The sequence below is a fragment of the Sphingobium lignivorans genome (assembly GCF_014203955.1).
GTDB classification, from domain to species: Bacteria; Pseudomonadota; Alphaproteobacteria; order Sphingomonadales; family Sphingomonadaceae; genus Sphingobium; species Sphingobium lignivorans.
On sequence record NZ_JACHKA010000001.1, the window covers coordinates 1299523 to 1760895 of the forward strand.

397 protein-coding genes, 5 tRNA genes, 2 other RNA genes and 9 pseudogenes (2 of these 413 cut by a window edge) are annotated in these 461373 nt (G+C 65.1%); 220 read left to right on the forward strand and 193 right to left on the reverse strand.

Annotated features, from left to right (window positions below):
- The 4 genes from ligM to HNP60_RS05930 all read left to right on the forward strand — a co-directional run.
- Positions 1 to 394: the final stretch of a vanillate/3-O-methylgallate O-demethylase gene (gene ligM, locus HNP60_RS05915; RefSeq protein ID WP_184049960.1), read on the forward strand. It extends 1022 nt beyond the left edge of the window; only the last 394 of its 1416 coding nucleotides appear in the window; its start codon lies beyond the left edge, outside the window; the stop codon is at positions 392 to 394.
- A gap of 257 nt (positions 395 to 651) precedes the next feature.
- The gene (locus tag HNP60_RS05920; protein WP_014075601.1) at positions 652 to 1518 is read left to right on the forward strand and encodes a methylenetetrahydrofolate reductase; all 867 of its coding nucleotides are present in this window, start codon (positions 652 to 654) and stop codon (positions 1516 to 1518) included.
- 85 nt (positions 1519 to 1603) lie between these two features.
- Positions 1604 to 3280 (forward strand): formate--tetrahydrofolate ligase, encoded by a 1677-nt coding sequence (locus HNP60_RS05925; RefSeq protein ID WP_184151392.1) that lies wholly within the window; start codon positions 1604 to 1606, stop codon positions 3278 to 3280.
- Positions 3281 to 3427: 147 nt separating this feature from the next.
- Entirely contained in the window at positions 3428 to 4195 is a 768-nt protein-coding gene (locus tag HNP60_RS05930; RefSeq protein ID WP_184151395.1) for a phosphotransferase, read from the forward strand.
- A 721-nt stretch (positions 4196 to 4916) separates the two neighbouring features.
- Here HNP60_RS05930 and HNP60_RS05935 read toward each other — a convergent pair.
- Complete coding sequence (locus HNP60_RS05935) at positions 4917 to 5435, reverse strand: nuclear transport factor 2 family protein (protein ID WP_184151398.1); 519 nt, start codon at positions 5433 to 5435, stop codon at positions 4917 to 4919.
- A 205-nt stretch (positions 5436 to 5640) separates the two neighbouring features.
- Here HNP60_RS05935 and HNP60_RS05940 point away from each other — a divergent pair, with 205 nt between their 5' ends.
- From HNP60_RS05940 to HNP60_RS05960, 5 genes are all read left to right on the forward strand, one after another.
- On the forward strand, positions 5641 to 7074 hold the full coding sequence (locus tag HNP60_RS05940; RefSeq protein ID WP_184151401.1) for an MFS transporter: 1434 nt from the start codon (positions 5641 to 5643) through the stop codon (positions 7072 to 7074).
- Between the two features lie 120 nt (positions 7075 to 7194).
- Positions 7195 to 8625, forward strand: coding sequence for an NAD-dependent succinate-semialdehyde dehydrogenase (locus tag HNP60_RS05945; RefSeq protein ID WP_184151404.1), 1431 nt, complete (start codon positions 7195 to 7197; stop codon positions 8623 to 8625).
- Positions 8626 to 8742: 117 nt separating this feature from the next.
- A complete protein-coding gene (locus HNP60_RS05950) occupies positions 8743 to 9795 on the forward strand; it encodes an amidohydrolase family protein (RefSeq protein WP_184151407.1) in 1053 nt (350 codons plus the stop codon).
- Positions 9792 to 11408 carry an MFS transporter gene (locus tag HNP60_RS05955; RefSeq protein WP_184151410.1) on the forward strand — a complete coding sequence of 539 codons (1617 nt, stop codon included), beginning with the start codon at positions 9792 to 9794 and terminating at the stop codon, positions 11406 to 11408. The genes HNP60_RS05950 and HNP60_RS05955 overlap by 4 nt, the downstream gene beginning before the upstream one ends.
- Positions 11409 to 11536: 128 nt before the next feature.
- Positions 11537 to 13195, forward strand: a complete 1659-nt coding sequence (locus tag HNP60_RS05960) for a GMC family oxidoreductase (protein WP_184151413.1) — start codon at positions 11537 to 11539, stop codon at positions 13193 to 13195.
- Positions 13196 to 13265: 70 nt separating this feature from the next.
- Here HNP60_RS05960 and HNP60_RS05965 read toward each other — a convergent pair whose 3' ends face one another.
- From HNP60_RS05965 to HNP60_RS05975, 3 genes are all read right to left on the reverse strand, one after another.
- Positions 13266 to 14279, reverse strand: a complete 1014-nt coding sequence (locus tag HNP60_RS05965) for an LLM class flavin-dependent oxidoreductase (protein WP_184151416.1) — start codon at positions 14277 to 14279, stop codon at positions 13266 to 13268.
- A gap of 109 nt (positions 14280 to 14388) precedes the next feature.
- Complete coding sequence (locus HNP60_RS05970) at positions 14389 to 14865, reverse strand: DUF3237 domain-containing protein (RefSeq protein ID WP_014075611.1); 477 nt, start codon at positions 14863 to 14865, stop codon at positions 14389 to 14391.
- Positions 14866 to 14947: 82 nt separating this feature from the next.
- Entirely contained in the window at positions 14948 to 16417 is a 1470-nt protein-coding gene (locus HNP60_RS05975; RefSeq protein WP_014075612.1) for a lignostilbene-alpha,beta-dioxygenase, read from the reverse strand.
- A gap of 22 nt (positions 16418 to 16439) precedes the next feature.
- On the opposite strand from HNP60_RS05975, the gene HNP60_RS05980 reads away from it, so the two are divergent.
- A complete protein-coding gene (locus tag HNP60_RS05980) occupies positions 16440 to 17036 on the forward strand; it encodes a Saro_0803 family transcriptional regulator (protein ID WP_260394735.1) in 597 nt (198 codons plus the stop codon).
- 59 nt (positions 17037 to 17095) lie between these two features.
- Positions 17096 to 18445: an MFS transporter gene (locus HNP60_RS05985; RefSeq protein ID WP_184151419.1), complete on the forward strand. Its 1350-nt coding sequence runs from the start codon at positions 17096 to 17098 to the stop codon at positions 18443 to 18445.
- A gap of 80 nt (positions 18446 to 18525) precedes the next feature.
- Here HNP60_RS05985 and fdhD read toward each other — a convergent pair whose 3' ends face one another.
- The 20 genes and pseudogenes from fdhD to HNP60_RS06085 form a co-directional block, all read right to left on the reverse strand.
- Entirely contained in the window at positions 18526 to 19323 is a 798-nt protein-coding gene (fdhD, locus tag HNP60_RS05990; protein WP_184151422.1) for a formate dehydrogenase accessory sulfurtransferase FdhD, read from the reverse strand.
- Positions 19289 to 19564: a formate dehydrogenase subunit delta gene (locus tag HNP60_RS05995; protein ID WP_184151425.1), complete on the reverse strand. Its 276-nt coding sequence runs from the start codon at positions 19562 to 19564 to the stop codon at positions 19289 to 19291. Before HNP60_RS05995 ends, fdhD begins: the two co-directional genes overlap by 35 nt.
- Positions 19565 to 19570: 6 nt before the next feature.
- Positions 19571 to 22426 (reverse strand): formate dehydrogenase subunit alpha, encoded by a 2856-nt coding sequence (fdhF, locus tag HNP60_RS06000; protein WP_184151428.1) that lies wholly within the window; start codon positions 22424 to 22426, stop codon positions 19571 to 19573.
- On the reverse strand, positions 22416 to 22982 hold the full coding sequence (mobA, locus tag HNP60_RS06005) for a molybdenum cofactor guanylyltransferase (RefSeq protein WP_184151430.1): 567 nt from the start codon (positions 22980 to 22982) through the stop codon (positions 22416 to 22418). The genes fdhF and mobA overlap by 11 nt, the downstream gene beginning before the upstream one ends.
- Entirely contained in the window at positions 22979 to 24520 is a 1542-nt protein-coding gene (locus HNP60_RS06010; RefSeq protein WP_184151433.1) for an NADH-ubiquinone oxidoreductase-F iron-sulfur binding region domain-containing protein, read from the reverse strand. The genes mobA and HNP60_RS06010 overlap by 4 nt, the downstream gene beginning before the upstream one ends.
- The gene (locus HNP60_RS06015) at positions 24520 to 24954 is read right to left on the reverse strand and encodes an NAD(P)H-dependent oxidoreductase subunit E (RefSeq protein ID WP_184151436.1); all 435 of its coding nucleotides are present in this window, start codon (positions 24952 to 24954) and stop codon (positions 24520 to 24522) included. Before HNP60_RS06015 ends, HNP60_RS06010 begins: the two co-directional genes overlap by 1 nt.
- A gap of 142 nt (positions 24955 to 25096) precedes the next feature.
- Complete coding sequence (locus HNP60_RS06020; protein ID WP_184151439.1) at positions 25097 to 25561, reverse strand: Hpt domain-containing protein; 465 nt, start codon at positions 25559 to 25561, stop codon at positions 25097 to 25099.
- An 81-nt stretch (positions 25562 to 25642) separates the two neighbouring features.
- The gene (locus tag HNP60_RS06025) at positions 25643 to 25900 is read right to left on the reverse strand and encodes a sulfurtransferase TusA family protein (RefSeq protein ID WP_260394739.1); all 258 of its coding nucleotides are present in this window, start codon (positions 25898 to 25900) and stop codon (positions 25643 to 25645) included.
- Positions 25881 to 27257, reverse strand: coding sequence for a ribosome biogenesis GTPase Der (gene der, locus HNP60_RS06030; RefSeq protein WP_184049924.1), 1377 nt, complete (start codon positions 27255 to 27257; stop codon positions 25881 to 25883). The genes HNP60_RS06025 and der overlap by 20 nt, the downstream gene beginning before the upstream one ends.
- Positions 27258 to 27466: 209 nt before the next feature.
- On the reverse strand, positions 27467 to 28783 hold the full coding sequence (locus HNP60_RS06035) for an outer membrane protein assembly factor BamB family protein (RefSeq protein WP_260394740.1): 1317 nt from the start codon (positions 28781 to 28783) through the stop codon (positions 27467 to 27469).
- Positions 28784 to 28812: 29 nt separating this feature from the next.
- On the reverse strand, positions 28813 to 29514 hold the full coding sequence (locus tag HNP60_RS06040; protein ID WP_184151441.1) for a tetratricopeptide repeat protein: 702 nt from the start codon (positions 29512 to 29514) through the stop codon (positions 28813 to 28815).
- Positions 29515 to 29591: 77 nt separating this feature from the next.
- Positions 29592 to 30464, reverse strand: coding sequence for a 3-methyl-2-oxobutanoate hydroxymethyltransferase (gene panB, locus HNP60_RS06045; protein WP_184151444.1), 873 nt, complete (start codon positions 30462 to 30464; stop codon positions 29592 to 29594).
- A gap of 86 nt (positions 30465 to 30550) precedes the next feature.
- Positions 30551 to 31279, reverse strand: coding sequence for a sigma-70 family RNA polymerase sigma factor (locus HNP60_RS06050; RefSeq protein WP_184049917.1), 729 nt, complete (start codon positions 31277 to 31279; stop codon positions 30551 to 30553).
- 161 nt (positions 31280 to 31440) lie between these two features.
- Positions 31441 to 33547: pseudogene (flhA, locus tag HNP60_RS06055) on the reverse strand (flagellar biosynthesis protein FlhA).
- Positions 33548 to 33556: 9 nt separating this feature from the next.
- Positions 33557 to 34420 carry a lytic transglycosylase domain-containing protein gene (locus HNP60_RS06060; protein WP_184151449.1) on the reverse strand — a complete coding sequence of 288 codons (864 nt, stop codon included), beginning with the start codon at positions 34418 to 34420 and terminating at the stop codon, positions 33557 to 33559.
- 166 nt (positions 34421 to 34586) lie between these two features.
- Positions 34587 to 34889: a hypothetical protein gene (locus tag HNP60_RS06065; protein ID WP_184049911.1), complete on the reverse strand. Its 303-nt coding sequence runs from the start codon at positions 34887 to 34889 to the stop codon at positions 34587 to 34589.
- 13 nt (positions 34890 to 34902) lie between these two features.
- The gene (gene flgM / locus HNP60_RS06070) at positions 34903 to 35187 is read right to left on the reverse strand and encodes a flagellar biosynthesis anti-sigma factor FlgM (RefSeq protein WP_014075631.1); all 285 of its coding nucleotides are present in this window, start codon (positions 35185 to 35187) and stop codon (positions 34903 to 34905) included.
- Positions 35188 to 35239: 52 nt separating this feature from the next.
- Positions 35240 to 35797: a flagella basal body P-ring formation protein FlgA gene (locus tag HNP60_RS06075; RefSeq protein ID WP_420825220.1), complete on the reverse strand. Its 558-nt coding sequence runs from the start codon at positions 35795 to 35797 to the stop codon at positions 35240 to 35242.
- A 57-nt stretch (positions 35798 to 35854) separates the two neighbouring features.
- Positions 35855 to 36346, reverse strand: coding sequence for an OmpA family protein (locus tag HNP60_RS06080; protein WP_184151452.1), 492 nt, complete (start codon positions 36344 to 36346; stop codon positions 35855 to 35857).
- Positions 36346 to 37089, reverse strand: a complete 744-nt coding sequence (locus tag HNP60_RS06085) for a MotA/TolQ/ExbB proton channel family protein (RefSeq protein ID WP_338056693.1) — start codon at positions 37087 to 37089, stop codon at positions 36346 to 36348. Before HNP60_RS06085 ends, HNP60_RS06080 begins: the two co-directional genes overlap by 1 nt.
- Positions 37090 to 37272: 183 nt before the next feature.
- Between HNP60_RS06085 and HNP60_RS06090 the strand changes: the two genes are divergently transcribed.
- From HNP60_RS06090 to HNP60_RS06150, 13 genes are all read left to right on the forward strand, one after another.
- Positions 37273 to 37629: a flagellar basal body rod protein FlgB gene (locus tag HNP60_RS06090; protein ID WP_014075635.1), complete on the forward strand. Its 357-nt coding sequence runs from the start codon at positions 37273 to 37275 to the stop codon at positions 37627 to 37629.
- Complete coding sequence (flgC, locus tag HNP60_RS06095) at positions 37626 to 38036, forward strand: flagellar basal body rod protein FlgC (RefSeq protein ID WP_420825221.1); 411 nt, start codon at positions 37626 to 37628, stop codon at positions 38034 to 38036. The genes HNP60_RS06090 and flgC overlap by 4 nt, the downstream gene beginning before the upstream one ends.
- On the forward strand, positions 38033 to 38716 hold the full coding sequence (locus HNP60_RS06100; RefSeq protein ID WP_184151458.1) for a flagellar hook assembly protein FlgD: 684 nt from the start codon (positions 38033 to 38035) through the stop codon (positions 38714 to 38716). The genes flgC and HNP60_RS06100 overlap by 4 nt, the downstream gene beginning before the upstream one ends.
- A 30-nt stretch (positions 38717 to 38746) precedes the next feature.
- A complete protein-coding gene (locus HNP60_RS06105) occupies positions 38747 to 39571 on the forward strand; it encodes a flagellar hook-basal body complex protein (RefSeq protein ID WP_184049903.1) in 825 nt (274 codons plus the stop codon).
- 28 nt (positions 39572 to 39599) lie between these two features.
- Positions 39600 to 40343 (forward strand): flagellar basal body rod protein FlgF, encoded by a 744-nt coding sequence (locus tag HNP60_RS06110; protein ID WP_184151461.1) that lies wholly within the window; start codon positions 39600 to 39602, stop codon positions 40341 to 40343.
- Between the two features lie 22 nt (positions 40344 to 40365).
- Complete coding sequence (gene flgG / locus HNP60_RS06115; RefSeq protein ID WP_014075640.1) at positions 40366 to 41154, forward strand: flagellar basal-body rod protein FlgG; 789 nt, start codon at positions 40366 to 40368, stop codon at positions 41152 to 41154.
- Between the two features lie 2 nt (positions 41155 to 41156).
- A complete protein-coding gene (locus HNP60_RS06120; RefSeq protein WP_184151464.1) occupies positions 41157 to 41849 on the forward strand; it encodes a flagellar basal body L-ring protein FlgH in 693 nt (230 codons plus the stop codon).
- Positions 41850 to 41865: 16 nt separating this feature from the next.
- The gene (locus HNP60_RS06125) at positions 41866 to 43002 is read left to right on the forward strand and encodes a flagellar basal body P-ring protein FlgI (protein WP_221414630.1); all 1137 of its coding nucleotides are present in this window, start codon (positions 41866 to 41868) and stop codon (positions 43000 to 43002) included.
- On the forward strand, positions 42999 to 43286 hold the full coding sequence (locus tag HNP60_RS06130; RefSeq protein WP_184151467.1) for a rod-binding protein: 288 nt from the start codon (positions 42999 to 43001) through the stop codon (positions 43284 to 43286). The genes HNP60_RS06125 and HNP60_RS06130 overlap by 4 nt, the downstream gene beginning before the upstream one ends.
- Entirely contained in the window at positions 43283 to 44635 is a 1353-nt protein-coding gene (flgK, locus tag HNP60_RS06135) for a flagellar hook-associated protein FlgK (RefSeq protein WP_184151470.1), read from the forward strand. The genes HNP60_RS06130 and flgK overlap by 4 nt, the downstream gene beginning before the upstream one ends.
- Positions 44636 to 44661: 26 nt before the next feature.
- Positions 44662 to 45498, forward strand: a complete 837-nt coding sequence (locus tag HNP60_RS06140) for a flagellin (protein WP_184151473.1) — start codon at positions 44662 to 44664, stop codon at positions 45496 to 45498.
- A 169-nt stretch (positions 45499 to 45667) separates the two neighbouring features.
- Complete coding sequence (gene motA, locus HNP60_RS06145; protein ID WP_014075646.1) at positions 45668 to 46531, forward strand: flagellar motor stator protein MotA; 864 nt, start codon at positions 45668 to 45670, stop codon at positions 46529 to 46531.
- Positions 46532 to 46549: 18 nt separating this feature from the next.
- Positions 46550 to 47683, forward strand: coding sequence for a flagellar motor protein MotB (locus tag HNP60_RS06150; protein WP_184151476.1), 1134 nt, complete (start codon positions 46550 to 46552; stop codon positions 47681 to 47683).
- A gap of 49 nt (positions 47684 to 47732) precedes the next feature.
- Here HNP60_RS06150 and HNP60_RS06155 read toward each other — a convergent pair whose 3' ends face one another.
- The 6 genes from HNP60_RS06155 to HNP60_RS06180 all read right to left on the reverse strand — a co-directional run bounded on the left by HNP60_RS06155 (position 47733) and on the right by HNP60_RS06180 (position 55868).
- A complete protein-coding gene (locus HNP60_RS06155) occupies positions 47733 to 49100 on the reverse strand; it encodes an ATP-binding protein (protein WP_184151479.1) in 1368 nt (455 codons plus the stop codon).
- Positions 49097 to 49822, reverse strand: a complete 726-nt coding sequence (locus tag HNP60_RS06160; protein WP_184151482.1) for a response regulator — start codon at positions 49820 to 49822, stop codon at positions 49097 to 49099. Before HNP60_RS06160 ends, HNP60_RS06155 begins: the two co-directional genes overlap by 4 nt.
- Before the next feature lie 174 nt (positions 49823 to 49996).
- On the reverse strand, positions 49997 to 50575 hold the full coding sequence (locus HNP60_RS06165; protein ID WP_184151485.1) for an EF-hand domain-containing protein: 579 nt from the start codon (positions 50573 to 50575) through the stop codon (positions 49997 to 49999).
- 1147 nt (positions 50576 to 51722) lie between these two features.
- A complete protein-coding gene (locus tag HNP60_RS06170) occupies positions 51723 to 52538 on the reverse strand; it encodes a hypothetical protein (protein WP_184151489.1) in 816 nt (271 codons plus the stop codon).
- A 430-nt stretch (positions 52539 to 52968) separates the two neighbouring features.
- Complete coding sequence (locus HNP60_RS06175; protein WP_184151492.1) at positions 52969 to 53997, reverse strand: phage portal protein; 1029 nt, start codon at positions 53995 to 53997, stop codon at positions 52969 to 52971.
- A complete protein-coding gene (locus HNP60_RS06180; RefSeq protein ID WP_260394741.1) occupies positions 53994 to 55868 on the reverse strand; it encodes a terminase large subunit domain-containing protein in 1875 nt (624 codons plus the stop codon). Before HNP60_RS06180 ends, HNP60_RS06175 begins: the two co-directional genes overlap by 4 nt.
- A 97-nt stretch (positions 55869 to 55965) precedes the next feature.
- On the opposite strand from HNP60_RS06180, the gene HNP60_RS06185 reads away from it, so the two are divergent.
- The 9 genes and pseudogenes from HNP60_RS06185 to HNP60_RS20290 all read left to right on the forward strand — a co-directional run.
- Entirely contained in the window at positions 55966 to 56805 is an 840-nt protein-coding gene (locus HNP60_RS06185; RefSeq protein WP_184151495.1) for a GPO family capsid scaffolding protein, read from the forward strand.
- Between the two features lie 51 nt (positions 56806 to 56856).
- Positions 56857 to 57876: a phage major capsid protein, P2 family gene (locus tag HNP60_RS06190; protein ID WP_184151498.1), complete on the forward strand. Its 1020-nt coding sequence runs from the start codon at positions 56857 to 56859 to the stop codon at positions 57874 to 57876.
- 73 nt (positions 57877 to 57949) lie between these two features.
- Complete coding sequence (gene gpM / locus HNP60_RS06195; RefSeq protein ID WP_184151502.1) at positions 57950 to 58714, forward strand: phage terminase small subunit; 765 nt, start codon at positions 57950 to 57952, stop codon at positions 58712 to 58714.
- A 100-nt stretch (positions 58715 to 58814) separates the two neighbouring features.
- The gene (locus HNP60_RS06200; protein WP_184151505.1) at positions 58815 to 59315 is read left to right on the forward strand and encodes a head completion/stabilization protein; all 501 of its coding nucleotides are present in this window, start codon (positions 58815 to 58817) and stop codon (positions 59313 to 59315) included.
- Positions 59315 to 59533: a tail protein X gene (locus HNP60_RS06205; RefSeq protein ID WP_260394742.1), complete on the forward strand. Its 219-nt coding sequence runs from the start codon at positions 59315 to 59317 to the stop codon at positions 59531 to 59533. Before HNP60_RS06200 ends, HNP60_RS06205 begins: the two co-directional genes overlap by 1 nt.
- A 2-nt stretch (positions 59534 to 59535) precedes the next feature.
- Positions 59536 to 60045 carry a phage tail protein gene (locus HNP60_RS06210; RefSeq protein ID WP_184151508.1) on the forward strand — a complete coding sequence of 170 codons (510 nt, stop codon included), beginning with the start codon at positions 59536 to 59538 and terminating at the stop codon, positions 60043 to 60045.
- Positions 60045 to 60734 (forward strand): phage virion morphogenesis protein, encoded by a 690-nt coding sequence (locus tag HNP60_RS06215; RefSeq protein WP_184151511.1) that lies wholly within the window; start codon positions 60045 to 60047, stop codon positions 60732 to 60734. The genes HNP60_RS06210 and HNP60_RS06215 overlap by 1 nt, the downstream gene beginning before the upstream one ends.
- Positions 60735 to 60767: 33 nt before the next feature.
- Positions 60768 to 61028 (forward strand): hypothetical protein, encoded by a 261-nt coding sequence (locus HNP60_RS06220; protein WP_184151514.1) that lies wholly within the window; start codon positions 60768 to 60770, stop codon positions 61026 to 61028.
- A 520-nt stretch (positions 61029 to 61548) separates the two neighbouring features.
- Positions 61549 to 61662 (forward strand): annotated as a pseudogene (locus tag HNP60_RS20290) (PEPxxWA-CTERM sorting domain-containing protein); the annotation flags it as partial.
- Here HNP60_RS20290 and HNP60_RS06230 read toward each other — a convergent pair.
- Genes HNP60_RS06230 through HNP60_RS06255 form a run of 6 tightly spaced genes read right to left on the reverse strand, consistent with a single transcriptional unit; the run spans position 61650 to position 67398 of the window.
- Positions 61650 to 61811 (reverse strand): hypothetical protein, encoded by a 162-nt coding sequence (locus HNP60_RS06230; protein WP_184151517.1) that lies wholly within the window; start codon positions 61809 to 61811, stop codon positions 61650 to 61652. The pseudogene HNP60_RS20290 and the gene HNP60_RS06230 overlap by 13 nt on opposite strands.
- Positions 61786 to 62220 (reverse strand): hypothetical protein, encoded by a 435-nt coding sequence (locus HNP60_RS06235; protein ID WP_014074997.1) that lies wholly within the window; start codon positions 62218 to 62220, stop codon positions 61786 to 61788. Before HNP60_RS06235 ends, HNP60_RS06230 begins: the two co-directional genes overlap by 26 nt.
- A 14-nt stretch (positions 62221 to 62234) precedes the next feature.
- Positions 62235 to 62717 (reverse strand): lysozyme, encoded by a 483-nt coding sequence (locus HNP60_RS06240; RefSeq protein WP_184151519.1) that lies wholly within the window; start codon positions 62715 to 62717, stop codon positions 62235 to 62237.
- Positions 62714 to 62992 (reverse strand): hypothetical protein, encoded by a 279-nt coding sequence (locus HNP60_RS06245; protein ID WP_184151522.1) that lies wholly within the window; start codon positions 62990 to 62992, stop codon positions 62714 to 62716. The genes HNP60_RS06240 and HNP60_RS06245 overlap by 4 nt, the downstream gene beginning before the upstream one ends.
- Entirely contained in the window at positions 62989 to 67065 is a 4077-nt protein-coding gene (locus HNP60_RS06250; protein ID WP_184151525.1) for a fibronectin type III domain-containing protein, read from the reverse strand. Before HNP60_RS06250 ends, HNP60_RS06245 begins: the two co-directional genes overlap by 4 nt.
- A 15-nt stretch (positions 67066 to 67080) precedes the next feature.
- A complete protein-coding gene (locus tag HNP60_RS06255; protein WP_184151528.1) occupies positions 67081 to 67398 on the reverse strand; it encodes a hypothetical protein in 318 nt (105 codons plus the stop codon).
- A gap of 136 nt (positions 67399 to 67534) precedes the next feature.
- Between HNP60_RS06255 and HNP60_RS06260 the strand changes: the two genes are divergently transcribed.
- The 15 genes from HNP60_RS06260 (at position 67535) to HNP60_RS06330 (ending at position 82907) form a co-directional block, all read left to right on the forward strand.
- On the forward strand, positions 67535 to 68434 hold the full coding sequence (locus tag HNP60_RS06260; RefSeq protein ID WP_184151531.1) for a baseplate assembly protein: 900 nt from the start codon (positions 67535 to 67537) through the stop codon (positions 68432 to 68434).
- Complete coding sequence (locus HNP60_RS06265; protein WP_184151534.1) at positions 68431 to 68958, forward strand: phage tail protein I; 528 nt, start codon at positions 68431 to 68433, stop codon at positions 68956 to 68958. The genes HNP60_RS06260 and HNP60_RS06265 overlap by 4 nt, the downstream gene beginning before the upstream one ends.
- 15 nt (positions 68959 to 68973) lie before the next feature.
- The gene (locus tag HNP60_RS06270; protein WP_184151537.1) at positions 68974 to 71022 is read left to right on the forward strand and encodes a hypothetical protein; all 2049 of its coding nucleotides are present in this window, start codon (positions 68974 to 68976) and stop codon (positions 71020 to 71022) included.
- A 13-nt stretch (positions 71023 to 71035) separates the two neighbouring features.
- Positions 71036 to 71251 (forward strand): hypothetical protein, encoded by a 216-nt coding sequence (locus tag HNP60_RS06275; RefSeq protein WP_184151540.1) that lies wholly within the window; start codon positions 71036 to 71038, stop codon positions 71249 to 71251.
- An 84-nt stretch (positions 71252 to 71335) separates the two neighbouring features.
- On the forward strand, positions 71336 to 71860 hold the full coding sequence (locus tag HNP60_RS06280) for a phage baseplate assembly protein V (RefSeq protein WP_184151543.1): 525 nt from the start codon (positions 71336 to 71338) through the stop codon (positions 71858 to 71860).
- A complete protein-coding gene (locus tag HNP60_RS06285) occupies positions 71857 to 72198 on the forward strand; it encodes a GPW/gp25 family protein (RefSeq protein ID WP_184151546.1) in 342 nt (113 codons plus the stop codon). The genes HNP60_RS06280 and HNP60_RS06285 overlap by 4 nt, the downstream gene beginning before the upstream one ends.
- A gap of 13 nt (positions 72199 to 72211) precedes the next feature.
- The gene (locus HNP60_RS06290; RefSeq protein WP_184151549.1) at positions 72212 to 73321 is read left to right on the forward strand and encodes a phage tail sheath subtilisin-like domain-containing protein; all 1110 of its coding nucleotides are present in this window, start codon (positions 72212 to 72214) and stop codon (positions 73319 to 73321) included.
- Positions 73322 to 73353: 32 nt separating this feature from the next.
- Positions 73354 to 73863 carry a phage major tail tube protein gene (locus HNP60_RS06295; protein ID WP_184151553.1) on the forward strand — a complete coding sequence of 170 codons (510 nt, stop codon included), beginning with the start codon at positions 73354 to 73356 and terminating at the stop codon, positions 73861 to 73863.
- An 83-nt stretch (positions 73864 to 73946) separates the two neighbouring features.
- The gene (locus HNP60_RS06300; protein WP_184151556.1) at positions 73947 to 74267 is read left to right on the forward strand and encodes a phage tail assembly protein; all 321 of its coding nucleotides are present in this window, start codon (positions 73947 to 73949) and stop codon (positions 74265 to 74267) included.
- On the forward strand, positions 74267 to 74407 hold the full coding sequence (locus tag HNP60_RS06305; RefSeq protein WP_184151559.1) for a GpE family phage tail protein: 141 nt from the start codon (positions 74267 to 74269) through the stop codon (positions 74405 to 74407). The genes HNP60_RS06300 and HNP60_RS06305 overlap by 1 nt, the downstream gene beginning before the upstream one ends.
- A gap of 4 nt (positions 74408 to 74411) precedes the next feature.
- On the forward strand, positions 74412 to 77009 hold the full coding sequence (locus HNP60_RS06310; RefSeq protein WP_184151562.1) for a phage tail tape measure protein: 2598 nt from the start codon (positions 74412 to 74414) through the stop codon (positions 77007 to 77009).
- A complete protein-coding gene (locus tag HNP60_RS06315; protein WP_184151565.1) occupies positions 77006 to 77380 on the forward strand; it encodes a phage tail protein in 375 nt (124 codons plus the stop codon). Before HNP60_RS06310 ends, HNP60_RS06315 begins: the two co-directional genes overlap by 4 nt.
- Positions 77377 to 78390: a contractile injection system protein, VgrG/Pvc8 family gene (locus HNP60_RS06320; protein ID WP_184151568.1), complete on the forward strand. Its 1014-nt coding sequence runs from the start codon at positions 77377 to 77379 to the stop codon at positions 78388 to 78390. Before HNP60_RS06315 ends, HNP60_RS06320 begins: the two co-directional genes overlap by 4 nt.
- Before the next feature lie 241 nt (positions 78391 to 78631).
- Entirely contained in the window at positions 78632 to 82372 is a 3741-nt protein-coding gene (locus HNP60_RS06325) for an SIR2 family NAD-dependent protein deacylase (protein WP_184151573.1), read from the forward strand.
- 175 nt (positions 82373 to 82547) lie between these two features.
- Positions 82548 to 82907 (forward strand): thermonuclease family protein, encoded by a 360-nt coding sequence (locus tag HNP60_RS06330; protein ID WP_184151576.1) that lies wholly within the window; start codon positions 82548 to 82550, stop codon positions 82905 to 82907.
- On the opposite strand, the gene HNP60_RS06335 is transcribed toward HNP60_RS06330, so the two are convergent.
- Together HNP60_RS06335 and HNP60_RS06340 are read right to left on the reverse strand one after the other, a co-directional pair.
- The gene (locus tag HNP60_RS06335) at positions 82904 to 83521 is read right to left on the reverse strand and encodes a hypothetical protein (protein ID WP_184151579.1); all 618 of its coding nucleotides are present in this window, start codon (positions 83519 to 83521) and stop codon (positions 82904 to 82906) included. The two genes, HNP60_RS06330 and HNP60_RS06335, sit on opposite strands and share 4 nt — an antisense overlap.
- A gap of 85 nt (positions 83522 to 83606) precedes the next feature.
- Complete coding sequence (locus tag HNP60_RS06340) at positions 83607 to 84269, reverse strand: XRE family transcriptional regulator (RefSeq protein ID WP_184151582.1); 663 nt, start codon at positions 84267 to 84269, stop codon at positions 83607 to 83609.
- Between the two features lie 84 nt (positions 84270 to 84353).
- Here HNP60_RS06340 and HNP60_RS06345 point away from each other — a divergent pair, with 84 nt between their 5' ends.
- The 15 genes and pseudogenes from HNP60_RS06345 to purC all read left to right on the forward strand — a co-directional run bounded on the left by HNP60_RS06345 (position 84354) and on the right by purC (position 95743).
- Positions 84354 to 84689 (forward strand): transcriptional regulator, encoded by a 336-nt coding sequence (locus tag HNP60_RS06345; RefSeq protein WP_184151585.1) that lies wholly within the window; start codon positions 84354 to 84356, stop codon positions 84687 to 84689.
- A 32-nt stretch (positions 84690 to 84721) separates the two neighbouring features.
- Positions 84722 to 85078 carry a hypothetical protein gene (locus tag HNP60_RS06350; protein WP_184151588.1) on the forward strand — a complete coding sequence of 119 codons (357 nt, stop codon included), beginning with the start codon at positions 84722 to 84724 and terminating at the stop codon, positions 85076 to 85078.
- A gap of 184 nt (positions 85079 to 85262) precedes the next feature.
- Positions 85263 to 85730, forward strand: a complete 468-nt coding sequence (locus tag HNP60_RS06355) for a hypothetical protein (protein WP_184151592.1) — start codon at positions 85263 to 85265, stop codon at positions 85728 to 85730.
- On the forward strand, positions 85727 to 86071 hold the full coding sequence (locus HNP60_RS06360) for an Ogr/Delta-like zinc finger protein (protein WP_184151595.1): 345 nt from the start codon (positions 85727 to 85729) through the stop codon (positions 86069 to 86071). Before HNP60_RS06355 ends, HNP60_RS06360 begins: the two co-directional genes overlap by 4 nt.
- An 87-nt stretch (positions 86072 to 86158) precedes the next feature.
- Entirely contained in the window at positions 86159 to 88825 is a 2667-nt protein-coding gene (locus HNP60_RS06365) for a toprim domain-containing protein (protein WP_184151598.1), read from the forward strand.
- Between the two features lie 2 nt (positions 88826 to 88827).
- Positions 88828 to 89280: a hypothetical protein gene (locus HNP60_RS06370; RefSeq protein WP_184151601.1), complete on the forward strand. Its 453-nt coding sequence runs from the start codon at positions 88828 to 88830 to the stop codon at positions 89278 to 89280.
- 173 nt (positions 89281 to 89453) lie between these two features.
- A pseudogene (locus HNP60_RS19900) lies at positions 89454 to 89660 on the forward strand (DUF2312 domain-containing protein); the annotation flags it as partial.
- A 45-nt stretch (positions 89661 to 89705) separates the two neighbouring features.
- Positions 89706 to 89933 (forward strand): annotated as a pseudogene (locus HNP60_RS19905) (DNA translocase FtsK); the annotation flags it as partial.
- The gene (locus HNP60_RS06380; protein ID WP_184151607.1) at positions 89933 to 90580 is read left to right on the forward strand and encodes a hypothetical protein; all 648 of its coding nucleotides are present in this window, start codon (positions 89933 to 89935) and stop codon (positions 90578 to 90580) included. The pseudogene HNP60_RS19905 and the gene HNP60_RS06380, both read left to right, overlap by 1 nt.
- Positions 90577 to 91263 carry a TRM11 family methyltransferase gene (locus HNP60_RS06385; protein WP_184151610.1) on the forward strand — a complete coding sequence of 229 codons (687 nt, stop codon included), beginning with the start codon at positions 90577 to 90579 and terminating at the stop codon, positions 91261 to 91263. Before HNP60_RS06380 ends, HNP60_RS06385 begins: the two co-directional genes overlap by 4 nt.
- Positions 91263 to 91460, forward strand: a complete 198-nt coding sequence (locus tag HNP60_RS06390; RefSeq protein ID WP_184151612.1) for a hypothetical protein — start codon at positions 91263 to 91265, stop codon at positions 91458 to 91460. Before HNP60_RS06385 ends, HNP60_RS06390 begins: the two co-directional genes overlap by 1 nt.
- On the forward strand, positions 91457 to 92596 hold the full coding sequence (locus HNP60_RS06395) for a tyrosine-type recombinase/integrase (protein WP_184151616.1): 1140 nt from the start codon (positions 91457 to 91459) through the stop codon (positions 92594 to 92596). The genes HNP60_RS06390 and HNP60_RS06395 overlap by 4 nt, the downstream gene beginning before the upstream one ends.
- Before the next feature lie 30 nt (positions 92597 to 92626).
- Positions 92627 to 92700, forward strand: a tRNA-Gly gene (locus HNP60_RS06400).
- Between the two features lie 73 nt (positions 92701 to 92773).
- Positions 92774 to 94804: an amidohydrolase family protein gene (locus HNP60_RS06405; RefSeq protein WP_184151620.1), complete on the forward strand. Its 2031-nt coding sequence runs from the start codon at positions 92774 to 92776 to the stop codon at positions 94802 to 94804.
- Between the two features lie 159 nt (positions 94805 to 94963).
- On the forward strand, positions 94964 to 95743 hold the full coding sequence (purC, locus tag HNP60_RS06410) for a phosphoribosylaminoimidazolesuccinocarboxamide synthase (RefSeq protein WP_014075652.1): 780 nt from the start codon (positions 94964 to 94966) through the stop codon (positions 95741 to 95743).
- Between the two features lie 68 nt (positions 95744 to 95811).
- On the opposite strand, the gene HNP60_RS06415 is transcribed toward purC, so the two are convergent.
- On the reverse strand, positions 95812 to 96570 hold the full coding sequence (locus HNP60_RS06415; RefSeq protein WP_184151623.1) for a MauE/DoxX family redox-associated membrane protein: 759 nt from the start codon (positions 96568 to 96570) through the stop codon (positions 95812 to 95814).
- 68 nt (positions 96571 to 96638) lie between these two features.
- Here HNP60_RS06415 and HNP60_RS06420 point away from each other — a divergent pair, with 68 nt between their 5' ends.
- Complete coding sequence (locus HNP60_RS06420; RefSeq protein ID WP_184151625.1) at positions 96639 to 97085, forward strand: MerR family transcriptional regulator; 447 nt, start codon at positions 96639 to 96641, stop codon at positions 97083 to 97085.
- Positions 97086 to 97262: 177 nt separating this feature from the next.
- Positions 97263 to 98090: a PEPxxWA-CTERM sorting domain-containing protein gene (locus tag HNP60_RS19910; protein WP_260394750.1), complete on the forward strand. Its 828-nt coding sequence runs from the start codon at positions 97263 to 97265 to the stop codon at positions 98088 to 98090.
- A 70-nt stretch (positions 98091 to 98160) separates the two neighbouring features.
- On the opposite strand, the gene HNP60_RS06430 is transcribed toward HNP60_RS19910, so the two are convergent.
- The 4 genes from HNP60_RS06430 to HNP60_RS06445 all read right to left on the reverse strand — a co-directional run bounded on the left by HNP60_RS06430 (position 98161) and on the right by HNP60_RS06445 (position 101388).
- A complete protein-coding gene (locus HNP60_RS06430) occupies positions 98161 to 99465 on the reverse strand; it encodes an ATP-binding protein (protein WP_184156904.1) in 1305 nt (434 codons plus the stop codon).
- 70 nt (positions 99466 to 99535) lie between these two features.
- Positions 99536 to 100201 carry a response regulator transcription factor gene (locus HNP60_RS06435; protein WP_014075657.1) on the reverse strand — a complete coding sequence of 222 codons (666 nt, stop codon included), beginning with the start codon at positions 100199 to 100201 and terminating at the stop codon, positions 99536 to 99538.
- A 58-nt stretch (positions 100202 to 100259) separates the two neighbouring features.
- Entirely contained in the window at positions 100260 to 100595 is a 336-nt protein-coding gene (locus HNP60_RS06440) for a hypothetical protein (protein WP_148276514.1), read from the reverse strand.
- A 58-nt stretch (positions 100596 to 100653) separates the two neighbouring features.
- Positions 100654 to 101388 (reverse strand): SIMPL domain-containing protein, encoded by a 735-nt coding sequence (locus HNP60_RS06445; RefSeq protein ID WP_184151628.1) that lies wholly within the window; start codon positions 101386 to 101388, stop codon positions 100654 to 100656.
- A 120-nt stretch (positions 101389 to 101508) separates the two neighbouring features.
- Here HNP60_RS06445 and HNP60_RS06450 point away from each other — a divergent pair, with 120 nt between their 5' ends.
- Positions 101509 to 103299 (forward strand): ABC-F family ATP-binding cassette domain-containing protein, encoded by a 1791-nt coding sequence (locus HNP60_RS06450; RefSeq protein WP_184151631.1) that lies wholly within the window; start codon positions 101509 to 101511, stop codon positions 103297 to 103299.
- A 17-nt stretch (positions 103300 to 103316) separates the two neighbouring features.
- Here HNP60_RS06450 and HNP60_RS06455 read toward each other — a convergent pair whose 3' ends face one another.
- Both HNP60_RS06455 and HNP60_RS06460 read right to left on the reverse strand, forming a co-directional pair.
- Positions 103317 to 103616, reverse strand: a complete 300-nt coding sequence (locus HNP60_RS06455) for an antibiotic biosynthesis monooxygenase (protein ID WP_184151634.1) — start codon at positions 103614 to 103616, stop codon at positions 103317 to 103319.
- The gene (locus HNP60_RS06460; protein WP_014075662.1) at positions 103613 to 104269 is read right to left on the reverse strand and encodes an alpha/beta hydrolase; all 657 of its coding nucleotides are present in this window, start codon (positions 104267 to 104269) and stop codon (positions 103613 to 103615) included. The genes HNP60_RS06455 and HNP60_RS06460 overlap by 4 nt, the downstream gene beginning before the upstream one ends.
- A 157-nt stretch (positions 104270 to 104426) precedes the next feature.
- Here HNP60_RS06460 and HNP60_RS06465 point away from each other — a divergent pair, with 157 nt between their 5' ends.
- The 4 genes from HNP60_RS06465 to ffs all read left to right on the forward strand — a co-directional run bounded on the left by HNP60_RS06465 (position 104427) and on the right by ffs (position 107110).
- Positions 104427 to 105479 carry a cysteine desulfurase family protein gene (locus HNP60_RS06465; protein ID WP_184151637.1) on the forward strand — a complete coding sequence of 351 codons (1053 nt, stop codon included), beginning with the start codon at positions 104427 to 104429 and terminating at the stop codon, positions 105477 to 105479.
- Complete coding sequence (locus tag HNP60_RS06470) at positions 105476 to 106582, forward strand: cysteine desulfurase family protein (RefSeq protein ID WP_184151640.1); 1107 nt, start codon at positions 105476 to 105478, stop codon at positions 106580 to 106582. Before HNP60_RS06465 ends, HNP60_RS06470 begins: the two co-directional genes overlap by 4 nt.
- The gene (locus HNP60_RS06475; protein ID WP_184151643.1) at positions 106579 to 106914 is read left to right on the forward strand and encodes a 2Fe-2S iron-sulfur cluster-binding protein; all 336 of its coding nucleotides are present in this window, start codon (positions 106579 to 106581) and stop codon (positions 106912 to 106914) included. Before HNP60_RS06470 ends, HNP60_RS06475 begins: the two co-directional genes overlap by 4 nt.
- 98 nt (positions 106915 to 107012) lie before the next feature.
- Positions 107013 to 107110, forward strand: an RNA gene (ffs, locus tag HNP60_RS06480) — signal recognition particle sRNA small type.
- 10 nt (positions 107111 to 107120) lie between these two features.
- On the opposite strand, the gene HNP60_RS06485 is transcribed toward ffs, so the two are convergent.
- Positions 107121 to 108530 (reverse strand): peptide MFS transporter, encoded by a 1410-nt coding sequence (locus tag HNP60_RS06485; RefSeq protein ID WP_184151646.1) that lies wholly within the window; start codon positions 108528 to 108530, stop codon positions 107121 to 107123.
- Between the two features lie 212 nt (positions 108531 to 108742).
- Here HNP60_RS06485 and HNP60_RS06490 point away from each other — a divergent pair, with 212 nt between their 5' ends.
- The 12 genes and pseudogenes from HNP60_RS06490 to HNP60_RS06545 all read left to right on the forward strand — a co-directional run bounded on the left by HNP60_RS06490 (position 108743) and on the right by HNP60_RS06545 (position 121339).
- Entirely contained in the window at positions 108743 to 109621 is an 879-nt protein-coding gene (locus tag HNP60_RS06490) for a DMT family transporter (protein ID WP_260394751.1), read from the forward strand.
- Positions 109622 to 109685: 64 nt separating this feature from the next.
- Positions 109686 to 111398: a DNA polymerase III subunit gamma/tau gene (locus HNP60_RS06495; RefSeq protein WP_221414628.1), complete on the forward strand. Its 1713-nt coding sequence runs from the start codon at positions 109686 to 109688 to the stop codon at positions 111396 to 111398.
- A gap of 13 nt (positions 111399 to 111411) precedes the next feature.
- Complete coding sequence (locus HNP60_RS06500; protein WP_014075669.1) at positions 111412 to 111735, forward strand: YbaB/EbfC family nucleoid-associated protein; 324 nt, start codon at positions 111412 to 111414, stop codon at positions 111733 to 111735.
- Between the two features lie 244 nt (positions 111736 to 111979).
- Positions 111980 to 114374 (forward strand): annotated as a pseudogene (gene lon, locus HNP60_RS06505) (endopeptidase La).
- A 224-nt stretch (positions 114375 to 114598) separates the two neighbouring features.
- Entirely contained in the window at positions 114599 to 114871 is a 273-nt protein-coding gene (locus HNP60_RS06510; RefSeq protein ID WP_014075671.1) for an HU family DNA-binding protein, read from the forward strand.
- Positions 114872 to 115087: 216 nt separating this feature from the next.
- Positions 115088 to 115164: transfer RNA gene (locus HNP60_RS06515), tRNA-His, on the forward strand.
- 61 nt (positions 115165 to 115225) lie between these two features.
- Positions 115226 to 116266, forward strand: coding sequence for a Glu/Leu/Phe/Val family dehydrogenase (locus tag HNP60_RS06520; protein ID WP_184151652.1), 1041 nt, complete (start codon positions 115226 to 115228; stop codon positions 116264 to 116266).
- 48 nt (positions 116267 to 116314) lie between these two features.
- The gene (gene hisI, locus HNP60_RS06525) at positions 116315 to 116686 is read left to right on the forward strand and encodes a phosphoribosyl-AMP cyclohydrolase (RefSeq protein WP_184151655.1); all 372 of its coding nucleotides are present in this window, start codon (positions 116315 to 116317) and stop codon (positions 116684 to 116686) included.
- Complete coding sequence (locus HNP60_RS06530) at positions 116686 to 117246, forward strand: hypothetical protein (protein WP_184151658.1); 561 nt, start codon at positions 116686 to 116688, stop codon at positions 117244 to 117246. The genes hisI and HNP60_RS06530 overlap by 1 nt, the downstream gene beginning before the upstream one ends.
- Positions 117247 to 117277: 31 nt before the next feature.
- On the forward strand, positions 117278 to 117709 hold the full coding sequence (locus tag HNP60_RS06535) for a MerR family transcriptional regulator (protein WP_184151661.1): 432 nt from the start codon (positions 117278 to 117280) through the stop codon (positions 117707 to 117709).
- A 127-nt stretch (positions 117710 to 117836) separates the two neighbouring features.
- On the forward strand, positions 117837 to 119642 hold the full coding sequence (locus HNP60_RS06540) for an acyl-CoA dehydrogenase C-terminal domain-containing protein (protein WP_184151664.1): 1806 nt from the start codon (positions 117837 to 117839) through the stop codon (positions 119640 to 119642).
- Between the two features lie 188 nt (positions 119643 to 119830).
- Positions 119831 to 121339, forward strand: coding sequence for an amidohydrolase family protein (locus HNP60_RS06545; protein ID WP_184151667.1), 1509 nt, complete (start codon positions 119831 to 119833; stop codon positions 121337 to 121339).
- A gap of 31 nt (positions 121340 to 121370) precedes the next feature.
- On the opposite strand, the gene HNP60_RS06550 is transcribed toward HNP60_RS06545, so the two are convergent.
- Positions 121371 to 122780 (reverse strand): cell wall hydrolase, encoded by a 1410-nt coding sequence (locus HNP60_RS06550; protein WP_184151670.1) that lies wholly within the window; start codon positions 122778 to 122780, stop codon positions 121371 to 121373.
- A gap of 274 nt (positions 122781 to 123054) precedes the next feature.
- On the opposite strand from HNP60_RS06550, the gene HNP60_RS06555 reads away from it, so the two are divergent.
- On the forward strand, positions 123055 to 123234 hold the full coding sequence (locus HNP60_RS06555) for a hypothetical protein (RefSeq protein ID WP_184151673.1): 180 nt from the start codon (positions 123055 to 123057) through the stop codon (positions 123232 to 123234).
- On the opposite strand, the gene cysK is transcribed toward HNP60_RS06555, so the two are convergent.
- The 5 genes from cysK to HNP60_RS06580 all read right to left on the reverse strand — a co-directional run bounded on the left by cysK (position 123231) and on the right by HNP60_RS06580 (position 131278).
- Complete coding sequence (cysK, locus tag HNP60_RS06560) at positions 123231 to 124151, reverse strand: cysteine synthase A (RefSeq protein ID WP_184151676.1); 921 nt, start codon at positions 124149 to 124151, stop codon at positions 123231 to 123233. The two genes, HNP60_RS06555 and cysK, sit on opposite strands and share 4 nt — an antisense overlap.
- 87 nt (positions 124152 to 124238) lie before the next feature.
- Positions 124239 to 125597 carry an MFS transporter gene (locus tag HNP60_RS06565; protein WP_184151679.1) on the reverse strand — a complete coding sequence of 453 codons (1359 nt, stop codon included), beginning with the start codon at positions 125595 to 125597 and terminating at the stop codon, positions 124239 to 124241.
- A 195-nt stretch (positions 125598 to 125792) separates the two neighbouring features.
- A complete protein-coding gene (locus HNP60_RS06570) occupies positions 125793 to 127544 on the reverse strand; it encodes a DUF885 domain-containing protein (RefSeq protein ID WP_184151682.1) in 1752 nt (583 codons plus the stop codon).
- Between the two features lie 342 nt (positions 127545 to 127886).
- Positions 127887 to 129008 carry an aspartyl/asparaginyl beta-hydroxylase domain-containing protein gene (locus HNP60_RS06575; protein ID WP_184151685.1) on the reverse strand — a complete coding sequence of 374 codons (1122 nt, stop codon included), beginning with the start codon at positions 129006 to 129008 and terminating at the stop codon, positions 127887 to 127889.
- Entirely contained in the window at positions 129008 to 131278 is a 2271-nt protein-coding gene (locus HNP60_RS06580) for an ATP-dependent helicase (RefSeq protein WP_184151688.1), read from the reverse strand. Before HNP60_RS06580 ends, HNP60_RS06575 begins: the two co-directional genes overlap by 1 nt.
- Before the next feature lie 194 nt (positions 131279 to 131472).
- Between HNP60_RS06580 and HNP60_RS06585 the strand changes: the two genes are divergently transcribed.
- A complete protein-coding gene (locus HNP60_RS06585; RefSeq protein WP_184151691.1) occupies positions 131473 to 131865 on the forward strand; it encodes a hypothetical protein in 393 nt (130 codons plus the stop codon).
- A gap of 282 nt (positions 131866 to 132147) precedes the next feature.
- Here HNP60_RS06585 and HNP60_RS06590 read toward each other — a convergent pair whose 3' ends face one another.
- From HNP60_RS06590 to HNP60_RS06600, 3 genes are all read right to left on the reverse strand, one after another.
- Complete coding sequence (locus tag HNP60_RS06590; RefSeq protein ID WP_184151694.1) at positions 132148 to 135801, reverse strand: tetratricopeptide repeat protein; 3654 nt, start codon at positions 135799 to 135801, stop codon at positions 132148 to 132150.
- A gap of 385 nt (positions 135802 to 136186) precedes the next feature.
- Entirely contained in the window at positions 136187 to 136726 is a 540-nt protein-coding gene (rsmD, locus tag HNP60_RS06595) for a 16S rRNA (guanine(966)-N(2))-methyltransferase RsmD (RefSeq protein WP_184151697.1), read from the reverse strand.
- 16 nt (positions 136727 to 136742) lie between these two features.
- Positions 136743 to 137885, reverse strand: coding sequence for a pseudouridine synthase (locus HNP60_RS06600; protein ID WP_184151700.1), 1143 nt, complete (start codon positions 137883 to 137885; stop codon positions 136743 to 136745).
- Between the two features lie 131 nt (positions 137886 to 138016).
- On the opposite strand from HNP60_RS06600, the gene HNP60_RS06605 reads away from it, so the two are divergent.
- Both HNP60_RS06605 and HNP60_RS06610 read left to right on the forward strand, forming a co-directional pair.
- Positions 138017 to 138454: a response regulator gene (locus HNP60_RS06605; protein WP_184049826.1), complete on the forward strand. Its 438-nt coding sequence runs from the start codon at positions 138017 to 138019 to the stop codon at positions 138452 to 138454.
- A gap of 118 nt (positions 138455 to 138572) precedes the next feature.
- Positions 138573 to 139928, forward strand: a complete 1356-nt coding sequence (locus tag HNP60_RS06610) for an AmpG family muropeptide MFS transporter (RefSeq protein ID WP_184151703.1) — start codon at positions 138573 to 138575, stop codon at positions 139926 to 139928.
- A 39-nt stretch (positions 139929 to 139967) separates the two neighbouring features.
- On the opposite strand, the gene HNP60_RS06615 is transcribed toward HNP60_RS06610, so the two are convergent.
- The gene (locus HNP60_RS06615) at positions 139968 to 140168 is read right to left on the reverse strand and encodes a hypothetical protein (RefSeq protein WP_083853454.1); all 201 of its coding nucleotides are present in this window, start codon (positions 140166 to 140168) and stop codon (positions 139968 to 139970) included.
- 183 nt (positions 140169 to 140351) lie between these two features.
- Here HNP60_RS06615 and HNP60_RS06620 point away from each other — a divergent pair, with 183 nt between their 5' ends.
- Positions 140352 to 140915, forward strand: coding sequence for a hypothetical protein (locus HNP60_RS06620; RefSeq protein WP_260394752.1), 564 nt, complete (start codon positions 140352 to 140354; stop codon positions 140913 to 140915).
- Positions 140916 to 140963: 48 nt separating this feature from the next.
- Here the strand turns inward: HNP60_RS06620 and HNP60_RS06625 are convergent, their stop codons facing one another.
- The 7 genes from HNP60_RS06625 to HNP60_RS06655 all read right to left on the reverse strand — a co-directional run bounded on the left by HNP60_RS06625 (position 140964) and on the right by HNP60_RS06655 (position 147829).
- Positions 140964 to 142307, reverse strand: a complete 1344-nt coding sequence (locus HNP60_RS06625; protein WP_184151709.1) for a bifunctional folylpolyglutamate synthase/dihydrofolate synthase — start codon at positions 142305 to 142307, stop codon at positions 140964 to 140966.
- Positions 142308 to 142577: 270 nt separating this feature from the next.
- Positions 142578 to 143432 carry an acetyl-CoA carboxylase, carboxyltransferase subunit beta gene (gene accD, locus HNP60_RS06630; RefSeq protein WP_184049817.1) on the reverse strand — a complete coding sequence of 285 codons (855 nt, stop codon included), beginning with the start codon at positions 143430 to 143432 and terminating at the stop codon, positions 142578 to 142580.
- A complete protein-coding gene (gene trpA, locus HNP60_RS06635) occupies positions 143429 to 144241 on the reverse strand; it encodes a tryptophan synthase subunit alpha (RefSeq protein WP_184151712.1) in 813 nt (270 codons plus the stop codon). The genes accD and trpA overlap by 4 nt, the downstream gene beginning before the upstream one ends.
- The gene (locus HNP60_RS06640; RefSeq protein ID WP_184151716.1) at positions 144238 to 144627 is read right to left on the reverse strand and encodes an endonuclease domain-containing protein; all 390 of its coding nucleotides are present in this window, start codon (positions 144625 to 144627) and stop codon (positions 144238 to 144240) included. Before HNP60_RS06640 ends, trpA begins: the two co-directional genes overlap by 4 nt.
- A 48-nt stretch (positions 144628 to 144675) precedes the next feature.
- Positions 144676 to 145932: a tryptophan synthase subunit beta gene (trpB, locus tag HNP60_RS06645; RefSeq protein ID WP_184151717.1), complete on the reverse strand. Its 1257-nt coding sequence runs from the start codon at positions 145930 to 145932 to the stop codon at positions 144676 to 144678.
- A 101-nt stretch (positions 145933 to 146033) separates the two neighbouring features.
- On the reverse strand, positions 146034 to 146678 hold the full coding sequence (locus tag HNP60_RS06650; RefSeq protein ID WP_184151720.1) for a phosphoribosylanthranilate isomerase: 645 nt from the start codon (positions 146676 to 146678) through the stop codon (positions 146034 to 146036).
- Between the two features lie 581 nt (positions 146679 to 147259).
- Positions 147260 to 147829 carry a TetR family transcriptional regulator gene (locus HNP60_RS06655; protein WP_184151723.1) on the reverse strand — a complete coding sequence of 190 codons (570 nt, stop codon included), beginning with the start codon at positions 147827 to 147829 and terminating at the stop codon, positions 147260 to 147262.
- Between the two features lie 74 nt (positions 147830 to 147903).
- Here HNP60_RS06655 and HNP60_RS06660 point away from each other — a divergent pair, with 74 nt between their 5' ends.
- Positions 147904 to 148956 (forward strand): aromatic ring-hydroxylating dioxygenase subunit alpha, encoded by a 1053-nt coding sequence (locus tag HNP60_RS06660; protein WP_184151726.1) that lies wholly within the window; start codon positions 147904 to 147906, stop codon positions 148954 to 148956.
- Between the two features lie 37 nt (positions 148957 to 148993).
- Here HNP60_RS06660 and HNP60_RS06665 read toward each other — a convergent pair whose 3' ends face one another.
- Genes HNP60_RS06665 through HNP60_RS06680 form a run of 4 tightly spaced genes read right to left on the reverse strand, consistent with a single transcriptional unit; the run spans position 148994 to position 151713 of the window.
- Positions 148994 to 149503: an NUDIX hydrolase gene (locus HNP60_RS06665; RefSeq protein ID WP_051003885.1), complete on the reverse strand. Its 510-nt coding sequence runs from the start codon at positions 149501 to 149503 to the stop codon at positions 148994 to 148996.
- Between the two features lie 44 nt (positions 149504 to 149547).
- A complete protein-coding gene (locus tag HNP60_RS06670; RefSeq protein WP_260394753.1) occupies positions 149548 to 150213 on the reverse strand; it encodes a TPM domain-containing protein in 666 nt (221 codons plus the stop codon).
- Between the two features lie 17 nt (positions 150214 to 150230).
- On the reverse strand, positions 150231 to 151058 hold the full coding sequence (locus tag HNP60_RS06675) for a TPM domain-containing protein (RefSeq protein WP_184156908.1): 828 nt from the start codon (positions 151056 to 151058) through the stop codon (positions 150231 to 150233).
- 37 nt (positions 151059 to 151095) lie between these two features.
- Positions 151096 to 151713: a LemA family protein gene (locus HNP60_RS06680; RefSeq protein WP_014077580.1), complete on the reverse strand. Its 618-nt coding sequence runs from the start codon at positions 151711 to 151713 to the stop codon at positions 151096 to 151098.
- A gap of 136 nt (positions 151714 to 151849) precedes the next feature.
- On the opposite strand from HNP60_RS06680, the gene mscL reads away from it, so the two are divergent.
- From mscL to HNP60_RS06720, 8 genes are all read left to right on the forward strand, one after another.
- Positions 151850 to 152284, forward strand: coding sequence for a large conductance mechanosensitive channel protein MscL (mscL, locus tag HNP60_RS06685; RefSeq protein WP_184151733.1), 435 nt, complete (start codon positions 151850 to 151852; stop codon positions 152282 to 152284).
- 126 nt (positions 152285 to 152410) lie between these two features.
- Positions 152411 to 152665: a hypothetical protein gene (locus HNP60_RS06690; protein WP_014077582.1), complete on the forward strand. Its 255-nt coding sequence runs from the start codon at positions 152411 to 152413 to the stop codon at positions 152663 to 152665.
- 57 nt (positions 152666 to 152722) lie between these two features.
- Positions 152723 to 153075, forward strand: a transfer-messenger RNA (tmRNA) gene (ssrA, locus tag HNP60_RS06695).
- Positions 153076 to 153452: 377 nt separating this feature from the next.
- Complete coding sequence (locus tag HNP60_RS06700) at positions 153453 to 153815, forward strand: tetratricopeptide repeat protein (protein WP_184151736.1); 363 nt, start codon at positions 153453 to 153455, stop codon at positions 153813 to 153815.
- A 538-nt stretch (positions 153816 to 154353) separates the two neighbouring features.
- The gene (locus HNP60_RS06705) at positions 154354 to 154923 is read left to right on the forward strand and encodes a hypothetical protein (RefSeq protein WP_184151739.1); all 570 of its coding nucleotides are present in this window, start codon (positions 154354 to 154356) and stop codon (positions 154921 to 154923) included.
- 326 nt (positions 154924 to 155249) lie between these two features.
- A complete protein-coding gene (locus HNP60_RS06710) occupies positions 155250 to 156851 on the forward strand; it encodes a hypothetical protein (protein WP_184049796.1) in 1602 nt (533 codons plus the stop codon).
- A gap of 82 nt (positions 156852 to 156933) precedes the next feature.
- Entirely contained in the window at positions 156934 to 159570 is a 2637-nt protein-coding gene (locus tag HNP60_RS06715) for a TonB-dependent receptor domain-containing protein (protein WP_184151742.1), read from the forward strand.
- A 377-nt stretch (positions 159571 to 159947) separates the two neighbouring features.
- Entirely contained in the window at positions 159948 to 160433 is a 486-nt protein-coding gene (locus tag HNP60_RS06720; protein WP_184151745.1) for a hypothetical protein, read from the forward strand.
- 416 nt (positions 160434 to 160849) lie between these two features.
- Here HNP60_RS06720 and HNP60_RS06725 read toward each other — a convergent pair whose 3' ends face one another.
- On the reverse strand, positions 160850 to 161476 hold the full coding sequence (locus tag HNP60_RS06725) for a prolyl hydroxylase family protein (protein ID WP_184151748.1): 627 nt from the start codon (positions 161474 to 161476) through the stop codon (positions 160850 to 160852).
- Between the two features lie 201 nt (positions 161477 to 161677).
- Here HNP60_RS06725 and HNP60_RS06730 point away from each other — a divergent pair, with 201 nt between their 5' ends.
- The 13 genes from HNP60_RS06730 (at position 161678) to HNP60_RS06790 (ending at position 173705) form a co-directional block, all read left to right on the forward strand.
- On the forward strand, positions 161678 to 162547 hold the full coding sequence (locus HNP60_RS06730; protein WP_184151752.1) for a type II secretion system protein N: 870 nt from the start codon (positions 161678 to 161680) through the stop codon (positions 162545 to 162547).
- The gene (gspD, locus tag HNP60_RS06735) at positions 162544 to 164727 is read left to right on the forward strand and encodes a type II secretion system secretin GspD (RefSeq protein ID WP_184151755.1); all 2184 of its coding nucleotides are present in this window, start codon (positions 162544 to 162546) and stop codon (positions 164725 to 164727) included. The genes HNP60_RS06730 and gspD overlap by 4 nt, the downstream gene beginning before the upstream one ends.
- A complete protein-coding gene (locus HNP60_RS06740; protein WP_014075702.1) occupies positions 164724 to 166277 on the forward strand; it encodes a GspE/PulE family protein in 1554 nt (517 codons plus the stop codon). The genes gspD and HNP60_RS06740 overlap by 4 nt, the downstream gene beginning before the upstream one ends.
- On the forward strand, positions 166270 to 167526 hold the full coding sequence (gene gspF / locus HNP60_RS06745; protein WP_184151758.1) for a type II secretion system inner membrane protein GspF: 1257 nt from the start codon (positions 166270 to 166272) through the stop codon (positions 167524 to 167526). The genes HNP60_RS06740 and gspF overlap by 8 nt, the downstream gene beginning before the upstream one ends.
- A 79-nt stretch (positions 167527 to 167605) precedes the next feature.
- Complete coding sequence (gene gspG, locus HNP60_RS06750; RefSeq protein WP_184156910.1) at positions 167606 to 168058, forward strand: type II secretion system major pseudopilin GspG; 453 nt, start codon at positions 167606 to 167608, stop codon at positions 168056 to 168058.
- A gap of 43 nt (positions 168059 to 168101) precedes the next feature.
- On the forward strand, positions 168102 to 168464 hold the full coding sequence (gspI, locus tag HNP60_RS06755) for a type II secretion system minor pseudopilin GspI (RefSeq protein ID WP_184151761.1): 363 nt from the start codon (positions 168102 to 168104) through the stop codon (positions 168462 to 168464).
- Positions 168461 to 168958 carry a GspH/FimT family pseudopilin gene (locus HNP60_RS06760; RefSeq protein WP_184151764.1) on the forward strand — a complete coding sequence of 166 codons (498 nt, stop codon included), beginning with the start codon at positions 168461 to 168463 and terminating at the stop codon, positions 168956 to 168958. Before gspI ends, HNP60_RS06760 begins: the two co-directional genes overlap by 4 nt.
- Positions 168948 to 169625: a type II secretion system minor pseudopilin GspJ gene (gene gspJ, locus HNP60_RS06765; protein ID WP_184151767.1), complete on the forward strand. Its 678-nt coding sequence runs from the start codon at positions 168948 to 168950 to the stop codon at positions 169623 to 169625. The genes HNP60_RS06760 and gspJ overlap by 11 nt, the downstream gene beginning before the upstream one ends.
- Positions 169615 to 170631 carry a type II secretion system minor pseudopilin GspK gene (gspK, locus tag HNP60_RS06770; RefSeq protein ID WP_184151770.1) on the forward strand — a complete coding sequence of 339 codons (1017 nt, stop codon included), beginning with the start codon at positions 169615 to 169617 and terminating at the stop codon, positions 170629 to 170631. Before gspJ ends, gspK begins: the two co-directional genes overlap by 11 nt.
- Positions 170628 to 171743, forward strand: coding sequence for a type II secretion system protein GspL (gene gspL / locus HNP60_RS06775; RefSeq protein WP_184151773.1), 1116 nt, complete (start codon positions 170628 to 170630; stop codon positions 171741 to 171743). The genes gspK and gspL overlap by 4 nt, the downstream gene beginning before the upstream one ends.
- Positions 171743 to 172225, forward strand: coding sequence for a type II secretion system protein GspM (gene gspM / locus HNP60_RS06780; RefSeq protein WP_014075710.1), 483 nt, complete (start codon positions 171743 to 171745; stop codon positions 172223 to 172225). The genes gspL and gspM overlap by 1 nt, the downstream gene beginning before the upstream one ends.
- Positions 172222 to 172944, forward strand: a complete 723-nt coding sequence (gene gspN / locus HNP60_RS06785) for a type II secretion system protein N (protein ID WP_184151777.1) — start codon at positions 172222 to 172224, stop codon at positions 172942 to 172944. Before gspM ends, gspN begins: the two co-directional genes overlap by 4 nt.
- An 8-nt stretch (positions 172945 to 172952) precedes the next feature.
- Positions 172953 to 173705 (forward strand): prepilin peptidase, encoded by a 753-nt coding sequence (locus tag HNP60_RS06790; protein ID WP_184156912.1) that lies wholly within the window; start codon positions 172953 to 172955, stop codon positions 173703 to 173705.
- A 21-nt stretch (positions 173706 to 173726) separates the two neighbouring features.
- Here HNP60_RS06790 and trxC read toward each other — a convergent pair whose 3' ends face one another.
- Positions 173727 to 174170 carry a thioredoxin TrxC gene (gene trxC, locus HNP60_RS06795; protein WP_184151780.1) on the reverse strand — a complete coding sequence of 148 codons (444 nt, stop codon included), beginning with the start codon at positions 174168 to 174170 and terminating at the stop codon, positions 173727 to 173729.
- Positions 174171 to 174995: 825 nt separating this feature from the next.
- Between trxC and HNP60_RS06800 the strand changes: the two genes are divergently transcribed.
- Both HNP60_RS06800 and HNP60_RS06805 read left to right on the forward strand, forming a co-directional pair.
- Positions 174996 to 175664: a peroxiredoxin gene (locus HNP60_RS06800; protein ID WP_184151783.1), complete on the forward strand. Its 669-nt coding sequence runs from the start codon at positions 174996 to 174998 to the stop codon at positions 175662 to 175664.
- Complete coding sequence (locus tag HNP60_RS06805; RefSeq protein WP_184151786.1) at positions 175661 to 176038, forward strand: metalloregulator ArsR/SmtB family transcription factor; 378 nt, start codon at positions 175661 to 175663, stop codon at positions 176036 to 176038. Before HNP60_RS06800 ends, HNP60_RS06805 begins: the two co-directional genes overlap by 4 nt.
- 54 nt (positions 176039 to 176092) lie before the next feature.
- Here HNP60_RS06805 and HNP60_RS06810 read toward each other — a convergent pair whose 3' ends face one another.
- The 17 genes from HNP60_RS06810 to HNP60_RS06890 all read right to left on the reverse strand — a co-directional run bounded on the left by HNP60_RS06810 (position 176093) and on the right by HNP60_RS06890 (position 195949).
- Positions 176093 to 178027, reverse strand: a complete 1935-nt coding sequence (locus HNP60_RS06810; RefSeq protein WP_184151789.1) for a hybrid sensor histidine kinase/response regulator — start codon at positions 178025 to 178027, stop codon at positions 176093 to 176095.
- A 4-nt stretch (positions 178028 to 178031) separates the two neighbouring features.
- Positions 178032 to 178667: a chemotaxis protein CheX gene (locus HNP60_RS06815; protein WP_184151792.1), complete on the reverse strand. Its 636-nt coding sequence runs from the start codon at positions 178665 to 178667 to the stop codon at positions 178032 to 178034.
- Positions 178664 to 179047, reverse strand: coding sequence for a response regulator (locus HNP60_RS06820; protein ID WP_184151796.1), 384 nt, complete (start codon positions 179045 to 179047; stop codon positions 178664 to 178666). Before HNP60_RS06820 ends, HNP60_RS06815 begins: the two co-directional genes overlap by 4 nt.
- 82 nt (positions 179048 to 179129) lie before the next feature.
- Positions 179130 to 179375, reverse strand: a complete 246-nt coding sequence (locus HNP60_RS06825) for a hypothetical protein (protein WP_184151798.1) — start codon at positions 179373 to 179375, stop codon at positions 179130 to 179132.
- On the reverse strand, positions 179372 to 181270 hold the full coding sequence (locus tag HNP60_RS06830; RefSeq protein WP_184151801.1) for a chemotaxis protein CheA: 1899 nt from the start codon (positions 181268 to 181270) through the stop codon (positions 179372 to 179374). Before HNP60_RS06830 ends, HNP60_RS06825 begins: the two co-directional genes overlap by 4 nt.
- Positions 181270 to 182106 (reverse strand): CheR family methyltransferase, encoded by an 837-nt coding sequence (locus HNP60_RS06835; RefSeq protein WP_184151804.1) that lies wholly within the window; start codon positions 182104 to 182106, stop codon positions 181270 to 181272. The genes HNP60_RS06830 and HNP60_RS06835 overlap by 1 nt, the downstream gene beginning before the upstream one ends.
- Positions 182103 to 183185, reverse strand: a complete 1083-nt coding sequence (cheB, locus tag HNP60_RS06840) for a chemotaxis-specific protein-glutamate methyltransferase CheB (RefSeq protein WP_184151808.1) — start codon at positions 183183 to 183185, stop codon at positions 182103 to 182105. The genes HNP60_RS06835 and cheB overlap by 4 nt, the downstream gene beginning before the upstream one ends.
- Positions 183182 to 184552, reverse strand: a complete 1371-nt coding sequence (locus HNP60_RS06845) for a chemotaxis protein CheW (protein WP_184151811.1) — start codon at positions 184550 to 184552, stop codon at positions 183182 to 183184. Before HNP60_RS06845 ends, cheB begins: the two co-directional genes overlap by 4 nt.
- A complete protein-coding gene (locus HNP60_RS06850) occupies positions 184552 to 186486 on the reverse strand; it encodes a methyl-accepting chemotaxis protein (RefSeq protein WP_338056694.1) in 1935 nt (644 codons plus the stop codon). The genes HNP60_RS06845 and HNP60_RS06850 overlap by 1 nt, the downstream gene beginning before the upstream one ends.
- 391 nt (positions 186487 to 186877) lie before the next feature.
- Positions 186878 to 189184: a S9 family peptidase gene (locus HNP60_RS06855; protein ID WP_260394761.1), complete on the reverse strand. Its 2307-nt coding sequence runs from the start codon at positions 189182 to 189184 to the stop codon at positions 186878 to 186880.
- A 218-nt stretch (positions 189185 to 189402) separates the two neighbouring features.
- A complete protein-coding gene (gene mnhG / locus HNP60_RS06860; RefSeq protein ID WP_184151817.1) occupies positions 189403 to 189750 on the reverse strand; it encodes a monovalent cation/H(+) antiporter subunit G in 348 nt (115 codons plus the stop codon).
- Positions 189747 to 190022: an MrpF/PhaF family protein gene (locus HNP60_RS06865; RefSeq protein WP_184151820.1), complete on the reverse strand. Its 276-nt coding sequence runs from the start codon at positions 190020 to 190022 to the stop codon at positions 189747 to 189749. Before HNP60_RS06865 ends, mnhG begins: the two co-directional genes overlap by 4 nt.
- Complete coding sequence (locus HNP60_RS06870) at positions 190019 to 190354, reverse strand: Na+/H+ antiporter subunit E (protein WP_184151823.1); 336 nt, start codon at positions 190352 to 190354, stop codon at positions 190019 to 190021. Before HNP60_RS06870 ends, HNP60_RS06865 begins: the two co-directional genes overlap by 4 nt.
- Positions 190351 to 191835, reverse strand: a complete 1485-nt coding sequence (locus HNP60_RS06875) for a proton-conducting transporter transmembrane domain-containing protein (RefSeq protein WP_184151826.1) — start codon at positions 191833 to 191835, stop codon at positions 190351 to 190353. The genes HNP60_RS06870 and HNP60_RS06875 overlap by 4 nt, the downstream gene beginning before the upstream one ends.
- Entirely contained in the window at positions 191828 to 192208 is a 381-nt protein-coding gene (locus HNP60_RS06880) for a sodium:proton antiporter (RefSeq protein WP_184151829.1), read from the reverse strand. The genes HNP60_RS06875 and HNP60_RS06880 overlap by 8 nt, the downstream gene beginning before the upstream one ends.
- Positions 192205 to 194934, reverse strand: a complete 2730-nt coding sequence (gene mbhE / locus HNP60_RS06885; RefSeq protein ID WP_184151832.1) for a hydrogen gas-evolving membrane-bound hydrogenase subunit E — start codon at positions 194932 to 194934, stop codon at positions 192205 to 192207. The genes HNP60_RS06880 and mbhE overlap by 4 nt, the downstream gene beginning before the upstream one ends.
- 325 nt (positions 194935 to 195259) lie before the next feature.
- Complete coding sequence (locus tag HNP60_RS06890) at positions 195260 to 195949, reverse strand: TetR/AcrR family transcriptional regulator (RefSeq protein ID WP_184151835.1); 690 nt, start codon at positions 195947 to 195949, stop codon at positions 195260 to 195262.
- 44 nt (positions 195950 to 195993) lie between these two features.
- Here HNP60_RS06890 and HNP60_RS06895 point away from each other — a divergent pair, with 44 nt between their 5' ends.
- The gene (locus HNP60_RS06895) at positions 195994 to 196749 is read left to right on the forward strand and encodes an SDR family oxidoreductase (RefSeq protein ID WP_184151838.1); all 756 of its coding nucleotides are present in this window, start codon (positions 195994 to 195996) and stop codon (positions 196747 to 196749) included.
- A gap of 55 nt (positions 196750 to 196804) precedes the next feature.
- Here the strand turns inward: HNP60_RS06895 and HNP60_RS06900 are convergent, their stop codons facing one another.
- The 7 genes from HNP60_RS06900 to HNP60_RS06930 form a co-directional block, all read right to left on the reverse strand.
- On the reverse strand, positions 196805 to 197806 hold the full coding sequence (locus HNP60_RS06900) for a sensor histidine kinase (RefSeq protein WP_221414626.1): 1002 nt from the start codon (positions 197804 to 197806) through the stop codon (positions 196805 to 196807).
- A gap of 190 nt (positions 197807 to 197996) precedes the next feature.
- Positions 197997 to 198737: a response regulator transcription factor gene (locus HNP60_RS06905; protein ID WP_184151845.1), complete on the reverse strand. Its 741-nt coding sequence runs from the start codon at positions 198735 to 198737 to the stop codon at positions 197997 to 197999.
- The gene (locus tag HNP60_RS06910; protein ID WP_184151848.1) at positions 198715 to 200976 is read right to left on the reverse strand and encodes an ATP-binding protein; all 2262 of its coding nucleotides are present in this window, start codon (positions 200974 to 200976) and stop codon (positions 198715 to 198717) included. The genes HNP60_RS06905 and HNP60_RS06910 overlap by 23 nt, the downstream gene beginning before the upstream one ends.
- Positions 200977 to 200979: 3 nt before the next feature.
- Positions 200980 to 201501, reverse strand: a complete 522-nt coding sequence (locus tag HNP60_RS06915; protein WP_184151851.1) for a YfiR family protein — start codon at positions 201499 to 201501, stop codon at positions 200980 to 200982.
- A 1-nt stretch (position 201502) separates the two neighbouring features.
- The gene (locus HNP60_RS06920) at positions 201503 to 203512 is read right to left on the reverse strand and encodes a TonB-dependent receptor plug domain-containing protein (RefSeq protein WP_184151854.1); all 2010 of its coding nucleotides are present in this window, start codon (positions 203510 to 203512) and stop codon (positions 201503 to 201505) included.
- Between the two features lie 2 nt (positions 203513 to 203514).
- On the reverse strand, positions 203515 to 205143 hold the full coding sequence (locus tag HNP60_RS06925) for a putative bifunctional diguanylate cyclase/phosphodiesterase (protein ID WP_184151857.1): 1629 nt from the start codon (positions 205141 to 205143) through the stop codon (positions 203515 to 203517).
- Positions 205144 to 205478: 335 nt separating this feature from the next.
- Positions 205479 to 205724 (reverse strand): hypothetical protein, encoded by a 246-nt coding sequence (locus tag HNP60_RS06930; protein WP_184151860.1) that lies wholly within the window; start codon positions 205722 to 205724, stop codon positions 205479 to 205481.
- 136 nt (positions 205725 to 205860) lie between these two features.
- Between HNP60_RS06930 and HNP60_RS06935 the strand changes: the two genes are divergently transcribed.
- From HNP60_RS06935 to HNP60_RS06970, 8 genes are all read left to right on the forward strand, one after another.
- Entirely contained in the window at positions 205861 to 206274 is a 414-nt protein-coding gene (locus tag HNP60_RS06935; RefSeq protein WP_184151863.1) for a response regulator, read from the forward strand.
- Positions 206275 to 206450: 176 nt separating this feature from the next.
- The gene (locus HNP60_RS06940; protein WP_184151866.1) at positions 206451 to 208091 is read left to right on the forward strand and encodes a PAS domain-containing sensor histidine kinase; all 1641 of its coding nucleotides are present in this window, start codon (positions 206451 to 206453) and stop codon (positions 208089 to 208091) included.
- Between the two features lie 453 nt (positions 208092 to 208544).
- The gene (locus HNP60_RS06945; protein ID WP_184151869.1) at positions 208545 to 228269 is read left to right on the forward strand and encodes a YDG domain-containing protein; all 19725 of its coding nucleotides are present in this window, start codon (positions 208545 to 208547) and stop codon (positions 228267 to 228269) included.
- A gap of 222 nt (positions 228270 to 228491) precedes the next feature.
- Positions 228492 to 230282, forward strand: coding sequence for a ShlB/FhaC/HecB family hemolysin secretion/activation protein (locus HNP60_RS06950; protein WP_184151872.1), 1791 nt, complete (start codon positions 228492 to 228494; stop codon positions 230280 to 230282).
- 58 nt (positions 230283 to 230340) lie between these two features.
- Positions 230341 to 231144, forward strand: coding sequence for a SapC family protein (locus tag HNP60_RS06955; protein WP_184151875.1), 804 nt, complete (start codon positions 230341 to 230343; stop codon positions 231142 to 231144).
- A 336-nt stretch (positions 231145 to 231480) separates the two neighbouring features.
- A complete protein-coding gene (locus HNP60_RS06960; protein ID WP_184151878.1) occupies positions 231481 to 232218 on the forward strand; it encodes a response regulator transcription factor in 738 nt (245 codons plus the stop codon).
- A 193-nt stretch (positions 232219 to 232411) separates the two neighbouring features.
- Complete coding sequence (locus HNP60_RS06965; protein WP_184151881.1) at positions 232412 to 233560, forward strand: cupin domain-containing protein; 1149 nt, start codon at positions 232412 to 232414, stop codon at positions 233558 to 233560.
- Between the two features lie 6 nt (positions 233561 to 233566).
- Complete coding sequence (locus tag HNP60_RS06970; protein ID WP_184151884.1) at positions 233567 to 234106, forward strand: rRNA large subunit pseudouridine synthase E; 540 nt, start codon at positions 233567 to 233569, stop codon at positions 234104 to 234106.
- A gap of 97 nt (positions 234107 to 234203) precedes the next feature.
- Here HNP60_RS06970 and HNP60_RS06975 read toward each other — a convergent pair whose 3' ends face one another.
- Entirely contained in the window at positions 234204 to 236069 is a 1866-nt protein-coding gene (locus tag HNP60_RS06975; RefSeq protein ID WP_184151887.1) for an ABC-F family ATP-binding cassette domain-containing protein, read from the reverse strand.
- Positions 236070 to 236547: 478 nt separating this feature from the next.
- On the opposite strand from HNP60_RS06975, the gene HNP60_RS06980 reads away from it, so the two are divergent.
- The 16 genes from HNP60_RS06980 (at position 236548) to HNP60_RS07050 (ending at position 256182) form a co-directional block, all read left to right on the forward strand.
- The gene (locus tag HNP60_RS06980) at positions 236548 to 237201 is read left to right on the forward strand and encodes an ABC transporter ATP-binding protein (RefSeq protein ID WP_184151890.1); all 654 of its coding nucleotides are present in this window, start codon (positions 236548 to 236550) and stop codon (positions 237199 to 237201) included.
- Positions 237198 to 238475 (forward strand): ABC transporter permease, encoded by a 1278-nt coding sequence (locus HNP60_RS06985; protein WP_184151893.1) that lies wholly within the window; start codon positions 237198 to 237200, stop codon positions 238473 to 238475. The genes HNP60_RS06980 and HNP60_RS06985 overlap by 4 nt, the downstream gene beginning before the upstream one ends.
- Positions 238476 to 238486: 11 nt before the next feature.
- On the forward strand, positions 238487 to 238993 hold the full coding sequence (locus tag HNP60_RS06990; RefSeq protein WP_260394764.1) for a DUF3299 domain-containing protein: 507 nt from the start codon (positions 238487 to 238489) through the stop codon (positions 238991 to 238993).
- A gap of 299 nt (positions 238994 to 239292) precedes the next feature.
- The gene (locus HNP60_RS06995; RefSeq protein ID WP_184151896.1) at positions 239293 to 240654 is read left to right on the forward strand and encodes a dicarboxylate/amino acid:cation symporter; all 1362 of its coding nucleotides are present in this window, start codon (positions 239293 to 239295) and stop codon (positions 240652 to 240654) included.
- A 167-nt stretch (positions 240655 to 240821) separates the two neighbouring features.
- Positions 240822 to 241706, forward strand: coding sequence for a LysR substrate-binding domain-containing protein (locus tag HNP60_RS07000; RefSeq protein ID WP_184156917.1), 885 nt, complete (start codon positions 240822 to 240824; stop codon positions 241704 to 241706).
- Positions 241707 to 241804: 98 nt separating this feature from the next.
- Complete coding sequence (gene dgcN / locus HNP60_RS07005) at positions 241805 to 242842, forward strand: N-acetyltransferase DgcN (RefSeq protein WP_184151899.1); 1038 nt, start codon at positions 241805 to 241807, stop codon at positions 242840 to 242842.
- Complete coding sequence (gene dgcA, locus HNP60_RS07010; RefSeq protein WP_184151902.1) at positions 242800 to 243789, forward strand: N-acetyl-D-Glu racemase DgcA; 990 nt, start codon at positions 242800 to 242802, stop codon at positions 243787 to 243789. Before dgcN ends, dgcA (HNP60_RS07010) begins: the two co-directional genes overlap by 43 nt.
- 164 nt (positions 243790 to 243953) lie before the next feature.
- On the forward strand, positions 243954 to 245498 hold the full coding sequence (locus HNP60_RS07015) for an N-acyl-D-amino-acid deacylase family protein (RefSeq protein WP_184151905.1): 1545 nt from the start codon (positions 243954 to 243956) through the stop codon (positions 245496 to 245498).
- Positions 245495 to 246727 (forward strand): cation:dicarboxylate symporter family transporter, encoded by a 1233-nt coding sequence (locus tag HNP60_RS07020; RefSeq protein WP_184151908.1) that lies wholly within the window; start codon positions 245495 to 245497, stop codon positions 246725 to 246727. The genes HNP60_RS07015 and HNP60_RS07020 overlap by 4 nt, the downstream gene beginning before the upstream one ends.
- Before the next feature lie 101 nt (positions 246728 to 246828).
- Complete coding sequence (locus tag HNP60_RS19915) at positions 246829 to 247776, forward strand: TonB-dependent receptor plug domain-containing protein (RefSeq protein ID WP_260394766.1); 948 nt, start codon at positions 246829 to 246831, stop codon at positions 247774 to 247776.
- Positions 247766 to 249604: a TonB-dependent receptor domain-containing protein gene (locus HNP60_RS07025; protein WP_260394767.1), complete on the forward strand. Its 1839-nt coding sequence runs from the start codon at positions 247766 to 247768 to the stop codon at positions 249602 to 249604. Before HNP60_RS19915 ends, HNP60_RS07025 begins: the two co-directional genes overlap by 11 nt.
- A 60-nt stretch (positions 249605 to 249664) precedes the next feature.
- Complete coding sequence (locus HNP60_RS07030) at positions 249665 to 251266, forward strand: N-acyl-D-amino-acid deacylase family protein (RefSeq protein ID WP_184151911.1); 1602 nt, start codon at positions 249665 to 249667, stop codon at positions 251264 to 251266.
- A gap of 180 nt (positions 251267 to 251446) precedes the next feature.
- Positions 251447 to 253099: an N-acyl-D-amino-acid deacylase family protein gene (locus tag HNP60_RS07035; RefSeq protein ID WP_184151914.1), complete on the forward strand. Its 1653-nt coding sequence runs from the start codon at positions 251447 to 251449 to the stop codon at positions 253097 to 253099.
- A 226-nt stretch (positions 253100 to 253325) separates the two neighbouring features.
- Positions 253326 to 254231 (forward strand): beta-keto acid cleavage family enzyme, encoded by a 906-nt coding sequence (locus tag HNP60_RS07040; RefSeq protein ID WP_184151917.1) that lies wholly within the window; start codon positions 253326 to 253328, stop codon positions 254229 to 254231.
- Between the two features lie 2 nt (positions 254232 to 254233).
- Positions 254234 to 255154 carry an NAD(P)-dependent oxidoreductase gene (locus tag HNP60_RS07045; protein ID WP_184151918.1) on the forward strand — a complete coding sequence of 307 codons (921 nt, stop codon included), beginning with the start codon at positions 254234 to 254236 and terminating at the stop codon, positions 255152 to 255154.
- Complete coding sequence (locus HNP60_RS07050; RefSeq protein ID WP_184151921.1) at positions 255151 to 256182, forward strand: fumarylacetoacetate hydrolase family protein; 1032 nt, start codon at positions 255151 to 255153, stop codon at positions 256180 to 256182. Before HNP60_RS07045 ends, HNP60_RS07050 begins: the two co-directional genes overlap by 4 nt.
- On the opposite strand, the gene HNP60_RS07055 is transcribed toward HNP60_RS07050, so the two are convergent.
- The 6 genes from HNP60_RS07055 to HNP60_RS07080 all read right to left on the reverse strand — a co-directional run bounded on the left by HNP60_RS07055 (position 256166) and on the right by HNP60_RS07080 (position 261712).
- Positions 256166 to 257383: an MFS transporter gene (locus HNP60_RS07055; protein WP_184151924.1), complete on the reverse strand. Its 1218-nt coding sequence runs from the start codon at positions 257381 to 257383 to the stop codon at positions 256166 to 256168. The genes HNP60_RS07050 and HNP60_RS07055 overlap by 17 nt on opposite strands.
- Positions 257384 to 257401: 18 nt before the next feature.
- Positions 257402 to 258190: a class II aldolase/adducin family protein gene (locus tag HNP60_RS07060; RefSeq protein WP_184151927.1), complete on the reverse strand. Its 789-nt coding sequence runs from the start codon at positions 258188 to 258190 to the stop codon at positions 257402 to 257404.
- Between the two features lie 15 nt (positions 258191 to 258205).
- The gene (locus HNP60_RS07065) at positions 258206 to 258580 is read right to left on the reverse strand and encodes a carboxymuconolactone decarboxylase family protein (RefSeq protein WP_014075756.1); all 375 of its coding nucleotides are present in this window, start codon (positions 258578 to 258580) and stop codon (positions 258206 to 258208) included.
- An 11-nt stretch (positions 258581 to 258591) separates the two neighbouring features.
- On the reverse strand, positions 258592 to 260349 hold the full coding sequence (locus HNP60_RS07070; RefSeq protein WP_184151931.1) for a TonB-dependent receptor domain-containing protein: 1758 nt from the start codon (positions 260347 to 260349) through the stop codon (positions 258592 to 258594).
- Positions 260327 to 260845, reverse strand: coding sequence for a TonB-dependent receptor plug domain-containing protein (locus tag HNP60_RS07075; RefSeq protein WP_184151934.1), 519 nt, complete (start codon positions 260843 to 260845; stop codon positions 260327 to 260329). Before HNP60_RS07075 ends, HNP60_RS07070 begins: the two co-directional genes overlap by 23 nt.
- 90 nt (positions 260846 to 260935) lie before the next feature.
- A complete protein-coding gene (locus tag HNP60_RS07080; RefSeq protein WP_184151937.1) occupies positions 260936 to 261712 on the reverse strand; it encodes a helix-turn-helix transcriptional regulator in 777 nt (258 codons plus the stop codon).
- A gap of 95 nt (positions 261713 to 261807) precedes the next feature.
- Here HNP60_RS07080 and HNP60_RS07085 point away from each other — a divergent pair, with 95 nt between their 5' ends.
- The gene (locus HNP60_RS07085; RefSeq protein WP_184151940.1) at positions 261808 to 262824 is read left to right on the forward strand and encodes an LLM class flavin-dependent oxidoreductase; all 1017 of its coding nucleotides are present in this window, start codon (positions 261808 to 261810) and stop codon (positions 262822 to 262824) included.
- A 9-nt stretch (positions 262825 to 262833) separates the two neighbouring features.
- On the opposite strand, the gene HNP60_RS07090 is transcribed toward HNP60_RS07085, so the two are convergent.
- The 3 genes from HNP60_RS07090 to HNP60_RS07100 all read right to left on the reverse strand — a co-directional run bounded on the left by HNP60_RS07090 (position 262834) and on the right by HNP60_RS07100 (position 266127).
- A complete protein-coding gene (locus HNP60_RS07090; RefSeq protein WP_184151943.1) occupies positions 262834 to 263613 on the reverse strand; it encodes a helix-turn-helix transcriptional regulator in 780 nt (259 codons plus the stop codon).
- A 17-nt stretch (positions 263614 to 263630) separates the two neighbouring features.
- Positions 263631 to 264950, reverse strand: a complete 1320-nt coding sequence (locus HNP60_RS07095) for an MFS transporter (RefSeq protein ID WP_184151946.1) — start codon at positions 264948 to 264950, stop codon at positions 263631 to 263633.
- A 655-nt stretch (positions 264951 to 265605) separates the two neighbouring features.
- Complete coding sequence (locus HNP60_RS07100) at positions 265606 to 266127, reverse strand: DUF6119 family protein (RefSeq protein ID WP_184151949.1); 522 nt, start codon at positions 266125 to 266127, stop codon at positions 265606 to 265608.
- Positions 266128 to 266143: 16 nt separating this feature from the next.
- Between HNP60_RS07100 and HNP60_RS07105 the strand changes: the two genes are divergently transcribed.
- A protein-coding gene (locus HNP60_RS07105; RefSeq protein ID WP_184150945.1) for an IS3 family transposase occupies positions 266144 to 267291 on the forward strand; the annotation gives its coding sequence in 2 pieces (ribosomal slippage) (positions 266144 to 266402 and positions 266402 to 267291; 1149 coding nt in all).
- Positions 267292 to 267476: 185 nt separating this feature from the next.
- Here HNP60_RS07105 and HNP60_RS07110 read toward each other — a convergent pair.
- From HNP60_RS07110 to recJ, 10 genes are all read right to left on the reverse strand, one after another.
- On the reverse strand, positions 267477 to 268190 hold the full coding sequence (locus HNP60_RS07110; protein ID WP_184151951.1) for an RES domain-containing protein: 714 nt from the start codon (positions 268188 to 268190) through the stop codon (positions 267477 to 267479).
- On the reverse strand, positions 268187 to 268600 hold the full coding sequence (locus HNP60_RS07115) for an MbcA/ParS/Xre antitoxin family protein (protein WP_184151954.1): 414 nt from the start codon (positions 268598 to 268600) through the stop codon (positions 268187 to 268189). Before HNP60_RS07115 ends, HNP60_RS07110 begins: the two co-directional genes overlap by 4 nt.
- 452 nt (positions 268601 to 269052) lie before the next feature.
- A complete protein-coding gene (locus HNP60_RS07120; RefSeq protein ID WP_184151957.1) occupies positions 269053 to 270858 on the reverse strand; it encodes a hypothetical protein in 1806 nt (601 codons plus the stop codon).
- Between the two features lie 5 nt (positions 270859 to 270863).
- Positions 270864 to 272666, reverse strand: a complete 1803-nt coding sequence (locus HNP60_RS07125; protein ID WP_184151960.1) for a hypothetical protein — start codon at positions 272664 to 272666, stop codon at positions 270864 to 270866.
- A 3-nt stretch (positions 272667 to 272669) separates the two neighbouring features.
- Positions 272670 to 272825 carry a hypothetical protein gene (locus HNP60_RS07130; protein WP_184151963.1) on the reverse strand — a complete coding sequence of 52 codons (156 nt, stop codon included), beginning with the start codon at positions 272823 to 272825 and terminating at the stop codon, positions 272670 to 272672.
- Between the two features lie 108 nt (positions 272826 to 272933).
- Positions 272934 to 274010 carry a hypothetical protein gene (locus HNP60_RS07135; RefSeq protein ID WP_184151966.1) on the reverse strand — a complete coding sequence of 359 codons (1077 nt, stop codon included), beginning with the start codon at positions 274008 to 274010 and terminating at the stop codon, positions 272934 to 272936.
- A gap of 106 nt (positions 274011 to 274116) precedes the next feature.
- On the reverse strand, positions 274117 to 277656 hold the full coding sequence (locus HNP60_RS07140) for a helix-turn-helix domain-containing protein (RefSeq protein ID WP_184151969.1): 3540 nt from the start codon (positions 277654 to 277656) through the stop codon (positions 274117 to 274119).
- Positions 277653 to 278813 (reverse strand): HipA domain-containing protein, encoded by a 1161-nt coding sequence (locus HNP60_RS07145; RefSeq protein ID WP_184151972.1) that lies wholly within the window; start codon positions 278811 to 278813, stop codon positions 277653 to 277655. The genes HNP60_RS07140 and HNP60_RS07145 overlap by 4 nt, the downstream gene beginning before the upstream one ends.
- Positions 278814 to 279356: 543 nt before the next feature.
- Positions 279357 to 279431 (reverse strand) — tRNA-Glu (locus HNP60_RS07150).
- Between the two features lie 155 nt (positions 279432 to 279586).
- Complete coding sequence (gene recJ, locus HNP60_RS07155) at positions 279587 to 281344, reverse strand: single-stranded-DNA-specific exonuclease RecJ (protein WP_184151975.1); 1758 nt, start codon at positions 281342 to 281344, stop codon at positions 279587 to 279589.
- A 194-nt stretch (positions 281345 to 281538) separates the two neighbouring features.
- On the opposite strand from recJ, the gene HNP60_RS07160 reads away from it, so the two are divergent.
- Both HNP60_RS07160 and HNP60_RS07165 read left to right on the forward strand, forming a co-directional pair.
- The gene (locus tag HNP60_RS07160) at positions 281539 to 282480 is read left to right on the forward strand and encodes an ABC transporter ATP-binding protein (RefSeq protein WP_184151978.1); all 942 of its coding nucleotides are present in this window, start codon (positions 281539 to 281541) and stop codon (positions 282478 to 282480) included.
- Positions 282477 to 283238 carry an ABC transporter permease gene (locus HNP60_RS07165; protein WP_184151981.1) on the forward strand — a complete coding sequence of 254 codons (762 nt, stop codon included), beginning with the start codon at positions 282477 to 282479 and terminating at the stop codon, positions 283236 to 283238. The genes HNP60_RS07160 and HNP60_RS07165 overlap by 4 nt, the downstream gene beginning before the upstream one ends.
- 99 nt (positions 283239 to 283337) lie before the next feature.
- Here HNP60_RS07165 and glpX read toward each other — a convergent pair whose 3' ends face one another.
- Positions 283338 to 284324, reverse strand: a complete 987-nt coding sequence (glpX, locus tag HNP60_RS07170) for a class II fructose-bisphosphatase (RefSeq protein ID WP_184151986.1) — start codon at positions 284322 to 284324, stop codon at positions 283338 to 283340.
- Positions 284325 to 284392: 68 nt separating this feature from the next.
- On the opposite strand from glpX, the gene HNP60_RS07175 reads away from it, so the two are divergent.
- A complete protein-coding gene (locus HNP60_RS07175) occupies positions 284393 to 284746 on the forward strand; it encodes a hypothetical protein (RefSeq protein ID WP_184151991.1) in 354 nt (117 codons plus the stop codon).
- 20 nt (positions 284747 to 284766) lie between these two features.
- Here the strand turns inward: HNP60_RS07175 and HNP60_RS07180 are convergent, their stop codons facing one another.
- Positions 284767 to 286077, reverse strand: a complete 1311-nt coding sequence (locus tag HNP60_RS07180; RefSeq protein WP_184049671.1) for a homoserine dehydrogenase — start codon at positions 286075 to 286077, stop codon at positions 284767 to 284769.
- 192 nt (positions 286078 to 286269) lie between these two features.
- Entirely contained in the window at positions 286270 to 287037 is a 768-nt protein-coding gene (locus HNP60_RS07185; RefSeq protein WP_184151994.1) for a hypothetical protein, read from the reverse strand.
- A gap of 345 nt (positions 287038 to 287382) precedes the next feature.
- On the opposite strand from HNP60_RS07185, the gene HNP60_RS07190 reads away from it, so the two are divergent.
- The 5 genes from HNP60_RS07190 (at position 287383) to HNP60_RS07210 (ending at position 290699) form a co-directional block, all read left to right on the forward strand.
- The gene (locus tag HNP60_RS07190) at positions 287383 to 288039 is read left to right on the forward strand and encodes an energy transducer TonB (RefSeq protein WP_184049666.1); all 657 of its coding nucleotides are present in this window, start codon (positions 287383 to 287385) and stop codon (positions 288037 to 288039) included.
- Between the two features lie 78 nt (positions 288040 to 288117).
- A complete protein-coding gene (locus HNP60_RS07195) occupies positions 288118 to 288876 on the forward strand; it encodes a MotA/TolQ/ExbB proton channel family protein (protein ID WP_014075770.1) in 759 nt (252 codons plus the stop codon).
- A gap of 91 nt (positions 288877 to 288967) precedes the next feature.
- On the forward strand, positions 288968 to 289453 hold the full coding sequence (locus tag HNP60_RS07200) for an ExbD/TolR family protein (RefSeq protein WP_014075771.1): 486 nt from the start codon (positions 288968 to 288970) through the stop codon (positions 289451 to 289453).
- Between the two features lie 25 nt (positions 289454 to 289478).
- Positions 289479 to 289904, forward strand: a complete 426-nt coding sequence (locus tag HNP60_RS07205; RefSeq protein ID WP_014075772.1) for an ExbD/TolR family protein — start codon at positions 289479 to 289481, stop codon at positions 289902 to 289904.
- 462 nt (positions 289905 to 290366) lie between these two features.
- Positions 290367 to 290699, forward strand: coding sequence for a PilZ domain-containing protein (locus HNP60_RS07210; protein ID WP_014075773.1), 333 nt, complete (start codon positions 290367 to 290369; stop codon positions 290697 to 290699).
- A gap of 108 nt (positions 290700 to 290807) precedes the next feature.
- On the opposite strand, the gene HNP60_RS07215 is transcribed toward HNP60_RS07210, so the two are convergent.
- Entirely contained in the window at positions 290808 to 292586 is a 1779-nt protein-coding gene (locus HNP60_RS07215; protein ID WP_184151997.1) for an ABC transporter transmembrane domain-containing protein, read from the reverse strand.
- A 475-nt stretch (positions 292587 to 293061) separates the two neighbouring features.
- Here HNP60_RS07215 and HNP60_RS07220 point away from each other — a divergent pair, with 475 nt between their 5' ends.
- The 5 genes from HNP60_RS07220 (at position 293062) to HNP60_RS07240 (ending at position 298163) form a co-directional block, all read left to right on the forward strand.
- A complete protein-coding gene (locus HNP60_RS07220; protein ID WP_260394770.1) occupies positions 293062 to 294369 on the forward strand; it encodes a mechanosensitive ion channel family protein in 1308 nt (435 codons plus the stop codon).
- A gap of 866 nt (positions 294370 to 295235) precedes the next feature.
- Positions 295236 to 295415 (forward strand): hypothetical protein, encoded by a 180-nt coding sequence (locus HNP60_RS07225; RefSeq protein WP_184152001.1) that lies wholly within the window; start codon positions 295236 to 295238, stop codon positions 295413 to 295415.
- Positions 295416 to 295422: 7 nt separating this feature from the next.
- Positions 295423 to 296658, forward strand: a complete 1236-nt coding sequence (locus tag HNP60_RS07230) for a polyhydroxyalkanoate depolymerase (RefSeq protein WP_184152004.1) — start codon at positions 295423 to 295425, stop codon at positions 296656 to 296658.
- Between the two features lie 24 nt (positions 296659 to 296682).
- Positions 296683 to 297678, forward strand: a complete 996-nt coding sequence (dgcA, locus tag HNP60_RS07235; RefSeq protein ID WP_184152007.1) for an N-acetyl-D-Glu racemase DgcA — start codon at positions 296683 to 296685, stop codon at positions 297676 to 297678.
- Between the two features lie 110 nt (positions 297679 to 297788).
- Positions 297789 to 298163: a hypothetical protein gene (locus HNP60_RS07240; protein ID WP_184152010.1), complete on the forward strand. Its 375-nt coding sequence runs from the start codon at positions 297789 to 297791 to the stop codon at positions 298161 to 298163.
- Here HNP60_RS07240 and HNP60_RS07245 read toward each other — a convergent pair.
- A complete protein-coding gene (locus tag HNP60_RS07245) occupies positions 298148 to 299311 on the reverse strand; it encodes a mechanosensitive ion channel family protein (RefSeq protein ID WP_260394771.1) in 1164 nt (387 codons plus the stop codon). The genes HNP60_RS07240 and HNP60_RS07245 overlap by 16 nt on opposite strands.
- 20 nt (positions 299312 to 299331) lie before the next feature.
- Positions 299332 to 300072, reverse strand: coding sequence for a bifunctional 2-polyprenyl-6-hydroxyphenol methylase/3-demethylubiquinol 3-O-methyltransferase UbiG (gene ubiG / locus HNP60_RS07250; protein ID WP_184152013.1), 741 nt, complete (start codon positions 300070 to 300072; stop codon positions 299332 to 299334).
- 103 nt (positions 300073 to 300175) lie between these two features.
- On the opposite strand from ubiG, the gene HNP60_RS07255 reads away from it, so the two are divergent.
- The 10 genes from HNP60_RS07255 to HNP60_RS07300 all read left to right on the forward strand — a co-directional run bounded on the left by HNP60_RS07255 (position 300176) and on the right by HNP60_RS07300 (position 314487).
- On the forward strand, positions 300176 to 301435 hold the full coding sequence (locus HNP60_RS07255; RefSeq protein WP_184152016.1) for an aspartate kinase: 1260 nt from the start codon (positions 300176 to 300178) through the stop codon (positions 301433 to 301435).
- Positions 301436 to 301629: 194 nt separating this feature from the next.
- Positions 301630 to 302616, forward strand: a complete 987-nt coding sequence (locus tag HNP60_RS07260; protein WP_420825242.1) for an NAD(P)H-dependent flavin oxidoreductase — start codon at positions 301630 to 301632, stop codon at positions 302614 to 302616.
- Between the two features lie 222 nt (positions 302617 to 302838).
- On the forward strand, positions 302839 to 305133 hold the full coding sequence (locus HNP60_RS07265) for a sensor histidine kinase (RefSeq protein ID WP_184156923.1): 2295 nt from the start codon (positions 302839 to 302841) through the stop codon (positions 305131 to 305133).
- 4 nt (positions 305134 to 305137) lie between these two features.
- On the forward strand, positions 305138 to 305596 hold the full coding sequence (tsaE, locus tag HNP60_RS07270; RefSeq protein WP_184156926.1) for a tRNA (adenosine(37)-N6)-threonylcarbamoyltransferase complex ATPase subunit type 1 TsaE: 459 nt from the start codon (positions 305138 to 305140) through the stop codon (positions 305594 to 305596).
- Positions 305593 to 306585 carry an aminoglycoside phosphotransferase family protein gene (locus HNP60_RS07275; RefSeq protein ID WP_184156928.1) on the forward strand — a complete coding sequence of 331 codons (993 nt, stop codon included), beginning with the start codon at positions 305593 to 305595 and terminating at the stop codon, positions 306583 to 306585. The genes tsaE and HNP60_RS07275 overlap by 4 nt, the downstream gene beginning before the upstream one ends.
- Positions 306582 to 307307 (forward strand): nucleotidyltransferase family protein, encoded by a 726-nt coding sequence (locus HNP60_RS07280; protein WP_184152022.1) that lies wholly within the window; start codon positions 306582 to 306584, stop codon positions 307305 to 307307. The genes HNP60_RS07275 and HNP60_RS07280 overlap by 4 nt, the downstream gene beginning before the upstream one ends.
- Positions 307300 to 310317: a double-strand break repair protein AddB gene (addB, locus tag HNP60_RS07285; protein ID WP_184152024.1), complete on the forward strand. Its 3018-nt coding sequence runs from the start codon at positions 307300 to 307302 to the stop codon at positions 310315 to 310317. Before HNP60_RS07280 ends, addB begins: the two co-directional genes overlap by 8 nt.
- Positions 310310 to 313801, forward strand: a complete 3492-nt coding sequence (gene addA / locus HNP60_RS07290) for a double-strand break repair helicase AddA (RefSeq protein ID WP_184156930.1) — start codon at positions 310310 to 310312, stop codon at positions 313799 to 313801. Before addB ends, addA begins: the two co-directional genes overlap by 8 nt.
- Before the next feature lie 33 nt (positions 313802 to 313834).
- Complete coding sequence (gene trxA, locus HNP60_RS07295; protein WP_014075792.1) at positions 313835 to 314155, forward strand: thioredoxin; 321 nt, start codon at positions 313835 to 313837, stop codon at positions 314153 to 314155.
- Positions 314156 to 314217: 62 nt separating this feature from the next.
- Positions 314218 to 314487 carry a hypothetical protein gene (locus tag HNP60_RS07300; protein WP_184152026.1) on the forward strand — a complete coding sequence of 90 codons (270 nt, stop codon included), beginning with the start codon at positions 314218 to 314220 and terminating at the stop codon, positions 314485 to 314487.
- A 255-nt stretch (positions 314488 to 314742) separates the two neighbouring features.
- On the opposite strand, the gene HNP60_RS07305 is transcribed toward HNP60_RS07300, so the two are convergent.
- Both HNP60_RS07305 and argJ read right to left on the reverse strand, forming a co-directional pair.
- Positions 314743 to 315540 (reverse strand): inositol monophosphatase family protein, encoded by a 798-nt coding sequence (locus tag HNP60_RS07305; protein ID WP_184049636.1) that lies wholly within the window; start codon positions 315538 to 315540, stop codon positions 314743 to 314745.
- 4 nt (positions 315541 to 315544) lie between these two features.
- Positions 315545 to 316768, reverse strand: coding sequence for a bifunctional glutamate N-acetyltransferase/amino-acid acetyltransferase ArgJ (argJ, locus tag HNP60_RS07310; protein ID WP_184152028.1), 1224 nt, complete (start codon positions 316766 to 316768; stop codon positions 315545 to 315547).
- 99 nt (positions 316769 to 316867) lie between these two features.
- Here argJ and HNP60_RS07315 point away from each other — a divergent pair, with 99 nt between their 5' ends.
- The 3 genes from HNP60_RS07315 (at position 316868) to secA (ending at position 320584) form a co-directional block, all read left to right on the forward strand.
- A complete protein-coding gene (locus HNP60_RS07315) occupies positions 316868 to 317377 on the forward strand; it encodes an energy transducer TonB (protein WP_184152030.1) in 510 nt (169 codons plus the stop codon).
- A gap of 103 nt (positions 317378 to 317480) precedes the next feature.
- Positions 317481 to 317729, forward strand: a complete 249-nt coding sequence (locus HNP60_RS07320; protein ID WP_041391798.1) for a hypothetical protein — start codon at positions 317481 to 317483, stop codon at positions 317727 to 317729.
- 113 nt (positions 317730 to 317842) lie between these two features.
- Positions 317843 to 320584 carry a preprotein translocase subunit SecA gene (secA, locus tag HNP60_RS07325; protein WP_184152032.1) on the forward strand — a complete coding sequence of 914 codons (2742 nt, stop codon included), beginning with the start codon at positions 317843 to 317845 and terminating at the stop codon, positions 320582 to 320584.
- Between the two features lie 45 nt (positions 320585 to 320629).
- Here the strand turns inward: secA and HNP60_RS07330 are convergent, their stop codons facing one another.
- The 8 genes from HNP60_RS07330 to HNP60_RS07365 all read right to left on the reverse strand — a co-directional run bounded on the left by HNP60_RS07330 (position 320630) and on the right by HNP60_RS07365 (position 327127).
- Positions 320630 to 321874: an MFS transporter gene (locus HNP60_RS07330; RefSeq protein ID WP_260395027.1), complete on the reverse strand. Its 1245-nt coding sequence runs from the start codon at positions 321872 to 321874 to the stop codon at positions 320630 to 320632.
- A gap of 61 nt (positions 321875 to 321935) precedes the next feature.
- On the reverse strand, positions 321936 to 322772 hold the full coding sequence (locus HNP60_RS07335) for a TrmH family RNA methyltransferase (RefSeq protein ID WP_184152038.1): 837 nt from the start codon (positions 322770 to 322772) through the stop codon (positions 321936 to 321938).
- 11 nt (positions 322773 to 322783) lie between these two features.
- On the reverse strand, positions 322784 to 323053 hold the full coding sequence (locus HNP60_RS07340) for an HPr family phosphocarrier protein (protein ID WP_420825243.1): 270 nt from the start codon (positions 323051 to 323053) through the stop codon (positions 322784 to 322786).
- Between the two features lie 5 nt (positions 323054 to 323058).
- The gene (locus tag HNP60_RS07345; protein ID WP_014075801.1) at positions 323059 to 323463 is read right to left on the reverse strand and encodes a PTS sugar transporter subunit IIA; all 405 of its coding nucleotides are present in this window, start codon (positions 323461 to 323463) and stop codon (positions 323059 to 323061) included.
- Complete coding sequence (rapZ, locus tag HNP60_RS07350; RefSeq protein WP_184152041.1) at positions 323460 to 324416, reverse strand: RNase adapter RapZ; 957 nt, start codon at positions 324414 to 324416, stop codon at positions 323460 to 323462. The genes HNP60_RS07345 and rapZ overlap by 4 nt, the downstream gene beginning before the upstream one ends.
- Positions 324413 to 324856, reverse strand: a complete 444-nt coding sequence (locus HNP60_RS07355) for an HPr kinase/phosphorylase (protein WP_338056695.1) — start codon at positions 324854 to 324856, stop codon at positions 324413 to 324415. Before HNP60_RS07355 ends, rapZ begins: the two co-directional genes overlap by 4 nt.
- Positions 324856 to 326451, reverse strand: coding sequence for an ATP-binding protein (locus HNP60_RS07360; RefSeq protein ID WP_184152047.1), 1596 nt, complete (start codon positions 326449 to 326451; stop codon positions 324856 to 324858). The genes HNP60_RS07355 and HNP60_RS07360 overlap by 1 nt, the downstream gene beginning before the upstream one ends.
- The gene (locus tag HNP60_RS07365; RefSeq protein ID WP_184152049.1) at positions 326420 to 327127 is read right to left on the reverse strand and encodes a response regulator transcription factor; all 708 of its coding nucleotides are present in this window, start codon (positions 327125 to 327127) and stop codon (positions 326420 to 326422) included. Before HNP60_RS07365 ends, HNP60_RS07360 begins: the two co-directional genes overlap by 32 nt.
- Before the next feature lie 277 nt (positions 327128 to 327404).
- Between HNP60_RS07365 and HNP60_RS07370 the strand changes: the two genes are divergently transcribed.
- Complete coding sequence (locus HNP60_RS07370) at positions 327405 to 329000, forward strand: phosphoenolpyruvate carboxykinase (RefSeq protein WP_184152052.1); 1596 nt, start codon at positions 327405 to 327407, stop codon at positions 328998 to 329000.
- Between the two features lie 178 nt (positions 329001 to 329178).
- On the opposite strand, the gene HNP60_RS07375 is transcribed toward HNP60_RS07370, so the two are convergent.
- Complete coding sequence (locus HNP60_RS07375; protein ID WP_184152055.1) at positions 329179 to 329670, reverse strand: NfeD family protein; 492 nt, start codon at positions 329668 to 329670, stop codon at positions 329179 to 329181.
- Positions 329667 to 330635: an SPFH domain-containing protein gene (locus HNP60_RS07380; RefSeq protein ID WP_184152058.1), complete on the reverse strand. Its 969-nt coding sequence runs from the start codon at positions 330633 to 330635 to the stop codon at positions 329667 to 329669. The genes HNP60_RS07375 and HNP60_RS07380 overlap by 4 nt, the downstream gene beginning before the upstream one ends.
- Positions 330636 to 330728: 93 nt before the next feature.
- Between HNP60_RS07380 and HNP60_RS07385 the strand changes: the two genes are divergently transcribed.
- Positions 330729 to 331574 (forward strand): HpcH/HpaI aldolase/citrate lyase family protein, encoded by an 846-nt coding sequence (locus HNP60_RS07385; protein WP_260394772.1) that lies wholly within the window; start codon positions 330729 to 330731, stop codon positions 331572 to 331574.
- Between the two features lie 63 nt (positions 331575 to 331637).
- Here the strand turns inward: HNP60_RS07385 and HNP60_RS07390 are convergent, their stop codons facing one another.
- The gene (locus HNP60_RS07390) at positions 331638 to 333296 is read right to left on the reverse strand and encodes a M28 family metallopeptidase (RefSeq protein WP_184152062.1); all 1659 of its coding nucleotides are present in this window, start codon (positions 333294 to 333296) and stop codon (positions 331638 to 331640) included.
- Between the two features lie 170 nt (positions 333297 to 333466).
- Between HNP60_RS07390 and guaB the strand changes: the two genes are divergently transcribed.
- The 3 genes from guaB to HNP60_RS07405 are packed head-to-tail and all read left to right on the forward strand — an operon-like array spanning position 333467 to position 336732.
- Positions 333467 to 334924: an IMP dehydrogenase gene (gene guaB, locus HNP60_RS07395; protein ID WP_184152065.1), complete on the forward strand. Its 1458-nt coding sequence runs from the start codon at positions 333467 to 333469 to the stop codon at positions 334922 to 334924.
- A 45-nt stretch (positions 334925 to 334969) separates the two neighbouring features.
- Positions 334970 to 336154 (forward strand): RsmB/NOP family class I SAM-dependent RNA methyltransferase, encoded by a 1185-nt coding sequence (locus HNP60_RS07400; RefSeq protein WP_184152067.1) that lies wholly within the window; start codon positions 334970 to 334972, stop codon positions 336152 to 336154.
- Positions 336155 to 336204: 50 nt separating this feature from the next.
- Entirely contained in the window at positions 336205 to 336732 is a 528-nt protein-coding gene (locus HNP60_RS07405) for a tetratricopeptide repeat protein (RefSeq protein WP_041391801.1), read from the forward strand.
- Between the two features lie 21 nt (positions 336733 to 336753).
- Here HNP60_RS07405 and rsmA read toward each other — a convergent pair whose 3' ends face one another.
- From rsmA to HNP60_RS07425, 4 genes are all read right to left on the reverse strand, one after another.
- Positions 336754 to 337584, reverse strand: coding sequence for a 16S rRNA (adenine(1518)-N(6)/adenine(1519)-N(6))-dimethyltransferase RsmA (rsmA, locus tag HNP60_RS07410; RefSeq protein ID WP_184152070.1), 831 nt, complete (start codon positions 337582 to 337584; stop codon positions 336754 to 336756).
- Positions 337581 to 338588, reverse strand: coding sequence for a 4-hydroxythreonine-4-phosphate dehydrogenase PdxA (gene pdxA / locus HNP60_RS07415; protein WP_184152073.1), 1008 nt, complete (start codon positions 338586 to 338588; stop codon positions 337581 to 337583). The genes rsmA and pdxA overlap by 4 nt, the downstream gene beginning before the upstream one ends.
- A 37-nt stretch (positions 338589 to 338625) precedes the next feature.
- Positions 338626 to 339969 carry a peptidylprolyl isomerase gene (locus HNP60_RS07420; protein ID WP_184152075.1) on the reverse strand — a complete coding sequence of 448 codons (1344 nt, stop codon included), beginning with the start codon at positions 339967 to 339969 and terminating at the stop codon, positions 338626 to 338628.
- A 152-nt stretch (positions 339970 to 340121) separates the two neighbouring features.
- The gene (locus HNP60_RS07425) at positions 340122 to 342368 is read right to left on the reverse strand and encodes an LPS-assembly protein LptD (RefSeq protein WP_420825244.1); all 2247 of its coding nucleotides are present in this window, start codon (positions 342366 to 342368) and stop codon (positions 340122 to 340124) included.
- Positions 342369 to 342632: 264 nt separating this feature from the next.
- Between HNP60_RS07425 and HNP60_RS07430 the strand changes: the two genes are divergently transcribed.
- Both HNP60_RS07430 and HNP60_RS07435 read left to right on the forward strand, forming a co-directional pair.
- Positions 342633 to 344087: a leucyl aminopeptidase gene (locus tag HNP60_RS07430; protein ID WP_184152081.1), complete on the forward strand. Its 1455-nt coding sequence runs from the start codon at positions 342633 to 342635 to the stop codon at positions 344085 to 344087.
- Between the two features lie 19 nt (positions 344088 to 344106).
- Positions 344107 to 344544 (forward strand): DNA polymerase III subunit chi, encoded by a 438-nt coding sequence (locus HNP60_RS07435; protein ID WP_184152084.1) that lies wholly within the window; start codon positions 344107 to 344109, stop codon positions 344542 to 344544.
- A 14-nt stretch (positions 344545 to 344558) separates the two neighbouring features.
- Here HNP60_RS07435 and HNP60_RS19740 read toward each other — a convergent pair whose 3' ends face one another.
- Positions 344559 to 345302, reverse strand: coding sequence for a GIY-YIG nuclease family protein (locus tag HNP60_RS19740; RefSeq protein ID WP_221414623.1), 744 nt, complete (start codon positions 345300 to 345302; stop codon positions 344559 to 344561).
- Positions 345303 to 345493: 191 nt separating this feature from the next.
- Here HNP60_RS19740 and ndk point away from each other — a divergent pair, with 191 nt between their 5' ends.
- A complete protein-coding gene (gene ndk, locus HNP60_RS07445; RefSeq protein ID WP_014075821.1) occupies positions 345494 to 345916 on the forward strand; it encodes a nucleoside-diphosphate kinase in 423 nt (140 codons plus the stop codon).
- A gap of 77 nt (positions 345917 to 345993) precedes the next feature.
- Here the strand turns inward: ndk and HNP60_RS07450 are convergent, their stop codons facing one another.
- A complete protein-coding gene (locus tag HNP60_RS07450; protein WP_184152087.1) occupies positions 345994 to 346440 on the reverse strand; it encodes a cupin domain-containing protein in 447 nt (148 codons plus the stop codon).
- A gap of 109 nt (positions 346441 to 346549) precedes the next feature.
- Positions 346550 to 346831, reverse strand: coding sequence for a chorismate mutase (locus tag HNP60_RS07455; protein ID WP_184152090.1), 282 nt, complete (start codon positions 346829 to 346831; stop codon positions 346550 to 346552).
- 106 nt (positions 346832 to 346937) lie between these two features.
- Between HNP60_RS07455 and HNP60_RS07460 the strand changes: the two genes are divergently transcribed.
- From HNP60_RS07460 to HNP60_RS07470, 3 genes are all read left to right on the forward strand, one after another.
- Positions 346938 to 347951 carry a polyprenyl synthetase family protein gene (locus HNP60_RS07460; protein ID WP_014075824.1) on the forward strand — a complete coding sequence of 338 codons (1014 nt, stop codon included), beginning with the start codon at positions 346938 to 346940 and terminating at the stop codon, positions 347949 to 347951.
- A gap of 66 nt (positions 347952 to 348017) precedes the next feature.
- Positions 348018 to 350486, forward strand: coding sequence for an ATP-dependent helicase HrpB (gene hrpB / locus HNP60_RS07465; RefSeq protein ID WP_184156934.1), 2469 nt, complete (start codon positions 348018 to 348020; stop codon positions 350484 to 350486).
- Positions 350487 to 350575: 89 nt separating this feature from the next.
- A complete protein-coding gene (locus HNP60_RS07470) occupies positions 350576 to 350854 on the forward strand; it encodes an NADH dehydrogenase ubiquinone Fe-S protein 4 (RefSeq protein ID WP_014075826.1) in 279 nt (92 codons plus the stop codon).
- A gap of 51 nt (positions 350855 to 350905) precedes the next feature.
- On the opposite strand, the gene purN is transcribed toward HNP60_RS07470, so the two are convergent.
- Positions 350906 to 351868, reverse strand: a complete 963-nt coding sequence (gene purN, locus HNP60_RS07475; protein WP_184152093.1) for a phosphoribosylglycinamide formyltransferase — start codon at positions 351866 to 351868, stop codon at positions 350906 to 350908.
- A 117-nt stretch (positions 351869 to 351985) separates the two neighbouring features.
- Positions 351986 to 353092, reverse strand: a complete 1107-nt coding sequence (gene purM, locus HNP60_RS07480) for a phosphoribosylformylglycinamidine cyclo-ligase (protein WP_184152096.1) — start codon at positions 353090 to 353092, stop codon at positions 351986 to 351988.
- 58 nt (positions 353093 to 353150) lie between these two features.
- On the opposite strand from purM, the gene HNP60_RS07485 reads away from it, so the two are divergent.
- From HNP60_RS07485 to HNP60_RS07500, 4 genes and pseudogenes are all read left to right on the forward strand, one after another.
- On the forward strand, positions 353151 to 354410 hold the full coding sequence (locus tag HNP60_RS07485; RefSeq protein WP_338056696.1) for a heavy-metal-associated domain-containing protein: 1260 nt from the start codon (positions 353151 to 353153) through the stop codon (positions 354408 to 354410).
- Entirely contained in the window at positions 354407 to 355039 is a 633-nt protein-coding gene (locus HNP60_RS07490; RefSeq protein WP_184152099.1) for a P-loop NTPase family protein, read from the forward strand. Before HNP60_RS07485 ends, HNP60_RS07490 begins: the two co-directional genes overlap by 4 nt.
- 6 nt (positions 355040 to 355045) lie before the next feature.
- A pseudogene (locus HNP60_RS07495) lies at positions 355046 to 357197 on the forward strand (RNA degradosome polyphosphate kinase).
- A gap of 16 nt (positions 357198 to 357213) precedes the next feature.
- Positions 357214 to 358725, forward strand: coding sequence for a Ppx/GppA phosphatase family protein (locus HNP60_RS07500; protein ID WP_184152102.1), 1512 nt, complete (start codon positions 357214 to 357216; stop codon positions 358723 to 358725).
- Between the two features lie 58 nt (positions 358726 to 358783).
- Here HNP60_RS07500 and HNP60_RS07505 read toward each other — a convergent pair whose 3' ends face one another.
- Together HNP60_RS07505 and rnd are read right to left on the reverse strand one after the other, a co-directional pair.
- On the reverse strand, positions 358784 to 359080 hold the full coding sequence (locus HNP60_RS07505) for an I78 family peptidase inhibitor (protein ID WP_184152105.1): 297 nt from the start codon (positions 359078 to 359080) through the stop codon (positions 358784 to 358786).
- 1 nt (position 359081) lies between these two features.
- Positions 359082 to 360251 carry a ribonuclease D gene (gene rnd, locus HNP60_RS07510; protein WP_184152108.1) on the reverse strand — a complete coding sequence of 390 codons (1170 nt, stop codon included), beginning with the start codon at positions 360249 to 360251 and terminating at the stop codon, positions 359082 to 359084.
- Between the two features lie 145 nt (positions 360252 to 360396).
- On the opposite strand from rnd, the gene aspS reads away from it, so the two are divergent.
- On the forward strand, positions 360397 to 362187 hold the full coding sequence (gene aspS / locus HNP60_RS07515) for an aspartate--tRNA ligase (RefSeq protein ID WP_184152111.1): 1791 nt from the start codon (positions 360397 to 360399) through the stop codon (positions 362185 to 362187).
- 148 nt (positions 362188 to 362335) lie between these two features.
- Positions 362336 to 363121, forward strand: a complete 786-nt coding sequence (locus tag HNP60_RS07520) for a polyphosphate kinase 2 family protein (protein ID WP_184152114.1) — start codon at positions 362336 to 362338, stop codon at positions 363119 to 363121.
- 42 nt (positions 363122 to 363163) lie between these two features.
- On the opposite strand, the gene HNP60_RS07525 is transcribed toward HNP60_RS07520, so the two are convergent.
- Genes HNP60_RS07525 through HNP60_RS07545 form a run of 5 tightly spaced genes read right to left on the reverse strand, consistent with a single transcriptional unit; the run spans position 363164 to position 367217 of the window.
- On the reverse strand, positions 363164 to 363739 hold the full coding sequence (locus HNP60_RS07525) for a GNAT family N-acetyltransferase (RefSeq protein WP_221414622.1): 576 nt from the start codon (positions 363737 to 363739) through the stop codon (positions 363164 to 363166).
- On the reverse strand, positions 363736 to 364410 hold the full coding sequence (locus tag HNP60_RS07530; RefSeq protein ID WP_184152117.1) for a hypothetical protein: 675 nt from the start codon (positions 364408 to 364410) through the stop codon (positions 363736 to 363738). The genes HNP60_RS07525 and HNP60_RS07530 overlap by 4 nt, the downstream gene beginning before the upstream one ends.
- 38 nt (positions 364411 to 364448) lie before the next feature.
- Complete coding sequence (greB, locus tag HNP60_RS07535; RefSeq protein ID WP_184152119.1) at positions 364449 to 364967, reverse strand: transcription elongation factor GreB; 519 nt, start codon at positions 364965 to 364967, stop codon at positions 364449 to 364451.
- A 5-nt stretch (positions 364968 to 364972) separates the two neighbouring features.
- A complete protein-coding gene (locus HNP60_RS07540) occupies positions 364973 to 365146 on the reverse strand; it encodes a hypothetical protein (protein WP_014075840.1) in 174 nt (57 codons plus the stop codon).
- 52 nt (positions 365147 to 365198) lie between these two features.
- Positions 365199 to 367217 (reverse strand): lytic transglycosylase domain-containing protein, encoded by a 2019-nt coding sequence (locus tag HNP60_RS07545; protein ID WP_184152124.1) that lies wholly within the window; start codon positions 367215 to 367217, stop codon positions 365199 to 365201.
- A gap of 90 nt (positions 367218 to 367307) precedes the next feature.
- On the opposite strand from HNP60_RS07545, the gene dapA reads away from it, so the two are divergent.
- The 4 genes from dapA to HNP60_RS07565 all read left to right on the forward strand — a co-directional run bounded on the left by dapA (position 367308) and on the right by HNP60_RS07565 (position 371740).
- Positions 367308 to 368186: a 4-hydroxy-tetrahydrodipicolinate synthase gene (gene dapA, locus HNP60_RS07550; protein WP_014075842.1), complete on the forward strand. Its 879-nt coding sequence runs from the start codon at positions 367308 to 367310 to the stop codon at positions 368184 to 368186.
- Between the two features lie 49 nt (positions 368187 to 368235).
- Entirely contained in the window at positions 368236 to 368718 is a 483-nt protein-coding gene (gene smpB, locus HNP60_RS07555; protein ID WP_014075843.1) for an SsrA-binding protein SmpB, read from the forward strand.
- Positions 368718 to 369329 (forward strand): DUF2062 domain-containing protein, encoded by a 612-nt coding sequence (locus tag HNP60_RS07560; RefSeq protein WP_184152127.1) that lies wholly within the window; start codon positions 368718 to 368720, stop codon positions 369327 to 369329. Before smpB ends, HNP60_RS07560 begins: the two co-directional genes overlap by 1 nt.
- A gap of 62 nt (positions 369330 to 369391) precedes the next feature.
- A complete protein-coding gene (locus HNP60_RS07565) occupies positions 369392 to 371740 on the forward strand; it encodes a response regulator (protein WP_184156940.1) in 2349 nt (782 codons plus the stop codon).
- A gap of 47 nt (positions 371741 to 371787) precedes the next feature.
- Here HNP60_RS07565 and HNP60_RS07570 read toward each other — a convergent pair whose 3' ends face one another.
- From HNP60_RS07570 to HNP60_RS07580, 3 genes are all read right to left on the reverse strand, one after another.
- Positions 371788 to 372312, reverse strand: a complete 525-nt coding sequence (locus HNP60_RS07570) for a CAP domain-containing protein (protein WP_184152130.1) — start codon at positions 372310 to 372312, stop codon at positions 371788 to 371790.
- Positions 372313 to 372474: 162 nt separating this feature from the next.
- Positions 372475 to 373122, reverse strand: a complete 648-nt coding sequence (locus tag HNP60_RS07575) for a L,D-transpeptidase family protein (protein WP_260394775.1) — start codon at positions 373120 to 373122, stop codon at positions 372475 to 372477.
- Positions 373123 to 373157: 35 nt separating this feature from the next.
- Positions 373158 to 373646 carry a PEP-CTERM sorting domain-containing protein gene (locus tag HNP60_RS07580; RefSeq protein ID WP_184152132.1) on the reverse strand — a complete coding sequence of 163 codons (489 nt, stop codon included), beginning with the start codon at positions 373644 to 373646 and terminating at the stop codon, positions 373158 to 373160.
- A gap of 540 nt (positions 373647 to 374186) precedes the next feature.
- On the opposite strand from HNP60_RS07580, the gene recA reads away from it, so the two are divergent.
- Complete coding sequence (gene recA / locus HNP60_RS07585) at positions 374187 to 375266, forward strand: recombinase RecA (protein WP_184049545.1); 1080 nt, start codon at positions 374187 to 374189, stop codon at positions 375264 to 375266.
- 132 nt (positions 375267 to 375398) lie between these two features.
- Here recA and HNP60_RS07590 read toward each other — a convergent pair whose 3' ends face one another.
- Positions 375399 to 376370, reverse strand: a complete 972-nt coding sequence (locus tag HNP60_RS07590) for an AraC-like ligand-binding domain-containing protein (protein ID WP_184215043.1) — start codon at positions 376368 to 376370, stop codon at positions 375399 to 375401.
- A gap of 306 nt (positions 376371 to 376676) precedes the next feature.
- On the opposite strand from HNP60_RS07590, the gene HNP60_RS07595 reads away from it, so the two are divergent.
- The 4 genes from HNP60_RS07595 to HNP60_RS07610 all read left to right on the forward strand — a co-directional run bounded on the left by HNP60_RS07595 (position 376677) and on the right by HNP60_RS07610 (position 384906).
- The gene (locus HNP60_RS07595; protein ID WP_184152138.1) at positions 376677 to 378797 is read left to right on the forward strand and encodes a nuclear transport factor 2 family protein; all 2121 of its coding nucleotides are present in this window, start codon (positions 376677 to 376679) and stop codon (positions 378795 to 378797) included.
- Positions 378798 to 379189: 392 nt separating this feature from the next.
- Positions 379190 to 381682 carry a TonB-dependent receptor gene (locus tag HNP60_RS07600; RefSeq protein WP_184152141.1) on the forward strand — a complete coding sequence of 831 codons (2493 nt, stop codon included), beginning with the start codon at positions 379190 to 379192 and terminating at the stop codon, positions 381680 to 381682.
- Between the two features lie 105 nt (positions 381683 to 381787).
- Complete coding sequence (locus tag HNP60_RS07605) at positions 381788 to 382822, forward strand: alpha/beta hydrolase (protein WP_184152144.1); 1035 nt, start codon at positions 381788 to 381790, stop codon at positions 382820 to 382822.
- Positions 382819 to 384906, forward strand: coding sequence for a nuclear transport factor 2 family protein (locus HNP60_RS07610; RefSeq protein ID WP_184152147.1), 2088 nt, complete (start codon positions 382819 to 382821; stop codon positions 384904 to 384906). Before HNP60_RS07605 ends, HNP60_RS07610 begins: the two co-directional genes overlap by 4 nt.
- Before the next feature lie 187 nt (positions 384907 to 385093).
- On the opposite strand, the gene HNP60_RS07615 is transcribed toward HNP60_RS07610, so the two are convergent.
- Positions 385094 to 386053 (reverse strand): DUF6282 family protein, encoded by a 960-nt coding sequence (locus HNP60_RS07615; protein ID WP_184152150.1) that lies wholly within the window; start codon positions 386051 to 386053, stop codon positions 385094 to 385096.
- A 206-nt stretch (positions 386054 to 386259) separates the two neighbouring features.
- Between HNP60_RS07615 and HNP60_RS07620 the strand changes: the two genes are divergently transcribed.
- Positions 386260 to 387264, forward strand: coding sequence for an ABC transporter substrate-binding protein (locus HNP60_RS07620; protein WP_221416048.1), 1005 nt, complete (start codon positions 386260 to 386262; stop codon positions 387262 to 387264).
- 23 nt (positions 387265 to 387287) lie between these two features.
- Here HNP60_RS07620 and HNP60_RS07625 read toward each other — a convergent pair whose 3' ends face one another.
- Positions 387288 to 388148, reverse strand: coding sequence for an SDR family oxidoreductase (locus HNP60_RS07625; RefSeq protein WP_184152156.1), 861 nt, complete (start codon positions 388146 to 388148; stop codon positions 387288 to 387290).
- Positions 388149 to 388273: 125 nt separating this feature from the next.
- Here HNP60_RS07625 and HNP60_RS07630 point away from each other — a divergent pair, with 125 nt between their 5' ends.
- The 3 genes from HNP60_RS07630 (at position 388274) to lldD (ending at position 390950) form a co-directional block, all read left to right on the forward strand.
- Positions 388274 to 389179, forward strand: a complete 906-nt coding sequence (locus tag HNP60_RS07630; RefSeq protein ID WP_184152158.1) for a DNA-binding transcriptional regulator — start codon at positions 388274 to 388276, stop codon at positions 389177 to 389179.
- Between the two features lie 62 nt (positions 389180 to 389241).
- Complete coding sequence (locus HNP60_RS07635; RefSeq protein WP_184152161.1) at positions 389242 to 389679, forward strand: DUF1330 domain-containing protein; 438 nt, start codon at positions 389242 to 389244, stop codon at positions 389677 to 389679.
- A 122-nt stretch (positions 389680 to 389801) separates the two neighbouring features.
- Positions 389802 to 390950, forward strand: a complete 1149-nt coding sequence (gene lldD / locus HNP60_RS07640) for an FMN-dependent L-lactate dehydrogenase LldD (RefSeq protein WP_184152164.1) — start codon at positions 389802 to 389804, stop codon at positions 390948 to 390950.
- Positions 390951 to 391008: 58 nt separating this feature from the next.
- Here the strand turns inward: lldD and HNP60_RS07645 are convergent, their stop codons facing one another.
- Positions 391009 to 391935 carry an amidohydrolase family protein gene (locus tag HNP60_RS07645; protein WP_184152167.1) on the reverse strand — a complete coding sequence of 309 codons (927 nt, stop codon included), beginning with the start codon at positions 391933 to 391935 and terminating at the stop codon, positions 391009 to 391011.
- 363 nt (positions 391936 to 392298) lie between these two features.
- On the opposite strand from HNP60_RS07645, the pseudogene alaS reads away from it, so the two are divergent.
- Positions 392299 to 394954: pseudogene (gene alaS, locus HNP60_RS07650) on the forward strand (alanine--tRNA ligase).
- 575 nt (positions 394955 to 395529) lie between these two features.
- Here the strand turns inward: alaS and HNP60_RS07655 are convergent.
- Entirely contained in the window at positions 395530 to 397323 is a 1794-nt protein-coding gene (locus tag HNP60_RS07655; RefSeq protein WP_184049517.1) for a cation:proton antiporter domain-containing protein, read from the reverse strand.
- A 106-nt stretch (positions 397324 to 397429) separates the two neighbouring features.
- On the reverse strand, positions 397430 to 398650 hold the full coding sequence (locus HNP60_RS07660; protein WP_184152170.1) for an NADP-dependent isocitrate dehydrogenase: 1221 nt from the start codon (positions 398648 to 398650) through the stop codon (positions 397430 to 397432).
- Positions 398651 to 398851: 201 nt separating this feature from the next.
- On the opposite strand from HNP60_RS07660, the gene HNP60_RS07665 reads away from it, so the two are divergent.
- Positions 398852 to 399598, forward strand: coding sequence for a phosphatidylserine decarboxylase (locus tag HNP60_RS07665; RefSeq protein WP_184152172.1), 747 nt, complete (start codon positions 398852 to 398854; stop codon positions 399596 to 399598).
- Positions 399599 to 399653: 55 nt separating this feature from the next.
- A complete protein-coding gene (locus HNP60_RS07670; RefSeq protein WP_260394777.1) occupies positions 399654 to 400451 on the forward strand; it encodes a CDP-alcohol phosphatidyltransferase family protein in 798 nt (265 codons plus the stop codon).
- Here HNP60_RS07670 and HNP60_RS07675 read toward each other — a convergent pair.
- Positions 400405 to 400638, reverse strand: a complete 234-nt coding sequence (locus tag HNP60_RS07675) for a hypothetical protein (protein WP_184152175.1) — start codon at positions 400636 to 400638, stop codon at positions 400405 to 400407. The two genes, HNP60_RS07670 and HNP60_RS07675, sit on opposite strands and share 47 nt — an antisense overlap.
- A gap of 210 nt (positions 400639 to 400848) precedes the next feature.
- Here HNP60_RS07675 and rpsB point away from each other — a divergent pair, with 210 nt between their 5' ends.
- From rpsB to rpmE, 12 genes are all read left to right on the forward strand, one after another.
- The gene (gene rpsB, locus HNP60_RS07680; protein ID WP_184049509.1) at positions 400849 to 401610 is read left to right on the forward strand and encodes a 30S ribosomal protein S2; all 762 of its coding nucleotides are present in this window, start codon (positions 400849 to 400851) and stop codon (positions 401608 to 401610) included.
- Between the two features lie 159 nt (positions 401611 to 401769).
- Entirely contained in the window at positions 401770 to 402696 is a 927-nt protein-coding gene (gene tsf, locus HNP60_RS07685; RefSeq protein WP_184152177.1) for a translation elongation factor Ts, read from the forward strand.
- A 110-nt stretch (positions 402697 to 402806) separates the two neighbouring features.
- Positions 402807 to 403526: a UMP kinase gene (gene pyrH / locus HNP60_RS07690; RefSeq protein WP_014075871.1), complete on the forward strand. Its 720-nt coding sequence runs from the start codon at positions 402807 to 402809 to the stop codon at positions 403524 to 403526.
- A gap of 33 nt (positions 403527 to 403559) precedes the next feature.
- On the forward strand, positions 403560 to 404117 hold the full coding sequence (gene frr, locus HNP60_RS07695) for a ribosome recycling factor (RefSeq protein ID WP_184152180.1): 558 nt from the start codon (positions 403560 to 403562) through the stop codon (positions 404115 to 404117).
- 29 nt (positions 404118 to 404146) lie between these two features.
- Positions 404147 to 404917 (forward strand): isoprenyl transferase, encoded by a 771-nt coding sequence (locus tag HNP60_RS07700; RefSeq protein ID WP_420825222.1) that lies wholly within the window; start codon positions 404147 to 404149, stop codon positions 404915 to 404917.
- Positions 404917 to 405627, forward strand: coding sequence for a phosphatidate cytidylyltransferase (locus HNP60_RS07705; RefSeq protein ID WP_184152183.1), 711 nt, complete (start codon positions 404917 to 404919; stop codon positions 405625 to 405627). The genes HNP60_RS07700 and HNP60_RS07705 overlap by 1 nt, the downstream gene beginning before the upstream one ends.
- A complete protein-coding gene (gene dxr, locus HNP60_RS07710; protein ID WP_184152186.1) occupies positions 405624 to 406790 on the forward strand; it encodes a 1-deoxy-D-xylulose-5-phosphate reductoisomerase in 1167 nt (388 codons plus the stop codon). Before HNP60_RS07705 ends, dxr begins: the two co-directional genes overlap by 4 nt.
- Entirely contained in the window at positions 406787 to 407923 is a 1137-nt protein-coding gene (rseP, locus tag HNP60_RS07715) for an RIP metalloprotease RseP (protein ID WP_184152189.1), read from the forward strand. Before dxr ends, rseP begins: the two co-directional genes overlap by 4 nt.
- Positions 407924 to 408016: 93 nt before the next feature.
- The gene (gene bamA / locus HNP60_RS07720) at positions 408017 to 410683 is read left to right on the forward strand and encodes an outer membrane protein assembly factor BamA (protein ID WP_184049498.1); all 2667 of its coding nucleotides are present in this window, start codon (positions 408017 to 408019) and stop codon (positions 410681 to 410683) included.
- A 96-nt stretch (positions 410684 to 410779) separates the two neighbouring features.
- Positions 410780 to 411376 carry an OmpH family outer membrane protein gene (locus tag HNP60_RS07725; protein ID WP_338056698.1) on the forward strand — a complete coding sequence of 199 codons (597 nt, stop codon included), beginning with the start codon at positions 410780 to 410782 and terminating at the stop codon, positions 411374 to 411376.
- A 6-nt stretch (positions 411377 to 411382) separates the two neighbouring features.
- Positions 411383 to 411862, forward strand: coding sequence for a 3-hydroxyacyl-ACP dehydratase FabZ (gene fabZ / locus HNP60_RS07730; RefSeq protein WP_184049496.1), 480 nt, complete (start codon positions 411383 to 411385; stop codon positions 411860 to 411862).
- Positions 411863 to 411975: 113 nt separating this feature from the next.
- Positions 411976 to 412203, forward strand: a complete 228-nt coding sequence (gene rpmE, locus HNP60_RS07735) for a 50S ribosomal protein L31 (protein ID WP_014075880.1) — start codon at positions 411976 to 411978, stop codon at positions 412201 to 412203.
- Between the two features lie 116 nt (positions 412204 to 412319).
- Here rpmE and HNP60_RS07740 read toward each other — a convergent pair whose 3' ends face one another.
- The 6 genes from HNP60_RS07740 to HNP60_RS07765 form a co-directional block, all read right to left on the reverse strand.
- Complete coding sequence (locus tag HNP60_RS07740; RefSeq protein WP_260394778.1) at positions 412320 to 412970, reverse strand: PEPxxWA-CTERM sorting domain-containing protein; 651 nt, start codon at positions 412968 to 412970, stop codon at positions 412320 to 412322.
- A gap of 343 nt (positions 412971 to 413313) precedes the next feature.
- Positions 413314 to 417570 carry a DNA-directed RNA polymerase subunit beta' gene (gene rpoC / locus HNP60_RS07745; RefSeq protein WP_184049494.1) on the reverse strand — a complete coding sequence of 1419 codons (4257 nt, stop codon included), beginning with the start codon at positions 417568 to 417570 and terminating at the stop codon, positions 413314 to 413316.
- Between the two features lie 81 nt (positions 417571 to 417651).
- Positions 417652 to 421827, reverse strand: coding sequence for a DNA-directed RNA polymerase subunit beta (gene rpoB / locus HNP60_RS07750; RefSeq protein WP_184152192.1), 4176 nt, complete (start codon positions 421825 to 421827; stop codon positions 417652 to 417654).
- 332 nt (positions 421828 to 422159) lie between these two features.
- Entirely contained in the window at positions 422160 to 422717 is a 558-nt protein-coding gene (locus tag HNP60_RS07755) for a superoxide dismutase family protein (protein WP_184152195.1), read from the reverse strand.
- An 81-nt stretch (positions 422718 to 422798) separates the two neighbouring features.
- Positions 422799 to 423305, reverse strand: coding sequence for a 5'-methylthioadenosine/S-adenosylhomocysteine nucleosidase family protein (locus HNP60_RS07760; RefSeq protein ID WP_184152198.1), 507 nt, complete (start codon positions 423303 to 423305; stop codon positions 422799 to 422801).
- A gap of 153 nt (positions 423306 to 423458) precedes the next feature.
- Positions 423459 to 424829: an MFS transporter gene (locus HNP60_RS07765; protein WP_184152202.1), complete on the reverse strand. Its 1371-nt coding sequence runs from the start codon at positions 424827 to 424829 to the stop codon at positions 423459 to 423461.
- A 164-nt stretch (positions 424830 to 424993) separates the two neighbouring features.
- Here HNP60_RS07765 and HNP60_RS07770 point away from each other — a divergent pair, with 164 nt between their 5' ends.
- Positions 424994 to 426481, forward strand: coding sequence for an FAD-dependent oxidoreductase (locus HNP60_RS07770; RefSeq protein ID WP_184152205.1), 1488 nt, complete (start codon positions 424994 to 424996; stop codon positions 426479 to 426481).
- A gap of 33 nt (positions 426482 to 426514) precedes the next feature.
- Positions 426515 to 427579, forward strand: a complete 1065-nt coding sequence (locus tag HNP60_RS07775) for a TauD/TfdA family dioxygenase (RefSeq protein ID WP_184152208.1) — start codon at positions 426515 to 426517, stop codon at positions 427577 to 427579.
- Positions 427580 to 427672: 93 nt separating this feature from the next.
- Here HNP60_RS07775 and HNP60_RS07780 read toward each other — a convergent pair whose 3' ends face one another.
- From HNP60_RS07780 to HNP60_RS07790, 3 genes are all read right to left on the reverse strand, one after another.
- Positions 427673 to 428668 (reverse strand): homoserine dehydrogenase, encoded by a 996-nt coding sequence (locus HNP60_RS07780; RefSeq protein WP_184152211.1) that lies wholly within the window; start codon positions 428666 to 428668, stop codon positions 427673 to 427675.
- A gap of 125 nt (positions 428669 to 428793) precedes the next feature.
- Positions 428794 to 429312 carry a hypothetical protein gene (locus HNP60_RS07785; protein ID WP_184215034.1) on the reverse strand — a complete coding sequence of 173 codons (519 nt, stop codon included), beginning with the start codon at positions 429310 to 429312 and terminating at the stop codon, positions 428794 to 428796.
- Between the two features lie 277 nt (positions 429313 to 429589).
- Positions 429590 to 429666 (reverse strand) — tRNA-Arg (locus HNP60_RS07790).
- Positions 429667 to 429845: 179 nt separating this feature from the next.
- Here HNP60_RS07790 and HNP60_RS07795 point away from each other — a divergent pair.
- Positions 429846 to 430577, forward strand: coding sequence for a queuosine precursor transporter (locus HNP60_RS07795; RefSeq protein ID WP_260394779.1), 732 nt, complete (start codon positions 429846 to 429848; stop codon positions 430575 to 430577).
- 34 nt (positions 430578 to 430611) lie between these two features.
- On the opposite strand, the gene HNP60_RS07800 is transcribed toward HNP60_RS07795, so the two are convergent.
- The 7 genes from HNP60_RS07800 to HNP60_RS07830 all read right to left on the reverse strand — a co-directional run bounded on the left by HNP60_RS07800 (position 430612) and on the right by HNP60_RS07830 (position 436961).
- Positions 430612 to 432591, reverse strand: coding sequence for an AsmA family protein (locus HNP60_RS07800; protein ID WP_184152217.1), 1980 nt, complete (start codon positions 432589 to 432591; stop codon positions 430612 to 430614).
- A gap of 70 nt (positions 432592 to 432661) precedes the next feature.
- On the reverse strand, positions 432662 to 433030 hold the full coding sequence (locus HNP60_RS07805; protein ID WP_184152220.1) for a YciI family protein: 369 nt from the start codon (positions 433028 to 433030) through the stop codon (positions 432662 to 432664).
- Positions 433031 to 433065: 35 nt separating this feature from the next.
- The gene (locus HNP60_RS07810; protein WP_184152223.1) at positions 433066 to 433761 is read right to left on the reverse strand and encodes an aspartate/glutamate racemase family protein; all 696 of its coding nucleotides are present in this window, start codon (positions 433759 to 433761) and stop codon (positions 433066 to 433068) included.
- A gap of 87 nt (positions 433762 to 433848) precedes the next feature.
- Entirely contained in the window at positions 433849 to 435270 is a 1422-nt protein-coding gene (locus HNP60_RS07815; protein WP_184156951.1) for an NAD(P)(+) transhydrogenase (Re/Si-specific) subunit beta, read from the reverse strand.
- Positions 435270 to 435554 (reverse strand): NAD(P) transhydrogenase subunit alpha part 2, encoded by a 285-nt coding sequence (locus HNP60_RS07820; RefSeq protein WP_184152226.1) that lies wholly within the window; start codon positions 435552 to 435554, stop codon positions 435270 to 435272. Before HNP60_RS07820 ends, HNP60_RS07815 begins: the two co-directional genes overlap by 1 nt.
- A gap of 122 nt (positions 435555 to 435676) precedes the next feature.
- Complete coding sequence (locus HNP60_RS07825) at positions 435677 to 436804, reverse strand: NAD(P) transhydrogenase subunit alpha (protein WP_184152229.1); 1128 nt, start codon at positions 436802 to 436804, stop codon at positions 435677 to 435679.
- A gap of 25 nt (positions 436805 to 436829) precedes the next feature.
- Positions 436830 to 436961: an aa3-type cytochrome c oxidase subunit IV gene (locus HNP60_RS07830; protein ID WP_184152232.1), complete on the reverse strand. Its 132-nt coding sequence runs from the start codon at positions 436959 to 436961 to the stop codon at positions 436830 to 436832.
- 165 nt (positions 436962 to 437126) lie between these two features.
- On the opposite strand from HNP60_RS07830, the gene HNP60_RS07835 reads away from it, so the two are divergent.
- On the forward strand, positions 437127 to 438575 hold the full coding sequence (locus HNP60_RS07835; protein WP_014075900.1) for a sigma-54-dependent transcriptional regulator: 1449 nt from the start codon (positions 437127 to 437129) through the stop codon (positions 438573 to 438575).
- A gap of 15 nt (positions 438576 to 438590) precedes the next feature.
- Here the strand turns inward: HNP60_RS07835 and parE are convergent, their stop codons facing one another.
- Positions 438591 to 440585, reverse strand: a complete 1995-nt coding sequence (parE, locus tag HNP60_RS07840; protein ID WP_184049462.1) for a DNA topoisomerase IV subunit B — start codon at positions 440583 to 440585, stop codon at positions 438591 to 438593.
- 229 nt (positions 440586 to 440814) lie between these two features.
- On the opposite strand from parE, the gene HNP60_RS07845 reads away from it, so the two are divergent.
- On the forward strand, positions 440815 to 441672 hold the full coding sequence (locus HNP60_RS07845; RefSeq protein ID WP_184152235.1) for an outer membrane protein: 858 nt from the start codon (positions 440815 to 440817) through the stop codon (positions 441670 to 441672).
- Between the two features lie 115 nt (positions 441673 to 441787).
- Here HNP60_RS07845 and HNP60_RS07850 read toward each other — a convergent pair whose 3' ends face one another.
- On the reverse strand, positions 441788 to 442489 hold the full coding sequence (locus HNP60_RS07850; protein WP_184152238.1) for a GcrA family cell cycle regulator: 702 nt from the start codon (positions 442487 to 442489) through the stop codon (positions 441788 to 441790).
- A 125-nt stretch (positions 442490 to 442614) separates the two neighbouring features.
- Between HNP60_RS07850 and HNP60_RS07855 the strand changes: the two genes are divergently transcribed.
- Positions 442615 to 443457, forward strand: coding sequence for an ABC transporter permease (locus tag HNP60_RS07855; RefSeq protein WP_184152246.1), 843 nt, complete (start codon positions 442615 to 442617; stop codon positions 443455 to 443457).
- Between the two features lie 48 nt (positions 443458 to 443505).
- On the opposite strand, the gene hspQ is transcribed toward HNP60_RS07855, so the two are convergent.
- Positions 443506 to 443916 carry a heat shock protein HspQ gene (gene hspQ, locus HNP60_RS07860; protein WP_014075905.1) on the reverse strand — a complete coding sequence of 137 codons (411 nt, stop codon included), beginning with the start codon at positions 443914 to 443916 and terminating at the stop codon, positions 443506 to 443508.
- 145 nt (positions 443917 to 444061) lie between these two features.
- On the opposite strand from hspQ, the gene HNP60_RS07865 reads away from it, so the two are divergent.
- Positions 444062 to 444151, forward strand: a tRNA-Ser gene (locus HNP60_RS07865).
- A 541-nt stretch (positions 444152 to 444692) separates the two neighbouring features.
- Here HNP60_RS07865 and HNP60_RS20295 read toward each other — a convergent pair.
- From HNP60_RS20295 to HNP60_RS20180, 4 genes and pseudogenes are all read right to left on the reverse strand, one after another.
- Positions 444693 to 445667: pseudogene (locus tag HNP60_RS20295) on the reverse strand (recombinase family protein); the annotation flags it as partial.
- Positions 445664 to 445960, reverse strand: coding sequence for a hypothetical protein (locus HNP60_RS07880; RefSeq protein WP_184152247.1), 297 nt, complete (start codon positions 445958 to 445960; stop codon positions 445664 to 445666). The gene HNP60_RS07880 and the pseudogene HNP60_RS20295, both read right to left, overlap by 4 nt.
- A 337-nt stretch (positions 445961 to 446297) precedes the next feature.
- The gene (locus HNP60_RS07885; protein ID WP_420825223.1) at positions 446298 to 446618 is read right to left on the reverse strand and encodes a recombinase family protein; all 321 of its coding nucleotides are present in this window, start codon (positions 446616 to 446618) and stop codon (positions 446298 to 446300) included.
- The gene (locus HNP60_RS20180; protein WP_338056699.1) at positions 446593 to 446838 is read right to left on the reverse strand and encodes a recombinase family protein; all 246 of its coding nucleotides are present in this window, start codon (positions 446836 to 446838) and stop codon (positions 446593 to 446595) included. Before HNP60_RS20180 ends, HNP60_RS07885 begins: the two co-directional genes overlap by 26 nt.
- Positions 446839 to 447026: 188 nt before the next feature.
- Between HNP60_RS20180 and HNP60_RS07890 the strand changes: the two genes are divergently transcribed.
- Together HNP60_RS07890 and HNP60_RS07895 are read left to right on the forward strand one after the other, a co-directional pair.
- Positions 447027 to 447407, forward strand: coding sequence for a hypothetical protein (locus tag HNP60_RS07890; RefSeq protein WP_184152248.1), 381 nt, complete (start codon positions 447027 to 447029; stop codon positions 447405 to 447407).
- Between the two features lie 194 nt (positions 447408 to 447601).
- A complete protein-coding gene (locus tag HNP60_RS07895; protein ID WP_184152249.1) occupies positions 447602 to 448657 on the forward strand; it encodes a hypothetical protein in 1056 nt (351 codons plus the stop codon).
- A gap of 30 nt (positions 448658 to 448687) precedes the next feature.
- Here HNP60_RS07895 and HNP60_RS07900 read toward each other — a convergent pair whose 3' ends face one another.
- The 3 genes and pseudogenes from HNP60_RS07900 to HNP60_RS07910 all read right to left on the reverse strand — a co-directional run bounded on the left by HNP60_RS07900 (position 448688) and on the right by HNP60_RS07910 (position 451000).
- Complete coding sequence (locus tag HNP60_RS07900; protein WP_184152250.1) at positions 448688 to 449326, reverse strand: hypothetical protein; 639 nt, start codon at positions 449324 to 449326, stop codon at positions 448688 to 448690.
- Positions 449307 to 450398 carry a nucleotidyl transferase AbiEii/AbiGii toxin family protein gene (locus tag HNP60_RS07905; protein ID WP_184152252.1) on the reverse strand — a complete coding sequence of 364 codons (1092 nt, stop codon included), beginning with the start codon at positions 450396 to 450398 and terminating at the stop codon, positions 449307 to 449309. Before HNP60_RS07905 ends, HNP60_RS07900 begins: the two co-directional genes overlap by 20 nt.
- Positions 450391 to 451000 (reverse strand): annotated as a pseudogene (locus HNP60_RS07910) (DUF6088 family protein). Before HNP60_RS07910 ends, HNP60_RS07905 begins: the two are co-directional and overlap by 8 nt.
- Positions 451001 to 451435: 435 nt before the next feature.
- Between HNP60_RS07910 and HNP60_RS07915 the strand changes: the two are divergent.
- Entirely contained in the window at positions 451436 to 451645 is a 210-nt protein-coding gene (locus HNP60_RS07915) for a hypothetical protein (RefSeq protein ID WP_184152253.1), read from the forward strand.
- A gap of 16 nt (positions 451646 to 451661) precedes the next feature.
- Here the strand turns inward: HNP60_RS07915 and HNP60_RS07920 are convergent, their stop codons facing one another.
- The gene (locus tag HNP60_RS07920) at positions 451662 to 451832 is read right to left on the reverse strand and encodes a hypothetical protein (protein ID WP_184152255.1); all 171 of its coding nucleotides are present in this window, start codon (positions 451830 to 451832) and stop codon (positions 451662 to 451664) included.
- 451 nt (positions 451833 to 452283) lie between these two features.
- Between HNP60_RS07920 and HNP60_RS07925 the strand changes: the two genes are divergently transcribed.
- Positions 452284 to 453006 (forward strand): hypothetical protein, encoded by a 723-nt coding sequence (locus HNP60_RS07925; RefSeq protein ID WP_184215023.1) that lies wholly within the window; start codon positions 452284 to 452286, stop codon positions 453004 to 453006.
- A 30-nt stretch (positions 453007 to 453036) separates the two neighbouring features.
- Here the strand turns inward: HNP60_RS07925 and HNP60_RS07930 are convergent, their stop codons facing one another.
- From HNP60_RS07930 to HNP60_RS07965, 8 genes are all read right to left on the reverse strand, one after another.
- Positions 453037 to 454320, reverse strand: a complete 1284-nt coding sequence (locus tag HNP60_RS07930) for a relaxase/mobilization nuclease domain-containing protein (protein ID WP_184152259.1) — start codon at positions 454318 to 454320, stop codon at positions 453037 to 453039.
- A complete protein-coding gene (gene mobC, locus HNP60_RS07935) occupies positions 454317 to 454685 on the reverse strand; it encodes a plasmid mobilization relaxosome protein MobC (RefSeq protein ID WP_184152261.1) in 369 nt (122 codons plus the stop codon). Before mobC ends, HNP60_RS07930 begins: the two co-directional genes overlap by 4 nt.
- A gap of 272 nt (positions 454686 to 454957) precedes the next feature.
- A complete protein-coding gene (locus HNP60_RS07940; RefSeq protein ID WP_184152263.1) occupies positions 454958 to 456088 on the reverse strand; it encodes a glycosyltransferase family 4 protein in 1131 nt (376 codons plus the stop codon).
- A gap of 1 nt (position 456089) precedes the next feature.
- Positions 456090 to 457091: an NAD-dependent epimerase/dehydratase family protein gene (locus HNP60_RS07945; protein ID WP_184152265.1), complete on the reverse strand. Its 1002-nt coding sequence runs from the start codon at positions 457089 to 457091 to the stop codon at positions 456090 to 456092.
- A gap of 15 nt (positions 457092 to 457106) precedes the next feature.
- Positions 457107 to 459086, reverse strand: coding sequence for an acyltransferase family protein (locus HNP60_RS07950; protein WP_184152267.1), 1980 nt, complete (start codon positions 459084 to 459086; stop codon positions 457107 to 457109).
- A 127-nt stretch (positions 459087 to 459213) separates the two neighbouring features.
- The gene (locus HNP60_RS07955; RefSeq protein ID WP_184152270.1) at positions 459214 to 459972 is read right to left on the reverse strand and encodes a methyltransferase domain-containing protein; all 759 of its coding nucleotides are present in this window, start codon (positions 459970 to 459972) and stop codon (positions 459214 to 459216) included.
- A 17-nt stretch (positions 459973 to 459989) separates the two neighbouring features.
- Entirely contained in the window at positions 459990 to 461183 is a 1194-nt protein-coding gene (locus HNP60_RS07960; protein WP_184152272.1) for a glycosyltransferase family 4 protein, read from the reverse strand.
- Positions 461180 to 461373, reverse strand: partial view of a hypothetical protein gene (locus HNP60_RS07965; RefSeq protein WP_184152275.1) — the final stretch only. 1309 nt of this gene lie beyond the right edge of the window; only the last 194 of its 1503 coding nucleotides appear in the window; its start codon lies beyond the right edge, outside the window; its stop codon occupies positions 461180 to 461182. Before HNP60_RS07965 ends, HNP60_RS07960 begins: the two co-directional genes overlap by 4 nt.

Below are 461373 nucleotides of genomic sequence, written 5' to 3' on the forward strand. Positions count from 1 at the left end.
GAACGGCGACGACATGGCGAAGATCTACGCGTCGCTGTTCGACACCGAGGCCGACGCGCACTACAAGTTCTTCGACCTGCCGCTGGCCAACTATGCCAACACCAATGCCGACGCCGTCCTCGACGCGGCCGGCAACGTGGTCGGCATGTCGATGTTCACCGGCTATTCCTACAACGAGAAGCGCGCGCTTTCGCTCGCGACGATCGACCACGAGATCCCCGTCGGCACCGAGCTGACGGTCCTGTGGGGCGAGGAAAATGGCGGCACGCGCAAGACCACGGTCGAGCCGCACAAGCAGATGGCCGTTCGCGCCGTCGTGAGCCCGGTCCCCTATTCGGTGACCGCGCGCGAGACGTACGAAGGCGGCTGGCGCAAGGCTGCCGTCACGGCCTGATCTTTGGGCATCGGGCGGCCATCTCCCTCGGGAGACGGTCGCCCGGCGCCACCCATGACGATTGCTCTGCGAAGGGCGCCGTTCGTCCCGGGGAGCCGTCGCGTCCGACGGCACGGCGAATCGAGGGCGATGCTGACGACCGGCCCCACCTTGCGCCGGCATGCAGCGCCACCCGGCCGGGACCGCCGAACGACCGGCACCCACGGCTCTCGCGCAATCGAACCTGAACCCTGAGGCGAGGAAGAGGCGAGGAACCGATGGCTACTGCAACGCTCGACAAGGCCGCCCTGTCGCGGCTGTTTACCGACTACTCGCTCGAGATCACGCCCAAGGACGTGGAAGCGCTGGAAAATGCCGCGCACATGATCCCGCCCGGCACGCTGATCTCCGTGACGTTCCTCCCCGGCGCCGAATATGAGGATCGCGCCCGCGCCGCCAAGCGCATCCAGGAGCTGGGCTTTCGGCCGGTGCCCCATCTCTCGGCCCGCCGCCTGATCGACGAGGCGGACCTGCGCACCTATCTCGACATGCTCAAGGGCGTCATCGATCTCAAGCATGTGTTCGTGATCGCCGGCGATCCCAACGAACCGCTCGGCATCTACGAGGACGCGCTGGCACTGATCGACAGCGGCATCCTCAAGGAATATGGCATCGAGCATTGCGGCATCTCGGGCTATCCGGAAGGTCATCCGGACATCACCGACGAGAAGCTCGCCAAGGCGATGCACGACAAGGTGGCCTCGCTGAAGCGGCAGGGCATCGATTATTCGATCATGACCCAGTTCGGCTTCGACGCCGAGCCGGTGCTCGAGTGGCTCAAGCAGATCCGCAGCGAAGGCATTGACGGGCCCGTCCGCATCGGCCTGGCCGGCCCGGCCTCGATCAAGACACTGCTGCGCTTCGCCGCGCGGTGCGGCGTGGGCACCTCGGCCAAGGTCGTCAAGAAATATGGCCTCTCCATCACCAGCCTGATCGGCAGCGCCGGCCCGGACCCGGTGATCGAGGACCTGACGCCGGTGCTCGGCCCGGAACATGGCCAGGTGCATCTGCACTTCTATCCCTTCGGTGGCCTGGTGAAGACCAACGAGTGGATCGTCAATTTCAAGGGGAAGCAGGGCATCTGAGCGCCCTGCCGACCGAACAGGACTTACGGCGCATCGGGCCGGGCGACCTGCCCGGTCCCGCCACGAGAAAGGACGAGGAGGACACATGGCACAAGGCTCCGATATCGAGATCGCCCGCGAAGCGAAGATGCAGAATATCGCGGAGGTCGGCGCGAAAGTCGGCATCCCGCAGGACGCGCTGCTGAACTACGGCCCCTACAAGGCCAAGCTGAGCTGGGACTTCATCAACAGCGTCCAGGGCAACCAGGACGGCAAGCTGATCCTCGTCACCGCGATCAACCCGACGCCGGCCGGCGAAGGCAAGACCACGACCACCGTGGGTTTGGCCGACGGCCTCAACCGCATCGGCAAGAAGACCGTGGCGGCACTGCGCGAGCCTTCGCTCGGCCCCTGCTTCGGCGTGAAGGGCGGCGCTGCCGGCGGCGGCTATGCGCAGGTCGTGCCGATGGAGGACATCAACCTCCACTTCACCGGCGACTTCCATGCCATCACTTCGGCGAACAACCTGCTCGCCGCGCTGATCGACAACCACATCTACTGGGGCAACAAGCTCGGCCTCGATCCGCGCCGCATCGCCTGGCGCCGCGTGCTGGACATGAACGACCGGGCGCTGCGCTCGATCGTCAATTCGCTGGGCGGCGTCTCGAACGGCTATCCGCGCGAGGACGGCTTCGACATCACCGTGGCTTCGGAAGTCATGGCGATCCTGTGCCTCTCCTCGGACCTCAAGGACCTCGAGCGGCGCCTGGGCAACATCCACGCCGGCTACACCCGCGAGCGCAAGGCCGTGCTGGCCAGCGAGCTGAATGCCTCGGGCGCCATGACCGTGCTGCTCAAGGACGCGCTGCAGCCGAACATGGTGCAGACGCTGGAGAATAATCCGGTGCTCATCCATGGCGGCCCGTTCGCGAACATCGCGCATGGCTGCAACTCGGTGCTCGCCACCAAGACCGCGCTCAAGATCGCCGATTATGTGGTGACGGAAGCCGGCTTCGGTGCCGACCTGGGCGCGGAGAAGTTCTTCGACATCAAGTGCCGCAAGGCGGGCCTCAAGCCCTCGGCCGCAGTGATCGTGGCGACGATCCGCGCGCTCAAGATGCATGGCGGCGTCGACAAGGCGGACCTGGGTGCAGCGAACCCGGAGGCGGTCCGCAAGGGCGGCGTCAATCTCGCCCGCCACATCGAGAATGTCCGCCAGTTCGGCGTACCGGTGGTGGTCGCGATCAACCAGTTCATCACGGACACCGACGAGGAAATGGCCGTGGTGAAGGAAATCGCCGCAGCCGCGGGCGCCGAGGCCGTGCTGTGCAGCCACTGGGCCAACGGATCGGCCGGCACCGAGGAGCTGGCGCACAAGGTCGTCGCGCTCGCCGAGAGCGGCTCGTCCAACTTCGCGCCGCTCTATGAAGACAGCATGCCGCTGTTCGAGAAGATCGACACGATCGCCAAGCGCATCTACCGCGCGACCGAGGCAACCGCGGACAGCAGCGTGCGCAACAAGCTCAAGGGCTGGGAAGCGGACGGCTTCGGCCATCTGCCGGTCTGCATGGCCAAGACGCAGTACAGCTTCTCGACCGACCCGGCGCTGCGCGGCGCCCCGACCGACCATGTCGTGCCCGTGCGCGACGTGATCCTCTCGGCAGGCGCAGAGTTCATCGTGGCGGTCTGCGGCGACATCATGCGCATGCCCGGCCTGCCCAAGGTCCCCTCGGCGGACTTCATCAAGCTCGACGAGCAGGGCCAGATCCAGGGCCTGTTCTGAGCCCTGGACATGCCGCGCGCGTGATGACCGGGTCATGACCGCGTAAAGCCATCGGGAAGGCCCGCCGCGCAGATGTGTGGCGGGCCTTTCGCTATGGCGGTGCGGCGCCTGCTTGCGACGCCGGGACCCGCGTGCGACGCTGGCGCCATGACCGACGCGGAGAGGGCAGATGCGGAAGGCGCAGCGGAACAGCCGCTCGCGGGTGGACGGGGGACGCGCGGCGTGGTGCGCGTTGGCGACACCGTCCGCCGCCCGCCGCGCGACAACGCCGCCTTTGCGCGCGCACTGCTGCGCCATCTGGAGGATGCGGCCCCGGGTATCGCGCCGGCCTTTCTCGGCCAGGATGCGCAGGGGCGGGACATGCTCGGCTGGATCGCGGGCGACGTCGAGCCATCGCTGCGGGACTATGACGACGCGGCGGTCATTGCGGCGGCGCGATTGCTACGCCGCCTGCACGATTCCACGCGCGGCACGGCATTGGCGGGGGAGAGCGAAGTCGCCTGCCATTTCGATTGCGGGCCCTATAATGCCATATTCCGCGACGGCCTGCCGGTGGCCTGGATCGATTTCGACATGGCCGCGCCCGGCCGGGCGATCGACGACCTGGCCTATCTGATCTGGATGTGGTCGATCTCTTCACAAGCGAACCGCGCGCCGCTCGCCGCGCAATGCCGGCAGGTCGCCCTCGCTGTCCGCCATTATGGGCTCGCGCCGGCCGAGCGGGCCGGGCTGATGGTGGCCATCATCGGGCGGATCGACGGCAATATCCGTTACTGGGAAGCCGCCCTGTGCGATTTGCAGCGCGTCACGGTGAGCGAGGAGAAGGCGCGTGTCATGCTGCGCTGGTCCCACGACGAACGCGCGCATATGCTGCGCCACAAGACGGCCTTTGCTGCAGCCCTTGAGGCTGGCTGAGAGGAGGGGGTGCCCGCAAATGCCAGTGGCTTGTCGTCACGCTCGCCTTCCGCCAGCCAGGCGGACATTTCATGCCGCGCGGCTGGAGTGGCTCCGCTGATGCTCAGGGTCTCTTTAATCGGCGCAAACGGGGACCAGCACCATCACCATGGGGCCGCCTCCGACATTGGCGATGTTTCGGTTCTCCATGCGCGTGTGCTTGCACGGCTTGCCGTCCTTACCAAGAGGCGCCTTCCGCGTTGTAGACCGAGCTGGCGTGGCGGCGCGATCCTTATTTGGAAGAGAGACTGTGCAAACGCCATCATCGACCAAGCGAGTCAGCAAGGCGCGTGTCTCGTTCCGCAACCAGGCATCGGCCTTTGCCTTCCCGTCTTCGCGTTTTCGTTTGGAATATTCCCCTTCCATCGCGGCTTTCTGGGCGGGAGGAACGAGCTCGGGCGTACATCTCGGCGGGGCAGGGCGCGCGGGAGATGTCCCCTGCGCCAATAGAGCATCCGACATTCCCGCACATATAGCCATCAGCCCTAAGGCGGTGAGGGAGAGGCGAGACATGGGAAACGTCCTTTGCCTAATGGGCTGAGTAACTTAGGCCGCTAAATCTCCCTTCGGAAGCGGGTTGCAGACCTTTCGTCCCAAGTGGAGAGCATCCTGCCCGCGGTCGGTACCAGGGGGGGCGGGTCATTTGAGCCCCGCCTTCCCCGCCGCACGGCGAGGCGCCGCTTCAGGGAAGGCGGGCTGCGCGGGCCGGGTTTTCCGGGCCGGCGCCGCGCTCGGGCAGCTGCTCATTGAAGATCTTGCGGCTGACGAACTTCCATGCGCCATCGACCTTGCGCATGGAGTCCTCATAATGGCCGTAGCTGCCGATCGCGGGGCTGTGGCCGGGGCCATTATTGGCCACCTCGAACCAGTAGATGACGCCCTTCGCGGTGTCGCCATGCACATAGATCGCCTGATTGGTGATGAAGTGGCGCAGCACGACGGGTTTGCCCGAGCCATCGTCGCCATAATATTGCTTGATGGCTTCCTTGTAGATGCCGATCTCGCGGTAGATCGCCTCGGGGCCGACGGCTGTGCCCCGCGCCCATTCGAGCCGGCCTTCGGGTGCGAACAGGGCGGCGTAGGATTCCGCATCGCCCCAGTCGAGCGCCATCAGATACTCCGCCTCGAGCTGCATGATCGCCGCGCGATCGGCGGCATAGGCATCGCCCGCATCCTGTTGCTGGCCGGTTCCGGTGATCATTCGCTGGGCCTCCCCTGTTGTCGATGCGTGCCGCCAGATGAAATGACCGGGCTTTGCGCGCGCCTTACACCATGCCCGTAAAGCACAGAAAACCGGCACCTGCAAAGTGCTGGACAAAATCAACACGACGTTGGAAACCACGGGGGCGGACGGCACCGGGGGAGAAGACCCGGCGACTGTCCGCATTCTGGGAAGAGGAGATCATATGGCAATTGCACCCGTCACGGGGCAGGGGGCGCCGAAGGAAGGTACGCAAGCGCATAGCTGGCCATCCGCGCCGGCCGCTTATTATGGCCTCACGGTCATCATCATCGCGACATTCCTGAGTTTCTTCGACAGCACGGTGTTCGGCATGCTGGCCGAGCGCATCAAGATCGACTTCGGCCTGTCCGATACGCAGCTCGGCATCCTGGGCGGGCCCGCCAGCATCATCTTCTATGTCTTCGTCGGCATTCCGCTCGCGCGCCTCGTCGATCTCTATCCGCGCCGGATCATCCTCGCGATCAGTGCCGCGGTGACGGGCGGCGTGACGATGCTGAGCGGCCTTGCGCAGAATTTCGGCCAGTTCATCGCGGCGCGCATGCTGCTCGGCGCGGGCGGATCGGCCCATGCGCCCGGCTCCTATTCCCTCATCGTCGACATGTTCCGGCCCAAGCGCATCCCCATTTCCTTCGCCTTGCTGCAGCTCGGCTTCATCGGCGGGACCACGCTGGGCGTGTTCTTCGGCGGCATGATGATCGCGGCGACATCGCATTGGGAGCCGAGCCAGGTGATGGGGCTGCGCATCTTCGGCTGGCAGTGGATCCTCATCGGCCTTGGTCTTCTGTCCTTTCCGGCGGCGCTGCTCTTCCTGTTCATCAAGGAGCCCGGCCGTCGCCTCGCGCCGGTCGAGGCGGTGGTGGTGCCGGAAGCGGTGCCGCTGGGCCGCAAGGTGCTCACTTTCATGGGCTTCGATGCGCTCAAGGGCATCCGTGCCAAGGGCGTGGTCTATTATCCGCTGTTCTTCGCGCTCGCGCTCAGCGCGACGGAAAGCCAGGGCATCGGCTTCTGGCGCGTGCCTTTCCTGGTGCGCACCTACGGGCTGGACGAGGCGCGGATCGGCCAGGTGCTCGCACCGATGCTGCTGGTCGCGCAGCTCGTGGGGCTGGTGCTCGGCGGCGTCATGGTCTCCTGGTTCGCGCGCCGGCACAAGGACGCCAATGTCCGCACGGCGGCCATCTGCTTCACGGCGGTGACGGTCTGCACGCTCGCCGCGCCGCTGATGCCGAGCGGTGAGCTGGCCATGGGCGCCATGGCGATCGCCACCATGTTCGGTCTGGCCGGCGCGCCGGCGCAGAACGCGGCGATCCAGCGGGTGGCGCCGCAGGCGATGCGCGGGCAGGTGACCGCCTTCTATCTGTTCATGTTCACCTTCTTCGGTGCGATGGGCAGCTTCGTCATCGGCGCGGTCGCGCAATATGTGGTGGGGGATGAAGCGCGGCTCTGGCAGGCCATCTTCATCACCGCGCTGGTGCTGCTCCCGCTCGCCACGATCAGCATGTGGCGGGCCTGCAAACCCTATCGCGCGGAAATCGAGCGACTGGAGGCCGCCGAGGCGGCAATTGCCGCGCAAACCACGGAAACAGCCAAGGGGAGTTGACGACTCACCATCTCTTCCCGAAAGGATCATACATGCCCTTGGGCATGTCCGGCTCCCGGAGGCCGCGGCGCGTGCTGCGGCCTCCTCGCGGAGCACGCTGAGTTCTGGAAGAGGATTGCCATGACCGCCTATCCGTCCCTTCACATGATTATCGACGGTGAGGCCGTCACTGGCGGCGACCGCCGCACGCAGACCATCGTCAACCCCGCCACGGGCGAGACGCTGGGCGAATTGCCGCTCGCCGACACCGCCGATCTCGACCGGGCGCTCGAAACGGCGCAGCGCGGCTTCCAGCGCTGGCGCAACAGCACGCCGCAGGAACGGGCCGCCGTCCTCTCCGGCGCGGCGCGGCTGCTCATGGAGCGGCAGGAGACGCTGGCGCGCATCGCCACCATGGAGCAGGGCAAGACGCTGGCGGAATCCCGCATCGAAGTGATGATGGTCGCCGGCCTGTTCAATTTCTACGCGGGCGAGGTGTTCCGCCTCTATGGGCGCGCGCTGGTGCGTCCGGCCGGCACCCGCTCGACCGTTACTTATGAGCCCGTCGGTCCCGTCGCGGCCTTCTCCCCGTGGAATTTCCCGCTCGGCAATCCGGGCCGCAAGCTCGGCGCGCCGATCGCGGCGGGCTGCTCGGTCATCATGAAGTCGGCCGAAGAGACGCCGGCGTCCGTGCTTGGCGTGCTCCAGTGCCTGCTGGATGCCGGTCTTCCCAGCGACGTGGCGCAGGCCGTGTTCGGCGTGCCGGACGAAGTGTCGCGCTATCTGCTGGCCTCGCCCGTCATCCGCAAGCTCAGCTTCACCGGATCGACGGTGGTCGGCAAGCATCTCGCGAAGCTCGCCGCCGACGACCTCAAGCGCACGACGATGGAGCTTGGCGGCCACGGCCCGGTGCTCGTCTTCAACGATGTCGACGTCGACCGCGTCCTCGATGTGATGGTCGGGCACAAGTATCGCAATGCCGGGCAGGTCTGCGTTTCCCCCACGCGCTTCATCGTGCAGGAGGATGTCTACGAGACCTTCCGCGACGGCTTTGCCGAGCGCGCGAAGGCGCTGCGGGTCGGCAACGGCCTCGAGGACGGCATCCAGATGGGCCCGATGGCCAATGCCCGCCGCCCGGACGCGATGGAGCGGCTGATCGGCAGCGCCGTCGATGCCGGGGCGACGCTCAATGCCGGTGGCGAGCGGATCGGCAACCAGGGCTTCTTCTACGCGCCCTCCGTGCTGAGCGAGGTTCCGCTGGACGCCGAGATCATGAACGAGGAGCCCTTCGGCCCCGTCGCGCTCATCAATCCCTACCGCACGGCCGACGAGATGATCGCGGAAGCCAATCGCCTGCCTTACGGCCTTGCCGCCTATAGCTGGACCAACGACGTGAAGATGCAGCGCCGCATCGCCCGCGAGGTCGAGACCGGCATGCTCGGCATCAACAGCGTTGCCATCGGCGGCGCGGATTCGCCCTTCGGCGGCGTCAAATGGTCGGGTCACGGCCATGAGGACGGCCCGGAAGGCGTGCAGGCCTGCCTCGTCACCAAGGCGGTGCACGAGGGCTGAGGCCCGGCTTTCCATTCAGGAAACGCTGTCCGGGCCGGAGAGGCCAGGCCGCCTTGCAGGGGCAGGGCCGGCTCCGCCCGGGCAGACCAGTGAACTCAGGGGTTGCAGGAGAAAGACATGACCCACGCACTCAACACCGGTGGCGACCGGGGATATCTCAGGATCGCTACGGAGGAAGCCTTCGCCACGCCCGCGCAGCTCGACGCTTATCTCAAGCTCGTGCGCGAGGGACGGGCCGACAAGGCGACGACGTCGCTCTGGGGCTTTTACGGCACGTCGCCCTCCGAACGCTCGCAGTGGATCCGCGACCGGCTGGTCGATCTCGACGACCTGCGCCTGCAGGCGATGGACGAGACCGGCATCGACGTCGCCATTCTCTCCATGACCTCGCCCGGCGGCCAGGTGTTCGAGGCGGACGAGGCCAAGGCACTCGTGAGCGAAGCCAATGACGTGCTCAAGGATGCGTGCGAGCGCTACCCCACGCGCTATTATGGCATGATCTCGATCGTGCCGCAGGACCCGGCATGGTCCGTGGCGGAAATCCGTCGCGGCAAGGAGGAGCTGGGCTTCCGGGGTGTGATGGTCAACAGCCACACCAAGGGCCAGTATCTGGACGAGCCGCAGTTCGACCCCATCCTGCGCGCCTGCGCCGAACAGGACCTGCCGCTCTACATCCACCCGCAGTCCCCGCCGGACGGCATGATTGCCGGCATGGTGGAAGCCGGGCTCGATGGCGCCATCTTCGGCTTCGGCGTGGAGACGGGCTATCATCTGCTGCGCCTGCTCACCACCGGCGTGTTCGACCGCTATCCGAACCTGCAGGTGGTCGTCGGTCATGGCGGCGAGGCCATCCCGAACTGGCTGTTCCGCGTGGACTATATGCACAAGGCCGGCGTGCGCTCGCAGCGCTACGAGCGCCTGAAGCCGCTGCAGCACGACATGTTCCACTACATGCGCAACAATGTGCTCGTCACCACCAGCGGCATGGCCAGCGAGCCCACCATCAAGCTGTGCATGGAACAGCTCGGCGAGGACCGGGTGATGTACGCCATGGACTATCCCTATGAATATGTGGCGGACGAGGTGCGCGTGCACGACAATCTCGCCATCCCCTTCGCCCAGAAGAAGAAGCTGATGCAGACGAACGCCGAGCGAGTGTTCAAACTGTGAGCGACGCGCCCGCGGCGGCCCGGGTAACCGGGACGGCCTGGTATGCGCTGGCGCTGGTCGGCCTGACCAACGCCCTGTCGCTCCTGGATCGCAATATCCTTGCGATCCTGGCGCCGCGCATCAAGGCGGACCTGGCGATCGGCGACGCGGAGATGGGACTGCTTTACGGCACCGTCTTCGCATTGTTCTACGCCTTGTTCTCACTACCGCTCGGGCGCCTCGCGGACGGCTGGATCCGCACGCGGATCCTTGCCGTCGCCATTGCCTTCTGGTCCGTGGCGAGCGGCATGGCCGCTTTCGCCAACGGCTTTGCCATGCTGGCGATTTCCCGCCTCGGGGTCGGCATCGGCGAAGGGGCAACGGCGCCGGCCGGCACCTCGCTGCTGTTCGACTATTTCCCGCCCCGCCGGCGCGGTCTCGTCATGGGCGTCATCGCCTCGGCGATCGCGGTCGGCCTCGGCCTGTCCAACGTGCTGGGCGGCGTGGCGGCCGAATGGTGGGACAATCGCTATGCCGGCGGCGCCGCGCCGCTCGGCTTTTCCGGCTGGCAGTTCGCCTTCATGGTCGCGGCGGTGCCCGGCCTGATCCTTGCGATCCTGCTCTGGGGACTGCGGGAGCCGCAGCGCGGCGCGATGGACGGCATCGTCTCGCGGCCTGATCCAGCGCCGTTCCGGGCGAGCTTCGCGCTGCTCGGCTCGGTGACGCCGGGGCCGCATCTTCTTGCCCTCGGCACGCGCCGCGCCCCGGCCCGGCACTGGTCGGCGAACCTCGTCTTCATCGTCGGCGTCATCCTGCTCATGACGCTGATCGTGCAGGTGACCTCGGCCTTTTCGCCGCGCCCGTCGCTCAACTTCGGCGGCGCCGCGATCAATCCCCATGTCCTCCAGTGGGGCGTGATGGGCTTCGGCATGATCGTGATCTTCAATCTGCTGCAGGGCTTCGCGCTGGTCGATCCGCCAACCTACAAGCTCACCGTGGGGTCGCCCTCGCTGCTCATCGCCATCGCGGTCGGCACGATGCAGACGATCATCAATTACGGCGTGATGGGCTTCACGCCCACCTTCATCATGCAGACCTACGGCACGTCGCCGGCCGAGACCGGCGTCACCTTCGGCATGCTCTCGCTGGTCGTAGGGATCGTTGGCCCCATGCTGGCGGGGCCGCTGGCCGACTGGTTCGACAAGTCGATGCCTGCCACCGGGCGGGTCTATCTGACGCTGTTCGCGCTCGGCGTCTCGCCGCTGGTCGGCATCTGGACCTATCATGCGGCCGACACCACGGGCTTCTACACCCGCTTCGTGCTCTACAGCGTGATCCTCACCTGCTGGATGCCGCCGCTCTATTCATTGCTCTACGGTCTTGTGCTGCCCCGCATGCGCGGCATCACGGCCAGCACCTATCTCATCATCTCGACCATCTTCGGCCTCGGCATGGGGCCCTATCTGGTAGGCATGGTGTCCGATGCCACCGGCGGTAACCTGCGCACCGCGATCCTCAGCGTGAACTGGGTCGCGATCCCGATCGTCATCCTGCTGCTGGTGCTGGTGTTCCGGATTCGCAAGGACGAGGGGCTGAAGCTCGAGCGGGCGCGGGCGGGCGGCGAACCCGTCTGACCCGGCCCGGCCGGCCTGCGCGATCCTCTGGTTGACTTTGTTCGAAAAAGACCGCCTTGTAGCGGCCGATGGAGTCAATGCAGCGCACAGCCAAATCGTGCGCGCGGGGTGAGAGGAAAGACAGGCCAATGGTTGATGTCAGAACGGTCGACTATGTGATTGTCGGGGCCGGAAGCGCGGGCTGCGTGCTCGCCAACCGGCTCTCGGCGGATCGGCACACCGAAGTGGTCGTGCTCGAGGCGGGCGGCGACGATCGCCCCACGCGCGAGCTGAGCCAGTTCCGCTCCAACCTGATGATCCACATCCCGATCGGCTTCGGCAAGACACTCAACGATCCCAAGGTCAACTGGCTCTACGAAACCGAAGTGGACGAGGGCTCGGGCGGGCGCCCGCACAAATGGCCCAAGGGCAAGGTGCTGGGCGGCTCGTCCTCGCTGAACGGCCTGCTCTACGTGCGCGGCCAGTCCGCCGACTATGACGGCTGGCGCCAGATGGGCAATGAAGGCTGGGCCTGGGACGATGTGCTGCCCTATTTCAAGAAGAGCGAGGACCAGCAGCGCGGCGCCATCGAGGGGCACGGCACCGGCGGCGGCCTCTCCGTTTCCGATTTCCCCGAGCAGCACCCGGTCAGCAAGGCGCTGATCGATGCCTGCGTCCAGGCGGGCTATGGCTACAAGGACGACCTCAACGACGGCGACCAGGAAGGCACGAGCTGGTTCCAGATGACGGCCCGCAACGGCCGGCGCTGCTCGGCGGCGGTGGGCTTCCTCCATCCGGTGATGGATCGCCCAAACCTGACGGTCGAGCTCCGCGCCATGACCACGCGCATCCTGTTCGAAGGCAAGCGCGCCGTGGGCATCGAGTTCCGCCAGCACGACCGGGTGCGCCGGGTGATGGTCCGGCGGGAAGTGATCCTCTCGGCGGGCGCGGTGGAAAGCCCCAAGCTGCTCGAGATCTCGGGCGTGGGGCAGGGGGCGCTCGTCCAGTCGCTGGGCGTGCCGCTCGTCCATGAGCTGCCGGGCGTCGGCGAGAACCTGCAGGACCATTATATGATCGGTTGCCAGGCGCGTCTGAAGCCGGGCACGCCGTCGGTCAATTCCATGGCGAGCGGGCTGCCGCTGGTCGGCCAGATCCTCAAATATGGCTTCACGCGCAAGGGCCTGCTGTCCTACGCCGTGGCCCATGGCTGCACGTTCCTGCGCTCGCGCGAGGGGCTGGAGACGCCGGACATCCAGATCCACACCATGGCGGCCTCGATGGACCTCGAAGTGCTCAACGCGAAGCAGCAGCTCGCGCTGGAGAAGGAGCCGGGGCTCGCGTCCAATCCCTGCCAGCTTCGCCCGGAATCGCGCGGCTCGATCCATGCCCGCACGCCCGACGGCCTGGATGCGCCGAAGATCACGCCCAATTATCTCGCGGACCCGATCGACCAGCAGATGGCAGTGACGCAGCTCAAGATCATCCGGCACATCTGGCAGCAGCCGGCGATCAACAAATATCTGGCCGGGCCCGACCCCTTCGGCGAGACGGACGACCAGATGTTCCATTATGCGCAGGTCGCGGGCGGCACGCTCTATCATGCCGTGGGCACGTGCCGCATGGGCTCCGACCCCAAGGCGGTCGTGGATGCGCGCCTGCGCGTCCACGGCATCGAGGGCCTGCGCGTTATCGATGCCTCGGTCATGCCGAAGATCGTCTCCGGCAATACCAATGCCGCCTCGATCATGATCGGGGAGAAGGGATCGGAGATGATCCTGCAGGACGCGAAGGAACTGGCACCCGCCTGACCGGAGCCATGGACGGGGCGGGGACCGGCGTGTGTCGCCGGCCTTCCTGCCCCGCCGGTGCGTGCCGAACTCAGGCCGGCGCGGTCGTCTGCCCCGCCTCGACCGCGCGGAAGGCGTCGGCGATGAGCGCCACGGACTTCAGCCGGGCGTCGGGATCGAAAGCAGGGCTGTGGACGATCACTTCATCCACCTGCGTGCGCGCAATGAAGCGGGCGATGCCGCGCGCGACATCCTCCACCGACCCAAAGGCGCTGCATTGCAGGACATGGCCCAGCATCGCGCTCGCCGAGGGCGGCAGGCTGGCGACATAATTCTCGACCGGCGGCGGCAGCTTGCCCGGCCGGCCGGTGCGCAGCGCCACGAAATTCTGCATCATCGAACTGGCGATATATTCGGCCTCGGCCGTGGTGTCGGCCGCGACCGCGCTCAGCGCCGCGGCGGCATAAGGCTCACGCAGCCGGGCGGAGGGGCGGAAGTCCCGCCGGTAGATCATCAGCGCTTCATCGAGCTGGTCGGGCGCGAAATGGGACGCGAAGGCATAAGGCATGCCGAGCGCGGCGGCGAGCTGCGCGCCGAACAGGCTGGAGCCGAGAATCCACATCTCGATGTCCGCGCCACGTCCCGGCACCGCCAGGACGCCAAGATCCGGGTCGCCGGTGAAGTGCGCGCGCAACTCCACGACATTGCGGGGAAACTCCTCCGCCTCGGTCATGAAGTCGCGCCGCAGCGCGCGAGCGACGCGACTGTCCGCGCCGGGCGCGCGGCCAAGGCCGAGATCGACCCGGCCCGGAAAGAGCGCGTCGAGCGTGCCGAACTGCTCGGCAATGACGAGCGGGGAATGATTGGGAAGCATGATGCCGCCCGAGCCGATGCGCATGCGGCTGGTCGCGCGGCCTGCCTCGGCAATGATGAGCGAGGTGGCGGCGGCGGCCACGCCTTCCATCCCGTGATGCTCGGCGATCCAGTAGCGATGATAGCCATGCGCCTCGGCATGGGCAGCGAGCGGGCCGACGCGGCGGATGGCATCGGCACTGGTTTCGCCCTCGACGACATTGACGAGGTCCAGGAAGGAAAGCTTGGTCATTGGAGGAAGATGGGCGCTTCGGTAGCGCTTTGCAACGGGCTGGGCGCCGTGACGGGCAGCGGGCGGGATTGCGCGTATGCCATCCCCCCCGGACCGGCGCCCGGCCCCGTCAGGTCACGCGCCAGACCCAGAGCTTGATGCCCGCCTTGTAGCGCGCGCCGGAGCACAGAAAGATGCTGCGGTTCATCCAGTCATATTTGCCGATCGGTGCGATGAACTCGGGCACGGTGCGGAAATAATAGTCCGCCGGGTCGACATCCTCGCCGGCGCCCAGCCGCGCCATCACCTCGGGCGGGCCATGGCGCAGGCCGCGGTTGCGGATCTGGATGACGACATCGTCATCGGTGTGGAGCGCATAAATCGCGTCCGCCACCGTCACGCCGTCGCCGCGGGTGAGCTGCCAGTCCGACGCGCCGCCGACCAGCCGGCCGCGGATCAGCGGTCCTTCCACACGGCCGCCGGCGCGGATCGGGATGATCCGCCGGGTGCCGTCGACGGTCTCGCCGATGGGAATGGGCGGATCGAGATCGCCCTCGGCTTCATAGACGAACTCGAGGCCGGGAATGACGGCGCCTGCTGGAATCATGGCTTCTCTCCCTTGATCGACTTTATGGCCGCGCGGACGTCAGGCGCCCGCGCGGCGGTTGTTCGGTTTCGATGCCCGGAGGTCAGGCCGCGAGGCCGATCTCCTCGGCATTCGCCCAGTTGCCGTGCAGGCCGAAGCGCAGCGCGAAGGGCAGGTGAACCGTCGCGACCGGGCCTTTCTCGATGTCCAGCGCCTCGAAGATCAGCAGGTCGCTCTTGTGGTCGGCCAGGCGATTGCAGACCTGCACGATCCAGCCATCGCCTTCCGGCGCGTCCTTGCTGCGCGGGATGAATGCGGGCTCCTGCAGCGAGGAGGTCGGGCCGCACCACCAATGCTGCTCGGCGCCGGTCTGGTGATCCTTGAGGAACAGGCAGTTCATCAGGAAGCCGCCCGCGCTCCCGCCCTTGAGCTCCACCGGGCGCTTCATGTCCATTTCCAGCATCCAGCCGTAGCGATAGGGCAGGCCGGTCATCCGGTCATCGATGCGCGGGAACTCGCCCGCCGTCTCGGTGAGGCGCGTGACGCTGTCGAACTCGTCGCTGTTGGATGCCATGTCCACCGTCCAGCGGGTGAGCCGGCTCATCGCCTGCTGCGGATTGAACGGCGCGCCGTGGACGTCCGGGAAGAAGGGGAACATGTTGTTCTCCGCCTCGGGCACGTCGACATGGACTTTCGTGCCTTCCTGGAAGGCGTTCATCACATGGCTGGCGAAGCAGTTCTCCCGCTTGAACCAGCGGATGTCCTCCTGCTTGAGGTCCGCGCGGCGCGGAATGATGCCGAGATAGACCGGCAGGGTGGTGTCGAAGCCGAAGTGCGGCAGGCCCTTCTCCAGCCGGTCCCAGCTGCCGATGCTCGGGACGATGTGCAGGACCAGATAGTCCTTCGTTACGCCGAAATCATGCATCATGCAGTAATAGGGGACCTTGAACCACGCCTCGTAGATCAGCTCGCCGTCCGGGGAGATTTCATAGAGGCATACATCGTCCGTGCACAGGCCGCTGGCCGCATAGCCGATGGCGACCATGTTGCCGGTGAGCGGATCGACCTTGGGATGGGCCGTGAAGGTCTGGCCGGTCATCTTGCCGCCGAACTTCTCGAAGCCGAAGGTCTCCATCGTCGCCGGGTCCATGGTCAGCGAGGGGCTGTCCTCCTTCATCGCCCAGAGCTTGCCGGCGAAGACGAAGGCATTGGTGTTCGCGGTGGAGCGATACTCGCCCTTGACCGACTCGTCATCGGTCAGCGGATTGCGATAGGAGCCGAACAGGGCCTTGCCGGCGGCATTCTCCAGCTTCCACTTGTTGGTCTTCGCCCAGCGCTGCTTGATGTCGCACTGTCCATCGTGGATGTGGAAGCGCGTGATCATGCCGTCGCCGTTGAAGCTGATGTCGTCGCCCAGCCGCGGCGGGAATTGCGGGTCCGGCTGGACGCGGAAGAAGGCGCCGTTCAGCTCCGGCGGGATCGTGCCCTCATGCACCAGGTTCGGAATGTCGCACTCGATGCGCGAAGGGGCGTTGAAGCCGGTGAAGGCAGGGGTGTCGGGAAAATGTGCCATGGCTTGCTCCTCTCGCCAGTAATTGTATGCTACGCTTACGAAATCGACAAATTTCGGCTTCGGGTCAAGGAGGCTGCGGCGAGTCTTGGGGGAAAGAGAGTTGGAAGCAAGAGATAGACAGCATCTGGTTCAGGCCGCCGGCCTTGAATGCGCGGACGAAGCGCAGGCTCGTCCCGCGCGCGCCGCGGCGATCGAGGACCAGGGCGTCGGCGCGATCGACGACATCATCGGCTTCCATATCCGCCTCGCGCACGGCGCGACCTACCGTCACTTCACGGAAACCTTCAGCGAACTGGGGCTCACCCAGAAGATGGTGTCGGTCCTCTGGCTGATCGACGATCATCCGCACATCGCCCAGGCCGACATCGGGCGGCGCCTGCAGATGGACCGCGCAACCACCATGGCGATCGTGAATCGGCTGGAAGCGCGGGGCCTGCTGGTGCGCGGTGCCTCGACGCTCGACCGGCGCCGGCAGACGCTGACGCTGACCGATGACGGTCACGCGGCGCTCCTCGAGGCGCGCCGCTGCATCGACGCGCACGAATATTGGCTGAAATCCCGCTTCACCAAGCGCGAAGCAACGTTGCTCATTGAGCTGTTGCGCCGTATCCACGAATAGATTCGGGGCGTTGGTTGCCCGGAAACGAGGCAGCGCGCTCGGGGAGGGGATGAAGGGGTATGTCCGCAACGGATCCACGTGAGATCATCAACGAGTCGCCCATGTCGATCCGGCAGTGGATCGTCGTGGTGCTCATGATCTTGCTCAACGCGCTGGACGGCTTCGACGTCCTGTCGAGCGCGTTCGCGGCACCCGGCATCTCTCAGGAATGGGGCATCCCGCGCTCGGAACTGGGCGTCGTGCTTTCCGCCGAGCTGGTGGGCATGGGCTTCGGCTCGGTGCTGCTGGGCGGGCTGGCCGACAAGGCGGGCCGCAAGCTGGCCATGCTGCTTTGCCTCTTCGTCATGGCGATCGGCATGTACATGGCGCATGGGGCGGGCGATGTGTGGACGCTGACGATCTGGCGCTTCATCACCGGCCTCGGCATTGGCGGCATGCTGGCCGCGACCAACGCGGTCGTCGCCGAATCGACCAGCAAGGCATCGCGCAGCGTGGCGATGGCGCTCTATGTCATCGGTTATCCGCTCGGCGGCGTGATCGGCGGCTTCGCGGCGCAGAGCTGGCTGCTGGTCGATTATGACTGGCGCGCGGTCTTCATGTTCGGCGCGGTGGTCACGGCCGTGATGATCCCGCTCGTCTTCCTGCTGGTGCCCGAGACGCCGGCCTTCTACGCGGCCCGCAGGCCGGAAGGCGCTGTCGAGAAGATCAATCGCTCGCTGCGCACGCTGCGCCAGCGCACCATCGAGGCATTGCCGCCGCTGAAGCTGGAAGGCCCGCAGCCCAAGGTGACGGACATCCTGTCCCGCCCCGGCCTGCGCTCGGTGACCTGGCTGCTCGCGTTCGGCTACATGTTCCACACGCTGACTTTCTATTACATCCTGAAATTCGCCGTGCAGATCGTTGCGGATTCCGGCTTCACCCAGGCGCAGGCCGCCAGCACGCTCACCTGGGCGAATGTCGGTGGTGCCATCGGCGGTGCGCTGTTCGGCTTCCTGCTCAAGAAGTGGGACATCAAGGGCCCGACCATCGCGATGCTGCTGCTGGGCGTCTGCGCGGTCGCCTGGTTCGGCAGCGGGCATGGCGATCTTGCCGCGTGGCGCTTTGCCGGCTTCCTGTCGATGTTCTTCCTCAACGCCGCGATCGTGGGCTATTACGCCGCCTTCGCGCGGGGCTTCCCGGCTTATGCACGCGCGACCGGCACCGGCTTCGTGCTGGGCATCGGCCGGGCGGGCGCGGCAGGATCGCCGATCATCGCCGGCTTCCTGTTCGATGCGCTGGGCAAGGAGCAATTGCTGACGGTGTCGGTCATCATGAGCCTGGGTTCGGTCATGGCCGTCTTCATGCTGCTGTTCCTGCCGATGCGGGATGGCGACGCCGCGGCGGCTGTTACGGCTGCCGGCAAGAAGTAACACGCCTGTTCGGCGCTGCCGGTCGTCGGAGATTTTCGGGCGGCGGCAGTGCCTGGCACTCGTCCCGGATGGAATGGCGATCAGTGCCCCGTGGTGACGCGCAGCACTTCGTCCGGCCGGGCCAGCGCATAGAGGCTGAGGCCCGCCGCCTGTGCCCGTGCTGCCGCCATGCTGGTCGGCACGGAGATGGTGACGAGCATGGTCGCGCTGGCGCGCACGCTTTTCTCGACGATCTCGTAACTGCACCGCGCGGTGGACAGGATGAAGCCCTTCGCCATCGACTGGCCCGCGCGCGCCATGGCGCCGACCAGCTTGTCGAGCGCATTGTGCCGCCCGACATCCTCGCGCGCCGCCACGATTGCGCCGTCCGGCGCCACGAAGGCAGCGGCATGCATGCCGCCCGTCGCGCGATTGCCGGGCTGATGATCGCGCAGTGCCTCCAGCGCGCGGAAGATGGCGGCCGGGGCGATCGGCGCATGTGGCGGCACCGGGGGCAGGGGCTTGGCGATCGCTTCGAGATTGTCGATGCCGCACAGGCCGCAGCTTGATTCGGCGACGCGCGAGCGCACGCGGGCCTGCAGCGTCTCCAGAGCCAGCGAAGTGATGGTGGCGCGCGCGATCCAGCCCTTGTCCGTCTCGGCAAGGTCGATGCCGGTGACGTCCGTAGCGGTGGGGGCCAGTCCTTCGGTCAGCGCGAAGCCGGTGACGAAATCCTCCAGATCGCTGGGGCTCGCCATCATCACGGCATAGGAAAGGCCGTTATATTCGAGCGCGACCGGAATCTCCGGCGCGAACGGCCGTTCTACGGGGCGGCTGGACCCGTCCGGCCGAAGGGCGACGAGGTCAGCCGGCGTCGTTATAGCCAGGATCGTTCTCATCCGCGCTCGCGAATTCGGTGGCCCGCGTCATGTGCGGCACCGGCCCGTCCACCATGGCGATGGCACGCGCGGCGAGCGGCGACAGGTCGGCCGGGTCGACAGCCTTGATGCCCGCGAGCATCCGCGGGTCCCAATACATCTTGATATGATCGGCAGTGGCCATGGCCGCCTGATCGTGGCCCAACGCTTCAAAGTTCCGCGCGATCTGGTTCGCCATGTAGATGAGGCGGCCGGGTTCCATCTCGCCTTACTCCGCTGCTTCAGCCGTGAGGCTGGCCACGATCCGCCGTGAGCGCTCGGACCAGCTGTTGTAATCCTCCTGCCAGTCGGTCGGGCCGTTGGACGGGGTGATCTGCACGGCCGTCACCTTGTATTCGGGGCAGTTGGTGGCCCAGTCCGAATATTCGGTGGTGACGACATTGGCCTGCGTCGCAGGGTGGTGGAAGGTGGTGTAAACCACGCCCGGTGCAACGCGCTCCGTGATCGTCGCCCGCAGGGTCGTCTCGCCGGTGCGGCTGGAGAGCTTCACCCAGTCGCCATCCTTGAGGCCGCGATTCTCGGCGTCGGTCGGATGGATTTCCAGCAGATCCTCCGGGTGCCAGGCCGTGTTGCCGGTGCGCCGGGTCTGCGCGCCGACATTATACTGGCTGAGGATGCGCCCGGTGGTGAGCAGCAGCGGGAAGCGCGGGCCGGTCTTCTCGTCGGTCGGCACATAGTCAGTCACGACGAACTTGCCCTTGCCGCGTACAAAGCCATCGACGTGCATGATCGGCGAGCCTTCATGCGTGTCGTCCTTGACCGGCCATTGCAGCGATCCCTCGCGCTCCAGACGCGCCCAGGACACGCCCGCGAAGGACGGGGTAAGACGCGCGATCTCGGCCAGGATCTGGCTCGGGTGCGTGTAGGTCCAGCCCAGATCGAGCGCATTGGCGAGCAACTGCGTGACTTCCCAGTCGGCATAGCCGTTGGCGGGCTCCATCACCTTGCGGACCGGCTGAATGCGCCGCTCGGCATTGGTGAAGGTGCCATCCTTCTCGAGGAAGGTGGAGCCGGGCAGGAAGATGTGCGCGTAGTTCGCCGTTTCGTTCAGGAAGAGGTCCTGGACGATCACGCACTCCATGGCCTTGAGGCCAGCCGCGACATGCACGGTGTTGGGATCGGACTGAAGAATATCCTCGCCCTGAATGTAAATCGCGCGGAACGAGCCGTCGAGCGCGGCATCCAGCATGTTGGGGATGCGCAGGCCCGGCTCGGAATCGAGCGTGACGCCCCAATCCGCCTCGAAGAGCTTGCGCGTCTCTTCATCGCTGATGTGGCGATAGCCGGAGAGTTCGTGCGGGAAGCTGCCCATGTCGCAGGCGCCCTGCACGTTGTTCTGGCCGCGCAGCGGGTTCACGCCCACGCCCCGGCGGCCGATATTGCCGGTCACCATGGCGAGGTTGGCAATGGCCATGACGGTCGAGCTGCCCTGGCTGTGCTCCGTGACGCCAAGGCCATAATAGATGGCGCCGTTGCCGCCGGTCGCGAACAGGCGGGCCGCGCCGCGCAGTTCCTCGGCGGGCACGCGGGTGACCGGCTCCAGAACCTCGGGGCTGTTGCGCTCCTGCGAAACAAAGGCCGCCCAGTCCTGATACTCGTCCCAGTCGCAACGCTCGCGGATGAACGCTTCGTCGGCCAGGCCTTCGGTCACGATGACATGCGCCATGGCGGTGAGCACGGCGACGTTGGTGCCGGGCTGCAGCGCGAGATGATGCTGCGCCTCGATATGCGGCGACTTGACCATGTCGGTGCGGCGCGGATCGATGACGATCAGCCTGGCGCCCTGGCGCAGGCGGCGCTTCATGCGGCTCGCGAACACCGGGTGCCCGTCCGTCGGGTTGGCACCGATGATGAGGATCACGTCGCTGTCCATCACGCTGTCGAAATCCTGCGTGCCGGCCGAGGTGCCGAAGGTGGTCTTCAGGCCGTAACCGGTCGGCGAGTGGCAGACGCGCGCGCAGGTATCCACATTGTTCGCGCCGAAGCCGGCACGGATCAGCTTCTGGACGAGGAAGGTCTCCTCATTGGTGCAGCGCGAGGAGGTGATGCCACCCAGCGCGCGGGCGCCATGCTCCGCCTTGATGCGCTTCAGTTCGGAGGCGGCATAGCCGATCGCTTCCTCCCAGCTCACCACTTGCCAGGGATCGTCCACGGACTTGCGGATCATCGGCTCGGTGATGCGGTCCTGATGGTTGGCATAGCCCCAGGCGAAGCGGCCCTTGACGCAGCTGTGGCCGCGATTGGCCTTGCCGTCCTTCCAGGGAACCATGCGCACGAGCTGTTCGCCGCGCATTTCCGCGCGGAACGTGCAGCCCACGCCGCAATAAGCGCAGGTGGTGACGACGGCGCGCTCGGGCTTGCCGATCTCGCGCATCGTCTTTTCCTGCAGCGTGCCGGTGGGGCAAGCCTGCACGCAGGCGCCGCAGGAGACGCACTCGGAGGAGAGGAAATCGTCGCTGGCAACGCCGGCGGACACCATGGAGCCGAAGCCCCGGCCCTCGATGGTCAGGGCGAACGTGCCCTGCACTTCGTCACAGGCGCGCACGCAGCGCGAGCAGACGATGCACTTGGACGGATCGAAATCGAAATAGGGATTGGACTCGTCGGTCGCGAGGCCGAGATGGCTCTCGCCCTCATAGCCGTACCGCACGTCGCGCAGGCCCACGGCGGCGGCATTGTCCTGCAGCTCGCAATCGCCATTGTCCGAGCAGGTGAGGCAATCGAGCGGGTGATCGGAAATATAGAGTTCCATCACGCCCTTGCGCAGCTTCTGCAAGCGCGGGGTCTGCGTGTGGACGTTCATCCCTTCCATGGCGGGCGTGGTGCAGCTTGCCGGGGTGCCGCGCATGCCGTCCACTTCCACCAGGCACAGGCGGCAGGAGCCGAAGCTCTTCACATTGTCCGTGGCGCACAGCTTGGGGATGGAGCCGCCGCATTCGGCGGCCGCGCGCATCACGCTCGTGCCCTCGGGCACGGTGACCGAGCGCCCGTCAATGGTCAGGGTGACCAGCTTTTCCGATGTGGAGGCGGGAGTTCCGAAGTCGGCTTGCGGTTCATAGCCCATGGCGTTCAACTCTCTCGAGGTCAGCAGCGGTGTTTATGTTAACAGGTTCGCGCGCCAGTTGCACGGCACGCGCTCCAATGCGGGATGCGAAGGCCTTCATGGAATGGGTTCCGTTCCCGTCCAGTATCGCGAGCGCGTCGGCGGCCGCCGCGGCGGGCCAGAGGCCGATGACCGGCAGGCTCTCCACATAAGCTGGGTAAGGGAACAGGCGCTTCAAGAGGTCTTGCGGCAAGTCGATGGCATCGCACGGCACGCTCAGCACGGCCGGCAAGCCACGCGCCTGTGCTTCGAGCAGCGCGGCGGCGAGGCCACCGAGCGGGCCCATGCCGGCGGCGGGCTGGTCCGGAACGGTGGACATTCCGTCATGCGTGCGGCCGCAGACGATGACCTGTCCGCAATGAGTGGCGAGATTGTCCAGGGCATGATCGATGAGCGGGCGGCCATGAAAGCGGGCGAGCGCCTTGTCGCTGCCGAAGCGCGTCGACCTGCCGCCAGCGATCACGGCGCCGAGCACGGCGCTGCGATCGATACCGAGCAGGCCGGCGCAGCAGCTCATTCGGCCGCTTCCGCCATGCGGGTCACGCCGAAATCCTCCGGCCAGTGCCGCAGTGCGCTGAGCACCGGATAAGGCGTGAAGCCGCCCAGCGCGCAGAGCGAGCCGAACTTCATCGTCTCGCACAGATCCTCGAGCAGCGTGATCTCGTCTTCCAGCGCGCGGGCGCTGCGCGGCGCATTGTGCATCTGGGGAAGAGCCTCGACGGTATCGCGTCCGCGCGGCGCACGGGCGAGGATGCGGTCGATCAGCTCCTTGCCGCGCGTCGAGCCGATGCGGCAGGGCGTGCACTTGCCGCAGCTTTCCACTGCGCAGAATTCCATGGCGAAGCGGGCCATTCCAGCCAGATCGGCGGTATCGTCGAACACGCAGATGCCGCCATGGCCGATCAGCGCGTCGACAGCGGCATAAGCTTCATAATCGAAGGGAATGTCGAACTGGTCGGGGTGGATATAGGCGCCGAGCGGGCCGCCGACCTGCACGGCCTTCACCGGGCGTCCGCTGGCCGTGCCGCCGCCGATCTCGTTGACGAGCGTGCCGAGCGAGATGCCGAAGGCCGTCTCGAACAGGCCGCCATGCTTCACATTGCCCGCGAGCTGAATCGGCATGGTCCCGCGCGAGCGGCCGAGCCCGTAATCCGCATAGAATGTCGCGCCGTCGGCCAGGATGTGCGTCACCGCGCAGAGCGACAGGAGATTGTTGACCACGGTGGGCTTGCCGAACAGGCCCTCCAGAGCGGGCAGCGGCGGCTTGGCGCGCACTTCGCCGCGCTTGCCTTCCAGGCTGTTGAGCAGCGAGGTCTCCTCGCCGCAGACATAGGCGCCGGCGCCCTCGCGCACTTCCAGATGGAACGGGGCGATGATGTGGGCGCTCTTGTGGATCGCCTGCTCAAGCTTGGCGATGGCGTGCGGATATTCGGAACGGACGTAGATATAGCCCTTGCTCGCACCCACCGCGAAGCCGGCGATCGCCATGCCCTCGATGAGCTGATAGGGGTCGCCCTCCATGATCATGCGGTCGGCGAATGTCGCGCTGTCGCCTTCGTCGGCATTGCAGACGATATATTTCTGATCCGCCCTGGCAGCGGCGACGGTGCGCCACTTGATGCCGGTGGGGAAGCCGGCGCCGCCGCGACCGCGCAGGCCGGACGCCACCACTTCCTCGATCGTCGCTTCCGGGCCCAGCTCACGTGCGCGGCCCAGGCCTTTCCAGCCGTCGGTCGCTTCATAGTCATCGAGGCTGAGCGGGCGCGTCTTGCCGGCGCGCGCGAAGGTCAGGCGCTGCTGCGCGACAATGAAGGGATGCGCCGCGACCGGCCCGATGCAGAGCGCGTCCGCGCCGCCATCAAGGATGGCCTGCACGTCGGCCGGCGTCACGGGGCCGAAGCCGACGCCGTTCACTTCCACCAGCGGTTCCAGCCAGTGCATGCCCCAGCTCGACACGCGCTCCACGGCGGCGCCGGCTTTCTCGAATGCAGCGGCGACGTCGTCCGCGCCGCAGGCAAGCGCCAGCGCGTCATCGGAAATGCGCACGGTCATCATCACGCCATCTCCCCGATCAGCGCCGTCAGCTTCGCGCTGTCCAGCCGGGCATGGACGGTCTTGCCGACCATCGCATTGGGCCCCACAGTGCACAGGCCGAGGCAATAAACGGTTTCCACCGCCACGCGATCGCCCGCTACAGCTTCCGCCGCGCCCACGAGCGCCTCGACGCCGCGCGACTTGCAGGCTTCCGCCCGGCAGAGCTTGAGCACCGGCTTGCCTGCCGGCTCGCTGCGGAAATCATGATAGAAGCTCACCACGCCATGCACTTCGGCGCGGCTGAGATTCAGCGCGCCGGCGATCCGCCGCTTGGCTTCCTCGCTGACATGGCCGAACTCGGCCTGGATGTCGTGCAGGATGGGAAGGAGAGGGCCTTCGCGGCGGCTATGGCTCGCGATGATCTCGTCCAGCCGGTCGGCCTTGCCGTCATTCACGCGCGCATCTCCCAGACTTTCTCTCGTAAAATTCGTTTGTCTTACTGCCTATTTTTTGCGCCGCTGGCAAGGGCAAAGCGCAGCATTGCGCCGGGATGTTGCTGCGCGAAACGCTGCGGAATCGGGGCGACGGAAGGCGTGCTCAGCCGGTGCGGCGGCCGAAGGTGCGCGGGGCGGTGCCGAAGGTTACGGGCCGCGTTCCGGCCAAGCCGGGCATCGGGGGGCGCGGGGTGCCCGAGGGCGGGGCTGCGGACTCGAGAAGCGCCAGCGTCTCGTTGAAGCAGCCGCGCAGCATGGCGACTTCGCCGCCCACTTCGCTCGGCGCGAGCCGCTGCTCGACGCAGCGACGGGCCGTCTGCTCGATCGATTCGGCAATGCCGCCCAGGCGTCGCGCGCCGAACTGGAGCGATTCGCCCTTCAGCGTGTGCGCCGGAATCACCATCGCGGCAGCATTGCCCTGCGTGAAGGCCTCCTCGATGGCGCGGATGGACCGCGCGCCATCCTCGCGGAAATAGCCCAGGATGCGCGCCATGCCCGCACCCATGACGGCACGCGCCTGCGCCAGCTCGGACTGGTCTACCAGTGGTGTCTCATAATGAAAGGACATGGCCTGCATCCTATCCCAAGGCATCCCGGAGGGGGCTTCATTATGGCCAGGGCGGAGTAAAGGGCGGCTTAACGCTGCGGGTCAGGTGCGCGGACGGCCGATCCGGAACTCGGCATGGCCGGGCAGCTCGCGGACGTCGAGGCTCCAGCCATGGGCCTGCGCCAGGGCGGGCACGTCTATCAGGGCCACCGGATCGTCGGCGAGCAGCAGGATCGCTTCGTGCTGGCGCATCTCACGCGCGGCGCGCAGCACTGGCCAGGGGCATTTCAGGCCGCGCGTGTCGATCCGGGCCGGGCCGGCGACCTCGTCGGTCTCCGGCTCAGTTCTTCTTGTTGTCAAAGGGATTGCGCGCGCTGCGCAGGTTGAGGCGGATGGGCACGCCCGAGAAGTCCAGTTCCCGCCGGATGCCATTGACGAGATAGCGCCGGTAGCTTTCCGGCAGCTCATCGAGCCGGGTGCCGAACAGCACGAACGTGGGCGGGCGGATGCGGGCCTGCGTGATGTAGCGCAGCTTGATGCGCCGGCCGCCCGGCGCCGGCGGCGGATTGGCTTCCAGCGCGGAGTCGAACCAGCGGTTGAGCAGGCTGGTCGGCACGCGCTGCGACCAGCGGCTGCGCGTGTCGAACGCCGCGCCGAGCAAGTCATCGAGACCCTTTCCGGTCGCGCCGGACACGGTGAGCAGGGGCACGCCGCGTACCTGCGCCAGTCCTTCATCCAGCGCCTTGCGCACGCCCTGGTAAAGCGAGGAGCCGTTCTCGGCGACGTCCCATTTGTTGAGCGCGATGACGAGCGCGCGGCCCTCGCTCAGCACCTTGTCGGCGATCCTGAGATCCTGCGCTTCCAGCCCTTTGGTGGCGTCGAGCAGCAGCACGACCACCTCGGCGAAGTCGACGGCGCGCAGGGCATCGGAGACGGAAAGTTTCTCCAGCTTGTCCTGCACCTTGGCGCGCTTGCGCATGCCGGCGGTGTCGATCAGCCGCACCGGCCGCACGCGCCCGTCAGGCGCATGCCAAGTCCAGTCGACGGCAATGCTGTCCCGCGTGATGCCCGCCTCCGGGCCGGTGATCAGTCGGTCCTCGCCCAGGATGCGATTGATGAGCGTGGACTTGCCCGCATTGGGACGGCCGACGATGGCGAGCTGGAGCGGCGCATTATCGTCCGCTTCCTCATCGTCGCCCGCTTCTTCCTCCTCGTCCTCGTCCCGCTCGACATGGGGGCGAATGGCCTCGAACAGGTCCGCGAGGCCAAGCCCATGCTCGGCGGAGAATGCGATCGGTTCTCCGAAGCCAAGCGCATAGGCTTCCATCAGCCCGGCGTCGGCAGCGGAGCCTTCCGCCTTATTGGCCATCAGGACGACGGGCGTGTCACCGGCGCGCAGCCAGCGGGCGATATGCTCGTCGAGCGGCGTGACGCCCGCGCGCGCGTCGATCATCAGCAGGGCGACGGAGGCCCCACGCACCGCCATTTCCGTCTGTGCCCGCATGCGGCCCGGCAAGGTCTGCGGATCGTCTTCCTCGAAACCGGCCGTGTCGACGATGCGGAACTTGAGGCCCAGCAGCTCGGCATCGCCTTCCCGCCGGTCACGCGTCACGCCCGGCTGATCGTCGACAAGCGCGATCCTCTTGCCCACGAGGCGGTTGAACAGGGTCGACTTGCCGACATTCGGCCGGCCGACAATGGCGACGACGGGGAGCATGGGGCAGTGTCCTGACAGAGGGTTCATCGATTGCGCCTGCATCGGCAGGAGCCCGGGCCGGCGAAGATCGCCGCAGTCATCCCGGGTTCCCGCGCCTGCAGGAACGATTGCTGGTTACATGGCGTCGCCGCCGACCTCAAGTGCCGGCCGCCCTGCACCTGCCGGAGCCGCGTGCCTTAGCGGTCTTCCAGAAGGCGCGGCCCGGGCGATCAGCGATAGGCGAGGATGCGGCCGTCGTCGGCGAGCAGATAGAGCATGTTGCCCGCCACGACCGGCGAAAGCGAAACGCCCCGATTGAGATCCTGCTCGGACAGGATGGCGCCGGTCGTCGGATTGGCAAAGACGAGCGCGCCTTCCGTCGACACCAGGATCAGCTTGTTGCCGGCCACGACCGGACCGCGCCAGCGGATCGGACCTTCCTTCTTCTTCGGTTTGCGCCAGGCGGGAAGGTCGCTGATCCAGCGCACCTTGCCGGTCGAGCGGGTGATGCAGAAGAGCTTGGCCTTGTCGGTGACCACGAACACCCAGTCGCCCACCACCAGCGGCGTCGACACGCCGCCGATATTGAGTTCCCACAGGCGCTGGCCGCTGACCAGCTCATAGGATGCCATGCGCCCGCCCTCGCCGATGGCGAAGACGCGGCCCCGATCGATCACCGGGTCGGCATCGATGTCCGTGAGAGTGGAGACGGAGGTCGAGATGCTGGTCTTGCTCAGCGCATCGCCCCAGAGCGCCCGGCCGTTCTCGTAGCGATATGCGGTCAGCTCGCCCGAGCTGTAGCCCGCGATCACCGAACCCTGGGCGGCGGAAGGGGCCGCCACGCCGAACACGCCCGTCGATTCGAGCGTGCCGGAATCGGACCAGATGACAGCGCCATCCGTCTCGTTGAGCGCGAAGAGCTGGTTGTCCTGGCTCATCACATAGACATTGCCGTTGGAAAGCGTCGGTGATCCGCGCAACGGGCCGCCGGGCCGGACCTTCCAGATGATGGTGCCGTCGGCGGCATTGAGGGCGGCCACGTCGCCGATGCCGGTCGTCGCGTACACACGCTCGCCATCGACGCTCACGCCGCCGCCGAACTGGACGCTGCCGCGATCATCCTTGGCGCGGACGCTGGATGTCCACAGGCGGGCGCCGGTTTGGGCATCGAAAGCGTAGACCACGGCCTCGGTGTCGATCACGTAGAGCTTGCCCAGCGCGATCACGGGCGGGGAGGCGAGGCGGGCGCGATTGCTGCCGCCGGTGATCGAGGCCGTCCAGACCTGCTGCGTGCCCTCGCCAAGCGCCACATGGCCGATGGCCTTGGACGCCCGGCCGCCGGACTGCGGCCAATCCGCGTTGGAGGCCGGGGGCGGCAGGGTAACCTCCAGCGCGGCCACGCTTTCATCCGGATTCACCACCTCGGTGCCGCTCAGGATGGAGGTGCGCTCGCCATGGACGGGCGTCTTGGGGCCGCTCTTGCGTCCCCCGCAGCCGGTCAGCACCAATGCGACAGGCAGGACCATCAGGGCGGCACGAAAGCTCATGCGACGATTCATCATCATATTCTTGTCTTTCAGCGGGCCGGGGTGCCGGGTTGCGCGGCGGCGGACGGGAGCGCCGAGCCGAGCATGCTTGCCATCTGTCCTGCCCGGAGCCTGATCGACTCCGGAACGCTCTGGTCGCCGGCGAGGCTTGCAAAGAGAGCGCCGGCCTGTTCGCGGCGGCCGGCCTTGAGATGCGCGATCGCGGTCAGTTCGCCCGCGCTGCCGAAAAAGGCGCTGTCGGGCGTGCTCAGTCTGCTGAGCGCGGCGACCACGTCATCGGGCTTTGCCTTGTCGAACTGCAGGGCCGTCTTGCGCAGCAGCGCGGCATCCTTGAGCGGCTGCAGTGCCTCGGGATCCTTGAGGACCTCGTCATAAGTGGCGATGGCGGCGGCATCATCCTCGCGTCCGGCGGCGAGGGCTGCCTTCACGAGCTGCGCTTCCGTCTTGTAGATCGCGCCGCCTTCGGTCACGAGCGTGTCGTAGATCTTCTGGTCGAGCGAGCCGCCCTGCGCGGACTTGAGGAGATTGCCGAACGCGACGCTGTTCGCCTCGGCCACCTGGGTCTTGTGGTGCTGCCAGTAGAGCCAGCCACCGAATGCCGAGAGGCCAATCACCACCGCGACCGCAATGGCGATGCCATAACGTTCCCAGAACGACTCGAGATCATCCTTGCGGACGGCATCGTCCACTTCGCGAAGCAGGGCATCTGTCTGATATGGCGTCAGGGCCAAATCTGGTCTCCGGTGGATTGAACAGGTTGGGGGCGTTTGCGGCGGCGGACCTTAGCCGTGGCTGAACCTCAAGCAAATCACTTTTTGGCGCGGTAGAGCTGGTCCTCGCCCGGGAAGGTCCGCGCGCGGACCTCCGCGGCGTAAGTCGCGGCGGCTTCGCCGATCGTGGCGGCTATGTCCGCATAGCGTTTCACGAAGCGCGGCGTGCGCTCGAACAGGCCCAGCAGATCCTCGGTGACCAGCACTTGCCCATCGCACAGGGGCGAGGCGCCGATGCCGATGGTGGGGCAGGGCACGGCAGCGGTGATGGCGGCGGCGAGCGGCTCGACCACGCCCTCGATCACCATGGCGAAACAGCCGGCCTGCGCGACGGCCTTCGCGTCCGCCATGATCTTGTCCGCTTCGGTCGCGTCGCGCCCGCGCGGGCCATAGCCGCCCAGCACATTGACCGCCTGCGGGGTGAGGCCGACATGCGCGCAGACCGGGATGCCGCGCGCGACGAGAAAGGCGATCGTCCCGGCCATGGCCGCGCCGCCTTCAAGCTTCACGCCCGCCGCACCGGTCTCCTTGAGCAGGCGCGCGGCGCTTTCGAAGGCTTGCGCGGGCGATGCCTCATAGCTGCCGAACGGCATGTCGATGATGACGACGCTGTGATAGCTGCCGCGCACCACGGCCGCGCCATGAGCGGCCATCAGGTCCAGCGTCACGGGCACGCTGGAAGGCAGGCCATAAATGACCTGGCCAAGCGAATCCCCGACCAGCAGCATGTCGCAATGCGGATCGAGCAGCTGCGCCTGCCGCGCGGTGTAGGCGGTGAGCACGACGAGCGGCTCGGCCGTCTCGCCGTCCGCCTTGCGGGCCCGCAGCGCGGGAATGGTGAGCCGCTTCATCGGGGCGGGCGTCGGGTTGGCCCGGCTCGTCGATGTGTCGAGCGTGAAGGTCGTGGACATGCGCGCGCTTTAGCTCATGCGTCCCGCGCGGAACAGCCCCTGCCGGGAAGGGACGAACATGCCCGGTCCGGCGACCGAACTTCTCCTCAGGCCCACTCCGCGAGCCGGGTGCGCAGCTTGTCCAGCGCGGCCTTCTTGATCTGGCATACGCGCGCCGCGCCGATGTCCAGTGTCAGGCCGATTTCCTCGAGGTTCATTTCCTCGACGAAATAGAGCTGCAGGACCATGGCTTCCCGTTGCGGCAGATCCGCGATGCACGCGGCAATCGCTTTCTTCAGCGATTCGCGCTCCAGCATCTCGTCGGCCCGCTCGGCGACATCCGCGAACCACATCGACTGGTCCGAATAGACCTCGTCCATGCTCTGATGCTGCGCCATGTCGGTGCCGTCCGCGAATTCGCGCCAGGCGGCCGGATCAAGGCCGAGATGCGCGGCGATCTCGGCGTCGCTTGCCGCGCGGCCGGTCCGGTGCTCGATGCTGCGGCGCGCTTCCTGCAAGGTCTTCCGGCGCGCCATGGCGGAGCGGCACAGCGTCGCATGCCGGCGCAGATGATCGATCATCGCGCCGCGCACGCGCATCTGGGCATAGGTCGCGAAGCCGTGGCCGCGATCCTCGAAGCTGTTCGCCGCTTCCACCAGCGCGACCATGCCGATCTGCAGGAGATCCTCGATATCGATCGCCGAGGAGACCCGGCCATGGACATGCCAGGCGATCTTGCGCACCAGCGGCATATATTGCCGGGCGAGCTGGTCGGGCGTGGAACTGGTCCTGCGCCCATATGTGTAGCCGGCGACCTCGAGCTTTGCGCTTTGCATAAGAGTGGCTTAGTCCAAAAGGCTTAACTTAGATTTTCCGACGCGTTTGCTGCGCGTTAAACGTCATTTTTGTGCGCAGCATGGCGGTGCAGTATCGTTCGTGGTGACCTGGCCGCGGGCGCGGGGCGCTGCAGCCGGGGCCGCCGTCTTCAGCCCTGTCCTCATGCCGCCTGCAGCCTTTCCACACGGTTGATGCGGCTCTCGCTGCCGACCACGGCGACGACCTCCACCGGCTTGCCGTCCGGGATTTCGAGGAAGGACAGCACCGGCGTCTCGGGCAAATGCGGCTTGAACAGCCGGGCGAGCGCGCGCCGCGCCACGGGTGATGTCACGATGGCGAAATTGCGTGCCTGCGCGAGCAGCGGTTGCGCGGCCTCGCCGACCTGCTCGATGAGGCGCTGGGCCAGCGCGGGCTCGATCGGGTGTTGGGCATCGCCGGCGACTCGCATGGCCTGCGCGAGCAGCCCTTCCAGCTCGCCATCGAGCGTGACGACCGGCAGCGGCATCTTCACGGGCACGATGGTCTGGATGATGAGCGAACCGATCTTCTGGCGCACGGCCTCGGCCAGCGCCTCGGTGCCAATGTCCGGCCGCGCGACCACGATCATGGCTTCGGCGATGCGGCGGAAATCCTTGAGCGGCACGCCCTCGGACAACAAAGCGCGGCAAAGCGCGGTGATCTGGGCGAGGCTCAGCGGATTGGGAGACAGGCCATCGGCGAGTTGCGGGGCGACCTCCTTGAGCGTGTCGAGCAGCTTGCGCGCTTCGTCCATTCCGAACAGCTCGGCGGCATTGTGCGCGACGAGGTGATTGAGATGCGTGGCGACGACCGTGGAGGGATCGACCACCGTATAGCCGGCGATCACGGCCTCGCTGCGGCGATCGGGCGTGATCCATACCGCATCCAGGCCGAAGGTCGGATCCCGGGCGGCGCGTCCGTCAACGGTCTGCGTCAGGTCGCCGCTGTCCAGCGCGAGCAGGTCGTCGGGCCAGATCTCGTCCTCGCCGACCACCACGCCGGCCACCGTGATGCGATACTGGTTGGGGCCGAGCGCGAGATTGTCCTTCACCCGGATCATGGGGATGACGAAGCCGAGTTCCCGCGAGAGCTGGCGGCGTATGCCGGTGATCCGGCCCATGAGGGGCGCTTCCTTGCGCTCGTCGACAAGGGAAATGAGGCCATAGCCGATCTCCAGGCCGAGGACCGCGCCGTCGGACACGTCGGTCCACTCGATATGCGCCGGGTTCTCCGGAATGGGCTCTTCCGCCGGCGCCTCGGGCGCGGCGCTGGCGGCCTTGCGCAGGCGCCATGTGACGAACCATGCAAGGGCGGCCGCGGGCAGGATGATGAAATGCGGCATGCCCGGCAGCACGCCGAGGAAGGTGAGGATCGCGGCGACCGGGAGCCAGGCCTTGCCGACGCCGAACTGAGCCGAGATCTGGCCGGAAAGATCATGATCGGAGGTGACGCGCGTGACGATCGCCGCGGCCGCGATGGACAGGAGCAGGGCAGGCACCTGCGCGACCAGCGCATCGCCGATGGCGAGCAGGACATAGGTCTGCGCCGCTTCGCCAAAGCCCAGATCATGGCTCACCACGCCGAGAATGATGCCGCCCACGATGTTGATGACGAGAATGAGGATGCCGGCGACTGCATCGCCCTTCACGAACTTGGAGGCACCGTCCATGGAACCGTAGAAGTCCGCTTCCGTCGCAACCTCCTGACGGCGCCGCTTGGCTTCCTCGGGCGTGAGCAGGCCGGCATTGAGATCGGCATCGATGGCCATCTGCTTGCCGGGCAGGGCGTCCAGCGTGAAGCGGGCCGAGACTTCCGAGACGCGGCCGGCGCCCTTGGTGATGACCACCAGGTTGATGATCATGAGGATGGCGAAGACGAAGATGCCGACGACATAATCGCCGCCGATGAGGAAATTGCCGAACGCCTCGATCACATGACCGGGCCGCGTCCGATCCGGTGTGGCCGTTCACCAGCACGACGCGGGTGGACGCGACGTTGAGCGCGAGCCGCAGCAGGGTCGCGAACAGCAGCACGGTCGGGAAGCTGGAGAAATCGAGCGGCTTGGCTGCGTTGAGCGCGATCATCAGCACGACGAGGCTGATCATGATGTTCGCGATGAAGCCCATGTCCAGCATGATCGCCGGCACCGGCACGACCATGAACATGACGAGGAGCAGGATGGCGAAGGGCAGGACCGCGCCTTTCGCGGCATTGCTCCAGATGCGGCCATTGACGTCGCTGCGTGTCATGGTGCGGGATTACCTTCCGAAGGTGGCGAGCATGAGATAGGCGAGCCGCGCGGTTTCGGCGCGCGGGGCGGAAGCGGGATAGGGCTGGGCTTCGGCGAGCTTCTGCTGGCTCGCGAGCTGATCCTGCCCGGAAAGATTTTCGCGCGCGATGCGGACATAGTCGGACGGCTGGACGGTCCGCGCATTGGCGGGAAGGCCGCCGTCGACCGCGCCGGCGTTCTGCATGCCGTTCATCTGCGCGCCGGCCTGGAGCTTGCGGGCGAAATTGTCGCGGATGTCGGCAAGGCTGCGCGCATTGCCCTGCCGGTCGTAGAAGATGGCGCTGTTGGCGCGCGCAGCGGCGGGAAACAGGCTGGCACCGCTCGCATTGGGCGACTGGGCCATGGTCGTCAGGAATTTCGCGGCGCCTCCGGCACCCAGGAAATGCGCGAGATAGAGATCCACCGAGTCCGCCGGGCGACCGATGCGCGCTTCCAGGAAATCACGATTGTCGGACGCGAGCTCCGCCGCCATGACCGACGCCGTTTCGGGATGATTGCGCAGATCGAGAATTTGCTGGCGCAGGGCCGGATCGGCAACGAAATAGCGACCGTTTCCGGTGCGCTGGATGGCCTCGGATGCCCAGCCCATGCCATGCTTGGCGCCATGATCGTTGACGATGGCGAGCCAGCTCTGATCGATGAACTGGTATAGGCCGGTAGCGCTCGACGTGCGCGCCCGGGCCGAGGGATCGAGGCTGCTCTCGACCTGTGCCTGGCCCAGAAGATAATTGAAATCGACCCCGGTCCGCCGGCTCGCCGAGGCGATGGCCTGCGTCACCCGGCCCGGCTGGCCCGACGTTTCCTTGATGTTCAGTCCGTTGAACAAGGACATGGCGTGCGTTCGATCCCGCGTTGATACGGGTATCAAAAAGCAAAAACCATGCCAGTTTCAGTGATTTGGACTGGGCCAGATAAGGCGCGTGTCGGGAGATGGCGCGCGGAGAGCCGCCGCTCAGGACCGCGCGGAGCGGGCGTCAAAAATGGGGAGGGGAAGAAAATTAGCGCCGATAGAGAGGCTGCGGCGCATCCGGCGTGCGGGCGGCAGCGGCGGCATGCGCCTGGCCGGCCATGTCGCCCAGCAGGAGGGCAAGGCCGCGCGAAGCGTCGAGCTCGCTCATCAGTTCGGCGATTTTCGCCTTGATCTGCGGTTCGCTGCGCCAGGCGCCATTGGCCTGGACCGCCTCGATGGAGGAGCGGAAGCCGTCCAGCCCCTTCTCGATGTCGGCGAGGTCGGCACGCTGCATGGCATCGCGCAATTGCGACGCTGCGACGGACAGATCATCGATCAGGGCAAGCGACATCGAAGTAGGTCTTTCAGTGCTGGCGAAGGGGAAGGTCCAGATCCAGCATCTTCTCGGCGATCTTGCCAGGATCGACCGGATAATTGCCGGATGCGATGGCCTGCTTGATGCTGGCGATGCGCGCGCTGTCGATGGGGGCGCCTTGCCCGGCCATGCGCGAGGCTGGCGTGGATGCCGGGGCAGGGCTCTCGGCATCGTTCTCGGCGACGACCCTTGATGCTGACCGCGACGACGCGGTCTCGCGCAGCCGGGCTGCCTCAACTGCGGCGTTCATGAACTGGCCAACAGGCTTGATCATCGTTTCATCCTTTCTGTCCGACCCTTCTATATACGGATCGGTTCACGAAAGTTTAAATCCCCGGAATGCGAACGATGCCGAGCGCTTCCACGCGCGCCATCACCGGCATGGCCTTGGGGTCCTGCCGCACGCGGATGAGCGCGCCGACCGCGCCATCCTCATCGGCGATCACCAGCCGCGAAACCGAGAAAAAGTCATTGCCGGCAACCAGTTGCACCGGATCGCCCTTCTTGACGACGATCGCCGGGCTGCTGTGAGCGGCGACCGGAGCGACGGGAGCCGCCACGGTGTTGCTCACTGCCGCGAGCGGCACGCGAAGGCGCCATCCGGCACTGGGGCAGGAGACGATGGCGGCACTCATGCGCGTTTCCTCGACAAGAGGCGTCTGCGGGCAGGGCGCAAGGCGCAAGCGGCGATCGATGGGCGCGATCGGTCCGCCGGGCTCGCCCAGCGCGGCCCCGACGCTCATCGCAACCAGCGTGTCGAGCCGGTCCAGATTCTCGAAAGTGGCGGCTCTTGCAGGCGAGACAAGGCCGATGAGCAGCAGGCCGATCAGGGTCGTCATCACGGCGGAAACGGCACGGATGGGCAGCACAATGCGGTCAGTCATGGCAATCGGCTCCGAAGATGTTCTGCCGGATCGGAGCAAGGACCGTGCCAGAGGCGCTCACTCGGCTGGCGGCTTCTCGACGAGGCGGATGACCTGCCGCCCCGAAGCGGCGGCATCCGCTTCCTCCGCCAGCCCCGCGACGCGCAGCCGCTCCGGCGGAATGCCTGCCGCAACCAGCGCGCGCGCGACCGCGCCAAGCCGCGCGGCGGCGAGATCCCATTCGTCGAAACGATGTTCGCCGCGTTCAAGGCCAATCGACTGAATACGAACGATATTTCCTGAGGCGCGCAAGGGGGCAGCGGCGCGGGCAAGTGCGGCGTGCCCGGCTTCGCTGAGCAGCGCTTCGCCCGGCTGGAAGAGGGCGGCCGCGGGGAGATCGATCTTCCTGGGTGCTTCGAGCGCGCCGAAATAGCTGCCGATGCCGGCCAGCGCCTGATCGCGCGCCGACTGATTGGCCTGCAGCAGCACGAAGAAACCGAGCAGCAGGAGGCAGAGATCCGCGAAGCTGACCGCCCACCGGCCGCGCCGCATGCCGGCACTGGCGCGCATCAGGCCGCCTCGCGCGCGGTCTTGCGCAGCATGCCGGGCTCGCGGCTCGCAATCGCTTCCAGCCGCCGGGCGAAGGCGCCTTGCCAGGCCAACTCCCGCGCGGAAAGATCGGCGAGGCGGTTCGCGATGGGGCCCGCCACGGCATTGGCGAGGATCATGCCGTGCAGCGTCGTCATGAGGGCCAGCGCCATGGCCGGCCCGATCGTCGAAGGGTCGCGCATGCTCGCGAACATGCCGACCAGACCGATGATCGTGCCCACCATGCCCATGGCGGGCGCAGCATCGGCAATCGCGTTCCAGAAGCCGATCACGCTCGCATGGCGATCGCGCCGGTCCTCGAGGACCTGATCGATCCGCAACGAAAAATGCTCGACATCGGGGGCGTTCGCGAGACTGTTGAGCGCGCCGGCGATGAAGGGATGGCCCGCCCGGATGCGATCCGTGCGCATCAGCCCCCTGAGCTCGGCGACGGCTTCCACCTTGAACAGCAGCGCCCGCGCGACATCCCGCTCGTCATCCGGGCGCGCCATGAGCAGCGGCCCGAGCGCGCGAAGGGATCGCGCCGCCGTGACAGGGCCGAACTGGCCAAGCGCGATGAGGGCAGTGCCGAGCGATACCAGCAGGATGGGGAGCGGGGCGAAGAGCTGACCCAGAATATCCCACATCGCCGCGCCGACCCCGAATGTTTGACCGGAGACGGGCGGCAAAGAAATGCCGCCGACCGGCAAAAACTTGCCGGCCACGCCGTCCCTGCGCCGGAAAGGCGCGGAATTCCTTGCTCTCACGTCCCTGCCGGACCGGCAGCGCGCCTGTTGGCACGGCCTTTGCAGATATTCCCTGTGGACAGGGGTGATGTCTCGCAACCGGACCGGCTCTTGCGGTGAGAACGACCCCCACGAAGCGTTATTTAGGGAAGGCACGAAAAAATGTCGCTGGAAGACAGTTTGTTCGGCGTCCATGGCAAGGCCCTCGCGCTGCGATCGCAGCGGCTGGAGCTCATTGCCTCGAATATCGCCAATGCATCGACGCCCGGCTACAAGGCGCGGGACATCGATTTCGACAAGGCGCTCGCCGCCGCGACCAGCCAGCAGGGCAGTGTCGCCGGAGCGCTCGAAACCGCGATGGGCTATCGCACCCCGCTCCAGCCGAGCAGCGACGGCAACACCGTCGAGATGTCGACCGAGCAGACCCTGTTTGCCGAGAATGCGGTCAAGTACCGCACGACGCTCTCCTTCCTCGAAGGGCGCCTCAACACCATCACGCGCGCGCTGCGGGGAGAATGAGCATGGACAAGCCCATGAACATCTTCGACATCGCCGGTCGCGCCATGTCGGCCCAGCTCGTCCGGCTGAATGCCACCGCATCCAACCTCGCCAACGCGGGATCGGTCTCGGGCAACGAGAACCAGGCCTATCGCGCGATCCGGCCCGTCTTCTCGACCATCGTGGAGAAGCCCGGCGTCGCGACGGTGAAGGTCGACAAGGTGGTGACCTCTGACACGCCCGCCACGCGGCGCCACGACCCCGGCCATCCGCTCGCGGACGCCAATGGCGATGTCTGGGAAGCCGGCGTCGACAGCAGCGCGGAGCTTGTCGAAATGGTCGAGAGCGCGCGCATGTACCAGAATAATGTGCAGGTCATCCAGACCGCCAAGTCCCTCCTCCTCGAAACGATCAGGCTCGGCAAATGACGACAACCAGCGCTTCCCAGACGTCCAGCCCCTGGACGGTCGATCCGACGACGTCCTTCACCAACCAGAACCTGGCGGAGACGAAGAAGGCGTCGAACCAAACGATCGACATGAGCGGCTTCCTGACGCTGCTGACGGCGCAGATGCAGTTCCAGGACCCGTTCGAGCCGACGGACAACAGCCAGATGGTCGCCCAGATGGCCCAGTTCTCCTCGCTTTCGGCGCAGGCGGAATCCAACAGCCTGCTCGGGAACATCGCGGACTCCGTCTCCGGCGCGCGGCTTTCCGATGCGGCGAGCTGGATCGGCAAATCGATGCTGGTGAAGAGCAACATCGCAACGCCCGACCGCACCGGCGCCTATGCCGGCGAGATCACGCTCGGCGCGGCCGCGGACGGCGTGGCCATCGATCTCGTGAATGCCAATGGCCAGGTCGTGAAGACGCTGGAATTCGGCGCCCTGGGGGCCGGCGCAAGCTCCTTCTTCTGGGACGGCATGGATGAGGCCGGCAATTTCATCGGCGGCGAGGCGCTTCAGGTGAAGGTGCGCGGCGCGAACCCGACGCAGGTCGCCACCTGGGCCAGCATCGCGGCCGTCCAGTCCCCCGCGAGCGGCACGGGCTCCCAGCTCATCACCCCGCTCGGCAATTTCTCGCCGACCGACGCAATCCGTCTCGGCTGACATCAGGAACCATCAGAGGAGTCTGCAACCATGTCCTTCTACATTTCCCTCACCGGTCTCAAGGGCGCCCAGACCGACCTGTCGGTGGTCGCCAACAATGTGGCGAACGTCTCGTCGATCGCGTTCAAGAAGAGCAAGGCCGCATTCGGCGACATCTTCGCTTCCAGCGGCGGGCCGCTCGGCGGCAACGGCGTGCGCCTCATCGACGTCAACCAGCAGTTCACGCAGGGCACGCTCGAAACGACCGACAAGACGCTCGATCTCGCCATCACCGGCGAGGGCTTCTTCACCGTGAAGGGCCTCGGCACCAACGGCTCCGTCAGCTACACGCGCAACGGCTCCTTCAGCGTCGACAAGAACCGCAACGTGGTGGACACGACCGGCTCGCGCCTGCAGGTGCTGCCGACCGATCCGACGGGCGACGGCACGCCGACGAGCACGGATCCCGCGGGGCTCATCGACCTCGTCATCCCGACCGTCCATCCCGACGATGCGACCATCCAGCTTTCGAGCATTTCCATCGACGAGACCGGGCTGGTCTCGGCAACGTTCGCGGATGGATCGGTCCGCAATCTCGGCGTGGTGGCGATGGCGAGCTTCCCGAGCCAGGATGCGCTGCGTCAGGAAGGCGATGCCCACTGGTCCGCGACCGGCGCGAGCGGCGAAGCGGTCTATGGCGCGGGCAACAACGGTCTTTTCGGAGCCGTGCGGTCCGGCACGCTGGAGCGCTCCAACGTCGACATCACCGAAGAGCTGGTCGCGCTCATTTCCGCCCAGCGCAATTTCCAGGCGAACTCGAAGGCGATCGAGACTGCGAACAACATGACGCAGACAATCATCGCCCTGCGCGCCTGACGCCGAAGGCCGATCGGAGCTCTAGTCCATGGATCGTCTCATCAATGTGGCCCGCACGGCGATGCGCGGCTCGATGGCCCGGCAGACGGCGATTGCCAACAATCTCGCAAACGCCAACACCACGGGCTTTCGCGCCGAGATCGCCAATGCCTCCACGCGCTGGATCGGCGGCGGCACCTTCCAGAGCCGCGCCGAGCAGGTGGGGCAGGTCATCGCTGCGGACCTGAAGCCGGGAACCGTCGTCCAGACCGGCAATCCGCTGGACATCGCGGTCGATGGCGAGGGCCTCATCGCGGTCCAGGCGAGCGACGGTTCGGAAGGCTATACGCGGCGGGGCGACCTCAAGCTCAACGAGAGTGGCCTTCTCACCACCGGGGACGGCCATCCCGTCATCGGTGGCGCGGGGCCGATCACCCTGCCGCCGGCCGACAGCATCAAGATCGCTCAGGACGGCGGCATATGGATCGTGCCCCAGGGCGGGCAGATCGACCAGCCGCAACTCGTCGACACGATCAAGATCGCCAACGCCAATGGCTCCGTCATCGCCAAGGGCACGGACAATCTGTTCCGCGAAGTGAATGGTGGCGCGCTGCCGGAAGATCCGGCGGCCTCCGTCACCTCCGGGGCGCTCGAGGGCTCCAATGTCGATGCGACACTGGCGCTCGTGCAGATGATCGAGGCCAGCCGCGCCTGGGAAACCCAGATCAAGATGATCGATACCGCCAAGGACATCGACAATGGCGGCTCCAGCCTGATGCGGCTCGACGCGTAATCAACGGAAGAGGACCAGACTCATGACCACCAGCGCCCTTCATGTGGCCCGGACCGGGCTTGATGCCCAGGACGTCAAGATGCGGGTCATCGCCAACAATCTGGCGAATGTGAACACCGTGGGCTTCAAGCGCGACCGCGCGAATTTCGAAGCGCTGGCCTATCAGCAGGTCATCGCGGCGGGCAGCCAGGCCGACAGCCAGAACAAGCTCGCCATCGGCCTCAATCTCGGCACCGGCGTCCAGCTCACCGGCACCGAGCGGATTGACACGCAGGGTACGCTGAACACCACGGACAACTCGCTCGACCTCGCGATCGAGGGCAATGGCTTCTTCCAGGTGCAGCGGACGGACGGCACGATCGCCTATACCCGCGCCGGCAATTTCAAGACCAATGCGGAAGGCATCCTCGTGACGCCGGGCGGCCTGCCGCTCATTCCGCAGATCCAGCTCCCCGAGGGCGTTTCCTCCATCACCATCGGCAATGACGGCACGGTCTCCGCGACAGTGGACGGCCAGACCGAGCCGACCCAGCTCGGCCAGATCGAGACGGCGCGGTTCGTCAATCCCGCCGGCCTGCAGGCGGTGGGCAGCAATCTGCTGATCGAGACGGCCGCATCCGGCGCGCCGCAGACGGGCGCGGCCGGCCTCGAGGGACGCGGCACCATCCGGCAGGGCGCGCTCGAGCAATCGAACGTCAACACAGTGGAGGAGCTGGTCGACATGATCGAGACGCAGCGCGCCTACGAGATCGCCTCGAAGATGATCAAGGCGACCGACGAAATGCTCCAGTACGTCAACCAGCAGCTCTGATCATGAAGCATCATCTCATCGCAGCCTCCGCCATCGCGGCCATCGCCTTCTCTGCGCCGGCATCGGCGGGTCTCTTCGGCAAGAAGGCCGACCCGATGGCCGATCCCGCTTTCCAGGCGACGCTCGCCCCGGCCGAAATGACCGCGCCGGAGCGACCAAACGGCGCCATCTTCCAGGCCAGCGCAGGCTATTCCCCGCTCGTCAACGGCGCGCGCGCCGCGAATGTGGGCGACATCATCACCATCCTGCTCGTGGAGCGCACCCAGGCGAGCAAGAGCAACAGCGCCAATACCGACCGCTCGGGCAGCATCGGCCTGAACCCGCCCACCACCGGGCCGTTCAGCAAGATCTTCAGCGCGAGCGACGTTGGCGCGAGCGGCACGCAGGGCTTCAAGGGCAAGGGCGATGCCGCGCAATCCAATGCGCTGTCCGGCGAAATCACCGTCACGGTTTCAAAGGTCTACAGTAATGGAACCATGCTGGTTCGCGGACAGAAGCAGCTCACGCTCAACCGGGGAGACGAATATGTCCAGGTGTCCGGCCTCGTACGACAGGCCGATGTGGGCCCCGACAACCGCGTCCTTTCCACCCGCGTCGCCGACGCGCGGATCACTTACAGCGGCAAGGGCGAGATCGCGCGGGCCAGCCGGCAGGGCTGGCTGCAGCGCTTCTTCTCCATGGTCAGCCCTTTCTGACGGAGCATTCCTCAGCATGATTTCCCGGATTACGCCTGTGCTCGGCCGTCTCGCCGGCTGGATCGTCGCCATCGCCGTCGTCGCCGGCCTGCAGCTTGTCGCGCCGCAGGCCCATGCCGAGCGCATCAAGGATTTGGGGGCCTTCGAGGGCCTGCGGTCCAACCAGCTCGTCGGCTATGGCGTCGTCGTCGGCCTTGCCGGCACGGGCGACGACAGCCTCGATTATGCCACGCAGGGCATAAAGGGGGTGATCTCGCGGTTCGGTCTCACCTTGCCGCCGGGGATCAATCCCGCGCTCAAGAACGCCGCCGCCGTGATGGTGACGGCCGAGCTTCCCGCCTTCGCGAAGCCCGGCCAGCGGCTGGACGTCACCGTCTCCGCACTCGGCAAGGCGAAGTCGCTTCGCGGCGGCACGCTGGTGCTGACCCCGCTGCGCGGTGCCGACGGCGAGATCTATGGCATGGCACAGGGCAATCTGGCCGTTGGCGGCCTCGGCGTTTCCGGCGCGGATGGCTCGCAGCTTTCGGTCAACGTGCCGTCCGCCGGCCGCATTCCGAGCGGGGCCTCGGTGGAGCGCGCCGTCGAAACGGGCTTCGATACCAGTCCGGCCCTGACCTTCAATCTGGCCGACGCCGACCTCACCACGGCGCTGCGGGTGGCAGACGCGATCAACCTCGCCTTCGGCGACCAGCGCGCCAAGGCGCTCGACGGCGTGTCGATCGCCGTGGCTGCGCCGCAGGGCGCCGAAAGCCGCATCATGATGATGGGCCTCATCGAGAATATCGAGGTTCGGCCCGCCGATCCGCCGGCCCGCGTGATCGTCAATGCCCGTTCGGGCACGGTCGTGATCAACGGCAGCGTGCGGATCAGCCCCGCCGCCGTCAGCCACGGCAAGCTCACCGTTTCGGTCAACGAAGCGCCGCGCGTCGTGCAGCCGGCACCCTTCTCGCGAGGGGAGACCGCGGTCGAGCAATCCAGCGCGATCAGCGCGGCGGAAGAGCGCAATCCCATGTTCCTTTTTAAAGGTGGCGCCTCTCTGGCCGATATTGTGAAGGCGGTGAACGCAGTCGGCGCTTCACCTTCGGACCTGGTGGAAATTCTCGGTGCCCTCAAACAGGCCGGGGCAATGAAGGCGGAGCTGGAAGTGATATGACGCAGATTGCCGCCCTTTCCGCCGCCAGCCGGCCGACCGCCGCCGCGCCGGCGAGCAGTGAACGCGAGCAACTCGCACAGGCCGCCCGCGCGTTCGAGGCGGTCTTCATGCGGCAGCTTCTGGGGACCATGCGCTCCGCCAGCCTGGGCGAGGACGTCGCCGGGAGCGCGGCGGTCGACCAGTTCCGGGAGCTTGCCGACGCCAGACTGTCCGACAGCATGTCCCAGCAGGGTAATCTCGGCATTGCCGAGCTCATCCTCCAGCAACTGGACAGGAAGCCATGACGGTCAGCGATCTTTTCCAGATCGGCGTGTCCGGCGCGCGCTCCTATCAGGCGGCGATGGGCGCGGTGTCCAACAACATCGCCAATACCGACACGCCCGGCTACAGCCGCCGCACGATCGAGGTCAAGGAATCGCCATCCGGCGCGGGGACGACCATCTGGTATCGGTCCGGCATCGCTTATGGCGGCGCCATGATCGGACAGGTGCTGCGGGCCAGCGATCCCTATCTGGATTCCGCCGCACGCCACACCGGCAACGCGCTGGGCAGCGTGGACCAGCGCGCGCGCTGGATGAACGACATCCAGACCGCGCTCAACGACGGAACGCTCGGCGTGGGCCAGCGCATGACGGCGATGTTCTCGGCCGTCGAGCGGCTGGCGTCGAACCCCACCGACACGACGCTGCGCGCCGACGTGCTCTTCTCCTTCGAGCAGATCAACACGGCCTTCAAGCAGAGCCATGGCGATCTGGTCGCGATCCGCGATTCGATCGGACAAGCCGCGACGAGCGACGTCGCCGCGCTCAACGATGCGCTCCAGCAGCTCGCCACGGCCAATGAAGGCCTGCGGCGATCGCAGGAAGGGACATCCGCGCATGTGAGCCTGCTCGATTCGCGCGATCAGGCGCTCTTCGAGATCACGAAGCGGCTGAACGTGACGATCGAATTCGGCGCCAATGACGTCGCCAACGTCAAATATGGCTCGGAGACGCTCGTCGAGAATGTCAGCGCCACGCAGATCTTCGTTACCCAGGATGCGGACGGGCTGCTGCATTTCCAGGCCGGGGATGCCGGTCCGACCGGCACCCCGATCGCAGACCCGGCCGGCGGCTCGCTGGGCGGGCTCACCAGCAGCGCGAAGATCACCAAGGAGCGGATTGAGGCGGTCAACGATCTCGCCGCCGAATATGTCGAGGTCATCAACGACTGGCACATGCAGGGCCAGACCGCTGACGGAACGCCCGGTGCCGCGATGCTCTCGATCGGTGCCGATGCGGCCTCGCTCCAGGTCCTGATCACCGATCCGGCCGGAGTCGCCGGCGCTTCCGCACCGGGCGCGATCAACGGCAATCTGCTCGCGATCACGGCCATCCGGGGCTCGGGCTCGGTCGAGGACAAGTGGCTTTCGCTCATCTCGACACATGGCAATCTGGTCAGCGCCACCTTCGCCGAGCAGACGGCGGCATCCAATCGCGACCAGATGGCGCAGGCCGCGCGCGCCGACGTGAGCGGGGTCAATCTCGATCGGGAAGCGGCCGATCTCCTCCGGCTGCAACAGGCCTATCAGGCCTGCGCCCGCGTCATTCAGGTGGCGCGGGAGATCACTGACTCCCTCTTCGCAATCTTCTGATCCCCCGTCGAAAAAGGCGTGCCCCCATGGTCTTCATCACGACACAGTCCATCAATGCCGAGATCCTGCGTCAGCAGAGGATGGCCAAGGAAATCGCCAACGAGCAGGCCAAGGTTTCGAGCGGCCAGAAGATCAACCAGCCTTCCGACAATCCGCAGGACTGGGTGCAGATCTCGCTGGTGGGCCGCCAGCAGTCCATCAATCAGGCATGGCAGAGCAACCTGACCTTCGCGGAATCCCGCGCGACCAAGGCCAGCACCAATCTGAACGACATCAACAACCTGATGACCCGCGTGACCGACCTGCTGGTGACCTCTACCTCGACCGGGGATGGTTCGCCCGGGCGAGAGGCCGTTGCGCAGGAGCTGGAGGGGATCCGGGCCACGATCAACGAACTGCTCAACCAGAAGGATTATCAGGGGCAGCCGGTGTTCGACGAGACGACGACGGTGAACGTCCCCGTCGGCATGGGAATCTCGGTGGAATCGGTCCCGACGCGCCAGAGCATCGCGGAGAACGCGGTGGGCACCAAATCCCTCGAGGATGTGCTCGCCGATGCCATTGCCGCCGTGAAGACGGGCACGGCGGACGACCGGTCCGCGGCGCTGAACGATGCGCGCACCGCGCTCGACCATGTCATCGTCGCCCAGTCCCTGCAGGGCGTCCGTTCGCAGCGCCTCGAGAATATCGGCGATCGCCTTTCGAGCCAGTCGCTCGCGCTCACCGAGCGGCGCTCGGGCCTGGCCGACACCGACCTGACCGAGACGATCACGACGCTTCAGAACAAGCTCATCACGCTTGAGGCGGCGCAGGCGGCGTTCGCGCGGATCAACCGCCAGTCGCTGTTCGACCTTATCTCCTGACGAGCCGGCCCGGCGCGCGCGGCGGTCGCTGCCCGGGCACTTCTTTCACGGACTTAAGCCGGCGCTAACTCTGAGGCTAAACCCTGTTTCAGTGGAGCCGTTCTAAGCAGTGAATATGTGAGCGGCAGCCATCCGCCGCTCGCCAATCACAAAGCGCGCGGGGATCAGAATGTTCGCAGGTGTCGGTCTCGTTGTTCTCCTGGTCATGGTGTTCGGTGGCTTCATGCTCACCGGCGGCAATATCGGACCGGTGCTGCATGCACTCCCGCATGAAATGCTCATCATCGGCGGCGCCGCGGTCGGCGCGCTTATCATCGGCAACTCCGGCGCGGACCTCAAAGCGCTGCTCGGCGGGCTGATGAAGGTCTTCAAGGGCCCGAAATACAAGAAGCAGGACTATCTCGACTGCATCTTCCTCGTCAGCAAGCTGATGAAGACCCTGCGGGTGGAGGGGCCGGTGGCGCTCGAGCCGCACATCGAGGACCCCAAGAACTCCGCCATTTTCGCCGAATATCCCCGCCTGCTGACGGATTCCGCGCTGATCCACCTGATCTGCGACACGCTGCGTCTGGTCGTGGTGTCCTCAGGCACGCTCGATCCCCATGCGGTCGAGGACGTGATGGACAATGCGCTCAAGACCCACCATCACGAAGCGATCCGGCCCGCCGACAATCTGCAGGGCCTTGCCGACGCGCTGCCGGCGCTGGGCATCGTCGCGGCCGTGCTCGGCGTGGTCAAGACGATGGGCTCGATCGACAAGCCGCCGGAAATCCTGGGCGCGATGATCGGCTCGGCGCTCGTCGGTACCTTCCTGGGCGTGCTGCTCGCCTATGGCATGGTCGGCCCCTTCGCGAGCCGTTGCCGCCAGGTGATCGAGGCCGACGCGTCGATCTACCAGGTGGTCAAGCAGATCATCATCGCCTCGCTCCACGGCCACCCGCAGCCGCTCGTCATCGAGGCTGCGCGCTCGAACCTCAGCCATGCGAACCAGCCGGCCTTCGCCGAAGTGTTCGACGGCATGCGCGGCCGCTAAGCGCCGGAGAGGACAGACATGGCCCAGCCCGCCAAGAAGCCCGCGAACGAGCCTGAACCCAGGCCCATCATCGTCAAGAAGATCATCGCCGATGGCCATGGCGGGCATCATGGCGGCGCGTGGAAAGTCGCCTATGCCGACTTCGTGACGGCGATGATGGCCTTCTTCCTGCTGATGTGGCTGCTCGGCGCGACCACCGAGAAGCAGCGCAAGGGGCTGGCCGATTATTTCACGCCCACGCTCGTCCAGATGAAGATGGACAGCACCGGCTCCAACGGCCTGTTCGGGGGCGACAGCCTCGTGGCCAAGGAGAACCATCCCACCACGGGCGGGCAGGGCAATCTGGCGATCACCATCCCGCGCGACGCGACCGGCGTGCGCGACGTGGGCGGCGACGACCTCAAGGACCGCGACCGGCAGAAGTTCGAGCAGCTCAAGCGGGTGATCGAGAAGAAGATCGCGGAAGCAAAAGCGCTCCAGCACCTCAAGCGGCACGTCAAGTTCACCGAGACCCGGGAAGGGCTGCGGATCGACCTAATCGACGAGGCCGATTTCGCGATGTTCGCCATGGGTACCGACAAGCTGGTCCCTCAGGCGCGCGAGCTGCTCGCGCAGGTGGCCCGTGTCGTGGCGGGCGTGCCTAACGGCGTCATCGTGCGCGGCCATACCGACAGCCTGCCTTATGCATCGGGCCGGAACATGAACAACTGGCTGCTCTCATCCTCGCGGGCCGAGGCGACCAGAGCCGTGCTGGCGCAGAACGGCATCGACAACGATCGCTTCCAGCGCATCGAGGGCGTCGCCGACCGGGAGCCCTTCGTGTCCGACGACCGCTATGATCCGCGCAACCGGCGGATGTCGGTGGTCCTGGCATGGAGCCAGAGCGATTCCGGCAGGAAAGCGGCGGCGGCTGCGCAGGGCGACTATCCCGTGGACCCGGTGCAGGCGCAGCGTCGGGGCCTGTTGCGGGACGACCGGGTGGCGCGCGCCGAGGCGGAAGTGCGCGGGATGGACCTGGGTGGCACGGCCCTGCCGAAGGGCGCGCTGGTCATGAACGAGGAGGCCCTGCCCAAGCGCAGCGCCACGACCCCGCCCGGCATGAGTGACGTGACCGCCCGACAGAAGGCGGCCTCGGGAGGTTCGGCGGAATGATCGCCGGCGCCTGAAACGCCGCGCTTCATCGCGGCGAGGCGGGAAATGCTCAGCGGGTCAGCGGCAGGATCAGTTCCGCGCGCAGCCCGCCTTCCGGACGGTTCGTCAGGTTCAGGCGACCTCCTTCGGCGGACGCGACCGCGCGGACGATCGCGAGGCCAAGACCGGTGCCTCCGGTGTCCCGGCTGCGCGACTCCTCCATGCGCGTGAAGGGCTGCAGCATTTCCTGGATCCGCTCCTCGGGGATGCCCGGTCCTTCGTCCGTGACGGCGAGCACGGCCCGGCCGCGCTCGACATGCACGGAGACATGGGCGCGCCCGCCATATTTGACGGCATTCTCGATGAGGTTGGTCAGGGCGCGGCGGATCGCGCGCGGATGGACCGTGGCGACGGCGCGCAACATCTCCCCACGCGTGACAGGCGCGCCGGTATCCTCGAAATCATCAAGCGCGGCATCCGCCAGTGCGGCCAGATCGACGCGCTGAGGCGGCTCCCGATCCCGGCCGACCCGTGCCAGCGACAGGATGTCATCCAGCATCTTCTGCATTTCCTCGATGGTCGCGACCATGCGGTCGCGGTCCGGCCCCTCGGCCGCCGTCTCCACCCGCACGCGCAGGGCTGTGAGCGGCGTGCGCAGATCATGGCCGATCGCGCCCAGCATGTGATCCTTCTCCTCCAGCATGGAGCGGATGCGATCCTGCATCGCGTTGAAGGAGGCCGCGAGGCCACGGACATCGTCCGGACCGATTTCCGGGACCGGCGGCGCTCCTTCCGGCGTGCCCACCCGCGCCGTCGCCGAGGTGAGCGCCCGCAGCGGCGCGGCCAGCCTGCGCGTGAACCACACCAGCGGAATGAGGACGATGCCGTAGACGAAGAGCGTCTGCACGACGATCCGCTGAAGGATCGGCTGATCGATGGGCGCCGCGCGCGTGAAGACGGTGACCCAGCGATTGGGCTGGAGCTGGACGCTGAGCTGCACCTGCAGCCGGGCACGGCCGCCGCGCCGGTCTCCCGGCAGGATCTCGGCGAGGCGATTGCGCCGCCGCGGTTCATCAATGGCGGCGCGCACTTCCAGCGGCGCGAGGCCGGCGGAGCGGAACAGCTCGGAGGCGCGCTGCGCGACTTCGGGGGCATCCTCCCCCCGGCGCGGCGGCGGCTGGGCGCTGAGCAGCAGGCCGCGCGCGGCGCGAATGCGCTGCCAGGGCTCGGTCCGCTCGCTCGAATCCAGTGCTTCCAGAATGCGGATGACCCCGGGGGCCGCAGCAACCGTGATCCACTGATTGCGCTGGGTCGCGTAATAAATGAGGAAGCCGATGAGCTGCACCATGAACAGCGACGCGGCGACCACCAGGATCGTCTGGCCCGCGAGCGTGCGTGGTCGAAACCAGCCCAGGGAAAGGCGCTGTCTCCAGCTCATTCGCGGATCACGTCCGCGCTGAACATATATCCGCCGCCCCACACCGTCTTGATGAGCACGGGAGAGCGGGCGTCATCCTCCAGTTTCCGGCGCAGGCGGCTGATCTGGTTGTCGATCGAGCGATCGAAGGCATGGGCTTCGCGGCCCTGCGTGAGATCGAGGAGCTGGTCGCGGCTCAGCACTTGCCGGGGATGCGTGACGAAGGCGTGCAGCAACCGGAAATCGGCGGTGCTGAGCGGAATGACGACCTCGTCCGGTCCGGTCAGCGTCCAGTCGTCCGCTCGCAGGGTCCAGCCCTCGAAGCGATAGAGCGCGGCGCTGTTCTGGCTCTCCCGCGCGCTGGCGCCGGCGCCGGCGGCCCGGCGCAGGATCGTCTTGATGCGGGCCACCAGCTCGCGAGGCGAGAAGGGCTTGAGCACATAGTCGTCCGCGCCCATTTCCAGCCCGACGATGCGATCCGTCTCCTCGGTTCGCGCGGTTAGCAGGATGACCGGCAATTCGCCCTGCTCGCGGATGGACCGGCACAGGCTGAGGCCATCCTCGCCCGGCATCATGATGTCCAGCACGACAAGCTCGATGGCGCTGCTCGCGAGGATCCGGCGCGCCTCGGCGGCGTTCGGTGCTTCCGAAACCCGAAAGCCCGCGCGCTGGAGATAGGCGCCCAGCGGTTCGCGAATGGCGGCTTCGTCATCGACGAGAAGGAGATGGGGGCGGGGAGACATGACGGACGGTCCTGCGCAATGGATCGATCGGCTTGTGCCGCGATTGCGGAGCGGCGTCCATCCCGCAACGCGCGGCGGGAACAACGGAGGACGGCGGGGAAGCCGAGGGCTTCCCCGCCGTGAGTGCGGCCGGCTCGGTGAAAAAGTGGGACTTCGCCGGGCCGGTCGCGCGCCTCATTGTCCCGGGGGCGGGGACATGGGCTTCCGGGCCGCCGTGGGGCGGTCGCGCATTGCCTCGCGGGCGGCTTTGTGCTCGGCAGGAGAAATCTTGCCGTCGCGATCCGTGTCGACGCGGTCGAACATGCCGAGCCCCAGTTCCACGAACTGGCTCCGGGTGAGCGACTTGTCTTTATAGGCGGCCAGTTGGTGGTGCATGGGCATGCCGGACATCGCGCCCGGATGGCGGCGCATCTTCCCGGCCTCGCCGGGGTCCTTGCGGTGCTGGCCCTTGGCAGCAGCGAACTCGTCCTTGCTGATGCTGCCATTCTTGTCCGCATCGAGGCGAGCGAACATGTGGGCGCGCATCGTCTCGCGCATCTGGGTGCGGCCGGCCTTGCGTTCCTCCGGCGTCACGGTGCCGTCCTTGTTGAGGTCGAGCGCGTCGAAATGCTTTTCGAGCCGGGCCTGAACTTGGCTGCGATCCATGGGCGCGTGGCGGGCGCCGGCACGATCGCCGGGTGGCTGGGCATTGGCGGCCGCGCCGAGGGAGAGCAGGCCGGCGCCGATGAGAAGAAGAGTGGGACGAAGAGACATGGCTGTTTCCTGACTTGGTGGCGCCGTGGGAGCGAGCGCCTTCCCCTGCCTTGTAGGTGGAGGATGTCAGGAGATTTTGTCGCAATCGCGCGACTTTGTATCAAATTGTCGGTTGGCCTTAGCTATGTGTCCGCTCCTCGAGCGTGCGGTGTGCATGGCCATGATGCGAAGGGCATTGACCCGAAGCGCCGCGCTGTGGCAAGCGGCCGCTCTCGGCGCGGGTATAGCTCAATGGTAGAGCACTAGCCTTCCAACCTGCTGAGTTTCGCAGTTTTCCGCGCTTTTCGCTGTAAACTGGCGAGGAAATCACCCCATTTATATCAATAGCTTATGCCGCCGCTGTAAACCGCGCTGCCCGCCTTATGGTGCGCGCGGGGATGGCTCGGCTGCGCGCAGGTTGGACGATGAACAGGCCTTATTCGGAAAATGCGCTTCCCCGTCTCTGAGTTGTGGGGAGGGCGCGGGAAAAATCTTACCTGCCTTACAACGGCAGAAAACAGCCAAATTTTGCCTTACATTTTTCTTACCAAAATCTCACATGGTAAGGTCCATCTAGTCTTACTTTCCAATGAAAAATTATCGTTCAAAAACAAAGAAGTAAGGAAATCCCATCGGAAATGTAAGATGAGGTAAGGAGCCCGATCTTACATTTTTATCCATATAGTTCATGATGTTAGTTTACCTTTGGCCGATGCGTAAGGCAGGTAAGATTTTTCCCGCGCCGTCCCCGTCGCTCTGATCCGATCATTTCGAAGCGGAGCGGAGCACGATCGCATCGACCGCGCCGCCTTCTGCGTCTGTCGTGGCGGTCAACTTTGGTGCTCCGCTTACCGCATTTCTCAGGTGCGTCGGGCATCGGCAGTTGCGTCTATTCCGGTAGGAAAAGCGAGCAGGCGAGGGGGGGAGCCAAGCGCGGCGCGCGGGGCTCCAGTCCCCAGGGCAACCGACGCTGAGGTCATGACGCCCCGTTGTTGAGGGGCGGCGATGGCGCGATGATAGTTTAAGTGCTGATTCTTAACGGTGGGGCTATCAGCGGGGGGAGGGCGCTCCGAGGGCTCACACCCTACGGATATGTCGCACGCATCTGGACAGAAGATCTGGGCCGATTCAGAATCGATCCGTACCGCCACTCCTCGGGACTAGAGACCTAACCGCGGTGGGGCAGCCGTTCTAGAAAGTGCTGAATGCCGTACGCATTGCGCGTGTCGAGCGGGGGGGGGGGCCAATTAATATTGCCGTCGAGAGGTGGATGAAGGATCCGTCGAAAAGGCAGATCCGTTGCCAAACTGGTAGATGTCGCTGAACGCAGTATCAAAATTTGGATGAAAGCGGAGCCATAGCGGAAAGTTACATTCATATTATAGTGCTTCTCCCCGTTCTCACTGAGCACAGGTTTCCCGGCGGCATCTAAAATGTAACCCTGCCTCTCTTTGTTGAACATTCCGACCATCGGATTAGCGGGGCCGGGATAGTGCAGGAGGGCTACCTCAATTTCATCTGGTACCTTGCGAGTTTCGTAAAATTCGCGTCGTTCCTTCTGAAGAAAGGCATGAGGCGCCATATTTTGGTCTGCAGTCATAGCCTTCATCGTGAAGTACTGTGCCAACAGCCGCTTTCCGATATCGGTGATCGTGACATCCTCATGCTTTAGCATTGGCTCGAGCCAAGGTCTAACCGCCTCTTCAAGTTGGCTCATCCATCCACCATTGCACTTCTGGCAGACTGTGCGGATGGTTATAGTCTTGACACCACCTTGAGCTTCCTTGTGAGATAGGAGCTCAGTCGGCGAGAGCGCTTTGCCCGCAAAGGCAGTCCTGTAATGGCTCGCATCATCCGGTAAGAGTTGAGCAGCCCACCTTGGCCAAATATGTTCTTTGGTCGCGGTTCCATTTCCGCAAAAGCTGCACAATTTTCGGTGCTGCGTATTACCCTTGGTTCTCGCCATACTGCCAAGCTCTTTCATTGCTCCCAAATACGATGGGAATTTATTTCTCAGTCTCTCCAGTCAGATGAGGGTGGATGGATCAACTTAATATTGCATTTATCGAGCGGCGGTGTCCGGTGTGACACTTGAAATCGAAGACCAAGGAACCGCCGTTCCGTTTTCTGGCTGCGATGGAGGAGCAAGGACAACGCCGACTTCGTCGACAGCCCGCATAATGTATAGTGTGCGTTGTTCCTCATGGTGAAGGGTTACCCAGACCGGGGCAGCATTGATACGCTTTCGAAGCCATTCTTGGAGATATTCAAGCATCAATGGCTCCTCTTTCGGAGGATTCTTATCAGACGAGGGCGATTCTTGTAAGTGCCATGTTGCCAGGCGTTTCATCAGCTTCCTCGATCAGCCAATCAGTTAGAGAATCCTGGCGATCCAGGGACTGCTCCTCCCGTTCTCAGGAAGCGGGAGAGGGCTGCGCCGGCGCGGCCGGCTGATAGTCGTCATAGGCGATGATTTCCTCGCCCGCCCAGTCGTTCAGCTCCAGCGTGCGGGTCTGCAGCGGCACGATCTCGTTGTCGAAAAAGACGTCCGTCGCGGTGCGCACGTCGCCAAAGCCGCCGTTGTTCTGGGGGATCACGCCGAGCAGCTGGGGCGGCACGCGATGGGCGGCGAGGATGTCATCGCGCGTAGTGCCCTTGATGCCGAGGAACTCGTCCTTCGCAGCGACCTCGCTGATCGGGATGATCTGGACGCCGTCCTTCTTGCCGTTCGGGGCATTGATGAAGAGATTGCGGAAGTTGCCCGGCCCCTTCGATTTGCGCAGCGCCTCGCGGATGTCGTCCACGTCCTGATTGTCGATGGTGGCCTCGGAAAGGTAAAATACGAAGCCAGCGTGGCTTCCGTTGAGATAATAGCGCCGGCGGAACAGCGTCGCGCCTTCGTTCAGAAAGGCGCTCTGCATGGCAGAGAGATATTCGGGCAGACCATAGATCTCCTGCGCGACGTCCGGTTCGGAGAGCTGGAACATGCTGCCCCGGGCGAACTCATGGACCTGCCCCAAGCGCCCCCAATTGCCTTTGGGGAGGAAGTAGAATTGCCCATCATCGCGCCCGCGCCGCGTGTAGAGGGACAGGCTATGCTTGAGCGCCATGGGGCGGCCCGCGAGGTTATCGACGCGCTCGAGATAGGCGTTGCCCATAACGAGGAAGTCCAGCGCCCACTTTCCGAAATCGCCGCGCCCCAGCAGCCTGTGCGGGCGGAAATGGCGTAACAGCAGGTTGCGCTTGACGATGATGGCGCTCGAATGGTGCGGGCTCACCCGGTAGCAGCGCGCCAGCGCCCGCAGCGGCACCGGCGGTTCGAACCATTTGCCGTTCCAGAGGCTCTCGACATGGTCCAGCAGTTCCCGCCGGTCCAGGACGCTCTCCGCGTCGCCGAAGGTGAAGAGCTTCGCGCCGCCCGCCGTCTCGATCAGGTCGTTCATAGGATCTCCATTCTGCCTTGTCCGCGAGGGGCCGAGCCGTCCATCGGCTCGCAATAAAGTGCGTGGAGCAGCGCCCAGGCGAGATCGCCGTGCCCGGTCGCCTCGCTGCGCCGCGCCACATAAGTGAGCTGTTTCTGGCCCTTGGTGAGCTGGGGATGGATGGACATCAGCGCCGCCGCCAGGTCAGTCCAACCGGCATCGAACTCGATGCGGCGCTTGGCGAAGACGTTCTTGGCCTTCAGCACCATCTGCGTCTTGACCAGCGGGGAATAATCGATCCGCCTCGCCATGGGGAAGAACTTGACCACGAGCTGATGCACCGCGGTGCCCATGCCCGTGCTGTCGATCGCGATTTCCGTGACGCGATAGCGCTTGGTCAGGCGCCGGATCTGTTCGGCCTGTGCCTCGAAGTCCATGCCCTTCCACTGGAATTTCTCCAGCACGCGGAATTTGCCCCTGGCGCCTGCCGGCGGCGCGACCACCACGCAGCTCGCATTGTCGCCATCCTCGCTCTCGGCCGGATCATAGCCGATCCAGACCTCGCCCTGGCCGAAGGGCATGAGATCATAGGGATGGAAGTCTTTCCAGACATCCCAGCTGTCGATCATGCAGGGGCGCAGCAGCGAGAGGGGGAAACTGGACTGGCTGTCGTCGACGAACTCGCAGCCGAACAGGTTGTTGAATTCGTCGACCGAATATTCCAGCTCCAGCTCGTCCCGGTCGATCAGGTCGAACCCGCCGGCGATGGCATCGTCCAGCGTGACGATGTGGCGCCAGATCTGGTCGGGGCCGGTGCCGCCGGTCGCCAGCGCGCTGTGGCTCACGTCGATCTTGATCTGGCTCGCCCGGTCGCGCTTGCGGTTGAAGCGCTCGCCTGTCCACATGGGATAGGCCTCGTGCGCGATCGTCGATGGCGTCGAGAAATAGGTCTTGTGATAGCGCTTGTGCGTGGCGATCGCCGAGGCGACCTTGTTGATCGCTTCGAAGCCGTAGATCCAGAAGCACTCGTCTATGTAGACGTCGCCATGATAGCCTTGGGCGGTGCGATAGTTCGTGCCGAGAAAATAGAGGGTTACCGGCTGTGCCTGTGTGGCGTCCTCATCTTCCCAGCCCCGATGCAGCACGAGCGGATCGCCCTTGAGCATCTTGCCCGTCTGCTCGAAGACGAACTCGACGATATACTGCCGGAAGATGTTGGCCTGCGCGCGGCTCGCGGAAATGAAGATCTGGTTGTTGCCGGTCTCCAGCGCCCGGATGAGGGCCTCGCGCGCGAAGTAGAAGGTCGCGCCGATCTGGCGGCTCTTGAGCAGGAAGCGGGTGCGCCGGCTGATATTCGCCCACCACGTCTCCTGATGCGCGAACAGGCCGCCCAGGAAGGCGCTCTTGAGCTTTTCATAATCCTCGCGGGTGAGCAGGTTCTGCGGATCCCGCTGTTTCTTCGGCCCCGCGTTTCGGTTCGCCACCTTGGGGTTGAGGTCGCCCTCGTGGCCGCCCGGCTCGCCATAGCGCCGCACCCGCGCCATGCGCTCGATCTGCCGGCTGAGCAGGTCGATTTCCTTGAAGTCCCGCCCGGTCTTCTCTTCCTTGAAGATGAGCTGGTTGAGGCGGATTTCGAGGCTGTCCTCGACCCGGCGGATGACCGGATCGTCATCCCACCCGTCCCGGTCCTTCCAGCTCTGCACGGTGGTGCGCTTGAGCCCCAGCTCCTGGGCGATCTGCCGGACGCCCCAGCCCCGCCAGTAATAGGCGCGCGCGATCCGCCGCGCGTCATAGGGGATGACGGCGGCCGGATGAGGGACAGGCGGTTCTTCCGGCTCGGCCATGGCCGCGTGACGATGCGCCAGTGACCGGCGCGCGGGTGCCCTGCGCATTTGTGGAGTGCGCTCTCACAAGCGCGCGCGGTTGTTTTAGCGCGGGTGGGAAGCGCGAATAGCGGGCAAATTCAGCCGATCATCAAGGAGCCCCGGCATGGCCAAGACCCCGTTTTTCCGCGTCGCTGTCGAAGGCACGACGGTCGATGGCCGCGAAATCACGCGTGCCATGATCCAGCAGATGGCGGACAGTTACGATCCGGCGACTTACACGGCCCGGATCAACTGCGAGCATCTGCGCGGATATTCGCCGGAGGGGCCTTTCAACTCGTGGGGTTCGGTGACGGCGGTCAAGGCCGAGCAGATAGATCTCTCGATCGGCGGCAAGACCGAAAAGCGCCTGGCGCTCTTCGCGCAGTTCGACGTCACGGACGATGCGCGCCGCTACAATCAGGCCGGCCAGAAGCTGTTCAGCAGCATCGAGGTCCATCCCGACTTCGTAAAGACCGGCAAGGCTTACCTGATGGGTCTCGCCTTCACCGATTCCCCGGCATCGCTGGGCACCGAAGTGCTGAAATTCAGCCGTGACGACAAGCGGAAGGACAATCTCGTCCAGCTCGGCGAGATCGAGCTGGCCTATGAGGCGGAAGATGCCGGCGCGGCCGAGGCCGCCACCGGCGCTTTCGCGAGCATGAAGCGCTTTTTCGACAGTTTCGGCAAGCAGCCCGAGCCGGCTCAGCCCGCCGCATCGCCGGCCGGCAAGGAGCCTGCCGATCCCGTTGCCGCCTTCGCGCAGTTCGCCGGCCAGTTCGGCGCGCAGATGGAGACGCTGAACGCTGGCCTCACCAAGTCCTTCACCGCGATCGAGACCCGCATGGCGAAGATGGCCGAGGATCATGAGGCGTTGCGCAAGTCGGTCGAGACCACGCCCTCCCGCACCTACACCTCGCGTCCGCCGGCATCCGGCGGAACCGGCGCAGTCCGGGCCGAGTGCTGATCCGCCGACCCTCACCCATCCGCAAGCGCCACACTTTCACCGGAGCCCCCCATGCGTAACGAAACCCGCGAGCGCTTCAACGCCTTCTGCGAGAATATCGCAGCCCTGAACGGCGTCGCCGACGCCGGCACGAAATTTTCCGTCGATCCCTCGATCCAGCAAAAGCTGGTCGACAAGAAGCAGGAATCGAGCGCCTTCCTGTCCCGCATCAACATCGTCCCCGTGCTGGAATTGAAGGGCGATATTCTCGGCCTGGGCGCCCCGGGGCCGAACAGCTCGCGCACGAACACCAGCGGCACCGGCCGGCGCCAGACCCGCCAGCTCACCGGCCTGGACGATTTCGGTTACGAGTGCTTCCAGACCAACTATGACACGCATCTGCGCTATGCGACGCTGGACATGTGGGCGAAGTTCGCGGACTTCGAGGTCCGCATCCAGAACCAGATCGTCAAGGGTCAGGCGCTCGACAACATCCGCATCGGCTTCAATGGCACGAGCGCGGCGGCCACGACGGATCTGGAAGCCAACCCCAACCTCGAAGACGTCAACATCGGGTGGCTCGAGAAGCTGCGGGTGCAGAAGCCCGCCCATGTCATGGATGCCGGCGCTGAACCCGGCGAGGTCACTTACGGGTCCCATGCGGATGCCGATTATGCCACGCTCGACGCGCTGGTTTACGATGCCGTTCGCCAGCTGCTGCCCAGCTGGGCGGCCGAGGATACCGAGCTGGTGGCGATCGTCAGCCGGGACCTGCTGCACGACAAATATTTCCCGATGGTCAACGAGGCGATCGACCCGACCGAGCAGATCGCGCGGGACATCATCATGTCGACCAAGCGCCTGGGCGGCCTGCCGGCGGCGACCGTGCCGTTCTTCCCGGCGGGCACGATCTTCATCACGCGCTACGACAATCTCTCGATCTACGAGCAGGAGGGCAAGCGGCGCCGTCATATCAAGGACACGCCGGAAGCCGACCGGGTCGAGGACTACCAGTCGTCCAACGACAGCTATGTGATCGAGGATCACGATTATGCCTGCCTGATCGAGAATATCGAGCTGAAGGCCGCCTGATAACCGCGCGCAGTGAACCGCGAGAGGGGAGGGCGGCGGCGTCGTTCTCCCCGCCACTGAAAGGAACATCCGCATGTTGAGCCCCGCCGCCCGCCACAAGCAGAGAGTCCTCGCCCGGCTAGCCGCCGAAAAGGCGCCTGCCGGGGGCATGGCCGCCGCCCGGCCCAAGGCGGGCCCGGAGGCGAGCGCCTATGAGCTGCTGCTGGCGCAGCTCGGCAGTCATCTCGCGCAGCTCAAGGATATCCAGTCTGTCGAGGGCAAGATCGCACGCAAAACGGTGCTGATCGACGCTTATGACGCGCATGTGGACGCCACCCTCGCTGCCGGCGTGCAGACCGGCAAGGCGGTGCAGGACGAGATCGTCTCGACCATGATGCTGTGGCGGTTCGACATCGGCGATTTCGAGCGTGGCCTCGATCTGGCCGAGCATGTGCTGCGTTTTGCGCTCGCCATGCCGCAGAACATCCAGCGCACCGCGCCGACCGTGGTGGCTGAAGAGATCGCGGAGGCGGCGCTGGCAGCCGATCGGGACGGGAAGGAATTTCCGCTCGCCCTCATCGATCGCGCGGCGCAGCTGGTGGAAGGTTTCGACATGCCGGATCAGGTCCGCGCGAAGCTGTTCAAGGCGCGGGGCCGGTCCCTGCTGCACGTTCATGCGCGGTTGACCGCGCATCCCGAGACCTCGCCCGCCGGCGGGCCGGTGGCGGCGCTGAGCGAAGCGCTGGCGGCTTTCCGTCGCGCCCTCGCGCTGGACCGGAATGCCGGCGTCAAGAAGGACATCGAGCGTCTCGCGGCCAGGGTGCCGGCAGACGCTCCGGCCGGCGAGACCGGCGACTGAGCTTGCGCCCCCGGCGCCTGGGGGCGGTGAAGGGCAGGATGCGCGCGTAGCGTTCCTCCGGCCCCGATCCCCACCCCCAGCTCGAACAATGGAGGATCGATTGAGCGGCTTCATTGCATCGCCCCCGGCGCCGGCGAGCCCGCCCGGATCGACAGTTGCAGCGGGCGATTTCTGGCCGGAGATCGACGTCAACCTGTTCCGCGACGCGATGCGGATCGGCAACCAGGCCATTCCGCATGCGCGCGTGAGCGAGGCTCTGATCGGCGGAATCGTCGTGGCGGCAGACAATCTGGCGGAATGGCGCGCAGAGCAGGAGGCGGCGGGGCATGCGAGCCTTGCAGCCGTGCCGGCGCAGACCTTCGCCCACGGCACCGGCAACGGCACGGTGACGGAAAGCCGGCTCGTCATTCTGTTTCGCCGGGCGGTTTACGCCTTCGCGGCGGCCGATCTCATCGAGACGCACCGGGACATCACGGCGTCCCCGGTGGGCGAAGCGCAGGCCTGGCGCCAGGCGCTCACGCCCGACGATCATCGTCGCAACGCCATCCATGCCATCCGCGCCATCCTTGGCCGGCCGCGCACGGCGGTGGAGCTGATCTGATGGCCACCATGACCGCGACGGCGCAGCAGGGCGAGACGCTCGACCTGCTGGCCTGGCGCGTCCTGGGGGCCGGCGCTGGCGTGGTCGAGCAGGCTTATGAGCTGAACCGGGATCTGGCGGAGATCGGCGCGGTGCTGCCGGAGGGGAAGAGCGTCCTGCTGCCGGTGGTCGAGCCGCAGGCGGCCGGGGAAACCCAAATAATCAAGCTCTGGGACTGATCATGACCACGCCGAAGCACGAACATCTCCGCGCCTGCCTCGTGGATGCCCTGCCGGAACTGGCCCGCAATCCGGACAAGCTCAGCATCTACATGACCGGCGGCCGGCTCATCGCGCGCTATGGCCCCAATCTGGGGTTTCAGTATGACGCCACGCTGCAGATCGACGTGATCGGCTTCAGCGGACAGCCCGCCGCCTTCTTCCTGCCCCTCATTCTCTGGCTGCGGAGATATGAGCCGGCCGCGCTGCTCAATCACGACACGGCCGAACAGCGCCTGCGATTCGAGATCGACATGGTCGACAATGGCGCGGTGGACATCACCATCGGTCTCCCCATGAGCGAGGCCGTGGACGTGCTGCCGCAGTCGGACGGCAGCTATGTCATGAAGTTGCGGGAAGAGCCGGCGATCGTCGATGAGGAACCGCTGATCGACCCGCCCGCGCTGCTCCGGCGCATCTTTCATGAGGGCGAGCTGCTGGTTGGTTATCCGCTCGACGATCCGGCGCCCTGATGGTGGATATTGGCGCTGACGATCTGGGAGAGCTGGAGCGCTTCGCCGGCGGCATATTGGCGTCCATGCAGCCGGCCGAGCGCCGCAGCCTGTTTCGCAAGGTCGCGCGCACGTTGCGGACAGGGCAGCAGAAGCGGATTGCCCGGCAGGAAAATCCGGACGGGAGCCGGTTCGCGCCCCGCAGGCGCGGCAAGGATCCTGTGCCCGGCGGCTATGCCGTGAAATTTCTCTATCCCTCGGGCGGATCTGGGGAGCCGCGCCTCGTGCTCATGCATAGCTGGGTGCGGCAGGGGGCGTTGCTGACCGGCTATGATGTCAGGGCTGGCGGCCTGCGATCGTTCGAATGGCGCAAGGTCGTTCGGTGGCTCCCGGTCGGCGAGGGCGAGCAGAACAAGGGGGCGGGCAGGATTCGCCGGCCGACCATTCGCCAGCGCGCCATGTTTCGCAGGATCCGGCGCAGCGGCGTCATGCTCGCCAATGCCAGCGATCAGGAAGCCTGGGTGGGGTTTGCCGGCCGCGTGGCGGCGGTGGCGCGCATCCACCAGCTCGGCCTGTTCGACAAGCCGTCCGCCAACGCGGCCGAAATCCGCTACGCCATGCGCGAGCTGCTGGGCTTCAGCGCGCAGGACCGGGCGATGGTCCTCGAGGCGACCATCGATCATATCCTCGCCGGGGCTGACGACGCTTGACCGACTCGTGCAGAATGTTCTTATAATGTTCTCATGCATCGTATACACAGGGAAACACTGGGCGCAGAACTTGGCGTGAAGCTCGGCGCTGCATTGCGGCGCCATCGCAAGGCCTTCGGCTCTCGCAATCCGGTCGAGCGCGAGGCGGCCGAGGTTCTGGTGATCGAGGATCTGCTCGACGCGATTTGCACGGGGAACACATGCGTGGTGCGGGCCGACCCGAGGAGGTCAGGCGGGCTCGCCATGTTTCCGGGCCAGTTCGGGACAAGCGAGCCATGGCCGGAAGATCGATAGCCGGGTTGAGGCTTTATCGATCGCCGGCAATAAGGCATGATGCCGGTCTCACTGTGGGAGGTGAATTGTAATGAAGAAGATGTTTCTGGCGGCCCTGCTGGCCGGTTTCGCGATGCCTGCGCATGCTGCAGAAATTGCGTGGGGTATCAGCTTCGATGCGACCGAATATATTGGCACCGTGCCGGGCGCACCGTTGCAGGAGATCTACCACGAGAATGTCGGGATTTTGATCGGCGGCGATTGTGATGCCGCCATGGCGAGTTGCTTTTTGACTTCAAATATTCCTGGCTTCTGGTGCGATAATTGTTCCTACATCGAGTATTACACCGATGACCGGATTTACATGATCTTCCACGCTCCCGGTGGGACATTGTCTCTGAACATGAAGTTCAGGTTCGACCATCACGGCCGGATTTCGAAAGCCTGGGGGCTCACTGAAGGATCGATCTCCATACAGCCGGAAGGCACCGGCTACGCCACGCACTATTGGTGGGGCGATTTCGACACGATCAATCGCGGCGTCCCCGAGCCCGCCACATGGGCCATGATGATCGGCGGTTTCGCGCTGGCGGGCGGGGCGCTGCGCCGGCGACGGGGGATGGCGGCGCGCGTTCAGCGCGTTCAGTTCGCCTGATCGTTCCAGGTCCGCGCTTCGGCGCGGGCCGTCTCATAGGCATTCACGGCGCCGGCGTGGCGCAGTGCGCACTGGCCGAGCAGCCTGGCCGTCTCTGCGAGCTTGAGCGTCAGCGTGGCGATGTCATTGCGCGCCAGCGGCGGCGGCATCGGGCAGGGTGCAGACAAGGCCGCCGGCAGGGCGGGGGGCACAGGCGACAGCCGCGAGGGCGCGGTTGAGTTCGGCGCGCACGCCGTCAGTAATGCCGGCAGCAGGGTCGGAAAAGCGTGTCTCACGGGTCAGCTCCCTGATGAGCGTGGGCTGGATGATGGTGGCGTGGCGCGCATCGAGCGCGTCGATCTGCCCGGTCACGCGCGTGCCGATCGCGCCGATGCTGCCGGCAAGCCGCTGCTCGCTGCGGCGCAGCTCCGCGCGGAGCTGGTTCTCGCTCATGATCCGCGCGGTCTCGATCTGGGCGCGGGTCCGCGTGGCGGCATTGCGGTCGATCCAGAGCATGGCGCCCAGCAGGGCGGCGAGCGCGATCCCATGCGGCAGCAGGCGCAGGAGCCAGGCAGGCATCACAGGCCCCGGCGTCACAGATTGGTGAGGCACAGCTTGCGCTCCGCCTCCCGCCGGTTGACGAGCCCCTGCATGCGCTGGCCGCCCGCATTCACCCACATCAGGAAGGCGTCGCAGCCGCCTTTCCAGTCGCCGGCATTGAAGCGTCGCGCCACGCTCGAGCGGGCGAAGGCGGCCGGGCCGATATTGTAGGTGAGGCTGATCGCGGCGGCGAACTGATGCGGCCGCTCGCGCAGGGCGGGGACGGCGGCAAGCACGGCCGGAGCGAATTCCGCCGAGAGCGTGCCGTCCAGCATCGCCTCGCATTCGGCGGCGGTGTAGCGGCGCATCGCCACGCGCGTTTCGCCGGTGCAGACGGTCCATATGCCGACCACGTCGCGATAGGGCTCGGTGCGGGTGCCTTCCCAGCGCTCGATGAGCGGGGACGCGATCAGGATCGCCAGCGCCACGAAGGCACTGCCGATCGCGCCGCCGGTGGCCTTGGACTGCGCGCTCATTTCGGCAGTCCTGCCTTGATCGCTGCCACAAGGCCGAGCGCGACCGTGATCAGCCCGACCAGCCATTTGACGAAGCGGAGCGATGTCTTGGCGGCCCCCCAGGCATCGACGACTTCACGGGTCGATGTGACCCCGGTTTCGACCAGCGCCACCCGTTCCTTCAGCGCATCGAGCTGTTTGTTTGTTTCGCTGCGCATGAGTTGCGTCTCGCCCTGCAGCCCATCAACCTTGCCGATGAGCTGGTCGAGCTTAGCGTTCAATGTAGGATCGGTCATGCTGCGGGCTCCCAGGCATCATGGGCCGCTTTCAGTGCGGCGACGAAGGATAAGGCTTCGGCCAGGTCCATGCCCGGCTTTGCGACGATGATGGCCTTGCCGTGCTTCATGTTGCTCTCGCCGGAGGAAACTCCGCCAATGCGGACCTCCCGGGGAAATGATCCGGTGCCGCCCACATAGAGATTGCCCGCCACATGATTGACGGCTTCGGTGCCGTGGCCGGCATGAGGCCGGCCTTCCGCGTCCCGAAAGGCCCAGTAGACCTCGGCGCCCGCCGGCATCGCGTCGTGGCATCGCATCGCGACATCGAAGCCGCCCGATACGCCATTGATGGTTCCTGACGTGTCGACCCAGCGGGCGCGCATCTGGTTGCTGCCGGTTCGCTCGAAGATGACGCCATTTGTGACGTTTCCGAACCGCGCGATCGTCCGCGTGGAACTCGCATTGTGCACATGCTTGTCGAGGATCATCGCGACCAGCAGGGGATCGGTCTTGTAGATCGGTCGTGCCGTGGCGGTGTCGAGGTTCTGGTATCGACCCGTTCCGGATGCGGTCCACATGCCCGTCGCCGGATCATAGGTGAAGGGTGTGCCGGCGAGGGCCAGCGGGCCGCCGACCAGCGAGGCGATGGCGGCCGTGTCCTCGCTGAGCGATGGATCCCAGACCCACTCGGCGGCGCCGGGATACCAGAGCGACGCGCCGCCGCCGAGGCGGATGCGCAGCGTTCCGCTGTCGGAGGTGTAGCTGTCCCAGGCTTGATAGCTGATCGTGCGCGTCACCATCTCGCCCCAGCCTGCCGAGACCCTGGCCGGGTCGACATAGATGCCGTCCTCGCCCACGGAAAAGGCGCCATCATTGTTGCCGCCGGTGATCCGGTAATCGAGCAGAGGATCCGGCAGATCGCCGATCTTCGTGGATGTCGCTGGTTCGACCGGCAGATCGGGAAGGTCGATGCGGGTCGGGACGGAGACCGGAACATGCATCGCGGCCAGGCCGTCCATTGCGCAGAACGCCTGATAACGTGGATCGTCGGTCGCGAAGTAGCTGTCCGCCAGGTCGAACCGGCCACGCACCGCACCGACGTCGACGAAATGGCAGGCACTGGAGAGATAGGGCGCCTGCTCATATTTCAGCTCATGGAAGAGCCTCAGGCCGGCTTCGCTATGCGCGAACTGGCCTGCCCGGGCATTCATGCGCTGGGAGGGATATTTCTTCCAGTTGAAGTCGTAATTGTCCTCATAGCCCACAACCTTGATTCCGAAGGGCGTGCAGAGCTTGTGGATTTCGAAGATCTTCGAGCGGCAGTTGTTGCGGTTGTTGTCCGCGAGACGGACGTACCAGTCGTCATCGCTCTCCGCCATGTAGACGGTTTCCGTTCCGCCGACCGAGATCGTGGACCTTGCAAGCCACAGGCCCTGCATGACGGCCGCCACTTCATAGGTGCCGTCCGCGAGCCCCGTGATCGCAGGCGCCTCGGCATAGCTGTCGCTCTCCCTGTTCGGGATCGTGATGATGCGCTGCGCCAGAAAGCCATCGCCCGTGCCCGCAAGCACGTCCTCTATGGAGAAGTCCGAGCCGGCCGCGAAAACACAGAAGGGCACGTCGATGGAGCTGCTGCCGCCGGCCGGGTGGCCATACCAGGCACCGGGGATGATCTGGCCGGGAGAGAGCCGCATGCGGACGTCCCACGCCATGGTCTGAATATAGTTGGCGACCGCGACTTCGTCGCACGCGTCGCGCACCCCCGGGACATTGAAATAGGCCTGGGTCTCACTCTTGTTGGCGATCCAGCTCCCCAGGATATGGACGACGCGCTCGCGCCCCATGATGGCGTCGAAGCGATTCCAGATGTTGAGGCTCTGGTTCGCGTGATGATATTTGTAGCCGATGATCTTGCCGGGCTCGTCGACCATCACGAACATCGCCGTGTCGTTGGCGCGCGCTTCGGCCGGCATCGCGTAGACGGAACCGCCGCCCGCGCGACGGAAGCGGAAATGATCCGCATCGATCACGTCGACTTCCATGATCCCGCCGCCGGACGAGAGCGGATAAGCCAGACCGTCGAGGATCGCCACGCGCTCGCCGGTGGTCATCCCGTGCGCGGGCCGGAACATGCGGTTCTCCGATCCCACGCGCTGCGCCGTCAGCCGGGTATGCGTGTAATATTCGAACCAGATATGGCGGCTCAGGAATGCGCTGCCGGTTCCCCAGGTTTCGTTGTTGTTCTCCGGGCCGAGCTGGAGGGCAGGATCGAGCTGGTCGCGCGCCAGCGTGGCGAGCTGGTCGATGAAGTCGTCCGTCGCGCGGTGGGGGATGTTGAGCCAGCAGAACATCTGCAGCCGGTTGCAGAGGTCGAAGCAATATTCATACGGCACCATCGCTTGCGCGAAGAAGATGTCGGATGGCAAGGAACGCTGGGACCATTGGGAGATGGTCGTCTCGTTGGTGCGCAGCCAGTCCATGAAGCGCAGCCGCCTGGCGCCCGTGCCGGCGACGAAGGCGAGAAACTGCGGATCCCAGACCTCCCCGTTCTGGAAATTTTCCAGCAGCGCGCTGCGGAACATGGCCGGCTTGCCGTTGACCTTCGTGACGCCGCCCTTGTTCTTCAGGAAAACGCCGCCGATGCCGTCATGTTCGAAGGTGATCCATGTGGCAGTCGACCAGGCGGTCTGATTGCCGCTGAAGTAGACTTTGAACCAGTTGTTGTCCGGGTTGTAGAGCGTGATCTGCCCGGCCGGCACGCCCTTCGAGTAGCCCACGCCATTGGTCACCGGCGCAATGACGGTGAAGGAAAACTCATCCTCGGGATTTGAAGGGCTGAGTTCGCCACGGGACTGGGTGTAGGGGGAGACCGTGAGGCTGTTTTCGGGCGACCAGCTCGATCCGGCATGCAGCAACAGGTTGATGAACGGCTTGGGGTTCAGCCAGTTGCGGATCCCGCCCAGTCCAAGCCCCAGCTCCATGCCATCGCCGACCGGAGGGGGGAGCGAGTCCTCGAGGACCTCGATCTCCACGATCTCGCTGAGATCGCTTTCGAGGCCGAGCGCGTTCACTGTCGACAGCGCAAGATAATAGGTGCCGGGGTCCAGCGCGTCCTCATAAGGCGAGTCCGTGAGGATATCGCCGATATGGGCCAGCGAACCGGCCGTCGCGCCCATGAAGAGCCGGTGGTGCAGGATCGGCGCACCGCCTTCGGCGTCGGTCCAGGCGGCCACGAAACTCTGGACGCCGCCGCTGGCCGTGAACATCGGCGCAGGCGGCCTGCCCCATGTTCTTGCATCGGCGATCTCGCTTGGCGCGGTGAGCCCGCCTGTGGTCAGCGCGACGCCATATCCCTCATAGTCCGCGCCCTGATCGAGACCTCCGATGGCGAATGGCGGGTCGACCTCGCCGGCAACAAAGATGTGGTCGGCATAGGCGCCGGTCCCGACCTTGCGCAGGAAGACGGTGCGCTCGATCACGTCATGTTCGTTGAGAGGGCCGTCCGTCCAGTCCACCCTCAGCCCCGTGAGGGTAGGCGAGAACGCGATGCTCGGCCGTTCCGCTGCTGGCAATACGGTCAGCGCGAGGTCTGATCGCCGCGGCGAGTTGACCGCGCCGGGCAATGTTTCCAGAAGGGAGATGGCCAGTGTGCCTGCCTCTTCCGCCAGTCCGGTGATCTCGCGCGCGCCCGAGTTGATCGAGAGCCCCGCCGGCAGGTTGCCACTGATGGTCGATCCGGCCGTCGCGCCCAGTATCTCGATTGTCGATTCCGCGCCGAAGGTGACAGTGTCGGGCGAGATGGTGAGGGCGGACAGCACAGGCGCGCCGGTGATGTTGACCGCATATTCGATGGCCTCGTCCCCCAACACTTCGCGAACGATCGCCTTCTGGGTGACGCCCTCACCGAGCGGCGCCGTGGCTTCGATGCCATCGCCGTCGAGAGAAAGATTGGCATGGCCGGACGCCGTGAGACTGAGCGTCGATGCGCCGCCCAGCAGGCGCCTGATCGTGTAGACAAGCCCTGTCGTGCCAGCGGCCACGCGCACATTGCGGGACCGGACGGAGGGGCCGCTCCTGCGGCTCGCGGTCATCAGGCCAAGCATGGCTCAGTCAACCGGTCGCGCGATGACGGAGATGCGCTCGCCCTGATGCAGCCAGCGATATTCCTTGTCCCCGTCCAGCCAGAGTTCGGCATCGGCGTCGGCGATCGCGGCGGGACCGATCTTGATCATGCAATCCGCGCCGCTGACCACGATGCGATACAGGCCGGCGGCGGCTGCGGGGGCCGTGTGATTTTCCTCTTCGGCGATCGCGATCCGAACGCCGGCCGAGCCCTGTCCGCCGATAGCCCCGACTGTTTGCCCATTGGAGAGCCGGGCCCAGTGCCGGGCCGATACGCTGTGCGGGGTGATGTAGACGGACATTTGGCGGTCCTCTGTCGGCTGATCCGAGCCGACACTGGCCACCCCCCTCGCGCGGCGCCAATTTGCGCACTTGTGAGAGCGCACTCCACAAGCGCGCGCGGATGCAAATCGCGGGGGGCGTGTCTTTGCTCGGGGCATGACGGATGCAGCGACCCTCTCGGGCATCGATCTCTCGCGCCTTCCCGCGCCGGACCTGATCGAGCCGCTCAGCTACGAGGTGATCCTCGCCGAGATGGTCGCCCGGCTGAAGACATTCATCCCGGATTTCGATGACAGTCTGGAATCGGATCCCGTCGTGCGGATCCTGCAGGTCGCGGCTTATTATCGGATGCTGGATCGCCAGCGGGTCAACGATGCCGCCCGGGCGCTGCTGGTGGCCTATGCGAGCGGCGCGGATCTCGATCATCTGGGGATCCTGTTCGGTGTCGAGCGCCTTGAACTCGCGCCGGCCGACGAAGAGGCAGGCACGAGGGCGGTCATGGAAGCGGACGACGATTTCCGCCGCCGCATCGTGCTCGCGCCGGAGAGCTTTTCCGTTGCCGGTCCTTCCGGCGCCTACATCGCCCATGCGCTCGCTGCGGACGGGGACGTGCTGGATGCATCCGCCGTGTCGCCGGATCCGGCCGAGGTCATCGTCTATATCCTCTCGCGCACCGGCACGGGCGCGGCATCGCCGGCGCTGATCGACGCTGTCGCGGCAGCTCTGTCCGATGAGCGGGTGCGCCCGGTGGCCGACCGGCTCACGGTCTCGAGCGCGACGATCGTGACCTATGCCATCACGGCGCAGATCAAGACTTATCCGGGGCCGGACGCTTCGGTGGTCATCGCGCAGGCGCAGGCGCGCGCCCAGGCCTTCGCGCAGGAGCATAAGCGCCTGGGCAGGGACATCACGCGCTCCGGCATCTTTGCTGCGCTGCATGTGGCCGGCGTCCAGAATGTGCTGTTGACGGCGCCGGCCGCCGATCTGGTCGTCAGTGCCAGCCAGGCGCCCCATTGCACCGCGATCACACTGACCAGCGGCGGCGTGGACGAATGAGCCTGCTGCCGCCCAATGCGAGCGCGCTGGAAAAGGGCGTGGAGGCTGCGCTTGCCGTGCCGGACCTCGCCGTCCCGCTGCGCACGCTGGCGCTGCCGGCGGATTGCCTGGCCCAGTTGCTGCCCTGGCTCGCCTGGCAGCTCTCCGTCGATGACTGGCGCGCGGACTGGCCGCTCGCGGTTCGCCGCAAGGTGGTGGCCGGCGCGATCGGGGTCCACCGGCGCAAGGGCACGCTTGCCGCAGTCCGGCAGGCGGTGGCCGCCCTGGGCGGCAGCATCTCCATTCGGGAATGGTTCGAGACGGGCGGAGAGCGCGGCACATTCTCGCTCGTGCTGGCCATGGGCGAGGTCGCCGGCGAAGCGCCCACGTCCGCGTTCATCGACGACGCGATCCGGCAAGTGACCCTCGCCAAGCCGCTCTCGCGACCCTTCGATTTCACGCTCGCGGTGAGCGCGGCCGGCGCGATCGGCGTCGTCGCGGTCGCCCGTCCCGTCGTGTGCGCCCGGCTCGACATGGCCGCCTGAGAAAAGAGGAACCCCATGGCCCTGCAGCTCATCGTCACCAATGCCGGCCGCGCCGCGATCGTCAACGCACAGAACACCGGGACAGCGCCCGTGACGGTGGCCCAGATCGGCCTTTCAGCGACGGCTGTGACGCCGCTCGCCACGCTCACGGCGCTGGCCGGCGAGTTCAAGCGCCTCGCCGCGCTCGCCGGCGACACGGTGGCAGACGACACGATCCACATGATCGGGCGGGACGAAGGCGGCGATGCCTACACGGTGCGATCCTTCGCGCTCTATCTCGCGGACGGCACCTTGTTCGCGATCTATGGGCAGGCCAGTCCGATCGTCGAGAAAGTCTCGGCATCGATCATGATGCTCACGCTGGACGTCCGGTTCGCCGACATCGCGGCATCCGCGCTGACCTTCGGGAACGCGAACTTCCTCAATCCGCCCGCGACGGAAACGGTGAAGGGGGTCGCCGAGCTGGCAACGCAGGCCGAGAGCGACGCGGGGCTGGACGATGAGCGCATCGTCACGCCGAAGAAGAACCGGGCCAGCTTCCTCGCATGGGCTGTGGCACTGTTCAGCGACGTCTGGCGGGCCAGCAATGACGGCGCAGGCTCCGGTCTCGATGCCGACCTGCTCGATGGCCAGCAGGGCAGCTTCTACACCAACATCCCCGCGCGCCTGGGCTACACCCCGCTGAACGAGGCAAGCTACACGGCGGCGGACGTCAGGGCCAAGCTGGTGACCGTGGACGGGGCGGGTTCCGGCATCGATGCCGACCTGCTCGACGGACTGGAGAGCAGCTTCTACACCAACATTCCGGGGCGGCTCGGCTATACGCCAGCCAACAAGGCAGGGGACAACTTCACCGGAACGATCTCTGTTTCGGACGGAGCCGGGCAAGTCACCCTCAACAAGGAAGGCAGTGTGTGGTCCCGCCGAAGCGATGGGACCGGCATATACTATCTGGGGTCCTCGCTGGATCGCTTCCTCTATTATGATGGCACGATCTATCGCTTGAATGGCGCGGAGCTTTACCTGGGTGCCGCCGGCAGCCTTGTCTGGAACGCCGGGAATGACGGCGCCGGTTCCGGTCTCGATGCCGACCTGCTCGATGGCCAGCAGGGCAGCTTCTACACCAACATCCCCGCGCGCCTGGGCTACACCCCGCTGAACGAGGCAAGCTACACGGCAGCGGACGTCAGGGCCAAGCTGGTGACCGTCGACGGCGCCGGCTCCGGCATCGATGCCGACCTGCTCGACGGACTGGATAGCGGCCACTTCACGAACATCCCGGCGCGCTTGGGCTACACGCCAGCAAACAGGGCGGGAGATACGTTCACCGGCTCGATCCGGCGCGATGCCAACTTCTACATGGACCTTGTCGGTGGCAACGCGCTCTTCAATTTCGACGCCTTCGACTATATTCAATATAGTCGCGCCAACGACGCGTTTTCGCTCATTGTCAACGGCGAAAGCCGCATCGTTGCACGCGCGTCCGGCAATCTGGACCTGTCCGCATCGGCCGGGAGCATCTACTTCAACACCCTGCCAATCTGGCACAGCGGCAACGACGGCGCGGGCTCCGGGCTCGACGCCGATCTGCTCGACGGACAGGATAGCAGCTTCTACGCCAACATTCCCGCGCGCTTGGGCTACACGCCGCTGAACGCGGCGAGCTACACGGCGGCGGACGTCAAGGCTAAGCTGGTGACGGTGGACGGCGCCGGCTCCGGCATCGATGCCGACCTGCTCGACGGACATGAGGCGGCTGCGTTCGATCGCATCGTGGAGCAGGCGCTCGTCTCGAACGGCGGTTACATCGTCTATGCGTCCGGCCGCAAGGAATGCTGGGGCATGATCACGGTGAACGCCGACAGCTACGGCACGATCGTGCTGCCCACCGCGCATTCTCAATGGGTGCATCCGGTCCTGTCGCCCGACGTCAATGGCGGCGAGGCCAACGCCTCCCAGAACACCGGCGTCACGAGCATCAACGGCAACCCGCCGACCACCATCACTGTCTGGAGCGCGGCCAACAGCGTGACGCGCCTGTGGTGGCGGACGATCGGCGTCTGAAAAGGAGAAGACCATGGCGGACATTAAGCACAAGATCGGCGCATTCAACCCTGAGACGGGGACCGTGCCGGTCACCTTCACCGAAGGGAACATCAAGCACAGCCGGTCGGTCAACGCAGTGCTCAAGGCTGGCGGTAGCTATGACCGGCTCGCGACCAAGGCCCGCGTCGACGATGTCGCGCGCGGCGTCAGCGCGAAGATTGCCGCCGGCGTCATCAAGCCGGACTGACGCGCTGCGCCGCCCGCTTGTGAGAGCGCACTCCACAAGCGGGCCCGGTGGCGGCGGGGGCGCTTGCGCCGGATGCAGGGCGCCATGGTTCAGGATGATCCCCACGGCCTCATTGGCGACATGGTGCGGCTCGGCGTCATCGATGCGGTCGATCTCGCCGCCGCGTCCTGCATCGTCGCCGTGGGGGATGTCCGCTCGCCGCCTTTGCCCTGGCTCGAGCTTGCCGGCGGTTTCCGCACATGGGTGCCGCCGACGGTGGGAGAGCAGGTCCTGCTGATCTGCCCCGAGGGCGATATCGCGCATGGCGTTGCGCTGCGCGGCCTCTATTCCGACGCCTTCCCTTCGCCGGCCGGCGATGCCACGGCCCGCATCCTGATGCCGGACGGCACCACGATCGATTATGATCCCGAAGCTCACCGGCTCACGATCAGCATTGCTGGCGGCGGCCTGACCATCGACGCGCCGGAGGGGGTGACGATCGCCGGAGACGTGGACGTCACGGGCACGGTGACCGCCAGCGACGATGTGGTCGGCGGCGGCATCAGCCTCAAGACGCACCGGCACGGCAATGTCCAGTCCGGCAGCTCGCAGACGGGATCGCCGGTATGAGCGGCATGAACCGCCTCACCGGCAAGCGCCTGGCGGGCGTCGACCATATCGCGCAGTCGATTGCGGATATCCTCACCACGCCGATCGGCACGCGGGTGATGCGCCGGCATTACGGCTCTCGCCTCTTCGAGCTGGTCGATGCGCCCCTCAATGCGGTCACGCGCCAACTCATCGCAGCCGCCAGCGCCGGCGCCATCGCGCGGTGGGAGCCGCGCGTCGAGCTGAGCCGCGTGGAGGTTGGCACCGGCGATGCCGGTGGCAGTCTGACGCTTCGCATCGAGGGCCTGCGGAACGATCTTCCCGGGCGCCCGCCCTTCAACCTCTCCGTCGCTCTCTAGGAAAGGACGCACCATGCCCATCGTCCATGGCATCAAGGTCACCGAAATCAACGGAGGCGCGCGTGCCATCGCGGCTGTTTCCACCGCCATCATCGGTCTTGTCGCGACCGGCACCGATGCCGATCCGCAGGTCTTTCCCATCGATACCCCGGCGCTGGTGACGGACGTGTCCGCTGCCATTGCCGATGCAGGGGTGGCAGGCACGCTCGCCAAGGCACTGATCGCCATTGCCGACCAGGCCAGTCCGATCGTGGTGGTTGTGCGCGTCGCGCCCGGTGCTGACGATGCAGCGACCGACACCAATGTCATCGCCGGCGCGAACCAGCTCCTGCTCGCGGAGAGCACGCTGGGCGTCCGCCCGCGCATCCTGGGCGCGCCCGGTCTCGATTCGCAGGCGGTGGTCGCTGCCATGGTCCCGATCGCGCAGAAGCTGCGCGGGTTCCTCTATGCGACGGCGGAAGGCGAAACATCGGCCGAGGTCATCACCTATCGTGAGAATTTCGCGGCACGCGAGCTGATGCTCATCTGGCCGGAGTTTACCGATTTCAGCGGCAGCGCGGTCGCGCGCGCGCTCGGCCTGCGGGCGAAGATCGACGCCGAAACGGGCTGGCACAAGACGCTCAGCAATGTCGGCATCAATGGCGTCACCGGCATCGCCACGCCGGTCGATTTCGATCTGCTCGGCGGCGCGTCGACGGCCGGCCTGCTCAACGATGCGGACGTGACGACGCTCATTCGGGCTGGGGGCTATCGTTTCTGGGGCAACCGGACCTGTTCCGATGAGCCGCTTTTCGCCTTCGAGAGCGTCGTGCGCACCGCCCAGGTGCTGCAGGACGAGATCGCCAATGGCCTGCTCTGGGCCATCGACAAGCCGATCACCGGCGGCCTGGTCAAGGACATCGTGGAGACGGTCAACGCGCGCTTCCGGCAGCTGCAGGCGCAGGGACGTATCATCGGCGCGCGCTGCTGGTTCGACGCGAATGCGAACCCGGCCAGCGCGCTCGCCGCCGGCAGCATCACGATCGACTATGAATATACGGCCTGCGCGCCGGCCGAAGCCATCATGCTCAACCAGCGCATCACCGACAAATTCTACGCGTCGATCGCCGACCAGCTCGGCTGATTCCGCCTGCCCCTCAACGAAAGGACTGATCCATGGGCCTGCCCCCGATCCTCAAGAACATGAACGGCTTCCTCGACGGCGTGAGCCTGGCCGGTGCCATCGCGGAAGTCACGATTCCCACGCTCGCGCGAACCTTCGAGGATTATCGCGGCGGCGGCATGGACGGCAATATCGGCATCGATATGGGCCAGGAGAATATCGAGTTCGAATGGAAGCTCGGCGGCCACATCACGGCCGGCTATGGCAGTTATGCCGCGCAGACGCACGATGCGACGATGATCCGCTGGGTCGGCGCCTATCAGGATGATGGCACCGGCCTGCTCAAGGTGGTCGAGATCGTGGTGCGCGGCCGTCATCAGGAAATCGCGCCGGGCACCGGCAAGGCCGGGGAAAAGAGCGAAGAGACGTTCAAGACCCGCGCGAGCTTCTACCAGATGAGCGTCGACGGGGCCGAGATCATCTACATCGACATCCCCAACATGGTCTGCCGCGTGAACGGCAATGATCGCATGGCCGAGATGCGCGCCGCGCTCGGCATCTGACCTTCTCACCAGCTTCGCCCCGGCGTGCATGATGCGGACGCGCCGGGGCGGGGACATGATCCATCCGCACGAGGACGATCCGCATGGCAGACCAGAGCACCACCCCGATTTTCAAGGAAGTCCCGCTCGAAACCCCGATCCGGCGCGGCGACACCACGATCAGCACCGTGAAGGTCCGCAAGCCCCGGGCCGGCGAGCTGCGCGGCCTGACCCTGCAGGCCATCGGCCAGTCGGACGTCAATGCGCTGCTCACGCTCATTCCGCGGATCTCGGATCCTGTGCTGGTCGACCATGAAGTGGCCGCGCTTGAGGTCGAGGATCTGGCGGCGTTCGGGAGCGCGATCTTCGATTTTTTTCTGACTGCGGGGCAGCGCCAGAAGATCTCGGAACTTCTGGGGAGCTGATGGCGGATATCGCTGCCATCTTCCACTGGCGCCCGGCGGACATGGTGGACATGCCGATCGAGGACCTCGCCGCCTGGCGCAATGCCGCCGTGCGCGCATGGAACCGGATGAACGCTGTGTCGAAGCCGGGAAAGGGTTGACCCGGTGAGCAGCTTCCTGCGCCTTGTCGTCAGCTTCGCCAGCGTGGACCGGCTGTCCGGGCCGCTCAAGGGTATTGTCGGCCTGGCGCAGACGGGCAGTGAGCGCCTGGCCGGCATGAAGCGGGAAGCGCGCGACCTCGACCGCGAGCTGCGCGGCGTCCAGACCGAGCTGGCCGGCACGAGCGGCAATGTTACCGAACTGATGCGGCGCGAGGCGGATCTGCAGGACCGCATCGCGAAGACGAACCGGGAAATGGAAGAGCAGGTCCGCTTGCTCAAGATCCAGGCGCAGGCGGAGAGGATTCGCGCGCGGGGCGAGGCGCTGAAATCGGCCGGGCAGCAGAACATGATCGCGGGCGCAGCCATCCTCGCGCCGCTGGTCCTGGCGGGGAAGGGCGCGGCCGATTTTCAGACCGGCATGACGGACATCGCGCTCAAGGCGGAGCTGTCCCGCGATGCGACGGCCGGCATGCAGGCCAATATCCTCGCAGCCGCACGCGCCGCCGGGCAATTGCCGGAGAATATGCGCGCCGGCGTAGACGTGCTGGCGGGCTTTGGCATGAGCCCGCAGGAAGCGACCCGCATGATCGCGCCCATCGGACGGGTCGCCACGGCCTATCGCGCCGAGATCGACGATCTGGCCGCGGCATCCTATGCCAATTTCCTCAGTCTCAGCGTGCCGATCAACGACACCGCCAAGGCACTCGAGATCATGGCGGCCGCCGGCAATGCCGGTGCCTTCGAGATCCGCGACATGGCGCAATATTTCCCCGGGCTGACCGCGCAGGCGAAGGCCTTCGGGCAATCCGGCCTTTCGGCCGTGGCGGACATCGCGGCGGCGGCGCAGATCGTGCGGCGCGGCACCGGCGATTCCGCCAGCGCGGCCACCAATCTCCAGAACCTGCTGGCGAAGATCAACACCAAGGAAACAATCGACAAGTTCGACAAGTTCGGCGTCGATCTGCCCGCCGCGCTGAAAAAGGCCTACAAGGAGGGCAAGACACCACTCGAGGCCATTGCCGAGATCTCGCAGAAGGCGCTCGGCGGAGACATGGACCGGATCAGCTTCCTGTTCGGCGACATGCAGGCGCAGGCCGCCCTGCGCGCGCTCATGCAGAACATGGACGATTATCGCCAGATCCGCAGCGAGGCGATGGCGAGCAAGGGGGCCGTCGACGCAGCATTCTCCCGGCGCAGCGAGGATGCCGCGGTGCAGGCCCGCGCGCTCGTCGGCAATCTCCAGCGCCTGGCGATCGTCGCCGGGCCGGTCCTGCTGCCGCCTTTCGTGCGGCTCAGCGAGGCGGCTCTGGCGATCACGGACAGGTTCGCCAACTGGGCGCAGGCAAATCCGCGCCTGGTCAGCGGCCTGCTCATGCTTGTGGGCGGGTTCGGTCTGCTGCGCATTGGCCTCGGTGCCGCGCAGCTGGCAATCGGGGCGCTCATGGGGCCCATCGCCAGCCTTTGGCGGCTCTGGGGTGCGTTCCGCGTGGCGCGGGAGGCGGGCAAGTTCGCCGCGATGGCGGGCGCCGCGCGCAGTGCCGGTGCCGGCATCCTCACGGCCGGTCAGTGGGCGCTTGTCGCCGGGCGCAATTTCGTGGTCGCGGCCGGGCAGTGGACGTTGCTCGCCGGCCGTTTCGTGCTTGGGCAGATATCCGGTGCGGCATCCGCCCTTGTCACGCTCGGCCGCGCGGCGCTGGCCATGGGGGCGGGCTTTGCGCGCGCCGGACTCCTGATGCTCGCCAATCCGATCGTCCTCATCGTGACGGCGATCGTTGCGGCAATCGGGCTTGCGGCCTTCCTCATCTATCGCAATTGGGATCGCATCTCGCAGGCCTTTTCGACCGGCATCGCGAGGGTCAAGTCCTGGTTCGGCGGCTTGCCTGACTGGCTCAGGAATATCGGCTCGATGATGATGGCCGGTCTGCTCGCGGCGCTCAATCCCGTTCTGCTGGCCAATCGCCTTGTCGACATCGCGCGGCGCGGGATCACGGCCTTCAAGAACTATTTCGGCATCAAGTCCCCCTCGCGGCTCATGATGGGCATGGGAGGACATATCGCCGGCGGGCTCGCGCTCGGCATCGTTCAGGGATCGCCGGCGGCGGCGCAGGCCACCCAGGACATGGCCAACCGGGTAGCGGCTGTGCGCTTCGCGCCGCCCGAACCCCCGCCGCCGGAGCGCGTGGGCGGGGCGAGCATCGGCCGGCCGGCAGCTGTCGATCCGATTTTGCCGTCCAGCCTGGCCAATCGCAGCCAGCAGGCGGCAGTCGACCAGCTCCTGCCATCCAGCCTCACGCCCCGCGCTGATGCACCGGCGGTTCTGCGACGGCAAGCGCAGGACGGGCCGCAGCCCGCTCCGGTCCTCGAGCGGATCGAGAGGGAGTTCATCCTTCCGCCGCTCGAACCGTTCGGCACCCCGGCACCACGACCCGGTGGCGCGGGAGAGGCGATCACGATCCGCTTCGGCGATATCCATATCACCATCATGCCGCAGCCGGGCCAGTCGGCGGCGGAGATCGCGGCGGAAGTGCGGCGGCAGCTCGAGGCGATGGCATCGGATGCAGCCGCGAGCCGGCGCTCCAGTTTCGAGGACGAAGACGCATGATGATGTCGCTCGACACCTTCATTTTCGAGATCGGCACCTTGCCTTACCAGCAGATGGAGCAGGCGTGGAAATGGCGCCATGCGCGCAGCGAACGCTTCGGCGCACGGCCAGCGCTCCAGTTTGCGGGGCCGGGCGAGGAAACCATGAAGCTGACCGGCAAGCTCTATCCGGGCGTCGCGGGCCGCTATTCCAGCCTCGCGCGCCTGCGGGAGATGGCCGATACCGGAGAGAGCTACACGCTGCTCACGGGCAGGAACGATGTGCTGGGGCAATATGTCATCACGTCGATCGGCCTGACGTCCGAGATCTTCACGGTCGAGGGCGTGGCGCGCAAGGCCGACTTCACGGTGGAGCTTGAGCGGGCGGCATGAGCGGCTATGTCCATCCCAAGGCGAGCTGGAAAGTCACGCTCGACGGGCGCGATCTGACCACGACCATGGATCCGCTGCTGATCTCGCTCGCCATTAGCGAGAAGCGCGGCGAGGCGGCCGATCAGCTCGACATCGTGCTGCGCGACCGGGATGGCCAGGTGGAAATCCCCCGGGAGGGCGCGGTGCTGCGGGTGAGCCTGGGCTGGGAACGCGGCAGCGGCGTTCCGGCGGGGCTGGTGGACAAGGGAACCTATCGGGTGGACGAAGCTGAGTTCGGAGGGCCGCCGGACGTCATCACGATCCGCGCGCGCTCGGCCGATTTCACGGATGCCTTTCGCGTCCGCCGCGAGCGCAGTTTCGTGGGCAAGACGCTGGCCGAGATCGTCGGCGCCATCGCGGCGGACAATGGCCTGAGCGCCAACATCGCACCTGCTCTCGGCACGCGCACGATTCCGGCGCTGGGGAGCGGCGCGAAGAGCGATGCCGCCCTGCTGGCCGCGCTTGGCAAGCGCTTCGATGCAGTAGCGACGGTGAAGGCCGGCATTCTGATCTTTGCCCCGGTGGGGAGCCGCCGCACCGCGAGCGGGAAGAGCCTGCTGAGCTTCACCATCGACCGGCGCGATACGACGACGATCCGCTACACCCGCGTCACGCGGAGCAAATATGCGGGCGTCGAGGCGACCTGGCACGACAAGGCGCAGGCGAAGCGGCAGACCGTGCTGGCCGGCGGGGGCGGTGAGGGGAAGCCGCGGCGCCTGCGCAAGGTGTATGCGAGCGAGGCGGACGCCCGGCAGGCGGCCGAGGCCGAGAACAGCCGCATAGCGCGCCGCGTGGCCACCGCGAGTCTCACGCTGGCTTATGGCCGCCCGGACATCTTCCCCGAAATCCCCGTGAAGATCGCCGGCGCCAAGCCCGAGATCGACGCGCGTGACTGGCTGGTCGAAACCGCGAAGCACCGAATGGACGGGCAGGGCGGCCTCACAACGGAGCTGGAGCTGGAAGCGACCTAGCGGGGCCGCAGCGCTGAAGGAGGCGTTCCTTTCCCTTAGGTTTTGTGTCGCCTAAAGTACATGGACTATTTCTCAGCTGAACAAGCGTCCACAGTGGGGGCAAACTATTGCCGACATGCCCCCGCCCAACTGCCGCCACCTTCCCCCGCCTGACTCTTTTTCTTCCTTTCGCTTGATGAGCGCGTGTACAGAGGTTTGAGTTGAGGCTTGCTGCGACGCACAGGATGCAAGGAGCGACCAGTTGGCGAGATTGGACTTTACGGACGAACCGCACATTGAGCGCATCGCCGCCGCCTTATGGGGGCGCGAACCGGTCGGCTCGGCGGCGCTGCTGGTGGGAGCGGGCTTCAGTAAAAACGCTCATTCGGTTCGCGGCGCGGCAACCCGTATGCCGGACTGGAGGGATATTTACGAGACGATGGTAGACCAGCTCTATCCCGCTTCTTCAGATCTGGAGGGCGGCCGCCGGTCGCCGCATGTCCTGGGCGGCGATCCGAGAGCCGATCATCTGCGCCAAGCTGGCGCAGTCAGTGCCTATCTGCGCGTCGCGGAAGAGTTCGAGGCCCAATTCGGCCGGGATGCACTTGACAAGCTTATACTGCGCCATTTGCCCGATCGCCAGTTCAAACCCGGCCCGCTCCACCACATGCTGGTTGCGCTGCCTTGGGCAGACGTCATGACGACTAACTGGGACACGCTACTAGAGCGCGCTGCTGAAACGGCCGAGGAGCGGGTTTATGACGTCCTGCGCACGGTTGAGGAGATCCCCGAAGCTCGCGCGCCCCGCATCATCAAATTGCATGGCAGCTTTCCCGCGCACCGCCCTTTTGTCTTCACCGAAGAGGATTTTCGGAAATATCCCCACCGCGCGGGTGCGTTCCTCAATATGGCGCAGCAATTGGCAATGGAGAATACGCTCGTCCTTGTCGGCTTCTCCGGCGACGATCCCAACTTCTTGTTCTGGTCAGGCTGGGTCCGCGATCAACTCGGCTCGAAGGCCCCGCTCATCTATCTAGTTGGCGTGCTCAATTTGACGGCGCCGAAGCGCAAGATGCTTGAGGGACGCCGGGTCCAGCCTATCGATCTCGCCAAACTTCCCGAGTTTGATCGTTGGCCGTCACCGAAGCGGGTAGAGAATGCCCATATATGGTTCCTTGAAAAGCTGCGTGCCGCTGAGCCATATCCGGTGCAGCGTTGGCCGCGCCCTCCGGTGAGTCAGGTGCCGCCACTGAAATTGGTAGCGCCGCGGTTCGATCCGCGCGCCCCGCTTCCCGACCCTGAGCCCAGTTCCATCGGGCGCGGGTCTGCGCTCGAACTCCTTCGAGAGCTAGCTGAGCAATGGCGGCATAATCGGAAGGTTTATCCCGGCTGGGTCGTTCCGCCTTTCGACACGAGCGAATTGCTTCGGAGAAATATTCAACGGTTCATCAGCGACATCGTAAGAGGTTTACGCGAGATGGACGAGGATGAGCGGCTGGATGTTCTCTTCGAACTGAATTGGCAGCATGATATTGCACTAACGCCGCTCATCCTCACGGTCGACGACATCATTGTCGAGCTCCTTGAGGCAATGGCACCCCGTTACGACAAGCTACACCAGGATCAGGCGGCTCAGTACCGCGCGCTAGCCCTAGGAGTTCTGCGACACGCCCGCGAGGAAAGCGATACCGCCATGTTCGAGCGTTGGGCCAAGTGGCTCGATCCGCGGGTCGCCGACGATCCGGAGGCGAGCGCCCGTTTCATCTATGAGCGCTGTCTGAAGTATCGCGCCGATCTCGACATCGACTCCTTCCAGGCACTGCTCGATGCCTGGACGGTGACCGGAAACATCTATTGGCAGGTTCGCAAGGCAGGTCTCTTGGCGGATCTGGGGCGAGATAAGGAAGCGTCGGATCTTTCGAGCCAGGCGCTGAACGCCATCCGCGAGCAGACTGCACGCGGCGAGAAGGATCTCGCCTCTTGGTCGGGTGAGACCTTTGCGATGCTACTGCGCTCTTCTGCGCTTTATGGCGAGATAGGCAAGTTGAAGGAGAACAAGTCGGTTCGCGATCGGTTCGAGATCCGCCAGGAGCAGTTGCAAGCACGCGGCTGCCCGGGGAAGCGGGACTTTTTCGATCTTCTGGATCGACTCATCCAGGGACCGCCACCCTTCAAGCGCCAGACCGAACGGACGCCGCTTTTCGATCTAGGCTCATTCAATCACATGCACCGCCTGAATGGGCTGGATTCCCGCCTTGAGCGCCTGCTGGCCTATCAGGCGCTGCGCTTTCAGGAAGAGAGCGGAATGCCAGCGCGCATGGGTAATGTCGGCCTTTCGGCCCAGTTGCTGATCGAAGCTGCGCGCTGGCTGATCGACGTTGCTCCGGGACGGGCCTTTAATGCGCTGCTGCAAGCGGCGCCCAGCGGGACACAGGAGCTCGATGTCATCCTTACGCGCGCGGCCGTTTCGCGGATCGAGACCGTGCAGGCCGATGCGCTGATCGATCGTGCAATCCGCCTGACCGGCGCCGCACGCAGGCGGGTTGAGGCTGGCATCCCCGACGCAGGCTTCTGGAGGGATAGGATTAAGTCGGTCTTGGAGATCGCTTCGCGAGTTGTCCTCCGCGCGCCGGCAAGAGCGCCGGAGCTGCTTGATCTCGCTGTAGAACTCAATCGCGAGGAGCAATTTTCGCGGCAGATTCACAAGGTATTGAGGAGAGTCAGGGAGCGCGCGCTGGAAGCCGCTTCGCCCGCGGCGCGCGGGCCGATGCTACTGACGCTGTTCGGTCAGCCAATCCCCCTCGAACTAGGCCCGAACGCCTACAATGGGGAAGACTTGGCAGACAAAGTTTCGTTGGCATTCCGCGCCGACCCCTCGGATAAGGGCTGGCGAGAGATCGTCGAAGCGACGATCCAGGCAGTGCGCGACAGTTCAAAGCGTAGGCTTGCCACGTCACGCCTGAATTGGCTGATTAATTCGAGATTGCTGGATGCCGAAGATAAGCGGCGCTGTGCAGCTGCGTTGTGGGCGCCGGAATTTATCGAAAATGGGCTGCCGGGCGACACCGTCTTCTATCCCGATACCTTTCTGACCCTGCCGAGGCCTGATGGAACCGACGTCCAGTCAATCCTCGCCACGGCGCTGCTAACGGGTGAGCCGCTCACAGACGATATCGTCTACGAAGGCGATCTTGCCCAAGCCTATCTGAACGGAGATTTCGCCCTCGACGAGAAGCAGCTTTTGGGCGAAATTGAGCGGTTTCACGTTTATGTGGCTGCCCATGATCCGCCGCCGCAACGGCGCCTTTCCCTCGATAACAATGATGGCAGAATTGTGAACAATTGCGGCCGTATGCTCGCCGGTCTGGTGAAGCGGGCGCTGGTCTATCCGTCGGCTCTTGAGCCGCTCAGAGTGGTTGTTGAGCTCGAACGCCACCCGCTTCGGATCGAGCCGGCGATACCGGCGCTAATCCGACTGAACTTGCTCTCGCCGGAGGTGGCAATGTCGAAGGTCCGAGCTCTGCTCGCGGCGGACGAAGACGTGGAAGCTTCGGTGCTGAGCGGCCTGATTGATGAGCTCAGGAACCGGGACTTGGTTGATCCTGCATTCGACTGTGAGCTCTGGCAGGCTTTCTCGCAGGTGATTTCAAGCCGGCAGCCGGGAGCCCTGGTGTACATCATGCGCTACACGGCTGAGGTCATGCGCGATGATCCGTCGCGCATCCCGACGAAAGTCGACGCTTCACTCAGCGCCGGGCTTGAGCGGATCCTTGCTGAGACCGGAACCGACGAACTGGTCTCTGGGCTCAGCTACGAACCGTTTTTTGCACGCTATCTCGGGGCATTGTTGGTGACAGCGATGGCTCGAGAGAAGCGCGTCATACCAACCTTTTCCCAAGCATGGGCCGAAGCTATCGATGCAGATCCGCTGCCCGATATGCGGTCTGCGCGCGACGAAGCGGTCCGGCCTGTGCAGATAGGCGATAACGAAAGCGCTGAGTGACGGGAAAGGCGGAAGAAGCAATGCTAAATGTCAGGGCTAGCTAAGAAGGATTTGCTGGCTGCAGCAACATCCCCTTGCTGCGCAAGACTCCTCAGAAGCCTCAGCTTCTAGGATGGCCTGTTCCGATCGCAATTGCCTGCGGAAGCTGGGCTGAGACACTGGATTGATCGCTGCCATGATCGCCGCTGCTGCCATCTCGTGTGTCGTTATCGACGGCGATACGCTGCGCTGCGGGCGGGAACGCGTGCGGCTGCTGGCTATCGATGCGCCGGAATTGCCGGGCCATTGCCGGCGCGGTCGGACATGCGTAGCCGGGGATCCCGAGGCAAGCCGGGCCAGCCTGCAGCGTCTGGTCGCGCGCGGGGCGATCAGCATCGAGCGCAATGGGAAGGATCGATATGGGCGGACGCTTGCCATCGTCCGCGCCAGGGGGCTCGATGTCGGCTGCGCGCAGGTGAAGCGCGGCCACGCGGTTTTCGTGCCGCGCTGGGATGCCGGCGGGCGTGCCGCGCGCAGTTGCGGACGTGCGGCCTAGTCCGGCGGATAGATGCGCGTCGCGATCTCCTCTGCGCGGATGGTCGCGGCCGTGCGGGCGATCTCGCTCAGCTTGTCGCAGTTTGCCTCCAGCGCCCTGTTGTCGAGGTCAGTCGCTTCGTCATGCGCAGCCGCCAGGATGACGATCCGCCACGCGCAGGCCGCGCTCTCGTTGATCGTCACTGCGCCATCGCAGCCCGTCGAGAGGCAATAGGCGACATTGCGTTGCCCCTGGTAATCGCCTCGCCAGGCGCGCGGCCAATCCTGGCGATCGAACTGTATCCGGTTCGCCTCGCAGATCGCTTCGTTGGCGCCGGCGCACATCGGCGTAACGGGCGCGGCCGGCGCTCCCTTGGGCAGTGCAATGCGCTTGATGTCAGCGGCTTGCGTGACGGATGCCGGCTTTGCCGGAGCCGCTGCCTGCGTTGCCGCTGCGGGCGTCGCCGCGTTCTGGGACTGTGATCCGGTGTCGCCGACCGAATAAGCACAATAGCCGAGGGCCAGCAGCAGGCCGAGGCATCCGATGCCGACCACCAGCGACTGCGATTTTCGCTCAGCCGCGATTTCCTCAGGCGTGAAGGTCGCACCGCAATAACGGCAAACCTCCGCCGTCAATTTGATGTTTTCCTTGCACTTCGGGCAGGCTCGTTCCCCCAGTGTCGGCCCTTTAGCCATGCGGCCATCTCTCCCCTGGATATCGTCAAGTGCGCCGAATAACCCCCACGACGCGGCCGATAACAAACATCTCCTCATTGACGGCGGTTTCTTCCCGAACATGGGGATTATCCGCCATGAGCTTGTAAGAGCCATCGGGCATCGCCCGCACCCGCTTGATCGTCCCAAGCCCGCCATATGAGAGCGCCCAGATCGCATCCTGCCGGTCTATTGTGTTGATTGATCGATCGATCAGAATGATGTCCCGATCATTGATCGTTGGATACATGGAATCGCCGGTCGGTCGGGCGATCGTTAGGAAATGGGCGGCTGCGTTGGTGAATTGCCTCACCCAGTCAGCTGGGATCCACCGCGCAACGCTCCTTACAGGCGCTTCGTCCAGAAAGCTGGCGCCCATCCCGATATTCAGATCGATCTCGTCGACCTTTAAGAGCCCCATTTGTTCTGCCAGCTCGTCTTCGGATGGTGGGAGATAGGCTCCTTCGTCCGGATCGTCGGTCTGCCCGGTGAGATAGGCCGGCGTCGTTCGCAGATGCTGTGCGATGAGGTGCAAATGACTGGATGAAGCGGACTCGCCGCGCACCAGCTTGCCGATAGTCTGCGGGCTCACCCCCACCTTGCGCGCTAGGCTGGACTGGGTTTCGTCCACCTCGGCCATGCGGGTGACGAGGCGGTCTGGGATCAGCATGCCCGCACCCTACAACCAAGGATGTAGAGCGCCATGGAATAATAGTTCTTGACCAATCTGTAACCTTGGTTGTAGCTCGGTCGCATGGAACGGCAGATCACCCCTTTTCAGGCCCTGGAGCGTGCACTTGAAGTTGCAGGCTCACAGTCGGCGCTCGCCCGCATCTGCGGCGTCTCGCAAACGGCCGTGTGGAAATGGGTGCAAAGCTCGAAGCGATTGCCCGCTGAGCATGTTCTGAAGGTCGAAGCGGCAACAGGCGTCTCCCGGCACCTGCTGCGCCCCGACATTTACCCGATCGAGCATCATGCCGTTCCCCCCGTCGCCCTTCCCACTGACGACTGCATGGCCATCCTGCCGCGCCGCAGCATCGCGCGCCAGTCCAATAGCAAGGCCGTTTTGGACGGGAGGTCGGCGGCATGATGCAGTCCCCGGCAGACCAGCACCCGCTGGAGATGATGGTGCTGAACAGCATCTTCGATGCCGGCGGGACGATGGATCTGGTTGCCCTGCGCGCGGCGCTTCCGGCGACCGGCAGGGATCTGCGCAAGGCCATCGTGCATCAACGCTCTCTCGGCAATCTCCGGCTATGCGAAGTGGAGGGCACGCTGACCCTGACGGCATCCGCCCGCGCGGCGATTGCCGCCGGCCGCGCCCATCGTCCCATGATGATCATGGACCTGGGCGGCCAACTGCGCACCAAGCACGAGCGTGCCCTGGCGCGAGAAATCGCGCAGCTCGCGCAGTGCAAGGGCGACCGCGCCCCGCTGATCGACATCGCGTATCCGCAGGGCAGGGGAGAAGCGGCATGACGCGCGAATGCACATGCCCCGTCTGTCGCAGCGATCTGGCTTTCATCGCGCCGTGCATGCGCCGGGACGTGTCGCGGGAGGTTTCCTCTCCCACCCGTCCGCGCCGTCCCGCGTGCCGGCGCGTCGTGCCCGGGGCCTTGGTCCCCCCGCCACCGGGCACGATCCTTTTCGGAGGCTCCGGGCAGTGACAAAGCGCCGGCCGCCTCTCACATTCTTCGCCGCCCTGGTGCGTGCGGTTGAGCTGCTGGGCTATGACGGGATCGCGCAGATCCTCGGCTGCTCGGAATCCCTCGTGCGCAAGCTGTCAGATCCGGACACCGAGCGCGAGATCAGCCTGCGCAACGCGCGGCGTATTGACGAAGCCTATCAGCGGGCAGGCGGGGACGGCGCGCCGTTCCTCGAATGTTATGCGCTCCAGCTCGAGCTGGCGGGCAGCGACCTGCGGCCCAGCCAGGCCGATCTGCTTGCCGCTGTGGGCGCTGCCGCGAAGGAAACCGGCGAGGCAGTCGCCTTCGCGCTGAAGGCCATCGAGAATGAAGGCTGCGACCTTTCACGGGCGCAGGCCCTGCGCGAGATCGAGGAGGGCATTGCCTCGCTGACCGGCATTGCCGCGAAGCTGGGCGGCGCCGGGATGATGGAGAAGCGAGGATGAACAAGCCGGGGGGCATCCATGTGCGGGACGCCGATCTGCGCAAGGGCAGGACCAAGCGCTTCATGCCGGTCGTCAACTGCCCGGTGTGCGGCGAGCGCGCCTACACGCGCACGTCCGAGGAAATCTCGCCCGAGACGCGGCGCCTCTATTACGTCTGCTCGCACTGGGAGTGCGGGATGCGCTGGCAGGCATTGCTGACCGTGGAGCGGGTGGTTTCCCCGTCCGGCATTTCGCCGAACTTCCGCCCGGCGCAGCTCAAGCCGGGCAAGCCGCCCGGTCATGAATATGGGCAATCCCCGCCGCCACTGCTGGAATTCATGGGCCGAACCTCGCCCGCCTGATCCCCTCAACATCCGCATCAAACTGTCACCGCCGGGGGGCCTCCCTCCGGAAACGCTACCCCTTTGCCAAGAGAACCCGCCCGCCTCATGCGCGACGATATCAGAAAAGAAGTGCTGGAGCGCCTCGAGCAGGATTACCGCTTCGAGGGGAGCGGCGCCTGGCTGCAGAAGGGCAAGTGCCCGGGATGCGGCGGCAAGGAGCTGTTCACGCGGCGTGAGGCGCCCTGGGTGCTGCGCTGCGGCCGCGCCAACAAGTGCGGGTGGGAACAGCACGTCAAGGATCTCTATCCCGAGATATTCGACAACTGGTCGAACCGCTTCAAGGCGAGCGAGGAAAACCCCAACGCTGCCGCCGACGCCTATCTGCAGCACGCGCGCGGCATCGATCTTCAGGGGCTGCGCGGATCCTACACGCAGGAATATTATGTGGATCGGGACACGGGCCACGGCACCGCGACCATCCGCTTCCCGCTTCCCGGCGGCAGCTGGTGGGAAAGGCTCATCGATCAGCCGGGGCGCTTCGATCGGAAGGCACGTTTCGCCTGGCGCAAAAGCTATGCCGGCCAGTGGTGGACGGCGCCGGACCATGATCTGGAGACGCTCGCCCGCGCGCCGCGCATCTGGATTGCCGAGGGTATTTTCGATGCGCTCTCGTTCCGGGATGCCGGCGAAGTCGCCGCCTCGGTCATGTCCACCAATAATTATCCGGAAGCCGCCTTGTCCGATCTGCGGCGCAAGGTGGCGGAGCTGGAGCTGGGCGCAGGGCCGGAACTCGTCTTCGCCTTCGATGTCGGCAAGGCCGGCCGGGAATATTCGATCAAATATGTCGACAAGGCCCGGGCGGACGGATGGCGCGCCACTGCGGCGACACCCCTGCCCGAAGGGGATGGCGAAAAGCTCGACTGGAACGATCTCCACCAGCGCGGCCGGCTGACGCCGGACGATCTTGAGGAATATCTCTGGCACGGCGAGGTGATGATCGCGCCGACGGCCACGGAAAAGGCCTGTCTGATCTACGATCGCAAAAAGCTGAGCAGTTTCAGCCTCGTGCATGACAGCCGCACATGGTGGGCCTCATTCAACAAGGCCCGCATCGCGGAGATCATGACGGCCGAGGGGGTGACCGAGAAAGCCGCAGCGCGCGCCACCGCCGATGTCGACGAGATCGCCAGCTGCGCTTTCCGGATCCTCTATTTCCAGACCGACGTCGCGACCGACGAAAGCCATTATTATCTGCGCGTCAACACGCCATCGTCCCGCTGGCCGGCAAAGGCGGCATTCAGCACCGCCGCCATGGCTGCGGGGCCGGAATTCAAGAAGCGGCTGCTCGGTGTTGCGCCCGGCGCGCAGTGGACCGGATCGACACGCCAGCTCGAGAAGATCATCGATCTTCAGAAGGGCAAGCGCGGCATCCGCCAGGTCGAGACGCTGGATTTCACCGGCTACAGCCGAGAGCACGAGGCCTGGGTGCTGGGCGACCTCGCGGTAAAGGGGGGGCGGGTCTACCGCCTGAATGAAGAGGACTATTTCGATCTCGGCAAGATGTCGCTCAAGCTCCGCACGACGGAGCGCATCCTGTCGATCGACTATGATCCGGAGCGGTTCGATACCGCCTGGTTGCCGGTGGTCTGGAAGGCGTTCCGCACCAATGGGCTGATCAGCATTTCCTTTTGGGTGATGAGCTTTTTCGCGGAGCAGGTCCGCGCGATGCACAAGAGCGTTGGCTTCCTCGAGGCGATCGGGGATCCCGGCACGGGCAAGACCACGCTCTTCGAGTTTCTCTGGAAGCTCTGTGGCCGCGCCGATTACGAAGGCTTCGACCCGCAGAAGGCCACCAACGCCGCGCTGGCCCGCAATCTGGGCAAGGTCGCCAATCTTCCCGTCGTGCTCATTGAGGGCGACCGGGACGAGGAAAACGGCTCCCACGCCAAGCGCTTCGAATGGGAAGAGCTGAAGACGGCCTATAACGGCCGCGCCGTGCGCTCGCGTGGCGTGCGCAATGGCGGCAACGAAACCTATGATCCGCCGTTCCGGGGCGCGATCGTCATCGAGCAGAATTACCCGGTGAATGCCTCGCCGGCGATCCTCGAGCGCATCATGCAGCTCAAGTTCGACAAGACGGGGTGGAGCACGGCCACCAAGATCGCCGCCGCCAAGCTCGAGCATTGGCCGATCGAGCCTGTCTCCGGCTTCATGACGCACATCATTCGCCGCGAAGCCGAGTTCCTGAAGACCTTCCGCGAAGCCTTCCTCCGCCACGAATCCGAGATCGAGCGGCGCGGGCAGGTCAACAACATCCGCATCGTCAAGAACCATGCCCAGCTCGCCGCCGCGCTCGATGCCCTGGCGGGTATGGTGGAGATCCCGGACGAGGCGCACAGCGAGACCATCGAGCGGATCTACGCCATGGCGGCCGAGCGCCGCGCGTCACTCTCCGCCGATCATGATGTCGTCCAGCGCTTCTGGGAACTGTTCGATTATCTCGAGCATCGCGAGGACAATCCTACCCCGGACACCTGCATCAACCGGCACCGCAAGCCGGATGAATTCATCGCGGTTTCCCTGCCCCAATTCGAGGAACGTTGCCGCTCGCGCGGGCTCATCCCGCCCGGTGAGAAGGACCTCAAGCGCCATCTGAAAAGCTCGAAATCCCGCCGATTCCTGAAGGCCGACACGGTGAACATGGTCAACGATCGCCATGCGCACTGCTGGATTTTCGAGCGCCCCCGCAAATCCGAACGGAAGGAGAAGTGACGATGGAAAAGCCCGTCTACACCGTGATCTGCACGCATTGCGCGCGGGAAGAACGCTTGCCGGTGGAGCACTCGCCCGAAGGCTGGGACGTGGTCGATGGCGCCGCGATCTGCCCGGATTGCATCGATGCGACGGTGCGCCTCGCGCCCAACCTTGTGAGCTTCGACACCGGCGTGTTCGATGGGGATGGCAGCACGACCTTTTATGTGTCGGCGACCGATATGGAGCCGATGCGGTTCACACTGGCACCGCGTCCGGAACCTGCATTTTCCCTCTGCCTCGCCCAGAGCTTGCCCGGCCAGTATAGCGTGGCGTTGAGCCCCGCGCGCGTCATGACGCTCTATCAGCCGCTCGCCTACCTGCTGGATGCCGATGAGGCCGATGAGCTGGCCCGGCAGCTGCACCATTATGCCGAGCAGGCCCGCCGGCCAGGCACGCTTGGTGCGGCGGCATGAGCGTCACCTGCGCCCGCTGCGACAGGAGCGTCCCGGGCGCGCCTGACACGCTGCCGCCCGGATGGGTGAGCCAGGTCTCGACCCTGGCCAAGCGCTCATTCACCGTCTGCGATTCCTGTGGGCAGAACTCCGATCGCCCCACCGCCCGCAGCGGCGACAGCGCGGCCGACGAGCTGCGCCTGCTGATCGAGCGCATCGAGCGGCTCGAGGAAGAAAAAAAGGGGAACAACGCCGACATCAAGGATGTCTACGCCGAAGCGAAGGCGCGGGGCTATGACGTGAAAGTCATGCGCGAAGTCATCAAGCGCCGCGCCATGGACGGCAACACGCTGCGCGAGTTCGAAGCCATTCTCGACACCTATATGCATGCGCTGAACATGGGCGTCGAGGACGCCGGTCGGCCGGAGCCGGAACCGAGCGTCGAGGCCCCCCGAGGGGAAGCTGAGCCCGGAGGCGAAGCCGGCGAACCGGGGTTCAAGCAGGCGGTCAATCTGGTGGTGGAGAGCAGGAAGGCGTCCGCCAGCTGGCTCCAGCGCCAGCTTCGCATTGGTTACAACAGCGCTGCCCGGCTCATCGAACGCATGGAAGCGGAGGGGATCGTCTCGGCGCCCGATCATGTCGGCCGCCGCATGGTTCTGCGGGGAGACGAGTGATGCGTCAGCTCGATTCCCGCTTTCCGTGCATCTCGTCGGCGAGCACCGACCCGCTGCGGATCCCGTTGCTCAATGTGGTCGAGGAACTCGCGCGCGAGCTTGACTTGCGGCGTAAATCCTATCCCGGGCGGGTGGAGCGCGGGAAGATGTCCGGCGCGGAGGCCGAATGGCAGATCGACGTCATGGCCGCGATCCACGTGGATCTGCAGGCGTCTCTCCTGCTGATCGATGGCAGCAGGTCGGTGGAGAAAATCCGGCTCGCCGGCTTGGCCCGCACCGCGGCAGACAGGCGCCTGCTCCGCTTCCGTTGGGCCGAGCTGGTCGAGGTGCTCCAGCGCGAGGTCGCCCTGCGCCGGCGCTGGTATCCCGACCTGATTGCACAGGAGCGCCTCTCCGCTGCGGCGTCGCGCCTGCAGCTCGAGCGCATGGAGGCCGCGCATTTCTTCTACTGGCGCCAGGCACGCCGCTTCTGGCCTGATGAGCTGGACGCCAAGCGCTATCGCGCCGCCGAGCTGACGATCGATGAGCGGGCGCTCTTCCGCGCGGCAGAGCGCCGGCATCTGGACCGCTTCGTGGACCTCGAGCTGGATCAGCGCGGCGCCTACGCCGCTGACGATGAAGACGAGGCGGAAGGGTGGGCGGCATGAGCGCCGAGCTATCATCTGGCGTCACCCGCCGCCGGAACGGCAGTGCGGACGAAAAGACCCCGCGCCACCCGTGGGACTGGTATGTCGAGCAGGAGTGGGTGACTGAACGACTGCTCGATGAAGCCCCCGTCGACCATGACGTGATGGTGCTGGATCCCTGCTGTGGCGGCGGCAATATCGTGCGCGCTCTCAGAGGCCGTTCCGTGGCCGCATTCGGCATGGATCTGTTCGATCGGGGCGCGCCGCATTTTCTGGGCTGCAATGACTTCATCGGCCCGCAGCGCACGGTGATGGAAGCCGGGCCGCTCTCGATCGTCTTCAATCCGCCATTCTCCTGTCAGGACGGCCGGATCGTGCGCGGCCTGGCCGAACGCTTCGTGCGACGCGCGCTCGAAATTGCCACCCATCAAGTGGCGGCCCTGCTGCCGTTGAAATGGCTGGCATCCGAGGGGCGATGCCGCCTCTTCACTCAGCAGACGCCGGCGGGCGTGTGGATCCTCGCGGAGCGCCCGTCCATGCCGCCAGGGGACATGATCGACGAAATGGGAGAGGATGCGTTCTCGCGCGGCAAGGTCGATTATATGTGGGTGCTCTGGGATAATCGCTTGCGCCCCCACCTCGACGATCGCGGCCGGCCCTATGCGCCCACCTTCTGGATCCCGCCAAGGGGTAAGGTCGCCTGATGTCTCGCGCGAAGAGCACCTATCCGAGCCGGGCGGCCGTTAGAAAGGCCATCAACGATGCGCGGGCGAACGGCATTGACGTCGGTGGCTATGAAATCGCACCATCCGGTGTGATTCGTGTGCTCGACGTGCGCGCGCTCAGCCCGCGCGGGGCTGAAGATCTCTTCGAGCAGCAGTTGGCACAGGGGCTGATTTGATCAGGGGCCTTCATTTCGTCCGCAAAACCAACAAATCCGGCATCACATGGTATGTGTACGCCTATCGCGGAGGGCCATGCATCCTGAAGCGCTCCGGCGCTGCGAAGCCAACGCTGACGCGCGTGGAGGTCGCCAAGTTGCTCGAGGCATTGCCGGCCGGCGACGCGGGCACGTTCGGCCACCTTATCCGGCAGTGGCGCGGGCCTCCAGACGACAAGGCCAGCCCCGAATGGCAGGCCCTTGCTCCCGGCACCCGCGCGACATGGGGGTTCGAACTGGACCGGATCGAGGAAAAGTGGGGCAAGAGCGCTCTTGCAGTCTGGAACGACTTTCGAATGGTCGCCCGGGTCATCGAGTGGCGCGATAGCAGGGCGGCAACTCCGCGCGCGGCGGACCAAGGCGTCAAGGTTCTTGCCGAGCTGCTGCGATTCGCCCGTTTGCGGGCCTTGCTCAGGATCAACGTCGCAGCCGACGTGCCATCGATCTACAAGGGCGCCGATCGGGCCGAGATCATCTGGACCGATGCGGACATTGCCGCCTATCGCGCGGCGGCTGACGCCGAAAAGGGCAGGGGGGAGCCGGCCAAGGATATCCTTGACCTCGCGACTTGCACCGGCATGCGCCGCAGTGATCTCGCCGGTGTGACCTGGCGCGAGGTCAGTGACCATGCGATCGTGCGCGTCGCGCTCAAGAAAAGCCGAGGCCGCCGGCGCCGCGCCGTCATTCCTCTCACGGACGAGGCACGCGGCCTGCTCGAGCGCCTGCGCTCGCGCCATAGGGTCGAGGGAGTGGATCATCTTCTGGTGAACAGCCATGGTCGCCCCTGGACGCCGGGGAGCCTCACACAGGCATTCAACGCCACGCGCGACGCGGCCAACGGCGGCGCCGGGATCGTTCAGCCAGGCCGCCAGGAAACGGGCGAGCCCGATCGCAAGAAGCATCTCCATGATTGCCGTGGAACCTTCGTCACACAGCTCTGCCGGACCGATCTCACCAACGAAGAGATCGGTCGCATCGTCGCCTGGTCACCCGAAAATGTGGACAGGATCCGCCGCATCTACGTTGACGAAGCGCAGGTCGTTGTGGCACTGGCCGAGCGCATCGCAAGGGCATCTGTAAACCGGGCTGTAAACTGAGCCGGGAAAAGACGCCTAAGTTGCTGAAAAGCGGGTATAGCTCAATGGTAGAGCACTAGCCTTCCAAGCTTGTGATGCGGGTTCGATCCCCGCTACCCGCTCCAGCCTTCCGCCATCGCCGCGCGCTCCATTTCGTCGCATTGCCAAGATGGCGCATTTGCCATAGCTCTGCGGCGCATGAGATCCATTCGCTTGCTGGCGTCCAGCCTCGCCGTCGCTTCCGTGCTCGCTTCTTCCGCCGCGCTTGCGGAGACCGAGAGCTTTTCCGTGATCTATGGCCAGAAACCCGTCGGGCATATGACGGCCGATGTGGAGAACGGCAAGACGAGCATCGTCTTCGACTACAAGAACAATGGTCGCGGCCCGACCATCGCCGAGACGCTGGCGACCGATGCCAGCGGTCTTCCGACGAGCTGGACAGTGACCGGCAGCACCACCTTCGGCAGCAAGGTCGACGAGCGCTTCTCGATCCGGGGCCGCAAGGCGACGTGGACGGACTCGACCGGCTCGGGCAGCGCGACCGTCAGCCAGCCCAGCCTATACGTCCCGCAGAGCGGCAGCCCCTGGTCCCTTTGGGTCCAGGCCAGCCAGCTTCTCAGGGACGCGGACAATGCCATGCCGGCGCTGCCGGGCGGCACGCTGCGCCTCGCCAAGGGAGAGGCCTTCCAGGTCAAGGGGGAGGGCGGTGATCTGCAGGTCACTACGCTCACCATCTCCGGCGTCGATCTCAATCCCAGCTATCTGGCGGTCGATCCGGCGGGCAAGCTGTTCGCTTTCATGACTCCCGAGTTCGTGGTCGTCCGGAAAGGCTATGAAGGGGAGGAAGCGCGGCTGCGGGGTATCGCCGAGCGGCTCTCGACCCAGCGTTATGTCGACATGCAGACGCGCTTTGGCCATCGCTATGGCAAGCCCGTGCGCATCACCAATGTGCGCCTGTTCGATCCCGCGGCGATGGCGCTGACGGCGCCCGTCTCGGTCGTGGTGTCCGGCGAGCGGATCTCCGCCGTGGAGCCGCTCGACAGCCCCGCCACGCCCGGCGAAGTCAGGATCGATGGCGGCGGCGGCACGCTCATCCCCGGCCTGACCGACATGCACGGCCATCTCGACCAGGACAGCGCGATGCTGAACATCCTAGCGGGCATCACGACCGTGCGCGACATGGGCAACGACAATGCGGTGCTGGACCAGCTCGTCGACCGCATGGACCGGGGCGAGATCGCCGGGCCGCGCGTGGTGCGCAGCGGCTTCATCGAGGGCAAGAGCCAGTTCAATGCCAATAACGGCATTCTCGTCGGCAATCAGGCCGAGGCGCTGGACGCGGTGCGTTGGTATGCCGCGCGCGATTTCTGGCAGATCAAGGTCTACAACAGCATGAACCCGGCCTGGGTCCCGGCGATGGTCGAGGAAGCGCACCGGCTGGGGCTGCGCGTCACGGGCCATGTGCCCGCCTTCACCAATGCGGATGCGATGATCGCCGCCGGCTATGACGAGCTGACCCATATCAACCAGGTCATCCTCGGCTGGGTGCTGGCGCCCGACGAGGACCCGCGCACCCTGCTGCGCATCACAGCGCTCAAGCGGCTGCCGGGCCTCGACCTTGGCAGTGCGCCCGTCCGGAAAACGCTGGACAGCATGGCCGCGAAGAAGATCGCGCTGGACCCGACGCTGGTGATCCACGAGCAGGCCCTGCTCGGCCGCGACGGGACGGCGACGCCCAACATGGCGGATGTCTACGACTACATGCCGGTGAGCGTGCAGCGGGGCCTGAAGCAGCAGATGCTCGACACCTCGGCGGCCGGCGACGACGCGGCTTACCGCGCCGCGTTCGACCAGATTGTGGCGACGATCAGGGCCATGCACGAGCGCGGGGTGTTCATCGTGCCCGGCACCGATCTGGGCGGCGCCTTCAACCTGCACCGCGAGCTGGAGCTCTACCAGAAGATCGGCATGACGCCCGCGCAGATCCTCAAGCGGGCCACGCTGGACGTGCAAGCCTATATGGGGCGGGATCAGTCGACGGGCTCGATCGCCAAAGGCAAGCTCGCCGACTTCTTCCTCATTCCGGGCGATCCCCTGCAGGACCTGAAGGCGACCAAGCGCATCGCCATGGTGATGAAGGGCGGTGTCGCCTATTTCCCGGCGGAAGCCTATCCGGAGTTCGGCATCAAGCCGCTGGCGCAGGCGCCCGAGGTGACCGGGGCGGAGTGAGGAGAGGGCGGGGCAGCGCGGCCTTCGCCCCGAAATTGCACTCGCCGCCGCCATCGTCTATCAGGTCGGCCCACAGCCCCCGGCGTTCGCTGATCCTTGCCGATTCGCGTCGCCGGGGTCTTGGTTTTTCGTTCACCGCTTGCGAGTAGGCACCCCATCATGTCCCGTCGCCGCCAAATCTACGAGGGCAAGGCGAAGATCCTTTATGAAGGACCCGAACCCGGCACGCTGATCCAGTATTTCAAGGATGATGCAACGGCCTTCAATGCCCAGAAGAAGGGCACGATCTCGGGCAAGGGCGTGCTCAACAACCGCATTTCCGAGCATATCTTCACGCTGCTCGCCAACATCGGCGTGCCGACGCATTTCATCAAGCGGCTCAACATGCGCGAGCAGCTCATCCGCCAGGTCGAGATCGTGCCGATCGAAGTGGTGGTGCGCAATGTCGCGGCGGGCTCGCTCTCGACGCGCCTGGGCATCGAGGAAGGCGCGCAGCTGCCCCGCACGCTGATCGAATATTACTACAAGGACGATGCCCTCGGCGATCCCATGATCACCGAAGAGCATATCGCCTGCTTCGGCTGGGCGAGCCAGGAGGAAATGCACGACATCGCCGACATGGCGATCCGCGTGAACGACTTCATGAGCGGCCTGTTCGCCGGCATCGGCATCCGCCTGATCGACTTCAAGCTGGAGTTCGGCCGGATCTGGGACGGGGACTTCTCGCGCATCATCCTGGCCGACGAGATCAGCCCGGACGGCTGCCGCCTGTGGGACATGACGACCAACGAGAAGCTGGACAAGGACCGGTTCCGCCGGGACCTCGGTGGCGAGGTGGAAGCCTATCAGGAAGTCGCGCGGCGCCTTGGCCTGCTGCCGGAGGGATCGGACACGGACGTGCTCGATCTCGACAGCCACCGCAAGAAGCGCGGCAAGTAAAAGCAACGGAGGGATGCGGTCGGATGGCGATCGCATCCGCTCCTCCGCCGAGGCGTCCTGAAGGCGCCTTACATCATCCCTGCCATCATCCAGAGCGCCATGACGCTCATCAATATATCCTCCATCAGCGAGACGAAGCCCAACGGCACATTGCTGCCGCCGCCCACGCAGGCGCATTTGAGGCTGCGCTTCTCGATATAGACGGCCTTGAACACCGAGACGGTGCCGACGCCGCCGATCAGCAGGGCGACGGGCGCAGCGAGCCAGGGCAGGGCGCCCGCCAGCATCAGTACGCCCGCGCCGAGCTGCGCGAAGGGATAGAGATAAGCGTAGGGCACCCAGCGCCGGGCCAGCAGATCATAGCCCAGGAACATGGTCGCGAACCGGTCGACATCCTGCAGCTTGAGCATGGCGAGCAGGATCATCGCCGTGGAAATGAAGCGCTCCACCGTTACGATCGATAGCCAGGGCGTCGCCGTCAGCCAGTCGATGACGAGCGCGATCAGTGCCGCGACGGCGAACAGGGCGAGGACGGGGACATAGCTGGTCGCCTGCGGATCATGGACCTTGAGGCCGAGATAGCGGCGCAGGTCGTCATGCCCGCCGATCCGCTCGCCATCGATGAAGATCTGGGGCGTCGTGCGCACGTCATGCTCGGCCTTGAATGCATCGGTCTGCGCGCGGCTGGTGAGCCAGCGATCGTCCACCGAGAAGCCCTTGCGCCGCAGGAGATGCAGCGCCTTGAGCCCATAAGGGCAGATATGGCCGGGCATGACCATGCGATAGAGAATGGCCTCGCGGCCCGCCGGTGCAGCAGAGACAGCCATGCCGTCATTCCTTGTTCCTGATCGTGCTGCCTCCCATATAGGCTCCGTACCATGGTACGGAGTCAAGCATGGCAGGCATGACGATATCGAAACTTGCGCAAGCGGGCGGCGTTGGCGTCGAGACGGTGCGTTATTATCAGCGGCGCGGGCTCCTCGCGCTACCCGAGCGGGGCGGGGGGAGTGCGCTATCCGGGGGCGTGCGGCGTTATGATGACGAGGATGTGCGCCGCCTGCGCTTCATCCGCTCGGCCCAGTTGGCTGGCTTCACTCTGGATGCGATCGGAGAGCTGCTCTTGCTGGACGCGGGGGAAGATCGGGCACGCGCGCGCCAGCTCGCCTCCGATAGGTTACTGGCGCTGGATGCCAAGATTACCGAGCTTCAGCGTGCCCGGGCGGTGCTTCAGAAACTCGCGCTGGAATGCGAATCCTCGGGCACGGGGCCATGCCCGATCCTGTCTTCGTTCGATGATGCCGCCGAGTCGCATCCGCAAACGGGTGGGGTGACTGCGCTGTAGATTGAAAATATTCACGATAGAATTCGCGTGAATGTTTCAATGTGATCCAGAAGTAGGCGATTATCAGGGGATAAATATCGTTAAATGGTTAATATTAATCACAATATAGTTAACTGTATTTGTCCTTTCTCTCATGTTTGACAAGCTTTCCTCCGGTTAAGTGGGAGGAGAGTTGTCATGTTGAAGTTCAATGTTCTTACGACCGCGGCGATGGCCGCACTTGCGGCCGGCATCGTGATCGCGCAGCCTGCGGTCGCCGCGACGCAGACCGTCACCAGCCTTGGCCTGCCGGTGCCGGCTGGCACGGAGTGGGGATCGCTTCCCGGCGAGAATACCGGCGGCGGTGACGCTTATATCTCGAGTGCCGCGCCGCGCTCGGGCAATGGTTCGCTCGAACTGGTCGGCGATCGCACACGCGTCCAGACCGGCGTTCAATATGGCGGCCCCGGCGTCGCCACCAATCTCGGCTTGCTTTCGGACGTTCTGAGCCTGGTCTTCGACTGGCAGGTGGCGGCGGACAGTGCCCGTCAGACTTACACGCCCGCCCTTCGCCTGATGGTGCAGGACGGCGCCCAGCGCAGCGAGCTGATCTGGGAAGGCGCCTATAATCCCGGCGTGGGCGGCCTGGCGAGCGCCAATCCGACCGGTGCCTGGTACAGCACCAACAGCACCGATGTCTTCTGGCAGTTTGCCACGGGTCTGGGCCCCAATGAAGATGGCGGCATGCTGCAGCTCCACACGATCACGGACTGGGCGGCGAGCAACTATTATTCGGATGCTGCCTATGTGACGGCGATCAGCGTCGGCGCCGGCAGCGGCGCCACGCTCGGCTATCACGCGTTCGTCGACAATGTGACGTTCACCACGACCGGTGGTTCCACCACCTATAATTTCGAGATGCAGGCGCCCGTTCCCGAACCGGCGACCTGGGCCATGATGATCGGTGGCCTCGGGCTGGTCGGCGCGAGCATGCGTCGCCGCTCGACCAAGGTCCAGTTCGCCTGAGCCTGTCTCACACGTTCCACATGCTGGGAGGGTCCGGGCAGTCGTCCGGGCCCTCTCTTTTTCAGGCCGATCAGCCGGCCGGCAGGCGCAGGCGGACGAGCAGCCCGCCAAGATCCTCGCTTTCATCGAGCTCGACGGTGCCGCCATAGATTTCCGCGACATCGCGCACGATGGCGAGGCCGAGGCCCGTGCCCGGCTTGCCGCTGTCCAGCCGCACGCCCCGATCGAAAATGCGCTCGCGCTCGCTCTCGGGAATGCCTGCCCCGTCATCCTCGACGAGGATATCAATCGACTGGCCTTGCGGGGAGACTGTCACGAACACGCTGCCGCCGCCATATTTCGCTGCGTTTTCGATCAGGTTGCCGAGCAGTTCGTCGAGATCCTGCCGTTCCACGCGGACGACGGCATCATGCGCGCCGTCGCGATCGATGCGGACATCGGGATAGAGGCGCTCGACGGCGCGCTCGACCGCTTCCAGGCTGGGCCAGACTTCCGTTCGACTCTGGGCGGCGCCGCGCCGGCCAAGCGCCCGCGCCCGGGCGAGGTGATGATCGATCTGGCGGCGCATGGTGCCGGTCTCGCGGATGACGATGCCCGAGAGGTCCGGGGCCTTGGCCGTCGCCGCGTTCATGACCACGGTGAGGGGCGTCTTGAGGGCGTGGGCGAGATTGCCGGCATGGCGCCGGGCTTCTTCCGCCTGCTGCTCGTTATGGGCCAGCAGGGCATTGAGTTCCTCGACGAGCGGCTGGACTTCGCGCGGCAGCGGCTCGGTCACCCGGCTCTTCTCGCCCGCGCGCATCCGGGCGATTTCCCGCCTGATGCGGCGCAGGGGGCGCAACCCGAAGAAGACCTGGAGCGCCGCGAGCAGGATCAGGCCGACGCCCAGCGCGAGAAAGCTGTTCACCAGCGTCTGCCGCAGCGAGCGGATCTGCGCGTCGAGGCCCTCGCGCGCCTGCGCGACGATGAAGATCCAGCGCGTGTCGCTGCCGGGCAGGATCACGGTGCGCGCCATCAGGCGCAGGGGTTCCTCCGGGAACTGGTGGCTGTCGATGCCCTGTCCGGGGCGATCGCGCATGTCCGGCGTCACCTGGATCGCCCGGTCCCAGAGGGATCGCGACCGCCAGTCCTCATGGCCCTCGCCGCTGATCTGGTAATAGAGGCCGCTGGCGGGTTCGAGAAAGCGCTGGTCGGCGAGAGGCCGGTTGAACAGCACTTCGCCTTCCGGCCCGACCTCGGCCGAGGAGATCATCGCCGTCAGGACATAGGAAAGCCCGTCGTCGAAATTGCGCGTGATGGCGCTGGTGAGCACGCGGTCCAGCGCCAGTCCGCCGCCGAGCAGCAGCACGCCAATCCATATCGCGGATATGCCGATGATGCGGCGGCTGAGCGAGCCGGTGCTGCGGGGTTTCGGCTGTTCCGCAATGGAGGACGCGGACGGGGCCTGATCAGCCAGCGGGTTCGTCCAGGCTGTAGCCCAGCCCCCTGATGGTCGAGATGACGTCGGCACCGAGCTTCTTGCGGATCCGCGTCACGAAAACCTCGATAGTGTTGGAATCCCGGTCGAAATCCTGATCGTAGATATGCTCGATCAGTTCCGTGCGGCTGACCACCTTGCCCTTGTGATGCATGAGGTAGGAGAGCAGCTTATATTCCTGAGCCGTCAGCTTCACCGGCTCGCCATTGAGCGTCACCTTGCCCGAGCGGGTGTCGAGGCGCACATCGCCGGCGATGAGTTCGCTCGAGGCATTGCCGGAAGAGCGGCGGATGAGCGCGCGCAGACGGGCAATCAGTTCCTCGCTCTGGAATGGCTTGGCGAGATAGTCGTCGGCGCCCGCGTCCAGCCCGGCGACCTTGTCCGACCAGCTGTCACGCGCGGTGAGGACGAGCACGGGGACCTGCGAGCCTTCCTTGCGCCAGCGATCGAGCACGGTCAGGCCGTCGATCTCGGGCAGGCCAAGGTCGAGGACGATGGCGTCATAGCTTTCGGTGGACCCGAGGAAATGGCCATCTTCGCCATCCGTGGCGAGGTCGACCGCATAGCCGGCGCCTTCCAGCGTGGCCTTGAGCTGGGTGCCCAGTGTCGGTTCATCCTCAACGATCAGCAGGCGCATGATATTCCTTTCAGACTGGTCCCGGTCGGGAAGAGCGGCATGCCAGGGCCGGCCCCAGCTAGTCTCTCTGGCCCTTCTGGCGCTTGCGCGCGACGATGTCACCCGACTTGCCGTCCACATAGACCCATTCCACCACGCCATTGGCATGGAGGAACTGCATGAGATAGATTCCATCTCGCGGCGGGGGCGCCACGCCGAGCAGCGTGGCGTCGCCCATTGCGCGTTCCACGCGCCGCTTGATGATCGAAAAGGGCATCACTTCGCCATCGAGCATCGCCCGACGCGCCTGCTTCTGGTCGTCGCCATGCGCGAAGCTCTGCGCCGAGGCCGGCGCCGTCACCCCGCCCAGGGCCAGGAGACTGCAAAGGATCAGAATCGGTCTGCGCACTGTCATGGCGCCGAGATAGCGATCATGCATTGAACACGCGGTGAATGCCCCATTTCGTTCCCGTTCAGCGCTCCAGCATATATCGGACGTTGAGCGAAATCGAGGTGCCGATTTCGCCCGGCTCGATCTTGGTCTGCGGCGCCGCTTCCATGGCCATCGAGCGCATCATCATCGGCATCGGCGGGCTGGATTCGCCGCCCTCGGAAATGCCCACCAGTCGCGCACTGCGATAGCCCGTCGCCCGGGCATAAAGGTCCGCCCGCGCCTGCGCGGTGCTGATCGCCTTGGTCCGCGCCTGATCGAGCAGCGCGGCGGGGTCGGCGATGCTGAAGGAGGGGCCATTGATATTCGTGGCGCCCGCCGCGACCATCGCGTCGACCAGCTCGCCCGCGCCATCCAGCTTGCGCACCTTCACGGTGAGCTGGTTGCTCGCTTCATAGCCCATGAAACGGGGGGGCTTCCCGCCGGTGCGATCGGAATAATCATATTGCGGGTTGAGGTTGATGCCGCTGGTCTGGATGTCCTTGCGTTCGATGCCTTTCTTCACCAGCATCGACACGAGCTTGTCCATCTGCGCGGCATTCTGCGTCATCGCATCCTGAGCGCTCATCGAGCGGGTCTGCACGCCGGTATTGATCGTCGCCATGTCCGGCGCCGACTGGATCGTTTCCGTCACCGCCAGGCTGAGGATGGGCCCGCTCGCCGGAACCATCGGGCCGACGCCCTGCGGCCCCTGGGCAGACACGGCCGCCGGGATCATGAGAGCTGCTGCTGCGAGCAGGAGGGGCGTTCGTAGCATGGGAGCATCCTTCCACTTGTGATCATGGGGGCGTCTTGATCGAGCAACGATGAACGATCGCTGACCTGCAGGACGCTCTGCCCTTGCCCGGACCGCCCAGTTCTGTTTTAGCGCCCCGTCATGGCAGCGCCACTTCTTTCATACGAAAATCTCGGTCTGATCCAGGGCAGCGGCTGGCTGTTCCGCGGGCTCAACATCTTTGTCGGCGAGCGGGACCGGCTCGCCCTGATCGGCCGCAACGGCGCGGGCAAGACGACGCTGCTCAAGCTCATTGCCGGTCGCATCGAGGCGGATGAGGGCAAGCGCTCGATCGTGCCGGGCACAAATGTCGTGATGCTGAAGCAGGACCCCGATCTGGCGCCTTTCGCGACGCTGCGCGACTTCACTCTGGCTGGCCAGAGCCCGCCGGCCCTGCACGAGATCGAGGCGATTGCCGATCAGATCGGCATCGATCTTTCCCGCGAGGCGGCCACCGCATCGGGCGGCGAGCGGCGCCGGGCGGCGCTCTGCCGGGCGCTGGCCAGCGAGCCGGACATTCTGCTCCTCGACGAGCCGACCAACCATCTGGACATCTCCGCGATCGACTGGCTGGAAAGCTGGCTCTCGCGATACAGCGGCGCCTTCATCACGATCAGCCATGACCGGACCTTCCTCACGCGCCTGACGCGCTCGACGCTCTGGTTGGATCGCGGCGATCTGCGCCGCAACGAGGTGGGCTTCGGCGGGTTCGAGGCATGGATGGAGAAAGTCTATGCCGACGAGGCCCGCGCCGCGGAAAAGCTCGACGCCAAGCTGAAGATCGAGGCGCACTGGCTGGAGCGGGGCGTTACGGCCCGGCGCAAGCGCAATCAGGGCCGCCTCGCCAAGCTGGTCGAGATGCGCGCCACCCGTGCCGCCATGATCGGGCCGCAGGGCGCCGCGAAAATGTCCGTCGTCGCGGACGATGTGAAGACCAAGAGCGTCATCGTGGCCGATCAGGTCACCAAGGCCTATGGCGAGCGGACGATCATCCGGGACTTCACGCTGCGCATCCAGCGTGGCGACCGCATCGGCATCGTGGGCGGCAACGGCGCCGGCAAGACGACGCTCCTGCGGATGCTCACTGGCGAACTGGCGCCCGACAGCGGCACGATCACGCGCGCGAAGACACTCGACGGCATTGTCATCGACCAGCAGCGCAAGCTGCTCCAGCCCGAAAAGCGGGTGCGCGACATCCTCGCCGATGGCGGCGACTGGGTGACCGTGCGGGGCGCGAAGAAGCATATCCAGGGCTATCTCAAGGAGTTCCTGTTCGACCCCGGGCTGGTCGAGGCGCGGATCGGCACGCTGTCCGGCGGCGAGCGCTCGCGCCTGCTGCTGGCGCGCGAGTTCGCCCGGGAATCGAACCTTCTGGTGCTCGACGAACCGACCAATGATCTCGATCTCGAGACGCTCGATCTGCTTCAGGAAGTCATTGCCGATTATGAAGGCACGGTGCTGATCGTCAGCCACGACCGCGACTTCCTCGATCGCACGGTGACGGTGACGCTCGGTCTCGATGGCTCGGGCCGGGTCGACATCATTGCGGGCGGCTATGCCGACTGGGAAGCCAGGCGACGGCAGCCGCTGGGGGCGGCGAAGAAGAGCGTGACAGCGAAGGGCAGCGCGCCGGATGCGCCGCCGCCGCCGAAAGCCGCGAAGCTGAGCTACAAGGACCAGCGCGACTATGACCTGCTGCCGGCGCGGATCGAGGCGATCGAGGCTGCCATCGCGCGCGACGAGACGGCGCTGTCCGACCCCGATCTCTATGCGAAGAATCCCGGGCGCTTCGCCGAACTGACCGCCGCGATCGACAAGGCACGCGCGGAGAAGGAAGCAGCCGAGGAACGCTGGCTGGAACTGGCCGAGATGGTCGAGGCGCTGGGCAGCTGAGACGCGCGTAGCGAGGGTCAGCGCTCGCGAGCGGTGGCGACCTCATATTCGGTGATCGCGCGGTCGCCGATGCCAAGGGCCTCCCATGCCGCGCGAAATGCCGCCATGTGGGGGCTGGTCGAGTGGGCCTGCTGCGCGGCGCGGTCTTCGAAGAGCTCGAAGATGCGGATCAGCCCCGGCTCCAGAAGGTCTTCGGCGAAGCTGTAGGCGACGCAGCCCGGCTCGGTACGGCTGGCCTCGACCATGCGGGCCAGCACCGGCCGGGCCTCGTCGAGACGTTCGGGCGGGAGCCGGATCGATCCCGCCAGAATGATCACCGGATCGGTGAATCCGGCGCGAGACGCATGTCGAGATAATTGTCGACGCTCATCATCAGCTGGTCGAGCTCATGCTCGAAGAAGTGATTGGCGTTGCGGATCTCGTCATGATGGATGGTGATGCCCTTCTGGGTGCGCAGCTTGTCCACAAGCTTCTGCACCGAACCGGCGGAGACGACCTCGTCGTTCACGCCCTGCACGATGATCCCGGAAGCGGGGCAGGGGGCGAGGAACGAGAAGTCATACATATTCGCGGGGGGCGCGACGGAGATGAAGCCGCGCACTTCCGGCCGGCGCATGAGGAGCTGCATCGCGATCCAGGCGCCGAAGGAGAAGCCGGCGATCCATGTCGTCTGCGCCTCGGGGTGAAAGCTCTGCACCCAGTCGAGTGCGGCGGCGGCATCCGACAGTTCCCCGATGCCGTTGTCAAACACGCCCTGGCTGCGGCCCACGCCCCGGAAGTTGAAGCGCAGGGTTGCGAAGCCCCGCTTCACGAAGGTCTTGTAGAGCGCCTGCGTGATGCGATCGTTCATCGTGCCGCCGCCCTGCGGATGGGGATGAAGGATCAGCGCGACAGGCGCGCGAGGACGGGGCGGAGGGCTGAAACGGCCCTCGAGACGGCCTTCGGGACCGGGAAAGATGACGTCTGGCATGGCACCTGGAGCTTGATAAGGAATTCGGCATCTGCCGGGTGGCTGACGCGCGAGGATTGCGGGCTTATATAGGTGAGCGCCGCCATTTCGCAATCTTATTGGATGGTGATCCTCGATACCCGTCCAGGTGGCAACGCTCCTTTCTGCACGAGTTGTCATGACCAGCCCTATCTATCTCGACCATGCCGCCACGACGCCACTCCTGCCTCAGGCGCGGGCGGCGATGCTGGAAGGGTTCGCGGCATGGGCCAATCCCTCCTCGCCGCATGCCGCCGGACGCCGCGCGCGCGCGCTGCTGGAGGACGCGCGGGCGCGCATCGCCCGGGCGCTCGGCTGGGATGGGCATGTGATCCTCACTTCAGGTGCAAGCGAGGCCATCGCGATTGCCCTGCAGGGCGCGAAGCGGGCGCGGCTGCTTGCCGGCGCGAGCGAGCATGATGCGGTGCTTCGCCATGTGCCCGTGGAGAACCGCTTGCCGGTCGATCGCGGCGGCCTTGTGTCCCTGCCCGATGACATCGGGCCGGATGCCCTGATCGCCATTCAGCAGGTCAACAGCGAGACGGGCGTCATCCAGCCGCTCGACGATCTGGCGGCGCACATCCAGGCGGCCGGCGGGCTGCTTTTCGCCGATTGCAGCCAGAGCGCGGGCAAGATCGCATTGCCGGCGCAGGCCGATCTTGTCGCGGTCAGTGCGCACAAGCTCGGTGGGCCGATCGGCATCGGCGCGCTGCTGGTGCGCGATCTCGCCGCGCTCGATCCCCGGGGCGGGCAGGAGCAGGGCTACCGGGCAGGGACAGAAGCGATGCCGCTCGCGCTCGGTTTCGCCGCCGCGCTGGAAGCGCCGCGCGACTGGCTCGCGGACGCGGCGCTCTGGCGCGAGCAACTCGATGCCGCGATCCTTGCATCCGGGGGCGAGATCGTGGCGCAGGCATCGCCGCGATTGCCCACGATCGCCAGCTACCGCATGCCCGGCGTATCGGCGCAAGCGCAGCTCATTCGCTTCGATCTGGCGGGGATCGCGGTCTCGGCCGGCAGCGCCTGTTCCTCGGGAAGCCTGCGGACCAGCCATGTGCTCGCGGCGATGGGCTGGGACGATACAGCCGCCAGTCAGGTTATCCGTGTCACTATGGGGCATGATACGCAGGCCAGCGAGATTGACGCCTTTCTTGCTCAGTGGCAGGCCATTTGCCACGGGAACGCAAAAAAATGATCTATCTGGACTATCAGGCGACGACGCCCCTCGCGCCGGAGGTCGCTGCGGCGATGACCGAGGCGATGGCGCATTATGGCAACCCCAACAGCGCGCACCGCATCGGGCGCGTGGCAGCGGCGGACGTGGGGCTGGCCCGCGAGCGGATCATGGCGGCTCTGGGCAAGACGGACGGCCGGCTGATCTTCACCAGCGGTGCGACCGAGGCCCTGAACATCGCGATCGTCGGCGCGGCACGCGCTTCCGCGCCCGGGCGCCGGCGCGTGATCACGCTGGCGACGGAGCATGCCGCCGTGCTCGACACGGTGATGGCGCTGCGGCACGAGGGCTTCGAGCCGGTGATCCTGCCGGTGGGGCGCGACGGTCTGGTGGATCTCGACATTGCCGAGGCGGCGATCGACGAGAGGGCCGCGCTCCTCGCGGTGATGCAGGTCAACAACGAGATCGGCGTCATCCAGCCAGTCGAAGCGCTGATCGCCATCGCTCGTGCGCATGGCGCGGCGACGCTGTGTGATGCGGTGCAGGGCTTCGGCCGGCTGGACACGCCCTCGGCCGACATGATCGCCGTCACCGCGCACAAGATCCACGGGCCCAAGGGGGTCGGGGCGCTGTGGCTGCGGGACGGGCTGCAACTGCCGCCGCTGATGCACGGGGGCGGCCAGGAGCAGGGGCTGCGGCCCGGGACGCTCTCGCCGATGCTGTGCGCCGGCTTTGGCGTCGCGGCGCAGCTCGCGGCCGCGCGGCGGGCGGAGGATCTCGGCCTCGTCGAGACGCTCTGGCGCGAGGCGCTGGCGTTCTTCACGGGCTGGCGCGTCAATGGCGCTCTCGATGCGCGCTATCATGGTAATCTCAATCTATGCCGGCCGGGAATCGACGCCGCGCGACTGGTGTCGGACGTGCGCGGCGTGGCTTTCTCGCTCGGCTCCGCCTGCGCCAGCGGGTCGGGTCGGCCGAGCCATGTGCTGAGGGCCATTGGCCTGAACGACCGCGAAGCGCGCAGTTCGCTGCGGCTGGGCTTCGGGCGCTACTCGACCTCCGAGGAGCTTGCGAACGCGGCCACGCTCATCAATGAGGCGGCGGCGATGCAGAAGGCGGCGGCATGACACGGATCACTTTCATCAGCGCGAACGGCACCGACGTCCAGGAAGTGGAGGCAGCGCCGGGCGACACTTTGCTCGACATCGCGCAGGCGGCCGGGCAGCCCCTGGAAGGGACTTGCGAAGGGCAGATGGCGTGCTCAACCTGCCACGTCATCATCGATCCGGCGGATTTCCCGAAGCTGCCCCGGGCGAGCGAGGAGGAAGAGGACATGCTGGATCTGGCGGCGGCGACCACCCGCACCAGCCGGCTCGCCTGCCAGATCGTCCTGTCCGAGGCGATGGAATCGCTGACCGTCCGGATCCCGCCGGAAAGCCGCAACATGCAGGGGCTGTGAAGGGCTGAGCGCAGGCGCCGCACGGCGGCATCCCGTGCCGGGCCCGCCGCCAGTGCCTTCCTGCCTTGCATTTCAGCGAATGCCCCGCCATATGCGCGCTCGGAAGCCGGGCGGACGTAGTCTTCGCCAACCTGGTCAGGTCCTGACGGAAGCAGCCACAACGAATTCGCTGCGGGTCGTTCCGGCTTCCACCGCCTCGCCGCCGCTCAGGCGTCCACGGGCAGCGGCGCGTGCATCAGCCGCTTTGAAAGCAGCAGCTTGAAGATCAGGAAGATGCCGCCCGCTGCGGCCGCGAACCCCGCGTGCATCAGCCAGAAGACCGGCGTCGCCATCGTCTCGTAATAGCCGCCGACCCAGCCGACGAGCGAGTTGCCGCCGAAGAATGCCAGATAGTAAAGGCCGATCACGGTCGCATTGAGCGCCTTGGGTGCGAGGCGCGCGAACAAAGCGAGGCTGACCGGGAGCAGGTTCGCGAAGCCGATTGAATTCACGACATGGAAAAGTACCGGCCAGAGGAGTCCGATGCGGCCATCGCTGCCGTCGGTCGAGGCGGCCATGAACAGGCACAGCATGCCGCCGGTCGAGAAGAGCGAGCCGATGACCATCTTGCTCAGCTCGTCCGGCTCCTGCCAGTGCCGGCCATACCAGCGCCAGAACAACGCGACGATGGCGAGGAAGCTGACCGACACGATCGCATCCAGCGTGACCAGAAAGGATGTCGGCAGGCGCGTGCCGAAGAAATCGAGATCGAAGGTCTGGTCGCCCCAGATCAGATAGGCATTGAAGATCTGATTGTTGGGGACGATCGCGATGGCCATCACCGGGATCAGCAGCAGCACGGCGATGAGCGCCAGCCAGTCCTGCCGCGACATCGGCGCGCGTGGCGAAGCGGCGATGGCGCCGGCCCGGCTGCGCGGCTCGAACTGTTCGGACGGGAGATATTTCTGGCCCGAGACATAGATGGCGAGGCCGATGAGCATGCCGACGCCGGCAGCGCCGAAGCCCCAATGCCAGCCGACCTTCTCGCCCAGCGCGCCGACGATCAGCGGCGCGCCGATCACGCCGGCATTGATGCCGAGATAGAAGATCTGGAAGGCATCGGCCCGGCGCAGGTCGTCCGGCTTGTAGAGCGCGCCGACCTGGCTGGCGATATTGCCTTTGAACATGCCAGCGCCGAGCACCATGCATAGCAGGGCGAGGAGGAAGCTGGCCTCGAACGCCATGAGGAAATGGCCGATCGCCATGGTAATGGCGCCGAGCAGCACCGTGCGCCGCTTGCCGAGAAAACGGTCGGCAAGGAAGCCGCCCAGGATCGGCGTGAGATAGACGCTCGCGGCATAAGTACCGAAGATCGCCGAGGCGAGCGGCTGGCCATCCAGCCCGCGATAGAGCGGGAGCTGGCGAAAGGCGTCCAGCATCCAAACATTCTCGATCTGCCCCGGCAGGAGCAGATATTTGATCATGTAGAGGACCAGCAGGGTCTGCATGCCATAATAAGAGAAGCGCTCCCATGCTTCGGCAAAGGCGAGATAAGCCAGGCCCTTGGGATGACCCAGAAAGGCGCGGTCGGCATGGTCGATCATGGTAAGAGAGGGCGTGGCCTCGGCAGTGGTCATGGCTGCATGTGCCTTACAGGTCCGTTGTTGGCGCAAGTTAGAGGCGCGATCGCTGCCGAATGCAAGATGGGGACGGCGCGCGGCTCCAAAGGCTCCAACCCTCACGCGTGCCGCTGCTTCGCTTGCGAAGGGCCGGCGGCGACGTCATAGGCGCGGATGTCCAGAGAAAGGCTCGTCATTTGCTGACCGGATCACGCCGCGGCGTCTACTTCATGCTGGTTCTCGTGATGCTGCTCTGGTCCGGCAACAGCATCGTGGCGCGCGCCATCCACGAGGAGGTGCCGCCGTTCACGCTGGCTTTCTGGCGCTGGGCCGGCGCTTCGCTGATCGTGCTCCCGGCGACCTGGCGCTACATCGCGGCCGACCGTGACATCATCCGGCGCGGCTGGCCGCGGATTCTCCTGCTCGGCATATTGGGCGTGGGTTCGTTCAATGCCTTCTTCTATTCCGGCCTGCAGTTCACGACCGCCTCCAACAGCCTACTGATCCAGGCGGCGGTTCCCGCGCTGGTGCTGGCGCTGAATTTCTTCATCTTCCACAGCAGGCCGCGACCGGTGCAGGTCGCCGGTTGCCTCGTCGCGGCCGCCGGGGTCCTGGCGATTATCTTCCGGCGCGATCCCGCCGCCCTGCGCGCCATGCAGTTCAATATCGGGGATCTGCTCATTCTGGGCGCGGTGGTGGTCTGGTCGCTTTACACGGTGCTGCTGCGCCTGCGGCCGCCGGTGAATGCCCTGACTTTCCTGGGTCTCACGATCCTCATCGGGGCGCTCGCGATGCTGCCCTTCTCGCTCATCGAGCTGCAGAGCCGGGCCGTGCATCTGACGCCGGGAGTGCTCGCCGGCGTGGCCTATATCATCGCGCTGCCCTCGATCGTGGCCTATTTCATGTACAATCGGGCGGTGGAAGAGATCGGCGCGGCGGATGCCGGACAGGTCGTCAATCTGCAGCCGCTGTTCGGGGCGCTGCTCGCGATCCTGATCCTCGGCGAGCCGCTTCATGCCTATCATGTCCTGGGCATGGCGCTGATCCTGCTGGGAATCGGCGCCACGATGTTTGCGCGAGCCACCCGTAACGCCACGCCGCAGGATTGATGAGGACGCCCGCTTTGGAAACGGATGCTAAACAAGTGGGGCGGCAAGCGCTAAGGTCGTCGCAATGACCGATTCACCAGAAGATCACGGGTCCGGGCCGGGCCTCGACCTCGGCGTGCCTGCACAGCCGCAGCCGCCAGCGCCCAAAAGCTATCGGGTGCTGGCCCGCGCCTATCGCCCGCAGACGTTCGCCGAGCTGATCGGGCAGGAAGCCATGGTGCGGACGCTGGCCAACGCCATCCGGCGGGACCGGCTGCCGCATGCCTTCCTGATGACGGGCGTGCGCGGCGTCGGCAAGACCTCGACGGCCCGGCTGATCGCGAAGGCGCTCAATTGCGTGGGGCCGGACGGGCAGGGCGGGCCGACGATCGATCCTTGCGGCGTGTGCGAGCCCTGCAAGGCCATCGCCGAGGGGCGGCATATCGACGTGGTGGAGATGGACGCCGCCAGCCACACCGGCGTGGACGACGTGCGCGAGATCATCGAGGCCGTGCGATATGCCAGCGTCTCGGCGCGCTTCAAGATCTACATCATCGACGAAGTCCATATGCTTTCACGCAATGCTTTCAATGCATTGCTGAAGACTCTTGAGGAGCCGCCGGAGCATGTGAAGTTCCTGTTCGCCACTACCGAGGTGAACAAGGTGCCGATCACCGTGCTGTCCCGCTGCCAGCGCTTCGACCTGCGGCGGATCCCGGTCGATCTGCTGGTCGACAATTTCCGGATGATCTGCGGCAAGGAAGGCGTGGATGCCGAGGAGGATGCGCTGCGGCTGATCGCCACGGCGGCGGAAGGTTCGGCGCGTGACGGGCAATCCATCCTCGATCAGGCGATCGCTCATGCCGGCATGGTGGATGGGCGGGCCTTCGTTCAGGTGGAACAGGTGCGCGAAATGCTGGGGCTCTCCGATCGCGGCGCGACCCGGCGGCTGTTCGACCAGATTCTCGATGGCGACGCGACAGCCCTGCTGGCGACGCTCGCCGAACAGGAAACGCTCGGCGTGGAGCCGGTGGCCACGATCAACGCGCTGCTTGAGCTCATCCATGCCGTCACCATGGCCAAGGCCGGGCGCGGCGCGGGACTGGAGCGACATCCCGAGGCGGAACGCGCGGCCATCGCGGGTTGGGCGGAGGAACTGAGCTTTCCGGTGCTGCACCGGCTCTGGCAGCTGCTGCTGAAGGGACATGCCGAGGTGGTTGCCGCGGCGCGCCCTCAGGCAGCATCCGAGATGGCGCTGCTTCGGCTGATCCATGCCGCGACCATGCCCGATCCGCTCGAACTCGCGCGGATGATCCGCGAGGGCGGGCAGGGCGCTCCCGGCGGGCAGGGCGGCGCGCCCGCCGTCGATGGGCCCTCTGCTGCTCCTGCCGCGGCCGCCGCGCCGCTTCCGGCTCCCGAGGAAGCCGCGCGCCCTGTCTTCCCGCCCGACTTCGCGGCGATGGTCGCCGCACTGCTCGACCGTTTCCCTCGCCTCGGCGCGGAAATGCATGATTATGTCAGTCTCGTGCGTTATGAACCGCCGGTGCTCGATTTTCGCATTCTCCAGCCGCTCGATGCCGATTTCCCACGGCAAGTGGCGGCGGCGTTGAAGGATCTCACCGGCCAGTCCTGGACGGTCGGATCGACCGATGCGCCGGGAGAGCCGAGCCTGCGGGAGCAGCAGGTGCTCGCTCGCGAAGCGCGCATCGCACATGCCAGTGCCCAGCCGGTGATTGCCGCGGCGCTGGACGCATTTCCCGGTGCCGTGGTCATGGACCCGGCTTCGGGCCAAAGCTGAAGGAAGACGTGAAATGAAGGATCTGAACGACATTCTGGGCATGGCGAGCCGTGTGCAGGAGGAAATGCAGAAGGCGCAGGCCGAGCTCGACAATCTCCAAGTCGAGGGGATTGCCGGCGGCGGGCTCGTCAAGGTCCGCGCCAGCGCCAAGGGACGTATCCTGGGTCTCTCGATCGACCAGAGCCTGATCGATCCCAACGACAAGGGCATGCTGGAGGACCTGATCGTCGCTGCGTTCAACGACGCGCGCGCCAAGGCCGATGAGGTGGCCAGTGACCAGATGAGCAAGATGACCGCGGGGCTGCCGCTTCCCCCGGGCTTCAAGCTGCCTTTCTGAGGCGGTGCGCCCGGCAGGGGGGGCGACCGGTCCCCTGAGCCCTGCCGGGAGACGGCGTCCGTCAAGCTCCCGCCTGACTCACCTGATGCAGGCGGGGCATCCACGATTTCCCGTATCGAAACGTCGGCGGGTAGGCGGCTGCGTTTGCGGCGACGCAGCATTGAAAAGTTCCGGCGGGTCGCCGATATTGTGATCAAGTCAGCGGGCCGCGGTTGTGAACGCCCGCACAGGATTTGGAGTTATCATGGATCTTGAACTGCCCCTCCTGCCGCTGCGGGACATCGTTGTCTTCCCGCAGATGATCGTGCCGTTGTTCGTGGGGCGCGACAAGAGCGTGACCGCGCTTGAGAAGGCGATGGCGGGCGACAAGGACATCTTTCTGGTCGCGCAGCTTGACCCGGGCGAGGACGATCCCGATCGCGACGCGCTTTACGACATGGGCGTGGTCGCCAGCATCGTGCAGATGCTCAAGCTGCCGGATGGCAATGTGCGCGTGCTCGTGGAAGGCAAGCAGCGCGCGGCGCTGCTCGCGCTGACGAATGAGGAAGGCCATGTGGTGGCCTCGGTGCGTCCGCTGGATGATGGATCGGCCGAAGGCACCGAAGTCGAAGCCATGATGCGCTCCGTGGCCGACCAGTTCGAGAATTATTCCAAGCTGAACAAGAAGCTGCCTGCGGAAACCGCCGTGCAGCTGCGCGAGATCACGGAGGGCCGGGCGCCTGTCCGATTTCGTCGCGGCCAATCTGGCAGTGAAAGTGGCGGACAAGCAGGCGCTGCTGACGGAGGCGGACCCGCTCAAGCGGCTGGAGATGGTGTTCGGCTTCATGGAAGGCGAACTCGGCGTGCTGCAGGTGGAGAAGAAGATCCGCGGCCGCGTGAAGCGCCAGATGGAGAAGACCCAGCGCGAATATTATCTGAACGAGCAGCTCAAGGCGATCCAGCGCGAGCTGGGCGGCGGCGAAGGCGAGGATGGCGATGAGCTCTCCGAGATCGCCGAGAAGATCAAGAAGCTGCGGCTCAGCAAAGAAGCGCGCGCCAAGGCGGACGCCGAGCTCAAGAAGCTGCGGGGCATGCAGCCCATGTCGGCCGAAGCGACCGTCGTGCGCAATTATCTGGATGCTTTGCTCGGCCTGCCCTGGGGCAAGAAGAGCAAGCTGAAGAAGGACCTGGTGAAAGCCCAGGACGTGCTCGATGCCGATCACTTCGCGCTCGACAAGGTGAAGGACCGGATCGTCGAATATCTCGCCGTGCAGGCGCGCTCCGACAAGCTGCGCGGCCCGATCCTCTGCCTCGTCGGCCCGCCCGGCGTCGGCAAGACCTCGCTCGGCCGCTCGATCGCGAAGGCGACGGGGCGCGAGTTCGTCCGCCAGTCGCTCGGCGGGGTGCGTGACGAAGCGGAAATTCGCGGGCACCGGCGCACCTATATCGGATCCATGCCGGGCAAGATCGCGTCCAACCTGAAGAAGGCGGGCACGATGAACCCGCTCGTGCTGCTCGACGAGATCGACAAGCTCGGGCAGGATTTCCGCGGCGATCCGGCGTCGGCGCTGCTTGAGGTGCTCGATCCCGAGCAGAACAGCAAGTTCCAGGACCATTATCTGGAGATCGATCTCGATCTTTCGGACGTGATGTTCGTGACCACTGCGAACAGCCTGAACCTGCCGCAGGCGCTGCTGGACCGCATGGAGATCATTCGTCTCGAGGGTTATACCGAGGACGAGAAGGTCGAGATCGCCCAGCGTCATCTGATCGACAAGCAGATCGAGGCGCACGGGCTGAAGGATGGCGAGTTCGCGATCGAGGAAGCGGCGCTGCGCGACCTGATCCGTTATTATACGCGTGAGGCTGGCGTGCGGACGCTGGAGCGCGAGATCGCGCGGCTCGCCCGCAAGGCACTGCGCCGGATCCTGGAAGGCAAGGCGGAAAGCGTCACCGTGACGCCGGACAATCTTGGCGAGTTCGCGGGCGTACGCAAGTTCCGCCACGGCGTTTCCGAAGAGGAGCACCAGATCGGTGCGGTCACCGGCCTCGCCTGGACGGAAGTGGGGGGCGAATTGCTCACCATCGAGTCCGTCACGGTACCGGGCAAGGGCGCGATCAAGACCACCGGCAAGCTCGGCGACGTGATGACCGAATCCGTGCAGGCCGCCTTCTCCTATGTGAAGGCGCGCGCGCCGGCTTATGGCATCAAGCCCAGCATCTTCCAGCGCAAGGATATCCACATTCACTTGCCCGAAGGCGCCGTTCCCAAGGACGGACCGAGCGCCGGCATCGGCATGGTGACATCGATCGTCTCCACGCTGACCGGCATTGCCGTCCACAAGGATGTCGCCATGACGGGCGAAGTGACGCTGCGTGGTCGTGTGCTGCCGATCGGCGGACTCAAGGAGAAGCTGCTGGCGGCCTTGCGCGGCGGCATCAAGACTGTGCTGATCCCGCAGGAGAATGAGAAGGACCTTGCGGAGATCCCCGCCAACATCAAGGAAGGGCTGGAGATCGTTCCGGTCACGCATGTCGATGAGGTCCTCGCGCGGGCCCTGATCGCGCCGCTCACCGCGATTGCCTGGTCGGAGGAGGATGACCTCGCGGCCCAGCCGCCGATCGGGGTTCAGGAGAATGGTCCGAGCGTTCGGCACTGAGCGGATTTGCCGGGGACGAGGCACGGCCTGACGGCCTGCGTCGTTCCCGGAAATCGGGCTTGTTTCCGCCGGAGGTCGCTGCGCGCGGAAAATCCGACCAAAACGGCCGAATCATCGGCAATTCGGCCGAAAATTCTTTGACTCATGCGGCGAACCGCGCCTTTATGCGCGCCTTCGTCGCTCGATTCCCACACAAGCACATCCATGAAGGGGGTTCCTTAGGCATGAACAAGCAGGATCTCATCAGTTCGGTCGCAGACCAGGGCGGTCTCACCAAGGCAGACGCCGGCAAGGCTGTTGAGGCTGTTTTCGACGCGATCACCGCCGCTCTGAAGAAGGGTGATGAGGTGCGTCTCGTCGGGTTCGGCACTTTCTCCGTCTCCAAGCGCAAGGCCTCGACCGGCCGCAATCCGCGCACCGGCGAGACGATGGCGATCAAGGCTTCCAGCCAGCCCAAGTTCAAGGCCGGCAAGGGCCTGAAGGACGCGGTGAACTAAGACATTCGTCTTTTCCGGCGCTCCGGCTTCCCGTCGGGGCGCCCCGCTTTCCGTGAAGCATCGGCACATGTCGCGACGGCATGTGTTTTTTTGGAAGGTCGGGCCTTGCCCGGCCTTTTGTTTTTCCATGCGCGTCCGGGAGTTCATCTCCGCGCTTGACGCTGGCACCGCGCGCGCATTATGGCGCCCCTCTCGATTGCGCCGTTCGGCGCTGTGGCGATCGTAGCTCAGTCGGTTAGAGCGCTGGTTTGTGGTACCAGAGGTCGTGGGTTCGGATCCCATCGGTCGCCCCATTTCCCTCCCTGAGACGCTCAGGAGCAGCGGGCAGCGCTGCCGGCAAAGGACGATCATTGCATGATGTGGTCCCATCAGGACTTCGATGACCATGAGGCGATCCATTATTTCACGGATCGGCAGAGCGGCCTGAAGGCCATCATTGCCATCCATTCCACGCATCGCGGACCGGCCAGTGGCGGCGTGCGCTTCTGGCATTATGCGCGGGAGGAAGACGCGCTGACCGACGCGCTGCGCCTGTCACGCGGCATGAGCTACAAGAACGCCATGGCGGGATTGCCGATTGGCGGGGGCAAGGGCGTCATCCTGTCCGACGGCACGCCCAAGACAGCCGAGCAACTCGCCGCGTTCGGCGCCGCGATCGATTCGCTCGGCGGGCGCTATGTGACGGCGGAAGATGTTGGCATGAGCGAGGCGGATATGACCGCCATCGCCCGGCGCACACGTCATGTCTCGGGGCTTCCGGTGGCCAGCGGGCAGGCCGGCGGCGATCCGGGCCCGGTGACCGCGCGCGGCGTCTACCTGGGCGTCAGGGCGGCCATCGCCGAGGGTCTGGGCCGGGAGGATGTCGCCGGCGTCCATGTCGCGATTCAGGGCGTGGGCAGTGTCGGCGGCGGTCTGGCGCGCCGTCTCGCGGCCGATGGCGCGCGGCTGACGCTGGCCGACATGGACCGGCGCAAGGCGGAAGCACTGGCAAGCGAGATCGGCGCGGCGGTGACGGATGCGGGCGAGATCATGACCATCGAAGCCGACGTGTTCAGCCCCAATGCGCTGGGTGCCATCCTCGACGAACGATCGATCCCGCTGCTGCAGGCGGGCATCGTGGCGGGTGGCGCCAATAATCAGCTCGCGACCCATGCGGATGCGCAGCGGCTGCACGAGCGCGGTGTCCTCTATGCGCCGGATTATGTGATCAACGCAGGCGGCATCATCAATGTCGCGTCCGAATATCTGGGCCTGGGCGACAGGGCAGCGGTGGACGCGCGCGTGGATGAGATTCCCGACCGGCTTCGCGCCATCTGGGCGGAAAGCAAGGCGACGGGCATGCCGGCCGCCGACGTGGCGGATGCCATGGCCCGCAGGCTCATCGGACGCGATTGACGCGGGGCGGGGCTGACAGATGGCCAGCGTCTGCCTATAGGGCGGCGCATGTCAGATGAACGCGAAACGGGCAGCAGGCTCGACCCGAAATTCGACGCCGACGGCCTCATCACCGCCGTCGCCAGCCATGTCGACACTGGCGAAGTGCTCATGCTCGCGCATATGAACCGCGAAGCCCTCGATGCCACCATCAAGACGGATCGTGCGCACTTCTGGTCGCGCAATCGCCGGAAGCTCTGGCGCAAGGGCGAGGAGTCCGGCAACGAGCTTCACGTCGTGGATATGCGGATCGATTGCGATCAGGATGCCGTCTGGCTGCTGGTCCGGCCGATGGGCCCGGCCTGCCATACCGGCGCGCGGAGCTGCTTCTATCGCCGCGTGACTGCCAAGGGCCTGGAGCGGATTGACGGGCAGAGCTGATGGCCGTTCGCGTCCGTCAGGCAGGGCTGATGGCGTGCGCCGCGCTCATGCTTGTCCAGTGCAGCGGCGCTGACGACATGCCCGCGCCGGACGCCGCATCGCGTGACATGAGCCCGGCCGCCGAGGAACTCGATGCGCTGGCGCTGGAAAGCGGCGCATTGCCTGACAGTGCCGCTCTCGATCCCGCAGGCCGTTACGGCCGGCGCTATGAGGGCGGGTCGGACAGCCTGTGCCTTGTCCCGGAAGAAGCCGCGCGCGGACGCTATCGCTTCGGCGTCGAGAGCCGGATCGGCGCGGACGAATATTGCCGGGGCGCCGGGCGTGCCCGCCTCTCGGCCGGCAAGATGCTGCTGCGCTTCGAGGGGGCCGGCAGGGACTGCCTGATCGTCGCGCGCTATGAAGGCGACAGGGTGGAGATGCCGGGGGGACTGGATTTGCGCTGTGCGGCGCTCTGTTCGAGCCGCGGCTCGTTCGCCGGGGTCAGTTTCCCACGCGTGGATCGCAGTGCTGAAGCGGCGCGCGCGATGCAGGACTCGCGCGGACGTCCATTGTGCCGTTGACGTAAACGTAAGGCTCGGTTAGCATATCGTCATGTCCAAGCCCATGATGATCGCCGGCATCCCGCAGCCCGAGCAGGACGGGCGCGCGGAATTCACCATTACCGACCTTTGCCAGGAATTCGGCGTCACGCCGCGGGCGCTGCGTTTCTACGAGGACGAGCAGCTCATCGCGCCGCGTCGCCAGGGACTTGCGCGGGTTTACAGCCAACGCGACCGTGCCCGGCTTGCCTGGATTCTGCGGGGTAAGCGCGTCGGCTTCAGCCTTGCCGAAATTCGCGAGATGATCGACCTTTACGATGCTGGCGATGGACGCAGGAGCCAGCGCGAGGTGACCATCGACAAATGCCGCGACCGGATCGCGTTGCTCCAGCGCCAGCGCCAGGACATCGACGAGGCGATTGCGGAACTGAAGGGGTTCATCACGCTGGTCGAAGAGAGCCAGCTTGGCCCCGGGACTGAATGACCTTCGAAGAGCTCGCCCTTCTTGTAAAGGATGCGCTCTAAACTGCTGTTTCATGGCTTTTTCGGATTTTCCATCGATCTGAAAAAGCTCTAGTCGTTGATCCACCGCGCCGTTCCAGGAGAGAGAGATGCCCAGCTATACCGCGCCCGTTGCCGATACGCTTTTCGTGCTGGATGAAATCGTCGGGTTGGACAGGCTGGCCAATGTCCCGGGCTTCGCGGCGGCATCGTCGGATATCGTTCAGGCCGTTCTCGAGGAAGGCGGCAAGTTCGCGGCCGAAGTGCTCTATCCGCTGAATGCGGTGGGGGACCAGATCGGCTGCACGCGCAACGAGGATGGCACGGTCACCGTGCCGCCGGGCTTCAAGGAAGCGTTCGACCAGTTCGTGGCGGGCGGCTGGACGACGCTGCATGCGCCGGAAGCCTTTGGCGGGCAGGATCTGCCGATGGTGCTCGCGATCGCGGTCGAGGAATTCTTCACTGCGGCGAACCATGCCTTCAATATGTATCACGGGCTGACCGGGGCGGCAGTTTCGGCGATCCTCGCCAAGGGCAGCGAGGAGCTGCAGCAGAAATATGTGCCGAACATGGTCGCCGGCACATGGTGCGGCACGATGAACCTGACCGAGCCCCATTGCGGGACGGATCTTGGCCTCATCAAGTCGCGCGCCGAGCCGCAGGCGGATGGCAGCTACCGGATCACCGGCACCAAGATCTTCATTTCCGGCGGCGAGCATTCGATGGCGGAGAACATCATCCATCTCGTGCTTGCCAAGACGCCGGGCGCGCCGGCGGGCAGCAAGGGCATCTCGCTGTTCCTCGTGCCCAAGTTCATGGTCGGCGAAGACGGCACGCTTGGCGCGCACAATGCCGTCTCCTGCGGCTCGATCGAGCACAAGATGGGCATCCACGGCAATGCCACCTGCGTCATGAATTATGACGGGGCGACCGGCTGGATGATCGGCGAGGAGAACAAGGGGCTCGCCGCCATGTTCATCATGATGAACCAGGCGAGGCTGGGCGTGGGCGTGCAGGGACTGGCGCAGGCGGAAGTCGCTTACCAGCAGGCCGTCCGCTATGCCATGGATCGCCGGCAGGGGCGCGCGCTCACCGGCCCGGCCGAGCCGGACCAGCCCGCGGATACGCTGTTCGTCCACCCCGATGTTCGCCGCATGCTCATGGAAGGCAAGGCTCTGACGGAAGGCCTGCGCGCCCTGCTGCTCTGGGGCGCATTGCAGGTCGATCTCGCCAAGCTCGCGCCGACCGAGGAAGAGCGCCAGGCGGCGGATGACCTGATCTCGCTGCTCACGCCCGTCATCAAGGGCTACGGCACGGACAAGGGCTTCGATGTTGCCGTCCTCGCGCAGCAGGTTTTCGGCGGGCACGGCTATATTCAGGAATGGGGCGTGGAGCAGAATGTGCGCGATGCGCGCATCGCCATGATCTACGAGGGCACCAATGGGGTGCAGGCGATGGACCTCGTCGGGCGCAAGCTGCCGAAGGACGGCGGGCGCGCCATCCAAGCGTTCTTCCGCATCGTGGGCGAGGATGTCGCGGCGGGCAAGGCCGTGCCGGAAACCGCCGCGATCGCGGAGGCGCTGGAGAAGGCCAATCAGCAGCTTCAGGCGGCGACCATGTGGCTCATGCAGAACGCCATGACCAACCCGAACAACGCGGGCGCCGCAGCCTACGCCTATATGCACATCATGGGCATCGTCTCGGTCGGCCTGATGTGGCTGCGCATGGCGCGGGCGGCGCAGGCGAAGATCGCGGCGGGCGCGGAGAATGGCGACTATCTCAATGCCAAGCTGGTGACCGCGCGCTATTTCGCCGAGCGCATCATGCCCGAGGCGGGCGCCCTGCGCCGCAAGATCGAGGGTGGTGCCGAGGCGCTGATGGCGCTGCCGCCCGAGGCCTTCCTTACCGCCGCCTGACGCGGGGCGGCTCTTCCTCGCGGGGACGGGGCTGGCCCTCATGGAGGCCGGCTGCCGTCCCCTTTTTGCGCCAAGAACCAACAAGCGCCTTGCATTGTCCGCGCTTCCCGGCATGATCGTATATTATCGACGATCTGGGCGATTGTTCCCGCGGGATGGGGCGGTGGTCCTGCATGAGGAGGCGGACCATGGACGTGACACGCAAGGGATTTCTGGGACTGGCGGCCGGCAGTCTGGCGGCGGGCGCGATGGCGGGCCGGTCCGTCACGGCGACGGCCGCCACCGCGAAGTCGGCAGATGCGGTCCGGCCCGCTCACCGGACGCTTATCAAGGGCGCGGACATCATCACCATGGACCCTGCCCATGGCGAGATACTGGGTGGCGATGTCCTCCTTGACGGCGGGAAGATCGTGGCGGTGGGCAAGGGGCTGACCGCTGACGGCGCGGAAATCATCGATGCGCGCGGCATGATCCTGATGCCGGGCATGATCGACAGCCACCGGCATGTCTGGGAAGGCATGGACAACGGCGTCGTCGCCAAGATCTCCAAGACCGTGAATTACTACAATGAATACAAGCTGCGCACGATGGTCTCATACACGCCGGAAGATGCGTGGCTGGCCCAATATGCCAGCGCCATCCAGGCCATTGATTCCGGCGTCACGTCGCTCATCGATTATTGCCATATCTTCCATACAGCGGAACTGGCCGAGCAGGCGGCGCGCGGGCTGATCGATTCCGGCATCGCCGGGACCTTCTGCTACCAGGTGTCTCACTCGCCAACCTACAAGCCGGGCGACACGGTCAAATGGGATGATGCCAATGCCATGCGCAATGCCCCGGCGGACGAGCAGCACTGGCAGACGGTGCGACTCCTGCAGGAGCGCGTCTTCACCGGCAAGGACGGGCTCGTGCGGTTCGGCCTGTGCGCCAGCCCCGGCTTTTCCGACCGGCCCATGACGGAAATTCGTGACGAGCTGGCGAAGATGCGGACATTCGAGCCACACATCATCGCGCAGCACCATCGCCGCTCGCATGTCCAGCGGCCGCCGGAAGTGTTCAACCAGTTCAGCCAGCTCGGCGAATGGGGGCTGCTCGGGCCGGACTATCATGTTTCCCACGGCACCGGCTTCATCGACGAGGAGCTCGACATGTGCCGCGACACCGGCACGATGATCTGCGCGACCACCATGGGCGAGCACAGCTACCCCGATCCCTCGGTCCATGGCCGCGCGCGCCAGAGGGGCGTGGCGGTCGGCATCGGCGTCGACGGGGCGCTGGCCTTCACGCATGACTATTTCCAGCATGTGCGCGGTGCCTTCTACAATCTGTTCCGCACGGACATCGGCAAGGAAATCGCCTCGGCCTATCAGGGCGAGGACGTGCTGGATTTCGTGACGCGCCTCGGCGCCCGCTCGATCCGGGAGGATGGGGTGACCGGCACGATCAGCGCGGGCAAGCGGGCGGACATGCTGCTGCTGAAGACCGACCGGATCAATTTCCCGATCACGGGCCTGCTCGCCGATCGCGTCGTGAATTATTCCAACCAGCCGGACATCGACACGGTGTGGATTGCCGGCGTGGTGCGCAAGCGCGCGGGGCGCATGGTCGGCGTGGACATGGCGGCGCTTAAGGCGAAGATCAACGAGGCGTCCACCCGCATCAACCGGGACGGTGCGACCATCCGTTTCGTTTGAGGAAGCGCGGGGCCGCCGGTCGCAGGCTGGCCTATCGGCCTCCGAGCGCCGCCGGAGCGGGATCTGCCGTTCCCGCAGCTTTCGGCAGGAAGCGCCTGGCGTCGGCGCGGGGCAGGGGCGCGAGTTCGCCGCTCTGCATGTCCGCGACCGGCCGTGCGCTTTCGGGCAGGCGGCTATTGCTCTTGCCTGCGCGGTCATCGGCCAGCAGGCGCGGGGCCTGCGGGATCGGAACCCGCCGCGTCATGCACTTGATGCGCGGCGTATCGGGAAACTCGTCGCAATTGTAGAGCATCCGCTCGATTCCGCTGTCCTTCATGCGCAGATAGGAGAAGGACATGGATGTCAGGTTGCTCTCCGCGACCGGGAAGCTGCGCGGCGTGGCGCGCGGATCGGTCCATGCAAGCAAGCGGCACTGATCGCGCCCGGCGCACAGCTGGGACGCGGCCTGCGCATAACGTGCGGGGTCGCCGCCCTTGTCGATCGTCATGGCGAAGCCATTGCCGTCCGGGTCCATCGCCACGAGCCGGCCCGGGCCGATCCGCTGGCCGATATGTTCCGGTCCGATCGCGAGGGGGCGGGCCGTGTCGTCGATCAAGGTGCCGGGCAGCCCGGTGAGGGCGAAGGGATCCTCCTCGCCACGATGCGCCGGGGAAAGCGCGGCGAGCTTCGCGATCACCGGTTCCGCAGCGATGGCAAGCGCGCGGGCGAAGGCGCCGGGCGTTCCCCACCAGCCTTTCCAGCGGAAGAAGAGATGCGTGTCGACGGCGGTGACCTTGTCGAGAGACTTGCTCCAGTAGGGCATCACCCAGTCCGTATGATAATGGGTGCTGTGGCCGACGGGGGCATAGACATCGCCCGCCAGCATGGCGCCGGCCAGTGCCCGGGCGCGCGTCCAGGCCGCGAGCGCGGGGGCGCGGCCCATGGCTCCGTCGCAGGTGAAAGTGAACTGACAGCCGGTGTTGCGCTCCTGCCCCTGAAAGACGACGCCGCAGACGGTCTTGGGGAAGGCGGGATGGCGCAGGCGATTGAGCACGACCTGTCCCACTGCCCGCTCTCCCGTCGGATCGTCCCCGGCTTCGTAGATCATCGCTGCGGCGAGGCAGTCCACGGCGCGCTCGCGAGCGGCCGTGTCGCCGCTGAAATGGAAGGGGCGGGCGGCGGGATTGGGATCGGCAGAGAAGGGGATGGCGGCGTTGAGCTTGCGCGCCTCATCCGGCTTGGAGGCATCGAGCACCAGCGGCTCGACGACGGGAACGGGGCTATCGGCGCGGGGCGTGCCGGGAATAGGCGCGCTGACCGCATCCTGCGACCCGCGCGTGCCCGTTCCATTGAAGCCGAACAGGCCGATCGCCATGGCCGCGACAAAGGCAAGGACAAGCGCGGCGGCGAGCCACCGCCGGCCCATTTCAGGCCGCTCAGCAATCATGCTCTGGCTTGTCATGTTTCTTTCCCACGTCAGAGTGGCGCTATCTGTGCCTCCTGCCGCAGTTTGACAAGATGCAAGCGGCGGAGCGAGGCCGGCGCGGGAGCGACAGTCTCATTTCGAGAAACTCCGAGGGCCGGAGGTAAACGACTTTGCGGCCCCGGCGAGTGGTGCTGAGGGGGCGGAGATTCGCCGCTATTTCGGGCCGGAACCTCTCCACGTGACCAGTCTGCTAGGCGGTCCCAGGCGGCGTGGACAAATTCCGACGCGATGGCGGCGCGCTCATCTCGTCATGAACGACGTCATCCCGGACTCGATCCGGGATCCCGCTGCCTTGAACATCGCCGGTCCAGCCGGTTTGAAGAAAAGGAGAAGCGGGATCCCGGAGCAAGTCCGGGACGACGAACGAAAATGGCCGAAAAACTCGCTTTTGGTTCCCTCAAAGTCCGGGGAACTGGTCCACGCCGCCTAGGCTTCCGGGAGGAAATCCGGCACCGAGAGATAGCGCTCGCCGGTATCGTAATTGAAGCCGAGCACTCTGGCGCCGCTCGGGAGCTCCGGCAGCTTCTGGGCGATGGCGGCGAGCGTCGCGCCGGACGAAATGCCCACCAGCAGCCCTTCCTCGCGGGCGGCGCGGCGGGCATAATCCTTGGCATCGTCCGGTGCCACCTGGATGACGCCATCAAGCAGGGCCGTGTGCAGATTGGTGGGGATGAACCCGGCGCCGATGCCCTGAATGGGGTGCGGACCCGGCGCGCCACCGCTGATGACCGGCGAGAGGGTAGGCTCCACGGCGAAGACCTTCAGCCCCGGCCAGGCCTGCTTGAGCACTTGCGCGCAGCCGGTGATATGGCCGCCGGTGCCGACGCCGGTCACCAGCGCGTCGAGCGGTTCGTCCGCGAAATCGGCAAGGATCTCCTGCGCGGTCGTGTGGACGTGCACGTCGATATTGGCGGGATTCTCGAACTGCTGGGGCATCCAGGCGTCTGGTGTCTCCTCGACGATCTGAAGCGCCCGCTCGATCGCGCCCTTCATGCCCTTCTCGCGCGGGGTCAGGTCGAAAGACGCGCCGTAAGCCAGCATCAGCCGGCGACGCTCGATGCTCATGCTCTCGGGCATGACGAGGATCAGCTTGTAACCCTTCACCGCCGCCACCATCGCGAGGCCGATGCCGGTGTTGCCGGACGTGGGCTCCACGATCGTGCCGCCCGGCTTGAGGCTGCCGTCCTTCTCGGCCGCCTCGATCATCGAGAGGGCGATGCGATCCTTGATCGATCCGCCGGGATTGGAGCGTTCCGACTTCACCCAGACCGGCGCGTCGCCGAAGAGCCTGTTGATGCGGATATGAGGCGTGCCGCCGATCGTATCGAGGATGGATGAGGCTTTCATGGCCGGTCTCCTGTCAATTTTTCTGCCGAACGAAAATCGGGAAAAGCTTGGGGCTTTGCAAGAGCGCAATGCCGGATTGTTCCTGCATCATGCGGTTCCTTCGGGCCGTCGGCGGGCAGCGTCGTGCGATGGCCGCAGATGCTCTTCCGGTGGATCGAAGGTGCGGGCCCGGCGCAATTCGGGGAAAAGGCGTGACCACCAGAGGGTGATGACGAGAGCGCCCGCGCCGCCGACCAGGACGGCGGCCACCGGGCCGATCAGGGCCGCGAGGAAGCCCGATTCCGCTTCGCCCAGTTCGTTGGAGGCCGAGATGGTCATCAGCGAAACGCTGGAGACCCGGCCGCGCATCTCATCGGGCGTGTGAAGCTGGATGAGCGACTGACGCACATAGACGGAGAACATGTCGGCGCTGCCCCATGCCGCCATGGCGAGCAGCGCGACCAGGATCGCGATCTGCTGCGGCATGAAGGCGGTGAGGCCGAAGACGACGGTGGCGATGCCGAAGACGCCCACGGAGATCAGCATCTTCAGGCCGACATTGTGCCGCAGCGGCCGGAAGGAAAAGATCAGCGCCGTGATGCCCGCGCCGACGCCGGGCGCTGCCGCGAGGTGGCCGAGGCCCGCCGAACCGACATGCAGGATGTCGCGGGCATAGACGGGCAGCAGCGCCGTGGTGCCGGCCAGCAGGACGGCGAAGAGATCGAGCGTGATGGCACCCAGGACGAGCCGGTTGGTGCGCACATAGACGAGGCCATCCAGCACCTGCCGGAGCGGGTGGCGGTCCCTCTGCGGGGGCGCCTGAGGCACGTGGCCGACGATCATCATGCCCACCACCGCGCACAGGAAAAGGCCGGCGCTGGCGAGATAGGCATAATGCGGCTTCATGGCATAGGCATAGCCCGCGACGGCGGGGCCTATGATGCTGGCGGCTTGCCAGGCCATGCTGCTGAAGGCGATGGCGCGAGGCAGCAGATGCTTGGGCACGATATTGGGCGCGAGCGAGCCGATCGCCGGGCCCTGGAAGGCGCGCGCGAAGCCGAGCACCGCGGCAAGGCAGAAGATGAGCGGCAGGCTTATCCAGCCTTCATAGCTGGACAGCGCCAGTACGCCGGCGCAGCAGAGCAGGATGCTGAGCGTCACCATGGCGATGCGGGTGCGCTGGAAATTATCGGCCACGAGGCCCGCAAAGGGCGTCATCACGAAGACGACGCAGAACTGGATGAGGCCGATCAGCCCGAGTTGCGCGGCGGACTGGGCAGGCCCCATGGTTTCCCGCGCGATGTTATAGGCCTGCCAGGCGATGATGAGCGCCATGCCCGTCGCGCCCAGGATGGTGCAGAGCCGCACGACCAGATAGGCCCGGAAGGCAGGGATCTGCAGGGGATGAGACGGTTCGGCCGATCCCCCGGTTTCCTCTGGCTCGCTGCTGGAAGAGGGACTCGCCATGACCGGTTCCTTGGCTCAAGCGATGACCGCGCGCAACGGCGCAAAGCTTGGCGGCGCTAAAGTTTTTGCCTGTCCGACGGATGAAGCGCGGGACGGGTAGCGGGGCGATTCAGGAAACAGCCACCGCGGCATGGGGCCCGGAGGCGGGGGAAAGTGATCCCGTCACCTCCCCCGCCGCCAGTGCTGTTCCTCAGGTCAGAAGGCGGCTTTCGCAGCGCCGCCCATCATCTGCTGCCGCACCAGCGGGATCGGCGGCCCGCCATAGCTCAGGAACTCGTCATGGAAGGCTTTCCACGCCGCGCGACCGCCGCGCGATGCCGTCCAGTCCGCGCGCAGCTTGCGGATCAGCAGCTTGCCCATCGTGTAGTTGAGATAGGCCGGATCATAAGTGCCGCGCGCGGCCTGCTGGCGGGCATTGCCTTCATCCTGATAGCATTCCTCCCGGAACATCTGCTCGGACTGTTCCTGCGTCATGCGCCCCGAGTGCAGTCGGATGGCCGACAGATAGCGGCAGTTGCGCAGCAGCGCGTTGGAGAGCTGGCCGATCTGGGTTTCCGGATCCCCTTCGTTGAGGCCGGCCTCCCACATCATCTCCTCGGTATAATGGGCCCAGCCCTCGGCGAAGGCATAGCCCACGAACACGCGCCCGAAGAGCGAGGGTGATCGGTTGGCATGCAGGAACTGGAGGAAGTGGCCCGGCATCACTTCGTGGATCGAAGTGAAGAGCAGGTCCTTCTTTCCGGGAATGAACGCCTCCTGCACGGCCTTGGGCCATGAGGGATCGGGCGGCGAGATATAATAGATGGAGGGGATGCCCTTCTCGTACGGCCCCGGGGGATCGATATAGGCGGAGTTCTGCCGGTTATAGGGCGGGCTTTCCTCGACCAGCGCCTGCTCCGTCCCCGGGATGCTGACGAGATCGTGCTTCTGGACGAAGGCCCGCAGCACCGGGATCTGCCGCCGCGCCTCGGCGACCGGACCGTCCGCAGGCTTGTCCTCGTTCATTTTCTCCATGCAGTCGGCAATGCCCTTGCCGGGCGCGAAGCGAGCGCAGGCGGCTTTCAGCGCCTCCTGATTGCGCTTGAGGTCGGCGACGCCGATGGCCTCCAGCTCGTCGAGCGGCGTGTCCACCATCTCGGTCGCTGCCAGCATGCGCGAGAAGCGATCGGCGCCCAGCGCAAAATCCTGCGTGGCAGTGGCGCGGTTGCTTTCCAGCCAGTCGGCCAGCTCCTTCATGGCGTGGGAGGCAGCGCCGGCAGCGGCATCGAACTCCGCTTGCAGGGCCGGGTCATTCACGCTGGCGAAGGCGGCCTTGGCGTCGCCTGCATAATAGTCCGCAAAGCCCTGAAAACCCGCCTTGCCGTAATTGATGAAACTCACCGGCATCGGCGTCTTCAGATTGGCGCGGATCTGTGCGGCGGCCGTGGGCACGCGCCGGAAGAAAGCGATGATGGCCTTCATCCGCGTCGGTGCATCGGCATAGTTGCGGGCGATGTAGACATTGGGATCGAGCCCGCCGCCGACATAATAAGCCGGGTTGCGATAAGGCTCGCCCGCATCGGTGAGCCAGAACAGCCGGGCACGGGCGACGGCGACCAGATAATCCCGCTCGAACGCCTCTTCCTTGCTGAGCGCGCCGGCCTTGAACGCCTGCGCCTGCGCGATCGACTGGGTCAGGAATGTCTCCTGCCCCTTGAGGCCGGCGGGGCTCCAGTCGGGCAACTGCCCGTCGAAATCGTGGCGCCCCTGATAGATGGCGAAGGACGGATCATGCTGGAACAGGCTTTCCAGAAACGAATCCCGGAAGCTTGCCCAGTCCGCCGGAGCGGAAACATCGGTTGCGGTGGAAGGCGGCCCTCCGTCGGCAAGCGTGGGTGCGCATGCGCCCAGCGTCAGCGCGGCAAGAGCCGGCGCGAGCATCAGCGCAAGTCGGCGGGTGTGGATCATGAAAACGCCTCCCGTGAGTCTGCCGCCCTGAACGGCGCCGGCAGACTGGCTCGGCGCTCCGGCCTTGTCCAGTGCGCGAGAGAGCGGGAGCGATAAATGCGGAGCGGGGAAGGGAAGGCGGGTGCGGCAGGCAAAAAAAGGCCCGGCGGGAACCCACGCTCCGCCGGGCCTAGTATGAGCACTGGGTTTGGCCAGCGCCCTTCGGGTCGCCAGCCGTGACTAGGAGAAGAAGGTTAACAAGATGCGAAGAAATGTAATCTTTTGCATCGTGAAACAGATTATGCGGGCACGAAAGTGACTCCCCGGGGGCTTGCGAGCCCTTGCTGTTGCAGCGCCGCTCTTTCAGCCCTGCGAGAGATCCAGCCCCTCGATCGCCGACAGGATGACGGAGACGGCAGCCCGCTCTTCCGCGCTGAGCTCCGGCCGCCAGATGTCGAACAGCAGGACGACGCGCAGGGCGCTGCCCCGGTTCCACGCTTCGTGCTCCACGCTGTCGTCGAAGATCAGGAGCTTGCCTTCCTCCCATGCGCGCTGTTCCGAGCCGCAGCGGAAGCCGCAACCGGGCGGAACGATCAGTGGCAAATGGCAGATGAGCCGCGTGTTGAGCAGGCCGGTATGCGGTTCGATATGCGTGCCCGGCCGGAGCATCGACCAGATGGCCAGCGGCCCGCGTCCGGGAACGCGGGCGAGATCGGGCAGGGTCAGCGCATCCATGGTGGCCGGGCAGCGGGCGGCATGCTCTGCCACGACCTCGCCATCGCGCAGGAAATAGAAGGAGCTCCAGCGCGGATCGTCCCGCAAGGGATTGTTCGCCGGGGGGCGCGCGGCACTGGTCTGCACATAAGGCGTGAAACCCACATCGTCGGCAAGCGCGGCTTCCAGCTCCGCGCGGAGCGCCGGCGTGCGGCTTTCCATCTCTGCCGCCCAGGGGAATTCCGCCCGCTCGTAGAAATAACGCTGCGGCAGGCCGGGGAAGTAGAACATGTTGGGTTGCTGGAGATACAGCGTCACCCGGCCGAGCACGAGATCGACGGCATGGCGCACGCGCGGCGAAGCGCTGGCGACGTCCCCGATCCGCGCCTCGAGATGCGTGGAGAAGTGATCGCTGTTCTCGGCCACATGGGTGCGCGCGCGTTCAAGCAGGGGATGCAGCGCCGGTGGCACGGCGCTAACGCCCGCCTGCGCGAGCGCGGTACGGAAAAAGCTGGTGGCGGCGCGCCGGTCGCCGGCCTTCTGCTGGGCCTCGCCCATGGCGAGCAGGGCCTGCAGCTGGCGCGGCTCACGCGCGAGGATGGACGCCAGCGCCGCGATCTCGCCTTCCACATCGCCCGCACGCGCGCAGGCATGGGCCAGCAGCATCGGCGGGGGATCGGCCATGTCGGCAAGCATGGCGCGCGCTTCCGCCACGCGCCCGGCCCGCAAGGCCTCGACGACGGCGCGCTCGCCCGGCTGCGCCGTCGCCATCAGGCGAGGCTCACGAAGCTGTCGAGCACGCGCTTGGCGCCGGCCTGCTCGAAATCGATCTCCAGCTTGTTGCCCTCGATGGCGGTGACGCGGCCATAGCCGAACTTCTGGTGGAAGATGCGCATGCCGACGCTGATATCATCCCGCCCCTTGTTGCCAAGGCTGACGGCGCTCTGCCGCGCTTCCACGATGCGGGTGGGCTCGCGCGTGAACTGGCCCTGCGCGCGCTGCCAGCCGGGGCCGCGACCCGAGCCGCGGGCGACATTCGCGAAAGGATCGTCCCGCTCGGACCAGTTGGCGCGCCACAGGCTCGCGCCGCCGCTCATGGTGGTTTCGACGTCCGTTGTCTCCTTCGGCAACTCGCCGATGAAGCGGGAAGGAATGGAACTGGTCCACTGGCCATAGACCCGCCGGTTGGCGGCATGGAGGATATAGCAGCGCCGCCGGGCCCGCGTGATCGCCACATAGGCAAGGCGCCGCTCTTCCTCCAGCGCCGAGAGCCCGCCCTCGTCCAGCGACCGCTGGGAGGGAAACAGGCCATCTTCCCATCCGGCCAGGAACACAGTGTCGAATTCGAGCCCCTTGGCGGCATGGATGGTCATGATGGTGACCTTCGCTTCCTCCTGCGCCCCCTCATTGTCCATGACGAGGCTGACATGCTCGAGGAAGGCGCCGAGCGTCTCATAATCCTCCATGGCGCGCGCCAGCTCCTGGAGGTTCTCGAGCCGGCCGGACGCCTCGGTGGAGCGCTCCGCCTGGAGCACCGCGGTATAGCCGCTCTCATCCAGAATCTGCCGGGCAAGATCGGCATGGTTCATGGTGGTGGCGAGATCGCGCCAGCGGGCAAGATCACCGATGAAGCGGCCGAGCGCCCGGCGCGCCTGCGGCGTCAGCTCGTCGCTATCCACGATCCGCGCCGCGGCGAGGCTCAGCGGCACGCCCTCGGCGCGGGCGAGGCGATGGACCTTCTCCACCGCCTTGTCGCCCAGGCCACGCTTGGGCACATTGACGATCCGCTCGAAAGCGAGATCGTCCGCAGGCTGGTTGACGAGGCGCAGATAAGCGAGCGCGTCGCGGATCTCGGCCCGCTCGTAGAAGCGATAGCCGCCCACGATGCGATAAGGCATGCCGATCTGGATGAAGCGATCCTCGAACTCGCGGGTCTGGAACTGCGCGCGCACGAGGATGGCGATGTCATCCGCCCGCACGCCCTGCCGCTCCAGCCCTTCGATCTCGTCGCCGACGCGGCGGGCTTCCTCGGGCCCGTCCCACACGCCGATGACGCGCAGCTTCTCGCCCTCGTCGGCCTGCGTCCACAAGGTCTTGCCGAGCCGGCCGCCATTCTGCGCGATGACGCCGGACGCGGCGGCCAGGATATGGGGTGTCGAGCGGTAATTCTGCTCCAGCCGGATGATCGCCGCGCCGGGGAAATCCCGCTCGAAACGCAGGATGTTCGCCACTTCCGCGCCGCGCCAGCTGTAGATGCTCTGGTCATCGTCGCCCACGCAGCAGATGTTCTTGCGGGTCTGCGCGAGGAGCCGCAGCCAGAGATACTGGCTGGTGTTGGTGTCCTGATACTCGTCCACCATGATGTAGCGGAAGCGCTGCTGATACTGCTCCAGCACCTCACGGTCCGTGCGGAACAGGGTCAGCATGTGCAGCAGCAGATCGCCGAAGTCGCAGGCATTGAGGGCGCGCAGCCGATCCTGATAGGCGGCGTAGATTTCCGCGCCCTTGCCATTGGCGAAGGCCTCGCTCTCGCCGGCATCGACGTCCTTCGGCGTGAAGCCCTTGTTCTTCCACCGGTCGATGAGCGCGGCGAGGGCGCGGGCGGTCCAGCGCTTCTCGTCTATGCCGGCGGCCTGGATGATCTGCTTCATCAGGCGCAGCTGGTCGTCCGTATCGAGGATGGTGAAGTTGCTTTGCAGGCCCACCAGCTCGGCATGGCGGCGAAGCATGCGCGCGCCGATGCTGTGGAAGGTGCCGAGCCAGGGCATGCCTTCCACCGCCGGGCCGATCATCCGCCCGACGCGCTCGCGCATCTCGCGCGCCGCCTTGTTGGTGAAGGTGACGGCAAGGATCTCGGACGGGAAGGCGCGCCGGGTCGCCACCAGATGGGCGAGGCGCGCGGTGAGCGCGGCCGTCTTGCCCGTGCCGGCGCCGGCAAGCACCAGCACCGGGCCCTCGGTCGTGAGCACGGCCTCGCGCTGGGGGGCATTGAGCCCTTGCAGATAAGGCGGGTCGGCCGGGGAGGGGGAGGGAACTGTCATCTCAGGTGAACAGCTAGGGAACGAAATGAGTCGGAGCAAGGGCTTCGCCGCATTCCGGCGACTGTCCGGCCGGGACGCCGCGACATGCCGCCGCACGGGCACGGCGGATGGTGGAACCCCTTGTCTCCACGCGGATTGTCAGGGGTACCCGCATGTCGACCGCGAAAAGATATCAATCTGGAAAGGATGCCACCATGCGTTTTCTGACTCTGCTTGCCGGCCTCGGCGCCGCCTCGACGATGGCTCTTGCCGTCCATGCGCAGGATATGCAGCCGGCGCAGCCCTCCACCGAGCCGATGACCCAGCAGCCCATGCCTCCGGGCCAGACGCCGCCGCCGCCCGCGGACGGGACGGCACCCATGCCGCCGGCAACCACGCCGACGCCCGACAGCGCCACGCCGCCGCCGCCCCCGCCGCCGCCTTCAGCTTATAACGCGACCCCGACTTCGCCCCCGCCGGGCCAGATCGAGATGGCGCCGCCCCAGCCGGTGGAGCAGGCCGCGCCCCAGCCGCCGCAGGAGTATCCCGTCTGCTCGCGCACAGTGAAGGACGGCTGCCGCAATCCGGGTGAGCGCGACCCCGGCTGAGCCGGCGCGAACGACCCGAGCGAATCGATAGCCCGCGGCCGCCGTCCCTTGAGGCGGTCGCGGGTTTTCGCGTGGGCCGGGGGGAATTTCCGGACATTTTAGGACAGATAAAAGCGATGACTCTCGCGGCGCCCGGAAATGGCGATTTTCCGGGTTTTTTTGGCTCTTTGGCCAGAAACAGCGCCATATGATTCGGGTTGGAATTATCTATAAAAATCAAATTGTTATCTTAATTTTTTCTGGTGGGATCGAGCTCCATGAGATGTGGACACAAATGCAGGCTCATCGCACCACGCCATAACCTTCGAATTGCGCCTGCACATCGGGATCCATGCTGAGCGCCGCTGCCGCATCCGCGTCCGACTTCGCGCGATCACCCTTGCGCGCCCAGGCGACGGCCCGACCGAACAATGAGGATGGCAAATCAGGATATTCCTTCAGCACCTTGTCATAAGTAGCGATCGCTTCATCGATCCGGCCCAGGCGCAGGAGCACCAGGCCGCGGCTGTCGAGGAAAGCGGCTTCATCGGGGGCCTGAGCGAGCGCCGCATCGCAATCGGCCAGCGCGGACTCGAGCGCCTGGCCGGCTGTTGCCTTGTCCCAGCACAGTTTATTGAGCACGGTTTGATCCGAAGCCTTGCTTCGTGCTCGCTTGAAGTCGGTGTCGGCGCGCGCCGCGTCGCCCGACCGGGCGTAAGCGATCCCGCGCCCCATCAGAAGGTCAAGATTGTCCGGCGCCTCGGCGAGGGCGAGGGAATAAGTTGAAATCGCACCGGCCAGGTCTCCGCTGTCGATCTGCAATTGCGCCATTGCCCCTCTGGCCTCGGCGAAGCCCGGTTGCAGCCTGAGCGCTTCCTCAAGGTCGGCCCGGCGGCCTGCCACGTCAGTCTTGGGGCGGCTCTGGCTGCGATTGAGATAGATATAGGCTTCGGGCCTGAGCGCGATCGCCTTTTCATAGGTCTGCATCGCCCGGGGGTCTTGAAAAGCAGCGTAGATCTTCGCGGCCGTGACATGCGCATGAGGGTTGTGGGGATTGGCAGCAACGAGGGCCTCGGCCTCGGCAAGGCTCTCCTCCCGCTTGCCCAGGGAGCGCAGGATGTTGGCGCGCAACAGATAGAGATCGATCGATTCCGGGCGCAGCTTGATGGCCGCGGCGGTATCGCGCAGGGCAGCTTCCTTGTCGCCGGACGCCTGCTCGCACAGGCCTCGCTGCCCCAGTGCAAAGGCGCTGTCGGGTGCGATCTCCAGAGAGGTGGTGTACGCCGCTATCGCCTCGCGCCACCGCCCTTTCTTTTGAGCAAGGAGACCGCGCCCCCGGAACGCCGCCGCATTCCGCGGGTTTATCGCCAGGGCGGCGTCCAGATCAGGGACAGCAGCGTCGAAATCTCCCTTCCAGACATAAGCGAGCCCACGACCCGACAGGGCCCTGGCGTTTTTGGGATCGAGGGCGTGGGCTTTCTCGAAATCCCTGATGGCCTCATCGATGCGCCCAAGATCCATCATCAGATTGGCTCTCTCGATGAGCGGGTCGGCTTCTTCAGGATTTTCCGAGATATAGGCGGTGGCGCCCGCGATGCGATCCGCGACTGCACGGTCCTGATCGCCAAGGGCAGCATAAGCGACGCCGCGCTGCGTTAGCGCGTAGCTGTTGTCGGGCTCGATCTGGAGGGCCTTGGTATAGGCATCGACCGCGTCCTTCGGCCGATGTTCGAGATTGGCCAGCATGCCCCGCCCGATGAACAGCTGAATATAGGTCGGATCAAGCGACGCCGCTTTCTCCAGGTCAGCCTGCGCGCCGGCCAGATCCCCGAGCTGGATCCTGGTGATGGCACGGTTCGACCATGCCCACACGTTCGTCGGGTCCAGTTCGATGAGCTTGCCGTAATCGGCTTCGGCTTCCTCGCGCATGCCCTGATCGAGGAAAAGCCTCACGCGCCTGCGATATTCGGCGGCACTGGACGGCGTGTTCGCGCTGGTGGTCGCGATCTCGCTCTCGCTTGCCACGTAATCCATCGGCTTGCGCAGGACGGCGGACCGGTCAGCGAGCGCGCGGAGCGTCGCCTGGGCGGCCACGGCCTCTTTCGCGGGGAACTCGGGCGCGACGCTGCGGTCCGTCCGCTCGATGGTGAAGACATTATCCTCAAGCGTGGCGTGCCGGCGATACTCGATGCCCGCTATGGTCTGGTCGACCTCCAGTCCCGACCCCGGCCTGAACGCCCCGCTTTCGGGAGGAAGGATGATGGTCTCCTTCGTGCGACGGAAGAAGGGATAGGGCACGGCGAAGGGCGCATCGTGGCCGGGGCCGGGATCTCGACTGAAATCGGCGCGATAGCCCACGCGCATATCGTCGGTCTCATAGGAGCCGCCCGACCAGTCCATCTTGGCCAGGCCCTCCATGACAACCCGCTGCTCGCCGGTCTTCGGGTCGAAGGTGGCGCTTGTCGTCTTCACATCGATGAAGTCGTGCTGTCCCTTCCAATAGTCCCGGAGCGCCCGGTCGCGCGCTTCCCCGGAGAGGTTCGCGAGCGCGATGCTGGTGGCAATCGCTTCATCCCCGCGCAGGATCGTCTCGATCCTTGTCGGCGCGGGCACCGAGATGCCGGCGCTGGCGTCGATCCGGATGGATGTGTCCTTTGTCGGCGTCTCCAGCGGTGCGGGCACCATCCGGACGAGCGCCGCATCCTTCGCGACCAGTGGCAGGCCCCAGCCGACATTCGGCACGATGAGCCTGTCCAGGCTGGTGTCGCCGGTCCTTGTGCCGTCCAGCCAGTAAGTCTTGCCGGCCACAGTGGCGCGGACGAGCACATGGTTGAACAGGCCGAGCATCGGCAGGCGCGCATCGAGGCCGTCCCCGAACATGGTGCTGACCGCAACAGGCTCCGCCTCTATGCCCAGACCGTGCAGCAGCGCGAGGAGAAGCGCGGTCTTGGCCTTGCAATCCCCATATCTGCGCGCCCAGGTCGTCTCCGCATCCGCGGGGACATAGCCGCCATCCCCCATCAGCAGCGCGACATAGCGCACCCGGTCCTGCACGAGCGCGAGGGCGGCTTCCGCACGGACCCGGGGATCGGCAGAAAGAGCCTTGATCCGCTCCAGCTCCTTGCGGAGCGGACCCTCGGACGGAATCACGGCCGTCTTGTCATAAAGAGGCGCCATGAGCGCGCCGACATCCGCCCAGGATGCGAAATCCGTCACCTCGACAAGGCGCCCGATCTGGTAACGCGCCGGCGCGCCCTTGGGCGGAATGATCGGCTCGATATTGTCGAGCGTGAATTCCATGACCAGCTTGTCGCCCGACTTCACTGGTTTCAGAGCCGGCAGGGAGGCCGTCTGACGAAAGCGTGCCGGAAGACCGGTCGGCCACTGGACGCGGAGATGAGCGCGCCCGACCGGGAAGCCGTCCCAGGCGCCGGCCATCAGCTCGACATGGCCCTGCATCGTCGGATCGCTCGACGAGACCGACATGGCGAATTCGAGCGTATCCCCCACCTGCAGCCCCTCGGGCTGGATATTGGCGGTGAGGATGCCATCGAGCGTCGCGCTTTCCAGATTCTGCTCGCGCCGCAGGACCGTGAAGGTCTGACCCGACTCGAGGACATCGATGGCCTGGTCTCCGCGCCGGATCAGAAGCTTGTGGACCGTCAGGACATCGGTATCGGGTCGCCAGGGCAGCGAGATGTTGCCGGCCGCCAGCCCCTGGGGATTCTGGATCCTGAACGACATGGCCGAATAGATCGTCCGCCGTCCGGGCTCCAGGGCGACCTGCTGGTCGGAGAGCAGGACACGAAGCGGGGCATCGTCAGCTTTCGCGGGTGCCGATGGCGGTGCTATGGGCCGCACCCAGGCCGGTGCCGGGCCAATGACCGGTTGATCCGCCGCGGATGCGACGCTCGTAAGCGCACTCGTGGCGACGAGTGCGGCGAAAAGACGTTTCATAAGCCCCCAATTTCTTCCTCGGCCCACTATAGCGCCGCGAAAGGCAGAATCCACGTCCAGCGGGAGCGTTTTCGCGACGAGGGCGAAGCAGGCGTTACTCATTTTATCAGATCCTGGCCGCTGGCTCAGAAAGCGGGGGCGGCGTGGATGAATTCGCGGACTTTGAGGGATCCAGAAGCCAGCTTTTCAGCTATTTTTTTGTCATCCCGGACTCGATCCGGGAACCCGCTTCTTCCGGTTTCCAGAACCGGCTGGTCCCGCCGATCTTCAAGGCAGCGGGGTCCCGGATCAAGTCCGGGACGACGTGGTGAATGACGGGATAGGGTGCGCAGCTCGGGCTTCGGAATGTGTCTGCGCAGGCTGATCCCCCGAATTAGCCTGACCCTCACCCCGCTCGCAGCAGGTGCAGCTTTGCCTTGCCGACGACGCGTTCGGCGTCGATGTCGAAACCTTTGACGTCCAGCGTTTCGTCGCGGGCGGTTTCGATGCTGATCCAGGTGCCGGGGCCGGTCCAGCCGAAGCGGGAGAGCTTGTCGAGCGCGACGGCGCCGGCGCCGGTGCCGTAGGGCGGGTCCATGAAGATGACGTCCAGCGGCGCGGGGGCGGGGCCGAGAGCGAGGACGTCGCCCTGGCGGATGTCCGGCCGGGGGAGGCCGAGCTTCGCCGCGTTGGCGCGGATCGCGTCGATCGCTGCGCGGTCCCGCTCCACGAAGAGGCAGGCGGCGGCGCCGCGCGAGAGCGCTTCCAGCCCGAGCGCGCCGGAGCCGGCGAAGAAATCGCCCACGCGCAGATCCTCGAAACTGCCGAGGCGGCTGGTGAGCATCGAGAACAGGGTCTCGCGCGTGCGGTCCGCCGTGGGGCGCGTGGCCTCGCCGGCGGGGGCGGCGAGCGGCCGTCCGCGCCATTGCCCGGAAATGATCCTCATGTGCGGGGCTCCCTGCTCAGTCCAGTGTCTTGCGGAACTTGACGAGATCGACCCGCCGCACTTCCACCACCTCGCCGGGCTGAGAATCGCCGAGCACGAAGGGGCCGTAGCGCGTGCGGATGAGGCGGCTGACGCGCAGCCCGAGATGCTCCAGCACGCGGCGCACCTCGCGGTTCTTGCCTTCGGTCAGCGTCATCTCGACCCACTGGTTGCGGCCGGTGCGGCGCTCCAGATTGGCATCGATGCGCCCGTAGCGCATGCCCTCGATCTGCACGCCCTCGATGAGATCCTCAAGTTGCGCCTGGCTCACCTCGCCGAAGACGCGGGCGCGATAGGTGCGCTCGACGCCGGTGGCGGGCAGCTCCAGCTGGCGCTTGAGCTCGCCATCGGTGGTGAGGAGCAGCAGCCCCTCCGTGTTGAGATCGAGCCGGCCGACGGGCATGACGCGCGGCAGGTCCTTCGGCAGCCGGTCATAGATGGTCGGGCGGCCGGCCGGGTCCTTCGCGGTGGTGAGCAGGCCGGTGGGCTTGTGGAACAGGAAGAGGCGGGCGGGAGTCGGCTCCTGCACCGGATTGCCGTCCACGGTGACGCCGCGCAGCGAGGTGAGGATGGTGGCAGGCGTGGTGAGCACCGTGCCATCCAGCGCGATGCGGCCCTCGCCGATCATGCGCTCGATATCCCGGCGGCTGGCGATGCCGGCGCGGGCAAGCAGCTTGGCGATGCGATCGCCCTTGTGATCGGCCTTGTGATCGCCGGTGCGAGTCTCGGCGCGATCCCCTTCCGAGGCGCCGTCACGGGGCTTGCGCTCCCCCGGCTTGCCTGCGGGCCGGGCAGCGCCGCGCGGCGGCCGCGCCGGGCGGGACGAGGAGAAAGCAGGCTTGTCGGTCGCGGGACGTGCGCCCGGCTTGCGAGTGGCGGGGCGCTGGCCGGGCTTTCCGGTGGCGGGGCGTGCCTCGGCCTTGTCGGCCGGCCGGCGGGTTTCCGATCCGGCAGGCGGGCGGGCGTCCGAGCGGGGCTTGTCCGAGCGGGGCTTGTCCGACCGGGCGGGCTTGCGCGCGTCCGGGCCATCGGCGGATGGGCGGCGCCGTCCCCCTGCGGGTCCGGTCGCGCCATTGCGCGGCGGGCGCCGGGGCCCTCTTGGTCCAGTGGCGTTGGCCATGCCTTGTCCTTTTTCGATCTGCTGTGTCGCTCTTGCACTGGCGAATCGCGGGGCGCCATCCTAGCGCCGAAAGGCGCCGGCGATCCTGTGCGGGTCGGCCTGGGTAGTGGCGCAACCGGGATGAGGCGGCAATGTTTTTCTCGAAGAGCGCGCAGCAGATACGCCGCATCCTCCTCGTCGAGGATGAGCCGCTGCTGGCATTCGATGCCGAGCACGCGCTGCAGCAGGCGGGCTATGAAGTCGTCGCAACGGTGGACCGCTTCCGCGACGCGACAACGGTCATCCTGGGCCAGGGCGGCATCGATCTGGTGATTACCGACATTCGCCTGCGCGGCGTCCGCTCCGGGGTGGAGCTGGCCCGCCATGCGCGCGAGTTGGGCATCGCGGTGCTCTTCGCCACCGCGACCTGCCCGGAGGAAGCGGCGGGGCAGGGCATCGCGCTCGGCTGCCTCGCCAAGCCCTTCCAGCCGCAGGATCTGGTGCGCGCCATCGCCGTGTGCGAGCGGCTGGTCGGCGGGCTGCCGCCGGGGCGCCTGCCGCCGGGACTGCGGCTTTTTCCGCGCGATTGACGGTGCGATCGCGCCGGTCCGGGCCGTCCGGGCGCATCGTCGCCGGGCAACGGGGGCTGGCGAAACCCGCGCGGGGCGCTAAGCAGGACGGCCGGATCGCACAAAGGGGCAGGCAAGCATGTCGCAGACGCTGATTTTCGCACTCATCGTGGGTGCCGTGATTGCCGTGGGCTTCGTGGTGCCCGCCTTCCGGCCCTATCTGCGGCCGATGCCGTTCGTCGCCTTCCTGCTCGGCATTTCCAGCGGCTTCCCGCTCACCCTGCTGCTCGCGACGATGACCTTCTGGCTTTCGAAAGTCGGCATCGACAAGTCGACCATCGGCTTCGCGATCGGCCTCACCACGCCCTATACGCTCAAGTTCCTGTGGGCGCCGCTGGTCGACAAGCTGCCGCTGCCGGTGCTTTCCCGACTGTTCGGGCAGCGGCGGGCGTGGCTGTTCTTCATCCAGGCGCTGCTCTTCGTCGCGATCTGGCAGCTCGGCGCGAGCGACCCCGCCAACGACCTCGCGCGGTTCGCGATCTGCGCCATCGCCGTCGCGTTCCTCTCGGCGACGCAGGACATCGTGATCGACGCCTACCGCATCGAGATCCTGAGCGAGGAGGAACTGCCGCACGGCACCGCGATGAACCAGTTCGGCTACCGCACCGGCAATCTGCTGGCGGGCGCGGGCACCATCTTCCTCGCCTCGAGTGAAGGCGCGGGGCTCGGCTGGGCGGTGGCCTATGGCATCACGGCCTTCTGCGTGCTTCCCGCCGCGATCGGCGCGCTGATCGCGGGGCCGGGGCGCTATGTGGCGCATGCGGCCGTCCGCCGGGGCTCGATCGGCGAATGGATGACCGAGACGATCGTCAATCCCTTCCGCGAGTTCCTCACGCGCCACGGCGCCTTCCTCATCCTGGGCTTCGTGCTGGTCTACAAGATCGGCGACGCCATGGGGCAGACGATGCTCGCGCCGATGATCGTGGAGCTGGGCTTCACCGACACGGAATATGTGACGGTGAACAAGTTCGTCGGCTTCGCGGCCCTCATTGCCGGCTCGGCGCTGGGCGCGCCGTTCATCGCCTGGCTGGGCATGGGACGCGCGCTGTTCGTCTCGGGCCTCCTGATGATGGTCTCCAACCTGCTCTTCTGCCTGCTCGCGCTCGCCGGCCATTCCACGCCGATGCTCGCGCTGGCGGTGGGCACCGAGAATTTCACCAGCGGCATCGGCCTCACGGTGTTCGTGACCTATCTCTCCGGCCTCTCCAGCCTCGCCTACACCGCGACGCAGTTCGCGCTGCTCTCCTCCTTCGCGGCGGTCGGGCGGACATGGCTCTCGACGCCCTCGGGCTATCTCGCCGAGGCGTTCGGCTGGGTCGGCTTCTGGGCGTTCACGGTGGTGGTGGCGGTGCCCGGCATGCTGCTGCTCTGGATCATGTGGGCGAAGGGCTTCGTCGTGGAATCCGTGCGACAACCCAGCACTACGGACGATTGAGGCGGCCGCTGCGCGCGGTGCGACCTCGCACCGATGCCGTCAGCTCTTGAGCGTGACCCAGACTTCCACGGGCGCGACGAACTTGCCCGGCGCGGGCTTGCCGACATGCACGCGATCGGCCGTCACCAGCTCACCCGTGGCGAGATTGAAGCTGGTCCATGGCTTGGGCATCCGACCGAACGTCATTTTCTGGATGGGCTGGCCCGTGGCGGAATTCATGATGGTTGCGATGACACTCATGCGCGTGCCGATAGCCATCGGACCATGGATCGGTCCAGCAGGAAAGAAGATGGCGCGGCCCTGTCTGTCGTGATCCTGCCGACGCCCCCGGCGGAGCGCCGCTGGTGTTCAGGGGGCGGACGTGATTGAACGGAATGGCGGGAAAAGGGTTTGAGGGTCATGAGGATGTTTTCGCCTTGCCTGATGGCCTTGTCCTGCCTCGCGCTGGCGGCGTGTGAGCAAAAGAATGGGGACGGCGCGACAGGTGCGAGCGCGCCCGAGGCTGCATCGCCCGTGACACCGGAGCATCCTTCGCCGGCGGGCGATGTCGCCGGCGCGACGAACCATGCCGATAACGGAGCGCCGGACCTGCGTCCGCCTTTGTTGACGCCCGAGGCCGAACGCGGCGTGAAGGGCGCGCGCAATGTCCTTCTCTCCTTCGCACGGGCGATAGAGCTCGGGGACTATGGACAGGCCTGGGCGATGCTGGGGCCCGCCGACCGGGAGAAATGGACGAAAGCGGCGTTCGCGGGGATGTTCAGCGATCTGGATGACATCGCCGTCGCGATGCCGGACGGCAGCATGGAAGGCGCCGCGGGCTCGAGCTATTACAGCGCGCCGATCAGCGTGACGGGCAGGGACGCCGAAGGCCGCCCCGTGCGCATCGAAGGCGAGGCCGTCCTTCGCCGCGTCAATGACATCGAAGGAGCGAGCCCCGAACAGCTGCGCTGGCATTTCGAGACGGTCACGCTTTCCGCTACGCACTGAGGACCGGCGATCCGGGGCGACGATCCCGGGCCTTTCGCGGATCGCCGCTCAGGCCGGGACCTGATCGTTGGCCACCAGCACCTGGCCGGCGAGATAGAGCGTGCCGGCGATGAGCACCGTGCGGTGCGGGTCCGGCACGGCGGCGATGTCCGCAAAGGCTTCCCGGATCGTGAGGAAGGCGCTGTGCGGCACATCCCAGTCGGCGGCGACGGCGGCGAAGACCTCCGGCCCGTGATGCTCGTGGCCAGGCACGGGAAGCGAACGGATGGAGCGGACGAGCGGACGCAGGGGCTCCAGGAAGCCGCGCACATCCTTGTTGGAGAGCATGCCGGTGACGAGATCGATTCCCTCCGGCGCGAGGCCGCCATCGCCCAGCGCCTTCGCCAGTGCCTGCCCGGCATCGGGATTGTGCCCGCCATCCAGGATGAGCGTGCGATCGGGCAGCATGGCATTGAGCGGGCCGCCCTCCAGCCGCTGCATGCGCGCGGGCCATTGCGCCCAGAGCGGCGCGGCGCGCAATGCGGCATCGCTCACCGGCAGCACGTCCTGGCTGCGCAGCATGGCGATGGCGAGGCCGAGATTGGCGATCTGATGCGCGCCGCCAAGGCGGGGCGGGGGCAGTTCCAGCCGCCCTTCCTGATCGCGATAATGAAGTTGCCCCTGATATTCCGCGACGTCCCAGCTTTCGCCGCGCGGCATGAAGCGGGTGCCGGCATGACCCGCGACCCGGGCAATGGTGGCCATCATCGGGCCCGGATAACGCTGAGTGACGAGCGGGGCGCCGGGCTTGGCGATGCCCGCCTTCTCGAACGCGATGCGGCAGAGCGGATCGGCCGGCACGCCCTCCTCGGGCGCCAGCAGGAAGGATTCATGATCGATGGCGAGCGAGGCGATGCCGCAGGCCACGGGCGACTGCAGCACGTTCGTCGCGTCCAGCCGCCCGCCAAGGCCGACCTCGATGATGCAGGCATCGGCGGGGATGGTGGCGAACAGCATGAAGGCGGCGGCAGTGGTGATCTCGAAGAAGCTCGCGTTCAGATCGCCGCCGATATCCAGCACTTCCTCCAGCGCGCGGGCCAGCGTCGCATCGTCGATCAGCGTGCCGGCAAGGCGGATGCGCTCGTTGAAGCGCACCAGATGCGGCGAGGTGAAGACATGGACGCTCCGCCCGTCCGCCTCCAGCGCGGCGCGCAGATAAGCGCAGGTCGATCCCTTGCCGTTCGTGCCCGCGACATGAAACACCGGCGGCAGCGCCAGATGCGGATCGCCGAGCCGCCGGACCAGTTCGCTGATCCGCTCCAGCCCGAGCACGTCGCGTCCCGGGGAAAGGGCCATGAGCCGATCGAGCTGGGTCTGCACGGCGGGGTCGTCTGAAACGGCGTGGTCAGCCATGGAGGGCTCCGTCAATCCTCCTCCCGCCTGCGGAAGGGGTCAGGGTGGGCATTGCCGCGCAGCGAGGGCCGGCGCCGGATGTGCTTGCCCATCCCGAGGCCTCTCGCAAGCGGGAAAGGACAAGACCTAGGGCTGATCGCCATTCAGCGCTGGCGGCCTGCAAATGGCGGTTTCCCGGGCTTCCGGTGCTCACGTACCTTGAGTACGCTGCGCGCCGGGTCCCGAGAAACCACCATTTTCGCCACGCCATCATCTGAATGTCGATCAGCCCTAGGCGGCGCGCGCCGCCGTCAGATAGCCGATGGTCCTGGCGAGCGTGGCGCGCAGATCCTTGCGGTGCGTCACCATGTCGATCATGCCGTGATCCAGCAGATATTCGGCGCGCTGGAAACCCTCGGGCAGCTTCTCGCGGATCGTGTTCTCGATCACGCGCGCGCCGGCAAAGGCGATGAGCGCGCCGGGCTCGGCGATCTGGATGTCGCCCAGCATGGCATAGCTGGCCGTCACGCCGCCGGTGGTGGGATCGGTCAGCACCACGATATAGGGCTGGCCCGCCGCGCGCAGCTGCTGGATCGCCACGGTCGCGCGCGGCATCTGCATGAGGGAGAGAATGCCCTCCTGCATGCGGGCGCCGCCGGCGGCGGTGAAGATGACATAAGGGCAGCGCCGCTTGACCGCTTCCCGGACGCCCGCGACGAAGGCCGCGCCGACCGCCGTGCCCATCGACCCGCCCATGAAGGCGAAATCCTGCACGCCGACCACGGCCTGATGCCCCTCGATCGTGCCGCTGGCGTTCAGCAGCGCATCCTGCTCGCCGGTCTGCGCGCGGGCGGCCTTGATGCGATCGGTATAACGCTTGGAATCGCGGAATTTCAGCGGGTCTTCCCTGACCTGCGGCGCGGGCAGCAGCTTCATCGTGCCCTCGTCGAAGACTTGAGCGAAGCGCAGCCTGGGACCGATGCGGCCATGATGATCGCAGCGGGGGCAGACGGAGAGATTTTCCTCCCATTCCTTCTGGAAGATCATCTGCCCGCAGCCGGTGCATTTGTGCCAGAGATTGTCCGGCGTTTCCGCCTTCCGGGCAATGAAGGGAATGGCATTGCGGACGCGGTTGAGCCAGCTCATGCGACCTGTTCCTTTGCGTTGAGAGCCGCGCGCAGCGACGCGACGAAATCGCGCACATGCGGCGCGGCCTGTGATCCATGGTTGCCGACGAGCTCGACGATGGCCGAGCCGACCACGACGCCATCGGCATGCGCGCCGAACGCGGCGGCCTGCTCGGGCGTGCGCACGCCGAAGCCGACAGCCACCGGCAGATCGGTCGCCGCCTTGAGCTTGGCCACCGCAGCGCCGACGCTGGCCTGCGCGGCCTGCTGGAGCCCGGTGATCCCGGCGACCGAGACATAATATAGGAAGCCCGATGCGCCCGCGAGCACGGCCGGCAGGCGCGCTGCATCCGTGGTCGGCGTGGCGAGGCGGATGAGGCTGACGCCGGCCGCGCGCAGGGCCGGGCCAAGTTCGGCATCTTCCTCGGGCGGGATGTCGACGCAGATCACGCCATCGACACCGGCCTTGGCGCATTCGCCCGCGAACCAGTCCGCGCCGCGCACGGTCATGGGATTGGCATAGCCCATGAGCACCAGCGGCGTCTCCGGATGGCGCGCGCGGAAGGCAGCGGCGATCTCGAAGATCCTTGCCGTGCTGATGCCCGCCGCCATGGCGCGCAGGTTCGCGGCCTGGATGGCGGGGCCATCCGCCATGGGATCCGTGAAGGGCATGCCCAGCTCGATGACGTCCGCGCCGCCCGCGACGAGCGCGTCGAGGATCGCGGGCGTGTCGGCCGGCGTGGGATCGCCGCCGGTGACGAAGGTGACGAGCGCGGCGCGGCCCTCATTGCGGGCACGGGCGAAGGCGGAAGAGAGGCGGGCGGTCATGAGGCACCTATAGCCCTCTCCCTTTCAGGGGAGAGGGTTGGGAGGGGGGGAAGGAGCCGGGACTGGATTGCCGTCAGCACGCCTTCCAGATTGTCCATCACATCATTGTTCGCAAAACGGATCACGTCATAGCCTTGAGATTGCAGGAACGCCGATCGCTCGAAATCATATTTGACCTGCGATGCGTGGCTATCGCCGTCAAGTTCTATGACGAGCATCGGATTGCGCGCGGCAAAATCCACGATGTAGCGTCCGATCACCTTCTGCCGGCGGAATTTGACGTCTTCAAAACGCTTCGCGCGCAATGCGAGCCACAGGCGCGTTTCGGCCTCGGTGGCGTTGGTGCGCATCGTTTTGGCGTGCGCGGTCAGGCGAGGGTCACGCATGCCCCTCTCCCAACCCTCTCCCCTGAAGGGGAGAGGGCTTGAGGAAAGTCATATCTCCGCTCCCAGCGCCTCGGCCACCGTGTAGATGTCCTTGTCGCCGCGGCCCGAGACGTTGACGACGATGATCTCGTCCTCGCGCATATCCAGTGCCTTGGTCTCCAGCGCCGCCAGGGCATGGGAGCTTTCCAGCGCGGGGATGATGCCCTCGGTGCGGCAGGTGAGCTGGAAGGCGTCGAGCGCCTGCCGGTCCGTCACGGGCAGATAGGTCACGCGGCCGCTCTCGTGCAGCCAGCTGTGCTCGGGGCCGATGCCGGGATAATCGAGGCCCGCCGAGATGCTGTGCGCCTCGGTGATCTGGCCGTCCTCGTCCTGCAGAAGATAGGTCTTGTTGCCGTGGAGGATGCCGGGCTTGCCGCCGGTGAGGCTGGCGGCATGCTGGCCGCTCTCGATGCCGTGGCCCGCCGCTTCCACGCCGACCATCGCGACGTCCGGATCGTCGAGAAAGGGGTGGAACAGGCCGATGGCGTTGGAGCCGCCGCCGACCGCCGCGATCAGCAGATCGGGCAGGCGGCCTTCCGCCTTCATGATCTGCTCGCGCGTCTCCTTGCCGATGACGCTCTGGAAATCGCGCACCAGCTCGGGATAGGGGTGCGGGCCCGCCGCCGTGCCGATGATGTAGAAAGTATCATGGACGTTCGCGACCCAGTCGCGCAGCGCCTCGTTCATCGCGTCCTTGAGCGACTGCGATCCGCTGGTGACGGGGCGCACTTCCGCGCCGAGCAGCTTCATGCGGAAGACATTGGGCTGCTGCCGCTCGATGTCCTTGGCGCCCATGAAGATGGTGCAGGGCAGGCCGAAACGCGCGCAGACGGTGGCCGTCGCCACGCCATGCTGGCCGGCCCCCGTCTCGGCGATGATCCGCGTCTTGCCCATGCGGATGGCAAGCAGGATCTGGCCGATGCAGTTGTTGATCTTGTGCGCGCCGGTGTGATTGAGCTCCTCGCGCTTGAAATAGATCTTCGCGCCGAAGCCGGGCTTGGCGCGCTCGCGATAATAAGCCGTCAGCCGCTCGGCGAAATAAAGCGGCGAGGGGCGACCGACATAATGGGTCATCAGGCCGTTGAACTCGGCCTCGAAAGCCGGATCATCCTTGGCCGCGCGATACTCCCGCTCCAGGTCGAGGATCAGCGGCATCAGCGTTTCGGCGACATAGCGCCCGCCGAACGCGCCAAAATGGCCGCGCTCGTCAGGCAGTGCGCGCAGGGAATTGGGAAGAGTGCCGGAAGGGCTGGTCGCAGCAGTCATGGTCGTCTCGATCTCGCAGATATGTTGGTCCGTTCGCTTCAGTTCCTCAGGAAGCGATCAGCGCCATCGTACCCCGACGCGCCCGGCATGAGCGGTGATCCTCAACATCGCGAGACCGCTTCGCAGAAAGCCGCGATCCTGTCCATATCCTTGATCCCCGGCGCGCTCTCGACGCCGGAGGAGACATCGACGAGCGGCGCGCCGGTGAGGCGGAGGGCGTGCGCGACATTGTCCGCGTCCAGCCCGCCCGAAAGGCCCCAGGGCAAGGGTGGGCGGTGGCCGGCGAGGAGCGTCCAGTCGAAACGATGGCCCATGCCGCCGGGCAGCGCCGCGCCCTCGGGCGTCTTCGCGTCGAAGAGCAGCCGGTCCGCCGCCCCGGCATAGGCATTGCCGGCGGCGAGATCGGCAGCGCTCTTGACCGGAATGGCCTTCCAGGTTTCGAGCCCGGTGCGCTGGCGGATCGCCGCGACGCGGGCGGGCTCCTCCCTGCCGTGGAGCTGGAGGACATGCAGGCCACCCGCCGCGATCAGCGCATCGATGATGGCATCGTCCGGATCGACGAGCACGGCGACGCGCGCGACATGCTCGGGCACGCGCGGCGCCAGATCGGCCAGCGCGGCCGGCGCGAGATGGCGCGGGCTGCGCGGAAAATGGACGAAGCCGACATGGCTCGCGCCGCCGCGCATGGCAGCGTCGATCGCATCGGGGGTGCGGACCCCGCAGATCTTGATGGCGACTTGCGACATGAACGGCCTTTGATGAGGAGCATCATGGCGCCGCAGGGCAGCGCCGCGGCCCCGTTAGAGCATTTCCGCGCCGGATGGAAACATCCTGCGCGATGGAGGGGCGGGGCTAGGGCGCGGGCGGGGGAGGGGATTTCACGCGGCATGCGAATTCCGAGCTCTACGAGCGTCCGCTTTCAAGGGTCGCTGAGAGCGGTCGGAAAGGCAGCTAAGGGGTGGGGAGCGGACATTTCCACTTTTCGTCATTCCCGCGCACGCGGGAATCCAGTTACACCCCGGCGCTCGTACGCGATGTCTCAGCTGGATTCCCGCGTGCGCGGGAATGACGATTTAAGGGGAAGATGACGTCTCTCCGGAAAGTCTTCTTCAGGACGAAAGCCCCCAGAACCCGACATCAAACAGCCCGCTCGAGTTTGTCCATGCCGCCTAAAAAAGCGCGCTTCTGGTTCCCTCCAAGTCCGCGAATCTGTCCACGCAATCCGAGGGCTGATCGATATTCATTGCATCCGTTGAACGGGCACCCGTCCTGCCAACACGTTGTTCTGGGGAGGCGACGCGCTCCAGAGGTTGAATGTCGATCAGCCCTATGATGTCGCCGGATGGCCGAGGCCGCTTACCAGCGCGTCGAGGCCGATGGTGAAGGTCGAATCGAAGTCCATGATCTGGCGCAGGAAATCGCGCATGGGGCCGTTCGTCTCGAAAGTGGTCCAGCCCAGGGTGAAGGAAATGACCACGGCCTGATGGGCGAGGGCCTGCTTGACGTCGAGCCCCAGCGCGGTGAGTGGCGCGGCGATCCTGCCGGCCTGTGCGTCGGGGTCTGCCGGGGCCATCGGCCGGGCGATCGCGCATAATCTGGCGCCGTCGCGATGCGATGCGAGGCTGGCATGGAGCGCGCGGCCGAATTGCCCGAGCCATTCGCGCCAGTCCCGCGCCGCGCCCGCGCCGGCATAAGCCGCCCCATAAATGGCGCCCGCCATCAGGCCGAGCAGCTCGGCCTTGTCCGCGACATGCCAGTAGAGCGCCGGTGCCTGCACATCCAGACGGGCGGCGAGACGGCGCATGCTCAGGCTCTCCAGCCCCTCATCCTGCAACAGGCGGAAGGCCTCGGCCACGATCTGGTCACGCGTGAGGCTGGGCAATGGACGATGGGCCATGGCGCAAGCCTTGACTCCTTAACAGTGTTAAGTCAACATTGGCGGCGTGGAGAAGGAAGCCGGAGAGCAGGATCATGACCTATGTTCGCAATGCCTGGTATGTGGCCGGCTGGGCGCAGGAGCTGAAGGCCGACACGCCGTTCGCGATCACCATCCTCGGGGAGCGGATCGTGATCTGGCGGACCGCCTCCGGCGCGATCCATGCGCTGGAGGATCGCTGCGTGCACCGGCTGGCGCCGCTTTCGCTCGGCCGCTGCGAAGGCGAGCGGCTGCGGTGCATGTATCACGGGCTGCTGTTCGACCCGGACGGCCGCGTGGTCGAGATGCCGGGGCAGGACCGGATCCCGCCGCAGGCCCGCGTCAGGCATTATCCGGTGATTGCACGGCACAGCTGGCTGTGGGTCTGGATGGGCGACCCCGCGCGGGCGGACGAAAGCCTCATCCCGCCGGCCGTGGGACTGGACCATCCGGACTATATCCTCGGCCATGGCCAGCTCGATTATGCGGCCGAAGCCCGGCTGATCAACGACAATCTGCTCGATTTCAGCCATCTGACCTTCGTCCATGCCAACAGCTTCGGGGCCGGCCCGCAATTCGCCGAGACCCCCGCCCGGATCACCCCGCTCGACCGGGGTATCCGCTATGAGCGGTGGACGGAGAATTCGATCGGAACGGCGTCCCGCAGGAGCCCCGAGCCCATGGACAGCTTCATGACCTATGATTTCCTGATCCCGGGCGTGCTGCTCATGACCGGCGGCGTCTTCCCGCTGGGCACCGCCAGGGAATGCGATTTCGGCACGCCGGACTATGACAGGGCCGTGAGCGGCGTCACTTTCACCAGCCAGGCCGTGACGCCGATGGCGGGGAAAACGGCGCGCTATTTCTTCTCCTGGGGCCCGCACCGCAGCCATGGGGACGCGGCCCTACGCGATATGCTGATGGGCATTGCCGGTCAGGCCTTCGACGAGGACAAGGTCATGATCGAAGCCCAGCAGCAGGTCATCGACATGACGCCGGACCCGCAAGTGATGCCCACCGTGCATGATCGCGGCGTGACGCTGTTCAACCGGCTGGTCGAGAAGCTGGCGCGGGAAGAGCGCACGGAGATGCTGGCGGCCGCGGAGTAAAGCCCCGGCAAAGGGCGCGGCGGACCCTTCGCGCTTCTCAGCCGCCGATCATCGCGGCGCCGAGGAGGAGAAGCATCTTCACGTCGACGGCATAGCCTTCCTCCCGGCGCGCGGCGAGCCAGGGCTCCAGCTCGCCCAGCGGCACGCGGTGGACGCGAATGTCCTCGCCCGGGACGCCGCCGCCCGCGCCGACCCGGTGCAGGTCCAGCGCGCGGAAGAGCCGGAAGCTCTCCGAGACCATGCCGGGCGAACTCCAGAAACGGCCGAGATCGATCATGCGGCCCGCGCGATAGCCCGTCTCTTCCTCCAGTTCGCGCATGGCGGCGAGGGCAGGGGATTCGTCCGCGCCTTCATCCCCCACCAGCCCGGCGGGGAGCTCGATGCAGCGCCGCTCGAGGGGGACGCGGAACTGATCGACCAGAATGACGTGGCGGCCGTCCGGCGCTTCGTCGATGGCGAGGATGACCGCTGCGCCGATGCCGCGCGCGCGGCTGACATATTCCCAGCGGCCGCGCCGCCGGGCCGCGATGAAGCGCCCTTCCCACATGGTCTCCACGGGCTGGCGCAGCTCGTCCTCGGGCGTGAGGTCGCTCACAGCTCGATCAGCCGGTCGGGCAGTTCATTGGGATTGTCCACGCTCTTGGGACAATGGGCAGCGAGGATGACGCCGGCCTTCTCGATCGCCCGCACCATGCCCTGCGCGACCCGGCCCTCGCGCACTTCGTCGATCAGCGCGGCCATGGCGTCGCCCCAGGCTTCCGGCGAGACGGCTGCGGCGATGGTCTCGTCCGCCACGATCTCGGCGCGGTGCTCGTCGAGCGAGAGATACAGCAGCACGCCGGTGAGCCGCGCGGTGCGTGCCTCGGCAGCGGTGCGGAACAGCAGCAGGGCGCGCCGCCGCACCCGGCGCGACTTGGTGGCGCCCGGCGTCACCAGCATGCGCAGCGCCGGAATGGCAAGCAGATAGCGCACCGCGAGGAAGATGAGGATCATGTTGCCGAGCAGGAACAGCAGCAGCATGCGCAGGGGAAGGGCATGGGTCCACTCGCCCAGCAGCCGGATCAGCATCGTCTCGTAGAAGACCGGGAAGGCCGCCGCGAAGGCCGGGACGAGCAGGGCGCACAGCACGGCCCAGTGGAGCCCGACGTCATGATAGGCATCCGAGCGGCGCGCGACGATCGTCACGATCTCGGCATCGGTGTGCTGCTCGGCCCGCCCGATCGCCTCGGTGACGATGCGGTGATCGGCCTCGCTCATGGATATGCGCTTGCCCATTACCAGCCTCCGCTCGCGCCGCCGCCGCCGAAGCTGCCGCCTCCGCCGCCGAATCCGCCGCCGCCACCGCCGCCCCATCCGCCGCCATTGCCCCAGCCGCCACCGCCGCCGTCACGATCCCGGAAGGCCTCGCGCAGCGCCGCCTCGGCGCCCCAGATGATGATCGGGTGAATGCCGCCACGATAGCGCCGGCCGCCGCGCAGGCGCCCGAGCAGGGGCAGCAGCACGAACAGGAAGATGAAGATCAGGAAGATGACGGCGGGCCCGATGCCGTCCGCCTTGCCGCTGCGCTGGCTCTGGCTAGCCTGCGCGGCCAGCTTGCGCTGTTCCTCGGGCGGGAGCTCGATGATGCGGCTGATCTCGTCCACCCCGGCGCGAATGCCGCCGGCCATGTCGCCGGCCTTGAAGCGCGGCGTGATGACGTCCCGGATGATCCGGCCGGAAAGGGCATCGGTCAGCACCGGTTCCAGCCCGTAGCCCACCTCGATGCGCAGCCGCCGCTCATTGGGGGCGACGAGCAGGATGACGCCGTTGTTGCGCTCCGCCTCGCCGATGCCCCAGGCGCGGCCGAGCCGGTAGCCATAATCGGCGATGTCATAGCCTTCCAGGCTGGGCACCGTCGCGACGACGAGCTGCCGGCCGGTGGTTTGCTCCAGCGCTTCCGATTTCTGCGTGATGGCCTCGACCGTCGCCGGATCGAGCAGGCCGGCCGCATCCACGACACGGCCGGTGAGCGGCGGGAAGCTCTGCGCCAGCGCCGCCCCGGAGGGCAGCGCCAGCAGCAGCAGGGCCATCATGGCCAGCCAGAGGCGGGGGAGCGCGTTCATCGCGTCGAGCAGGCGCCTTGTCGCCAAGGCTGCGCGCTCAGCTTCCGTTGAACATCGCGCCGACGTCGGGCGCGGTGTCGGCGCCGGCCTTGGCCTCGAACGGCGTCAGCGGCTTGGCGCCATGGATGAGCTTCGCCCCGATCATCTCCGGGAAGGTGCGGATGCGCGTGTTATAGTCCTGCACGGCCGCGTTATAGTCGCGGATGGTGATGTTGATGCGGTTCTCGGTGCCCTCAAGCTGCGTCATGAGATCCGCGAAGCGCGCCTGGCTCTTGAGCTCGGGATATTGCTCGACAGTGACGAGCAGGCGCCCGAGCGAGCTGCTGACATTCGCCTGCGCGGACTGGAAGGCCTCCACCTTGGCGGGATCGGACAGGTCGTCCGGCGTGAGCTGGACCTGCGTGGCGGAGGCGCGGGCCTGGATCACGCCTTCCAGCGTGCTCTGCTCGATATTGGCGGCATTGCGCGCGACGGCAACGAGATTGGGAATGAGATCGGCCCGGCGCTGGTAGGCCGCCTGCACGTCCGCCCATTTCGCCTTGGCATTCTCCTCGGCGGTCGGCACGGAATTGATCCCGCAAGCCGCGAGCGCCAGCGGCAGCAGCAGCGCGACGAAAGCGCGGAGCAGACGGGTGGGAGAGTGACGGGAAGCCATCGCGGTCAATCCTCTTCAAGAGCGGTGTATCGCCAGAGTGATACGCTAAATAGGCGGTTGATCGACCACTCGCAACGAGATTAGCTCTAGGCGCTTCGCGGGCGGCACGGTGCCGGCCAAACTGGGAGGAAAAACCATGCTCTCCGAATTCAAGGCATTCATCGCGCGCGGCAATGTGCTCGATCTGGCGGTCGGCGTCATCATCGGCGCGGCATTCGGCGCCATCGTCAGTTCGCTGACCGAGGACGTCATCATGCCGGTGATCGGCCTCATCCTGGGCGGTCTCGACTTCTCCAACCACTTCCTCGTGCTCGGCGCGGCGCCCGAAGGCACGCCCCGGACGCTCGAAGCGATGAAGGAAGCCAATGTCGCGGTGCTCGCTTATGGCAGCTTCGTCACGGCCGTCATCAAGTTCCTCATCCTCGCCTTCGTGATCTTCCTGATCGTGCGCCAGGCCAACCGCCTGCTGGGGCGGCTCAAGGAAGAGGAAAAGAAGGAGGAGGCAGCCGCCCCGAGCGGCCCCACCGAGATCGAGCTGCTGGCCGAAATTCGCGACGCGCTGAAGAAGTAATCTCGCTTCGTCCCGCAACGAGGGCGGCTCGCCGCTGCGCCAAGAACCTTACGCCCGGCGAGCGCTTTTGTTTCCCGTCCCGTCAACGTGCGGGCAACAACAGGAGACTGACGCGTGAAACCCTTTATGATCATCGCCGCCATGACCTCGGCCCTGGCATTGGCGGCCTGCGATTCCCAGCAGGCGCAGAACGTCGAAGAAGCCTATGACAATCAGGCGGACATGATCGATAACCAGGCCGACCAGCTCGAGCAGGCCAGCGACAACATGACCGGCGCGGCCGCAGCCAATGCCGAGAACCGCGTGGACGCCTTGGAGAACCGGGCCGACGCCGTTCGCAACATGGGCGACGAAAAGGCCGACGCCATCGACGGCCACTGAACGAAGACCTGGAAACGAAGGGATCGATGAACAAGGCCCGGCGCGGAGGACGCGACGGGCCTTTTCATCGGCAGGATAATCCCTATATCGGAGATCGCCGGTTCAACCGGCTATGGCGATAAATTGTAGCGTGCAATAGACGCAGCGGACCCGGGGGCGGTACCCGGCGGCTCCACCAGAAACGGCCTGTCGCATGTGCGGCAAGCCGCTCCTGACGGGGCCGAACTAGGATCGACGTGTGTTGAAAAGCGTTGCTTTCGCCCGGGCTGAGTAACCCGTTAAAGGCTCAAAACCCATAAGTGCCAACGATAACGAAGCACTTGCTCTTGCAGCGTAATTGAGGGCCTCACGGCCTGACATTACCCTAACAGAACGCGGTTGGACCGAACCGGGCAACAGAATCGGATTCCAGCGGCACGGGGAGCGCCGGGCAACAGAAGCTCCCCACCTTCCTCCTCATGGTTTGTCTGTGCCTTCAGGGCTGGTGGGCGTTCGGCGCCGCGGACCTTGCATGCGCTGTGCTTCCCGGTCCGCAAGCGCCTCCATTCTGTCGAGCGGCACGGGCGCGTGCTGGGCTGGCGGTGGCCGCGCGCGAATCGGACCGTTGCAGCTGGATTCCTGTTTGTTACACTATGATGACAGATGCTGTGCAGGCTCAATAAATTGCTATTTTCCATACTAAATTCAATGGCTTATCGGCGCAGAAAATTTTTTTCGATCGATTGTGCTGGAGTCATAAAACTGAAATAATCCCCTCACGAGTTTTCGTTCTCGGAGAGGAATCGCAATGACCGTCACACTGCTTAAAATCGTCGGAGGCGCCGCTGCCGCGGCCCTGGCTGCATCGGCCGCAGGAGCCCAGTCCAATGAGGCGTCGGGCGGTTATGCCGCCGCCGCCATCACCTCCGGGCAGCTCGATGAAGCGGAGCGCATTCTGCAGCCCGCGAGCCGCGCTGACGCCAACGATCCCGCCCGGCTTCTCAACATGGCCACCGTCTATGCGCGCACGGCGCGTTTCGTCGAGGCGCGTGAGGCGCTGGCCCGCGTCCAGGCCTTGCCGTCCGAGCCGCTGGAGCTGGCGAATGGCAACAGCTATTCCAGCCATGCGATTGCGGCGGCTATGCTGGGTCGGCTTGAGGGGCGCCGCTAGAGCAATCGGCCCCCGGCCATTTTCGGATCGCCATGAAAGCCATGCGGGCGGGCATGATCTGATCGTGCCCGCCTTCGCCGTCTCGCGCCCGGCGCTGCGAAACGGAAGGCCCGTTGCTATCGCAGGCACATGGAGCCGCGCCGGGGAGGTTGCCTCCCGAGACTGTGCTTGGGAGTCACGGACGGATTCGCGGACGCTCAGGGAGCCGGAAGAGGGCTTTTCACTCCTTTTCGGTCGCATCCCGGGCTTGCTCCCGGATCCCGCTGCCTTGACTCTTGCGGGGCCAGCCGGTTCGAGAGACCGGAAGAAGAAGCTGGATCCCGGATCAGGTCCGGGATGACGTTGTTCATGACGGGATATGGTGCGCCGTGATGGCCTGCACGATCTCTCGTCCGTCTTCCCGCGGCGTCGGGCGCGCGGGGTGCCGGCTCCCGGTGCGGAATAGCCGAAGGGCGCACTCGGGCGGCATAGGGCAGAGTTCAAGAAACAGACTCAGACAGACTCAGCAGGCCTTGGGCTCAGGGCGGGTGTTACGACGATGCGTTTCGCGCTGGGCCATGATTTGGGGCGCGTGGACAAATTCGAATGGCCGCTCTTTGCAGGAGACTTCCATGAAACTGCCTGTCAGGACACGACGACATTGCGGACGTTGGCGGCTCGCGGCAGCATGGTGCCTATGAGGCTCAACTCTATCACCGCGAACCGTCACATTTTCGATGGTCAAGTGAACGGAAAGCCGCTGCGGCTGCTCCTCAACTTCGACGGGGGGCGTGCGCTTCGTCTTCAGGTTGCTGGAGACGGTGAGCAGATGATTGCCGACGATGGCCCACTCGATGCGCCGTTCAGCATGGACGAACACGGCCAAATGGACATCGCCGATGTAACTGGGTCACTGTTCCCGACACTCCAAGGTTTGGAAGTGGCACAGGTCGAAACACTGGAATCGGACGGCAAGCGCGTAGGTGTGAAACTCAGTGTCGCTCGGGGCCAACCCTTTCACATCTGGGTCGATGGTGACGAACTTCACTGGGGTGATGGGGCGGCGCTCTCCAGCCACGACTGGCTGCATGGAGCCGTTCCAACGCCATCAGAGCGCATTAAAGTCTAACGTCCGCATCCCACAACTTTGCCGTCGTCAAACATCCTTCATCGCGTTCGCGAAGCAGACATTCGCCTGCCTCCGAGTTTATCCACGCCTAAGAGCGCCGCTGCTTCGCCCCGGGCGGCATGAATACTGCCTTCGCGGGCCTTTCCATACACCTTGCAACAAATCTGCAATCAAATCGTCATCGCGGTGAAACGCGAATGGCATCCCGCTGTCATACTCTTCCCGTAGCTGCGCCGCCGAGGGCGCAAGGGGGAAGGTCAGATTCGCTGATCCCGGAAGCCGTCCTGCATTCGACAATCCGGACCAACCCGGCAGCGGAGAAGACGATGAAATCTATCACTCGGACCATGAACATGATGCTGGCTGGCGTGGCACTGCCGCTTCTGGCTGGCTGCGGCGCTCAGGACATCGCTTCCCCCGGGGGCGGAGACATCACGATCAATTATCCGCCGTCGCCGACCCCGACGCCGACACCCACGCCGACCCCGACGCCGACCGTGACGCCCGCCAGCGGCTGCCCGACGATCGCTGATCCGCAGGGCCTGACCGACGCCGGCACCATCTCCGGCCCGACCGGAACGTGGCGCGTCTGCAGCCTGCCGACGCAGATCCGCACCAACGTCACCCTGCCCAAGATCGCCGGCCTGCTCTATCAGATGCCGGGACGCGTCGACGTCGGCTGCGACCGCGGTCCGAGCGAATCCGCGGTGCCGGGCACCTGCACGATCAGCTCGGTCACGCTGACCATCGAGCCGGGCGTCATCGTCTATGGCGGCACGGGCGTTTCGTGGCTGGCCGTCAATCGCGGCAACAAGATCAACGCCGTGGGCACCGCCACACAGCCGATCATCTTCACGAGCCGCGACAATGTGCTCGGCCTCAACACCAATGCCTCGTCCGGCCAGTGGGGTGGCGTGGTGCTGCTCGGCCGTGCGCCGACCACCGATTGCCAGGAAAGCGGCGCGACGCCCGGCACGGCGGGATGCTCGCGTCAGACCGAGGGCGCGGCTGCCCAGGCCTTCTTCGGCGGCGCGACGCCCACCGATAACAGCGGCCGGATGAGCTATGTCCAGATCCGCTACTCCGGCTATGTCCTCGGCGCGAACTCCGAGCTGCAGGCCCTGACGCTGGGCGGCGTGGGCTCCGGCACCCAGCTCGACCATCTCCAGCTGCACAACAGCTCGGACGACGGCATGGAAGCCTTTGGCGGCGTGGTGAACATCAAGCACCTCATCGTCGACGGCGCCGAGGACGATGCGATCGACACCGATACCGGCGTGAAGGCGAACCTCCAGTTCGTCCTCGCGGTGCAGCGCTCGGTGGGCGACTCGATCATCGAGGCCGACACGGACAATGCCAATGACGGCGAGACGCCGCGCCAGAACACGAAGATCGCCAACGCGACCTTCCTGGCCCGCTCGACCGCGATCGGCAACACGGCCGCGATCCTCATCCGCGGCGGCGCGGACTACACGATCGCCAACAGCGTCCTGGTGAGCCCGAACTTCTCCTGCCTGCGGATCAGCCGCGCGCAGACGGCCTCGACGACGGCCAATCCCGCGATCGACGAAGCCGGCGCACCGGTCTTCCAGTCGTTCCGGATGCAGTGCGGCGGCGCGAGCCCGTTCATCGGCTCGAACAGCGTGACGGCCGCGCAGGTGCAGGCGATCTTCGAGGCCGGGGCGAACAACAGCGCCGCCTATACGCCCTCGCTGGTCAACACCTTCGTGAACGGCGCCACCGAGACGGCCGTGCCGGCCTTCGACGTGACGACGCTCGGCTCGTTCTTCACCGCGACCAACTATATCGGCGCGTTCAAGGACGCGAACGACACCTGGTACGCGGGCTGGACCTGCAACTCCGCGACCGTCTCGTTCGACAATGCCAGCGAGCCGTTCCGCGCCTGCACGTCCCTGCCCATCACCTGAGGCGCAAACATCGAGCATGGGGCGGAGCGGGCATGACGCTCGGCATCCGCCCCGTCTTACTAACGGCATAAGGGGATTATCGATGTTGACGCCGCTCAGGTTCGCGGGTCTGCTGCTTGTGACCACTGCCTTGACCACCTCCGCCGCCTGGGCGCAGGACACGGCCGGCACCGGACAATCCGACACGGCCGGTTCGCCCGACCTGGCTCAGGACGATCAGCCGGACATTTCCATCCCCGGCGGCGGCGAGATCATCGTGACGGGGCGGCGCTCCGGCAATATCGAGCGCAGCGCGCCCGCCGTGGTCTCGGTGCTCTCGGCAGAATCGATCGCGCGCACGGGCGAAGGCGACATCGCCGGCGCGCTCGCCCGCGTGACGGGCCTCAGCGTGGTCGGCAACGGCTATGTCTATGTCCGCGGCCTTGGCGATCGCTACTCGCTCGCCCTGCTCAACGGCTCGCCGCTGCCCAGCCCGGAGCCGCTCAAGCGCGTCGTGCCGCTCGACCTGTTCCCCACCAACATCGTCTCCTCCTCGATGGTGCAGAAGAGCTACTCCGCCAATTTCCCCGGCGAGTTCGGCGGCGGCGTCATCAATCTCACCACCAAGGCCGTGCCCGCCGAGAGCTTCCTCAGCGTCTCGGGCGGCCTCGCGTTCAACAGCGAGACGACCGGGCGGCTCGGCTACACCTATTACGGCTCCAAGAGCGACTGGACGGGCTTCGACAACGGCACCCGCAATGCCCCGCCGGCGCTCGCCGCCTTCTTCAAGAGCGGCAACCGGATCGGCGACGTCGGCGTCAACCATGCCGAGATCATCGGCCAGATCGCCAATGCGAACAACGCCGTCCTCCAGCGCAATCACGACATGCCGCCGAGCGGCAGCGTCTCGATGAGCGCGGGCACCAGCGTCGATGTGGGCGGGGCCACGCTCGGCGTGATCGCGACCGCCGGCTGGAGCAGTAAATGGCGTACGCGCGACATCACCCAGCAGAACGCCGCCAGCCAGGACCTTTCCGAGCTCGCCCGCGACGTGCGCCGGGTGGTGACCGACAATCGCGTGGTCGTGAACGGCCTACTCGGCTTCGGCGCCGAGTTCGGCGAGCAGAAGCTGCGCTGGACCAATCTCTATGTGCGCGACACGGTGAAGCAGGCGCGCCTGGGCATCGGCAAGAACAACGAGAACCGTCCGGACTGGGATTTTCTCGATCAGGATACCGCCTGGTACGAACGCCAGCTCATCGACACGCAGGTGGTGGGCGAATTCCGCTTCGGTGATCTCAGCGTGGACCTTCGCGGCAGCTACGCCAATTCGCAGCGCGAGGCACCCTACGAACTCTCCTACACTTATGTTCGCACCAATGGCGCCAATGATCCGCTCGGCAATCTCTTCGTGAACAGGCTGGACGGCAACCAGGGCTCGGCGAGCTTTGCCTTCTCGGACCTCAACGAGGATCTGCTCTCGGGCGGCATTGACCTGAGCTACCCGATCCTGCCCACCGTCCGCGCGACCATCGGCTATGCCTATACCAAGACGATCCGCACGTCCGAGCGTCGCGAGTTCATCGTGAGGTCGCAGCCGGACATGCCGATCGAGATCGGGCTGCTGCGCCCCGATTATCTGCTCGGGCAGGCCCCGGCCGAGTATTTCCGCTACCGGCTGCTGGAAAATACCGAGAGCGATCCCGCATTCCGCGCACGGCTGAAGACGCATGCAGGCTATGCGCAGCTGCAGGCCGGGCTGGCCGACGGGCTCGATCTCAATGCGGGCGTCCGCTACGAGCGCGGTTACCAGTCGGTGCGCCCGGTGCAGGTGTTCACTGTTCCGGTCAACAGCAGCCCCTCCAACGCGCTGAAGAACGACTACTGGCTGCCGACCGCGACGCTGACCTATTCCTTCGGCGACATGCAGGTGCGCGCGAACGCATCCAAGACCATCGCGCGGCCGCAGTTCCGCGAGCTGATCTTCCAGCAATATTATGATCCGGACAGCAACGTCATTTATCAGGGCAATCCGCTGCTGCAGGACAGCGAGCTGTTCAACGCCGAAGTGCGCTACGAATGGTATTTCGCGCGCGAGCAGCGCTTCTCGCTCGCCGGCTTCTACAAGAAGATCGATCGTCCGATCGAGGCCTATGTGTCGCGCGTCGGCGGCGCGGTGGACCTGACCGGTTTTGCCAACGCGCCGGAAGCGTCGCTCTACGGCGCCGAGATGGAGCTGCAGAAATATTTCCCGATCGCGGACACCGATCACCGGCTCGTGACCGTGCTCAACTATACCTATACCCAGTCCGAGCTGAAGGTGGGCGAGGACGAGACGGTGGAGATCTACGGTGTGGGCTCGCAGCCCGCGCGCAACTATTTCCGCGACGGCGCGCCGCTCACCGGCCAGTCCGATCACCTCGTCAATCTCCAGCTCGGCTTCGAGGACACCAGCCGCCTCTCGCAGCAGACGCTGCTCATCAACTATGCGAGCAAGCGCGTGACACGGCGCGGCTCCACCGGGCTGCCGGACATCGTCGAGAAGCCTGACTTCACGCTGGATTTCGTGGCGCGCCAGGGCGTCAGCCTCGGCAAGCTGGCCGGCGAACTGAAAGTGGAGGTGCGCAACATCACCAACACGAAATATCAGGAAGTGCAGGAGAACGAGACGAACCGGATCTACTATAATCTGTACCGGCCCGGGACCAGCTTCGAGGCGTCCTTCAGCGTACAGTTCTGATCGCGCCTGACCCCTTGGCGCGACGGGGCGGCCCCATTGGTGGCCGCCCCATCTCTTTTCGGCGCGCCCCTTCCGGCGCTATCCGCGGCGTTCGTCCTCCCGGACTTGATCCGGGGTCCCGCTGCCTTGATCGGCGGGTCGAGACGGTTTGAGAGGACCGGAAGAAGCGGGATCCCGGAGCAAGTCCGGGAACAAGTGGTTATGGTTGTAACACCGACAAAATCGCAGAAAACTGCGAGTGTCCGCTTTCAGGGCAGTTGGCTCGCAGGGGCGATGGCGTAAAGGTTAGGGGAAGCGGACCGTCGGCTTTTGGCTGCAATTTGAGATAGCGGACGTTGCGACGTGACGACGGCGGCGAGCCTCGGCATATTGCTCTCATGGCAGCATCGCTTTTCCACGACGTTCCGCTCAAGGCCAAAGTGATAGGCTGGGGTATCATCTTCATACCCCTTGCCACATTGGTTCTTCTCGGAGCAATATTTCTGCGTCCCGAAGCCATCGATCAACGATTGGTGTGGGGATGTTATGTCGCCCGCGATGCCCCGCCCCTCGATATCCGCGAAGATGCGATTTACATCATCGAGCCTGCCCGTCGCAGGTTTAGCTACGTCGCCGAGCCTTCGAAGACGAGCTATCAGCTGAATGTGCGACCTGCACTGCTACTGAAACGTGAACCGACTGGGCGCTATGCATTCGCCTCTACGCAAGGCACCGGCTTCTTCTGGCCGTTGCTGCCTGCCCTCGGAAATAACAGAGATCGAGTAAGGCATCCGCAAGAGTTTGCGGGCCGCATCCAAGTTGCCGCCGATGGAGCTGACGTTGTCTATTCTCGCACAAGCGATGCGGATGCTTGTCGCCGATAGTCCGCTATCAAAAAGGCTTTTCGCCCGCTTCAACGTCCGCAATGTTGCCGTTCCCAGCCTGACCTGAGCGACGCATTTGTTGTGGAAAGCGGCCGTAGCCCTCTCCCCTTCAGGGGAGAGGGTTGGGAGAGGGGAGGTTGCACGCTGGCTGCTCGCCCCCTCTCAACTTCGGCTAGTCAGCAGGCTGACAAGCCTCCGTTTCTCTCCCCTCAAGGGGAGAGAGCAACAGCAGCAATGTCGTCGCGTCCGAAATGGCCGCTTTTGAGGTCTCGCCCCTCATTTTCCGCCATTGGGGCTCTGCGCTGTTAACCATCATTCATGGACGACTACGGAGGACGTCGTCAATGACGAGATAGGGTGCGCTGCCATGGCCCCGGAACCTGTCCACGTCGTCTCAGCGGCCGGCTACCCCCGCTTCAGCCGATCCAGAGCCGCTCGCGATACCATTTGGTGATGATATATTTCGTGCCCGCGCGCACTTTCATCCCGTGATGGATGGACGCGGGATTGGGGCGTCCGTCGGGCAGGCGGTTGTTCCAGGCCACGAGCTTCCCGGTCTCCGGCTGGATGGTCTTGCCCAGCTTGGTGAAGCGCGTGGCGCCACCGGCGCCGGGCTCGTTCAGATAGACCATCAACGTCCATGTCCGGTTGCCCGAGCGGGAACAGTAAGTCGCGAAGTCGCGGCCACTGGGCTCGAAATAATCGGTATGAGCCTTGAACTCCTGCCCGACGCCGTAGCGCTGGCCCTGCAGCGGTTCGCCATGGGCGGGATCGAGGCCGGCATAAGCCGCGAGGCGGGCATTGATGGCCGCCACGAACGGGTCGGCATCATCGAGATCGCAGGTCTCGCTGGTCCGGAAAGCCTCATAGCCCATGTCGTCGGCAATAGTCGACGGGCGGCGATTGGTATCGATCCGGTCGATCAGGCCGGCACATGCCTCGGCATCCAGGAAGTCGCGCTTCATGAACAGGACGAGCTCGGGCCGCGGCAAGCGCTGAATGCCCGGCTGAGTGGCGAGAAGAGGCGCGTCCGATGTCGACATGATGCGATCGGCTGATTAGCAAGTGGATCATGTCCCGATCAACCGCGATGATCGTTAATGTTTGTTAACGCGGAAAGATTTCGGACGGTTAAATTCGATGATCATGGACGCGATGTCATTTTTTGGTAACCTTGATGTCGCGGATCGGTCATAGAGCGAGCATAGGCAACGCGGGCTTTGCTGGGAGGGCCTGACTCTAAGATGCGGTGGACCGAACTCATTCGGCGTGCGCGGCGGTCCCGATCGCCTGAATCGTCCGATCTCGGCCAGTGGATCGAGGCGGCGCTGCTTGTCATGCTGCTGATCCAGTTCGCTCGCCTGCTCTGGGCGCTGGTGACGCCGGTCGGCCTCTATGGCGACTGGCGCGCGCGCGAGCCGGTCGTGGTCAGCGCCGATGCCCGCAAGGCCCTGTTCGCCGGTTTCGATCCGTTCTTCCGCGCGGGCGTCGCGGCGGGGGCAGGCGAGGGCGGCGCGCAGCAAGTGACGTCCCTGCCGCTCCAGCTGTTCGGCATCAGCCTCAACGAGGCATCGGGCGGGGGATCGGCCATCATCGCCAGCGAAGGCGGCGAGCAGACCAGCTATGCGGTCGGCGACGAGATCGCGCCCGGCGTGACGCTCAAGTCCGTGCAGTTCGATCATGTCGTGATCGAGCGGGGCGGAGTCACGGAAACCCTCTATATCGATCAGTCGGGCGGCGACGGGACCGACGACGCAGCAGGCGCGCCGGATGGCGATGCCGCCGCCGACAATGCGGCGCAGCCCAACTCCGGGGGCGGCGCGGGCGGGCTCACCCCGACAGCGATCCTCGGCGCGGTGAGCATGGTGCCGCGCTCGGAAAATGGCCGGGTGACCGGCATCGTGGTCGGCGCGCAGGGCGATGCCGGCATTCTCTCGCGGGCGGGCTTCCGTCCGGGCGACATCATCGTGCAGGTGAGCGGACAGCCGGTGCGCTCGGCGGGCGACATCCAGGCTCTGCAGGAATCGCTTCGCCCCGGCGCGCGCCTGTCCCTCATGGTCGAGCGCGGCTCGGCCACCGTGCCCATTTCTCTCATACTTCCGGAAAATAGATGACAGTCCTGCCAAAATTCCGCCGATTTGCCGGAACTGCCGTTCTCGCGCTGCTGTGCGCAGTGCCGGCGCTGGGACAGCTGAGCCTCAATGTCCGGGACGCGGACATCCGCGCCTTCATCCAGGATGCCGCGCGCGTCACGGGGCGCACGTTCATCATCGACAACCGGGTGCAGGGCAAGGTCTCGGTCGTCACGGACCGTCCGCTCAGCCGCTCGGAATATTTCGAGATCTTCCTCTCCACGCTGCGGGCCAACGGGCTGGTGGCAGTGCCCGCGACGGGCGGGGCGTTTCGCATCCAGCCGGCGGAAGGCGTCGCGGGGCAGCCGGGGCAGGTCGGCGGCTCGGCGCATCGCAACCAGTTCGTGACCGAAGTCATCCGCCTGCGCTCCATCGATGCCCAGTCCGCGCTCGAGACGCTGCGGCCGCTGGTCAGCCGGGACGGTTCGATCACCGCGAACCGCTCCGGACGGTCGATCGTCGTGGCGGACTATGCCGACAATATCACGCGGATCCGGCAAGTGCTGGCGCAGGTCGATACGGATGGCTCGTCCACCACGCTCATCGCGCTCAAGAATGCCGGGGCGCGGGAGATCGCCCAGTCCCTGCAGGCGCTCGTCGCCGGGGGCGGGGAAGGCGCGCCGGCGGGCGCGACCGTGGTCGCCATCGACAGCTCGAACAGCATCGCGATCCGGGGCGACGCCACGACCGTCTCGCGCCTCTCGGCCATGGTGCGCGAACTCGATACGCGTGCCGCCACGGGCACGGAAATCCGCGTCTACTGGCTGCAGCATGCCGATGCCGACAAGATGGTGCCGGTGCTCCAGCAACTGCTCGGCCAGGCCGCCGCCACGGGCGGATCGACGGCCGCAACCAATGGCGCGGGTGGTGGCAATGGCGGGAACACGCCGCCGCCGGCCGCCGCGACGGCGGTCTCCGCGACATCGGGCGAGGGCGGCGTGGCCGGCCGCGGCCCCGCGGTCGTGACCCGCTATGATGGCGCGAACGCCGTAATCGTTGCCGCCAATGGCGACACCCAGCGGATGCTGGGCGAAGTGATCCGCCAGCTCGACACGCGCCGGGACCAGGTGCTGGTCGAGGCGATCATCGTCGAAATCGGCAACAATGCGGCGCGGCAGCTGGGCGTGCAGTTCCTCATCGGCAGCACCAAGACCGGCTTTGCCGCCACCAACTATTCGAACGCCCAGCCCAACATCCTGACGCTCGCCGGTGCCATCGCGGCGGACCGGCTCAGCACGCAGGAAACGGTGGTCGTGGCGCCGGACGGCACGCGCACGACGACGACGACGACGGAGAATGGCGGCCTCGTCAGCGAACTGCAGGGCGCCGCAGTCGACTCGCTGCGCAGCGCGCGCGGCGGCTTCGGCGGGATCGCCACGGAGATCGGCAAGAACGGCATCTTCGGCGCCATCATCAACGCGGTGCAGGCGGATACGGAAAGCAATGTGCTTTCCACGCCCTCGATCACCACGCTGGACAACCAGCAGGCCCGCATGCTCGTGGGCCAGGAAGTGCCGGTGGCGACCGGCGAGGCGCTCAGCCCCAATTTCGACAATCAGTTCCGCACCGTGCAGCGCCAGAATGTCGGCATCATGCTGGACGTGACGCCGCAGGTCAGCTCGGACGGCACGATCAAACTCTTCCTCAAGCAGGAAGTGAGCAGCGTCGCCGGGCCGGTCTCCAACGACAGCAGCGACCTCATCATCAACAAGCGCGAGTTCGAGACGACCGTGCTGGTCGACGATGGGGATATCCTCGCCATCGGCGGCCTGCTGGACGACAATGAGCGGCGCACCATCGAGAAGATCCCGCTGCTGGGCGACCTGCCGCTGCTGGGCAATCTCTTCAAGTCGCGCAGCCGGGCGCGGGCGAAGACCAATCTGATGGTCTTCATCCGGCCGACGATCCTCAGCAGCAAGGCGGACGCGCAGGAACTGACGGCACGGCGCTACGGCTATATTCGCGGGCGGCAGGCGCTCGCCAATCCCGGCGTGGAACCATCCATCGACGAACTCGTCCGTGATTATATGGGCGCCGCGCTGCCGGTGAGCGCCACGGCGCGCCCGGACGACCAGGTGATCGACGGGCGCATCACGCCCATCGAGGAAACGCGCTCCCAGGCGGTGGTGACCACCCAGGACGAGAAAGGCGGGCAGAAATGATCGATCCGTCCCGGAACGATCCCGAAGTGCCTCCCGGCGAGGGACCGGACCGGGCCGTGCTGCCGATCGACATTCCCTATGGCTTCGCGCGCCGGCACGGCGTGGTCATCACGTCGCTGGCGACCGGCGACGACCCCGCCGAGCGGATCACGATCGCCCTGCGCGAAGGCGCGGACCCGCGCGTGCTCGTGGAGGTGCGGCGGCATCTGGCGCGCAGCTTCGATGTGACCATCGCCAGCGCGCAGGCCTTCGAGAAGCATCTTTCCGACCATTATGCGATGGAAGGCTCGGCCGCCGCCATGGCCGGATCGCTGGCCATGGGCGGGGACGACCTCGATTTCATCGCCGGCGACCTGCCGACCGCCGAGGACCTGCTGGACAGCGGCGACGACGCGCCCGCCATCCGCCTCATCAACGGCATCATCGCGGAAGCCGCGCGGCAAGGCGTCTCCGACATCCATATCGAGCCCTATGAGACCGGTCTCGTGGTGCGCATGCGCATGGACGGCGTGCTGCGCGAGACGCTGCGCATGCCGGCCCATGTCGCGCCCGTGGTGGTCAGTCGGGTGAAGGTCATGGCCCGGCTGGACATCGCCGAGCGGCGCGTGCCGCAGGACGGGCGCATCGGCCTGACGCTGGGCGGCAAGATGCTGGACGTGCGCGTCTCCACGCTGCCGAGCCGGGCCGGCGAACGGGTGGTGCTGCGTATCCTGGACAAGGAGAATGCGGGCATCTCGCTCGATATTCTCGGCCTCACCGGCATTGCCGACTCCGTGTTCCGCAGCGCGCTGGGCGAGCCCAACGGCATCATCCTCGTCACCGGCCCGACCGGCAGCGGCAAGACGACGACGCTTTATGCCGGGCTGCGTCAGCTCAACGACGGCAGCCGCAACATCCTCACCGTCGAGGACCCGGTGGAATATGCCATCGAAGGCGTCGGGCAGACGCAGGTGAACGCCAAGGTGGGCCTCTCCTTCGCGGCGGGGCTGCGCGCTATCCTGCGGCAGGACCCCGACGTGGTGATGGTCGGCGAAATCCGCGACCGGGAGACGGCCGAGATCGCGGTGCAGGCATCGCTCACCGGCCATCTCGTGCTCTCCACCGTGCACACCAATGATGCGGTGGGCGCGATCACGCGCATGCGCGACATGAAGGTGGAGCCATTCCTGCTCGCTTCCACCCTGCGCGCGGTGATCGCGCAGCGGCTGGTGCGGCGGCTGTGCCCCCATTGCCGCGAACAGGTCCAGGCGGACAAGTCGGTCAGTGCGCTGCTCGGCATCGACGAAGGCGCGCTCATTTATCGCCCGCGCGGCTGCGAGCATTGCACCGGCAGCGGCTACAAGGGCCGCGTCGGCGTGTTCGAGGCGATCCGCGTCGACGACACCATCCGCCGGATGATCAACGAGGGCGGCGATGAATCGCTGATCGCCCGCCATGCCTTCCTCCATGCGCCCAATCTCGTCTCCTCGGCGCGGGCGCTGGTGCTGGGCGGCGAGACGAGCGCGGAGGAAGCGATCCGGATCTCGCGCCGCGAAACGATCGATGCCTGAATTCGATTATGTGGTGATCGACGGCACCGGGCGGGAGAAGCGCGGGCTGCTGCGGGCGGATTCGGTGAACGAGGCGCGCGATGCGCTGGCCGCGAAGAAGCTGTTCGTGGTGCGCATCGCGGAAGGGCGCGGCGCGAGCCGTGGCGCCGCCGAGGCAGGGAAGGGGCGCGCGCTCTCCGGCCGCAGCCTGTTCACGCTGGAGCGCAACCGCCTCTCCACCAAGGACCTCACGCTGTTCACGCGGCAGCTTTCCACGCTGGCGCAGGTCTCCCCGCTGGAGGAAGCGCTGCGCACCATCACGCGCCAGAGCGAGAAGCAGCATGTGCGCGACATCGTCTCGCGCGTGCATTCCGGCGTGGTCGAAGGGCGCAGCCTCGGCGAGGCGATGGCCACCGAACCCAGGAGCTTCCCCGGCCTCTACCGGGCGATGATTGCCGCCGGCGAACGCTCCGGGAGCCTGCCCGCCTTGACCGAACGGCTCGCCCTGCTGCTCGAACGGCAATCCGAAATGCGCTCCAAGATGCTGACGGCGCTGGCTTATCCCACGGTGCTCGCGGTGTTCGCCGTGATCGTGGTGGTGTCGCTCATGATCTTCGTCGTGCCGCTGGTGGTGGAGCAGTTCGATACGCTGGGGCAGCAATTGCCGCTGCTCACGCGGATCGTCATGGGCATTTCCAATGTGCTGGCGCGCTGGTGGTGGGCGATCCTGATCGTCCTGGGACTGCTGGGCTTCCTCGGCTGGCGCGCGCTGCGCAACGAGGCGGTGCGCCTGCAGGCGGACGGCATGCTGCTGCGGACGCCGTTTCTCGGCCGCCTGCTGCGCGATCTCCATGCCGCGCGCATGGCCCGCACGCTCGCCACCATGGTCGAGAGCCGGCTGCCGGTGATGGAAGGGCTCGCGCTCACCGTGCCGACGGTCCATAATCGCGTGCTGCGCGCGGCGACGGCGGAGATCGTCGAGGCCGTGCGCGGTGGCGGCAGCCTCTCGGCGGCCATGCGCCGGGCGGACGTCTTCCCGCCCCTGCTCGTCTATCTCGCTGCCAGCGGCGAGAGCGCGGGCCAGCTCGACCTCATGCTGGAGCGGGCCGCCGATTATCTGGAACGCGAGTTCGACGGCTTCACCGCCGCCGCGCTTTCCATGCTGGAGCCGCTGATCATCATCGTCATGGGTGGTATCGTGGCGATCATCATTCTCTCGATTCTGCTGCCGATCATGCAGCTGCAGAATCTCACAGGTGCCGGAGTCTGACATCATGAACGCCGCTCAATCCGACCATGCCGCACAAGCCCTCCCGATCTCCCCGCGCGCGGCGGGGTTGCCGGAAGCGATGGCGCGATCCCTCGCCGGGCGATTGAAGCGGGGCGGGGAAGAGGGCTTCACCCTGATCGAGCTGCTGGTCGTGATCGTCATCATCGGCCTGCTCGGCACCATCGTCGCCATCAATGTGTTCGGCGCGCTCGGCACCAGCAATGTCGCCAAGGCCAAGGCGGACATCGCGACGCTGGAATCCGCGCTGGAACAGTATCGGCTCGACAATCTCACTTATCCGAGCAGCAGCGACGGCCTCAATGCGCTGCTCTCGCCGCCGCCGGGCCTGATGCAGCCCGAGCGCTACCGGCAGGGCGGCTACATCAAGAAGCTGCCCAACGACCCCTGGAGCCGGCCGTATCAATATGCCGCGCCGGGCCGTCGCGGGCCGTTCGACGTCTATTCGCTCGGCGCGGATGGCCAGAGCGGCGGCGATGGCGAGAATGCGGACATCTATTCGAGCGATCTCTAGGCCCGCGCGGCGGATCGGCGCGCGCCGGAAGGATGCACGGGACATGATGCGGAGCGGCCAGCGCGGCTTCACCCTGCTCGAGATGCTGGTCGCGCTCACGATCTTCAGCATCGCCGGGCTCGCGCTCGTGCGGCTGCAGGCGGTCTCGGCCCGCACCTCGGTCGATCTGCGCACGCGGACTCTCGCGCAGGTCGTGGCGCGCAATCTCATGGTGGAGCGCCTGACCGACCCCGCGGCGCCTGCGCTCGGCACGAGCGAGGGCACGGCGGAAAATGCCGGCGCGCAGTGGCGCTGGGCGCAGCAGGTGGAGGAAGGCGACGAAGGCAGGCTCGTCGTCATCACCCTGCGGGTCGATGGCGGGCCCGGCCAGTCCCCGGCGGTGCTCACTTTCGGTCGCGCGAAATGAGGGCGCGGCATCCCGGCACGGAGCGCCCCCGCGCCTCGTCGCTCCGGTTCGGGGCGGCGCAGCAGGGCTTCACGCTGGTCGAGCTGATGGTCGTGATCGTCATCATCGGCCTCATGTCCGGCGCGGTGGTGCTGACCATGGCCGATCCGCGCGGGCGCATTTCCGGGGATATTGATCGCTTCGCCGGGCGCGTGCGTGCCGCGCGCGACGATGCCGTCATCAGCGGACGGGCTGTTGCGCTGTGGGTCTCGCCGACCGCCTATGGGTTCGAGCAGCGCGCACGCGGGCAATGGCAACCGGTGCGGGAAGGGCCGCTGGCCTCGCAGGATTGGTCCGGCGGCGCCAGCGCCGACCTCGGCTCGGCGGGGCAGGCTCGCATCGTGTTCGACAGTGTCGGCCGCGCCGACCAGCCGCTGCGGTTCGTGCTGCGGCGCGACGACCAGCAAGTGACGCTGCGCATGGACCTCGACGGGAATGTGAGCAGTGGTGACTGAGCCGGGTCCACAGCTCGCGCCCGGACGGCGGGACAGCGGCTTCACGCTGATCGAGCTGCTCGTCGCGGTGATGATCTTCGCGATGCTGGCGACGGCCGGCGTGGCCCTGCTGCGCAGCAGCGTGGACGGTCAGGCGACGGTGCGGACGCATCTGGACGCGCTGGCCGACGTGCAGCGCGGCCTCGCCACGCTCGACGCTGATCTCTCGCAGGCGGTGGTGCGGATCAGCCGGACGGATGCCGGCACGCTCGCGCCGGTCTTCTTCGGACGGGCGGCGCAGGGGGACGAGCCGCTCATGCAGTTCGTCCGCGACGGCTGGGCCAATCCCGGCACGCTGCGCCGCCCCAGCCTGCAAAAGGTCGAATATTGGTGGCGGGACGGGCGGCTCGAACGGATCGGCTATGCAGCGGTGGACGGCGCGCCAGCGCCCGAGCCGGCCGTGCTGTTCGACGACGTGACGGCGCTGACGCTGCGCTATCGCGCGCGCAACGGCGCCTGGCTGGAGCGATGGGCGCCCGCACGACCGATCGACATGCCGACCGCCGTCGAGATCGCGCTCACACGGCGCAACGCGGCGCCGCTGACGCTGCGCTTCCTCGTCGGCACGGCGATGAGCCAGCCGCCCGTCGACGACGCCGCAGCCGGAGGCCTTGCCGATGGTCAATGAGCGTGCATCCGAGCGCGGGGCGGCACTGCTCACCGTGCTGCTGCTGGTGGCGATCCTCTCGGTCATCACGGCGGTCGCGCTCGAGCGGCTGACGCTGGCCAGCCGCATGACCCGCAACATCGTCTCCGCAGATCAGGGCCGTGCTTATCTGCTGACGGCCGAGCAGATGGCGGCGATGCGCGTGAGCGACCTCGTCGCGATGCGGCCGGACCGCACCACGCTGGAAGGCGGATGGCTGGGGCGCGATCAGGTGATTGCCGTGCCCGGCGGCACGGTGACCGCCCGCATCATCGACCGGGGCAACTGCTTCAATCTCAACAGCCTCGTGAAAGGCCCGGACGACGGTGCCGATGAGGCGGCCTTTTCCGGCGAGGAGACGCTGGTGGCGCGGCCGGAAGGCATCGAGCAGTTCGCCGGGCTCATGCGCCTGCTCGGCATCGAGCATGGCACGGCGCTGCAAGTGGCGATTACGGCGGCTGACTGGATCGACAGCGATTCAACGCCCGGCAATGGCGGCGCCGAGGACCAGTTCTACGCGGGCTTCTCGCCGCCCTATCGCGCGGCCAACATGCTGATGGCGGACCCGAGCGAACTGCTGATGGTGGGGGCCGTCACCCCGGAAATCTACCAGCGCCTGCGCCCCTGGATCTGCGCGCTGCCGACGACGGCGCTTTCGCCCATCAACATCAACACGCTGCTGCCGGGGCAAGCGGTGCTGCTCGCCATGCTCGCGCCCGAGGCGCTGGGGCTCGAACAGGCCCGGCAGGTGCTGGCGCAGCGGCCGGTTGGCGGCTATGGCAGCCTCGTGACGTTCCGGAGCCTGCCGGCACTGGCAAGGCTCAATCTGTCCGATTCCGCCTGGGAGCAACTGGCGCAGAAGACACGCTGGTTCGAAGTGGCGCTGAGGGCCGATCTCGGGGGAGACACGGTGGAAGAGATTGTGCTGATCGATGCGGGACGTAGGCCGGCGCGGCTCGTGCGCCGCCAGTGGGGCGAGGATTCTTGAGACACGATTATATCATCCTCCTGCCGCCCGAACGGGACGCGTCGCCGCTCTGGTATCGCGTTGCCGATGACAGGATCGTGCGGCGCGGGCGCGGCACCGAGTGGCTGCCGCCCGATCAGGCCGAGGAGCCGGATGCGGGCATCGGCGAGGTCATGCTGGTGCTGCCGCCGCAGGCCACCACGCTCCACTGGATCGCCTGCCCGGGCATGACGCCCCGGCAAGGCGCGGCCGCAGCGCGGCTGATGGCGCTGCAGGCGAGCATCGGCGAGCCGGACCAGCTTCACGCGGCGGTCGCGGCCAATGACGATCCGGACGCACCGCATGTCGTGGCGGTAACGAGCCAGAGCGCGATGACGCACTGGCTGGACTGGGCCGCGACACATGGCGTCGGTCGGGCGAGCATCGTGCCCTCGGCCCTGCTGCTGCCGGGGCCGGCAAGCGGGTTCGTGCGCGGGCAGGTCGGGGCCGGCGAGGTCGTGCGCGGTGTGGACACGGCGTTCGACGGCGAGGAAGTGATCGCTCCGCTGATCATCGGCGACGCGCCGGTGACGCCGGTGACCGACGAGGAAGTGGACGCGGCTCTGCTCTCGGCGCTCGACGAGCCGCCGCTGGATCTGCGGCAGGGCAGCTTCGCGCGGCGCGCGCCGGCACTGATCGATTCCGCCCGGATGCGGCGGATCGGCCTGCTGCTGGGACTCATAGGCCTGTGCATGCTGCTCGTCTCTCTCGTCACCATCATCCGCCTGAATGCCGAATCCTCGCGGCTGGACGCGCAGACCGTGGAACTGGCCCGCACCATCGATCCCTCCGTAAGCGACCCGGAGATGGCGGACGGGCGCATGACCGCGCTGCTCGCCGCGCGGGGCGGACGGGGCGGCTTCACCGGCATGATGGCCGGGCTGATGGCCGCGATGCAGGCCAATGCCAATGTCGTGCTCACCAATGTCAATCAGGGCGCGGACGGATCGCTGCGCGTCCAGCTCGCCGCCGTTCGCGCCGAGGACATCAATGATGTGCTCATCGCCATACAGGAAGCGGGCTGGCGGATCAGCGCCAACGCGGTACAGCAACGGGGCGGCCGTGTGATCGCCGATATCATGGTGGTGCGCTGATGTTGCAGGCTATGCGGGCATGGTGGGCCAACCACAGCGAGCGCGAGCAGCGCTTCATGGTGGTGCTGGGCGTCATCGCATTCGTGATCTTCCTCTGGCTGGGCGTGCTGCGGCCGATCGGCGGGGCGCTCTCGGCGGGCTGGGAGCGGCAGCGGCTGGCGCTCGACCGCTATGCCTCCGTGCGCGACAAGGTGGCGGAACTGCGCCAGCGCCCGGCCGAGCGCCAGCAGGCGGACCGCGTGCCGCTCGATCAGCTTGTCGGCCAGAGCGCGGCGGAAGCGGGCTTCACGCTCGACCGCGCGACGCTGCAGGGTGAGGGGCGCATGTCGATCAACATGGGATCGGCCCGGGTCGGCCCGCTCCTCCAGTGGATATCGACGCTGGAGCAGGCCGGCGTGATGGTGCAGACGATCAGCATCGTGCCCGGCGCGGCCGAAGGCACGGTCGCCGTCCAGGCGGTGCTCGAGGAGATCAGGCCATGATCGGCTGGACGCGCACCACCCGCGTGAAGATCATGCTGGTGATCATCCTCGCCATCGGCATGCTGATCACCTGGCCGCTGCGGGCGGCATTCAGCATCTTCGAGCTCAAGGAAATGGGCGTCGCCGCACGATCCCTGCGCGGGCCGATCTGGTGGGGCGGCGCCGAGGAACTGCAGGTGCGGGGCGTCAATATCGGCACCGTCGACGTGTTCCTCAATCCCGTCCAGCTGCTCATCGGGCGCGTGCGCATCGATGTCGCGCGGCGGCGGGGCAATGCCGACGATATCGCGGGCGCGTTCACGATCGGCTTCGGCCGCCGGGGCATCGATGACGTGACGGGCGCGCTGGCCCTTGCCGCGCCGCTCGCGCCGCTGCCGGTGAGCCGGGTCGAGTTCGAGGACCTGACCGTCCACTTCACCGGCGGTCTGTGCACGCGCGCGGAAGGGCAGGTGCGCGCCCGCGTGCCCGCCCTCATCAGCGGCCTTGCCCTGTCCAACGGCTTTTCCGGCCAGGCGCGCTGCGCGGGCGACGTGGTCGAGCTGCCGCTGGCCAGCCAGTCCGGGCAGGAGCAGCTCAACATCCGCATCAAGAGCGATGGCAGTTACGAAGCCGCGATGCGCGTGCGCACGAGCGACCCGCTGCTGATCGCCGCGCTGGGTGCCAATGGCTTCCGCCCCGTGGGCGACGAGCAGATATTGCGGACGGTCGGCCGGTTGTGAATCCCGCCATGCAGGACGGCCTGCGCATCCTGCTCGGCGCGGGGGCGGGCGCGATCATCGGCAGCTTCCTCGGCGCGATCGTGACGCGCTGGCCCCGGGGGGAGTCGGTGGTCAGGGGACGATCGCGCTGCGACAGCTGCGGGCGCACCCTGGGGCCGCTGGAGCTGATCCCGCTGCTCGGCGCGCTCCTCGCGCGCGGGCGGTGCCGAAGCTGCGGCGCGCGGATCGATCCGGTCCACATGGTCATGGAAGGGGGCGCGGCGCTGATCGGCGCCGTCCTGCTCTGGTGGCTGCCGCTGCCCGACGCGCTGTTCTTCGCCGCCGGCGGCTGGCTGCTGCTGACGCTCGCCCTGCTCGATGCGCGCCATCACTGGCTGCCGGATGCGCTCACATTGCCGCTCGCCGCGCTGGGGCTGACGATCGGCGACTGGTTCCTGCCGGCGAGTTTCGAGCCGCGGCTGATCGGCGCGGGCGCGGGCTATCTGTGCCTCTTCGCGCTCGCGCTCGCGTATCGACTGGTGCGCGGACGGGAAGGGCTGGGAATGGGCGACGCGAAGCTGCTGGGCGCGCTGGGCGCCTGGCTTGGCTGGCAATCGCTGCCGCTCCTGCTGCTGATCGCCAGCGTGGCGGGGCTGCTTTGGGCCCTCATGCTGAAGCTGACCGGCCGCGAGATCGATGCCACGACCCGGCTGCCGCTGGGCACGTTCCTTTGCCTCGCGGCCGTGCCGGCTGCCTGGGCGGGGCGGGCGATCGGGCTGTGACGGGGCGGCGCGCCGGGCGGGTCAGGCGCCGGCGAGCGCCTGTCGCGTCCATGCGACAAGCTGGGCCTGATTCATCGCGCCCGCCTGCCGCGCGATCTCACGGCCATCCCGGAAGAGAATGAGCGTGGGGATGGAGCGGATGCCGTAGCGCGCGGCGATGGCCTGCTCGGCCTCGGTATCGACTTTCAGCAGGCGCACATGCGGTTCCAGTTCGGCGGCGGCCGCCTTGAAAGCCGGCGCCATCGCCCGGCACGGCCCGCACCAGCTTGCCCAGAAATCGACGAGCACCGGGAGGCTCCCCCGGCCGACATGACGATCGAAGGCACTGGCGGCGACATCCGTGGGCCGACCCTCGAACAGCCGCTCCCCGCAGCGCCCGCATTTGGGCGCAGCACCGATCTTCGCGGCCGGCACGCGATTGGGACTGGCGCAGGCGGGGCAGATCACAAGCTCGGGATCGGACATGGGCGCGCTCCGGCTGGGCAGGGCTCAGGGGTGAGCAAGTTCGATGCTATTGTGGAATAGCGGTTATAGGGCATTTCCGTCCGGAAGCAGCCTTTCGGGAGATGACGGTGTTGCGTGGACTTCAGATATGAGACTTCTACTCGTTGTCGCTGCATACGCGCCTCCTGGCATGTTCAGGATCGGTGAACCGACCTGAGGAGGTGGCCATAAGATATGCAGAGCAGCATTTTGGACGACGGTCATTTGACCCTGATGGGAAGGGCTATAATATCAACGTCATAGAGTGTGGGGCCAGATGGTGTGTACAGCTTTATCCTGCTCGTGAGGCGTCCACGGGCGAGTCCCGTTACGTGGGCGGGGGCGTTCACCTGGAGCTGCGCAAGACTGATTTAGCCGTTCTGACCGCCTTCGGAACACAGTGAGTGCTTCCCCCCGATTCCGTCTTTTTGCCGTCTACGCAAGCGCTCGAAAGCCGCCCGGCAGCTACTCCGTTTGCAGCCAGTCCCAATGCCGCTCGACCGGACACGACACTAAAGGAGACGTCTCCTCCTCCTCCCTACATTGTCATTCCCGCGAACGCGGGAATCCAGCTGAGACATTGCGTACGAGCGCCGGGGTGTAACTGGATTCCGCGTTCGCGGGAATGACGAGGAGCAGGGGGCAGGGCCGCTTCACACAACCCCTCCCCTGACACTGGCCGCCATGACGCCCCAGCAGCGGGGCACCCTGCCAGGTCCAAACCCTTCCACGCCGCTTCGTCGTTTACGCTCATGATGTAAGCGTCTAGGACAACGGTTTCAGGATTTGCCCCAGGGAGCAGGACGTTTGAGTTCCAGTGATGCATGGGCCGCCGAGCCGGTGAGGCCGCTCCAGATCGGGGATCCGGCGCCCAATTTCCGGGCCCGTACAACGATGGGCGATCTCAACCTCTCCGATTATCGGGGGCGCTGGTTGCTGCTTTTCTCGCATCCGGCGGATTTCACGCCCGTCTGCACCAGCGAGTTCATCGCCCTGTCGCGTGCCAGCGCGCGTTTCGAAGCGCTCGATTGCGCGCTGCTCGCGATCTCGGTCGACAGCGTTTATGCTCATCTGGGCTGGATCCGCGCGATCCGCGAGCATTTCGGCGTGACGGTCAGCTTCCCGATCGTCGAGGATCCCTCGCTTGTCATCGGCCGCGCCTATGGGATGCTCGCGCAGGATGCGCCGGATGCCGCGACGCTGCGATCGACCTTCTTCATCGACCCTGAGGGGATCATCCGCGCGATGCTCTGCTATCCCGCGACCGTCGGCCGATCGGTGGAGGAATTGCTGCGTGTCCTCGCCGCGCTGCAGCGGGTGGACAGCGCGAATGTGGTCACCCCGGAGGGCTGGCGGCCGGGGGATGACGTGCTGCTCCCGCCGCATCAGGATCAGCGCTCGGCGCTCGCGGAGGCGGGGGACGATTGCTGGTTCTATCGCACCCAGCCCGACGCACCGGGAGGACGCGGCGCGTGACGGCCTTCACGGATGGCGAGCTCGACGCAATCACCATCGTCCTCAAGGCGCTGGCGCATGATGTCCGGCTGCGACTGATGCGGACCTTGCTCGACCATGGCGAGACCTCGGTCAGCGAGCTCGAAGCCCTGACCGGCGTGGGCCAGCCCGGCCTCTCGCAACAGCTTGCCGTGCTGCGCAAGGCGGAGCTCGTGCAGACGCGACGCGAGGCGAAGCTGGTTTTCTACAGCCTTGCGCCCCAGGGGCTGCATGCCGCGGCGCAGCTGCTGGCGGCGCTCTCCCGGACGGCGCCGGGAGAGGCGGGGCCACGGCCGGGCGGTACGCAGGCGCGCGTGCGGGGATCGGCAGCGACTTTCGCGCGAATGCTGGAATAGTTTGCGCCGACGGTTCCGGCGCCCAGGCGCCGTTCCCGTCCGGTTCGGCAGAGCTTATTCGCTCATCGCGCGATTGATCGCATCCTCGAGCTCGGCCTGCGAGAAGGGCTTGCCGAGCTTGACGACCCGCAACATGCTGTCGGTGGGGACCTCGCCATAACCGGTCGCCAGAATGACCGGAAGGCCGGGGCGCTCGGACACGGCCTGTTCCGCGAGCTGGACGCCGGTCATGTTGGGCATTGCATGATCGGTGATGAGCAGGTCCAGATCAGGCGTGGCGCGGATGATCTGCAGCGCATCGGCACCTGAGGCCGCTTCCCACACGCAGTGCCCCAAATCCTCCAGAAATGCGGCGGTGTTCATGAGGATCAGCGAATCGTCGTCCACCGCCAGAATGTTGAGATTGTGCCGCGCGACGGGGGGTGAGGGCTGGGCCGGCGCCGCGCCCGGCGAGGGGGTCGCATGGCGGGACTCGGGGAGCCAGAGCGTCGCGCTGGTGCCTTGCCCGATCGCGCTTTGCAGCGTGAACGTGCCTTCGAGCTGGCGGGCGAGCCCATGGATCATCGAAAGGCCAAGGCCCGTGCCTTTCCCCACGCCCTTGGTGGTGAAGAAGGGCTCGGTCGCGCGGGCCAGCGTCTCGGCATCCATGCCCGAGCCGCGGTCGATGACGCTGATCCGGACATAACGCCCCGGCGCGAGATCGGTGAGTTCGCCCGCCTCGACCGTCGTGAGATCGGCATGGATGGAGATCGGGCCGCCGCGGGGGACTGCATCCCGCGCGTTCACCAGCAGGTTGATGAGGGCCATTTCCAGCTGGTTGGGATCGGCGAGAACGGCCGGCAGATCCTCCGACCAGCGGAAATCGAGCGGCCAGGACGGGCCCAGTGTCCGCTGGGCTAGCTCCCTCATGCCCGCCAGCAGCTCCGGGACGGCGATCTGCTCGGGCGAGAGGTCCTGCCGCCGCGCGAAGGCGAGCATGCGCTGGGTGAGGGCGGCACCGCGCTCCGCACCCTGCAGTGCATTGTCGATGAGCCGGGTCAGACTGGGATCGTCCGGCAGGCGCTTGCTCAGCAGCGCCAGGCTGCTCGAGATCGCCATCAGGAGATTGTTGAAGTCATGCGCGACGCCGCCGGTGAGCTGGCCGATCGCTTCAAGCTTCTGCGCCTGGCGCAGCGCTTCCTCGGTCTGCTGCCGCTCGACGACTTCCTGATGGACGCGCTCTTCCAGCGTCTCGTTGAGGTCGCGCAGCGCGCTTTCCATAGCCCTGGACTTGGTGACGTCGTAGATCACGCCGATCAGCCGGTAGCCCGATCCCTCGGGCAGTATCTCGCCCCGCCGCGCGATCCAGCGGCGCTGGCCATCGTCATTGCGAATGATCTCGAACTCGGCGTCCAGCGTCTCGGGAACATGGCTGCTGCGGGCATCCGGCAGGATGGGCTGCGCGCCGGGGGCGAGGACCGCGTTGATCGTCTGGACCGGCAGGACCGACGCAGGATGCAGACCGAGCAACCGGCAGAATTCCGCCGATACCGCTGCCGTCGCATGCCCGTCCACGAACTCGAAAGTGCCGACGCCGCCGGCCGTCTGCGCGATACGCAGCCGCTCCTCGGCGCGCTTGCGCTCGGTGACGTCGACAAGCAGGCCGATGAATCGACGCGGCTGGTCATAATCGTCCAGCTCGCATTGGCCGCGGCCATGCATCCAGAGCGTCGTCCCACCCGGCGTGACGATCCTGAATTCCTTGGAGAAAAGCTCGGCGCCCGCCATCATGCCGGCAACCGCGATCTTGATGCGGGCGCGGTCCGCCGGATGAATGGCCTTGAAGAAGGCTTCGGCCGGCAGTCCGGTCAGGGCCTCCCCGGCATCCAGACCATAAAGCGCCGCGAACCGCTCATCCACATCGAGGCTGTTCTCGCCGATGTTCCAGGCCCAGCTGCCGCTCGCGCCCATCGCGGCCAGAGTGAGCTGTGTCTGCTCGAAGCCCAGCATGGTCTCAGAAGTCTTCGCCGACAACGCGCGCGATGAACTCGCCGAGCAGATCCTTGAGCGCCGCCATGGAAGGCAGGTCCAGGATCATCGCGATGTAGCCGCGAATGTCCCGGCTGCGCACCGCGAAATCGATGTAGAGGAAGAGCACGAGCCCCTCGGCCCCGTCATGCTCGGCGTCGAACAGGCTCCCGCCCGAACCGCGCACGACTTCCGGGATCGTCATGACCAGCGATCGCTTGAGCATGTTCGCGATGGTCGCGAGGCAGGAGTTGAGGATGATATTGCCCGTCTCGGCAAGCGCTTCCTGCTCGAGATCGAGGACTTCCTGCACGCTGAGTTCGCCCCCGGTCACGGCGCGCACCAGTTCAAGGCTGTTCGTCTCGGGGAAAATGAGCAGGGCGCGCCCCGAAAAGGAGCCGGAAAAATCCTGCCGCACGGCGACCAGCTCGCTCACTTCGCGCTCGCTGATGAGGCGCGCGGCGCGGCGCTGGCTCACGACTTCGATGGAAGGCACCGACAGCAGGACCTGCTCGCCGATCATCTTGCGCAGGCTCGACGCCGCGCGGCTCACCCCGATATTGACGATCTCCGTGAGGGCATCACGCTCCAGTTCGGACAGGACGAGAGTCTCGGCGCTCACGCGTTTCTCGATCTCAGCCGAAGGGCGGCGCCGGAAATGAAGTTCGAAAGCCCCTCGCTGGTCACCGGCTTGGCGATGAACGCCGCGCCGACCTCGCGGGCACGGGCAATGACCTCGTCCTGGATATTGGCTGTGATGATCGCGACTGGCATATCTGGACGCATAGCGCGCAGCTCGGCGGCAAGTTCCAGCCCATCCTTCTCCGCCATGTTGAAATCGATCAGGGCGACGTCGACGGAAGCGGTTTGGAGAGTCTCGAGTGCCTGTGCGGCGCTGCCGGCTTCCAGCTTCTGCCAGTCGGGCTGAATAGCGGCCAGTGCCTTGCCGGCCACGATCCTGGCCAGCTTGCTGTCATCGACGATCATCACGGTAACGGGCATTCCGGGACTCCAATATTCTACTCTGCCTGCGCCTATATTTCCTCCCTATAGTGCGGCCACATTCGCCCGATACTCTTTTTGTTCATCCCGTGCCTTTTCTCAGCCCGGGCAGGACGAAGCTTTCCAGGAAGGCATTGCCGCTGGATCCGACGAGTTTCGGCCGCGTCGCGAGCAGCACCTGGATGACGGCAAGATGCGCGGAAGCGAGCGCGGCGACATCGACCGACCGGTCCGGCCCCTCCTGGAGCGCGATGAGCAGCGTCTCGGCATCTTCGACCGGGCAGGCACCCTCGAGGCGAATGACGTCGTCTGCGACATGCACGCTCATGCCGCCAGCTCCGCGAGATCGAGGACGAGCAGCACGGTGCCGTCGGCAAGCAGGGAGGTCCCGACGATCGCCGGCAGGCGAGCGATCAGGCCGCGCCGCTCGCTGACCACGGCATCGAGCCGCTCGCCGAATGCCGCGACGCGGAAGGCGACCGGCTCGCCGGCGGCCTGGCTCACGATCAGGCGCGCATGGCCGGACTGCTCCCGGGTGCCGCCCAGCGCCTCGCCCAGATCGACCACCGGTACGGTGCGATCGCGGATCACGCAGGCTTCTCCCCGGCCCAGCTGCTGAATTTCGGATGCGGACAGCCGGACGGTCTCGCCGACCTGATCGAAGGGCACGGCATAGCGCTCGCCCCCGGCATGGATGGTGAGCAGGCGCGTGGTGATGGCGGCGAGGGGAAGGAGGAGACGGATGGTCGTGCCGGTGCCGACCGCGCTCTCGATCTCGATGGTGCCGTGCAGCCGCTCGACCGCCGCGGAGACGGCATCCATGCCGACACCGCGTCCCGAAACGTCGGTCACATGCGCAGCCGTGGAGAAGCCGCGGGCAAAGATGAGGCGGATGGCCTGCATGTCGGTGAGGTCGGCTGCATCGGCCGCGTCGATCAATCCCCGGGCCACCGCACCCGCCCGGATCTGGTCCGCCGATATCCCCCGACCGTCATCCGTAAGGCTGATGACGAGACGCTCCCCCCGCGCCGCGATAGCGAGCGTGACCTGTCCCTGCGCGGGCTTGCCGGCCGCTGCCCGCTCTTCCGGCGTTTCGAGGCCGTGGTCGATGGCATTGCGCACGAGATGCAGCAGCGGCTCGAACAGTCCGTCGGCGATCTGCTTGTCGACCCGCGTGTCGTCGCCGGTGAGGGTGAAGTGGAGCGGCTTGCCGAGCGTCGCGCCCAGCTCGCGCGCAAGGCGGGGCAGCCGCCGCAGGACTGGCTGCAGCGACACCAGCCGGACATCGGCGACGGACTGCCGCAGCGCCGTGCTCGCCCGCTCGATTCCCGCCTGTGCGCGCCGGAAGGCCATGCCGAGCGCGGGATCCCGCGCGGCGATCTCGCTCGCCAGCGCCTGCAGGGCGTGCACCGCGACGACAAGTTCGCCGGTCTGGGTCGCGAGCCGATCCAGCCTCGCGCCATCGACGCGGAGCACGGATCCGCCGCTCTCGGCCGTGGCGGCGATGCCGTCCGCCGGGCCGGGGCCGGCGTCGGGCGTCGCCTCCTGCGCGGCCTCGATTTCGATCTGATCGGGCACGAGCCGGAAGGCGGCGCGCACGCCATCCGGGCTCGCGCTGCTCGTGCCCTCGAACCGCACCATGCAGCGGAAAGGATCGAGCAGGTCGAGCGACGGCCATGGCTCTGCCGGCAGCATCTCAAGGGACAGGAGGCCGGGCACGGCGGCCAGGGTCGCGAGGGGATCCTCCCCGCGAAAGAAACTCTCGGGATCGGGCGTGAAATGGAAGACCGTCGTGGCGCCCGGTTGGGGAGCGTCGGCTCGCTGCACGCGCGGGGCCTGAGCGGCGCCGTCCAGAGCCAATGCCGTAGCCAGTTGCGCGGCGATGTCTGCCGCATCGTCATCGAGCGCCCCTTGCGCGTCCATGGCGTCGATCCACCGATCGACCTGATCGATCACCACGACCAGCGCCTCCATCTGGCGTGCCGACAGCGCCACCCCCGCCCGGCGGGCGCGATCGAGGAGCGTTTCGGCTGCGTGGAGCAGCGCTTCGGCCGGCGCCATGTCGAACAGCGCGACGGAGCCCTTGAGCGTGTGCGTAGCGCGGAACAGGCTGTCAAAGGCCCGCGCATCCGCCATGTCCGCCGAAAGAGCGCGCAGATCCCCATGGGCCTGCCCGACGAGATCCCGCCCTTCGATCAGAAACTGTGCGAGCAGATCGTCCATCAGTCGCGACGATAGACGATTGCGTCGTCAAGTCGAACCATCGTGAACCGGTCGTCGATCCGGGCCATGGATTCGCTGTGGCCGAGGCACAGATAGCCGCCCGGATGGAGCGCGGAATGGAGATTGGCCGAGGCACGCTGCCGGGCGCTCTCGTCGAAATAGATCAGAAGGTTGCGGCAGAGGATGACATCGAAGCGGCCAAGCGCCTCCACGGATGCCGTATCGATCAGATTGGCTTCCCTGAAGATCACGGATTCGCGCAGATCCTCGATGATCCGGTAATGATCCTGTTGCTCAGGCTCGAAATAGGCCTGCCGCGCGGCATAAGGCAGGCGCGCGAGAGAGCGCGCGCCATAGCGCCCCGCCCGGGCTGCGGCGATCGCATCGCTGTCGATGTCCGAGCCCACGATCTCGACATGATAAGCATCCACCAGCGGCCAGTGCTCCAGCAGCCAGATCGCGATCGAGTAGGGCTCTTCTCCGGTGGAACAGGGCATCGACCAGATCCGCAGCAGGTCGCCGGGGCGCTTGGTGCGGGCGATGGCGGGGAGGATCGCATTGCTCAGGGCCGCGAACTGATAGGTCTCGCGATAGAAATAGGTCTCGTTGACCGTGAAGGCATTGATGAGCGACCGGCGCTCGGCCGTGTCATGCAGCAGGGTGGTGAGATACTCGTCCACCTCGGGACTGGCGGTCCGGCGCATGCGCTCGGCGACCCTGCGTTCCACATAATAACGTTTCTTCTCGCCGAAGATCATGCCGGTCCAGCGATGAAGCAGGTCGCCGAGCCGGGCGAGCTGGTCCCCGGTCAGCAGCGGCGGCTGGTCATCGCTCATCCGACGGCCCAATCGATGAGCTGCGGCGCGATCTCCGGCAACGGCAGAATGAGATCGGCGCCCTCAAGCGCGACCAGCGCGCCGGGCATGCCCCACACGACCGATGTCCCGGCATCCTGCGCGATGACATGGCCGCCACCCTGGCGCAGCGCCGCCATGGCTTTCGCGCCGTCCGAGCCCATGCCGGTCATCAGGACGCCGACCAGAGCCTGCGCACCCAGCGCCGCGATGGCGCTCTCGACGAGACGGTCCGTGTTCGGATGCCAGTGCAGATCGGGGCGGGCAGGTGCGGGCATGGCGACGACCCCGGCGGAGCGCCGCGAAACCAGCAGGTCGGCATCGCCCCGGCCGATATAGGCGTGTCCAGGCTGCAGCGGCGTGGGCCGCGTCACTTCCACCACGCTGATCGCGCAGCGCCCGTCGAGGCGGCGCGCGAGGGGCCCCGTGAAGCTGCGGGGCATGTGCTGCGCGATGACGATGGGCCAGGGGAAGTCGGCAGGAATGGGCTCGAGCAGGACGTCGAGGGCGGGGGGGCCGCCTGTCGAGACGCCGACCAGCACGGCCGCGACACCTTCGAGCTTGCCGCTGGCTTTTCGTCTGGCGGCGCGCTTTGCTGGCCGGGCGGGTCGCGGCGGCCTTGCCGTGCGCAGGCGCACCCGGTCGGTGAGGCGTGTGGCGCGCGACAGTCGCGCGCCTGCAGCCGCCCGCACTTTCTGCACCAGCAGGGCCGCGACATTGTCGATTTCGAGCGAGAGCGGCCCGCGCGGCTTGGCGACGAAATCGACCGCGCCGAGCGAGAGCGCTTCGAGCGTTTCCTCGGCGCCCTCCTCGGTCAGCGAGGAGACCATGACCACCGGGGTCGGCCGCTCGACCATGATCCGGTCAAGGCAGGCAAGGCCGTCGAGGCCCGGCATGTGAATGTCCAGCGTCACCACGTCGGGCGCGAAGGCATGCAATTGTTCGAGCGCCTCGCCGCCATCGCGGGCGACGGCGAGATCAAAGCCGCCGGCCTCGACGAAAATCTCCGTCAGGAGCTTCCGCATCAGCGGGGAATCGTCAACGATGAGGAGTTTGGTCACGCGGGTTCGGCCAGTGTCCGCTCGAAGGCCTGCAGCAGATCGGCCTCGACCTGATCGAACAGCGCATCGGCCGACAGGACGAGCGCGAACCGCTCCCCGCCATCCAGCGCGAGCACGCGCTCGAACGGCCGGGTGCGGCTGGTGCCAAGGCTGCCTGCGGCGCGCAGCAGCGCGGCCGGGGCGCGGACGATGCCTGCCACTTCATCGACTTTCAGTCCGGCGGGGGCACCAGCAATGCGGCACAGGAGAATGGCTCCGCCACGCACGGGACGGGCGACTTCTCCCAGATGGACCGGCAAGTCGACGATCGGGCAGGACTCGCCGCGCAGTCGGCCGAGCCCGGCCAGGAAATCCGGTGCGCCCGGCAGGCGCGTGATCCTCTCGGGGACGCGCGCGACACCGTCGATCGCCGCCAGGGGGAAACCGAGCCGGTGGCCGCCGACGCGCACCAGCAGCAGCGCTTCGGTTTCGATCTCTGGCCCGGGTGCCGCCGATGCTTCCGGACGGGCGGGCGCGAGGCGCGCGATCTGGTCGCGGCTGAGCAGGTCCCCTGCGGCGAGGACGGAGACGAGCCGTTCCCCGGCAACCGGCCGATAGATGCCCGCGACCACCGCCTCGGCCTCTCCGCGCAGCAGAGCCGCCGGCACGGGATCGATGCGCGAAACCGGGGCATGGATCACGCGATCCACCGCATCGACCAGCAGGCCGACGCGCTGCTGCCCGATCACCGCGACCAGAATGCGCGCCCCGCTGGCATCACCGCGCGGCAAGGCCAGCAGCGCCGCCAGCGACAGCAAGGGCAGAAGGCCGCCGCGATAATCGAGCGTGCCGAGCGCGACACCGTCGCTGCGGGGAAGGCTGGCAATGGCCTCGGGGACGCGCAGCACCTGCTCGATCTCGTCGAGCGGCAGGGCGAAATGCTGGTCGCCGAGCATGAAGCGCAGGAGCGGCAGGCGATCCTCGTCCTGCGCCATTTCGCGAGCCCGGGTTGCAGTCGGAGCCCGGCCGCCAAGCGTCCTGCGGTCCGTGAAGATCTCGGCGAGGCGCGTTTCGAGCGGGGGGCATTCCGGCGCATCGTCCGGCCCGACCACGCCCTCGACCGCGTCGATCGCCAGTGCGAAGCGGCTGCTGCTCTCGATCAGCAGGAGCCGGCCGGGCGCGCCCTCCGGCCGGTCCAGCAGACGCGACAGGGCAATGACGGGCGTGGCTTCCCCGCGAAGATTGGCCAGCCCGATCAGCGCGGGCGGGGCGAGCGGCACCGCCGTGAGAGCGGGCAGGGGAGCCACCGCGCGCACCTGCGCGGCCGGTATGCCATAGCGCACGCCGCCGGCATGAAAGGCAAGCAATGGCTCGGCGGCCTGCGCCATCAGCCTTGCGCGCCGACCAGCGATGCCGCGAGCGCTGCAATATCCTCGATGGCCGCGGCAAGATCCTCGGCGACCTGCGCCTGCTGCGCCGCGGCCGAACCGGCCTCGCGCGCGGCCGTCGCGGCGAGTTCGGCTGCCATGGCGATCTGGTCGCAGCCCTGCCGGACCTCGGTCGCCGAGCGAAGGATCGCATCGGCGCGGTCCAATATCGCCTCATTGGCGCCGCGCGCGTTTCCGAGATCGAGAGTCATGGCGTCGAAGCGCTGGATCATCGCTTCGTTGCGGCCGATCTCGGCTTCGCTTGCCGCCATGCTCTGGTCCAGATCGCGCTGCGCCGTAGCGAGCTGGTCCTGGATGGAGCGCACGACATCCTTGGCATCCTCGGCATTGGCCGCGCCTTCACGCGCGAGCTTGCGGATGTCGGCGGTGACCGTCGCGAAACCCGCGCCCGCCTCGCCAGCCCGCGAGGCTTCCACCGTTCCGCTGACCGCGAGCATGTTGGTCTGCAGCGCGACCAGAGCGAGCCCGTCGCCGATCTTCTCGATCTTGCGGGCCGTGGCGCCGGCCGTCGCGAGTTGCTGCAGGACAGCCCGCGTCTCGGCCACGCCATCGGAGACATTGGCGGCCAGCGTTCCCACGCCGCTGCGCGCTTCGGTGACCCGCGTCACAAGGTCGCGGACGGTAGCGGACGCGTCGCTGGCGAGGCCATGCGCGCGCCCCGCACTGCTCTCGATCTGCGCCATTGCCGTGCTGGCCTGCAGGGTCGCGGCGCTCTGCACCTGGGCCCCGCGCGCGATCTGCTCCAGCGCCACGAGGATCTGGCTGGAGGCGCCGGAGAGCTCCTGCACCATGGCGGAGAGCTGCTCGGCGGCCGTCGCGACCTGCTCGATCAGCGTCTGATCGCCTTCGCTCGCTTCCAGGCCGTTGGTCAGCTCGCCGAGCGCCTCGGCAATCTGCTGGCTCTGGTCCAGCGAAGCGGCCTGCTGCTCCATGGCCTGCTGCGCCTCGGCCCCGGCGGCGGATTGCTCCTCCGCCGCGCTGGCCACCTGCTCGGCGCCCCGTTCCGCTTCGTTGGCGGCGATAGTCGCTTCTCCCGCCGCCGCCGCAATCGCCCGGGCGCCGGCCAGCAGCGCGTCGAGCTGGCCGCGCCCCTCCTGCAACGACGCGGAGATCGCGGCACCATTCGCGGCCTCGCGCGTCGCCGCTTGCGATATGGCGCGGATACGGTCCGCCGCGTTGCGAATTTCCGTCACGATATCGGTGGCGAGCTGGCGAATGTCGCGGGCGCTCTTGTCCGACGTGTCGGCGAGCTCGCGCACTTCGTCCGCGACGATGGCGAATCCCTTGCCGCCGTCTCCCGCGCGCACGGCCTCGATGGAGGCATTGAGCGCCAGCATGCCGGTCTGCTCGGAAATGTCGCTCACCGTCTCGCCCACCGCCGCGATGCGATCGGCGGCGGCCTCCAGCCGCTCGATGATCGCGACCGAACCCAGCTGGCGGCGCGCGTTGAGGGCGATGGCCGATATGGAGGCATCGATCTGCATCGCCGCATCGCTGAACCCGGCCTGCAGCATTTCGGTCTGGCGCAGCGCGGCGCCGGCCTGCTCGGCCGCATGCGCAAAGGCCCCGCGCAGCTCGCTGATTGACCCGAGCGATTCCTGCGCCGCTCCCGCCGCTTCCTCGGCCCCGGTGGAAATCTGATCGACGGCGCGCTGGAGTTCTCCCGCCGCCGCCGCTGCTTCGCCAAGGCCGCTGGCCAGCTCCTGCGTCGCCTGATCGATGCGATCGACCGCGCTGGTCGCGCGGCGCGACCGGGGCTTGCGCGAGGGGGAAGGCTGGGCCGGCGTGGATTCGCCCGGTGGCGCTTTCGCCATGGAGCCGCGCTTTGCGAGCGTGGCCTTCTTCACCAATGCCATGGTTCGTTCGTCTTCCATTCGATGCGGAAAGAGTGGAGCCCGATGGCGCTTTCCAAACGCGCCATTGCTTGCGAGCGCAGTCCGAGCGAAGGGCAGGGACCATGCGGGGTTCCAAGCATCACGATTAATCCCGGCTAGTGCAAGTGCGTTTGTCGGCGGGGTGGTGGTGAGATGGGGCGGGACCGGCACATTCCATCGACATCCGCAGAGGGACTTTCGGTTCCAGCCGGCCGGACCCGGCGGTGTTCAAGGCAGCTGGATCCCGGATCGAGTCCGGGATGACGTCGTGCGTGACAAGATAGGCTCGCTCGTTTGCGGGCCTTCACCTCCTCGGCCGACCGGCAGGCGGTGCTGCGCCCGGGGCGGCACCGCGCCGCAGATGCGTCAGGGCTGCTTTCCGGACGGGCGCTCAGTGGGCGGCGGGCACGGTTCCGCCCGGGGCCGATGCCGGCATCCTGTTCCAGTCCGGCGTGCCGACGCCGGCGAGGTGGCGGAGGAAATAATCATAATGGCGGCGCAGGCCGTAATCGACGGGCCCCACCGAGCGCAGCACGCCATGCTCGCCGCCGGGCACAGTGAGCATGTCGAAATCCTTGCCCGCGCGGATGAGCGCGTCGGCCACCTGATAGGTCGATGCGGGATCGACGTTCATGTCGAGCTCGCCGACGACCAGCATCAGCTTGCCCTGGAGGCGCCAGGCATTATCCACGCCGGAGGAGGCAGCGTAGCTCTCGTCGAGCGGCCAGCCCATCCACGCCTCGTTCCAGCTGATCTTGTCCATGCGATTGTCGTGGCAGCCATTATAGGCGATGCCCACCTTGTAGAATTCGGGATGGAAAAGCATCGCCATCAGCGTGTTCTGGCCGCCTGCCGAGCCGCCATAGATGCCGACACGGTCGATGTCGTACCAGCTGTATTTCGCGGCTGCGGCCTTGTGCCACAGGATGCGGTCGGCAAGGCCGGTGTCGCCGATGTTCTTCCAGGCGACGTCATGGAAGGCCTTGGAACGGTTGAGCGTGCCCATGCCGTCCATCATCACGACGATGAAGCCGAGATCGGCGAGCGACTGCATGCCGATCGTCTTGTCGCCGCTGGACTGGTAGCCGAACGGCCACCATTTCTTGGGCACGAAGCTGGAATGCGGGCCCGCATAGATGTTCTCGACGACGGGATATGTCTTGTTGGGATCGAAATCGCGCGGGCGCACGATCACGCCGTAAATGTCCGTCTTGCCGTCTCGGCCCTTGGCGACGAAGGCCTCGGGAGCCTTGAAACCGGCCGCGACGAGGCGGCTGATGTCGGCCTTCTCGACCGTGGCGACCAGCGATCCGTCGCTGGTGCGGCGGAGCTCGGAAACCGGCGGCAGGTCGATGCGGGAATAAGTGTCGACATACATCGACATGTCCGGCGAAAATGCGACGTCGTGATAAGCATCGACCGTGGTCATCGGGGTCAGGTTCCGCCCGTCGAAGTCGACGCGGTAATAATGCTGGAGATAGGGGTCCTCGCCCGGCCGCATGCCGCCGGCAGCGAACCAGATCTGCCGCTTCGCATCGTCCACCTTCACCACTTCGCGCACGACCCAGTCGCCCCGGGTTATCTGGTTCTTCACTTTCCCGGTGCGGCCGTCGATCAGGTACAGGTGGTTCCAGCCGTCGCGTTCCGACATCCAGATCACCTCGGCACCCAACTCGCTGACTTCATGGTAGAACTCGCGGCCGGAGCCGGTGTTGATGAAGGTTTTGGCGCGCTCCTCCACCGCCGCGCGCGGCGTGCCGTCCCGCGCATCGACTTCGATCAGGCGACCCACCTGATGGCCGCGCTGATCGAAGGTGAAGCTGAAGCTGGCGCTGTCCTTGCGCCACTTGAACTTGCCCATGCGATAGGGATTGGCGAACAGCGCCTCGGGAATGGCGATATGCTTGCCGGTCTCCGCGTGAAAGAGCACCGGCCGGTCGATGTCCACCGGATCGCCGGGCTTGGGATAAAGCTGCACGATCACTTTCGGCTGGACCTGATCGCTCGGCGACGTGATGACGCGCGTCACTTCGCGGCGATAGCCCGGGATCACGCGATAGGCGGCGAGCTTCTTCGAATTCGGCGACCAGACGATGGATTCCGGATCGTAGAAATTGGCCTCCGACCCATCGAAGCTGATCCGCTTCCATTGGCCGCCGACGGGACGGATCGCGATGTTGAAATTCTCGACATAGGCTTCCCACTTGCCGTCCGGGGAGCGGCGCGGCGTGTTGATCGCCGGGACCGTCAGGTCGCGTACGACGCCGAAACCGCGCGGCTGGCTGGTGCGCGGTGCCTGCGCGCAGACCGAGTCCGCGATGGTGCAGCGCCAGCCTTCCTCGGCGTAGCGGAATTCGAAAGCCTTGCCGTCCGCCGTGTAGCTGATCCGCTCGAAGGGCAGGCGCAGCGGCTCGAATGTCTGGTTCATCGCCTTGCTGAGCGAAGCGGCGATGGCCGTCTGGTCGAAGGCCGCGCGCCGGCTGTTCGTGGCGCTGTCATAAGTGACGAAAACGAAGCCGCCCTCCACCGTCTTGCGATAGGTGAAGCCCTGGCCGCCGGGCAGCCATTGGGCCGGCTCGGCGACGTCGCGAGTCAGGTAGAGCCAGGACTCCTGGAGCTGAACCGAGCGCTGGATATCCTCCGCGCTCACCTGCGCGGCAGCCGGCGCGACGCTCGCGAAGGCCAGAAGGGGCGCCATGGCTATCAATGCCAGCCGGTTCATTGTCATCATTGCCCCTGTCATATGTTTGGCGCGAATTCGTATGCAATATACGATTATTTAGCAAGGCGGATGTGGGACCTCAGGCGGTTTGGAGAAAGAGGAGAAGCAGGATCCCGGATCGAGTCCGGGATGACGCGGGAAATGGCTGAAAAACGCGCTTCTCTCGCGACAAGTCCGCGAACTTGTCTTCGCCGCTAGGCCGTTTCCTCCGGCTGGTCTTCCGCCCGCTCCAGTTCGCCCTCCAGCGGATCCTGCTCGAGCCCTTCGAGCTTCGTGCCGGAGACATAAGCCGCCCGTCCGAGCAATTGCGCGCCGATCGGCAAGGTCAGCAGCAGGAAGAGAATGACGAGCGAGCCGGTCATCATCCCGTCGAGCGTGCCGGACAGCATGACTCCCAGCAGCATCAGCGTGGCGCCGAGCGTGCCGGCCTTGGTGGCGCTGTGCATGCGCTGGAGCGGGTCGGGAAGCCTGAACACGCCGATCGCGGCCACCAGCAGGAAGAGCGCCCCGAGCGAGAGGAGCAGCATGGCAAGCAGGGTCAATCCTTCCTCCTCTTGCGTTCGAGGAACACCGCAAAGGCCGCGGTCGCCACGAAGTTGATGAGCGAGATGCCGAGCGCGAGATCGAGAAAGGCACCGCGGCCCGTGCCGATCGTCCCGATCGCGGCGAAGCCCACGGCGATGGCGGTCAGCATGTCGAGCGCGACGAAACGATCGACGAAGCTCGGGCCGCGCACCATGCGCCAGCCCGCGAAGAGCAGCGCGATGGCAAGCACGATGGCAAGATAATCCGCAAGGACGGGCAAGCCGATCATCGCTCGAGCTCCCTGATCCAGCGCTCGTAGAGATGCTTGAAGCGCGCGACGGTGGCCTCGGTATCCGCAGTGTCCAGCACATGGACATAGAGGCGCTTGCAGTCCCCGGAGACGTGGAGGCAGGTGGAGCCGGGCGTGAGCGAGGTAAAATAGGCGAACAGCGCCACGGCCCACGGGCGCTCGAGCGCCACGGGCACGACGACGATCGCGGGGGCGGTGCGGATGGCGGGGGAGAGGACGATGCGCGCGACGCCGAGCGAGGCGACCAGCAGGTCCCACAGGAAGATGAGCGCCAGCAGCAGCACGGCACGGGCACGGCGCAGGAGCGTCATGGGGCGCCTCCCGAAAGCGCGCCGATCGCCTGCGCGGAGAGCCGGGCAACGATCCAGAGCCATTGCGGCATCAATCCGATGGCGAGCGTCGCGGCCGAGAGGATGGACATCGCGACAAGGCCCGCGAGCGGAACACGCCGCACGGAGCGCCCATGCGGTTCCTTCCAGCACGCGTCCGACCAGAAGACGGAGACCGAGACGATCGTCATGAATCCGGCGATGATCGCGATGCCGCCCAGCCATGCCATGCCCGCGTCCAGGCTCTCGCGGATCACGATGAACTTGGCCCAGAAGCCGGAGAGCGGCGGGATGCCAGCGAGGGAGAGGAGCGGCACCGCCAGCACGGCCGCGAACAGCGGATTGGTGCGCACCATGCCGCCGGCCCGGGTGAGATCCCAGCTGCCGCTCGTGCGCCGGATCAGACCGGCCCCCAGGAACAGGTTCGCCTGCACGATGATCGAATGGATCATGTAGAATACAGCGGCGGCAATGCCATCGGACGTCGCCAGCGCCAGCCCGGCCATCATGTAGCCGACCTGTGCGACGACATGATAAGAGAGGATGCGCCGCATGTCGGTTTGCGCCAGCGCCCCGGCGACGCAGACGATCATCGTCGCCGCGGCAATCCAGCCCAGGAGCGGGACCAGTTGCGCGGCGCCGAGGCCGCCCGTGCCGATGCCGAAGACGCCCGCCAGAACGATCAGCAGGGAATAGAAGCCCATTTTGGTGAGCAACCCGGCAAACACCGCCACGGCAGCCGTCGGCCCGGTATGATAGGATGCCGGAAGCCAGAGGTGAAAGGGGAAGAGCCCTGCCTTGAGCGCAAAGCCCCCCAGCAGCAGGGCCGCAGCGACCGCCGAGGCGAAGCTGGGCGGGCGATGGGCGAGGGCCGCGCTTGCCGCACCGATGTCGAGCGTGCCCGTGATGCCGTAGATGATCCCGACGCCCAGCAGAATGAAGGTCGCCGCGAGCATCGCGAAGCTGGCGTAGCGGATGGCGCCATCGATCTGGGCCGGCTTCCGGTCGATGGTGAGAAGCCCGAGCGCGGCGATCAGCGCGAGTTCGAACCACACATAGAGGTTGAACAGGTCGTGGGTGAGGAACGCGCCGTTCACGGCACCGATCAGGGCCAGCGTGAGCGCGTCGTAACCGGCCCGGCGGCGGCGGGGGCCGACATCGACGAGCGCATAGAGGGCAGCGGCGAGCGCGACGAGCGCGGTGACGACGACCAGCGCGACACCGGGCAAAGCGGCGGTGAAGCTGATCCCCATGCCTGCCGGCCAGTTGCCGAACACGATCGCCGGCACGCTCCGGCTTTCGCTGGCCCGGACGAACAGCAGGATGGACAGTGCCAGCAGGGCCGCCGAGACAGCCACATTGCCTGCCGCCAGCACGGCCACATGCCGGCGCAGGATGAGCGCGGCGACAGCGCCCAGCAGCGGCAGCAGGACAGGCGCGACAAGCAGCCAGCCATCAGTCATCGACAGCCTCCCGCTCGCGCGTCGTGCCGAGGCGCTCGGCCGCATCCACGTCGCGCGCGTCGACCGAACGAACGGACCGCCAGGCCCGCAGCACCAGCACGGCGAACATCACGGTCAGCGCGAACCCGATCACGATCGCCGTGAGGATCATCGCCTGCGCGATCGGATCGGCCGCGTCGCCCAGCACCTTCTCGCCGTCCCGGACGATCGGGGGTTGGCGGCTCGCCAGGCGGCCGGTCAGGAACAGCAGCAGATTGACGCCCGTGGCAAGGAGCGACAGGCCGAGCAGCATCCGCACCAGATTGCGCGAAAGCACCATGTAGAGAGCGCAGCCCAGAATGCCCGCGCCGGCAATGGCATAAAGCACCGTCATCGCGTCGCCTCCCGCTGGAGGCCGAAATGGAAACTCAGCATGGCGCCCAGGACGACGAGATAGACGCCCAGATCGAAGATCATCGTGGTGCCGAGCTTGGGGAGCCAGCCTTCCGGCTCCCACCACAAATGGGTGAGGAAGGGCTGGCCCGACGCCATGCCCGGAAGGCCGCTCAGCAGCGTGCAGGCCATGCCGATGCTGACCAGCGTGAGCGGAGAAAGCCGCAGGGTTCGCTCCGCCTTGTCCACGCCATAGGCAAGAGCGATCAGGGCAAAGCTCAGCGCCGCGACCAGCCCGCCGACGAAACCGCCGCCCGGCTGATCATGTCCGCGCCAGAGGATGACGAGGGACGCGAAAAGGAGAAGGCCCGCGATCCAGCGTCCGGTGACGGCCAGCGAGAAATGCACCGGCGGCGGACCGGCGACCGGCGCATCGCCGCCGCGCGCGGCGAGCAGGGAGCCGGCAAGCACGGCGGCCACCGCGATCACCATCGTTTCGCCCAGCGTGTCGAAGCCGCGGAAATCCACAAGGATCACGTTGACGACATTATGGCCACGCGCGGCGACATAGCTCATGCGCCCGAAGAAGCTGCTTGCTGCCGACACGTGCTCGCCGACGGCCATGTCGAGGATGCCGAGGCACAAAAGCCCTGCCAGCGCGGTGGCGATCAGTGCATCGCGCCCTCGCATGGCCGGCGCGCGCGTGGCAGGGGCGGCGAGCGGCACGGCAAGCAGCAATGCGGTCAGCAACACCACCAGCAGCGCCTCGACCGTGAACTGGGTGAGCGCCAGATCCGGCGCGCCATGCGCCATGAAGCTGATAGCGATGGCGAAACCCGAGAGACCGGTGGCGATCATCGCCGCCAGCAGCGTGCGCGCGCGGGCAGCCATGAACGCACTGGCCAGCCCCACCAGCACGACGATCGCCTCGCCGATGCGGAGCGGCTCGGCAGCCGGCAAGCGCGGCAGGGCACCGGCCGCGATCACCGACCAGCCGACCAGCAGAGCGACGCCGCCGATCACCATGGCCAGATAGCGGCGCAGATCGCCATGCTGAAGGCGCTCGGTCAACGCGCGGGATGCGCCGGTCAGGCCTCTGAGGGATTCCTCCCAGATCGGCTCGATCGCCATGGCGTCGATCCGCCTTGCACGGCGCAGGCGCAAGTGGATCGGGCCCCAGAAGCGCACGATCAGGGCGCCCGTGGCAATCACCACCGCGCTCAGCAGAAGCATGGGCGTGACGCCGTGCCAGACGGCGATATCGACCTCGACCGCGCGGCCATAGACCGCCGCGACGGCCGGGCGCAGGGCGATCCGGGTGATCCATTCGGGGTCCAGACTGATGGTTAGGCCGGCCAGCGCGAGCACCAGAGGCGGCGCGACCAGCGAGAAGGTCTCCCCATGGCGGATTTCCGTGATCTTGCCGCGATTCAGGAAGAAGGGGCGCATGGTCACGACGCCGGCGACGCCCACCATAACCGCGTTGACCATGACAGCGATGGAGAGAGGCGCCAGCTCCCAACTGCTCTCCAGCTGCGCCTGGAACAGGAACTCCTTGGAGATGAAGCCCATGAACGGCGGGATGCCTGCCATCGACAGGCTGGCCCCCAGGCAGGCGAGCGCGGTAAGGGGCAGGAAGCGGGCAAGACCCCCCATGGCGCGCAGGCTATAGAGGCCCGTGGCGTGCAGCACCGATCCCGCGCAGAAGAACAGGGCCGCCTTGTAGAGGGCATGGGCGAGCAGGAAACCGATCATGGCGACCGAGGCCGCCGGGCCATCCAGCCCCACCAGCATGACGAGGATGCCGAGCGAGGCGATGGTCGAATACGCCAGGGCGGACTTGAAGTTCTCCGCGCGCAACGCCTGTATGGCGGCAAGCAGCATGGTGATGCAGGCGACCGTCACGAGCAGGCTGCGGCCCCAGCCGGTCACGCCGATCACCGGCTCGAAACGGGCGAGCAGGTAGATGCCGAGCTTCACCATGGTTGCGGAATGCAGGAAAGCGGAGGCCGGCGTGGGCGCCTGCATCGCATTGGGCAGCCAGAAGTGGAACGGGAACTGCGCGGACTTGGTGAAGGCGGCAATGAGGATGCAGATCACGACCGCGTCCCCCCAGCCGCTGGCCATGAGGTCCCGCCGCCGGTCGATCGCCTCCGCCATCGAATAGCTGCCGAGCGCGTGGCCGATCATGATGACGGCGGCGAGCAGGGCGAGGCCGCCCAGCGCCGTCACCTGCAGCGACATCAGCGCGGCGCGTCGCGCGCGGGCACTGCGACCGTCGAAGCCGATCAGCAGGAAGGAGAAGATGCTCGTCGCTTCCCAGAACAGCACCAGGACCAGCAGGTTTTCAGCGAGAACCGTCCCCAGCATCGCCGTCATGAAGAGCAGGATGTAGGAGAAGAAGCGCGCCCGGTCCGTCCGCGACTTGTTGGTGAGATAACCGCCCGCATAAATGGTGACGAGGCCGCCGATGCCGGTGATGAGCAGGCAGAACAGGAAGGAGAAGCCATCCAGCCGCAGGGTGATATCCGCGCCGAGCCAGGGTGCCCAGTTTCTTCCCTCGCCGCGCACCCAGCCGCGCTCCACGATCGGCGCCAGCGAGAGAAAGGCCGCGAGGAGGCCGAAAGGCAGCAGCGATATGACCAGACCGGCGCCCCGGCCGATCAGGCGGGCGACAAACGGCAGCAGGGCTGCCCCGATTAGGGAGGCGAGCAGGATCAAAAACATACGTCCCCTTCCTTTGACCGGTGCCGGGCATAAAGGCCAACAAAATAAAGACTAATCGCGCCACGGCGCCACGTGGGCAAGGCCGCGGCGAGTTCGGCGCGACGCCGGATGACGATGGCAGGGGGCGGAAGGGGCTGGTCCGACCAGCAGCCGTCGCCTCGAGGGACGTGGAGGACGGCTGCCAGCCGGTGGGGCCGGTCTCGCGGGGGAGGGCGAGAAGGTCGGCCTTCACCCTGATACCCACTGGGCGTTTCCGCAGGAATGCCGTCGGGTAACAAATGATGGCCGGACCGGCGCGATAACCCGCATCGGCCTTGCCGGCTGCTCACGCGCCGGAGGCAAGGCCACGGGCGGGAGTTTCGCAAGCGACCAACTGCAGATAGCCGAGGCAGGCGCGCGGCAGTTCCTGGCGCAGCCGCTCCAGATCCTCTTCCGCGGTGCCCGCCTCCATCACAACGCGAACCGTGCCGCCCAGCAGCGCCGCGAGCATGAACGCTGCTGAATCCGGATCGGCAAAGCGCGCGTCGGGAACGGACCTGAGCAACGGGCTGATCGCCCCGACCATGAGATGCTTCGCCCGGTTCATCAATTCCTCGAGATTGAACTCGGTCGCGATCCCGTAAATGGCGCGCGAGGAGACCAGGTCGGCCATCTTTGCTTCGAGCCACGCGGCGGCAAGGCCTTCCGCAACGCTTTGCAGATCGCGCCCTTTCAGCCGCGCGGCGGCCTCCAGCATGGCCGTCACGATCAGATCGAGCTGCCGCTCGACGATCGCGAAAAGCAGCGCCTGCTTGTGCGGATAATATTGATACATCGTCCCGACCGAAACACCGGCCCGTTCCGCCACGCGCGTGGTCGTGAGCCGCCCGACCCCATCCGACAGCAAAACCTGAATGGTCGCGGTGTGGATCGCTTCGATCGTCACCGCCGAGCGCGTCTGACGCGGCGTTTTCCGGGGTTTCAGGAGCTCGGGTGACGGCCGGCTCATATGCGAATTCCAAAGCTGAAGGATCATTCATATCCTAGCGACACAGAACCCCCACCACAAGGACAGACATCATGAAGACCATCCTCATCACCGGCTGCTCCACCGGCTTCGGCCGCGAGACCGCCCTTTATTTCCTCGAACAGGGCTGGAATGTCATCGCGACGATGCGCGACCCTGCCGCCAGCAGCCTGCCGGTCTCGGAGCATCTGCGCGTTCTTCCGCTCGATGTTACCAGCCCGGAGAGCATTGCCGCCGCCTTCGCGCAGGCCGGCGCGATCGACGTGCTCGTGAACAATGCCGGCATCGGGTGGCTGAACGCCCTCGAAGGCACGACGATGGACGTGGTGCACCGGATCTTCGAGACCAATCTGTTCGGCACGATCGCGACGATGCAGGCCGTGCTGCCGGGGATGCGCGAGCGCCGATCGGGCGTGATCGTGAATGTGAGCTCCAGCTCGACCTACAAGCCCCTGCCGCTGCTCTCCGTCTACCGGGCAAGCAAGGCCGCCGTCACGTCGCTGACGGAATCGGCGGCGCTCGAACTGGCGCAATTCGGCATTCGCGCAAGGGTCGTCGTCCCGGGCATGGCGCCCTCAACCAGCTTTGCCGACGGGCTGCAGGCGGAAATCATGAAGGGAGGCTGGTTCCCCCCGGCTTACCAGGACTTCGCCGACGAGACGATGGCGGCTCTGCAAGCGGCCGGAGCAGGAGAGGTCACGACGGCGCGCGACGTCGCCGAGGCGGTCTTCCGTGCCGCGACCGATGCGGACTGCCCCATGGTGCTTCCGGCCGGAGCCGATGCGATCGCCTGGGCGAAGGGCGGGTGACGGCGCCTGTTAGACGCGCGACGCGCCCGATGCGATGCAGGCGAGGGGCGTCCGGTCAGGAGGCGAGGCGGTCCCGTTTCATTCGCAGCGTCACGACCAGGCCGCTTTCCGCCCATTCGTAATCGATGGCACCGCCAAGCTGGCCCGTGACGCTGCGTTGCACCAGCTTGCTGCCGAAACCGTTGGTGCCGGAGGGCTTTTGCACCTCCGGGCCGCCATGTTCGAGCCAGGTCAGGACAATGTCCTCGTCTTCGGTGATGCTGGACACGTCCAACGTGCCCGTCGGCATGGAAAGCGCCCCATATTTCATGGAGTTGGTTGCCAGTTCATGCACGACGAGGGCCAGCGCCGTCGCAGCCGATTCACCCACGCCCATGCGCTCGACCGCGACCCGGATGCGCCCCTGGTAAGCCCCCTTGTTCTCGTAAGGCGCAAGCAGGACCGACAGCAGATCGCCCAGCAGCGCGGCATTGCCCTGGCCCTTGGGGAGTGGCCGGACCAGATCATGGGCCCGCCCCAGTGCCGACAGGCGCTCGATCAACTCATGCGCCATCTCCTCGCGGGTCCTGGTCGAGTGCAACGATATCGTCGTGAGACCCGATGCAATCGCGAGGAGATTCTTGACCCGGTGGCTCATCTCCCCGGCCAGCAGCTCGTTGCCTTCCTGCGCCTGTTTACGCCCGGTGACGTCGAGGAAGATGCCGTACATCGTGCGGCCGACGATCCCGACATCCTCTCCCTGCCCCCTGGCCGCGATCCAGCGCACCTCCTTCTCGACGAGGATGCGGAAATCGGTCTCGTAGGGTCCGAGAATTTCGCGTGTTGCCCGGAACGCCGACCGGACGCGATCCCGGTCCGCGGGGTGGATCCGGGCGGACAGCTGCTCGAACGTGACCTCGTCCTTCCGGGGCAGATCCCACAGCGAGAAGCCCGTGTCATCCATGGTGAACGCGTCGGTATCGACATTCCAGGCCCACAGGGCGACGCCGGCAGCCTGAATGGCCCGGTGCAGCTGTTCAGGTCGCCATTTATGGGCCTCGGGCATCTCTGAAGCCAAGATCGGTATCCTCAATGCTTTCGTTCAGACCGGCACAGTCGATCTGGGTTTCATCGGCAAAATCGGAAGATCGGCGAAGCGTTCCCGCGGACAGTCCGTTCACGTGAAGGGATGACTGGTTATATGGGGAGGGGTGGAACTCCCGAGCCGATGGACAGAGGTGCGCGATTGTGCCGGACCCGGCAAACGTTCAGTCGTCGGCCCGTAATTCCTTCAATCCGGTGCGGACTTGCGCTGCGGCTTCCATGATGACCGCCGGGTTGATGGGGCCTTCCTGGGACGCGAGACGGCTCAGCAGATGTTCGACCCGCCTCAGGCAATGCACGATCTTGGCGCGATCGATCACACGGCCGTCCGCCGTGTTCACGGTGGCGCCCAGGGAGGCCAATTGCTCCTCGAGGCGCATGCGCTGCGCGACTTCCCGCGTGAGCTGGTCCTTCAGTTCCCGCTTTTCCAGCACGCTCGTCGACTGGCGGCGATCCAGAGATGCATAATCGGTGCGGACGGCCCGGCTTGCGCGCGCGGCCTCCAGCTGCTTCTCGATGCGGGCCCGCAACGCGATGAAATCGATGGGCTTGGGAACATAATCGTTGGCGCCGGCCTCCAGCACGTCCACGATCGTGGTGGCCTCGGTCCGTGCCGTCAGCATGATGACGGGGAGGTCCGCATACAGCGCATTGGCGCGCAATTCCCGCAGGACGGCCAGCCCGGTCAGGTCCGGCATCATATAATCGAGCAGGACGATATCGGGGCGCGAAGCGTAGATTGCCGCGAGGCCGCTTCGCGCGCTGTCCGCGGATTCGGGCCTGAACCCCATGCGCGCGAGATGACGGCAGACAATCACGCGATTGTCCGCGACATCGTCGACGACCAGGACCACGGGTGGCTGGGCAGCGCCGGTTTCGGAATCAATCTGAGCCAAGTAGGACATGCTGCATCTCCTCATCGAGGGTAGGGATGTTCCCGCCGCGCGCGGACGACGCCTGCCGGGCCCGCAGGACGCTCACTGCCGTCCTGACCAGAGCTTCGGGAATGAGCGTGCGGGAATCCAGGAAAGCGTCGCCGCCCAGCCGCCGGAGGATATGGGTGTCTGGCCGGCGCTCGCCGATCACGAGAACCGCCGAAGTCTTCCGTTCGCTGGCATCGCGATTGATGTGCCGGCCGGCGATCTGCGCGAGATCGATGACCAGCAGATCGGGATTGTCCTCCGAGGGCGAGATGATGAAGCCGGCCTGCAGGAAGCTCCTTTCCAGCCGCGCCGTCATCGCCGTGTCGAAACCGGAAACGCACACGCGGGCATTCAGGCTGCGCGCTTCCGCATAGAGCGCGAGCAATGCGAGCAGCCGATCGCGCTGGAGAGGCTTGGGAAGATAGGCGGCCGCGCCCAGCGCGAAGGCCGAGGCTTCCATTTCGTGCACGCTCATGATGAAGCAGGGGATCGCCGCCAGCGCCTCGTCCTCGGCCATGTGGCGAAGGATCGCGCGGCCATCGATGCCCGGCATGACGAGATCGAGCAGGACGGCGGAGGGCTTGGATTCCATGACCAGCTCCAGTCCTGCGTCTCCCCGCGAAGCCAGCCGGAGCTCGTGGCCCGCAGGGACCAGCCAGCGCTCCAGGATCGCGAGGCAAGCGGTGTCATCGTCTATGGCGACGATGTGGTCCATGGTCGATCCGGGCGGAAGGATTTCCTCGGTGGAGGGCAGGGCGGCGGGAGATAGCCTTTCCACGGGAAGAGAGACCGTGAAGATGGTGCCAAGGCCCTTTTCACTGGAGACGCTGATGGTCCCGCCCATCAGCTCGACGAACCGCAAGGTGATGCTGAGGCCAAGGCCGGTGCCGCCTGCCCGGTAAGACGATGTGCTGCCCTGCACGAAGGGCTCGAACAACCGGTCGATCTGTTCGGGGTCGATCCCGATGCCGCTGTCGGCCACGCTGAGAATGAGAAGGTCGTTCGCGTCCTCTTCCCGGAGGGAAGCGGAGATCACGACCTGGCCTTCGTCCGTGAACTTGCAGGCATTCCCCCCGAGATTGATGAGGCACTGGCGAATCTTGAGCGGATCGATCCTCATCGGCCTGGGCGGCACGTTGATCTGCAGCGTGACCATGTTGTTGCGACGCGCCGCGATCGGCTGGAGCGTGGTCAGGACATCCTGCATGATGTCGCCCAGATCGATCATCTCCAGATCGAGAGTCATCCCGCCTGCCTCGATCTTGGCGAAATCCAGCACCTCGTTGATGAGCGTCAGCAGATGCAGCGCGGATCGATGAATGACGGTGACGTCGGCGAGATTTGTTTCATCGCCCAGCGTGGCCAGTTCCTCCTTCACCAGCTCCGCATAAGCGATGATGGCGTTGAGCGGCGTGCGCAGCTCGTGGCTCATGCTGGCCAGGAACTCGGATTTGGCGACATTCGCCGCCTGCGCCTGATCGCGCGCGGCCTTCAGATCGGACAGCGTGGCGGCAAGCGTCCCCTCGCGTTTCTCGATCTCCACCAGCATGCCGTTGAACGCGCGGGCGATGCGGCCCAGCTCGTCCTCGATCCCGTGCGGCATGTGCGCGGAATAATCCCCGGTCTGCCCGATGCGCTCCATCGCGCCGACCATCCGGTCCATAGGGAGGAACAGCAGCTTCTGGAGCTTGCGGGCGACGAGCCAGGCGACCAGGAACGCGATGCTGCCGAACGCGCTGGCGACGCCGAGCGTGCGGAGCATCATCGCCGGAAGTGTTTCGGTGGCCGCCGAGAGTTTCAGCCAGCCCACGGTTTCGCCTGCCACCTTGATCGGGGTCACCACCTGCAGGCCGTTTTCGTCCCAGCCTGATCGGGGTGGGGCGGTCCGGGTGCCGCCCGGGCCGCTCGGGGAGGCAGGGCCGAGGAAGCCGAGACGATGATGCTCGTTATCATAGACTTCGATCGAGCGGATTGTCTTGATCCGGGCGATCGAGGCGATCGTTTCCTGGATGGCCTTCGCATCATTGAAGACCAGTGGTGCGCCCAGGGTGGCGGCCACGACTTCTCCCAGCTCCTGCTGGCGCTCGACATTCGCCGCGCGCTGGGTGTGATATTGCCAGGCGGCCAGCCCGGCGCAGCTCAGCAACAGTGCTACCATGCAACTGCTGAGCACCGTCGCGATCAGGCCGCGACGGAAGCTCCAGGGTGCGAATAGGGCCATGGCTCAATCCTTGACCGCGCGTGCCAGGCGCAACAGCCGTGAGCTGAAGACCGCGCCGGCGCGGGCACCGGCGGTAAGGTTCACCTCGAAGCCGATCTGCCGGCCGAAGCTCACGATCGCGACGCTTCCCTGGCGGTCAAGAAAGTCCGATCCTTCGCCGATGAGCAGCGTCGCCGGGGGCGGGGCGTTGCCGGCGGGGCCAGCGGAGCCAGGCGCGACATAGGCAATCCGGCAATCGACGCTCCAGGCCGTCCGCTTGACGACCCTGACCTCCAGCCGCCCGCCTGCGACATTGCGGCCGTCATAGACCTGCAAGGCATCGGCAAGAGGTTCGTTGCCGGGGACGCACAGGACGACACGGCCGCTCGGCGGACGGAGGTCGACGAACCGGATGATGTTGTAGATGATCGCTGCCTTGAGATGCGGCGGTTCCGTGGCGGCGTGCGCGGACGAGGGGATCGCCGTCAGCGCGAGAGCCGCAATGCCCAGACCAAAGGGCTGCAAGGGGGGTAGGAAGCGCTTCATCTCAGAAATCCAGCGAGACGCGCAGCGCGACCGAGCGCGACACATAGCTGCGGGGTGAGGGATAAAGCTGTTGCGCGAATTCGATCCGGCGCTCGGTGAGCAGGTTCTGACCGATCAGGGACAGGTTCAGGCGCGGAAGGACCGCATAATTGATCCGCAGGTCGAGATCATCATAGGCCGGGATATCGCTGCTCGAAAGCGCGCCGACATGGCGCAGCCATGCATCGACTTCCAGATCGGGTCCGATGTCATAGCTTGCGCGCAGGCCCGACTGGAATTTCGGCGACAGGCCAGCGACCGCGTGGCTGATCGAGGTGTCATCCTTCGTCTTGAACGAGAGATCCTGCAGCGATCCGGTGCCCTGCAGCCTGAGCCCGGGCAAGGGACTGAAGGTCAGCGAGGCTTCCAGGCCCAAGGTCCGGCCCCAGCCGATATTGGCGCTCCGATAGTCGAGGATCATGACGGGCGCGGGCGAATAGCTCATCGACTGCCCGGTCGCCTCATAGCCGATGAGGTTGTGATAGCGGTTGTAGTAGGCGGCGATGTCATAAGTGAGCGCGCTGCCCAGACTGCCGCGCGCGCCGATCTCGAAAGCGTCGAGCCGCTCCGCGGACAGGGACGGCTGGCCCTGGACGCGCGCGAGCATATTGATGGGCAGGGGATTCATTGATGATCCTGCCGGCATTCCCAGATCCACATTGACGGATTGCTCGAAGCGGGCGGGCGTGCGGACGGCCCGGGACGCAGCGGCCCACAAGGTGATGGCGTCGCTCGGCCTGGCGAGCAGGCGAATGCTCGGCTGAAGCGCGAAACCGCTGATCGTGTTGTATTCCGCCTTGGTGCCGATCGAGAGCCGCAGGCGCTCGGGCATCAGCCAGACGTCCTCCTGGACGAAACCGCTGATCCACTGGGTGGTCTGCCGGGGGAGGGAGAAGGAGACAAAGCTGTCCGAGGATTCGAAGGAGTCGGTGGTGCGGCGATAATTCAGGCCCAGGACGAGTTCCTGCCGGTCGCTGCCCAGTCGGAGACTGGCATCGACATCCTGCAGCGCCCGGGTGACGTCCACGCCGAGCTCACGCCGCCGGACCAGATCATAATAGGCCTGAAGGCTGAACTCGCGCTGGTCGCTCCACTGGCGCGACCAGCGCGCAAGGACGTTCGCGCCGGTGAAGTTGCCATTGAACGGATAATAATCCGGCTGCTGCACGCGCGGCGGCGTCTGCAGCAGGTCCGCCACGAAATTTCCATGCTGGACGTCGCCTTGCAGCGTGACCGTGTCGCGGTCATTGGGCACGGCATCGAGCCGGAAACCGGCCTGGATGGCGCTCGAGCCGCTGCTCCATGGCTGGCCATCCGCCTTCGTCAGTCCGTCGAGATCGCGAGCGGTCACATAAGCGCGGTAGCTGAGCCGTTCCCCGCTGCCGCCATAACGCAGCGTGGCATTGCGGGCGTCGCCGGAGATGAAGGCATTGGCCTGCCAGCCCTGCGTCTGGATACTGTCTTTCGTGATGATGTTGATGACGCCGTTGACGGCATTCGATCCCCACAGAGTCGCGCCGGGACCGCGGACAACCTCGATCCGCTCGATGTCGGACAGGGGAACAAGCTGCTGGTCCCACAGCACACCCGAAAGACCCGAGACATAGAGCGAGCGGCCATCGATCATCACGAGCAGATTGTTCGCGAAGCGCGTGCTGAAGCCGCGCACCGAGACGGCCGTCGACGCGCTGTCGATCTGCCCCACCTCCACGCCCGGCACGAGACGCAGCAGATCGGGGATGCTCTGTGCGCCCGAGCGCAGGATATCTTCCTGAGTGATGATGGTGACGGCCGCGGGACTGTCATTCACGCGCTGCCGACGCTTGGCGACCGAGGTGGATTCGGCCGTCAGCAGGTCCTCAAGGGAGTAATCGCTCAGGTCCTGCGCGTGGGCGCTTGCCGCCCCGAGCAGACATGCGCCGGCGAGGGCCGTGACGACGAATAGCCGCCAGTTCGAGGATGGCCTGTTCATGATCATCGGGCCCGGGGGAGATAAGCGTTGGCCATGTAGGGCTCTTCAAGCCACGCCAGGAAATCGACTTCATGCAGGGGCGGCGCAATCGCGAAACCCTGCAGGGCGTGGCAGCCCATGCCCCGCAACAGGGCTGCCTGGGCGGTCGTCTCAACGCCTTCCGCGATCACGTCGAACCCCAGCCCCTCGGCGAGGTTGACGAAGGTCCGGACCACCGTCTGGTAATCGCTGCGGCCCACGATGTCGGTCACCAGCGTGCGGTCGATCTTGATGCAGTCGATCGGCAGATGCAGCAGGCGGGCGAGATTGGAGTAGCCCGTGCCGAAATCATCGATGGCAATGCGGATGCCGAGGGACCGGATCTCGAGAAGGCGCTCGGCGAGAAGAGGGGAATCCTCCATCACCATCGATTCGGTGATTTCGAATTCGAGCAGCTCGGCCGGCGCATTGGTCTGGGCGAGGGACGCGCGAATGAAGTCGACGAAATCCGGCTGCCGGATGTCCTGCGCCGTGATGTTCAGCGAGAGGAGGCATGCGTTGCCCTGCTCTGCCCATTTGCGTGCAATCCGCATGCCTTCCAGCAGGGTCCAGCGGCCGATCTCGACGATCAGCCGCGATTCTACCGCCAGCGGCAGGAAAGCGCCCGGTAGCAGGAGTCCCTGCTCCGGATGACGCCAGCGGATCAGCGCTTCGGCGGAGGGGCGCGTGTGCGGCGCCGTGGGCAGTTTGGGCTGAAAGGCGAATTCCAGTTCGCCCCGCTGTAGACCCACGCGCAGCTCGGCTTCGAGGCGTGCCCGGGCCCGCGCCAGCTCGATGATCTGGGGATGGCAGACGCAGACCCGATTGCCGCCGCTTGCCTTGGCCTCGTGCATAGCAAGGCTGGCCTTGGCCATCAGCCGCTCAAAATCCTGCGCGTCCTCGGGCATGCGCGCGATGCCGGCGCTGGCGCTGATAGCCGCTGGCAGGCCCAGGCCGCCGAGATCGAACGGCTCCTCGATGAGCTGGAGGCAACGCACGGCAAGGTCCTGAAGATCGGAGGCGGGGACTTCACCGGCGATGAAGATGGCGAACTCGTCGCCCCCAAGGCGAGCGATGACAGGCCGGCTGTGCTGGGGATGGAGTTCGCTGAACAGGTCGGCCATCAGCCGGAGCCGGTCGGCCGCCAGCTGGAGCAGCCGATCTCCCTCCGCATAACCGAGGCGATCGCTGATCTTCTTGAACGAATCCAGGCTCAGTTGGATGAGGGATGCCACCGTAGCCCCGGCGGCACCATCATGGATCGCCGCTTCGACGAGACGGCGAAAGCCGACCCGGTTGGGCAGGGCCGTGGCGGGATCGGTAAGGGCGGCATGTTCGCTCGCCCGCAACAGCGTCGAGACCCGCTCCATGAGCTTGGCAAGGGCGTGTCTCAGCGGCTCAGGCTCGACGTCCAGGTCTTTCCGGGGGTCGAAAGCCCATTCGCCCAGCGCGGTGTGCTCGATCATCTCGCAGGCGCGCGCCAGCCAGGTCTCGTTTGCTGGCCCCGGCGCGGGCAAGTCCATCCCGGCCGGTCGGACGGCGCTGCCGTCCCGGGGTATCTGGACCTGCTTCATCAGGCGTCGGCGCTGGAAGGGGCGGGCAGCACAGCCCATGCGGCAGCCGCCTCGCAGCGACCTGACGATCGGGAACATGCTTTCGCGCAAGGGCGCTCGGCCGCAGGCACGACAACGAGCTGCGCGCCACGACAATGGTCGATACGCATCGGTACGGTCTTCCAATCTTGAACGGTCAGAATGACCTTGCTCGACAATCGGGCAGGCGGGAGGCGGGCTGCCCGAGGGGCGCGGCGTCGCGAACTCACTCCCTGCATATTGTCGGAAGAGAACGGAAACTATCCGTCTCTATCAGATGGCATCTCTAGTGAAAAACCCAAGATTTTAAAGTTTCTTATTGTAACATTTTGCAAAATGCCAGAAACGAATAAGTATTAATTTCTGTTAACCATATCAATCACGCTTGATATTTCTTCGATGAGTTCGTGTAACGACTCAATATTTCGTTTAAACCTGGCGATATCCTCTTTTTCCTGATCGTCTGACGCTGATTCCAGGGGGTGCATAAGTTCAAATGTGCCATCGAGAATGCCGAGCTTGTTGCGCATGCTATGTTGCAGATCGTAAAGCTGCGCCTCCAACTGTGAACGTGAAGCTGAAGAATCGTCAGGCCGTTCCATCTTATCACCTCATTTCCGTTTCTATTACCTCTGCAGTCCAATATGAGCGGCGGTAAGGGCTCGATTCCTGAACCATCAGGCGCGACGAGCCGGCAGCCGGTGCATTCATGACGGCTTCCCCGGATAGGATAAAGACATGGCGCAACCCCAAAGCGGGCGAAGACCGATTCAGATACTCTACGTGGACGACGAGGACGATCTTCGGCTCGTGGTGCAGCGGGTGCTTTCGAGAGAGCCTGACTTCGTCGTCAAAGAACTGAACAGTGGAATAGCGCTGCTGGAGCTTCTGGCCGATCCGGAGTGCAAGCCCGACCTGATCCTGCTGGACGTCATCATGCCAGGCATGGACGGTCTGGAAACGGCACGGCGGGTTCGCGTAATCGATAGCAAGCTCCCGATCATTTTCTTCACGGCCAATGGCGAACTGACGGACAAATGGCCCGCTGATGACGGGGCCATACTGGGGACGCTGAACAAGCCGTTCCACTTTCGCACGCTCGCCCAAGATATTCGCCGGATGTTCGACGGGGAAAGTCTCGAAAGCGAATGACCTATAATGTTGGTTCCGCCCGTGGGAACGAAATCTCTCTTCGCGACTTCTGTCGTCAGGGACAAACGGATCACAATAAGTCGGAGACAATAACGCTCTGCCTTTGATGGTCGCCAGATCCCGCCATGTGGGGAGGGCGCTGAGCGGTGGAGCGCACGGCACAACAGGCAGAACGTTTGATCGCTGGGCGCAACTGGTGGCGCTATGCAATCCATATCTTTTTCGGCAGCGTGATCCTTGCGGCCATTGCCCTGATCGGCTTCGCATTCGTCCGGACATCGACCGGCATCAGCCGGATTGCCGAGGAACTGACCCGGGCCGGCCGAACATTGACCCTGGTCCACGATATAGACCGGCTTGTGCCTCGCCCCGATCTTGCTCCACCCGAAGACGGGACATGCGACGCCGGCAATGGCCGGCCTCCGCAAGAGAACCGGAGGATAGCGAATCTCCTTCAGCAACTGCGTGCCCTTCAGGCGCAGGAAGCCAGCCGTGAGGCCAGCGCGCCGATCGAGCGCCTCACGCAATTCGCGCCCCAGGCGAATTGCAGCGCAGACGCCGCCCGGCGGGCGGAAGCGGCCATCGGAGAGCTGATTGCGCTGGAACGCGCTCGCACCAAAGAGCTGGGGCAGGACCTGCTGGCATTCGACCGAGAGCGCTGGAGCCGCTCCTTCGCTCTGCTCGGCCTGCTCACGCTCGCGCTCGTGACTTATGTCACGGCGACCCGGGCCTATCGACGCCACGAACGAAAGCTCATCGAGCGATGGGAATCTGCGTCCCAGCGGCATAATCTCGTGTTCAAGGGGGCCGCCAGTCCGCTCATGGTGGTGGATGCCGAGAGTCGGATCGAGGCGGTTAATCCGGCGGCCGAGCGATTGCTGGGCATCAGGAGTTCGGAGCTTCTCGGGCGTCCAAGCAGCAGCGTCCTGCAGCCCTGGAGCGGCGAGCGATCTGCCGCCTCAGAGGAATTTCCGCCCGGGTCCGTCCTGCCGCTTGGCGTTCACAGGATGATGGTGGGGCAGCCGTCCGGCAAAGGCTTTCCGGTCGAGGTCGCGAAAACATCGCTGGTGCTCCCGGAAGGCGACCGGGCGCTGCTCGTCGTCACCGATATTTCGGAGCGGCTCGAGGCCGAAAGGCGGCGCAACGAGTTCATCTCCACGGCCAGCCATGAGCTGCGATCGCCGCTCAGCGCGATTTCCGGTTCCCTCGGCCTGGTGCTGGAGGGGGACACGGGCGAACTCTCGGAGGATACGCGCGAGATGGTGGGCATCGCCAACAGTAATGCCAACCGGCTGATCCTGCTGATCAACGATCTGCTGGACATCGAGCGGATCTCCAGCGGGGGTGTATCGTTCCGGCTGTCCGTCTGCGATCTCAACCCCTTAGCCAAAAGGGCCGTCACGGATATGCGTCCGCTCGCGCGGGAGAAGAATGTCACGATTCGCTTGCAGTTGCCCGCTGAGCCAAGCGAGGCATGCGTCGACGACCAGCGGCTCCTGCAGGTTCTGGTCAATCTCCTGTCCAATGCGATCAAATTCTCGCCTCCCGACGGGGAAATCATTGTCGATGTGAGCGCTCATCCCGGCATCCACCGCGTCAGCGTGACCGACAACGGACCGGGCGTGCCGGACGAACTCCACCCGCGCATCTTCTCGCGTTTCGCCCAGGCGCTTGGCTCGCGAGTGGGAACAGGCCTTGGCCTCGCGATCAGCAAGGAGATCGTGGAGCGGCTCGGGGGCTCGATCCATTGCCGGTCTCGTTCGGGCGATGGCGCCAACTTCTATTTCGACCTGCCGCGGGCCATTCAGGCAAGTTAGATCGCGCGGATCAGCCGGTCGTCTCCTGCCACTGCCTGCCACCCTCTCCCTGCAGCCTCAGCGGCGGGGCGACGATTCCTGGGTGGAGATCCTGGGTGATTGTTGCCCCGGCAAGCCGATGCCTTCTCACCGCGGGAACCCCACAAATGCCTCACTAAACAACTGCGTGAAATGAGATCAGTATCTGCAAATGTAATATAATGTTACATTGATACTATTCTTATCAGTAAAGCGCATAATGTAACTAATACTCTCAATTAGGATTTTGTTTACGATGATGAACTAGCCGGTGCTCATAGATTTTATTTGGCGATCTACGAATAGGACCAAAATCCTATTCATCAAGATCTCCAGAACGCCAAGGAAGCACCTATGCCTGCTCGTTCGTCTGTTCGTTCCGCTACGCTGAAGTCCCTGCCGATTTTTGGCCTGTCCCTCGCCGGTCTGCTCCCCATGACGGCGCCTGCATTCGCGCAGACGCTCCCCACGGGCGGCCAGATCGTGATGGGTCAGGCAGCGATCGAGACCCACGGGCAGACAACAACCGTGCAGCAATCGTCGTCCAAGGCGATCATCGACTGGAACGGCTTCTCCGTCGCCAAAGGTGCGACGGTGGACTTCCGCAATGGCAAGAACGGCGCGACCCTCAACCGGGTCAAGGGCAACGAGGCGAGCCTCATCAATGGTCTGATGAAGAGCGAGGGCTCGGTCTACCTCATTAACAAGAACGGCATTGTCGTCGGCAAGACGGGCGAGATCAATGTCGGTGGGCGTTTCGTCGGTTCGACCCAGGACATGTCCAACGAGAGCTTCCTGGCAGGCGGTGATCTCACGCTCTCGGGTGCGAGCGAAGCGACGATCGTCAACTACGGCAAGATCGGCAGCGTCGGCGGCGACGTCGCGCTCGTCGCGGCGAAGGTCATCAATGAAGGCGAGATCCGCGCCGCGAACGGCGACGTGGGCTTGCTGGCAGGCTATCAGGTGCTGCTGCGCGACCAGGCGCTTTCGGACGGCAAGTTCTCCGTGGTGATCGGCGGCGTCGGTACATCGGTGACCAACGCGGGATCGATCGAGGCCGTGAATGCCGAACTGCGCGCGCAGGGCGGTAACGTCTACGCGCTCGCCGGTAACACCAGCGGCGTGATCAACGCCACGGGTGTGTCCACCCGGGACGGCCGCATCTTCCTCACCGCCGGCGAAGGCGGCGAGGCGCACATTTCCGGCACGCTCGCGGCGCGCAAGGCGGACGGCGCCGGCGGCACGATCGAAGTGACCGGCACCAACATCCTGCTCGATCAGGGCGCCAAGCTCGACGCATCCGGCACCACGGGCGGCACGGTGCTGGTCGGCGGCGACTGGCAGGGCGGGGCGGACGCCTCGCTCCGCGTTGCCGATCATGATCTGCAGACGGCCAACGCCGTTGTGATGGCGCCGAATGCGACGATCGACGTTTCCGGCACCGAAGGCGCGGGTGGCACGGCGGTGCTGTGGTCCGACGCCTATACCAACTTCACCGGCCGGATCGATGCGCACGGCGCGACCAACGGCGGCATGGTCGAGACCTCCTCGAAGGGCAATCTTCAGGCCGTGGGCCAGGTCGACGCGTCGGGCGTCGCCGGCAAGGCCGGCCAGTGGCTGCTCGATCCTGCCGACATCACCATTTCGTCGGCCGCCACCAACAACGGCAACTTCGCGGGCAGCGACCCGTTCACTTTCACGCCCACGAGCTCGACTTCGGTCGCCAACGTTTCCCAGATCAACAGCGCCCTCAGTGCCGGCACCAGCGTCCGCATCGCAACCGGCACGACCTCGCCGACCGGCGGTTTCGGAGACATCACGCTCGACGCGGGCGCCACCATTGCCAAGACGGGATCGGCCGATGCGACGCTGAGCCTGCTGGCCTATCGCCACATCAAGCTGAACGGCTCCATCACTGCGTCAGGTGCCGGGACCGGCAAGCTCAACGTCGTGCTGAACAGCCGCTACGATGATGCCGCGAACGGAACGCGCGTGGGTAGCGTCGCGGTTGCCGGCAGCATCAATACCAATGGCGGCAACCTCATCATCGGCGGCGGCGTGGATGCTGCCGGCGCGGCGCAGGATGCCGCGACGAGCGGCGTCGACATCACTGGCGTGATCAACGCGAGCGGCGGCAACGTCGCCATCAAGGGTGCCAATACCGGCTCTGCCAGCAACGGCATCCGCTTCGGCAGCGGCGGCTCGATCATCACCTCGGGAACGGGGAGCATCTCGATCGAGGGCTCGGCGACCGGGAGCAATCATGCCATCTCGATCCTGAGCGGGGCCGGGGCGATCACCGCGGGTAGCGGCGGCATCCTCCTGAAGGGCACCGCGCAGACCGGCTCGGCGATTTCAAGCGCATCCACGGCGGACATCACCAGCGCCGGGGGCATCACGCTCACCGGCAACAGGAACGTGACGATCACCAACAGGCTGGTCGCCTCCGGGGCGTCCGGCGCGATCAACGTTGGCACGACCGCCGGCAACATCAGCCTGGGCGCCCTCAGCGGCCCGGGCGACATCACCGTCGTGAGCCCGGGAACACTGGCATTCGGCGCCGTCACCCAGACCGGTGCCGGCAACATGCTGTTCTCCAGCGGCGGCGCGCTCTCCACCACCGCCACGATCAGCAAGACCGGCGGCGACCTCTCGACGCTTACGCTCAAGGCGGCCACCGATCTTTCGGTCGGCGGCGCGATCACTGCGTCGACCGGTGGCAAGATCAACGTCTATCTCAACAGCCGGGCCAATGACGGCGCATCGGGCACGATCACGATCAGCAAGAGCATCGGGACCGCGGGCGGTGACCTGGTGGCATGGGGCGGATCGGCCCTGCCCAATCTCGCGGATCTCGCAGCCACCGGCTCGGCGAAATCCACCGCCATCGATGCCCATGGCATCCTGGTCACGGGCACCGGCACCACGCTGGATGCGGCGGGCGGCAATATCGGCCTGGCGGGTGAAGCCCATAGCGTGAAGGGCAATTCCGGCAATGCGGCTGTGCGCTTCGAGGCCGGCACCGTCATCAAGACCAGCGGAACGGGCTCGATCGGAATCAAGGCCACCGGCAATGCCAATTACGGCCTTGTCAGTCTCGCGACCATGTCCACCACCTCCGGTGCCATCAACCTCCTGGGGACAAGCGCCGGTGCTGCCTTCGCAGGCGTCGGCGTGCTCCTGTCGAATGGCGCGGTGGTGTCGACCGGGTCCGGCAACATCACGATGCAGGGTCAGGCGACGGGTGCCGACACCGGGCTAATGATCAACTCCAATACAGGGGCGGGGATCACCTCGACGAGCGGCAAGATTAGCCTGACCGGCACGGCGAGCGGCGCGAATGCCGTCGAAGGCATCGCCTTCATCGGTGCGGGCGTCCAGACGATCAGCACCGGCGGTGCGATCAGCATGACCGCCAGCGGCGGCACGACCTCCTTCAACAATGGTGTGCGGCCCAAGACGGCGTTGCTGCTCGGTGTCGGCGGCACCCCCCTTACGATCAGCGCTGGCGGCGATCTCACGATCAATGCGAGTGCGACGAGCGCGGCTGACACGGCGATCACGGCACAGGCGGGCGGGGCCTCTTCGCAACTGCCAAGCGGCTCCTTCATCAGCAGCGGCGGTACGCTGTCGATCAATGCCGGCGCGCCCAGCAAGGGCATCGTCATGGGTGACATGGCGATTACGGCGGGCAGCAACGCATCCATCGAATCCAGCAGCGGCGACATCACCTTCGGCCAGTTCACGTCGAACGGCGGAACGGTTTCGGTGAAGGCTGCGGGCAAGCTGACGACGGGCGCCGTGAATCTGGCGACCACAGGCAATACCTTGCTGCAGGGCGACGGGCTGTCGCTCGGCGCGATCACCAAGAAGGGCTCGGCAGCGGGCGCTTCGAACCTGACCATCAAGTCTACCACGAACATTGTCCTGGACAATGACATCACCACGGAAAGTGGTGCCGGCAAGATGAACGTCACCCTGAACAGCCGATCGAATGACGGCGCGACGGGGTCCATCACGGTCAACAAGAAGATCGCGTCGGGTGGGGGCGACATCAACTTCTATGGTGGCTCGGCGGCCGACATGAGTGGTGCCGCCATTGGCTCCACCACCGGTATTTCCGTCTCGCTCCTCGCCGGATCGACGGTCGACGCGAACGGAGGCAACATCTTCATGCGTGGCGGCGACCTGAATTCGGTCGCCTCGAACGGCATCTTTCTGGGCGGTACCGTTACCACGAACGGCACCGGCGGTATCACTGGCTACGGTAACACCGGCTCCAACTATACGGGCGTGTACATCGCCGGCGCAACCATGGCCGCCGGGGATGGTGGCATCAAGCTCGTCGGCGCCACCAGCAACATCGGTTCGCCTGCAAATGGCTCGGGAGTTCGGATCGCAGGCAGCGTCGCGGCAAACATCACGACGACGGGCGACCTGACGCTCACCGGAACCTCCACTGGATATCTCGGGATCCGTGTCGATACGAGTGCGGCAGGGACCGTCCTCAAGGGCACCAATGTTGCGCTGAACGGCTACTCGCTGGGGGGCGCGACCAGCACCAACGGCATCTTGTTCTCCAACACCCAGGACATCAAGATCACCGGTACCAACAAGGTTACGATCACCGGAACCGGCGGTGCCACGAATGCGGGCGGCACCAGCAAATCCGCAATCTCCTTCGGCACGGCCACCAGCAACCCGGCCATGGCGACGATCGAGGCCGGAAGCGGCGGTGTGCTGATCGACGGGACCGGCGCGGACAGCAACGCCACCTTCAGTTTCGACACCTGGATGGGGACGGCCGACGAGACGGCGCCGAACATCAAAATCGTCTCGGCCGGCGCCGTTGAAATGCTCGGCAACAGGGGCGTTGTCTACCGCGGAACCATCACTCAAACGGGCGGCGGCGCAAGCAAGCTCAGCGCGCAAGCGGGCGTGGTCTTGCTCAACAAATATACCGGCACGAATGCCGACTCGCTGACGCTCAGCAACCTGTCGGGCAATATTCGCGTGCTCGGAACAATTGCCACGACCAAGGATCTCAAGATCGAGGCAGCCGGGGTCGGGGGGTCGGTGCTCGTATCCGGGAGTCCGGTGGCCACAGATGCGGCGCTCACTTCGGGTGGCGCGCTCATCATCACGGCGCTTGAAGGTGTTACCACCCAGGCGCTCAGCCAGACAGGCACGACCGGCGTGGTCGAGATCCGTTCGGATACCGGTGCCGTCTCGACCGGCGCGATCGACATCCGGACCGCCGCTCGCACCGACATCAAGGCGGCAACGACGCTGACGACCGGCGCCATCACCCTGAACGGCGCCAGCGCCGTCACGCTCGATGCGGGCGCGGCACTGACCCCCGCCGTCATCACCAAGAAGGCCATCGCAACCGGTGCGTCCTCCCTGACGCTCAAGTCGGCGAGTGACATCACCATCGGCAACGCGATCACGACCGAAGCCAATGCCGGGAAACTGGACGTCACGATCAACGCCCGCTCCGGCGGTGCGGCGATCGGCACTGTCCGGGTGAACGCGGATGTCATCACGCAGGGCGGCGCGATTGCGATCGGGGGCGGCGCCACCGGCGCCGAGGGCGCGATGGGCTCCACCAATAGCGGCATTCTGCTCGCGAGCGGCATCAAGCTCGACGCGCGGCGCGCGGGCACCGATGGCGGAAACATCTCGCTGATTTCCAAGGCCACCTCCGCCGACGCGATCTGGCTCAACTCGACCAGCTCTATTCTCAGCAGCGGTTCGGGCTCCATCACGCTCGACGGCGACGCCTCGGCGAGCACCGGCGGCCGCGGCATCACCATCAGCGGCAGCACGATCCAGACGGGAACCGGCGCGATCTCGTTGACCGGCAAGTCGAACACCTGGGCCGCGATCGGCATCAACAACCCCACGGACACGCTGATCTCCACGGCCGGCGACGTCACACTGACCGGCTCTTCGCCCACAAACACTGGCATCTGGAAGTCGAACACCGGTCTTTTGACGGTCACCGGCCGGAACGTGACGCTGGATGGCAAGTCCACCGGCGGCGCGAACAGCATTCAGGGCATCTTCCTCAACCATAACGGCGCGGTGGATATCACTGGCACCAACTCGGTGACGCTGAAAGGGACGGGCGGCGCGCTCGCCGGTACCTCCAGCGCATCCGCGATCACATTCGGCAGCAGCAGCTACAACACCGCTGTCACGATCAACGCCGGCTCCGGCGGCCTCTCCATCGACGCCAATGCCGAAAGCACCGCCGCCTGGGGCTTCGACAATTACTCGCCTTCGGGTGCCTCGGCCGTCAAATATAATGTGGCTGGCGCGATCAACGTGACGTCCAACAAGGGCGTGCTCATGTATGGCAAGATCACCCAGACCGGGTCGGCTGCCAGCACGATCACCTCGACCGGCGGGACTGTCGTGCTCGGTCGTACCGGCTTTGTGGACACCAGCTTCGAGGGCGCGCTCACCGCTTCCGGCCTCGACGTCAACTCGGGTGCTCTGAGCGTCGGCGGCGCGCTTTCCGCCACCGCGACGGGCACGGCCATCAACCTGGGAACTGTCACCGCCAAATCGTCGATGATGCTGGATGCCGTTACGTCGATCACCACCGGCACGATCACGCAGCCTTCCAACACCAATACCGGCGATCTCACCCTGAAGGCCGGCACGACGATCTCGACCGGCGCGATCAACTGGGCCACCGGCAACATGACGCTCAGCGCCGGCTCGGACCTGACCCCGGCGGCGATCACGAAGATCGCCGGATCCCTGGGAACCTCGACGCTCACGGTGAAGTCCAATGGCAACGTCACGGTCGCGAATGCGATCCAGGCGGCTGCCGGCGCCGGACCGCTCAACGTCACCCTCAACAGCCGTGCCGCCGATGCGGCGAACGGCACGGTGACCGTGTCCACCGCCATCACCACGCGTGGCGGCAACATCCTGCTGCGCGGCGGATCGTCTGCGCTTGCGACGATCAGCGACCCGTCCGCATCCGCAGCGGCCTTCACCGCTTTCGCAACGGAAATGGGCAAGACCGGGACGGCCATCAACCTGTCCAATGCAGGCCTGCTGAACGCGGGCGGCGGCGACATCCAGCTTCGCGGCACGTCCGCGACGGCCGGGCTCAGCCTCACCGCCGGAACGCTGGCCACCACCGGCACCGGCGCGATCAAGCTCTACGGCTACAGCTCGTCGGCAACGGCGAGCGGGGCGGGGAGCGCGGTCAATATCACTGGCGCGAACGTATCGACCGTCGATGGCGACCTGACCGTCGTCGGCGCGACGAACCAGCTCGCCAATTCGGACGCCGTGCATCTTGAAAATGCATCGGTCACCTCGTCCAAGGGCAATGTCCTGATCGCCGGCGCATCCAGGCGCGGCGCGGCCGGCACCGGGAACCTGACCGGCGTGGTCATGAAGAATGCCATCGTCGGCGTGAATGGCGCCGGCGCGGCGGGCAACCTCACCATCATCGGCCAGGGCGGCGGCGGTGCCACCGGCGGCGTCGGCGTCTATGTGGCGGGCGGCTCCGTGGTCTCCACCTCCTCGGGCACGACCTCGATCCTCGGCGGAAGCGGCGGCGGTTCCGGGACGACCAACTACGGCATCTATCTCGACCAGAACGGCAGCGCTTCTCCGCTCGTGAACACCACGGGTAGCGGCGCGGTGACGCTGGAAGGCCGCATCGGAGGGCTCGACAACCAGACCATCGGCGGCACGGACATCGGCATCTATCAGGGACCGAACGGTTCGGCTGTGATCGGAAACGGTGGCAGCGGCGGCCTCACGCTGATCGCCAACAAGATGGCGCTCAACAATGGCGGCGGCAGCCCCGCGCTGCTGAACACCACCGGCGCCCTGGTGCTTCGCCCGCAGGCGGGCGGCAACTTCATCGTCGACAGCAACATCCTGCCGGCGCTGATCGCGAACAACAGCTATCGGGCGAATTATTCGTCGGTCACCTTCGGCTCGACGGATGCCGCCTCGCTGATCTTCAACACCACGGCGACAGCGAACACTTACGCCGCAACGGCGCCTCTCAACCTCGCATCGGGCGGGACCATCGCGATCGGTGGCACCGGTCCGCTGACGGCTGCGGGCGGTCTCGCCCTGCAAGCCGGCGGTGCCGTGACGCAGTCGGTGGCGATCACGACCAACTCGCTGCGTGGCAAGGCTGGCTCGCTGACCCTCACCAACGCCCTCAACGAGATCGCCGGGCTGGGGCCGATGGCTGTGACGAGCGATCTGTCGCTCGCGACGCGGAACGGGCTGACGATCAACGGAGCAGTCACCACCGGGACCGGTCTCGTCCGCGCCGGGGGTGATCTCACCTTCGCCGCAGGGAGCTCGCTGGCCGCCTCAGGCGCGGGCACGGCCCTCAACCTGACCACCGGCACGAAGGTCATCAATCAGGCGGGTGCCTCGGCGCTCTCCACGCCCGGCGGCCGCTGGCTGCTCTGGTCCCAGGCGCCGACGAGCGACTCGCTGGACGCGCTGGCTTATGGCTTCCGCCAGTATGGCGCCGTCTATGGCGCCACGGCGCCGGCCCTCGCGACGGGCAATGGCGTGCTCTACACCGACACGCCCTCTGTCTCGGTGGCGCTGACCGGCACCTATAGCCGGGATTATGACGGCACGACCGATGCCGCCCTGGCGCAGTCCAACTTCGTCGCCACGGGTCTCACCGGCACGGAGCGCGCAACGGTCTACTCCACCGCCTCCTTCGATACGAAGAACGTGGGAACCGGCAAGACCATCCTCGCCGACGACCTGGCGGTCGTGGTCCGCGACGGCAGCGTGAAGGTGTTCGGCTACACGCTGTCCAACTTCTCCGCGACGGGTGCGATCGGCGTCATCACGCCCAAGCTCCTGACAGCCGGCCTCACCGGCAATGTCAGCAAGGTCTATGACGCCGGCTTGTCCGCTGTCATGCAGGCTTCCAACTACACGCTGACAGGCGTGATCGATGGGGAAACGGTTGACCTCGTCAAGCCCGCGAACGGCCTCTTTGCCGACAAGAATGCCGGCAATAACAAGCTGGTAACGGTCGGTGGCCTGGCGCTCAGCGGCGCTGATGCCTCGAACTACACGGTTGCTTCCAGCGTCTCGGGCAACATCGGCACGATCACGCCGAAGGAACTGACCGCGAGCCTCACGGGCGTGGTGAGCAAGACCTATGACGGTTCGACCGTTGCGGCGGTCATGGCCTCGAACGTGGCGTTCGATGGTGTCCTCGGGCTGGATGCGGTTACTGCCGCCAGCGGTCTGACCGGCACTTATGCGGACAGGAATGCGGGAACGGGCAAGATCATCGACGCCCAGGGCCTGAGGCTGACCGGCGTCGACGCCGCGAACTACACCGTCTCCTCGAGCGTTTCCGGCGCGATCGGCACGATCCTCGCCAAGGCGCTCACCCTGACGGCCGTGGCCGACAGCAAGACCTATGACGGCACGACGCTCTCCGGCGGAACGGTCCGGGTAACCGGTCTCGTGCTCGGCGACGACGTCAGCGCAACGCAGTCGTTCAACAGCCGTGATGCAGGGGCTCGCACGCTGCAGGTCGACGATGTCTACGTGATTTCCGACGGATTTGGCGGCGCCAACTATGTCGTCACGAAGGGCGCCGAAGTCAGCGGAACGATCGCAAAGCGCCTCGTGACCACCACGGTCAATGCCCAGGACAAGATCTATGACGGCCAGACCGGGGCAACGGGGAGCTTCTCCTCTCTCGCCAACCGCCTGCTGAGCGACGATGTCTCGCTCGACACCAGCAATGGCCATCTGGCCTTCCTGGACCGCAATGCCGGAACCGGCAAGGCGGTGGTCGCCAGCGGCTATGGCCTGACCGGGGCGGACGCCGCCAACTATACGCTCGGTGCCATTGGTGCGGGCGTGGCCAATATCGACAAGGCGACGCTGACCCTCACCGCGGTGGCGGATAGCAAGACCTATGACGGCAACACGCTCTCGGCGGCAACGGTCCTGTCCTCCGGTCTGATTTCCGGTGACATGGTCGTGGCGACGCAGGCGTTCGACAGCAAGAATGCGGGCAGCCGCAATCTCTCGGTCAACGGCTGGACGATCAGCGACGGCAACGGTGGCGGCAACTATGTCGTCGCCAAGGTCGATGCGCTCGGGACCATCGGAAAGAAGACGATCTCGGGACAGCTCAGCGGCATCATCAGCAAGGTCTATGACGGCACCACCAACGCGGTGCTTTCCGGAACCAGCCTCGATGGCGTTCTCTCCGGAGACACAGTCGTGGTCTCGGCCGGGCTCGCTACCTATGCCGACAAGAATGCCGGTGCGAACAAGCTGGTGACCGTCACGGGCATGGCCCTGGGTGGTGCTGACGGGGGCAACTATGTCCTCGCTCAGGATCATGCGTCGGCTCATGTCGGAACGATCACGGCTCGCCAGGTCGTCGCTGCCAGCACGGGTGCCGGCGCCAAGACCTATGACGGCTCGAACCTGCTCGCCAATGGCCAGCTCGGGACGATCTCGTTCGTCGCGGCGGACGCCGACACGCTCGCCATGATGGCGTCCGACGGCGTGACTTTCGACAGCAGCGGCGTCAGCGGCACGCTCGTCGATCGCAATGCCGGCACGGGCAAGGTGGTGACCCTCACGGGCTATGCGCTCGCCAATAACGGCCATGGAAACTATGTTCTGGCGGGTTCGACCGCACAGGGCATGGCGGACGTCGCTCGCAAGGCGTTGGTGCTCACCGCGGTGACCGACCACAAGGTCTATGACGGCGCAGTGACCTCGCTGGGCGTGGTGCAGTCTTCCGGCCTGATCGCGGGCGACACGGTCTCCGCGACGCAGATCTTCGACAGCAAGGATGCCGGCGCCCGGATGCTGGTCGTCGACGACTATGCCGTTGCGGACGGCAATGGCGGCGGCAACTACGCCGTCACCAGGAACGCCGCGGCGGGCCTGATCGACAAGCGGGCGGTCAGCACGAGCCTCATCGCCAACGACAAGGTCTATGACGGCACGACGGCTGCGACCGGCAGCTTCGGCACGATCAACAATGTCGTGTCGGGCGAGGCGCTGAACGTTGTCGGCACATTGACCTTCGACAGCCGCAATGCCGGTGCCAACCGGGCGGTCTCCGTCTCGGACGCTACCCTCACCGGGGCGGACGCGCGAAACTATGTGCTTGATCCGATTGCCGATGGCAGCGCTTCGATCAGCAAAGCGAACCTGATCCTCACCGCCGGTGTCGACACGAAGGTCTATGACGGGAAGACCGACTCCGCGGGGACTGTCGTCGCGACCGGCCTCGGCGCGGGCGACAGCTTCACGGCGACGCAGAGCTTCGACGGCAAGGACGCCGGCATTCGTACGCTGAACGTGAATGGCGGCTATCAGGTGCTGGATGGCAATGGCGGCGACAACTACATCGTCACCCTCGCTACCAACGCCGGCACCATCACCAAGCGCGTGGTGACGACGGGCGTCATCGTCGACAGCAAGGTCTACGACGGCACGACCGACGCCACCGGCAGCTTCAGCGTTCTGGACAATGTCCTGACCGGCGAAACCGTCCTGATGGACGGCGGTATCCTCACCTTCGCCGACAGGAACGCCGGCGTGGGCAAGGCGGTCACCGTGACTGGGGCGACGCTCACTGGTGCCGATGCCGGCAACTACGTGCTCAGCACCGTCGCGAACGGCACCGGCACCATCACCGCCAGGGAGCTGACGCTCACGGCGGTCGCCGATACCAAGATCTATGATGGTGGCGTCGGCTCTTCCGGCTTCGTCCACATCGATGGGCTGGTGACTGGCGACAATGTGATCGCGACGCAGGTCTTCGACGGCAAGACGGCAGGCGACCACCTGCTGCAGGTCAAGGACTGGACGGTCAGTGACGGCAATCGTGGCGACAACTACACCGTCCGCATCGGCGACGCGGTGGCCGGCACGATCGAAAAGCGCGTCATCAACGCGGCGGTCATCGTCAATGACAAGGTCTATGACGGCACCACTGCGGCGGTCGGCACCTTCGCCGGTCTGACCGGCTACGTCTCGGGCGACGACATCGGAATGGACAGCAGCAGCGGCACGCTGGCATTCCTCGATCGCAACGCCGGAAACGGCAAGGCGGTCACGGTCACCGGCGCAAATCTGAGCGGTGCTGACGCGGGCAACTACGTGCTCGGCAACGTGGCGAGCGGCACGGCCAACATCGCGAAGGCGACACTGACGCTGACGGCGTCCGACGACGCCAAGGTGTATGACGGCACGGTTCTCTCCAACGGGATCGTCGGAGTGACGGGTCTCGTCAACGGCGACCTGATTGACGGCGTGACGCAGGCGTTCGACAGCAAGGCTGCGGGCAACCGCGCCCTGAAGGTGAACGGCTGGACGATCACGGACGGCAACGAGGGCGGCAACTACACGGTGGTGAAGGTCGATGCGGCCGGCACGATCGACCGCAAGACGATCAGCGGCGCGCTCGCCGGCGTGGTCAGCAAGGTCTATGACGGCACGGACGCCGCGACGATCCTGCCGACCAACCTCGACGGCGTGATCGCAGGCGACTCCGTTACGGTCACGGCGGCCAACGCCAGCTATGCCGACAAGAATGCCGGCACGAACAAGCTGGTCACGGTGAGCGGCATGGTGCTGAACGGCATGGATGCGGCGAACTATGTGCTCGACCAGGATCATGCTTCGGCTCATGTCGGCACGATCACGGCGCGCCAGGTCACCCTGAGCACCACCGGACATGGCGCCAAGGTCTATGACGGCACCACGCACCTCGGCGCGGCGCAGCTCGGTACGCTCAGCTTCGTGCTGGCGGACGGCGACGCCACGACCTCGGCCCTGCTCCTTGCGGACGGGGTGACGGCGGATGCCTCCATGGTCTTCGGCACCTTCGACGATCGCAACGCCGGCACCGGCAAGGGCGTCACGCTCAGCGGCTATGCTCTCGCGAACAACGCGCTCGGCAACTATGTGCTGGCGAACGACACGGTCCATGGCCTGGCCAACATCGCGAAGGCGACACTGACGCTGACGGCGTCCGGCGACGCCAAGGTGTATGACGGCACGGTTCTCTCCAACGGCATCGTCGGAGTGACGGGTCTGGTCAACGGCGACCTGATCGACGGCGTGACGCAGGCGTTCGACAGCAAGGCTGCGGGCAACCGCGCCCTGAAGGTGAACGGCTGGACGATCACGGACGGCAACGAGGGCGGCAACTACACGGTGGTGAAGGTCGATGCGGCCGGCACGATCGACCGCAAGACGATCAGCGGCGCGCTCGCCGGCGTGGTCAGCAAGGTCTATGACGGCACGGACGCCGCAACGATCCTGCCGACCAACCTCGACGGCGTGATCGCAGGCGACTCCGTTACGGTCACGGCAGCCAACGCCAGCTATGCCGACAAGAATGCCGGCACGAACAAGCTGGTCACGGTGAGCGGCATGGTGCTGAACGGCACGGATGCGGCGAACTATGTGCTCGACCAGGATCATGCTTCGGCTCATGTCGGCACGATCACGGCGCGCCAGGTAAGCCTGAGCACCACCGGACGCGGCACCAAGGTCTATGACGGCACCACGCACCTCGGGCTGGCGCAGATGGGCGACATCAGCTTCGTTGCCGCGCAAGGTGATGCGGATACCTGGGCTCTGTTGCAGGCGGACGGCGTGTGGCTGGATGACAGCGGCGTCACCGGTGTGCTGGCCGACCGCAATGCCGGCACTGGCAAGAGCGCTGTCCTTTCCGGCTTCGCCCTCGCCAACAATGGCGCCGGCAACTACGTCCTGGCGTCGCCAGCGGCCCAGGCCGTGGTGGACGTGGCCCGCAAGACACTGACGCTGACCGCCTCGAGCGACAGCAAGGTGTATGACGGCTCGGTCCTCTCGGCAGGGAGCGTCATGGTCGACGGTCTGGTCGGCGGCGACACGCTGGTCGCAACGCAGTCCTTCGACAGCAGGAATGCCGGCAACCGCGCCCTGAAGGTCTCCAGCTCGGAGATCAGCGACGGCAACGGAGGCAACAACTATCTGGTGGTGAAGGTCGATGCCGCGGGCACGATCGCCAAGCGGACGGTATCCAGCGCGGTCAGCGCCAATGACAAGGTCTATGACGGCACCGTCACGGCAACCGGCACTTTCGCTGAGATCGTGAACAAGGTGTCCGGAGACCAGCTGACGGTGAATGCCGATCTCAGCTTCGCGGACAGGAATGCCGCTCTGGGCAAGATGGTGACGGTGACGAATGCGCGCCTCGAGGGTGCGGACGCTGCCAACTATCAGCTTGATCCCATTGCGGTGACCAGCAACGTCGCGACGATCCACAAGGCGGTGCTGACCCTGACGGCAAGCGCGGACCACAAGGTGTATAACGGCGACAACCTCTCCTCGGGGATGGTTCAGCAGAGCGGCCTGGTCTCGGGCGACAGCTTCACGGCCACGCAGATCTTCGACAGCAAGAATGCGGGCAGCCGCACCCTTCAGGTCGATGGCTGGACGGTCGATGACGGCGTGGGCGGCAACAACTATGTCGTCGTTCGGGGCGCGGCTGCGGCCGGCGTCATCGATCGTCGCACGCTGACGACGTCGGTCCTGGTGGACAGCCGGGAATATGACGGGACGACGTCTGCGACTGGTGTGTTCGGTCAGCTCGATAATCTGGTGGCTGGCGAGGATGTGACGCTGCAGGGCGGCATCCTGTCCTTTGCGAACCGCAATGCGGGCACGGGCAAGACCGTGAACGTGAGCGGCGCGATGCTGGCCGGCGCGGATGCGGCGAACTACGTGCTGAGCACCGTGGCGAGCGGCACGGGCACGATCACGGCGAAGAACCTGATCCTGAACGCAGTGTCGGATACCAAGGTGTATGATGGCCTGACGCACTCGAACGGTCTGGTCGAAGCGGTCGGTCTGGTGGGCGGCGACATCGTCAATGCCACCCAGAAGTTCGACGGCAAGAATGCCGGCGATCGCCTGCTGCAGGTCGATGGCTGGACGGTTGCGGACGGCAATGGCGGCAACAACTATGTTGTCATCGTTGGCGGCAGCGCGACCGGCCGGATCACGCCGAAGGAACTGCAGGTCACCTCGCAGGTCGACAACAAGACCTATGACGGCACGACGGCGGCGACTGGCACGATGACGGGCCTGTTCGGGATCGTGGGTCATGACGACGTCACGGTTCAGGGCAGCGGCCAGTTCACCTTCGTGGATCGCAATGCCGGCAACGGCAAGGCGGTGACGGTGAGCGGGGTGAGCCTGTCGGGTGCGGATGCGGGCAACTATGTGCTTGGTTCGCTGGCGAACGGGACGGCCAACATCGCCAAGGCGGTGCTGACGCTGACGGCTTCGGACGATGCCCGGATCTATGACGGCACGGCGCTTTCGGGCGGTCTGGTCGGCGTGACGGGCCTCATCCAGGGCGACACGATCAGCGGCGTGACGCAGGCGTTCGACAGCAAGGCCGCGGGCAACCGGGTCGTGAAGGTGAACGGCTGGACGCTGGACGACGGCAACGAGGGTGGCAACTACACGGTGGTGAAGGTCGATGCGGCCGGCACGATCGGGCGGAAGCTGCTCACCGGTGCCCTGGTCGGCACGGTCGGCAAGGTCTACGACGGCACGGCCGCCGCGACCCTGCTGGGCGCCAACCTGGACGGCGTGATCGCCGGCGACGCGGTGACGGTCTCGACAGCCAGCGCGAACTATGCCGACAAGAATGCCGGCACGCACAAGCTGGTCACGGTGAGCGGCATGGTGCTGAACGGCACGGATGCAGACAACTACATCCTGCTCCACGACAGTGCCTCGGCCCATGTCGGCAAGATCGACGCACGCACCGTCAACGTCACCACCTTCGGACGCGGCGCCAAGACCTACGACGGAACCACCATGCTCACGGCGGCGCAGCTTGCGGCTCTGGAACTTGGTGTGGCGGATGCCGATACGGCGGCGCTGATGTTTGCGGACGGCGTCAACTTTGACGGCAGCGTGCTCACCGGCACGCTGGCGGACCGCAACGCCGGCACCGGCAAGGTTGTGATCCTGAGCGGCTATGCCCTGAGCAACAACGCGCTGGGCAACTATGTCCTCGCCGCCGCTCCGGCTCATGGCGTGGCAGATGTGGCCCGCAAGGCCCTGGTGCTGACCGCCGCAACCGACAGCAAGGTCTATGACGGCAACAACGCTTCGTCGGGCACGGTCATCCAGAACGGGCTCGTCAGCGGAGACACGGTGACCGCGACGCAGAAGTTCGACGGCAAGGATGCGGGCAACCGCGCTCTGGTGGTCGGCAACTGGTCGATTGAAGACGGCGCCGGTGGCGGCAACTATATTGTCAGCACCGTCGACGTCGCCGGCACCATCGCCAAGCGCACCGTCACGACCTCGATCACGGCCAACGACAGGATCTATGACGGAACGAATGTTGCCACCGGTACCTTCGCACCGCTGCAGAACATCGTGGACGGCGAAAGCCTGGGCATCACCGGCATGCTTACCTTCGATGACAAGCATGTCGGGTCCGGCAAGGCAGTGACGGTCAGCAATGCCACGCTGACGGGCATGGACGCACGCAACTATGTGCTGGCTCCGATCGCCCAGGGCACTGCCTCGATCGGCAAGGCCCATCTGGTCCTCGCCACCGTGAATGACATCAAGGTGTATGATGGCTTGAGAGGGTCGTCTGCGGCGGTCCAGGCACATGGCCTGGTCTCGGGCGACAGCTTCACGGCCACCCAGTCCTTCGACACGAAGAATGCGGGCGCTCGTGCACTGACGATCAATGACGGCTGGACGGTCGACGATGGCAATGGCGGCAACAACTATGTCGTGACCCTCGACAACAACGCGGCAGGTGCGATCACGCAGCGCACGCTGGCGACGTCGGTCCTGGTGGACAGCCGGGAATATGACGGGACGACGTCTGCGACTGGTGTGTTCGGTCAGCTCGATAATCTGGTGGCTGGCGAGGATGTGACGCTGCAGGGCGGCATCCTGTCCTTTGCGAACCGCAATGCGGGCACGGGCAAGACCGTGAACGTGAGCGGCGCGATGCTGGCCGGCGCGGATGCGGCGAACTACGTGCTGAGCACCGTGGCGAGCGGCACGGGCACGATCACGGCGAAGAACCTGATCCTGAACGCAGTGTCGGATACCAAGGTGTATGATGGCCTGACGCACTCGAACGGTCTGGTCGAAGCGGTCGGTCTGGTGGGCGGCGACATCGTCAATGCCACCCAGAAGTTCGACGGCAAGAATGCCGGCGATCGCCTGCTGCAGGTCGATGGCTGGACGGTTGCGGACGGCAATGGCGGCAACAACTATGTTGTCATCGTTGGCGGCAGCGCGACCGGCCGGATCACGCCGAAGGAACTGCAGGTCACCTCGCAGGTCGACAACAAGACCTATGACGGCACGACGGCGGCGACTGGCACGATGACGGGCCTGTTCGGGATCGTGGGTCATGACGACGTCACGGTTCAGGGCAGCGGCCAGTTCACCTTCGTGGATCGCAATGCCGGCAACGGCAAGGCGGTGACGGTGAGCGGGGTGAGCCTGTCGGGTGCGGATGCGGGCAACTATGTGCTTGGTTCGCTGGCGAACGGGACGGCCAACATCGCCAAGGCGGTGCTGACGCTGACGGCTTCGGACGATGCCCGGATCTATGACGGCACGGCGCTTTCGGGCGGTCTGGTCGGCGTGACGGGCCTCATCCAGGGCGACACGATCAGCGGCGTGACGCAGGCGTTCGACAGCAAGGCCGCGGGCAACCGGGTCGTGAAGGTGAACGGCTGGACGCTGGACGACGGCAACGAGGGTGGCAACTACACGGTGGTGAAGGTCGATGCGGCCGGCACGATCGGGCGGAAGCTGCTCACCGGTGCCCTGGTCGGCACGGTCGGCAAGGTCTACGACGGCACGGCCGCCGCGACCCTGCTGGGCGCCAACCTGGACGGCGTGATCGCCGGCGACGCGGTGACGGTCTCGACAGCCAGCGCGAACTATGCCGACAAGAATGCCGGCACGCACAAGCTGGTCACGGTGAGCGGCATGGTGCTGAACGGCACGGATGCAGACAACTACATCCTGCTCCACGACAGTGCCTCGGCCCATGTCGGCAAGATCGACGCACGCACCGTCAACGTCACCACCTTCGGACGCGGCGCCAAGACCTACGACGGAACCACCATGCTCGGATCCGGGCAGCTCGGTTCGCTTCTCTTCCTCGCGGCCGATGGCGACATCGACACGCAGGACCTGATGGCGGCCGACGGGGTCTGGCTGGACACCAGCCATGCAACCGGCATGCTCGCCGATCGCAATGCCGGAACCGGCAAGAGTGTCCTCCTCGGAGGCTATGCTCTGGGTGGAAACGAGGCGGGCAACTATGTCCTCGCATCCGGCACCGTGCATGGACTTGCCGACGTCGCTCGCGCCCAGCTCCTGCTGAACGCGGTCGCAGACAGCAAGGTCTATGACGGCACCAGCACTTCCCTGAAGCAGGTCCAGATCAACGGCCTCGTCCAGGGCGACAGCGTGACGGCAAGCCAGTCGTTCGACGGCAAGGATGCAGGCGCTCGACTGCTCCGGGTGGGCGATGTCATGCTGGATGACGGCAATGATGGTGCGAACTATGCGATCGTGCTGGGCACGGCGGATGGGACCATCGCTCGCCGGACCCTGGTGGTGACGCTGGACAACGCCACCAAGGTGGAAGGCATGGTGGACCCGGCGCTCAGCTTCACGGTTGGCGGCGACGGTCTGGTCAGCGGCGACACGCTGGGCGGAACGGCGCAGCGCGAGGCAGGCGAATCCGTCGGCAACTACGCCATCAACGGGGGCAGCCTCGCGGCCGGCGCCAACTACAACATCGAGTTCGCACCGGGCACTTTCACCATCACGGCGGGAACGAATAATCCCGACAATGGCGGCACCCCCGGCGGCGACAATGGCGGCACCCCCGGCGGCGACAATGGCGGCACCCCCGGCGGCGACAATGGCGGCACCCCCGGCGGCGAAAACGGTGGCACCCCCGGCGGCGACAACGGCGGCACCCCCGGTGGCGACAATGGTGGCACCCCCGGCGGCGACAACGGCGGCACCCCCGGCGGCGACAACGGTGGCACCCCCGGCGGCGACAACGGCGGCACCCCCGGTGGCGACAATGGCGGCACCCCCGGTGGCGACAACGGTGGCACCCCTGGCGGCGACAACGGTGGCACCCCTGGCGGCGACAATGGCGGGACCCCCGGCGGCGACAATGGCGGGACCCCCGGCGGCGACAACGGTGGCACCCCCGGCGGCGACAATGGCGGCACCCCCGGCGGCGACAACGGTGGCACCCCCGGCGGCGACAATGGCGGGACACCCGGCGGCGACAACGGTGGCACCCCTGGCGGCGACAACGGCGGCACCCCTGGCGGCGACAATGGCGGCACCCCTGGCGGCGACAACGGTGGCACCCCCGGCGGCGACAATGGTGGGACCCCCGGCGGCGACAATGGCGGCACCCCCGGCGGCACCCCCGGTGGCGACAACGGTGGCACCCCCGGTGGCGACAACGGTGGCACCCCCGGCGGCGACAATGGCGGCACCCCCGGCGGCGACAATGGCGGCACCCCCGGCGGCGACAATGGCGGTACCCCCGGCGGCGACAATGGCGGCACCCCCGGCGGCGACAATGGTGGCACCCCCGGCGGCGACAATGGCGGCACCCCTGGCGGCGACAATGGTGGCACCCCCGGCGGCGACAATGGCGGTACCCCCGGCACCATCACGCCCGAGATCGTGAAGGAGGCCGAGCAGCTCGGCGACCTGGCGACGCGTCCGCTTTCGAAAACGATGCTCCAGTGGGGAACGCTCCCCGCCGGCGCCACCGGGTTCAATCCGTACGCGGCCTCCGGCTCGGGCGGTGCGGCCTTCCTTCCCGGGGTGGTGGCAGATACGGTCCAGGTGACCTTCGATGGTGCCACCGGAACCTTCGTGGTGGGCGACACCTCTGCCGAGGGTCAGGCTTCGGGCCAGGAAGATGATCTCGATCTGGTCTGCCGTGTGGGCGGCCGCGAGAGCCAGGATGAATGTTCGGCGATCGGGGGACGTGGTCTTCCCCACTCGACGAACAGGGTGATTGCGCCAAATCTGCGCTTCACCTCCAAGTGACCGGGTAGGCGCGGCGGGGTGTCGCGCTCCCGGTGACGGATGGGCACGGCCTGCAAGCTGCAGGCCGTGCCTTTTTGTTTGCGACTAACTTTAAATATAGTCCGGCGTTTTCGGGGTGAATAAAGAAGTATTACATTGTAACGCATTGTATCATCTAGTGATATATTAATAATAACTCCAAAATTATACATTTGTTAACCTAGATGTTGCAGAAGCATCCTCATGAAGACAACGCGATCCCCCAAGTGGATCGAAACTGACTGGATGCATTACATGACGTCGAGGGCAATCTTCCTTTCCTGCGTTGGCGCTGTTGCGCTTGGAACGTCAGCGGCAAATGCGCAGACGGCAGTCGAGCGCAACCTGCCCCCCGCACCGCCGCCGTCGCAGGCGACCGTTGATGCCGGAACGGACGTGCCGGTGTCGCAGGATGACGCCCCGTTCGGCGCAAGCCTGAAAGCGATCGTTCTCCTCGACGACGATGATGCGGTCATGGATGCAGCCGCGGTTTCCCCTGGCGTGCATGCCGCACAACTTCCCCAGCTCGGTGAGAAGCGCCTGAATCGCGCTTTGGCGCGCTTCCTTGGGCAGCCGCTCAGCCGCAAGCTGGTTTCCGAGATCCAGGCCGAGATCGCAAAGTCCGGCCGCGCTTCGGGTCGCCCCTTCATTTCGCTTTCCACGCCGGAGCAGGAGATCACGACGGGCGTGCTGCAGATCCGCGTTCTGGAATTCCGGACCGGGCAGATCGCCGTGCGCGGCGCCGAGGGCCGCAAAGCCAAGGCGATCGAGGCGCAAGTGCGCACCGTCCCCGGTGAGCCGATCGATGCGACTCAGCTGGCTGAAGATCTCGACTGGCTCGGGCGCAATCCGTTCCTGACCGTCGGTGCACAGTTCGCGCCGGCCCAGGAGGAGGGCTTGACCGATCTGACCCTGGCGGCGGACGTGACACGGCCATTCCGTCTCTACGGCGGCTGGTCGAACACCGGCTCGCAGTCCACCGGTACCGACCGCTTCTATGTCGGCGGCATGGTCGAACTGCCGGTTCTCTCCGGGGGCTACGCCTCCTACCAGCTGACCGGCAGCCGCGATTTCTGGGCGAAGGGCGGGCGAATCCTGCGCAGTGAGCCGCGTTATCTGGCCCATGGCGGTCGCCTCTACATTCCCACCGGCGCGCGCCAGAATCTGGAGATTCTCGTCAGCGACGCGCTGACCAACCAGGTGATCGACGCCAATTTTTCGGTTCGCCAGCGGACCACTGAAGGAACGCTCGGTTATCGCATGGCGCTCTCCAACCTGGGGCTGTCGGCGGGATCGGGTGATCTGCTGATCGGGATCGAAGGCAAGCATCAGCATCGCACCGTCCTGTTCGGCGACGAGGTGGCCCTGGAGACATCGGCCGATCTCTGGCAGGGGCTGGTGGGCTGGTCGAAGAGCTGGCTTGGAAATGGCCGCCGCGTCTCCGCCGCGCTCAATCTTCATGGCAGCCCGGGCGGGGTGACAAGCCGCAATACCGCCGAGCGCCTCGCGGAGATCAGCAACGGACGGATCACGTCGGCCCGCTACGCTTATGCGACGCTGGACCTTTCCGGCCAGACGCGGCTGCCCAACAACTTCGCGCTGACCAGTCAGCTCTCGGCCCAGTTTGCCGGCAAGGCGCTGCCCCTTGCGACGCAGGTCGGCCTGGGCGGAGACGGTCTGGTTCGCGGCTATACGCCGGACGACGGCAGCTTCGATAGCGGCGTGGTGATGCGCAATGAGCTGCACATCCCGCCCTTCAACCTGGCGCCCGGCAAGCGGGACCTCATGTCTCCCTATCTGTTCGTCGATGCCGCTTACGGCCGCGATCACGCGCTTCGCAGCAATGAAGCCGTCGCATCCGTGGGTGTCGGTACCGACTATCGCATCGGCCGCCACTTTTCGGCCGGCGTGAATTCCGCCTGGGCTCTGACCGATGGTCAGCGCACCCAATCCGGCGACTGGCGCATCCAGGCACGCGTCACCGTCTCGTTCTGAACACCCCGAATATCCAACACCCCGAAGTAACACCCCACGCACGACAAGGACCACAACCATGACCAAGACCACCAAGACGCCCAAGAACAGCATCGAGCTCAGCGGTTCGCAGTTCCTTTACGGCCAGCCCGAGGCGCTGCATTCGGAAGATCATCGCGACCTGAAGTTCGTTGCTCAGGAGGCACCCTTCGCCAAGGCCGAGACCGTGCACATCGTGCCGCTGCTCGTCGGCGAGTTCGCCCAGGCGATGATGCATTACCCGATCGTGTTCGGTGGTCCCGAGAAGACGCCGATGGCGATCATGGGCCTCAAGGAAGGCCAGAACATGTTCGTGAAGAACGGCCGCTTCGAGAATGGCGCTTATGTCCCCGCCTATCTGCGCCGCTATCCCTTCACCCTTGCCGGTGCGGGCGAAGAGCAGTTCGTGGTCTGCATCGACCGCGACGCGCCGGGCTTTGGCGAGGGCGAGGAAGGCCAGGCCCTGTTCGAGGCCGGCGAACCGACCGACTTCACCAAGAACGCGATCGCGTTTCTCAACGAGTTCGAGGTCGAGCGCAAGCGCACCCAGGCGTTCGTCGAGGTGCTGATCGAAGCCGATCTGTTCGAGGTCAAGCACACGCTTTCCGTCGCCCCCAGCGGCGAGCAGGAGCTGGTCGCGGACTATTACGGCATTGCCGAAGAGAAGCTGCATGCTCTTGACAATGAGCAGCTCGGCGACCTGCTCAAGCGTGGCGCCGTCGCCATGATCGACGCGCACCTTCTTTCCCTTCAGCGCTGGAACGACCTCGTCGCTCGTCGCACTGTAGAGGCTTCGGACATCGTACTGGAACTGAACAAGGAGGATGAGCTGGTCGCAGCCTGATGAATTAGGCGATCGTCCCTAGTCCCCCAAGCCGATCGCCGATGGCGACCAGATGACGATCTGGTCGCCATCATATTTACGGGAGCAAAACGACCACTTGCAGCGTTTCAGATTTCTGTTTCGGCAGTATCGGAGACTAGGGCTATTGCTGGTCATCTAGATATTAACATGGACTAGGAATTCTGGATAACCCAGGATGCTTTTCCTCGCGATGGAATCGCGTTAAGATTATTTCACTCAATGTCTTCTCGCGAGTGTCCAGCCGGAATGGCAGCCTCGCGAACAAGGGGGCGCGCGGCGGCCGAAGCGGCCGCGCCCCGATGGGAGGTCGGAAAAATGGACAGGCCGCTTGTCGTCAGCATCGTTGAGGATGATGCCGATATGAGAATATTGCTCGAGCGCTTCCTGAAGAGCGTCGGCATGGAGGTCACGAGTTTCAGCGACACGAGCGGCCTTGACGAGGCCTGGCTGGCTACGCCGCCTGATGTCATCCTGCTCGATGTCAATCTTCCGGGCGAAAGCGGCTTCATGGCGGCGGCCCGGCTTCGGGCCCGCTCGATGGTCGGGCTCGTCATCCTCACCGGCCGCACCGCCGAGGAGGACAGGCTGCTCGGGCTGTCCATGGGCGTCGATCATTATCTCGGCAAGCCCGTCAATCTACGTGAGCTCGAAAGCGTGATTCGCAATCTCGGCCGTCGGGTCGGCGCGAAGCCTGTGCCCAGCGAAGTGCCGGTCGCCGCCAGCGAAAAGCCGGGCTGGAACCTCGATTCCAGCGCCTGGCTGCTGACCGCGCCCAATGGTCGCTCGGTCGATCTCTCCTCGGCGGAATATCAGGTGTTGCAGTCCCTCCTGGAGGAGCCGGGCCAACCGCAGTCCCGCGAAGCGCTCAACGAGATCCTGGGCAAGCCGCGTCTGGGCCCGGACAATCGCAGCCTCGACGTGCTGGTCTCGCGGCTTCGTCGCAAGGCGGAAGAACTGACGAGCCTGTCCTTTCCCCTGAGAGCGGCGCGCGGGACGGGTTATGTCTTTGCGGGCGATGCGCGTATCAACCGGAAAGTCGAAAGCGGCTCCTGACGGGCTGTCTGCACTGCGGCCGGCGCTCCTGAACGTGCGCGAGGGCAAGCGGATCGCGAAAATACCGTGCGGGGTCCCCCGGCGCAAGCATTGACCCTGTCACGCAGGACGTCCACTGGAGGCTGGTTTTTCCGGTCCGGCTCATGTCTGACCGCGATCAGCATAGACTTTCCTTCAGTCGTACAGGGTGGCCATGCAACTTGCTGGGTTCGATATTGGCCGGTTTCTGGCCGAGCACTGGCAGAAGCGCCCGGTGCTGATCCGCAATCCCTGGGAGAACTGGCACAATCCTCTCGATCCCGATGACCTGGCGGGCCTTGCCTGCGAGGAGGGTGTCGAAGCGCGCCTCATCGTCCGGGATGGGGCAGGGCTGTCGGTCGAGCAGGGGCCCTTGCCGGAAGCGCGCTTCGGCAAGCTGACGGATGATCCCTGGACCCTGCTGGTGCAGGCGGTGGATCATTATGTCGATGAGGTCGCGGCGCTGGTCGAACCGTTTCGGTTCGTGCCGAACTGGCGGATCGATGACGTCATGGTGAGCTATGCCACCGACGGCGGCGGGGTCGGCCCGCATTTCGACCAGTATGACGTGTTTCTGATCCAGGGTCTGGGGCGGCGGCGCTGGCGCGTCGGACCGCGATGCACCTCGGCGACACCTTTGTTGCCGCATGAGGACCTGCGCCTGCTCGCGGATTTCGACGCCACCGAGGAATGGATATTGGAACCCGGCGATATCCTCTATGTGCCGCCGCTCTTTGCTCATGACGGCGTTGCGCTCGGCAAGGATTGCATGACCTATTCGATCGGCTTCCGGGCGCCGTCACGCGCCGAACTGATCGACGGCTGGAGCGGGCATCAGGCGGATCTTCTGCCGGAGGAAGACCGTTATGCCGACCCCGATCTCGACCTTCAGGCCAATCCGGGTGAAATCACGGCCTCGGCGCTCGATCGCCTGCATGCCATGACGATCGAGGCCTTGTCGGATCGCGATGCGTTTGTCCGCTGGTTCGGGCAGTATAATAGCCTGCCCAAATATGCCGAGGCGGACTGGCGACCGGAGCAGCCGATCGAGCCAGCTGAACTGCGCGGACTGCTGGCCGAAGCAGCGCCGCTGTATCGCAATCCCGCCAGCCGTTTCTCCTTCATCCGGCGGACCGGGGACATCCTGCTGTTCGTGGATGGCCAATGTTTCGAGTGTGCGGGCGAGGTCGCCACGCTGGCCGAGCATATGTGCGAAGCGCCGGTGGTCGCGGTCGATCCGGCGCTTGCCGCGTCGCAGCCGGTCCTGACGCTGGTCGCCGCGCTGATCGATCAGGGCAGCCTGACATTCGACGGCGAGGCGTGAGCGGCGATGGCCCTCATCCTCTTCAACAAGCCTTATGGCGTTCTGTGCCAGTTCACGGACGAGAGCACAGGCCCGCCGCGCCGGACGCTGGCCGATTTCATCGATATACCGGGCGTCTATCCCGCCGGGCGGCTGGATCTCGACAGCGAGGGCCTGCTGCTGCTGACCGATGACGGCCGCCTGCAGGCGCGGATCGCGGACCCCCGGTTCAAGACGCCGAAAACCTATCTGGTACAGGTGGAGGGTGACGTGGACAGCGCCGCGCTGGAGGCGTTGCGGCGCGGCGTGCGCCTGAAGGATGGGCCGACCCTGCCCGCCGAGGTGGAGCGTATCGACGATCCCGGGCTATGGCCGCGCGATCCGCCGGTGCGCTTCCGCAAGAGCGTGCCGGATTGCTGGCTGCGCCTGACGATCCGCGAAGGCCGCAATCGCCAGGTCCGGCGCATGACGGCGGCGGTGGGGCATCCGACGCTGCGGCTGGTGCGATGGCGCATCGGCGAGTGGACTCTCGATGGCCTGCAACCGGGGCAATGGCGCGTGATATGAAGGCGGACGCCGGCATCGCCATCACTATCAATCGGTAGGCCGGAAGCCAGCGAATGGGCGAGGGCCCCCATGCGATTTCGCACCGGTCCCCGGGCGATCAGGCGCTGATCGCCTCCAGAGCCTCACTCGCTTCCATCCACGCGATCTCGGCCGTCTCGATCATCGTGGAAAGCCGGCCCCGCTCCTTCATCAGCTCGGCGGGGGACAGGCTGGAGAACACCGTATCGGCCTTCAGCGGATCGGCCAGGGCTTCGTCGATCTTGCTACGTTCGGCAAGGAGGCGAGCGAGGGCGGCTTCCGACTTGTCGGCGGCCTTGCGCAATGTCTGCTGCTTCTCCCGGGCATCGGCTGCGAGGCGCTTGGCTTCCTTCCGGTCGGCGCCGGACGCCTTGGAATCCGTGCCCGGCTTGCTCAGCACGAAGGCGATATAATCGTCCAGCGATCCATCGAACTCCTTCGCCGTCCCGCTATCGACCAGTACAAGGCGATCGGCCGTCATCTCGAGCATATGGCGGTCGTGGCTGACGACGATCACCGCGCCGGAATAAGCATTAAGCGCCTGGATCAGCGCCTCGCGCGCATCGACGTCCAGATGGTTGGTCGGCTCGTCGAGGATCAGCAGATGGGGCGCATCGCGCGTGATGAGCGCCAGCGCCAGCCGCGCGCGTTCGCCGCCGGAGAGCTTGCCGACGAGGGTCGTCGCCTTCTGGGCGGGAAAGCCGAAGCGGCCGAGCTGCGCGCGCACCGCCGACTGGCTGGCGCCCTTCATCAGGGCGGTCATGTGCTGAAGCGGCGTTTCGTCCCGGTCCAGTTCCTCGACCTGATATTGGGTGAAATAGCCCACGCGCATCTTGCCGCTGCTGTTCATCGCGCCTTCCATCGGCGCAAGCTGCGCGGCAAGCAGGCGCGCGAGAGTCGTCTTGCCGTTGCCGTTGCGCCCCAGCAGCGCGACGCGATCATCCGGGTCAAGCCGCAGATTGAGCCGCCGCAGGATCGGCGTCTCGTCATAGCCGACCGCCGCCATGTCCAGCGTGATCAGCGGCGGACGCAGCTCATCGGGATTGGGGAAGTCGAAGGTCAGCGTCGGATCATCGACCAGTTCCGCGATCGGCTGCATCCGGGCGAGGGCCTTGGCGCGCGATTGCGCCTGCTTGGCCGTGGAAGCGCGCGCCGAATTGCGCGCGACATAGTCGCGCAGCTTCTCCCGCTCCGCCTGTTGCTTGGCCTGCGCCGAGGCGAGCTGCGCCTGTCGTTCGGCCCGCTGCCGCTCAAAGGCATCGTAGCCGCCGGGATAAAGCGTCAGCTTGCCGCTGCCCAGATGCAGGATATGGTCGACGACATTGTTCAGGAAATCGCGCTCATGGCTGACCAGCAGGATCGTCGCGGGATAGGCGCGCAGGAAATCCTCCAGCCACATCACAGCTTCCAGATCGAGGTGGTTCGACGGCTCGTCGAGCAGCAGCAGGTCGGGTTGCGAGAAGAGCAGGCTGGCGAGCGCCACGCGCATCCGCCAGCCGCCGGAAAAGCTGGAAAGCGGGCGCTGTTGCGCCTCCTCGTCGAAGCCCAGTCCGTTCAGGATCTGCGCTGCGCGGGACGGGGCAGTGTAGGCATCGATCGCCATCAGCCGATCGTAGATTTCGCCCAAGCGATCGGGGTCTTCGGTCGTTTCGCTCTCGATAAGCAGGGCGGCGCGCTCGGTATCGGCATTGAGGACGGTGTCCAGCGGCGTTTCCTCGCCGCCGGGCGCTTCCTGCGCGATATAGCCCAGCCGGGCGCCGCGCGGCATCTCGACCGAGCCGATGTCCGGCTCCAGCATGCCCGCGATGACCCGCACCAGGGTCGTCTTGCCCGCGCCATTGCGGCCGACCAGCCCGACGCGTCCGCGCGGGGGCAGCTTGGCCGTGGCAGCATCCAGGATGGTCCGCCCGCCGAGGCGAACCGTGATATCGTTGAGATTGAGCATGCGCGGCCCATTAGCAGAGCGACGCGCTGCCCCCAAGTGGGGATGTCAGCTTGTGAATGCGTGCGTTGCCCGGCCCTTGCGCGATCGCCCAAGGCTCGCTGCGGTCCCTGAAAAAAGAGACCTTCCCATTGGGTTGATTGATGATATGATACAGCATATCAAAAAATGGAGACTCGTCATGCGGACCTTTCATGCCGGTCTGGCTCTGTGCCTGTTCATTGTTCCGCCTGGCGCTTCGGCTTGCGAACTGGAGGCTATGGGTTTTGGCCGTTTCTCGCCGTTTCACGATTATATGCCGCAAACCACGCCGGCTGCGGCATCCGGGGCACCCGCGTCTACGGAGGATGAGAGCCGCCCTGAGCCACTGCCTCCCTCCGGCGCGACTTATGTGGCCATTTCGGCCCAATCCCCGGACGACGCCCGCCCGGTTCGGAAGGGCCCGTCGGCCAACTAGAATGACTGTTTGCGTGGTTATGCAATGATCCTTTCCATCAGCGGCCTGTCGCATGGCTTTGCCGGTCGTCCCGTCCTGCGCGGTTTCGCGCTCGACCTCGCGCGAGGCGAGCATATGCTCCTCCTGGGACCCTCCGGCTCGGGCAAGACGACGCTCATCAATGCGGTCGCCGGCCTGCTGACACCGGACGAGGGTGTGGTCGCCATCGAAGGCGAGGTCATCAATCAGCTTGGCGCTGCCGAGCGTGATCGACTGCGTCGGCGCAGGATTGGCATCATCTTTCAGTCCCTGCGTCTGGTCTCGGCGCTCTCCGTGCGGGACAATCTGCGCCTCGCCCAGCGCCTCTCTGGCGGGGGCGTCGACGAAGCGGCCATCGCGGCCTTGCTCGATCAGGTCGGTATCGGGCATCGGGCTGATGCCAAGCCGCGAGCACTCAGTCAGGGGGAGGCGCAGCGTGCCGCCATCGCCCGCGCGCTGGTCGGCAAGCCTGCCCTCCTGATTGCCGACGAGCCCACCTCCGCGCTCGACGACGCCAATGCGGAGCGGGTCGCGCGTCTCCTGCTGGAGACCGCCGACCAGAATGGCTCGACCCTGCTTGTCGCGACCCATGATGCGCGCCTCAAGGCATTCATTCCGCGCAGCCGCACGCTGGCCCCCGCGTTGTCGGAGGCCGCATGATCCGCCTTGCATTTGCCTATCTGCGCGATCGGCCGCTGATGACGGCGCTCAACGTGCTTCTTCTCGCCTTCGCCGTCGCGACCCTGGTGATCCTGCTCTCGGTATCGACACAGCTCGGCTCGCGCTTCGAGCGGGATGCGCGCGGCATCGATCTAGTGGTGGGTGCGAAAGGCTCGCCGCTGCAGCTGATCCTTTCCAGCATCTACCATGTCGACGCGCCGACGGGAAACATCCCGCTGGACAGCGTCGATCTGCTGCGCGCCGATCCATCGGTCCGGCAAGTCATTCCCCTGGCGCTCGGCGACAATTTTCGCGGCTATCGCATTGTCGGCACCGAGCCAGCCTATGCGGATCACTTTGGGGCGAAGCTGGCGGAAGGGCGGGTGTTCGCCGGTCCACACGAGGTGGTCATCGGGGCCGGCGTCGCCGAGGCGCTGGGCATGAAGCTCGGCCAGCGCTTCGTCGGCTCGCACGGGCTGGAGGCTGACGAAGGCGCCGGCGAGCATGAGCATTCGCCTTTCACCGCGGTCGGCATTCTGGCGCCAACGGGCAGCGTCGTCGACCGCCTCATCCTGACCTCGGTCCAGAGCGTCTGGGACGTTCACGGCATCGCGCATCATCATGAAGCGGAAGAGCATCATGATGATGAAGCCGGGGAGCACCATGACCATGAGGCCGAGGCGCATCACGAGCATGAGCCCAATCTCACCGGCCGCGAGGACCTGAAACCCGAGGTGACCGCGCTGCTCGTCTCCTACAAGTCGGCCTTCGGTGCCGTGCGCCTTCCGATCATGATCAACCGCCAGACCAACATGCAGGCCGCCGTTCCGGCGATCGAGACCGCTCGCCTGCTTTCCCTGCTGGGCGTTGGCATCGATGGCGCGCGCGCATTCGCCTGGCTACTCGCCGCGACCGGCGGCCTGTCGATCTTCGTGGCCCTGCTGGCCGCTGCCACTGCGCGGGAAGGTGATCTCGCCCTGCTCAGGATCATGGGCGCCAGCCCCTGGCAAGTCTTCGGCACGATCCTGGCTGAGGGCCTGATCATCGCTATGGCCGGCGCAGGGGCGGGCGTCGTGCTGGGCCATGCCGCGCTGGCGCTCGCGACACGCATGTTCGCACAGCTGGGCGACTTCGGCTTTGATCCCTTCGCGCTTCCGCCGGGCGAAGGCAGCATCGTCCTCGCCGTTCTCGCCATCGGCCTTGTTGCCGCGCTCATTCCGGGCCTGCGCGTGTTCCGCACCGATCTGGTGCGCACGCTCGCCCGGACAAGCTAGGAGTTATGTCCATGCGCCCCGCCTGCCTCGCAGCCCTTGCCGCCATCACCCTCCTTGCCGCTCCGCTTTCCGGCGCGATGCAGGAGACCGGCCGCGTCCCCGATCCCAAGGTCAAGGATATCTGGCAGCCCGCCAAGACGCCGGCGGGCGGGATCGCCTGGTCCATGCTGGAGACGACCAAGCTCAACGACCGGACCGACCCCAAAACCAACATCATCTACACCAAGCCGATTTTCCCGCCCGCGATCAAGGCGCTGGCGGGCAAGCCGATCAAGGTCGCCGGCTGGATGATGCCGCTCGACAATGCGGCGCGGCAGAAGCACTGGGTGCTCTTGGGCTATCCGCCCGGATGCCCCTTCCACATGCATGCGCTGCCAAACCAGTTCATCGAAGTGATGGCTGCTGAACCCTTTCCGGTCAACGAGAGCAAGGTCCATGTGATCACCGGCACGCTTCAGCTGGTCGGTCAGGACGAAAGCGGCATCTTCTATCGCCTCGTCAACGCACGGCCTGCGTAAGGAAGGGAAGCCGCTAGGCGCTTCCTCGCTGGCGTAGATCGGGAATTGCCCAGGCCTGATGTGACGGCGTTGGCCGCGCTCCATAGCCTCAGGCTATTGCGCGGCGCAGCTTTTTTGGGGGACGAGGCGTTCAATCGCTCTAGAATGAAGGCAATCGCGCTTCTCTATGGGCCGCGCCGGACCGGCGCTGCCTTGGGGTCCTGGTGGAACGGAGAGTCTGCAGACCAGATCCTGTCGAGAAGCCCGGTCTTTCCGGTCGCAGTGCAGCGTCCATCCACCTTTTGCGGAGAAACCGTCGCATGGCACCGCGCCTTACGCGTTATATCATCATGGGCATGGTGCTCGGCGTGGCGGCCGGGACGGGGGCGCATTTTGCGCTTGGGGAGAATGCGGAGCTGTCGGGTCGGGTAGCGGGCTATCTTCATCTGCCGGCGGATGTGTTCCTGCATCTCATCAAGATGATCATTGCGCCGCTGGTGTTCTCGACGCTGGTGGCGGGGATCGCGCATATGGGCGACAGCGCGGCACTGGGGCGGATCGGGGGACGGGCGATCGGCTGGTTCCTGGTCGCCAGCCTGATCTCGATCGGCCTGGGCCTTGTGATGGTGAACCTGCTGGCGCCGGGGGAGGGGCTCAACCTCACGCGCACGGCGGCGGAGGCAGGCGCGGCCGGCGGCGCGGCGGGCATCGAGACCGGCGGGCTCAACCTGCGCGATTTCATCCTGCACATCTTCCCCACGTCGATGGTGCAGGCCATGGCGGACAACCAGATCCTCCAGATCGTGGTCTTCTCGCTGTTCGTCGGGGTGGCGCTCACCGCGATCGGGGAGAAGGGCAAGCCGATCGTCACGCTGGTGGAATCGCTGGTCGAGCTGATGCTGCAGGTGACCGGCTATGTGATGCGGGTCTCGCCGATCGCGGTGTTCGGTGCGCTGGCCGCCTCGATCACGCGGGAAGGGCCCGGCGTGCTGCTGACCTATGGCGAGCTGGTCGGCGAGTTCTACATCGCGCTGTTCCTCCTGTGGGGACTGCTGATCCTGGCCGGCGCGTTCTTCCTGGGGCGGCGCATCCTCACGCTGCTGCGCTATGTACGCGAGCCGGTGCTGCTGGCCTTCTCCACCGCGTCCTCGGAAGCGGCCTATCCCAAGATGCTGGAGCAGCTCGACCGGTTCGGCGTGCCGCGCCGCATCTACAGCTTCGTGCTGCCGCTGGGCTACAGCTTCAATCTCGACGGCTCGATGATGTATGCGAGCTTTGCGACGATCTTCATCGCGCAGGCCTATGGCATCGATCTCCCCATCCTCACGCAGATCACCATCCTGCTGGTGCTGATGGTGACGAGCAAGGGGATCGCCGCGGTGCCGCGGGCGAGCCTGGTGGTGGTCGCCGCGACACTGGGGCAGTTCAACCTGCCGGTCGAAGGCATCGCGTTCATCCTCGCGGTCGATCACTTCATGGACATGGGCCGCACCGCGACCAATGTGCTGGGCAATGCCATCGCGACATCGGTGGTGACGAAATGGGAAGGCATGCTCGAGGTGGAGGAGCCCGAGTACGTCGCCCACCCCAAAGCCCCCGCCCACACCGCTGCCGATGGCCGCGCCGGCCTCGAACTCGCCGACGACATGGTCACCACAAGCGACAGCCACAAAGGCGCTTAGGGCAGGCGCGGCGCCTGACGAAGTTGATGCAGGGGCGGGGGCCATCCCCCCTTTTGAAGGACGCCGGGAAGCTGGTATCGCGGAGGAATGGAGCGCGGAGTTGACATTCGCCTGCCCTGTGGCGTTTCAGCAGGGCTTCTCCTTTCCATGATCGGTCCCTGCCCGTGATCAGTTTGCGCCATATCGAGGTTTTCCACGCCGTTTACAGCAACGGCTCGGTCAGCGGCGCTGCGCGTTCGCTCAACGTTTCGCAGCCGTCGGTCACCAAGGTGCTCAAACATGCCGAGATGCTGCTCGGCTTCCCGCTGTTCGAACGGGCGAAGGGCGGGCTCGTCCCGACCGAGGACGCGCACACGCTCTTCGCCGACGTCGCGGAGATCCAGGATCGCGTCTATGCCTTGCGTCAGGCGAGCAAGAATCTGCGACAGGGCCGGACAGGGATGCTGCGCATCTCGGCGCTGCCCTCGCTCAGCCTCAATGTGCTGCCCGCGACAGCCGCGCGGTTCCTCGCCACGCATCAGGGCGTGGGGTTCGACCTGCAAACGGTCCACCATGAGGATATGGTGCGCAAGCTCTACGAGCGCGAGACCGATGTCGTGATCGGGTATGAAGTGCCGCCAGACGCGCCGGTTTCCCATCGCTGGCTGGGCGAGGCGGAGCTGGTCGTCCTGTTCCGTGACGAGGACATGCCGGACCCACCCGCGCGCATCGCTTTCGAGGAGCTCAAGGGGCGACCTTTCATCAGCCCGATCCGCAGCGGACCTGTGGGACGACTTCTCCTGGGGGAGCTTCAGCGCCTCGACGTGCATCTCGACGAAGTCGTCTCGGCGCGCACCTTCTACATCGCCTCGGCGCTGGTCCAGGCGGGCGTCGGCATGGCGATCGTCGATAATTTCACGGCGCATGCAGCGCTTGCGCCGGGCCTGAGCTATCGCCCGCTGCAGCCTTCGCTGGTGTTCGACGTCCATGCGATTCATCTGCAGAATAGGCCGCCATCCGGGCTTGCGACTGCCTTTCTGAAACTCATGGGAGACGCCATCGAGAGCCTATAGCCTCGCGTTATAGGGTGGCGGGAGCTTGCTATGCGACGCCATGCGCGCCGAGGCTCTATCGCGTTTGCGAAATAACCCGCAAACAATGAGAGCGTTCGATGATCCCACATCCCTATTTCCTGTATCTCGGCCATTCTGTCGATGAAATCGGGATCAAGACCTCTCGTGGTCTCGCCGTGTTCCGGGGCGAGGACTGTGTCGGCGAGTTTCGCCATGACGATTGCCCGCTCACCCTGGGCCTGAAGCGCATGAGCTTCGAGGAAGCGGTGGCGGCCGGCGCCCGGACCCTGGTGCTTGGCATTGCCAATGCCGGCGGGCGGCTGGGCAGGGATCTGGTCGACGATGCCGAGGCGGCGCTCGCTGCGGGCCTCAACGTCGCGTCCGGCCTGCACCAGCGGTTGCGCGACGAGCCGCGCTTGGTCGCCGCGGCCGCGAAATATGGCAAGACCCTCTATGATGTGCGCGATCCGGCGGATGACCTGGAGGTCGGCAACGGCAAGGCGCGCGCCGGCTTGCGTCTGCTCACGGTCGGTACCGATTGCTCGGTCGGCAAGATGTACACCACGCTCCAGCTCGCGCGTGCCCTGCAGGCGCGCAAGATTGCGGCGGACTTCCGCGCCACCGGGCAGACGGGAATTCTCATCGCCGGGAGCGGCGTGCCGCTGGATGCCGTGATCGCGGATTTCATCTCGGGCGCGATCGAGCAGGTGTCTCCTGCCCGCACCGATGGCGGCTGGGATCTGATTGAGGGGCAGGGGTCGCTCTTCCACCCCTCCTTCGCCGGCGTATCCACCGGTCTGCTTCATGGTGCGCAGCCCGATGCGCTGGTGCTGTGCCACGAGCCGGGCCGTCCGCACATGCGCGGCCTGCCGCACTATCAGCTCCCTGATCTGGCCGAATGCCTCGAGGCCAATCTGCGTGTTGCGCGCCTGACCAATCCGAACGTGATTCCGGTGGGCATCGCCTTCAACACGTCCAAGATGGACCCGCAGGCCGCCCGGGCGCTGTGCGCCGAGACGGCCGCCGCTTTCGATCTCCCCTGTGTCGACCCCGTTGCGATGGGTGTCGAGCCAATCATTGACCGGATTCTCGCATGCTTCGCACCCTCGACGTCCGCAACGACAGCTTCCCGCTGATCGCACCCTTCCGTATCTCGCGCGGCGTGAAGAGCGCCGCCGAGGTCGTCACGGTCTCCCTGACGCTCGGTGACCATGTCGGGCGGGGAGAGGCGGTGCCTTATCCCCGCTACGGTGAATCGATCGAGGGTACGATCGACGCCATAGAGGCCGTGCGTGCCGCGCTCGAAGCGGGCGCGAACCGTGAGGAGATCGGGCGCCTCATGTCTCCCGGCGCCGCGCGCAATGCCGTGGACTGTGCGCTGTGGGATCTGGAGGCGCGGCTCGCCGACAAAAGCGTTCCGGAGCTGCTCGGGCGTCCGGCTCTCACGCCCGTGCCGACGGCGCTCACGGTGGGTCTCGACACGCCGGACGCCATGGCGGCGGCGGCGGCGAAGCTCGCTTATGTTCCCCTCATCAAGGTGAAGGTCGACCGGAACGACCCCGCCGCGCAGATCCGCGCGGTCCGTGCCGCTGCGCCGCGTCCGCGGATCATCGTCGATCCGAACGAGAGCTGGACGATGGCCGAGGTGCGCGATCTCCAGTCGCTTCTGGCCGAAGCGCGGGTGGATCTGCTGGAGCAGCCGCTGCCGTCCGAGGAGGATGGCGAACTGGCCGGGTTCCGATCGGTGGTGCCGATCGCAGCGGATGAATCCGCGCATGTCGCTGGCGACGTTGCGGTGCTTCGCGAGAAATATCAGGTCGTCAACATCAAGCTCGACAAGACGGGCGGATTGACGGCTGCACTGGACCTGGCGGCTTCCGTGCAGGCGCATGGCATGGGGCTGATGGTCGGGTGCATGGTGAGCTCCTCGCTCTCGATCGCGCCCGCTCTGGTGGTTGCGGCACGGGCGGCCTTCATCGATCTCGATGGGCCGGTCTGGCTCAAACATGATCGCGAAGGCGGGGTTTCGTGTACGGATGGCGTCATGTCCCCGCCGCGACCGGGCTTCTGGGGCAATCCATAGACTGAGGTTATGGGATCGGAAACCCTTGCAATTGGCCGCTGCACTTCACTTTTCCATGCTGCGTCTGCACAATCCGATCCAGCAGAAGCAGGCAAGTTTTTGAAAGGGCGTCGATGACAGGCCGATCTTCACGGCAATTCCAGGGCCTCCGGCGCATTCTTGCAATGGCGATATTGTCCTGTTCGGCCATCTCGGCGGGCGCGCTGGCGCAGGACTATGATGTGCTCCTGCGGGGCGGCACCATCTATACCGGATCGGATGCGCCCTTCGTCGGGGATGTGGCGATCGCCGGCGACAAGCTGGTCTATGTCGGTCCTCGCGCGTCCGGCAAGGCCAAGCGCGTCATCGATGCCAAGGGCATGATCGTTTCACCCGGTTTCATCGATCCTCATACGCATGTGGGCGATATGCTCGCCGGTGACGATGCGGCCGAGCGACTGGTGCTGCCGTTCCTGATGCAGGGCGTGACGACGGCGTTCATCGGCAATGACGGCGCGGGTGATCCCGATGTCGCGAGCGTGCTCGGGCGGCCGCGCAGCCATCCCGTGGGCATCAACTATGCGACATTCGTGGGCCTTGGGGCGGTCCGTAACAAGGTGATCGGGCCAGTCGACCGCGCGCCCTCGGCGGACGAGCTTGCGCGCATGAAGACACTGGTCGCCACGGCCATGTGCCAGGGTGCGCTCGGCCTTTCGACCGGATTGTTCTACGCGCCGCAAAGCTTCGCCAAGCAGGATGAAGTGGTTGCCCTTGCGCGCGAGGCCGCCGTGCGGGGTGGCATCTACGACAGCCATATCCGCGACGAGTCGAGCTACACGATCGGCCTCTCCGGCGCGATCGAGGAGGCGCTCACGATCGGCAGGGAAGCCGGGTTGCCGGTCCATATCGCCCATATCAAGGCACTGGGCGTCGACGTGCATGGTCAGGCCGGCGCGATCATCGCGAAGATCGAGGCTGCGCAGGCGGCGGGGCAGGTCGTCCATGCCGATCAATATCCCTGGTCCGCTTCGGGCACCGGCCTGTCGGCGTCGCTGCTTCCGCGCTGGGCGGAGGATGGCGGGCGCAAGGCTATGCTGGCCCGCTTCGACGATGCGGACACCCTTGAGCGCATCAAGGTCGAGATGCGCGAGAATATGCGTCGCCGGGGCGGCGCGGACTCGCTGCTGATCACGTCCGGCGGGCCGGATATCTCCGGCAAGACGCTGGCGCAGGTCGGCACGGACATGGGTCTCGATCCTGTCGACGCCGCCGTCGCCATCCTGCGCAAGCAGAGCGCTTCGGTTGCCTCCTTCAATCAAAGCGAGGCGGATATCGCCGCCTTCATGAAGCGTCCCTGGGTCATGACCAGTTCGGACGCCTCGACCGGCCATCCCCGCGTCTATGGCTCTTTCGCACGTAAATATGACAAATATGTGAGACAGGAGCAGGTTGTTCCGCTGCGCGATTTTATCGAACGCAGCAGCCGTTTGACGGCCGAGGCCTTCAGCCTCCAGGGGCGCGGTCGCCTCGCGGCGGGCAGCTTTGCGGACGTGCTGGTGTTCGATCCCGAGCGCTATTCCGCGCGGGCCGATTATGTTCAGCCCACGCTGTTCGCCAAGGGCGTGCGGTTCGTGTTCGTGAACGGCGGCCTGGCGGTCGAAGATGGGGCGCCGACGGGCGTGTCGGCCGGCAGAGCGCTTCCCCGCACCGCGACGAGCCATTGCCCGTGACGCTGATCCGGTCCTGGTTCGCGATACCGCTCTGGAAAAGGGTAATCGCCGGCCTCGTTCTGGGCGTTGCATTCGCAGTCTTCTTTCCCGGCCTCACACCCGCGGTCGCGGTGGTCGGAGATATTTTCATCCGGCTGATCCGCATGCTCGTGGTGCCGGTGGTGTTCATCACCATTGCCTCGGGGGTCACCGCGCTCGGCGATCCCAAGCGGCTCGGTTCGGTCGGTGGCCGCACCCTGGGTTTGTTCGCGGTCACGACCGCCATTGCGGTCTCGGTCGGCATGATCGTCGCCCTGATCATCGGGCCAGGCATCGGGGCCAATCTCGGCAGTGCGCTGCCTCACGCGATCGGGACGCCCAAATCCACTTACGACCAGCTCGTCGGCATCATTCCCATCAATATCATCGAGGCGCTGGCCGCCGGCGACATGCTGGCGATCATCTTCTTCTCGCTGCTGCTAGGCGTCGGCACGATCCTGGCGGGGGAGGGCGGACGACCGCTCGCGAACCTGCTCCAGTCCGGATCGAACGTGCTGTTCCACATCATCCGCCTCGTGATGGAGGTGACACCCTTCGGCGTCTTTGCGCTGACCGCCGGGGCCATCGCCACCAATGGCTTTGCGGTCTTCGCCAATATCGGCCTCCTCGCACTGTGCGTGGTGATCGGATCGCTCATCCAGGTGGTGTTTGTTCACAGCCTGCTGGTGCGCGGCATCGCGCGGATGCGGCTTTCCTTCTTCTTCCGCGGGATCATGGATGCGCTGGCCGTGGCCTTCTCCACGGCGTCATCTTCGGCGACCCTGCCGGTGGCGCTGCGCGTGGCGCGTGACAATCTGCGCATTGCCCCCGCCGTCGCATCGACGGTGCTGCCCATCGGCGCCAGCATCGGCAAGGACGGCACCGCCATGTATGTCGGGCTGCTGAGCATCTTCAGCCTTCAGGCGCTCGGCATCCAGCCGGACGCCGGCATGCTCGCGGTCATTCTGTTCACCGGCGCGCTGGCTGCCTTCGGCACGGCGCCCATCCCGTCCGCTTCGTTGTTCATGCTGGCAGCCGTTCTCTCGGCGGTCGGCGTCTCAACCGAACAGGCAGCCCTGATCGTCGGCTTCGTCCTGCCGTTCGATCGGCTGCTCGACATGACGCGCACGGTGCCCAGCGCCTGCGCCAATCTGGCCGTCACGACGGCCATTGCTCACTGGGAAGGCGACCTTGCCAGAAGCGACGGCTGACCAGCGCGCAGATGCTGGCGGTCGGGAGGAACTTCCAACCAAGAACCTAAAGGGGAAGCATAATGTACAGATTATTGATCTGCGCGTCGGCAAGCGCGCTCATGGCGACAATCCCGTTTCAGACGGCGGGCGCACAGGGCATCAATGCCGAAGACGGTGCCAGCGACGCAATCGTCATCACCGGCTCGCGTATCGCGCGCGACGGCTATAATGCGCCGACCCCGCTGACGGTGCTCAACGAGGCGGACGTTCAGGTCGCGGCGCCGGCCAACGTCGCCGACTTCGTCAACCAGATTCCCTCGCTGGTCGGCAGTGCCACGCCTGCCAACTCGAACCTCTCCATCAGCGCCGGCACGGCAGGCGTGAACGCGCTCAACCTGCGCGCGCTCGGTTCCAGTCGGACGCTCGTGCTGCTGGACGGCCAGCGCTCGGTCGGCGCCACGCTGGGCGGTATCGTCGATGTCAACAACATCCCCCAGGGCCTCGTGAAGAGCGTCGAAGTCGTCACTGGCGGTGCATCGGCGGCCTACGGGTCGGACGCTGTCTCCGGCGTGGTCAACTTCATCCTCGACAAGGAGTTCACGGGGATCAAGGGCGCCATCGAAGGCGGCGAAACCACCTATGGTGACGGGCAGAATTATCGCATCTCGCTTTCCGGTGGCATGAGCTTTGCCGGTGGCCGGGGGCACCTGCTGCTGAACGGCGAATATGCCAAGAAGGAAGGCATTCACGGCGTCCCGCGCGACTGGAACCAGCAGGGCTGGTACATGATCAACAACCCCGCTTATGCTGCCGGCAATGGCGCGCCTGAGCGGCTGATCGTCCGCAATGCCGGTCTCAGCAATGCCTATCCGGGCGGCATGATCACCAACACGGCGCTGCGCGGCACGACCTTCGGGGTCAACGGCGCGCTCGGCCAGTTTGCTTATGGCGAGACGCGCGATCCCTGGATGATCGGCGGTGACTGGCAGGCCGTGCAGGTCAACAGCAACCAGTCGCTCGACCCGGAAGAAGAGCGCAAGGGCCTGTTCGGGCCGGTTGAGCTATGAGGTGACCGACAATATCGAGCTGTTCGGACAGGTTTCCTGGAACCAGACGAAGAATCTCGGCTGGCTCGGCGTTCAGATGAACCAGGGCAATGTCACCATCCAGCGGGACAATGCCTTCATTCCGGAGGAACTGCGCGAGCGGATGGTCGCCGAGGGGATTCAGTCCTTCGCACTCGGCACGACCAATGCGGACCTGCCCATCCGCAAGAATGACGGCGTGCGCGAAACCGAGCGTTATGTCGTCGGCGCGAATGGTCATTTCGAACTGCTCGGCACGACCATGCGCTGGGACGCTTATTATCAGAAAGGCATCACCCGCACGCGCGAGATGGCGCGTGATATCACCAACAATGCCCGCCTCGCAGCGGCGACCGACGCTGTCTTCCATCCCGACACCGGCGAGATCGTCTGCCGTTCCAGCATCGCCAATCCGGGCAATGGCTGCGTTCCGCTCAACCGCCTCGGCATCGGCGTGGCCGATCCGGCGGCGCTCGACTATGTTCTGGGCAATCCCTTCCGTCGCCAGAAGTTCGAGCAGGATGTCTTCGCGGCAAACCTCTCGTTCAATGCATTCGACCTTCCCGCCGGCGCGGTGGCCATCGCGGTGGGCGCCGAGCATCGCAAGGAAAAGGTCAGCGGCGAAGTCGATCCGGACTTCCAGAGCGGCTGGTTCGTGGGCAATTTCCGGGCGACGAACGGCCAGTATGACGTGACGGAGGCCTATGTCGAACTGCTGGTGCCGATCGTCGAAGGTCTTGAATTCAATGGTGCCGTTCGCGGCACGGATTACAGCACGTCGGGTTATGTGACGACCTGGAAGGCTGGCCTCACCTATGAGCCGATCCCGGACATCCGCCTGCGCGCCACGCGCTCGCGCGATATCCGCGCGCCCAATCTCGGTGAATTGTTCACGGCCGGCTCGACGCGCACGAACGTGCTGATCGATCCGTTCAACGGCAACACCACCGTGCAGTTCAGCGGCACGACGCAGGGCAATCTCGGCCTGGATCCGGAAAAGGCGGACCAGTGGGGCATCGGTGCGGTGTTCGAGCCGACATTCCTGCGCGGCTTTGCGATGTCCGTCGATTTCTATGACATCAAGCTCAATGGCGGGATCAGCTCGGCGACGGCGCAGACGATCGTCGATCGCTGCTTTGAAGGCGTGCAGCAATATTGCGCGGCGATCGTGCGGGGCCCCAACGCTTTCGGCACCAATCTCCAGGTGTTCGAGAGCCCCTTCAACTTCGCGACGCAGCATGCCCAGGGCCTCGACTTCGAGGCATCCTACCGCACGCCCCTCGATCGCCTGGCGAGCTCGCTCGGCGGTGATCTGCTGGTGCGCGCGATGGCCACCCGCTACATCAAGAACTATGTCGACGATGGCTTGACCACGCCGACGGACAGTGTCGGCGAGAATGCCGGCAGCGGTCCGCCCAAGTGGCTCTATCGTGTGCAGGCGACTTATACGAACGACCCGGTCTCCATCACGCTCATCGGGCGTGGCGTCAGCGCGGGCGTGTATGACAACAGCTTCATCACATGCACGAGCGGCTGTCCGGCCTCGACTGCCGACAACCGCACCATCAACAGCAACCGGATCGATGGCGCGTTCTATGTTGATGCGAACATCACGTACGACTTCAGCGTGCTTGGCGAGGAATCCCAGCTGTTCTTCAATGTAAGGAACCTCTTCAACAAGGATCCTGCGATCGTGGCCGGTGGCGGGCAGGGGGCTGCGGGCAGTGCCTATGCCACGCCGTCGACCAACCAGTCGCTCTATGATCTGCTGGGCCGCACCTTCCGCGTGGGGCTGCGCTTCAAGTTCTGAATCGACGACGGCGGAGCGGCTTCGTGTCGCTCCGCCGCATCCAAAGTCGGGAGTGGTGGTATGAAGAAGGCATCGGGATTGATGCGCCGGACGGTCAGGGTCGCCGCTATGGCGGCGCTGTTCGCGGGCACGAGCGCGTTTGCGCAGGATTATGACGTCCTCATTCGGGGCGGGACCGTTTACGACGGGACCGGCAGCGAAGGGCAGAAAGTCGATGTCGCGATCAGGGGCGAGCGCATTGTCGAGGTTGGGCGCATCGCGGCCACGGCGACCGCCGGCACTGTGGTGGATGCGACCGGCAAGATCGTCTCGCCCGGCTTCATCGACCCGCATTCTCATGCCGGGGAAGGCCTTGTCGATCCGGAGGTCGCCGGCGCTGCGGCGATCCTCTATCAGGGCATCACGACGCTGGCGATCAATCCTGATGGCGGCGGACCGGGGGACATTGCGCCCCAGCTCGCGACGATCGAGGGGCATGGGACCGGCATCAATGTCGTTCCCCTGATCGGCCATAACGGCGTGCGGCGCGATGTCATGGGTGTCGCGAACCGCAAGGCCAGCTCAAAAGAGCTGGCGGCGATGGAAGCGCTGGTGAAGAAGGGCATGGAGGATGGCGCTTACGGCTTCTCTTCCGGCCCCTTCTATGTGCCGGGCAAATATTCGGACACGGCCGAGCTGGTCCAGCTGGCCCGCGTTGCCGCTCAATATCCCCATTCGTTCCACATCAGCCACATTCGCGATGAATCCAATTACGATGTCGGCGTGCTGGACGCGATCGGCGAAGTGATCGAAGTCTCGCGCCAGGCCCGGATTCCCGGGGTGGTCACGCACATGAAGGTGCTCGGCCCGCAATTGTGGGGCAAGTCCAGGGAGGCCGTGGCGCTGATCGAGAGCGCCCGGACGGAAGGCCTGAGCATCTGGGCCGATCAATATCCCTATGCGGCCTCCGGCTCCGGATTGCAGCCCGCCCTGCTGCCCGGATGGGCGCAGGAAGGCGGGCCCGAAGCGATCGCCAAGCGGTTGCAGGACCCCAAGCAGCGCGCGGTCATCCGCGAGGCGATGGTCGAGAATCTTGCCCGCCGCGGCGGGGCGAACGCGATCATGATCCGCAATTTCCCGCCCGATCCCTCGCTTCAGGGCCAGCGTCTCGACGAGATCGCCGCCGCGCGCGGCATGCATCCTCTCGATGTCGCCATCGACATGCTCATCCAGGGCGGTTCGAGCATCGTCTCGTTCAATATGAGCGAGGATGATATTGAATATATCATGCGGCAGCCCTGGACGATGACGTCGACGGACGGCGGCCTGCAGGCTTTTGGCGTGGGTGGCACGCATCCGCGCAGCTATGGCGCCTTCCCGCGCAAAATCCGCAATTATGTCCTGGACAAGCCTGTCATTCCGATGGCGCAAGCCATTCATTCCTCGACCGGGCTGACCGCACAGGTGCTCCATATCGAGGACCGGGGCGTCCTCCGGGCGGGCGCCTATGCCGATGTGATCGTGTTCGATCCCAAGGCGATCCGTGACACCGCGACTTATGACAAGCCGCACGCCTTCTCCGAAGGATTGAGCTTCATCCTGGTGAACGGCAAGCCTGCGCTGGTCGACGGCAAGGTCACGGATGAGCGACATGGCAAGGTGCTTCGTCGCGCGAAGGACTGACGAGATCGGCTCCGTTCCGTTTCCACGCTCTCTCCCGGGGAGCGGAGCCGAACCTGAAATGGGGCGCTAAGCCCCGCATGATCTTGCCTCCGGTCCGGCCTGATCGTCTGCGACGACAGGCGTTGCTGCGCCACGCGGGCGCAAGGTCATCGGCGAGGCAATGAACGGAAAGGACGAAGGATGATGACCAAACAGCGCTGGCTGACCGGCCTTGCTTCTGTGCTCGCGCTCGCGATGGGCAGTGCCGCGCCCGCACAGACCGACTCATCGCTGCATGATGTCGTTATCCTCGGCGGTACGGTGGTCGATGGCACGGGCGCTCCCGGCTACCGCGCTGATGTCGCGATCAAGGGGGATCGCATCGTGGCCATTTCCCGCGATGGTCTCGCGCCGGAGAGCGGCCGCTATGCCCTGAATGCCGAAGGGCTGGTGGTCGCACCGGGCTTCATCGACAATCACGCGCACATCTCGACCAATATCGATCAGTATCCGCTGGCCGAGAACTTCCTGCGGCAGGGCATCACCAGCATCGTTGCCAGCCTTCACAGCGGCGCGCAGCCCTATCCACTCAAGGCCTATGCTGAATCGCTTCGCGTCGCGCCCAACGTCGCATTCTTCACCGGCCATTCCTATGCCCGCATGCAGGTTCTCGGCATGGAGAACCGCGCGCCAAACGCGGACGAGCTGCGGCGGATGCAGACGATCATTGCCGATGGGATGAAGGATGGTGCGCTCGGCCTGTCGACCGGCCTGATCTATGTGCCAGCCAATTACGCCCGGACAGAGGAAGTGATCGCCCTTGCCAGGGTGGCTGCCTGCCATGGCGGCATCTACGTCTCCCACATACGCGATGAGGGGAACGGGGTTCTCGATTCGATAAAGGAAGCCATCCGCATCGCGCGCGAGGCTGGGCTGCCCGGCCAGATCAATCACCACAAGGTGATGGGGGCGGGGCAATGGGGCTGGAGCCGCCAGACCATCGCGCTGATCGACGAGGCGCGCGCAAGCGGGCTCGACATCACGCACGACGTCTATCCCTATGCGGCGTCCGCTTCCTATTCCACCGTGATGTTTCCGAGCTGGGCACTGGCCGGTGGCCCGGACGCGTTCCGCAAGCGTGTCGAGGACAAGGGCACGCGCGCGCGTCTCGAACAGGAGATGATGCGCATCCTGATGGTCCAGCGCACCGGCGCGGATCTCAAGCGGCTGCAGTTTCGCTCCGTCGAGGCCTTTCCCCAGTATGACGGGCGGACACTGGCGGATCTGGCTGTGGACCGGGGTCTCGCAGGCACGCCCGAAGACGCCATCCAGCTCCTGATCGAGCTGCAGCTCAAGGGTGGCTTCACGGCCATCTATCATGCGATGGACGAAGCGGACATCATCCGCATTCTCCAGCATCCGCTGGCGATGATCGAGACGGACGGGGATCCGGTCGGGCTCGGCGAGGGCTTTCCGCATCCGCGCAGCTATGGCGCATTTCCGCGCGTGCTCGGGCGCTATGTGCGCGAGCAGGGCGTCATCACGCTGGAAGACGCGGTGCGGCGCATGACCTCGCTCGCCGCCGACCAGATCGGCCAGACCGAGCGCGGCCGTGTGCGCGAGGGGGCCTATGCGGACATCACCGTGTTCGATCCCCGGCAGATTGCCGACAAGGCGACCTATATCGAGCCGCATCAATATCCGGTCGGGATCGTCCATGTGCTGGTGAACGGTGTTCCCGTCATCCGGGGTGGGGCGCTGACCGGCGAGAAGCCCGGCCGCCCGCTGCTCGGGCCGGCGCGTCCGGGCGCCGTGCGCGCCGACAAGGCTGTTCCGGGCTGCGAGGGCAGTTGACGCGGGTGGAAGGCTGATCTGCCGCCGGATCGCCATCCCATTACTGCTCCCTTCTACCTGATCTTCATCTCCTATCCTCGCTGACTCTCGCAAGTTGTCGGCTGCCTGAAACAGCCGTCACGCCTCATTTCGTGGCGGAACGGCGCCTTGTCCCGCAGCAAGAGGACAGACTTGCAGCGCGACACGAGAGAAGGCTTCCGGACTGACGGATTGCGGAGAGGATTGCATGCTCGCTGGGAATAAAATCATCATCACTGTCGCCATCAATGGCGGCATGCAGCAGGATCGCGAAGGCGCGGTCATTCCCAAGCAGCCTGTCGAGATTGGCGAAGCGGCGGCGCGCTGCTACGAGGCGGGGGCTGCGATGGTGCATGTCCATGCGCGTGATCCCGAGGGCAAGAATAGCGGCGATCCCGCAATCTACGCCCAGATCATCAGGGAAATTCGCGCCCGTTCGCCGATTCTCGTCCAGACCACCAACGGCATCGGCGTGCGGCGCGACCCGAAAACGGGCCAGCTATACTGGCCATCCGATGAGGAGCGCCTGGGTCTGCTGGGGATCGAGCCGCAGCAGGACCTGTTCGGTATCGCGGCGGGTTCGGCGGATTTCTATAATCCCGAAGGCGGTTATCCGGGCGAGACGCCCTATGTGAACTCGCCCGAACTGCTGCGCAGTACGATCAAGGCCGTCTACGAGAAGGGGTCGGCGCTCGAATATGAGATTGTCGAGGCAAGCTCGCTTCATCGCCTCATGCGCTATGCCGAGGAGGGACTGTTCGATCGTCACCGCGAAAATATGTGGCTTCTGCATGGCGGCGGATTTGGAGCGACGCCCGCCATTGCGCGCAACGTGATCTTCTCCATCGATGAAGGCCTGCGCATGTTCCCCAAGGCGATCTGGGGCATTACAGGGACCGGGCGCGACATGTTCAAGATGGCGACACTGGGCGTCGCGATGGGTTGCGATCTTGTCCGGGTCGGATTTGAAGACGGCATTCACCTGCCGGATGGCACGGTGGGCCGCGACAATAGCGAGATGGTCCGGGCCGCGGTGGACATCGCCGCTTTCTATGGCGCCCAGCCAGCCACGGTTGAGGAAGCGCGGGCACGTTTCGGGCTCAAGGCGGCCTGACCGTGGAGCCACCCGTCGTGCTCGTCACCAGTCCGATGCTTGCCGCACGGCAAGCTGACTGGAATCTCGGCTATCGCCTGGTCACGGGCGACGTGACGCCGGAGGTTGCCGAGCGCGTGGAAGTGGTCGTGAGCGGCGACAGTCTTTCGAACGCCCTGATCGACAGTTTGCCGCGGCTCAAGCTCGTCGCCTGCTTCTCGACCGGCTATACCGGAATCGATCTCGCCCATCTGCGCAGGCGCGCCATCGCGCTCACCACTGCGGCGGGCGTCAATGCCCATGATGTCGCCGATCATGCGATGGCGCTGCTCCTCGGCTGGTGGCATGGCATTCCCAGCGCCGACCGGCAGGTGCGCAGTGGCGGCTGGCGTGACACGCTGCCTCCGCGCTCTTCACTGCGGGGTCGACGAGCCGGCGTCGTTGGTCTGGGACGTATCGGGCACGCCATCGCACAGCGGCTGCATAGCCATGAGATGCCGGTCCGCTGGTGGGGGCCGCGGGACAAGCCCGACGTGGAATGGAAGCGTGCCGAGAGCCTGCTCGCGCTTGCTGAGTGGAGCGATATATTGATCGTCGCGAGCCGCGCCGATCCGCAGAACGCCGGCCAGATCGACGCTGCCGTGCTGCGGGCTCTGGGAGCCGGCGGTGTGCTGGTGAATGTCTCGCGCGGCTTTCTCGTCGATGAGGGTGCGCTGATCGGTGCGCTCCGCGACGGCTTGCTGGGCGGCGCCGCGCTCGATGTCTTTGCGGCCGAGCCGACCGATGCGACGCTTTGGAGCGATGTTCCCAACACCCTGCTGAGCCCCCATATTGCCGGGTTCACGCGCGAGGCGGGCGCCGACATGATTGCCCAGCTTCGTGAGAATGTGCGTCGCTACTTCGCGGGCGAGCCATTGCTGACGCCGGTGGAGGACGCGGCATGACGGTCTTTCATCCTGCGACCGGGCTCGCGGTGGGGAGCTTCGGCGTCGGCACTTATCGTCTCCCCGGCGGCAGGCCCTTTCCAGCTATCGTTCTTGCCGATGGCACGGTGATCGATGTGTCTGGAGACTATGTCGATACTCATGCCATTTTCGACGACTGGGATCGTGCGCTGGACCGGTTCGCCGACCTTGCCGCGAAAGGGCAGGGAAGTGACCTGCGCTTCGAGGCCATTGAGTGCCTGCCTCCGCTTGCCCATCCCAATCTGCTCGGCGCCGGTTCGAATTATCGCCAGCATGTCGCGGAGATGATGACACACAACAAGTTCAACCAGGACCAGCGTCTTGCAGGGGAAAGCGACGAAGCCTTCTTTCAGCGCAACCTGGCGGAGGTTGATCGGCGCGCAAGCGAAGGCATGCCGTTCATCTGGACGGGACTTCATTCATCGCTCGCCGGTGCCAATGACGATATCGTTCTGCCGCTGATCGGCGAGAATCCCGATTGGGAGCTGGAACTGGGCGTCGTCGTGGCGGGAAGCGGTCGCTATCTCAGGCCGGACGAGACCGAGTCTCTCATTGCGGGCTATGTGATCGTCAACGATCTCGGCACGGTGGACGAGTTCCGCCGCGTAGACATCAAGTTCGGCTATGACTGGATGAGCAAGCATCAGCCGAGCTTCAAGCCGTTCGGGCCGTTCATCGTGCCGAAGCAATTCGTGAAGCGCGACGAAATCCGCATCAATCTCAAGGTTAATGGCGAGACGATGCAGGACTGGCCGGTGACGGACATGATCTTCTCGCCCGAGCAGATGCTTTCCTATGCCACCGAGCGGCTGCGGCTTCTGCCGGGCGATCTTCTGATCACCGGATCGCCGCCGGGCAATGCCGGATCGCATGGCGGCCGGTGGCTGCGTCCGGGCGATGTCGTGGAAAGTTCGCTCGACTATCTGGGCCGCCAGCGCAACCGCGTCGTGGCGGAAGACGCTGGGGGGCGGAGCCCAACCTTTGGCGCATTCAAGACGAGCTGGTAGCGAGCCGTGGCAGGAGCAGGAAGAGCGTGGCGGGGATCAGCAGCAGCCCGGCCGCTGCGAGGAGGGCGGATGTATAGCCGCCCGTCATGTCCGCCAATTTCCCCATCCATAGGGGGCTGAGGCCGGCGGCGACCATGAAGCCGCCATATTGCGCGGCATAGGCGCGGCTATAGCCGGCGAGGGGAAAATAGCGCGCGGTGAGGATGCCGATCAGATCGGCTTCGGCGCCCATGGCGGCGCCCAGCGCGATCGCGCCCAGCGGTGCCATCGCGGAGCCGCCGAGCGCCAGAACGGCGCAGCCCGTCCCGCACATGAGGCAACTTGCGCAGCCGAGCCAGGCCGGCTCGATCCGATCCGCCAGCCATCCGACGAGGATACGCGTGACGATCACCGACAGGCCGATAAGCCCGGCAAGGGCGCCCGCCTGCTGCACCGGCATGCCGGCCTCGCGCAACATCGGGACGAAATGCGGGAGCATGCCCGCAAAGGCGAAGGCCATTGCGCAAAAGGCGAGATATTGCAGGCGGTAGAGCCGCGACGAGCGCACCGCGCCATAGTGTTCGCCCGCGGCCCGAGCGGCAAGGAGCGCCCGGCCCGGCAAGCCGAAAAGCGCGGGAAAGATCCCGAGCGCCGCGAGTGCGGAAAGCGCCAGGAAGCCCTCGCGCCAGCCATAGCGTGTGATGATGATGGCAATGAGAGGCGGCACGATCGCCGCTGCGAGACCGATCCCGACCTGGGTGAGGCCAAGCGCCAGGCCACGCGAACGGTTGAAGGCGGCCGAGACCGCGCGTGTGTAGGGCACGGGTGTTGACGTGGCCGTCAGCAAGCCGATCAGGACCAGGATCAGCACATAGGCCCCTGCCGACCAGACCTGCGACAATGCGAGGAACCCCAGCGAAAGCATGAGCGCGCCCAGCGCTGCCATGGCGCGTGGTCCGAACCGGTCGATGAGCCGTCCGACCAGCGGCATCGCAGCTGCCATGGCGAGGGTGGAGCCGAAAAAGGCCGCACCGAATGCCGTCCGGCTGAGTGCGATGTCGCCTGCGAGATCGCGCGCAAACAGGCCGACATTATAGGTGAGCAACCCGGAGACGCCGAGACCCACGCCCAGTGCCGAGGTCAGGACGATGCGCCAGCCCCGTCCGAACTCCGAAGGCGCTATAGCGCCGGCGGCTCCCGGCTCATTCTCCCCTGTCGTCACTCTTGTCCTTGCCGAGAGCTAGTGCGCATAATCCGCGCCAGCATCGTCCAGCATCCGGGTGAGCGCAACCCATTCGCGGTCGATCACCGCATCGCCATTCTCGAAGGCTCGCGCCATGAATCGGCAATCCTCCTCGGTCGGCCAGACGAGATCGGCCTTCGGATCGCGGGATTGTGAGAGCGTCGCCACCTGCATGCGGCAGGCGCGCTCCAGATAATAGATACGCGAGAAGCACTCCCGCACCGACTTGCCGATGACGAGGGGGCCGTGGTTGCGCAGCATCAGAACGTCGCCATCGGCCAGTGCCGCCGGCAGTCGTGCGCGCTTCTCGGCGCTGTCGAACGGGCCACAATAGTCGAGATAGAAGATCTTGCCGAAGAAACGCAGCGCATGCTGGCTCAACGGCAGCAGGCCCTCGCGATAATTGGCAACCGCGATCGTCGCTTCGGTATGCGCGTGCATGACGCAGGCCGCGCGGGGCTGGCCCATATGGATGGCGCTGTGGATGCAGAAGCCGCCGCGGCTGATGCCGAGCCCGGTCGGATCGCTGATGACATTGCCGTCGACATCGCATTTGACCATGTCCGAGGCGCGCGCCTCGTGGAAAAGATGGCCATAGGGCAGCTGGAGGAAATGTTCGTCCTCGCCCGGTACGCGGATCGAGATATGCGTATGGATGAGGTCGGTGATGCCGAGCCAATGGAACAGCCGGTAGGCGATCGCCAGTTCGACCCGCGCTTCCTGCTCCGCCGGTGAGATATGGTCCGCGACCAGTTTGACGGACGCCATGATATTGCCGGTCGTCATATCAGTTCCTCTCTGTCAAAGCTCCAGCTCGGCACCGCCCTGGATGCGCCGGAACAGCGCCATCGCGCTGAGCGCCCGGGGCAGGCCGGCATAAGGGATGGTCTGGAGGATGATCTCCTTGATCTCCTCGTCCGTGAAGCCGAGCTTGTGCGCATGCTTGAAGTGGATCGCGACGCCATGCGCGCCGATCGCGATCAGGATCGACATGCAGATCAGCTCGCGGTCTCGCAGCGACAGGCCGGGGCGTGCCCAGATTGTCCCGAAATTGGCTTCCGAGATGATCTTCCACAGATCCTCGTCAAGCTCGCGGACGCCTTCATTCTGCCCCCAGCCAAGCTGCGCGATGATGTCGAGCCCCGCCTGCTCCCGCCCGTCGTTAAAATCGCTCATCCTGTTATCCTTCAAAACCTCACCTGACCCCGGACACCGAAGGTGCGCGGCGCGTAGAGGACGATGCCGACCGCCTGATTGTTGGGATAAGCGTTGCTCATCGTGGCGCTGGCGATCGTGACGACATCGGTCACATTGTTGACATAGCCCTGGATCGACCAGCGATTGTCCGGCGCCTGATAGGAAAGGCTGAGGTCGATCCGCGCAGTCGGCTTTCCTTGTGTTTCTGGCACATAGGAAACGTCGTTCTGGAACTCCGTCTCGTAGCGGCCCCGCGCCTCTGCGGCGAACCTGCCGCCATTGGCGAGCGGAAAGCTCTGCTCGATGCTGCCGTTGATCGTCCATTCCGGCGCGCGCAGCGGCGGCTGCCCGTCGCAATTCACCGTCGCCTGCGGGACGCCCGCCGTCACCTTGCACGCGGACGTGGCGGGTGGTGCAGCAAGGGTCAGATAGGAGAAGCTGTCATATTTGGCCTTGAGATACTGGATCTGCGTGCCGAGCCGCGTGGTCGGCGTTGCCAGAAACTCGCTTTCCAGTTCGAAGCCATAAGCGTGGGATTTGCCGGCATTCTCCGTCACCAGTGTGGATGAGACGCCGATCAGCTTCACGAAGGAAAGCTGCTGGTCCTTATAGTCGGAGTAGAAGGCTTCGATGTTGAGCTGCAGCTTGTTGTCGAGGAACCGGTTCTTCGATCCCACCGTATAGGATGTCACCTTTTCGGGCTCGTAGGTCTGCGAGCCGACCGGACCATAGAAGAAGCCGCCTGCCTTGAAACCGGTTCCGACGCTGGCATAGAGGAAGTTGCGCGGCCCTGCGTCGAACTCGACGCCGGCTTTCCAGGTCACCTTGTTCCAGTCGCGTGAACCCCGGACGATGTTGGCCGGCGCGCCGACCGGCAGATCGGGAATGACCGGGTCCGGACCGACGGTGTTGTTGAGCGTGTAGCGGGCGCTGTCGCTATTCTTCTTCTCGTAGGTGTAGCGCAGACCACCGGTCACGCGAAATGCATCGGTGAAGCCATAGGTGAGCTGCGAGAAGAGTGCCCCGGTCCAGCCCCAGAGATTGGTGTGTTGGTCGCTATAGTTGCGGCGTGGCGCATTCTCGCCATTGGCACGCGCTTTCATGTCCGTGTCGAGATAATAGGCGCCGAAGACATATTGGAAGGGTTGCGCGCTGGGTGAGGCGAGGCGCAGCTCAACGGATTTTTGCCAGGGCTCCTGCTGCTCGCGCAACTGCCAGCTCGTCGCTGTCGTCACGTAGCGGACATTGGCGGCGCGATAGCCACCAACCAGCGACACCGTACCGAGTGTGGTCGTCCAGTCCATATTGAGGCCGACGCCGTAATAATTCCCGTCGGTGAAGGGATTGCGGGTCTGCGCGGCGAGGCCAACGGACGTGTAGAAGCTCGCAAGATCGCCGACGCCGGTGTAGGGATCGGCGACGAAGCAGCTTACGCCTGTCCGTCCGAGCGCAGCGCATGGTTTGCGCAGCGTGGCCCCGGGCCCTTTTCCACCCTGATGGGCCCAGTCGAACGAGATGAGCACCGAGAAATTGTCGGTCGGCTCGGCGAGGAACGAGGCGCGCACAGCCTCGCCTTTGTCGTCGCCCGTGCCGTCGCTCATGAAGCCGTCACGGCGCACGCGCTGTCCGGCGATCCGCACGGCGACATTGTCCGAGATCGGGATGTTCAGTACGCCGGTCGCGTTGAAGCGGTCATAGTTGCCGACGTCGGCGGCAAGGCTTCCTTCAAACTCGAACCTGGGCCGCACCGGAATGACGTTGATGGCGCCGGCCCGTCGCGTTGCGGCCGTAGAGGGTTCCTTGCGGGCCTTTAAGGATTTCGACGCGATCGAGATCGAGATAGAGTCCGTGGATGACCGTGGGCGTCGCGAGGTAGACGCCGCCGAGGTTCACTGCGACGGTGGGATCGGCAAAGGCATTGCCGCCGAGCTGGCTGACACCACGGACAGCGAAGGTCGTGTATGGACCGCCTGAGGGCTGCACTTGCAGGCCCGCAGTCAGGCGGCTGAGATCCTCGGTTTGGCTCACACCGCGCGATGTCATGGTTTCGCCGGTGACGGCGGTGACAGACAAGGCTGTCCGCTGCACATTCTCCGAGCGGCGCTGGGCGGTTACGACGATATCCTGAAGCCCCTGTTCGCCGGTCTCGATTTCGGCCGATGCGCTGCCCTGCGCCAGTGCCGGCGACGTGAGCGCGACGCTCAATGCCAGAAACGATGTTCCAAGTTTGGCCGCCACCCCCATGAAATCCCTCCCGATGATTTGCTGTTTGAGGGAGAAGTAGATGGACGGGGGGCGGGGGTCTGTCCGTCCGGCAAAGGACAGAGGCGCTCGCTAGCGCAGGACCAGCCGGGCAAGTTCATAGGCGCTGCTTATGCCGAGGCGCTGATAGGCGCGTTTCCTGTACGTCAGGACGGACGACGCGGCGATTCCGAGATCGAGCGCGCATCCCTCGACGGAGATGCCCATGGCCGCGCGCGCGCAAACCTCGCGCTCACGGGGCGTCAAGGCAGGGTAACGCTGGCCGAACCGTTCCTCCAGTTCGGCGATGCGATCGGCCCGGTTCTCGACGACTTCGCCGATCAGGCTGCGGTGCCGGTCGACCAGTGGAGTCAGCAGGCGGTAGGCGCTGCCAAGCAGGGATAATTCCCGTTCCGTGAACCGGCCTGACGTTTTGCGTCGCACGACGGTCATGCAGCGCCAACCGTTTCGCCCCAACTTGCGAATGAAGGAGACGCGCTCGACGACGCTCGCCCGTTCCAGCATGGATCGATAGGCCGGCACGACGATATCGCAAGGCGCCACCTTCAGGCACAGGATCGTGTCGTCATCCTTGACGCTGTCGATGGCCAGCTGCAGCGGATCATTGGGCAGGAACAGCTTTACATAAGTGCTCCCGTTGACGACCGGCTTGTCCAGTTCGGTCTGCATGATCAGCGGTTCCGATCTGGTGCTGCCATCGATGAGATAGAATCTGTCGACCAGCACGCCGAGCGATCCACTGAGCGTCCGATAGAAGCGATCGGATCCCAGCAGATCGACCGCAGCCGCGAACGGTTTCAACACGGCTGGTTCGACCATATGTCCATCGATGCGTCGGACCTCTGTCATGGGCTTATCGCTCCTTGGTTGTCCCGAACTGAGTGGACAGGCGCCGCGATCCCGCTTCGCTATCTGTCGGTCCATCACGAGATGGAGGCAGCGACATGCAGTTCGGACTATTCATGGGCATCTGGGAAAACCCCCAGGCGGGCACCAGCCATCATGCCATCCTGAATCAGGTGATCGACTATGTCGTGCGCGCCGAGGCACTTGGCTTCATGTCCGTGTTCCTCAACGAGCATCATTTCACGGGCCTGCCCCAGATCCCTTCCTCGATGATGGTCCTCTCGAACCTGGCTGCCCGCACGCGCACGATCCGGCTCGGAACGGCCGTCACGATCCTGCCCTGGCACAATCCGCTGTTGTTCGCCGAGGAAGTCGGCACGCTCGATCTGCTGTCCGACGGGCGTTTCGATTGCGGGATCGGCCGCGGCTTCCGTTTTGTCGAATGCCAGGGATTCGGGATTCCCGGCGCGGAACTTCAGGCCCGCTATGAGGAAGCGCTGACCATTCTTCAGAAAGCCTGGTCCGCGCCGGGGCGCTTCTCGCACAGCGGCACATATTGGAACTTCACGGACGCGATCATCGATCCAAAATCGATCCAGCAACCGCATCCGCCGGTCTGGATCGCCGTTGGGAGCGATGCCTCGGCGCGCCGCACGGCAGAGCAAGGCTATAATCTGCTGCTCGATCAGTTCAGCGATTCCGGCCAGCTCGGCCAGCGCATCGCGGTCTATCGCGAGGCTGTGGAAGCGCAGGGCCGCCCGTTCGACCCGCGTTCCATTGGCGTGACCCGCGCTTTCCATCTCACGACGAACGAAGCCGAAACGCGAGAGGCGATCGCGCATCATCACCATGTGCTTGCCAATAATCGCATGCTCTCGACTGATCCGAACGCGTCCGGCGGCGTGCATGCGCCGCCGATGGCGACGGGCGATGAAGACGATATCTGGCTCATCGGTACGGCCGACCAGTTGATCGCCAGGATCGAGCGGCTGAAGGCGGCCGGCGTCGATTATCTGCTGCTGCTCGACGCGGCGGGCGATCAGAAGAGCCTCGAGCGATTTGCCAGCGAGATCATGCCGCTTTTCGCCGGTTCGCGCGAAAGCGTTGCGGCCTGACGCATCGGCCTAGTGCGTGACGAGCGAGCATAGCTCGAACGGGCTCGTCACGCGCAGCCTCTGGTAGGCGCGCTGGCGATAGGTGAGGACCGAGGTTTTCGCGATACCCAGGTCGAGCGCAGTGGCCTCCACGGTCATGCCGATCGCGGCCCTGGCGCAGACCTGCCGCTCACGCTGGGTCAACTGGTCGAAGCGGCTGGCAAATCTTTCCTCAAATTGCGCGACGGTCAGCTGCTGCGGGCTGGTCTGCCGACGTCGGTTGAGCGGCAGCATCGGCAGCGCCAGACAGGCGAGCCCGACCAGCGCGTCCAGTTCGTCATCGCCAAAGCAGCCCTCCTTCTCATGACGCGCGACATTGATTACGCGCCAGCTATCGGCACCGCGCTGGATGATCGAGACGCGCTCGACAATGCCGGCATCGTCGAAAAAACGCTGGCGAAAGCCGCGGGAAGCGATGTCGGAGGGGCGGATACGCAACATGGCGACGTTGCTGCATTCGGGCGCCGCGCGATAGGCGTCGAACACGGGGTCGAGCCGGGCATACCATTTGTGATAGGCTGGAAAGAGATCGGCGACGCCTGGCTCGCAGGAATAATATTGCAGCGAATGATCCTCGCGGCCGGTCGCCTCGAAAAGATAGATCCGGCGCGCTCCTGCGGTCACGGCCAGCACCGAATCCCGTACCGTGGAACCGAACTCCTCGGTCCCGATCGCGCCGAGGAGCCGTTCGTACATCGTCCCCATGGTGGTCGGCGCGCGCCAATCCCTGATCTGCCTGATGTCCGACATGTGCCTCTCCGGCTTTTCTAGTTACCGCTCGAGACCACTGCCCGAGCCGCCTCTCGTGATCGCGATCCTGCGACAGCTATGACGACGAGCGCAAGCACCGATAGGCTGGCCGGAACAGAAAAGAGTGACATGATCGTCGTCTCCGAAACGCCGGCGCTGAGGCCGAAGCCAATCAGGATTGGCGCAATGACGGTACCCACGCGCCCGACACTTTTGGTCCAGCCGATGCCGACGGCGCGAAGATGATCGGGATAATAGCTCGCCAGCACGACATTCACGCCGCCATAGGCGCCGAGGAAAAAGAAGCCGCATATAGCCAGCAGCACGAGCAGGATTGTCGTTGGCGCCGAGGCTAATAACTTGCCGATAAGGAACATCAGGATCGCGGCGATCGTCAGGAAGGTCGTCAGAACGGGTGTGGCGCCGAACCGGTCGATGAGGATGCCCACGCCGAGGGCCGCGATAATTCCCCCGAACGAGAAGATCGACACGGACATGGTGGCCACCCAATTCTCGCGACCGACCTCGACCAGCAATATGGGGAGCCAGCTGCTGAGGCAGTAGCTGATCGTCAGCATCGAAATGAACAACATCCAGAGCATGAGCGTGCCGAGGAGATAGCCAGGCGATACGATCGCCAGTGCGCCATTGCCAATGCTCCGGGTGGCTTGCGTGTTGGCCTCGTCTCGTTTCACAGGTTCGATCAGCCAAAGGCCGGCAATTGCCGCAAAGATGAGGCAGCTGCCTCCGACGGCCACGGAGGCCGCCCGCCAGCCCCCCAGGCCCGAGAACATCTCGGCGACCACGCCCGACATGGTTGCGCCCAGGCCATAGCCGGTGAACAGGATCATGATCGCGATGCCGCGCCGTTCCGGAGGCGCGGAAGCCGTCACGATCGAAAGACAGCTTGGCAGGCAGCCCCCCAGGAAGGCGCCGGTCATCAATCGGGCGGCAAAGAGTTCCGCCGCGGTGCTTGAGGCGGCCGACAACGCCTCGAAAAGGCCGAAGCCGACGAGCGTGCAGAGCACGATGCGCCGATGCCCCAGTCGTGCGGCCAGCAGCGGAAATATGATGAGGCCAGCGCATTGGCCGATCAGATTGGCCGAAAAAATCGGGCCCAGATCGGCGTGCGACAATCGCAACGTCGCGGCGATATCGGGTGCCAGCGGCCCCACGATACTGTGAACGATCCCATCGAGAAAATAGACAAGGCTGCAAACCAGAATCAGGGAGAGGCGAAGTGACGCCTGCCCAGCATCCAATGCTTTTGGCCCGCCGCCCGCTTCAGCCATGCTTAGCTCTCCCATGGAGCCTTCTCGCACGATTTCGGCGGTCATTTTGTCCTCTCCAGAAAGGACGCAGGCAGGTACACCGAAGTCGGGGGAGCCAATCAGAAGGTGTATCCTTCAGCGCCGAATCGCTGGAATTGCCCCTGAATGGCCCTCCCCCGTAGCAGATCAGACAAGCCGCGGGGAACCCGCCGCCGGCGCGCCAAACCCCAGCAACCCAGGAAGGGTTTATCGGTAAAATCGATCAAGACCGTCCAGCGCAGGCTCAATCCATATGTGGACGAATTCGATATGTTGCATTCTGCAACTGACAAAATCAAAGCTAAATCGTTGATTTCATTGGTGACCCCTACGGGAATCGAACCCGTGTTTCAGCCGTGTTTGTTTGGAAAATTGTTTGTTTTCAAAGTTTCGGCCGTTCAAAGGCTGCGGCGTGATTCCGCGTCCGATTTCGCCAACATCTCGGACGTTCGATCGCGAATTCGCGTTGCCTAATAGCGGCCGTTCGTTCAGCTAGCTGCTTACGTCGCGAGCTAAGGCAATTCTGCCCTTCCCAAGCGCCATGCCGAACTGCAACTCTCGGCAGGAGCCGATTTTCAGCGTTTGCCCGACCGGCGTCACAGAGGAGACTTCGTATCCGCGCGAGTGCCGCGCCACGCTATGCAGGCTGTGGTGGCTAGATTAGCCAACTCTGACGGCTACCCTAAGTTTTGGCTATCAACTGGAGTTCGACTTTAAAGCCCATCATGTCGAGCCGCTCGGCCACCGCTCGCAGGGCGATCTTACTGAAGAACGGAAGAGTCAAGGACCCCGTCCGGGCATTGGGATGGCGCATCACGCCATAGACGACCGTGAAATCAGCCGGGAGGGGCTTGGTGCGCCCGTCGGGAATCAACGCCAGAAACCCGGACCTGCTGTATTGTTTTTCGCGGACTGTTACGGCTTTACGGAACGCAGTGCGAAAGGCTGAATCCCGGACGAAGCTCTCGGTTGATACAAGACCTTGGTTCCACAGATGGCTAAGCGGGGAAGAGCTATGACCGTCCTTCAGATGGATTAGCTGGCGGCTCGCCGACAGGAAGTCACAAGGCTCGAAATTGGCGCCCTTTGCACCCGCCGGATTAGCCCGTGCCTGATCCAAGCAAAGCAGCTGGGAGTTCGCCAGCAGTTCCGCAATGAATGGCCTGCTGCCGGTTTGGTGGACACCGAGATAGGGTGTTTTCACCTATCGGAGGCCCACAATGCAACGAAGGAAGTTCAGCCGCGAGTTCAAGCTTGAGGCGGTAAGGTTGGTCCGTGAGCGCGGTGTGGCAGTTGCGCAGGCGGCCCGCGATCTGGATGTGCACGAGAACCTGCTGCGCAAATGGGTAAAGGAGTTGGCCGCTGATCCTGGCCATGCCTTTCCCGGGCAGGGTCAGATGAAGCCGGAGCAGTTGGAGATCGACCGTCTGCGCCGGGAAGTGGCCAAGCTGAAGGCAGAGCGCGACATTCTAAAAAAAGCCGCCGCCTACTTCGCGAAGGACTCGATATGAGGTTCGCCTTCATCGCGAAGCACCGAGGGATCTGGCCGGTGGCATGGATGTGCGGGGCGCTCGGTGTCTCGCGGAGCGGCTTCCATGCCTGGCTCACCCGGGCGCCGTCACAGCGTGCCCGCGACGACGAGGTGATCGGCTCGAGGGTCAGGGCCAGCCATGTTGGCAGCTATCGCACCTATGGCGCCCGGCGTGTCTGGCACGACCTGCTCGCCGAAGGCATCTCCTGCGGTCTGCATCGGGTCGAACGGCTCATGCGAGCGCAAGGGCTGCGGGCCAGGCCACGCCGCCGTGGACTGCCCAAGGATCAGGGCGAACGCTCGGTCATCGCCGGCAACGTTCTGGGTCGCCAGTTCACGGCCGACAGGCCCAACCAGAAGTGGGTGGCAGATTTTACCTACGTCTGGACTGCCGAAGGATGGCTCTACGTGGCCGCCGTCATCGACCTGTTCTCGCGCAGGGTGGTGGGCTGGTCGATGAGCGACACGATGACCGCCCAGCTCGTTACCGATGCGCTCATCATGGCGATCTGGCGACGCGGAAAGCCCGATGCCCTGCTGCATCACTCGGACCAGGGTAGCCAATATACCAGCGAGCAGTTCCAGCGGCTCATGGCCGACAACGGCGTCACCTGTTCGATGAGCAGGTCCGGCAACGTCTGGGATAACGCCGCGATGGAAAGCTTCTTCTCCTCGCTCAAGACCGAGCGGATCGGGAAAAAGGTCTACCGCACGAGGGCGCAGGCGAAGGCGGACGTGTTCGATTACATCGAGTGCTTCTACAATCCGACCCGGCGTCACTCGACCCTGGGTTACCTCAGCCCTATCGACTTCGAGCGAGAAGCTGGGGTAGCCTAAATGAGCCCATCTCGGTGTCCACCAAACCGGCAGCAGGCCAGTCGTCCGAGTGTCCAGATGCGAACTCGGAAAGCTGCCGGTCGGTCACGCCATCCCGCAAGCCAATCATATGCGCCGATCCAGCCTAAGTGAGATATAGCTGAGGGCGTCACCCTCTGCGGATATGTCATTCAGAATACTGCCACTCACAGCGTAATCTGAAAGACGTTGCCGGTCGCTGGCTCTCGGTAGAAATCGACGCGAGACCCATTCCAATGATAGTCGAGATGCCGACCCTGGACAGGGTTGGCAGCGCGATCGGGGTAGAAGAGCGCAACGCAGCCGCCGCCAGCCTGTCTCCGGCTCGGATAGACGAGACCATCTGAGCCGGCCGCTCGAAGATCGGCGCCCAGTCGCTGGCTCTCGGCATAATCGTCAGGACGCAGCGCATCGGCATAGAGTGCCTCGTCGCGCAGATCGTGCGCGATGACATCGACGTCGATGACAATCTCCCGAAACTGGGATGTCCATCCCGGAGGCTCGGCCGTCCTGGCCATGAAGCGCTGGTGATGATGGATCGTTTCGGAGAGAGCGGTTTCGAAACTGTCGGCAACATAGAGGACGCCGAAGTGCCCTGCCGTAAATCGGCTTGGTCGATCGGGACTGAAGTGAGTGAACGGCGCCATGAGATAGCTTGCGCCGGGGCCACCGACGCGACGTTGGGGCGGGATGAGATCGAGCACCCCGATTGTCTCCATCAATCGAGGATTGGTCTTCTGCTCCGCGGAAATCAGAAGCGGCCAGTCCGCCGGATCGGCGATGTCCTCGAACAGATCGATCGGCGGATAGGCGCTTCGAATGATGCGACGGGCGCTTGCCCATTCGACATGGGCCTGCGTGATCGCATTGCGGTCAATCACCAGCTGCCGCGCTCAGCATCCAGATAACGCCGCACGCGCATCAGATCCGTCAGTTCGCCGCCCAGCATGATATCAAGCGCCGAGCGTCCATTGAAGGCCTCGTTGGTAGACTTGATCCAGCGATAGCCGCGAGCGGGGTCGCTAAAGATGATCCGCAGCGCCTTGTGGATCCCCACCAGATTGGAAAGCCGGGCCTTTCCGTCGCGATCGATCCTACCCAAATCGCCAGCCTTCCAGCGCCGGTAGGTCCGGAGTGGCAGATCGACAAGGACCGAGGCTTGTTCGTCCGTCAGATCCCACAGCCCAAACAACCTCGTCACCGCACGAAACATAGCGGCGGCTTCTTCGTCGGTGACTGGCTCCGGTCGAAATGGCCGAGGCTCGGTATCGATCAGTGTTGCAAGCGCCATGGTCACCTCCGATTACACAATGGCATTATATATATAATCTAATGCCAAATGGCAACATGAAAGAGGGATCAGAATGCGTTAGCTGTCGTTCCGACCTGATATTCGATACCAAACGCCGCCCTTAACCGTCGCTGCGCCTCGCGGGATCAACGATCTTGAAGAACGGCATGGCTGTAGCCGCCGACATTTCAGACATTCATGGTGAATTGGACGCTGCCCAATACCGGCCACCCGTTCAGCTTATGCGGCTCGGTCCGGAGCTGCCCCCAGATTGGATAATCGACACGCCGAATGAGTCGCCCGAAAGTGACCGCTCGCTCATTTCTGGGGGATTGGTGCTGCAAGCGAGAGGTCGGTCGGGGGGATGTGAACTTCAATCTGCCCGCTGATTTGCAGGCAGAATATTAGCTGCCACAATGGCCTGCTCTGCATCAGGCCCTTGGGCTTGCCGCTTAGTCCGCCGTCCGATGCTGCACCTTGAACGTCGCGTTAGCGGTAGTGGCCGAAATGGATTCATCGGGCGTGCCAGGCCATTTCGACAACATGCTCAGATCACACCGCCGGCCATGCTCCTCGAGGATCGCGCAGGCGGCATACATCGCGTCCTTGGGAGGGTCTGTGGTCAGCCATGTGCGAAGACAGGCGGCGATCTGATCCCATTCCAGGCCGGCTCCGAGCACCGCCTCGATATCCCAGGGGGCTCTGCGAGGATCCCGCGCAAGTTGGTCGAACAAACCGGGCAGGCGGTCTTCAGACCAGCAGTGGCGCGAATGGGGAAGGTGGGGATCCAGAAGGCGGCGCCGAAGGTCGAACCAGCCCCGATCGTTGCAGCCATCGGCGAGCCAATTCAGCTCCGATTCCTTCTCGATCAGTCCGAAATAAGGCGCCAGTGCTTCGATCTGACCTATCCGCGTCAGCCCCGGATGACCCCTTTCCTTGATCCCGAAATGCGACGTCAGATACTGAAACAGCTTCGAGGGCTCTTCCGCCTTTGCAATCGCCTCAGCGGCACGGTCTAGCAACGCATCCGTCTCGATATAGAGAGCCGCCTGGACAAGCTGCGGCGATCCCGATGCGTCGCCCCAATGCTCGAGCAACAGTTGCTCGGCGAGATCACGGGGCAGGCGGATAACAGCATTGAACAGGACATGATCAATTTCGAAGTCCCGGTCCGGGTCGGGCGCAATCTCGGCCGCCCGATTAGCAAATGCGGTGCGCAACACATGCGTCAATTCTTCGGACCAAACGGTCCTGGTGTACTGCCACCAGAAACGGCGATCATCTCGTTCAAGCTTGGGGAGCAGCAGGGGAATGGCCGTATCATCCCCCCGCTCAAGACGACGCTGAAGGATACGATCGCCCAATATAGCGTCATCCTGCGAGGCCCGCATGATTCCAAGATCACTCTCGCCCCAACTCGACGCCCACAGGTCGAATGCCGCGGTCCGCTCGTTCGGATCTCCGCCTGGATCCTGCCACCAGTCGAGGAGCAGCGCCCGATTGGCCGACGACATAAGGAGCCCGTTCTCGTCTCTCCGTCGCTCCCAATGGTCGCGACCGCCGCGAAAATTGATGAAATAGGATTGCGCTGATCTCGCCCTGGCTTTGCCCATCTCGGTCACGCAAAAGCGCAGGGCGGCCGGATGATCGACGGCATGGAGCAGATAGTAGATCGGCCAGGCCAGATCCTCGCTGGCACCGCGTCGGGTCAGATAGTCGATTGCAGGGCCGGGCGGCCGCCGCTCGATGGCCCAGCGCATTTCCGAGCTGGCGAGGTCGTCGCGAGGTGACGGGTCCGAGCCATTCCTTGTCGTAGGCAACGCCGCCCAGGCATCGCACACAGGGCTAAGCGCCTGTTCGGCATTTTCTTCCGAGCAACAGAATGCAAAGGCCCAAAGATAGTCCTCGAGCCGGTCGAGACGGCCTTCGTCCAGAGCCCAGGATTGGAGAAGCGCGGGCAACAGTCGGGGATCGGCGATGCTGCCGGCGAGGTGGAGAAGTATCTCGCGCGTCTTCGGATCACAGTCCCGGTCCAGCAAATAGGTTTCTGCCTGCGCGACCAGCGTGTCCGCATGACGAAGCTGGGCATGCTCGATCTGGCGCTGGCGCCAACGCTCACGGTTCCAGCGATACTGGAACGCGCAATCTTCAACCCCTGCGTCCAGATCGCCGTTGCGCAAACGGGCCATCAGCTCATGAGTGCCCGCATGGGGAAACAGCTTTGCGAGGGACACAATGTCGGGCCCTACTGCGTCCATCAGGACTATGGCCATTGCATGGCGGAGGGAGCGCTGATGGGACTCGCGATTGCTCTCCTGCGTGAGCCAGGCCTGCGCCAGCGCGACCAGTTTCGTGCGTGCGGGCGTTCCGTATGTCGTGCGGACGATGGCATGGAAGATGGCGAGGGGTTTGAGTGGCTGACCCGTTCGAGGAGGCCCTCATCAGTCAACCGGGCGTAAACAAGGTCACCCAGGATGGCGGCATAGAAGGGATCCTCCAAGAGCGCATCGCTCATCGTCCCCGCAGAATGCAAGGAGGCCGCTGCGTCCACCAGTAGATGGTCCCGGACACGGTCATGCCGAAAGACCAGCACCTGGCGATCCGAGCGGCCCTCAAGGCGAACGACCGCGCTGGCAGCGACGAGCTGGCGGATTGCATCCAGATCTGGATGAAGGCCTGGCCACTGCAAGATTTCGGTCCAGGTCGGCGACATCCTGCAGCGCTCCAACATCTCCACGGAAAGTCGCGAAAGTGCCGCACGAAGCTCACCGGCTGGCCTACTCGTTTGTCCCTCGCAGCGGTGCATCGCGCGCTCGACAAAGTCAGCGATAATCTCTTTTGGGGCCGAGGTGCCGCCAAATTCGTGGAGCCCAATAAGGAGTGGATCGTTGCCGAGCGCCTTCGAAAGGGCGTGGCATCCAACGGTGCTGATGGATTTGTAGGCGACCCTGGCTTTGGCTGCCACTGCTGCGATGCCATCCATGTCGGTGAAGGGCGAGGGTTGGACGAGCATTGGCTCGATGAGGCGCCGGGCCGAGTCCGGAAGGCCATGGATCGCGCTGGGCCAAAGCGGACAAAGGATACGCCACGCCGGCGCACCACGCCGCTCGCCGCTCGCCGGCTCTGCGGCCCACCGAGCAATCTTTTCGATTGCACGTGACGGGTTGTTGGCATGGTTGATGTCTTCGACGAGCAGAAGCAATGGCCGGCTGGTCGAGGCAAGCGCGAGCGCCGAGGGCGTATCGGCCAACTGGGGATGCAGCCGCTGCAGCGCGGTCAGGATCGCGCCGGACAGGGATGTTGCCTCATCAACGACGTCCTCGGGAATGACTAGGGCAAAGTCCCCACCTGCCACCCATTGGCTCATCGTGCAGAAGCAGGCGACTGACTTGCCCGATCCGGACTCTCCCATGATGAAGCTGACGGGTTGTCGGGATTGAAGGAGACGGCGATCAAGGTCGCGTCCGATCCAAACGCCCCTTTCATGCACAGGAGCGAAACTCTCCAGGCTTGTAGTCGAGAGATGGGAGAGGAGCTCGGGTGACAGGAGCTCCTGCTCGATGTCGAGTAGGACGCGCCTGATCCGCTGGCCGGCGGGGTCGGTATCGAGTACATGCGCGAGGCGTGCTCGCGACCAGATCTCGACGGTCATCCCGTGACTCGCTCCGAGTGCGACGCTGTCGCGGACCAAACGCTCGTCGGGCTCCCGGTTTGTCGTCAGGAAGAGCGTGGCTTTAAGGTCGGGGGTGCGTACCCGTTCCTCGGCGACGACCTCGGCGGTCTTCAATATGTCTCCGATGCGCGGACCTGCGGCCATCCACTTCGCTTTGAGGCCGCGCTCCGCGGCGGTGGTGTGATGGGCGACCACCATGTGGGCAGGACACACGGCGCGAACGAAACCGATATTGTCGACGGGGGATGCTCGTGTCTTCCCGAAGGCGTTGACACCTTGCTGCGAAAAGGCCGCGCAAAGCGGTTCTGCATGATGAAGGACGGCAAGCGCGATTTGCTCGAACCGACCTTCGTCAGTGAGCTCCGCCAGGGCCTTGATCGTGCGCGGGTCCACGTGTCAGGAGGCGCTTGATGGTTCGATGGCGATGATCAGCCGACCTGCATAGACCTCCCTCGAAGTGGCGAGGGATGACCGGATCACAATCGGTTGGTTCTCGACATTATTGTCTCGGAAATAGTAATTCGCCCAGTCCCGGTCAGTCAGTTCAAACATGCCGTCTTGATATCCTATCGGTGACGCTGGGAACAAGCCTTGCGGTAGTCAATCGGCTGTTCCAGCACGTGGGGTCTTGGGCGATGCACTTGCCCCTGCCCAACTTCATCATTCAAAGCGGCTGCCATCCTCACGGTCGAAGGTGTCCCAATGCTCGATGCTGCGATGCAGGCGCACCTCAGCCTCGCGAGCCCAGTGCCGCACGCGAGGGTCGAAGTGATCCTTGAGGGACGCCACCATGGGGAGGCGCCTCACATAACGCCCCGAGAACGGTCCAGAGCTGACCCCTGAGAAGAAACGATCCTCAAAGGCGGCCAGGATGGGGAGCGGATCCGGGGCAAGGTCGATGAGGGCGCGCGCCGCATCCGACCAAGCTAGCCCGCCAGCGTCCAATGAAGAGGTATAAGGAATGAGCTCGGCCAGCCTCGTCGCACGGGTTTGAGGGTCCTCGGCAACCCAGCTGCGGATAAGATCGACGTCGATCGAGGGGCGCTTGTCCTCGCCCGATCCATCGCGGTCGCCGAGTACCCCGCCCAGCAGCAAATCGAGGAGCCCGCGCCGCCGTGCCCGGACAGTCGTGCCCAAAACGAGCTCATCAAGCACGATGCGCGGGAAGGCGTCGAGCAAGGCGCGGCCAAGATCGTCGAACTCGTCCATAGCCTCAACTCGTTTCAGGCCGCGCAAATGCCGCGCGATCGCGACTGCAGTCGCTGCGCCTTGCTCTGTCCGCAGCACGATCTTGGCAAGCTGGGACAACTCGCGGTCGGACCGCCGGCGCTGGGTATCGTAGCTGCGCGGATCGATGAGGATTAGGCGCGCCACTTCGACAAGCTCGGGTGCATAGTCGCGTTCCTTTTGCTTGTCGCCGAAGAACCGCATCTGAAGGATCTGGCTCGCAGCCGCCACCCCGTCGGGATGGGCAATGAGACGACGCAGCAGGCGCGAAAGGTCTTCCGCCGGAATGGCGGCCGTAACCCCGCCGAACATGAGCGCACTGAGATGTTCCGGACTAGCGCCCCTCTCGAGCGCCACGATGAACCGGTCAATCTCCCGTGGCCCAAGAGGGCGCCGCGTGTGCAGATAGATGATGAACCGCTGTAGCAGAGGATCGGTTGCGGCCGCATCGAGGGTCGCGTCTCCCCAGGCCGGATCGCGCGTAGCGCCAGCACGCGCGATGCCGATCAAGGCTCCCGCGTCGCGCTGGCCTTCGGGTGCGTCGCGATAGATGCGGTAGGCCTCCGCCCAAAGCGCGGGAATGTCGCTCGTTCCCTCGCCGAGCCCTTCACCAAAGCTAAGCGTGCTGGATTCTCCAACGACTGCGACGGCCCGCCGCAGATATTCTTCCAGCGGCCGGGCATGCCTTGCAAGCCGCCGGCCCGAGCCCGCGCGCGAGGACCTCTACTTTGCGTGTGTGGCGCTGGTCCTTCCCCGCCGGATGCCAATGGCGCCAGGGTTCGCCAATCACAAAGGCCTCAAAGAATTGCTCTTCGTTCTTGGGGCGGAGCTCATATTCGTAAGCTTGCAGGGCCTCAGTCCGCGACCCGAAATGAAGGGCGTCGTTGGCACTCCGCCAGCCTTCATCCCAGTAACCCAACGGCTTGATCTGCCGAGCAAGCGCGATCGCCTTGTCCTCAATGCCGGACGCAGCGTGGGCTCTCAAATGCTGAACGACGATCGAGCGAGCCCGTGCCGCGAGTGTAGGCTCGGTCTCGACAATCCTCTGGATACGGGAGGCGGCCGCGTCGATCCAGGCGATATAGTCGGCGCCGCGCGGACGCCACTCGCTGGTTCGAGCTTGGGAGCCGAATGCCGGCGCGAAAGACGAGCTGAGGTTATCGGTGTCGAGCATGTGGTCCAGTGCTTCGAGACCAAGGGCACGGACAGCCACATCGGGATCGTCGAGGAGCCGGTCGATGACGGCGAGACGCGGCGCCAGTAGCGCCCGGGTCCAGGACAATGCCGGCCAGAAACGCTGAAGGAAATGATCGCGAAGATTTGATCGCTCATTGTCCGGCCGGCCGTCGATCCGGATCAAAGAGACGAGGCACAACATCGCGCGCTCGAAGAGCGCTGGATCATAAGCCAGGTGAACCAGTAGTTCACCAGTATCCTCGCGGGTGTGGTAGGACGAGGCGAGCGCTGTCTCTTTTCCTTCCGGAAGGGCGCGTTCGATAAAGCTGAGCACCGCCTCGGGCGCAGAGGGCGCCAGGCCGAAGAAAGCCCGCTCTTGTTCGTCGCTCCAGTCAGCTGGCGCGCTGAGCCAGCCATTAGGTGAAATCAGACGCTTGGCGATTTCGGCTGCGCGTGGTTCCGCCTCGAGTTGGCCGAGACGGCGAGCAAAAGAAGCGAACAGACGCTCTGGGCCAGCCGCGAAGGCGCGGAGGATAGTTTCCGGATCGCTGAGGCGCAGCATGGCGGCAGCAAGCTGATTAGCAATCGGGTCAGGCTTGACCGCGCGCTGTGCACCGCGCTTCTGCGCAAGGCCCCAGACGATCATCATTTCGATATGACGATAGAAGGCGGCCGGGCTGATACCGGCGATTTCTGCAAGGACAGGATATTCAGCCTGTCCGTCCGATCCTTCGACGAGGAAGGCATAGACCAAGGCAGCGGCATTGGCGGCCCTGCGGGCATCAGGGTCTCCCCCTCGCTCGATCTGGAAAAGCCGATCAATCAGCTCTGCATCGCTTGCGCTCGCGAGATTGACGCCTTTGGCAGCGCCGCGCGCGATCGCGAGCGCGACACGGGCATTGCCTTCCGAAAATCCCGCAAGATGGTCGACCTCAGCATCGCTGAGTTGGGGGACGCGCTGCTTGAGGAGGCTTTGCAGCAGCGGGCCACTGTTCCGTTCAAGGCGGACAACGAGCGTGTCATTGGGCGCTTCATCTTCGATGTCATAATCGATGGACAGCAGGCTGACCCGGCTTCCTGTCCGCCTGACGATCTCGGCGAGCTGCGCGTGGGTCCGGGCCGTCGCATTGTCGACGATGAGCACGGCTTCTGTGCCGGCGAGCACCAGCTGCTCGGCAACGAGCGGTGCGCCCGTGCCGAGTTCGAGACCCGCGTCTGCATAAACGGCGAGGGCGGTCGGCAAAGCCGGGCCGGCGATGATGCGTTGATCGAACACAGCCTCGGCAAGCCTTGTCTTTCCCATGCCCGAGATGCCGACGAGCCTGACGCAACCGCTTCCTTGGGAAAGGACGCTCCGCATGGCTGCGAGGGCCTCGCGTATGTCACCTTCAATCCCCCCGACCTTCGCCCTGGCAGTGTCGTCGAGCAGATAAGGCGTGTCGGCGCTCGCTTCGGCTGACCAGTTCCCATAGGGGCGCCAGCCACGCAGTGGACGGCCTGCAGCTTGCAACAGCCAGAGCGCGACGCCGGGATGCTGGTTGGCCCATCGAGCGATGCGGTCCGGTCCCAGAAAATCGAGCGTAATGCGGTCGGCATTTGGGAGATCGGAGAGCGCCTCTCGCATCTTGGCGATACGATCGGCCTGCCCCTTCGAGCCGATGTCGTCGGTCGTGAAGAGAATATAAGCCCCCGACACTGAAGCCAGCTCCGCGAAGATCGGGCGAAGTCGGTCGTTGGGCCGCATTTCACGCGAGATCGCGGCGGGAGGCAGCACCTGCGCCTTGCTTTGGTAGATGATATCGCGGGCCGGGAGCCAGTCCTTGGGCTTGGGACCCTCGCGCCATTGCAGACGCGCGTCGATCCCGCCATCCGGTGCCGTCTGGCCCCCGCCCAGATCGATCCCAGTCAGCGGTACACCTTGCGCCGCCGCTTCAGCTTCCAAAAGCTTGCCAAGAAGTTCTCTCAGCGCTTCGTCGCCAAGCTTCGCGATGAGGTCCTTCGAAACCGCAAATGGGCCGATGCTGACACCCTGCTTGCGACCAGTGACTCCCAACTGCGCCGCAACGGTCGAGCGTTCGAGCACATAACCCGAAAAGCGCTCGAACAGCGGCGCCAGGCTCATTGAGATTGCAGTCGCAGGGTCACTCTCGATGAGGCCGACATCAAGATCTCGGTCGATCTCGGCAGTGTCGCTGAGAGCCTGCGCACCGTCGGGCACGCTCTCCCGCAGTTTCGGGTCTGCCCAAGCCTGGAGTACGCGACCCGACAAACCCTGATAGCGACCGCGGACACGCACAGGGGCTGTTTCGTCGGCCCCCGCGAGCCGCGCCAGCGAGGCGGCCTGACGAAGCAGGCTCCCAAGTTGGTGGATGGGAAGACTGAGGTCGAATATGGCCCCGGGGCTTAGGATGCCGGGCGCATCCTCGCGATATCCATCGCGAACAAACCCTAGTCCGCGAGGATCAAGCCGCCAAAATGCGCCTAGGGTCGGATCGGCTGTGTGTCCCGCATCTACCCAATGTTCGAGGGCGCTGTCGATTGTCTGAAGCCGGCGATCGGACGGCGCGCCAAAAGGATCCCAGATTGCTGGCGATGGTTGCTCAGCGAGCCACTCGCGTAGCACTTTCATCGGCAAGGCCGTCAGTCCGACAATTTCGAAGGCGAGTTCGAAATGACCATGCGGCGTGCGCGTCCAGTGGTCTGCTGGCTGGCCCTCGACGCGAGCGTCGAAGCGGGAGCGCGCGGCGCGCATGAAGCTTGCCAGAAGATCGGCTTCGGGCGCCGCAAACAGGCCAAGCACACGAAGAATCGCGACGACACGGTCGAAGCGCAAATTGATCTCGCCTTGCTCGAACGCGTTGACGGTTGGAACGCTCACACCGGCCAATGCTGCGAGGCTGCGTTGAGACAGCCGCTCAGCCTTGCGTCGGCGAATCGCTTCATCGACGAGGGACTGCCAATCGATGGGCGCGGTGCTCATGCGAACATCCTCGCCGCCTGGCCCTCGACAATCTCGCGATAACGCACACGAAAGTCGCCGAGCTCGGCGTTGGATGGCGTCTGCGGCGTTCTCGCCCGCGCGAACCCCTTTGCGAGCTGGTCGAGTGCGATCCGGATCGCAGGAGCAGGCAGGCCAATTTCGCTTCCGAACGCTTCAACCAGTGGCCGGTCGAGACTGTCAAATGGTCGCTTGCGACCGCCGATCGCGAGACCCGTCTCGCGGTTGAACGGATAGAGCAAAGTGTTCACCAGATCGTAGGTGGGGCTAAGCCGTAGTCCCTCGGGGCGCTCGAGTAGAGAAAAATTCTTCAAATGCGCATCGGCATTGCCGATCACGAAATTGAAAACCACCAGTCGGAAGAAGCGCTGCAGGTCGATTATTGGACGCGCCGAGTGGTCGGCGACGACGCGGGCTGCCTCCTCGTAGCTGGAATCGTACTTTCCGTTAAAATCGCGGCCGCGTGGCTTTCCCAGAATCTGGGCGAAGTCTTCGAGACGCAGACGCTCGCCGTCTCGTCTATCGAAGCGCTCGACCAGCAGGGCAACGCCCTCGATCCCGTGTACAGCGCCAATGGAGGCGTTCGTCACCTCGGCCGGCCCCAGAATCTCCCGAGCAAGTCGAAGCGAGGTATCCTCGTTCTGGACTAGCGTCGGCAGGTCCGGCGGATTGAGCTTTGCAATGTGCGTCGCTGGATCCTCCGGACGATGGGACGGTTCGAACGCGCGGTCCCCGCGGAACGCCAACAGCTTCTTCTGAACGCCTGAAAGTGTGCGCCCCGGCTGCGTGACGGCGCTCTCCAGAAGGTCGCCCTTGGGCGCGCTATCCGGCAATCCGTCGAGAGGGCGCACGCCAACGGCTCCGATACAGTCTGCTCCAAACCGCAGGAGCAGTTCGAAATCATCTTCGTCGGACGCATGGGCTGCGCGTGCCTGACGCGCGCGAAGCCATCCTTCAGGCGCGAGGTGCTCGAAAAACGGAAAGAGTCCGTTTGACCAATGATGGTCACGGACGGTTATGGGTAGGCCGCACGCAATGGTCCGACTCCATCCGGGATGATAGAGGAAGCGCGTGCCGGTGCCTGCCTCCGAGAGTGTCCCGGCAGCTACTCCTTTAAAAGTTACGAGCGCCTCACGCACGAACGACCGTGTCCTTGTTCAAAATAATCACCTTCGTGATATAATCTCTCTCTTTTGTTAAAGCAAGATTGAACAATTTCGGAAAAATTGCCTCATGAGCGCATTTTTTGCCCCTTGTGAATAATCTCTGAGGGCCGGGCAGTTGCCGGCGCGGGTAGATGAGCTCGCAAGATTGATCCGGTCGATTATAAAAAGAGTCACGCGCCGCGTTCTGCCCCAATCTACCGGAACGCAGTAATCAAGCCAGCGCGGAGCAAAATTAACGGACGGCAGCTTGTCGGTTCCGGTCGTCGCAAAGCAGACAGTCCAGATCGTCCAACTAAGCCGACATTCACCTGTTGGTTGAACTCAGACTTGCTGGACCATGCTCCAATGCGACCAGTTTGGGGCGGCGGACAATGCGAAGTTGAAGGAAGTAGGTCGGGGTGGCTGATCGAGAAAACCGTTCAGCGGCGTCCGGCCGCGTGTGAGCGAATTCATTCGACGAGAATTCGACGTGTTGCTTTTTGCAACTGAAAATCAACGCTAAGCCATTGATTTTATTGGTGACCCCTACGGGAATCGAACCCGTGTTTCAGCCGTGAGAGGGCCGCGTCCTGACCGCTAGACGAAGGGGCCACGTTCGGGCAGTTGCCTGCCGTCGTGATCGGGGCGCTTTAGGGGGCTCCTCCAGTCGGGTCAAGGGGGGCGTGGCGCCTTCGCGGCGCTATGCTGCTCGGTCCGAGGCGAAGCGGTCACCCACCGGAATGCGCCTCCGCATTTCACCGGGGTTTTCAGCTGTCGGCGATGTCTTCCACATGTAGTTCGGTGGCGGGGCGGGGGCCCCAGTCATCGATCTTCGCGCGGCCCGCGAGCCAGAAGCGGCGGGCACGATCGGCGCCCAGGAGCGCCTGGCCGAGCGGCGCATCGGCCTGGCGAAAGGCCATCGCCTTGAGCGAGCGCCCGTCTTCCCCGGCGACGATGGCGCGGACATGGCCATTGCCCACAATATCGGCGCGCACGACGCGGACCGGCCCGAGCACGACGCGCGGCGCGGGCCAGCCATTGCCGAAGGGGCCCGCCTGCTCCATCTGCGTCACCAGATCCGGAGTCAGCCCGCCGGGCGCGACCAGAAGGTCCACAAGCAGGGCACGGGCAGCGGACGCGCGGGCGATGTCCTCCCGCAGCCGCTCCTCCAGAAAATCGGAAAGTGCCTGAACCCGGTCCTGCCGGACGGTGAGCCCGGCCGCCATGGCATGGCCGCCGCCGGCGATCAGCAGCCCATGGTCCCCGGCGGCGAGGATGGCAGCGCCCAGATCGACCCCCTGGATGGACCGTCCCGATCCCTTGCCGATGCCGTCCTCGTCCAGCGCGATGACGATGGCCGGCGCGCCGGTCTTCTCCTTGAGCCGTCCCGCCACGATGCCGATGACGCCGGGATGCCAGCCCGTCCCGGAGACCAGGGCGATGGCGCTCTCGCCGCGCTCGGAGAGAAGGCGCTCGGCTTCTTCCTGGACATTCGCCTCGATGATGCGTCGCTCGCTGTTCAGCCGATCCAGATCGGCGGCGAGCAGGGCGGCTTCGGCGGGATCCTCGGTGGTGAGCAGGCGCACACCGAGATCGGACCGGCCGACGCGGCCGCCGGCATTGATACGGGGCCCAAGTGCAAAACCGAGATCGGAGGCTAGCGGCGCGCGCTCAAGCCGGCTGGCGGAAAGCAGCGCATTGAGGCCGATATTGCCGCGGCGAGCCATCGCTTTCAGCCCCTGCGCGACGAAGGCGCGGTTGAGGCCGCGGATCTGTGCGACATCGGCCACGGTGCCGAGCGCGACGAGATCGAGCAGATCGATGAGGCGGGGCTCGGGGTTCCGGTCGAACCAGCCGCGCGCGCGCAGGGTGCGGATCAGCGCGGCGCCGAGCAGGAACGCGACGCCGACCGCGGCGAGATGGCCATGCCCCGCGCCGTCGCTGCTCTCGTCCAGTCGGTTGGGATTTACCAGCGCGAGGGCAGGGGGCAGGGCGGCGGCGCATTTGTGATGATCGACCACGATAACGTCGAGCCCGGCGTCGCGTGCCGCTTCCAGCGCCGCGAAGGCCTGCGCGCCGCAATCGACCGTGACCACGAGGCTGGAGCCCTGTTGCGCGAGCGCGACCAGCGCCTCGCCGGAAGGGCCATAGCCTTCCATCAGCCGGTCCGGGATATAAACGCCGGCGTTGAGCCCGAGGTCGCGCAACAGGCGGATCAGCAGCGCGGCGCTGGTGGCACCATCGACATCGTAATCGCCGAAGATCGTGATCGATTCCCGGTCGATGACGGCAGCGGCGAGCCGCTCGGCCGCGCGGTCCATGTCCCGGAAGATCGAGGGGTCGGGCATGAAGGCGCGGATCGTGGGAAGGCGCTCGCGGTCCAGCATGTCGTTGGTGCAGCCGCGCCCGCGCAGCAGATCATCGACCAGATCGCCACTGCTGCCGGCGGGCTCCGGCCCGCGCCAGCGCCACGCGCGGCCAGTGAGCGATCGTTCGATATCGAGCGCGAAGCGGGTCGCGTTCATGGTCTGGCGCCCAGGGACGGGGAACAGCGTTCAGTCATGATCGCGCGCATCGGCTCCTGAAAAGTGGCAAAAGGCTCGCCGGCAAGTCCGGCCGGGAGACTCCTGGGATCAGTCCTAGCATGAGATTGCTTCCGTGCGACAGCCGTGGCGGCACGCGGGCTTGAAATCCCCTGTCGATCGGCTAGCTCCACCTCATGGCTGCCATCCTTTCCGTCCACGACGTCACCAAGCGCTATGCGAGCGGCTATGTCGCGCTCGAACGAATCGATTTGGACGTGGAGGAGGGCGAGATTTTCGCGCTGCTCGGCCCCAATGGGGCCGGCAAGACCACGCTCATCTCGATCATCTGCGGCATCGTGAATGCCAGCGGCGGGACGATCACCGTGGCAGGGCACGACATCGTGCGCGATTATCGCGCCACGCGCAGCACCATTGGGCTGGTGCCGCAGGAACTGACGACGGACATGTTCGAGCGGGTGATCGACACGGTGCGGTTCAGTCGGGGACTGTTCGGCAAGCCGCGGGACGACGCGTTCATCGAGAAGATCCTGCGCGAGCTTTCGCTCTGGGACAAGCGGACGGCCAAGATCAGCGAGCTTTCCGGCGGCATGAAGCGCCGGGTGATGATCGCCAAGGCGCTTTCGCACGAGCCCAGGCTGCTCTTTCTCGACGAGCCGACCGCCGGCGTCGACGTCGAGCTGCGGCGGGACATGTGGGGGCTTGTCCGGCAGCTTCGCGAATCCGGCGCCACCATCGTGCTGACGACCCATTATATCGAGGAAGCCGAGGAAATGGCCGATCGGGTGGGCGTCATCAATCATGGCCAACTGGTGCTGGTGGAAGAGAAGACCACGCTGATGAAGAAGCTCGGTCGCAAGACCCTGCACATCACCCTGGCGGAGCCGATGGCGATGATCCCGGACAGTCTCGCCGAATGGGCCCTAACGCTCATCGACGAGGGGCATCAGCTCGAATATGTGTTCGATGCCAATGCCGAGCGCACCGGGGTTTCCGCGCTGCTGCGCGCGCTTGGCGACCTGGGCATTGGCTACAAGGACCTCAACACGCGGGAAAGCTCGCTGGAGGACATTTTCCTGCGCCTTGTCCACGGGGCTGGAGAGGAGAAAGCCGCATGAACGGGCATGCCATGCTGGCCATCTATCTCTTCGAGCTCAACCGCTTCCGGCGGACGCTGATGACCGGGCTGATCGTCCCCGTCATCACCACGGCGCTTTATTTCATCGTCTTCGGCAGCGCGATCGGCTCGCGCATGACCGAGATCGACGGCATTCCCTACGGGGCCTATATCGTGCCCGGCCTCATCATGCTGTCGATGTTCACCGAGAGCATCTTCAATGCCAGCTTCGGCATCTACATGCCCAAATATAGCGGGACCATCTACGAGCTGCTGTCCGCGCCCGTCTCGGCGATCGAGACCGTCATCGCCTATGTCGGCGCCGCGGCCACCAAATCGATGACTATCGGCCTGGTGATCTTCGGCACCGCGCATCTCTTCGTGGATGTGCCGGTCGCGCACCCGGTGGCGATGATCGCCTTCATGGCGCTGATCGCGGTCAGCTTCTGCCTGTTCGGCTTCATCCTCGGCATCTGGGCGCAGAGCTTCGAGCAATTGCAGGTCATCCCGATGCTGATCGTGATGCCGATGACGTTCCTCGGCGGAGCGTTCTACTCGGTGCACATGCTGGCCGAGCCATGGCGTACGGTGACGCTTTTCAACCCGGTGGTCTATCTTATCAGCGGGTTCCGCTGGACATTCTTCGGCCGAGGGGATGTCGCGATGGGCATATCGATGGGATTCGTGAGCGGTATGCTCGCCGTTTGCCTCGCCATCATCTTCTGGATGTTCCGGACCGGATACCGGCTGAAGAAATAGTCGGCGGGCAGGAGAACCCGGGCGTCTGACCAGGCTGTCCACCCGTTTCCTCCCGAGCTCGACAGGAAGGAGGGGCGGCGCGCGGCCGCCCCATATTTCTCACTTGATGCGGTGTTCGCCCTTCACCCAGCGCACCGTGCCGGACGACGCCCGCATGACGACGCTGTGAGTCGTCATCTTGCCCGTGGCGAGACGCTTCACGCCATCGAGCAGGGAGCCGTCGGTCACGCCCGTCGCCGCGAAGATGCAGTCGCCCTTGGCGAGATCCTCGAGCTTGTAGATCCGGTCGAGATCATCGATGCCCCACTTGCGGGCGCGGGCGCGCTCGTCATCGTTGCGGAACAGCAGCTTGCCGTTGAACTGGCCGCCGACGCAGCGGAGCGCGGCGCAGGCCAGCACACCTTCCGGCGCGCCGCCCGAACCCATGTACATGTCGATGGTGGTTTCCGGATTGGTCGTGGCGATGACGCCGGCCACGTCGCCATCGCCGATCAGCACCACGCCGCAGCCAATGGCGCGCAGCTCGGCGATGAGCTTCTCGTGCCGGGGGCGATCCAGCACGCACACGATGATATCCGACGGCGCGACGCCCTTGGCGCGGGCGACGGCCTCGACATTCTCGGTCGGGGTCTTCGCGAGATCGATGACGCCGGGCGGATAGCCGGGCCCGACCGCGAGCTTCTCCATGTAGACATCGGGCGCATTGAGGAGATTGCCTTCCTCGGCAGCGGCGAGCACCGCGAGCGCATTCGGACCGGCCTTGGCCGTAATGGTCGTGCCCTCCAGCGGATCGAGCGCGATATCGATCTTGGGGCCACGGCCCGGCGCGCCGCCGACCTTCTCGCCAATGAACAGCATGGGCGCCTCGTCGCGCTCGCCTTCACCGATCACCACCGTGCCATCCATGTAGAGATTGTCGAAGGCCTTGCGCATCGCTTCCACGGCGGCGGCATCGGCGGCCTTCTCGTCGCCCCGGCCCACCAGCTTCGATGCAGCGATGGCCGCAGCCTCGGTCACGCGCACCATTTCCAGCACGAGAACGCGATCGAGAACGGAACTGGCTTCGACGGAACTTGACTTCCCCATCCCATGGCTTCCTTTGTCAGTTGAGGCGCTTCCGATAGGCGAGCTTTGTTGCAATGTCGATAATGCGAATGGCATTCCTGCTGGCATTGACCGCGCTTGCCGCCTCGGCCTGCCGCGCGCAAGGCGGTCCGGAGGATGAGCGCTCGGCCGAGATGATGAAGCGCTACGAGGCGCGGACGAAGATATTCAAGCCCTGCCCGGTGGGTCGTCCGGGCGAGATCGTGGTCTGCGCCCGGCCCGAGGAAGAGGCCGGTGCGCGCTTCCGCCTGCCGCTTCTCCCGGAGCGGGACACCGCTTCCACGGTGCCGGGGGAAGCGCCGCGCGCATCCGCCGCGCCGGTCAAGCAGGGGGGATGTTCCATCGTGTCGGGCGATCCGCCTATTTGCAACAAGGGTCTCACGGTTGTGAAGACGGGCTACTGAAGTCGCGGCATCGCAGGCGCTCAATCCAGAATGTGCATCACCATCGGCTCGCCCATCAGGCTGTCCGATCCACCCAGGCGCTCCAGCACATCCTCGATGCACGACAGGGCGCCGGCATGGGTGACAATGGCCACCAGGACGGCATCGTCGTCGCTGGCGGGGCGCTGGATGACGCTCTCGATGGACACATCGGCGTCGCGCATCGCCGCTGTGATCTCGGCGAGCACGCCCGGGCGGTCCTGCACCAGGAAGCGCAGATAAGCGCGGCCGATCCGCGCGCCGCCATCGGCCTTGACCTGCCTTTGCAGCCATTCGGCCGGCATGGCGAAGGCCGGGCCATATTCATCGCGCGCGACATCGATGACGTCCGCCACCACGGCCGAAGCCGTGGGACCTTCCCCGGCGCCGGCGCCCTGGAAGAAGAGGCGGCCGACGAAATTGCCTTCCGCCACCACGGCGTTGAGCGCCCCGTCGACATGCGCGAGCGGGTGATCGACCGGCACCAGCATCGGATGGACGCGCTGGAAAAGGCCGACATTCTCGCCGCCATCCTCCTCGCACTCGGCCATGGCGATCAGGCGCACGCGATAACCGAGTGCCGCAGCTTCCCGGATATCGGCGGCGAGCACATGGCGGATGCCGGTGATGTCCACGGAGGGGAAATCGATTTCCGTGCCGAAGGACAGGCTGGCGAGGATCGACAGCTTGTGCGCGGCGTCGATGCCGTCGATGTCGAAGGTCGGGTCCGCCTCGGCATAGCCTTTCGCCTGTGCCTCCTCCAGCACATCGGCAAAGGCGCTGCCATCCCGCTCCATGGTCGAGAGGATGTAATTGCAGGTGCCGTTGAGAATGCCGTAGACCCGCATGATCCGGTTGGCCGCAGCCCCTTCCCGCAGGCCCTTGATGACCGGCACGCCGCCCGCGACCGCTGCTTCATATTTGAGCGCCACGCCCGTCCGCTCCGCTTCGCGGGCGAGATCGAGCCCGTGATGCGCGATCATCGCCTTATTGGCGGTCACGAAAGGCTTGCCCTGGCCAAGGCACTGGCGTGCCAGGGTGAGAGCCGGGCCATCCGAGCCGCCGATGAGCTCGACGACGGTGTCGATGTCGTCTCGCCCGGCCAGCGTGCTCATGTCGTCCACCCACTCGTAGCGCGAGAGATCGACGCCGCGATCCTTGTTGCGATCTCGCGCCGAGATGGCGACGACCTCGATCGGCCGACCGGCACGTCGCGCGACCAGCTCCCGATTGGCTTCCAGCAGGCGAATGACCCCCGCGCCCACCGTTCCAAGACCGATGATGGCGAGGCGAAGCGGGGCGGTGGTGTTCATGAGTGCTTGTTCCTGTGAGATGCGCGGCGCGCGTTGAGGGCGCTCTTAATGGCGACTGTGGAAAATCAGAACCAACTTTCTTGATCCGGCTGTGTAACCGCACCGTCGGGTCTGCTCCGGGCGCGTAAAGCGCCCCCGGCGTCCCGATGTCCGGGGCGAGTTCGGCCGGGGGAGGGGCGCTATTCCTCTCCCTCAGATCACCGGCTGGGCGGTCCTTTCGCAAGGCGCGAGGGCGCCGCGGAATGCGGCATAGTCCCGCGAGGCGGCCTGCGTTTCCGTGCGATCCAGTCCGCGCAGGGGGCGGGCGGGCAATTGCTCGGGCAATCCGCAGGCGAGACGATACCAGAGCATCGTATCGGGCTCCGGCAGCGATGCCGCCTCATCCACGACCTCCCCAAGAGAGGCGCTGAAATGCGGTTTCTCGTCGGGCCGGCGAATGACCGAGAGGGAAATGGGGCTGCCATTGGCCGTCTCGAGGAAAATCTGGGTCTCCCCTTCGCCGAGGATCGTGCCGGTGACGTGGAAGGCGGAGCTGATTCCGGTGATCGCGGGTGGCGCATCCGGGGCCATGGCCTCGGCGATCACCTTGCGCACCAGCGCTTCGTTGGCGGCGGACCACTCCGTCACGGCCGTGCTCGACGTCAGCTGGAACTGGTCGATGCGGGAGCCGACCTTGCCGAAGATGAGCAGCGTGCGGCCCTTCAGGCCGGGCTTCTTCGCTTTCGAAGTGGGACCGTCGATCAGGAAGGAAACCTTGCGGGCAATGACGCTTTCCCCCCGAATCAGCCCCATGGTGTCGGCCTCAACGTAAAAACGGGTGCGCCCCGCGCCGAGATCGGGCGCGCGTTCCGGGGGCAATGCGATCACCGATTTCACCTGAACGCGGGCAATGGCGGGGGAGGCGAGGACAAGATCGGCAACGCGCGCAAAGCTCATCGATGGCGCGGCGGGCGCAGTCATTTCCTCTGCCGCTTGACCGGGGCTCGGCAAGGCCAGGCCAGCGCAGAAAAGCGCCACGGGCAGGGCACTGCCAAAGCGGCTTCGGCGACCCGCGTTCCTGTCAATCCTGTTCGGCATAAGATGATTCTCCGGAGGCGTGTCCAAGCATGGGATGATAGGCAATCAGAGCCATTGGTGCACTGTCAACAAAGCGTTTGCCTCCCGCGATTTGCCGCGATAGGACAAAGCCGGAAACGGAGACCGGGCGACCAGAATCGCGCGGACGGCGTAGTGTTGTTAACGGTGCGCTGATTCGCCATTCTGGATCAAGAGTGCCGCTTTAGAGCTAAGGAGTTTCGTTGCTGAATGGCCTATGCTGACCACTCACAATCGTCCAGTCGGACGATATCCATCGTAGTCGTTGCGATCATTCACGTGATCCTCGGCTATGCATTTGTGACGGGTCTTGGCATCCAATATGTCAAGAAAGCTGCAGAACAGCTGAACGTCATCGATGTGGCTGAGGAGCCGCCGCCACCCGAGGAGGAGCCGCCGCCACCGCCGCCTCCGCCGCCGGACATGCCGCCGCCGCCTCCGCCGCCACCTTCGGCGCCGCCGCCAGTGATCTCGCTGCCTTCCCAGGCGCCGATTCTTGCGCCGCCTCCGCCGCCGGTTCCGCCGCCACCTGCTCCGCCCGCGCCGCCGGCTCCGCCGCCGCCGCCCGTGGTCAGCAAGGCTGCAGGCGCCCGTGGCAATCCCGCCAGCTGGATCACGAACGACGACTATCCTTCGCGCGCTCTGCGTGACGAGGCTCAGGGTACCGTCGCCATCGAATGGGATATCAACGAGCAGGGACGCGTCGAAAATTGCCGCGTGACCTCGTCAAGCGGTAACCGCGATCTCGACGAGGCTGCCTGCAGTCTGATCGTGCGTCGCGGCCGTTATTCGCCGGCACTCGATCAGGCGGGTAACCCGATCCGGACGAAGGATCGCCGTCGCGTGGTCTGGCGTCTGCCTGATTGATCCTGAATTTTCCGGCCGTCCCGGACTGGGGCGAAGGACGGCCACTTCACTGACTGGTTCTGAAGAGGAAACAAACGAATGTTCATCCAACTCTCCGCCGCGGCCGCGCCGGCTGCTTCCGCCAACCCTTACGGCCTCATGGAGGCCCTCGAGCAGGGTGGTGTCATCGCATGGACGGTCTTCCTGATCCTGTGCGGCATGTCGGTCTTCTCGTTCTTCATCCTGTTCTCGAAGCTGATCGAGCAGCAGAAGGTGATCAACCAGGCCAAGAAGATCCGCACGGTCTTCTGGCGCGCGCCTTCGCTGAAGGAAGGCTCCGCCAAGCTTGAGAAGAACAGCGCCTACAAGCAGCTCGTCGATGACGGCATCCTGGCGCAGGAGCAGCATGGCAAGCTGACCGATCCGGTCGAGGCACATGACTGGATGCACGCATCGCTCGCCCGCTCAGAAGCGGCGATCAACTCTAAGCTCGGCGGCGGTCTGGCATTCCTCGCCACCGTCGGCGCCACCGCGCCGTTCATCGGTCTGTTCGGTACGGTTATCGGCATCTACCGCGCGCTCATCAAGATCGGCGCGTCGGGTCAGGCATCGATCGACGCCGTCGCCGGTCCGGTCGGTGAGGCGCTCATCATGACCGCGCTGGGTCTGGCTGTGGCCGTTCCGGCCGTGCTTGCCTACAACTGGCTGCAGCGCCGCAACAAGTCGATTGCCGAGGATCTGAGCGGCTTCAACAACGACCTGCTCGGCTATATGGTTTCGGGCGGCGCCGTCCGTCCGGCGGCTCTCGCCGCGCCGGCCGCCGCTCCGGTCGCCAAGCCGGCTGCTGCCAAGGCCTGATCGCTTCAGAACGGCACGGCCGGCTGAAACCGACCGTGCCGCCTGACATCGAGACGCTTATGGCTACGGCCCAGAAGTAGGATTATGATCGATGGCAATGAGTGCTGGGGGTGGCGGTGACGACGCCCCAATGTCGGACATCAATACGACGCCCCTTGTGGACGTCATGCTGGTGCTCCTCATCATCTTTCTGATCGCGGTTCCGGTCGTGATCCAGACAGTTGAGGTTAATCTCCCGAAGATCGCCTTCGAACCCACCACGACCAAGCCGGAAAACGTGTCGCTGACCGTCCGGGCCGTGGATGGCAATTGCGAAGTCTACTGGAACATGACGAAGGTCAACGCGGGCGACCTGCTCAACCGCGCAGTGGACAAGCTCAAGAAGGACATCGAGAACGCCGGTGGCGTTGAGAACATGAGCCCCGAGGATCTCCCCGAGGCGCATATTCGTGCGGACGTCGATACGCCTTATCGTTGCATTGGCGGAACGATCTTCACCATGCAGCGTGCTGGCTATCCCAGGGTCGGGTTCATTTCCGAGCCTGAGCCGGGTTCGATTACCGTCCGTCGCCTCTGACGCCCAGATTTAGGAGACCAGTCCCATGGCAATGAGCGGTGGCCGCGACGACGGCGAACCGATGATGGAAATGAACACGACGCCGTTGATCGACGTCATGCTCGTTCTCCTCATCATGTTCATCATCACCATCCCCATCCAGACCCACGCGGTGAAGATCGACCTGCCGCAGAACGCCGACGCGCCGCAGAATGCGATCGATCCGGTCAAGAACCGTCTGACGATCGACCCTGCCGGCGTGATCTACTGGAATGGCAGCCCGATCGACCGGGTCCTGCTGCGCCAGTATCTGGAGCAGACTGCGGCGATGGCGCCGGAGCCGGAACTTCAGTTCGAGCCCGACCAGTCGGCCCGCTATGTGGTTGTCGACGAGGTGCTCGCCGCCATCAAGCGCGCGAAGGTTACGAAGCTGGGTTTCGTCGGGAACGAGCGCTACGGCGGCGTGTTCTGATCAAAGCGGAGCGGAGCCCCAGGCTTTCCGTTTCAGCAACCAGTCAGGGAGAGGGGGCTTTGGCCCCCTTTCTTTTTTGGTGACGGCCGAGCGCCGGCCAGGATCCGATGCCGGCAGGAAGCGATAAAGCTCCGGGCTGGGCTCGACTTCCACATACCGGATGGTGCCTTCACCGCGATGGCAGGGTTGCGGCATTCTGCCCCCAGGGGGCGCTGCTTTGCCGGCTTGCTTCGCCCGGTGGCGTTCGGTCGGAGGAATGCGCCGCGCCTCGACCGGACAGGACCGCGCAAAACCGGATAGAATCGCGCAGCGTCCCTGCAAAGGCACCTGGACTGGAAATACCATTACCACCATGGCACTTGGCCTGCGCAGCGAAAGAGCTCAGGCTCGGGCGCAGGGACGTTAGGATATTGGTAATGTGCCGCGCCTTATCCTTTGCTTTCAAAGGCGAGCAAGAACGATATGGGCGCGCTTCAGGAACCTTCTGACCAACATTATGTCTCACGCCTGCAGGACCGCCAGACGGTGCTCATTGGCGTGCGTGTGCGCCGCAAGGGCGAAAGCTGGTTCAAGAGCCGGATCACGGACATGTCGCTGGGGGGCTTTCGCCTGCTGAGCTTCGTGAAGCTGCGTGTCGGCATGGAGGTTTGGGTGATGTTCCCCGGCTTCGAGGGGCGCAAGGCGCTGGTCGCCTGGACGGCCAATCATGAAGCCGGCTGCGAGTTTGAGAACCCGCTTCATCCCGCGATCTTCGATCATATCGTGCGCATGTCGGATCCCGGCGCCCGGGGCTGACACCGGCGGACGCAGGGCTGGTCGATATCCCCCCGGACGACGTAAATGGCCTGTCCGACGATGCCCTGCGCATGTGCGGGTGCTTGTCCCGGCGGATCGCCCCTGCGCTCAGGCCGGTTCGGCGAATTGCAGCGCAGCGAGGCGCGCGTACAAGCCATTGCGCGCGCTGAGCTCGGCATGATTGCCGATTTCCACGATCCGGCCCTGATCCATCACGACAATCCGGTCGGCGGCACGCACGGTCGCGAGACGATGGGCTATGACGATGGTCGTCCGACCGCGCATGAGCTGGCCAAGGGCATCCTGGACCAGCCGCTCCGATTCGGCATCCAGCGCGGAAGTCGCCTCGTCCAGCAGGAGGAGCGGCGCATCGCGCAGCAGCGCGCGGGCAATGGCGAGACGTTGGCGCTGGCCACCGGAGAGCCGTGCGCCGCCCTCGCCAAGCTCGGTGTCGAGGCCCTGGGGCAGACCAAGCAGGAAATCCTCGGCATTGGCCGCGCGTGCGGCGGCGAGAAGGTCATCATCGGTGGCGTCCCAGCGCCCGTAACGCAGATTGTCGCGCGCGCTGGCGGCAAACATCACCGTCTCCTGCGGCACAAGTGCGATCATGGCGCGGATATCGGCCGGATCGGCTGTGCGCAGATCGACGCCGTTGAGCAGGATCTGCCCGCCGACGGGATCATAGAAGCGCTCGACAAGCTGCAGGATCGTGGACTTGCCCGCGCCAGAGGGGCCGACGATGGCGATCGTCTCGCCCGGCCTCACATCCAGCGAGAAATTCTCGAGCGCCAGGCTGTCGGGCCGTGTCGGGTAGCGGAAGGAGACATTCTCGAAGCGCAGATGGGCCTGCCGGGCATCCGGTATGGCGACCGGCGCGGCCGGTGGCCGGATGGAGGGCGTCGCGCTCGTCAGCTCGCTCAGCCGGGCTGCGGCGCCCGCGCCGCGCAGCAGATCGCCATAGACTTCCGTCAGGGCGCCGAAAGCGCCTGCCACCAGACCGCCGGTGATGACGAAGGCAGCGATGCTGCCGCCCGAGAGCCGTCCAGAGACCACATCAAGCGCGCCTTGCCACATGATCATGGTGATCGAGCCAAAAATGACGAGGATGATCGTGGCGGTCATGAAGGCCCGGGCGACGATCCGCCGCCGCGCCGTGGCGAACCCCTCCTCGACGGCCTGGCCGAACCGGGCTTCCTCCCGGCGCTCCTGCACGAAGGCCTGCACGATCTTCATGGCGCCGAGCACTTCGGTCGTGATGCTGCCGACCGCGGCCAGACGGTCCTGACTCGCGCGCGACAGGTTGCGCAGGCGGCGGCCGATGAAGATCACCGGCCCCAGCACGAGCGGGATGCCGAACAGCAGCATGGCCGTGAGGCGTGGTGCGAGCGTGAAGAGATAGATGATCCCGCCCAAGCCGGTGAGCACGTTGCGCAGGGCCACCGAAACCGTCGAGCCGACGACCTGCTCGATGATCGCCGTGTCCGCCGTCATGCGCGACGCGATTTCGGATGGCCGGTTCTGCTCGAAGAAGGCTGGCTCCATCCTCAGCAGGTTGCGCTGTGCGGCGATCCGCATGTCCGCGACCACGCGCTCGCCGAGCCATGAGACGAAGTAGAAACGCAGCGCCGTGGCCAGCGCCAGCACCACCACGATGACCAGCAGATATTGGAACCAGCGGCCGATGTCGCTGCCGGTCCCGGCCGCGAACCCCCGGTCGATGACCAGCTTGAAGCCGCTCGGAATGGCCAGCGTCGCGGCCGATGCCATCATGAGGGAAAGGGCAGCGCCGACAAGGCGGCCCGGATAGTTCAATGCCATGCGCCAGATCAGCCGCAGGCTGCCCAGGCTGGCGCCACGAGGCGCGTCGTCGGATCGATTGGAAGCCATGGCGGCGCCCTAGACGATTTTGCTCGCCAGTGAAAATGCTCTGTGGGGCATTCGTCCGGCGTTTTTCCTGTGTCGGGCGGATTGGGCGATGTGGACCAATCCGGGCCTGACAGGGAGTCCGCTATCTGGTTGCGTTGATAGCCAACGCCATGGCTGAATAGGGGTGGGAAGCCATCCGGCGGTTTCCGGCGAAAATGGGACGGAGCCGTCGTTCAGGCGGACGATAGCGAATGACCGGTTTCCGATGAAGCGGCCGTTCGCGCGAGGACGAACTGTATTTCGGGGAAGGAGCAAGTCCGGACCGATTACATCTCAACACCTATGCATTCCAATTCCGGTGCGACCCGCGTTAGATCATTTCCTTGTCCAACCCAGCCGGCGCTTCAAATTTGGGGGCTGACCGGCGCTCGAAGGCACGATAGCCAGTGTTCGGGTTTTGGCGAACGGCTGTGACTTGCGTCCATTGGAGATTGTGTTGGATCATAGCGAGTGGTGGCAGACCTACATGGATCGATGGTCGGCAATGCCGTTCCATGATCTGATAGCTGCGGCAGCGATCCTTGGCACCGCGCTGTTGCTGGGGTTAATCGCAGCCCGCCTTGCTTGCCGATATGTCCTCCCGGCCCTTGCTCCCAAGCATGCGTCAGGCATCGCATCTCGGCTGGCGCCGCTGACGCGAGCTGGGGTAACCGCGCTCGTCTTGACGGCTTTCCTCGGCATCGGTGGAATGGGACCGGCTGCCGATCTTCTCCTTGCCGCTGGCCTCGGGATCGCAGTTGCCGCGCTGGTGTACGGAATTTGCAGGTTGTTGGGAGTAGGAAGCGGACCTGGCATCCTGATTGCCACTACAGCCCTGTTCATCGTGTTGGCGAGCCGACTGGGTGGTCTGGCTCCGCTCCTTGAGGGACTGGACGGCGCCAGCATCAGGATCGGCGCGCGGCGTATCTCGCTGCTCGACATCGTCAATACCGTGGGGTTGTCTCTCCTGCTGTTCGTGGCAGCACGCGCACTCCTGCGCTGGGCTCTGCGCTGGATCGGACAGGTCAGTCTTCTGGATGCCGCGCAACGCGTGCTGTTCCAGAAGCTCGCTCAGATCGCGGTTGTCACGGTCGCCATTTTCCTCGGCATTGACCTTCTCGGCATCGACCTGACGGCGCTGGCGGTGTTCTCGGGTGCGTTCGGTCTCGCTGTGGGCTTCGGGCTGCAAAAGACGCTGGGGAATCTCATCGCTGGCCTCATCCTGCTGCTTGATCGATCGATTAAACCAGGTGACGTCATCGCAGTCGGAGACACTTTCGGGTGGGTCAACAAGATCGGGGTGCGGGCCGTCTCGGTCTTGACTCGTGATGGCAAGGAACACCTGATCCCGAACGAACTGCTGATGACCGAGCAGGTCGAGAACTGGTCGTTCTCAAGCCGGGACGTCAGGGTTCATGTCGGTTTTCGTGTCTCGTTTGACTGCGATCTACGGCTCGCGCAGCGGCTCGCGGTTGACGCTGCGTCCATCTCGCCACGCGTGCTTAAAGAGCCGGCGCCCGTATGCTGGATCAAGGCGTTCGGCGATAACGGAGTGGAATTCGATCTGCGGATCTGGATCGACAGTCCCGAGTCAGGGGTCGGTAACGTCACAAGCGACGTGTTCTTTCGCATCTGGGATCTGTTCAAGGAACATGGCGTCACCATGCCGGTGCCTCAACGCGATCTACGCTTTCGCACGCCGCTTGTGGAGCAGGTGACGACATCAGATCCGCAGCGGCCTGATGTCCCGGACCCGACCGGATAGCGCGGCGAAGATCATGCAGCGCAGTGCACGCGGACGAGCATGCGGGCATCCTCCGATATCCTCTTCTTCTTGCGCAGACATCGGCGACGTCGTCCGGTCTGCATCAAGTTATGATCGAGTGGCAATAAGCGAATTTTGCCGTCCCGACGACTGCTTCGGTGGAGCTGACGCGCGTAGGCTATGGGTTGGACGCCTGAAGTTGGTCGAGTTCCGACAGGCTGCTCCTGGCGGAAAATCCCGGACAGCCGCCCTTTCGCAAGCCATCGAGTTCGTCCACGCCGCCCCAGGCCTTCTCCGCCTGCGGGGAATGGCCCCCGAACGCGCCCGAGGGGCGGGGCATCGCGGGCGGATATTCGCTGCGTGCTTTCGCGGCATCACCCCAATCAGCCCCCCTTTTTCGGCTGTCCTACACCCCCTCCGCCATGGCAGCCCTGCCGGACGCCTCTTCCATTGCAGGAGACAGGATGATGCATGGCTCTCGTCGCATTCTCATGGGAGGACTTTCATCGTCCGGTCCGGCGGCGCAGGCTTGCCGGGACGGGCTCGGCGTTCGCCGCATCGGCATGGCCGCAAAGGTCACGGAAGCGGAAGATGACACGGACGGGTCGTCATCTTCGTAAACTTCCAGACCGCCCCGCCCTGTTGGCCCGGCATGGGTGGACCGTCGTGCGGCGCGTTGTCCGTGCTCCCCCTCTCGTCCTCATCGGCACCGGCCCGCCACGGCTCCGCGAATCGGCCCAGCCCTCGAACGGCGCCTTCGCAGGGGAGGGCCATCCCCCGATTTCCCGGTCGCGATCTTCCCGCGATCCGAGGCGGGTTTCGGCTCGAAATTTGTCAGTGCTCCCCCCTAGGCTATCGGTGCCGGGATGACCTCTGATGCGGGCGGGATTCCGGCGCTCTTCTTTTGCATCTGCGTCGGTCTCGATTATATGCAAGACATGGGGATCGAGCCGACAAAAGGATTCTTAACGGCATATTCGTGGAAGCCGGTTTTACTGCATCGCAACAGCGGTTCCCTTGCCCTATATGGTTGGGCAAAAGGCTAGGACATACATGCTCTACAATGCTTATGAGATTCAGCGCAGCCTGCTGGCCAGCGCAAGCGCCATGGCGACAGCCAGTGTCGAGCTGTTGCAGAATCCGGCCAATCCCTTCGCCTATTTCGGCGGGGGCCCGATGCTCGCGTCCGCCCTGGATGTCTTCGCTCATGCGGCAGCGCCGCGCGGCAAGCCGGCCTTCGATCTCCCCACCACGGAGGTGAACGGCAAGACCGTCCCGGTGCGCGAGGTCGTCGAGGCACGCAAGACCTTCGGCCAGCTCAAGCATTTCATCCGCGAAGGGCATGAGACGGGCAGTCCCAAGGTGCTGATCGTCGCGCCCATGTCCGGCCATTTCGCGACTTTGCTGCGGGGCACGGTGGCACGCCTCATGCCTGCGCATGACGTCTACATCACCGATTGGCGGGACGCACGCAACGTGCCGCTGTCCCAAGGCGGTTTCGATCTCGATGATTATGTCGACTATCTGATCGACTGGCTCGACCATATCGGACCGGGCGCGCACATGCTGGCTGTCTGCCAGCCGTCCGTGCCCTGTCTCGCCGCCGCGAGCCTCATGTCCGCTGCGGATCATCCGGCCCGGCCGCGCACGCTCACCATGATGGGTGGCCCCATCGACACGCGCCAGGGGCCGACGGCAGTCAATGAGCTCGCGCAGGAGCGGCCGCTGAGCTGGTTCCGGCAGAATGTGGTGGCCACGGTGCCCTTCAGCTATCCGGGCGCCGGGCGGAAAGTCTATCCGGGCTTCATGCAGCTTGCCGGCTTCATGTCGATGAATCTCGGCAATCACCTGATGAGCCACTGGCAGATGTTCCGGCATCTGGTGAAAGGTGACGAGGAAAGCGCCGAGGCGACCAAGCGCTTCTATGACGAATATCGCTCGGTGTGCGACATGACGGCGGAATTCTATCTCCAGACCGTCAACGAGGTGTTCAAGAAGCACAGCCTGCCCAAGGGCGAGTTCATGCATCGCGGTGCCGTCGTGGATACCGGCGCGATTCGGGACATCGCCCTGCTGGCCGTGGAAGGCGAGAATGACGATATCTCCGGCATCGGCCAGACTGAAGCGGCCCTCCACATCACGCCCAATCTGCCTGACGCGATGAAGCAATATTATCTCGCCAGGGATGTTGGCCATTATGGCATCTTCAATGGCTCGAAATGGCGCAATCGCATCGCACCCGTGGTGGAAGCGTGGATCGCGCAGCATGATCGGTCGACGCGCAACTGAGGTGAGGGCCGTGAGACAAAGGGCATGACGGGCGCGATCCGGCTTCATTCGGTGGCCGTGGAGCGTTTTCCCGTCGCCGGTGCATTCACCATCAGCCGGGGCGCCAAGACGTTCGTCGATGTCGTCGTCTGTACCGTCACCGACGGGGTCCGAACCGGCCGGGGGGAAGGCACGGCAATCTATTATCATGGGGAGACCGCGCAGGGTTGCGCCGATGCGATCCGTGCGGTTGCCACCGATCCGGCCGCGTTCGATCGCCACGCACTGCGAGGGCTGATGCCGCCGGGCGCAGCGCGCAATGCGCTGGATTGCGCGCTATGGGACATCGAGACGCGGCGCGAGGGCGCGCCGGTGTGGCAGCTTGCGGGGCTTCCTGAGCCTTCGCCAGTGCGCACGGCCTTCACCATCAGTCTCGACGAACCCGACGTCATGGCCGCGGCAGCGGCACGCGCCGCGGCACGGGGCTTCTCGCTGCTCAAATGCAAGCTGACCGGCGAGGGTGATCTGGCGCGCATCGAGGCGGTGCGGCAAGGCGCGCCGGATGCCGATCTCATCGTTGATGCCAATGAGAGCTGGGCCGGAATGGACATTGCGGTGCAGGCCCGGGCGCTCGCCGACCGGGATGTATCGCTGATTGAACAGCCCCTGCCGGCGGAACATGATTCCGCCTTGGCGGGGCTTTCGCTGGCGGTGCCGATTTGCGCCGACGAGAGCTGCCAGAGCCTTGCCGATATCGAGGGTCTGGGTGCTTATCAGGCCATCAACATCAAGCTGGACAAGGGCGGAGGCCTGACGGAAGCGCTGGCGATGGCAAAGGCCGCGCGCGACCATGGCCAGCACGTCATGGTCGGCTGCATGCTGGGCACCTCGCTGGGCATCGCGCCGGCCTTTCTGCTGGCGGGATCAGCGAGCTGGGTCGATCTGGATGGCGCGCTGCTGCTGGCGCGGGATCGCGACGAAGGATTGATCGTTTCGGACGGAATGCTCCAGCCGGGCCGTTTGTGGGGGACGGGACAATAATTAAAGATTTACCAGCTTGACTTAAGTCATCCTGATCGGTCACTCGAATGGCTGATCCGGAATTTGGGGCATGGAACCGGACCCTTTGGTCATATCTGAGGAGATGTTGCGTGCGCTTTGCACGAATTCTCGCGCTGCTGCTCGTTGCTGCCACCCTGGGCATCTGCGGCTATTATCTCTGGAGAATGCCCTTTGCCTGGTTTCACCTTCCGCCCGCGATCATCGGCGTCCTGATGAGCGTCTATTTCTGGCGCAGGGCTCCCAAGCGGAAGAAGGCGCGGCGCGCCGCGGCGCTTGCGAGCTGCGCAGTGGTACCGTTCATCGGCGCCAGCGCCGTCATCAGCCTCTTTACCTCGCCTCTACCCGTCTGGCCGGTTTTCATGACGCTGACCGCGCTCTCCATCCTGGTCGCCATCGTCGCGTTGACGCGGATCGAGCGCAAGCAGGCGCACATCTGGGCGGACTATTATCAGGACGTCGCCTGAGGCGAGGTCTGAACCGGCGGGGCGGTTCCGCCCCAGTCGGCGGGATAAGGCATGATCATGCGGCCGTCCGGAGCCGCCGTGAAGGTCGTCTGCGTCGGATAAGCGAACTCGACCCCGCCTTCATTGAAGCGCCGCAGGATGGCGAGCCCGATCCGGTGCCGGATGCCGTAGATCTCGTCCCAGTCCGTCGAAAACACATCGAACTCGACTTCGAAATCCAGTGAGCTGGCGCCGAAGCCGATGAAGCCCGCGCGCACGAAGACGCCGCCATTGGCTTCGACCAGTTCGCGCATGAGGACGGGGATACCCTCTGCGACCTCTGGTGCGGTTTGGTAAATGACGCCGACGGCAAATTTCAAGCGCCGACGGTCAAGACCGGAATAAGCGGTGATTTCCTTGCCCAGCAACTGGGCATTGGAAACCACGATCCGTTCGCCGGTGACGGCGCGCAGCCGGGTGGACTTGAGGCCGATGCGCTCCACCGTGGCTGTCTGGCTGCCGAAGTTGATGGCATCGCCCACCTTGAAGGGCTGGTCGAAGATGATCGAGAGCGAGGCGAAGAGATCCGAGAAAATGCCCTGCGCGGCAAGGCCGATGGCGATACCGCCGATGCCCAGGCCTGCGACAAGGCCGGTCACGTTGACGCCGAGATTGTCCAGCACCACGATGATCGCAACGGCGAAGACCGCCACCGAGACGAGCACCTTGATGAGGCCGGAGGCATTGGCAAGGGCCTCACTGCCGCCCATCTCCGGGTTCGAGCGAAGGCGGATCAGGCCCAGGACGATCTGGCGCACCCAGATCGCGACCTGCCACGCGGTCACGACAGTGAAGAGGAAGCCTATCGTCCGGAACAGCGTCGGGGGCGGATCGGCATAACCCACCACCAGACGCGCCGCGACGAGCAGCATGAAGACATGGCCCGTGCGCGCCGCCGCTTCTTCAAGAACACTCATGAAAGGCGCGCTCTTGGCACCGCGCGCGAAGATGCGGATGAGCAGGCCTTTCAGCAGCCCAAGCAGCAGATAGATAACCAGCCCGGCCGCCGACGCGATGAGAATCTCGCTCCAGTTGAGCGATACCCAGTCCCATGCCTGGTCCATCGTATCGACGGGATTTCGGGCGGACGCTGGAGAGGAAGCGGACATGGTGGCGATATCCCGAATTATCAGGCTGGAATCTGGGTAATCGCCAGAATGTAATTCAGTGCCAGATTGTCGCTCAAAACGAAGCCGTATCGGGGATCGGCGAGCAAGCCCTTGCGGTCCACGACCTGCAGCCCCTGCGCCGCGAGCTGGGTTTCCATCTCGTCGGGCGTGATAAACCGCGACCAGTCATGCGTGCCCCGGGGGATGGTGCCCAGTCCTTCCGCCAGTGAAACGATGAGCAGGCGGGAGAGGGGCGTGCGATTGGGCGTCGAGAGAATCAGCAGGCCATCGGGCTTGAGCAGGCGCGCGATGGCGGCCAGGAAGAGGGCCGGGTCGCTGACATGCTCGATGACTTCGAGCGTGGTGATGAGATCATAGCGCGGCTCGGCGAGCGTCTCGACGCCACAGGCCCGATAGTCGATGGCGAGGCCCATGGCATCGGCATGCGCGCGGGCAACGGCGATGTTTTCCGGCGCCGCGTCGATTGCCGTGACCGCTGCGCCCATACGTGCGAGCGGTTCGGCGACGAGGCCGGCGCCGCAGCCGATGTCCAGCGCGCGCTTGCCGGCAAGGGGCCGCAGTGTTGCGCTGTCGCCATGCCAATGCCGGTCGATCGCCTCCCGAATATAGCCCAGCCGGGCCGGACCGAGCTTGTGCAGCATGGCGCTGCCACCTTCGGGATCCCACCAGTCGGCGGCCTGGGCGCCGAAATGCGCCGCTTCCCTGGGGTCGATCGTCCCTGCTTGCGCGTCGCTTGCCATGACCTGTCCTGCTGACTAAGAGGGCGCCGGCTCGAAGCCGGCGAAACCAAAACGCCTGTTTTCCTGCCCCCTTGATAGTCGATGAAAGGTCCGCGGCAAGTCCATGGCGCGAATTGTGATGAAATTTGGCGGCACGTCGATGGCCGGCATGGAACGCATCCGCAACGTCGCACTGCGCGTCAAGCACGAGGTCGGCCTTGGCAACGAGGTCGCGGTCGTGGTTTCCGCCATGGCGGGCGAGACGGACCGGCTTGTCGGCTTCTGCAAGGAAGCGAGCCCGCTCTACGACGAGGCCGAATATGACGTGGTCGTCGCTTCGGGCGAACAGGTCACGTCCGGCCTGCTGGCGATGACGCTCAAGGCGATCGGCGTGGACGCCAGGAGTTGGCTGGGCTGGCAGCTTCCCATCCGCACGGTGGAAGCGCACAGCAAGGCACGGATCGACGACATCGAAACGCAGGCGCTTCTGCAGGCGATGGCAGCCGGACAGGTCGCGGTGATTCCCGGCTTCCAGGGCCAGATGGCGGATGGCCGCGTCTCCACCCTCGGCCGGGGCGGCTCGGATACCTCGGCTGTCGCCATCGCGGCCGCTGTGAAGGCTGAGAGATGCGACATCTATACGGACGTGGATGGCGTCTACACGACCGATCCGCGCATCGTGAGCCGGGCCCGCAAGCTCAACAAGGTTACCTATGAGGAAATGCTGGAGCTGGCGAGCGTCGGCTCGAAAGTGCTGCAGACCCGCTCCGTCGCGCTCGCGATGAAGGAGAAGGTGCGCGTGCAGGTGCTCTCTTCGTTCGAGCAACCCGGCAATGATCCCGAACCTGGCACGATGATCGTCAGCGAAGAAGAAATCGAGGAAAGCGACATGGAACGGCAGCTCATCACCGGCATCGCGCACGACAAGAACGAGGCCAAGATCATCGTGACCCGCGTGCCCGACAAGCCGGGCGCCGTGGCCAGCATCTTCCTGCCGCTTGCCGAGGCGAGCATCAATGTCGACATGATCATCCAGAACGACAGCAAGGACAATGCGGAGACGGACGTCACCTTCACGGTGCCGCGCGCCGACCTTGCCCGCAGCGTCGACATCCTCGAGGCACGCAAGGAAAGCATCGGCTTCCGGCGCATCATCACGGACGCGGAGGTCGCGAAGATCAGCGTGGTGGGCGTAGGCATGCGCAGCCATGCCGGTGTCGCCGCGCTGATGTTCAAGACGCTGGCTGATCGCGGCATCAACATCGAGGCGATCTCGACGAGCGAGATCAAGGTCTCCGTGCTGATCGACGAGGACGAGACGGAACTGGCGGTCCGCGTGCTGCATACGGCTTATGGCCTGGACGGGGATCAGCCGGCGGGTTGAGCCGCCGCTGACATTGTGGCTGAATGCCGGATGCGGGAAACCCCCGCCCGCCAACGCACCAGCCTGTATCGGCTCGGCTTGTGTCGAGACGTCGCCGGCGGCAAGACGCTGTGGGGCGAAGAATGCGTGCCGGAGCGCACTGGATAGAAAGAGAACAGGGGGTTTCCTTGACCGTTGATCGACTGGCCGCCCTGATGGCACGCGGCGCGGAATTTCTGGGCAGCGAGACTGCAATCATTTGCGGCGCGATGAGCTGGGTGTCCGAGCGGCATCTGGTCTCCGCCGTCAGCAATGCCGGCGGCTTTGGCCTGATCGCCTGCGGCGCGATGACGCCCGAATTGCTGGATGCCGAGATCGCGGCCGCCCGCGCGCTCACGGATAGGCCCTTCGGCGTCAATCTCATCACCATGCACCCGCAGCTTTTCGACCTGATCGCGGTTTGCGCGAAACATGGGGTGGGCCATGTGGTCCTTGCCGGCGGCCTGCCGCCCAAGGGCAGCATCGAGGCGATCAAGGAATGGGGGGCGAAGGTCATCTGCTTCGCGCCGGCGCTGGCGCTGGCCAGGAAGCTGCACCGCTCGGGTGTCGATGCTCTGGTGATCGAGGGCATGGAGGCCGGGGGGCATATCGGACCCGTGGCGACCGGCGTCCTTGCACAGGAGATCCTGCCGGTGCTCGCCGGGGAACTGCCGATCTTCGTCGCTGGCGGCATCGGTCATGGCGAGGCGATCGCGGCCTATCTGGAAATGGGGGCGGCCGGCGTCCAACTCGGCACGCGCTTCGCCTGCGCCGCCGAGAGCATCGCGCATCCGAACTTCAAGAAGGCGTTTTTCCGTGCCTCAGCGCGTGACGCGGTGGCCAGCGTACAGATCGACCCGCGCCTGCCGGTCATTCCCGTGCGCGCCTTGCGGAATGCGGGAAGCGAGGCGTTCACTGCAAAGCAGCGCGAAGTCGCGCAATTGCTTGATGACGGCAAGGTCGACATGGGTGCGGCGCAGCTTCAGATCGAGCATTACTGGGCCGGCGCACTACGCCGGGCAGTGATCGATGGGGACGTGGAGAATGGCTCGCTGATGGCGGGGCAATCGGTGGGCATGGTGACAAAGGAAGAGCCCGTTGCCGACATCATCGCCGCCCTGATGGCCGAGGCGCGCGCGGCGCTGGCTCGTCGCGCTGCCTGATCCTTACGACGCGGCCGACCGGGGCGATGCTCAGGGAAATGGCGTCTCCTCCGATAAAAACTTCGGGGTGAGCGATTGCGTTCAGAAGACGCGCCCGGCCATGCGTTTGTTCCCGCCCTTCGTCCATGCCTTGTCTCGCGCGGGATTGGCTCGTAATCCAGCTTGGTGACTTCGCTTCCACCGCTTACACTGGCCATTGCCGGAGCCGTCCTGGCCTTGTGGATGGCATTGTCGCTCTGGGCTCTCCTGACGGGACTCAGTCTGCGCCGGTCGTCCCGGCAGGCGCGGGGGCAGGCCGACCGGCTGGCGGACCTCCTGCAATCGGCACCTGCGATTCCCATGCTCGTGCGATCGGACGGACGCATCGAAGCGCCTGATCGCCTTGCAAACTGGCTTGGGCGCACCACTGTTCCCGCCTTTCTCTCCGAGCTGGTGTCAGAGGAAGGTGGGCTCGAGCCGGAGCATTCCCGCTCGCTGGCTGCCGAGGTCAAGGCGGCCCAGCGCGGCGGACGCTCCTTCGTCCTGCCCATCCGGGCCCGCGGATCGAGCCGGACGCTGCTGGTGCGTGGAGGGCCGGCCGGTCCGGATCTCGCCAGCCCGGGCACGATCGTACTGTGGATCTTCGATGCGACCGAGAGCCAGTCCCAGATCGAGGAGTTGCGCAAACGCGTCGGCGATTATCGGGAAGCGCTGGAGGCATTGTCCGGCGTTATCGAGGCCGCGCCGATGCCGGTATGGCATCGCGGGGCCGACCAGCGCCTGAGCCTCGTCAACAGCGCATATGTCCGATCGGTCGACGGGGAGTCAGCACAGCAGGTGATCGAGCAGGGCATCGAGCTCGTCGAAGCGGTCGATGGCCTGTCCCCGAGCGCATCCGCCGCGCGCGCGGCCGATGCCAATGCGCCGACCGCACGCATGGTCCCCGTCACCATCGATGGCGAACGGCGGCTCATGCGGGTCGTGGATGTGCCGCTCGGCCCGGTCGGCGTTGCGGGCTATGCCATCGACATGCAGGAGCTGGAGGAAGCCAGAGCCGAGCTTCGCCACCTGGTGCAGGCCAATCGGGACATGCTCGACAGGCTCTCCGCGGGGGTGGTACAGTTCGGTTCCAACCATCTCCTCCAGTTCTGCAACCAGCCTTTTCTGAGCATTTTCGGCCTCAGCCCGGAAATGGCAACTGCCGACACCCATTTCGACCGCGTGCTCGACGCGATGCGCGACGCGGGGCTGGTCCCAGAGACCGCTGATTTTCCAGCCTGGCGCAAGGAGAAGGGCGAATGGTTCCAGTCGCCCAATGCCCGTGAGGAGCATTGGCGGCTGCGCGATGGCGTGCATATGCGCGTCTATGCCCAGCCGCTCCCGGATGGCGGCCTGCTGCTGATCTTCGAGGATCGGACCGAGCATGTGCAGCTGTCGAGCGCGCGCGATACGCTGCTGCGCGTGCGTACCGCTACTCTGGACAATCTGTTCGAAGCGATTGCCGTGTTCGCGGCCGATGGGCGCCTCCATCTCTGGAACAGTCGCTTCCGCCAAATATGGGCCGTGCAGGAAGTGTTGCTCGCCACCCATCCGCGCGTCGATGAGCTGATGTCGGCGCTGGCGGACCGGCTGGCGCGTCCGCAGCAATCGAGCCTCGTTCACCAGCTCATCCGGGCAGCGACCGTCGAGCGCCGCCAGCGGGGCGGACGCATCGCGTTCGCCGATGGACGCTATTTCGAGTTCGCGGCCATTCCGCTGCCAGACGGCAATGCGCTGTTCGTCATGCTCGATATTTCGGACAGCCGCCGTATCGAGCAGGCGCTGCGCGACCGCAACGAAGCGCTCGAGGATGCCGATCGGGTGAAGACCGCTTTCGTGTCCAACATGAGCTACGAATTGCGGACCCCGCTGACCTCGATTGCCGGCTTCGCGGAGATGATGCAGTCCGGCTATGCGGGAGAACTGACGCCCCAGGCGCGCGAATATGTGGATGCGATCATCGCCAGCACCATGCGCCTCGCGCGCCTGATCGACAATGTGCTCGATCTTACGCAGGGCGCGGCGGGGGGCTTGCCGATCGAGCGCAAGCCGGTGGAGGTGGAACCGCTCGTGACGGGGCTTGCCGCTGCCTTCGAGGAGAAGGCGCAGGCGCGCGGCGTCACGATCGCGCTGGCGCTGCGGCCCAACCTGGGCACGATCGTCGGTGATGAACGGCGCATCCGGCAAGCCGTGGAGCATGTGGTTGATAATGCCGTGCGCTTCGTTCAGGACGGTGGGCGGGTGCTGATCCATGGCGAGGGCACGCACAAGAGCGTGCGCATCATCGTCTCGGATGACGGCCCCGGCATCGAATCCCGGCTGCAGGCCCGCCTGTTCGACAGCTTCGCGCGGTTCGGGCGCAATGCGGCCGGGGAGACTACGGGGCTCGGCCTGCCGCTCGTGCGCCAGTTCGTGGAATCCCATGGCGGCTCGGTGAGCCTGGTGTCGGAGCCGGGGCAAGGCACCATCGTCACGATCGAGCTGCCGCGTGGCGAATGACGCCATGCGCATCGTGACGCGCGCGCTTGCCGGGCCGGAAGACACACAGGCTGCCGGCGAGGCGCTTGCCGGGCAGCTTCGCCCCGGTGACGTCCTGATGCTGGAAGGCGGGCTGGGGGCTGGCAAGACGACGCTCGCGCGTGGCCTGCTGCGCGGCCTGGGTTTCACGGGCGATGTGCCCAGCCCCACCTTCGCGATCCTGCAGGGTTATGAACCACCGGAAACGGCGCTGCCGCTCGCCCACGTCGATCTCTATCGCATCGAGGAGGAAGGCGAACTGGAGGAACTGGGACTCGACGACTGGCTGAGCGAGGGCGTGCTCGTGATCGAATGGCCCGATCGGCTTGGCGGTCGCTATGCGGGCAATGCGCTGGCGCTGACGATCGAGCCGTCCGGCGAGGGCGGGCGAGTCTTGACAGCGCGCCTCCCCCGGTCTTGGGAAAGCCGATGGCCGTTCCCATGATTCCGCCCGCCGGCGCTCCCGCTTTTCTTGCCGCTGCCGGATGGAAAGGTGCGCAGATCCTCCCGCTTGCCGGCGATGCCTCGTTCCGCCGCTATTTCCGGATCGTGGATGGCGATCGCCGGGCGATCCTGATGGACGCGCCGCCGCCGCACGAGGATCCGCGTCCGTTCATCGCCGTGGGGGAATGGCTTTGCGGCCATGGCTTCGCCGCGCCCGCCATCCTCGCGCGTGACCTGGCGCAGGGTCTCGTCCTGCTGGAGGATTTCGGCGATGCGCGCGTGCGCGAATATGTCGATGCCGCTCCTGAGGAGGAAATGGCGGTCTATACCCGCGCGGTGGATCTGCTTGCGCTGCTGCACCGGCAACCGGCCAAGGCCGACCTCCCGCCTTATGATCGTGCCGTCTATCAGCGCGAGGCAGGGCTGCTTCCCGAATGGTTCTGCCCCGCCGCCGGGCTCGACGTCGATCAGGAGAGCTACATCGCCGCCTGGGATCAGGTGCTGCCGATCGTCGAGGGCGATGCGGCGCCGGTGGTGACGGTGCTGCGGGACTATCACGCCGAGAATATCATGCTGCTGCCGGACCATGCACGCTCGCATGGCCTGGGCCTGCTCGATTTTCAGGACGCGCTGGCGGGGCATCCCGCCTATGATCTCGTTTCTCTCCTGCAGGACGCGCGGCGCGACGTCTCGCCCGAGGTCGAGCGGGCGATGCTGGCTCATTACCAGTCCGTCGCGGCGGTCTCGGCGGATTTCGAGGCAGCCTATGCGGTGCTCGGCGCACAGCGCAACGCCAAGATCATTGGCATCTTCACCCGGCTCTGGAAACGCGACGGCAAGCCGCGCTACCTCGATTTCCTGCCGCGCATGTGGGGGCTTCTGGAGCGCGATCTTGCGCATCCGGCGCTGGCGCCCGTCGCCGCATGGTTCGCTGTCAATGTACCGACACAGGCGCGCGGGCCGCTGCATAGCGACGAGAATGCGGCATGAGCATCGAACTCGAGACCGCGATGCTGATGGCGGCAGGCCTCGGCAAGCGCATGCGTCCGCTCACCGCCACCCGGCCCAAGCCGCTGATCCGCGTCGCGCGCCAGCCTTTGCTGGATCATGCGCTCGACCGGATCGAGGAAGCCGGCATCCGCCGCATCATCGTCAATGTCCATTATCTGCCCGATGCGATCGAGGCGCATCTGGCTGCCCGCGCGCGGCGCACCGGTGCGGACTATGTGATCTCGGACGAGCGTGACAAGTTGCTCGAAACGGGCGGCGGGCTGGTGAAGGCCCTGCCGCTGCTCGGTGACAAGCCGTTCCTGTGCGCCAATAGCGACAATCTCTGGATCAATGGCCCGTTCGATGCGATCGGCGCGCTGGCGGCGCGCTGGGTCGACAGGGCGATGGATGCCCTGCTGCTGATGATCCCCCATGCGCGGGCGACCGGCCACAGGGGGCTGGGCGATTTCCACATGGATGCGAATGGCCGGCTTAGCCGCCGCCGGTCCGGGCGCGTCGCGCCGTTCGTCTTCACGGGCATCCAGATCCTGTCGCCCCGGCTCATTGTCGAGCCCCCCTCGGATGTCTTCTCCACCAATGTGTTTTGGGATCGGGCCATCGCGGAGGGGCGCGCTTATGGCATGACCCATGCCGGCCTGTGGTTCGATGTCGGGACGCCGCAGGCCATTCCGCTGGTCGAGGCGGCGCTCGCCAGTGTCTGAGCGGCGCGCGCCCGCTCTCTATACCATTCCCGCCCACCGGGCTTTTTCGGATGCGCTGGCAGCGGGCCTGCTGGCGCGCCACGGCCGCGAGGATGGCGGGTTACGCTTGGCGCGGGGCATCATCCTCCTCCCCAACAATCGCGCGGTGCGCGCCGTTCGTGACGCATTCGTGCGCGCGTCTGGCAGCGGCCTGCTGCTGCCCCGCCTCGTGCCCGTGGGCGATGTCGATCTCGACCAGACGCTGGGCAATGCGCTCGCTCCGCTGGGCGCGGACGCGGTGCTGCCTCCTGCCATCGGATCGACCGAGCGACTGATGATGCTGGCCCGGCTGGTGCGCGAGCAGCGCGCAAAGGCCGGGGACCGGATCGAAATGGGCGAGGCCTGGCGTCTCGCCGCTGCGCTGGCGCGCACGCTCGACCAGCTCATCGTGGAGCGCAAGGCGCCCTCGGACCTGAAGGCGCTGGAGCCGGACGAACTCTCCAGCCACTGGCGCAGCGCCTTTGGCGCCTTCGAGGAGCTGATGGCGGCCTGGCAGCAGGCGCTGGCCCTGCGGGGCTGCATCGACATGGCCGAGCGGCGCAACCGGCTGCTGGATCATGTCGCCGGGCGCTGGCGCACGGCCCCGCCGGACAGATTCGTGGTGGCGGCGGGTATCGTTACCAGTGCGCCCGCGGTGGCGGGTCTGCTGCGTGTGGTGGCGGACCTGCCGGACGGCATGGTCGTCCTGCCCGATCTCGACCTCAACCTGACGCCGGAGCAATGGGACGCGATTGGCCCGGTAACGGTGCCTGAGCCGGGGCGCGAGCGGGCAGTTCCGCCACAGGAAACCCATCCCCAGTTCGCGCTCAAGCTGATGCTCGAGCGGATGGGCGTGCACCGCGACGAGGTGGCACTCTGGCGCTGGGGCAGCGAGCATGACGCGCGCGCGGTGCGGGGCCGGGCGATCAGCAATGCGATGCTGCCCGCGCTGCTGACGGGCGGGTGGCCGAAGGTGCCGCGCGGAGAACGCGCCCTGCGGGACGTGCGCGGCATAGAGGCTGCCAGCCCCGCCGAGGAAGCCCAGGCCATCGCCATCGCCTTGCGCGAGGCCGTGGAAACGCCCGGCCGGACGGCGGCTTTGGTGACGCCGGATCGCGCCCTTGCCACGCGCGTCTCCGCGCATCTGCGGCGCTGGGGTATCGAGGCTGACGACAGTGCGGGGCGGCCGCTCGCGCAACTGCCGCCGGGCACGCTGCTGCTGGCGCTGGCCCAGGCCGGAGCGGAGCGGTTCGCGCCTGTCGCCTTGCTCGCCCTGCTGAAGCATCCGCTCGTGATGGCGGGGGAGGGGCGCCTTGCCTGGTTGGAGCAGGTGCGGCGGCTCGACCTCCTGCTGCGCGGCCCCCGGCCGCCAGCGGGGCTCGACGGCATCGCCGGCTTGCTCGCGGAAGAGGGCGGGCGACGGGAACCCCTTCGTGCCGCGTTGCGGCCTTGGTGGCCCGGCGTCGCCGCGATGCTCGGCGAGATCGAGTCCGCCTTCGCTGCCGAGCGGCCCTTGCCCGATCTCTTTGCGGCGTTGCGCGGGGCAGCCTCGGCGCTCACAGGCGAGCGGGTCTGGTCGGGGCATCAGGGGCATTCTGCCGCCCGGCTGATGGCGGAGGCAGAGGCTGCGGCGCCGCATGGGCCGCCCACTGCCGATCCGGCCGGCTTCGTGAGCATGCTGGCGCAGATCCTGACGGCCGAGGCTGTCCGTCCGCCGCAGGGCGGTCATCCTCGCGTGCAGATACTGGGCTTGCTCGAAGCCCGACTCCAGCAGGCCGATCTCATGATCCTCGCGGGGCTCAACGAAGGCGTGTGGCCCGGCCTGCCGTCGCCGGACCCGTGGCTGGCCCCACGCATTCGCCATGCGCTCGGCCTGCCAGGGCTGGATTATCGGATCGGCCTTTCGGCCCATGATTTCGCCAACGGGCTGGGGGCGCCGCAGGTCATCCTGTCGCGCGCCCGGCGCGATTCCTCGGCGCCGACGGTCGCGTCGCGCTTCTGGCTGCGGCTCAAGGCCATGACCGGCGAGCGCTGGGTGGAAGACAAGCGCCTGATCGCGCTCGCGCGCATGATCGACCGGCCAGTCCAAGCGGCGCCGGCCACGCCGGTGCCCGCGCCATGCCCGCCGGTGGAGGTGCGACCGAAGGAGATCGCGGTCACGGACGTCGATCGCTTGCGTGCCGATCCCTATGCTTTCTACGCGGCTCGAATCCTCCGCCTCTCCCCACTGGAGCCGGTCGATGCCGATCCCGGCCCGGCCTGGCGCGGCACGCGTGCGCATGACGTGCTGCAGCGCTGGATGGAGGAAGGCAGCGGCGATCCGGCCCGGCTGGCGGCCCTTGCGCAGGACATGATCGCGGGCGCTGCCGCGCATCCGTTGCTGCGGGCGCTCTGGCAGCCGCGCCTGCTGGCCGGCCTGGATTGGGTCGCGGCGGAAGTGGCGGTGCAGCGCGAAACGGGGCGCACGATATTGTTCGGCGAACGCTGGGGGAAGATCGAGCGGGGCGGCGTCGTGCTGCGCGGCAAGCCGGACCGGATGGACCGGCTCGCCGATGGTGCGCTCGCTGTGGTCGACTACAAGAGTGGCGCCACCGCATCCGTGCGGCAGGTCGAGGCGGGCTATTCGCTCCAGCTCGGCCTGCTCGGCCTCATCGCGCGCGAGGGCGGATTCGAGGAGGCGGCGGGGGTGGCGCGAGGCACACCGGTCAGCGCCTTCGAATATTGGAAGCTCGGCAAGTCCGCCAAGGGCGCGTTCGGTTACAAGCGCCCGCTCACGGACCCGCGCGGAGCGCACAAGCGGATCGTGACCGATGCCTTCCTGCCCATGGTCGAGCGCTTCTTCGATGAAGCGGCGGCGCGCTGGCTGACGGGGGGAGAGCCGTTCACGGCGCGGCCGCATTCGGATGCGCCGGTCTTCACGGACTATGACCAGCTCATGCGGCTCGACGAATGGTTCGGCCGGGGCGGGCGGTCAGGTGGTGGCGATGGCTGAGGTCGGCATTCTTCATCCCCTCACGGGCGATCAGGCCGGCGCGTCCGATCCGCGTGGGCATCGCTGGGTGACGGCGTCCGCCGGCACGGGCAAGACGGCGGTGCTTTCCGCTCGGGTCCTGCGGCTGCTGCTGCAGGATGTCGCGCCCGAGCGCATCCTGTGCCTCACCTTCACCAAGGCCGGTGCGGCGGAGATGGCCGAGCGCGTGCATGGCCGGCTCGCCCGCTGGGTGCAGGTCGATGATGTCGACCTGTTCCGCGACCTTGAGGCGCTGGGCGAAGTGGCCGATCCTGCCATGCGCGAGAAAGCGCGCCTGCTTTTCGCCCGCGTGCTCGATGCGACTGGCGGGGGCCTGCGCATCCAGACGATCCACAGCTTCTGCCAGTCGCTGCTGGCCGCCTTCCCGCTGGAGGCGGGGCTGGTGCCTGGCTTCGAGCCGCTGGACGATCGCGGGCAGGCGGAGCTCTCGCGCCGGGCGCTCATCGCCATGATCGAGACCGCGCAGCGCGACGCGGACGAGCCGCTCCTTTCCGCCATCGAGATGCTGGCGCTGCGGCTGGGGGAGGAAGGCACGCAGGCCTATCTCGCCCGATGCGTGCGTGCGGCGAGGGCGCTCGATGCCTTGCCGGACGATCTGGAAGAGGCGCTGCTGGATCAGCTCGATCTGCCCACCGGCGATGTCGAGAGCGTGCTGGCCGAGCGCTGCGTGGATGCAGCCTTTCCGGTGGCACTTCTGCGGCAGATCGCCGCTGCCAACGCCGCATGGGGCGCGAAATCGGGGCTGGAAACGGCCGATCGCATCGCTGCTTGGCTGGCCGCGGCTCCGCAGGCGCGGGCGGAAGGGCTGGACGAGCTCTGCAGCGCGTTGCTGACCCGGGAAGGCGAGGTCAAGAATCGCAACCGGGACAAGCTGCTCGCCGCCGCGCCCGATTATGTCGCGCTGGCGACCACCTGCGGCGAGGCCATCCGGGCGCTGGTCGATCTGCGGCGCCATGTCGCTTTCGTGCATCTCGCTGCGCGGGGGCTCCATGCCGGACGCGCCTATGCCCGCGCTTATGCGCAAGCCAAGCGTCAGGCGGGCGCCGTGGATTTCGACGATCTCATCGGCCATGCCAGCGCCTTGCTGACGCGCCCCGGCATGGCGGAATGGATCCGCTACAAGCTGGACCAGCGCGTCGACCATATTCTGGTCGATGAGGCGCAGGATACCAATGATGCGCAGTGGAGCATCGTCTGGTCCATCGTGGAAGAATTCCTCGAGGTCGAGGATGACGGACTTTCGGCCCTGCGCACCCTGTTCGTCGTGGGGGATACCAAGCAGGCGATCTTCGGTTTCCAGGGCACCAGCCCCGAAGCCTTCCTCGGCGCGCTGCGGGAATTCCGCGTGGCGGCCGGGCGAGTCAGCCATCCCTTCGAGGAATTGCCGCTGGCGCTCAGCTTCCGCTCCATGCCGGCGGTGCTGGATGTCGTCGACGCGGTGCTGGATGAGGTCGGTCATGCCGAGTTCGGGCTCGAATCGCCATCCGCGCCGCACCAGAGCGCCCGGCGTCATCCCGGACGCGTGCTGCTGCTGCCGCCCACGTCCCTGATCGTCGCGCAGAGCGAGACGGAAGGCGAAGGCGCGGAGGAGGTCGAGGACGGCCCGGTCGAAGGCGAGGAAGACTGGCTCTCGGATCATCAGCGCCGCCATGCCGAGAAGATCGCGCGACTCGTGAAGGCGCTGATCGGCACGCCGCTCGCCAGCAAGGGGCGCGATGCGCGGCCCGGCGACGTTCTCGTGCTGCTGCGCAGTCGCGGCGCGCTTTCCCGCCTCATCGTGGCGCGACTCTATGAAGCGGGCGTGCCGGTGGCGGGCGTCGATCGCTTGCGGTTGCAGACGCCCCTCGCGGTGCGGGACCTCTTGGCGGCACTGCGCTTTGCCGTGCAGCCGGAAGATGATCTCAATCTTGCGGGCCTGCTCGTCTCGCCGCTGATCGGCTGGAGCCAGGAGGATCTGCTGGCCCGCGCGATTCCCCGCCGTGGTTCGCTCTGGGGGCATCTGCGCGAGAATGCCGCGCCGGAGGCGCTGGCGCCGCTGCGCGGGCTGCTGGCAGCGGCGGATTTCACCACGCCCTATCGCTATCTGGAAGCCATCCTGTCCGGGCCGATGGATGGGCGGCGCAAGCTCGTCGCGCGTCTGGGCGAGGAAGCGCGCGATGCGATCGACGAGCTCATCAATGCCGCGCTCGGCTTCGAGGCGGACGACCACCCGTCGCTCCAGCGCTTCATCGACTGGTTCGATCGCGGCGATGCGGACATCAAGCGGGAGCTGGGCGAGGGGGGCGACATGGTCCGGGTGATGACCGTCCATGGCTCCAAAGGGCTGGAAGCACCGATCGTCATCCTTGCCGATGCCGCCTTCGATCCCGGCCAGCGGCCGCGCGCCGATGCGGTGGACCTGCCCGTGGCAAAGACCTCGCTGCCGCTGATCCGCCCGGGCAAGGGCGAGGCCGCGCCGCCTATCGAGGCCGCGATGGATGCGGCGCAGCGGCTCGACATGGAGGAGCATTGGCGGCTGCTTTATGTCGCTCTCACGCGGGCGGAGGAGCAACTGATCGTGACCGGCGCGCTTGGCAGCCGCGCCAAAGGCGTGGTGCCGGAAGGGAGCTGGCATCAGGCGGTGGAGCGCGCGATGCGGCGGCTCGGCGCGGATCGTCTTGCCATGGAGGAGTGGGGCGAGGGTTTCGCCTGGCAAGGCCCGGCCGGACTGCCGCCTGCCCGGCCCGCGCGGGGCGATGGCGACCAGACGCCCGGTGGGGTGGATGAGGCTCTGCCCGACTGGCTGCATGCGCCCGCGCCCACGGAAGCGCGGCCGCCGCGCCCGCTGGCGCCCTCGGCGGCCGTGGACGATGACGTGCCCGATCCGCCGCCCGATACCGCCATGCGGGCGGCAGCGGAGCGGGGGCGCCTGCTGCATGCGCTGTTCGAGCGCCTGCCGGACCTTCCGGGCGAAGAGCGTGCAGCGGCGGCCGAGCGCTGGCTGGCGGGGCCGGGCGGTCTTGCCGATCCCGCCGCGCGCGGGGTGCTGGTGGCGCATGTGCTCGCCGTGCTCGACGATCCCGCTCATGCCGCCCTGTTCGGACCCAGCGCGCTTGCGGAAGCGCCGGTCGCCGCAGTGGTCGACGGCCAGGTGATCGCCGGCACGGTCGACCGGCTGCTGGTGCGGGACGAGGACGTCCATGTCGTGGATTTCAAGACCGGGCGGGCCGTGCCGGCGGACGTGGCGCAGGTGCCCCTCGCGCATGTCCGCCAGATGGCGGCCTATGTCGCGGCGTTGGCGGAGATCTTTCCCGAGCGGCAAATTCGCGCGAGCCTGCTCTACACGGCGGGACCGCGTCTCATCGATTTGCCGGCCGCGCTGCTTTCCGCCCACAAGCCCCGCTTTGGACCGGCGGAGCACAACTTGTCCGCCCACAATCTTGAGACGGGCGGTCCGGCTGACTAGATAACAACGCAAAGATGCAAGGAGTTTGCGATCATGGCCACCAAGGCGATTTCCGACGCGAGTTTTCATGACGATGTGATTGCGGCCGACAAGCCTGTGCTGGTCGATTTCTGGGCGGAATGGTGCGGCCCTTGCCGCATGATCGGGCCGGCGCTGGAGGAAATCAGCGAGGAGCTCGGTGACAAGGTGACGATCACCAAGATCAACATCGACGAGCATCCCGACGCGCCCGCGCGCTATGGCGTGCGCGGCATCCCCACGATGATCCTCTTCAAGAATGGTGCGCCCGCCGCCACCAAGGTCGGCGCCGCGCCCAAGAGTGCGCTCAAGGGCTGGCTCGAAGGCGAGCTGTAAGGTTTTTCGGGAAGACGTCTTCCGGTCTCGGTCCGCCATCGACCGGGAGACGTATCCGAAACATGATGCACGAGATGGCGGAGTGCTGGATAAACCAGGTTTACTGGATATATATCTTTCAAAATCAATCTGTTGCCGGCTATATTTTGGTTGCCGTGAAAGTTTCGGCTTTCTCCCGCCAGAGGATCGGCGCCCGGACTGAAACAAGCCGAGTCGCAGAGAGCCATGCCGATGCCCGGCCACATGAGAACGGGATGGACCGAGGGATCGCGCGGGGTCTCCATGACTGCGCCGCCGGCCTGTCCAACATGGCGCTCCAGTCCGGAAGTTGACGAAGATGACGACCCGTCCGTCTCATCTTCCGCTCTCCGTGCGCTTTGCGGTGGACCGACGCGGCGGACGCCGGAGCCCGCCCGGCAAGCCTGTGCGGGCTGGCCGGATGATGAAAATCCCTCCAATGAGAAAGAACCCTGCTTGCCAGCACCCTTTCGACAGGATGCGGTGACCGGCAGGGCTGCCATAAGAACAGCGGTGTAGGACAGGAAAAAGCGAGGCTGACGGACGCAGAAACGGCGACCGGCTTTCGCTCAGCGGTAAAGAATCTCCGCTGCCCGGTCCCACATGGCGGGGGAGGCGGCGGCAAGCATGCCGCGTCCGGGCTCGGCGCCGAGCCTGTAGGGTGATCCGTCCGGGCGCGCTACGCGGCCACCCGCCTCGTTGACGAACAGCGCGCCGGGTGCGTGATCCCATGGCAAGGTCCGCTCAAACACGGCGAGGTCATGCGTGCCAAGCACGATGCGCGGATATTGCTCACCGGCACAGCGGGGGATGTCCGCCATGGCGAAGCGGCCCTCGATCCGGTCGATGAGGCCTTGCCGGTCTTCCGGCTTCACGAAGAGCAAGGAGATGCCGGCAATCGGCAAGGCGGCGCCGCTCTCACGCGCGATCACGCGCTCGCCATCGATGCTCGCGCCCTGGCCGAGCGCGGCATGGCAAAGACGGCCGGTCAGGGGATCGAGCATCCAGCCCGCCTGCGTGACGCCCGCATCGACCAGCGCGACCATGATCGCGAAAGGGGGGCGCCCTGCAGCAAAATTTCCTGTTCCATCAATAGGATCGATGAGCCAGTTCAGGCCTGTTGCGAGATCGTTCATCCGGGCCGGATCGGCCGCGCAGGCTTCCTCGCCCACGAGACCGGCCTCGGGCAGCAATCTCGCCAGCCCTTCGTTGAGGCGCTCTTCGGCTTCCCGGTCGGCGATGGTCACCAGCTCGCCGGCGGTCTTCTCCTCGACTTCGTGCGTGGCGAGATTGCGGTAGCGCGGCAGCACGACATCGCGCGCCACGGCCCGCATCAGATCGGCGACCGAGTCCGTCAGCGCGTCCATGGGATCAGCTCCGGTAATCGGCGTTGATCGAGATGTAGCCGTGGGTCAGGTCGCAGGTCCACACTGTCGCCTTGCCATCGCCCAGCCCCAGATCGACGCCGATACGGATTTCGCCACCACGCAAATGATCGGCAACTGGCGTCTCGTCATAGCTCTCGACCGCAAGGCCATCTTTTGCGACCCATATATCGCCGAACCGGATGGCCAGCCGGTCCCGGTCGGCCGGTTCCCCGGCCTTGCCGACGGCCATGACCACGCGGCCCCAGTTCGCATCTTCGCCCGCGATCGCCGTCTTCACGAGCGGGGAATTGGCGATCGAGAGCCCCACCCTGCGGGCACTCTCGTCACTCGCGGCGCCGCTGACGGCGATCTCGATGAACTTACGGGCGCCTTCGCCGTCCCGCACCACCAGCTTGGCCAGTTGCCCGCATATGTCGTCCAGCGCGGACAGGAATGCGTCCGCGCCCGGATCGTCCATCGTTCTGAGCGGTGCATTGCCGGCCTTGCCTGTGGCGAAGACGAGGACGGTATCGCTCGTCGAGGTATCCCCATCCACAGTGATGCACGAGAAGCTCGCCCGGTTGCAGGTGTCGAGCATCTGCTGGAGCAGGGCGGGCTCGATCGCCACGTCCGTGAACACATAACCCAGCATGGTGGCCATGTCCGGCGCGATCATGCCGGATCCCTTGATGATCCCGGCCAGCCGAACCGTCCTGCCATCCACGATCGCGCTGGTCGTTGCCCCCTTGGCGAACGTATCGGTCGTGCCGATCGTCTCGGCCGCCTGCTCCCAGGTGCAGGGCGCAGCGGTGAGCGCGGCATCCACGCCCGCGCGTGCCTTGTCCTGCGGCAGCGGCACGCCGATCACGCCGGTCGAGCTCACGAAGACTTCATCGATCGAGCAGCCCAGATGCGCGGCGACCTGCGTGCGAATCTGGTCGACCGCCTCGCGGCCCCGATAGCCGGTGAAGGCATTGCTGTTCCCGGCATTCACGATAAGCGCGCGAGCCCGGCCGCCAGCCGCGCTTTCCCGGCCCAGCTCGACTTCCGTGGACGAGCAGACATTGCGCGTGAACACACCGGCGACGGCCGTGCCTTCGCTCAGCGCGACATAAGTGAGATCGCACCGGTCCCATTCCTTGTATCGTGCGCGCGCAATGCGCGGTGTCACGCCTTCGATAGTAGGCAGGGCGGGGAAAGGGCGGGCAAGGGGAGAGCGTTCGGTCATGGCCGCGCGATGGACCCAAAAATCGGGCGAATCAAGGGATCGCATCCATGGCTTTGCTGGCGGCCGGGAATTCGCATAGGCAAGCGTCCGGGAGGCGCCATGAACAGGAAGTCGTCGGATCTGCTGAATGCGCTTGGGGGCGTCATCGCCATTGCGACCCTTCTCGCTTTTGCCTGGAGTCACGTCCCTGTCGACGGGCTGACGCGCCGCGCCGGGCGCGTCGTGCATCTCGCGGTGCAGGATCTGACCATCGACCTTGGCATGGCGGGGTCTGCGATCACGCCGGGGCCGCCTCCCGTCATCATATTGCCACCTGGAAGCAAGGCGCCCCGGGGCCGTGGCCCGGCGACCTGGATCACGAACGACGATTATCCCATGGAAGCGCTTCGCAACGAACAGTCAGGCGTGTCGCACATCGCATGGACCATCGAGACCGATGGTCGCGCAGGGCAATGCCATGTCGTTCGCGCTAGCGCCCACGCCGCGCTGGACGAGGCTGCCTGCCGTCTCATCCTGCGCAATGGCCGATACGAGCCCGCTCGCGATGCGCAGGGGCGCGCCATACGGGCGGTGGATCAGCGGCGAGTCGTCTGGCGACTGGCTGACTGAGCGCGCTATTCGCTGCCTGTTAATCCCGAATGGAATAGACGAAGGCGGTATTGGCCCTTATGTGGGCATCGTCCAACGGCGGAGTGTTTCTCGCTTGCAACTAATGATCCTCCTTTCCGCGCTTCTGGCGTCGCTGACCGGCCTTGTGGCCGGAGAGCGGCCGGTCGAGCGGGCACAGGTGGAGCAGAGCGCCGTTGCGGCCGTCGCGGGGGTCGCCGCGATCGCCGCTTCGTCCGCATCGCGGCCGGTTGACGTGGCGCCTGTGACGTGGACGGATGCGCCGCGTGCGCAGGTCGTGCGTCCCCTCGCCATGAACACGCGCCTCGCCATCCGGCAGAGCTGGCTGAGATAAGCCGTTCCGGGCCGCTCCCGGCGGTCCGCATGCCTCCAGCGCGCTGAAATGCGCGTGCGTTCCCGGCTGCACGCCGGTTCCCAGACCCGTATTCCCATGACAGGATTCAGCCCATGTTCGGCGCACTCGCCAAATCCCTTTTCGGCTCGTCCAACGATCGCTACGTCAAGTCGCTGCGCAAGACCGTGGAGCAGATCAACGCCTTCGAGCCCACGATTTCCGCGATGGATGACGCGACGCTCGTCGCCCAGACCGCCAAGTTCCGCGCCAGCCTCGCTGAGGGTGCCACGCTGGACCAGATCCTGCCGGAAGCCTTCGCTACCGTGCGCGAAGCCGCCAAGCGCACGCTCGGGCAGCGCCATTATGATGTGCAGCTGATCGGCGGCATGGTGCTCCATCGCGGCGAGATCGCCGAGATGCGCACCGGCGAGGGCAAGACGCTGGTCGCCACGCTCGCTACCTATCTCAATGCGCTGGAGGGGAAGGGCGTCCACGTCGTCACCGTGAACGACTATCTGGCCCGGCGCGACTGCGAATGGATGAGCCGGCTTTACAATTTCCTTGGCCTCACCACCGGGGTGATCGTGCCCAATCTGAGTGAAGCGGAGCGGCGCGAGGCCTATGAGGCCGACATCACCTACGCGACCAACAACGAGCTGGGCTTCGACTATCTGCGCGACAACATGAAGTATGAGCGCAACCAGATGGTGCAGCGGCCGTTCAACTTCGCGATCGTCGACGAGGTGGACTCGATCCTGATCGACGAGGCGCGCACGCCTCTCATCATTTCCGGCCCGACCGACGACAAGTCCGAGCTTTACATCGCCGTCGACAAGCTGGTGCGGCAGCTCTCCGACACGGACTTCGAGAAGGACGAAAAGCAGCGCAGCATCGTCCTGACCGAGGACGGGACCGAGAAGGTCGAGCGCATGCTCGAGGAAGCCGGGCTGCTGCAGGGCGCCAATCTCTACGATTTCGAGAACACGCAGGTCGTTCATCACGTGAACCAGGCCCTGCGCGCGATCTTCATGTTCCGGCGCGACATCGATTATATCGTGAAGGACGGCAAGGTCGTCATCATCGACGAGTTCACCGGCCGCATGATGGATGGCCGGCGCTGGTCGGACGGGCTGCATCAGGCGGTGGAAGCCAAGGAAGGCGTCAACATCGAGCCCGAGAACCAGACGCTCGCCTCGATCACGTTCCAGAATTATTTCCGCATGTACCCCAAGCTGAGCGGCATGACAGGTACAGCCTCCACCGAGGCGGCGGAGTTCTACGACATCTACAAGATGAACGTGGTGACCATCCCCACGAACCTGCCTGTGCAGCGCCAGGACGACGAGGATCTTTTCTACAAGAGCCTTGAGGACAAGTTCAAAGGCATCGCCAAGACGATCAAGGAACATCAGCTGAAGGGCCAGCCGGTGCTGGTCGGCACGGTGTCCATCGAGAAATCCGAGCTGCTGTCCGCCTTCCTGAAGCAGGAGAATGTGCCGCACAGCGTGCTGAACGCGCGCTTCCACGATAGCGAAGCGCGAATCGTGGCGCAGGCCGGCCGGCTCGGCGCGGTCACCATCGCGACCAACATGGCCGGTCGCGGCACGGACATCCAGCTTGGGGGCAACCTCGAATTCCGCGTCGAGGACGAATTGAATGCCATGCCCGAGGGGCCCGAGCGCGACGCCGCGATCGAGCGCATCCGGGAGGAGATCAAGACCGAGCGGCAGCAGGTGCTCGATGCGGGCGGCCTGTTCGTGCTCGGCACGGAGCGGCACGAGAGCCGCCGCATCGACAATCAGCTGCGCGGCCGGTCCGGTCGTCAGGGCGATCCCGGCCTCAGCCGCTTCTACCTGAGCCTCGATGACGATCTGCTGCGCATCTTCGGGCCGGACACGCTCTTTGCCCGCATGATGCGCTCCTCGCTCGAGGACGGGGAGGCGCTGCCGCCGTCCAAGTGGATGAGCAAGGCGATCGAGACCGCGCAGAAGAAGGTCGAACAGCGCAACTACGACATCCGCAAGCAGGTCGTCGAATATGATGACGTGATGAACGACCAGCGGAAGGTCATCTACGAGCAGCGCAGTGACATCATGGATGCCGGGTCCGTGAACGACGTCGTGACAGATATGCGTCACGAGACGATCAACGGCATCGTGGGAGCGGCCTGCCCGCCGGGCACCTATCCCGAGCAATGGAATGTCGAGGGATTGAAGGCCGATGTGGAGCGCACCCTTGCGCTGACGCCCGATATCGACGGCTGGCTCAAGGAAGACGCGGTCGATCCCGAGATTTTCGTCGAGCGGATCATCGCCATGTCCGATGCGGCGCTGGCGGAGAAAACCGCGCAGATCCGGCCCGAGACATGGGCCAGCATCGAAAAGAGCATCCTGCTCCAGAATCTCGATCATCACTGGAAGGAGCATCTGGCCACGCTCGATGCGCTCCGGCAGGTGGTGCATCTGCGCGCCTATGCGCAGAAGACGCCGATCAACGAGTACAAGCAGGAAGCCTTCGCCCTGTTCGAGCGCATGCTGAACAGCATTCGCGAGGATGTGACGAACACGGTCAGCCATATCGAGTTCCAGTTGCAGGAACCGACCCCGCCGCCGCTGCCGGACCTGCCGGACTTCCTTACCAGTCACATCGATCCGTTCACCGGCGAGGACAACAGCGCGGATATCGACGCGGGAACGCGCGGCCTTATCACCACCACCATCCCGCGCATGGCGCCGGCGATGGCGGGCGCGACCGGTGGCGACAATCCCTATGCGGACCAGAATATCAGCCGCAACGCGCCGTGCCCCTGCGGGTCGGGCGAGAAATACAAGCACTGCCACGGCGCGCTGGCCTGAGCGCGCACCTGCTGGCCCGGCGCCGCTCGCGCGGAACCGGGCCGGTTACTCCCGGGCGAGCCAGACCAGACCGAACAGGCTGACCATGCCGGCGGCGGTGAGATAAAGCCCGACCGCCCCGATTCCGTGCGTCGCGACGAGATATTGCGCAACGATGGGCGCCATGGCGCCGCCGAGAATGCCGCCGACATTGAAAGCGAAGGACGAGCCGGAATAGCGCACGCGGGCCGGGAAGAGAGAGGTCAGCCACTCGCCCAGCGGCCCGTAAGTGAAGCCCATCACCAGCAGCGCGACGGCCAGGGTCATGAAGAGCAGGGCAGGCGCATCGGCATTGAACCCCGCGCCGAAGACGAAACCGAGCGGCACGGTCGCGGCGCAGCCGGCGATCAGCGCTTTGGCGGCCGATTGCCGGTCCGACCACCAGCCGGCGAGAATGATGCCCAGCGCGAGCATGAAGATCGCGGCAAGCTGCATGGACAGCACCTGGTCGCGCGCCATGCCAAGGCTCGTCGTCGCGTAGCCGAGCGCGAAGGCTGTGGAGATGTAGAAGAGCGCGAAGCAGGCCACGACCGCGAGCGTGCCTGCCATCGTTGCGCGCAGATGGCGCGTCAGCAGCTCCGCCATCGGGATGCGGGCCGGAGGCTCAGCATCGAGCGCGGCCCGGAATTCCGGCGTTTCGCCCAGCCGCAAGCGCACCCACAGGCCCAGAATGACGAGCGCGGCGCTGGCGAGGAACGGGAGGCGCCATCCCCATGCCAGGAACTCGGCTTCGCTCAGCCAGAGGCCGAGCACGAGGAACAGGCCGTTCGCGGCGATGAAACCCAGCGGGGCGCCGAGCTGCGGCATCATGCCGAAGCGCCCGCGCCAGCCGGGCGGCGCATTCTCCACCGCGAGCAGCGCGGCGCCGCCCCATTCGCCCCCGAGCCCCAGTCCCTGCCCGAAGCGCAGGATGCAGAGCAGCAGCGGCGCCAGCCAGCCGATCATCGCATAAGTCGGCAGGAAGGCGATCAGGAATGTAGAGCCGCCCATCAGCAGCAGCGAGGCGACCAGCGTCGACTTCCGGCCGATCCGATCGCCATAATGGCCGAACACCGCCGCGCCGAGCGGTCGGGCAAGGAAGGCGAGCGCGAAGCTGGCATAAGCGGCCATGAGCTGCGCGGTGGGGGAACTGGCGGGAAAGAAAAGCGGTCCGAAGACCAGACTCGCGGCGGTCGCGTAGATATAGAAATCGTAGAATTCTACCGTGGTGCCCACCAGGCTGGCGACCAGCACTCGCCGATGCTGCATCATCGCGGCAAGGCCGCCTCGTGTCGTTTCGGTCAAGACATTCCCCTCCTGCTGACCGGTACGTTCACTCCGGCGCTTGCGGCGCCGTGCCCTGATCTCCGGTTCGCCGCAACTGGTTCAGCACCTCATAGGCCATCACCGCCCCGGCGACGGACGCGTTCAGGCTGTCGGCACGGCCCAGCATCGGAATTTTCACCAGCAGGTCGCAGGCGGCTTCGTAGCCGGCGGGCAGACCGCGCGCTTCATTGCCGATCAGCAGGAAAGCGGGCGGGACATAAGCGGGCGCCTGATAGTCCTGATCGGTGTTGAGGCTGGTGCCGATGAGCTGACCCGGCCCGGCGCGCAGCCAGGCGAGGAATTCATCCCAGCTCGCATGGGCGATGGTCTGCGTGAAGATCGCGCCCATCGAAGCGCGCACGGCCTCCACGGAGAAGGGATCGACGCAATCATCGACCAGTATCACGCCGCCCGCGCCCACGGCGTCGCCGATGCGCATCAGTGTGCCGAGATTGCCGGGATCGCGCATCGCCTGCGCGACGAACCAGATGGGCGCCCGGGCGCGGTCGAGTGCGGGGAGGGGCGTCAACCGATCGCGATAGACGCCGATGAGGGTCTGGGCATTGTCCTTGCCGGACATCTTGCCGAGAATATCCGGCGTGGTGAAAATCACGTCGCCGCCGGCCGCTTCCACCGCATTGATCAGCGCGCTGGCCAGGGGATGGGGGTCCGCGCCGCTGGCGAGGAAGATCATCTCGGGCAGCACGCCCAGCTCACGCGCTTCGGTCAGGATGCGCAGCCCTTCGGCAAGGAAAAGCCCCTCCCGCTTGCGCAGCTTCTTCTCGCGCAGGGAGCGGACCCGTTTGACGAGCGGATTGGAAAAGCCGGTGATTTCTCGGGCCAAGGCGTCTGTGCCTATTCCTCGCCGAAGCGATCCTGGACCAGCGCGGTCATGGCGGCCAGAGCCTCCTCGGCGCCTTCGCCCGCAGCGGAAATCGTGATGTCGTCGCCCATCGCCGCGCCCAGCATCATGAGTCCCATGATCGAGGTGCCGACGACTTCATGACCATCCTTGCGCACGGTGACGGTCGCCTTGAGCCCGCTGGCGAGCGTCACGAATTTCGCGCTGGCGCGGGCGTGCAGCCCCCGCTTGTTGGCGATGCGCACGGTCTGGCTGAGCATCATCCCGCTCACTGGATGTCGCCGAGCAGCTCGGAAGCCACGCTGATATATTTCTTCCCGGCTTCACGCGCTGCGGCCACGGCCTGCGTCACGCTCATCGTGCGCCGGGCGCTTTCCAGACGGATCAGCATCGGCAGGTTGATGCCAGCGATGACCTCGATTCGCCCGGCATCGAGCAGTGAGATCGCGAGATTGGAAGGGGTGCCGCCGAACAGATCGGTCAGGAGGATGACTCCCGATCCGTCATTGACCCGGTCGACCGCCGCGGCGATGTCGGCGCGGCGCGCTTCCATGTCGTCATCGGGACCGATGCAGACGGTCTCGATCGCCTCCTGCGGGCCGACGACATGCTCCATGGCAATGCGAAATTCGGTCGCAAGCCCGCCATGCGTTACGAGCACAAGTCCTATCATGTCGATTTAGCGCCCCGCCCTTCAATTACCGTTTGTTTGCCTTGGCGCCGGTTCTCATAGGCGTCCAGCTGCACCGATTCCAGATTGCGGTGCATGATGGTGGGCGAAAAGCCAGCCGCGCGCAAGCGCTGACCGATCTCCTCCGTCACGCAGACGGACCGATGTCTCCCCCCGGTACAGCCGAATGCAATGGTCACATAAGCCTTGCCGTCCTCGCTGTAGCGCGGCAGGACGGTCCCGAGAAGCGCCTCGATCTGCCCGACGGCCTTTTCGAACAAGGGATCTGCCATCACATAGTCGCGCACCGGTGCGTCGAGGCCGCCGAGCGCGCGCAGATCTTCCTCCCAATAAGGATTTCTCAGGAACCGCATGTCGAACATGAGATCGGCATTGCGCGGCACGCCCCGGGCAAAGCCGAAGGACAGCAGCGTGAGGGTGGATTCGAAGCTGCCCGCAAAGCGCTGCCGGATCGCCTGCTGAAGCGCATTGCTGGTGAAGTCGCTGCTGTCGATGAGGTGCTCTGCGGCCCGGCGCAGGGGCTCCAGCAATTCGCGCTCCCGGGCGATGCCGTCCGCCGCCGGGCGATCGGGGGCGAGAGGGTGACGACGCCGCGTCTCGGCATAGCGCCGTTCGAGCACGGTTCCCGAGCAATCCAGGAAAAGCATCTCGACCTGATTGCGCCCCTGATCGCGCAGCGAGGCGATGACGGACAGGACGGTGTCGGCAGCAAAGCCGCGCGTCCGGCTGTCGATGCCGATGGCGAGCGGGCGATCCTCTCCGGCGGCATAGCCCTGTGGCGGGGGTGCCGCGAGCAGCCGGTCCAGCAGGGTGAGCGGCAGATTGTCGACCGTTTCCCATCCCGCATCCTCCAAGGTGCGCAGGCTGGTCGATTTTCCGGCGCCCGAAAGGCCCGTGACGATCAGGATGGACTTGGGGGTGGGCGGGGGAATCATGGCAGCTTTCCGGTAAGGTTGGTCCGCTTCATGGCCCATTCCGCCTTTATGGGGGCTGAAGCGTCGAGGCCGCGCAGCACGATGAGCGGCAGCATGATGCCGTGCAGAAGGATATGGGTGGAAGTCTCGGGCATTCTCGGGGGCTGCTCGTCCAGTCGGATCGCCAGCAAGGCCGGCACATCTTCCATATAGGGCATCTCCACGATCCCGAGATGCCGGATTTCCATTTTCCCCGCGATGTTCGGCGCGGCGCTGAGGCGCAGGCCTCCCTCGTGCACGCGCAATTGCGTGTAATCGTCGCTGATGAGCGTGGCGCCCCGGTCGATCAGCCGAAGGGCGAGATCCGATTTGCCCGATCCGCTGGGCCCCATGATGAGGAGGCCCTGGCCGCCGATCGCCACGCTGGATGCGTGCAGGAGATCATCGGCATCTTCGCTCATCATTCGCTTCCCTGCGCGGACGGTGCCGTGGCCCCCGGCATGGTGAAGACGAACCGGGCGCCTTTCTTGCCATCCGCCCTGCCTTCTACCCAGATCACGCCATGATGTCCTTCCAATATGGTGCGCGCGATCGCCAGGCCGAGCCCGCTATGCTTGCCGAAGCCGTCGCGCTCGGGACGCACGCTGTGGAAACGCCTGAAGATCTTTTCGCGCTCCGCTTCCGGCACGCCGGGGCCGTCATCCTCGATCGCGACCTGGACCTGATCGCCCTGCTGCTCGGCGAAGAGACGCACCCGGCCTCCTTCGGGCGAGAAGGAAATGGCATTGTCGATCAGATTGTCGACGACGCGGGCGATCTTCTGGGGGTCGCCCATCACGAAGAGACTTCCTCGTGCGGGGCCGGCATAGCTCACCTTGACCTGCGGGCCGCCCTGTCGGGGCGTATGCCCCCGGGCGATGCGGGCGATCAGGCGGCCGATATCGATGCGCTCGAATGGCGTGCGCGAGAGTTGCGCGTCGATCCGGGAGGCCTCGGCAATGTCGCTCACCAGCCTGTCCAGCCGGCGAACATCGTCCTGCGCGATGTCGAGCAGCTTTGCCTGCAGCGCGGGGTCCTTGATCTGGCTGAGGCCTTCCAGCGCGGACCGGAGCGAGGCGATGGGGTTCTTCAGTTCATGGCTGACGTCGGCGGCGAAAGCGTCGGTGGCATCGATCCGCTGGCGCAGGGCCTGGCTCATGTCCGAGATCGCGCGCGCGAGCATGCCGATCTCGTCGCGCCGGTCCGGCAGGCGGGGGACGATCACCTCGCGTGCCCGGCCGAGCCGCACGCGCACCGCCGCCCGCGCCAGCCTGCGCAGCGGCAGGACGATCGTGCGCGCGAGGAAGAGGGAGAGGAGGACGGATGCGAGGATCGCCGCTGCCAGCACAAGGCTGATGCGCAGGCGCTCGGCCCGGACGATCTCGGTAATGTCGCTGGCGTTGATCGTCGCCAGCAGCAATTGCCTTTCCCCGGGAAGGGGATGAGCGACGCTCAGGAAAGGCGTGCGATCCGGCGCGAAGCGGTAGGCCGCCTGTGGCTTCCCGCTCCGCATCGCGTCGCGCGCTTCCGGCCAGCGATCCAGCCTGTCGGTCGCGGGCTCGACAAGATAAGGCGGCGCGGAGGCGAGGGCGAGCGTTTCCACCACCCGATCGATGCCGCGGGCCAGCCTGATATGCAGCGGGTCCTGCTCCGGGCGCCGCAGCCGGTAGGTCGGCGGGGCGAGCCGGAAACTGTCGACCAGCTTGTTTCCGGGCGCATCATAGAGGCGCAGGCGCATGCCGGTCGTTTGGGCGGACCGCGCCAGAAGGGAATCCCGGTCTCGCGCCCGGGCCAGTTCCATCGCCTTGACGATCAGTGCCGTTTCGCGGCCCATTGAGACGAGCCGTCCGTCGATCAGCCGCGTGCGATAGCTGTCGAGATAGAAGAAACCGCCCGCGAGAATGGCGAGCGCGAAGACATTGACCGCAAGGATGCGGCGCGTGAGCGAGATGCGCGTGGTCCATTCACCGCTCGCATGCCGCTCCTCATTCCTCGCTGAAACGATATCCGGCGCCATATAATGTGTCGATCGCGTTGAAATCCGGCGCGACGTCCCGGAACTTCCGGCGCAACCGCTTGATGTGGCTGTCGATCGTGCGGTCGTCGACATAGATGTCGTCCTGATAGGCGGCATCCATGAGCTGGTTGCGCGTCTTGACGATGCCGGGCCGCAAGGCGAGCGCTTCCAGGATCATGAACTCCGTGACTGTCAGCGACACATCCGTGCCGTCCCATTGCACGCGATGCCGCGCCGGATCCATCGTCAGGCGGCCGCGCCGGATCGTCTCGGCTGTTCCTTCCGTCGGCGCTTCGTCGCTCGCTTGGGTCAGCGCGGCGCGGCGGAGCAGGGCGCGGATGCGCGCGATGAGCAGTCGCTGCGAAAAGGGCTTCGCGATATAGTCATCCGCACCCATGGCGAGGCCGAGCGCTTCGTCCAGCTCGTCGCTCTTGGATGTCAGGAAAATGAAGGGAAGGCTGCTCCTCTCGCGCAGGCGCCGCAGCAATTCGATGCCATCAAGGTTCGGCATCTTGATGTCGCAGACGACAAGATCGGGAGGATTTTCCGTAATCGCTTTCAAGGCTGCCTGCCCATCGGGATAGAGCCGCGTCAAGAACCCCTCAGCGATCAGGGCGATGCTGAGCGAGGAGAGAATGTTGCGGTCGTCGTCGACCAGGGCGATCGAAGCGCTCATCGAGCCTTGCGCGGTGCCATGTCATTGCGTGAACGACCCGATTAGACCAAGCGTCTTTCCAGCGCAACTCGCGGGCAAATCGTTACGGCAAGACGACCGGGTGCTCACGCGCGATGAGCCGCGCGCCCGTGTCCCGTTCCGTGGCAGTGCACAATGCATGTTGTTTGACGCTGACAGGTCAATTGCTTATGCGCAGATGACAAGTGCAATTCATTGTGACCATTGGTCCTGCGCGCCGTCAGACCGGCAGCGCAGGACAGTGAACCAGGAGACAGGTGTGCAGGCCAAATCTTCCTTCGACTTGAGCGAACAGGGCATTTCGACATCGGCTGCCGTTCATTGGAATCTTCTTACGGCGCCTCTCGTCGAGCACGCGGTTCGGAACGGGGAAGGTCATCTTTCCAAGGACGGGCCGCTCGTGGTTGCCACCGGCAAGCACACCGGCCGCAGCGCCAAGGACAAGTTCATCGTTCGCGACGCGACGACGGAAGATACCATCGGCTGGGGCAATGTGAACGTTCCGATGGAGCCTGCCCATTTCGAGGCTCTGAAAGCCGATTTCCTTGCGGCGCTGAACGAGAAGCCGCAGCTCTATGTCGCCGACCTGTACGGCGGCTCCCAGCCCGAGCATCGCGTCAACGTGCGCGTCATCAATGAGCTGGCCTGGCACAATCTCTTCATCCGGACCTTGCTGGTGCGCCCCGAGCCGTCGGAACTGGCGGACTTCGCCCCGGAATACACGATCATCGACCTGCCCAGCTTCCGGGCCGATCCGGCAAGGCACGGCTCCCGCAGCGAGACAATCATCGCCGTCAACTTTACCGAGAAGCTCATTCTCATCGGCGGGACGGCCTATGCCGGCGAGATGAAGAAGTCGGTCTTCTCGATCCTCAACTATCTGCTGCCCGCCAAGGGCATCATGCCGATGCACTGCTCGGCCAACATCGGCCCGGACGGGGACACGGCCGTGTTCTTCGGCCTTTCCGGCACGGGTAAGACCACGCTCTCGGCCGATAAGAGCCGCACGCTCATCGGCGATGACGAGCATGGCTGGTCGGACACTGCCGTCTTCAACTTCGAGGGTGGCTGCTATGCTAAGATGATTCGCCTTTCCGCAGAGGCCGAGCCGGAGATCCACGCCACCACCAAGCGTTTCGGCACGGTGCTGGAGAATGTGGTGATCGACCCGCACACCCGCGAGATCGACCTCGACGATGACAGCCTGGCCGAAAACAGCCGCGGCTCCTACCCGATCCATTTCATTCCGAATGCGTCGAAGGACAATCTGGGGCCGGTGCCGCAGAACATCATCTTCCTCACGGCCGATGCTTATGGCGTGCTGCCCCCGATCTCGCGCCTGACGCCCGATCAGGCCATGTATCACTTCCTCTCCGGCTACACCGCGCGCGTCGCGGGCACCGAGATTGGCGTGACCGAGCCGAGCGCGACCTTCTCGACCTGCTTCGGCGCGCCTTTCATGCCCCGCAAGCCGAGCGTCTACGGCAATCTGCTCAAGGAGCGGATCGCCAAGGGCGGCGTCAAGTGCTGGCTGGTGAACACCGGCTGGACGGGCGGCAAATATGGCGTCGGCTCGCGCATGCCGATCAAGGTGACGCGCGCCCTGCTGAATGCCGCGCTCGACGGCAGCCTCAATGATGCGGAGTTCCGGATCGATCCGAACTTCGGCTTCGAGGTGCCGGTTGCCGTGGCCGGCGTGGACAGCACGATCCTCGATCCGCGCGCGACCTGGGCCGACAAGGCGGCCTATGATGAGACGGCGCGCAAGCTCGTCCAGCAGTTCGTCGAGAACTTCGCCCAGTTCGAGAAGGACGTGGATGCGTCCGTGCGCGACGTCATGACGGTCGCTGCCTGAACAGGGACCGACAGCGCGCGCTGCGTGCTGACCGGGTTTGATTGTTGAACGCCGGCCATTCGATTGGGAGTGGCCGGCGTTTGCTTTTCCGGTCCTGGAGAAGCCGGCTTTCCACTCTTCCCTGCACGGAAAGAAAAGGGGCGCCGGCGCGAAAGTTCCTGCCCGCCCTTGAGGCGGCTCAGGTCTGTCCCGGGGGAAGAGAGGCGATTCCCGGCGTCTCCGGCACCGGCTCGACGGTCAGGATCGAGCCCGCGACGCCAGTGATCCGCACATAGCTTCCCGTGGATGCATCCGGTCCGGAGACGGGCCAGCTGCCGTCGTCGACCCGCACCCGTCCTTCGCCATGGCTGATCGCCTGCGTCACCACGACCGTCCGCCCGATCAGCCGCGCCGTGCGATCATTGAGAAGCGGATCTTCCGGCTCGACGGGACGGGCAAGATACCAGAGCCTGCCTCCGCTGATCGACAGGGCGCTGAAGATGGCAAAGGCCAGCCACTGGAAAGGCTCGCCGATCGGCAGAAGCAGCACGGCCCCGGCGGTCAGCGCGGCGGCAAGGGACACCCAGATCAGGAACACGCCAGGCGCGAGGAGCTCGGCCGCGGCGAGGATGACCGCCAATATGCCCCAGAAGATCGATGGATGGATATCCCCGAAGAGGCCGCCGATCATGGCGTTCGCGTCCGGGGCACGCCCGCCGGCGGACGGTCGGTCCTGGCGGGCTCATCGGTCCCCAGCGCTTCCCGGGCAAGCTGACCGATGCCGCCCAGCGTGCCGATGAGCTGCGTCGCCTCGACGGGAAACAGGATGGTCTTGGCATTGCTGGACGTGGCGAATTTCTCCACTGCCTCGACATATTTCTGCGCGATGAAATAATTGATCGCCTGTGCGTTCCCGCCGGCGATGGCGTCGCTTACCATCTGGGTCGCCTTCGCTTCCGCCTGAGCCTCGCGCTCGCGGGCTTCGGCATCGCGAAACGCCGCCTCGCGTCGGCCCTCGGCTTCGAGGATGCGGGATTGCTTCGCGCCTTCCGCGCGCAGCACTTCCGAGCTCTTGAGGCCCTCCGCTTCGAGGATGTTGGCGCGCTTCTCGCGCTCCGCCTTCATCTGGCGTGCCATGGCGTTCACGATGTCCTGTGGCGGACGGATGTCCTTGATCTCGACGCGCGTGATCTTCACGCCCCAGGCGTTGGTGGCGTGATCGACCACACTGAGCAGGCGGGCGTTGATCTCGTCGCGCTTGGAAAGCGTCTCGTCCAGATCCATCGAGCCCATCACGGTGCGCAGGTTCGTGGTCGAGAGCTGCAGCAGCGCGACGCTGAGATTGCTTACCTCATAGGCCGCCTTGGCTGCGTCCAGCACCTGGAAGAAGACCACGGCATCGACCGACACCATCGCGTTGTCGCGCGTGATGATCTCCTGCGAGGGTACGTCGATCACCTGCTCCATCATGTTGATGCGGCGGCCCACCCGGTAGAAGAAGGCGGGATAGAGATTGAAGCCGGGAGAAGCGACCTCGGTGAACTTCCCGAACCGCTCGATGGTATAGCGATGGCCCTGCCGCACGATCTTCACACTGGCGGCCAGATAGAAGATCACCAGAAAGGCGATGAAGAGAGTGAATGTGATCAAGTCCATGGCGATGGCCTCCTGCTCCTGGCCTCGCTACTATGTCGCGCCGCGCTTCCTGCGGGAAGCGGAATCGGATTGAACGAGGGAGAAAGCACCAGGATGAACGCCGTCAGGGATCCGTCAGCCACCATGCCGTTGAGGCTCGTTCGCACGCTGCTTTTCGTGCCTGCCTCCCGGCCGCGCGCCATCGAAAAGGCGCGTTCGCTCGATTGCGATTTCATCATCCTGGATCTTGAGGACTCGGTCCTTCCCGAGGACCGCGATCAGGCACGGCAGAATGCGGTCGATGCGGTCAAGGCCGGTTTCGACGGGCGGCCATGCGCGATCCGCATCAATGCGGAGGGGCGGAGCGACCATGGGCTGGACATGGTGGCGGTTCGCGCCGCGATGCCTCCTTATGTGATCGTGCCCAAGGTCATCGAGGCGCGGCAGGCGCATGACGTTCATCTGGTCACGCAGCGGCAGATCATCGCCATGATCGAATCGCCGGTGGGCCTCGTCAATGCGCAGCGGATCGCGCGGGAGCCGGGCGTCGTGGCGTTGCTTGCCGGCACCAATGACATGCGGCGCGGCCTCGGCGTACCGCCCGATGCACCGCGCAGTGCCATTTCGCTCGCTCTCCAGTCGATCGTGCTGGCAGCCCGCGCGGCTGGCGTCGCGGCCTTCGACGGCGTCTACAACAATCTGGAAGACCCCGAAGGACTGGCTCAGGAATGCGAGGAGGGGCGGCACATCGGCTTCGACGGGAAGTCGATCATCCATCCGAGCCATATCGCCATCGCGAATGGCAGCTTCTCGCCCAGCGGGCCAGCCGTGGAGCAGGCGAAGGCGATCATCGAAGCCTTTACCGGCGGCGCCCAGCGCTATGACGGCCGCATGATCGAATCCATGCATGTGGCGGAAGCAAAAGCCATCCTCGAGCGGGCGGAACGCCTGCGCGGATGATGCGCCGGCATCGGTGACGCCGCCAGCGCGCGGTGCCGGTTGAACCGACCCTGCGCGCCGACTTCATTTCCGCTGCGACTGGCTCTCCTTCCGCACCCGCGCGAACTCGGAGCCGGCCTTCCATTCCGGCCAGCGAGTGGAATGGGTCAGATCATTGCCGATGTCGAACATCACGCTGATGTCGTCGATCGCGCCGGCGAGGTTCCACTCCGGCGACCATGCATCGCAGGCCTGATGATAGCAGCGGCCGGTATAGTCATCGACCCACTTCTGGCCGGCTTCCCGGCCGCCCTCGACCAGATCGGACGCGCCGGCAATGCCCATGATGAGCATCACGGGCACGCCGCGCTTGGCGAAGGGGAAATGATCGGCCCGGTAGAAGAGGCCGCGCTCGGGGAGGCTTTCCTCTGTCATGCTGCGGCCCTGCGCGGCAGCGAAGCGGGCGAGATCATCCTCCAGCGTGGACTGGCCCTTACCGACCAGAATGACGTCCCGTGCCTTGCCCGCCGTCTGCAGGATGTCGAGGTCCAGCACCGCGACCGTCTTCTCGTGGGGATACAGCGGATTTGCGGCATAGCTTTCCGACCCAAGCAGGCCGCGCTCTTCCGCCGTCCATGCGGCGAAGAGGATGGTGCGCTCGGGCGGCGGCCCGGCCTTGAAATTGCGGGCAATCTCCAGCATGCCGGCAAGGCCCAGCGCATCGTCATTGGCGCCGGCACGATAGATGCGGCCCTGCGCATCGGGCGGTCCCTCGCCATAGGCGTCCCAGTGGCCGCCATAGATGATCGTCTCGTCCGGGCGAGTGGTGCCGGGAATTCTGGCGAGCACATTGCGGCTCTGGATGATCTCGTGCGAGACCGGATAGGCCGCGTTCAGGTGAATAGCCTCGATCGGGACGGGCCGGAAATCGGTGCGCCGCGCTGCTTTGCGCAGCTTGTCGAGATCAAGGCCCGCGCGCTGAAAGAGCGCCTGCGACGTCTCGCCCGAGAGCCATCCCTGCAGCGCGAGGCTCGTCTGCTTTTCAGGGGGCAGGACAAGGCCGTAATTCTCGCCGCCGCTGCTGACCACGACGTTCCAGCCATAGCCGACACCCTCCGCATCATGCACGATCAGGGCACCAACCGCGCCGCGCCGGGCCGCTTCCTCGAACTTGTAGGTCCAGCGACCATAATAGGTCATGGTCCTGCCGCCGAACTTGCCTGCGACCGGTTCGTCCGGCGTGGCGACGAAATCGGGATCGTTGATGAGGAAGACGGCGACCTTGCCCTTGAGGTCCACGCCCTTGAAGTCATCCCATCCGCGTTCCGGCGCATCGACGCCATAGCCCACGAAGACCAGCGGGGCGTTGTCGATCACGGCCCTGTCGCGGGGCTGGAGCGTCGTGAGATGAATGTCCTTGCCCGCGCTCAGGGGCTGCGCGCTGCTGCCGCCCGTCAGTTCCAGCGTCTCGGGCTTGCCCAGCCGGGTGTGGAGCAACGGCACGGCCTGGGTCCAGCTTCCGTCCCGGCCGCCGGGCTCGAGCCCGAGCGCCTCGAAACGGGCAATGAGATAGCCCACGGTCTTGTGCTCGCCCGCGGTACCGGGCGCGCGGCCCTCAAACTCGTCCGAGGCGAGCGTTCTCACCGTCTGGTTGATCCGGGCGGCATCGATGTCCGGCCGGGCCAGGGCGGGCGCGGCGACGGCGAGCAGGAGCGAGGCTCCGATCCATTGCAAAGCTGACATGACAGCGAGCCTTCGCGCCACAGCGGCCCGGATGTCAACCTCGGGATCGGCCGGCATGGGCCGCTGTCGCGCACTGCTTTTCGCCGCCCCTAGCGGGAACGCCTGTAAATGGTTACATGGGCCGCCACTGATTCCCCAGCGGGGTTCCTCAAGACCAGGTGGCGCTATTCATGGACATTCGGCTCGGCCTCACTTTCGACGACGTGCTTCTCCAGCCGGGGGAGTCCGACGTTCTGCCGAGCCAGGCTGATGTCTCCACCCGGATCAGCCGCGACATCGCGCTCAACATTCCGATCCTCTCGTCCGCCATGGATACAGTGACGGAAGAAGACATGGCCATCGTCATGGCGCAGCTCGGCGGCATCGGCGTGCTGCATCGCAATCTCTCCATCGAGGAGCAATGCGCAGCCGTCCGCGCGGTGAAGCGTTTCGAGAGCGGCATGGTCGTCAACCCGATCACCATGGGGCCGGACCAGCCCCTGTCGGACGCGCAGGCGCTGATGACGCGGCACCGGATCAGCGGCATTCCCATCGTCGAAGCCTCGGGCAAGCTCGTCGGCATACTCACCAATCGCGATGTGCGCTTCGCGGAAAATCCCTCGCAGCCGGTGTGCGAGCTGATGACGCACGAGAATCTGGCGACTGTGCGCATCGGCGTGGCGCAGGAGGAAGCGCGTCGCCTGCTGCACCAGCGTCGCATCGAGAAGCTGCTGGTCGTGGATGACGATTTCCGCTGCGTTGGGCTCATCACGGTCAAGGACATCGAGAAAGCAGTCACCTATCCGCAGGCAACCAAGGATGCCTCCGGCCGCCTGCGCGTCGCTGCCGCGACCACGGTCGGCGACAAGGGGCTCGAGCGCACCGAGGCGCTGATCGACGCTGAGTGCGACCTCATCGTCGTCGATACGGCCCATGGTCACAGCCGCAGCGTCGCGGCTTCGGTCGAGCGCATCCGGAAGCTCTCCAACAGGGTGCAGCTGATCGCCGGCAACGTGGCCACCGCCGAAGCGACACGCGCGCTGATCGACGCGGGCGCGGACGGCATCAAGGTCGGTATCGGCCCGGGCTCGATCTGCACCACGCGCGTCATTGCGGGCGTGGGCGTGCCGCAACTCACCGCGATCATGGATTCGGCCGAGGAAGCGGCGAAGAGCGGCATTCCCGTGATCGCCGACGGTGGCCTGCGTACGTCTGGCGACGTGGCCAAGGCCCTGGCTGCCGGCGGGTCTGCCGTGATGATCGGCTCGCTGCTGGCCGGCACAGAGGAAGCGCCGGGCGAGACCTTCCTGTATCAGGGACGGGCCTACAAGAGCTATCGCGGCATGGGTTCGGTCGGCGCCATGGCGCGCGGTTCCGCGGACCGCTATTTCCAGCAGGACATCAAGGACCAGATGAAGCTGGTTCCGGAAGGCATTGAAGGACAAGTGCCTTACAAGGGACCTGCCCGGGACGTGATCCATCAGCTCGTGGGCGGCGTGAAGGCGGCCATGGGCTATACCGGCAGCCAGACCATCACTGATCTGCAGAAGCGCGCGCGCTTCGTGCGGATTACCAATGCGGGGCTCTCGGAGAGCCATGTCCATGATGTCACGATCACGCGCGAGGCACCGAATTACCCGACGCGTTGATCCCGCTCGCGGCTTGAACAGCGCTGGGCCTGCGGGGATCGGCCAGTGACGCCTGCTGCACGCGCACAGGCCGCGATCGAGCTGCTCGATCTTGTGATCGCCGCTGCCCGTGACGATGGCGCTGCCGCGGATACGCTCGTGGCGCGCTATTTCCGGGAGCGGCGCTATGCAGGCGCGAAGGATCGGCGCGCCGTTCGGGACTTGGTCTATCGGGCGGTCCGGGCCTGGGGCGACCGTCCGGATAACGGGCGCGCGGCGTTGCTTGCGGTCGCGCGGCAGGATCCCGACCTGGCGGCATGGTTCGACGGATCGATGCACGGCCCGGCGCCAATCGGGGCGGCCGAGCTTGCGGCAGTCCCTTCGCGCCTGCCCGGCTGGGTGCTGCCCGAGCTTTCGCCGCTGGTCGATGCCGCAGAGCAGGAGGCCCTGCTGAATCGCGCGCCGCTGCACTTGCGGGTCAACAGTCTCAAGGCGACCGCGGAAGAGCTGCTGCGCCACTGGCCGGAAGCGGTACCCATCCCGGGCACGACGCATGGCATCGAGCTGCCAGCCGGCACGGACGTCGAGCGCGATCCCGCCATGGCGCAGGGATGGATCGAGGTCCAGGACGCCGGCAGCCAGATCATCGCGAGTGCATGCGGCGCGAAAGCGGGCATGACCGTGCTCGATCTGTGCGCGGGCGCGGGGGGAAAGACCCTGGCGCTGGCGGCGGACATGGACGGCGAGGGGCGGCTGATCGCAGCAGACAGCGTGCGCGATCGTCTGGCGCGTCTCGCGCCCCGGGCCGCGCGGGCCGGCGCCGCGAACATGATCGAGACGCTGCTGCTCGATCCGGGCCGCGAGGAAGCCGCGCTCGCATCTCTGGAAGGGAGATGCGACGTCGTCCTCATCGATGCGCCGTGCAGTGGCGCAGGCACCTGGCGACGCAACCCGGAAGCGCGCTGGCGACTGACGCCCGAGAGAGTGGCCAGGATCAATGCGTTGCAAGCGAGACTGCTGCGGGTGGCGGCGCCGCTGGTCCGGCCCGGAGGACGGCTCGTCTATGCCGTCTGTTCGCTGCTGGAACGCGAAGGGCGCGAGATAATTCAGGATTTTGTCAGCTTTGATCCGCTATGGCGTCCGGTGCCATGGAACGGTCGAGGCCGGCCCTGGGGCGACGGCACCTTGCTGACTCCCCATCATGACGGGACAGACGGCTTTTTCTTCGCCGTCCTCGAGAAACCATGCTAGCGTCAGGGTTTATGGCGTCAGTTGTACGCAGTTCGTTCTGGGAGACAGTCATGCGGTTCACGCCCGCCTCCATCCTGCTGGCGAGTGCCCTTGCGCTGTCGGCGAGCAGCGGTATCGGTCAGCAATCATTGCGACCGTCCGCTGTCGCGGCTTCGAATCCCAAGGCAGCGCAATGGGTTGCCCAAGGACAGCAGGCGTTGACGAGCGGCCAGTATGACCAGGCGCGCGATGCCTATGAGACGGCGCTTCTGCTAGCACCGCAGGATCCGGACATCTACCTCGCCCTGGGCAAGATCGCGCGGGCGCAGAAGATGCCCGGTAAGGCCATCCGCTATTTCAACCGTGTGCTCGACATGGATCCTTCCAACCAGACCGCGCTGCAGGGTGAAGGGCTGGCGATGATGGACAAGGGCGCCACCGAGAGCGCGCGCGAAACGCTCGCGAAGCTGCGGACGATCTGCAAGGCGAATTGCGCGAGCGCCGAGCCGCTGGCTGCGGCCATCGCGTCCGGGGCACCGAAGGTGGCGGCGGCCGAGACCAAGGCAGTCGCGCCGCCCAAGATCGTCGAGCAGCAATAAGGGGCTCTTGCCCCCTTCGCTTCAATCTGCGCTGCCAAGCCGCCGGGCAATCGCTACATAATCCTCGACACGCAGGGTCTCGGCTCGCCGGCTTGCATCGATGCCGAGCGCGTCCAGCGTCTCCAGCGCAGCGGGAATGCCCTTGACGCTCTGGCGCAGCATCTTGCGTCGCTGCCCGAAAGCCGCCGCCGTCAGGCGGCCGAGAGTGCGCACGTCGACGCCTTCCGGCGCCGTCCCCGGAACGACATGCACGACGGCGGACATCACTTTGGGCGGAGGCGTGAAAGCCGAGCGATGGACCTTCATTGCCAGCCGCACGGCGCAGCGCCATTGGGCGAGCACGGCGAGCCTTCCATAGGCGTCCTGCCCCGGGCCAGCGACGATGCGCTCGGCAACCTCCGCCTGGAACATCAGGGTGGCCGATTTCCACCAGGGCGGCCACACCGCGCTTTGGAGCCAGCCGACAAGCAAAGCCGTGCCGACATTGTAAGGAAGGTTCGCCACGATATGGGCGGGCCCGCCGCACGCTTCGAGTGGATCGACCCTGAGCGCATCGCCTTCGATCACCCGGAGCTTCCCGGGGAAGGCAGCGGCCAGTTCTTCAAGAGCGGGCAGGCAGCGCGCATCGCGTTCGACCGCGGTTACCTGCGCACCCGCCCGCAGGAGGGCGCGCGTGAGGCCGCCCGGTCCCGGGCCGACCTCGAACACCCTTTCACCGGCGAGCGGACCGGGGACGGCGGCAATCCGATCGAGCAATTGCTCATCGAGCAGGAAATTCTGGCCCAGTGCCTTGCTGGCCCGCAGGCCGTGACTGGCGATCACCTCGCGCAGAGGCGGGAGAACGGGCGTCATGCAGGCTGGCCGGTCTCGTTCCATGCCCGACGGAAGAGCTCGGCATCCCGCGCCATGCGGATGGCCGCGATCATGGCGCCCGGATGGGCCTGGCCGGATCCCGCGAGCGCGAAGGCAGTGCCGTGATCGGGTGAGGTTCTCACGATGGGCAGGCCCAGGGTCATGTTCACGCCATCGTCGAAATGGAGCGCCTTGATGGGGATCAGGGCCTGATCGTGATAGCAGCAGAGCGCAGCATCATATTCGCGGCGGGCGCGGGCGCTGAACATGGCGTCCGCAGCGTGCGGTCCGGTGATATCCACGCCCTCGCTGCGAAGCTGCGCCAGCACCGGTTCGATGATGGTCCGCTCCTCATCGCCCAGCAATCCGCCCTCTCCGGCATGGGGGTTGAGGCCCGCCATGGCGAGTCGCGGCTTCTCGATGCCGAACAGGCGCCGCAGGCCGCGAACCGTCGCGAGCGCGCGGCTGCGGATCAGGGAGGAGGTCAGGGCCTGGGGGACTGCCGCATAGGGCATATGGATCGTGATCGGCACGACGCGGAGCGTGGGCCCTGCCAGCATCATCACGATGTTCTCGCGCCCCACGCCGCAGCGCTCGGCGACGAATTCCGTCTGTCCCGGATGCGTGAAACCCACTTGCGCGAGCTGGGCCTTGGAGACGGGGGCCGTCACGAGGGCACTGGCGCTTTCAGAACGGGCAAGGCCGGTTGCGGCCTCCAGCGACTGGAATGCGCAGCGGGCGCCGTCCAGCGAGGGAGATCCCGGCACGATCTCACCGGCATCGGCGACCTGCAGGCACGGCAGGGCCTCGCCAAAGACCTGCGCGGCATCCGCGGGATCGTGGATCTGCCGGATCGGACCATCCCAGACGGCACGGACCGCCGCGGCATCTCCCACGACGAAGAAGCAGGGCAGATCTTCAGCCTCCCGGGCCTCCCAGGATTTTGCAATGACCTCGGGACCAATCCCCGCCGGGTCTCCAAGTGAAATGGCAACAGGACGCATCGATGGGACAGCCCCCGGGGGCCGGGTCTGGATCAGCTCAGTTATAGTCGATCACCGCATCGCGACGCAGGTCGCGCAGATAGGTGCGGGCTCTCTTGTTGACCCGATCTTCTTCCATCTGGGACATGATCTGGTCGAACGAAGGCGATCCCGCGTCTTGCGGATCGTCGCGGCCACACAGGATGAGCGCGCGCACGCCCTCGGTCGCCGAGCCGAAGGGCGGCGTAGCTTCCCCGACCTGCATGGCGAGCAGGACGGACTGGAGCTGCGGCGGCAGGTTGCGCGCGACGATGTCATTCTCGACCACGGTCGCGCCCAGCCCCTTGGCAAGTTCGGAAACCGCGCCGCAGCCCTGCAGCTTGCTCAAGGCCTCGCCGAAAGCATTGGCTTTCTGCTGGGCCTGCGCGGGTGTGGTGCCCGGCGGGAAGTCGATGGCGAGCTGCTTCAGGCTGAGCACAGAGTCGCGCGGATCGGCCGTCAGCACCTGGCGCTTGTCGACGAGATAGAGGATCGAGAAGCCGCCCGGGATGGGGATGGGGCCCACGACCTGTCCAACCTCGAGCTGCTGCACGGCGCTCGCCAGCGCGTCGGGCAACTGGGCAGGACGCACCCAACCCAGATCGCCGCCGACGGCCGCGGTCGATGCCTCGGAATATTGGCGGGCATAGGCCTGGAAGGAGCCACCCTTGCGGATCTGCTCCATGATCTGCTCGCCGTTCGCCTGCACTTGCTGCGTCGTTTCTGGCGTCGCGGAAAGGTAGATTTCCCCAACGTGGAATTCATCTTTGCCCTTGGAGGCCTTCAGCCGGTCCATGATGGCGGTGACCTCATCCTCCGAGACGTTCACGAAGGGCTGGACTTCCCGCCGCAGCAGGCGGTTCCAGGCGACTTCGCCTTCGATCTGGCGCTTGATGCTGCGCTCGGACGAGCCATGCTCGCTCAGATATTTGGCGAAACCTTCCGGCGAATAGCGGAAATTGGCCGCGACCCGCGCGAAATTCTCGTCCAGTTCGGCCTTGGGGACGCGGATGTCCTTTGCCGCTGCTTCCTGGATCTGGAGCGTCTCGTCGATAAGGTTGCGCAGCACCTGCAGGCGCAGGCGGTCGGTTTCCTCCGCGCTCACCTTGCCACCATTGGCAAGCACGACGAGCGCGAGGCGCTGTTCGATATCCGTCTCGGTGATGACTTCGCCGTTCACCAGCGCCGTCGCCTTGCGCACATTGGGATCGCGCTTGCCGAACATCGTCACATCGGCGGGAATGTCGAGCGCCGTGGACGGGGCGTTCAGGTCGTCGCCGCCGACCGTCTGCGACGGCGCCGCCTGGACGATCAGGCATGTCGCAACGCTCGCAATCACCGCTCTGGCGATACCGGAAGGCATCCTCTTAACCTTGATCAAAATGCTCTCCATTCAGAAGCAGGCGATGGCCCGAAAACTGGCCCGCTCGCTCCGGCTGATGCCGCGATGCGGCTGAACCGGGGCTGAGCGATGACTGTGACCGTCGCAGCCAGATCCCCGGTGAAGGCTGTTCTTTACATACCCAGATTCTTAAATACCAGCCGCAGCTGAAAGGAATTGCCGAGCCGCGCGTCGCCGACCGTCTGATAGTCGCGGCGCCATGTGAAGCCCATTTCCAGGCAATCGTCCTCATAGGCAATGCCGAGACGGTGGCGCACGGGCTCGAAGCCGGAGAGCGTGCTGGTCGGATCATCATTCGCGCCGGTGAGGTCGATATTGGTCGAGCCGAAAACGGACCAGTAGCGGGCGATCGCGACCCGCGCCGCAACGCGGACTTCCTCGACATCGCGCAAGTCCTCCACGCCGGACGTCACGTTGCGATCCAGCCGGAGATAGCCCACCTCGATATAGGTCTTGCGCGAGCCGACCGTCGCCTCGATCTCGTTGCGGCGGACGGCCAGATTATCCTTGTCGACGCGGAAGCGATGCGTGACCGCCAGGAAATCCTTGTAGCGCAGTTGCGCGCGCCCCACGATGTCCGACATGCGATCGGAAAGGCCCGTGCCGTCCGGCAACACGGTGGCGCGTTCGGTGAGCCGGTAGCTCTGACCCACCGTGGCGTCGAATGTGAAATTCGGCCGATCGAGCCGATAATCGAACCCGTAAGTGATCCGGCTCGAATCCTCGAAACGGTCATAACCCGGAAAGCGATTCAGCGCGAAAAGGTTGGAATCCTCCAGATCGATCGCCCGTGCATCCTCATTGGGTACATCGAGATTGGAAATGCGCGGCGCGAGCACCAGCTGGATGCGCGGCGTGATCCGCTGGCTGCCGCCCAGCGCCTTGCCGATGAACGGCCAGCGCATGTCGAGCGCGAGCGCTGCGATCCCCCGCGTCTGCCAACCGGGTTCGCCGCGGTAGATGACCGTCGGGCTGAGATCATTCTGCGCGCTGTGATAGACATCGCCCCGGGCATAACCGGTGATGCTCACTTCCTGGCCCATCCCGGTCAGCCGGCTCTGGGTCCAGGTGACGCCCGCGAAAGCGCGCTGGGTATCCTGGCCATCGGTGCGCAGGATCGATAGGCTGTTCGCCTGAAACTGCACGCGCCCGCCGAACAGAGGATCGGTCGTGCGCAGGCGATAGTCGATTGCGGGGATGGCGATGGGCAGCTGCCCCGCCGAGACGCCCGGCCGCAACGACTGGAAGGCCCAGCCTGCGATGGACAGGTAACTGCGCGTATCGATGCGCTCGAGATTGAGGGTCGAACGCAGCCTGTCTTCGCGGGAAATGTCGTAGCGGTTGAGGAAGGTGCGATCGGAAACGTAGCGGAGCGAGCCGGACAGCGACCACAAGGGATCGAACTGGAATTTTCCGCTCGCGGCGAGGTAGCCGCGCAGCTTGTCCTTGGTGGTCGTGATAGTCGGATCCGCCACCGGGGTCACGGCGCTGACGGTCGCGAAGCCGGTGACCTGGTAAGCGCCATTGGAAAGCAGCGCTCGATAATTGCCCTCGATCATCGGCAATTCGGCGCTGAAGACGTGCGGCGTCAGGGTCAGGTCGCGATTGCTGGAGAGGCGCCAGTAATAGGGCACGGCGAACTCGAAGCCGTTGCGACGGTCATAACCCACATCCGGCACCAGCAAGCCATCGCCGCCTTCCTCGCCGATGCTGTGGCGCAAGCCGGGCAGGGGGATGAGCGGCATCCCGAGCAGCTTGACCCGCGCATTGTCGTAGCGCACCCGCTCGCGCGCATTGTCCAGCACCACCCGATCGGCCTGGATCTGCCAGGTCGGCTCCTTGGGGCAGCCGGCATCGGTTTCGACACGGCAAGGGGTGTAGGCGGCGCGCTCCAGCACATAGATATCGCCTTCGCGCGTGCCTTTCTCGGCGGCGAGGCGATTGGCATTGTTAGTGACGATCAGCAGATTCTGGATGACCCCGTCCCGCAGGCTCTCGGTGACGTCCATCTCGTCCGCATAGGCCCTGTCGCCTTTCTCGTTAACGAGGGCGACATCGCCGCGCGCGATTACCGTTCCCGCCTTGCGGTCCCAGCTCACTTCATCGGCAAAGAGGCGTGCCCCTTCCCGCGACACCTGGACATTGCCCGACGCGGTGACGACATCCGAATCCTGATCATAATCGATGCGAGCGGCCTCGAAAGCGATTTCCTCGGCCGAGATCGGCTGGTCCGGCGGCGCCAGGTCACGAGCAGCGACCGGGGGATCCTGAAGGATTGGGCCCTCGCCCGTCGTTTGGGCGCCGGCGCGATTCGCGCCTGTCCCCGCCAGCAGCAATGCGATTGCCGTGGCGGCGACCATCGTCGGCCGCTGGAGAGCTTGCCTCTGTTGCGCGCGGCGCAGCCTCGTCGCCAAACCTGTCGTCTCCATACTGGTTGCGGGCGGAAGCTTTGCTTGGCGCCTGCGCCGCCTATTGCATTGCCGCGCCCCGATCGCAATCTCCTAGCCAAGCGCGAAATCGCGTCAATCGCGCCGTTTGCCGTGGCGCGGCGGGCGGCAAGGCGCTATTCGGCAGCCAATCATGCGCCGGCTGGCGCGGTCATTTCGGTTCCAGGAGCTTAATTCATGAAGATCGCCATCAGTGCTTCTCGTCCCGAGGATGCGGGATGTCTCATCTTCCCGATCGCCAAGGGAGCGGACATCGCACCGGCCATCGAGGCGCGGGCCCTGGCGGCCGATGCCGCCGCCAGCCTGCGCTTCGCGGGTGAAGCCGGGGGCCTTGTCGAGTTGTTCGCCAGCGAGGCCGGGAAGACCATGCGCATCCTGCTGGTCGGGACGGGCGAAGGCAGTGCCGCCGATTTCGAGAAGGCGGGCGCCTCTGTGTCCGCACGGCTGCTGACGTCCGGCCTGAGTCACGCAGCGGTGGACGGCACGGCAATCGAGGCGGCATCGCTTGCCCATCTCGGCTTCGGGGCTCTGTTGCGGGCATGGCGGATCGATACCTATCGCACGCGGCTCAGCGAGAAGGCGAAGCCGACCCTCGAGACGCTGACGCTGGTCAGCGAGGCGGCTGAGCTGCCGGCTCTGTGGGCGGACCGCGAGGCCCTGGCAGGCGGTGTGGCGTTCACGCGCGAGTTGATCTCGGAGCCGGCCAATATCCTTTATCCCGAGAGCTTCGTGGAGCGTTGCGCGCCGCTGGCCGATCTGGGCGTCGAGATCAGCGTGCTGACCGAGGACGACATGGAGCGGCTCGGCATGGGCGCGCTGCTCGGCGTGGCGCAGGGCTCGGTCCGCAAGCCGCGCCTTTTGGCCATGCGCTGGGACGGCACCGGGGGCATTCAGGAAAAGCCGCTGCTGCTGGTCGGCAAGGGCGTCACCTTCGATACCGGCGGCATTTCGCTCAAGCCCGGCCCCGGCATGGAAGACATGAAGTGGGACATGGGCGGCGCCGGGGCCGTGGCGGGTACCATGAAAGCCCTCGCGCTGCGCAAGGCCAATGCCCATGTCGTCGGCATCTGCGGCCTCGTCGAGAACATGCCGGACGGCAATGCGCAGCGGCCCGGCGATATCGTCACCACCATGTCGGGCCAGACGGTGGAAGTGCTGAACACGGATGCCGAAGGACGGCTGGTGTTGTGCGATGCCATCTGGTGGGCGCAGCAGACCTACAAGCCCGAGGTTCTGCTCGACCTGGCGACACTGACCGGTGCGATGATCATCGCGCTGGGCCACGAGCATGCTGGCCTCTTCAGCAATGACGATGGTCTTGCCAATCAGCTTCTCTCCGCAGGTGTCCAAAGCGGCGACAAGCTGTGGCGCTTCCCGCTGTCCGAAGCCTATGACAAGCTGCTGGACAGCCCCATCGCCGACATCAAGAATATCGGGCCGCGCTATGCCGGCTCCATCACGGCGGCGCAGTTCATCAAGCGCTTCGTGCAGGATGGCGTGAAGTGGGCGCATCTCGACATCGCGGGCATGGTCTGGGCGGACAAGCCCGGCGCCACCTGGGACAAGGGCGCGACCGGCTATGGCGTGCGCTTGCTCGATCAGCTCATTCGCGATCATTATCAGGCGGACTGATCGGGGGACGGAAAAGAGCGTGCAGGTCGACTTCTACCAGCTCAGCCGCGATCCGGTCGAAGCCGTCATGCCCGCGATCGCGCGCAGGATCCTGGAGAGCGGTGGCCGGCTGCTGGTGGTCTCGGACGAGCGGGACCAGCTCGACCGGATTTCCCGGGGCCTGTGGAACGCGGGGCCGGAGACCTATCTCGCGAACGATCATGCCGACGCGCCGGCGCCGCATGTCCAGCCGGTGCTGCTCTCGCCCGGTTGCGAGCCGCTGAACGGCGCCCGTCATGCGGCGCTGGCGGATGGTCGGTGGCGGGAAGAGGTCCTTGGCTTCGATCGGGCTTTCTACTTCTTCGACGAGGCGACCATCGCCGGTGCGCGTGCGGCATGGCGCGCGCTGAGCCGGACGGACGGCGTCGTCCCTCGTTTCTGGAAGCAGGAAGGCGGCCGCTGGCGGCAGGGACCCTGAGCATCGCCGTGCTCTCAGGGTGGTGACCAGCCGGTCGTGTGGATCAGTTCGGCCAGCAATTGCGTGCGATGAAGATGCTCGATCTCCGGATCGGCGACCTGAAGATATTCGGCCCCTGAGAGATTGTCGCCACGCTTGCGGTTCAGTGGTGGCTCGAGGCTCTCGATCATCAATGCCTCCATCGTTTCGATGATCACATTGTGGTTCCACGAGGAGGACGGGGTGTGGAGCAGCCCATCCTTGCCCACAGCCCGCATGCCGAACCAGGAGAAACGATCCCAGCGTCCCGCCATCCGGTCCCCCGTATGGGCCTTGAGGCGGGCGCAGAGCTTCTCCGTCGCCCGGCCGACATAAATGATCCGATCGCGGTCATGCAGCAGGTAGACGCCGACCTGCTCTGCAAAGTCCACCTTGCCCGGCCCGCGCTTCTGCCGCCCGAACAGCCTGGGCTGGCCGCTCCAGCGGATCTGGTCCCGTTTCCAGTACATGCCGAAAGCGGTGAGCGCGCCGGTGCCGGAGCGGGGCGCCGCCCTTTCCGTGCCTGGCTGCAGTGCCGGGCCGGGGCAATCCTCGCAGATCGTCGCGGCGGGCCGGTGATAGATGATGGGCTCCCTGCAATGACCAGCTTTGACGCAGGGGGCCACAGCAGTGCCCACCGGCGCCGGAGGACGGGAATGCAGGGCAGGGACTGGCGGGACATCTGGGCCGTCTGGCCTGTACTGGATCGATCCGTCCGTCTGGCGGATCAGTCGATACATGATCTCTCCGGGAACAACATCTTGTCCGGGCTGGCTTTCCATTTGCATGTTATGCTCCCGTCCCCGGGCATCAGCTTAGATGGACCGCATTAATCGATCGTAACAAGGTTTCTGGTGTGCACTTGATCCGGCAGCACTTCGCCGCTAGAGGGCGCGCGTCTTTCCATTCAGCCTGATTTCGGAGCATTCCCATGGCGGTGACTCGCACCTTCTCGATCATCAAGCCCGACGCCACGCGTCGTAACCTCACCGGCGGCGTCACCAAGATGCTCGAGGAGGCAGGCCTGCGCGTCGTCGCTTCCAAGCGCATTCACATGACCCGCGAGCAGGCCGAGGGCTTCTACGCGGTGCACAAGGAGCGCCCCTTCTTCGGCGAGCTGGTCGAATTCATGATCTCCGGCCCGGTCGTCGTGCAGGTGCTCGAAGGCGAGGACGCGGTGAAGCGCAATCGCGACGTGATGGGCGCCACCAACCCTGCCAATGCCGACGAAGGCACCATCCGCAAGACCTACGCCGAGTCCATCGAGGCCAACAGCGTGCACGGGTCGGACAGCGAGGAGAATGCCGCGATCGAGATCGCCTACTTCTTCAAGCCGGAAGAAATCGTCGGCTGAACGCGAGTCGTCCATGCGACAGAAGGGCTGCCGGAGTGATCCGGCGGCCCTTTTTCATATCAGGCGCCCGCCGCCGGCTAGCCCGCCCAGGCAAGCAGGTCGAAATCATCCGGGACGATGAGGAAGAGATTGGCGACCGGGGTGAGCATGTTGCTGCGATGCCCCTTGCCGCGCTGGTCCTCGATGAACACCAGATCGCCCTTGCCGATGCGATGACGGGTTCCATCGGTGAGTTCGACATCGATGTCCCCGGTGATGTTGATGGAGAACCGCTTGTTGGGCGCTGTCCCCCAGTGCGTCCTGCCCGGGCCGATGCTGCCGGCGAGAACGGTTTCGACGGGAATGGGCTTGTTTCCGTGCACGCGGACCCGCCGGGCACGGGAAATGCCGTCCGCATCGGCATAGACATGCAGCACTTCGAGCAGGCCGGGCGGCGCGCGCATTGTCTGCGCTTCGGCGCCCTGCGGAGCGAGCATGGCGACAAGCGCACCCGCAGTCATGAGATCACGCCGACTTGTTTCCATCCTTCGCTCTCCCTGTCCTTGTTAGGTGATCGCCTCGGATTCCTCGGCACTTTCCGGCGGCGCATCTTTCTTGCGCGGCGCTGGCCCGGGGAGGAAGAAACGTCCCGCGCTAGTCGTTGCCTCGCATCTGCTCATGATGGCGGATCACTTCGTCGATGACGAAGCGCAGGAACTTCTCCGTGAAGTCCGGGTCAAGATTGGCGTCCATCGCGAGCCGGCGCAGCCGCGCGACCTGCTCGCTCTCGCGTTGCGGATCCGCCGGGGGGAGGGCGACGGTCGCCTTGTATTCGCCCACGGCCTTCGTGATCTTGAACCGTTCGGCCAGCATGAAGACGAGCGCGGCGTCGATATTGTCGATGCTTTCCCGGTAGCGCCTGAGCGTTTCGTCCATTCCGCTGCCTTCTCCTTTTTTTGCGGCGGGCATCACTCGCCTCTCCGCAGGCACAAGGCAAGCCAATTTGCTTGCCAAACCGGGGTGCTGCCGCCAGAGCACGGCCATGAGCGCCACCATTCACCGCCTGTCGCGCAACAGCGCGCCATCGCTCGAGCCGATGATGAGCCTGGTCGCGGAAGACCTGAACAGCGTCAACGCCGTGATCCTGGCGCGCATGCAGTCGCGCATTCCGCTGATCCCGGAGCTTGCGGGCCATTTGATCGCGGGGGGCGGCAAGCGCATGCGCCCCATGCTGACACTCGCTTGCGCGCGGCTGCTCGATTATGCCGGCACGCGCCATCACAGGCTCGCCGCCGCGGTCGAGTTCATCCACACCGCCACGCTGCTGCACGACGATGTAGTGGATGGCAGCGCGATGCGGCGGGGCAAGCGCACGGCAAACATGATCTGGGGCAACAATGCCTCGGTGCTGGTCGGCGATTTCCTGTTCAGCCGCTCCTTCGAGCTGATGGTCGAGGACGGATCGCTCAAGGTCCTCAAGATTCTGGCCAACGCCTCCGCAGTTATCGCCGAGGGTGAAGTGAACCAGCTCACTGCCCAGCGCCGGATCGAGACGGACGAGGACCAGTATCTGGACATCATCGGCGCGAAGACCGCCGCGCTGTTCGCGGCCGCCTGCCGTATCGCGGCCGTGGTGGCCGAGCGGCCCGAAGCGGAGGAACTCGCGCTGGACGCCTATGGCCGCAATCTCGGCATTGCCTTCCAGCTGGTCGATGATGCCATCGATTATGTCTCGGACGGCGAGACCATGGGCAAGGACACCGGCGACGATTTCCGCGACGGCAAGATCACGCTGCCGGTCATCCTGGCTTATGCGCGCGGCAACGAGGCGGATCGCAAGTTCTGGAAAGAAACCATGTCCGGCCTGCACGGAGACAATGCCGATCTGGCCCATGCCCAGTCCCTGCTCGCCGCGACGGGCGCGATCGACGACACGCTGGCACGAGCCCGCCATTATGGCCAGCGGGCGATCGATGCGATCGGCATGTTCGGCAATGCGCGGGCCAAGGCGGCCCTGACCGAGGCTGTCGAGTTCGCAATCGCGCGCGCTTACTGATCGCAAGATGCCGGACAGGCCGGGGGGCTTGTTAGAAAGCCGCGTCTGCGTCACGGACGAGGCATGATGCAGCGACTTCCCATCCATGCGGTTCTGCCCGATCTGCTCGCGGTTCTGCGTGCGCGGACGGGTGCGGTGCTGGTCGCGCCGCCCGGGGCTGGCAAGACGACGATGGTCGCGCCGGCCCTGCTCGCCGAGCCGTGGGCGGCGGGTGGACAGATATGGCTGCTCTCGCCCCGCCGGCTTGCCGCGCGCGCCGCGGCCGAGCGCATGGCCGAGCTTGCCGGCGAGAAGCCGGGCGAAACCATCGGCTACGCCACGCGACTCGAGAGCCGCACCTCACCGCGCACCCGGCTGCTGGTTGTGACTGAAGGCATTTTCCGTCGCCGCATTCAGGCGGACCCCGAGCTGTCGGGCGTGGCGGCCGTGCTGTTCGATGAAGTGCATGAGCGCAGCCTCGAGGGCGATTTCGGCCTTGCCCTCGCGCTCGACGCACAGGCCGGCCTGCGCGAGGATCTGCGCCTGCTCGCCATGTCCGCTACGCTGGATGGCGCTCGATTCGCCGCGCTGATGGGGGGCGTTCCGGTCATCGAGAGCGAGGGGCGGGCCTATCCGGTCGATCTTCGTCATGTCGGACGCGATGCAGCGCAGCGACTCGAGGATGCGATGGCCGCCAGCATCCGGCGCGCACTCGCGGAAGAGAAAGAAGGGGACGTGCTCGCTTTCCTGCCGGGCGTGGGCGAGATCGGGCGCACTGCGGAGCGACTCGCGGGCCTGCCGCCGCATGTCGCCGTGCGTCCCCTGCATGGCTCGCTCGATCCGGCGGCGCAGCGCGCGGCGCTTCGGCCCGCCGGCCCGGGCGCGCGCAAGGTCATCCTCGCGACGAGCATCGCCGAGACCAGCCTGACCATCGATGGCGTGCGCATCGTGGTCGACAGCGGCCTCGCGCGCAGGCCCCGCCACGATCTTGCGGCCGGAGTGACGCGTCTCGTGACGGAGCGCGCCAGTCAAGCTGCCGTGATCCAGCGCGCGGGCCGGGCGGGGCGACAGGGGCCGGGCGTCGCCTATCGCCTGTGGGAAGCGGCCGCCACGTCCGGCATGCCGCCTTTCGATCCACCGGAAATCCTGGAAAGCGACCTGACCGGCCTCGTGCTGGATTGCGCGGTCTGGGGCGTGACAGACCCCGCGACCCTGCGCTGGCTCGATGCGCCGCCCGCCGCAGCGGTGAGCGTGGCGCGGCGCCGTCTCACCGCGATCGGCGCTCTCGATCAGGAGGGCCGTGCGAGCGCTCATGGGCGCGCTATCGCCGAACTGCCCCTGGAGCCGCGCCTCGCGCATATGCTGCTGCTTTCGGCAGAAGCCGGCGAGGGCCCGGCCGCTGCCGATGTCGCCGTGCTGCTGACCGAGCGTGGCCTTGGAGGACCCTCCGTCGACCTTTCCCGCCGTCGCGCGAACTGGGCACGCGAGCGCGGGCCGCGCGCGGACGGCGCGCGCAGGCTGGCGGCGCGCTGGCTTGGCCTTGTCGGCAAGAGCGCGCCCGCAGGCGAGGGCGCTCGCCATGATGAGGATGCCGCGCTGGCCCACTGCGTCGCGCGTGCATTTCCGGACAGGATCGCGCGCAGGCGTGCTGCTGACGGGCAGGACTGGATCAGCGTGGGTGGGCGCGGCTTCCGGCTCGATCCGGCCGATCCGCTGGCCCGCGCGGAATGGCTTGCCGTCGGGGAGATTCAGGGAAGCGCCGCGGGCGCGCGCATCCTTTCGGCGGTCGCGCTGGAGGAGGCGGATGTGCTGGCGCTGGCGGCCGAGCGGATCGAGGAAAAGCGGACCGTGCGCTGGCGACGCGACCTTGGCGGCGTCGAGGCTTCCCGGGAGCGCTGGCTGGGCGCCATCCGCCTCTCCGCCGGCCCGGATGATTCGCCCGAACGCGCGGCGGTGATCGCCGCGCTGGCGGCCTCGCTACGGGAAGGCGGACTGGAGCTTCTGCCATGGGGCAAGGCCGCCATGTCCCTGCGCATGCGTGCCGATTTTGCCGGGGAAGGCGCGCCCATCTCCAGCGAGGCCCTGCTTGCCGATGCAGAGGCATGGCTGGACATGCTGCTTCCGGCCGATGCCCGCCGCCTTGGCGCCATCGACTCAGGCGCGCTGCGCAATCTGCTGGTCCAGCGCCTGGGTTGGGATGCCACGCAGCGCATCGAGGCGCTTGCGCCGACGGACTTTACCAGCCCGGCCGGGAGCCATCACGCCATCGATTATGACGCGCCGGCCGGTCCCACTGTCGAGGTGCGTGTGCAGGCACTGTTCGGCTTGTCGGAGCATCCTGTGGTGGGAGCGGCGCGAATCCCGCTGGTCCTGTCGCTCACGTCGCCTGCGGGGCGACCGATCCAGACCACGCGGGATTTGCCGGGCTTCTGGAAAGGAAGCTGGGCTGCCGTGGCGCGCGAAATGCGGGGCCGTTATCCCAAGCATCCCTGGCCGGACGATCCTGCCGCCGCGAGTGCGACTCTGCGCACCAAGAGGGCGGATGCGCGGGGCTGATCTACGGCACGGCGATTCTCCCAGGCACGCGATCTTGACACGCCCTGCGGTTTTGCGCGACGGACGAGCCGACAAGCAAGGGAGTCCCCATGGCCGCGCGTATCTACCAGATTCCCAAGAATGCGATGCAGTCGGGCAAGGCGCGCACCGGCACATGGGTGCTGGAGTTCGAGGCTCTCGAAGCCAAGAAGCCCGATCCGATGATGGGCTGGGCCGGTTCGGGCGACACGCGCGAGCAGGTGAAGCTGACTTTCCCGAGCGAAGCCGCCGCGCGCGCTTATGCCGAGCGTTACGGCATTGCATGCCATGTGGTCAGGACGCCGCCCAAAACCTTGAAAATTCAGGCTTACGCCGACAACTTTCGCTAAGGTTGCACTGCCTCGCGCACCGGTTTCCGATAAGCCGCGCCGCCAATTCGCTTAAAAGGCGTCGGCAATATCCATCATCCTGGTGAGCCTCCTGGGCGCGACCGCCCGCCAGCTCTTTGCCAGCCATTCCCCGACATGGTCCCAGTCCACGCCGGGCCTGTCGAGCCGGAGCGCGACCCAGCCGCTCGCGCCATAATAAGCGGGGCGATAATAGAGATCCGGCTCCGCATCGATGAGCGCGTTCATCTCGTCCGGCCCTGATGTCTTCACCAGCAGCGCGATGGCGTCCTCGCCATGATGATTCACTGAAACATAAGCGAAGAACTTGCCGGATTTCTCGCCGCCCACCCGCCAGCCCGGCGCGCCATGCGATGTGCGCGCGTCCGTCTCGGGGAGGGCAAGCGCCAGCTCTCCCACGCGAGCGATGATCCAGTCCGCGTCCATCTCCCGGCCCACATAGTCGGCCAGCATGCGCGGATAGAGCTGATACTCCGCATAGAGCACGCGCTGTGCCAGTGAGTCGGCCGTGTCGCCGGGCAGGATCGAGACGGGGATCTGCCCCAGCACCGGGCCGTCATCCAGTTCGGACGTGACCAGATGGACTGTGCAGCCGCCATGGCTGTCACCTGCGTCGATCGCGCGCTGGTGCGTGTCGAGGCCCCGGTAATTGGGCAGCAGGGAAGGGTGGGTGTTCAGCATCCGTCCCGCCCATTGCGCCACGAAGCCAGGCGTGAGGATGCGCATATAGCCGCACAGCGCCACGTAATCCGCGCCGGAACGGAGCAGCGCTTCCTGCATGATCGCCTCATGCGCCTCGCGGCTCATGCCCTTGTGGCTGTGCGCGAAGGTCGGCACGCCTTCGGCCGCCGCGATGGTGAGCCCGCGCGCCTCGGGCCTGTTGGAGGCGACAAGCACGATCTCATAGGGGCAGCCGGGCAGGCGCGAGGCGTAGAGCAGCGACGTCATCGTCGTTCCCGTGCCGGAAAGCATCACTGCGACTTTGGCTTTGGCCATGGAACGTCTACTCATTCACCATCGCCCTGAACCTGTTCCAGGGGCTATCTGCGATCGGGATCGGTCAATGCGGCCAAATGGATACTGAAACAAGGTCAGCATGACGTGCGGCAGGCGTCAGCCGAGATGCGTCGCGCTCCAGCCGGCCATCGCGCTCCAGCTTTCCGCCGAGCCCCTTACGGTGCAGCCCTTGTCGCCTGCGCGAATCTCGCCGAGGCGATGCACCGTTTCGCCGGCTTCCTCGAGCGCGGCAGTCACGCCGGTGACATCGCCGGGCGCGACGACCACGGCCATGCCGATGCCGCAGTTGAAAGTGCGGGCCATTTCGCCCGGCTCGATATTGCCCTGCGCCTGCAGGAAGGCCATCAGGCGCGGCTGTGGCCAGAGATCGGCATCGACATGCGCATGGAGACCGGCGGGCAGAATGCGCGGGATGTTTTCCAGCAGGCCGCCGCCCGTGATGTGGGCCATGGCGTGGACAAGTCCCTTGCGGACCAGCGGCAGCAGCGACTTCACATAGATCCGCGTGGGCGCCATCAGCGCGTCGATCAGCAGCACGTCCTGATCGAACAGGGCAGGGCGGTCCAGTTTCCAGCCCTTGTCCGTCGCGAGGCGACGCACCAGCGAATAGCCGTTCGAATGGACGCCCGAGGAGGCGAGCCCCAGAATTACGTCGCCTTCGGCAACCTTGTCGGCAGTGAGGACTTCGTCCCGCTCGACCGCGCCGACGCAGAAGCCCGCGAGATCATAGTCGCCGTCCGCATACATGCCCGGCATTTCCGCCGTCTCGCCGCCGATCAGTGCGCATCCGGCCTGTTTGCAGCCTTCCGCGATTCCCGCGATCACGCGCTCGGCCACGCCGTTGTCCAGCTTTCCGGTCGCGAAATAATCGAGGAAGAACAAGGGCTCGGCACCCTGCACGATCAGGTCGTTGGCACACATCGCCACGAGATCGATGCCGACCGTGTCGTGCTTGCCGCTGTCGATCGCGAGCTTGAGTTTCGTGCCAACGCCGTCGTTTGCCGCGACCAGCAGGGGATCGCGAAATCCTGCCGCCTTGAGATCGAAGAAACCTCCGAAGCCACCGAGGTCCGCGTCGGCCCCGGGGCGCCGGGTTGCCCGGGCGAGCGGCGCGATGGCGCGAACCAGCGCGTTGCCCGCGGCGATATCGACGCCGGCCTGGGCATAGGTGTAGGCGGGGGGAGCGTTGTGCTTGCTGTCCATGTGCCGCCATTACCAAATCGGGCTTGGTTTTCCAGAGCAATGCCGCCAAAAGGACGCCGTGACGCTCAGCCTGCCTTCCCTGCGCCCCATTCACCTCGTTTTTCTGCTGGTTCTGGCAGCTTTCGCGGCCGTGCTTGTCGCGCAGATCGAAGGCGAGCGAGGGATCGCGCCGATCGCGTCCAATGGCGATTTCGAGGTGCGGGACATTCGCGTGGACGTTTACGGCCCGAATGCCGACGCTGCGCGCGCGACAGGCTGGCGGCTGGCCCAGCGACTCGGCTGGCGCGCGCTCTGGCAGCGCACGAATGGCGCGGGCGGGCCGATGCTGGGTGACGGCGTGCTGGATGGCCTGGTTTCCGGCATCGAGGTCCAGCAGGAGCAGATCGGCCCCAATCGCTACATCGCCACGCTGGCCGTCATGTTCGATCGCGCCCGGGCCGGGCAGGCGCTTGGCGTGAGCGGCCAGATCATGCGCTCTCCGCCGTTGCTGGTGATTCCCGTGCTGTGGGATGGTGGTGCCGCGACTACCTTCGAGAGGCCGAGTGAGTGGCAGAAGGCCTGGGCCATGTTCCGGACCGCCGAGAGCAGCATCGATTATGTACGCACCGTCGGCGATGGTGCCGATCCGATGTTGCTCAATGCCGGCCAGACGGGGCGGCGCGGTCGCAACTGGTGGCGGGTATTGCTTGATCTCTATGGAGCTGCCGACGTCATCATGCCGATCGCACGTCTCGAGCGGACCTGGCCCGGCGGACCTGTGACCGGCCACTTCACCGCGCGTTACGGACCGGATAATCATCTCATCGGCAGTTTCACCATGACCGTGAACAGGTCGCAGGACGTGCCTAAAATGATGGCGGACGCGGTCGGCCGGATCGATGCGCTCTATGCCCGTGCGCTGGCGAGCGGCACGTTGCGACCCGATCCTTCACTGGTCATCGAGGAGCCGGTCAACGCCGTTGAACTGGAAGGCGTCGAGAATCTGGATTCGCTCCTCGCCGCACTGCCGAGCGAGGAAGGAACGGGGCAAGTGAATGGCGGTCTCACCATCATGGTGGATACGCCGTCCCCCACCTCGCTGAGCGAGGTTCAGGCCTTGTTGCGCTCTGTCCCGGGCGTCAGCGGCATATCCACGACGAGCCTGGCGCTGGGCGGCACTTCAGTGATGCAGCTTGGGTTTGCCGGCTCGGCCGATCAGCTTCGCGTCGCGCTGGAAGCGCGCGGATTCTCCGTCAGCGGTTCAGGGAGCACGCTGCGGATCGTCCGCCGTCCCGGGGCTCCGGCGGCACAGCCCACTCCGGGGGGCGGCGACCGATGAGTCAGTTGCCGCTGCCCATGGGCTGGTCGCAGCGGGGGGAGCGAGACAGCCTGCTGATCCATGAAGCGAATGCCGATGCCATCGCGCTGGTTCGCAACTGGTCCCGCTGGCCCTCATGCTGCACCCTGCTGGTCGGGCCACCACGCTCGGGCAAGACGCTCGTGGGCGCGCTGTTCGCGGCCGAGAGTGGCGGGCAGGTGGTCGATGATGCCCATCGCGCCGACGAGCAGCATCTCTTCACGCTCTGGAACGACGCGCAGGACAGCAGGGCGCCGCTGCTGCTGATCGCGCCGGAGCCGCCGCCGGCCTGGAGGATCGCCTTGCCGGACTTGCGCACGCGCCTTGGCACCGCCGCGATCGCCCGGATCGGCTTGCCTGACGAGGCGGTCAGCGCTGCACTCATTGCGCATGGACTGGAGCAGGCCGGCTCCGCCTTCGCACCGGATGTCCCGGAATATCTCGCCCGGCGTACCGAGCGATGCTATGGGGCGATCGAAGCTCTGGTGAGCCGCCTCAATGCCGCATCGCTGGCGACGGGGCAGAAGCTTTCCGTGGGATCGGTGCGGCAACTTTTCCGTAACGAAACCGGGCCAGGCGAAACAACCGACCCATTTTCGCGCGGAGAATGAACGACCGTGGCTGAAGCCGATCCTGTCCCGTCGATTTCCGATGCATCGATCCCTGAACCGGGGCGTTATTTCAATCGCGAGCTTTCCTGGCTCAACTTCAACCAGCGCGTGCTGGAAGAAGCCTCCAATCCCGCACATCCGCTGCTGGAGCGGCTGCGCTTCCTTTCCATTTCCGGCAACAATCTCGACGAGTTCTTCATGGTCCGCGTGGCCGGGCTCAAGGAGCAGCAGCTTCAGGGCGTGGAGCTCCGTTCGGTCGACGGGTTGACGCCGGCCCAGCAGCTCGAGGCCATCGGGGCGCGCGCCGACGCGCTCATGGCCGAGCAGCAAAGCGTCTGGCACGACCTGTGGGCGGCCCTGCGCAGCGCCGGAATCAATGTGATCGGCACCGAGCAGGTCGACGGGAAAGCCGAGGCCTGGCTGCGCGAGCATTTCCTGGAGCAGGTCTTCCCGATCATCACGCCCCAGGCGCTCGATCCGGCACATCCCTTTCCCTTCATTCCCAACAAGGGACTTGGCCTGTTCTTCGATCTCGTCCGCGAGTCGGACAAGCAGGTGGTGCAGGAACTGGTGATCCTGCCGGCGACGCTGCCACGCTTCATTCGCATGCCGGGCCGCACGGCGCGGTACATCGCGATGGAATCGCTGGTCCGGCGCTTTACCGATCTGCTGTTCCCCGGCTTCATCGTCCGCGAGAGCGGGCTTTTCCGCATCCTGCGGGACAGCGACATTGAGATCGAGGAAGAAGCGGAGGATCTCGTCCGCTATTATCGCAGCGCCATCAAGCAGCGCCGACGCGGCCGGATCATTCGCCTGGAGATGGAGCGCGGCGTTGCCGAGCCGGTCGAGAACATGCTCCAGACGCTGATGCAGGGGCATGAGGCGATGTCGGTGGACATTGACGGCTTCGTCGGGATCACCGATCTCGCCGAGCTGGTCGAGGAGGATCGCCCCGATCTCAAGTTCACGGCTTATGTGCCCCGCTTCCCGGAGCGTATCCGCGAATATGGCGGGGATTGCTTCGCGGCGATCAAGGCCAAGGACATCATCGTCCACCACCCCTATGAGAGCTTCGATGTCGTCATCGCTTTCCTGAAGCAGGCGGCAGCCGACCCGGACGTCGTGGCGATCAAGCAGACACTTTATCGCGCTGGCAAGCAATCGGCGATCATCCGCGCGCTCATCGACGCGGGCCGATGCCGGCAAGTCGGTCACGGCGATCGTCGAGCTCAAGGCGCGCTTCGACGAGGAGCAGAACCTGCTGTGGGCCAGCCAGCTCGAGCGGGCCGGCGTGCAGGTGGTCTACGGCTTCATCGAGTGGAAGACGCACGCCAAGATATCCATGGTCGTCCGTCGCGAAGGCACCGGCTTCCGCACTTACTGCCACTTCGGCACCGGCAACTATCATCCGGTCACAGCCCGCATCTACACGGATCTCAGCTTCTTCACGGCCGATCCACGCGCCGGGCGCGATGCAGCCGCGGTGTTCAACTACATCACGGGCTATGTCGAACCCAAGTCGATGGAACTGCTCACCTTGTCGCCGCTCAATCTGCGGCAGAGGCTGACTGAGCTCATCGATGCCGAGATCGAGCATGCCCGGACCGGACGCCCGGGCAATATCTGGGCCAAGATGAACAGCCTTGTGGATGCGGCCATCATCGAGAAGCTTTACGCGGCGAGCAACGCGGGCGTGAAGATCGAGCTGATCGTGCGGGGCATCTGTTGCCTGCGGCCGGGCGTGCCGGGCATGTCGGACAATATCCACGTCAAGTCGGTGGTCGGCCGGTTCCTGGAGCATAGCCGCATCTGGGCCTTCGGGAACGGCAAGGCGCTGCCCAACAACGACGCGAAGCTGTTCATCAGTTCGGCGGACTGGATGCCGCGCAATTTCGACCGGCGGGTGGAGTATATGCTCCCCATCGAAAATCCGACGGTTCACGATCAGGTGCTCGACCAGGTGCTGGTGGCCAATCTGCTCGACAATGAACAAAGCTGGGTGCTGAACGCCGATGGTTCCTATGAACGCCTCAAGCCGGAAGGCAAGCGGTTCAATCTGCACCATTATTTCATGACCAATCCGTCGCTTTCCGGGCGCGGCGCGGCGCGGCGCAAGGACGTTGCGGTGCCCAAGCTTTCGCTCGGCAAACGTGGCTGAACGGAGCCTGCTTCCCGTGACATTGCTTGATCGTCCCACAGGCCAGTCGAGGCAGACGACGCTCAAAGGCGCCCATTTCCGTCGCACCGCCATCATTGATATCGGCTCGAACAGTGTCCGCCTCGTCGTTTATGATGGGCCCCGGCGGGTGCCTTTCATTCTGTTCAACGAGAAGATCATGGCCGGCCTTGGCGCCGACATCGGGCGGACAGGGCGGATCGGCGAGCGCGCCATAGAGCGCGGTCTTCAGGCACTGGAGCGCTTCTCCCGGCTGATCGAAGAAATGGCGGTGGAAGAAGTGATCTGCGTGGCGACCGCGGCGGTGCGGGACGCCGGCAACGGCGCCGAGTTCATCGAGCGCGCGGATAGTCTCGGATTCCAGGTCCGCATGCTGAGCGGTGAGGAGGAGGGCAGGGCGTCAGCCTTCGGCCTGCTCTCCGGCATCCCGCAGGCCGAAGGGATCATGGGCGATCTGGGCGGGGGCAGTCTCGAACTCGTGCGGGTCGGCTCGGGCGGTGTCGGGCAGGCGGTATCCCTGCCGCTGGGCGTGTTCCGCATCGGGGAGATCAGGCGACGGGGCAAGAAGGCGCTAGCGCAGCGCTTCGATGAACTGCTGCATCAACTGGGCGGCGACGACTTGCCTGCCGATGTGCCATTCTATCTCATTGGCGGAAGCTGGCGGGCGCTGGCACGGCTCGACATGCAGATCACCGGCTATCCCCTGCCGATCCTCCACCATTATGAAATGACGCCGGATCGGCCTGCGGCACTGCTGCAGTGGCTGGAGCGGGCACAGAAGGCCGATCTCAAGGGGCTGCCCGCAGTCAGCAGTGCGCGCCTGCCGGGTCTGCCTGATGCGGCGCATATGCTGGTCGCGATCGTGGAGCGGCTGCGGCCCTCCCGCCTCACGGTCTCGGCTTTTGGCCTTCGTGAAGGCCTCTTGTACGAGCAGTTGCCGCCAGAGCTGGCGGAGCAGGATCCTCTGCTGGTGGCGGCGCGCATCGAGGGCGATGCCCAAGGGCGGTTCGTCGGCCATGGCGACCAGATCGCGGGCTGGATCGCGCCGCTGTTCGAGAGCGATCCGCCCGAATGGGCGCGCGTACGCCTCGCGGCATGCCTCCTGGCCGATGTCGGCTGGCGTGCCAATCCCGATTTCCGGGCGGAGCGTGGCCTCGAATTCGCGCTGCACGGCAACTGGCCCGGCGTCACGGCGGCAGAGCGCGCGGCCATGGCGCAGGCGCTTCATGCCAATTTCGGTGGCGGCAACATGATTGCCCCCGCACTCGAAGCGCTCGCCCCGCCGGAGTTCCTGCGGCGCGCCATCCAATGGGGTCTTGCGATCCGATTGTGTCAGCGGCTTTCCGGCGGCGCGGAGAGTCCGCTGCAAGGGTCTTCCCTCGGGATGCGAGATGGCACGATCATCCTGAAGCTGGAACCGGAATATGCCGCGCTGGCCGGAGAAGCGATCGACCGGCGACTCCGCCAGCTGGGCAGTGCCATGGGAGCCGGCTTCCTCGTCGATGCATGATCTGGCCTGCCGGCAGACCGGCCTCCGCGTGAACTGACCCTGCGTCGTCCTGGCCGACTCAGCCGCAGCGGGCGCTGGTGACGATCATGGCCTCGTCATAGGAAACTGTCAGGCGGTCCTGCCTGAAGTCCATGGTCATCGCGCTGCCGGGTGGGCCCCAGCGCAGGGTGCGCGCACCCGATCTGGCGAGCAGTTCCGCGCCCAGCTCGGCGCTCACCTTGCGGCCGACATAAGTGTCGAGGCCTTCGGCCGTGCATTCACCGGTGGCCTGCGGGGGCGTCGTCGGGCCCTCCGCAGTGGTAGTAGCGCAACCCGGCAGCATGATGGCTGCTGCGAAAGCAATGGTCCGGCGCATATCAGGCCTCCGTGCGAGTCATCAGCAGCTTACCATCGCGCACCGCGAAAGCCATCCGCCCTTCCACCAGATCGAGCGCATCGCGGCCGAACTGTTCGAAGCGCCAGCCCTCGAGAATGGGCAGGTTTGCCCGCGCACCCGCGGCCAGCAGTTCAAGATCGTCGGAGCGTGCCAGCAGGCGGGAAGCGACGTTGATCTCGCGCGAGCGGATCTTGAGCAGGAGCTTGAGAAGGTCGGCGACCAGCGCGCCTTCCTTGCCGAGGCCCGGGCGGCTTGGATCGCGCTCGGGCATCTCATCGCGCGGCAGCGGCTTTGCAGACTGGATGGCGGCCATCAGCCGCGCGCCGATCTCATTGCCCTTCCAGCTTGCGGAAAGCCCGCGCACCTTGCCCAGATCCTCCTGAGCGCGCGGCGGATGCGAAGCGATGTCCGCCAGCGTCTCGTCCTTCGCGATCCGCCCGCGGGGCAGGTTCTTGTCGCGCGCTTCAAGCTCGCGCCACGCGGCGATCGCCTTGAGGCGCCCCAGCACCTCGGCCTTCCGGCTGGAAATGCGAACGCGTTTCCAGGCATCGCCGGGGTTCACGGTGTAGTTGGACGGATCGGCGAGCCGCTCCATCTCCTGATCGAGCCAGATGCCCCGGCCTGTCTTGCGCAGTTCCTCCAGCATCAGCGGGAAGATCTCGGCCAGATGTGTCACGTCGCCGATGGCATAATCGATCTGCCGCTTGTCGAGCGGCCTGCGGCCCCAGTCGGTGAAGCGGGCGCCCTTGTCGAGATGGATACCGAGCCAGCTGTCGACCAGGTTGGAATAACCGATCTGCTCGCCCTGGCTCAGGGCCATGCTGGCAATCTGCGTGTCGAACAGGGGATAGGGCGTCTTGCCCGTGAGATTGTAGACAATCTCGATATCCTGCCCTCCGGCGTGGAAAACCTTGAGGACGTCCTCATTGTCGACCAGCAGCGACAGCAGTGGCTTGAGGTCCAGACTCGGCGCCTTGGGATCGATGGCGGCAGCTTCCTTGCCGTCCGAAATCTGGAACAGGCACAGATCCGGCCAGTAGCTGTTCTCGCGCATGAATTCGGTGTCGATGGCGATGAAATCCGCCTTCGCCATGCGCTCGCACAAGGCGAACAGAGCTGCATTCTCGGTAATCAGTGGATGGATTTGCATATGGCAAGTGATCTTATTATGGGCCGGTCCTCGGGTCGGGAGCCGGGATAAGCGAGACAAGGCGCGTCCCTTAGCCTCCTTGTCAGTCTTTGTCATTCATCCAGCCGCCTCGCAATGAGGGGCACGAAATAAAGGCCAGTCACGCATGCACGCCTATCGCACGCACACCTGCGGGGAGCTTCGATCCACTCATGTCGGGGAGACGGTCCGCGTCTCCGGCTGGGTTCACCGCAAGCGCGACCATGGCGACCTCGTTTTCATCGATCTGCGCGATCATTACGGTATGGTGCAGCTCGTCACGGAAGTCGACGGGCCGGTCTTCTCCGTGATCGAAAGCCTCAAGGCGGAGAGCGTCGTGACGATCACCGGCAAGGTGGTCGCGCGTGCGGCGGAAGCGGTCAATCCGAACCTCTCCACCGGCGAGATCGAGATTCGCGCGGAGGATGCCAGCGTGCAGTCCGCCGCGCAGGAGCTGCCTCTGCCGGTGGCCGGCGAGCTGGACTATCCCGAAGAGATTCGCCTCAAATATCGTTTCCTCGATCTGCGCCGGGAAACGCTTCACGCCAACATCATGCTGCGCAGCAACGTCATCGCGTCGCTGCGCCAGCGCATGATCGGCCAGGGCTTCACGGAATTCCAGACACCGATCCTGACCGCGAGCTCGCCTGAGGGCGCGCGCGACTATCTGGTGCCCAGCCGCGTGCATCCGGGCAAGTTCTACGCGCTGCCCCAGGCGCCGCAGATGTTCAAGCAGCTCCTGATGGTGGCGGGTTTCGATCGCTATTTCCAGATCGCCCCCTGCTTCCGCGACGAGGATGCCCGCGCGGATCGCTCGCCCGGCGAGTTCTACCAGCTCGATTTCGAGATGAGCTTCGTCACGCAGGACGATGTGTTCGCGGCCATCGAGCCGGTCCTTCATGGCGTGTTCGAGGAGTTCGCCGACTGGCAGGGCAAGAAGCGGACGGTCAGTCCCTTGCCGTTCCGGCGCATTCCCTATCGCGAAGCGATGCTCAAATATGGCAGCGACAAGCCGGATTTGCGCAATCCCATCCTCATTTCCGATGTCAGCGCGCATTTCGTGGGTTCGGGCTTCGGCCGCTTCGCGTCGATTGTGGAGAGCGGCGATGTCGTGCGGGCCATTCCCGCGCCCGGCACCGCCGAGAAGAGCCGGAAGTTCTTCGATGACATGAACGCCTGGGCGCAGAGCGAGGGCTTTGCCGGTCTTGGCTATGCCACGCGCAAGGGCGGTGAGTGGGGCGGCCCCATTGCCAAGAACCATGGCGAGGACAAGATGAACGCGCTGGCCGACGCGCTCGGTCTCGGGCCGGACGACGGCCTGTTCTTCGCGGCCGGCAAGGAAGCGCAGGCAGCGAAGCTCGCCGGCCTTGCGCGCACGCGAGTCGGCGAGCAGCTCGGGCTCATCGATCCCGATCGCTTCGAGTTCTGCTGGATCGTCGATTTCCCGATGTTCGAGTATGACGAAGACGCCAAGAAGATCGATTTCAGCCACAATCCCTTCAGCATGCCGCAGGGCGAGCTGGAAGCGCTGGAGACGATGGACCCGCTCGACATCCTCGCGTGGCAGTATGACATCGTCTGCAATGGCGTCGAGCTGTCGTCGGGTGCCATCCGGAACCACAAGCCGGAGATCATGTACAAGGCGTTCGAGATTGCCGGCTACAGCCGCGAGGATGTCGACACGAATTTCGCGGGCATGATCAATGCGTTCAAATATGGCGCGCCGCCCCACGGCGGTTCCGCGCCCGGCGTGGACCGCATCGTCATGCTGCTGGCCGACCAGCCGAACATCCGCGAAGTGATCGTCTTCCCGATGACGCAGAAGGCCGAGGACCTGATGATGCAGGCGCCGGCGCCTGCGACGCTCAAGCAGCTTCGGGAACTGCATATCCGGATCGTCGAGCCGCAGAAGGGTTGAGCGCAGCCGAGGGGCTGCACCGCCTGCCCATGCCTTCATCCGGCCTCCCCGGCGGGCCGGATGAGCAAGGCCGGGCGAGCGGTGTGCGATCCACGGCCTTCAGGGCGATGCACTCTCGACAATGACTACCCGGGCGGTAGGGTGGGGCATGGCCATCAAGCTTTCCGACTATGAGAAGGGCGGCAATTTCGAAGGCGACTTCGACAAGGCTCTGCTCAAGCTTCAGAAGCGGCTGGAGAAAATCCAGGTCGCGCATATCGTTCACAAGCGGCGCAGCGTCGTCATGCTGGAAGGCTGGGACGCGGCCGGCAAGGGCGGGATCATCAAGCGCATGACGGCGCTGCTCGATCCACGCTATTTCAAGGTCTGGTCCATATCGGCGCCCACTGAGGACGAACTCGGGCGGCATTTCCTCTGGCGGTTCTGGACGCGCCTCCCGGCGGACAGGCATATCGCGATCTATGATCGCAGCTGGTACGGGCGCGTGCTTGTCGAGCGGGTGGAAAGCTTCTGTTCCGAGAAGGAGTGGAAGCGCGGCTATGACGAGATCAACGAGTTCGAGGCGCAGCAGGTGGACAGTGGCACCGCCATCGTGAAGCTGTTCGTCCACATCACCCAGAAAGAGCAGGATCGCCAGCTCGCCCAGCGCCTGGACGATCCGTTCAAGCGCTGGAAGACCGGCCTTGAGGATTATCGCAACCGGGCGAAGCGGGACGCATATGTTGAAGCGATCAAGGAGATGTTCGCGCGGACCGACACGCGCTGGGCGCCCTGGCATGTGATCGACGGGAATGATCGCAAATCGGCGCGGATCGCGGCGCTCACTTGCATTGCCGACGCGCTGGAGAAGCATGTGCCGATGGACATGCCGCCAGCCGATCCGGTCGTGATCCGGCTGGCGCAAGAGGCCTTCGGCTACGATCCCGACGACTGATGCGTGGCTCTGCCGGTCACGATGCAGAGCTTCCCACCCCGATCAGGACGGCCCGGTGAACTCCTGGTACATGATATAGGCGTCGACATAGCCGAGCTTGGGGTGCCGGAAGGCGCCGGGCAAGGCTCCGATGATGGTGAAGCCCATGTGCTGCCAAAGCCGCACGGCGCGATGATTGGTCGCGATCACGAGATTATACTGCATCGCGCGGTAGCCTTGCCGGCGGGCGGTTTCCAGCGAGTGGCGGCACAGCGCCTGCGCGACGCCTTTCCCGCGCTGGTCCGGCCGGACGGCATAGCCTGCATTGGCGACATGCGCGGCCGGGCCGGTCGAATTGGGCCGCAGCGTATAGGTCCCGATGACTTCGCCCGTGGGCCCTAAAGCCACGAAGACGCTCTTGTCGGCCGCAAACCAGTAGGCGCGCGCCGCAGACTCATCGAGGTCGCGATCCAGCGGATAGGTTTCACCCTCGCGGATCACAGGCTCGATGACCGACCAGATGCCCGGCCAGTCCTCCGGCGTCGCAGCGCGTATGACTGGCGCATCAGTCACTATACTGCCGGATTCCATGACAAGCTCTTCCTCGCCGCCGCTGTTGCTGATCGCTTCGTTCATCATTGCCTCACTGGAAGATAGGAGATGGCGTTGCCTCGCCAGTTCAGGATGAGGCCCGTGCCTTCTTGTCGCACTGGCGCTGCATCAAAATCCACGACGCCCATGTCGTTGGGCAGGAGAAGGATGCGGACCTCCAGCCTTCCCCCCTTCGGTGCGGGCGGGAGCTGAAAGACGGGCGAGGTCGTGCCATGGAAGGGCTCGGAAAGTTGAATGGACCGGGGTGTGCGGCCCGCGAGGTCGGCGAACCAGCCATCGGCCTGCGTATAGCCCGTCCTTTCTTCTCCCTCTTCGAACGCGATGCGGAAATCGACGGCAGGGATGTCCTTTCCGTCGGGCCATGTGACGTGCAGGGCGAACGGGGGCTCCTCTCCTGCAGCGGCATCATGGACACGGGCGCTTTCCAGACGGAACTCAGCCGGCTTGGGACGGGGCAGGGTGGTCAGCCGAAGGTCGCCCTGTTCGCAGGTCCATTGCCCTTCTGCCCATTCGTCGAGCGCACCGGTGCTCAGGAAATAGCGAAAGCGACCATCCTCGGTGATTTCGATCCTTGAGGCGACGTCAGGCCCGGCGGAGGCGCGGAACTCGCCAGTCAGGCACTGCGCGGCAAGGCTCGGCACGGGCGCAAGTGCAGCGAGCGTGAAGACCAGCAATGCGTAGCGGATGAGCCGGCCCACGCCGGATGCTCCCGGCGGCCGGGAAGCGGATCCGTCCGTCACGTCGCTTCCGGTGCAGTGGGAACGGCATCACCCGGATAGCTGATTTCCACGACCTCCCATTCCTTCTCGCCACCCGGCAGAAAAACGCGCCGCAGATCGCCCACCGTCGCGCCGCGCAGGGCGCGCGCCAGAGGCGTGTCCCACCCGATGCGTCCTTCCCCGGCATCGGCTTCGTCGTTCCCGACGATGGTCACGTTTCGCTGCTGGTCATCCTCGTCCGCAATCGTGACGGTGGCACCGAAGAAGATGCGGCTCCTGTCGGGCTGCTGACGCGGATCGATCACGCGTGCCGCCTTCATGCGCTCGGAGAGCCAGCGCAGGCGCCGGTCGATCTCGCGCATCCGTTTGCGGCCGTAGAGATAGTCGCCATTCTCGCTGCGGTCGCCATTGCCGGCAGCCCAGCTCACGATTTCGACGATCTTGGGGCGCTCGTCGGACAGCAGCCTGTCATATTCCGCGCGTAACGCCATCATGCCGGCCGGCGTGATGTAGTTCGGCCTGGCCGGACTGCTCATCCGGTTTATCGGCGGCGCTTGGGGCGTTTGGTGGCGTACATGAGCGCGGCTACCAGAGCGGCGGACCCGACGCCGATGCTCATCCAGAAAGCCTTGTTGGCCGTGAGAGGCTCCGTGCCATTGGCTTCGGCGGGGGAGGGCGCTGCCGCTGCTCCGGCTTCCTTTGATTGTTCGGTCATCGTTCCTGATCGTCGTTGATGAAGGGAAATATTGCAGGGAAGAAAGCGGGCCTCAGCCCGGCCGCTGCTTCCCGAGATACCGGCTGAGCGGCGCCGAGGAGGAGGAGGACGCCATCTGCCGGGTCGGATTGACGAGATCGTAGATCACGGCGTTCTCCAGCACGCGCTGCACATAGTTGCGGGTCTCGTAGATCGGAATATCCTCGATCCACTGCACGATGTCCGCGCCCGGCAGGCGCGGATCGCCGTTGGCCTTGAGCCATTTGTTCACATTGCCCATGCCGCCATTATAGGCCGCCACGGCAAGGGGGTAGCTGCCGCCATAATAGCGCAGCAACTGGCTGAAATAGGTGCTGCCCAGCTCGATATTGTAGTGCGGTTCGAACAGCGAGCCCGTGTCGTAGCTCATGCCGATCTTGCCCGCCACTTCACGCGCGGTGGCCGGCATCAGCTGCATCAGGCCGCGCGCGCCGGCGCGGGAAATGATCGCACGGTCGAACTGGCTCTCCTGCCGGGTGATGGCATGGATCATCGTCCAGTTCATCTGTTGGCGATCGGGCACTTTCATGCGGGGGAAGCTTGCGTCCGCATAGCCGGAGAGGCCGTTCGCCATGGCGCGCCGGCCGACCATGACACCCAGGTCGGGGCGCCCCAGCATATGGGACAGCTCGGCCACGAGCACATGGTCTTCGTCCGTCTCGGCCGTGGAGGCGAGAGCGCGCACGAAGCGGGACTGCTCCATCCATGCACCATCCCTGCCCAGCTTGAGCGTCGCCTGCACGATCGGCCGCGAGAGGAAGGCCTTTCGCTGTGCCGCGGCAAGCTCCACGCGTCGTTCGGCGGCTGCCGGTGCCGGAATGGCCTTGCCTTGCCGCTCCAGCGCGAGCTGGCCATAATATTGATCGGGGAAGGTGGCGGCCCGCGCGAAATGCTCGTTCGCGACGCTCTGACGACCAGCGGCCGCGGCGGCGCGGCCTGCCCAGTAATAGCCCTTCGATACAGTCTGCGGTGATCGGGCGCCGGTCGCATAGCGCACGAACATGCCTTCCGCGTCGGCCGGGCGACCAAGCTTGTTGAGTGCGGCCGTCCCGGCGAGCCAGACCAGGCTCGTATAATCGTCCCGCACGCCCAGCGGCTGGGCGCTCACGTCCGTTCCCGGCTCGAAGGCGTCGTCGACCTTGGATGCGATGGCGTAGGCGTTCGACCACTGGCCATCGGAGCCTGCGGCCCGTGCGTGGGCGAGCAGCAGCTCGTACCAGCGCTCGGCATCGCCGGGCCGCTGCATGAGCGTCATGCGATTGGCAAGAAGGGTTCGCACCCCGGCATTGTCGCCATTCTCCGCCATCCAGCGGGCCTTGTCCGCAAGATAGCCGGCGTCCATCGCGCCGACCGGATCGGCCGGCCCCATCTTCAACGCCGCGTCAGCCGCCTTCCGCTGGAATGCGATGCGCGCGGCGACGACGGCCTGACGCGTCACGGGCACGGAGGGCAGCACGCGCTCGGCCACGTCCGCGCGACGGCGCCACAGCGCGGCATCGGCGCGCTTGAGATGGTCATCCGCCGTAAAAACCGAGAAGAACTGCCCGCGCAGCTTTTCTTCGTATTTCGGGTCCATCGGCCCCGCGATCCAGGCGGCGCGGGCCACGCCTCGCGCATCCTCGAACCGGGCAAGGCGCGCCAGCGCCAGCGCATGGACAGCCTTGCCCTGCGCCGTCGTGGCCGGATATCTCTCGAAGAAGCGGATGATCTTGCCGGGGTCGTCCATGTCCGGATCGGCCAGACGCTCGGCATTGCCGCGCAGGCGGCCCTCGTCGGGCCAGCCCGGATAGGCAAGCAGGAAGTCAGCATAAGCGGCAAAGCCAAGCGCATCGCTGGAGGCCAGGCGCCGCCATTCGCTGATCGCCGAGGTGATCTGGGCATCGGAGGCGCTGCTGGCAGCGATCCGTTCCCGAACCGCCTCCCAGGTGACGGTCGTGGCGGACTGCGGTGCGGACGCGCTGGTCGCCCCCGAGGCAAGTGCCGCGGCGATGACGATGGCGGGCAAGCGAAGGTCTTTTCCCATGCGGTACATTATGGCAGAGCCTCGATGATCGAACGGTGAACGGGCGCGTGCATGGCCCCAATATGCCTGTCCGAGCGCGCGCTTTGAAGGAGTTTTTTCATGTTTTCCGGTTCGATTCCTGCACTTGTCACGCCGTTCCGCGACGGACGGGTCGATGAAGCAGCGTTTCGCGCCTTCGTGGACTGGCAGATCGCCGAGGGATCCAGCGCGCTGGTGCCGTGCGGAACGACCGGCGAAAGCGCCACGATGACCATCGAGGAACACAACCGCGTCGTGCGAATCTGCGTCGAGCAGGCGGCGGGGCGCGTGCCGGTGATCGCGGGGTGCGGATCGAATGACACGCGGATCGCTCTCGAGCACATGTTCGCCGCACAGGCGGCCGGCGCTGCCGCCGCGCTGGTGGTCGCGCCTTATTACAACAAGCCGAACCAGGAAGGCGTCTATCAGCACTTCGCTTATCTGGCATCGCGCTGCGACTTGCCGATCGTGCTGTACAATGTGCCCAGCCGGACGATCACGGACATCGGCATTCCGGTCATGCACCGGCTGGCGGAGGAATTCAGTTCGATCGTCGGGGTGAAGGACGCAACGGGTAATCTTGGCCGCGTGACGGCTCAGCGCCTCGCTTGCGGGCCTGATTTCTGCCAGCTTTCGGGCAATGACGAGACGGCGCTGGGCTTCAATGCCATGGGCGGACGGGGCTGCATCTCGGTTACGGCGAATATCGCGCCACATCTCTGCGCGCAGTTCCAGAATGCCTGCCTGTCCGGTGACTGGGACACAGCGCTTCACCTGCAGGACCGTCTCTATCCGCTTCATGATGCCATGTTCTGCGATTCGTCCCCGGGTCCGGTGAAATATGCCCTGTCCCGACTGCGCGAGGACATGCCGGCGGAGGTTCGACTGCCTATTACATGGCCATCCGGTGCAGCGCGCGCGACCGTTGATCGGGCCCTCGAGATCGCGGGTCTGGTTTAGCAGCGGTCCATCTCCTAGATATAGATTGCTTCACCGAAAGAGAGTTTCCATGGCCCGCCCGCGTCCATCCACCTTCAATAAGGTCAGGACCGTCGCCGAGAACCGGCGCGCTCGCTATGACTATGCCATCGAAGACGTGTTCGAGGCCGGCATCGCGCTGCGCGGCACGGAAGTGAAATCCCTGCGCTTCGGCGAGGGGTCGATCACGGAAAGTTATGCCGAAGTGAACGATGAGGAAGTGTGGCTCGTCAACAGCAACATTCCCGAGTTCAGCCACGGCAATCGCTTCAACCACGAGCCGCGCCGGGCTCGCAAGCTGCTGCTGCATCAGCGGGAGATCCAGAAACTCCATGGCGCGGTGGCGCGGCATGGCATGACCCTGGTGCCGCTGAGCGTCTATTTCAACGAGCGCGGCAAGGCGAAAGTCGAGCTTGCGCTGGCGCGGGGCAAGAAGGCCCATGACAAGCGCGAGACGATCAAGGAACGCGACTGGAAGCGCGAGCAGGGCCGGCTGCTGCGGGAGCGGGGCTGATGCCCAGGAAGCGGCTGGTGCGGGCATTCCGCGAGTCCATGCCCAGCCGGGAAAGCCTTGAGCAGAACCGGTTCGTCAAGCCCGTGGCACACCGCGTGCTCGCACCGGAGCTGTGGCGCTTCACACGGCGGTCGGTGCCGCGCGGGGTCGCTCTTGGACTGCTGGTCGGCATCTTCCTGCTGATCCCGGGTCTGCAGATTGCCGGGGCGGCGCTGCTGGCATTGCCGGTGCGCGCCAATGTGCCGCTGGCCGCCGCCATGACCTTCCTGTCGAACCCGGCGACGACGCCCTTCATCCTGGCCGCCTCTTATTATGTCGGCTCGACCATGCTGGGGCGTTCGGGCGATTTCAGCCAGGTGATGGCACTCATCAACAATCATGCCGGCGTGGGCGACTGGATGCGCTGGCTCTTCTCCGAAACCGCGCCGGCTCTGCTGTTCGGCCTTGCGGTCGTTTCGGTCGTATGTGCGGCGGTCGGCTATCTCCTTTCCTCGCTGCTGTGGCGCTCCCGCCTCGCACGGAAGTGGAGGCAGCGTGCGCATGCTCGCCTGCGCGAACCGGAGATGGAAGGCGACGCAATCGAACTCGGCCTGAGGGAACAGGCTTCGTGAAAGCCATCGGCCCGGGATCTCATCGTGGCGACCTGCTCAGCCTGACTGCTGACAGGCCCACCGTGAATCCCGTGCCGATCATCGTTGCGGCGGCGTTCTTCAGTGCGCTTCTGCTGCTCTGGCTGCTGGGGGATGTTGTTCTGGCGGCCGGCTTCGGGGCAGCTGTGATCGGGGGCGCGGCGCTCATCTGGTATGCCCAGCGGCTTTTCCCGTCGGCACAGGTGGATCAGGCCGTGGTGACCGACTGGACGGTCACGCGGGCGGCTGCCGAGGCAGCGGGGCATGCGATTGCGGTCACTGACCGCACGGGCCGCATGGTCTGCGCGAGCGATCAATATGGGGAGTGGTTCCCAGGTTATCCGGTGCCGGCGGAAATCAAGGTTTCAGCGCGCGATCAGGAACGGCTCGCCCAGGCCGCCCGCGCGGCATGGCGTGATGGAGAGGCCGAAGTGGCCGGTCTGTTGCGCGGCAGCCTGCAGCTCGATGTCCATGTGCTGCGCACCGGCCGCATCGACGACTATCTGCTCTGGCGCTTCGCCAGCGTGCGGCAGGCCAGCGTCATGGACGATTATCTGCGCATCATAGAAGGGCAGGCGGGACGGCAGCTCTCCGAAGCAGGCATCATGTGCGTGATGATCGGGGGCGAGGGACGCATCCGGGCCGCCAACCCCGCTTTCACCCTGCGCGCGACCGGCAGGCCGGACAGCAACATCATCGGCCGCGATTTCTCCGCCTATATGCGCGTGGATGCCAAGGGCCGCATCTTCTATGCGCAGGAGGAGCAACAGGCGACGCCGGTTCGCATGATGCAGATTCCGGTGCGTCCGGAAGATCCCGCCGGCCTGCTGGTGCTCGTGATGGTCGACGACAATGTGCCGTCGGTCGAGGGCATTTCCAGCCTCGCTTATGTGGAGACGCTGCTTTCGCTACTGCCTTTCGGCCTGGGCATGGCCGATCGGGACGGGCGCCTGCTGTTCTACAACAATGCGTTCGCCCGGGCGGCCGGCATCGGGCCGGGCGACAAGCCGAGCTACCCCGGCGATCTGGTGATCGGCGAGGATCAGGCCGCTGTCGCCGAAGCGATCCGCCGCTATGCCATCGGCCCGCAGATGTCCGGCGATCTCCAGGTCCGCCTGCGCGGAGCCCCGGAGGAGTCCGTGTCGCTCAGCCTTGCCGGCGTGCGCGGTCTGGGCGAGGCGGCGGTGCTGCTCAGCCTCAAGGACAACAGCGAGGAGACACGTCTCAAGCGCCAGGTCGCCCAGCAGACCAAGATGCAGGCGGTCGGCCAGCTGGCGGGCGGCGTTGCTCATGATTTCAACAATATCCTCACTGCCATCATCGGCCATTGCGACCTGATGCTGATGCGCCATACGCCGGGCGACAGCGATTATGACGACATTCAGCAGGTCAAGGCCAATTCCAATCGCGCGGCATCGCTGACCCGGCAGTTGCTCGCCTTTTCGCGTCAGCAGACGCTCCGGCCGCAGGTCCTCCAGTTGCCTGACGTGGTATCGGAAGTATCGAGCCTGCTCAAGCGCCTGCTGGGCGAGAACATCAAGCTGGAAGTCTATCATGGCCGGGGCCTGGGCACCGTGCGGGCGGACCCGGGGCAGCTCGAGCAGGTGATCGTCAATCTCGTCGTCAATGCGCGGGACGCCATGCCGGACGGGGGAACAGTGACTGTCCGTACGTTCGCGGTGTCAGCGCAGGACGTGCGTGACCTCAAGAACGAGATCATGCCGATCGGCGACTATACCGGCCTCAGCGTCGGGGACACCGGCGTCGGCATCGCGCCCGATCTGCTCGGCAAGATCTTCGAGCCTTTCTATACCACCAAGCCCGTGGGGCGCGGGACCGGTCTGGGCCTTTCCACCGTCTACGGTATCATCAAGCAGTCCGGCGGCTTCATCTTCCCCGAATCGCAGTTGGGTGAGGGAACTGTCTTCAAGATCTATCTTCCAGTTCACGCCACCAGCGCGGAAGTGGGCGGGAGCACGGCAGTGACTCGCAAGCGCCCCGCCACCGAGACCTGGGGCACGGGCACCATTCTGCTGGTGGAGGATGAGGACATGGTCCGCAGCGTCGCCGAACGCGCGCTCACGAGGCAGGGCTATACGGTCGTCAGTGCCAGCGATGGCGAGCAGGGGCTGGCGCGCCTAGCGCAGACCGAGAAGGTCGATCTCCTCATTTCGGACGTGGTCATGCCGGGGATGGACGGCCCCGCCATGGTGCGAGCCGCCCGCGCATCCTATCCGGATATCCCGGTGCTCTTCATGTCAGGTTATGCGGAGGAACAGCTGCGCAAATCGATCGATATCGATAACGTCGCTTTCCTTCCGAAGCCGTTTTCCGTCTCCCAGCTGGCAGAAGCGGCGCGCGACGTGCTTGCAGCCGCGCGGGGGGCGGGCTGAACCCGGCACCATTGTGCAGGGCAGCGCCCATCGCCATCACCCGGCGATCAGAAGGGGCGTTCCCCGATATAATTGCCGGCCTGCGCATAGCGGCAGACCAACACGTCTTCCTGCGTGCCCCTCGCACGCGCGCAGCCAACCTGCCTTGTCGCGCGCCACACGACCTGCGTGTAATGACCTACATCTTCCACCCGGCCGGTGATGCTGTTGTCCGGGAAAGTGCCGCGACGGAAGTTGCGCTTTTCCCTCACCCATGCATCGACCATCGCCTCGGGGGTGTAGTGGCCTTTCGTGCCCGCCCAGAGATTCTCGCCGACCGGTTCGCGGGAATTCTCCGGAGCATGTTCGAACTGGCCGTTCCTCGCGAGATGATCGGCCCAGCTCTGGGCCGAGCGGGCCAGTGCCGCATTCCAGTTGAGCGGCTCGATCCCGAGCTTCACGCGCTCCGCATTGTGCGTAGTCAGCAGGCGCTGCTCGAAATTCAGCATCGGGTCCGTGGCGCCCATGGCGAATGGCGCCGCCAAGGCGAGAAGGCCGGTGCAAAGGCGGCTGTGCCAGCTGTGATCCGTCATCGCTCAGAACTCCCGCAGGTCCGCGGGATTTCTCTCACCAGCTCGTCACGAGCATGTGGACGAGGCTGGTTAACGGGATTTTAACGTCGAGGGCGGCGGCTGTGCGTCGTGACGGACAAGCTTTTGCTGGCGGTGTTCTCGATCAGTCCGATTCCCGGGACATCAGATCTGTGTCTGGCGGGGCGGCGAGCCGTTCTGATCGTCGGCGGGGACGATCACGACCATGTCCCCCTTGTGCATCTGCGCGAAGAGCAGCCGCGCAAAAGCCAGCGGCACGCCGATGCAGCCATGGGTTGCCCGGCCGACCCGCACATCGCTGCCATGGATCGCCACGCCATCATCTGTCAGCCGGAGCATGTAGGGCATGGGCGCATCATATGTACGGGAATGATAGTCCGCGTCCTTCTGAAGGACGGTGAAGCTGCCTGTCGGAGTGGGCTTGCCATCCGTGCCATAGAGAATGACCGCGGAACCGATCTCATGCCCGCCACGGAATACGGAGAGGATCTGCCGAGCGAGGTCCACCCGCACCCATAGCGGCCCCTCGGGCACGCCTGCCTCGTTCCAGACATGCGTGCCGAAGCGCATCGGGCCGCGGACATTGAGTATGCTGTAGATGGTGCGCCGCGTGCCGTCCGGCATGAGCATCACCGGATATTTGCCCGGCGGGTAGTGCTGCCGCGTGCGTTCGCCGGAGCTCTCGGCGCTGACCCGGGACGGCTCGGGGGTGACACGCCGCGTCTTTGCTTGCTGGTGGAGGCCGAGGGCCGCGATGACGATGCCGGCGCCGAACAGCAGGAAGGACCGCATTCCCTTTCGCATCGATGCCGCTTCGCCCGGGCGGCCTATTGGCGCGCCATGCGGCGACGCCCGGCCACGCGCATCATCGCACCCACGACGCACAGGCCCAGCAGGATGGCGGCCCAGGTGGCCGGCTCGGGAATGGGCAGTGGCTGCGGATCAGGCGTGGGACCGGGACCGGGGCCGGGCGGCAGGATACCGCCGCCGGGGCTCAGCGGCCCGGCGGGCAAGCTCGCAAACGGCGTGCCTGCGGGGCCGGCAGGGCCGGAAACAGGCATCGCAGCCAATGCGGTTGGCATCACCTCGTCGAACAGCGGCATGTCGCCGAGGATGGCAGGCGTGGGATCGGGAAGCTCTATCAACGGGAAGGGGCTGGAGGCCTCCCGCAGGCCGGGCAGCACGCGCTCACGGGGAGATGCAGCGTGCTTGGCGCGGGATTTGATGGAGTATGTCGAGCCGGGGGTTCTCTCGCCGGGGGACCGCAGATCGAAGAGTGCGGCGGGATCGCGCAGGGCTGCCGCGATCTTGGCCATGCCCGTCTCACCGATCAGGACCTGACCGCCGAGGGTAGCGAGCAGAAGGCCGGCGGCAAGCGGCCACAGGCCCAGGAGCCGTCGGCGCCCGGGAGCAGCGGAGGATTCGGTCCGTCCGGCAGATTCGCGCCCGGGCCAGTCAATCCATGACCAGAAGCGATCTGCCCGAAAAAAGCGGTAGAGCTGAGCCAATGAAAATAATGCCGAAATGTTGTTCCAAGGAATTCCAAGCGATCTAACAGAAAACTGCTAACATCATTTTAATGATTTTTGGCTTTTCTTCATGGTTAATTCATTAACCGAGCATTTCCATGTTCGGTTATGCCTGCCTGATCGCTTTCACCTTTATCAGCCATTAGCCGTGCATTCCGGAATGGCGCGATCGCCTCCGGTCCGCTCGGCATGGAATCTGGCATCATCGGGAAGCCCACGGGACGTCCCTACTTCATGTTCCGCTCTTGTTCAACGAGAACAAATAGGATACAGACATATCTTGTATGGTCTGGACACTATGTTTTGACATCCATGGGGAGCGGCATCATGACGGTAAATCTCAAGCTCATAGACGGCGACAAGAAGGCAGGCACCATGGAACGGCAGAAGGCTCTGGAAGCGGCTCTGGCTCAGATTGACCGAGCCTTCGGCAAGGGCTCGGCCATGCGGCTCGGTTCCAAGGAAACGATGCAGATCGAGGCGATTTCGACGGGGTCCCTCGGCCTGGACATCGCGCTTGGCATCGGCGGATTGCCGCGCGGACGCATCATCGAGATTTACGGGCCTGAAAGCTCCGGCAAGACCACGCTCGCTCTGCATGCGATCGCCGAGGCCCAGAAGACCGGTGGAACGGCAGCCTTCATCGATGCCGAGCATGCGCTCGATCCGGTCTATGCGAAGAAGCTCGGCGTGAACATCGACGAGCTGATCGTCTCCCAGCCCGATACGGGCGAGCAGGCTCTGGAGATCGCCGACACGCTGGTGCGCTCGAATGCGATCGACGTGCTGGTGATCGACTCGGTTGCGGCGCTGGTGCCGCGGGCCGAGATCGAAGGCGAGATGGGCGACAGCCATGTCGGGCTTCAGGCAAGGCTCATGAGCCAAGCCCTGCGCAAGCTCACCGGGTCGATCAGTCGCTCGCGCTGCATGGTGATCTTCATCAATCAGGTGCGCATGAAGATCGGGGTGATGTACGGCAATCCGGAAACGACGACCGGCGGTAATGCACTGAAATTCTATGCTTCTGTTCGCCTCGATATCCGCCGCACCGGCCAGATCAAGGACAGGGACGAGATCACCGGCAATGCGACGCGTGTGAAGGTGGTCAAGAACAAGGTCGCGCCGCCGTTCAAGCAGGTCGAGTTCGACATCATGTATGGCGAGGGCATTTCCAAGATCGGCGAGATTCTCGATCTTGGCGTCAAGGCCGGGATCATCGAAAAGTCGGGTGCCTGGTTTTCCTACGATTCGGTTCGCATTGGTCAGGGACGGGAGAATGCCAAGCAGTTCCTGCGCGAGAATCCGGAAATGACGACCAAGCTGGAGCGCGCGATTCGGGCTCGCACCGAGGATGTCGCCGAAGGCATGATGGCCGGCCCGGAAAGCGATGATGCGGGCGAAGAGTGAGCCATGACATTGGTATCGGGAAATTGGTTCAAGTGAGTTCTAATGACCGTTGACAGACCGTGAAGCGAGCGCCGGATTTTTGGCGCCGCTTTTCGTCACCTCATCTACTGTAATGCCATCTGGGAGCGCTTCCTACGAGTGCTTCGTCACGCTTCTCTCGAGAGCGCGCCTGCGGAACTCGCGGGGAGCAACGGAATATTTCTCGTGAAATGTCCGGGTGAAATGCGCAGAGCTGTTGAAACCCCAGGAAAAGGCAATTTCGGTCAGCGTATGCATGCTCCATGCCGGGTTGCTCATCTGGCGGGCGCATTCCTCGAGCCGGCGGCGCAGGATATAGGCCAGTATCTTTTCACCGCCGCTTGCGAACACGGTACGAAGGTGACGGCCCGAGACGCGTAACCTGGCAGAAATCAGGGCAGGAGACAGATCGGGATCGCGCAGATTGTCCTCGATGAACTGGATGACGTCCCGACGCCGTTGCCACGCGATGGCCGAGGCATCCGCGAGGGGGGCATTGCTGGATGTGTAGGACATCGAGATCATCTCGAGCAGGTAGCGCGCGACCCGCTCCTCATCGAGCGGTGAGCAGCCCGGCCCCTGCCCGGAACCCAGTTCACGCACCATGGCCGCCGCCGCGCCAATCAGGCCTGCCGCACGTCCGAGACGCTGCCCGCAGAATTGCTCGGGCGTCGGCAGGTAGGTGGACAGGATCTTGAGCGGCACGCGGACCATGATGTTGACCGCCGGTCCCTCGGTCTTGAAGAAATGGGGAAGTCCGGTGTCGCACAGCACGAAGTCGCCCGGCGTCAGTTCCGACTCTTTGCCGCACTGGTAGAAAGTGCCTGTCCCTTCCGCCTGAAGAAGGAAATTATACAGGCGTGGCGCCCCGATGACGATGTCGCTTCGCCTGCGCTCCACGCTGCAGCGATCCATGGCATGGCGCGCGATCTTGACCGGACCGAGCTGCGTGATCCGCAGTTCCGCGTCGAACCTGTCCGTATCACCGGGCGTGAACTCGCATTTGCTCATACGCGTGGCATAGAGCGCGGCCCAGGCAGCCCCTCTGTCGGCACGGGGCAGGCCATTCGTGCTGATCAAGTCCATCAAGCGACCTCTCCCGGAGAAGCCCGCCATTTCGAGGGGCGGTGCGTCGATCTTAGGCCGAAATGGTCGCATCACCAATAATCCCTGTCAACGCATGAACCATAGGTCACCTGTCGGGGGCCGGTTCCCGGCGGCGCCATCCGAGGCGTACCGGATCGCTCCGGGTGGTCGCCGGTCTGCCGGGCAAGGGGTGATTTTGACTGAAATGGCGCAATCTTCGGTGACTGAGTGCCGGCGCGGCGGTTCGGCCTTGCCCGCCGCTCTTACCCTGCACATGCTGACCAAAAACCGCCTGGGGAGGCTTGAGTGCCGCGTTTCATACTCCACCTTGTCACGCTTCTCGTCATTCTGGTGTGGCCGGCGATGCCGGCGTTCGCGCAAGGGCAGGCGGCGTCGGAAATCGACGAAGTGGCGCGCGATGTCGGACGCCTTGAATCGCTTCGGGCCGTGAAAACGCTTCAGCGAATCTATGCCCAATATGCGCAATATGGCTTGTGGCAGGACATGGCCGGCCTGTTTGCCAGCGATGGCAAAGTGATCTGGGGCGAGGAAAGGATCAGCGGCCGGGGCGCGATCGCATCATGGCTGGCGGGTCGCAGCGGCCCGGCGGGGCAGGCTGGTGCCCTGAACACGGAATTGATCGATGATCCTCTGGTGAACCTCTCGACCGATGGTCGCTCCGCGGAGGGGCGCTGGCGCGGGCTCGCTCTTCGCGGAGACGGCAAGGGCAGGGCGTGGATGGAAGGCGGCGTGTATGAGAACCGCTATGTGCTCGAGAATGGCGAATGGAAGATCGCCACGCTCCACTATCATCCGGAATATGAAGGACGCTACGAGACCGGCTGGAGCAATGTCGGGCAGAAGGACCTGCCGATCGTTCCCTATCATTTCAAGACGGATGAGGCCGGTGTCCCGATACCCAGGCCGCACGGCGCAGCGCCAGTGAGCGGAGCGCCCCCGGACGCGCTTTCGCGCCGCGTAGCCGCACTGAACGCCGAAGATGACGTCCGCAATCTTCAGCACGCTTATGGCTATTATGTGGACAGGCGCATGTGGGACGATGTCGTCGACCTGTTCGCGCGCGACGGCGTGATCGAATTGGGCGGCAAGGTCTACAGGGGCCAGCAGGGTGTCCACAGAGCCATGGAGATTATGGGGCCTCAAGGCCTCCGCCAGGGCATTCTCAATGCCCATCTGCCTTTCGGCACGGTTGTGGAGGTCATGCCCGGCGGGCGCGAGGCCTATACGCGGGGCACCGAGCTGGCGATGATCGGTGATGCGGAAGCCGGCACCGCTCGCTGGAAAGTGCATGTGTTCCGCAACCGCTTCGTGCGCGAGCAGGGCGTGTGGAAAGTCCGGGAAATGCGGGTCACCCCGATCATGGACGTCGACTACAAGGCCGGCTGGGGCACGGACCCCCTCGGTCCGAAGAGTGCTGGCCTGCCGCCCATGCCGGTCTTCCCCCGGGCTTACGCGCCCGCAACTGGGCGGGCTTCTGCGGGCGGGCGCCGGATCGCCGCCGTGGCGCCGCTCACCGGGCCGATGCCAAAAGGGGAACGCGCAGTCAGAGCAAAGGACCTTGCGGACGTTCGTCGCCGCCTGCTCCGGTCCCAAGCCTGGGATGGCACGGAGAATGTCTCCTCCGCTTATGGCCATTGTCTGGACGATCATCAGTGGCCGTGCATGTCGGGGCTCTTTGCCGAAAAGGGGAACAAGCAATCGCCATTCGCCGGCTATTATTTCGGGCGCGATCGCATCGCTGCCGCGGCGACGGCGATGTACGGCGCAACGCGCGATCCCTCGACCGTGATGCGGCAGCGCATTGCCTATCACTGGCGCATAGCGCCGGTCATCCACGTCTCGCATGATGGACGCTCGGCCTTGCTGCGCACCTATCTCTTCCATCCCAACACGGCCCGGTATGACCCTTCGAGCGGCCAGCCGAACACGGGAAACACGATCCAGACCGGCATGTATCCAAACGACCAGGTCGTGCTCGAAAACGGGATCTGGCGCCTGTGGACCCTCACGATCGACGAGCCTTACATGATGATGCCTCACTGGCAGGGCGGCTGGTCTGCCGCCAGGGTTCCGCCGCCGGGCGGCGGCATGCGCGCGAGCCCGTTGCTGCAGAGATATCCGCCCGACCTGCTGCTCACCGATCTCGGCAAGCGCGAGGAGGGCTTCGCGGGGGGAACCGGGACCAAGATCGACTGGCCGGGCATCCTGCCGATGTGGTTCCACTATCGCAATCCGGTCAGCGGCCGCGTGCCGGAGCGTTACTGGCCCGACTGCGTGCCCTGCGAGGCGCGCCCGGACGTGCGACTGACCAGCAATGGTTACCAGATGCCGCCGACCGGCCCGTCCGTGGATGGTCTGGAACTGGGTTTGTCGATGCGCGACGAGGATGGTGCGGGGCGCAAATAGGGTCCCCAAGCCCGGCGGGAGGGGGCTCGATCCCCGCCTTGGTCAGTGCAGGGGTATGAATATTCCGCTGTTCGGAAAGCTCCAAAACCCTCCTTTTCCAGCCATCACGCGGGAAATAGACTCGTGCTTCCGACGGGCCACCAGTCGCATGGATTGTCCATCATGCAATGGGCTGCACCTGTCGTGAACGATGAGCCGTAACTGCTGCCAAAGCCGACAATTCTGGGCGCCGATCTGGGGAAGTTAAGAAATTTGGGCCGGGTAAACCCCTGTTCCTCGGTGGTCTTGCCGGATCATCCGGGGGCCGGAGACGCGGTGGTGGCCGGGGCTCTGGCGCCAATGAGACCGAAATTCGGAAAATAAAATTCAAGGGAGTGGAAATGAAAAACAGGATGAAAGAAGTCGCTTCGACTTTGGCACTGGCGTCCGCGATCGTGATCGCCTCGCCGGTTCTGGCCCAGGATACGGCAGCGGCGCCCCGCGAACAGGGAATCCAGGACATCGTCGTGACCGCGACGCGGCAGGCCACGAACATGCAGGACACGCCAATCGCGATCACGGCCGTCACGTCCGAAGCGCTCGAAGAGCGCGGGCTGAAGTCCGTCGCTGACCTGACCGCCCTCGTGCCCAATGCCGAGTTCCGCCGGACCCATGGTGCATTCGGACCCGGCGTGTCCGCAAGCATTCGTGGCATCGGAGCCTCCGACACGAATATCGGGAACGACCCCACCGTCGCCTACTATGTCGATGACATTTATTATCCGACCCTGCTGGGTTCCAACTTTGACCTGCTCGACATCGGCCATATCGAGGTGCTGCGCGGGCCGCAGGGAACGCTGTTCGGTCGCAACTCGCTGGCGGGCGCGGTCAACATCGTTTCCAAGCAGCCGAATTTCAACGAACAGTCGGCTTATGTCGAGCTCAACGTCGGCCAGTATAACCGTACCGACGTTCGCGCGGGCTTCAACCTGCCGCTCGGCGAAAATCTTGCCCTGATGGTTTCCGGCGCGTTCAAGAAGCGGCAGGGGTATCAGAAGATGCTGGACTTCACATGCGAGATGAACCGGCGCGGCACGCCGGAACTCGCCGGAGACGTACCGGTCTACAATCTCGCGACGACCAGCAATCCGAGATACACGCCGGATGATTGCGTCGTGGGACATCTGGGCGGCGAGGACGTTCAGGCGGTGCGCGCCAGCATGGCGTGGGAACCGGCAAGCAATGTCCGCCTGACGGTCACTGGTGAATTCATCCGCGACCAGTCGGAAAATCCGGCCGATACCACCCTCTCGCTCAATCCGGCGCTCAACACGCCGAACGAGAATCTGACCTTCGGCTATTATGGCGTGGCCTATGATTCCCGGTTCATCACCGGCAATCCCTACACCACTTACGAGACCTACAATGATCCGATCGGCGCCGGCACGGTCATCCCCGGCCACACCTACTACAACGGCATGTCCACCCATGGCGGCCACACGCTTCCGGCGCGGAATGACCTCACCAACTGGGGCATCTCGGCCAAGCTGGTGGTTGGCTTGACCAGCGACATCGATCTCACCGCGATCGCCGGTTACCGCAGCCTGGATGAAACCCACATCTACCAGAAGGACGGCACGCCCCTGATGACCGAGATGACGACCAATGTCGTCACCAATGATTACACCACGGGTGAGCTCCGCCTCTCCGGGCAGCATGGCTGGATCGACTGGGTGGCCGGCGCCTTCTATTTCGAAGCCTCCGGGTTCCAGCATGCGGTGATCGATCAGCCCCGGACCGGCCTGATCCGCTATCTCAACAACAGCTTCGATCCGGTGAGCAAGGCGGTGTACGCCAATGCGACGGTTCGTCCGTTCGACAATGGCCTGAGCTTCACGGGTGGCCTGCGCTATTCCGATGACAAGAAGGTCGTGTCGCTGTCCAACCTCGTCGAGACTACGCCCAATCCAACGGACATCGAATTCGACGTCACGCCGGAAGCCAAGGTGCTGAGCTGGAAGCTGGGCGTAAACTACGAACTGAGCGCCAACATGCTGGTCTATGCGTCCGCCGCGACCGGCTATACCTTGCCGGGCTTCAATCCGCGACCGCAGCAACCGAGCCAGATCGCGCAGTTCGACGGCAACGAGAGTGTCGCCTATGAACTCGGCGCCAAGCTGGACATGTTCGACCGGCGCCTGCGGCTGAACCTGGCGGGCTTCTACACGGACTTCAAGACGCGGCCGACGGCGCTTGCGGGACAGGAGCTTCTCCTTGGCCCGGACGGACAGCCCAGTCCCGGGAACAGCATCCTGATCCCGCTACCGGACGCGCCGGAAGGATCGACCACTTGCCGGCCGCGCACCCCGGCGGAGATATCCAGCGGCGTCCCGGGCTTCTCTTGCATCACGCGCAGCTTCTATCTCAACACGCCGGCAACGATCTGGGGTGTCGAGGCGGAAGCGACCGCACAACCGATCGATGGACTGGTTCTCAACGGGGCGGTTGGCTATCATAAGTTCAGCTCGCCTGACGTGGACAATCGCGCGATCAATCCTCGCCAGCCCGAGCCCTTCTGGTCGGCAAATGCGGGCATTCAGTACACGATTGAAGGCATGCCGCTTGGAGGAACGCTGACTCCGAGACTGGACTGGAGCTATCAGGGCAGCCGCGCGCCGAGCACGCGCACGACAGCCTGGAATCAGCCCGGCTATTCGTTGTTCAACACACGGCTGACCTATGACCTGCCCGATGCGGGCTTCGCCATCTCGGCCGGCGTGACCAACCTCTTCGACAAGCTCTATTATGAGAATTTCTTCATCCTGCAGGATTCGGGACAATCGAACGTGCAGGGGCAACCCGCTGCGCCTCGCCAATGGTATCTGCAGGTCAAGAAGACGTTCTGATCGAAGACATGACAGGCGGCCGGAGCCAGAGCAGCTGATCCGGCCGCCCATCAGAAGGGCGTTCAGAGGACGCCGCTCGCCGGGAAGAAGAGGGGAGGCGTGTTGATGGCACCAGGTAGATCGATGGCATGGGCCATCCTTGTCGCGCTTTCCGGCTGCGCGGCGGCCTCGTCTCCGCCTGCCGGCAGTGCATCGGCTCCCATGCTGATCGCGCGGCAGGGCGCATTCGAAGCGGGTGGAAGCCTTCTTCGCGAGGGCGATCGCACGCTGTCCTGCGATCATGGCCATGTCGAATATCAGATTCCCGTCAATGCGCGGCGCACGTCGCTGTTCCTGTGGCACAGCTCGTCGGTCAAGGTGTGGCAGAACCGGTGGGATGGCGGGGAGGGCTTCCAGTCGATCTTCCTGAGGCGCCGCTACCCTGTCTATCTCTGGGACGGGCCCCGCGTCGGTCGCGGCAACTGGGGGTGCGAGCGCTATGTCTATGAGCCCCGCACTGGCCGCGACCAGCAGAATTTCGTCTCCTGGCGGCTCGGCAGCCGTTATCCGGACTGGTTCCCCGGCGTTCAGTTTCCCACTGGCGACGCCGAGGCGCTGGATCAGGCGATGCGCGCGCGTTACTTCGAGTTCGACACCGTCGCGAATGCCCGGCTGGAGGCTGCTGCGGCGGCCAAGGCGATCGATCGCATCGGGCCCTCCGTCCTGGTCACCAATTCTGCGGGCGGGCTGCGCGCCCTGCTGACTGCCCTCGAGAGCGACAATGTGAAGGCGATCGTCGCTTACGAAAATCCCGGCTATGTGTTCCCTGACGATGTGCAGGCGCCCGAGGGGCCGGAGCGCTTCGGTCCGGTCATTGTCCCGCCGGAGGTGTTCGAGCGGCTGACCCGCATTCCGATTCAGTTCGTTTTCGGGGACAATCTCGACAAGTCCCCGTCCTGGGCCCAGTTTGCCGAAACCGCACGAAAATTCGTCGATATCGTCAATGCGCGTGGCGGGCGCGCGGAAATCCTGATGCTGCCCGCCGCCGGGCTCAAGGGGAATACCCACATTCCCTTTGCGGATCTCAACAATGTCGCCGTGGCCGATCTGCTTTCGGAGTATCTGGGCCGGCATGGGCTGGATCTCGAGGCCGAGAAATGAGCGGGCTCGCAAGGATGCGAACGGGTGGGGCGCGGGGAGTCCCTCTCACGCGTCTGCTGGCCGCCTTCTGCCTGCTGACGATCTCCGCTGCCGGACTGGCGGCCACCGACAAGGCGGCACCGCCGCAGCCCACGGTTGCCGCCGACACGCTTGACGCGCTGGCGCGGGACGTGGACCGGCTGGAATCCCTTCGCGCCGTCAAGGATCTCCAGCGACGCTATGCGCATTACAGTCAGTATGGGCTTTGGCGCGAAGTCGCGAACCTCTTCGCTCGCAATGGCAGGATTGAATGGGGCGACGAGCGGATCGAAGGCGCCGCCGCGATTGCCCGCTGGCTGGAGGCGCGCCACGGTCCGCGCGGGCTGGCGGCCGGCGCGCTCAACACCGAGTTTCACGACATGCCGCTGGTCAACCTGTCGGCGGACGGCCGGACCGCGGAAGGGCGGTGGGCTGGACTGGCGTTTCGCGGCGATGGCAAGGGGCAGGCCCGCATCGAGGGCGGCGTCTACCAGAACCGTTATGTACGCGAGGATGGTCGCTGGAAGATCGCGGCCCTGCACTATCACCCGCAATATGATGGCGATTATTCCAACGGCTGGCGCAACAGCGGCAATGCCGATCTGCCGATCATTCCCTATCATTTCGATCCGGACAGTGCCGGCGTGCCCCTGCCGGCCGCCAGCGGCCCGCCGCCGCGCAGCAGCGCCTCGCTGGCCGACCTCTCCGCGCGTGTCTCCAGCCTCAATGACGAGGATGCCATCCGGAATCTCCAGAACGCTTATGGCTATTATCTCGATCGCCGGATGTGGGATGACGTGGTCGATCTCTTTGCTGCCAATGGCGCGATCGAGATCGCCGGTGAAGGCCGGTTCGCGGGCCAGCAGGGCGTGCGCACCGCGCTCTCCCGCATGGGGCCGCCGGGCTTGGCGCGCGGCAACCTCAACGACCGCCCGCTATTCGACCTGATCGTGCGCGTCGCGCCGGGCGGCCGGGAGGCACGGGCGCGCGGCATCGAGCTCGCGCAGCTCGGTGCGGAAGGCGGCAAGGCGGGCTGGGAAATCAATGTGATCAGCAGCCGTTTCGTCAAGGACGGCGGCTTGTGGAAGATAAGGGACATCCACATCCAGCCGGTGATGAAGGCGGACTATGCAACGGGATGGGGCGGTGGCGCGCTGCCGGGAAGCACCGCATCGCCCCCTATCTTCCTTTCAGACCGCGATCCGGCGACTGGCCCGGCGATCGGCCGGTCACCAGCGGCTCATGCTCTGAGCCTGGCAGACATACGCCGCCGTTACCAGCGATCGCTCGCCTATGACGGCGCGGAGAATGTCTCGGCCGCCTACGGCTATTATCTCGACGATTTCCAATGGTCGAAAATGTCGGCGATCTTCGCGGTCGAAGGGAACAAGCAGTCCCCCTTCGCCGGCTATTATATGAGCCGGGCACGCATCGCAGGCGCGGCGGATGCTCGCTACGGTGCCCCGCCGGACATGCGCGCGCGCGTCGTCTTCCACTGGCGGATCCAGCCGGTCATCCATGTCTCGCAGGATGGGCGATCGGCCTTGCTGCGCACCCGCCTCATTCACTTGCGCACCGGAAAATGGTCGCCCGAGCTGGGCCAGCCGAACGCCGTGGGCTTTCAGGCCGGCATGTATCCGAACGACCAGCTGGTGCTCGAAGACGGTATCTGGCGGCTCTGGAGCCTGACGATCGACGAGCACTATTTCACGAGTCCCGAATGGAAAGGCGGCTGGGCAGCGGTGAAGCCGACGTCGCCCGGCTCGGGGGCGGGAGGCAGTCCGCTTCTCAAGACCTATCCGCCCGATTTGGCGATGACCGATCTGGGGATCCGCGCCGAGGGCTTTCGCGGCGGTACCGGTGCGGCTCTCTACTGGCCGGACATCCTGCCGATGTGGTTCCATTATCGCAATCCGGTGAGCGGGCGGGTGCCGGAGCGCTACTGGCCGGACTGCGTGCCCTGCGAACGGCTGCCGCAGGCGCGCATGACTCACCACGGCTATCAGATGCCGGAGACGGGGCCGCAGGCTGATGGCGTGGCGGTGTCCGCGCCACAGGGGCGCTGAGCCGGGCAGGCAATCACCGGGCTCGGCCGGTCTGCCGATCCTGACGACATGAAGGTGCGTTTTTTGGGCGGCTCTGCGGCCGGTCATCCCGTGTTTCATTTGCCCGGGCGGGCTTGGCACGAGGCGCCAGTACCCGCTCGGTCGTCAGGACCGGGGCGGGCAGTCCCGGTCCTTCACTCCCCTGCCATCATTCGAAAGCGGCAGGCGCCTTTTCGTCAGGCAGGCCGATCAGCCGCGCGGCATTGCCGCCGACCAGCCGGCGGATCGCGTCATCGTCGAAGCCGAGATCGATGCACAGGCGGATCACCGACCGGAAGCCGGTCACGGGCGTGGGATTGTTGACCTGCCCGAGATCGGAGCCGAGGATCGTCTGCTCGGTGCCGCCGGCATTGATGACATCGCGCAGTTCCTCATGCGGATAATATTGGAACCGCGAGCCGGGGATGAACATGCACAGCGAATGCTCGATGAAGGCGCCGGTCCTCGTCAGCTCGGCGATGTCGTCATAGGTCGCGCCGATCGTATAGGTCGGGTGTTGCACCAGGCGGCGCTTCACGCCGCGCTTCTGCGCTTCCTCGAACAGCGGCCATATCTCGGAAATGTGGAGATGGCCCGCAGACAGCACAGCATCGAACTCGGCGATCTGGTCCAGGATTTCCTTCACCTCGTCCTTGAGCCGTCCGTCCTCGTCGACGACGGTGAGCATCTTGGGACGGCGCATCCGCACGCTGGTCGGCAGCAGCTCGCCATGGCGGTTCTGCCTGATGTGGTTCGCGGCCGAGAATGTCGGCATCCAGACCAGCTTGGCGCCGAGTTTCAGACCATGGTCCACGGCATAAGGATTGAGCCCACCCGAGGTGTCGTTCAGTGGCACGCCCGAGAGCATCGTTACATCGAGATGAGCGTAATGCGACGAGAGCAGGGCCGTGATCGGTGTGGCCGAATAGAAGTGATCCTTGAACAGCAGCGCGCGCATGCGCGCATCGGATGCCTCCTGCAGCGCCTCGATATGATCGATCATGCGCGGCATGACCGATGGGCCGCTGTGGCAATGCATGTCAATGGCGCCGACGAGTAGCGCGTCGACTCGCTCATCGAGCGTGCTCTGGGGCGCCACCTGCGCCTGGTCGGAATTGGCAGTGGCCATCAGAAAACCCTCTCTAGCCCGTTTTGGTCGTTGCGATCGCCAATCTAGAGCGTCACCCGGCCAGCAGAACGGCGGATTTGGGGGTTTCCGTCACGCGAAAAGTCGGTGGCGCCGAGTACTGGTCGTCCGATTTTGGCGATATCAACCAACACCGGACACTTCCCGCGTGAGGGAAGGAGATGTCGATGTTCCAGGGGAGGATGGGGATGAAAGGACGGAGGCTTTGGCTTCTGGCAGCGGCGATGGCGGCGACGTCGCTTTCCGGCACGGGCGCGCGCGGGAGCGAGGTCAACCTGCCCGGCGAGGCCATCGCTACAACCCCGGTGCTCCGCATCGGCATCATCACCTATGCGGGGCCAGGCGGGGGCGAGCGGATCAAGCAGGAACTGGCCCGCATCGGCTATCGCGAGGGCGAGAATGTCGTCTACCGGGAGTGGGCAGGCAATCGCGACCTTGGCGCCATGGATGGTCATGCCCGCGAACTGGTGGCGTGGCGGCCGGACCTGATCGTTTCCCTGATGACGAACGCGCATGTCGCCGTCCAGCGTGCCACGGCCCGGAACCCGATCCCGGTCATCTTCTGGTCCGCGGATCCGCTGGGGACCGGTGTGATCCGCAGTTACCGGAAGCCCGGCACCAACTTCACGGGTTTCTCCTACGAGCCGCATGTGCAGCTTCTGCAAGTCCGGTTCCTCAAGCAGGCCGTCCCAGGCATCCGGTGCATCGGGCATCTCTATAACCATACTTACGCTCCCGCGCCCGGGACCCTGCGAGAATTGCAGGCGGCGGGCGCACTGATGAACCTGCCGGTGAAAGTCTATGAAGTGCTGGAAAGCGAAGGGCTGGAGCCCGCAATCCGCCGCATTCGCGAAGACGGATGTGGCGGCTTCGTGGTCGGGCCGCATGAACTGTTCAACGCAAATGGCGCACGCATCGGTCGTGCCGCGCTCGATAACGGGCTGGCCGCCGTCAGCATCCAGATCTCGGTCGCGCGTGGCGGCGGTCTGGCGACCTTCGCACCCCCGTTCGAGCGCGGCTGGGCGGCCATGGCGCTTGTTGCAGATCGGCTGCTCAAGGGAGAGGCGCCGGGCGAAATCCCCATCGAGCGCGGCTTCAAGAGCCCCATGACGATCAACCTCAAGGCAGCCTCCGCCCTCGGGCTGACCTTGCCCGACGCCTTGATCGACGAAGCCGACGAGGTCATCCGGTAAGAAGCCTGCGTTGCGCGCGACCTTTAAAGTGCCGCGATATAGCCGCCGTCGAGTGCGATCGTGGAGCCGTGGACATAAGCGCCCGCGCGCGAGGCCAGGAAGATACACAGGCCCTTCACATCGTCCGCCTCGCCGGGGCGTCCCAGCGGGATATGGGCGGCCACGCTGGCCTTCACCGCCTCGGACGTGGTGTCGGTCATGCGCGAGTGAAACGGACCGGGAGCGATGGCGTTGACGCGGATGCCATCCCGGCCCAGCCGCTTGGCGAGTGAGCGCGTGAGATGATGGAGCGCCGCTTTCGACGCGCCATAGGCATGCGCTTCCCAGTTGGGAACATGCAGCCCGCCGATCGACCCGAGATTGATGACGCTGGCATATGTGCCGGGCGCGACGGCGGCGCGCAGCAGTGGCAGGGCTTGTTGAACAAGGAAGAAGGGCGCGCGGAGATTGACCTCCATGGCGGCGTTCCAGCTCGAAGTGTCGATGGTCTCGATCGGCCCATTGCCGCCCGTGCCGGCGTTGTTCACGAGGATATCCAGTTTACCTTCACGCTCGCCGAACGCTTCGACAAGCCTGGCCGGACCTTCCGGGTCGGCCAGGTCCGCCACCAGCGGCAGGCAGGTGCCTCCCGTGGAAGCAGAGAGGTCGGCGGCTATTCCCTGAAGCCGGTCGAAATCCCGGCCGGTGATATAAGTGCGCACGCCACGCTCCGCATAACCTTCCGCGATCATCCGGCCGATCCCGCTGGTTCCGCCGGTGATGAGCGCTACTTTCCCAGCCACGTTGAACAGGTCGTCGGCCATCGGTTCCTCCGTGCGTTTTCGGTCGGCAGGGCTCTGCGCGACGCCATCATGACCGGCAATGGCCTGTTGCATGCTTTCCATCAGGCGGAAACATTCGCTATCAGTATTGCGTGTCCGCCGCGTGGCGGCAAACTCGCGATCGTCTATCGCAGGGTTCTTGGGAGAGGATGCGCCGGCTGCGGCCGGCGCGCGCAAGGAGGGCTGGCATGGTCAGCAAGAAACAGGCAGGAGGCGGCTCGATAAGATCGGTTGAGCGTGCGATCGACATATTGATGGCGATGAATCGCCGTCCGTTCTCGACGCTCCATGATCTTCACCGCGACACCGGTCTGCCGAAACCCTCGATCGTGCGGCTTTTGCGCACGCTCGAGGCAAAAGGCCTCGCCATGCAATCGTCGAGCTATGGCGCATATCAGCTGCTCAGCGGCGTGAAGTCACTGGCCAGCGGTTTTCATCATGAGCCCGAGATCATCGAGGTCGCGGAGGATATCATGATCGACTTCACCCAGCGTGAGGGCTGGCCCCTCTCCATGGCGCTGTTCGATCTCAACGCCATGACGGTGCGCGCGTGCACGATCCGGTTCACCGCTCTTTCGCTGGAGCAATCGTCCCTCAATCGCCGGCTGAGCCTTGTCACCCGCGCATTGGGCCGAGCCTATTTCGCCCATAGCCTGCCGAGCGAGCGAGCCATCCTCCTCTCGATTCTCAAGGACAGCAAGGATCCCGAGGATGCCGGCGCGCAGAACGAGGAAACCATCGAGCGCATGGTCGAGGATGTGCTCCAGCGCGGCTATGCGACGCGCGATCCGCTGATCGATGGCCGGTCATCGACCATCGCTGTGCCCATCCGTCAGCAGTCCCGCGTCGTTGCGACGCTGGGCTTCACATGGATCACGGTCGCCATGTCGCTTCAAAAGGCGGTGGACAAATATCTGCCGCGGCTGGTCGACACGGCGGAAAGCATCTCCCGCATGATCGAGAGCGGCAATCCGGCGTCGCGCGAGCAGCCCCGGGCGCAGGGCAGGGCAATTGGCCCGGCGGCGGTGCTGCCGTGCATGTCCGTCAACGAGCTGCCCATCATGGCGGGAGAAATGGCCGGCGGGCGCTCCTGAAATGGGGCAGCCGCAGGGGCGGTATCAGTGAAGTCAAAGACAGAAAGACAGGGAGCGGGACCATGAAAGGCAAGGTTTTTCCAGGCGCAGTGCTGGCGCTGGCGGCGATCGGCTGCATTGCCGCGGTTGGGACGCGGAGCATTGCGCCGGCGAAGGCCGGCAATACCGCGCCTGCTGCCTCGCCCACAGCGAAGGCCTATGTCATCGCGGAAATTAGTGTGAAGGATCTCAAGGGATATCGCGACTATGTGGCCGCGGCATTTCCGGTCATCCAGAAATATGGCGGCAAGTTCCTGGTGCGAGGCGGCACGACCATCGCCGTCGAGGGAGCGCCGCCCGCGGGCCGTATCATGGTGATCGAGTTCGAGAGCCTGGAGCAGGCGAAAAAGTTCGAATATTCGAAAGACTATACCGACATTGCGCCCTTGCGACATCGCACATCCGACAGCCGGCTGCTGATCGTGGAAGGCACGACGGACGCCGTACGGGACCAGCCCTGAACCTCCACAGCATGGGGCGCCGCCCGTTCTTGTTCCGCACCGGTGGAATGATCTGGCGCATGGCCGGGTCGGCGACCTGTCGGCTCCACAGGATCGACACCTCCCGCAGGAGAGCGCCGTAGATGATTGCCGCTTCCGTTTCCGATTATCGTGAGCTGGCCAGGCGAAGGCTGCCCCGGTTCCTCTTCGACTATATCGATGGCGGCTCCTACGCGGAAATCACGTTGCGCCGGAATGTGGACGCGCTGCAGCAGATCGAACTGAGGCAACGCGTGCTGCGCGCGGTCAGCACGGTCGATCTTCGCGCGACGTTGTTCGGCCAGCCCTACGCGATGCCGGTTGGCCTCGCGCCCATCGGTCTTGCGGGGCTGACGGCGCGGCGCGGCGAGCGCCAGGCCGTGCGCGCGGCGGAACATGCGGATATTCCTTTCACGCTTTCCACCGTCGGGGCCTGCACGCTGGAGGAAGTGGCGCAGGCCGCCAGCCGGCCTTTCTGGTTCCAGCTCTACATGATCCGCGACCGCGCCTTCATGCGGGATCTGCTCGCCCGGGCCCGCAGCCTTGGCTGCTCGGCGCTCATGTTCACCGTGGATATGCCGCTGCCCGGGAGTCGCTATCGCGATTATCACTCGGGCCTCGCCGGCGCACCGGGACTGCGCGGCGACATGCGCCGCCTGATGCAGGGCCTGCTGCGACCGGGCTGGGCATTCGATGTCGGCATCATGGGGCGGCCCCACACGCTCGGCAATGTCGCGCCCGTGCTGAAGGGCAAAAGCGGCATCGAGGATTTTCTGGGCTGGATGAAGAACAACTTCGATCCCTCTTGCAGCTGGAAAGACCTGGATTTCATCCGTTCCGAATGGGATGGGCCGTTGATCATCAAGGGGCTGCTGGATGTGGAGGATGCGCGCGAGGCAGCCGCTATGGGCGCGGATGGCCTCGTCGTTTCCAACCATGGCGGGCGCCAGCTCGATGGTGTCGCGGCGACGGCCAGCGCCTTGCCGGGCATCGTCGACGAGGTCGGCGATCGCCTGACGGTGCTGGTCGATGGCGGCGTCCGCTCGGGGCTCGATGTCGTCCGCATGCTCGCCTTGGGCGCCAAGGGCGTTCTGCTCGGCCGCGCCTGGGCTTATGCCCTCGCGGCGCGCGGTGAAGCTGGGGTCCACCATGTGCTGGAACTCATCGAAGCGGAAATGCGGGTTGCCATGACGCTGGGCGGCGTCGGGACGATCGCCGGACTGGACCGTGCATCATTGTCCCGCATGGCCTGATCGCCGGGTAGAGGCCGATCGGCGCCGGCCCGCGCCGCCTCGCCAGGTTCTCGTGACTTCAGCTGCGGCCGGAACCATAGACATGGTTGGCGTTGCCATGCAGGAACTTCTGCGTCTCCGCAGCTGTGAGGGACGCGGCTGCTGATTGGGCCATCGCGACCTTCTCCGGATATGTCCAGAGCCTGCTCTGCCCGACGTCGGACCCCCACATGAGGCGGTCCGGGCCAAATCTGTCGACCATCCGGCGAACGAAATCAGCGGATTTCACGCCCGCCTTGAGGAAGCGCTCCATGTTGATCTCGGTGATCTTGAAATAGATGTTGGGATCGTCCTCGAAGATGTGAATGCTCGACTCGATTCCCCAGTCCGGCGGCGGCGGCATGACGATCGGCGTTCCCGCTTCCTCCGCGAGCGCGACCTCATATTGCGAGGCGCCGAAATATGTACCCGCATGGTCCAGGATGATAGGCAATTGCGGGTAGCGCCGGGCCATGAGCTTCACGAGCGGCAGCACATAGGACAGCTGGTTGTTGAAGATGATGAGGGCCATCGGCGTGCCGAACTCGGCGCAGACATCCCAGACCTCCATCGCGACCGGGGAGCTCATCCACGCGGTATCCAGCAGCCATGGCCGTGATTGGGCCATCCGAAAGCCAAAAGCCTGGCCTTCCTGCACCAGCGTCCGATAGGTCGCGGGTGTTTTGGGATCCTGCGTGTCGAGGATGACGACCGGGCGGAAGCGATCGGGATATCGGGTTGCCGAATCGAGGATATAGCTGTTGTCGTATCCGTAGATATGGCCGCGTTGCACCAGGCAGGCGAAGTCCACGCCATTGTCGTCCATCATGGCGATCAATTGTTCCGCAGTCACCGTGAACGGCGATCGCTCGGGCGTCGGCAGGCCAGCGCCGAAAGGGCGGGGCGGGTAGGTCTCCCAGTCATCGGAGACGAGATGGGCATGCGTGTCGATCAGTCTGAATGGCATGCATCTCGTCCTTGCCAGCGCGTTCGAGCCACAGTGCGCGATCTCGGCGCGGCCACCGTTTCGAGCTAAAAACCTATGGCCGGGAATGCCTTGCGCTTGACTGTAGGGGCTGAACGACTTGTTCGATATGCCACCTGCTCCCTTGCGGTTCAGGTCGCTTTTGCCCGTGCGCACCTGAGGGTCAGGAGGGGGCCGGGTGCCTCGACGATGCCGTTTGGAGCGCGGCTGCCATACAGGGTGCTGGCAGTCTCCTGTCGCTGACGGTCCCGGCGAGCAAGGGCGCCGACCGTCTTGCGTTATCGCAGGCCCGCCGGAACGCACTCCCCGCTTGTAGCTTGAGCTGCCATCCCTTAAGCGGCTCCCATGACGTCGACCAACGATATTCGCCGCTCCTTCCTCGATTATTTTGGCGCCAACGGGCATGAGATCGTGCCTTCGGCCCCGCTTGTCCCGAACAATGATCCGACGCTCATGTTCGTGAATGCGGGCATGGTGCCGTTCAAGAACGTGTTCACCGGGCTTGAGACGCGGCCCTATCGTACGGCGACTTCCTCGCAGAAGTGCGTGCGCGCCGGCGGCAAGCATAATGATCTCGACAATGTGGGCTATACCGCGCGCCACCACACTTTCTTCGAGATGCTCGGCAATTTCTCGTTCGGGGACTATTTCAAGGAACAGGCGATCCATCATGCCTGGAACCTGATTACCCGAGAGTGGGGCATCGATCCCCAGCGGCTCACCGTCACCGTCTACCACACGGATGACGAGGCCTATGACCACTGGAAGAAGATCGCCGGTCTGCCCGATGAGCGGATCATCCGCATCGCGACGTCCGACAATTTCTGGTCGATGGGCGAGACCGGGCCGTGCGGGCCCTGTTCCGAGATATTCTTCGATCATGGCGACCACATCTATGGAGGCCCCCCGGGAAGCCCCGAGGAGGATGGCGATCGCTTCGTCGAAATCTGGAATCTCGTGTTCATGCAGTTCGACCAGCAGGCGGACGGCAACCGGATCGACCTGCCAAGGCCCAGCATCGATACCGGCATGGGCATCGAGCGCATCGCCGCGGTGCTTCAGGGCGTGCATGACAATTACGATACGGACACCTTCAAGGCGCTGATCAGTCAGTCGGTCGCGCTGACGAAAGTGGCGGCGGAAGGCGAAGCGCGCGCGAGCCATCGCGTGATCGCGGACCATCTGCGTTCCTCGGGCTTCCTCATTGCCGACGGCGTCCTGCCGGCCAATGAGGGGCGCGGCTATGTCCTGCGCCGCATCATGCGCCGCGCGATGCGTCATGCGCATCTGCTGGGGGCTGCTGATCCGCTCATGCACAGGCTGGTCGGCGGTCTGGTGGCGGAGATGGGCGCGGCCTATCCCGAGCTGGTGCGGGCCCAGCCCCTCATCGAGGAAACGCTGCTGCGGGAGGAAACCCGCTTCCGCCAGACGCTCGACAAGGGTCTGCGCCTGCTTGACGAAGCCGTCATTGATCTCGCGCCCGGGGGCACGCTTGCAGGCGAAACGGCTTTCCGCCTCTACGATACTTACGGCTTCCCTTATGATCTCACCGAGGACGCCCTGCGCGCGCGGGGGCTGGGCGTTGATCGCGCGGGCTTCGAAGTCGCGATGGCGGCGCAGAAGGCCGCGGCGCGGGCCGCCTGGAAAGGGTCGGGCCAGAAGGCATCCGAAGACGTCTGGTTCGACATCGCGGAATCTGAGGGATCGACCGAGTTTACCGGCTATATGGGTGAGAGCGGTGAAGGCCGCGTCGTGGCGCTGGTGAAGGATGGCGTGCGGGTCGATCGCACAACGGCGGGCGATCATGTCTCGATCGTCACCAATCAGACGCCCTTCTATGGCGAAAGCGGCGGGCAGGCTGGCGACACCGGCATGGTCCGGGGCGCCGACGGCCTGGTGGCCACCGTCACCGACACGTCGAAGCCGCTCGGGCGCATTCATGCCCATCATGCCGTCATCGAGGCGGGGACGCTGTCGGTGGGCGATATCGTTTCGCTGGCCGTCGACGGCCAGCGCCGCGCCCGGGTGCGCGCCAATCACAGCGCGACGCACCTGCTGCATGCCGCGTTGCGCAAGGAGCTTGGTGCGCATGTCACGCAGAAGGGCAGCCTCGTCGCGGAAGATCGCCTGCGGTTCGACTTTTCCCATCCCGAGGCGTTGACCCCGCAGCAGATCGCCGCCGTCGAAGCGGAGGTCAATGCGCAGATCCGGGACAATGCGGAAGTCACGACCCGCCTCATGTCTCCGGAAGATGCCATCGCCGCCGGCGCGATGGCGCTCTTCGGCGAGAAATATGGCGACGAGGTGCGTGTCCTGTCGATGGGACGCAGCGAGGAAGAAATCTATTCGGTCGAACTGTGTGGGGGCACGCATGTCCGGGCGCTGGGTGACATTGGTCTTTTCAAGATCATTGGCGAGAGCGCGGTGGCCAGCGGTGTCCGCCGCATCGAGGCATTGACGGGCGAGGCGGCGCGCCTCTGGCTGAGCCAGCGGGAGGAGCAGTTGCGCGCGGTCGCGGCGAGCTTGCGGACGACGCCGGAGGAAGCACCGGCCCGTGTCGCCATTCTCGTGGAGCAGGGGCGGCGGCTGGAGCGTGAACTGGCCGAAGCCAAGAAGGCACTGGCAATCGCCGGTGCTGCCGGTGGCGGTGGCGCCGCGGCCCGCGCCGGAAATCGTGAATGGCTACAAGGTCATTGCCCAGCATCTTCAGGACCTCGACCCCAAGGCGCTGCGCGGCCTCGTCGATGAAGCCAAAGCGCGGCTCGCCAGCGGTATCGCCACCATCGTTGCCACCAATGACGGCCGGGCCGCCATCGCGGTGGGCGTGACCGACGATCTCGTCGGGACCTTCAGCGCCGTGGATCTGGTGCGCGCGGGCGTTGCCGCGCTGGGCGGGCAGGGCGGCGGCGGCCGGCCGGACATGGCGCAGGGGGGCGGGCCTGACGCGTCTGCGGCGGACGCGGCTCTGGATGCCGTGCGGGCCGCTATCGCAGCTGCCTGAAAGAGAGCGCAGGCCGTCTCCGGGTCTGCCAGCTCATCCTGCCATCGAAAAGTGGGGCCCTGGCGGTGAGGAGTGATCCACCCGCCGGGCGTGCCCGCAGCCTGTGCGGATGATGTTCCCCGCTGCATCCTGGCCCTGCTGCATCGAGAAAGCAGCGCCGCCTGAAAACCGCGCCGCCGACGGGCCCGGCCGGTCCGTGAGTCCTGTCGCAACAAGAGAGCCTGATCGCCCTGACCACGCATGTTGCTTCGGACCAGAATGCCGGTTCAAACCTGCGCTGCACTTCTGGAAGTTTACAAAGATGACGACCCGTCGGTGTCATCTTCCGCTTCCGTGAACTTCCCACAAGCCAGATGCCAGAGCCTGTTGCGGCAAGCCTGTAAGGCCCGACAGACGTGAAAGTTCCCCAATGAGAAAAGAAGCGCGCATTGCCTGTCACCCGTCTATTGGAAGGGGTTCCACAGGCCTGCCATGACGGAGGGTCTGTAGGACAGCGGAAACGAGGCTGATGGGGATGGGTGGCGAGCGTTCATCCGCACCGTCTCGCCCGAGACGGCTGGCCCGGATAGGTCCGGTCAGGCCTGCTCGCCCGTTTCTCCGCTTTCGCTCAGGCGATAGCGGCGCAGGCGCGGTGCTTGCTCCAGCTGCGCGGCGGCCTTGATGGCTTTCTGCAGGTCGTCTCGCTTCTGGTGAACCGATGCGATGACGGGCCCCACCGCAATGCCAAGGTCGACGAGCGCCGTCTCGGCGAGATGGAGAGAGCTTTCCAGCGCTTCAGGCACAGCGTCGCTGGCGCCGGCGCGGTACAGCTCGGCGGCGTGGTCCGTATCGCGGGCGCGCACAATGATCGGCAGGTCCGGGGCCCAGCTGCGGACACGGCGCGTCACCCGGACCGCCAGCACCGGATCGTCCATGGTGATGATGAGCGCGCGCGCATGGCCGATGCGCAGGCGGTCCAGCGTGTCAGGACGTGCGACATCCCCGAAGCGCACGACATAGCCGTCCTGCCGCGCCTGCCCCACGATGTCGATATTGCTCTCGACCGCGACATAAGGCTGATCATGTGTGCGCAGCAGGTCCGCCACCATGCGCCCGACCCGGCCGAAGCCCAGAATGATGGCGCCGCCGCTTTCCGGCCCTGGCTCCTCGCTCGCACGATCGCTGGCGCGCGCTTCGATGCGGCGGGCCGTGTCGTGGCCGATCCGGGCCAGGATCGGCGTGATCGTCAGTCCGATGGCCGTCACCATTTGCCAGAACGCGGCCGTATCCGCGCTGATGAGGCCCGCGATGACGGCTGTGCTGAGAACGATCAGCGTCGTCTCGGAAGGGCTGGCCATCAGCGTTGCCGTTTCGAACGCCATCCCCCGTCGCGCCCCGGCCAGCCTGAGGAGCAGGCCGGTGACGATCGTCTTGGCAGCAAGCACTGCCACGACGGCAAGCAGGACCTTGTCCCAACTCCTCATGAGGGCCAGCGGATCGATGCCCATGCCGACCGTGATGAGGAAGACGCCGAGCGCGAGGCCTTTGAAGGGCTCTGTGATGCTCTCGACCTCGCCATGATAGTCGGTTTCCGCGATCAGCAGGCCGGCCACCAGCGCGCCCACGATGGGGGAGAGGCCTACCACGACAGTGATCAGGCTGGATACCATGACGACCAGCAGGCTCGCCGCGAGGAACACCTCCGGGCTTTTCGTCCGCGCGGCCTGGGCGAACAGGCGAGGGAGCAGGAAGCGCCCCGCGACAAACATGGCCACGACCGTGACAGCACCCTGCACGAACACGGTGGCGAGGTTTGTCCAGCCATCGTCGCCCACATTGGGTGCCATGGCACCGAGCGCGAACACGATGGGCACCAGCGCGAGATCCTCGAACAGCAGCATCGAGAAGGCGGCCTTGCCCACGGGCGAGCGCGTACCGCTGATCGGCAGCACGAGCGCCGTGGAGGAGAGGGCGAGGGCGAGGCCAAGCCCGATCGCGGAATACCAGGAGCTGTCGAACAGCAGGAAACCGGCGGCGATGACCAGCGCGCTGCCCAGCAGCTCGGCCGCGCCCAACCCGAAGACCAGCGCGCGCATCGACCACAGGCGCTTGAACGATAGTTCGAGGCCGATCGAGAAGAGCAGGAGGACAATGCCGAACTCGGCGAAGGAGGATATTGCCGACGAGCTGCCGATCGTCACATGCGAGAGCGCAGGGTAACGGCCGATCAGCTGGCCAAGCCCGTAAGGCCCCACCAGCATGCCCACCAGAATGAAGCCGATGACGGGGCTGATACGGAAGCGCGCGAAGGCCGGAATGACGAGGCCCGCGGCACCAAGGATCACCAGCGCATCACTGTATCCCTGACTGCCGAAAGGGCCGTGGATCATGGGCGGATCGCTACCGCCGTCGCGGACCCCATGGGAGCGAACGCGCGACGCGCTTCATCCTCATGGGGTGCGCCGGGAGAGGGGATGCTGCTCGGCATCGCTCCCCTTATTGCCAGTTGCTCATCTCGGCCTCGAGATTCGCTCGAATGGCCTCGAAGAACTGCTCGGTGGTCATCCAGGCCTGATTGGGCCCGATGAGGATTGCGAGATCCTTGGTCATCTGGCCATTCTCGACCGTCTTGATGCAGACCTTCTCCAGCGTTTCGGCGAAGCGGATGACCTCCGGCGTCTCGTCGAACTTGCCACGGAACTTGAGACCGCCCGTCCAGGCGAAGATGGAGGCGATCGGGTTGGTCGAGGTCGCCTTGCCCTGCTGGTGCTGGCGATAATGGCGGGTGACCGTGCCATGCGCGGCCTCGGCTTCCACCGTCTTGCCATCCGGTGTCATCAGGACCGAGGTCATGAGGCCGAGCGAGCCGAAGCCCTGTGCTACGGTGTCGGACTGCACATCGCCATCGTAGTTCTTGCAGGCCCAGACGAACTTGCCGCTCCACTTCAGCGCGCTGGCAACCATGTCGTCGATCAGGCGATGCTGATACTCGATGCCAGCTTCCTCGAACTTCGTCTTGAATTCGTTGTCAAAAACCTCCTGGAACAGATCCTTGAAGCGGCCGTCATAAGCCTTGATGATCGTGTTCTTGGTGGAGAGATAGAGCGGCCACTTGCGATCGAGCGCATAGTTCATCGAGGCCCGCGCGAAGTCGATGATCGACCGATCGAGATTGTACATCGACATGGCGACGCCCGAACCCGGGAAGTTGAAGACCTCGCGGTCGATCACTTCCCCGTCGTCGCCCTCGAAGACGAGGCGCAGCTTGCCGGGGCCGGGGACGAGGAAATCGGTTGCGCGATACTGATCGCCGAAGGCGTGGCGGCCGATGACGATCGGGTCCGTCCAGCCGGGCACGAGCCGCGGCACGTTCTGGATGACGATCGGCTCGCGGAAAACCACGCCGCCCAGGATGTTGCGGATCGTGCCATTGGGCGACTTCCACATCTGCTTGAGGTGGAATTCCTCGACCCGCGCCTCATCGGGCGTGATCGTGGCGCATTTGACGCCGACGCCATGCTTCTTGATGGCCTCTGCCGCGTCGATGGTGATCTGGTCGCCGGTGCGGTCGCGCTCCTCGACGCTGAGATCATAATAGTGAAGATCAATGTCCAGATAGGGTTTGATGAGCCGCTCGCGAATCCATTCCCAGATGATTCGGGTCATCTCGTCGCCGTCGATTTCGACGACGGGGTTCTTCACCTTGATCTTGCTCATGCGCGCCTGGTCTTTCCCTGTTGGAAGCGGTGGTCGGCTGGAAATGGGCTGATGCCCTTTGCTCTGCCTCTAGGCAAAGCGGTGAAGAGGATCAACCACCCGAGAAGGAAAAGCGCGTCGCGACGGCCCTCCTGCCCCTCGCGCATTCCCGGCGGCGATCAGAGATTGTGCGCTGCCGCTGGCGTGCCTAGACTGGAAGGCATGACAACAGAATTTTCAGGATCGCAACCAGTCCTTTCCACGCGCGCCGGAGTCAAGTGGAGCTTCCCGAGCATTCATCCCGAAGGGCGCAAGTTCGGCGCCATCGCGGTGGGCATCACTGTCTTGCTGGCCTTGCTTGGCTGGTCCGTGCTCGCCTGGCTGATGGCGGGGCTCACGATCTGGGTTTTCGCTTTCTTCCGCGATCCCGTCCGTGCCGTTCCGCAGGAAGAATCGGCGATCATCGCGCCGGCCGATGGTCTCGTGACGCTCATCCAGACCGTGATGCCCCCGCCGGAAATGGCAGGCCCGGAAGGGCTGGGGGAGGGACCGCTCGTTCGGGTATCCATCTTCATGAGCGTTTTCGACGTTCACGTGAACCGGACGCCGATCTCGGGCGTTATCAAGGACGTGGTGTACATCAGCGGAAAGTTCATCAATGCCGATCTGGACAAGGCGAGCGAGGACAATGAGCGACAGCACATCCTCGTTGAGCGCGGCGATGGGCTGCGCATCGGTTTCACGCAGATCGCGGGGCTTGTCGCGCGACGCATCGTTCCCTTCGTCAAGCGAGGCGACATAGTGGCGGCCGGGCAGCGCATTGGCCTGATCCGCTTCGGGAGCCGGGTGGACGTCTATCTCCCGGTCGGCACGGCCCCGCGGGTGGTGCTTGGCCAGCGCACGGTCGCCGGCGAGACGATCCTGGGCCAGATCGGTGACCCGAAAACCGTGACTGGCGTGCTCCAATGAGCGTGGGCCACGGCCTTGCGGCGCTCTGCTTGCCAACCCAGCGAAAGACGCCGGCATGACCCCGCCGCCGCGCCGGTTCGCGCAGCGCATGAGCAGCAGGGGCATCACGCTTCGGCAAGTGGCGCCCAACGCCGTGACAGCCATGGCTCTCTGCTTCGGCCTGACCGCGATCCGCTACGGTATTTCCGGTGACTGGGGCCGGGCAGTCGCGGCGATCATCTTCGCCGGAGTGCTTGATGGGCTGGATGGGCGAATCGCCCGGATGCTGCATGGGGAAAGCCGCTTTGGCGCGGAACTCGATTCCCTGTCGGACGCCATTGCTTTTGGCGTCTCGCCTGCCATCATCCTCTATCTCTGGTCTCTCCAGTCCATGCCTCGCTTCGGCTGGATCGTCAGCCTCGTGCTGGCACTGAGCTGCGCCCTGCGGCTCGCGCGCTTCAATGCCAGCATCGATGCCGCCGAGCATCCGCGCAAGGCGGCTGGCTTCCTCACCGGCGTTCCCGCGCCGGCCGGGGCCGGCCTGGCGCTGATGCCACTTTATGCCTGGTTCATTACGGAGATGGACCTGTTTCGCGACTGGCGGCTGGTCGGGCCGTGGGTGGTGGCGATGGCTCTTCTCATGATCTCGAACCTGCCGACTCTGGGCTGGAAACGCTTGCGCGTTCCGCCCGCCTGGCGAATGTTCGCGCTGCTGCTGGCCGGTGTGTTCGCCGCCATGCTGATGGTCGCGCCCTGGCATGCGCTACTGGCGCTGACGCTGGGCTATCTGGCGCTCATTCCGGCGGGCATCATCAGCTACGGACGCGTTAAGCGGCGACCTGCCGCGCCCGGACCGGTGCCGCCTGAAGGCTGACCGGCGCGAGGGGCGTGCATGCAACCTGCGCGCCTTTTCCATCATGTTCGCCGCTCCAGCCATCCATGTTCAGCGTGCGCAGGGCCGCCAGCGCCTGGCGCCAGCTGCGCGCGAATTCCCTGGCCATCAGGGTCGGAGCCATCACCAATGCGGCCATGAAGAGCAGGGATCCGAAAGCATAGAACATCGAGGCGTCCTTTCTGCGCAGGCGGCGCAAATGTTTTCCATTTGTTCCTGTATGATCTCTCTTTGTTCTCATTCGCCCTCGTTGTCAACTCTTGCCTTGCTGCTTTATCTCGGCTAAGGGCGCGGCCCTAATCCACATGGGATCCGATATATACCGGTGCCGCTTCGCGGTCACTGGATCCCAGAGGCTCAACCGGAAGGAGTAACTATCATGGCGGCACCCGTCGTCACCCTGCACCAATTGATCGAGGCCGGCGCGCATTTCGGCCACCAGACCCACCGCTGGAATCCCCGCATGAAGCCGTACATCTTCGGCGAGCGGAACGGCATCCACATCATCGACCTGTCGCAGACCGTGCCGCTGTTCGCGCGCGCGCTCGATTTTGTCTCGGCGACCGTGGCCGCCGGCGGCAAGGTGCTGTTCGTCGGCACCAAGCGCCAGGCGCAGGAAGCGATCGCAGACGGCGCGCGTCGTTCGGGTCAGCATTTCGTCAACCATCGCTGGCTGGGCGGCATGCTCACCAACTGGAAGACGATTTCCGGTTCGATCAAGCGTCTGAAGTCGCTTGAGGAGAAGCTGTCCGGCGATACGCACGGCTTTACCAAGAAGGAAGTCCTCCAGATGACGCGCGAGCGCGACAAACTGGAACTCTCCCTTGGCGGCATCCGCGACATGGGCGGCATTCCGGACGTAATGTTCGTGATCGACGCCAACAAGGAAGAGCTGGCGATCAAGGAAGCCAACACGCTCGGCATCCCGGTCGTCGCGATCCTCGATTCGAACGTCAATCCCGCGGGCATCGCGTTCCCGGTTCCGGCCAACGACGATGCGAGCCGCGCCATCCGTCTCTATTGCGAGGCTGTCGCGCAGGCTGCGACGAAGGGCAATCAGGGCGCGGCTTCCGCGGCCGGCATCGATCTGGGTGCCATGGATGAGCCCCCGGCCGAGGAAACGCTCGCGGCCGAGGCCTGAGGTTCGGTTTTCTCTCCGGCGCTGCAGCGGGCATTGCCGTCTGCGCGGCCGGAGAGAGGTCGATGGAATGAATCGCCCGGGCAGGGATCAGGTGACATCGGATTGTCACCTGTTCTGCCTAACGGGCGTGCAAATTTTTGACAGATGGGAGCCAACAGAATGGCACAGATCACTGCAGCCGCCGTCAAGGAACTGCGCGAGCGTTCGGGCGCGGGCATGATGGATTGCAAGAAGGCGCTGGCCGAGACCGACGGTGACGTCGAGGCGGCGGTCGACTGGCTGCGCGCCAAGGGCCTTGCCGCAGCGCAGAAGAAATCGAGCCGCACGGCCGCAGAAGGCCTCGTGGCCGTCGCGGTTGACGGCACCAAGGGTGTTGCGGTCGAAGTCAACAGCGAGACCGACTTCGTTGCGAAGAACGAGCAGTTCCAGAACTTCGTCCGCGCCGCGGCCGAAGTCGCACTAGCCGGCGGCATCGGCGATGCCGAGGCGCTGAAGGTTGCCGCGCATCCGGCGGGTGGCACGATCGAGGACGCGCTCGTCGCGAACATCGCCACGATCGGCGAGAACCAGCAGCTTCGCCGCGTGAAGGCCGTCTCAGTCGAGCAGGGCCTGATCATTGATTATATGCACAATGCCGTGGCGCCCGGTCTCGGCAAGATCGGCGTGCTGGTGGCGCTCGAGAGCCCAGCCGGCGCCGATGTGCTGGCCCCGCTCGGCAAGCAGATCGCAATGCACATCGCTGCTGCTTTCCCGGTTGCGCTGAAGGCCGAGGAAATCGATGCCGACATCATCGAGCGCGAGCGCAAGGTCGCGACGGAGAAGGCAGCCGAATCCGGCAAGCCCGCCGAGATCGTCGCGAAGATGGTGGACGGCGCCATCGCGAAGTTCGCGAAGGAGAATGCTCTTCTCTCGCAGCTCTTCGTGATGGATAACAAGACCTCCATCGCCGATGTCGTCGCCAAGGCTGCTAAGGACGCTGGAACGACCATCCAGCTGACCGATTATGTCCGCTTCCAGCTCGGTGAAGGCATCGAGAAGGAAGAAAAGGACTTCGCGGCCGAGGTCGCGGCCGCCGCTGGCGTCTGATCAGATATTCGCAACTTTGAGCGCGGGGAAACTCTCCGTGCTTGGCATGGCGGCGCGGGCTCTCTAAGGTCCGCGCCGCTCCCACGTTACGCACCGTATTGAAGGCTTTCATGACATCAGCTTCTCCCAGGCGCATTCTGCTCAAGCTCTCGGGCGAGGCGGCGATGGGTGACCAGAGCTTCGGCATAGATCCGGTCACGGTGGCGCGCGTCGCCGGGGAAGTGAAAGTCGCCAAGGACGCGGGCTACGAGCTGTGTCTGGTGATCGGGGGTGGTAACATCTTCCGAGGCATGGCGGGTGCCGCGAAAGGCATGGATCGCGCGAATGCCGATTATATGGGCATGCTGGCAACGGTGATGAACGCGCTGGCGATGCAGGATGCACTGGAGCATCTGGACGTCGCGACCCGCGTGCAGTCGGCGATCCCCATGGCGAGCATTTGCGAGCCCTATATCCGGCGGCGCGCGCTGCGCCACCTGGAGAAGGGGCGGGTCGTCATTTTCGCAGCCGGCGTCGGCAGCCCCTATTTCACGACCGATAGCGGCGCGGCCCTGCGGGCAGCGGAGATGAATTGCGACGCGCTTTTCAAGGGAACATCGGTCGACGGCATCTACGATGCTGATCCCAAGCTTGTCCCCGCCGCCAAGCGTTTCGACCAGGTCAGCTACGATCAGGTCCTCAACCAGAATCTCAAAGTGATGGATGCGAGCGCCGTGGCCCTTTGCCGTGACAACGCCATTCCCATCATCGTTTTCAATATTCGCGAGCAGGGCAATCTCGCGCGCGTCCTTGCGGGCGAAGGTATTTCGACGATCGTCAACGGCGGCTGAGCTGCCGCGACGGACATATTGCGGAGAGGCACAATGGCAAAATACGACAAGGCTGATCTGGAGCGTCGGATGGCCGGCGCTGTCGAGGCATTGAAGCATGATCTTTCCGGCTTGCGCACGGGGCGTGCCAACGTGGCGCTGCTCGATCCGGTGACTGTGGAGGTCTATGGGGCGCACATGGCGCTCAACACGGTCGCAACTGTCTCCGCACCCGAGCCGCGGATGTTATCCGTGCAGGTTTGGGATCGCAGCAATGTCGGGCTGGTCGACAAGGCCATTCGCTCGGCCGGACTGGGCCTCAATCCCATCGTCGATGGGCAGAACATCCGTCTCCCCATTCCCGATCTGACCGAGGAGCGTCGCAAGGATCTGGCCAAGCTGGCGAGCCAGTATGCGGAGAAGGCGAAGATCGCCGTCCGCAACGTGCGCCGCGACGGCATGGACAATCTGAAGACCGACGAAAAGAAGGGTGAGATCAGCGAAGATGAACGAAAGCGCCTCGAAACCGAGGTGCAGAAGATGACCGATTCCACCATTGCCGAAATCGATGTGGCGGCGCAGGCCAAGGAAAAGGAAATCCTTGGCAAGTAACCGGCCCGGTGGCTCCGCCAAGGGGAGGCATGGCGGCGATGATCCTGTCGCGTCATAAGCTGTCGCGTGAAGCCGCGTCGATGCCGGACGCAGGTGGGCATTCCGCGTTGCCACGTCACGTCGCCATCATCATGGACGGCAATGGCCGCTGGGCGAAGGCCCGGCGCCTTCCGCGCATCGCCGGGCACCGAGCGGGCGCGGAAGCCGTGCGTCGCACTCTGCGTGCGGCCAGCAAGCTCGGCATCGATTGCATCACGCTCTACGCCTTCTCGTCCGAGAACTGGAAGCGTCCCGAGCAGGAGATCGCGGACCTCACCGGCCTCATGAAGCAGTTCATTCGCGCCGAGCTTGACGAGATCCATCGGGGGAATATCCGCCTGCGCATCATCGGCGACCACAGGGCTTTCGAGCCCGAGGCAGCCGCGATGGTCGATGCCGCCGTTGAGAAGACAGCGGGAAACACCGGCGCCACGTTGGTGGTTGCGCTCAATTATGGCTCGCAGGATGAGTTGACGCGCGTGATGCGCAGCCTCGCAGAGCGCGTGCGGAGCGGTGATCTGGATCCCCAGGCCATTACGCCTGACATCATCGCGGCCGAGCTGGATACGGCCGATCTGCCGCCGCTCGATCTCCTTATCCGGACGTCCGGCGAGCAGAGGCTTTCCAATTTCCTGCTTTGGCAAGCGGCCTATGCCGAGCTCTATTTCACCGAAACCCTCTGGCCGGACTTCGATGAAGCCGCGCTGGCAGCGGCGGTGGCGAGCTATGCCGAGCGCGATCGCCGTTTTGGTGGCCTCTGATGTCCTCGACTGCGCCACGGTCTGATCTTGCCGTGCGGACAGGGTCCGCCATCGTCATGCTGGCGGTCGCGGGCCTCGCGCTGTGGTCGGGTGGAGGGTTCTTCAGGCTGTTCGTGCTGGTCGGCGCTGCACTGCTGATCTGGGAATGGAAAACGATGGTCGATCGCTTTCCGGACGATCGCACGACGCGGGCAACATGGCTGGCTTTTGGAGGCGTCTATGTGGCCCTCGCCGCTCTGGCTCTCATCGCGCTCGAGCGAGGGGGAATGGTCCTGCCGGTGCTTGGTGCCGTGATCGCGACCGATATCGGGGCCTATTTTGTCGGGCGGACCATTGGTGGGCCCAAGATCGCGCCTGCCATCAGTCCATCCAAGACATGGTCTGGCCTTGCGGGGGGCATGATCGCGTCGGGCTTGCTCTTGATGCTTGCCGGCCCGGCGCTTCTGTCAGGCGCGGTCGGAGGACAGTTCGACGCTGATGCCATTTCCGGCGGCATCGGCGCGCTCCTCCTTGTTCTGTGCGGCGGCGCGATCGCCGTGCTCGCGCAGGCAGGCGACTTTTTCGAGAGCTGGATCAAGCGCAGGGCGGGGGTCAAGGACAGCGGATCGTGGATTCCTGGCCATGGCGGGCTTTTCGACCGTGTTGATGGGCTTCTGCCGGTGAGTATTGCTGCCGCTCTGGCGCTTTGGCTGATAAGGATATCCTGGTGAGCGCCGTCCGCAGCATTTCCGTTCTCGGTGCAACCGGGTCCGTCGGGCAATCGACGCTGGACCTCATCGGTCGTGAGGCGGATCGATATGAGGTCCTGGCATTGACGGCCGGGAGCGACGTTGCCGGGCTCGCGGCGGCGGCGATCAGGCATCGGGCGCGCTATGCGGTGATCGCCGACGGTGATCGCTATGCGGATCTGCGTTCGGCTCTGGCCGGCACCGGTGTGGAAGCAGCCGCCGGCCCCACAGCCCTGATCGAGGCCGGGGCGCTGGGCGCGGACTGGACAATGGCCGCGATTGTCGGCTGCGCCGGACTCGCGCCAACGCTGGCCGCGATCCGCGAAGGGCGAACGGTGGCGCTTGCCAATAAAGAGGCGCTGGTCTCCGCAGGCGACGTCATGATGGCTGCGACGCAGGAAAGCGGGACCAACCTGCTGCCCGTGGACAGCGAGCATAACGCGATTTTTCAGTGCCTCGCGAGTGGCGGGATCGATGCTGTGCGCCGGATCACGCTCACCGCGAGCGGAGGGCCGTTCAGGACGCTGTCGCGCGAGGCGATGGCGCAGGTGACGCCGGCGCAAGCCGTGAAGCATCCAAACTGGTCGATGGGGCGCAAGATCAGCGTCGACAGCGCCACGATGATGAACAAGGGGCTTGAGCTCATCGAAGCCTGGCACTTGTTCCCCGTGGGACTGGAGCGGTTCTCCGTTCTTATTCATCCGCAATCAATCATTCATTCCATGGTGGAATTCCGCGATCGCTCGACCATCGCCCAGCTGGGCTGTCCGGACATGCGCGTGCCCATTGCCAGCGCGCTGGCTTGGCCGGCCAGAATGGAAACGCCCTGCGAGCCGCTTGATCTCGCCCGCATCGGCCGACTGGATTTCGAGGAGCCTGATGAGGTGCGCTTTCCCGCGCTGCGGCTCGCCCGCGAGGCCATTGAAGCGGGTGGGAGCGCGCCCGGGATCCTGAATGCGGCCAACGAAGTGGCTGTCGCCGCTTTCCTTGAGGGGCGGATTCGTTTTCTGGACATTGGCCGGATCGTGGAAGACGTGCTAGCGCGGACCGACATCATGCCGGTCCGAGGCATCGAGGACGTCTGGGCGATCGACAGGTCGGCACGGCATCTCGCCGAGCGCCTGGCAGCGGAGCTCATCACGTGACTGACAACCCAGGCTTCATCTTCACCATCATCGCTTTCCTGCTGGTGATCGGCCCGCTCGTCTTCATCCATGAGATGGGCCACTATCTGGTCGGACGCTGGTTCGGCGTGCATGCTGAAACCTTCTCGATCGGTTTCGGGCACGAGCTCAAGGCCTGGCATGACAAGCGCGGGACGCGCTGGCGCATCGGTGCATTGCCGCTCGGCGGATATGTGAAGTTCGCCGGGGATGCTGGCGTCGCGAGCGAAGCTGATCCTGCCTGGCTCGAGCTCAGCCCGGAGGAAAGGCAGCGCTGCTTTCCGGCAAAGCCGGTCTGGCAGCGGGCGCTCATTGTCCTCGCGGGCCCGGTGGTGAACCTCCTGTTCGCGGCGCTTGTTCTCGCGGGCTTTGCCTATATCCACGGCGAGAATGTGACGCCGACCCGGATCGGCGCGGTCGTCGAGGGAGGCGCGGCGGATGCGGCTGGCCTGCGTCCGGGCGATCGCATCCTCGCGATCGACGGCGAGAAGGTGGAGCTGTTTCCGCAGCTGAGCAAGGCTGTCATGACGCGTTTGCCGGGCGAGGAAGTGACCCTCGAGCTGGACCGCGCCGGGCGCGTCATGGAAGTTCCGTTGGCGCTGGGAACGCGAGTCGAGCGGGATCGCTTCGGCAACGAATATCGCATCGCCCAGATCGGCATCCAGGCCGCTGAATCCGTGCAGCGCGATGTGTCTCTGGCCGAAGCGCCCATTGTCGGGTTGCGCCGCACGGGCGAACTGATCGCCATGATGGCTAACGGCCTCGTGGATATCATCACCGGCCGGCGAGCGATTTCCGAGCTTGGCGGTCCACTCAAGATTGCCCAGATTTCCGGCGAGCAGGCCGCGCTCGGACCCGAAGCCCTGATCGCGTTCATAGCCCTCGTGTCGATTAACTTGGGGTTCATCAACCTGTTGCCAATTCCCATGCTCGACGGGGGTCATTTGTTCTTCTACGGGATTGAAGCCATTCAGCGCAGGCCGGTCAGCCCTCGGTTTCAGGAAATCGCCTTTCGCTCCGGAATGGCGCTTCTGCTTGGGCTGATGGTTTTCGTGACAGTGAATGATCTGGGGTCATTTGGTCTCTGGCGGGGTCTGTCCGGCTTGATTGGGTGAATATGTTGAGGCAGGAGCAGCGCGCATGATCGCTGATCGGGTCGACGTTTTTGGGTACTGGCGAGGAAGCAGGGTTTGAGCGAAATTAGACGAATGTCGGCACAGGGTCGCCTCGCGCCATTGCTTCTGTGCGGCACGATGCTCGCCGGGCTGGGGCAAGTGCCTGCGCATGCGCAGGAGACGCCTGCTCCCGCGCCATCCCTGCCGGCGGCCAGCGCTGTCAGCCCCACCGGCACGGTGCGCTCGATCACGGTGGAGGGCGCGCAGCGGCTGGAGCCGGACACCGTGCTTTCCTACACGCGCCTGCGTGTCGGCGCTTCCTATACCCGTGCCACGCTCGATGAGGCGCTGCGCGAGCTTTATGCGAGCGAGTTGTTCTCTGATGTTCAGATCCGCGACAATGAGGGTGCGCTGACCATCCAGATCACGGAAAATCCGGTGATCAATCGTATCGTCCTCGAGGGTAATCGCCGCCTCAAGGACGATAAGATCCTGCCAGAGATCAAGATGGCGCCCCGGCAGATATACACGCGCTCCAAGGTGCGCGCCGATGTCGCGAGGATCATTGAGCTGTACAGGCGGCAGGGGCGCTTCGCGGCTGTCGTCGATCCCAAGCTCGTCAAGCTCGACCAGAATCGCGTCGACATCGTCTATGAGATCTCGGAAGGGCCCAAGTCCAAGGTCCGCCAGATCAATATCATCGGCAACAACGTGTTTTCCGACGGCCGGCTACGCGGAGAGATGGCGACGAAGCAGTCCCGCTGGTTCCGCCTTTTCTCCTCGGGCACCACTTACGACCCGGATCGACTGGCTTACGATCAGCAGAAGCTGCGCCAGTTCTATCTCACCGAGGGTTACGCCGAATTTCGCGTGATCTCGGCCGTCGCCGAGCTGACCTCCAACAAGCAGGACTTCATCATCACTTATGTGGTGGAGGAGGGCGATCGCTACAAGTTCGGCGATGTCACGGTTCGCAGCGACATTCGCGACCTCTCATCCGACGGTCTGACCCGTTCGCTGCGGATGAAAAAGGGGGATTGGTACAATGCCAAGGCCGTGGAGGACACGGTCGAGCAGCTGAACCAGACAGCAGGCCTCTTTGGCTACGCTTTCGCGGACGTCCAGCCCGAGTTCGAGCGGAGCAAGGACGACCGGACGATGTCGATTACCTTCCGCATCGCCAATGCGCCGCGCGTCTATGTCGAGCGGATCGACATCAACGGCAATACGCTGACGCAGGACAAGGTGGTTCGGCGTGAGTTCCGCCTGCACGAAGGCGACGCCTTCAACACCTTCATGGTGCGCCGCTCGCAGGATCGCATCAATTCGCTCGGCTTTTTCCAGGAAAGGCTGGAAATCGAGCAGAAGCCCGGATCGGCCCCGGATCGGATCGTCCTCGAAACCAATGTCGAGGAAAAGGCCACCGGCGAGCTTCAGCTTTCTGCGGGTTTCTCCAGTCTGGAGCGTTTCATTCTTGCAGCGTCCGTCACCCAGCGCAATTTCCGTGGCATGGGTCAGGAACTGAGGACATCGGTCAATTACTCGACTTACTCGAAGTCGGTGAACGTCGGTTTCACCGAGCCTTATTTCCTGGACAAGAACATCGCTGTCGGCGCGGATATTTTCCGTCAGGATGTCAACAGCTTCAATTACATCTCCGGCAACGACCGAAACACCATCTACAGTCAGGTACGCACCGGCTTCCAGCTGCGGGCGGGTATCCCGGTTACCGAATATCTGTCGATGGCCCTGCGCTACGGCCTGTCGTTCGACAATGTGACGCTGGATCAATCGACCTATTACAGCGACCGTATCACGCCAGGCCAGTTCCAGTGCGAGCCGCTGCTGGCAGGGCAGTATCTGTGCGATGCCATCGGCAGGCGGACGACATCCACCATTGGCTACTCGCTCATCTATGACACGCGCGACAACCGCATCCGTCCGACACGCGGCCACAGCCTGACATTCAGCCAGGATTTCGCCGGTGTCGGGGGAAGCGTCCAGTATCTCCGCAATCGCATTTCTGCCGACAAATACTGGCCACTGGGCGGGGGGTTCATCTTCTCCCTTCGCGGCGAGGGCGGGTATATCAAGTCGTTCGAGAAGTCGCGCAGCGCGAGCAGCGATCCGATCCGCCTCGTCGACCGCTTTTTCCTGGGCGAACCACAGATGCGTGGCTTCGATATCCGGGGCGTCGGCCCGCGGATCATTCGCAAGCCCTATATCTATGACGAGCAGGGCAATCCCACGGGCGTCAACGAAAGCCGGAGTACCTGGTCGGACGACGCGCTGGGCGGCCGGGCTTATTATCTCGCCCATGCCGAAATCGAAATTCCGCTGGGCGCCGGCGCGCGCGACATGGGCCTGCGTCCCTCGATCTTCGTCGATGCGGGTGCCGTATTCGGCGTGCGTCGGCCGACCTACGAGAATGGCGGTCTGCTCGACCTGCCGCAGCTTGTCACCTTGCCCATCTATGACGCAAATGGCCTGCGCCAGTGCCAGAACACGACGGACGGCACACTGGCTTCGATACCCAATGGCGCGAGCTGCCCGACCGGCACCACGCTCTACGGTCCGCAAGTGGGTGGCTTCCGCGAGTTTTATCTGGGCGATACGCCCAAGCCGCGCGTGTCGGTCGGCTTCGGCGTCAACTGGAATTCGCCCTTCGGTCCGTTCCGAATTGATATCGCCAAGGCGCTTATTACGGCAGAAGGCGACGACACCAAGCTTGTAACTTTCAATATAGGGACTCAATTCTGATGCGTAATTCCATTCTTCCGGGGCTCGCGACGGCTTCGGGCCGCCGTCCTGCTTTCCGCCGCGCCTGCAGCCGCACAGGTCAAGCAGGCCATCGCTGTGGTCAATGTCGAGCAGGCGATCGGGCAGTCGTCCGCGGCCCAGACGGCCGGTCAGCAACTGCAGGTGACCTACAAGACCAACATCGACCAGCTCAATACGCGCCAGGCAGCGCTTCAGGCCGAACTGAAGCAGCGGCAGGACGCTTTCCAGGCTGCAGCGACGGCAGCGGGCCAGAACCCCACGCCGGCCCAGCGGACCCAGCTCCAGACCCAGTATGAAGAGCTCCAGCAGCGCGCCCAGGCAGCGCAGGCCGAGCTCACGCAGATCGGCCAGCCGATCCAGCTCGCGCGCGAATATGCTCTCGAGCAGATCGGGGCGAAGCTTGACCAGGCGATGCGGTCGGTCATGACCAAGAACAAGATCGACCTGCTGCTCAAGGCCGGTGCCGCCGAGGCCTTCGTGCCGGGCGCTGATGTCACCAATCTTCTGGTTCAGGAACTCAACGCACTGGTGCCGTCCGTCGGCATCGTGCCGCCGCAGGGCTGGCGGCCCGGTGGCCAGCAGGCTCAGCAGCCCGCAGCGCCCGGTACGGCTGTCGCACCCACCCCGGCGGCGCCCGCCACCGGCAACAATCGCCAGCCTGAAGGGCGCTGATCGACCATGGCGGCCGACGGGGAGAGCGAGGGCGAGATGAGCGGTCTGGACATCCGCCGGATCATGGCGGCGCTACCGCATCGCTATCCACTTCTGCTCGTCGACCGCGTGGTGTCCATGGTTCCCCGAACCTCGATCCACGCGGTGAAGGCCGTGTCGATGAACGAACAGTTCTTCCAGGGACATTTCCCTGGTCGTCCGATCATGCCGGGCGTGCTGATCGTCGAAGCCATCGCGCAGACGGCGGGCATTCTGGCAGTTGAATCGCTGGGGCTCGCCGGCAGCGGCAAGCTGGTCTACTTCATGGCGATCGAGGGCGCCAAGTTCCGTGCGCCTGTGGAGCCGGGCCATCTGCTCGACCTGCATGTCGAGTTCACCCAGCTGCGTGGCGCGGTCTGCAAGTTCACCGGCAAGGCGAGCATCGCCGGCAAATTGTGCGCGGAAGCGCATTGCGTGGCGATGATCGCGGATCCGCCGAAGGACTGAAGCGCTTAACAGCCAGCGCGCAAGCCCTTGCCAGCGTGGCCTGTTCCCGCTATGGGCCGCGCTTCCATATGCCCCAGACCGGTCGGAAACCGGTCATTTTTGGAGCCCGACGCATGAAAAAAGATACGCACCCCGACTATCACTATATCACCGTGCAGATGACCGATGGCACGAGTTTCCAGACCCGCTCGACCTGGGGCAAGGAAGGCGACACGATGACGCTGGACATCGATCCCACCTCGCATCCCGCATGGACGGGCGGCCAGCGCCAGCTCGATCAGGGCGGTCAGGTTGCGCGCTTCAACAAGCGCTTTGGCGGCCTCACGCTCAAGAAGGGCTGAGCCTTTCCGCATCCGCGGCATGAGAGCAGGGATTGGGTGTCACCATTTCCCAAAGACGGAAAAGGGCCTCGCATTTGCGAGGCCCTTTCCTTTTGTGTCGCTCGGATGGCCCTGGTTCAGGCAAACATGATCTTCGTCTTGCGACGACGCATGGTGGCGCCTGCCAGCGCGAAGCCGCCGATCATCATGGCCCATGTGGCCGGCTCCGGAACGACCCCGGTGAAATCCGGCTTTCCGAGGAAGAGGTTCGGGCCCCAGTAACCGTCCGTCGTGTCGTTCTGAACGAAGTTCAGGAAATCGGGCGTCGAACCCTCAAGCCAGCGATTGTCGTTATACTGGATGCTTGAGTCGGTGTAGAAACCGATGTTGTTCCAGGTATAGTTGTTTCCCAGGCTCACCCCGGAGATAAGATACTCACCCGGCAGCAATGTCAGCTCGGGGATCGTCACATAACGGAAGTGACCGACGATCGGATAGGCATTGGTGACGACCGCGGACGCGAGCAGCGTTCCGGTGCTGAGACAGCCGGCGGTGTCGCAACTGTAGAGCGCGACCTGATTGTCCTCCACCTGACCGTTGAACGGGTCGGCATAATATCCCAGCCCGCTGACCGTCACAGTCTCCAGGACCGTGAAGCTGTTCGCGAATATCCAGTCGCCGTTGTTGAAGGAATTGGTCGCGGTTTCGAATTCCCAGGCCGGTCCGGCATGGGCGATTCCCGACATCAGCGTGGTGGCCGCCAGAGCGGCCCAGATCGTGCTTTTCATTGTCCACTCTCCCACATCTATGGCGCCATGCACCATGCAGAACGCCTACAGGCGATCGAGGTTCGATCGTCTGAATGCGCGGCCCGGTTTCGCGGACGTTGTCGAGTTGTCGGTCTTCCCCACCACAAGACTCGGCCGTCTTGTTAACCGTGTTAATTATCCTGTGCCGGGTGAACTTGCAAATATGATGGGAGCGCGTCCGGGTGCGGCACGATCTTCCTTCGCCGGCCAGTAGTGGTTCACGGCACGACGACCTTTCCCGAAGCCAGGCGCGGCGCGCACGAAAAAGCGCCCGAACGGCGGTGACCGTCCGGGCGCTTTCAATGTGATTGGCTGAAGATGCTTAGCCGAGATCTTCCGTCGTGAAGTCCTCGCCCTGCACCTTCGCCAGCGGGTCGTCTCCGATCGCGGCTTCGGCCGGCTGACGCAGCTCCGCCTCATGCTCTTCGGCCGCCGTGTTCGGCGCCACCAGATGCGCTTCGTTGGCGACACGCATCGCAGCGCGCAGCGCAGCGTCGCGGCTGTTGGCGGCGATGCGCATACGACTCATCGAGGAACCCGTGCCGGCCGGGATCAGACGCCCGACGATCACATTCTCCTTCAGACCGATCAGGGTGTCCTTCTTGCCCTGAACCGCAGCCTCGGTGAGGACGCGGGTGGTCTCCTGGAAGGAGGCCGCCGAGATGAAGCTGCGCGTCTGGAGCGAAGCCTTGGTGATGCCGAGCAGCACCGGCTTGCCCTGTGCGGGCTGTTGCCCAGGCGTCAGCCGGGCATTCACTTCGTCCATCTCGTCGCGGTCGACCTGTTCGCCCGCCAGCAGGGTGGTGTCGCCACCATTGGTGATCTCGACCTTCTGCAGCATCTGGCGAACGATCGTCTCGATGTGCTTGTCGTTGATCTTGACGCCCTGCAGGCGATAGACTTCCTGGATCTCCGACACGAGATATTCCGCCAGCGGCTCGATGCCGAGCACTTCGAGAATATCGTGCGGATCGGGCGAACCGCCGATCAGGTTGTCGCCACGCTTCACATAGTCGCCTTCCTGGACGTCGATCACCTTGCTCTTGGGGATCAGATACTCGACCGGCTCGCCGCCATCCTCGGGGAGGATCGCGATCTTCCGCTTGGCCTTGTAGTCCTTCAGGAACTGAACGCGGCCCGAGACCTTGGCAATGATCGCATTGTCCTTGGGCTTGCGGGCTTCGAACAGCTCGGCGACGCGCGGCAGACCGCCGGTGATGTCACGAGTCTTGGCTGCCTCGCGAGAGATACGAGCCAGCACGTCACCGGCCTGCACCTGCGCACCATCCTCGACCGAGAGCGTGGCGCCCGGTGCAAGGAGATAGCGCGCAGCCTCGCCCGACGCATCGTCGAGCAGGGTGAGGCGCGGACGAAGATCGTCCTTGGAGCGCGACGGTGCGCGGTATTCGGTCACCACGCGCTGCGTGATGCCGGTTGCCTCGTCCGCCTGCTCGGTCAGCGTCTTGCCGTCGATCAGGTCCTGATACTTCACGACGCCCGGCTTCTCGGTGATCACCGGCTGCGTGAATGGATCCCACTCTGCGATCCGGTCACCCTGCTTCACCTTGCTGCCATCCGCAAAGAGAATGGCGGCGCCATAAGGCAGGCGATGGACGGCACGCTCGCGGCCTTCCTCGTCGATGATGGCCAGCTCGCCGTTACGGGCAAGGGACAGGCGGCGCCCGTTCTTGTCCGTGATGGTGGGCATGTCGCGCAGCTCGAGCGTACCGTCTGCGACGGCTTCGAGGTTCGACTGCTCGTTGAGCTGCGCAGCGCCGCCGATGTGGAAAGTCCGCATGGTGAGCTGCGTGCCCGGTTCACCGATCGACTGCGCGGCGATGACGCCCACGGCTTCACCGATGTTGACCGGCGTGCCGCGTGCGAGGTCACGGCCGTAGCATTTGGCGCAGACACCCATCTTGGATTCGCAGATGAGCGGCGAACGGATCTTGATCGCCTGGACGCCGATGGCTTCGATCTTCGCGACCATCGCCTCGTCGAGCAGTTCACCTTCGGGGACGATGACCGAGCCATCCTTGCTGTCGACCACGTCCTCGGCCGTGGTGCGGCCCAGAACACGCTCGCCGAGCGAAGCGATCGTCGAGCCGCCCTGGATGATGGCCTTCATCTCCAGCGCCCGGTCCGTGCCGCAATCGATCTCGACGATCGTGCAGTCCTGCGACACGTCGACCAGGCGGCGGGTCAGATAACCCGAGTTCGCCGTCTTGAGCGCCGTGTCCGCCAGGCCCTTGCGGGCGCCGTGGGTGGAGTTGAAATACTCAAGGACGGTGAGGCCTTCCTTGAAGTTCGAGATGATCGGGGTCTCGATGATCTCGCCCGAGGGCTTGGCCATCAGGCCACGCATGCCCGCGAGCTGCTTCATCTGCGCCGGCGAACCGCGCGCACCGGAGTGGCTCATCATGTAGATCGAGTTGATGGGCTTCAGGCGACCGGTATCGGTGTCCTTCGGCATGGCGCGGATCTCGTCCATCATGGCCGCCGCCACCTGGTCGCCGCAACGGCTCCAGGCGTCGATCACCTTGTTGTACTTCTCCTGCTGCGTGATGAGGCCGTCCTGATACTGCTGCTCGTAATCAGCCACCAGTGCCTTGGTCTCGTCCACCAGTCCGATCTTCGAGTCAGGAATGATCATGTCATCCTTGCCGAAGCTGATGCCGGCGCGGAAGGCGTGGCGGAAGCCCAGCGCCATGATGGCGTCGGCGAACAGCACCGTGTCCTTCTGGCCGGTGTGGCGATAGACCTGATCGATGACGTCGCCGATTTCCTTCTTGGTGAGAAGGCGGTTGATCGTCTCGAACGGCACCTTGTGGCTCTTGGGCAGGCACTCGCCGATGAGCATGCGGCCCGGCGTCGTTTCGACGCGCTTCATAAACTCATTGCCGTGCTCGTCGACCTGCGGGACGCGGCTGACGATCCTGGAGTGCAGCGTCACGGCCTTGGCGAAGAGCGCCTGATGCACTTCCGCCATGTCCGCCAGCATCATGCCTTCGCCCGGCTCGCCTTCCAGCTCCATCGAGAGATAATAGAGACCCAGAACCATGTCCTGCGAAGGCACGATGATCGGCTTGCCGTTGGCGGGCGAGAGGATGTTGTTGGTCGACATCATCAGCACGCGCGCTTCCAGCTGGGCCTCGAGGCTCAGCGGAACGTGAACGGCCATCTGGTCGCCGTCGAAGTCGGCGTTGAACGCGGCGCACACCAGCGGGTGAAGCTGGATGGCCTTGCCCTCGATCAGCACGGGCTCGAAGGCCTGAATGCCGAGGCGGTGAAGCGTCGGCGCGCGGTTGAGCAGTACCGGATGCTCGCGGATCACCTCATCGAGGATGTCCCAGACTTCCTTGCGCTCCTTCTCGACCCACTTCTTGGCCTGCTTGAGGGTCATGGAGAGACCCTTGGCATCGAGACGGGCGTAGATGAACGGCTTGAACAGCTCGAGCGCCATCTTCTTGGGCAGGCCGCACTGGTGCAGCTTGAGCTCCGGACCGGTCACGATGACCGAGCGGCCCGAATAGTCGACGCGCTTGCCGAGCAGGTTCTGGCGGAAGCGGCCCTGCTTGCCCTTGAGCATGTCGGACAGCGACTTGAGCGGACGCTTGTTGGCGCCGGTGATGACGCGGCCGCGACGGCCGTTGTCGAACAGGGCGTCAACGGCCTCCTGAAGCATGCGCTTTTCGTTGCGGACGATGATGTCCGGCGCGCGCAGCTCCATCAGGCGCTTGAGGCGATTGTTGCGGTTGATGACGCGGCGATAGAGATCGTTGAGATCGGACGTCGCGAAACGGCCGCCGTCCAGCGGAACCAGCGGACGCAGCTCAGGCGGAATGACCGGGATCACCTCGAGGATCATCCACTCCGGGCGGTTGCCCGAATCGATGAAGCTCTCGACGACCTTGAGGCGCTTGATGATCTTCTTGGGCTTCAGCTCGGACTTGGTCTCGGCCAGTTCCTTGAGCAGCGCATCGCGCTCGCCCTCCAGATCGAGGTCCTCGAGCATCTTCTTCACCGCCTCGGCGCCGATGCCGGCGGAGAAGGCGTCCTCGCCATACTCGTCCTGCGCGTCGAGCAGCTCGTCCTCGGTCAGCAGCTGATAGCGCTCCAGAGGGGTGAGGCCGGGCTCAGTGACGATGTAGCTCTCGAAATAGAGCACGCGCTCGAGCTGCTTGAGCTGCATGTCGAGCAGCAGGCCGATGCGCGAGGGCAGGGACTTGAGGAACCAGATGTGCGCGACCGGCGCTGCCAGCTCGATATGGCCCATCCGCTCGCGGCGGACCTTGGAGACGGTCACCTCCACGCCGCACTTCTCGCAGACAATGCCCTTGTACTTCATGCGCTTGTACTTGCCGCACAGGCACTCATAGTCCTTGATGGGACCGAAGATGCGTGCGCAGAACAGACCGTCACGCTCGGGCTTGAACGTGCGGTAGTTGATCGTCTCTGGCTTCTTGATCTCGCCGAAGGACCAGCTGCGGATGCGCTCAGGCGATGCGATGCCGATCTGGATCTGGTCGAACACATCCGGCTTGGCGACGGGGTTCGCGAAATTGGTCAGTTCGTTCATGTCTCAATTCCCTCTTGAGGGCTGAATTTCGGTCAAGGGTGAAAAGAGGGCACCGGCTTCGGCAGACAGTGCCCGCTTCCCTTATTCCGCGGCCTCGGGCAGTTCGCCGTCGCCGTCCTCGTCGCTCATGTCTTCCAGCGCTGCCAGCTCCACATTGAGGCCGAGCGAGCGCATTTCCTTGACCAGCACGTTGAAGCTCTCGGGGATGCCGGCCTCGAACGTGTCGTCACCCTTGACGATCGCCTCATAGACCTTGGTGCGGCCGACCACGTCGTCGGACTTCACCGTCAGCATTTCCTGCAGCGTGTATGCGGCGCCGTATGCCTGGAGCGCCCAGACCTCCATCTCACCGAAGCGCTGGCCGCCAAACTGGGCCTTGCCGCCCAGCGGCTGCTGGGTGACGAGGCTGTAGGGGCCGATCGAACGGGCATGGATCTTGTCGTCGACCAGGTGGTGCAGCTTCAGCATGTAGATGATGCCGACAGTCACCTTGCGGTCGAAGGCGTCGCCGGTGCGGCCATCGAACAGCGTCGACTGCCCCGAGGGATCGAGCCCGGCCAACTCCAGCATGGCCGATACGTCCGCCTCGCGGGCGCCGTCGAACACAGGCGTCGCGATCGGCACGCCCGTCACCAAGTTGGAAGCCAGCTCCACGATCTGCTCGGAACTGCGCGCCTCGATCTCCGCGGCGTAATTGTCGCCATAGACCGTGAGCAGCCGCTCCTTCACCGCTTCCGGCATTTCGCCACCGGTCACGCCGGGATTAGCCTCGCGCCAGTCCTGCAGAGCTTGCTTGATCTGCTGGCCAAGACCACGCGCAGCCCAGCCCAGATGCGTCTCGAAGATCTGTCCGACGTTCATGCGCGAGGGCACGCCGAGCGGGTTCAACACGATGTCGACGGGGGTGCCGTCCTCAAGGAACGGCATGTCCTCGATCGGCAGGATGCGCGAGATGACTCCCTTGTTACCGTGACGGCCGGCCATCTTGTCGCCCGGCTGCAGCTTGCGCTTCACCGCGACGAACACCTTGACCATCTTGAGCACGCCCGGGGGCAGTTCGTCACCGCGCTGCAGCTTCTCGACACGGTCCTCGAACTTCTCGACGATCAGCTTCACCGCCTCGTCATACTGCGCCTTTACGGCTTCAAGCTGCGTCTGGCGCGTGTCGTCCGCCACGGCGAACTTCCACCATTCGTGGCGCTCGACCTCGGAAAGCAGAGCCTCGTCGATCTCGACGCCCTTCTTCACGCCCTTCGGGGCCGCCGTGGCGACCTGCCCGATCAGCATCTCGCGCAGACGGTTGAACGTGGCGCGATTGAGAATGGCGCGCTCGTCCTCGCGGTCCTTGGCGAGGCGGTCGATCTCCTCACGCTCGATCGCCATCGCGCGCTCGTCCTTGTCGATGCCATGGCGGTTGAACACGCGCACCTCGACGATCGTGCCGGCAACGCCCGGGGGCAGGCGGAGCGAGGTGTCGCGCACATCGCTGGCCTTCTCGCCGAAGATCGCGCGGAGGAGCTTTTCCTCCGGCGTCATCGGGCTTTCACCCTTCGGCGTGATCTTGCCGACGAGAATGTCGCCCGGCTCGACCTCGGCGCCGATGTAGACGATGCCCGCCTCGTCGAGGTTGCGCAGGGCTTCCTCGCCGACATTCGGGATATCGCGCGTGATGTCCTCGGGCCCGAGCTTGGTGTCGCGGGCCATTACCTCGAACTCTTCGATGTGGATCGAGGTGAAGACGTCATCCTTCACGATCCGCTCGGAGATGAGGATGGAGTCTTCGTAGTTGTAGCCGTTCCAGGGCATGAACGCGACGAGGCTGTTGCGGCCCAGCGCCAGTTCACCCAGCTCCGTGGACGGACCGTCAGCGATCACGTCTCCGGCGGAAACATGGTCGCCCACCTTCACCAGCGGACGCTGGTTGATGCAGGTGTCCTGGTTGGAGCGCTGGAACTTCATCAGCGTGTAGATGTCCACGCCCGAACGGCCCGGCTCCACATCCTCCGTGGCACGGATGACGATACGGGTCGCGTCGACCTGATCGACGATGCCCGAGCGCTTGGCCGCGATGGCGGCGCCGGAATCGCGTGCCACCGTCTCTTCCATGCCGGTGCCGACGAACGGCGCCTCGGCCCGCACCAGAGGCACGGCCTGACGCTGCATGTTCGAGCCCATGAGCGCGCGGTTGGCGTCGTCGTTTTCCAGGAACGGAATAAGCGAAGCGGCAACCGAGACGAGCTGCTTGGGGCTCACGTCCATCAGCGTGATGTGATCGCGCGGCGCCATCAGGAACTCACCGGCTTCACGCGAGGAAACGAGTTCCTCGACGAACTGACCGTCCTCGGTCAGCTCCGCATTGGCCTGCGCGATCGTGTGCTTCGCTTCTTCCATGGCGGACAGATAGACGACCTCGTCGGTCACCTTGTTGTCGACCACCTTGCGATAGGGCGTCTCGATGAAGCCGTACTTGTTGACGCGCGAGAAGCTCGCCAGCGAGTTGATCAGGCCGATGTTCGGGCCTTCCGGCGTCTCGATGGGGCAGATGCGGCCATAATGGGTCGGGTGAACGTCGCGGACCTCGAAGCCGGCGCGTTCGCGGGTGAGACCGCCCGGCCCGAGCGCCGAGACGCGACGCTTGTGCGTGATCTCGGAGAGCGGGTTGGTCTGGTCCATGAACTGCGAGAGCTGGGAGGAGCCGAAGAACTCGCGCACGGCAGCCACAGCGGGCTTGGCGTTGATGAGGTCATTCGGCATCACCGTCGAGACGTCGACGCTCGACATGCGCTCCTTCACGGCGCGCTCCATGCGCAGCAGGCCGACGCGATACTGGTTTTCCAGCAGCTCGCCCACCGAACGCACGCGGCGGTTGCCGAGATTGTCGATGTCGTCGATCTCGCCCTTGCCGTCCTTGAGGTTCACCAGCTCCTTGACGACTGCAAGGATGTCCTCGCGGCGCAGCGTGGTGATGGTGTCCTCAGCGTCGAGGCCAAGGCGCATGTTGAGCTTCACGCGGCCCACGGCCGAGAGATCATAGCGCTCGCCGTCGAAGAACAGGCCTTCGAACAGGGCTTCGGCCGTCTCGCGCGTCGGCGGCTCGCCGGGGCGCATGACGCGGTAAATGTCCGACAGCGCATGGTCGCGATCCTCGGCCTTGTCGACCTTCAGCGTGTTGCGAATCCACGGGCCCGTGTTGACGTGATCGATATCGAGCAGCTCGATGCGATCGATCCCGGCTTCATCCAGCTTGGCGAGATTCTCGGGGGAAACCTCATCGCCCGCTTCGATATAGATCGCGCCAGTGGCCTCATTGATGAGGTCATAGGCGCTGTAGCGGCCATAGATTTCCTCGGTCGGGATGACGAGCGATTCAAGGCCGTCCTTCTGTGCCTTGAGTGCCGCGCGCGGACTGATCTTCTGGCCCGCAGCGAACACCACCTCGCCGGTCTTGGCGTCGACGATGTCGAACATCGGCTTCTGGCCGCGCCAGGCTTCGGCTGTGTAGGGGATCTGCCAGCCGTTCTGGCCGCGGACATAAGTGATCTTGTTGTAGAACTCGCCGAGGATATCCTCGCTGTTCAGGCCGAGCGCATAGAGCAGCGCCGTTACCGGCAGCTTGCGCTTGCGGTCGATGCGGACATTCACGATGTCCTTGGCGTCGAACTCGAAGTCCAGCCAGGAACCGCGGTAGGGGATCACGCGGGCAGCGAAGAGATACTTGCCAGACGAGTGGGTCTTGCCACGGTCATGGTCGAACAGCACGCCAGGCGAACGGTGCATCTGGGACACGATGACGCGCTCGGTGCCATTGATGATGAACGTGCCGTTCTGCGTCATGAGCGGCATGTCGCCCATGTAGACGTCCTGCTCCTTGATATCGAGGACGGAGCGGGTCTCGGTGTCGGCGTCCACTTCGAACACGATCAGGCGAAGCGTCACGCGCATCGGCGCTGCATAAGTGATGCCGCGCTGACGGCACTCCTCGGTGTCGTACTTGGGATCCTCGAGCTCGTAATGAACGAAGTCCAGCTCCGCCGTGCCGGCGAAGTCGCGGATCGGGAAGACGCTGCGCAGAGTCTTCTCCAGGCCGGACACATAGCCGATCGCGGGATTGGAGCGCAGGAACTGCTCATAGCTCTCCCGCTGCACTTCGATCAGATTCGGCATCTGCACCACTTCGTGGATGTTGCCGAAAACCTTGCGGATGCGCTTCTTGGCGCTTTCGCCGGCCGTGGAGGGGGGGAGAGCCTTGGTTGCCATGCCTGTCCTGCCTGAATTGGTCCCAAAAATCTTCGCATCACAGCGAACTTCAGCCGCGCGGTTGCTCGATCGCCCGGTAGGGGCGGCTCAGCCACGCAAAAAAGTGCGGGCCGGGGCTGTCCGATCCGCACTGCAGCGTCTGGAGGACCTGTCACTCGCCCCATACTTGTTGCTTGCCGTACGCAAAGCGGCATGCTGGCCCGGGCGAGGGCAGGCGACTCATTCGGTTCGGCCAGCGATCTGGCGAACCCGATGAATCGTTCAGAGGGGCGATATAATCCTATTCGGCGCGAGTGCAAGAGCCCGCAACGCTTTGCGGGCTCTGAAGCTCCCTACGAGCCGGGGCCCTGCTTGCGATAAAGGACGCCGCACAGAACCCGAGCACCGCTGTTGCCGGTCGGGTCCGTCTTCATGTCATCGGGATCGGCATGCACGACGAATGAGGCGCCATCGAGATCGAAAAGCGCGGTGAGCGACGTGTGTGCCGTGAACTTCAGGGAAGCCTCCCCGCGCGCATCGGCGGTCAGCATTGGCAAGTCGCCCTGATGCGGGCCGGCCGGATTCTCGGTTCCGTGCTGCGCACTGGTGGGGTTGAGATGCGGTCCGGCAGACGTGAAGTCCGGCAGTTTGCATTCGCCGATCGTATGGATGTGCATGCCATGATTGCCGGGGGTCAGCCCGCCACGCACGGTGATCGACCCTGCGAGCGCTTCACCTTGCGGGTGCAGAGTGACCTTGCCCATCGGCAGGCCGGTGTTGTCGTAGAGAATCGCTTCTGCGTAAGGCACGGGCGGCGGAGGCGCGCCGGGAGGTGCCTTTTGAGCGCAGGCCGCGAGCGCGAGCAGGGCGATTGCCGTTGCGGCGTGAGGAAGCGAAGAAAGTCGGGCCATCTGGACCTCTCTTGTTAAGGCACACAGTTCAGTCAACGGACAAGCCTATAGAGTTGTTCTGGTAGCTCAAGTGTTACCGCGTCAGAGCAGCGCGATGAACCGCTCCATACCGGCTGCTGCGCGCTGCGATGCAGCCAGGAGGTTGGCATGGAAATCGCCTGCGCTCTCATGGTTGGCGTCGTCGGTCGTCGCCTTGATGCCTGCCCATGGCAAGCCGAGATTGCCGGCATATTGCGCAACGGCCGCCGTTTCCATGTCCACCACGTCCGCATCGAGCGCGGCGACAAGATGTGCGGCATAATGCGCGTCCTCGATGAAGGCGTCGCCGCTCGTGATGCAAGCCTCCGGGAGCCCGGTGCCGGGATCGGGCATGGCGTGATAAGGTTCGACATTTGCCGGCCCCATCGGCCACTCACCCGGCGGATAATGGACGAACGCGTCCGCCTTGCGCGCGCCATAGTCGTGCTGGATCGCGCGCGCGAGGTAGAAGCAGTCGCCCTCGATCTGGCTGAGCTTGCCGGCCGTGCCGACCGTCATCAGCAGATCGGCACCGTGACGGGTGTGCAGCCGGGCCGCGGCCTGCCACATAACCGGTGGCGAGGCGGCAGACTGCAAAGCATATGAGGCCCGGTCGTCCCGCCGGATGCTCTACTTGGACAAAGGCTATAAAAGGCTATAAGATGCCAACGCGATCGGTGCCGACCTCGCCAAACGGCAGATCGAACCCGTCATTCCGGGCGCTCAAGCCGCCGGGGCGACGCGGCCTTCGACTGGGGGCTGGCGTTCGGGCCTGCGGATCAGCACCGAGATGGCGATGATCGCGAGGAACAGGATGAACGGGCAGATCGCCGCGATGGCATAGGTTCGCACGGCGGGAATGCCGCTGGCGAGGATCGCGCCGCCGATCAGCGGGCCGACGATGCCGCCGATCTTGCCGATTGCCGAGGCCCAGCCGCCCGCACTCGCGCGGATGGCGCTGGGATAATAGAGCGCCAGCTGGCTGATGATCGCGGCATGGCAGCCGCCCACCAGCATGCCCTGCACCACGATGGTCGGCAGCAGCATCGCGCGGGGGATCCATTCCATGCCGACGGCGACCGCCATGGGCACGATGAGCAGCGTGCAGGTGGCTGCGAATTTGAGACCATAGCGCGCTGAAAGGCGCATGATCACCACGCCGGAAATGGCGCCCAGCAGCGCACCGATCGCCGAGACATTGGCGGCCGTCTCGCGCGCCACGTCCATCCGCTCCAGCACGAGCGGGCCGAAAGCGGACTTGAAGAAGATGCCGAGTGCGCTGGCGCCATAGCCGATCCAGATGATCGGCGTGAGCAGCCGCAGATTGCCCACGAACAGATCGCTGAAGCGGAAATTGCGATCCTGCTTCTTCTCGTCGCCGAGCACGAAGCGGTCGCCGGGCTGCACATCCATGGCAGGGTCGAGCCGCTTGAGCGTGGCGCTCACCAGCTCGGGCTTGATGCCCTTGCTCACCAGGAAGCGCGGCGACTCGGGCAGGAAGATGGCGATCGCGATGGCGCAGACCACCGAGCCGATGCCGCCGGCGAAATACACGCCTTCCCAGCCATAAAGCGGGCCCAGCCAGTTGGTGAGCGGGGCCGCGGTCGCACTGCCGATGCTGAAGCCCATCATGATGAAGGCCACCACCGTCGCCCGCATCTTGGGCGGGACGAACTCGACATTGAGTGCCCAGGCCAGCGGCAGCGCGCCGCCGATCGCCAGCCCATCCAGAAAGCGCAGCGTGAGCAGCGCGGGATAATTGGTCGCGAAGCCGGTGAGGAAGGTGAGGATGCCGAAGGCAAGCGTGCACATGACGATGGTGGGGCGGCGGCCGATCCGGTCACCGACATATGTGAAGATGAGGCCGCCCACCACCATGCCGAGCGTGCCGGCGGAGAAGGCATTGCCGATCTGCACATCCGACAGGAGCAGCTCTTCCTGCATATAAGGCGCGGTGAACGACATCATCATCATGTCGAGCCCGTCGAACAGGGTCACGAGCCAGGAGAGGCAAATCAGCAGATAATTGAACGGTGTGAGCTTGCGACCGTCCAGCAGTGTCGCCAGATCGATCGTGCGAGCCGGTCTTGTCATGGCTCTCTGGTCTCCCTCTCCGCGCATGGCAGCCTGCGCATCGGAACGATAACAGGCGGCTCGTGCATTTGGCTACAGAAATAGCTAAGCTTGCTCTAATGATTAGCAAGCTTTCTAATAGGGCTGCAGGCGCGAGTCGAGTCGCGTGATCGGAGGGGAAACGAATGGCCGAGGAACAGACGCCCAAAATCCGTGAAGTCCGCCAGTCGGAGGATCGCTTCCTGGCATCCGACGTCTTCGAGACGGGCGGCCGGGTGCTGCCGCGCGCGAATGGCACGGGAACGTGGATGGAGCCGGCGCGCGAGATCCCGGTCTATCACACATGCGACGTGCTGGTGGTCGGCGGCGGCCCGGCGGGCACGGCGGCGGCCTGGGCGGCGGCGCAGGCGGGCGCGGACGTGGTGCTCATGGAGCGCTATAATCATCTGGGCGGGCTCTCGACCGGCGGGCTGGTGATCTGGATCGACCGGATGACCGACTGGACCGGCCGGCAGGTCATCCAGGGCTTCGCCAATGATGTGCTGGGGCGCTTGCCCGCGGCCGGCCTGGCCGGGCCGCCGCGCGCCGACTGGGGTTCGCGCGATCCCAAGAAGGCCAGCTACTGGGGCCAGCGCACCGCGGCCTTCCATGGCACGGTCTGCTGGTCGCCCACGCTCGATCCCGAGCGGCTCAAGCTCATCAGCCAGGAAATGCTGCTGGGCGCGGGCGTGCGGCTGGTGTTCCACAGCTGGGCTGCGGTGCCGATGGTGGCCGATGGCAAAGTCGAGGGCGTCGTGTTCGAATCCAAGGCCGGGCGTCAGGCCCTGCGCGCCAAGGTGGTGGTGGATACCACTGGCGACGGGGACATCTTCGCGCGCGCCGGCGCCGAGTTCGACACCGACATCGAGGAAGGCGACGTCCATCACAGCGCCAACACCGGCTTCATGCTGGGCGGTGTGGACATGGATCGCTGGCTGGCGTTCCGGGGCAACGAGCCCGAGCAATATGCCGAATTCGCGAAGCTGGGCCGTGAGCGGCTGGGCTTCTTCCAGCCCCCTTATGTCTCCTGGCGCAACGATATCGCGCTGTTCCTGGGCCCGCGCCAGTCCGGCCTTTCGGCGCTGGATGTCGACGACCAGACCGAGCTGGAGATCCGTTCGCACCGCTTCATGCAGACGCATTGCGAGTTCTTCCTGGAGCATGCGCCGGGGTTTGAGCAATGCTACATGCTGCAGAGCGGCTCGCAGCTCGGCGTGCGGCACACGCGGCGTCTGGGCGGCGTCGGCAAGGTGCTGCGCAGCCAGTGGGCGGACGGCATCGCGCTGCCGGACGAGATCGGCGTCAGTCCTTCGGTCAGCCTCAAATATCCGGTGATCTCGGTGCCTTATGGCGCGCTGGTGCCGCGCAAGCTGGATGGCCTGCTGGCCGGCGGCAAGCACATCAGCTGCGATGCCAACTCGCACGGCTTCATGCGCGAGATCCCGCAATGCTGGCTCACCGGACAGGCCGCGGGCGCTGCAGCCGCGCTCTCGGTCGGCGCCGGCGTCCAGCCGCGCGCGCTTGATGTGCGGGCCCTTCGCAAGGAATTGCGCCGGCAGGGCGTCTTCCTGCATGATGAACCCGATGCGATGGCGCAGCCCGCGCAAGCGGAAGCCGCGGCCGTCGCGCGCTGAGGCGCGGACAAGAAGAGAGGCGAAGAAGACCAGATGGCGGATGTCGACGCGGCGATCGAGCGGCAAGGAATGGGCTGGACCAGGCTGGGGGAACCCTCCGGCGCCTGGACGTCCGAAAGCGGCGGCGGGTCCGAAGGCCTGACGCGGCGGCTGAGCCCGGCGCAGATCGACGCGCTGGACACGGCAGTGCGCGCGACCGAGGGCCGCGCCGCGACGGACGTCACGGCCGATGATTTCGGCGCGCCGGAGCTGCGCGCGCTGATGGCGGCGGCGCGCTACGACATCATGGCCGGGCGCGGCGCAGTGCTGCTCTCCGGCATCGACATCGGCCGATACGATCTGGAGCAGTTCAAGCGCCTGCATTTCGGCCTCGGCACGCATCTGGGCATGGCTGCCGAGCAGAGCCCGCGGCACGACCGCATCGGCCTTGTCCGCAAGGAGCCCAATCCCGACCGGCGCGGCTATCTGACCGACACCGAACTGGGCCCGCATACCGATTATCACGAGATACTGAGCCTTGCCTGCGTGGTCGCATCGGAGGAAGGCGGGGTGAGCGGCTTCGTCAGCGCTGCCGCCGTTTACGAAGCGCTGCGCCGGGAGCGGCCGGACCTGCTCGACGCGCTGCTGGAAGGCTATCATTATCCCACCAGCCTGGAGACGGTGACCGACTACAAGGTGCCGACCTTCTCGGTGGTGGATGGCCATGTCGCCATCTACAATTATGTGATCTACATTGCGCAGGCAGCGCAGATCCGGGGCGAACCGGTGCCGCCCCGACTGGTGGAAGCGCTGCGCTGCCTCTTCGCCATCGCCAAGCGGCCGGAATTCATGGTCTCCTTCATGCTCCAGCCGGGCGAGATCGTCTTCTGGCATAATTTCCGCGTGATGCACTCGCGCACCAGCTTCAGGAACAGTCCGGGACGGGAACGGACTCTGCTGCGCCTGTGGCTCCACGCCCACGAGACATTCCCCATGGCGCGGGGCTATCACGAGATCGGCCGCATTCTCGACCGCCAGCATGGCGAGGGCTGGTCGATGCTGGTGAACACGGACGAGAGCCTGCGCGCCGTCTATGAGCTGGTGAACGGTCAGGGCTGATCGCCCTAGGCAGTCTGCCGGAACGAATGGCGGCGTAGCCCGGAGGCGCCGGCCGGCCTGAAGTGAGTGCGTCAGCGCCGCAGATCGCCCGGTTCAGGCCCGTCTTTCGCGCAGGATATGCTCGAGGTCCTTGAGCGCGGCGGCGGCGGTGGCGCGCGGGGCCGAGCCGCCACCGCTCACCATCAGCGTGCCCAGATCGTCCGTCTCGATGCGGATCGCCTTTTCGCTGCCCTGCACGCGCGCGAAGGGATCGTCGCCCGGCAGCGCCTGCAGCGTGACGCCGGCGCGCCACATGTCGCCATCCCGCCGGGCATGGCCGATGAGCTTGGGCACGAGCCCGGCCGCGCGCCAGTGGCGGACCTGCGCCTGATCGACATGGCGGATGCCGGCGACCGCCATGTCGTCGATCGAGAGACGGGCATCGAGGCCGAACAGGGCCATGATGAGCAGTTTGGCGGCGGTATCCCACCCGTCAATGTCGAGGCTGGGGTCCGCCTCGGCGATGCCGGCCGCCTGCGCTTCGATCAGCGCTGCCTCCAGGCTGATGTCGCGCGCCATCATGGCGCTCAGCAGATGATTGGTCGTCGCGTTCAGGATGCCCTCGATGCGCAGCACGCGCGCCCCGGCCAGCGCATGGCGAATGACGTCGACGGTCGGCAGGGCGGCCGCCGCCGCGCCGCTGACGGCAAGCGCGACACCACGCGATGCCGCAAGATCCCGCAGCGCCACGCCCTCGCGAACCAGCGCGCCCTTGGACACAGCAATGACATGCAGGCCGCGCTCCAGCGCCGTGCGGATATAGGTGAGGGCCGGGCCGCCGGTGCGGATGTCCGAAGGGCTGGCCTCGACCAGCGCATCCGCCCGGGCCGTCGCGAGGAAGGCCGGGAAATCCGGCGCCGCGCCGAAAGACGCGGGTAGCGCCGGCAACCCCTCGGCATCGATCGCGGCGCCTTGCGCGCGCAGGACGCCGGTGAGGCGCACGTCCAGCCCATGACGATCGCGATAATGGTCCCGCCGCTCCAGCAGAAGTTCGGCCAGCGCTGCACCCACGGCACCGAAGCCGGTCATGGCGATGTTGAAGCGTTTCACAGGGAAGCTCCGGGGTGCGAGACTTTGCTACTGGACAACCTCTTTCCTAGCAGCCCCTTGGGGCGGGCATTGCAACGCCTCGTGCTGGCCCAGCTCAACCCAGGAATCGTGACGGATCGTGCAAATTACGGCGTCGAGTCGACTGTATAATGAATCCCAGCGCGATTAATCGCGGAAATGGTTAGCTTCACTCCTTTGAAGCCAATTATTTGAGGAAATGCCGTTTCCAACGGGAATATATATTCCTCCGTAAAGGCGGGGCGAGCCATGTCATTGATAAATTCTCTGTAAGATAGCCTAAGGGAATCTTTGGTTGAACCAAGGAATATCACCTGCTGCTTTATCGAATCTGATGTCGGCTCGATAAACTCGCTTGCTCGATATGGAATGGAATTCTTAAGTTTTTTTCCTCCCTGCAATTCGTTGGCGCCGTAACGATCAAATGATCCATCACCGTCGTCGTCATAAAGGCAGGCATCGTACACTCCATTAAAAAACGCCTCCAAATTTGGAGATCGGCAAGCCTTAAGTTTAGTTTTGCTTTTAATGGCAATAAATTTGTCACCCGGCGCAACGGTAACAGTCGCAAAAACATTTTTTCCACTGAAACCAGAATCAATGACATAGGCTGGAATTATCGTCATCTTGGTTTTCTCATAGATAACGTCGCCAACGGTGGCAGTAGACCTCTCCCCGATGTTAGGTAGAACTGAATTTCGAATAGTTTGGGCTGATGCGTTTCCGCCAATCAGGCAAAACATTGCTACGAGAAATCTCCACATTGTGCCCCCCAACACAGATTGCATTATGACGATGCCTTCGCAGATAGCACATTGCAACCCAATTGCCCGCACGTGTGCTCTGATAGTTCCCAGCACGATCGGTCGCCACGCAGGAGGATTGCCAAATTACTGAATTGATTGGCGCGCCCGGCAGGATTCGAACCTGCGACCATTCGCTTAGAAGGCGAATGCTCTATCCAACTGAGCTACGGGCGCCCGGCCACGCCCTTAGAGCATTTTCCGGCCGGATGGAAACATCTGACGGGGTGGAAAGATGCCCGCGGGATGGAGTCGGGCGATGGCGGCAGTAGCGGTGTTTCCCTGTGGGGCGCGTGCCGGGAAACCGGCGCCTGCGCATGATTGCTCCCGGGAGCGAGACGCGGCATAGATGAGGGATGGCTGTCGATCCTTCCATGCACCGCCCCGTCCATGTCGATGCCAGCGTGCTGCATGGGCGGCAGCTGCGTTATTATGACGTGGTGATGGCGGCGTTCGTCGCCATCCTGCTGCTCTCCAACGTGATCGGGGCGGCCAAGCTCGCCACGCTGGGCGGCTTCACCTTCGGCGCGGGCATCCTCTTCTTTCCGCTCGGCTATGTGATCGGCGACGTGCTGACGGAAGTCTATGGCTATGCGCGCGCGCGGCGCTGCATCTGGGTAGGCTTCGGCGCGATGGTCTTCATGGCCTTCATGAGCTGGGTCGTGGTCTCGCTGCCGCCGGCCGACGGCTGGGACGGGCAGGGCGCCTATGATGCGGTCTTCGGCCAGGTGCCGCGCATCGTGCTGGCGTCCATCCTCGCCTTCTGGGCCGGCGAACTCACCAACAGCTTCGTGCTCGCGAAGATGAAGATCCTGACGCGCGGGAAGTACCTGTGGACCCGCACGATCGGCTCGACCATCGTGGGGCAGGGCGTCGACAGCCTGATCTTTTATCCGCTCGCGTTCCTGGGGATCTGGACGAGCGAACAGGTGCTGCTGGTGATGGTGACCAACTGGGCCCTCAAGGTGGGCTGGGAAATCGTGCTGACGCCGGCGACCTATTTCTTCGTCAATCTCTTCAAGCGCGGCGAAGGGCTGGACGTGTTCGACGAGCGCACCGCGTTCACGCCGTTCAAGACCGGGGTCTGAGAACGGCAGGATCGGCGCCGATCAGCCCGAGAACTCACGGACGCTCGGGCAGGCCCCTGGCGAGGACGCGCTCCGAAAGGGTGCGGCAGTTCGACGGGCCACTCGCGTCCACCGCCGGTCCGCGCTTGTCGACGAGGCCAAGCGCGCCGCCGATCGAGCGGACCACCGCGCCGGCCACGCCCCCGCCGTCGCCCTTCCGTCCAGCAGCGAGATCCAGCGACGGGGCGGACAGCGTGCCTTCCAGGCCGAGCGGATCGACCATCGGCAATCCGCTGGACTCGCGGGATGCGCCACCGATCCTCAGTGCGATGCGCTCGCCATCGAGATTGATCGTGCCTTCGCCCCGGCTGCGCGAGACCTCCGTCTCGACGAGGAAGGGTGCCGCGGTCAGCATGCCACCACGCGCCCGGAAGCCGATGGCGATGCAGCGCAGCGGAACGGGGGCGTCGCCATCGCCCAGCACAGCGCCGATCGCCTTGCCCATGTCCTGCGCGAGAACGGCCGCGATGGTGCGGGAAATCCGCCCTTCGCCGGCAGCGAGGCCGACATGCCCCGCGCTCTTCGAAAGCGCGGCGCGGATCGTATCGCCTCGGCCGGAGAGCGCGATCCGCGCATTCACCGGCGCGTCGATCTGCTCCGTCATGTCGAGCAGGGCGCCCAGCCGCCCGCCGCGCAGCCTGAGATCGAGATCGAGCCGGGGCGACTTCCCCTCGCGATGATCCACGAGCAGGCGGCCGGTCAGGCGGCCACTGCTGAGCCCTGCCTCGACATCATCCAGCTGCAGCACCTTGCCCTGCAGGCTGATCTTGCCGCGCAGCGAGCGGAAGACGGAGGGGGACTTGAACAGCAGCCGGGCGGCCGTGAAGCGGATCGTGCCGTCCGTGGGGCCGACCTTGGTGAGATTGATGCGGGTGTTCGGCAGCACGCGCGGGCCGATGCGCGCCTCCAGCGCAGCCTGTGCCGCGAGGCCGGCATCATCGGCGAGATCGTCGAAATCGAACTGGCTGAACGCGATGGTGGCATCGATCTTCGAGCGGCCCTCGCGCTTCAGAATCTCGGCCCGGCCGGTGAGGCGCGAGCGGCCCACGCTGCCGCTCAGCCGATCGAGGAACCAGTCCTGCCCCTGCCGGCGCACGCTGGCGCGCAGATCGATCGGCTGCGTGCCGAACAGGCCAGCCTCGATGATGTCGTCCAGATATTTGAGCGATGGCGCGCGTGCGGATATGGTCATGGCCATGTCGCTCGTGTTGAGCGCGCCCTTCATGGTCCCGCGTGCATCGAGTTGCAGCAGGGGAGAGGAAAGGGCGAGCTGGAAGGGATAAGCCGCGCCTGCGGGGCGGCCCGCGATCGCGGCGCCCTTCACGCTCGCCTCAATCGGTTCGCCATGGAAGCGGCCGGTCGCGCGCGCGGCAAGGCCGGTGGTCGCACCTGCCTCGATGGTGCCGGCGATCTCCAGGCCTCGCCTTGCGTCCCGCAGGGTGAAGCGGCTGTCCGTGACGACGAGATCGGCCAGATCGATGGACGATGCGCCGCCGTTGCCCGCGCGCTTGCCATCGCGCTCGCCGCTCCAGTTGCTGCGGCGGTTCTCGTCCCGCACCAGCGCGAGCAGGGCGCCCCGCGCATGAACGCCCCTGATCGCGCGGCCGCTTCCGGTGAGCGCGGGAATGAGCGCGACGCGGACCCGCACATCCTGCGCGCGCAGCAGGTCGCCCGGGCCCGCCCAGTCCGGCTGGGCGATCCGCAGGCCGCGCACGACGAGCGTGGGCGAGAAGGAGAAGAAAGGCTCCCGGCCAAGGGACTCGATGCTGACCGGCGCATTCAGCTCACTGGACAGTTTCCGCTCCAGCCAGCCCTTCGCCATGCCGACCGGAAAGGCACCGAGGAGAAGAACGAGCAGCAGGAGCAGCGATGCCGAGGCGATGGCGATCCATCGCACCCGTCGTGAGCGCGTCATGCGGCGCCAGCCTTCACGCCCGGAAGAGACGAAGCGGGCGGTGAAAGCGTTGAAGTCCATGGCCCTACAATGCCATGTGGGTTCGCATGGTTCCGCGAAGGCTGCGCTTGCCGTGGCGCCGGGCCGAAGCTCAGTCGCTCGGGCCGGGCCCGTAGAGGGGCCGAATCTCGATCTCGCTGGGCACAGGCATGGGGTTGGGGCAGCGCTTCACCCAGGCGACGGCCTCATCCATGTCCCGGATCTCCCACAGCCAGTAGCCGGCCACCAGCTCGCTCGTCTGCGCGAATGGCCCGTCGATGACGGTGCGGTCCGCGCCGTCGAAGGCGACGCGCTTGCCATGCCGGGAGGGCTGGAGCCCCTCGGCGGCGAGCAGGATGCCCGCCTCGCGCAGGTCATCGTTGAAGCGGCCCATCGCCTGCATCATGTCGGCTGTCCATTCGGGCGGCGCACTCTCCGCCTCGCTCTCGGCGGTCGCCTTGACCAGCACCATGACACGCATACTTCCTCTCTCCGATCGCGCTTCCAGCGGGTTCCCTATGTGTCGAGGACGAACCGCGCTCCGGCCTCGGCGTGGATGATCGTGCTGTCATAGATGGGCAGCACATTGGCATGGACATCGACGACGAGATCCAGCTCGGTGCAGGCAAGGACGACGGCCTGCACATCCTCCTTGGCGATGTCGGTGAGCTCCGACTTCATGTAGCGCTCGGCATCGCGCGTCACCTTGCCGGCGGCCAGTTCGTCATAGACCATGCGGTCGATCCGCTGCGCCAGCTCCGCGTCGGCGGGAAGCAGGCTGACACCGCCCGCCGAGACGAGATGCTGGCGATAATCCCGGTCCATCATGACATTGCTGGTCCCGACCAGCGCGACGGACTTCGCCGCGTCCGCCTTCAGCCGGGCACCGATCTCGTCGATGATGTGGATGATCGGGATATCGACCGTCTCCTGGATCTGCGGCACGACCTTGTGCAGGCTGTTCGCGCAGATCATCAGTGCCTGCGCGCCGCCTGCCTCCAGCCGGCGAGCCGCGCCCACCATATGGCCGGCCCCACAGGCCCAGTCATTGGCCGAGGCGCAGCGCGCCACATCGGCGAAATCCAGGCTATCGATCAGCAAGGTGGCGCTGTGCAGCCCGCCCAGCTCGCGCTGCACGGCGCGGTTGATGAGGTCATAATAGCGGGCGGTGGACGTCCAGGAGATGCCACCGATGAGGCCGAGTTTCTTCATGGCGCCCATTGTTCGACGAATGCGGGAGGAATGGCAAGCCGTGCGGGCATGCCGCCGGTCGCGCCTGTGCCCGCGTTGGCCGGTCGGTCAGTGCCCCAGCGCCTTCACGATATCCTCGACCATCTTCTTGGCGTCGGCGAGCAGCATCATCGTGTTGTCCATGTAGAAGACGTCATTGTCGACGCCGGCATAGCCGACGCCGCCCATGGAGCGCTTCACGAACAGCACGGTCCTGGCATTGGCCACGTCGAGGATCGGCATGCCGTAGATCGGCGAGGACTTGTCCGTGCGGGCCGCGGGATTGGTGACGTCGTTCGCGCCGATGACGAAAGCGATGTCGGTCTGGGCGAAAGCGCTGTTGATATCCTCAAGCTCGAATACTTCGTCATAAGGCACGTTCGCCTCGGCAAGCAGGACGTTCATGTGACCGGGCATCCGGCCCGCGACCGGGTGGATCGCATAGCGCACATTCACTCCCTGGGCCTTGAGCATATCCGCCATTTCCCGCAGCGCATGCTGGGCCTGGCTGACCGCCATGCCGTAGCCCGGCACGATGATGACGCTTTCTGCCTGCTTCATGAGGAAAGCGGCATCCTCGGCCGATCCGCGCTTCCAGGGGCGCTGCTCCTTTGCCTCGCCATCGCTGCCGCCGGACGATTCCGCGCCGAAGCCGCCGGCAATGACGGAGAAGAAGCTGCGGTTCATCGCCCGGCACATGATGTAGCTGAGGATGGCGCCCGAGGAGCCGACCAGCGCGCCGGTGATGATCATCGCGCTGTTTTCCAGCGTGAAGCCCATCGCGGCCGCTGCCCAGCCCGAATAGCTGTTCAGCATGGAGACCACCACCGGCATGTCCGCCCCGCCGATGGGGATGATGAGCAGGAAGCCGATGACGAAGGAGAGCGCCAGCACGAGCCAGAAATCGAGCGGATACTGCCCGTGCCAGAAGCCGAAGGCGAAGACTCCGATCGCCAGCAGGATCGCGAGATTGATGAGATGGCGCCCGGGCAGCAGGATCGGCTTGCCGGACATCGTGCCGGCAAGCTTCAGGAAAGCGATGACCGACCCTGAGAAAGTGATCGCGCCGATGGCGACGCCCAGCACCATCTCGATCCGGCTCGCGCCCTGGATAGCGCCTCTCGCCTCGTCGATGATGCCGAAGGACGCGGGATTGAGGAAGGCGGCGACGCCGACCACGACCGCCGCCAGCCCGACCAGGCTGTGAAAGGCCGCGACGAGCTGGGGCATCGCCGTCATCGCAATCCGTCGCGCAACTACGAAGCCGATGGCGCCGCCGATGACGAGCGCGAGGCCGATGCGGGGCAGGGCGACGGCATCATGCGTGGCGATGGTGGTGCCGACCGCGATGAACATGCCCAGCATGCCGAAGCGATTGCCCGCCCGGCTGGTCTCCGGGCTGGAAAGTCCGCGCAGCGCGAGAATGAACAGAACGCCCGAGATAAGATAAGCGAGCGCGACCAGCGGCTCGATCGGCAATCCGGAGAGCATCACTTGCGCTCCTTCTTCTTGTACATCGCGAGCATGCGCCCGGTGACCGCGAAGCCGCCGAAGATGTTGATCGACGCCAGTACCACGCCGACGAAGCCGAGCCATTGCCCGGCGGTGCTTTCTGCCTCGGCGGCGGCGATGAGCGCGCCCACGATGATGACCGAGGAAATCGCGTTGGTGACCGCCATCAGCGGCGTGTGAAGCGCGGGCGTCACGGACCAGACGACATAATAGCCCACGAAGCAGGCCAATATGAAGATGGAGAGGATGGCGATGAAATCCATGGGCAATCTTCTCCTCGCTCGTCCATCGCGCGCCCTTCGCGGCGGCTTGTCTCCTGTCCGGCGGCGCGCGTCAGGCTGCGCCAGCCGGTGAATCCCTCAGTTGCCGGCCGCCGCCGCGCGGTTCAGCCCGACAACCGCTCGTTGACGATCTGGCCGCCCTGCGTCAGGCGGATGCCCTTCACGATCTCGTCCTCGTCCGGCAGGTCCGGTGCGTTGCGCTCCTTGTCCCAGTAAGCCGAGAGGAAATTGTAGAGATTGCGCGAGAACAGGGCGGCGGCGTCCGCAGCCAGGCGGCTCGGCACGTTGCGATGGCCGACGATCTTCACGCCGTGCCGCTCGACGATCTCGCCCGCCACGGCGCCCTCGACATTGCCGCCTTGCTCGACCGCGAGATCGACGATGACGCTGCCGGGCCGCATCGTGGCGATCTGCGCATCCGAAACGAGGCGCGGGGCAGGGCGGCCGGGGATCAGCGCCGTGGTGATGACGATATCCTGCCGGGCGATATGCGCGGAGACCAGCTCGGCCTGCGCCTTCTGATACGCGTCTGACATTTCCGAGGCATAGCCGCCCGATCCCTCGCCCTCGATGCCGGCTACCGCGTCCACGAAGACCGGCTTGGCGCCGAGCGATTCGATCTGCTCCTTCGTGGCGGCACGCACGTCCGTTGCACTGACCTGCGCCCCCAGGCGCCGCCCCGTGGCGATCGCCTGCAGCCCCGCCACGCCGACGCCCATGACGAACAGCCGGGCGGCCGAGATCGTGCCGGCCGCCGTCATCATCATCGGGAAGGCGCGGCCATATTCGCTCGCGGCATCCAGCACTGCCTTGTAGCCCGCAAGGTTCGACTGGGAGGACAGGATGTCCATGGACTGGGCGCGCGTGATGCGCGGCATGAACTCCATCGCCAGCGCTTCCAGCCCGGCGGCGGCATAGCCATCCACCCGCGCGCGCTCGCGCAACGGATCGAGCGCGCCGACGAGCAGGGTGCCGGGCGCCACACCGGCCAGCGTCGCCGCATCCGGCCCCTGCACGCACAGCACGATGCCCGCGCCCGTGACGGTCGCGGCGCGATCGCCAAGCGCGGCCCCGGCCGCTTCATAATCCGCATCGGTAATGGATGCCTGGAGGCCGGCGCCGGTCTCCACCATGACCTGCGCACCCAGCGCCGCGAACTTGCGAACGGTTTCCGGGGAAGCGGAGACGCGTTTTTCCCCCGGAGCCGTCTCGCGAAGAACGGCGATCTTCATGAGCGAAGCGGCCGGGCCGGCGCGATCAGGAAATGATCAATATGACGAGGAGCGCCAGAATCGCGGTGATGATCGAACCCCACTTCATCAGGGCGACAAAGCCCGTGAAGGTGGAGTTTGCCTGAGTCATGTCCTGCTGTGCCATAGGTTCGGTCATCCCTGTTTCATCTCTCCCGACCTGTCTTAGCGGCAAGAATTCGCGCTCTCAAGCCGATTGAGGACCCGTTTGCCGGCTGACGAAATGCCCCGATCGGCTTGCGCTTAATCCGCTCTTTACCTGCCGTCTTTATCAGCAGCCCCGGGGCACGTGCAGGAAGAGAGAATGAGCGACGCGGAAAATCCACTTCTCTTGCTGGTCGACGACGAGCCGGCGCAGCGGCGCCTGAACGTCGCGATGGCCGGCCGCGCCGGGTGGCGGACGATCTGCGCGAACAGCGCGGAGGATGCGCTGGCCGCGCTCGGCACGCGCGAAGGCATGCGTCTCTCGGCGGTGATCGTGGACGACTGGACCGAAGGGCTCGAGGCGACGGCACTCATCCGCGCCATTCACGAACGCCGGCCGACGCTTCCCGTGCTCATTCTTACCGCCAATGGCTCGGCCGCCAAGGCGGTGGAAGCGATGCGCGCGGGCGCCCATGACTTCCTCATCAAGCCGATCGCACCGGACAGTCTCCTTGCCGCGCTCCAGGCCGTGCTCAGCCATCCCACATCGGCCGGCGAGCTGCGCCCGCTCACCGAGAAGATCCGCGCGCCGCTCGGATTCGACGAGATCGTCGGTTCCTCGCCGACCTTCCGCGCGGCGCTCGCCATCGCGGCCAAGGCAGCGCGCGCCCGCGTGCCGATCCTCATCGAAGGCGAGAGCGGCGTCGGCAAGGAAGTGATCGCGCATGCGATTCATGCCGCAAGCCCGCGCGCGCGGCTGCCGCTCGTCACGGTCAATTGCGGCGCCATTCCGGCGAATCTCGTCGAATCGGACCTGTTCGGCCACGAACGCGGCGCGTTCACGGGCGCGTTCGACCGGCATGTCGGCAAGTTCAGCGTCGCCAATGGCGGCACCATCTTCCTCGACGAGATCAGCGAACTGCCGCTCGAAGCGCAAGTGAAGCTGCTGCGCGCGCTGCAGGATGGCGAGATCCAGCCTGTGGGCGCGCGCATGCCGAGCCAGGTGGACGTGCGCGTGATCGCCGCGACCAACAAGCGCCTGATCGACGAAGTGGAAGCAGGGCGGTTCCGCGAGGATCTCTATTACCGGCTCAACGTCGTCCAACTCACCATCCCGCCGCTGCGCGAGCGCGCAGGCGACATTCCCGCCCTTGCGCGCCACCTGCTGGACCGCATCGGGGCGCAGCCGGGCATGCGCAGCCTCGGCATCACCAGCGATGCGCTGGGCCTGCTCTCCCGCCATGACTGGCCCGGCAATGTCCGGCAGCTCCACAACACCCTGTTCCGTGCCGCCGTGCTCTGCGAGGGCGACGCGCTGACCGCCGCCGACTTCCCCCAGCTCGCCGGCCAGATCGAGAATGTCGCGGCCCGGAGCGACCGCCGGGGCGTGACGCCCATCGTGCGCAATGCGCAGGAAAACGGCATCGGCGTGACGCTGTACGAGGCCAACGGCCATCTGCGCGCGCTGGCCGATATCGAGGCGGACGTCATCCGGCTCGCCATCGGCCATTATCGCGGCCGCATGACCGAAGTCGCGCGGCGCCTCGGCATCGGGCGCTCGACGCTGTACCGCAAGCTCGCCGAACTGGGGATCGACACGGCGGCCTGACCGCCGATTGAACGCTCAGGCGTCGATCACGTCCTCGTCGACCTGCGCAGCGTTCTCCTGGATGAAGGCGAAGCGATGGGCCGGGTTGGTGCCCATCAGGCGATCGACCAGATCCTTGACGCCCGCGCGTTCCTCATATTCCTGCGGCAGCGTGATGCGGATGAGGCTGCGTTTGCCCGGGTCCATCGTCGTCTCGCGCAATTGCTGGGGGTTCATCTCGCCCAGACCCTTGAAGCGGCTGACCTCAACCTTCTTGCCCCGGAGCGGCCCGGCAATCAGTGCCTCGCGGGCAGCGTCGTCCGCCGCGTAGACGCTCTTGCCGCCCGAGACGAGCCGGTAGAGCGGGGGCTGCGCCAGATAGAGATGGCCGCGCTTCACCAGCTCGGGCATTTCCTGGAAGAAGAAGGTCATGAGCAGCGTGGCGATATGCGCGCCGTCGACGTCCGCGTCGGTCATGATGACGATGCGTTCGTAACGCAGATTGTCCGGATTGCAGTCCTTGCGCGTGCCGCAGCCGATCGCCTGGATGAGATCGGCGATCTCCTGATTGGCGAGGATCTTCGCCGAGGTGGCGGACGCGACGTTCAGGATCTTGCCGCGGATCGGCAGGATGGCCTGCGTCTTGCGGTCGCGCGCCTGCTTGGCGCTGCCGCCGGCGCTGTCGCCCTCCACGATGAACAGCTCGGTGCCCTCCGGATCGTCGGACGAGCAATCGGTGAGCTTGCCGGGCAAGCGCAGCCTGCGGCCCGAGGTCGCCGTCTTGCGCTTGATCTCCTTCTCCTGCCGGCGCCGCAGCCGCTCGTCCATCCGCTCCAGCACATGGCCGAGCAGCGCCTTGCCGCGATCCATGTTGTCGGTGAGGAAATGGTCGAAATGGTCGCGCATCGCCGCTTCGACGAGGCGCGTGGCTTCCGGGCTGGTGAGGCGGTCCTTGGTCTGGCTCTGGAACTGGGGATCGCGGATGAAGACGCTGAGCATCAGCTCGCAGCCCGACATGATGTCGTCGGTCTGGATATCCTTCGCCTTCTTCTGCCCGACCAGCTCGCCGAAGGCACGGATGCCCCGGGTGAGCGCGGCGCGCAGGCCCGCCTCGTGCGTGCCGCCATCCGGCGTGGGAATGGTGTTGCAGTACCAGCTTGTCGAGCCGTCCGACCAGAGCGGCCAGGCGACCGCCCATTCGACGCGCCCGAGGCTGAGGCCATTGGGCCCTTCCGGGAACTCCTGCATGCCCCGGAAGAATTCGGCGGTGGCGCATTCGCGCGTGCCGAGCTGCTCGCGCAGATGATCGGACAGGCCGCCGGGAAACTGGAACACCGCTTCGGCCGGCGTATCGTCGGTGATGAGGATCGGATCACATTTCCAGCGGATCTCGACCCCCGCGAACAGATAGGCCTTCGACCGGGCGAGGCGATAAAGCCGCGCCGGCTTGAACTTCAGCTCGTGGAAGATCTCGATGTCCGGCGTGAAGCTGACGGTGGTGCCACGCCGGTTGGGTGCCGCGCCGACCTTTTCCAGCGGGCCGAGCGGCAATCCGCGCGAGAAGCGCTGGCGATACAGCTCCCGGGCCCGCGCGACCTCGATCTCGGTATCCACCGATAGCGCATTGACCACGCTGATGCCGACGCCGTGCAGGCCGCCGGACGTGGCATAGGCCTTGTCCGAGAACTTGCCGCCGGAGTGGAGCGTCGTCAGGATCACTTCCAGCGCGGACTTGCCGGGGAATTTCGGATGCGGATCGACGGGGATGCCGCGGCCATTGTCACTGATCGTCAGGCGATTACCCGCGCCCAGCGTTACCTCGATCCGGGTGGCATGGCCGGCGACCGCCTCGTCCATCGCATTGTCCAGCACTTCGGAGGCGAGATGATGCAGCGCGCGCTCGTCCGTGCCGCCGATATACATTCCGGGACGGCGGCGGACGGGCTCGAGCCCCTCCAGCACCTCGATCGCGGAAGCATCATAGGTTTCGGGTGTGCGTGCGCCCTGGCCGCCGAACAGATCGTCTGACATGGCCGAGCTATAGGAGGAGCGGAGTCACCAGCGCAAGCGCCGCGGCCATAGGGGCGCAAGGAAGGTTGGGCGGGCGCGCATCCTCTCTCTTCCGGCAGGCCGGGCTACACGCCTCAACGCAAAACAGCCTCAAAATTGCGTTAAGTGCAAGTTATTGTGTTTCCGGCCGAAACTCTCCCCGCCGATGGTCGTTTCGCTCTCGCCCAACATATGGAGGGAGCATATTATCATGAAGACATCATTGTTTGCGTCATTATCGGCCGTGCTGATCGCTGGCTCGGCCGTGCCGGCGCTTGCACAGCAGGGAGACGCGACCCGGGACTGGACCGGGCCATATGTGGGGGGATCTCTGGGACTGAGCTGGCAACCGAATTTCGACCGTGACACGCTGGAACGCCTGACCTTCGATACGAATGGCGACGGCAATTTCGGCGACACGGTCTTCACGCCCACGGGTGGCGATGCGTTCAGCCCTGGCTTCTGTCGCGGCCGGGCCTATGGCGCGACGCCCGGCTCATGCGGCGGCGATAAGGACAAGCGCGTCGCCTGGTCGATCCATGCCGGCTATGACATGCAGTTCGGCAACATCGTGGTCGGCGGTATCGTCGAAGGTGGCCGCTCCATGATCGGCAATGCCGTCAGTGGCTTCAGCACGACGCCCGCCAGCTATGTGATGGCGCGCCGGATCGACTGGGACGCCAATGCCCGGCTGCGCGCCGGCTATGCGCTCGGCACCGGCACGCTCGTCTACGGCACCGGCGGCCTTGCTTATGCCAAGGTGAAGAACAACTTCGCCACCAGCAACACGTTCAACAGCTTCACCGAGAGCAACACCAGCGCGGATGAATGGGGCTGGACGGCCGGCGGCGGCGTGGAACAGCGCATTACCGACAATTTCTCGCTCGGCGTGCTGTATCGCTACACGCGCTTCAACACCGACGGCCACACGGTCCGCGCGGGCCAGGGCTCGCCGGCCTCGACCACCAATCCGTTCGTCATCACGCCGGCGGGTTATACCGACATCCAGCGCACCAACGACGTGTTCGATCACCAGACCGTGCGCGTGACGGCGAGCTATCGCTTCTGAGGCAAGCCGCGCCATGAGGGGTAGGTGGAGGGCTGAGCCTTTCCACCTCCTCCAGCGGGCAAAAGAAAAGGGGCCGTCCAGCGGCCCCTTTTTCATGTTCAGATGCGGGCGCGCATCAACGCACGCGCGGGCCACCATAAGGCAAGGGCGGGGGCGGGCGGCGGGTGCCGCGCGGAAGTTGCGCCTGATAAGCGCGCCCGCAATGCTCGACGCAATAAGGGAAGCCGGGATTCACCTTTTCGCCGCAGAAATGGAAGTCCGGCTCCCCCGGATGGCCGAGCGGCCATTTGCAGATCCGCTCGTTGAGATCCAGCAGGCTGGTCTTGTCGGCGATCTCGGCGCTGGGCTTGGCCGGCACGAGCCGACGCGGCGGAGCGGGCGGAATGGGCTGCTGCATGTCGCCCGGGCCCTGCCGCAGGAAGCCGCCGGGGCCCACGGATACGATCCGCGGCTGGGGCGGCGGCGGCGCCGCTTCGGAGGCGGCGACGGGTGCGGGGGCAGCAGGCTGCGGCGCAGGCCGCGCTTCCACCACCGGGGGTGCCTTGGGCTGGGGCCGCGCGGCGCGGCTTTCCTCGACCGGCGCGGGCTCGGCCTTGGCTGGCGCGGCGGCGGCCTTGCGGGCCTGCGGCGTCGCGGCAGGCTTGGCCGGATCGGTGGCCTTGACCGGGGAGGGGCGGGCCTGAAGCCCCAGGCGATGGGCCTTGCCGATCACGGCATTGCGGCTCACGCCGCCCAGTTCCTCGGCGATCTGACTGGCGGTCATACCGCGTTCCCACATCTGCCTGAGCTGCTCGATGCGTTCGTCTGTCCAGGACATGACTATTCCTTCTCGTGAAGCAGGCCATATGGGGGCGAGCACTCAAAAGGTCAAATGACCAGTGCATGGCGCGCGCCGCCCGCTGACCGGTTGCCGATCGAAACGGGACGCGATAGGGGCGGTGCATGGCCGACCAGAACCCGCTGCCCTCTTCCGCATCCCTCATCCGGCACGAGCCCGGCGTTCCGGTGATCCGCAACGTCAACTGGGCCGGCATGAACGCGCTCTACATGAAGGAAGTGCGCCGGTTCATGAAGGTCCAGCTGCAGACCGTCTGGGCTCCGGCGCTGACGACCCTGCTGTTCCTGGTGATCTTTACCGTCGCGCTGGGGCGCGGCGGCCTGCAGGTCATGGGCGTGCCCTTCGCCGATTTCGTGGCACCCGGGCTCATCATCATGGGGATGGTGCAGAACAGCTTCCAGAATTCCACGACTGCCCTGCTTTCCGCGAAAGTGCAGGGCACCATCGTGGATTATCTGATGCCGCCCATCTCCTCGGGCGAACTGCTCTTCGCGCTTGTGGCCTCGTCGGTCACCCGATCGCTGTTCGTGGGGTTCACCATCTGGGTCGCGATGATGTTCTGGCCCGGCGTCAATGTCATGCCCCATCATCTCTGGGCGGTTCTCTTCTTCGGCATCGCCGGATCGGCCATGCTCGCGCTGCTGGGCATCCTCACCGCCATCTGGGCCGAGAAATTCGATCATGCCGCCGCCGTCGGCAATTTCGTGGTGGCGCCGCTCTCGCTGCTGTCCGGCACATTCTATTCCATGGATCATGTGGCGCCGGTCTTCCGGGCTATCAGCCATGTGAACCCGTTCTTCTATGCCATCTCGGGCTTTCGCTACGGCTTCCTGGCAGCGGCCGATTCGCCGCTGGCGGTCGGCGTTGCGGTGATGCTGGGGCTCAATCTCGCGCTGGCGCTGATCTGCTATCGCGGGCTGAGGCAGGGCTGGAAGATCAAGGCCTGAGCGCAGCCAGCGATCGCCCGCAGCGGGCGGCGCTTCATCCCTGCCGAATCAGTGCCAGCGACTGGCGCCCAGCGCATAGCCTCCGTCGGCCTTCCGCTCGAACAGCGCATCGATCGCCGGATGATCGATCGGATCCCCGGTCTCGTCCGCCACCAGATTCTGCTGGCTGACATAAGCGACATAGCTGGATTCGCCGTTATCCGCGAACAGATGGTAGAAAGGCTGGTCGCGGGGCGGACGGGCGGCCACCGGAATCGCCTCATACCATTCCTCGCTGTTGGCGAAGACCGGATCGATATCGAACACCACACCGCGAAAGCCGAACATGCGGTGCCGCACTGTGTCCCCGATCCGGAAACGGGCATGCGCGATGCGTGGCGCCGCGCCGAGCGCACCCGGAAGGGCCGCCGCAAGCTCGGGAGGAATGGCGTTGCGCTTGTCGTTGGGCGATTGCTTCATGTGACATGATTTAGTGCGGCTTCGACCAAGCGCAAGTTTTACCGCGCGGGGCGCTTGGCAAACCGAAGATCATCCGCTAACAGCGCGCGCTCAGCATCCGCCGGACGGGCCGCCAGGCGCGTCATTCACGGCAACATGCCTCTGCGGAGAGGTGGCTGAGTGGTCGAAAGCACCGCACTCGAAATGCGGCATACGGGCAACTGTATCGAGGGTTCGAATCCCTCCCTCTCCGCCAAATTACTTTTCGGGTTGCAGGCAGCCGTCAACACCTTGAACGGTAAGGACATTTCAGGGGTTTGAACACCCTCATTCCAATCATATTCGAGATGAGAGTCTAACGTCAGTTTCAGCACGATACGCTTGTCCTCGAACGTGCCATTTTGCCATAGTTTCCAAGGGTTTCCGATGAACTCAAAAGCGGTTCGAAAAGTCGCGTCATAGTCTGGCGCGACAGTACCGCAACGCGCCGTCCTTTCCGCGACAATGAGCTTCTCGCGCTCCAGCTTTTCAATCTCGTGCTCGTATCTTTTGATGACGGTTGCGCTCTCTGCTGCCATCACGCGATCCAGCATCATCGAAATCTTCTTTTCCATTGCCGCGACTTCCAGACGAAGTGCTGCGCGAATCTGGTTTAATTTCGCGCTCGCCTCATCCCAGCGTTTGCGGAAAAGCTTGGAGAACAGATTGAAAAGTTCCTCGCTGGGCGTGAGCTTACCCAGCATCTTTTCGAAAGCGCCTTCGACAGTCTCCCGCTTCACAGACTTGCCAAACTTCTCACAGCCACGATGGCGGCAGATATAATAGGCGAACCGCTTGCCGTGCCTTCCACGGCTCCAGTTCGCAGTCATGGGATGGCTACAGCAGCCACAGGTCACAAATCCTCTCATCGGGAAATCAACATGCACGTCTGCCCGCGCAGGTGCGCGTGGTTTGCCAAACAGACGCTCCTGATTCCGCTGGTATGTTTCGAGCGAAATCACGCCTTCATGCTGCCCCTTGCGGAACGACACTTCCCAGACTTTGCTTTCGATATATCCCGCGTAAAGCGGATAGGTCAGAATGCGATTGACCTGCTCATTCGTCAGGTGGCCGTGGCGGCACAGCGGAAACTGCGGATGCGCTTCGAAGAAGCGTTTCAGCTCCGCTTGCGAGGTGAAGCGCCCACTGGCGAAACCTTCCAGCCCCTCGCCGATGATCGTCGCCACAGGCTCGTCACGAACAAGAATGCTTCCGCCGCCCGAACTGCGCTGATAGCGATAGCCGAGCGGAGGATTGTGAACCCAATATCCGTTGAGCATTCTCGACCGCATCCGGTTCTTGGCCTGCTCTCCGTTTTTGCGCCGCGCGTGCTCAGCGACGCTTGCAAGCAGATGCTCGACAAGCACGCTATCTGAATCCGTTCCGAACTCGATGGATGGGCTTTCGAGCAAGCCGCCAGCGGATGAAATTTCCGCTCGAAGCTTGATATGCGCCTCGATGCCACGGGCCAGACGCGAAATGTCGTCGATGATGACGACGAGATTGTCCTTGCGGTTCTTTTTCAGGAAGGCGAGCATTTGCAGCATTGCCGGACGACCGACCATCGAGCCGGACATGTCGTCGCTAAAAACGCGGACAATCTCATAGGAACGGAACTTCGCAAATTCGCGGCAGCGCGTTTCCTGACTATCGAGGCCATTGCCTTCGCGAGCCTGCTTTTTGGTGCTTACGCGGCGGTATATCACCGCCTTCTGCTGTGTGTTTATGCTCATGTCGCTAAATACTTTGCCCCTCTTTTGTAGGGCCTCAATGTGTTGATCGCGCCCTCGTCATCGAGGTCAACAGGTCCGTCTATGCCGGAAGACAAGAGATTAGCACAAGTTTTTCCACCATTGAAAGCATAGTTTGCACGCGCTGATAACGAAAGCTGGACCGCAGAAAAGCCGAACGCCTGTTCGATAAATGAGATTGCGATGGCATCAAGAAAGCGGATCAGATCATCTTTGCCAGTGTCCGAAACGTTCAGGGTCGCGATCTCCACGCGAAGCTCATGCATCTCTTCCATCGTTAGCGGTTTCATCAAACACCCTCCACCGCTTGCGCGGCGCTCAATTGAGCCATGAGAGAGATTGATTTATCCCGTCGCCATTCACCTGCCGGGGGAATAGCGGTCAACATGTTCGCATCGAGCCAATTGTTTTTTATGAACGCGAGCCACCGCGCATCTTATAATTTTTACTTCAAGGTTCACGCGTAGCGAGAAACCGAAGCTTATAGCTCAAGCATAACATGGCGCAGTTGTAAGATGCAAATTGTTGATTTATATCAATAATTGGTAATGTCTGAAAAACGTGTGGCGCGTGTGTCGGCATTTATTACAGTTGTACCTGATTATGCCTGCATCAAAGATGACGATACAGTGTGGACCTCCCAACGCCGATTATCCTCGCGGCTTCATCCTTCTTAACGCCGGAGTGAATTAAACGGCGGGCTTCCAAAATCTGATGAGCGTTCATTGCCGGAGTGCGGCCAAGCCTTATGCCTCTCGCCTTTGCCGCAGCAAGGCCTGCGCGAGTGCGCTCCACGATGGCGTTGCGCTCAAAATCCGAAAACACGCTCATCAAACGGAAGACGATCTCGCCGACATTGCTCGACGTGTCGATACCTTCGGAAAGCGAAATCAGATTCACGCCGCGCTCACGCAGTTCGTCGCCGATTTCCACGAGGTGACGAAAATTTCTTCCAAGGCGATCCAGCCGCCAGACAACGAGCTGATCGCCCGCGTTCAGCGCTGCCAGTGCCTTGTCGAGGGCCGGGCCGCTTGCGTGATTTGCCGCTAAGCTTGTCGGTGAAGATGCGCGCACATCCAGAAGCGCGCAGCGCGTCGAGTTGAAGATTCAGCGACTGGTCGTCAGTTGAGACACGCGCATAGCCAATTCGCACAGCTTCCGTTCCGCCGCCGATCAGGGCTTCGGCGGCTGTTTCAAAATTGGTGGTTTATGAGATGGTCCTTATCCCGTCCTTGTTGAGAACAGGAAAGACCAGTCTGTTGAATAAAACACTATCATCTTCCATCCCTGAACAAAAGCTGACGGGAGTCCCGAATTCCACCGTTAACGGGACCGCGATTTATGTTCCTGCGCTCTTCTGGACTTGTGTTTGTATCGCTGATTTTTTTCTCATCTCCCGCCATTGCGCTTGAGCCGGGTCAATGCGGTCCAGCCGCCGAGATACAGGCTGCCCTGAAGGCCGAAGGTCAGGTTCCGGTCGTGATCGGCAACCGCGTGACGACGCGCAAGGATCGGCCCGTCAATATCTTCACCGCAAACAGCAGCGGCGTGGGTTACTCACTTGAAGGCGACGCGCCACAGGGGCAAAAATCCAAAACAGTATGTGTCGGCGTCCGCTATCGCGATCTCCGTCTTAATGACATCAATTCCCCCGTCGTTCCTGCATGGGCGCTGATCGGCAATGACGTTCGGACATGCGTTGAAGCTTTACGACCGATCTAAGCTGATCGCGGAGCAAGACACTAAGGGAAAGTGGAAAACGCGGATCGCGGCCATTTCAAAACGAATGCGTGCATATGATCCGGAGTTCATACCCGATGACGCGCTGCTCCCGCTGATGCGCTTTCTCTTCCCGGAGGTTGAGAAGAATACCTCAGCCTATCTCGATAAATTCTTACAACGCGGAACATAAAAGAATGGATGATTTGACCGCCGAGAATGCGCCGGAGGATTTTGATCTTACCTGTTGGTACATCAATCAGCGCCGCGTCGCCGAACTGGTGAATAGCGTCCCTCACATCGCTGCCGGGAATGACCATTTACGCCATCTCGCGACCTTGAGCGCGTTCAAGGACTTGATGACGGACTGGCTAAAGATCACAAAACCGCCATCGCTCGGCCAGTTGCTTATGGCGGATGTGCTCCGAAAGGGTAGCTTTTTCACATTCTACACCAATTTCTTTTGCCGGGGTCTGGGCGAAGTCGGAAAGGCGCTGGAGAAAGGAAAGATGCCGGTCCCGCAGGCGGAAGCCTACGCCAAGCTCGATGACTTCCGCCCCGGTTGGAAAGTGACCTTCCGGTTCAGCCACGACCATTTCACTTCGAATTCGTCATGGTCTGAGTTGCAAGGGCAAAAGCGCCTTCTGATCGCCGGTGCCGTCACGCATATTGAAGGCAATGTGATCCACGCAATCCCGTGGATCATCGCCAATCCAGTTCCAAGCTGGACGAAGCCCAGAAGCCTAATTGGCAGTCAATGGGATAACAGGCTGGAAGTGTTCATCGAGCAGATCGACAACTTCTCGAAGGCCCATGACCTTAGAAGGGCGAGATCCAAAAAAGCTTTGGATGCGCTCAAGGACATTCCCGAGAAGGCAGTGAAGGAAGCCTTCGCCGAAATCATCGGCGAGGCCGCTGTGCCCAAGGACTGGGGCGGCGAAAAATCAGACCTGTTCACAACTAGCCTCACCATCGACAGCCGCAGGATATCGACTGCCTTTGCGTTCAAAGGACCGGCGAAATTTCATCCGATGAAGATGAAGGATTTGGGCGCGAACGGCGACCAGATCGACCGCCTGTTTTCCGAGCCTGCCGATCTGTTGATCCTTCAGCATTGTCACGAAATCGAGAACCCGGTGAGAGCGGCAATGCGTGCCTATGCCCAGCGAATGGGCGACCTGCGGACCTTCTGTCTCATTGATGGCTTCGACACGCTGCGTATTCTACAAGCCTACGGCAAATGTGGGCTTTGAAATATGCCTTCGAACAGAACAGGCGATCCGTCAGAGATCACACACCCATGATTCCGGCGGATGCTCAAGATAGCTGACGTGAACGTTGAAATGCTCGCCGACCGACTCCTTCATGCGCTCCATCGCGGCCCGGTTGCCATCGGTGATCTCAAATACCATTGGATGCGTTTTCTTACTGTTCGCGCTCCATAGCGGCGGAACCATCATATTCCCTTGGCATGATATCCACGCCAGCCGGTAGTGGGCGATTAGATCGGTGCGAGTCCTATTCCAGAATTCATCGTCATGCCCGCGAAAGCGCGATTGAGCATGACGGAGATTGTCCAGATGCTTTTCGCAATATCTGACGAGAGATGCGGGGACGGGCGTATGATAGCCTTCCAATACTTCGCCGTCGCCAAGCTCGAATGTCAGTTTCGCAATGAGTTTGCCGCCTGAAATCTTGGCGATTTTACTGCGGTTCTCGCCTAGCCTGTAGGGGCGCAGTTTTTGCCCCTTATAGGCGCTAAGATGCTCGATATACTCTGCCTGCCGCGCCTCGACACAGCAGCGGAGTTCCAGCGCGGCATAGAAAAGCGCGGCTTTCGTACCATCCAGCACGCGTTCCCGAGCACGGCGAAGATAGGACGATGCGGACACGCCATAGGTTTCAGGTTCTTGATGGGTCATTGAGTTTCGCTTCGAGCGCGACGATCCCCGCGAGCAGATCATCGAAGGTTGGCGGATCGACCATGAACATTTCGGCCATCGCCGCGTAATCCTGTTTCAGCTTGGCCACCGTTTCATCGGACGGCGTGAGGCGTAGCGACCCGAACGTCGCCGTTTCATATGACGCCGACTTATCAGTAAACATCAGGCTCTTGTTCCGCACAACCAGTTCAAGCAGATCAGGCCTCGCCAGTGCTTCATCTGCGACACCGCTCCCCGCGAGCATCAGCGTGTCGTAATAGTGCCGAGACATGCCATCGCGCAGCTTGCCGTTGTGATGCAGAGCGTGGAGGATCGTCGCCTTCTCCCAGAAGGTGCGGATGACAGCCAGCGTGGCAAGTTCGCACGCGGCATCAGGCAATTCGTCAGGAAACACTTCCGCCAGATAGGGCCTGACGCTTTTCGTTTCCGCAGGCTCCGTTTCGCCCCGCGCCCCAAATTCGAGCTTTATTCGGGGCTTGATGTAGGCACTGTAATTTTCAGTGACTATCAGATGGCCGGCCTCTGTTGTTATCGGAATGCCCTGCTCTGTCGTTATGATACCGCTCTGTATCGCGCCGGGATAGTTGAACAGCAGCGTTTGCGCGTCGGTGTCCTCGGGATCGAGCGTGATGCTCCATCCTTCCGCCGTGCCCAGCGCGGCTTCAATCTCCCGCGTCAGCACGGGCATGACGACGGTTGCGACATATTGCTGCGCGGCCTGTTTCAACGCCTTCGAGCGCCGGTCGCGTTCCTTGCCACTAACGCCATCTTCCATCGGCGAGTTCACATCGCACACGAGCGGAGCCGTGCGGGCGATGGTCAGGTCTATATCTTCGGAAAAGCGGTGAATTATGCCGTAGGCTTTGGAAAGCGACGTGCCGCCCTTGAATGTCAGTTGCCCGGCGAGGTCCGGGCAGCTCGCCAGCCGTTTGAGCGTCCAGCAGACCCAGAAATCCTTTTCGATGATGACAGGCGTGAGATTGAGGCGGTTGGCGGCTTCCTCGATATAGGCTCGGCGATCCGCCGCCGCTCTGTGGGCGAAATCATCCATTCTTTGCCGCTCCGATTTTCAGCACGATATCGCCCATCCACCCCGGCATTTGCGGGCGCGAGGCGATAAGCGCCTTCATATCGCGGTCGTCGAGCCGGTCGGCGAAGCGTTGGATGGTGTCGGCGTCGATATTGTTTCGGCCTAAATGCGCCATCGCCTGCACAATCGAATTGGCGCGGTCGGATGCCTTATCGAGCAGCGGCGCGCGCGCATGCTTCAGTGCAAGCGTTCGGGCCTGCCACCTTCTTGATCCGCGAAGGTCCGGTTGTCGCATAGGTGGCGCGAGCGGGAACCTGAGTCGAAAGCCCCAGATTGTTCGCGGCAGTAGCGCCCGAGACGAACACCTTGTCCCGGCTCTGCGTGGATACGGCCTGCGCGAGGCTATCCGCATCGGGACTTAGCGCCCCGAGCTTGGCATGAAGTCGCGGATAGTCATATAGGCCGCGCCCGATGCGCCGGATCGCGCTCGATTTTGTCAGGCGTGAAAGCGCCACATCGACCGCGCCTCGTGCGCCAAGGTCAATGAAATCCCGAGGGGTGAACACCCACCCACGGCCCTTGCCGCGTATGCGGTTCATGATCTTGTCGGCTATGGCAGACATGGTTTCGCTCTCTTTTCCTGTTAGATAATACCACAGATATTTCTAACAAGAAAGCTTCATGAAAATGGCGATAAAAGTCTGATTTTAGACGACTATTGGAGGTTTGTGGCCATATAGTACCTCCGAATCCTTAGGTGCATCACGATAGCAGCCGCCATCATTTGCCGCGCCGGAGAGGTCATTCGGGGGAAACGTCGAGTTCGGAATTATCGCCCCTTCTCCCTGTCGGAGGCAGGACCATCCCATCGGTTCTTGCATGGGGTTTTTCCCGCGAACGCGCCGCCGTTCAAGGCTTCTCCCTTCCGCGCTTCGCTTGTGCAGGTCCGAACCACAGGTGGCTTCGCCATCCTTTGATCGGCGGCTTATCCGTTCGCTCCGCCTGTCTCCCCATGAACCGAAGGAATGGTCCTTCGGAGCAACAGACAGGAGAACGAAATGCCCGATACCAATTCTAACAACCGCCCGACCCACCGGCTCTACACGGTCAATGGCGAGAGTGATAACGCCCGCTGGACCGACATCGGCGTTGCATGGGCCACACGCGACGGGAAGGGCTTCACGCTGAGCCTCAATGCCCTTCCGCTCAACGGTCGCGTCGTCATGCGCGTCAACGATAGCAAGGAAGAAAGGAAGGGGCGCCGATAGCGCCCCTTTATCGTCGCTATGGGGACGGACGGCGGTTTGCGCGTTCGGCTTGGATCATCGCGAGCAGCGATTGCGCCGAGGCTAGGTCCGACTTGGCGGCGGAAAGACCGAGCGTTGCCTGCTGAAACAGCGCGGCAAGCTGAGCGTCGGATTTCTTTGCCAGATCGCCTTTGGTCATTTTGAACATGGATTCCTCCTGTTTGTCTTGCGCCGCTCCCGATGGGCCGCGTTGAGGAGGAAAAATCAGTCCGCATGAATGAGGTGCATTGCCCGCAATCGAAACGGACGTGGAGAAGGCTGCTCACACGCCTTGCACCCATCACCATTCATCGGGCGATACGAACGTAACCAGCGACCCGACGGGGCGGAAAAGACACAGGTAGAAAAACGGTTAAAGGGAAAAGCGAAAAGACCAGAGAAATGTCGGATGTAAGGCTCAGGGTAAGCCTATTGCGCCAATACAGATGAAGAGAAAGTAGCCAAATTTGATTGGCTCCGTGATATCGAGCTCCAAAGCATATTCCGATGATGTATGATTGTAATTTACAATACGGCACTCTGTTGCCATCTTTGATATAAATGAGATATAATATTTTTGTTAATATTAATCCACTAATGTATCGTCACAGTTATATTCAATGCATTATAAACGGTCGCGCTCGTCCGGAAATGTCCTTTTTATCATTTTGCTCGCAGTCGCTCTCTTCGCAGCACTTTCGTATACGGTCACAAGCTCGACACGCGGAGGCGGTAAAAGCTCCTCAAAAGAAAAGGGGCTAAGTGATATAGCGGTTATACAACAGTATGCCGCATCAATTAATAGCGCGATTTCAAGATTAATGATCAGTAACGGGTGTGATGAAAGCAAATTGAATTTTTATTCAGATAAATTTGTCTATTCATCGGATTATATGAATAATAGCTCTCCAACAGACAAAAGCTGCAATATTTTTGATTCCGCAGGAGGAAACATTATTTGGCAGAAGCCTCCAGTATCGTCGCAGGTTCTAGGGGGTGTAGAGTATGCTTTTTCAGCTAATAACAACTTTAATAACATTGGATTGCCCGCTTGCGATAGAACAGAACTTGTCATGTATATAATAATAATCGAAGAAATGTGTATTTCCGTTAATGAAAAAATCGGAATTTTCAACACTGGCGGCAATCCTCCTCAAACAGCAACCACAAATGTTCCAATTATACCTAATTCTAATTATCGGGCCTTCAAGGGAGTATTTTCTTGCGGATCTTTATTGGGCGCTGGCACATCAGCACCAGAAATATCTGGTCGGATGCATGGCTGCTTTTATCATTCAGCTTATAATAAATATTATTATTATGAAATACTCATGCCACGATAGAAACATGTAAAGCGGTTGTCACAAAGCTCGCTAACGCCCCAGTTCGGGGCCACGAGACGTGAGCCGAATACGAACCGCGCCGTCCCTGTCGAATTGTTCATCGCGCGTCATGCGGCGATAATGGGCTGCGTCCCGATAGAGACCGAGCAACTGCCGCGCTTGGCGTTCGCGCTCCTGCGCGATTTGCGATTGCAGCCCTTGGCGTTCCTTCAACTGTGACTGAACAAGATCGTGACGCTGGGCGCGATCACGTTGCAGCCCGAAGAAGGCTTCCATCTCATTTTGTTTGCGCACCTTGAAATAGCGTCCGGTCAGAATGTCCCAGACCCCTTTTGCGCCCGTGCGCACTCGGGCCGAGCGTTCCCGTTGTTCGCCTTGCAGCCGTTCACGCTGCATCCGGTCGAGCTTCTGCCGCTCGGCCTTATGCGCTTCCTTCATCACCCGCTTCTGCTCGTTGAGCGGCTTCATCGCATTGACGGCAATGCGCTTGGCTTCCGAGATATAGCGTGACAGTCGCTGTGCGACCGTTGCGCCGATATGGCGGACGGTATCGGCGACCGACCGCAACTCTTTCGGATCGCCGAGGCGAGCGGACACTTCCTTGGTTTTCTTGTCCACCATCCGCGCGATGGCGAAGACTTCGCCTTCAATAGATACGGCGACATGACCGCGCCTGTCGCCTTGCGCCAGAAACAGGCCGCGCTCTTCCAGAGCCTTGGCGAAGGCAGGACCATTATCCGACATCGCCCAGCATTCCTGAATCGTTGCCTTGACCTCACGGGCATCAAGGCCAGCCCGTTTTGCCTGCTGCCATTCGGCAAGTGTGAAATTGCGCGGATCGCGCAATCTGGAATCCCGAAAACCTTCCGGTATCTGCCAGCCGTTTTCGAGATAGAGTTCCTTGGCGATGGCGTTGAGCGTCCGCTTGAAGAACGGCAGCGGCTTTGCGGTCATCGTGTCCGCATCAATCCGCGACCATACCGCATGATCATGACGGCGGCCTTCCTTCTCATGGAAGACGATCATGCGCGGCTGACCCTTGAGGCCCAGCCGTTCTTCGATCATCTCACACGCCTTCTCGAATACCTCGACCCGAACGGACTCCGTGGACGGCGGGTTGAGCGACACTGAAAACAGGAACTGCTTGCACTTCGTGCCCTTGGACAGGGCATAGGCTTCCTTCATCGCACCCATGAGATCGTCGGACACGAAGCCGCTGACCTCGTGGATTTCGACATGCTCGTTCTCTTCGGTCTTCATTAGGTGAAGGCCAAGCTGTTTCGCGCCGCTGCGTTGGGATGCCTTGAGGATCATGGTTCAACCTCAAGGTTCAGGGCTTGGATCAAGAGGCTGCGGATTTCATGGACTTCGGCAAGCGCTTCCATCAACGCCGCTTCCGTGTCCGGCGTAACGGGTAAGCTGCCCGTATTTGCTGAACGCGCGAGCTGGTTCAGATTAGACGACAGCCGCGACTGACCGAGCTTGCCTAAAACCTGCGCCAAAGCCTGATGGTCCTTGACCGGAGCCTTGCCTCGCCGACGCGGGGGTGGATTATCGGAATCGAAAAGGCGGGACTGGATATAGCCGCCAAGCGACATATCCCCCGCATCGCGTTCCAATTGAGCGCGTTGCTCAAAAGTGAGCCGGAGCGAGAATGGGGCTGGGCGCTTCGTCGCCATTCCGCCCCCCTCTTACGCTATCTTGCGCCTCCGCCCGACAGCCGGACGGCTATCGCACGGGGCGCTTCCATCCTTCCGTTCATTGGTGTTCTGGGCTTGTTTGCAACCGAGGCTCGAATGCTGAAGAACGTCGTTCCATTTCTTCAGCATTTCGGTAAGATGGTTCGAACCTGCTCCCAGCAGGTCCGCCACTTCATCATCAGACGCTGGTTTGTGCCAGATCGAACGATGGTGTCGTTTGCCAGATCTGGGGATCGGCGCCCCCGTAGCGTTTACGAGACCGTGCGCGTCGTCCGCAACGGAAGATGATCGAAATAAGCGGAAATGACTGCCTGCTCATCGAATGACGCTTCGGCGCGGGCGCGGGCGGCGCGGCCCATCGCGATGCGGGCGTCCGGGGAGAGGGCAAGGAAGCGTTCGAGTTCCGCGACAAGCGCGTCCCGGTCCCGAGGCGCGCAGATGAAGCCGGTTCGCCCGGGATCGACTGCGTCCCGGCAGCCCGGCATGTCGGTGGTGATGACCGGGCGACCGGTGGCGGCTGCTTCCAGCAGGACGCGCGGCGTCCCTTCCCGATACCATGAGGGGAGCACGACGCAGTCAGCCGAGGCTAGCGCCGGGCGGACATCCTCGGTCTGGCCCAGATAGTCGATCACGCCTTCGCGCACCCAATCCTCGATCTGCGCGAGAGGAATGCCCGATCGACTGGCGGGGTCCAGCGGACCCAGCAGCTGGAAACGCGCGTTCGGATGGCGGGCACGCACGGCGCGGGCAGCCTCGACGAAGAGACCGACGCCCTTGTCCCACAGCAGTCGGGCGACGAGCAGGAAGACGGTCGACGAGCCGCCCTGGGGCATGGGCTGCAGGGCGAAGCGCTGCAGGTCCACGCCCGAGCCGGGCAGGAGCCGGGCGCGATCCCCCTCGACCAGCCCGGCATCAAGGAAGATCGCGCGGTCATCGGGGTTCTGGAAGAAGACGGCGCGCGCCCGGGCGAAGGCAAGGCCGTACAGGCCGCGCACCAGCCGGTTCAGGGCGCCGGTATCGTTGAAGGCGGGCCCCAGCCCGGTGACATTGGGCACGAAGGATATTCCCAGCTGGCGGCAGGCGAGCCCGGCGTAGATATTATTCTTGATCGTGTAGCCGAAGACGATGTCCGGCCGCTCGCGGCGCAGGAAGCGATGGATGCGCCACAAAAGCGCCGTTTCCGCCAGTGGAGACGTGCCGTTGCGGTCCATCGGCAGGGGCTGGACGCGGCAGCCCATGGCTTCCAGCCGATCGCGATAGCCATCGGGCGGCGCGAGGACCACCACGTCGCAGCCATGCTCCAGCAGGGCATTCAGTAACCCCTGCCGGAAGTTCGCGATCTTGAAGCAGGTGTTGCCGGTCAGGACGACGCGCAGCTTCATGTCACGCTCCGTAATGGCCGCGATACCATTGGACGAAGCGCGCCACGCCCTCGCGCATGTCCGTGGCGGGCCGATAGCCGGTGAGGCGCTCGAGCAGGCTGCAATCGGCCCAGGTCGCCGGGACGTCGCCCGCCTGCATGGGCAGGAGATTGCGGATCGCCTTGCGGGCCGTGGCGGCTTCCACGGCATCGATGAAGTCCGACAGGCGCTCCTGGCGGGAATTGCCGATATTGACGATGCGCCATGGCGCCACCGGCGACAGGCTGTCGCCTTCCACAGCCAGCGCGGCGCCGGGAACGGCATCCATGAGCAGGCGGATGCCCCGCACGAGATCACCGACATAAGTGAAGTCCCGCCAGATCTCGCCGTGATTGTAGACGTCGATCGGATCGCCGTTCAGGATCGCCCGCGTGAACTTGAACAAGGCCATGTCTGGTCGGCCCCACGGGCCGTAGACCGTGAAGAACCGGAACATGGTGATCGGCAGGCCGTGGATATGGGCCCAGGCATGGCCCATGGCCTCATTGGCCTTCTTGGTGGCGGCATAGAAGGAGAGGGGCCAGTCGGCCTGATGGTCCTCGGCGTAGGGCAGAACGGTGTTGGCCCCGTAGACCGAGCTGGTGGATGCCATGAGCAGATGAGCGGGGCGCGCCGCCAGCGCGGCTTCCATCAGATTGAACGTGCCCACCATGTTCGCATCGACATAAGCGCGCGGGTTCTCGATCGAATAGCGCACGCCCGCCTGCGCAGCGAGATGGATGACGACGTCCGGCCGCGCGGCGGTCAGGGCCGTGCGCAGCGCCGCTTCATCTTCCAGCAATGCCTCGGTCCCGGTGAAGGCGGGGTGCTGGCGCAGGATGCGGTGGCGGCTCTGCTTGAGCGCGACGTCATAATAGTCCGTCAGCCCGTCATAGCCGCCGACTTCCCAACCTTCCTGCAGCAGCAGTTCCGCGAGATGGAATCCGATGAAGCCGGCGGTGCCGGTGATGAATGCGCGTTTCATGTGGTCTGTTCCGGATTAGTGGAGGGCCTGGCGGAAGAGAGGCGCCAGCCGCAGCGAGCCTCTCGTCGAGAGATGATCCTCGTCCGAATACCAGCCACCCTCATCATCGCCGGCGGGGCAGTGCCCATCGCGCTCGCAGAGCAGGACTGTGGGATCCACCAGCACCACGCCGGGGCGCCCCTGCGTCGCGAGCTGCAGGATGCGGACGGTGTTCTGATACCAGGCGGGATGCCCGAGGCCGCGTTGCGGCAGGCATGCACTTGTGGGATGGCCGAAACGGAGGGACCGGCCCATGCAGCCGGCGATCTCCGACTGCGCTTCAGGCCGCGGCATCGGCACGACGATGCGATCGGCACGCGGGCCCAGCGCTTCGAGCGTGCGGGAGAGCTCGCGGAAGAGGAACGAGCCCCGCAGCTTGTCATCGGAGGCTGGCGAGCGGCGAAGATCGTCCAGCACCGAGCCATACCAGCGCGCGCTGAGCACGACGGTGCTGAACCGCGCGCCGGAGAGGGACGTGGAAACATTGTCCAGGAAATGGCGGCAGAGGAGGTTGACGCGTCCGTTGCGGGCGGCGCTGTCCTGCAGGAACGGTGGACAGGAGAGGCGCGCGAACACCTCGAGGTCCACGCTATTCTCCGCGGCGATCTTCCGGAGCGGCGGGATCAGGTCCGTCGCGTGGGAATCCCCCAGGAGGAGCATCGGCCTGGCCTTCGGGACGCCAGCCCCGGGCGCGGGGAAGCGACAGGTGCCACCGGGGGGCGCCGCCGTCGCCAGCACGCCATTGAGGCAGACTTCCACTTCTTCGGGATCGTCGATGCGGGCCATATGCGCGCGGGTCGCGGCATCCTGGACCATACGCGCGCCGGGGGCGGACAGACCGATGACGCAGCCCAGCGCAACGATGCCGAAGCCGACGAACGCGACGATGCGCGCGTTTCGCCGCCAGGCATCGGTCACCGGCGTCGTCTGAAATCCGCCCGCCCGGAAGGGCTGCTCCACGAACCGCCAGCTGAGCACCGCGAGGAGGATGGAGGCCAGCACGAGGATGGCGGCTTCCCCGGGCGAAGGGGCGCGCATCGCCACGTAGACGAAGAAGGACAGGAGCGGCCAGTGCCAGAGGTAGAGCGAATAGGAAATCTTGCCGAAGAACACCATCGGCCGCGCCGCCAGCACGGACTTGACCGCCGACTGGATCCCGCCGCCGCCCAGGATGATCATGGCGGTGCCTGCGCAGGCCAGAACGAGGTTCGCATTGGGCGTCCGGCCCGCGACGCCCGGACTGAAAACCGCCCAGAGTACCAGTCCGAGGCCGGTGAGCAGCAGGCTGTGCCCAAGCCGGGAAGGAACAGTCCATCGCAAGCCGATCAATGCCATGACGGCGCCGAGGAGCAGCTCCCACGCGCGGAACGGCAGGAGGAAGAAAGTGTGGCTGGCGCCAAAGGGCACGAACCGCACCACCAGCTCGGCAGCGGCCAGCGAAATCAGCAGGGACCCGACGAAGACCGGCAGGAGCAGGGAAGGGAAGCGCCGTTTCAGGAACAGGAAGAGCAGCGGAAAGAAGATGTAGAATTGCTCTTCGACCGCGAGCGACCAGGTGTGAAGCAGGGGATTGAGCGCGGCTTCGCTCTCGAAATAGCCCGAGCGCGCCCAGAACACGAAATTGGCAAGGAAAGCGGAGGCGCCGGCCAGGCTCCAGCCATAGTTCTGGAAATCGAGCGGCAGGAGAATGAACCAGGCGGCCAGCGTGGTCGCCAGCAGCACCGCGAAAAGCGCGGGCAGCAGCCGCAGGACACGGCGAAGATAAAATGCCGCGAGCACTTGCCCCGTCGGCCGGTCGTCACCCGTCAGAATGCCGGTGATGAGATAACCCGAGATGACGAAGAAGATATCGACGCCGAGATAGCCGGAGGCGAAGCCGGGCAGATGCGCATGATAGCCGACCACGGCCAGCACCGCGATTGCCCTCAGCCCGTCAATTTCCTTTCTGTACTTCATATCCTCCGCTCCAGGCGCGATGCGCCACGGCTTCCTGACCGGCTTTCCGGGGGGTGATTGTTTCGAGGCTTGATCCGCGCCGTGCCTGGCAGGCTTTCGCGGTGGTCCGTCCGGAGCGGACGTGTCGTCAGGCGGTCAGGGGCTTGCGGAAAACCATCTCGAAGCTCTCGCAATAATCCTTGTCCGCGACATATTGGACGGTGCCGACAAGCCGCCACAGAAGGTAGAAGGGCAGGAAGAAGCTGAAATAAGTAGACCGGTAGGTCCGACGCTCGGCGATGACTTCCAGCCCTTGCGCGAGCGCCAGCCGGCGGATCTGGGAGGGCAGGCAGCGGTTATAGAATGCGGGAAAGCCATCGCCCTTCTTGTGAGGAAACACCGCATGCATCATCCGGCGCTTGGCCTCGTTGGGCAGGCGAAGATTGAGCTGGGCGAAGGCGGCCCTGCGGCAGGGGAGCCGGACGAAGCACTTGCCTCCCGGCGCGAGCAAGGCGGCAAGGCCGGCGATGGCGGCGGCGTTGTCGGTCACGTGCTCCAGCGTGCTCCGGCACACGATCAGATCAAAGCGCCCGAACTGCGCCGCGTCCGGCGCGCAGATGTCGAGCACGGCCGTCTCCGAATAAGTGGACGGCGGGGCGTTTTTCAGTTCTTCAGGGTCAAAGTCGAGACCGACATAGACCTTCCCGCCGGCATCGAGGCCGGCGATATAGGCATAAGGCTTCTTGCCGCCGCCCACATCGGCGACGCTATGGGCTTCCTCGAACATGGGCTTGAGTTCGTTCGGCGCGAGCGTGCCGATTTGCCGCGGCGGATATGGAACCAACCGGTCGAACTGCCGGGCGAGCCATGAATTTGCCGCGGCAAAACGCGAGATGATGCTTGCCATGGGAATGCTCCTTGAATTCAGGTCGGGTTTCCGGCGGCACACGACGCGGCGAACTGCGCCCAGAAGATGGCGCGACGCTCCTCGAGCAGGCCGGCTTCATAATCCTGCGCCGTTTCCCAGTTGGTCCGCGCACTGCGGGCCATCCATGCCGTATCGTCCACGCGGCGGCGCAGAAGGGTGGCCAGTGCCGGGATATCGCCGGGCGCAATGAGGTCTTCACGGGGAAGCAGTTCGGGAATGCCCGCCACGGTCGAAGCCAGCGCGGGGCATCCCCGGCTCATTGCTTCGATCAGCGCCCTCGGCAGGCCTTCCTGCAGTGAGGGCTGCAGGTAGATGTCGATATCGTCCAGCCAGCGCCGGACGGGGTCTCCCGACGGCAGGGTTCCCTCGAAATGCACGATGTCCTGGACACCATTGCGGACTGCCTCCGCGCGCCAGGGGGCGGGGTCGCCGCCCCCCAGGATGTGCAGGGACAGGGGCGGCAAGGCAGTACGCGCCTGGGACAGTGCGGCCAGCAGGGTCTGGATGCCCTTGAAGCGCCCGCGCAGGGTGCCGATCAGGCCGAGCCGGAGAGGCCGCGCGCGCGCTGCCGTGATGCGGGCCAGCCGCCGTTCCAGCACCTCTTCGGACAGGTCGGTCAGGATCACGTTGGAGGCGGCCACCACATGCGCTGCTCGCGTCGGGTAGCGGCGCTGGAGAAAGTCCCGCGTAACGTAGAGCGCATAGTCAGCCTGCCGGACGACCCGCTTCGTGCGCGCCCAGGCGACCGGGGCATAAGCGCGCCCCGCCAGATTGCCGTAGTTCCACAAACCGTCCCAGGGACACGCGACCATCTCGACAGCCCAGGGTTTGCCGAGCGCGCGCGCCGCGGCAATGGCCATGAGGCCCATTTCACTCGGGAGCCTCCCGATCACGGCATCATGGCGAGCGACGAGCCCGCGCATGCGCCGGCGCGCGGCGGGCCGTGCCAGAGTCAGGCCTCGGGGGCTCGAGAGGTTCGGAAACAGCTCGAAACCGACGCGCGGAGCGGACGAGAGCTCCAGCTGGGAAAGGGTCTTGCCAGCCGGGATGTCACCTCGCCGCGCAGCCACTGTGAGCGTGTGGAAATGTCCCAGATAACGCTGCCAGAGGCTGGCTTCGAACTGGCTCTCCGACCACACGCTGTCATTGGCGACGATGAAGCGATGATCATGCGCGAAAATGGCTTTCATGCTGTTCGACGCGCGGCAAAGAGATAGACGAGGTAGAGGAGCGCGAGCCGCTGGCTTCCGTCCACCAGGCTGATCGAGTTGGGTTGTGTCATGCTGAAGGCGATCACCACGAGGGTCGTGACCGCGAAGGGATTGTCGGGGTCGCGCATGATCCACCGGGTGAGAGCGTGCAGCATCATGCCGAACAGGA

Bases quoted from the DNA above. Each gene is read 5' to 3' on its own strand.
- HNP60_RS05920 (WP_014075601.1), top strand. From the start codon at position 652: ATGGCTACTGCAACGCTCGACAAGGCCGCCCTGTCGCGGCTGTTTACC.
- HNP60_RS05925 (WP_184151392.1), top strand. From the start codon at position 1,604: ATGGCACAAGGCTCCGATATCGAGATCGCCCGCGAAGCGAAGATGCAG.
- HNP60_RS05930 (WP_184151395.1), top strand. From the start codon at position 3,428: ATGACCGACGCGGAGAGGGCAGATGCGGAAGGCGCAGCGGAACAGCCG.
- HNP60_RS05935 (WP_184151398.1), bottom strand. From the start codon at position 5,435: ATGATCACCGGAACCGGCCAGCAACAGGATGCGGGCGATGCCTATGCC.
- HNP60_RS05940 (WP_184151401.1), top strand. From the start codon at position 5,641: ATGGCAATTGCACCCGTCACGGGGCAGGGGGCGCCGAAGGAAGGTACG.
- HNP60_RS05945 (WP_184151404.1), top strand. From the start codon at position 7,195: ATGACCGCCTATCCGTCCCTTCACATGATTATCGACGGTGAGGCCGTC.
- HNP60_RS05950 (WP_184151407.1), top strand. From the start codon at position 8,743: ATGACCCACGCACTCAACACCGGTGGCGACCGGGGATATCTCAGGATC.
- HNP60_RS05960 (WP_184151413.1), top strand. From the start codon at position 11,537: ATGGTTGATGTCAGAACGGTCGACTATGTGATTGTCGGGGCCGGAAGC.
- HNP60_RS05965 (WP_184151416.1), bottom strand. From the start codon at position 14,279: ATGACCAAGCTTTCCTTCCTGGACCTCGTCAATGTCGTCGAGGGCGAA.
- HNP60_RS05970 (WP_014075611.1), bottom strand. From the start codon at position 14,865: ATGATTCCAGCAGGCGCCGTCATTCCCGGCCTCGAGTTCGTCTATGAA.
- HNP60_RS05975 (WP_014075612.1), bottom strand. From the start codon at position 16,417: ATGGCACATTTTCCCGACACCCCTGCCTTCACCGGCTTCAACGCCCCT.
- HNP60_RS05985 (WP_184151419.1), top strand. From the start codon at position 17,096: ATGTCCGCAACGGATCCACGTGAGATCATCAACGAGTCGCCCATGTCG.
- fdhD (WP_184151422.1), bottom strand. From the start codon at position 19,323: ATGAGAACGATCCTGGCTATAACGACGCCGGCTGACCTCGTCGCCCTT.
- HNP60_RS05995 (WP_184151425.1), bottom strand. From the start codon at position 19,564: ATGGAACCCGGCCGCCTCATCTACATGGCGAACCAGATCGCGCGGAAC.
- fdhF (WP_184151428.1), bottom strand. From the start codon at position 22,426: ATGGGCTATGAACCGCAAGCCGACTTCGGAACTCCCGCCTCCACATCG.
- mobA (WP_184151430.1), bottom strand. From the start codon at position 22,982: ATGAGCTGCTGCGCCGGCCTGCTCGGTATCGATCGCAGCGCCGTGCTC.
- HNP60_RS06010 (WP_184151433.1), bottom strand. From the start codon at position 24,520: ATGATGACCGTGCGCATTTCCGATGACGCGCTGGCGCTTGCCTGCGGC.
- HNP60_RS06020 (WP_184151439.1), bottom strand. From the start codon at position 25,561: ATGTCCTTTCATTATGAGACACCACTGGTAGACCAGTCCGAGCTGGCG.
- der (WP_184049924.1), bottom strand. From the start codon at position 27,257: ATGCTCCCCGTCGTCGCCATTGTCGGCCGGCCGAATGTCGGCAAGTCG.
- HNP60_RS06035 (WP_260394740.1), bottom strand. From the start codon at position 28,783: ATGAGCTTTCGTGCCGCCCTGATGGTCCTGCCTGTCGCATTGGTGCTG.
- panB (WP_184151444.1), bottom strand. From the start codon at position 30,464: ATGTCCACGACCTTCACGCTCGACACATCGACGAGCCGGGCCAACCCG.
- HNP60_RS06050 (WP_184049917.1), bottom strand. From the start codon at position 31,279: ATGCAAAGCGCAAAGCTCGAGGTCGCCGGCTACACATATGGGCGCAGG.
- HNP60_RS06060 (WP_184151449.1), bottom strand. From the start codon at position 34,420: ATGTCCTTGTTCAACGGACTGAACATCAAGGAAACGTCGGGCCAGCCG.
- HNP60_RS06065 (WP_184049911.1), bottom strand. From the start codon at position 34,889: ATGTCGCTTGCCCTGATCGATGATCTGTCCGTCGCAGCGTCGCAATTG.
- flgM (WP_014075631.1), bottom strand. From the start codon at position 35,187: ATGATCAAGCCTGTTGGCCAGTTCATGAACGCCGCAGTTGAGGCAGCC.
- HNP60_RS06075 (WP_420825220.1), bottom strand. From the start codon at position 35,797: ATGACTGACCGCATTGTGCTGCCCATCCGTGCCGTTTCCGCCGTGATG.
- HNP60_RS06080 (WP_184151452.1), bottom strand. From the start codon at position 36,346: ATGCGCGCCAGTGCCGGCATGCGGCGCGGCCGGTGGGCGGTCAGCTTC.
- HNP60_RS06090 (WP_014075635.1), top strand. From the start codon at position 37,273: ATGTCGCTGGAAGACAGTTTGTTCGGCGTCCATGGCAAGGCCCTCGCG.
- flgC (WP_420825221.1), top strand. From the start codon at position 37,626: ATGAGCATGGACAAGCCCATGAACATCTTCGACATCGCCGGTCGCGCC.
- HNP60_RS06100 (WP_184151458.1), top strand. From the start codon at position 38,033: ATGACGACAACCAGCGCTTCCCAGACGTCCAGCCCCTGGACGGTCGAT.
- HNP60_RS06105 (WP_184049903.1), top strand. From the start codon at position 38,747: ATGTCCTTCTACATTTCCCTCACCGGTCTCAAGGGCGCCCAGACCGAC.
- HNP60_RS06110 (WP_184151461.1), top strand. From the start codon at position 39,600: ATGGATCGTCTCATCAATGTGGCCCGCACGGCGATGCGCGGCTCGATG.
- flgG (WP_014075640.1), top strand. From the start codon at position 40,366: ATGACCACCAGCGCCCTTCATGTGGCCCGGACCGGGCTTGATGCCCAG.
- HNP60_RS06120 (WP_184151464.1), top strand. From the start codon at position 41,157: ATGAAGCATCATCTCATCGCAGCCTCCGCCATCGCGGCCATCGCCTTC.
- HNP60_RS06125 (WP_221414630.1), top strand. From the start codon at position 41,866: ATGATTTCCCGGATTACGCCTGTGCTCGGCCGTCTCGCCGGCTGGATC.
- HNP60_RS06130 (WP_184151467.1), top strand. From the start codon at position 42,999: ATGACGCAGATTGCCGCCCTTTCCGCCGCCAGCCGGCCGACCGCCGCC.
- flgK (WP_184151470.1), top strand. From the start codon at position 43,283: ATGACGGTCAGCGATCTTTTCCAGATCGGCGTGTCCGGCGCGCGCTCC.
- HNP60_RS06140 (WP_184151473.1), top strand. From the start codon at position 44,662: ATGGTCTTCATCACGACACAGTCCATCAATGCCGAGATCCTGCGTCAG.
- motA (WP_014075646.1), top strand. From the start codon at position 45,668: ATGTTCGCAGGTGTCGGTCTCGTTGTTCTCCTGGTCATGGTGTTCGGT.
- HNP60_RS06150 (WP_184151476.1), top strand. From the start codon at position 46,550: ATGGCCCAGCCCGCCAAGAAGCCCGCGAACGAGCCTGAACCCAGGCCC.
- HNP60_RS06155 (WP_184151479.1), bottom strand. From the start codon at position 49,100: ATGAGCTGGAGACAGCGCCTTTCCCTGGGCTGGTTTCGACCACGCACG.
- HNP60_RS06160 (WP_184151482.1), bottom strand. From the start codon at position 49,822: ATGTCTCCCCGCCCCCATCTCCTTCTCGTCGATGACGAAGCCGCCATT.
- HNP60_RS06165 (WP_184151485.1), bottom strand. From the start codon at position 50,575: ATGTCTCTTCGTCCCACTCTTCTTCTCATCGGCGCCGGCCTGCTCTCC.
- HNP60_RS06170 (WP_184151489.1), bottom strand. From the start codon at position 52,538: ATGAAAGAGCTTGGCAGTATGGCGAGAACCAAGGGTAATACGCAGCAC.
- HNP60_RS06175 (WP_184151492.1), bottom strand. From the start codon at position 53,997: ATGAACGACCTGATCGAGACGGCGGGCGGCGCGAAGCTCTTCACCTTC.
- HNP60_RS06180 (WP_260394741.1), bottom strand. From the start codon at position 55,868: ATGCGCAGGGCACCCGCGCGCCGGTCACTGGCGCATCGTCACGCGGCC.
- HNP60_RS06185 (WP_184151495.1), top strand. From the start codon at position 55,966: ATGGCCAAGACCCCGTTTTTCCGCGTCGCTGTCGAAGGCACGACGGTC.
- HNP60_RS06190 (WP_184151498.1), top strand. From the start codon at position 56,857: ATGCGTAACGAAACCCGCGAGCGCTTCAACGCCTTCTGCGAGAATATC.
- gpM (WP_184151502.1), top strand. From the start codon at position 57,950: ATGTTGAGCCCCGCCGCCCGCCACAAGCAGAGAGTCCTCGCCCGGCTA.
- HNP60_RS06205 (WP_260394742.1), top strand. From the start codon at position 59,315: ATGGCCACCATGACCGCGACGGCGCAGCAGGGCGAGACGCTCGACCTG.
- HNP60_RS06210 (WP_184151508.1), top strand. From the start codon at position 59,536: ATGACCACGCCGAAGCACGAACATCTCCGCGCCTGCCTCGTGGATGCC.
- HNP60_RS06215 (WP_184151511.1), top strand. From the start codon at position 60,045: ATGGTGGATATTGGCGCTGACGATCTGGGAGAGCTGGAGCGCTTCGCC.
- HNP60_RS06220 (WP_184151514.1), top strand. From the start codon at position 60,768: ATGCATCGTATACACAGGGAAACACTGGGCGCAGAACTTGGCGTGAAG.
- HNP60_RS06230 (WP_184151517.1), bottom strand. From the start codon at position 61,811: ATGCCGCCGCCGCTGGCGCGCAATGACATCGCCACGCTGACGCTCAAG.
- HNP60_RS06235 (WP_014074997.1), bottom strand. From the start codon at position 62,220: ATGCCTGCCTGGCTCCTGCGCCTGCTGCCGCATGGGATCGCGCTCGCC.
- HNP60_RS06240 (WP_184151519.1), bottom strand. From the start codon at position 62,717: ATGAGCGCGCAGTCCAAGGCCACCGGCGGCGCGATCGGCAGTGCCTTC.
- HNP60_RS06245 (WP_184151522.1), bottom strand. From the start codon at position 62,992: ATGACCGATCCTACATTGAACGCTAAGCTCGACCAGCTCATCGGCAAG.
- HNP60_RS06250 (WP_184151525.1), bottom strand. From the start codon at position 67,065: ATGACCGCGAGCCGCAGGAGCGGCCCCTCCGTCCGGTCCCGCAATGTG.
- HNP60_RS06255 (WP_184151528.1), bottom strand. From the start codon at position 67,398: ATGTCCGTCTACATCACCCCGCACAGCGTATCGGCCCGGCACTGGGCC.
- HNP60_RS06260 (WP_184151531.1), top strand. From the start codon at position 67,535: ATGACGGATGCAGCGACCCTCTCGGGCATCGATCTCTCGCGCCTTCCC.
- HNP60_RS06265 (WP_184151534.1), top strand. From the start codon at position 68,431: ATGAGCCTGCTGCCGCCCAATGCGAGCGCGCTGGAAAAGGGCGTGGAG.
- HNP60_RS06270 (WP_184151537.1), top strand. From the start codon at position 68,974: ATGGCCCTGCAGCTCATCGTCACCAATGCCGGCCGCGCCGCGATCGTC.
- HNP60_RS06275 (WP_184151540.1), top strand. From the start codon at position 71,036: ATGGCGGACATTAAGCACAAGATCGGCGCATTCAACCCTGAGACGGGG.
- HNP60_RS06280 (WP_184151543.1), top strand. From the start codon at position 71,336: ATGGTTCAGGATGATCCCCACGGCCTCATTGGCGACATGGTGCGGCTC.
- HNP60_RS06285 (WP_184151546.1), top strand. From the start codon at position 71,857: ATGAGCGGCATGAACCGCCTCACCGGCAAGCGCCTGGCGGGCGTCGAC.
- HNP60_RS06290 (WP_184151549.1), top strand. From the start codon at position 72,212: ATGCCCATCGTCCATGGCATCAAGGTCACCGAAATCAACGGAGGCGCG.
- HNP60_RS06295 (WP_184151553.1), top strand. From the start codon at position 73,354: ATGGGCCTGCCCCCGATCCTCAAGAACATGAACGGCTTCCTCGACGGC.
- HNP60_RS06300 (WP_184151556.1), top strand. From the start codon at position 73,947: ATGGCAGACCAGAGCACCACCCCGATTTTCAAGGAAGTCCCGCTCGAA.
- HNP60_RS06305 (WP_184151559.1), top strand. From the start codon at position 74,267: ATGGCGGATATCGCTGCCATCTTCCACTGGCGCCCGGCGGACATGGTG.
- HNP60_RS06315 (WP_184151565.1), top strand. From the start codon at position 77,006: ATGATGATGTCGCTCGACACCTTCATTTTCGAGATCGGCACCTTGCCT.
- HNP60_RS06320 (WP_184151568.1), top strand. From the start codon at position 77,377: ATGAGCGGCTATGTCCATCCCAAGGCGAGCTGGAAAGTCACGCTCGAC.
- HNP60_RS06330 (WP_184151576.1), top strand. From the start codon at position 82,548: ATGATCGCCGCTGCTGCCATCTCGTGTGTCGTTATCGACGGCGATACG.
- HNP60_RS06340 (WP_184151582.1), bottom strand. From the start codon at position 84,269: ATGCTGATCCCAGACCGCCTCGTCACCCGCATGGCCGAGGTGGACGAA.
- HNP60_RS06345 (WP_184151585.1), top strand. From the start codon at position 84,354: ATGGAACGGCAGATCACCCCTTTTCAGGCCCTGGAGCGTGCACTTGAA.
- HNP60_RS06350 (WP_184151588.1), top strand. From the start codon at position 84,722: ATGATGGTGCTGAACAGCATCTTCGATGCCGGCGGGACGATGGATCTG.
- HNP60_RS06360 (WP_184151595.1), top strand. From the start codon at position 85,727: ATGAACAAGCCGGGGGGCATCCATGTGCGGGACGCCGATCTGCGCAAG.
- HNP60_RS06365 (WP_184151598.1), top strand. From the start codon at position 86,159: ATGCGCGACGATATCAGAAAAGAAGTGCTGGAGCGCCTCGAGCAGGAT.
- HNP60_RS06370 (WP_184151601.1), top strand. From the start codon at position 88,828: ATGGAAAAGCCCGTCTACACCGTGATCTGCACGCATTGCGCGCGGGAA.
- HNP60_RS06380 (WP_184151607.1), top strand. From the start codon at position 89,933: ATGCGTCAGCTCGATTCCCGCTTTCCGTGCATCTCGTCGGCGAGCACC.
- HNP60_RS06385 (WP_184151610.1), top strand. From the start codon at position 90,577: ATGAGCGCCGAGCTATCATCTGGCGTCACCCGCCGCCGGAACGGCAGT.
- HNP60_RS06390 (WP_184151612.1), top strand. From the start codon at position 91,263: ATGTCTCGCGCGAAGAGCACCTATCCGAGCCGGGCGGCCGTTAGAAAG.
- HNP60_RS06405 (WP_184151620.1), top strand. From the start codon at position 92,774: ATGAGATCCATTCGCTTGCTGGCGTCCAGCCTCGCCGTCGCTTCCGTG.
- purC (WP_014075652.1), top strand. From the start codon at position 94,964: ATGTCCCGTCGCCGCCAAATCTACGAGGGCAAGGCGAAGATCCTTTAT.
- HNP60_RS06415 (WP_184151623.1), bottom strand. From the start codon at position 96,570: ATGGCTGTCTCTGCTGCACCGGCGGGCCGCGAGGCCATTCTCTATCGC.
- HNP60_RS06420 (WP_184151625.1), top strand. From the start codon at position 96,639: ATGGCAGGCATGACGATATCGAAACTTGCGCAAGCGGGCGGCGTTGGC.
- HNP60_RS19910 (WP_260394750.1), top strand. From the start codon at position 97,263: ATGTTGAAGTTCAATGTTCTTACGACCGCGGCGATGGCCGCACTTGCG.
- HNP60_RS06435 (WP_014075657.1), bottom strand. From the start codon at position 100,201: ATGCGCCTGCTGATCGTTGAGGATGAACCGACACTGGGCACCCAGCTC.
- HNP60_RS06440 (WP_148276514.1), bottom strand. From the start codon at position 100,595: ATGACAGTGCGCAGACCGATTCTGATCCTTTGCAGTCTCCTGGCCCTG.
- HNP60_RS06445 (WP_184151628.1), bottom strand. From the start codon at position 101,388: ATGCTACGAACGCCCCTCCTGCTCGCAGCAGCAGCTCTCATGATCCCG.
- HNP60_RS06450 (WP_184151631.1), top strand. From the start codon at position 101,509: ATGGCAGCGCCACTTCTTTCATACGAAAATCTCGGTCTGATCCAGGGC.
- HNP60_RS06460 (WP_014075662.1), bottom strand. From the start codon at position 104,269: ATGCCAGACGTCATCTTTCCCGGTCCCGAAGGCCGTCTCGAGGGCCGT.
- HNP60_RS06465 (WP_184151637.1), top strand. From the start codon at position 104,427: ATGACCAGCCCTATCTATCTCGACCATGCCGCCACGACGCCACTCCTG.
- HNP60_RS06470 (WP_184151640.1), top strand. From the start codon at position 105,476: ATGATCTATCTGGACTATCAGGCGACGACGCCCCTCGCGCCGGAGGTC.
- HNP60_RS06475 (WP_184151643.1), top strand. From the start codon at position 106,579: ATGACACGGATCACTTTCATCAGCGCGAACGGCACCGACGTCCAGGAA.
- HNP60_RS06485 (WP_184151646.1), bottom strand. From the start codon at position 108,530: ATGACCACTGCCGAGGCCACGCCCTCTCTTACCATGATCGACCATGCC.
- HNP60_RS06490 (WP_260394751.1), top strand. From the start codon at position 108,743: ATGCTGGTTCTCGTGATGCTGCTCTGGTCCGGCAACAGCATCGTGGCG.
- HNP60_RS06495 (WP_221414628.1), top strand. From the start codon at position 109,686: ATGACCGATTCACCAGAAGATCACGGGTCCGGGCCGGGCCTCGACCTC.
- HNP60_RS06500 (WP_014075669.1), top strand. From the start codon at position 111,412: ATGAAGGATCTGAACGACATTCTGGGCATGGCGAGCCGTGTGCAGGAG.
- HNP60_RS06510 (WP_014075671.1), top strand. From the start codon at position 114,599: ATGAACAAGCAGGATCTCATCAGTTCGGTCGCAGACCAGGGCGGTCTC.
- HNP60_RS06520 (WP_184151652.1), top strand. From the start codon at position 115,226: ATGATGTGGTCCCATCAGGACTTCGATGACCATGAGGCGATCCATTAT.
- hisI (WP_184151655.1), top strand. From the start codon at position 116,315: ATGTCAGATGAACGCGAAACGGGCAGCAGGCTCGACCCGAAATTCGAC.
- HNP60_RS06530 (WP_184151658.1), top strand. From the start codon at position 116,686: ATGGCCGTTCGCGTCCGTCAGGCAGGGCTGATGGCGTGCGCCGCGCTC.
- HNP60_RS06535 (WP_184151661.1), top strand. From the start codon at position 117,278: ATGTCCAAGCCCATGATGATCGCCGGCATCCCGCAGCCCGAGCAGGAC.
- HNP60_RS06540 (WP_184151664.1), top strand. From the start codon at position 117,837: ATGCCCAGCTATACCGCGCCCGTTGCCGATACGCTTTTCGTGCTGGAT.
- HNP60_RS06545 (WP_184151667.1), top strand. From the start codon at position 119,831: ATGGACGTGACACGCAAGGGATTTCTGGGACTGGCGGCCGGCAGTCTG.
- HNP60_RS06550 (WP_184151670.1), bottom strand. From the start codon at position 122,780: ATGACAAGCCAGAGCATGATTGCTGAGCGGCCTGAAATGGGCCGGCGG.
- HNP60_RS06555 (WP_184151673.1), top strand. From the start codon at position 123,055: ATGAACGACGTCATCCCGGACTCGATCCGGGATCCCGCTGCCTTGAAC.
- cysK (WP_184151676.1), bottom strand. From the start codon at position 124,151: ATGAAAGCCTCATCCATCCTCGATACGATCGGCGGCACGCCTCATATC.
- HNP60_RS06565 (WP_184151679.1), bottom strand. From the start codon at position 125,597: ATGGCGAGTCCCTCTTCCAGCAGCGAGCCAGAGGAAACCGGGGGATCG.
- HNP60_RS06570 (WP_184151682.1), bottom strand. From the start codon at position 127,544: ATGATCCACACCCGCCGACTTGCGCTGATGCTCGCGCCGGCTCTTGCC.
- HNP60_RS06575 (WP_184151685.1), bottom strand. From the start codon at position 129,008: ATGGCGACGGCGCAGCCGGGCGAGCGCGCCGTCGTCGAGGCCTTGCGG.
- HNP60_RS06580 (WP_184151688.1), bottom strand. From the start codon at position 131,278: ATGACAGTTCCCTCCCCCTCCCCGGCCGACCCGCCTTATCTGCAAGGG.
- HNP60_RS06585 (WP_184151691.1), top strand. From the start codon at position 131,473: ATGCGTTTTCTGACTCTGCTTGCCGGCCTCGGCGCCGCCTCGACGATG.
- HNP60_RS06590 (WP_184151694.1), bottom strand. From the start codon at position 135,801: ATGAAACGTCTTTTCGCCGCACTCGTCGCCACGAGTGCGCTTACGAGC.
- rsmD (WP_184151697.1), bottom strand. From the start codon at position 136,726: ATGAGGATCATTTCCGGGCAATGGCGCGGACGGCCGCTCGCCGCCCCC.
- HNP60_RS06600 (WP_184151700.1), bottom strand. From the start codon at position 137,885: ATGGCCAACGCCACTGGACCAAGAGGGCCCCGGCGCCCGCCGCGCAAT.
- HNP60_RS06605 (WP_184049826.1), top strand. From the start codon at position 138,017: ATGTTTTTCTCGAAGAGCGCGCAGCAGATACGCCGCATCCTCCTCGTC.
- HNP60_RS06610 (WP_184151703.1), top strand. From the start codon at position 138,573: ATGTCGCAGACGCTGATTTTCGCACTCATCGTGGGTGCCGTGATTGCC.
- HNP60_RS06615 (WP_083853454.1), bottom strand. From the start codon at position 140,168: ATGAGTGTCATCGCAACCATCATGAATTCCGCCACGGGCCAGCCCATC.
- HNP60_RS06620 (WP_260394752.1), top strand. From the start codon at position 140,352: ATGGCCTTGTCCTGCCTCGCGCTGGCGGCGTGTGAGCAAAAGAATGGG.
- HNP60_RS06625 (WP_184151709.1), bottom strand. From the start codon at position 142,307: ATGGCTGACCACGCCGTTTCAGACGACCCCGCCGTGCAGACCCAGCTC.
- accD (WP_184049817.1), bottom strand. From the start codon at position 143,432: ATGAGCTGGCTCAACCGCGTCCGCAATGCCATTCCCTTCATTGCCCGG.
- trpA (WP_184151712.1), bottom strand. From the start codon at position 144,241: ATGACCGCCCGCCTCTCTTCCGCCTTCGCCCGTGCCCGCAATGAGGGC.
- HNP60_RS06640 (WP_184151716.1), bottom strand. From the start codon at position 144,627: ATGCGTGACCCTCGCCTGACCGCGCACGCCAAAACGATGCGCACCAAC.
- trpB (WP_184151717.1), bottom strand. From the start codon at position 145,932: ATGACTGCTGCGACCAGCCCTTCCGGCACTCTTCCCAATTCCCTGCGC.
- HNP60_RS06650 (WP_184151720.1), bottom strand. From the start codon at position 146,678: ATGTCGCAAGTCGCCATCAAGATCTGCGGGGTCCGCACCCCCGATGCG.
- HNP60_RS06655 (WP_184151723.1), bottom strand. From the start codon at position 147,829: ATGGCCCATCGTCCATTGCCCAGCCTCACGCGTGACCAGATCGTGGCC.
- HNP60_RS06660 (WP_184151726.1), top strand. From the start codon at position 147,904: ATGACCTATGTTCGCAATGCCTGGTATGTGGCCGGCTGGGCGCAGGAG.
- HNP60_RS06665 (WP_051003885.1), bottom strand. From the start codon at position 149,503: ATGTGGGAAGGGCGCTTCATCGCGGCCCGGCGGCGCGGCCGCTGGGAA.
- HNP60_RS06670 (WP_260394753.1), bottom strand. From the start codon at position 150,213: ATGAGCGAGGCCGATCACCGCATCGTCACCGAGGCGATCGGGCGGGCC.
- HNP60_RS06675 (WP_184156908.1), bottom strand. From the start codon at position 151,058: ATGAACGCGCTCCCCCGCCTCTGGCTGGCCATGATGGCCCTGCTGCTG.
- HNP60_RS06680 (WP_014077580.1), bottom strand. From the start codon at position 151,713: ATGGCTTCCCGTCACTCTCCCACCCGTCTGCTCCGCGCTTTCGTCGCG.
- mscL (WP_184151733.1), top strand. From the start codon at position 151,850: ATGCTCTCCGAATTCAAGGCATTCATCGCGCGCGGCAATGTGCTCGAT.
- HNP60_RS06690 (WP_014077582.1), top strand. From the start codon at position 152,411: ATGATCATCGCCGCCATGACCTCGGCCCTGGCATTGGCGGCCTGCGAT.
- HNP60_RS06700 (WP_184151736.1), top strand. From the start codon at position 153,453: ATGACCGTCACACTGCTTAAAATCGTCGGAGGCGCCGCTGCCGCGGCC.
- HNP60_RS06705 (WP_184151739.1), top strand. From the start codon at position 154,354: ATGCGTTTCGCGCTGGGCCATGATTTGGGGCGCGTGGACAAATTCGAA.
- HNP60_RS06710 (WP_184049796.1), top strand. From the start codon at position 155,250: ATGAAATCTATCACTCGGACCATGAACATGATGCTGGCTGGCGTGGCA.
- HNP60_RS06715 (WP_184151742.1), top strand. From the start codon at position 156,934: ATGTTGACGCCGCTCAGGTTCGCGGGTCTGCTGCTTGTGACCACTGCC.
- HNP60_RS06720 (WP_184151745.1), top strand. From the start codon at position 159,948: ATGGCAGCATCGCTTTTCCACGACGTTCCGCTCAAGGCCAAAGTGATA.
- HNP60_RS06725 (WP_184151748.1), bottom strand. From the start codon at position 161,476: ATGTCGACATCGGACGCGCCTCTTCTCGCCACTCAGCCGGGCATTCAG.
- HNP60_RS06730 (WP_184151752.1), top strand. From the start codon at position 161,678: ATGCGGTGGACCGAACTCATTCGGCGTGCGCGGCGGTCCCGATCGCCT.
- gspD (WP_184151755.1), top strand. From the start codon at position 162,544: ATGACAGTCCTGCCAAAATTCCGCCGATTTGCCGGAACTGCCGTTCTC.
- HNP60_RS06740 (WP_014075702.1), top strand. From the start codon at position 164,724: ATGATCGATCCGTCCCGGAACGATCCCGAAGTGCCTCCCGGCGAGGGA.
- gspF (WP_184151758.1), top strand. From the start codon at position 166,270: ATGCCTGAATTCGATTATGTGGTGATCGACGGCACCGGGCGGGAGAAG.
- gspG (WP_184156910.1), top strand. From the start codon at position 167,606: ATGGCGCGATCCCTCGCCGGGCGATTGAAGCGGGGCGGGGAAGAGGGC.
- gspI (WP_184151761.1), top strand. From the start codon at position 168,102: ATGATGCGGAGCGGCCAGCGCGGCTTCACCCTGCTCGAGATGCTGGTC.
- HNP60_RS06760 (WP_184151764.1), top strand. From the start codon at position 168,461: ATGAGGGCGCGGCATCCCGGCACGGAGCGCCCCCGCGCCTCGTCGCTC.
- gspK (WP_184151770.1), top strand. From the start codon at position 169,615: ATGGTCAATGAGCGTGCATCCGAGCGCGGGGCGGCACTGCTCACCGTG.
- gspM (WP_014075710.1), top strand. From the start codon at position 171,743: ATGTTGCAGGCTATGCGGGCATGGTGGGCCAACCACAGCGAGCGCGAG.
- gspN (WP_184151777.1), top strand. From the start codon at position 172,222: ATGATCGGCTGGACGCGCACCACCCGCGTGAAGATCATGCTGGTGATC.
- HNP60_RS06790 (WP_184156912.1), top strand. From the start codon at position 172,953: ATGCAGGACGGCCTGCGCATCCTGCTCGGCGCGGGGGCGGGCGCGATC.
- trxC (WP_184151780.1), bottom strand. From the start codon at position 174,170: ATGTCCGATCCCGAGCTTGTGATCTGCCCCGCCTGCGCCAGTCCCAAT.
- HNP60_RS06810 (WP_184151789.1), bottom strand. From the start codon at position 178,027: ATGCTGGGCTTCGAGCAGACACAGCTCACTCTGGCCGCGATGGGCGCG.
- HNP60_RS06820 (WP_184151796.1), bottom strand. From the start codon at position 179,047: ATGCCCGTTACCGTGATGATCGTCGATGACAGCAAGCTGGCCAGGATC.
- HNP60_RS06825 (WP_184151798.1), bottom strand. From the start codon at position 179,375: ATGAGCGTGCATGTCGCAGACGACGTCATTCGCCTCGAGGGTGCCTGC.
- HNP60_RS06830 (WP_184151801.1), bottom strand. From the start codon at position 181,270: ATGGACGATCTGCTCGCACAGTTTCTGATCGAAGGGCGGGATCTCGTC.
- HNP60_RS06835 (WP_184151804.1), bottom strand. From the start codon at position 182,106: ATGAGCGATGACCAGCCGCCGCTGCTGACCGGGGACCAGCTCGCCCGG.
- HNP60_RS06845 (WP_184151811.1), bottom strand. From the start codon at position 184,552: ATGGCGCAGGCCGCCGAGCCATTGCTTGCCTTTCATGCCGGCGGCGTG.
- HNP60_RS06850 (WP_338056694.1), bottom strand. From the start codon at position 186,486: ATGGAAGACGAACGAACCATGGCATTGGTGAAGAAGGCCACGCTCGCA.
- HNP60_RS06855 (WP_260394761.1), bottom strand. From the start codon at position 189,184: ATGGCGCCCCTTCTGGCCTTCGCGAGCGTCGCGCCGGCTGCCGCGCAG.
- HNP60_RS06865 (WP_184151820.1), bottom strand. From the start codon at position 190,022: ATGATCGGCTTGCCCGTCCTTGCGGATTATCTTGCCATCGTGCTTGCC.
- HNP60_RS06870 (WP_184151823.1), bottom strand. From the start codon at position 190,354: ATGACGCTCCTGCGCCGTGCCCGTGCCGTGCTGCTGCTGGCGCTCATC.
- HNP60_RS06875 (WP_184151826.1), bottom strand. From the start codon at position 191,835: ATGACTGATGGCTGGCTGCTTGTCGCGCCTGTCCTGCTGCCGCTGCTG.
- HNP60_RS06880 (WP_184151829.1), bottom strand. From the start codon at position 192,208: ATGACGGTGCTTTATGCCATTGCCGGCGCGGGCATTCTGGGCTGCGCT.
- mbhE (WP_184151832.1), bottom strand. From the start codon at position 194,934: ATGTTTTTGATCCTGCTCGCCTCCCTAATCGGGGCAGCCCTGCTGCCG.
- HNP60_RS06890 (WP_184151835.1), bottom strand. From the start codon at position 195,949: ATGATCCTTCAGCTTTGGAATTCGCATATGAGCCGGCCGTCACCCGAG.
- HNP60_RS06895 (WP_184151838.1), top strand. From the start codon at position 195,994: ATGAAGACCATCCTCATCACCGGCTGCTCCACCGGCTTCGGCCGCGAG.
- HNP60_RS06905 (WP_184151845.1), bottom strand. From the start codon at position 198,737: ATGTCCTACTTGGCTCAGATTGATTCCGAAACCGGCGCTGCCCAGCCA.
- HNP60_RS06910 (WP_184151848.1), bottom strand. From the start codon at position 200,976: ATGGCCCTATTCGCACCCTGGAGCTTCCGTCGCGGCCTGATCGCGACG.
- HNP60_RS06915 (WP_184151851.1), bottom strand. From the start codon at position 201,501: ATGAAGCGCTTCCTACCCCCCTTGCAGCCCTTTGGTCTGGGCATTGCG.
- HNP60_RS06920 (WP_184151854.1), bottom strand. From the start codon at position 203,512: ATGAACAGGCCATCCTCGAACTGGCGGCTATTCGTCGTCACGGCCCTC.
- HNP60_RS06925 (WP_184151857.1), bottom strand. From the start codon at position 205,143: ATGGGCTGTGCTGCCCGCCCCTTCCAGCGCCGACGCCTGATGAAGCAG.
- HNP60_RS06930 (WP_184151860.1), bottom strand. From the start codon at position 205,724: ATGGAACGGCCTGACGATTCTTCAGCTTCACGTTCACAGTTGGAGGCG.
- HNP60_RS06935 (WP_184151863.1), top strand. From the start codon at position 205,861: ATGGCGCAACCCCAAAGCGGGCGAAGACCGATTCAGATACTCTACGTG.
- HNP60_RS06945 (WP_184151869.1), top strand. From the start codon at position 208,545: ATGACGGCGCCTGCATTCGCGCAGACGCTCCCCACGGGCGGCCAGATC.
- HNP60_RS06950 (WP_184151872.1), top strand. From the start codon at position 228,492: ATGAAGACAACGCGATCCCCCAAGTGGATCGAAACTGACTGGATGCAT.
- HNP60_RS06955 (WP_184151875.1), top strand. From the start codon at position 230,341: ATGACCAAGACCACCAAGACGCCCAAGAACAGCATCGAGCTCAGCGGT.
- HNP60_RS06960 (WP_184151878.1), top strand. From the start codon at position 231,481: ATGGACAGGCCGCTTGTCGTCAGCATCGTTGAGGATGATGCCGATATG.
- HNP60_RS06965 (WP_184151881.1), top strand. From the start codon at position 232,412: ATGCAACTTGCTGGGTTCGATATTGGCCGGTTTCTGGCCGAGCACTGG.
- HNP60_RS06970 (WP_184151884.1), top strand. From the start codon at position 233,567: ATGGCCCTCATCCTCTTCAACAAGCCTTATGGCGTTCTGTGCCAGTTC.
- HNP60_RS06975 (WP_184151887.1), bottom strand. From the start codon at position 236,069: ATGCTCAATCTCAACGATATCACGGTTCGCCTCGGCGGGCGGACCATC.
- HNP60_RS06980 (WP_184151890.1), top strand. From the start codon at position 236,548: ATGATCCTTTCCATCAGCGGCCTGTCGCATGGCTTTGCCGGTCGTCCC.
- HNP60_RS06985 (WP_184151893.1), top strand. From the start codon at position 237,198: ATGATCCGCCTTGCATTTGCCTATCTGCGCGATCGGCCGCTGATGACG.
- HNP60_RS06990 (WP_260394764.1), top strand. From the start codon at position 238,487: ATGCGCCCCGCCTGCCTCGCAGCCCTTGCCGCCATCACCCTCCTTGCC.
- HNP60_RS06995 (WP_184151896.1), top strand. From the start codon at position 239,293: ATGGCACCGCGCCTTACGCGTTATATCATCATGGGCATGGTGCTCGGC.
- dgcN (WP_184151899.1), top strand. From the start codon at position 241,805: ATGATCCCACATCCCTATTTCCTGTATCTCGGCCATTCTGTCGATGAA.
- dgcA (WP_184151902.1), top strand. From the start codon at position 242,800: ATGCTTCGCACCCTCGACGTCCGCAACGACAGCTTCCCGCTGATCGCA.
- HNP60_RS07015 (WP_184151905.1), top strand. From the start codon at position 243,954: ATGGCGATATTGTCCTGTTCGGCCATCTCGGCGGGCGCGCTGGCGCAG.
- HNP60_RS19915 (WP_260394766.1), top strand. From the start codon at position 246,829: ATGGCGACAATCCCGTTTCAGACGGCGGGCGCACAGGGCATCAATGCC.
- HNP60_RS07030 (WP_184151911.1), top strand. From the start codon at position 249,665: ATGAAGAAGGCATCGGGATTGATGCGCCGGACGGTCAGGGTCGCCGCT.
- HNP60_RS07035 (WP_184151914.1), top strand. From the start codon at position 251,447: ATGATGACCAAACAGCGCTGGCTGACCGGCCTTGCTTCTGTGCTCGCG.
- HNP60_RS07040 (WP_184151917.1), top strand. From the start codon at position 253,326: ATGCTCGCTGGGAATAAAATCATCATCACTGTCGCCATCAATGGCGGC.
- HNP60_RS07050 (WP_184151921.1), top strand. From the start codon at position 255,151: ATGACGGTCTTTCATCCTGCGACCGGGCTCGCGGTGGGGAGCTTCGGC.
- HNP60_RS07060 (WP_184151927.1), bottom strand. From the start codon at position 258,190: ATGACGACCGGCAATATCATGGCGTCCGTCAAACTGGTCGCGGACCAT.
- HNP60_RS07065 (WP_014075756.1), bottom strand. From the start codon at position 258,580: ATGAGCGATTTTAACGACGGGCGGGAGCAGGCGGGGCTCGACATCATC.
- HNP60_RS07075 (WP_184151934.1), bottom strand. From the start codon at position 260,845: ATGGGGGTGGCGGCCAAACTTGGAACATCGTTTCTGGCATTGAGCGTC.
- HNP60_RS07080 (WP_184151937.1), bottom strand. From the start codon at position 261,712: ATGACAGAGGTCCGACGCATCGATGGACATATGGTCGAACCAGCCGTG.
- HNP60_RS07085 (WP_184151940.1), top strand. From the start codon at position 261,808: ATGCAGTTCGGACTATTCATGGGCATCTGGGAAAACCCCCAGGCGGGC.
- HNP60_RS07090 (WP_184151943.1), bottom strand. From the start codon at position 263,613: ATGTCGGACATCAGGCAGATCAGGGATTGGCGCGCGCCGACCACCATG.
- HNP60_RS07095 (WP_184151946.1), bottom strand. From the start codon at position 264,950: ATGACCGCCGAAATCGTGCGAGAAGGCTCCATGGGAGAGCTAAGCATG.
- HNP60_RS07115 (WP_184151954.1), bottom strand. From the start codon at position 268,600: ATGGCGCTTGCAACACTGATCGATACCGAGCCTCGGCCATTTCGACCG.
- HNP60_RS07120 (WP_184151957.1), bottom strand. From the start codon at position 270,858: ATGGACGCAGTAGGGCCCGACATTGTGTCCCTCGCAAAGCTGTTTCCC.
- HNP60_RS07130 (WP_184151963.1), bottom strand. From the start codon at position 272,825: ATGTTTGAACTGACTGACCGGGACTGGGCGAATTACTATTTCCGAGAC.
- HNP60_RS07140 (WP_184151969.1), bottom strand. From the start codon at position 277,656: ATGAGCACCGCGCCCATCGATTGGCAGTCCCTCGTCGATGAAGCGATT.
- recJ (WP_184151975.1), bottom strand. From the start codon at position 281,344: ATGAACGCGACCCGCTTCGCGCTCGATATCGAACGATCGCTCACTGGC.
- HNP60_RS07160 (WP_184151978.1), top strand. From the start codon at position 281,539: ATGGCTGCCATCCTTTCCGTCCACGACGTCACCAAGCGCTATGCGAGC.
- HNP60_RS07165 (WP_184151981.1), top strand. From the start codon at position 282,477: ATGAACGGGCATGCCATGCTGGCCATCTATCTCTTCGAGCTCAACCGC.
- glpX (WP_184151986.1), bottom strand. From the start codon at position 284,324: ATGGGGAAGTCAAGTTCCGTCGAAGCCAGTTCCGTTCTCGATCGCGTT.
- HNP60_RS07175 (WP_184151991.1), top strand. From the start codon at position 284,393: ATGGCATTCCTGCTGGCATTGACCGCGCTTGCCGCCTCGGCCTGCCGC.
- HNP60_RS07180 (WP_184049671.1), bottom strand. From the start codon at position 286,077: ATGAACACCACCGCCCCGCTTCGCCTCGCCATCATCGGTCTTGGAACG.
- HNP60_RS07185 (WP_184151994.1), bottom strand. From the start codon at position 287,037: ATGACTGCGCCCGCCGCGCCATCGATGAGCTTTGCGCGCGTTGCCGAT.
- HNP60_RS07190 (WP_184049666.1), top strand. From the start codon at position 287,383: ATGGCCTATGCTGACCACTCACAATCGTCCAGTCGGACGATATCCATC.
- HNP60_RS07195 (WP_014075770.1), top strand. From the start codon at position 288,118: ATGTTCATCCAACTCTCCGCCGCGGCCGCGCCGGCTGCTTCCGCCAAC.
- HNP60_RS07200 (WP_014075771.1), top strand. From the start codon at position 288,968: ATGGCAATGAGTGCTGGGGGTGGCGGTGACGACGCCCCAATGTCGGAC.
- HNP60_RS07205 (WP_014075772.1), top strand. From the start codon at position 289,479: ATGGCAATGAGCGGTGGCCGCGACGACGGCGAACCGATGATGGAAATG.
- HNP60_RS07210 (WP_014075773.1), top strand. From the start codon at position 290,367: ATGGGCGCGCTTCAGGAACCTTCTGACCAACATTATGTCTCACGCCTG.
- HNP60_RS07215 (WP_184151997.1), bottom strand. From the start codon at position 292,586: ATGGCTTCCAATCGATCCGACGACGCGCCTCGTGGCGCCAGCCTGGGC.
- HNP60_RS07225 (WP_184152001.1), top strand. From the start codon at position 295,236: ATGACCTCTGATGCGGGCGGGATTCCGGCGCTCTTCTTTTGCATCTGC.
- HNP60_RS07230 (WP_184152004.1), top strand. From the start codon at position 295,423: ATGCTCTACAATGCTTATGAGATTCAGCGCAGCCTGCTGGCCAGCGCA.
- dgcA (WP_184152007.1), top strand. From the start codon at position 296,683: ATGACGGGCGCGATCCGGCTTCATTCGGTGGCCGTGGAGCGTTTTCCC.
- HNP60_RS07245 (WP_260394771.1), bottom strand. From the start codon at position 299,311: ATGTCCGCTTCCTCTCCAGCGTCCGCCCGAAATCCCGTCGATACGATG.
- ubiG (WP_184152013.1), bottom strand. From the start codon at position 300,072: ATGGCAAGCGACGCGCAAGCAGGGACGATCGACCCCAGGGAAGCGGCG.
- HNP60_RS07255 (WP_184152016.1), top strand. From the start codon at position 300,176: ATGGCGCGAATTGTGATGAAATTTGGCGGCACGTCGATGGCCGGCATG.
- HNP60_RS07260 (WP_420825242.1), top strand. From the start codon at position 301,630: ATGGCACGCGGCGCGGAATTTCTGGGCAGCGAGACTGCAATCATTTGC.
- HNP60_RS07265 (WP_184156923.1), top strand. From the start codon at position 302,839: ATGGCATTGTCGCTCTGGGCTCTCCTGACGGGACTCAGTCTGCGCCGG.
- tsaE (WP_184156926.1), top strand. From the start codon at position 305,138: ATGCGCATCGTGACGCGCGCGCTTGCCGGGCCGGAAGACACACAGGCT.
- HNP60_RS07275 (WP_184156928.1), top strand. From the start codon at position 305,593: ATGATTCCGCCCGCCGGCGCTCCCGCTTTTCTTGCCGCTGCCGGATGG.
- HNP60_RS07280 (WP_184152022.1), top strand. From the start codon at position 306,582: ATGAGCATCGAACTCGAGACCGCGATGCTGATGGCGGCAGGCCTCGGC.
- addA (WP_184156930.1), top strand. From the start codon at position 310,310: ATGGCTGAGGTCGGCATTCTTCATCCCCTCACGGGCGATCAGGCCGGC.
- trxA (WP_014075792.1), top strand. From the start codon at position 313,835: ATGGCCACCAAGGCGATTTCCGACGCGAGTTTTCATGACGATGTGATT.
- HNP60_RS07300 (WP_184152026.1), top strand. From the start codon at position 314,218: ATGATGCACGAGATGGCGGAGTGCTGGATAAACCAGGTTTACTGGATA.
- HNP60_RS07305 (WP_184049636.1), bottom strand. From the start codon at position 315,540: ATGGACGCGCTGACGGACTCGGTCGCCGATCTGATGCGGGCCGTGGCG.
- argJ (WP_184152028.1), bottom strand. From the start codon at position 316,768: ATGACCGAACGCTCTCCCCTTGCCCGCCCTTTCCCCGCCCTGCCTACT.
- HNP60_RS07315 (WP_184152030.1), top strand. From the start codon at position 316,868: ATGAACAGGAAGTCGTCGGATCTGCTGAATGCGCTTGGGGGCGTCATC.
- HNP60_RS07320 (WP_041391798.1), top strand. From the start codon at position 317,481: ATGATCCTCCTTTCCGCGCTTCTGGCGTCGCTGACCGGCCTTGTGGCC.
- secA (WP_184152032.1), top strand. From the start codon at position 317,843: ATGTTCGGCGCACTCGCCAAATCCCTTTTCGGCTCGTCCAACGATCGC.
- HNP60_RS07330 (WP_260395027.1), bottom strand. From the start codon at position 321,874: ATGATGCAGCATCGGCGAGTGCTGGTCGCCAGCCTGGTGGGCACCACG.
- HNP60_RS07340 (WP_420825243.1), bottom strand. From the start codon at position 323,053: ATGATGCTCAGCCAGACCGTGCGCATCGCCAACAAGCGGGGGCTGCAC.
- HNP60_RS07345 (WP_014075801.1), bottom strand. From the start codon at position 323,463: ATGATAGGACTTGTGCTCGTAACGCATGGCGGGCTTGCGACCGAATTT.
- rapZ (WP_184152041.1), bottom strand. From the start codon at position 324,416: ATGATTCCCCCGCCCACCCCCAAGTCCATCCTGATCGTCACGGGCCTT.
- HNP60_RS07355 (WP_338056695.1), bottom strand. From the start codon at position 324,856: ATGAGCGAAGATGCCGATGATCTCCTGCACGCATCCAGCGTGGCGATC.
- HNP60_RS07360 (WP_184152047.1), bottom strand. From the start codon at position 326,451: ATGGCGCCGGATATCGTTTCAGCGAGGAATGAGGAGCGGCATGCGAGC.
- HNP60_RS07365 (WP_184152049.1), bottom strand. From the start codon at position 327,127: ATGAGCGCTTCGATCGCCCTGGTCGACGACGACCGCAACATTCTCTCC.
- HNP60_RS07375 (WP_184152055.1), bottom strand. From the start codon at position 329,670: ATGATCGGCGGCCTCTTCGGGGATATCCATCCATCGATCTTCTGGGGC.
- HNP60_RS07380 (WP_184152058.1), bottom strand. From the start codon at position 330,635: ATGGACTTGATCACATTCACTCTCTTCATCGCCTTTCTGGTGATCTTC.
- HNP60_RS07385 (WP_260394772.1), top strand. From the start codon at position 330,729: ATGAACGCCGTCAGGGATCCGTCAGCCACCATGCCGTTGAGGCTCGTT.
- HNP60_RS07390 (WP_184152062.1), bottom strand. From the start codon at position 333,296: ATGTCAGCTTTGCAATGGATCGGAGCCTCGCTCCTGCTCGCCGTCGCC.
- guaB (WP_184152065.1), top strand. From the start codon at position 333,467: ATGGACATTCGGCTCGGCCTCACTTTCGACGACGTGCTTCTCCAGCCG.
- HNP60_RS07405 (WP_041391801.1), top strand. From the start codon at position 336,205: ATGCGGTTCACGCCCGCCTCCATCCTGCTGGCGAGTGCCCTTGCGCTG.
- rsmA (WP_184152070.1), bottom strand. From the start codon at position 337,584: ATGACGCCCGTTCTCCCGCCTCTGCGCGAGGTGATCGCCAGTCACGGC.
- pdxA (WP_184152073.1), bottom strand. From the start codon at position 338,588: ATGCGTCCTGTTGCCATTTCACTTGGAGACCCGGCGGGGATTGGTCCC.
- HNP60_RS07420 (WP_184152075.1), bottom strand. From the start codon at position 339,969: ATGCCTTCCGGTATCGCCAGAGCGGTGATTGCGAGCGTTGCGACATGC.
- HNP60_RS07425 (WP_420825244.1), bottom strand. From the start codon at position 342,368: ATGGTCGCCGCCACGGCAATCGCATTGCTGCTGGCGGGGACAGGCGCG.
- HNP60_RS07430 (WP_184152081.1), top strand. From the start codon at position 342,633: ATGAAGATCGCCATCAGTGCTTCTCGTCCCGAGGATGCGGGATGTCTC.
- HNP60_RS19740 (WP_221414623.1), bottom strand. From the start codon at position 345,302: ATGTATCGACTGATCCGCCAGACGGACGGATCGATCCAGTACAGGCCA.
- ndk (WP_014075821.1), top strand. From the start codon at position 345,494: ATGGCGGTGACTCGCACCTTCTCGATCATCAAGCCCGACGCCACGCGT.
- HNP60_RS07450 (WP_184152087.1), bottom strand. From the start codon at position 346,440: ATGGAAACAAGTCGGCGTGATCTCATGACTGCGGGTGCGCTTGTCGCC.
- HNP60_RS07455 (WP_184152090.1), bottom strand. From the start codon at position 346,831: ATGGACGAAACGCTCAGGCGCTACCGGGAAAGCATCGACAATATCGAC.
- HNP60_RS07460 (WP_014075824.1), top strand. From the start codon at position 346,938: ATGAGCGCCACCATTCACCGCCTGTCGCGCAACAGCGCGCCATCGCTC.
- hrpB (WP_184156934.1), top strand. From the start codon at position 348,018: ATGCAGCGACTTCCCATCCATGCGGTTCTGCCCGATCTGCTCGCGGTT.
- HNP60_RS07470 (WP_014075826.1), top strand. From the start codon at position 350,576: ATGGCCGCGCGTATCTACCAGATTCCCAAGAATGCGATGCAGTCGGGC.
- purN (WP_184152093.1), bottom strand. From the start codon at position 351,868: ATGGCCAAAGCCAAAGTCGCAGTGATGCTTTCCGGCACGGGAACGACG.
- purM (WP_184152096.1), bottom strand. From the start codon at position 353,092: ATGGACAGCAAGCACAACGCTCCCCCCGCCTACACCTATGCCCAGGCC.
- HNP60_RS07490 (WP_184152099.1), top strand. From the start codon at position 354,407: ATGAGTCAGTTGCCGCTGCCCATGGGCTGGTCGCAGCGGGGGGAGCGA.
- HNP60_RS07505 (WP_184152105.1), bottom strand. From the start codon at position 359,080: ATGCGCCGGACCATTGCTTTCGCAGCAGCCATCATGCTGCCGGGTTGC.
- rnd (WP_184152108.1), bottom strand. From the start codon at position 360,251: ATGCAAATCCATCCACTGATTACCGAGAATGCAGCTCTGTTCGCCTTG.
- aspS (WP_184152111.1), top strand. From the start codon at position 360,397: ATGCACGCCTATCGCACGCACACCTGCGGGGAGCTTCGATCCACTCAT.
- HNP60_RS07520 (WP_184152114.1), top strand. From the start codon at position 362,336: ATGGCCATCAAGCTTTCCGACTATGAGAAGGGCGGCAATTTCGAAGGC.
- HNP60_RS07525 (WP_221414622.1), bottom strand. From the start codon at position 363,739: ATGATGAACGAAGCGATCAGCAACAGCGGCGGCGAGGAAGAGCTTGTC.
- greB (WP_184152119.1), bottom strand. From the start codon at position 364,967: ATGAGCAGTCCGGCCAGGCCGAACTACATCACGCCGGCCGGCATGATG.
- HNP60_RS07540 (WP_014075840.1), bottom strand. From the start codon at position 365,146: ATGACCGAACAATCAAAGGAAGCCGGAGCAGCGGCAGCGCCCTCCCCC.
- HNP60_RS07545 (WP_184152124.1), bottom strand. From the start codon at position 367,217: ATGTACCGCATGGGAAAAGACCTTCGCTTGCCCGCCATCGTCATCGCC.
- dapA (WP_014075842.1), top strand. From the start codon at position 367,308: ATGTTTTCCGGTTCGATTCCTGCACTTGTCACGCCGTTCCGCGACGGA.
- smpB (WP_014075843.1), top strand. From the start codon at position 368,236: ATGGCCCGCCCGCGTCCATCCACCTTCAATAAGGTCAGGACCGTCGCC.
- HNP60_RS07560 (WP_184152127.1), top strand. From the start codon at position 368,718: ATGCCCAGGAAGCGGCTGGTGCGGGCATTCCGCGAGTCCATGCCCAGC.
- HNP60_RS07570 (WP_184152130.1), bottom strand. From the start codon at position 372,312: ATGACGGATCACAGCTGGCACAGCCGCCTTTGCACCGGCCTTCTCGCC.
- HNP60_RS07575 (WP_260394775.1), bottom strand. From the start codon at position 373,122: ATGCGGTCCTTCCTGCTGTTCGGCGCCGGCATCGTCATCGCGGCCCTC.
- HNP60_RS07580 (WP_184152132.1), bottom strand. From the start codon at position 373,646: ATGGCCAAGATCGCGGCAGCCCTGCGCGATCCCGCCGCACTCTTCGAT.
- recA (WP_184049545.1), top strand. From the start codon at position 374,187: ATGACGGTAAATCTCAAGCTCATAGACGGCGACAAGAAGGCAGGCACC.
- HNP60_RS07590 (WP_184215043.1), bottom strand. From the start codon at position 376,370: ATGGACTTGATCAGCACGAATGGCCTGCCCCGTGCCGACAGAGGGGCT.
- HNP60_RS07600 (WP_184152141.1), top strand. From the start codon at position 379,190: ATGAAAGAAGTCGCTTCGACTTTGGCACTGGCGTCCGCGATCGTGATC.
- HNP60_RS07605 (WP_184152144.1), top strand. From the start codon at position 381,788: ATGGCACCAGGTAGATCGATGGCATGGGCCATCCTTGTCGCGCTTTCC.
- HNP60_RS07610 (WP_184152147.1), top strand. From the start codon at position 382,819: ATGAGCGGGCTCGCAAGGATGCGAACGGGTGGGGCGCGGGGAGTCCCT.
- HNP60_RS07615 (WP_184152150.1), bottom strand. From the start codon at position 386,053: ATGGCCACTGCCAATTCCGACCAGGCGCAGGTGGCGCCCCAGAGCACG.
- HNP60_RS07620 (WP_221416048.1), top strand. From the start codon at position 386,260: ATGAAAGGACGGAGGCTTTGGCTTCTGGCAGCGGCGATGGCGGCGACG.
- HNP60_RS07625 (WP_184152156.1), bottom strand. From the start codon at position 388,148: ATGGAAAGCATGCAACAGGCCATTGCCGGTCATGATGGCGTCGCGCAG.
- HNP60_RS07630 (WP_184152158.1), top strand. From the start codon at position 388,274: ATGGTCAGCAAGAAACAGGCAGGAGGCGGCTCGATAAGATCGGTTGAG.
- HNP60_RS07635 (WP_184152161.1), top strand. From the start codon at position 389,242: ATGAAAGGCAAGGTTTTTCCAGGCGCAGTGCTGGCGCTGGCGGCGATC.
- lldD (WP_184152164.1), top strand. From the start codon at position 389,802: ATGATTGCCGCTTCCGTTTCCGATTATCGTGAGCTGGCCAGGCGAAGG.
- HNP60_RS07645 (WP_184152167.1), bottom strand. From the start codon at position 391,935: ATGCCATTCAGACTGATCGACACGCATGCCCATCTCGTCTCCGATGAC.
- HNP60_RS07655 (WP_184049517.1), bottom strand. From the start codon at position 397,323: ATGATCCACGGCCCTTTCGGCAGTCAGGGATACAGTGATGCGCTGGTG.
- HNP60_RS07660 (WP_184152170.1), bottom strand. From the start codon at position 398,650: ATGAGCAAGATCAAGGTGAAGAACCCCGTCGTCGAAATCGACGGCGAC.
- HNP60_RS07665 (WP_184152172.1), top strand. From the start codon at position 398,852: ATGACAACAGAATTTTCAGGATCGCAACCAGTCCTTTCCACGCGCGCC.
- HNP60_RS07670 (WP_260394777.1), top strand. From the start codon at position 399,654: ATGACCCCGCCGCCGCGCCGGTTCGCGCAGCGCATGAGCAGCAGGGGC.
- HNP60_RS07675 (WP_184152175.1), bottom strand. From the start codon at position 400,638: ATGTTCTATGCTTTCGGATCCCTGCTCTTCATGGCCGCATTGGTGATG.
- rpsB (WP_184049509.1), top strand. From the start codon at position 400,849: ATGGCGGCACCCGTCGTCACCCTGCACCAATTGATCGAGGCCGGCGCG.
- tsf (WP_184152177.1), top strand. From the start codon at position 401,770: ATGGCACAGATCACTGCAGCCGCCGTCAAGGAACTGCGCGAGCGTTCG.
- pyrH (WP_014075871.1), top strand. From the start codon at position 402,807: ATGACATCAGCTTCTCCCAGGCGCATTCTGCTCAAGCTCTCGGGCGAG.
- frr (WP_184152180.1), top strand. From the start codon at position 403,560: ATGGCAAAATACGACAAGGCTGATCTGGAGCGTCGGATGGCCGGCGCT.
- HNP60_RS07700 (WP_420825222.1), top strand. From the start codon at position 404,147: ATGGCGGCGATGATCCTGTCGCGTCATAAGCTGTCGCGTGAAGCCGCG.
- HNP60_RS07705 (WP_184152183.1), top strand. From the start codon at position 404,917: ATGTCCTCGACTGCGCCACGGTCTGATCTTGCCGTGCGGACAGGGTCC.
- bamA (WP_184049498.1), top strand. From the start codon at position 408,017: ATGTCGGCACAGGGTCGCCTCGCGCCATTGCTTCTGTGCGGCACGATG.
- fabZ (WP_184049496.1), top strand. From the start codon at position 411,383: ATGGCGGCCGACGGGGAGAGCGAGGGCGAGATGAGCGGTCTGGACATC.
- rpmE (WP_014075880.1), top strand. From the start codon at position 411,976: ATGAAAAAAGATACGCACCCCGACTATCACTATATCACCGTGCAGATG.
- HNP60_RS07740 (WP_260394778.1), bottom strand. From the start codon at position 412,970: ATGAAAAGCACGATCTGGGCCGCTCTGGCGGCCACCACGCTGATGTCG.
- rpoC (WP_184049494.1), bottom strand. From the start codon at position 417,570: ATGAACGAACTGACCAATTTCGCGAACCCCGTCGCCAAGCCGGATGTG.
- rpoB (WP_184152192.1), bottom strand. From the start codon at position 421,827: ATGGCAACCAAGGCTCTCCCCCCCTCCACGGCCGGCGAAAGCGCCAAG.
- HNP60_RS07755 (WP_184152195.1), bottom strand. From the start codon at position 422,717: ATGGCCCGACTTTCTTCGCTTCCTCACGCCGCAACGGCAATCGCCCTG.
- HNP60_RS07760 (WP_184152198.1), bottom strand. From the start codon at position 423,305: ATGTGGCAGGCCGCGGCCCGGCTGCACACCCGTCACGGTGCCGATCTG.
- HNP60_RS07765 (WP_184152202.1), bottom strand. From the start codon at position 424,829: ATGACAAGACCGGCTCGCACGATCGATCTGGCGACACTGCTGGACGGT.
- HNP60_RS07770 (WP_184152205.1), top strand. From the start codon at position 424,994: ATGGCCGAGGAACAGACGCCCAAAATCCGTGAAGTCCGCCAGTCGGAG.
- HNP60_RS07775 (WP_184152208.1), top strand. From the start codon at position 426,515: ATGGCGGATGTCGACGCGGCGATCGAGCGGCAAGGAATGGGCTGGACC.
- HNP60_RS07785 (WP_184215034.1), bottom strand. From the start codon at position 429,312: ATGACGATAATTCCAGCCTATGTCATTGATTCTGGTTTCAGTGGAAAA.
- HNP60_RS07795 (WP_260394779.1), top strand. From the start codon at position 429,846: ATGGCTGTCGATCCTTCCATGCACCGCCCCGTCCATGTCGATGCCAGC.
- HNP60_RS07800 (WP_184152217.1), bottom strand. From the start codon at position 432,591: ATGGACTTCAACGCTTTCACCGCCCGCTTCGTCTCTTCCGGGCGTGAA.
- HNP60_RS07805 (WP_184152220.1), bottom strand. From the start codon at position 433,030: ATGCGTGTCATGGTGCTGGTCAAGGCGACCGCCGAGAGCGAGGCGGAG.
- HNP60_RS07810 (WP_184152223.1), bottom strand. From the start codon at position 433,761: ATGAAGAAACTCGGCCTCATCGGTGGCATCTCCTGGACGTCCACCGCC.
- HNP60_RS07815 (WP_184156951.1), bottom strand. From the start codon at position 435,270: ATGCTCTCCGGATTGCCGATCGAGCCGCTGGTCGCGCTCGCTTATCTT.
- HNP60_RS07820 (WP_184152226.1), bottom strand. From the start codon at position 435,554: ATGGATTTCATCGCCATCCTCTCCATCTTCATATTGGCCTGCTTCGTG.
- HNP60_RS07825 (WP_184152229.1), bottom strand. From the start codon at position 436,804: ATGAAGATCGCCGTTCTTCGCGAGACGGCTCCGGGGGAAAAACGCGTC.
- HNP60_RS07830 (WP_184152232.1), bottom strand. From the start codon at position 436,961: ATGACCGAACCTATGGCACAGCAGGACATGACTCAGGCAAACTCCACC.
- HNP60_RS07835 (WP_014075900.1), top strand. From the start codon at position 437,127: ATGAGCGACGCGGAAAATCCACTTCTCTTGCTGGTCGACGACGAGCCG.
- parE (WP_184049462.1), bottom strand. From the start codon at position 440,585: ATGTCAGACGATCTGTTCGGCGGCCAGGGCGCACGCACACCCGAAACC.
- HNP60_RS07845 (WP_184152235.1), top strand. From the start codon at position 440,815: ATGAAGACATCATTGTTTGCGTCATTATCGGCCGTGCTGATCGCTGGC.
- HNP60_RS07850 (WP_184152238.1), bottom strand. From the start codon at position 442,489: ATGTCCTGGACAGACGAACGCATCGAGCAGCTCAGGCAGATGTGGGAA.
- HNP60_RS07855 (WP_184152246.1), top strand. From the start codon at position 442,615: ATGGCCGACCAGAACCCGCTGCCCTCTTCCGCATCCCTCATCCGGCAC.
- hspQ (WP_014075905.1), bottom strand. From the start codon at position 443,916: ATGAAGCAATCGCCCAACGACAAGCGCAACGCCATTCCTCCCGAGCTT.
- HNP60_RS07880 (WP_184152247.1), bottom strand. From the start codon at position 445,960: ATGGAAGAGATGCATGAGCTTCGCGTGGAGATCGCGACCCTGAACGTT.
- HNP60_RS07890 (WP_184152248.1), top strand. From the start codon at position 447,027: ATGTTCCTGCGCTCTTCTGGACTTGTGTTTGTATCGCTGATTTTTTTC.
- HNP60_RS07895 (WP_184152249.1), top strand. From the start codon at position 447,602: ATGGATGATTTGACCGCCGAGAATGCGCCGGAGGATTTTGATCTTACC.
- HNP60_RS07900 (WP_184152250.1), bottom strand. From the start codon at position 449,326: ATGACCCATCAAGAACCTGAAACCTATGGCGTGTCCGCATCGTCCTAT.
- HNP60_RS07905 (WP_184152252.1), bottom strand. From the start codon at position 450,398: ATGGATGATTTCGCCCACAGAGCGGCGGCGGATCGCCGAGCCTATATC.
- HNP60_RS07915 (WP_184152253.1), top strand. From the start codon at position 451,436: ATGCCCGATACCAATTCTAACAACCGCCCGACCCACCGGCTCTACACG.
- HNP60_RS07920 (WP_184152255.1), bottom strand. From the start codon at position 451,832: ATGTTCAAAATGACCAAAGGCGATCTGGCAAAGAAATCCGACGCTCAG.
- HNP60_RS07925 (WP_184215023.1), top strand. From the start codon at position 452,284: ATGCATTATAAACGGTCGCGCTCGTCCGGAAATGTCCTTTTTATCATT.
- HNP60_RS07930 (WP_184152259.1), bottom strand. From the start codon at position 454,320: ATGATCCTCAAGGCATCCCAACGCAGCGGCGCGAAACAGCTTGGCCTT.
- mobC (WP_184152261.1), bottom strand. From the start codon at position 454,685: ATGGCGACGAAGCGCCCAGCCCCATTCTCGCTCCGGCTCACTTTTGAG.
- HNP60_RS07940 (WP_184152263.1), bottom strand. From the start codon at position 456,088: ATGAAGCTGCGCGTCGTCCTGACCGGCAACACCTGCTTCAAGATCGCG.
- HNP60_RS07945 (WP_184152265.1), bottom strand. From the start codon at position 457,091: ATGAAACGCGCATTCATCACCGGCACCGCCGGCTTCATCGGATTCCAT.
- HNP60_RS07950 (WP_184152267.1), bottom strand. From the start codon at position 459,086: ATGAAGTACAGAAAGGAAATTGACGGGCTGAGGGCAATCGCGGTGCTG.
- HNP60_RS07955 (WP_184152270.1), bottom strand. From the start codon at position 459,972: ATGGCAAGCATCATCTCGCGTTTTGCCGCGGCAAATTCATGGCTCGCC.
- HNP60_RS07960 (WP_184152272.1), bottom strand. From the start codon at position 461,183: ATGAAAGCCATTTTCGCGCATGATCATCGCTTCATCGTCGCCAATGAC.